413 protein-coding genes and 2 pseudogenes (2 of these 415 running past the window's edge) are annotated in these 461373 nt (G+C 60.3%); 215 read left to right on the top strand and 200 right to left on the bottom strand.

All coding sequences use genetic code 11. From position 1 onward, the window contains the following. A protein-coding gene (locus tag SBC1_RS34030) for an ABC transporter substrate-binding protein (protein ID WP_165104689.1) crosses the window boundary here: on the top strand, window positions 1–635 show its 3' portion. Its footprint begins 235 nt before the window's first position; only the last 635 of its 870 coding nucleotides appear in the window; the start codon falls outside the window, past its left edge; it ends in the stop codon at window positions 633–635. 76 nt (window positions 636–711) lie between these two features. Here the strand turns inward: SBC1_RS34030 and SBC1_RS34025 are convergent, their stop codons facing one another. Both SBC1_RS34025 and SBC1_RS34020 read right to left on the bottom strand, forming a co-directional pair. After that, a complete protein-coding gene (locus tag SBC1_RS34025; protein ID WP_165104688.1) occupies window positions 712–1071 on the bottom strand; it encodes a hypothetical protein in 360 nt (119 codons plus the stop codon). Between the two features lie 9 nt (window positions 1072–1080). Beyond that, the gene (locus SBC1_RS34020; RefSeq protein WP_165104687.1) at window positions 1081–1506 is read right to left on the bottom strand and encodes a hypothetical protein; all 426 of its coding nucleotides are present in this window, start codon (window positions 1504–1506) and stop codon (window positions 1081–1083) included. A gap of 602 nt (window positions 1507–2108) precedes the next feature. Here SBC1_RS34020 and SBC1_RS34015 point away from each other — a divergent pair. Both SBC1_RS34015 and SBC1_RS34010 read left to right on the top strand, forming a co-directional pair. Next, a complete protein-coding gene (locus tag SBC1_RS34015; protein WP_165104686.1) occupies window positions 2109–2819 on the top strand; it encodes a hypothetical protein in 711 nt (236 codons plus the stop codon). A 56-nt stretch (window positions 2820–2875) separates the two neighbouring features. Next, the gene (locus tag SBC1_RS34010) at window positions 2876–4018 is read left to right on the top strand and encodes a serine hydrolase (RefSeq protein WP_241202327.1); all 1143 of its coding nucleotides are present in this window, start codon (window positions 2876–2878) and stop codon (window positions 4016–4018) included. 60 nt (window positions 4019–4078) lie between these two features. Here the strand turns inward: SBC1_RS34010 and SBC1_RS34005 are convergent, their stop codons facing one another. The 3 genes from SBC1_RS34005 to SBC1_RS33995 all read right to left on the bottom strand — a co-directional run bounded on the left by SBC1_RS34005 (window position 4079) and on the right by SBC1_RS33995 (window position 6892). Beyond that, window positions 4079–5422 carry an SUMF1/EgtB/PvdO family nonheme iron enzyme gene (locus SBC1_RS34005; protein WP_165104685.1) on the bottom strand — a complete coding sequence of 448 codons (1344 nt, stop codon included), beginning with the start codon at window positions 5420–5422 and terminating at the stop codon, window positions 4079–4081. Window positions 5423–5554: 132 nt separating this feature from the next. Next, window positions 5555–6295 carry a helix-turn-helix domain-containing protein gene (locus SBC1_RS34000; protein ID WP_165104684.1) on the bottom strand — a complete coding sequence of 247 codons (741 nt, stop codon included), beginning with the start codon at window positions 6293–6295 and terminating at the stop codon, window positions 5555–5557. Window positions 6296–6415: 120 nt separating this feature from the next. Next, entirely contained in the window at window positions 6416–6892 is a 477-nt protein-coding gene (locus tag SBC1_RS33995; protein WP_165104683.1) for a universal stress protein, read from the bottom strand. A gap of 301 nt (window positions 6893–7193) precedes the next feature. On the opposite strand from SBC1_RS33995, the gene SBC1_RS33990 reads away from it, so the two are divergent. The 3 genes from SBC1_RS33990 to SBC1_RS33980 all read left to right on the top strand — a co-directional run bounded on the left by SBC1_RS33990 (window position 7194) and on the right by SBC1_RS33980 (window position 9503). Beyond that, complete coding sequence (locus SBC1_RS33990) at window positions 7194–8702, top strand: MFS transporter (RefSeq protein WP_165104954.1); 1509 nt, start codon at window positions 7194–7196, stop codon at window positions 8700–8702. A 184-nt stretch (window positions 8703–8886) separates the two neighbouring features. After that, window positions 8887–9141: an AbrB/MazE/SpoVT family DNA-binding domain-containing protein gene (locus tag SBC1_RS33985; RefSeq protein WP_165104682.1), complete on the top strand. Its 255-nt coding sequence runs from the start codon at window positions 8887–8889 to the stop codon at window positions 9139–9141. Continuing rightward, a complete protein-coding gene (locus tag SBC1_RS33980; protein ID WP_165104681.1) occupies window positions 9141–9503 on the top strand; it encodes a type II toxin-antitoxin system PemK/MazF family toxin in 363 nt (120 codons plus the stop codon). The genes SBC1_RS33985 and SBC1_RS33980 overlap by 1 nt, the downstream gene beginning before the upstream one ends. 162 nt (window positions 9504–9665) lie before the next feature. Here the strand turns inward: SBC1_RS33980 and SBC1_RS33975 are convergent, their stop codons facing one another. The 3 genes from SBC1_RS33975 to SBC1_RS33965 all read right to left on the bottom strand — a co-directional run bounded on the left by SBC1_RS33975 (window position 9666) and on the right by SBC1_RS33965 (window position 13433). Further along, window positions 9666–11237: a DHA2 family efflux MFS transporter permease subunit gene (locus SBC1_RS33975; RefSeq protein WP_165104680.1), complete on the bottom strand. Its 1572-nt coding sequence runs from the start codon at window positions 11235–11237 to the stop codon at window positions 9666–9668. A 178-nt stretch (window positions 11238–11415) separates the two neighbouring features. Beyond that, a complete protein-coding gene (locus SBC1_RS33970; RefSeq protein ID WP_165104679.1) occupies window positions 11416–12210 on the bottom strand; it encodes an ABC transporter substrate-binding protein in 795 nt (264 codons plus the stop codon). A 68-nt stretch (window positions 12211–12278) separates the two neighbouring features. Next, window positions 12279–13433, bottom strand: a complete 1155-nt coding sequence (locus SBC1_RS33965; protein WP_165104678.1) for a methionine aminotransferase — start codon at window positions 13431–13433, stop codon at window positions 12279–12281. Between the two features lie 125 nt (window positions 13434–13558). Here SBC1_RS33965 and SBC1_RS33960 point away from each other — a divergent pair, with 125 nt between their 5' ends. After that, window positions 13559–14482, top strand: a complete 924-nt coding sequence (locus tag SBC1_RS33960; protein ID WP_165104677.1) for a LysR substrate-binding domain-containing protein — start codon at window positions 13559–13561, stop codon at window positions 14480–14482. A gap of 80 nt (window positions 14483–14562) precedes the next feature. On the opposite strand, the gene SBC1_RS33955 is transcribed toward SBC1_RS33960, so the two are convergent. Then, window positions 14563–15723, bottom strand: a complete 1161-nt coding sequence (locus SBC1_RS33955) for a branched-chain amino acid ABC transporter substrate-binding protein (protein ID WP_370469680.1) — start codon at window positions 15721–15723, stop codon at window positions 14563–14565. 879 nt (window positions 15724–16602) lie between these two features. Between SBC1_RS33955 and SBC1_RS33950 the strand changes: the two genes are divergently transcribed. The 12 genes from SBC1_RS33950 to SBC1_RS33895 all read left to right on the top strand — a co-directional run bounded on the left by SBC1_RS33950 (window position 16603) and on the right by SBC1_RS33895 (window position 30950). Next, a complete protein-coding gene (locus tag SBC1_RS33950) occupies window positions 16603–18039 on the top strand; it encodes a carbohydrate porin (protein WP_370469702.1) in 1437 nt (478 codons plus the stop codon). A 38-nt stretch (window positions 18040–18077) separates the two neighbouring features. Beyond that, complete coding sequence (locus SBC1_RS33945; protein WP_165104675.1) at window positions 18078–19217, top strand: hypothetical protein; 1140 nt, start codon at window positions 18078–18080, stop codon at window positions 19215–19217. Between the two features lie 53 nt (window positions 19218–19270). Continuing rightward, window positions 19271–20542, top strand: a complete 1272-nt coding sequence (efeB, locus tag SBC1_RS33940) for an iron uptake transporter deferrochelatase/peroxidase subunit (protein WP_165104674.1) — start codon at window positions 19271–19273, stop codon at window positions 20540–20542. A 76-nt stretch (window positions 20543–20618) separates the two neighbouring features. Then, on the top strand, window positions 20619–21644 hold the full coding sequence (locus SBC1_RS33935) for an iron ABC transporter substrate-binding protein (protein WP_165104673.1): 1026 nt from the start codon (window positions 20619–20621) through the stop codon (window positions 21642–21644). A 12-nt stretch (window positions 21645–21656) separates the two neighbouring features. Then, window positions 21657–23312, top strand: coding sequence for an iron ABC transporter permease (locus tag SBC1_RS33930; RefSeq protein ID WP_165104672.1), 1656 nt, complete (start codon window positions 21657–21659; stop codon window positions 23310–23312). A 6-nt stretch (window positions 23313–23318) separates the two neighbouring features. Further along, window positions 23319–24374: an ABC transporter ATP-binding protein gene (locus SBC1_RS33925; RefSeq protein WP_165104671.1), complete on the top strand. Its 1056-nt coding sequence runs from the start codon at window positions 23319–23321 to the stop codon at window positions 24372–24374. A 72-nt stretch (window positions 24375–24446) separates the two neighbouring features. Further along, entirely contained in the window at window positions 24447–24878 is a 432-nt protein-coding gene (locus tag SBC1_RS33920; RefSeq protein WP_165104670.1) for a MarR family winged helix-turn-helix transcriptional regulator, read from the top strand. Window positions 24879–24947: 69 nt separating this feature from the next. Continuing rightward, window positions 24948–25652 carry an SDR family oxidoreductase gene (locus tag SBC1_RS33915; protein ID WP_165104669.1) on the top strand — a complete coding sequence of 235 codons (705 nt, stop codon included), beginning with the start codon at window positions 24948–24950 and terminating at the stop codon, window positions 25650–25652. Window positions 25653–25681: 29 nt separating this feature from the next. Next, complete coding sequence (locus SBC1_RS33910) at window positions 25682–26869, top strand: thiolase family protein (RefSeq protein ID WP_165104668.1); 1188 nt, start codon at window positions 25682–25684, stop codon at window positions 26867–26869. A 372-nt stretch (window positions 26870–27241) separates the two neighbouring features. After that, window positions 27242–27712: a hypothetical protein gene (locus tag SBC1_RS33905; protein WP_165104667.1), complete on the top strand. Its 471-nt coding sequence runs from the start codon at window positions 27242–27244 to the stop codon at window positions 27710–27712. Window positions 27713–28534: 822 nt separating this feature from the next. Continuing rightward, the gene (msrB, locus tag SBC1_RS33900; RefSeq protein WP_165104666.1) at window positions 28535–29047 is read left to right on the top strand and encodes a peptide-methionine (R)-S-oxide reductase MsrB; all 513 of its coding nucleotides are present in this window, start codon (window positions 28535–28537) and stop codon (window positions 29045–29047) included. 73 nt (window positions 29048–29120) lie between these two features. After that, the gene (locus tag SBC1_RS33895; RefSeq protein ID WP_165104665.1) at window positions 29121–30950 is read left to right on the top strand and encodes a cytochrome c biogenesis protein DipZ; all 1830 of its coding nucleotides are present in this window, start codon (window positions 29121–29123) and stop codon (window positions 30948–30950) included. Between the two features lie 52 nt (window positions 30951–31002). Here the strand turns inward: SBC1_RS33895 and SBC1_RS33890 are convergent, their stop codons facing one another. After that, a complete protein-coding gene (locus SBC1_RS33890; RefSeq protein ID WP_165104664.1) occupies window positions 31003–31707 on the bottom strand; it encodes a methyltransferase in 705 nt (234 codons plus the stop codon). 200 nt (window positions 31708–31907) lie between these two features. On the opposite strand from SBC1_RS33890, the gene SBC1_RS33885 reads away from it, so the two are divergent. From SBC1_RS33885 to SBC1_RS33865, 5 genes are all read left to right on the top strand, one after another. After that, a complete protein-coding gene (locus tag SBC1_RS33885) occupies window positions 31908–32927 on the top strand; it encodes a LacI family DNA-binding transcriptional regulator (RefSeq protein WP_165104663.1) in 1020 nt (339 codons plus the stop codon). Between the two features lie 2 nt (window positions 32928–32929). After that, window positions 32930–34417 (top strand): sugar ABC transporter ATP-binding protein, encoded by a 1488-nt coding sequence (locus SBC1_RS33880; protein WP_165104662.1) that lies wholly within the window; start codon window positions 32930–32932, stop codon window positions 34415–34417. Continuing rightward, window positions 34398–35414 (top strand): ABC transporter permease, encoded by a 1017-nt coding sequence (locus tag SBC1_RS33875; protein WP_165104661.1) that lies wholly within the window; start codon window positions 34398–34400, stop codon window positions 35412–35414. Before SBC1_RS33880 ends, SBC1_RS33875 begins: the two co-directional genes overlap by 20 nt. A gap of 62 nt (window positions 35415–35476) precedes the next feature. Continuing rightward, window positions 35477–36451 carry a substrate-binding domain-containing protein gene (locus SBC1_RS33870; RefSeq protein WP_165104660.1) on the top strand — a complete coding sequence of 325 codons (975 nt, stop codon included), beginning with the start codon at window positions 35477–35479 and terminating at the stop codon, window positions 36449–36451. A gap of 44 nt (window positions 36452–36495) precedes the next feature. After that, window positions 36496–37551 carry a sugar phosphate isomerase/epimerase gene (locus SBC1_RS33865; RefSeq protein ID WP_165104659.1) on the top strand — a complete coding sequence of 352 codons (1056 nt, stop codon included), beginning with the start codon at window positions 36496–36498 and terminating at the stop codon, window positions 37549–37551. A gap of 92 nt (window positions 37552–37643) precedes the next feature. Here SBC1_RS33865 and SBC1_RS33860 read toward each other — a convergent pair whose 3' ends face one another. The 3 genes from SBC1_RS33860 to gndA form a co-directional block, all read right to left on the bottom strand. Further along, window positions 37644–38786 (bottom strand): hypothetical protein, encoded by a 1143-nt coding sequence (locus SBC1_RS33860; protein WP_165104658.1) that lies wholly within the window; start codon window positions 38784–38786, stop codon window positions 37644–37646. After that, entirely contained in the window at window positions 38776–39345 is a 570-nt protein-coding gene (locus tag SBC1_RS33855) for a DUF4365 domain-containing protein (RefSeq protein WP_165104657.1), read from the bottom strand. Before SBC1_RS33855 ends, SBC1_RS33860 begins: the two co-directional genes overlap by 11 nt. Window positions 39346–39547: 202 nt before the next feature. Next, window positions 39548–40954 (bottom strand): NADP-dependent phosphogluconate dehydrogenase, encoded by a 1407-nt coding sequence (gndA, locus tag SBC1_RS33850; protein ID WP_165104656.1) that lies wholly within the window; start codon window positions 40952–40954, stop codon window positions 39548–39550. A 375-nt stretch (window positions 40955–41329) separates the two neighbouring features. Between gndA and SBC1_RS33845 the strand changes: the two genes are divergently transcribed. From SBC1_RS33845 to SBC1_RS33810, 8 genes are all read left to right on the top strand, one after another. Further along, window positions 41330–41689 carry a hypothetical protein gene (locus SBC1_RS33845; protein WP_165104655.1) on the top strand — a complete coding sequence of 120 codons (360 nt, stop codon included), beginning with the start codon at window positions 41330–41332 and terminating at the stop codon, window positions 41687–41689. A gap of 63 nt (window positions 41690–41752) precedes the next feature. Then, window positions 41753–42709, top strand: coding sequence for a 2-dehydropantoate 2-reductase (panE, locus tag SBC1_RS33840; protein WP_165104654.1), 957 nt, complete (start codon window positions 41753–41755; stop codon window positions 42707–42709). Between the two features lie 166 nt (window positions 42710–42875). After that, complete coding sequence (locus SBC1_RS33835) at window positions 42876–43484, top strand: chromate transporter (RefSeq protein WP_165104653.1); 609 nt, start codon at window positions 42876–42878, stop codon at window positions 43482–43484. Further along, window positions 43481–44011 (top strand): chromate transporter, encoded by a 531-nt coding sequence (locus SBC1_RS33830; RefSeq protein WP_165104652.1) that lies wholly within the window; start codon window positions 43481–43483, stop codon window positions 44009–44011. Before SBC1_RS33835 ends, SBC1_RS33830 begins: the two co-directional genes overlap by 4 nt. A gap of 166 nt (window positions 44012–44177) precedes the next feature. Then, on the top strand, window positions 44178–44516 hold the full coding sequence (locus tag SBC1_RS33825) for a thioredoxin family protein (RefSeq protein ID WP_165104952.1): 339 nt from the start codon (window positions 44178–44180) through the stop codon (window positions 44514–44516). A gap of 207 nt (window positions 44517–44723) precedes the next feature. Then, window positions 44724–45566 carry a 2-oxo-tetronate isomerase gene (otnI, locus tag SBC1_RS33820; protein ID WP_165104651.1) on the top strand — a complete coding sequence of 281 codons (843 nt, stop codon included), beginning with the start codon at window positions 44724–44726 and terminating at the stop codon, window positions 45564–45566. A gap of 251 nt (window positions 45567–45817) precedes the next feature. Further along, window positions 45818–47395 (top strand): aldehyde dehydrogenase (NADP(+)), encoded by a 1578-nt coding sequence (locus tag SBC1_RS33815; RefSeq protein WP_165104650.1) that lies wholly within the window; start codon window positions 45818–45820, stop codon window positions 47393–47395. Between the two features lie 34 nt (window positions 47396–47429). After that, a complete protein-coding gene (locus SBC1_RS33810; protein ID WP_165104649.1) occupies window positions 47430–48359 on the top strand; it encodes an SMP-30/gluconolactonase/LRE family protein in 930 nt (309 codons plus the stop codon). A 15-nt stretch (window positions 48360–48374) separates the two neighbouring features. On the opposite strand, the gene SBC1_RS33805 is transcribed toward SBC1_RS33810, so the two are convergent. The 3 genes from SBC1_RS33805 to SBC1_RS33795 all read right to left on the bottom strand — a co-directional run bounded on the left by SBC1_RS33805 (window position 48375) and on the right by SBC1_RS33795 (window position 49938). After that, a complete protein-coding gene (locus tag SBC1_RS33805) occupies window positions 48375–48806 on the bottom strand; it encodes a GNAT family N-acetyltransferase (RefSeq protein ID WP_165104648.1) in 432 nt (143 codons plus the stop codon). Continuing rightward, window positions 48807–49406, bottom strand: coding sequence for a short chain dehydrogenase (locus tag SBC1_RS33800; RefSeq protein ID WP_165104647.1), 600 nt, complete (start codon window positions 49404–49406; stop codon window positions 48807–48809). It lies immediately after the preceding gene. Window positions 49407–49521: 115 nt separating this feature from the next. After that, the gene (locus SBC1_RS33795) at window positions 49522–49938 is read right to left on the bottom strand and encodes a hypothetical protein (RefSeq protein WP_165104646.1); all 417 of its coding nucleotides are present in this window, start codon (window positions 49936–49938) and stop codon (window positions 49522–49524) included. Between the two features lie 281 nt (window positions 49939–50219). Between SBC1_RS33795 and SBC1_RS33790 the strand changes: the two genes are divergently transcribed. Continuing rightward, on the top strand, window positions 50220–50384 hold the full coding sequence (locus SBC1_RS33790; protein ID WP_165104645.1) for a hypothetical protein: 165 nt from the start codon (window positions 50220–50222) through the stop codon (window positions 50382–50384). Between the two features lie 80 nt (window positions 50385–50464). On the opposite strand, the gene SBC1_RS33785 is transcribed toward SBC1_RS33790, so the two are convergent. After that, complete coding sequence (locus SBC1_RS33785; protein ID WP_241202326.1) at window positions 50465–51280, bottom strand: DUF3005 domain-containing protein; 816 nt, start codon at window positions 51278–51280, stop codon at window positions 50465–50467. A gap of 96 nt (window positions 51281–51376) precedes the next feature. Here SBC1_RS33785 and SBC1_RS33780 point away from each other — a divergent pair, with 96 nt between their 5' ends. Both SBC1_RS33780 and epsC read left to right on the top strand, forming a co-directional pair. Continuing rightward, on the top strand, window positions 51377–51622 hold the full coding sequence (locus SBC1_RS33780) for a hypothetical protein (RefSeq protein ID WP_165104644.1): 246 nt from the start codon (window positions 51377–51379) through the stop codon (window positions 51620–51622). Window positions 51623–51736: 114 nt separating this feature from the next. Continuing rightward, on the top strand, window positions 51737–52696 hold the full coding sequence (epsC, locus tag SBC1_RS33775; protein ID WP_165104643.1) for a serine O-acetyltransferase EpsC: 960 nt from the start codon (window positions 51737–51739) through the stop codon (window positions 52694–52696). A gap of 25 nt (window positions 52697–52721) precedes the next feature. On the opposite strand, the gene folE is transcribed toward epsC, so the two are convergent. Both folE and SBC1_RS33765 read right to left on the bottom strand, forming a co-directional pair. Next, window positions 52722–53378 carry a GTP cyclohydrolase I FolE gene (gene folE, locus SBC1_RS33770; RefSeq protein WP_165104642.1) on the bottom strand — a complete coding sequence of 219 codons (657 nt, stop codon included), beginning with the start codon at window positions 53376–53378 and terminating at the stop codon, window positions 52722–52724. 113 nt (window positions 53379–53491) lie between these two features. Next, entirely contained in the window at window positions 53492–53713 is a 222-nt protein-coding gene (locus SBC1_RS33765) for a hypothetical protein (protein ID WP_165104641.1), read from the bottom strand. Window positions 53714–53877: 164 nt separating this feature from the next. Here SBC1_RS33765 and SBC1_RS33760 point away from each other — a divergent pair, with 164 nt between their 5' ends. Further along, window positions 53878–54222 carry a hypothetical protein gene (locus SBC1_RS33760; protein ID WP_165104640.1) on the top strand — a complete coding sequence of 115 codons (345 nt, stop codon included), beginning with the start codon at window positions 53878–53880 and terminating at the stop codon, window positions 54220–54222. An 8-nt stretch (window positions 54223–54230) separates the two neighbouring features. Here SBC1_RS33760 and SBC1_RS33755 read toward each other — a convergent pair whose 3' ends face one another. Continuing rightward, window positions 54231–54995: an SDR family oxidoreductase gene (locus SBC1_RS33755; RefSeq protein WP_165104639.1), complete on the bottom strand. Its 765-nt coding sequence runs from the start codon at window positions 54993–54995 to the stop codon at window positions 54231–54233. A gap of 173 nt (window positions 54996–55168) precedes the next feature. On the opposite strand from SBC1_RS33755, the gene SBC1_RS33750 reads away from it, so the two are divergent. Then, window positions 55169–56077, top strand: coding sequence for a LysR family transcriptional regulator (locus SBC1_RS33750; protein WP_165104638.1), 909 nt, complete (start codon window positions 55169–55171; stop codon window positions 56075–56077). Between the two features lie 174 nt (window positions 56078–56251). Here the strand turns inward: SBC1_RS33750 and SBC1_RS33745 are convergent, their stop codons facing one another. Further along, the gene (locus SBC1_RS33745; protein ID WP_165104637.1) at window positions 56252–57418 is read right to left on the bottom strand and encodes a porin; all 1167 of its coding nucleotides are present in this window, start codon (window positions 57416–57418) and stop codon (window positions 56252–56254) included. Window positions 57419–57692: 274 nt separating this feature from the next. Further along, a complete protein-coding gene (locus SBC1_RS33740) occupies window positions 57693–59036 on the bottom strand; it encodes an MFS transporter (RefSeq protein ID WP_165104636.1) in 1344 nt (447 codons plus the stop codon). 604 nt (window positions 59037–59640) lie between these two features. Between SBC1_RS33740 and SBC1_RS33735 the strand changes: the two genes are divergently transcribed. Next, window positions 59641–60438 carry an alpha/beta hydrolase gene (locus tag SBC1_RS33735; RefSeq protein WP_165104635.1) on the top strand — a complete coding sequence of 266 codons (798 nt, stop codon included), beginning with the start codon at window positions 59641–59643 and terminating at the stop codon, window positions 60436–60438. Between the two features lie 138 nt (window positions 60439–60576). On the opposite strand, the gene SBC1_RS33730 is transcribed toward SBC1_RS33735, so the two are convergent. Together SBC1_RS33730 and SBC1_RS33725 are read right to left on the bottom strand one after the other, a co-directional pair. Continuing rightward, complete coding sequence (locus SBC1_RS33730) at window positions 60577–61161, bottom strand: DNA-3-methyladenine glycosylase (protein WP_165104634.1); 585 nt, start codon at window positions 61159–61161, stop codon at window positions 60577–60579. Between the two features lie 189 nt (window positions 61162–61350). Continuing rightward, window positions 61351–62757 carry an MFS transporter gene (locus tag SBC1_RS33725; protein ID WP_241202325.1) on the bottom strand — a complete coding sequence of 469 codons (1407 nt, stop codon included), beginning with the start codon at window positions 62755–62757 and terminating at the stop codon, window positions 61351–61353. 127 nt (window positions 62758–62884) lie between these two features. Here SBC1_RS33725 and SBC1_RS33720 point away from each other — a divergent pair, with 127 nt between their 5' ends. Together SBC1_RS33720 and SBC1_RS33715 are read left to right on the top strand one after the other, a co-directional pair. Next, on the top strand, window positions 62885–63595 hold the full coding sequence (locus SBC1_RS33720; protein WP_165104633.1) for a helix-turn-helix transcriptional regulator: 711 nt from the start codon (window positions 62885–62887) through the stop codon (window positions 63593–63595). Between the two features lie 98 nt (window positions 63596–63693). Then, window positions 63694–64188 carry a DUF6496 domain-containing protein gene (locus SBC1_RS33715; protein ID WP_165104632.1) on the top strand — a complete coding sequence of 165 codons (495 nt, stop codon included), beginning with the start codon at window positions 63694–63696 and terminating at the stop codon, window positions 64186–64188. 201 nt (window positions 64189–64389) lie between these two features. On the opposite strand, the gene SBC1_RS33710 is transcribed toward SBC1_RS33715, so the two are convergent. Next, entirely contained in the window at window positions 64390–65718 is a 1329-nt protein-coding gene (locus SBC1_RS33710) for an aspartate aminotransferase family protein (RefSeq protein WP_165104631.1), read from the bottom strand. Window positions 65719–65878: 160 nt separating this feature from the next. Between SBC1_RS33710 and SBC1_RS33705 the strand changes: the two genes are divergently transcribed. Next, window positions 65879–67288: a PLP-dependent aminotransferase family protein gene (locus SBC1_RS33705; protein WP_165104630.1), complete on the top strand. Its 1410-nt coding sequence runs from the start codon at window positions 65879–65881 to the stop codon at window positions 67286–67288. A 39-nt stretch (window positions 67289–67327) separates the two neighbouring features. Here SBC1_RS33705 and SBC1_RS33700 read toward each other — a convergent pair whose 3' ends face one another. The 8 genes from SBC1_RS33700 to SBC1_RS33665 form a co-directional block, all read right to left on the bottom strand. Beyond that, window positions 67328–68242, bottom strand: coding sequence for a LysR family transcriptional regulator (locus SBC1_RS33700; protein WP_165104629.1), 915 nt, complete (start codon window positions 68240–68242; stop codon window positions 67328–67330). Between the two features lie 37 nt (window positions 68243–68279). Beyond that, complete coding sequence (gene fdxA / locus SBC1_RS33695) at window positions 68280–68633, bottom strand: ferredoxin (RefSeq protein WP_165104628.1); 354 nt, start codon at window positions 68631–68633, stop codon at window positions 68280–68282. After that, the gene (locus SBC1_RS33690) at window positions 68633–69406 is read right to left on the bottom strand and encodes an enoyl-CoA hydratase-related protein (protein WP_165104627.1); all 774 of its coding nucleotides are present in this window, start codon (window positions 69404–69406) and stop codon (window positions 68633–68635) included. Before SBC1_RS33690 ends, fdxA begins: the two co-directional genes overlap by 1 nt. Further along, entirely contained in the window at window positions 69403–70584 is a 1182-nt protein-coding gene (locus SBC1_RS33685; protein ID WP_241202324.1) for a CaiB/BaiF CoA-transferase family protein, read from the bottom strand. The genes SBC1_RS33690 and SBC1_RS33685 overlap by 4 nt, the downstream gene beginning before the upstream one ends. Further along, window positions 70581–71966 carry an FAD-dependent oxidoreductase gene (locus SBC1_RS33680; protein ID WP_165104626.1) on the bottom strand — a complete coding sequence of 462 codons (1386 nt, stop codon included), beginning with the start codon at window positions 71964–71966 and terminating at the stop codon, window positions 70581–70583. The genes SBC1_RS33685 and SBC1_RS33680 overlap by 4 nt, the downstream gene beginning before the upstream one ends. A gap of 63 nt (window positions 71967–72029) precedes the next feature. Beyond that, window positions 72030–72869 carry an ABC transporter permease gene (locus tag SBC1_RS33675; protein ID WP_165104625.1) on the bottom strand — a complete coding sequence of 280 codons (840 nt, stop codon included), beginning with the start codon at window positions 72867–72869 and terminating at the stop codon, window positions 72030–72032. Next, window positions 72869–73702, bottom strand: a complete 834-nt coding sequence (locus SBC1_RS33670; RefSeq protein WP_165104624.1) for an ABC transporter ATP-binding protein — start codon at window positions 73700–73702, stop codon at window positions 72869–72871. The genes SBC1_RS33675 and SBC1_RS33670 overlap by 1 nt, the downstream gene beginning before the upstream one ends. Window positions 73703–73705: 3 nt before the next feature. Further along, entirely contained in the window at window positions 73706–74737 is a 1032-nt protein-coding gene (locus SBC1_RS33665) for an ABC transporter substrate-binding protein (RefSeq protein ID WP_165104623.1), read from the bottom strand. A gap of 505 nt (window positions 74738–75242) precedes the next feature. On the opposite strand from SBC1_RS33665, the gene SBC1_RS33660 reads away from it, so the two are divergent. Then, window positions 75243–76370: a porin gene (locus tag SBC1_RS33660; protein ID WP_165104622.1), complete on the top strand. Its 1128-nt coding sequence runs from the start codon at window positions 75243–75245 to the stop codon at window positions 76368–76370. Window positions 76371–76630: 260 nt separating this feature from the next. On the opposite strand, the gene SBC1_RS33655 is transcribed toward SBC1_RS33660, so the two are convergent. From SBC1_RS33655 to SBC1_RS33645, 3 genes are all read right to left on the bottom strand, one after another. Further along, window positions 76631–76792: a DUF1328 family protein gene (locus SBC1_RS33655; protein ID WP_031363615.1), complete on the bottom strand. Its 162-nt coding sequence runs from the start codon at window positions 76790–76792 to the stop codon at window positions 76631–76633. Window positions 76793–77043: 251 nt separating this feature from the next. Further along, window positions 77044–77208, bottom strand: a complete 165-nt coding sequence (locus SBC1_RS33650) for a hypothetical protein (RefSeq protein WP_158939511.1) — start codon at window positions 77206–77208, stop codon at window positions 77044–77046. Between the two features lie 318 nt (window positions 77209–77526). After that, window positions 77527–78150, bottom strand: a complete 624-nt coding sequence (locus SBC1_RS33645; RefSeq protein WP_165104621.1) for a LysE family translocator — start codon at window positions 78148–78150, stop codon at window positions 77527–77529. A 259-nt stretch (window positions 78151–78409) separates the two neighbouring features. On the opposite strand from SBC1_RS33645, the gene SBC1_RS33640 reads away from it, so the two are divergent. From SBC1_RS33640 to SBC1_RS33595, 10 genes are all read left to right on the top strand, one after another. Then, the gene (locus SBC1_RS33640; RefSeq protein WP_165104620.1) at window positions 78410–78937 is read left to right on the top strand and encodes a hypothetical protein; all 528 of its coding nucleotides are present in this window, start codon (window positions 78410–78412) and stop codon (window positions 78935–78937) included. A 234-nt stretch (window positions 78938–79171) separates the two neighbouring features. Further along, window positions 79172–79555, top strand: a complete 384-nt coding sequence (locus SBC1_RS33635; RefSeq protein ID WP_165104619.1) for a hypothetical protein — start codon at window positions 79172–79174, stop codon at window positions 79553–79555. A gap of 434 nt (window positions 79556–79989) precedes the next feature. Beyond that, window positions 79990–80472, top strand: a complete 483-nt coding sequence (locus SBC1_RS33630) for an HU family DNA-binding protein (RefSeq protein WP_165104618.1) — start codon at window positions 79990–79992, stop codon at window positions 80470–80472. A gap of 637 nt (window positions 80473–81109) precedes the next feature. Further along, window positions 81110–82282: an HlyD family secretion protein gene (locus SBC1_RS33625; RefSeq protein ID WP_165104617.1), complete on the top strand. Its 1173-nt coding sequence runs from the start codon at window positions 81110–81112 to the stop codon at window positions 82280–82282. Beyond that, window positions 82279–83847 (top strand): DHA2 family efflux MFS transporter permease subunit, encoded by a 1569-nt coding sequence (locus SBC1_RS33620; RefSeq protein ID WP_165104616.1) that lies wholly within the window; start codon window positions 82279–82281, stop codon window positions 83845–83847. Before SBC1_RS33625 ends, SBC1_RS33620 begins: the two co-directional genes overlap by 4 nt. Window position 83848: 1 nt before the next feature. Beyond that, window positions 83849–85387, top strand: coding sequence for an efflux transporter outer membrane subunit (locus SBC1_RS33615; RefSeq protein ID WP_165104615.1), 1539 nt, complete (start codon window positions 83849–83851; stop codon window positions 85385–85387). Window positions 85388–85826: 439 nt separating this feature from the next. Further along, window positions 85827–87233 carry a circularly permuted type 2 ATP-grasp protein gene (locus SBC1_RS33610; RefSeq protein ID WP_165104948.1) on the top strand — a complete coding sequence of 469 codons (1407 nt, stop codon included), beginning with the start codon at window positions 85827–85829 and terminating at the stop codon, window positions 87231–87233. An 83-nt stretch (window positions 87234–87316) separates the two neighbouring features. Beyond that, on the top strand, window positions 87317–88270 hold the full coding sequence (locus SBC1_RS33605) for an alpha-E domain-containing protein (RefSeq protein ID WP_165104947.1): 954 nt from the start codon (window positions 87317–87319) through the stop codon (window positions 88268–88270). 33 nt (window positions 88271–88303) lie between these two features. Beyond that, entirely contained in the window at window positions 88304–89101 is a 798-nt protein-coding gene (locus SBC1_RS33600; RefSeq protein ID WP_165104614.1) for a transglutaminase family protein, read from the top strand. 210 nt (window positions 89102–89311) lie between these two features. After that, window positions 89312–90181, top strand: coding sequence for a proteasome-type protease (locus SBC1_RS33595; RefSeq protein WP_241202323.1), 870 nt, complete (start codon window positions 89312–89314; stop codon window positions 90179–90181). A 277-nt stretch (window positions 90182–90458) separates the two neighbouring features. Here the strand turns inward: SBC1_RS33595 and SBC1_RS33590 are convergent, their stop codons facing one another. From SBC1_RS33590 to cobA, 5 genes are all read right to left on the bottom strand, one after another. After that, window positions 90459–91655 carry a porin gene (locus SBC1_RS33590; protein ID WP_165104613.1) on the bottom strand — a complete coding sequence of 399 codons (1197 nt, stop codon included), beginning with the start codon at window positions 91653–91655 and terminating at the stop codon, window positions 90459–90461. A 611-nt stretch (window positions 91656–92266) separates the two neighbouring features. Further along, entirely contained in the window at window positions 92267–93577 is a 1311-nt protein-coding gene (locus SBC1_RS33585; RefSeq protein ID WP_165104612.1) for a YihY/virulence factor BrkB family protein, read from the bottom strand. A 372-nt stretch (window positions 93578–93949) separates the two neighbouring features. Further along, window positions 93950–95107 carry a CmpA/NrtA family ABC transporter substrate-binding protein gene (locus SBC1_RS33580; protein ID WP_165104611.1) on the bottom strand — a complete coding sequence of 386 codons (1158 nt, stop codon included), beginning with the start codon at window positions 95105–95107 and terminating at the stop codon, window positions 93950–93952. 9 nt (window positions 95108–95116) lie between these two features. Further along, the gene (locus SBC1_RS33575; RefSeq protein WP_165104610.1) at window positions 95117–95692 is read right to left on the bottom strand and encodes an ANTAR domain-containing response regulator; all 576 of its coding nucleotides are present in this window, start codon (window positions 95690–95692) and stop codon (window positions 95117–95119) included. Between the two features lie 111 nt (window positions 95693–95803). Beyond that, the gene (gene cobA / locus SBC1_RS33570) at window positions 95804–96610 is read right to left on the bottom strand and encodes a uroporphyrinogen-III C-methyltransferase (protein ID WP_370469679.1); all 807 of its coding nucleotides are present in this window, start codon (window positions 96608–96610) and stop codon (window positions 95804–95806) included. A 714-nt stretch (window positions 96611–97324) separates the two neighbouring features. Between cobA and SBC1_RS33565 the strand changes: the two genes are divergently transcribed. The 4 genes from SBC1_RS33565 to SBC1_RS33550 are packed head-to-tail and all read left to right on the top strand — an operon-like array spanning window position 97325 to window position 105832. Then, window positions 97325–98653 (top strand): MFS transporter, encoded by a 1329-nt coding sequence (locus tag SBC1_RS33565; protein ID WP_165104609.1) that lies wholly within the window; start codon window positions 97325–97327, stop codon window positions 98651–98653. Window positions 98654–98666: 13 nt separating this feature from the next. Continuing rightward, window positions 98667–101207: a nitrite reductase large subunit NirB gene (gene nirB, locus SBC1_RS33560; protein ID WP_165104608.1), complete on the top strand. Its 2541-nt coding sequence runs from the start codon at window positions 98667–98669 to the stop codon at window positions 101205–101207. A gap of 43 nt (window positions 101208–101250) precedes the next feature. Then, window positions 101251–101598 (top strand): nitrite reductase small subunit NirD, encoded by a 348-nt coding sequence (gene nirD / locus SBC1_RS33555; RefSeq protein WP_165104607.1) that lies wholly within the window; start codon window positions 101251–101253, stop codon window positions 101596–101598. A gap of 28 nt (window positions 101599–101626) precedes the next feature. Continuing rightward, window positions 101627–105832, top strand: a complete 4206-nt coding sequence (locus tag SBC1_RS33550) for a bifunctional nitrate reductase/sulfite reductase flavoprotein subunit alpha (RefSeq protein ID WP_165104606.1) — start codon at window positions 101627–101629, stop codon at window positions 105830–105832. 24 nt (window positions 105833–105856) lie between these two features. Here SBC1_RS33550 and SBC1_RS33545 read toward each other — a convergent pair whose 3' ends face one another. The 3 genes from SBC1_RS33545 to SBC1_RS33535 form a co-directional block, all read right to left on the bottom strand. Further along, window positions 105857–107236 (bottom strand): MFS transporter, encoded by a 1380-nt coding sequence (locus SBC1_RS33545; protein WP_165104605.1) that lies wholly within the window; start codon window positions 107234–107236, stop codon window positions 105857–105859. A 60-nt stretch (window positions 107237–107296) separates the two neighbouring features. After that, entirely contained in the window at window positions 107297–108547 is a 1251-nt protein-coding gene (locus SBC1_RS33540; protein WP_165104604.1) for an amidohydrolase family protein, read from the bottom strand. 200 nt (window positions 108548–108747) lie between these two features. Continuing rightward, window positions 108748–109926: an acyltransferase gene (locus SBC1_RS33535; RefSeq protein WP_165104603.1), complete on the bottom strand. Its 1179-nt coding sequence runs from the start codon at window positions 109924–109926 to the stop codon at window positions 108748–108750. 352 nt (window positions 109927–110278) lie between these two features. On the opposite strand from SBC1_RS33535, the gene SBC1_RS33530 reads away from it, so the two are divergent. Next, window positions 110279–111481, top strand: a complete 1203-nt coding sequence (locus tag SBC1_RS33530) for an acyl-CoA dehydrogenase family protein (RefSeq protein ID WP_165104945.1) — start codon at window positions 110279–110281, stop codon at window positions 111479–111481. A 140-nt stretch (window positions 111482–111621) separates the two neighbouring features. On the opposite strand, the gene SBC1_RS33525 is transcribed toward SBC1_RS33530, so the two are convergent. The 4 genes from SBC1_RS33525 to SBC1_RS33510 all read right to left on the bottom strand — a co-directional run bounded on the left by SBC1_RS33525 (window position 111622) and on the right by SBC1_RS33510 (window position 115904). After that, the gene (locus tag SBC1_RS33525; RefSeq protein WP_165104602.1) at window positions 111622–112587 is read right to left on the bottom strand and encodes a glycosyltransferase family 2 protein; all 966 of its coding nucleotides are present in this window, start codon (window positions 112585–112587) and stop codon (window positions 111622–111624) included. 284 nt (window positions 112588–112871) lie between these two features. Next, entirely contained in the window at window positions 112872–113702 is an 831-nt protein-coding gene (locus SBC1_RS33520; protein WP_165104601.1) for an IclR family transcriptional regulator, read from the bottom strand. A 52-nt stretch (window positions 113703–113754) separates the two neighbouring features. Continuing rightward, window positions 113755–115077, bottom strand: a complete 1323-nt coding sequence (locus SBC1_RS33515; RefSeq protein ID WP_165104600.1) for an MFS transporter — start codon at window positions 115075–115077, stop codon at window positions 113755–113757. A gap of 56 nt (window positions 115078–115133) precedes the next feature. After that, entirely contained in the window at window positions 115134–115904 is a 771-nt protein-coding gene (locus tag SBC1_RS33510) for an SDR family oxidoreductase (protein WP_165104599.1), read from the bottom strand. Window positions 115905–116166: 262 nt separating this feature from the next. Here SBC1_RS33510 and SBC1_RS33505 point away from each other — a divergent pair, with 262 nt between their 5' ends. Further along, window positions 116167–116370 (top strand): cold-shock protein, encoded by a 204-nt coding sequence (locus SBC1_RS33505; RefSeq protein WP_158939464.1) that lies wholly within the window; start codon window positions 116167–116169, stop codon window positions 116368–116370. A gap of 100 nt (window positions 116371–116470) precedes the next feature. Here SBC1_RS33505 and SBC1_RS33500 read toward each other — a convergent pair whose 3' ends face one another. Next, the gene (locus SBC1_RS33500; protein WP_165104598.1) at window positions 116471–117934 is read right to left on the bottom strand and encodes an amino acid permease; all 1464 of its coding nucleotides are present in this window, start codon (window positions 117932–117934) and stop codon (window positions 116471–116473) included. A gap of 304 nt (window positions 117935–118238) precedes the next feature. Further along, a complete protein-coding gene (locus SBC1_RS33495; RefSeq protein ID WP_165104597.1) occupies window positions 118239–119357 on the bottom strand; it encodes a 3-deoxy-7-phosphoheptulonate synthase in 1119 nt (372 codons plus the stop codon). A gap of 326 nt (window positions 119358–119683) precedes the next feature. Here SBC1_RS33495 and SBC1_RS33490 point away from each other — a divergent pair, with 326 nt between their 5' ends. Both SBC1_RS33490 and SBC1_RS33485 read left to right on the top strand, forming a co-directional pair. Then, window positions 119684–120412: a FadR/GntR family transcriptional regulator gene (locus SBC1_RS33490; RefSeq protein ID WP_165104596.1), complete on the top strand. Its 729-nt coding sequence runs from the start codon at window positions 119684–119686 to the stop codon at window positions 120410–120412. 215 nt (window positions 120413–120627) lie between these two features. Further along, window positions 120628–121899, top strand: a complete 1272-nt coding sequence (locus SBC1_RS33485) for an MFS transporter (protein WP_165104944.1) — start codon at window positions 120628–120630, stop codon at window positions 121897–121899. Window positions 121900–122045: 146 nt separating this feature from the next. Here SBC1_RS33485 and SBC1_RS33480 read toward each other — a convergent pair whose 3' ends face one another. Beyond that, a complete protein-coding gene (locus SBC1_RS33480) occupies window positions 122046–122927 on the bottom strand; it encodes a manganese catalase family protein (protein WP_165104595.1) in 882 nt (293 codons plus the stop codon). A 378-nt stretch (window positions 122928–123305) separates the two neighbouring features. On the opposite strand from SBC1_RS33480, the gene SBC1_RS33475 reads away from it, so the two are divergent. Both SBC1_RS33475 and SBC1_RS33470 read left to right on the top strand, forming a co-directional pair. Next, entirely contained in the window at window positions 123306–123725 is a 420-nt protein-coding gene (locus SBC1_RS33475; RefSeq protein ID WP_165104594.1) for a CopG family transcriptional regulator, read from the top strand. A gap of 43 nt (window positions 123726–123768) precedes the next feature. Then, complete coding sequence (locus tag SBC1_RS33470; RefSeq protein ID WP_165104593.1) at window positions 123769–124770, top strand: PHB depolymerase family esterase; 1002 nt, start codon at window positions 123769–123771, stop codon at window positions 124768–124770. A 176-nt stretch (window positions 124771–124946) separates the two neighbouring features. Here the strand turns inward: SBC1_RS33470 and SBC1_RS33465 are convergent, their stop codons facing one another. From SBC1_RS33465 to SBC1_RS33445, 5 genes are all read right to left on the bottom strand, one after another. Next, window positions 124947–126491: a methyl-accepting chemotaxis protein gene (locus SBC1_RS33465; protein ID WP_165104943.1), complete on the bottom strand. Its 1545-nt coding sequence runs from the start codon at window positions 126489–126491 to the stop codon at window positions 124947–124949. 266 nt (window positions 126492–126757) lie between these two features. Further along, on the bottom strand, window positions 126758–127864 hold the full coding sequence (locus tag SBC1_RS33460) for a porin (RefSeq protein WP_370469678.1): 1107 nt from the start codon (window positions 127862–127864) through the stop codon (window positions 126758–126760). A gap of 234 nt (window positions 127865–128098) precedes the next feature. After that, window positions 128099–129361, bottom strand: a complete 1263-nt coding sequence (locus tag SBC1_RS33455; protein ID WP_165104592.1) for an FAD/NAD(P)-binding oxidoreductase — start codon at window positions 129359–129361, stop codon at window positions 128099–128101. 47 nt (window positions 129362–129408) lie between these two features. Further along, on the bottom strand, window positions 129409–130278 hold the full coding sequence (locus SBC1_RS33450; protein WP_165104591.1) for an MBL fold metallo-hydrolase: 870 nt from the start codon (window positions 130276–130278) through the stop codon (window positions 129409–129411). A gap of 26 nt (window positions 130279–130304) precedes the next feature. Then, window positions 130305–130607, bottom strand: a complete 303-nt coding sequence (locus tag SBC1_RS33445) for a hypothetical protein (protein ID WP_165104590.1) — start codon at window positions 130605–130607, stop codon at window positions 130305–130307. A 733-nt stretch (window positions 130608–131340) separates the two neighbouring features. Here SBC1_RS33445 and SBC1_RS40190 point away from each other — a divergent pair. Then, window positions 131341–131595, top strand: coding sequence for a hypothetical protein (locus tag SBC1_RS40190; RefSeq protein ID WP_241202321.1), 255 nt, complete (start codon window positions 131341–131343; stop codon window positions 131593–131595). A gap of 604 nt (window positions 131596–132199) precedes the next feature. On the opposite strand, the gene SBC1_RS33440 is transcribed toward SBC1_RS40190, so the two are convergent. The 4 genes from SBC1_RS33440 to SBC1_RS33425 form a co-directional block, all read right to left on the bottom strand. After that, window positions 132200–132886 carry a glycine zipper 2TM domain-containing protein gene (locus SBC1_RS33440; RefSeq protein WP_165104589.1) on the bottom strand — a complete coding sequence of 229 codons (687 nt, stop codon included), beginning with the start codon at window positions 132884–132886 and terminating at the stop codon, window positions 132200–132202. A 232-nt stretch (window positions 132887–133118) separates the two neighbouring features. After that, window positions 133119–133340 (bottom strand): hypothetical protein, encoded by a 222-nt coding sequence (locus SBC1_RS33435; protein ID WP_165104588.1) that lies wholly within the window; start codon window positions 133338–133340, stop codon window positions 133119–133121. 267 nt (window positions 133341–133607) lie between these two features. Beyond that, window positions 133608–134957 carry a type II toxin-antitoxin system HipA family toxin gene (locus SBC1_RS33430; RefSeq protein ID WP_165104587.1) on the bottom strand — a complete coding sequence of 450 codons (1350 nt, stop codon included), beginning with the start codon at window positions 134955–134957 and terminating at the stop codon, window positions 133608–133610. 4 nt (window positions 134958–134961) lie between these two features. Continuing rightward, window positions 134962–135339, bottom strand: coding sequence for a helix-turn-helix domain-containing protein (locus tag SBC1_RS33425; protein ID WP_370469677.1), 378 nt, complete (start codon window positions 135337–135339; stop codon window positions 134962–134964). 509 nt (window positions 135340–135848) lie between these two features. Between SBC1_RS33425 and SBC1_RS33420 the strand changes: the two genes are divergently transcribed. Further along, entirely contained in the window at window positions 135849–137144 is a 1296-nt protein-coding gene (locus tag SBC1_RS33420; protein WP_165104586.1) for a sugar efflux transporter, read from the top strand. Between the two features lie 30 nt (window positions 137145–137174). On the opposite strand, the gene SBC1_RS33415 is transcribed toward SBC1_RS33420, so the two are convergent. The 3 genes from SBC1_RS33415 to SBC1_RS33405 form a co-directional block, all read right to left on the bottom strand. After that, window positions 137175–137354: a hypothetical protein gene (locus tag SBC1_RS33415; protein WP_165101768.1), complete on the bottom strand. Its 180-nt coding sequence runs from the start codon at window positions 137352–137354 to the stop codon at window positions 137175–137177. Window positions 137355–137581: 227 nt separating this feature from the next. After that, complete coding sequence (locus SBC1_RS33410; RefSeq protein WP_165104585.1) at window positions 137582–139873, bottom strand: FdhF/YdeP family oxidoreductase; 2292 nt, start codon at window positions 139871–139873, stop codon at window positions 137582–137584. A gap of 276 nt (window positions 139874–140149) precedes the next feature. Further along, window positions 140150–140647, bottom strand: coding sequence for a hypothetical protein (locus SBC1_RS33405; protein ID WP_165104584.1), 498 nt, complete (start codon window positions 140645–140647; stop codon window positions 140150–140152). 251 nt (window positions 140648–140898) lie between these two features. Between SBC1_RS33405 and SBC1_RS33400 the strand changes: the two genes are divergently transcribed. The 5 genes from SBC1_RS33400 to SBC1_RS33380 all read left to right on the top strand — a co-directional run bounded on the left by SBC1_RS33400 (window position 140899) and on the right by SBC1_RS33380 (window position 143597). Next, window positions 140899–141318, top strand: a complete 420-nt coding sequence (locus SBC1_RS33400; RefSeq protein ID WP_165104583.1) for a DUF4160 domain-containing protein — start codon at window positions 140899–140901, stop codon at window positions 141316–141318. Further along, the gene (locus SBC1_RS33395) at window positions 141315–141767 is read left to right on the top strand and encodes a DUF2442 domain-containing protein (protein WP_165104582.1); all 453 of its coding nucleotides are present in this window, start codon (window positions 141315–141317) and stop codon (window positions 141765–141767) included. The genes SBC1_RS33400 and SBC1_RS33395 overlap by 4 nt, the downstream gene beginning before the upstream one ends. A gap of 414 nt (window positions 141768–142181) precedes the next feature. Continuing rightward, window positions 142182–142877 carry a glycosyltransferase family 2 protein gene (locus tag SBC1_RS33390; RefSeq protein ID WP_165104581.1) on the top strand — a complete coding sequence of 232 codons (696 nt, stop codon included), beginning with the start codon at window positions 142182–142184 and terminating at the stop codon, window positions 142875–142877. A gap of 181 nt (window positions 142878–143058) precedes the next feature. After that, on the top strand, window positions 143059–143301 hold the full coding sequence (locus SBC1_RS33385) for a type II toxin-antitoxin system Phd/YefM family antitoxin (protein ID WP_165104580.1): 243 nt from the start codon (window positions 143059–143061) through the stop codon (window positions 143299–143301). Next, complete coding sequence (locus tag SBC1_RS33380; protein ID WP_165104579.1) at window positions 143298–143597, top strand: type II toxin-antitoxin system RelE/ParE family toxin; 300 nt, start codon at window positions 143298–143300, stop codon at window positions 143595–143597. Before SBC1_RS33385 ends, SBC1_RS33380 begins: the two co-directional genes overlap by 4 nt. A gap of 6 nt (window positions 143598–143603) precedes the next feature. Here the strand turns inward: SBC1_RS33380 and SBC1_RS33375 are convergent, their stop codons facing one another. The 7 genes from SBC1_RS33375 to SBC1_RS33345 all read right to left on the bottom strand — a co-directional run bounded on the left by SBC1_RS33375 (window position 143604) and on the right by SBC1_RS33345 (window position 151613). Further along, the gene (locus tag SBC1_RS33375; RefSeq protein ID WP_165104578.1) at window positions 143604–144191 is read right to left on the bottom strand and encodes an NTP transferase domain-containing protein; all 588 of its coding nucleotides are present in this window, start codon (window positions 144189–144191) and stop codon (window positions 143604–143606) included. A 119-nt stretch (window positions 144192–144310) separates the two neighbouring features. After that, a complete protein-coding gene (locus SBC1_RS33370) occupies window positions 144311–146539 on the bottom strand; it encodes a xanthine dehydrogenase family protein molybdopterin-binding subunit (protein ID WP_165104577.1) in 2229 nt (742 codons plus the stop codon). Beyond that, entirely contained in the window at window positions 146536–147525 is a 990-nt protein-coding gene (locus SBC1_RS33365; protein ID WP_165104576.1) for a xanthine dehydrogenase family protein subunit M, read from the bottom strand. Before SBC1_RS33365 ends, SBC1_RS33370 begins: the two co-directional genes overlap by 4 nt. 9 nt (window positions 147526–147534) lie before the next feature. Then, the gene (locus SBC1_RS33360) at window positions 147535–148251 is read right to left on the bottom strand and encodes a 2Fe-2S iron-sulfur cluster-binding protein (RefSeq protein ID WP_165104575.1); all 717 of its coding nucleotides are present in this window, start codon (window positions 148249–148251) and stop codon (window positions 147535–147537) included. A gap of 531 nt (window positions 148252–148782) precedes the next feature. Further along, on the bottom strand, window positions 148783–149583 hold the full coding sequence (locus SBC1_RS33355; RefSeq protein WP_165104574.1) for a transporter substrate-binding domain-containing protein: 801 nt from the start codon (window positions 149581–149583) through the stop codon (window positions 148783–148785). 205 nt (window positions 149584–149788) lie between these two features. Beyond that, window positions 149789–150313 (bottom strand): isochorismatase family protein, encoded by a 525-nt coding sequence (locus tag SBC1_RS33350; protein WP_241202320.1) that lies wholly within the window; start codon window positions 150311–150313, stop codon window positions 149789–149791. Further along, window positions 150303–151613 carry an inositol monophosphatase gene (locus SBC1_RS33345; RefSeq protein ID WP_241202319.1) on the bottom strand — a complete coding sequence of 437 codons (1311 nt, stop codon included), beginning with the start codon at window positions 151611–151613 and terminating at the stop codon, window positions 150303–150305. The genes SBC1_RS33350 and SBC1_RS33345 overlap by 11 nt, the downstream gene beginning before the upstream one ends. 189 nt (window positions 151614–151802) lie before the next feature. On the opposite strand from SBC1_RS33345, the gene SBC1_RS33340 reads away from it, so the two are divergent. The 6 genes from SBC1_RS33340 to SBC1_RS33315 all read left to right on the top strand — a co-directional run bounded on the left by SBC1_RS33340 (window position 151803) and on the right by SBC1_RS33315 (window position 159118). After that, window positions 151803–152222, top strand: coding sequence for a GFA family protein (locus tag SBC1_RS33340; protein ID WP_206366132.1), 420 nt, complete (start codon window positions 151803–151805; stop codon window positions 152220–152222). A 58-nt stretch (window positions 152223–152280) separates the two neighbouring features. Next, window positions 152281–152841, top strand: coding sequence for a DUF488 family protein (locus SBC1_RS33335; RefSeq protein ID WP_165989136.1), 561 nt, complete (start codon window positions 152281–152283; stop codon window positions 152839–152841). Window positions 152842–153034: 193 nt separating this feature from the next. Further along, window positions 153035–154600 carry a protease pro-enzyme activation domain-containing protein gene (locus SBC1_RS33330; protein ID WP_165104572.1) on the top strand — a complete coding sequence of 522 codons (1566 nt, stop codon included), beginning with the start codon at window positions 153035–153037 and terminating at the stop codon, window positions 154598–154600. A gap of 92 nt (window positions 154601–154692) precedes the next feature. Further along, window positions 154693–156354 carry a S10 family peptidase gene (locus SBC1_RS33325; RefSeq protein ID WP_165104571.1) on the top strand — a complete coding sequence of 554 codons (1662 nt, stop codon included), beginning with the start codon at window positions 154693–154695 and terminating at the stop codon, window positions 156352–156354. A 123-nt stretch (window positions 156355–156477) separates the two neighbouring features. Then, window positions 156478–158628 carry a catalase HPII gene (katE, locus tag SBC1_RS33320; RefSeq protein ID WP_165104570.1) on the top strand — a complete coding sequence of 717 codons (2151 nt, stop codon included), beginning with the start codon at window positions 156478–156480 and terminating at the stop codon, window positions 158626–158628. Between the two features lie 187 nt (window positions 158629–158815). Next, window positions 158816–159118 carry a putative quinol monooxygenase gene (locus SBC1_RS33315; RefSeq protein ID WP_165104569.1) on the top strand — a complete coding sequence of 101 codons (303 nt, stop codon included), beginning with the start codon at window positions 158816–158818 and terminating at the stop codon, window positions 159116–159118. A 78-nt stretch (window positions 159119–159196) separates the two neighbouring features. Here SBC1_RS33315 and SBC1_RS33310 read toward each other — a convergent pair whose 3' ends face one another. Both SBC1_RS33310 and SBC1_RS33305 read right to left on the bottom strand, forming a co-directional pair. Further along, window positions 159197–159634 carry a PRC-barrel domain-containing protein gene (locus tag SBC1_RS33310; RefSeq protein ID WP_165104568.1) on the bottom strand — a complete coding sequence of 146 codons (438 nt, stop codon included), beginning with the start codon at window positions 159632–159634 and terminating at the stop codon, window positions 159197–159199. A 646-nt stretch (window positions 159635–160280) separates the two neighbouring features. Continuing rightward, a complete protein-coding gene (locus tag SBC1_RS33305; protein WP_165104567.1) occupies window positions 160281–160601 on the bottom strand; it encodes a DUF4148 domain-containing protein in 321 nt (106 codons plus the stop codon). Window positions 160602–161022: 421 nt separating this feature from the next. Here SBC1_RS33305 and SBC1_RS33300 point away from each other — a divergent pair, with 421 nt between their 5' ends. Together SBC1_RS33300 and SBC1_RS33295 are read left to right on the top strand one after the other, a co-directional pair. Then, a complete protein-coding gene (locus SBC1_RS33300; RefSeq protein WP_165104566.1) occupies window positions 161023–164652 on the top strand; it encodes an ATP-binding protein in 3630 nt (1209 codons plus the stop codon). Window positions 164653–164817: 165 nt separating this feature from the next. Further along, window positions 164818–165333, top strand: coding sequence for a hypothetical protein (locus SBC1_RS33295; protein WP_241202318.1), 516 nt, complete (start codon window positions 164818–164820; stop codon window positions 165331–165333). A gap of 147 nt (window positions 165334–165480) precedes the next feature. Here the strand turns inward: SBC1_RS33295 and SBC1_RS33290 are convergent, their stop codons facing one another. Beyond that, window positions 165481–165666, bottom strand: coding sequence for a hypothetical protein (locus SBC1_RS33290; RefSeq protein WP_165104565.1), 186 nt, complete (start codon window positions 165664–165666; stop codon window positions 165481–165483). Window positions 165667–165841: 175 nt separating this feature from the next. Further along, a complete protein-coding gene (locus SBC1_RS33285) occupies window positions 165842–167008 on the bottom strand; it encodes a TIGR03364 family FAD-dependent oxidoreductase (RefSeq protein WP_165104564.1) in 1167 nt (388 codons plus the stop codon). Between the two features lie 123 nt (window positions 167009–167131). On the opposite strand from SBC1_RS33285, the gene SBC1_RS33280 reads away from it, so the two are divergent. Next, window positions 167132–167887 carry a DeoR/GlpR family DNA-binding transcription regulator gene (locus SBC1_RS33280; RefSeq protein ID WP_165104563.1) on the top strand — a complete coding sequence of 252 codons (756 nt, stop codon included), beginning with the start codon at window positions 167132–167134 and terminating at the stop codon, window positions 167885–167887. A 23-nt stretch (window positions 167888–167910) separates the two neighbouring features. On the opposite strand, the gene SBC1_RS33275 is transcribed toward SBC1_RS33280, so the two are convergent. Next, window positions 167911–169059: a 2-aminoethylphosphonate--pyruvate transaminase gene (locus tag SBC1_RS33275; RefSeq protein WP_165104562.1), complete on the bottom strand. Its 1149-nt coding sequence runs from the start codon at window positions 169057–169059 to the stop codon at window positions 167911–167913. A 317-nt stretch (window positions 169060–169376) separates the two neighbouring features. On the opposite strand from SBC1_RS33275, the gene phnS reads away from it, so the two are divergent. The 8 genes from phnS (at window position 169377) to SBC1_RS33235 (ending at window position 179487) form a co-directional block, all read left to right on the top strand. Next, complete coding sequence (gene phnS / locus SBC1_RS33270) at window positions 169377–170468, top strand: 2-aminoethylphosphonate ABC transporter substrate-binding protein (RefSeq protein ID WP_165104561.1); 1092 nt, start codon at window positions 169377–169379, stop codon at window positions 170466–170468. Window positions 170469–170531: 63 nt separating this feature from the next. Further along, window positions 170532–171620, top strand: a complete 1089-nt coding sequence (phnT, locus tag SBC1_RS33265; RefSeq protein WP_370469676.1) for a 2-aminoethylphosphonate ABC transport system ATP-binding subunit PhnT — start codon at window positions 170532–170534, stop codon at window positions 171618–171620. Beyond that, window positions 171598–172497, top strand: coding sequence for a 2-aminoethylphosphonate ABC transporter permease subunit (locus SBC1_RS33260; RefSeq protein WP_241202315.1), 900 nt, complete (start codon window positions 171598–171600; stop codon window positions 172495–172497). Before phnT ends, SBC1_RS33260 begins: the two co-directional genes overlap by 23 nt. A 58-nt stretch (window positions 172498–172555) precedes the next feature. Further along, on the top strand, window positions 172556–173326 hold the full coding sequence (phnV, locus tag SBC1_RS33255; RefSeq protein WP_165104937.1) for a 2-aminoethylphosphonate ABC transport system, membrane component PhnV: 771 nt from the start codon (window positions 172556–172558) through the stop codon (window positions 173324–173326). Between the two features lie 150 nt (window positions 173327–173476). Next, window positions 173477–174757 carry a phosphonoacetate hydrolase gene (gene phnA / locus SBC1_RS33250; protein ID WP_165104558.1) on the top strand — a complete coding sequence of 427 codons (1281 nt, stop codon included), beginning with the start codon at window positions 173477–173479 and terminating at the stop codon, window positions 174755–174757. Further along, window positions 174754–176208, top strand: coding sequence for a phosphonoacetaldehyde dehydrogenase (phnY, locus tag SBC1_RS33245; RefSeq protein ID WP_165989134.1), 1455 nt, complete (start codon window positions 174754–174756; stop codon window positions 176206–176208). Before phnA ends, phnY begins: the two co-directional genes overlap by 4 nt. 3 nt (window positions 176209–176211) lie before the next feature. Continuing rightward, window positions 176212–176787 carry a phosphonate degradation HD-domain oxygenase gene (locus tag SBC1_RS33240; protein ID WP_165104556.1) on the top strand — a complete coding sequence of 192 codons (576 nt, stop codon included), beginning with the start codon at window positions 176212–176214 and terminating at the stop codon, window positions 176785–176787. 249 nt (window positions 176788–177036) lie between these two features. Continuing rightward, on the top strand, window positions 177037–179487 hold the full coding sequence (locus SBC1_RS33235) for a glycogen/starch/alpha-glucan phosphorylase (RefSeq protein WP_165104555.1): 2451 nt from the start codon (window positions 177037–177039) through the stop codon (window positions 179485–179487). Between the two features lie 137 nt (window positions 179488–179624). Here the strand turns inward: SBC1_RS33235 and SBC1_RS33230 are convergent, their stop codons facing one another. Next, window positions 179625–179834 (bottom strand): hypothetical protein, encoded by a 210-nt coding sequence (locus tag SBC1_RS33230; protein WP_165104554.1) that lies wholly within the window; start codon window positions 179832–179834, stop codon window positions 179625–179627. Between the two features lie 229 nt (window positions 179835–180063). After that, window positions 180064–180318, bottom strand: coding sequence for a GlsB/YeaQ/YmgE family stress response membrane protein (locus SBC1_RS33225; RefSeq protein WP_031357213.1), 255 nt, complete (start codon window positions 180316–180318; stop codon window positions 180064–180066). A 251-nt stretch (window positions 180319–180569) separates the two neighbouring features. On the opposite strand from SBC1_RS33225, the gene SBC1_RS33220 reads away from it, so the two are divergent. Then, entirely contained in the window at window positions 180570–181067 is a 498-nt protein-coding gene (locus tag SBC1_RS33220) for a hypothetical protein (RefSeq protein ID WP_165104553.1), read from the top strand. 52 nt (window positions 181068–181119) lie between these two features. Here the strand turns inward: SBC1_RS33220 and SBC1_RS33215 are convergent, their stop codons facing one another. Further along, entirely contained in the window at window positions 181120–181995 is an 876-nt protein-coding gene (locus SBC1_RS33215; RefSeq protein ID WP_165104552.1) for a lipid A biosynthesis lauroyl acyltransferase, read from the bottom strand. Window positions 181996–182402: 407 nt separating this feature from the next. Between SBC1_RS33215 and SBC1_RS33210 the strand changes: the two genes are divergently transcribed. Continuing rightward, window positions 182403–182705 (top strand): YciI-like protein, encoded by a 303-nt coding sequence (locus tag SBC1_RS33210; RefSeq protein WP_165104551.1) that lies wholly within the window; start codon window positions 182403–182405, stop codon window positions 182703–182705. 51 nt (window positions 182706–182756) lie between these two features. Here SBC1_RS33210 and SBC1_RS33205 read toward each other — a convergent pair whose 3' ends face one another. Together SBC1_RS33205 and SBC1_RS33200 are read right to left on the bottom strand one after the other, a co-directional pair. Next, window positions 182757–183785 (bottom strand): LysR family transcriptional regulator, encoded by a 1029-nt coding sequence (locus tag SBC1_RS33205; RefSeq protein ID WP_165104550.1) that lies wholly within the window; start codon window positions 183783–183785, stop codon window positions 182757–182759. Window positions 183786–183944: 159 nt separating this feature from the next. Beyond that, window positions 183945–185288 (bottom strand): mechanosensitive ion channel family protein, encoded by a 1344-nt coding sequence (locus SBC1_RS33200; RefSeq protein ID WP_165104549.1) that lies wholly within the window; start codon window positions 185286–185288, stop codon window positions 183945–183947. Between the two features lie 174 nt (window positions 185289–185462). On the opposite strand from SBC1_RS33200, the gene SBC1_RS33195 reads away from it, so the two are divergent. The 6 genes from SBC1_RS33195 to SBC1_RS33170 all read left to right on the top strand — a co-directional run bounded on the left by SBC1_RS33195 (window position 185463) and on the right by SBC1_RS33170 (window position 189621). Continuing rightward, window positions 185463–185684, top strand: a complete 222-nt coding sequence (locus SBC1_RS33195) for a hypothetical protein (protein WP_165104548.1) — start codon at window positions 185463–185465, stop codon at window positions 185682–185684. A 16-nt stretch (window positions 185685–185700) separates the two neighbouring features. Continuing rightward, window positions 185701–186078, top strand: a complete 378-nt coding sequence (gene crcB, locus SBC1_RS33190) for a fluoride efflux transporter CrcB (RefSeq protein WP_165104547.1) — start codon at window positions 185701–185703, stop codon at window positions 186076–186078. Between the two features lie 19 nt (window positions 186079–186097). Continuing rightward, the gene (locus tag SBC1_RS33185; protein WP_165104546.1) at window positions 186098–186568 is read left to right on the top strand and encodes a GNAT family N-acetyltransferase; all 471 of its coding nucleotides are present in this window, start codon (window positions 186098–186100) and stop codon (window positions 186566–186568) included. Between the two features lie 120 nt (window positions 186569–186688). Further along, on the top strand, window positions 186689–188224 hold the full coding sequence (hutH, locus tag SBC1_RS33180) for a histidine ammonia-lyase (protein ID WP_165104545.1): 1536 nt from the start codon (window positions 186689–186691) through the stop codon (window positions 188222–188224). A 20-nt stretch (window positions 188225–188244) separates the two neighbouring features. Continuing rightward, a complete protein-coding gene (hutC, locus tag SBC1_RS33175) occupies window positions 188245–188940 on the top strand; it encodes a histidine utilization repressor (RefSeq protein ID WP_165104544.1) in 696 nt (231 codons plus the stop codon). 348 nt (window positions 188941–189288) lie between these two features. After that, window positions 189289–189621 (top strand): DUF4148 domain-containing protein, encoded by a 333-nt coding sequence (locus tag SBC1_RS33170; protein ID WP_165104543.1) that lies wholly within the window; start codon window positions 189289–189291, stop codon window positions 189619–189621. Between the two features lie 217 nt (window positions 189622–189838). Here the strand turns inward: SBC1_RS33170 and SBC1_RS33165 are convergent, their stop codons facing one another. Further along, window positions 189839–190573 (bottom strand): TetR/AcrR family transcriptional regulator, encoded by a 735-nt coding sequence (locus tag SBC1_RS33165; RefSeq protein ID WP_371826765.1) that lies wholly within the window; start codon window positions 190571–190573, stop codon window positions 189839–189841. A gap of 332 nt (window positions 190574–190905) precedes the next feature. On the opposite strand from SBC1_RS33165, the gene SBC1_RS33160 reads away from it, so the two are divergent. The 5 genes from SBC1_RS33160 to hydA all read left to right on the top strand — a co-directional run bounded on the left by SBC1_RS33160 (window position 190906) and on the right by hydA (window position 198075). Then, window positions 190906–192165 (top strand): Zn-dependent hydrolase, encoded by a 1260-nt coding sequence (locus SBC1_RS33160; RefSeq protein WP_165104541.1) that lies wholly within the window; start codon window positions 190906–190908, stop codon window positions 192163–192165. Between the two features lie 59 nt (window positions 192166–192224). Next, window positions 192225–193562: an NAD(P)-dependent oxidoreductase gene (locus tag SBC1_RS33155; protein WP_165104540.1), complete on the top strand. Its 1338-nt coding sequence runs from the start codon at window positions 192225–192227 to the stop codon at window positions 193560–193562. A 33-nt stretch (window positions 193563–193595) separates the two neighbouring features. Then, complete coding sequence (preA, locus tag SBC1_RS33150; RefSeq protein WP_165104539.1) at window positions 193596–194888, top strand: NAD-dependent dihydropyrimidine dehydrogenase subunit PreA; 1293 nt, start codon at window positions 193596–193598, stop codon at window positions 194886–194888. A 122-nt stretch (window positions 194889–195010) separates the two neighbouring features. Next, entirely contained in the window at window positions 195011–196519 is a 1509-nt protein-coding gene (locus SBC1_RS33145; protein WP_165104538.1) for an NCS1 family nucleobase:cation symporter-1, read from the top strand. A 77-nt stretch (window positions 196520–196596) separates the two neighbouring features. Next, window positions 196597–198075, top strand: coding sequence for a dihydropyrimidinase (gene hydA / locus SBC1_RS33140; RefSeq protein ID WP_165104537.1), 1479 nt, complete (start codon window positions 196597–196599; stop codon window positions 198073–198075). Window positions 198076–198132: 57 nt separating this feature from the next. On the opposite strand, the gene SBC1_RS33135 is transcribed toward hydA, so the two are convergent. Genes SBC1_RS33135 through SBC1_RS33100 form a run of 8 tightly spaced genes read right to left on the bottom strand, consistent with a single transcriptional unit; the run spans window position 198133 to window position 205058 of the window. Next, complete coding sequence (locus SBC1_RS33135) at window positions 198133–199413, bottom strand: MSMEG_0569 family flavin-dependent oxidoreductase (protein WP_165104536.1); 1281 nt, start codon at window positions 199411–199413, stop codon at window positions 198133–198135. A 26-nt stretch (window positions 199414–199439) separates the two neighbouring features. Then, window positions 199440–199724, bottom strand: a complete 285-nt coding sequence (locus SBC1_RS33130; RefSeq protein ID WP_165104535.1) for an MSMEG_0570 family nitrogen starvation response protein — start codon at window positions 199722–199724, stop codon at window positions 199440–199442. Window positions 199725–199733: 9 nt separating this feature from the next. Continuing rightward, entirely contained in the window at window positions 199734–200915 is a 1182-nt protein-coding gene (locus tag SBC1_RS33125) for an MSMEG_0565 family glycosyltransferase (RefSeq protein WP_165104534.1), read from the bottom strand. An 11-nt stretch (window positions 200916–200926) separates the two neighbouring features. After that, window positions 200927–201898: a sll0787 family AIR synthase-like protein gene (locus tag SBC1_RS33120; RefSeq protein WP_165104533.1), complete on the bottom strand. Its 972-nt coding sequence runs from the start codon at window positions 201896–201898 to the stop codon at window positions 200927–200929. Next, window positions 201895–202455, bottom strand: a complete 561-nt coding sequence (locus SBC1_RS33115; protein ID WP_241202314.1) for an MSMEG_0567/Sll0786 family nitrogen starvation N-acetyltransferase — start codon at window positions 202453–202455, stop codon at window positions 201895–201897. The genes SBC1_RS33120 and SBC1_RS33115 overlap by 4 nt, the downstream gene beginning before the upstream one ends. Before the next feature lie 2 nt (window positions 202456–202457). Further along, window positions 202458–203534: an MSMEG_0568 family radical SAM protein gene (locus SBC1_RS33110; protein ID WP_165104936.1), complete on the bottom strand. Its 1077-nt coding sequence runs from the start codon at window positions 203532–203534 to the stop codon at window positions 202458–202460. Continuing rightward, window positions 203527–204540 carry a Nit6803 family nitrilase gene (locus SBC1_RS33105; RefSeq protein ID WP_165104531.1) on the bottom strand — a complete coding sequence of 338 codons (1014 nt, stop codon included), beginning with the start codon at window positions 204538–204540 and terminating at the stop codon, window positions 203527–203529. Before SBC1_RS33105 ends, SBC1_RS33110 begins: the two co-directional genes overlap by 8 nt. Window positions 204541–204575: 35 nt before the next feature. Next, entirely contained in the window at window positions 204576–205058 is a 483-nt protein-coding gene (locus tag SBC1_RS33100) for an MSMEG_0572/Sll0783 family nitrogen starvation response protein (RefSeq protein ID WP_056365868.1), read from the bottom strand. 422 nt (window positions 205059–205480) lie between these two features. On the opposite strand from SBC1_RS33100, the gene SBC1_RS33095 reads away from it, so the two are divergent. The 3 genes from SBC1_RS33095 (at window position 205481) to SBC1_RS33085 (ending at window position 208510) form a co-directional block, all read left to right on the top strand. Beyond that, complete coding sequence (locus SBC1_RS33095) at window positions 205481–206872, top strand: PLP-dependent aminotransferase family protein (protein WP_165104530.1); 1392 nt, start codon at window positions 205481–205483, stop codon at window positions 206870–206872. Window positions 206873–206924: 52 nt separating this feature from the next. Beyond that, entirely contained in the window at window positions 206925–207707 is a 783-nt protein-coding gene (locus SBC1_RS33090; protein WP_241202313.1) for a CDP-diacylglycerol diphosphatase, read from the top strand. Between the two features lie 104 nt (window positions 207708–207811). After that, window positions 207812–208510: an aspartate/glutamate racemase family protein gene (locus SBC1_RS33085; RefSeq protein WP_165104935.1), complete on the top strand. Its 699-nt coding sequence runs from the start codon at window positions 207812–207814 to the stop codon at window positions 208508–208510. Between the two features lie 24 nt (window positions 208511–208534). Here SBC1_RS33085 and SBC1_RS33080 read toward each other — a convergent pair whose 3' ends face one another. The 5 genes from SBC1_RS33080 to SBC1_RS33060 all read right to left on the bottom strand — a co-directional run bounded on the left by SBC1_RS33080 (window position 208535) and on the right by SBC1_RS33060 (window position 211544). Next, window positions 208535–208873, bottom strand: coding sequence for a hypothetical protein (locus tag SBC1_RS33080; protein ID WP_165104528.1), 339 nt, complete (start codon window positions 208871–208873; stop codon window positions 208535–208537). 94 nt (window positions 208874–208967) lie between these two features. Further along, window positions 208968–210212, bottom strand: coding sequence for an aspartate carbamoyltransferase (locus tag SBC1_RS33075; RefSeq protein WP_241202385.1), 1245 nt, complete (start codon window positions 210210–210212; stop codon window positions 208968–208970). Between the two features lie 82 nt (window positions 210213–210294). Further along, window positions 210295–210714, bottom strand: coding sequence for a secondary thiamine-phosphate synthase enzyme YjbQ (locus SBC1_RS33070; protein ID WP_165104526.1), 420 nt, complete (start codon window positions 210712–210714; stop codon window positions 210295–210297). 158 nt (window positions 210715–210872) lie between these two features. Then, window positions 210873–211193, bottom strand: coding sequence for a DUF4148 domain-containing protein (locus tag SBC1_RS33065; protein WP_165104525.1), 321 nt, complete (start codon window positions 211191–211193; stop codon window positions 210873–210875). 72 nt (window positions 211194–211265) lie between these two features. Beyond that, on the bottom strand, window positions 211266–211544 hold the full coding sequence (locus tag SBC1_RS33060; protein WP_165104524.1) for a DUF4148 domain-containing protein: 279 nt from the start codon (window positions 211542–211544) through the stop codon (window positions 211266–211268). 258 nt (window positions 211545–211802) lie between these two features. Between SBC1_RS33060 and SBC1_RS33055 the strand changes: the two genes are divergently transcribed. The 3 genes from SBC1_RS33055 (at window position 211803) to SBC1_RS33045 (ending at window position 214061) form a co-directional block, all read left to right on the top strand. Beyond that, entirely contained in the window at window positions 211803–212525 is a 723-nt protein-coding gene (locus SBC1_RS33055) for an anti-sigma factor (protein ID WP_165104523.1), read from the top strand. A gap of 157 nt (window positions 212526–212682) precedes the next feature. Further along, a complete protein-coding gene (locus SBC1_RS33050; RefSeq protein ID WP_165104522.1) occupies window positions 212683–213201 on the top strand; it encodes an RNA polymerase sigma factor in 519 nt (172 codons plus the stop codon). Beyond that, window positions 213198–214061: an anti-sigma factor gene (locus SBC1_RS33045; RefSeq protein ID WP_165104521.1), complete on the top strand. Its 864-nt coding sequence runs from the start codon at window positions 213198–213200 to the stop codon at window positions 214059–214061. The genes SBC1_RS33050 and SBC1_RS33045 overlap by 4 nt, the downstream gene beginning before the upstream one ends. 69 nt (window positions 214062–214130) lie before the next feature. Here SBC1_RS33045 and SBC1_RS33040 read toward each other — a convergent pair whose 3' ends face one another. After that, window positions 214131–215159 carry a S1C family serine protease gene (locus SBC1_RS33040; protein WP_165104520.1) on the bottom strand — a complete coding sequence of 343 codons (1029 nt, stop codon included), beginning with the start codon at window positions 215157–215159 and terminating at the stop codon, window positions 214131–214133. Window positions 215160–215360: 201 nt separating this feature from the next. Between SBC1_RS33040 and SBC1_RS33035 the strand changes: the two genes are divergently transcribed. The 6 genes from SBC1_RS33035 (at window position 215361) to SBC1_RS33010 (ending at window position 220859) form a co-directional block, all read left to right on the top strand. Beyond that, the gene (locus SBC1_RS33035; protein ID WP_165104519.1) at window positions 215361–216443 is read left to right on the top strand and encodes an aliphatic sulfonate ABC transporter substrate-binding protein; all 1083 of its coding nucleotides are present in this window, start codon (window positions 215361–215363) and stop codon (window positions 216441–216443) included. A 17-nt stretch (window positions 216444–216460) separates the two neighbouring features. After that, window positions 216461–217489, top strand: a complete 1029-nt coding sequence (locus tag SBC1_RS33030; protein ID WP_165104518.1) for a sulfonate ABC transporter substrate-binding protein — start codon at window positions 216461–216463, stop codon at window positions 217487–217489. Window positions 217490–217777: 288 nt separating this feature from the next. Next, a complete protein-coding gene (gene ssuD / locus SBC1_RS33025; protein WP_165104517.1) occupies window positions 217778–218926 on the top strand; it encodes an FMNH2-dependent alkanesulfonate monooxygenase in 1149 nt (382 codons plus the stop codon). A gap of 14 nt (window positions 218927–218940) precedes the next feature. Further along, complete coding sequence (ssuC, locus tag SBC1_RS33020; protein WP_165104516.1) at window positions 218941–219735, top strand: aliphatic sulfonate ABC transporter permease SsuC; 795 nt, start codon at window positions 218941–218943, stop codon at window positions 219733–219735. Further along, window positions 219732–220571, top strand: coding sequence for an ATP-binding cassette domain-containing protein (locus SBC1_RS33015; RefSeq protein ID WP_165104515.1), 840 nt, complete (start codon window positions 219732–219734; stop codon window positions 220569–220571). The genes ssuC and SBC1_RS33015 overlap by 4 nt, the downstream gene beginning before the upstream one ends. A 72-nt stretch (window positions 220572–220643) precedes the next feature. After that, a complete protein-coding gene (locus tag SBC1_RS33010) occupies window positions 220644–220859 on the top strand; it encodes a molybdopterin-binding protein (protein ID WP_031357267.1) in 216 nt (71 codons plus the stop codon). Window positions 220860–220990: 131 nt separating this feature from the next. On the opposite strand, the pseudogene SBC1_RS40185 reads toward SBC1_RS33010, so the two are convergent. The 5 genes and pseudogenes from SBC1_RS40185 to SBC1_RS32985 form a co-directional block, all read right to left on the bottom strand. Then, a pseudogene (locus tag SBC1_RS40185) lies at window positions 220991–221092 on the bottom strand (ABC transporter ATP-binding protein); the annotation flags it as partial. Between the two features lie 88 nt (window positions 221093–221180). After that, on the bottom strand, window positions 221181–221984 hold the full coding sequence (locus SBC1_RS33000; RefSeq protein WP_165104514.1) for a MetQ/NlpA family ABC transporter substrate-binding protein: 804 nt from the start codon (window positions 221982–221984) through the stop codon (window positions 221181–221183). A gap of 162 nt (window positions 221985–222146) precedes the next feature. Beyond that, the gene (locus tag SBC1_RS32995) at window positions 222147–223001 is read right to left on the bottom strand and encodes a CmcJ/NvfI family oxidoreductase (RefSeq protein ID WP_165104513.1); all 855 of its coding nucleotides are present in this window, start codon (window positions 222999–223001) and stop codon (window positions 222147–222149) included. 105 nt (window positions 223002–223106) lie between these two features. After that, window positions 223107–223922 (bottom strand): MetQ/NlpA family ABC transporter substrate-binding protein, encoded by an 816-nt coding sequence (locus SBC1_RS32990; RefSeq protein WP_165104512.1) that lies wholly within the window; start codon window positions 223920–223922, stop codon window positions 223107–223109. A gap of 112 nt (window positions 223923–224034) precedes the next feature. Continuing rightward, on the bottom strand, window positions 224035–224826 hold the full coding sequence (locus SBC1_RS32985) for an SDR family NAD(P)-dependent oxidoreductase (protein ID WP_165104511.1): 792 nt from the start codon (window positions 224824–224826) through the stop codon (window positions 224035–224037). A 279-nt stretch (window positions 224827–225105) separates the two neighbouring features. Between SBC1_RS32985 and SBC1_RS32980 the strand changes: the two genes are divergently transcribed. Next, window positions 225106–226053: a TauD/TfdA family dioxygenase gene (locus tag SBC1_RS32980; protein WP_165104510.1), complete on the top strand. Its 948-nt coding sequence runs from the start codon at window positions 225106–225108 to the stop codon at window positions 226051–226053. A 49-nt stretch (window positions 226054–226102) separates the two neighbouring features. On the opposite strand, the gene SBC1_RS32975 is transcribed toward SBC1_RS32980, so the two are convergent. The 6 genes from SBC1_RS32975 to SBC1_RS32950 form a co-directional block, all read right to left on the bottom strand. After that, a complete protein-coding gene (locus SBC1_RS32975) occupies window positions 226103–226318 on the bottom strand; it encodes a hypothetical protein (RefSeq protein WP_165104509.1) in 216 nt (71 codons plus the stop codon). Between the two features lie 164 nt (window positions 226319–226482). Continuing rightward, complete coding sequence (locus SBC1_RS32970) at window positions 226483–227274, bottom strand: ABC transporter ATP-binding protein (protein WP_165104508.1); 792 nt, start codon at window positions 227272–227274, stop codon at window positions 226483–226485. 39 nt (window positions 227275–227313) lie between these two features. Next, complete coding sequence (locus tag SBC1_RS32965) at window positions 227314–228129, bottom strand: ABC transporter permease (RefSeq protein ID WP_165104507.1); 816 nt, start codon at window positions 228127–228129, stop codon at window positions 227314–227316. 12 nt (window positions 228130–228141) lie between these two features. After that, window positions 228142–228978 (bottom strand): ABC transporter permease, encoded by an 837-nt coding sequence (locus SBC1_RS32960; RefSeq protein ID WP_165104506.1) that lies wholly within the window; start codon window positions 228976–228978, stop codon window positions 228142–228144. Window positions 228979–229007: 29 nt separating this feature from the next. Continuing rightward, window positions 229008–230075 carry an ABC transporter substrate-binding protein gene (locus SBC1_RS32955; protein ID WP_165104505.1) on the bottom strand — a complete coding sequence of 356 codons (1068 nt, stop codon included), beginning with the start codon at window positions 230073–230075 and terminating at the stop codon, window positions 229008–229010. Between the two features lie 47 nt (window positions 230076–230122). After that, on the bottom strand, window positions 230123–231055 hold the full coding sequence (locus tag SBC1_RS32950) for a TauD/TfdA family dioxygenase (protein WP_165104504.1): 933 nt from the start codon (window positions 231053–231055) through the stop codon (window positions 230123–230125). 379 nt (window positions 231056–231434) lie between these two features. Between SBC1_RS32950 and SBC1_RS32945 the strand changes: the two genes are divergently transcribed. Then, on the top strand, window positions 231435–231650 hold the full coding sequence (locus SBC1_RS32945) for a hypothetical protein (RefSeq protein ID WP_165104503.1): 216 nt from the start codon (window positions 231435–231437) through the stop codon (window positions 231648–231650). 179 nt (window positions 231651–231829) lie between these two features. On the opposite strand, the gene SBC1_RS32940 is transcribed toward SBC1_RS32945, so the two are convergent. Then, window positions 231830–232495 (bottom strand): NADPH-dependent FMN reductase, encoded by a 666-nt coding sequence (locus tag SBC1_RS32940; RefSeq protein ID WP_370469701.1) that lies wholly within the window; start codon window positions 232493–232495, stop codon window positions 231830–231832. Window positions 232496–232848: 353 nt separating this feature from the next. Here SBC1_RS32940 and SBC1_RS32935 point away from each other — a divergent pair, with 353 nt between their 5' ends. The 8 genes from SBC1_RS32935 to SBC1_RS32900 all read left to right on the top strand — a co-directional run bounded on the left by SBC1_RS32935 (window position 232849) and on the right by SBC1_RS32900 (window position 241214). After that, a complete protein-coding gene (locus SBC1_RS32935) occupies window positions 232849–233880 on the top strand; it encodes a methionine ABC transporter ATP-binding protein (RefSeq protein ID WP_165104501.1) in 1032 nt (343 codons plus the stop codon). Then, a complete protein-coding gene (locus SBC1_RS32930; RefSeq protein ID WP_165104500.1) occupies window positions 233870–234523 on the top strand; it encodes a methionine ABC transporter permease in 654 nt (217 codons plus the stop codon). The genes SBC1_RS32935 and SBC1_RS32930 overlap by 11 nt, the downstream gene beginning before the upstream one ends. Window positions 234524–234563: 40 nt before the next feature. Continuing rightward, entirely contained in the window at window positions 234564–235358 is a 795-nt protein-coding gene (locus tag SBC1_RS32925; RefSeq protein ID WP_165104499.1) for a MetQ/NlpA family ABC transporter substrate-binding protein, read from the top strand. A 218-nt stretch (window positions 235359–235576) separates the two neighbouring features. Continuing rightward, window positions 235577–236599: an ABC transporter substrate-binding protein gene (locus SBC1_RS32920; protein ID WP_165104498.1), complete on the top strand. Its 1023-nt coding sequence runs from the start codon at window positions 235577–235579 to the stop codon at window positions 236597–236599. 52 nt (window positions 236600–236651) lie between these two features. Beyond that, window positions 236652–237641, top strand: a complete 990-nt coding sequence (locus SBC1_RS32915) for a quinone oxidoreductase (protein WP_165104497.1) — start codon at window positions 236652–236654, stop codon at window positions 237639–237641. A 115-nt stretch (window positions 237642–237756) separates the two neighbouring features. Further along, window positions 237757–239049 carry an MFS transporter gene (locus SBC1_RS32910; RefSeq protein WP_165104496.1) on the top strand — a complete coding sequence of 431 codons (1293 nt, stop codon included), beginning with the start codon at window positions 237757–237759 and terminating at the stop codon, window positions 239047–239049. Between the two features lie 142 nt (window positions 239050–239191). Next, window positions 239192–239869, top strand: a complete 678-nt coding sequence (locus SBC1_RS32905; protein ID WP_165104495.1) for a response regulator transcription factor — start codon at window positions 239192–239194, stop codon at window positions 239867–239869. Next, window positions 239859–241214 (top strand): sensor histidine kinase, encoded by a 1356-nt coding sequence (locus SBC1_RS32900; protein ID WP_165104494.1) that lies wholly within the window; start codon window positions 239859–239861, stop codon window positions 241212–241214. Before SBC1_RS32905 ends, SBC1_RS32900 begins: the two co-directional genes overlap by 11 nt. A gap of 59 nt (window positions 241215–241273) precedes the next feature. Here the strand turns inward: SBC1_RS32900 and zwf (SBC1_RS32895) are convergent, their stop codons facing one another. Both zwf (SBC1_RS32895) and SBC1_RS32890 read right to left on the bottom strand, forming a co-directional pair. Continuing rightward, window positions 241274–242749 (bottom strand): glucose-6-phosphate dehydrogenase, encoded by a 1476-nt coding sequence (gene zwf / locus SBC1_RS32895; protein WP_165989130.1) that lies wholly within the window; start codon window positions 242747–242749, stop codon window positions 241274–241276. A gap of 243 nt (window positions 242750–242992) precedes the next feature. Continuing rightward, on the bottom strand, window positions 242993–244798 hold the full coding sequence (locus SBC1_RS32890; RefSeq protein ID WP_165104492.1) for a phosphodiesterase: 1806 nt from the start codon (window positions 244796–244798) through the stop codon (window positions 242993–242995). A gap of 896 nt (window positions 244799–245694) precedes the next feature. Here SBC1_RS32890 and SBC1_RS32885 point away from each other — a divergent pair. Next, window positions 245695–246408 carry a response regulator transcription factor gene (locus tag SBC1_RS32885; protein WP_241202312.1) on the top strand — a complete coding sequence of 238 codons (714 nt, stop codon included), beginning with the start codon at window positions 245695–245697 and terminating at the stop codon, window positions 246406–246408. Window positions 246409–246510: 102 nt separating this feature from the next. Here SBC1_RS32885 and SBC1_RS32880 read toward each other — a convergent pair whose 3' ends face one another. The 3 genes from SBC1_RS32880 to SBC1_RS32870 form a co-directional block, all read right to left on the bottom strand. After that, complete coding sequence (locus SBC1_RS32880; RefSeq protein ID WP_165104491.1) at window positions 246511–247881, bottom strand: gluconate:H+ symporter; 1371 nt, start codon at window positions 247879–247881, stop codon at window positions 246511–246513. Between the two features lie 74 nt (window positions 247882–247955). Beyond that, window positions 247956–249071 carry a porin gene (locus SBC1_RS32875; RefSeq protein ID WP_165104490.1) on the bottom strand — a complete coding sequence of 372 codons (1116 nt, stop codon included), beginning with the start codon at window positions 249069–249071 and terminating at the stop codon, window positions 247956–247958. 150 nt (window positions 249072–249221) lie between these two features. Continuing rightward, window positions 249222–250421, bottom strand: coding sequence for an aminotransferase class V-fold PLP-dependent enzyme (locus SBC1_RS32870; RefSeq protein WP_165104489.1), 1200 nt, complete (start codon window positions 250419–250421; stop codon window positions 249222–249224). Between the two features lie 114 nt (window positions 250422–250535). On the opposite strand from SBC1_RS32870, the gene SBC1_RS32865 reads away from it, so the two are divergent. The 3 genes from SBC1_RS32865 (at window position 250536) to SBC1_RS32855 (ending at window position 252921) form a co-directional block, all read left to right on the top strand. Then, a complete protein-coding gene (locus SBC1_RS32865) occupies window positions 250536–251390 on the top strand; it encodes an IclR family transcriptional regulator (RefSeq protein ID WP_165104488.1) in 855 nt (284 codons plus the stop codon). Between the two features lie 82 nt (window positions 251391–251472). Beyond that, window positions 251473–251934 (top strand): RidA family protein, encoded by a 462-nt coding sequence (locus tag SBC1_RS32860; protein WP_165104933.1) that lies wholly within the window; start codon window positions 251473–251475, stop codon window positions 251932–251934. Between the two features lie 471 nt (window positions 251935–252405). After that, window positions 252406–252921 carry an ATP-binding protein gene (locus tag SBC1_RS32855; RefSeq protein ID WP_165104487.1) on the top strand — a complete coding sequence of 172 codons (516 nt, stop codon included), beginning with the start codon at window positions 252406–252408 and terminating at the stop codon, window positions 252919–252921. A gap of 205 nt (window positions 252922–253126) precedes the next feature. Here the strand turns inward: SBC1_RS32855 and SBC1_RS32850 are convergent, their stop codons facing one another. Continuing rightward, the gene (locus SBC1_RS32850; protein ID WP_165104486.1) at window positions 253127–254020 is read right to left on the bottom strand and encodes an SDR family oxidoreductase; all 894 of its coding nucleotides are present in this window, start codon (window positions 254018–254020) and stop codon (window positions 253127–253129) included. A gap of 427 nt (window positions 254021–254447) precedes the next feature. Between SBC1_RS32850 and uvrA the strand changes: the two genes are divergently transcribed. After that, window positions 254448–260282 carry an excinuclease ABC subunit UvrA gene (gene uvrA, locus SBC1_RS32845; RefSeq protein WP_165104485.1) on the top strand — a complete coding sequence of 1945 codons (5835 nt, stop codon included), beginning with the start codon at window positions 254448–254450 and terminating at the stop codon, window positions 260280–260282. Here the strand turns inward: uvrA and SBC1_RS32840 are convergent. Then, window positions 260276–260377: pseudogene (locus SBC1_RS32840) on the bottom strand (cyanate hydratase); the annotation flags it as partial. The gene uvrA and the pseudogene SBC1_RS32840 overlap by 7 nt on opposite strands. A gap of 14 nt (window positions 260378–260391) precedes the next feature. Between SBC1_RS32840 and SBC1_RS32835 the strand changes: the two are divergent. The 5 genes from SBC1_RS32835 (at window position 260392) to SBC1_RS32815 (ending at window position 267427) form a co-directional block, all read left to right on the top strand. Then, window positions 260392–260796 carry an ACT domain-containing protein gene (locus SBC1_RS32835; RefSeq protein WP_165104484.1) on the top strand — a complete coding sequence of 135 codons (405 nt, stop codon included), beginning with the start codon at window positions 260392–260394 and terminating at the stop codon, window positions 260794–260796. Window positions 260797–260880: 84 nt separating this feature from the next. Continuing rightward, a complete protein-coding gene (locus tag SBC1_RS32830) occupies window positions 260881–262161 on the top strand; it encodes a DUF445 domain-containing protein (RefSeq protein ID WP_165104483.1) in 1281 nt (426 codons plus the stop codon). A 60-nt stretch (window positions 262162–262221) separates the two neighbouring features. After that, on the top strand, window positions 262222–262698 hold the full coding sequence (locus SBC1_RS32825; RefSeq protein ID WP_165104482.1) for a nuclear transport factor 2 family protein: 477 nt from the start codon (window positions 262222–262224) through the stop codon (window positions 262696–262698). Beyond that, entirely contained in the window at window positions 262695–264653 is a 1959-nt protein-coding gene (locus tag SBC1_RS32820; protein WP_165104481.1) for an amylo-alpha-1,6-glucosidase, read from the top strand. The genes SBC1_RS32825 and SBC1_RS32820 overlap by 4 nt, the downstream gene beginning before the upstream one ends. Before the next feature lie 41 nt (window positions 264654–264694). Continuing rightward, window positions 264695–267427, top strand: coding sequence for a glucosidase (locus SBC1_RS32815; RefSeq protein ID WP_165104480.1), 2733 nt, complete (start codon window positions 264695–264697; stop codon window positions 267425–267427). A 77-nt stretch (window positions 267428–267504) separates the two neighbouring features. Here the strand turns inward: SBC1_RS32815 and SBC1_RS32810 are convergent, their stop codons facing one another. After that, complete coding sequence (locus tag SBC1_RS32810; RefSeq protein ID WP_165104479.1) at window positions 267505–268587, bottom strand: TAXI family TRAP transporter solute-binding subunit; 1083 nt, start codon at window positions 268585–268587, stop codon at window positions 267505–267507. A 156-nt stretch (window positions 268588–268743) separates the two neighbouring features. Continuing rightward, a complete protein-coding gene (locus SBC1_RS32805; protein WP_165104478.1) occupies window positions 268744–270447 on the bottom strand; it encodes a zinc ribbon domain-containing protein in 1704 nt (567 codons plus the stop codon). Window positions 270448–271008: 561 nt separating this feature from the next. Between SBC1_RS32805 and SBC1_RS32800 the strand changes: the two genes are divergently transcribed. After that, the gene (locus SBC1_RS32800; protein ID WP_165104477.1) at window positions 271009–273468 is read left to right on the top strand and encodes a bifunctional diguanylate cyclase/phosphodiesterase; all 2460 of its coding nucleotides are present in this window, start codon (window positions 271009–271011) and stop codon (window positions 273466–273468) included. Beyond that, window positions 273468–274208: a TenA family transcriptional regulator gene (locus SBC1_RS32795; protein ID WP_165104476.1), complete on the top strand. Its 741-nt coding sequence runs from the start codon at window positions 273468–273470 to the stop codon at window positions 274206–274208. Before SBC1_RS32800 ends, SBC1_RS32795 begins: the two co-directional genes overlap by 1 nt. A gap of 19 nt (window positions 274209–274227) precedes the next feature. On the opposite strand, the gene SBC1_RS32790 is transcribed toward SBC1_RS32795, so the two are convergent. Further along, window positions 274228–275811, bottom strand: coding sequence for an aldehyde dehydrogenase (NADP(+)) (locus SBC1_RS32790; RefSeq protein WP_165104475.1), 1584 nt, complete (start codon window positions 275809–275811; stop codon window positions 274228–274230). 58 nt (window positions 275812–275869) lie between these two features. Then, window positions 275870–276802 carry a dihydrodipicolinate synthase family protein gene (locus SBC1_RS32785; protein ID WP_165104474.1) on the bottom strand — a complete coding sequence of 311 codons (933 nt, stop codon included), beginning with the start codon at window positions 276800–276802 and terminating at the stop codon, window positions 275870–275872. Window positions 276803–276940: 138 nt separating this feature from the next. Between SBC1_RS32785 and SBC1_RS32780 the strand changes: the two genes are divergently transcribed. The 7 genes from SBC1_RS32780 (at window position 276941) to SBC1_RS32750 (ending at window position 282459) form a co-directional block, all read left to right on the top strand. Further along, on the top strand, window positions 276941–277912 hold the full coding sequence (locus tag SBC1_RS32780) for a LysR family transcriptional regulator (protein ID WP_165104473.1): 972 nt from the start codon (window positions 276941–276943) through the stop codon (window positions 277910–277912). A gap of 189 nt (window positions 277913–278101) precedes the next feature. Beyond that, the gene (locus SBC1_RS32775) at window positions 278102–279334 is read left to right on the top strand and encodes a sensor histidine kinase (protein WP_165104472.1); all 1233 of its coding nucleotides are present in this window, start codon (window positions 278102–278104) and stop codon (window positions 279332–279334) included. Between the two features lie 114 nt (window positions 279335–279448). After that, window positions 279449–279745: a type II toxin-antitoxin system RelE/ParE family toxin gene (locus SBC1_RS32770; RefSeq protein WP_165104932.1), complete on the top strand. Its 297-nt coding sequence runs from the start codon at window positions 279449–279451 to the stop codon at window positions 279743–279745. A gap of 10 nt (window positions 279746–279755) precedes the next feature. Further along, complete coding sequence (locus SBC1_RS32765) at window positions 279756–280046, top strand: HigA family addiction module antitoxin (protein ID WP_062085654.1); 291 nt, start codon at window positions 279756–279758, stop codon at window positions 280044–280046. A 320-nt stretch (window positions 280047–280366) separates the two neighbouring features. Next, window positions 280367–281092, top strand: a complete 726-nt coding sequence (locus tag SBC1_RS32760; RefSeq protein WP_165104471.1) for a haloacid dehalogenase type II — start codon at window positions 280367–280369, stop codon at window positions 281090–281092. 102 nt (window positions 281093–281194) lie between these two features. Continuing rightward, complete coding sequence (locus SBC1_RS32755; protein WP_165104470.1) at window positions 281195–281920, top strand: haloacid dehalogenase type II; 726 nt, start codon at window positions 281195–281197, stop codon at window positions 281918–281920. Window positions 281921–281964: 44 nt separating this feature from the next. Next, window positions 281965–282459, top strand: coding sequence for an Lrp/AsnC family transcriptional regulator (locus tag SBC1_RS32750; protein WP_165104469.1), 495 nt, complete (start codon window positions 281965–281967; stop codon window positions 282457–282459). A gap of 55 nt (window positions 282460–282514) precedes the next feature. On the opposite strand, the gene SBC1_RS32745 is transcribed toward SBC1_RS32750, so the two are convergent. The 3 genes from SBC1_RS32745 to SBC1_RS32735 form a co-directional block, all read right to left on the bottom strand. Then, a complete protein-coding gene (locus SBC1_RS32745; RefSeq protein ID WP_165104468.1) occupies window positions 282515–283909 on the bottom strand; it encodes an aspartate aminotransferase family protein in 1395 nt (464 codons plus the stop codon). Window positions 283910–284088: 179 nt separating this feature from the next. Then, window positions 284089–285657 (bottom strand): PucR family transcriptional regulator, encoded by a 1569-nt coding sequence (locus SBC1_RS32740; RefSeq protein WP_165104467.1) that lies wholly within the window; start codon window positions 285655–285657, stop codon window positions 284089–284091. Between the two features lie 27 nt (window positions 285658–285684). Beyond that, complete coding sequence (locus tag SBC1_RS32735) at window positions 285685–287001, bottom strand: MFS transporter (RefSeq protein WP_165989128.1); 1317 nt, start codon at window positions 286999–287001, stop codon at window positions 285685–285687. A 333-nt stretch (window positions 287002–287334) separates the two neighbouring features. Between SBC1_RS32735 and SBC1_RS32730 the strand changes: the two genes are divergently transcribed. Together SBC1_RS32730 and SBC1_RS32725 are read left to right on the top strand one after the other, a co-directional pair. Continuing rightward, window positions 287335–288954, top strand: a complete 1620-nt coding sequence (locus tag SBC1_RS32730) for an amidohydrolase family protein (RefSeq protein ID WP_165104465.1) — start codon at window positions 287335–287337, stop codon at window positions 288952–288954. Continuing rightward, complete coding sequence (locus tag SBC1_RS32725) at window positions 288951–289934, top strand: GTP-binding protein (protein WP_165104464.1); 984 nt, start codon at window positions 288951–288953, stop codon at window positions 289932–289934. Before SBC1_RS32730 ends, SBC1_RS32725 begins: the two co-directional genes overlap by 4 nt. Window positions 289935–289991: 57 nt before the next feature. Here the strand turns inward: SBC1_RS32725 and SBC1_RS32720 are convergent, their stop codons facing one another. From SBC1_RS32720 to SBC1_RS32695, 6 genes are all read right to left on the bottom strand, one after another. Next, window positions 289992–291110 (bottom strand): LLM class flavin-dependent oxidoreductase, encoded by a 1119-nt coding sequence (locus tag SBC1_RS32720; protein WP_165104463.1) that lies wholly within the window; start codon window positions 291108–291110, stop codon window positions 289992–289994. Window positions 291111–291122: 12 nt separating this feature from the next. Further along, a complete protein-coding gene (locus SBC1_RS32715) occupies window positions 291123–292355 on the bottom strand; it encodes an acyl-CoA dehydrogenase family protein (protein ID WP_165104462.1) in 1233 nt (410 codons plus the stop codon). A gap of 24 nt (window positions 292356–292379) precedes the next feature. Further along, window positions 292380–293315 (bottom strand): ABC transporter substrate-binding protein, encoded by a 936-nt coding sequence (locus SBC1_RS32710; protein ID WP_165104461.1) that lies wholly within the window; start codon window positions 293313–293315, stop codon window positions 292380–292382. Between the two features lie 139 nt (window positions 293316–293454). Beyond that, window positions 293455–295044, bottom strand: coding sequence for a rhodanese homology domain-containing protein (locus tag SBC1_RS32705; protein ID WP_165104460.1), 1590 nt, complete (start codon window positions 295042–295044; stop codon window positions 293455–293457). After that, on the bottom strand, window positions 295041–295637 hold the full coding sequence (locus SBC1_RS32700) for a cysteine dioxygenase (RefSeq protein WP_165104459.1): 597 nt from the start codon (window positions 295635–295637) through the stop codon (window positions 295041–295043). Before SBC1_RS32700 ends, SBC1_RS32705 begins: the two co-directional genes overlap by 4 nt. 14 nt (window positions 295638–295651) lie before the next feature. Then, complete coding sequence (locus tag SBC1_RS32695; RefSeq protein WP_165104458.1) at window positions 295652–296728, bottom strand: LLM class flavin-dependent oxidoreductase; 1077 nt, start codon at window positions 296726–296728, stop codon at window positions 295652–295654. Between the two features lie 535 nt (window positions 296729–297263). On the opposite strand from SBC1_RS32695, the gene SBC1_RS32690 reads away from it, so the two are divergent. From SBC1_RS32690 to SBC1_RS32680, 3 genes are read left to right on the top strand one after another with little or no spacing between them, the layout of a single operon-like run. Beyond that, complete coding sequence (locus SBC1_RS32690) at window positions 297264–298919, top strand: OmpA family protein (RefSeq protein ID WP_165104457.1); 1656 nt, start codon at window positions 297264–297266, stop codon at window positions 298917–298919. A gap of 17 nt (window positions 298920–298936) precedes the next feature. Continuing rightward, on the top strand, window positions 298937–300463 hold the full coding sequence (locus SBC1_RS32685; protein WP_165104456.1) for a hypothetical protein: 1527 nt from the start codon (window positions 298937–298939) through the stop codon (window positions 300461–300463). Further along, complete coding sequence (locus SBC1_RS32680; RefSeq protein WP_241202311.1) at window positions 300460–301326, top strand: hypothetical protein; 867 nt, start codon at window positions 300460–300462, stop codon at window positions 301324–301326. The genes SBC1_RS32685 and SBC1_RS32680 overlap by 4 nt, the downstream gene beginning before the upstream one ends. A gap of 179 nt (window positions 301327–301505) precedes the next feature. Here the strand turns inward: SBC1_RS32680 and SBC1_RS32675 are convergent, their stop codons facing one another. From SBC1_RS32675 to ahpC, 3 genes are all read right to left on the bottom strand, one after another. Further along, a complete protein-coding gene (locus tag SBC1_RS32675) occupies window positions 301506–302003 on the bottom strand; it encodes a hypothetical protein (protein WP_165104455.1) in 498 nt (165 codons plus the stop codon). A 264-nt stretch (window positions 302004–302267) separates the two neighbouring features. Then, entirely contained in the window at window positions 302268–303857 is a 1590-nt protein-coding gene (gene ahpF, locus SBC1_RS32670) for an alkyl hydroperoxide reductase subunit F (protein WP_165104454.1), read from the bottom strand. Between the two features lie 140 nt (window positions 303858–303997). After that, window positions 303998–304561 (bottom strand): alkyl hydroperoxide reductase subunit C, encoded by a 564-nt coding sequence (gene ahpC / locus SBC1_RS32665; protein WP_165104453.1) that lies wholly within the window; start codon window positions 304559–304561, stop codon window positions 303998–304000. 298 nt (window positions 304562–304859) lie between these two features. Between ahpC and SBC1_RS32660 the strand changes: the two genes are divergently transcribed. Continuing rightward, the gene (locus SBC1_RS32660) at window positions 304860–305555 is read left to right on the top strand and encodes an NADPH-dependent F420 reductase (protein ID WP_165104452.1); all 696 of its coding nucleotides are present in this window, start codon (window positions 304860–304862) and stop codon (window positions 305553–305555) included. Window positions 305556–305606: 51 nt separating this feature from the next. Here the strand turns inward: SBC1_RS32660 and SBC1_RS32655 are convergent, their stop codons facing one another. Continuing rightward, entirely contained in the window at window positions 305607–307262 is a 1656-nt protein-coding gene (locus tag SBC1_RS32655; RefSeq protein ID WP_165104451.1) for an ABC transporter substrate-binding protein, read from the bottom strand. 317 nt (window positions 307263–307579) lie between these two features. Here SBC1_RS32655 and ribA point away from each other — a divergent pair, with 317 nt between their 5' ends. After that, on the top strand, window positions 307580–308230 hold the full coding sequence (gene ribA, locus SBC1_RS32650) for a GTP cyclohydrolase II (RefSeq protein ID WP_165104450.1): 651 nt from the start codon (window positions 307580–307582) through the stop codon (window positions 308228–308230). A 31-nt stretch (window positions 308231–308261) separates the two neighbouring features. Here the strand turns inward: ribA and SBC1_RS32645 are convergent, their stop codons facing one another. Then, complete coding sequence (locus tag SBC1_RS32645; RefSeq protein ID WP_165104449.1) at window positions 308262–308984, bottom strand: 2OG-Fe(II) oxygenase; 723 nt, start codon at window positions 308982–308984, stop codon at window positions 308262–308264. Between the two features lie 215 nt (window positions 308985–309199). Beyond that, a complete protein-coding gene (locus tag SBC1_RS32640) occupies window positions 309200–309814 on the bottom strand; it encodes a recombinase family protein (RefSeq protein WP_241202310.1) in 615 nt (204 codons plus the stop codon). Between the two features lie 347 nt (window positions 309815–310161). Between SBC1_RS32640 and SBC1_RS32635 the strand changes: the two genes are divergently transcribed. Beyond that, a complete protein-coding gene (locus SBC1_RS32635) occupies window positions 310162–314346 on the top strand; it encodes a CheR family methyltransferase (RefSeq protein WP_241202309.1) in 4185 nt (1394 codons plus the stop codon). Between the two features lie 46 nt (window positions 314347–314392). Here SBC1_RS32635 and SBC1_RS32630 read toward each other — a convergent pair whose 3' ends face one another. From SBC1_RS32630 to SBC1_RS32600, 7 genes are all read right to left on the bottom strand, one after another. Then, window positions 314393–315535: an acetate/propionate family kinase gene (locus tag SBC1_RS32630; protein ID WP_165104448.1), complete on the bottom strand. Its 1143-nt coding sequence runs from the start codon at window positions 315533–315535 to the stop codon at window positions 314393–314395. Window positions 315536–315539: 4 nt separating this feature from the next. Continuing rightward, window positions 315540–317927 carry a phosphoketolase gene (locus SBC1_RS32625; protein ID WP_165104447.1) on the bottom strand — a complete coding sequence of 796 codons (2388 nt, stop codon included), beginning with the start codon at window positions 317925–317927 and terminating at the stop codon, window positions 315540–315542. Window positions 317928–318094: 167 nt separating this feature from the next. Then, window positions 318095–318565 (bottom strand): hypothetical protein, encoded by a 471-nt coding sequence (locus SBC1_RS32620; RefSeq protein ID WP_165104446.1) that lies wholly within the window; start codon window positions 318563–318565, stop codon window positions 318095–318097. 200 nt (window positions 318566–318765) lie between these two features. Next, window positions 318766–319149 (bottom strand): DUF3175 domain-containing protein, encoded by a 384-nt coding sequence (locus SBC1_RS32615; RefSeq protein ID WP_165104445.1) that lies wholly within the window; start codon window positions 319147–319149, stop codon window positions 318766–318768. Window positions 319150–319163: 14 nt separating this feature from the next. Beyond that, window positions 319164–319781 carry a UdgX family uracil-DNA binding protein gene (locus SBC1_RS32610; RefSeq protein ID WP_165104444.1) on the bottom strand — a complete coding sequence of 206 codons (618 nt, stop codon included), beginning with the start codon at window positions 319779–319781 and terminating at the stop codon, window positions 319164–319166. A 7-nt stretch (window positions 319782–319788) separates the two neighbouring features. Then, a complete protein-coding gene (locus SBC1_RS32605; RefSeq protein WP_165104443.1) occupies window positions 319789–321324 on the bottom strand; it encodes an FAD-dependent oxidoreductase in 1536 nt (511 codons plus the stop codon). A gap of 124 nt (window positions 321325–321448) precedes the next feature. Beyond that, complete coding sequence (locus SBC1_RS32600) at window positions 321449–322369, bottom strand: LysR substrate-binding domain-containing protein (protein ID WP_165104442.1); 921 nt, start codon at window positions 322367–322369, stop codon at window positions 321449–321451. A gap of 107 nt (window positions 322370–322476) precedes the next feature. Between SBC1_RS32600 and SBC1_RS32595 the strand changes: the two genes are divergently transcribed. Beyond that, window positions 322477–323790 carry an MFS transporter gene (locus tag SBC1_RS32595; RefSeq protein ID WP_165104441.1) on the top strand — a complete coding sequence of 438 codons (1314 nt, stop codon included), beginning with the start codon at window positions 322477–322479 and terminating at the stop codon, window positions 323788–323790. A 53-nt stretch (window positions 323791–323843) separates the two neighbouring features. On the opposite strand, the gene SBC1_RS32590 is transcribed toward SBC1_RS32595, so the two are convergent. Beyond that, on the bottom strand, window positions 323844–324146 hold the full coding sequence (locus SBC1_RS32590) for a helix-turn-helix transcriptional regulator (protein WP_165104440.1): 303 nt from the start codon (window positions 324144–324146) through the stop codon (window positions 323844–323846). Between the two features lie 298 nt (window positions 324147–324444). Here SBC1_RS32590 and SBC1_RS32585 point away from each other — a divergent pair, with 298 nt between their 5' ends. Next, window positions 324445–325317 carry an NAD-dependent protein deacetylase gene (locus SBC1_RS32585; protein WP_165104928.1) on the top strand — a complete coding sequence of 291 codons (873 nt, stop codon included), beginning with the start codon at window positions 324445–324447 and terminating at the stop codon, window positions 325315–325317. Between the two features lie 970 nt (window positions 325318–326287). On the opposite strand, the gene SBC1_RS32580 is transcribed toward SBC1_RS32585, so the two are convergent. After that, complete coding sequence (locus SBC1_RS32580) at window positions 326288–327139, bottom strand: PA4780 family RIO1-like protein kinase (RefSeq protein WP_165104439.1); 852 nt, start codon at window positions 327137–327139, stop codon at window positions 326288–326290. 988 nt (window positions 327140–328127) lie between these two features. Beyond that, on the bottom strand, window positions 328128–328499 hold the full coding sequence (locus SBC1_RS40180; RefSeq protein ID WP_241202308.1) for a hypothetical protein: 372 nt from the start codon (window positions 328497–328499) through the stop codon (window positions 328128–328130). Here SBC1_RS40180 and SBC1_RS32575 point away from each other — a divergent pair. Further along, window positions 328498–330165 carry a hypothetical protein gene (locus SBC1_RS32575; protein WP_241202307.1) on the top strand — a complete coding sequence of 556 codons (1668 nt, stop codon included), beginning with the start codon at window positions 328498–328500 and terminating at the stop codon, window positions 330163–330165. The genes SBC1_RS40180 and SBC1_RS32575 overlap by 2 nt on opposite strands. Before the next feature lie 79 nt (window positions 330166–330244). On the opposite strand, the gene SBC1_RS32570 is transcribed toward SBC1_RS32575, so the two are convergent. Continuing rightward, window positions 330245–332350 carry a phosphocholine-specific phospholipase C gene (locus tag SBC1_RS32570; protein WP_165104437.1) on the bottom strand — a complete coding sequence of 702 codons (2106 nt, stop codon included), beginning with the start codon at window positions 332348–332350 and terminating at the stop codon, window positions 330245–330247. 823 nt (window positions 332351–333173) lie between these two features. Between SBC1_RS32570 and SBC1_RS32565 the strand changes: the two genes are divergently transcribed. Both SBC1_RS32565 and SBC1_RS32560 read left to right on the top strand, forming a co-directional pair. Beyond that, on the top strand, window positions 333174–333611 hold the full coding sequence (locus SBC1_RS32565) for a hypothetical protein (RefSeq protein WP_165104436.1): 438 nt from the start codon (window positions 333174–333176) through the stop codon (window positions 333609–333611). A 208-nt stretch (window positions 333612–333819) separates the two neighbouring features. Then, window positions 333820–335649 carry an FUSC family protein gene (locus SBC1_RS32560; RefSeq protein ID WP_165104435.1) on the top strand — a complete coding sequence of 610 codons (1830 nt, stop codon included), beginning with the start codon at window positions 333820–333822 and terminating at the stop codon, window positions 335647–335649. A 195-nt stretch (window positions 335650–335844) separates the two neighbouring features. On the opposite strand, the gene SBC1_RS32555 is transcribed toward SBC1_RS32560, so the two are convergent. The 4 genes from SBC1_RS32555 to SBC1_RS32540 form a co-directional block, all read right to left on the bottom strand. Continuing rightward, window positions 335845–336816, bottom strand: a complete 972-nt coding sequence (locus tag SBC1_RS32555; protein ID WP_165104434.1) for an aldo/keto reductase — start codon at window positions 336814–336816, stop codon at window positions 335845–335847. An 88-nt stretch (window positions 336817–336904) separates the two neighbouring features. Continuing rightward, window positions 336905–339826, bottom strand: a complete 2922-nt coding sequence (locus SBC1_RS32550; protein WP_165104433.1) for an EAL domain-containing protein — start codon at window positions 339824–339826, stop codon at window positions 336905–336907. A 245-nt stretch (window positions 339827–340071) separates the two neighbouring features. Next, window positions 340072–341310, bottom strand: coding sequence for an MFS transporter (locus SBC1_RS32545; protein ID WP_165104432.1), 1239 nt, complete (start codon window positions 341308–341310; stop codon window positions 340072–340074). 136 nt (window positions 341311–341446) lie between these two features. Further along, window positions 341447–342457, bottom strand: coding sequence for a GlxA family transcriptional regulator (locus tag SBC1_RS32540; protein WP_165104431.1), 1011 nt, complete (start codon window positions 342455–342457; stop codon window positions 341447–341449). Window positions 342458–342562: 105 nt separating this feature from the next. On the opposite strand from SBC1_RS32540, the gene SBC1_RS32535 reads away from it, so the two are divergent. Together SBC1_RS32535 and SBC1_RS32530 are read left to right on the top strand one after the other, a co-directional pair. Continuing rightward, window positions 342563–343246, top strand: coding sequence for a DJ-1/PfpI family protein (locus SBC1_RS32535; RefSeq protein ID WP_165104430.1), 684 nt, complete (start codon window positions 342563–342565; stop codon window positions 343244–343246). Window positions 343247–343306: 60 nt separating this feature from the next. Then, complete coding sequence (locus SBC1_RS32530; RefSeq protein ID WP_165104429.1) at window positions 343307–343603, top strand: DUF4148 domain-containing protein; 297 nt, start codon at window positions 343307–343309, stop codon at window positions 343601–343603. A gap of 322 nt (window positions 343604–343925) precedes the next feature. Here the strand turns inward: SBC1_RS32530 and SBC1_RS32525 are convergent, their stop codons facing one another. Then, window positions 343926–345755 carry a hypothetical protein gene (locus SBC1_RS32525; protein ID WP_165104428.1) on the bottom strand — a complete coding sequence of 610 codons (1830 nt, stop codon included), beginning with the start codon at window positions 345753–345755 and terminating at the stop codon, window positions 343926–343928. A gap of 598 nt (window positions 345756–346353) precedes the next feature. After that, window positions 346354–346659, bottom strand: coding sequence for a hypothetical protein (locus tag SBC1_RS32520; RefSeq protein ID WP_165104427.1), 306 nt, complete (start codon window positions 346657–346659; stop codon window positions 346354–346356). A 1196-nt stretch (window positions 346660–347855) separates the two neighbouring features. Here SBC1_RS32520 and SBC1_RS32515 point away from each other — a divergent pair. The 12 genes from SBC1_RS32515 (at window position 347856) to SBC1_RS32465 (ending at window position 363453) form a co-directional block, all read left to right on the top strand. Further along, entirely contained in the window at window positions 347856–348566 is a 711-nt protein-coding gene (locus SBC1_RS32515) for an energy transducer TonB (RefSeq protein WP_370469674.1), read from the top strand. A 76-nt stretch (window positions 348567–348642) separates the two neighbouring features. Further along, on the top strand, window positions 348643–349557 hold the full coding sequence (locus SBC1_RS32510; RefSeq protein ID WP_165104426.1) for a MotA/TolQ/ExbB proton channel family protein: 915 nt from the start codon (window positions 348643–348645) through the stop codon (window positions 349555–349557). A gap of 12 nt (window positions 349558–349569) precedes the next feature. After that, window positions 349570–349992, top strand: a complete 423-nt coding sequence (locus tag SBC1_RS32505) for a biopolymer transporter ExbD (RefSeq protein WP_165104425.1) — start codon at window positions 349570–349572, stop codon at window positions 349990–349992. Window positions 349993–350239: 247 nt separating this feature from the next. Further along, entirely contained in the window at window positions 350240–350671 is a 432-nt protein-coding gene (locus tag SBC1_RS32500; RefSeq protein WP_165104424.1) for a biopolymer transporter ExbD, read from the top strand. Between the two features lie 9 nt (window positions 350672–350680). Further along, window positions 350681–351886, top strand: coding sequence for a lipopolysaccharide assembly protein LapB (locus SBC1_RS32495; RefSeq protein ID WP_165104423.1), 1206 nt, complete (start codon window positions 350681–350683; stop codon window positions 351884–351886). A gap of 301 nt (window positions 351887–352187) precedes the next feature. Continuing rightward, on the top strand, window positions 352188–352763 hold the full coding sequence (locus tag SBC1_RS32490; RefSeq protein WP_165104422.1) for a helix-turn-helix domain-containing protein: 576 nt from the start codon (window positions 352188–352190) through the stop codon (window positions 352761–352763). A gap of 373 nt (window positions 352764–353136) precedes the next feature. Beyond that, window positions 353137–355884: a TonB-dependent receptor gene (locus tag SBC1_RS32485; RefSeq protein ID WP_165104421.1), complete on the top strand. Its 2748-nt coding sequence runs from the start codon at window positions 353137–353139 to the stop codon at window positions 355882–355884. A gap of 156 nt (window positions 355885–356040) precedes the next feature. Continuing rightward, window positions 356041–357681 (top strand): peptide ABC transporter substrate-binding protein, encoded by a 1641-nt coding sequence (locus tag SBC1_RS32480; RefSeq protein ID WP_165104420.1) that lies wholly within the window; start codon window positions 356041–356043, stop codon window positions 357679–357681. A 170-nt stretch (window positions 357682–357851) separates the two neighbouring features. Beyond that, window positions 357852–359687 (top strand): extracellular solute-binding protein, encoded by a 1836-nt coding sequence (locus tag SBC1_RS32475; protein WP_165104419.1) that lies wholly within the window; start codon window positions 357852–357854, stop codon window positions 359685–359687. A gap of 7 nt (window positions 359688–359694) precedes the next feature. After that, complete coding sequence (locus SBC1_RS32470) at window positions 359695–360741, top strand: microcin C ABC transporter permease YejB (RefSeq protein ID WP_165104418.1); 1047 nt, start codon at window positions 359695–359697, stop codon at window positions 360739–360741. Next, window positions 360695–361846, top strand: coding sequence for an ABC transporter permease (locus tag SBC1_RS40175; RefSeq protein ID WP_165104417.1), 1152 nt, complete (start codon window positions 360695–360697; stop codon window positions 361844–361846). The genes SBC1_RS32470 and SBC1_RS40175 overlap by 47 nt, the downstream gene beginning before the upstream one ends. Continuing rightward, window positions 361843–363453, top strand: coding sequence for an ABC transporter ATP-binding protein (locus tag SBC1_RS32465; RefSeq protein ID WP_241202306.1), 1611 nt, complete (start codon window positions 361843–361845; stop codon window positions 363451–363453). Before SBC1_RS40175 ends, SBC1_RS32465 begins: the two co-directional genes overlap by 4 nt. 43 nt (window positions 363454–363496) lie before the next feature. On the opposite strand, the gene SBC1_RS32460 is transcribed toward SBC1_RS32465, so the two are convergent. Next, window positions 363497–364585, bottom strand: a complete 1089-nt coding sequence (locus tag SBC1_RS32460) for a hypothetical protein (protein WP_165104415.1) — start codon at window positions 364583–364585, stop codon at window positions 363497–363499. A gap of 735 nt (window positions 364586–365320) precedes the next feature. On the opposite strand from SBC1_RS32460, the gene SBC1_RS32455 reads away from it, so the two are divergent. From SBC1_RS32455 to SBC1_RS32440, 4 genes are all read left to right on the top strand, one after another. Next, complete coding sequence (locus SBC1_RS32455) at window positions 365321–366130, top strand: EAL domain-containing protein (protein WP_165104414.1); 810 nt, start codon at window positions 365321–365323, stop codon at window positions 366128–366130. Between the two features lie 589 nt (window positions 366131–366719). Further along, window positions 366720–367574: an oxidoreductase gene (locus tag SBC1_RS32450; RefSeq protein WP_165104413.1), complete on the top strand. Its 855-nt coding sequence runs from the start codon at window positions 366720–366722 to the stop codon at window positions 367572–367574. A 374-nt stretch (window positions 367575–367948) separates the two neighbouring features. Continuing rightward, window positions 367949–368743, top strand: coding sequence for an N-formylglutamate deformylase (hutG, locus tag SBC1_RS32445; protein WP_165104412.1), 795 nt, complete (start codon window positions 367949–367951; stop codon window positions 368741–368743). Between the two features lie 173 nt (window positions 368744–368916). Continuing rightward, a complete protein-coding gene (locus SBC1_RS32440) occupies window positions 368917–369942 on the top strand; it encodes an aldo/keto reductase (protein WP_165104411.1) in 1026 nt (341 codons plus the stop codon). A gap of 75 nt (window positions 369943–370017) precedes the next feature. On the opposite strand, the gene SBC1_RS32435 is transcribed toward SBC1_RS32440, so the two are convergent. The 3 genes from SBC1_RS32435 to SBC1_RS32425 all read right to left on the bottom strand — a co-directional run bounded on the left by SBC1_RS32435 (window position 370018) and on the right by SBC1_RS32425 (window position 371646). Next, window positions 370018–370338: a HigA family addiction module antitoxin gene (locus tag SBC1_RS32435; RefSeq protein ID WP_165104410.1), complete on the bottom strand. Its 321-nt coding sequence runs from the start codon at window positions 370336–370338 to the stop codon at window positions 370018–370020. Then, window positions 370335–370625, bottom strand: coding sequence for a type II toxin-antitoxin system RelE/ParE family toxin (locus SBC1_RS32430; protein WP_165104409.1), 291 nt, complete (start codon window positions 370623–370625; stop codon window positions 370335–370337). Before SBC1_RS32430 ends, SBC1_RS32435 begins: the two co-directional genes overlap by 4 nt. Before the next feature lie 91 nt (window positions 370626–370716). Then, entirely contained in the window at window positions 370717–371646 is a 930-nt protein-coding gene (locus tag SBC1_RS32425) for a LysR substrate-binding domain-containing protein (RefSeq protein ID WP_241202305.1), read from the bottom strand. Between the two features lie 139 nt (window positions 371647–371785). Here SBC1_RS32425 and SBC1_RS32420 point away from each other — a divergent pair, with 139 nt between their 5' ends. Beyond that, window positions 371786–372565: a transporter substrate-binding domain-containing protein gene (locus tag SBC1_RS32420; protein WP_165104407.1), complete on the top strand. Its 780-nt coding sequence runs from the start codon at window positions 371786–371788 to the stop codon at window positions 372563–372565. A gap of 21 nt (window positions 372566–372586) precedes the next feature. After that, window positions 372587–373708 carry a succinylglutamate desuccinylase/aspartoacylase family protein gene (locus tag SBC1_RS32415; RefSeq protein ID WP_165104406.1) on the top strand — a complete coding sequence of 374 codons (1122 nt, stop codon included), beginning with the start codon at window positions 372587–372589 and terminating at the stop codon, window positions 373706–373708. A 32-nt stretch (window positions 373709–373740) separates the two neighbouring features. Here the strand turns inward: SBC1_RS32415 and SBC1_RS32410 are convergent, their stop codons facing one another. After that, window positions 373741–375162, bottom strand: a complete 1422-nt coding sequence (locus SBC1_RS32410; protein ID WP_165104405.1) for an MFS transporter — start codon at window positions 375160–375162, stop codon at window positions 373741–373743. A 332-nt stretch (window positions 375163–375494) separates the two neighbouring features. Here SBC1_RS32410 and SBC1_RS32405 point away from each other — a divergent pair, with 332 nt between their 5' ends. Together SBC1_RS32405 and SBC1_RS32400 are read left to right on the top strand one after the other, a co-directional pair. Then, window positions 375495–375746 carry a DUF1488 domain-containing protein gene (locus tag SBC1_RS32405; RefSeq protein ID WP_031360797.1) on the top strand — a complete coding sequence of 84 codons (252 nt, stop codon included), beginning with the start codon at window positions 375495–375497 and terminating at the stop codon, window positions 375744–375746. A 96-nt stretch (window positions 375747–375842) separates the two neighbouring features. Then, window positions 375843–376571 (top strand): Pr6Pr family membrane protein, encoded by a 729-nt coding sequence (locus SBC1_RS32400; RefSeq protein ID WP_165989126.1) that lies wholly within the window; start codon window positions 375843–375845, stop codon window positions 376569–376571. An 82-nt stretch (window positions 376572–376653) separates the two neighbouring features. Here the strand turns inward: SBC1_RS32400 and SBC1_RS32395 are convergent, their stop codons facing one another. From SBC1_RS32395 to kynU, 5 genes are all read right to left on the bottom strand, one after another. Next, window positions 376654–377043 carry a tautomerase family protein gene (locus SBC1_RS32395; protein WP_165104404.1) on the bottom strand — a complete coding sequence of 130 codons (390 nt, stop codon included), beginning with the start codon at window positions 377041–377043 and terminating at the stop codon, window positions 376654–376656. 148 nt (window positions 377044–377191) lie between these two features. Further along, the gene (locus SBC1_RS32390; RefSeq protein ID WP_165104403.1) at window positions 377192–377803 is read right to left on the bottom strand and encodes a glutathione S-transferase family protein; all 612 of its coding nucleotides are present in this window, start codon (window positions 377801–377803) and stop codon (window positions 377192–377194) included. Between the two features lie 132 nt (window positions 377804–377935). Next, the gene (locus SBC1_RS32385; RefSeq protein WP_165104402.1) at window positions 377936–378781 is read right to left on the bottom strand and encodes a class I SAM-dependent methyltransferase; all 846 of its coding nucleotides are present in this window, start codon (window positions 378779–378781) and stop codon (window positions 377936–377938) included. A gap of 116 nt (window positions 378782–378897) precedes the next feature. Continuing rightward, window positions 378898–379821: a tryptophan 2,3-dioxygenase gene (kynA, locus tag SBC1_RS32380; RefSeq protein WP_165104401.1), complete on the bottom strand. Its 924-nt coding sequence runs from the start codon at window positions 379819–379821 to the stop codon at window positions 378898–378900. An 18-nt stretch (window positions 379822–379839) separates the two neighbouring features. After that, window positions 379840–381090 carry a kynureninase gene (kynU, locus tag SBC1_RS32375; protein ID WP_165104400.1) on the bottom strand — a complete coding sequence of 417 codons (1251 nt, stop codon included), beginning with the start codon at window positions 381088–381090 and terminating at the stop codon, window positions 379840–379842. A 346-nt stretch (window positions 381091–381436) separates the two neighbouring features. On the opposite strand from kynU, the gene SBC1_RS32370 reads away from it, so the two are divergent. The 5 genes from SBC1_RS32370 (at window position 381437) to msrA (ending at window position 386729) form a co-directional block, all read left to right on the top strand. Further along, window positions 381437–382675 carry an ArgE/DapE family deacylase gene (locus tag SBC1_RS32370; protein WP_165104399.1) on the top strand — a complete coding sequence of 413 codons (1239 nt, stop codon included), beginning with the start codon at window positions 381437–381439 and terminating at the stop codon, window positions 382673–382675. A 328-nt stretch (window positions 382676–383003) separates the two neighbouring features. Next, window positions 383004–383201: a DUF3311 domain-containing protein gene (locus SBC1_RS32365; protein ID WP_165104398.1), complete on the top strand. Its 198-nt coding sequence runs from the start codon at window positions 383004–383006 to the stop codon at window positions 383199–383201. Continuing rightward, the gene (gene mctP, locus SBC1_RS32360; RefSeq protein ID WP_165104397.1) at window positions 383198–384682 is read left to right on the top strand and encodes a monocarboxylate uptake permease MctP; all 1485 of its coding nucleotides are present in this window, start codon (window positions 383198–383200) and stop codon (window positions 384680–384682) included. The genes SBC1_RS32365 and mctP overlap by 4 nt, the downstream gene beginning before the upstream one ends. Window positions 384683–384915: 233 nt before the next feature. Further along, complete coding sequence (gene bla / locus SBC1_RS32355; protein ID WP_165104925.1) at window positions 384916–385797, top strand: class A beta-lactamase; 882 nt, start codon at window positions 384916–384918, stop codon at window positions 385795–385797. A 191-nt stretch (window positions 385798–385988) separates the two neighbouring features. Then, the gene (gene msrA / locus SBC1_RS32350; RefSeq protein WP_165104396.1) at window positions 385989–386729 is read left to right on the top strand and encodes a peptide-methionine (S)-S-oxide reductase MsrA; all 741 of its coding nucleotides are present in this window, start codon (window positions 385989–385991) and stop codon (window positions 386727–386729) included. 169 nt (window positions 386730–386898) lie between these two features. On the opposite strand, the gene SBC1_RS32345 is transcribed toward msrA, so the two are convergent. Beyond that, window positions 386899–387150: a hypothetical protein gene (locus SBC1_RS32345; RefSeq protein ID WP_165104395.1), complete on the bottom strand. Its 252-nt coding sequence runs from the start codon at window positions 387148–387150 to the stop codon at window positions 386899–386901. A 42-nt stretch (window positions 387151–387192) separates the two neighbouring features. After that, window positions 387193–387465: a hypothetical protein gene (locus tag SBC1_RS32340; RefSeq protein ID WP_165104394.1), complete on the bottom strand. Its 273-nt coding sequence runs from the start codon at window positions 387463–387465 to the stop codon at window positions 387193–387195. 32 nt (window positions 387466–387497) lie between these two features. On the opposite strand from SBC1_RS32340, the gene SBC1_RS32335 reads away from it, so the two are divergent. Then, the gene (locus SBC1_RS32335) at window positions 387498–387995 is read left to right on the top strand and encodes a DUF1643 domain-containing protein (protein ID WP_165104393.1); all 498 of its coding nucleotides are present in this window, start codon (window positions 387498–387500) and stop codon (window positions 387993–387995) included. A 63-nt stretch (window positions 387996–388058) separates the two neighbouring features. On the opposite strand, the gene SBC1_RS32330 is transcribed toward SBC1_RS32335, so the two are convergent. The 3 genes from SBC1_RS32330 to SBC1_RS32320 are packed head-to-tail and all read right to left on the bottom strand — an operon-like array spanning window position 388059 to window position 392042. Beyond that, complete coding sequence (locus SBC1_RS32330) at window positions 388059–389339, bottom strand: cytochrome c (protein ID WP_206366128.1); 1281 nt, start codon at window positions 389337–389339, stop codon at window positions 388059–388061. Between the two features lie 11 nt (window positions 389340–389350). Next, window positions 389351–391585: a xanthine dehydrogenase family protein molybdopterin-binding subunit gene (locus SBC1_RS32325; RefSeq protein WP_165104391.1), complete on the bottom strand. Its 2235-nt coding sequence runs from the start codon at window positions 391583–391585 to the stop codon at window positions 389351–389353. Window position 391586: 1 nt separating this feature from the next. Beyond that, complete coding sequence (locus SBC1_RS32320) at window positions 391587–392042, bottom strand: (2Fe-2S)-binding protein (protein WP_165104390.1); 456 nt, start codon at window positions 392040–392042, stop codon at window positions 391587–391589. A gap of 236 nt (window positions 392043–392278) precedes the next feature. On the opposite strand from SBC1_RS32320, the gene SBC1_RS32315 reads away from it, so the two are divergent. The 9 genes from SBC1_RS32315 (at window position 392279) to SBC1_RS32275 (ending at window position 400344) form a co-directional block, all read left to right on the top strand. Then, window positions 392279–392776, top strand: coding sequence for a DUF305 domain-containing protein (locus SBC1_RS32315; RefSeq protein WP_165104389.1), 498 nt, complete (start codon window positions 392279–392281; stop codon window positions 392774–392776). Further along, window positions 392773–394257, top strand: coding sequence for a YncE family protein (locus SBC1_RS32310; protein ID WP_165104388.1), 1485 nt, complete (start codon window positions 392773–392775; stop codon window positions 394255–394257). Before SBC1_RS32315 ends, SBC1_RS32310 begins: the two co-directional genes overlap by 4 nt. Window positions 394258–394459: 202 nt before the next feature. Further along, window positions 394460–394810, top strand: coding sequence for a DUF4148 domain-containing protein (locus SBC1_RS32305; RefSeq protein ID WP_165104387.1), 351 nt, complete (start codon window positions 394460–394462; stop codon window positions 394808–394810). A gap of 516 nt (window positions 394811–395326) precedes the next feature. Then, window positions 395327–395941 carry a c-type cytochrome gene (locus SBC1_RS32300; protein ID WP_165104924.1) on the top strand — a complete coding sequence of 205 codons (615 nt, stop codon included), beginning with the start codon at window positions 395327–395329 and terminating at the stop codon, window positions 395939–395941. A 35-nt stretch (window positions 395942–395976) separates the two neighbouring features. Further along, entirely contained in the window at window positions 395977–397191 is a 1215-nt protein-coding gene (locus SBC1_RS32295) for a cytochrome c (RefSeq protein ID WP_165104923.1), read from the top strand. 7 nt (window positions 397192–397198) lie between these two features. Further along, a complete protein-coding gene (locus SBC1_RS32290) occupies window positions 397199–397357 on the top strand; it encodes a hypothetical protein (protein WP_165104386.1) in 159 nt (52 codons plus the stop codon). Beyond that, window positions 397354–397923, top strand: coding sequence for a cytochrome C oxidase subunit II (locus tag SBC1_RS32285; protein ID WP_062093121.1), 570 nt, complete (start codon window positions 397354–397356; stop codon window positions 397921–397923). Before SBC1_RS32290 ends, SBC1_RS32285 begins: the two co-directional genes overlap by 4 nt. Further along, complete coding sequence (locus tag SBC1_RS32280; RefSeq protein WP_165104385.1) at window positions 397913–399541, top strand: b(o/a)3-type cytochrome-c oxidase subunit 1; 1629 nt, start codon at window positions 397913–397915, stop codon at window positions 399539–399541. The genes SBC1_RS32285 and SBC1_RS32280 overlap by 11 nt, the downstream gene beginning before the upstream one ends. Next, window positions 399538–400344 carry a cytochrome c gene (locus tag SBC1_RS32275; RefSeq protein WP_165104384.1) on the top strand — a complete coding sequence of 269 codons (807 nt, stop codon included), beginning with the start codon at window positions 399538–399540 and terminating at the stop codon, window positions 400342–400344. The genes SBC1_RS32280 and SBC1_RS32275 overlap by 4 nt, the downstream gene beginning before the upstream one ends. 170 nt (window positions 400345–400514) lie before the next feature. On the opposite strand, the gene SBC1_RS32270 is transcribed toward SBC1_RS32275, so the two are convergent. Then, window positions 400515–401711, bottom strand: a complete 1197-nt coding sequence (locus SBC1_RS32270) for a porin (RefSeq protein ID WP_370469673.1) — start codon at window positions 401709–401711, stop codon at window positions 400515–400517. Window positions 401712–402003: 292 nt separating this feature from the next. On the opposite strand from SBC1_RS32270, the gene SBC1_RS32265 reads away from it, so the two are divergent. Next, on the top strand, window positions 402004–402201 hold the full coding sequence (locus tag SBC1_RS32265) for a hypothetical protein (protein ID WP_165104383.1): 198 nt from the start codon (window positions 402004–402006) through the stop codon (window positions 402199–402201). Window positions 402202–402223: 22 nt separating this feature from the next. Here SBC1_RS32265 and SBC1_RS32260 read toward each other — a convergent pair whose 3' ends face one another. Beyond that, window positions 402224–402523 carry an SIS domain-containing protein gene (locus SBC1_RS32260; protein ID WP_241202381.1) on the bottom strand — a complete coding sequence of 100 codons (300 nt, stop codon included), beginning with the start codon at window positions 402521–402523 and terminating at the stop codon, window positions 402224–402226. 475 nt (window positions 402524–402998) lie between these two features. Here SBC1_RS32260 and SBC1_RS32255 point away from each other — a divergent pair, with 475 nt between their 5' ends. From SBC1_RS32255 to SBC1_RS32205, 11 genes are all read left to right on the top strand, one after another. Beyond that, window positions 402999–404042: an LLM class flavin-dependent oxidoreductase gene (locus tag SBC1_RS32255; RefSeq protein WP_165104381.1), complete on the top strand. Its 1044-nt coding sequence runs from the start codon at window positions 402999–403001 to the stop codon at window positions 404040–404042. A 15-nt stretch (window positions 404043–404057) separates the two neighbouring features. Next, complete coding sequence (locus SBC1_RS32250) at window positions 404058–405530, top strand: aldehyde dehydrogenase (RefSeq protein WP_165104380.1); 1473 nt, start codon at window positions 404058–404060, stop codon at window positions 405528–405530. A 22-nt stretch (window positions 405531–405552) separates the two neighbouring features. Beyond that, window positions 405553–405867 carry an NIPSNAP family protein gene (locus tag SBC1_RS32245; protein WP_165104379.1) on the top strand — a complete coding sequence of 105 codons (315 nt, stop codon included), beginning with the start codon at window positions 405553–405555 and terminating at the stop codon, window positions 405865–405867. 61 nt (window positions 405868–405928) lie between these two features. Further along, window positions 405929–406966, top strand: coding sequence for an ABC transporter substrate-binding protein (locus SBC1_RS32240; RefSeq protein ID WP_165104378.1), 1038 nt, complete (start codon window positions 405929–405931; stop codon window positions 406964–406966). 45 nt (window positions 406967–407011) lie between these two features. Next, window positions 407012–407896, top strand: coding sequence for an ABC transporter permease (locus SBC1_RS32235; RefSeq protein WP_165104377.1), 885 nt, complete (start codon window positions 407012–407014; stop codon window positions 407894–407896). A gap of 1 nt (window position 407897) precedes the next feature. Continuing rightward, window positions 407898–408695, top strand: coding sequence for an ABC transporter permease (locus tag SBC1_RS32230; protein ID WP_165104376.1), 798 nt, complete (start codon window positions 407898–407900; stop codon window positions 408693–408695). After that, window positions 408692–409774, top strand: coding sequence for an ABC transporter ATP-binding protein (locus tag SBC1_RS32225; RefSeq protein ID WP_165104375.1), 1083 nt, complete (start codon window positions 408692–408694; stop codon window positions 409772–409774). Before SBC1_RS32230 ends, SBC1_RS32225 begins: the two co-directional genes overlap by 4 nt. A 107-nt stretch (window positions 409775–409881) precedes the next feature. Continuing rightward, the gene (locus SBC1_RS32220; protein WP_206366162.1) at window positions 409882–410565 is read left to right on the top strand and encodes a GntR family transcriptional regulator; all 684 of its coding nucleotides are present in this window, start codon (window positions 409882–409884) and stop codon (window positions 410563–410565) included. 197 nt (window positions 410566–410762) lie between these two features. Further along, window positions 410763–411350, top strand: a complete 588-nt coding sequence (locus SBC1_RS32215) for an amino acid synthesis family protein (RefSeq protein ID WP_165104373.1) — start codon at window positions 410763–410765, stop codon at window positions 411348–411350. Beyond that, on the top strand, window positions 411340–412167 hold the full coding sequence (locus SBC1_RS32210) for an alpha/beta fold hydrolase (RefSeq protein ID WP_165104372.1): 828 nt from the start codon (window positions 411340–411342) through the stop codon (window positions 412165–412167). Before SBC1_RS32215 ends, SBC1_RS32210 begins: the two co-directional genes overlap by 11 nt. Before the next feature lie 74 nt (window positions 412168–412241). After that, window positions 412242–413162, top strand: coding sequence for a flavin reductase (locus SBC1_RS32205; protein ID WP_165104371.1), 921 nt, complete (start codon window positions 412242–412244; stop codon window positions 413160–413162). A 423-nt stretch (window positions 413163–413585) separates the two neighbouring features. Here the strand turns inward: SBC1_RS32205 and SBC1_RS32200 are convergent, their stop codons facing one another. The 10 genes from SBC1_RS32200 to SBC1_RS32155 form a co-directional block, all read right to left on the bottom strand. Beyond that, window positions 413586–413903 (bottom strand): H-NS family nucleoid-associated regulatory protein, encoded by a 318-nt coding sequence (locus tag SBC1_RS32200; protein ID WP_165104370.1) that lies wholly within the window; start codon window positions 413901–413903, stop codon window positions 413586–413588. Between the two features lie 406 nt (window positions 413904–414309). Next, window positions 414310–414528, bottom strand: coding sequence for a hypothetical protein (locus SBC1_RS32195; protein WP_370469672.1), 219 nt, complete (start codon window positions 414526–414528; stop codon window positions 414310–414312). Window positions 414529–414810: 282 nt separating this feature from the next. Beyond that, complete coding sequence (locus tag SBC1_RS32190; protein ID WP_165104369.1) at window positions 414811–415800, bottom strand: LLM class flavin-dependent oxidoreductase; 990 nt, start codon at window positions 415798–415800, stop codon at window positions 414811–414813. Window positions 415801–415964: 164 nt separating this feature from the next. Beyond that, window positions 415965–416777, bottom strand: coding sequence for a phosphate/phosphite/phosphonate ABC transporter substrate-binding protein (locus tag SBC1_RS32185; RefSeq protein ID WP_165989123.1), 813 nt, complete (start codon window positions 416775–416777; stop codon window positions 415965–415967). A gap of 60 nt (window positions 416778–416837) precedes the next feature. After that, a complete protein-coding gene (locus tag SBC1_RS32180; protein WP_165104368.1) occupies window positions 416838–417863 on the bottom strand; it encodes a fatty acid desaturase in 1026 nt (341 codons plus the stop codon). A 259-nt stretch (window positions 417864–418122) separates the two neighbouring features. Continuing rightward, window positions 418123–418329 (bottom strand): hypothetical protein, encoded by a 207-nt coding sequence (locus tag SBC1_RS32175; RefSeq protein ID WP_243830318.1) that lies wholly within the window; start codon window positions 418327–418329, stop codon window positions 418123–418125. Between the two features lie 567 nt (window positions 418330–418896). Next, entirely contained in the window at window positions 418897–419175 is a 279-nt protein-coding gene (locus tag SBC1_RS32170; protein ID WP_165104366.1) for a hypothetical protein, read from the bottom strand. A gap of 96 nt (window positions 419176–419271) precedes the next feature. Continuing rightward, window positions 419272–419607 (bottom strand): hypothetical protein, encoded by a 336-nt coding sequence (locus SBC1_RS32165; protein WP_165104365.1) that lies wholly within the window; start codon window positions 419605–419607, stop codon window positions 419272–419274. A 183-nt stretch (window positions 419608–419790) separates the two neighbouring features. Continuing rightward, complete coding sequence (locus SBC1_RS32160) at window positions 419791–421494, bottom strand: penicillin-binding protein 2 (protein WP_165104364.1); 1704 nt, start codon at window positions 421492–421494, stop codon at window positions 419791–419793. A 9-nt stretch (window positions 421495–421503) separates the two neighbouring features. After that, complete coding sequence (locus SBC1_RS32155; protein WP_165104363.1) at window positions 421504–422406, bottom strand: arylamine N-acetyltransferase; 903 nt, start codon at window positions 422404–422406, stop codon at window positions 421504–421506. A gap of 204 nt (window positions 422407–422610) precedes the next feature. On the opposite strand from SBC1_RS32155, the gene zwf (SBC1_RS32150) reads away from it, so the two are divergent. Genes zwf (SBC1_RS32150) through SBC1_RS32140 form a run of 3 tightly spaced genes read left to right on the top strand, consistent with a single transcriptional unit; the run spans window position 422611 to window position 425916 of the window. Then, complete coding sequence (gene zwf, locus SBC1_RS32150) at window positions 422611–424164, top strand: glucose-6-phosphate dehydrogenase (RefSeq protein ID WP_165104362.1); 1554 nt, start codon at window positions 422611–422613, stop codon at window positions 424162–424164. A 10-nt stretch (window positions 424165–424174) separates the two neighbouring features. Further along, entirely contained in the window at window positions 424175–425029 is an 855-nt protein-coding gene (locus tag SBC1_RS32145) for an ROK family protein (protein ID WP_165104361.1), read from the top strand. Further along, window positions 425026–425916, top strand: coding sequence for an HAD family hydrolase (locus SBC1_RS32140; RefSeq protein ID WP_165104360.1), 891 nt, complete (start codon window positions 425026–425028; stop codon window positions 425914–425916). Before SBC1_RS32145 ends, SBC1_RS32140 begins: the two co-directional genes overlap by 4 nt. A gap of 183 nt (window positions 425917–426099) precedes the next feature. On the opposite strand, the gene infA is transcribed toward SBC1_RS32140, so the two are convergent. The 7 genes from infA to SBC1_RS32105 all read right to left on the bottom strand — a co-directional run bounded on the left by infA (window position 426100) and on the right by SBC1_RS32105 (window position 431597). After that, a complete protein-coding gene (gene infA / locus SBC1_RS32135) occupies window positions 426100–426366 on the bottom strand; it encodes a translation initiation factor IF-1 (protein WP_031361766.1) in 267 nt (88 codons plus the stop codon). Window positions 426367–426457: 91 nt separating this feature from the next. After that, entirely contained in the window at window positions 426458–426751 is a 294-nt protein-coding gene (locus SBC1_RS32130) for a hypothetical protein (protein ID WP_197500291.1), read from the bottom strand. Window positions 426752–427385: 634 nt separating this feature from the next. Next, window positions 427386–428360 carry a magnesium/cobalt transporter CorA gene (gene corA / locus SBC1_RS32125; RefSeq protein ID WP_165104359.1) on the bottom strand — a complete coding sequence of 325 codons (975 nt, stop codon included), beginning with the start codon at window positions 428358–428360 and terminating at the stop codon, window positions 427386–427388. Window positions 428361–428532: 172 nt separating this feature from the next. Continuing rightward, window positions 428533–428970 (bottom strand): polymer-forming cytoskeletal protein, encoded by a 438-nt coding sequence (locus SBC1_RS32120; RefSeq protein WP_165104358.1) that lies wholly within the window; start codon window positions 428968–428970, stop codon window positions 428533–428535. A 96-nt stretch (window positions 428971–429066) separates the two neighbouring features. After that, the gene (locus tag SBC1_RS32115; protein ID WP_235210534.1) at window positions 429067–429357 is read right to left on the bottom strand and encodes a hypothetical protein; all 291 of its coding nucleotides are present in this window, start codon (window positions 429355–429357) and stop codon (window positions 429067–429069) included. Window positions 429358–429430: 73 nt separating this feature from the next. Next, window positions 429431–430417: a M23 family metallopeptidase gene (locus tag SBC1_RS32110; protein WP_165104357.1), complete on the bottom strand. Its 987-nt coding sequence runs from the start codon at window positions 430415–430417 to the stop codon at window positions 429431–429433. A 226-nt stretch (window positions 430418–430643) separates the two neighbouring features. Continuing rightward, window positions 430644–431597, bottom strand: coding sequence for a LysR family transcriptional regulator (locus tag SBC1_RS32105; protein WP_165104356.1), 954 nt, complete (start codon window positions 431595–431597; stop codon window positions 430644–430646). 232 nt (window positions 431598–431829) lie between these two features. Here SBC1_RS32105 and SBC1_RS32100 point away from each other — a divergent pair, with 232 nt between their 5' ends. The 3 genes from SBC1_RS32100 (at window position 431830) to SBC1_RS32090 (ending at window position 434959) form a co-directional block, all read left to right on the top strand. Beyond that, window positions 431830–433374: a CoA-acylating methylmalonate-semialdehyde dehydrogenase gene (locus tag SBC1_RS32100; RefSeq protein WP_165989121.1), complete on the top strand. Its 1545-nt coding sequence runs from the start codon at window positions 431830–431832 to the stop codon at window positions 433372–433374. 49 nt (window positions 433375–433423) lie between these two features. Further along, entirely contained in the window at window positions 433424–434314 is an 891-nt protein-coding gene (gene mmsB / locus SBC1_RS32095) for a 3-hydroxyisobutyrate dehydrogenase (protein ID WP_165104354.1), read from the top strand. A gap of 297 nt (window positions 434315–434611) precedes the next feature. Then, window positions 434612–434959 carry a hypothetical protein gene (locus tag SBC1_RS32090; protein ID WP_165104353.1) on the top strand — a complete coding sequence of 116 codons (348 nt, stop codon included), beginning with the start codon at window positions 434612–434614 and terminating at the stop codon, window positions 434957–434959. 120 nt (window positions 434960–435079) lie between these two features. Here SBC1_RS32090 and SBC1_RS32085 read toward each other — a convergent pair whose 3' ends face one another. From SBC1_RS32085 to pdxY, 3 genes are all read right to left on the bottom strand, one after another. After that, complete coding sequence (locus SBC1_RS32085; RefSeq protein WP_165104352.1) at window positions 435080–436516, bottom strand: dihydrolipoyl dehydrogenase; 1437 nt, start codon at window positions 436514–436516, stop codon at window positions 435080–435082. Window positions 436517–436668: 152 nt separating this feature from the next. Next, the gene (locus tag SBC1_RS32080) at window positions 436669–437469 is read right to left on the bottom strand and encodes an SDR family oxidoreductase (RefSeq protein ID WP_165104351.1); all 801 of its coding nucleotides are present in this window, start codon (window positions 437467–437469) and stop codon (window positions 436669–436671) included. 212 nt (window positions 437470–437681) lie between these two features. After that, window positions 437682–438545 carry a pyridoxal kinase PdxY gene (gene pdxY / locus SBC1_RS32075; protein WP_165104350.1) on the bottom strand — a complete coding sequence of 288 codons (864 nt, stop codon included), beginning with the start codon at window positions 438543–438545 and terminating at the stop codon, window positions 437682–437684. Between pdxY and SBC1_RS40445 the strand changes: the two genes are divergently transcribed. The 4 genes from SBC1_RS40445 to glgA all read left to right on the top strand — a co-directional run bounded on the left by SBC1_RS40445 (window position 438544) and on the right by glgA (window position 441826). Continuing rightward, the gene (locus SBC1_RS40445) at window positions 438544–438669 is read left to right on the top strand and encodes a hypothetical protein (RefSeq protein WP_256443281.1); all 126 of its coding nucleotides are present in this window, start codon (window positions 438544–438546) and stop codon (window positions 438667–438669) included. The genes pdxY and SBC1_RS40445 overlap by 2 nt on opposite strands. 106 nt (window positions 438670–438775) lie before the next feature. Beyond that, window positions 438776–438985, top strand: a complete 210-nt coding sequence (locus SBC1_RS32070) for a hypothetical protein (RefSeq protein WP_165104349.1) — start codon at window positions 438776–438778, stop codon at window positions 438983–438985. A 48-nt stretch (window positions 438986–439033) separates the two neighbouring features. Next, window positions 439034–440317: a glucose-1-phosphate adenylyltransferase gene (gene glgC, locus SBC1_RS32065; RefSeq protein ID WP_165104348.1), complete on the top strand. Its 1284-nt coding sequence runs from the start codon at window positions 439034–439036 to the stop codon at window positions 440315–440317. A gap of 33 nt (window positions 440318–440350) precedes the next feature. After that, a complete protein-coding gene (glgA, locus tag SBC1_RS32060; RefSeq protein WP_165104347.1) occupies window positions 440351–441826 on the top strand; it encodes a glycogen synthase GlgA in 1476 nt (491 codons plus the stop codon). A 25-nt stretch (window positions 441827–441851) separates the two neighbouring features. Here the strand turns inward: glgA and SBC1_RS32055 are convergent, their stop codons facing one another. Genes SBC1_RS32055 through SBC1_RS32010 form a run of 10 tightly spaced genes read right to left on the bottom strand, consistent with a single transcriptional unit; the run spans window position 441852 to window position 455256 of the window. Then, window positions 441852–442529 carry a response regulator gene (locus SBC1_RS32055; RefSeq protein ID WP_165104346.1) on the bottom strand — a complete coding sequence of 226 codons (678 nt, stop codon included), beginning with the start codon at window positions 442527–442529 and terminating at the stop codon, window positions 441852–441854. Next, window positions 442526–444496: a type IV pili methyl-accepting chemotaxis transducer N-terminal domain-containing protein gene (locus SBC1_RS32050; protein WP_165104345.1), complete on the bottom strand. Its 1971-nt coding sequence runs from the start codon at window positions 444494–444496 to the stop codon at window positions 442526–442528. The genes SBC1_RS32055 and SBC1_RS32050 overlap by 4 nt, the downstream gene beginning before the upstream one ends. A gap of 37 nt (window positions 444497–444533) precedes the next feature. Next, a complete protein-coding gene (gene mobB, locus SBC1_RS32045; protein WP_165104344.1) occupies window positions 444534–445088 on the bottom strand; it encodes a molybdopterin-guanine dinucleotide biosynthesis protein B in 555 nt (184 codons plus the stop codon). Continuing rightward, window positions 445085–445834 carry a peptidylprolyl isomerase gene (locus tag SBC1_RS32040; RefSeq protein WP_165104343.1) on the bottom strand — a complete coding sequence of 250 codons (750 nt, stop codon included), beginning with the start codon at window positions 445832–445834 and terminating at the stop codon, window positions 445085–445087. The genes mobB and SBC1_RS32040 overlap by 4 nt, the downstream gene beginning before the upstream one ends. 20 nt (window positions 445835–445854) lie before the next feature. Beyond that, window positions 445855–446532, bottom strand: a complete 678-nt coding sequence (narI, locus tag SBC1_RS32035) for a respiratory nitrate reductase subunit gamma (RefSeq protein ID WP_165104342.1) — start codon at window positions 446530–446532, stop codon at window positions 445855–445857. An 18-nt stretch (window positions 446533–446550) separates the two neighbouring features. Continuing rightward, on the bottom strand, window positions 446551–447207 hold the full coding sequence (gene narJ, locus SBC1_RS32030; protein WP_165104921.1) for a nitrate reductase molybdenum cofactor assembly chaperone: 657 nt from the start codon (window positions 447205–447207) through the stop codon (window positions 446551–446553). A gap of 17 nt (window positions 447208–447224) precedes the next feature. After that, complete coding sequence (gene narH, locus SBC1_RS32025; protein WP_165104341.1) at window positions 447225–448778, bottom strand: nitrate reductase subunit beta; 1554 nt, start codon at window positions 448776–448778, stop codon at window positions 447225–447227. After that, window positions 448775–452521, bottom strand: coding sequence for a nitrate reductase subunit alpha (locus tag SBC1_RS32020; RefSeq protein WP_165104340.1), 3747 nt, complete (start codon window positions 452519–452521; stop codon window positions 448775–448777). The genes narH and SBC1_RS32020 overlap by 4 nt, the downstream gene beginning before the upstream one ends. Window positions 452522–452549: 28 nt before the next feature. Then, complete coding sequence (locus SBC1_RS32015) at window positions 452550–453947, bottom strand: NarK family nitrate/nitrite MFS transporter (protein WP_165104339.1); 1398 nt, start codon at window positions 453945–453947, stop codon at window positions 452550–452552. 4 nt (window positions 453948–453951) lie between these two features. Beyond that, entirely contained in the window at window positions 453952–455256 is a 1305-nt protein-coding gene (locus SBC1_RS32010) for a nitrate/nitrite transporter (protein ID WP_165104338.1), read from the bottom strand. Window positions 455257–455487: 231 nt separating this feature from the next. Between SBC1_RS32010 and SBC1_RS32005 the strand changes: the two genes are divergently transcribed. Beyond that, window positions 455488–458049: an adenosylcobalamin-dependent ribonucleoside-diphosphate reductase gene (locus SBC1_RS32005; protein WP_165104337.1), complete on the top strand. Its 2562-nt coding sequence runs from the start codon at window positions 455488–455490 to the stop codon at window positions 458047–458049. 127 nt (window positions 458050–458176) lie between these two features. On the opposite strand, the gene SBC1_RS32000 is transcribed toward SBC1_RS32005, so the two are convergent. The 3 genes from SBC1_RS32000 to SBC1_RS31990 form a co-directional block, all read right to left on the bottom strand. Beyond that, the gene (locus SBC1_RS32000; RefSeq protein WP_165104336.1) at window positions 458177–458314 is read right to left on the bottom strand and encodes a hypothetical protein; all 138 of its coding nucleotides are present in this window, start codon (window positions 458312–458314) and stop codon (window positions 458177–458179) included. A gap of 15 nt (window positions 458315–458329) precedes the next feature. After that, window positions 458330–458683, bottom strand: a complete 354-nt coding sequence (locus SBC1_RS31995; RefSeq protein WP_165104335.1) for a DUF4148 domain-containing protein — start codon at window positions 458681–458683, stop codon at window positions 458330–458332. A gap of 348 nt (window positions 458684–459031) precedes the next feature. Continuing rightward, window positions 459032–460042 carry a LysR family transcriptional regulator gene (locus SBC1_RS31990; protein WP_165104334.1) on the bottom strand — a complete coding sequence of 337 codons (1011 nt, stop codon included), beginning with the start codon at window positions 460040–460042 and terminating at the stop codon, window positions 459032–459034. A gap of 197 nt (window positions 460043–460239) precedes the next feature. Between SBC1_RS31990 and SBC1_RS31985 the strand changes: the two genes are divergently transcribed. Continuing rightward, window positions 460240–461094: an alpha/beta hydrolase fold domain-containing protein gene (locus tag SBC1_RS31985; RefSeq protein ID WP_206366161.1), complete on the top strand. Its 855-nt coding sequence runs from the start codon at window positions 460240–460242 to the stop codon at window positions 461092–461094. 12 nt (window positions 461095–461106) lie between these two features. Next, window positions 461107–461373, top strand: partial view of an efflux RND transporter periplasmic adaptor subunit gene (locus SBC1_RS31980; RefSeq protein WP_165104332.1) — the 5' end (the start) only. The gene runs 927 nt beyond the window's last position; 267 of the gene's 1194 nt are visible here — the first part of the coding sequence; its start codon is at window positions 461107–461109; its stop codon lies off the right edge, out of view.

Below are 461373 nucleotides of genomic sequence, written 5' to 3'. Positions count from 1 at the left end.
TTGCAAACGATGACACGATCAACCTGCACTGGACAAGCATGGACGCGCAGGCCGAGCGCGGGTTGAATGTTGTCCACATTCCGATTCATCGGGGCTTGATCGGCTATCGGGTGTTCATCATAAGAAAGGACCGGCAACCGGATTTCGACAGGATCAACAGCCTGGATGACCTGAAAGCGCTGACCGCCGGGCAGGGACTCGGGTGGATCGATACCGAAATCATGAGACGCGCCGGCTTGAACGTGCAAACCTCGACCTACGAAACGCTTTTCACGATGACGCAGGGCGGACGGGTTGACTACTTCCCTCGCGGCGTTATCGAAGCGTTTGCCGAACTTGATGCGCGCGAGCAGGTAGTGCCGGACCTTGTGGTCGAGAACAGGTTGTTGCTGTTATATCGATCGGATTTTCTGTTCTATGTTGCGCGGGGCCAGAAGGAACTCGCCGCGACAATAGAGAAAGGATTCGCCGCGGCGTATCGCGACGGCTCGTATATGAAGTTGTTCAACTCTCATCCGTATATCCAGAATCCGTTGAAACGAGCGAACCTGGCAGGCAGGAAGCTTATCCGCCTCGACAACCCGTATCTTTCCGAAGCGGACCGCAGGATTCCAGACGAATATTGGATGCACTGACAACAGCCGGTATTGTTGTCATGTGGGTCACGGCTTTACCCAACCTCGGATCCACCGCTCTGACGAGTTGAGGCCGTCAGATCACCGCATGCCGCTGACCGAGCGCTATGAGCAGTTGCGGCCACTCGTCAACGTGGGCGTTGTCGTGTAGTTCTTCGAGTTCTGTCAGCAGGTCGACAATTTGGTTATCGGAGACGTCGACGTTGGATGCATACAGCGCCCGAAGAAGCGCGCCGTCGCGTGCATGCCGATAGTACGCAATGCCGGCGCCTTCAATCTCGAAGCAGTACAGGTCATCGCGAATGAGCGACCCGATCGCACACTTGCGGCCGTCGTTGCCGCGCAGCCGGCACGATCCGTTCTCGTCTTCGGAGACGGCGCGCTGGGTTAGCAGATGGGCGCTCACTCGTTCAAAAATTTCTTTAGCGCTTAGCATGGGCGCGATTCATGCCGCATGTTCGAGAAGGTCGGCGCAAAGGCCAAACTGCCGCGCAACCGATGCCAGACTGTCGCGCCATTCGCGTTTGTCGAGGACATCGTGGACGTTCTGAAGATAACCGAGCAACTCGATAGTCGATGGGTCGTACACGTTAATTTGCGAGCGTAGCAGCGCCCGCTTGAGCGCCATGATGCCCACGACCATGTAAGAGGGCGCCGCGGGCGCGGATGCACTGACGAAGAGAACCGGAATGCCATCCATGGCGGGTATATGGTCGCGCGGGGCGATGAAATTTCCAACCGGGCATCCGCCACAATACCCGCGGCAGGCGCCTTCTCCACGCGGCGGCAGCCCGGTATGACCTTGGCTAAAGAGGTGACGTGTGGCTCTATCAAAGATTTCCTGATGAGTGAGAAAGCGCAACGTTTTCATGGTTGGATTCCTTGGCAGGCACACGGATTAATATCTGGTGTCCTCGGTTCTTCGATATCGCCAAGGCTCAGCTGACATCGGAAATATCGGCACGCTATGCAGCAGACGTCCTTCCCTGCTTCACGGTCCAGGTATCAATCCTAGCCTTGCGAGCCTGGGTTGCTAAGTCGGGACGCGCTGAAACTTCTCTCGGAATAGCCGCTTTTTGACTATCAGGAAATCCTTACGCCAGGGTAAGCGAAGTGCACGCACCGACCTCAAGCGTTTACACGCGGTTGGTGGAATGAGTAGCAGAACCAAAGATATCTTATCCGGGAGTGATTGTCCTGCCCCAGCACGTTCATGGCGGGCGGCCCGAGCGACTATACGGGGCACTTCACTCCTGACGTGCGGGACGCGATTAACCGACTGCCGCGGGTCCGCCCGATGGGAGGCGTTTGGCTGTTCGTCAGCGTCGACGCGTATGATACCGACGTGAATATTGGCTCCGAGGACCGTTACGAACAGGTTGCAAAAGGCAGGGTCACCCATCTGTCATATCGTCAACATCTACACGGACATCGCGAACAGTAGGCTGCTCATAAAAAAATTAAGGAACGGGGATGACGAACGACATCACGAAGCCGTTGGCGAACGCGGTGGCACTGAGCGTGCTCGCGTTGTCGCTTGGCGCTTGTGCATTGGACGAGTCACAGTCACAGGTCCAGACTCCACCGGCGGTCACGGTGTCGCAAACCGGTCCGTGCTGCGGCCCGATCACCCCAGCCGCACGCAACATTCTCAAGGTTCTTGACGAGTCCGACGTAGAGAATCTTTGGTCAAAGCACCGGCATGTGAACTGGGAGACGGGTGTCCCTGACGAGCCGGCTGACTACAAAGGGCGCGAGGCCGACACGCACTGCAGTGCGCTTGCCGCGGCGATGGGCGAACGTGTCGGCGTCTACATGCTGCGTCCGCCGGGTCACGCGCAGGAATTGCTTGCCAATGCGCAGACCGCATGGTTTGACAGCACGCGGGGACGCAAGGCAGGCTGGTACAGCGTCGACACGCCAGAGCAGGCCCAGGCGCTCGCCAACATGGGCAAGCTGGTCGTGGTGTCTTACCAGTCGCCTGATCCGCATCACTCCGGCCATATCGGCATCGTGCGCGCCTCGGATCGTACTGAGGCGCAGATCAGGGAAAGTGGTGTGCTGATGACTCAGTCCGGGGAGCGCAATTATTTTCGGGTGTCGGAACGAGCCGCTTTCAAATGGCATCCCGGCGCTTGGCCCAACGCCGTGAAGTATTTTGCGCATGACGTGCCGGCGCAATAGATCCGCTGGTAGCGTCATATGATCAACCAGAAGTTCGTAGCTATCACGGAGAGCGAATGGCAAGCAACTTCATCAGGTCTTTATCCGGCGTGTACGGTTCAATCGCGCTCGCATTGATGCTTGGCGCGTGCGCGTCGGGTCCGCCGCCAGAATCGGCCGCTGCGTCGGCTCTTGCTCCTGGCGACTACAGCGCGCAGTCGCCGTTCCCCGGCGCTGAATGGACTCGGGCGGACCCTGCAGCGCTAGGCTTCTCGCCGCAAGGAATCGACCAGGCCGTGGCCTACGCAAAACGGGACGGGTCGACATCCGGCATGATCATTCAGCATGGTCTGGTCGTCGCTGAGTGGGGCGATGTTTCAAGGAGGTCGAATCTCTATTCGGGGAGAAAGAGCTTCATGAGCGCCCTGATTGGAATTGCGGTGGCCCGAGGCCAGATCCATCCGGACGAGACGCTGGAGCAGCTCGGTATAGACGATAACCAGCCGTCGCTGACACCCGCCGAGAAGCAGGCAAGCGTGCGCATGCTGCTCGAAGCGCGCTCGGGTGTCTATCATCCCACGGTATATGAGACGGCAGGGATGGAGGCGTCCAAGCCGCCACGCGGCAGTCACGCACCGGGTACGTTCTGGTACTACAACAACTGGGATTTCAACACGCTCGGCGCGATCTACGAAAAGGCGACCGGTCAGCACATCTTCGAAGCACTGCGAACTGATATTGCGGATCCGATCGGCATGCAGGACTATCGTCCAACGGACGGGCGCTATGTTTCGGGCGGACTTGCTACCCTATATCCGGCGTATCCAATTGACATGAGTACCCGCGATTTAGCGCGCTTTGCACTGCTGTACCTGCACGACGGCCGCTGGCGTGACCGGCAGATTGTTCCCGCAAGCTGGGTCGCCGAATCGACTCATTCCTATTCCAATACGCCTACGGGCGGCTACGGATACATGTGGTGGACGAGCACGCCCGCAAGCGGTCCGCGCGGTCCGAAGGTGGCTCTTCTGCGGGCGACCTATTGGGCTGACGGTAACCACGGGCAATACGCAGTCATTGTGCCGTCGCTTGATCTGGTCGTGGTCAACCGGGTCGATATCCGGCTTACGTCGAAGAGCATGCACCAGTCGAACATGGAGAAGCTCGTGTGGCTGACCGAGTCCGCAGAGGCTGCGACGGACATTGGCCCCGAGCCATGAGCCCCACGCAAAATACAGAAATGGTCCGGGTTCAGGACGCCGATGAACCCGGTGTTGCCATCACCCTCGCACGCAGCGAAATCCTGCGTACACGTACTGATAATGCGCTTGAAACCAGTTACGAAAACTTGGTCTCAGCATGCAAGCTGCCGTACGCGGTGAGCCGCCTTTGAGCACGAAATGCTGGTCGTCGTAGAAGTTCGCGGAGTAACCCAGGTAGAACGGAAACGGCTCGAAACCGGGCAACGGCCCAAAGGTCGTCGATGTCCATTCCCAGCCGTTGCCAAACTGCCCCACTACGCCCGCCGCGCTGCGATTCTCCGGGTGAGCCTGAACCGGTGATGGCTCCCATCGGCGGAAATCGAAATTGCCCTGCTGGGCGAGCGGGGCGGCCTCGGCGGCACGTTGCCATTGCGCTTCTGTTGGCAGCGACTTACCCGCCCATTTTGCATACGCGCTGGCTTCAGCGTGACTCACATACACCGGCCAGTCGGCCGGCAAGGGGATCTCGGCGAACATGGTCCGCAGCTTCCAGCGTGAGCCTTTCAATGATCCCCTTGATTCCGCTGACGAATCTTCACGCACCCAGAACGCCGGCTTATCGATGCCTTCACGTTCTTTCCACACCCAGTCGCTGTCTCGCCAGTAATCGCGATGCGCGTAACCGCCGGCATCGATGAAATCCAGCCAGTCCGAATTCGTCACCATGTAGCGATCCATCTCGAACGCCGGCACATCCACGCGATGTTCACCGAATTCGTTGTCCCAGCCGAACGTGCCGCCGTCACGCGGAAGACCAAGCGTGGTCCTGCCCGCAGGCACGTGGACCATTTCCCTTGGCAGGGTCTCGTCGAGCGGGTGCTCCGCGGTGTCTTCGGTGACCGCGGGTCCGGTTTTCTGATGCAGCGGCAACTGATGCAACATGTAGGCGAGCGTTTCCGCGTGCATCAGCCTGTGCTCGATCGCGACCTCCAGCAGCGTCTCGGGCGTGGCTTCGAGAGCGATGGGATTGTCTTGCTTATCTGCACGTTTTGTAATTTGCACAGGATCGAAACGCGCGTCGATGTCATCGCGAATCCGCTGCACATACGCGCGAATTGTGGCGAGCGACGGCCAGTCTTGAGGCTGATCGCTCGGCAGGCCGCCATCGACGGGATCAATGCCGAACGCGAATAACTGGTCGAACTCGGGATTCGGGCTGGGCAGGTTGAAGAGCCGCTGATCGAGCAGATTGCGGTCGAAGGCCTCCAAATGCCCGATGTAGAACACAATCCGATGCCGCTCGGAAATCGGGCGTTCATACAGGAATTCGGGTTTGACGATGGCGAACAACGCGTCAGTGGTCTGGCGCGCTTCGCGCAGACGGACGAGCAGCGGATGCAGCGGGGTAGGTTCGCGATTCATTTCGCTCTTGTCTCCGGGCATGGGCCGATGCAGAACGATAAATCGTAGCAGAGGGCATGCCAAGCCTGCTTGGATGACACGCGAGCCAAAGAAGCGGGGCCGGAGAAGCGGCCGAAGAATCGGGCCAGGAAGCTAGATCGCGCGGAGGCCGTCGAAGTCGAGGATGTGGATGAGCTTGCCGTTTGCTTCAATCAGGCCCTTCGCCTGAAAACGCGACAGCGTCCGGCTGACCGTTTCCAGCGTGATGCCGAGAAAACTCCCCATGTCATCGCGCGTGAGGCGCAGGTTGAACTCGTTGCCCGCATAACCGCGGCGGGTCAGCCGGGCGGAGAGATCGAGCAGCAGGGCGGCAACCCGCTCGTCGGCGCGCAACGTGCCGAGGATCAGGGTTTGGGTCGCCTTTCGGACGACTTCGCGGCTCAGCAACTGCAGCAGGCGGCGCTGGAGCGCGCTGGTTTCGCGGCAGGCGCGCTCAAAGTGCACATAGGGGATCAGGCAGACCGAACTGTCTTCGAGGGCGATGGCGTGGCACGCGTGCCGGCCATTATCGAATCCTTCGAGGCCGAGTGCGTCACCACCGAGATGAAGGCCCATGACCTGTTCGCGGCCGTTGCCGTTCGGCGTTGATACAACCGTTTTGATCGAGCCGGAGCGGATGGCGTAGAGGGTATCGAACGTATCGCCAACGCGAAACAAAGTTTCGCCCCGCTTGATCGTGCGGGCGGTGACGATAACCCTCTGGAGCCTGTTGACGTCGTCGGGGGACAGGCCTTGAGGCAGGCAGTAGTGCTTCAACGCGCAGGTCGAGCAATGAGCGGCGTGGCGCGAGGGGGCGCTGGGCAGAGGAACTGGGGCCTCGTGGACGGTTTGCATGGTTCGCTCGCTTTTAGTTCGTTTTGATCTGGAACAAGGAAATTGTCCCATCGATGCGATCCGCCCCCGGGTGGCAAAACGTCGCGTGAAAGCGCTGTCGCTCGTCCACCTCGGCGTTTTTTATAACTTTGCGCCAGTCGTTGCGCCGGTCCCGGAGCTCGCGGGAATCAGCAGCACCGGCAGCGTCGCCTGGCGCAGGCACCTTTCCGCGACACTGCCGAGTAGCAGCCGCTGGAAGCCCTTGCGGCCGTGCGTGCCCATCACGAGCAGGTCCGCGTTGAACGCCGTGGCGGCGGCGAGCACCATTTCCGCGACATCGTCCACCGACGAACCTTCGGCAATTGCCACTGCGCCCTGCACGCCGCGCTGTTTCATCTCAGCGTTCGCTTCGTCGGCGAGTTTGGCGCCCTGGTCGGCGAGCTCATCGCGCAGGATGGAGGGGTCGTAGCCCGGCACGTCGTAATAGACCGGCGCGTTTTCGACCACGTAATAGGGCTGCAGCACCGCACCGTGGGTGGCGGCGAGTTCGAGCGCGGATTCGAATGCGCGGCGCGAAGTGCGGCTGCCGTCAATAGCCACGACGATTCTTTTGAACATACGGTTCTCCTTCGGCGGTTGAAATGCAAACGACGGTGTTTAAGTCGATGAAACGGGTCACGTCTGATTGCCTGGCTTACAAATGTACGACAGTAATAATCCGACTAATGTTCCCCTTGATCGACAACCCTTCGATCCTGACCAACCGGATGAAATAATGACGTCATACAATCCGGGGCGTGATGTTTGTATCGATTCCCTCTATTTTTACTCTCCTAGTTTCCAGCCCGTGCCTCAGTCCGCCTCCCCGCCGCATCCCGAATCCACCTCTCCACTGCCTTTTCGCCACGCGCTTCTCGCGATGCTCGGCATTGGTCTCGTCAATATGCTGGTCGCGCTTGACCAGACCGTGGTCAGTACCGCGCTGCCGTCGATCGTCGCGGAATTGCATGGTTTCGAGTATTACGCGTGGATTGCGAGCGCGTATTTGCTGGCGTCGGTGGTGACGGTGCCGGTATTCGGCCGGCTTGGCGATTATTTCGGCCGAAAGCGGTTCGTGATTGCCGCGGTGATCACGTTCACGGCAGCTTCGGTGCTGTGCGGCGTGGCCAACGACATGCTGTTCCTGGTCATCGCCCGGGGGTTGCAGGGCGTGGGTGGCGGGATGATGGTCGGCACGGCGTTCGCATCCATTCCCGATCTCTTTCCCGATCCGCGTTTGCGGGTGCGCTGGCAAGTGGTCATGGCGGCGTCGTATGGGATTGGGACGGCGGCGGGGCCGTCGCTGGGTGGGTGGATGAGCGAGCATTGGGGATGGCGCTCGACCTTCCTGATCAACCTGCCGGTGGGAATTGCCGCGTTTTATTTCATCTGGGCGCATTTGCCGAATTTCCATCGGCCGCGCGAGGGTGAGGTGAAGATCGACTGGCTGGGCGCGGTGCTGGTTGCCCTTGTGCTGGGCGGCTTGCAGGCGTTCATTGAAGCGGTGCCGAAGAGCGGCCTGACCACGGGGAACGTGGTGTTGGCCGCGTGTGTGGCTGGCGGCGCGGTAGCGTTGTTGATATGTGAGCGTCGCGCAACGCATCCGATCATTCCGCTCGACCTCTTCAAAGACCCGCAGCTTGTTACGTTATTCACGTTGTCGACGCTGTCGGGTTTCGTGATGTTTTCGCTGATCTTTTTTGCGCCGCTTTTGTTGCAGGGTGGTTTTGGTTTATCGCCGCAGGAGGCTGGATTACTTGCTACGCCGATTGCAATGTTTATTGCCATTGGCAGTTTCATCAACACGCGCATTGTGATTCATTTGCGCAAGCCTACGTTCATCTTGTCGATTGGATTCACGTTGCTGTTATTCGCGTGTATTGCGCTGGCGTTCGCCGATGCTTCCACGCCGCATATCTGGATCGAGATTCCGATGGCGGGCATTGGTATTGGGCTGGGTTTCGTGCTGAACAACCTGAATGTATTCGGGCAGGAGATTGCCGGTCGCGAGCGCTTCGGTATTACCACGGCGTTGCTGCAATCCACGCGCATGGTCGGCGGGATGCTCGGGACGAGCGTGGTCGCGGTGATCGTGCAGCATCATTATCGCGATGTGATTACACGCACGCTGCGAGTGCTCGGCGAGCCGGCTAGTACCGTGTGGCTGCCAAGATTTGACGATCCGCGAATCCTGATTGATTCCGTGTTGCGGGGGAAGTTGCTGGCCGATCTGGTGCCGGCCGGGCTGGACGGCCCAGCGATGATCGAGAGCGCCCGCGAGGTGCTCGTGCAGTCGATTCACATTGGCGTGGCGCTGACCGCGGTCGCGGCGTTGTCGGCCGTGCTGATGGTGCGGAGGGTTTCGCACATTACGTTTCGGAAGGGGTAGGGTGATTTTCGCTTGCGCTCGGGTTTCTGGGGTACTGGGCTCCGAGTTAGCGATTGTGGGTTAATGCCGGGTTGCTGACACAGACGCATCATTGATCACAAGGGTGCTTAAGTCGTATAGACGTGTTGAAACCTGCCCGTAAAGCGTATAGACTTGTCTCAACGTCGAAAGGGAGGTTGGGATCATGGCAAAAACAGCAACGCTCACCATCCAGCAGTGGGGAAACAGCCTGGCTGTTCGCATCCCTGCCGCGATCGCACGCTCTGCGCATTTCGAGGTCGGTCAGGAGGTCGAGGTGACGACTGACGAGATCGGCGTGACGGTGAAGCCGGTGGGTCCTCGCAAGCTCACGCTCGCGGAGAAACTGGCGAAGTTCGATCCTGCAATGCACGGCGGTGAGGCGATGGCCACGGGCCGTATCGGCGCGGAGGAATTTTGATGGCAGTAGCTTCGTGGGTGCCGGATCGACGCGACATTATATGGATTGACTGCAACCCTCAGGTCGGTCGCGAGATGAAGGATATGCACCCTATGCTGGTCTTGTCACCGAAGCCATTCAACGAGCGCACCGGGATCGTTATCGGACTACCCATGACGACAGCGGCGTTCAACAAAACAAATCCGTTTGCGATCAAGTTCCAGGGGCCGAGAAACGTTACGAGCTACGTGCTTGGGCACCAGCCCAAATCTTTTGATTGGCGAGCGCGGGGAGCGAAGGCCCATCCGTGGAAGCATGCACCCGATGACGTGTTTGCAGCAGCGTGTGAGCAGTTGAACCAGATCATCGCCATTTGCGACTAGGCAAATCAAGCGTAGCGACGTCGGCCAAGTTGCGGCTGACACGCTGCAAACAGCGTTTGAATTGATCGTTACTCGCTTTCCGAACGCGGATCTCGCGGAGGTGGACCGCCAAACGTCCACCCCAACCCCCGAGCGCTGGCGAATACTCCTCGCAATCCAAACTCAATGCGCCCCCGCCGCTGCTCCGCCCCCGCCGCCTTTCGCCCGCTTCGTAATCCAGATAAGCGGAATAATCAGAATGAAAATAATGGCGGAAGCAAAAAAGACATCGTTCAGGCCCATCATCGCGGCTTGGGTATTCACCGTGAAATCGAACAGCCCGCGCGCCTGAGCTTCGCTAACATTCAACGTCCCTTGCGTCGCCTGCAGTGACTGCAAGAACATCGGATTATTTACATTAGCTTGCTCGGTCAGCCGCTCATGATGCAGGGCTATCCGATTCGTCCACTCATTGCCTGCAAGCGATGTCCCCACCGCCCCGCAAAATACCCGCGCAAAATTCGATAACCCCGCCGCAGCCGGAATCTTCGACGGCGGCAGCCCCGACAAGATAATCGACGTCAACGGCACGAAAAACAGCGCCATTGGAATGCCCTGTAAAAGCGTCGGCAAGACCAGGTGCCAGGTATCGACCTCAATCACATATTTAGAGCGCATGTAAAACACAATGGCGAAGCCGATAAACGCCATGGTTGCGACAACACGCGCGTCGGTCCGGGGTAAAACCCGCCCCATGACCGGCGCGAGAATCACCGCAAAGATTCCCAACGGAGCGGTCACCAGCCCGGCATCAACGGAACGGTAATTCAGATACTCCTGCAGCCATTGCGGCAACAAAACAAGGTTGCCGAAGAACACCCCGTAAGCCACGGAAATGGCGACCGTGCCACCAAAGAAATTCCGCCCGGCGAACAGCCGGAGATCGACGACGGGATTGGCATCGGTCAATTCCCAGACTACAAAAAGCGCAAAGGCAATCAACGCAATGATCCCGAGCCATACGATCAGCGGCGATGAAAACCAGTCAAGATCCCGACCCTTGTCGAGCATGATCTGCAGCGACGCCACCCAGGCAATCAGCAATATGAGCCCGATCGTATCGATGGGTGCTTTACGCGTGGCCGATTCACGTTTGCGGTAAATAAACCATGTGACACTGGCGGCGAATAACCCGACGGGAATGTTGATATAGAAGATCCACGACCAGCTATAGCTGTCGGTAATCCAGCCGCCTAAAGCCGGTCCGGCGATCGGCCCGACAACGGCGGTCATCGCCCAAAGGGAAAGCGCCATGGACGCTTTCTCCTTCGGATACGAACCCAGCAAGATCGCCTGCGACAGCGGAATCAACGGCCCCGCGACCGCGCCTTGCAAAACCCGCGCGGCGAGCAGGATCGGCAGTGTTGGTGCAAGCCCGCAAAGCCAGGAAGAAATGACAAACAACAGAATCGCGCCAACAAACAGCTTGATCTGCCCAATGCGCTGCGTCAGCCAGCCGGTCAGTGGAATCGACACGGCATTAGCGGCCGCGAATACCGTCACGACCCACGTGCCTTCATCGACGGAAACGCCGAGATTGCCGGAAATAGTCGGGATGGCGACGTTCGCGATCGATGAGTCGAGCACGTTCATGAACGTGGCGAGCGCCACAGCAATGGTCGCGAGAACCAGTTGGCCGCCTTTCAACGGCGGCGGCGGGGAGGACGCAGGCGACGCGGCGGGCGCGGTGCTCATGGGATATCCGGGTAGAGCGGCCGCCCAATGCAACACAGCGGCCGATTGTGCCAACAACGAAGGCCGCAGTGTGCCAGCGTTCAAAAAACTTCGCTGATCACGCTGCGGCTTTCATCCAGCTATCAAACCTTGAGCGGCACTTCCATCAACTTCGGATATCGCCTGTTTCAGACCAGCTTTATTTAGCTGACACGTCGATATCGCCGAGATACTTTTTCGCGAACTTCGCAATCGTTCCGTCAGCCTTGAGCTTCGCGATAGCCGTGTTCAGACGCTGCTTCAACGCATCGTCGCCCTTGCGAATGCCGTAGGCAATGCCGCTGCCGAGGATCTTGTCGTCGCTGACCGGGCCGCCGGCAAAGCTGTATCCCTGACCGTCCGGCTTGGACAGGAAGCCCGTTTGTCCGGCAGCCGAGAGGACGAGCGTGCCGTCGAGACGGCCGGCCTTCAAGTCGGTATAAGCCTGGTTCTGATCCTGGTACGGCACGACATTCACGCCCGCGTTCGCCCAATGCGCCTTGGCGAAATTTTCCTGGATCGAACCCTGCAATACGCCAATGTTCTTGCCCTTCAGCGATGCCGGCGTTGGCTCAAGTCCGCTGCCCGTCTTCGCAATCAGTTGCGTGGGCACGCGATACACGACCGTCGTGAAGTCGATGGCCTGGCGGCGCTGATCGGTTGCGTTCATCGCGGAATTGATCGCGTCGAATTTACGGCCCTGGAGGGCCGGGATCAAACCGTCGAACGAGGTCTCGACCCACACGCATTTCATCTTTGCCGTGGCGCACACCGCATTGCCGACATCGATATCCAGCCCCTGCAACTCACCGGATGCCGCCTTCGACTCGAACGGCGGATATTGCGCTTCCACGCCGTAGCGCAGCGTATCGGACTCGGCCGCGTACACGGCGGCGCTGCACAACGACGAGGCCAGCAACAGGGCGGCCGACAATACGCGAGCGGTGTTTTTCATGGAGCGTCTCTCTTTTGATAGAAGTTGAACTGGCGTCAGGGAAAGATCAGGGCGGCATAAGTGCAGCATCAAACCGCGCACAAGCGGCGTGCGCCTTCGCGCAGCGTGTCGTCGTCCTTGGCGAAGCTGAGACGAATGATGCGGTTGTCCGTGCCGTCTGTGTAGAACGCCGACAACGGAATGGTCGCGACGCGGGTTTCGCGAATCAGGCGCAGCACGAAGTCGCTGTCCGATTCATCGGAGAACGCGCCAAAGCGCGCCAGCATGAAGAAGCTGCCTGCGCTCGGCAAGAGTTCGAAGCGTGAACCGCTAAGCGCTTCGGCGAGCAGATCGCGTTTCTTCTGATAGAACGCGCCGAGTCCGAGATAGCTCGACGCGTCGCTGAGTGCTTCTGCGAATGCGATCTGCATGGGGGTATCGGCGGCGAAGGTCATGAACTGATGGACCTTGCGGATTTCGTCGGTCAGCTCGGCGGGGGCAAGCGTGAAGCCAACGCGCCAACCGGTTACGTGATACGACTTGCCGAACGACGACACGATCACGCTGCGCTCGGCCAGCGCCGGATAACGCGCCACGCTGTGATGCAGGGCGCCGTCGAACACAACGTGTTCATAGACTTCATCCGACAACACAATGATCTTCGAATCGCGCGTCAACGCCGTGAGGCGGTTGATGTCTTCAATGGTGAATGCGCTGCCGGACGGATTGTGCGGCGAGTTGATAATGATCATGCGCGTGCGCGGCGTGATGGCTGCGGCCACCTCATCCCAGTCGATATGAAAATCCACCGGCGAGAGCTTGATAGGGATAGGCGTTGCGCCCTGCAATTGCACGATGGGGCCGTAGCTGTCGAATGAAGGTTCGAAGTAGATCACTTCGTCGCCGGGATGCACGAGCGCGCTGATCGACGCGTACAAGCCTTCGCTGGCGCTTGCCACCACGGTGATTTCGCTGCCCGGGTCGTAGGTGGCGCCATAGAGCTGCTGCGTTTTCAGCGCGAGGGCTTCGCGCAGTGCGGGCACGCCGGACATGGGTGCGTACTGGTTATGCCCGGCGCGCATGGCTCGCGCGGCGTTGTCCACCAGTTTCGGATCGCAGGCGAAATTCGGTGCGCCTTGCGAGAGATTCAGCGCTTGATGTTCCTCGGCGAGCTGGCCGATCACGGTAAAGATGGTCGTGCCAACATTCGGCAGCTTCGACGCGGGGGTCCAGGCACTTTTCACGGCGGTTGTCTCCGGAGGACTGAATTCGAGTATCGATTGTCATTCGACCGCAGCAATAAAGTGCGGACAATCGAAAGTTTGTCATACTAGCCATGAACCCAGCTCATGGCTTACGAGATCCGACAATGAAACCGCTGCCGTCTTTGGATGTGCTTAAAACCTTCGCGGTCGTGGCGCAGCGACTGAACTTTACCCGTGCCGCCGATGCTCTGAACATCACGCAAGGCGCCGTCAGCCGGCAGATTTCCGGGCTGGAAGCGCATCTGGGTTACGCGCTGTTCGTGCGCCAGCCGCGCGGTCTGGCGCTGACGCCGAATGGCGCCATGCTGCTCGCGCCTTTGCAACAGGCACTCACGCAGATCACCGAGGCGCTGGAACGTAGCGGGGCGCAGTCGGGCACGTTGCGGGTGAAATGCCCCACGTGCGCGATGCGCTGGATTTTGCCGCGCGTGATCCGGTTGCAGAATGAGCGGCCGGAGCTCGCGATCGAGGTGACGGCTGCGGTGTCGCACGGGGTGGAGTTCAACGCCGAGCAGTTCGATGCCGCCATTGTGTTCGGGCAGCCGACGTTAAAGGGCGTGAGTTCGCATCATCTGTTCGATGAAGTGCTGACGCCGGTGTGTGCGCCGGGTTTGTGGAAGGCGCGTCCGGCTGGCGCTGCTGCAACGCCCGATGATCTTGCCGATCAGACTTTGCTGCATCCCACGCGTGACCGGCGGGACTGGTTGAGGTGGCTGGAAGCGTATGGATATAAGGGATTGCCATCGGCGAAAGCGCAGCACTTCGACACGCTTGATCTCGCCATTTCGTCTGCCATGCAGGGCTTGGGCGTGACGATTGGGGATTTGTCGCTGATCGAAGAGGACTTGCGGGCGCAGCGCATCATTACGCCGTTTTCGCTTTGTGTGCCCAGCGGGGCTTCGTATTATCTGATCTATCCGGAGCGGCCGGCGCCTTCGCCGGTTTTGCGGGAGTTTGCGCAATGGCTCGAGGGGGAGGCCGCGGTGACGCGGGCGAATCTTTCGGCTTACATGAGCATGAGCGCGTGATTTTTCGTTCGCGCGCGGCGGGGGCGTAGGCCTCAGAATCGTCAGACCCAACCAGTGCCCCGCCGCCACGTCCGTTAAATCTACGTCCCGTTCTTCGTCACGACAGGCACCCAGGCACCACTCTTGACCTGATACATCGTCGACGAAGCATTCTTCAGCGCGCCGTTATTGTCGAAGGCAATCGTGCCCGTAATGCCCGGGAACGAAATGGTCTTCAGCACCGGGCGATACACCTTCGGATCAATGGAATTAGCCTTCTGCATGGCATCGATCGCGGCCCACGCAGCGTCATAACCGAACGGCGCATACGAGAGAATCGCCACGCCGAAATGCTTCTGGAATTTATCGGCGAATGCCTTGCCCTGCGGCAGCTTCTCAAGCGGACTGCCGTATTCCCATGCCATTGCGCCGTCGGATGCATCGCCGGCCAGCTTCAGGAAATCCGCGTCCATTACACCGCCGCCGCCCACGAACTGCGCACTGATACCAAGCTGCTTCATCCGCTTCGCCACCGCCGCCGCTTGCCGGTCGAGGCCGCCAAAGAAGATCAGGTCGGTACCCGCACCCTTCAGCGCCGTGAGCTGCGCGCTGAAATCGACGGTCTGGTTGTCACTGTACTGACGCGCGATGATCGTGCCGCCCGCCGCCTTCACCGCTTTCTCGAACTCATCGGCTTCGCCCTGGCCGAAGGCCGTCCGGTCATCGATGATCGAAATCTTCTTCGCTTTCGTCACCGTTACCGCGTACGTCCCGGCGGTTCCGGCGTTCTGGGCATCGCTGGAAATGACGGTGAAGACGTTGTCGAACCCTCGCTGCGTGATGGTCGGATTGGTCGCCGCAGGGTCGATCACAGGAATTCCGGCGGTCTGGTAGACCTGCGACGCAGGAATTGTCGTGCCTGAATTGAAGTGGCCGACGACCACGGCCACACCGCCATCGACCAGTTTTTGCGCCGCCTGCACCCCGATCCGGGGGTCGGCCTGGTCATCTTCGGCCTGAATGACAAAGTTGGCCGTCTTGCCGCCAATCTGGATCTTCTTCGCGTTCGCTTCATCCAGCGCCAACTGCACGCCGTTTTGCAGGTCCTTCCCGTAGCCTGCGTTCGCGCCCGTCAGCGGGGCGGCAAAGCCGACCTTGACCTCGAGCGTGTCGGCAGCGGCAGACAGCGGCAACGCGCCCAAGCTGGCGGCAGCGCACGCAAGAATCCAGGCAAGCGGTTTGAGATTTGTTTGAGGATGCACTTTTATTCTCCTTCGGGGTTGGACAGGTCCGGCGAGCAGGGCGATCAGATTTCGCTTTCGCGTCTTGGTTTTATCTACACGTTTCAACTCCGGGGTTTCAACTCCATTTCCGATACGCGACTGCACCACTTTGGGCAAGACGGGATTTGCCCGCGCGCGCCGCCATTATCGTGTGGACGAAAAACCGGTTGAGCTTGTTTTTAACGAACTCGCTGGCGACCAGCAGCAGATGCAATTTAGGAAGCCAAATTAGCGGCGTCTTGGCAGTTCGTCGCATTGGCAATGCGGATTTCGGCATAGCGGGTTTAAGCGGATTGCCGAACCCCGCTTAGCTGAGGCTACCGCCGTTGTTGACACGCTCCGTCAATACCCTGATACGGGCGATCGTCTATCCGGTTAGTCCCTGAAGATTGCGGCACAAACCGGACTGGGTTAAACGGCACCTGCTCGTGATACTCCTCGGCATTCGTAAATATCAAAAACATTACTAAATAATTTCAAATAAGGAAGTTATCAAGCCGTAAGAAATTGTCTTTCGTAAGGGGTCTTTCAACTACCTGTAATTATAATGAGAATCGTTCTCATTTATATTGACGTTCACACATGCCGTGGGTACGATTCGCTTCGCCGGTGCCTTCTGGATGGTGGCCCGGAGGACGTTTTCAGCGCCGATGCGCGGGGCTTTTGCGCGTTGGATCGCAACGTCTTTAGAACAATCAACACGACGCTTTTGCAGCCGTCGCAACAAGACAGAGGATTTCGATGCAACCCGTCCAGCTCGCTCCGCGCGAATCGCGCGCTGAATCGCGACACGATTCACGCCCCGACGCGACACTGCGCGCTGCCATCAAGCGCCGTGGCGCGCCTTTCCGCCGGGCGATGCTCGGTACCAGCCTGGCGTTGTTCGCGCTGGCTTCATCGGCGACATTCTCGGCGGCATTTGCTGCGGGCGAGCCGGCCAACCCGGACGCAACCCCTTCCGACGCCCCCGAAGCCGACCTGAACATCCAGGCGCAACCGGCGGGTCAATGGACCGGCGTATGGGGCCGTTCGAACCTGCTCGGCGATATGGGCGGCGTGCGCTCGTGGCTCGGCCAGTACGGCATTACGCTGCAAGCAACGGAAGTATCGGAATATCTGGACAACGTGCGTGGCGGCCTGAAGACCGGCGGCACCTACGACGGCCTGACCACCGTCACTTTCGGCCTCGATACACAAAAAGCCTTCGGTCTGGAAGGTGGTACGTTCAACGCGAGCGCGCTGCAAATTCACGGCCGTAACCTGAGCCAGTACAACCTGGGAACGCTGAACACCGCGAGCGGGATTGAAGCTCAGGACACCACGCGCCTGTGGGAGCTCTGGTATCAGCAGTCGTTCCTGAACAAACGCGTGGACGTGAAGGTCGGTCAGCAGAGTATTGACCAGGAATTCATTGTCAGCAGCTACGCGGCCACGTTCGTGAATACTATGTTCGGCTGGCCCGGCCTGCCGTCGTACGACATGCCATCGGGCGGTCCGGCCTATCCGCTGTCCGCACTCGGCGTGCGCGTGCGCGGCCAGATCACACCTTCATTGACTGGGCTCGTGGGCGTGTTCGACGGCAATCCGCTCGGCAACAACCCGAACAATCTCAGCGGCACGAACTTCAATCTGCATAACGGCGCGCTGTATATCGGCGAATTGCAGTACTCGATCAACCAGCCGTCCGACGGCGAGATGGTTGGTGTGCCGCAAAGCGGCTTGCCAGGCACGTACAAGATCGGCTTCTGGTACAACAACGAACACTTCAACGACCTCGGCACTGACAACACCGGCCTGTCGCTCGCCAATCCGCTGAGCAGCGGCACGCCGCAAATTCATAACGGCGACTACAGCTTTTACGCCGTTGCGGACCAAATGATCTGGCGTCCGAACCCCGACGAGCCGCGCAGCATTGGCGTGTTTGCGCGCGTGATGGGCGCGCCGGGCGACCGCAACCTGGTGAGTTTCAGCGCCAACGCGGGCATTGTGATGAAAGCCCCGTTCGCCGGCCGCGATAACGACAGCGTCGGGCTCGGCGTCACCTACATCAAGATCGGCAATGCCGCGCATGACCTCGATCTCGCGACTGCTGCGCAAAGCGGCGGACCGTACGGCGTGCGCACCCAGGAAACAGCGGTCGAGGCGACCTATCAGTATCAGGTCAACCCGTGGTGGGTGATGCAGGGTGATCTGCAATACACCTTCAACGCGGGCGCCGGCCAGAATCCGAACGATCCCACGCAGCCGTTGCGCAACACGTTCGTCGTCGGCGTGCGCACCACCATCACTTTCTGATCGGCGTGATCTTGAACGCACGCACCCGAGGCTTTTGTATGAAACAACTTATCAAATCCAGAGCGCTTTCGGCAGTTGCGTCAGCTGCTTTGCTGGTTGGCGGTCTTGCAGGCAGCGTGGCGCACGCAGCGCCAATTGGCTTTCTCGAGACGATCCACAAGCACACCACGCTTATCAATACCGTGCCGTCCAACGGCGACCAGAACCCGTATGCAATCGTGGTCGCGCCGGTATCGTCGGGCACGGTCAAGCAGGGCGACGTGCTGGTGGGCAACTTCAACAACGCCGCGAACCTGCAGGGTACCGGCAGCACGATCATCAACTATCATCCCGAAACCAAGCAGATGACGGTGTTCGCAACCGTGCCGCGCGATCTGAAAGATTGTCCGGGCGGGATAGGCCTTTCCACCGCGATGACCATGCTGAAGTCGGGCTGGGTGATCGTCGGCAGCACACCGAGTAACGATGGAACGACCGGCACCAAGGGCGCGGGCTGCCTGATCGTGCTCGACAACCAGGGCAAGGTGGCGTCCACCATTGTGAGTCCGAACATCAACGACCCGTGGGGCAACATGGCGGTCGTCGACAACGGCGACCACGCTACGCTGTTCTTGAGCAATGCGGGCTTCGGTGTAGGCGGCGCGGATGGCAATCCGCCGGTCTTCAAGCAGTCCACCATCCTGCGTCTTGACCTCGATATCCCGCAAGGCAAGGCGCCGGTGGTCAAGCAGGAAACGGTGATCGCCAGCGGTTTCGGCGCGCAGGCCGACAAGGGTGTGTTCCTGATCGGACCTACGGGTCTGGCGTTATCGACGGATCAGAAGCTGCTGTATGCGTCCGATGCAATTGGTAACCGCGTGACGGAAATCGATGATCCCATGACGCGCGATACCAGCGCGGGTGTTGGCCGCGAATTGACCGCCGATGGTTTCCTGCATCGCCCGCTTGCGATGGTGACGGCGCCCAACGGTCACTTGCTGGTCACGAATGCGTTGAACGGCCAGGTCGTGGAAATCGATCCGGCGACGGGCAAGCAACTGTATGCACGCTGGATCGATACCGACAAAGCGCAATCGCCGCCGGGCAATGGTGACTTGTTCGGCATCGCAATGACGCCGGAAGGTGACGGTTTTTACTATGTGCAGGACGATGTGAACACGCTGGTCCTGGCGAAGTAAAGCGAAGCGAGTAGTTAAGCAAAGCGAAGTAATTAGCACAGCAAGGCGACATTATGGCAAACGATCAAGATCCACCGCGCCGCCGCTTTCTTAAAGCGGGCGTTGCCGCGGGCGCGGCGTTAGGCGCGGGTTCAGTCGCGCACGCCGCGACGAAAGCGCAGTTCAAGCAACCCATCGACCCGATGCTCGTGGTCGAGCCGTTCTTCGGCGAGCATCAGGCCGGTATCGTGACGCCGCAGCAGAGCCATACGTACGTGGCGTCGCTCGATCTCACGACGGACAAACGCGAAGAAGTGATCGGTCTTCTGAAAACGTGGACGGACGCGGCTGCGCGCATGTCGCGCGGTGACACGGCCAAGCCTTTGCCCGCCGACGACAAGGTCGCACCCGATTCCGGCGATATCCTCGGCCTGGGTGCAGCGGGCCTCACGATTACGTTCGGTTTTGGTCCGGGACTGTTCACGCACGAAGGTAAGGACCGCTACGGTCTGGAGAAGCGCCGGCCTGCCGCGCTGGTCGACTTGCCGCGCTTCAACGGCGACCAGTTGCTACCGCAGAAAACCGGTGGCGACATCCTGATCCAAGCCTGCGCCAACGACGCTCAAGTCGCGTTCCATGCCGTGCGCCAACTCGCGCGCATGGGCTACGGCATTGTGGCCATGCGCTGGGCACAGGCGGGTTTCCTCTCCGGCCCGCGTGGGCAGACGCCGCGCAACCTGATGGGTTTCAAGGACGGCACCAACAATCCGTCGACCGCGCAACCGGCGCTGATGAATCAGTTCGTGTGGGCCAACGCGTCCGACGCGCCGTGGATGAACGGCGGCACGTACACGGTCGTGCGTCGTATCCGTATCACGCTGGAACACTGGGACACCATGGAGCGCGGTTTCCAGGAACAGGTGTTTGGCCGCGAGAAATACAGCGGCGCGCCGATCGGCAAGCAGCACGAAATGGATGCGCTGGATCTCGATGCTGTCGATAAAGACGGCAACCAGGTGATCCCGGAAAACTCGCACGTGCGTTTGTCGAACCAGGCAACGAACAACGGCGCGCAGATCCTGCGCCGTTCGTATTCCTACAACGACGGCACCGATTTTTATATCGAACGGTGGCCGCCATGGCGCCAGGAAACCGAGTACGACGCGGGGTTGATCTTCGTCGCGCATCAAAGCGACCCGCGCACCGGTTTCATTCCTATCAATGACCGGCTGGCGAAGTTCGACATGATGAATCAGTTCACCACGCACGTGGGCAGCGCTGTGTTCGCGTGCCCGCCGGGCGTGCGGCCGGGTTCGTTTATCGGGGCGGGGCTGTTTGAAGTCTGATTTGAAGAATGCGTAAGCCAAGTTAAAGCACACGCCGGCGACAAGCCGGCGCACCACAACAAAAGGAATGACTGCAATGAACACCACACGCTCCCTGCCCGTGCTGCGCACGCTTTGCGGCATCGCGGTGCTGGCTGCCGCAGCGGCGTTGCCGCTGAACTCGGAAGCGGCAACGCTGACCTTGTACAACGCGCAACACGAGCAGGTCGTGGCCGCGCTGGCGAAGGACTTCGAGAAGCAGACCGGTGTTTCGGTGAAGGTCCGCAACGGCGAAGGTCCGGCCATGGCGGCTCAGCTGGTCGCGGAAGGATCGGCTTCTCCCGCCGATGTCTACTTCACCGAGAACTCGCCCGAACTGATGTTGCTGGACGAGAAAGGCTTGCTCGCTAAAACCGATGCGTCCACGCTCTCGACCATCCCGTCGCGCTACAACTCGCCGCAGGGCGACTGGGTCGGCGTGCTCGCACGTGAAAACGTGCTGGTCTACAACACGAAGAAGATCGATGCGGCGCAACTGCCGGCGTCGCTGATGGATCTTGCCAAGCCGGAATGGAAAGGCAAGGTCGGCATTGCACCGAGCGACGGCGATTTCCTGCCGGTGGTAAGCGCGGTGATCGCGATGAAGGGCGAAGCGCAAGCGCTGGATTGGCTCAAGGGCCTGAAGAAAAATTCGCAGATCTTCGATGACGACGAAGGTGTGGTGGCAGCAGTGAATCGCGGCGGCGTGGCAACGGGCGTAGTGAACAACTACTATTGGGCGCGCTTGCACGTGCAACTGGGCGATAGCGCCACCCGCAGCGCGATCTATCACTTCGGCAACGGCGACGTGGGTGCGCTCGTGAACGTATCGGGCGCGGCAGTATTGAAGTCGAGCAAGAACCAGCAGGCGGCGCAGCAATTCCTGGCGTATCTCGTCAGCGAACGGGCGCAGGATCTGATGGCCAAGGGCAAGATTGCGTTCGAATATCCGCTGCATGCAGGCGTTTCTCCCGATCCGCTGCTCAAGCCTTTCGACCAGTTGAGCCCGCCGTCGTTGACGGTTGAACAACTCGGCGACGACAGCAAGGCAGCCAAGCTGATGCGCCAGGCCGGACTACTGTAAGCGTATAAAAGTATGAGCGATGTCGTGAAGGCGGTTGGCGTATCCGCGCTGCCTGAACCCCGCAGCCGCAAACGCGCGCCGCGGGGTTTGCTCGTGGCGGCGGGATTGTGCGCGCTGCTGGTGCTGATGCCGCTCGCCTTCACGGTGTATCGCGCGGTGACGTTCGGCTGGGATGACGCCATCGAGCTGATTTTTCGGCCGCTGGTGGGCGAACTGCTCATCAACACGCTGTCCATTACCGTGAGCGCCACGCTCGTGGCGGGAGTGGTGGGGACGGCGGCAGCATGGTTTATTGAACGGACGCGCTTGCCCGGGCGGCGTCTTTGGGCGGCTCTCACGGTCGCGCCGCTCGCCATGCCTGCGTTCATCACAAGTTACGCGTGGGTCTCGCTGAGCCTGGATTTGCAGGACTTCGCGGGCGCGTTGCTCGTGATTTCCACAGCGTATTTTCCCCTTGTCTATTTGCCGGTCGCCGCCGCTTTGCGCGGCATGGACCCGGCGCTTGAAGAAAGCGCCCGATCGCTCGGTTGTGGTCGTGTTGGCGTGTTCGTGCGTGTGGTGTTGCCGCAGTTGCGGCCCGCGCTGCTCGGCGGAATGTTGCTGGTGGCGCTGGGCGTGCTGTCGGAATTTGGCGCGTTCACGCTGCTGCGCTTTCGGACCTTCACCACGCAGATCTACGCCGAATACAGGACGAGCTTCGACAGCAGCGGAGCGTCGGTATTCGCGTGCATTCTCATCGCAATGTGCCTGTTCTGCCTCGCGCTGGAAATGCGCGTTCGCGGCGGCGCGCGCTATGAACGCATCGATCGCGGCGTGAGGCGTGCCGCACTGCGTTATGAACTCGGCGCGTGGCGATGGGCGGTCGTCGCCGCGTTTGTCGCGCTGGCGATCGTGACGTTGGGCGTGCCTATCGGCATGATTGGTTTCTGGCTGACGCAAAGCGGCGCCGCCGCTATCACGCCGGCGGAAGTGTCGCCGGAACTGCTGCTTGAATCGACGTTGTCATCGATTGGTTATGGTTGCGCCGCCGCGGTTGTCACTACGCTCGCGTGCGTGCCGCTTGCGTTCTTGCTGGTCCGTTTCCCCAGCAGGATTGCGACTACATTCGAACGTATTGTGTTCCTCGCGCAAGGTTTGCCGAGCCTCGTGGTTGCGCTGGCGATCGTGTCGCTGGCTGTGCACGCGTTGAGGCCGCTGTATCAAAGCGCCGAGCTGCTGGTCGTGGCCTACGCCATTTTGTTCCTGCCGCTCGCGCTCGTCAGCGTGCGCGCGGCGTTCACGCAAGCGCAACCGCGTCTTGAAGAGACCGCTCGGTCGCTTGGGCTGAGCTGGCGCGAAACCGTGCGGCGGGTGCTCTTGCCGCTGGCTGGTCCTGGCCTGGGCGCAGGTGCGACGATGGTCTTCATCTCGGTCGTCACCGAACTCAATTCCACGTTGTTGCTGTCGCCAAGCGGTACACGCACGCTCGCCACGCAAGTGTGGATCGATACGTCCACGCTCGCGTTTGCCGCCGCTGCGCCGTATGCCGCGTTGCTCGTGGGCATTTCGCTGGCGGCGTCAATCGCGTTGTTCACGTTGCTCGGGCGGTCGGCAGTAGCGGGGCGTGCGGTTGACCTGAAAGTAGAACTACAAGCAGGATTACAGGCCGGTTCGCCGCCTGACAAGTAAATCGATATGAGCGAACTTCGCGTTACCAGCCTGACCAAATCCTTCGATGGTCAACCCGTGCTTCATGGTGTCGATTTATCGGTGGAGCGCGGCACCTTGCTTGCTCTGCTCGGGCCATCCGGCAGCGGCAAGACCACGCTGCTGCGCGTGCTGTGCGGCTTCGAGCGTGCTGACGGCGGCACCGTTGAAATCGATGGCGTACGTGTGGCCGGCCCGGGCATTCATGTGCCGTCCGAAGCACGGCGGATAGGCTATGTGCCGCAGGAAGGCGCGCTGTTTCCGCATCTTTCTGTGGCCGATAACATCGTCTTCGGCTTGCCGCGGCAGCAGCGGCGGGCGCGGTATCGCGTGGATGAATTGCTGGCGCTGGTTGGTCTGCCCGCTGCGTACGGCGACCGCGCGCCGCAGGCATTGTCCGGTGGACAGCAGCAGCGGGTGGCGCTGGCGCGCGCGCTTGCGCCTTCGCCCTCGCTCGTGATGCTCGACGAACCGTTTTCTTCCCTCGATGCCGCCTTGCGGATCGAAACGCGTGAAGCCGTGGCAAACGCGCTTGCTGCCACGGGTGCCACCGCGGTGCTTGTTACGCACGATCAAGCCGAGGCGTTGTCGCTCGGGCACGAGGTCGCGGTGTTGTGGCGTGGCCGTCTTGTGCAGACGGATTCGCCGGAGGCGGTGTATCGGCGGCCGGTGTCGCGGGAGCTGGCGAGTTTTGTCGGCGACGCGGTGATCGTGCCGGGATTGATTGATCGCGCAAATTCGAAGCAGGTGATTTGCGAGTTCGGCACTTTGCCGATCGCGCGCGCCGTGGTCGCGAGCGATGTCGACGTGATGATCCGGCCGGAGCAGATCCGGATTGTTTCTGATCATCGTGTGAATGGCGATGGTGTCCAGGCAGTGGTCGAGAAAGTCGTGTTCTATGGTCACGATGCCAGCGTCATGCTGCGGTCCCTCACAGGCGGGCGTGGTGTGCAGATTCGCGTGGCGGGGCATTCGCATCCGCGTGTCGGCGAGCGCATTGCGCTGTCGGTTGAAGGCGATGTCGTGGCTTATCCCAAGGGGTAGTTGAGGTTCGGCGGAAGTGCTGGCCACTTCTCCATCTTGACAAAGTGCATATACACGAATAGCATGTGGCCTATGACTACTCAAGATTTGTCCTACCTCGACTGCAATTGCTTCGCCATCCGGCAGGCGGCGCGGTTTGTGTCGCAGCTTTATGAGCGTCACGTTAGCCAGGCAGGCGTGACGGCGGCGCAATTCACGCTGCTCGCGGCAATCCACCGGCGTCCGGGCGTCACCATGGCCGAACTCGCGGATGCCATGGTCATGGAGCGCACTACGCTGGTCCGGGCACTGAAACCGTTGCAGCGCGACCGCCTTGTCACGGCCGCCCAGCAAGACACCAGCACACGGGCGGTAGCGTTGTCGTTGTCCGACGCCGGGAGAAAGACGCTCGGCGAAGCATCGCTGCGCTGGCGCGAGGCACAGCAGGAATTCGAGGACAAGTTCGGCCGGGAACGCGCCGGAGAACTAAGAAAGTCGCTGCTTGAATTGACATCGATGGAATGAAATAGTCGCTCGGCCTCCAGTCGGGCGGTTTTTTGTCTTATAAAGTGCATATGCACTACGGAGAGCGACGTGGAAATCAAAGGAAAAGTCGTATTGGTGACCGGCGCGAATCGCGGCCTTGGCCAGCAGTTTGCGAAAGCGTTGCTCGCGGCGGGGGCATCGAAGGTGTATGCATCGGCGCGAGACAAAAGCCAGGTCAAAGTGCCGGGCGTTGAAGCGGTGCAGCTCGACGTCACGAATGCACAGAGCATTGCCGCCGCGGCGGATAGTCTGACGGACGTGCAGATCGTCATCAACAATGCCGGCGCAATCATTGGCGGTTCGCTGCTCGATGGCGCGTCGATCGATGCCGTGCGCTCGCAGGTCGAGACCAACGTGATCGGCCCGCTTGCCGTTACCCAGGCCTTCGCGCCGATCCTGAAGCGCAACGGCGGCGGCGCGGTGGTGAACATCCTGTCGGTGCTGAGCTGGCTGACTATCGACAACACGGGTTCGTACAGTGCGTCGAAGTCCGCCGCATGGGCGATCACGAACGGCTTGCGCACCGAGCTGCGCGGGCAGAACACGCTGGTGGTGGGCGTGCATCCGGCGTTTATCGATACCGACATGACCGCTGGGATCGACGCGCCGAAGACGTCGCCGGAAGAGGTCGTGCGTCAGGTGCTCGACGGCATTGAGCAAGGCAAGGAAGAGATTCTCGTCGATGAGGTCGGCCGCAACGTGAAGGCGTCGTTGTCCTCGACAACGCCTGCTTATCTCACGCCCGCCCATTAAATTTTCGGGTTAGTCAGGAGTACAGAATCATGAGCCAACAACGTGAAATTGTGCTGTGTGAGCCAGTCAGGACCGCGATTGGTGCGTTCAACGGAAGCCTGAAAGGCACGCCCGCGACGGACCTTGGCGCGGCTGTTGTCCGTGAAACCTTGTGGCGGGCCGGGGTCGCCGGGCAGGACGTGGATTCGGTGACCTTAGGTAACGTGATCCAGGCGGGCAACCGCATGAATCCGGCGCGTCAGGCAGCCATGAACGGCGGCTTGCCTGTCTCGGTACCCGCGCTGACCGTGAACCGCGTGTGCGGCTCGGGAGCGCAGGCGATTGTATCGGCGGCTAACGAGATAACCGCCGGGTTCGTGCAGCTCGCGGTGGCGGGCGGCATGGAGAATATGGACCGGGCGCCGTATCTGCTCGATAACGGCCGCTTTGGGTATCGGATGGGCAACGCGGAAATCCACGACAGCATGTTGCGCGATGGTCTCGACGACGCGTTCTCCGGCAAACACTCCGGCTGGCATACCGAAGACCTCGTGACGCAAATGGACATCACGCGCGAAGCGCAGGACCGTTTCGCCGAGCGCTCGCAGCAACGTTTTGCCGCAGCGCAGGCGAAGGGTTGGTTCGCGGCGGAGATTGTCGGCGTGGAGGTGAAGGCGGGCAAGCAAAGCGTTCTTTTCAACGTCGATGAACAGCCACGCCCGGACACCACGTTCGAGACGCTCGCCAAATTGCGTCCCGCGTTCCGTCCAGACGGAACGATCACCGCCGGCAACGCGCCGGGCCTGAACAGCGGTGCGGCTGCGATGCTCGTGGCCGATCGCGCGTTCGCCGAGCGCAAGGGGATTGAGCCCTCGGTGCGGCTGGTCGCGTATGGTATCGCGGCGGTGGACCCGGGCATGTTCGGTCTGGGACCGGTGCCCGCCGTGCAGCAGGCGTTGGATCGCGCGGGCTGGAAGCTGGGCGATCTTGAACGCATTGAGATCAACGAAGCGTTCGCCGCCGTGCCGATTGCGGTTGCGCGGAAGCTGGGTCTGCCCGATGACGTGGTGAACCCCGAGGGCGGCGCGATCGCTCATGGCCACGCTATTGGCGCAACCGGCGCGGTACTGGTCACGCGTCTCGCCCACGCGATGAAACGCAACGGCCTGAAGCGAGCGATGGTGACACTGTGCATAGGCGGTGGGCAGGGTATTGCGCTGGCGTTGGAAAGCGTTTGATTCTGGTGCGTTAAGTTCGCGGCTTTATTTGGGCTAAGCAGGCGTATCGGCACGCGCGTTTGGGTTCGCGGTTGAGGATCTTTCCGTTATATATGGGTCGTTGCGAACCGCGCGGCTTGTGGTGCGTTGCACAAGGCGGATCTTCCGAGCCATGCCGCCCCGGCTTTTGTGGCGCCCGGATCGCTCAGGATCGTCGGAGAAACGCGGTCCAGCGCGCTAAGCGGACGAATAACGCGAAAAGTTGGCGGATTACAGCGATAGTCTTTCGCATGAGGACGGGACGCGGACAGTAAGGTGAAAGCTCGTTTGGCGACGCTTCGGAATCAGCTTGATCCGGGTGTCGCCATTCCCGTTTCCCGGAGTGCACGAGCTATGAGAATCCCCCTGTCCGCCGGCATTGCCGTACTGTTCGTGAGCGTGAGCGCGCTTGCGCAACAACCGCTCGCCTTTCCAATGCGCAGCCAGAGCCCAACGCAAACCAGTATCGATACCGCCATGTGCTTCAGCTACGCCAATCAACATACCGGCGTGGTGATGGCGCGCGTGTCCCAGGCGCCCGAAAAGCCGAAAACGGTGAAGCCAGGTGCGGTGCATCCGGTTGCGGTGGCAGCGCCGTTGCCATCGGCGATTGCGCCCGGGTCCGCACCGGTTGCCGCATCGGCGATGGAAGCTTCTGCGACGCCCACTCCCGGTGTGGCCGCGGATGCTCGCGCTGCCGCGCACGCTAGTTCGACTTCCGCCGATGCGCCCATGCCCGCGTTACCCCCGCCCGAGCCGCCGATGGTCCAGTACTGGCGCTCGTATGGCGAATGCATGGCAGATCGGGGGTATATGGTGCGGTGATTTTTTTCGCTCGCGCGGGTGGACGGGTTTGGGGTTTTGGCGGTTTTGGGTTAGTGGTCGGAGTTAGTGCCGGGGTGCTAGGTTCTGGGGGTAGTGGTCGGAGTCAATGCCGGGTTGCTTCTTTCAGGGCCTTCGCACGTTATATGTTGGCTATTCTCTTTATCACTATTAGCCACTGCGCGTGGCGGCGCGTCATTTCTTTGTCCAAAGCGACAAAGAAACGAAGCAAAGAAAACGCTTTCAAAACGAGGGCTCGTAAGTGTCCACCGCGTGCAGTTCCCATACATGGGTACCCCAAAAGCACGGTGCTCGCGAGAGCCACGGATGTGTGAACCCCTCCTTCTCGCGAATCCTGACACGAACACGCTTCGCCCCCAACGCTCTCGGGCAAGCACGATCACAACCGTGAAATCCACCGCCGAGATCAAACCTGCCCCTCCGGCATAGCGACTCAATGTCGATCGCGTTACGCTATATTTATCTCAATATAACGTAACGCGAAATACGACATACATGTAGGGATATCCACAAACCACCAACGATTTTGCTTGATCACGTGTAACCGACCGTGTCCGCCGGACGAACTAGCTAACAGAAGCACGGTGAATGTTGGGGTTGATGAAACCGCACCATTTTCAAACCCGGTTGAATTAGGCCACAGGCTTCCTAAATTCATCACGATTTTTCCGCTCCAAGGGATTAACGCCGTGATTGAAGTGTTTGCCCTGTTAGAACCATCACCGCGGTTCACCGTAGCGACCCGGAAAGCCATACACACAGTTCAGCATTCCTCAAAGCGTAAGTTTTGTTCAGGAGCACATCATGCAAACCCGGCGCCGGTTTATTTTTGCAAGCAGCGTTTTTGCGGCAGCGGCATTCGCCGCGTTCAATCAGCATCGCGTGTTAGGTGCGACCGGAAAAGGCAGCACCGCCGATGAATCATTCGAGGTCGTTCATCCTGACGATCAATGGCGCCGCCTGCTGACTCCCGCTCAATACAACGTGCTTCGGCACGAAGGCACGGAACGTCCTTACAGCAGCCCGTTGAACGACGAACATCGCAGCGGCACGTTCGCTTGCGCCGGATGCCAGCTCGACGTCTTTTCATCGCGTACGAAGTTCGACAGCCACACCGGCTGGCCTAGCTTCTGGGCACCGCTCGACCACGCAGTGGCTACACGCGAAGACCTGTCTTTCGGCGTATCACGCACGGAGGTGCACTGCCGGCGTTGCGGCGGCCATCTGGGCCATGTCTTCGATGACGGCCCCAAACCCACCGGGTTGCGCTATTGCATGAACGGTCTGGCGATGACATTCAAACCCGCCGCTGCATGATCCGCCGCACAAGCAACCGAAACTGCTTTGCATCGAACCCCGACCACCTAAAGACCCAAGAACCTTCACGCTCATGTTACTCATTGTCCTGGCCTATCTTGGCGGTGCGCTCACTATCCTGAGCCCCTGCATCCTGCCCGTGCTTCCCTTCGTGTTCTCGCGGGCGGATCAACCGTTCGTGCGCAGCGGCCTGCCTTTGCTCGCCGGCATGGCCATCACCTTCGCCGCCGTCGCAACGCTCGCCGCAGTGGGCGGCGGCTGGGTCACGCAGGCGAACCAGTACGGTCGATGGCTTGCGGTTGCACTGCTGGGCATCTTCGGGCTGACGTTGTTATTGCCACGCTTCGCCGAACGCCTGATGCGCCCATTCGTCAGCGCCGGCAACTGGCTGTCTGAATTCGCCCAGGCCGACGGACAACAGGTGCGCGCAAGTTCATCGTTCCTGCTGGGCATTGCGACCGGTTTGCTATGGGCGCCGTGCGCCGGCCCGATTTTGGGCCTTGTATTGACCGGAGCAGCACTGCGTGGCGCAAGTGTCGGCACAACGCTGCTGCTGGTCGCTTACGCGGCAGGGGCCGCGACGTCGCTTGCGGTGGCATTGCTTATCGGCGGCCGGGTGTTTGCTGCAATGAAACGCTCGCTTGGAGCGGGCGAATGGATTCGTCGCGGTATTGGCGCCGCGATGTTGCTCGGTGTTGTCGCCATATCGTTAGGACTCGATACTGGCGTGCTCGCGCGCGTGTCTACTATTGCAACGGGCGGCATCGAACAGAAACTGGTGGACCGGTTTTCCGGCGGTACTGCGCCGGGTAAATCTGTCGACAACAACAACAACGCGCCCGCCCAGACCACCGCCGCAACCGATGCCGCCGCTGGGCCCGCAATGATGCGTGCAGCCGCGAATACCGAGGCGCCGCTGTCACTGCCGGTGGAGGGCGAATTGCCGTCGCTGTCCGGCGCTGTTCAATGGCTCAATTCGCCGCCGCTGACGGCGCAGGATCTGCGTGGCAAGGTGGTGCTGGTGGACTTCTGGACATACTCGTGCGTCAACTGTTTGCGCTCGCTGCCTTACGTGAAAGCGTGGGCGCAGAAGTATCGCGATCAGGGGCTGGTGGTGATCGGCGTGCATGCGCCCGAGTTTGCATTCGAGCGTAATGTGGACAACGTCAAGCGCGCAACGCACGATCTTGGCGTGGACTATCCGGTCGCCATCGATAACAACTACGCAATCTGGCGTGCATTTGGCAACCAGTACTGGCCGGCGCATTATTTCATCGATGCCAAGGGGCAGATTCGCTTCCATCATTTTGGCGAAGGCGACTATGCGCATTCGGAACAGGTAATCCAGCAGTTGCTCGCGGAAGCCGGTCACGCGAATGCGAATGGGAACGCGGGCGCAATGGTCAGCGACATGGCAGCGAAGGGCGTGCAAATGGCCGCCGATAACGCGGACATGCAATCACCGGAAACCTATGTAGGCTACGAGCGCGCGGAGAACTTTGGCGGAAAGGGCGGCGAGTCGCATGACCGCGTTCACACGTACGCTGCGCCTTCTCAACTCGCGTCTAATGAATGGGGTCTGGCGGGCGCATGGAACGTGGGTGCAGAACGAGCAACGCTGGCGGCTTCGACGGGAACCATCGTTTATCGATTCCATGCACGTGACTTGCATCTCGTGCTGGGACCGGGAAAGGACAACAAGCCGGTGAGGTTTCGCGTCAGCATCGATGGCGCAGCGCCTGGCAACGCGCACGGGTCGGATGTGATGGCCGATGGTACCGGCACGGTCACGGAGCAGCGCTTGTATCAACTCGTGCGCCAATCGGGCGATGTGACGGATCACACCTTCACGATTGAATTCCTGGACCCCGGTGTCGAGGCATACGCGTTCACGTTTGGTTGATCAACGAGCAACGAGCAACGAGCAGCGAACGGCGGATGCACCGCGCGTGGTTCTAAGCGTCGTTAAAGCGGTAGATCAGCAGGCGGCCTTTATAGGCGGCAGTATCGTCGAAGGCGATGCGGTCCAGCCGTTCCTCGCGCATCTGGAAGCCGCGTTCGCCCATTTGCCGGTTGAACGCGGCGCGATTGCCCCGGTCTGGGTCCACGATCCAGACCTCGGCCGCCGGCGATGCATGCAGCCCGATAAACGCGGCTAACGTAGCGTTGGCATCGCGTTCATAAAGCAGGTCGCTGCCCATGATCAAGTCGAAGCGACCATCGACAATGCGCCGCCCTGCATCGTCTTTAAGGGTGTCTTCCAACTCGGGGATGGACCAGTTGCCGTGCCGGTATTTCATGGGCGGCAAGTGATTCAGGCGCAGGTTTTCTTTCAGGAAGTCTCCGGTCAGCGGATGACAATCGCTGGCGGTTACGTCGGCGCCGCGCCTGTGTCCGACGAGACTTGCCAACGCCAGTCCACAACCGATTTCGAGAATTCGTTCACCGACCAGGACTGGCCGTAAGGCGAGGCGTGCGGCGAGGTGCGCGCCGGACGGCCACAGCATGCCGAATAGCGGCCACATGGCGGACGAGATGCCGATTCTTTCGGCGTCGCCGGTGGGGTCGGAGAATTGCTGAAGGTCCAGCAGCGAGCGAATGATCAGGTCTTCAACGCCAGCAACGGCGATGTTTTCTTGCTTGGTCAGGTAACCGGGCATCAGGGAGGCGCGGAGCGGAGCCGCGCGGGAGGATGGGCCGTCAGTATGCGCTAGTTTGGGAATTTGACTCCGGGTTATGCCGGATTCCTCTCCGTAAGGTGGTCTGAACGACCTTCCTTCGTGTTTGTCCCTATCGCGTCCCGCCCCGTCCCACTCCAATAATGTAATCCATTACATCCGCGGGGCGTGAGTGGAAACAAATGACGGAAACGTTCCGCACCGCCGACGAAATCTCGATCTCGGACGTTGCCCAGACGGCGGGCGTATCGGTCGCGACCGTATCCCGGGTTCTCAACGGCCACACCAACGTACGTGAAACCACCCGCGACAAAGTGCTCGCGGCGGTGGCCGCCAGCGGGTACCGGATCAACGAGCTCGCCCGTAATTTACGCACTGCGGAAAGCCGCATGCTGCTCACCATGGTCCCCGATTTCGGCAACCCGTTCTACGCCGCCATCGTTCGCGGCATCGACAGCGTGGCTCGTCAAAACGGTTATTTCATGCTGCTTTGCGATACCGGCGCGGACCCCGGCCGCGAACGCAGTTACTTCGACTTGCTGCGCGGCCGCCGCGCCGATGGCGCCATCTGCCTCGATCCCGCCGCCATTCAGCAGGCGCTAGCCGAAGAAGCCGCCACGCTGCCCTGGGTAGCGTGTTGCGAATTCGATCCTGCCGCAGGCGTACCGTACGTAGGTATCGACAACTATCAAGCCGCCGGCGACGCAGTCCGCCACTTGCTTAGTCAAGGTCACCGGAAAATCGCGCTGATCAACTCGGGCCATGGCTACTTATATAGCCGTCAGCGCGCAGAGGGCTACCGCGATGCATTAAGCACTGCAGGCATCGACGCCGATCCGGCCTGGCAAATCGATCTCGATACCCTCGATTATGCAGTCGGCGAAAGTGCCGCGCGCAAGCTGACATGCCTTCGACGCAACCGGCCAACAGCTGTATTTGCCGTCTCCGACACACTCGCCATAGGCGTGATCAACGGCTTGCGGGGCGTTGGCTTGCGCGTCCCGGACGACATGGCGGTGATCGGTTTCGACGATATCGCCGTCGCCGCGCAAATCGATCCACCGCTCACGACGGTCGCTCAACCCATGCGCGAACTTGGAGAAACCGCCGCGCGCCTGCTGCTCAAACGCCTGCGCGAACCGAACGCACATGTGCCCGGCGTGCTGCTGCCGCACAAGCTGATGATACGAAGGAGCGCGTGACCATGAGCCTGGCCGTCAGCTTCGACAACATCGAAAAACAGTTCGGACCTGTTCGCGTGCTGCATGGCGTGAGCTTCGATCTTGCCCCCGGTCGCATCTACGGCCTGATTGGCGAGAACGGCGCGGGCAAGTCGACGCTGATGAAGATTCTCGCCGGCTATGAACGCCCGACTGCGGGCACGGTTTCCATTGATGGGGTGGTCCAGGCCTTCGATAGTTCCCGCGATGCCGAAGCCACGGGCATCGTACTGATCCATCAGGAACTGAACCTCGCGGATCATTTGAGCATTGTGCAGAACATGTTTCTCGGTCATGAGAAACGGCGCGGCCTCTTCCTCGATGAACCCGCCATGCGCGAAGATGCACGCGTGCGTCTCGCCGATGTCGGCCTGCACAAGCACCCGGATACACGCGTGCGCGACCTGATCGTCGCGGAAAAACAGCTCGTGGAAATCGCCAAGGCCATGCTGCGCGATGCCCGCCTGCTGATCATGGACGAGCCGACCGCCACGCTCACGCCCGCCGAAACGCAACGCCTGTTCGCGCTGATGGCGCGCTTGAAAGATGATGGCGTGACCATCGTTTATATCTCGCACAAACTCGACGAAGTGGAACGCGTTACCGACGAAGTCATCGTGATGCGTGATGGCCGCTTCGTCACGCGCGGGTTGACCGCTGAGATCACGCGCCAGCAGATGGCGAACCTGATGGTCGGGCGCGAAGTGTCCGACATGTTCCCCGATAAGCCCGTCATCGCCGCCGACGCCCGCGTGGCTTTCAAGGTCGATAACGCGTATGTGCCGGGCTGGGCGGAGAACGTGAGCTTCTCGGTGCGAGCAGGCGAAGTGTTCGGCTTCGCGGGACTCGTGGGCGCGGGACGCACGGAACTCTTCGAAGGACTCATTGGCCTGCGGGCGCGCACGGCGGGACGCATTACGCTCGACGGCGAAAACATCAATCCGCGCAATCCCCGCACTGCGATGAAACACGGCATCACCTATCTGAGCGAAGACCGAAAGGGGCGCGGTCTTCATGTCGACATGGCCTTGAAAGATAACCTCACCATGATGACGCTGGAGCGCTACGCACATCCGCTGCTCGACGCGCAAGCGGAACGTGATGCGCTTAAAAAAGCGGTTAGCGACTTCGGCATTCGCACAGGCAATCTCGCGAGCCGCGCCCGCATGTTGTCGGGTGGTAATCAGCAAAAGCTCGCGCTCGCGAAGTTCCTGCACCCCGATCCACGCGTAGTTGTCCTCGACGAACCCACTCGCGGTGTCGATGTCGGCGCGAAACGCGATATCTATTTCCTGATCCACGCACTCGCTGCCGAAGGCCGTGCGGTGATCGTCATCTCATCCGAACTGATCGAGTTGATTGGTTTATGTCATCGCGTGGCGGTGATGCGCGGCGGCCAACTGGTCGCCACGCTTCGGGACGGACATCTGACTGAAGAGAGGTTGATCGCGCATGCGACCGGCACACACTGAAGGCGTTGAAGGATCGAGCCGCCTGGGCGGCTTCGCGCGACGGCTGCACGGCGTCGGGCCACTGCTCGGACTGGTCGCGCTATGCATTGGCGGCACGCTGCTGAACCCGGATTTCGCCACCTTCGACAACGCGATGAACGTCCTCACGCGAACCTCGTTCATCGGCATCATCGCCGTGGGAATGACTTTCGTGATCATTTCGGGTGGCATTGATCTGTCGGTCGGATCGATGGCCGCATTGATCGCCGGCAGCATGATCTGGGTCATGAACGCGCTTGCGCACGGCGTTGGCGGACGGCCCCTCCCACCGCTCGCCATCATTGCTGTCGGTATCGTTTTAGCCCTTGTTTTAGGGGGTCTTTTTGGTTTGGCGCATGGTTTGCTCGTCACCAAGGGACGCATAGAACCGTTCATCGTGACACTGGGGACGCTCGGGATCTTCCGGGCGGTGCTGACGTGGCTCGCGGACGGCGGGGCGCTCACGCTCGACAACAATTTGTCCGATCTCTATGGACCCGTGTATTACGCCAGCCTCTTCGGCATTCCCGTGCCGATCTGGGTGTTCCTGATCGTCGCGGCGGGCGGTGTGATCGTGCTGAACCGAACCGTGTTCGGGCGGCATGTGCAGGCTATAGGGTCGAACGAGCAGGTCGCCCGTTATGCGGCCATTCGCGTGGATACCGTGAAGATTGTCACGTACGTGCTGCTCGGGTTGTGTGTGGGCGTGGCGACGGTGCTGTATGTGCCGCGCCTCGGCTCTGCAACGCCTACTACGGGCCTGCTCTGGGAGCTTGAGGCAATTGCAGCGGTGGTCGTTGGCGGGACCGCACTGAGGGGTGGCGAAGGGCGTGTGATCGGGACGGTAATCGGCGCGATCCTGTTGTCAGTGATTGCGAACATCCTGAATCTCACCAGCATCATTAGCGTGTATCTCAACGCGGCAGTGCAGGGCGCCGTGATTATTTTCGTAGCGTTTTTACAGCGTGGACGTCGTTGAAGTGTGTTCGAACCGTGCCCTGAAATCCTCTCAGGCGCCTGTCAAAACAATGGAGACACAGCATGAAAAACATCCTTCGCGTACTCGGCGCCTCATTGGGTACCTCACTCCTCACACTAACGCTGGCGGCGAGCGCCGTCTCGGCCATGGCCGCCGATAAAGTCACGCTCGGCGTTGCCATCCCCACTGCGACGCACGGCTTCACCGGCGGTATTGTCTGGTGGGCCAACGAGGCTAAAAAGGAACTGGAACAGGCGCATCCCGACCTGAAGATCATCATCAAGACAGCGGGCGGCGCGCCGGAACAGGCGAACCAGTTGCAGGACCTGGTGACGGTGAACAAGATCAATGCACTGGTGATTTTCCCGTTCGAATCGGCGTCGCTGACGCAGCCGGTGGCGCAGGTCAAGAAGAAGGGCGTGTACGTGACCGTGGTGGATCGCGGGCTGACCGATACCAGCGCGCAGGATGCCTACGTAGCCGGTGACAACACCGCGTTCGGCAAGCTGCCGGCTGAATATCTGGCGAAGACAATGGATGGCAAAGGCGATATTGTCGCGTTGCGCGGCATTCCGACTACGCTGGACAACGAACGCTGGGCTGCGTTTGAATCGGTGATCAAGCAGCATCCCGACATGAAGGTCCTGGATGCCAAATACGCGAACTGGAATCGCGATGACGCCTTCAAGGTCATGCAGGATTACCTCACGCGTTTCAAGCATATCGACGCGGTCTGGGCAGCTGACGACGACATGATGATCGGCGTGCTGAAGGCTATCGATCAAGCGAAGCGTACAGATATCAAGCAAGTGTTCGGCGGCGCGGGATCGAAGGAAGCGGTCAAGCGGATCATGGACGGCGACAAGCTGGTGCAGGCGGATGTGTCGTACTCGCCCAAGTTCATCTACGACGCGATCAAGCTCACTGCCGAAGCGCGTTTGAAGGGTGACAAGCTGCCGCCCACGACCATCATTCCTTCGGTGCTGATCACGAAGGACAACGCCAAGCAGTTCTATTATCCGAACTCGCCGTTCTGAGTTCCTGGCGGCTTGAGGACAGCTACGTTAGTGGATCGACGCTCATGAAAACCATCAAAGGCCCCGCCATTTTCCTGGCCCAGTTTCTAGGCGACACATTGCCCTTTGACAACCTCGCGCACCTTGCGGGCTGGGCGAAGGGCCTGGGTTACGAAGGTATCCAGGTGCCGTGCGATCCGCGGCTGATTGATCTCGAGCAGGCTGCAAAGAGCGATGCATATTGCGACGACCTGCTTCGCGTAGTGGAAGACGCGGGCGTGAGCATCACGGAGTTATCTACGCATTTGCAGGGGCAGCTTGTCGCGGTTCATCCGGCCTATGACACGCTCTTCGACGGCTTTGCCGCAGCGCATGTTCGTGGCGATCCGAAGGCTCGTACGGCTTGGGCGATCGAGCAGGTTGGGTTCGCGGCGGCGGCGTCCAAGCGTCTGGGCTTGAGCGCGCACGTGACGTTTTCGGGGGCGTTGGCGTGGCCTTATTTGTATCCGTGGCCGCAGCGCCCGCAGGGTCTGGTGGAGGCTGCGTTCGAAGAATTAGCGCGGCGCTGGCGGCCGTTACTGGACGCCTTCGATCAGGCCGGCGTGGATGTTTGCTATGAGTTGCATCCGGGGGAGGATTTGCACGATGGCGTGACGTTCGACCGTTTTCTTGCCGCTGTGGACGATCATCCGCGCGCGAACATCCTGTTCGATCCAAGTCACTTCTTGCTGCAGCAACTGGACTACCTTCAGTTCATCGATATTTATCACGAACGTATCAAGGCATTCCATGTGAAGGACGCAGAGTTTCGTCCTGACGGTCGGCAGGGCGTGTACGGCGGTTATTCGGGGTGGGTGGATCGGGCAGGGCGATTCCGGTCGCTGGGCGATGGGCAGATCGACTTCTGGGCGATCTTTTCGAAGATGGCGCAGTACGATTTTCCTGGCTGGGCCGTGCTTGAGTGGGAGTGCGCGTTGAAGCATCCGGAGGATGGCGCGCGCGAGGGGGCGGAATATATCCGCACGCATATTATTCGCGTAGCGGATCGGGCATTCGATGACTTTGCCGGAAGCGGCGCGAACGGTGAGCAAATACGGGAGGTGCTGGGGCTCGCGCCTTAGGATTCGCGCCTTAAGACTTGGCCCTTAAGACCCGGGCCTTAAAGCACTGAACACCAGCCACCAATCCACCCCCCAGCCGAACCTGACTTGCACTAGCCCAGACCCGGGCCGATCAGGACAAAGCTCGTCACGTCGGTCATCGTCCGCGGTTGGCGACCAGGACGCAGGCGTCCCGCGATTCGAACCAAGGCCCGGTCGTCAAGGTGGGCAGTGACTGCCCTCGCATACTGTTCCTGATCGAGTAGAACGCGCGCCTTGATGATCTCGCCCTCACGCAGGAGCAGCGCCACGACTACCTCGCCGGCCCGATTTCCTTCAATACTGAATTCACCGTTCAGATGCTCGACTGTTCCGATGAATACGTCGTCGCGGTCACGTTCGACCGCACGCAATTCCTGGCGCACGTCGTCAATACGCCCGAAGTAATCGCTTCGAATCGTGATGGTCTCACCGGCCGTGGCGTCTTGCGGTAGCGCTACGGTTGTTGCCCAACGAAACGACATATCGATGTTGTTGCGCACGTCGTCATTGTGAAGACGGGTCAGCGCCTCGCAAAGATTCGACGAAACGATAGGTGACGCCGCAGCCCTTTGCGAATCTACGAAGCGGCTCAGCGTGTCTTCTTCGATAGCCTTGACGAGTTGGCGCACGCCATTTCTGGCAGTAAGCATGGTCCTGCGAACGAACGACTCCTTCGTATGCGTGAGGTCGGGTAAGGAAGGCGTTTCCATAGCGTCGACAGGACACGACACGCGGACCACGAAGCTGCCTCGCTCGGTATGTCCGAACCGCGCATGACCTGCAAGTTGCGTAGCTTCTGCCCTGTGCAGACGCGGATGATGAGTCTGGGGACGCAGTACGGTACAGGCCGACGCGAGCAGGATCTGCTCCGCGCCCAACAGCAACGAAGCGGCGAACGACAATGGCAGGCCGTCGTCGACCGCGCCGCTGCTTGTCACGCGGTAATAGATGGAGTCGTCACGCGAGATGGCAGCGAGCTGAATCAGATCCGCCAGCGTCATACCTTGCAGGTCCGCGAGTTTGGACAACGCGAGCTCACATGCCTCGGCGTAGTCCGGCGCATCCTGATCCATGGGAATGACGATCTGGCGGCGCGGCATGTCGGCGTGATGCAGGACGTAGAGACGGTCCACGATGCCATCGGGCAGCGACTCCCATCCCAGCGATTTCACGAAATCGCGCAGGCCGGAAGGTGATAGATCTTTAAGCGCCATGAGAAACTCGATGTGCGGGAGCTTTATAAGCAGGAATTTCGCGACGCGAGATGCTCGCCATGAGTTGCATGAGACCGGTACCGTCGAACACCTGATGCTTCGGAATTTTTACCGTGACACCTGCATGGTTGTCTGTTGGTGGAGCGCCGCGCAGACTGACCCAATACGCGCATTTTCGCAGCACGAGTTGCTCGTGAGAGTGTGTCAGCCAGTCTTCCGCTTTCGGCGGCAGGAACAACACCGCAAGTATCCGCGGCGACGCGTGCGTTTCACGGCGCAAGTCGTCATATTGCTGCGTGCCGGACAGGAAATAGGAAAGCGAGTCGCCGTCGTCGAATGGCGGCTTGATGCTTGCCTTCAGCTGGACCTTGATGTCGACTTCGGTCAGGCTTCCGCCGTTCGGAAATGGCTCCCAACCGGTGAGCATGGCGTCGATCCCGGCATTGTCATCGTGCCTGTTGCTCGTCTTGCAGTTGACGCCCGCGTGGGATGCAATTGCGTGGAGGTAAGCGTAGCTCAACTCCGATTCCCGATTAACTGACGTAACTGCTGTTGCCATGATCTTCCCGCGGTTCCGTTATCCATCGATAGGGAAGCTTAGGCGCAAACACCATTATTCGACTTGTGGAAAAATTCGCCGCGACAAAATTTGACGATTCAAAAGCTGACGATTTGCGCAGGACAAAAGAAAACGCCGACGCGAATGCGTCGGCGCTGAACTACTGGAAAGAGCAGTCGTTTATAAGCAACTCGTCAGCAGCTTACGACCAGTCCGCGTGGAAACTACCCTTCTTATCCACCCGTTCGAACGTATGCGCGCCGAAGAAATCGCGCTGCGCCTGCACCAGATTCGCCGGCAATGTCTCCGACCGGTAACTATCGTAATAAGCGACCGCTGACGAGAACGCCGGCACCGGCACACCCGCCTTCACGGCGGCCACGACCACGTCACGCAGCGCACCCTGATACTTCGTCGCGATGTCGGTGAAATACGGATCGAGCAGCAAGTTGTGCAAGTCCGGGTTGGTCTTATAGGCGTCCGTGATCTTCTGCAAGAAGCCAGCACGAATGATGCAACCCGCCCGGAAGATCTTCGCGATCTGACCATACTGCAAGTCCCACTTGTACTCTTCCGATGCCGCGCGCAACTGCGCAAACCCCTGCGCATACGAAACAATCTTGCTCAGGAACAGCGCGCGCCGCACGGCTTCGACAAACGCATCACGATCGCCATCAAACTTCGGCGACGGTCCCGTCAACTGTTTACTCGCTTCAACGCGCTGATCCTTCAGCGAAGACAGCACGCGTGCAAAGACAGCTTCCGTGATCAGCGGTAGCGGAGCGCCAAGGTCGAGCGCGTTCTGGCTGGTCCACTTGCCCGTGCCCTTTTGCGCCGCGCGGTCGAGAATGACGTCGACCAGATCCTTGCCCGTCTCGTCATCCTTCTTCGAGAAGATCTTCGACGTGATCTCGATCAGGTAACTATCCAGTTCACCCTTGTTCCACTCGACATACACTCGGCCCAGTTCTTCATTTGACAAGCCCGCGACGCGCTTGAGCACATCGTAGCTTTCAGCGATCAACTGCATGTCGCCGTATTCGATCCCGTTGTGCACCATCTTCACGTAATGTCCCGCGCCGTCCGGGCCCATGTACGCTACGCACGGTTCGCCGTCCGGCGCCTTGGCGGCGATCTCGGTGAGGATCGGAGCTACCAGGTCATACGCTTCCTTCTGGCCGCCCGGCATGATCGACGGGCCTTTCAACGCACCTTCCTCACCACCGGACACACCCGTGCCAATGAAATGCAGCCCCGACTTGGCGAGGTCGGTGTTACGGCGGATGGTATCGGTGAAATGGGTGTTGCCGCCGTCGATCAGGATGTCGCCCTTGTCGAGCAGAGGACGCAGCGAGTCGATAGTGGCGTCGGTGCCCTGGCCGGCCTTGACCATCAGCAGGATGCGGCGCGGTTTTTCAAGCGACTCGACGAATTCTTCCAGCGTGTACGAAGGCACGAGTTTCTTGTCGGGATGCTCGGCCATCAGGTCGTCGGTTTTTTCGCGGCTGCGGTTGTACACGGACACCGCGTGTCCGCGGCTCTCGATGTTCAACGCCAGATTGCGTCCCATGACGGCGAGGCCTACAACGCCGATTGCTTGCTTGCTCATGTTTCTCTCCGAATGACCGAAGCGCGGGTGGCTCGTGGCGACACGCGCGACGGATGCGATTTGTCAATTGGGGCGGTGTCCGCGACGGCATTCCGGACAGGCTCTCGCGTCAGGAAACAGTCGCAAGAGCGGCACGGACACTACGCGTTTCTGTCAGCCTGGCCGGTGGAAACGCGCAAACGCCGCGCGGAACGCGCAGACGGAGCGAGATTACCACTTTGACACGCGGCTGGCAGACATCGCACGCGCCAGCACGGTCGGACAGCAAGCGGGGAGCGTCCGGGCAACATGCCTGACACCGGTCTAGAATGAGCATCCGCGACCGGTTTCAGGCGCGGCGCGACTCGCTTGAACCAGGCGAAACAGGGTAACCGCATGGCGCTTCGGAAAAAGACGCAGCAAAAGACGCACCCCAGGTCTCACCATTACCACGTCTACGTGATCGAACTGGCGGACACGGTCTGGAACGAAGCGCGTTTCCGGCGCGCGAATCCGGATTACGTGCTCGGCAAGCCCTTCGTCTACGTAGGCATGACGGGCATCGACCCCGATGTTCGTTTCGACAAACACAAGGCCGGCATCCAGTCGAACCGGTATGCGCGGGAATTCGGGCTGCGACTGTTGCCGCAGCTCTACGAACTGTATAACCCGATGCCGTATGAAGGCGCGCGGGAGATGGAAGTGGAATTGGCAATCGGCTTGCGGGAAGCCGGGTACGGCGTCTGGCAAGCATAGAACCGGGCGGCGCCGGCGCACTCGCGACCGGCGTTCTTATCAGACTAAATGAAGGAGCAGGACATGCGGATTCTGGTGGTGGGTGCGGGCGCGATTGGCGGCTATTTCGGCGGGCGGCTGCTCGCCGCCGGCCGCGAAGTGACATTCCTCGTGCGCGAGCGGCGTGCCGCGCAACTCGCGCAGACGGGTCTCAATGTGCGCAGCCCGAATGGCGATCTGTCGATACCCAATCCGCCCATCGTGCTGGCGAAAGACGTTCGCGAGCCGTTCGACCTGATCCTGCTCAGCTGCAAGGCTTACGATCTCGACGGCGCCATCGAATCGATAAAAACCTCGGTCGGGCCGAACACCGCCATCTTGCCCATGCTCAACGGCATGCATCACCTGGATGTGCTCGAAGCGCAATTCGGCGCGGACCGCGTGCTCGGCGGCCAGTGCATCGTGGCCGTGACGCTCGACGCCGACGGCACCATCGTTCACCTGAACAAGCTGCATTCCATGGAATACGGCGAGCGTACGGGCGGTTTATCGGCGCGAATTGAAGCCATCTCGGCACAGTTGTCAGGCGCGCAATTCGACGCGGCAGCCAGCCCCGAGATCATTCAGTCGATGTGGGAAAAGTGGGTGTTCCTCGCGACGCTCGCGGCCGGCACATGCCTGATGCGCGCACCGGTCGGCGACATCATCGCGGCGCCGGGCGGCCAGAAATTTCTGCTCGATCTCTTCGATGAAGCCCGCGCCATCGCAACCGCGAATGGCTTTGCGCCCGGAGAAGCAGTGGTCGCGCGTGCGCGGGCGATGTTCACGGAGGCCGGTTCCACCATCACAGCGTCCATGCTGCGCGATCTTGAGAACGGCGCGCGGATCGAGGCGGACCACGTGGTGGGAGATCTGATCGCGCGTGCCAAAGGAGCTAAAGGGACCGAGGGCGCAATCAGCACGCCGCTTTTCTCGACGGCCTATACGCATTTGAAAGCTTACGAATCCCGTCGCGAACTTGGTGACGTCAAGGTTTCGTAATCCGAATCGGGCGATGAGAGCGGGTTGGGTGCCGGCGGTTGCAGTGGCGTTGTACCCCGCTGCCCGAAAAATCCGCATCGTGCTTTAAACAGCCATTCCATACTTTGAAGCAACGGCCGTAAAGCGTTACGCTTTGCGCTTCCTAAAAAGTAACGCTCGCCGAACCATGCACGATCATGCCTTGCAAGAGCCGTTCGCCCCGCCGACTGTCGCGGAAATTTTTATCGGCTTCCTGACGCTCGGGCTGACCGCGTTCGGCGGTGCACTACCGCTTGCACGGCGCGAAATTGTCGAGCGGCGCAAGTGGCTTACGCCCGACGAATTCGTCGATCTGCTGGGCCTTTGCCAGTTTTTGCCGGGTGGCAATGTGATCAACCTCTCAGTTGCGGTCGGCATGAAATTTCGCGGCGTGGCCGGGGCGCTGGCGGGCCTGCTCGGGTTGATCGTCGGGCCTTCGCTGATCGTGATCGGACTCGGCGTGCTGTATCAACGCACGCATCAAGATCCGCACATCCGCCATTTGTTCGCGGGACTCGCTGCGGCTGCTGCAGGCTTGCTGGTATCGATGGCCATCAAGGTAGCGTGGCCGCTGCGGCGCAAACTCTCCATGGCGGCGGTCGCAGCCGTAGCGTTCGTCGCGATCGCGTTGCTGCGCTTGCCGTTATTGCCAGTGATGCTGGTGCTCACACCGGTTTCGATTTTCGTCGCGTCGAGGGTGAATCGCGAGATGAGCGGCGAAGTGAAGCGGGAAGCAAAGCGCAAGGAGAGCCAATGAATCACGATCTCGTTTCGCTTGCGGCCATTTTCAGCCAGCTTTCACTGCTCGCCTTTGGCGGCGGCAATACCATCCTGCCCGAGATGCAGCGGCAGGTAGTGGACATACATCAGTGGATGTCGAAGGCGGATTTTTCCGCGCTGTTCGCGCTCGCGCAGGCGGCGCCCGGACCGAACATGATGATCGTGACGCTGATCGGCTGGCATGTGGCCGGCTGGCCGGGCGTGCTGGTGACATCGATTGCAAAGTTCGGTCCGTCGTCAATCGTGACAGTCGCCGCGATGCACGCCTGGGAACGCTTCAAGAACCATCCATGGCGGCGGTACGTTCAACTCGGTCTCATCCCGATGACAGCCGGCCTGGTCGCAGCGAGCGCGTCGTTGATTGCCGAAGCGTCGGACACCCGCTTGATACTCACGGCCATCACGGCGCTCATTGCGTTTCTGTCGTTCAAGACGAAGCTGCATCCGCTGTGGTTGCTGGCTGCGGGTAGCCTGATCGGGCTGACCGGCTTCGGGCAGTTCTAGCCTCGGCGTCGGCCTTGAAGGCGAAAGGCCGGGCTAGTGTCAGGCATCGGCTTTGCGGAAAGGGCCGTGCTGTTCAGGCGGTATCGACGAGTTCGGCGATGTCATGAACATCGATCGTCCGGCCATGTTTGCTTGTCACGCGTTTTGTTTTGAGGAGAAAAAACTGATGGCGATGACCACTGAATTCGCACTTACTGCGCCATCGCGCGCTGAGATCGACGTGCTCGATGGGCCGGCGGTGATCGAATTCGGCACCTCCTGGTGCGGCCATTGCCGCGCTGCCCAGCCCCTGATCGCAGAGGCCTTCCAGGACCACGCCAACGTCCGGCATTTGAAGATCGAGGACGGCAGCGGCCGTCCGCTCGGCCGCTCGTTCAGGATCAAACTCTGGCCAACGCTGATCTTCCTCGACAACGGGCTCGAGGTCGCGCGGGTCGTGCGCCCGCAAAGCACATCCGAAATCCGCGATGCTTTCGCGCTGATCGACCATCCAACTTCGCCGTGACGAGGGTTTTTACCGATCATTCGGGGCGCGGGGTCCGGGAATATCATCGCTTGGAAGGGTAGTGAAGGAAGGGTAGTGAAGGGTAGTCACAGGCAGCGCGGACAAGCGGGCGCGGGAGTTGCGCACCGTGTCTTGCGTGCCGGGTCGGCAATGCCTGCACGCAACGCCATCCGCCTCGGCGTTACCCCGACCAGCAGGAGGTTCATCATGCCGCGCTTCGCCGCCAACCTCACCATGATGTACAACGAACACACATTCCTTGACCGTTTCGGCGCGGCGGCGCGTGATGGTTTCAAGGCGGTGGAATTCCTGTTTCCCTATGAATTTCCGCCAGCGGAGATCAAGGCCCAGCTCGTGGACAATGGCCTGAAACAGGTGCTGTTCAACGCGCCGCCGGGCGACTGGACCGGCGGCGAACGCGGTCTCGCTTCGCTGCCGGGACGCGAGGATGAGTTCAGGCGCAGCATTGAGATTGCTCTCGACTATGCTGCGGCGCTCGGCAACGACCGGCTCCATGTCATGGCGGGGTTGATTGAAACGAAGCACGAAACGAAGCGTGAAGCGAAGCACGAAACGCCGCACGTGCGTGAACAACATCGCGATGTCTACATCAAGAATCTGGCGTTGGCCGCGAGCATGGCGCAAACGGCGCGCGTCACCATCGTGATCGAGCCGATCAATACGCGTGACATGCCCGGCTATTTCCTGAACCGGCAGGATGAAGCGCAAGCGATCTGCGAAGAGATTGGCGTGCCAAACCTGCAAGTTCAGTTCGACTGTTATCACTGCCAGATCGTCGAAGGTGATCTGGCAGTCAAGCTTCGCCGCGACATGAAACGGCGCAACGCGGGCATCGGCCATATTCAGATTGCCGGCGTGCCGTACCGCAATGAGCCGGATACAGGCGAAGTCAATTATCCGTATCTGTTCGATCTCATCGATTCACTCGGCTACGGCGGGTGGATCGGCTGTGAATACAGGCCGCGCGCGGGCACCTCCGACGGCTTGGGCTGGCTCACGCCGTATCGTCATGCGGGCCGCGCATCATGATCATGGCGGAAAGGTCCGATGCCGGTCCGATGCGCGATGTCCGGCCAGCGGTTTGCTTTGACAGCGGCGAAGCAAGCGCAAGACTCACTCCGCAGGACTCACTCGCACGACGCTGAAACTTTCCTTGCGGCGTGAGAGTCCACGGCAAAAAGCGAGTTCGCTTGCGTCTTGTATCACCTGGTTTTTTTGTCACCCACGGCGTGCATCGCGATCTGCGGTCCGCGATAGGCGCTGCTTTCAGGAGAGTTCACATGCAGATCACCGGAGAAATGCTGATCGGTGCTACGGCGGTGCGCGGAAAAGACGTCACGCTGCATGCCTTCGATCCAGCGCGCGGCGTTGACTTGCAGCCGGCTTTTGGAGGCGGCGGAGCGAAGGAAGTCGCCCGCGCGGCCGACCTTGCCGAGCAGGCATTCGATACCTATCGGCTCGCGCCTTTTGAAATCCGTGCGCAATTCCTGGAAGCGATTGCGGACAATATCGCCGAGCTTGGCGATGCATTGATCGAACGCGCACAGGCCGAATCCGCGTTGCCGAAAGCGCGACTCGAGGGAGAGCGCGCCCGCACGATCGGGCAATTGAAACTTTTCGCGTCGCTCGTGCGCGAAGGCCGCTGGCTGTCTGCCACGATCGATTCGGCGCAACCCGAACGCAAGCCGTTGCCGCGGCCCGACTTGCGTTTGCAGAAGATTCCCGTTGGCCCGGTTGCCGTGTTCGGCGCCAGTAACTTTCCGCTGGCGTTTTCAGTAGCCGGCGGCGATACCGCCGCCGCGCTCGCCGCGGGTTGCCCCGTGGTCGTGAAGTCGCATCCAGCGCATCTGGGCACCTCGGAGCTGGTCGGGCGCTCGATCCAGAAAGCGGTGGCTGATTCAGGATTGCCCGAAGGTGTGTTCTCGCTCGTAGTGGGCGCGGGCAACGCGATAGGCGAAGCGCTGGTGGCACATCCGGCTATCAAGTCGGTCGGCTTCACGGGCTCGCGACGAGGTGGCCTGGCGTTGATCGAGATCGCATCGAAGAGGCGCGAGCCGATTCCTGTCTTTGCCGAGATGAGCAGCATCAATCCGTTCTTTGTGCTGCCGGGTGCACTCGCCGCGCGGGCTGAATCGCTCGCCAATGGTTTCGTCGATTCAGTCACGCTCGGGGTCGGTCAGTTCTGCACGAATCCGGGTCTGGTGCTGGCGCTGGAAGGGCCGCATTTGCAGGCGTTTATCGATTACGCCGTGAGTGCTTTCGAAAAGAAGGGCGCTCAGACAATGCTGACGACGGGCATTGCGGCCGCGTATCAGGAAGGCATTGCGCGGCGTGATGAATCGGGCGCGGAGCGCGTGGCGACCGGCGCCGAATCCGATGTGTCGTGTCCGGCACTGCCCGTGCTTTATACCGTGAGCGCCGCAAAATTCCTCGCCACGCCGCAACTCGAAGATGAGATATTCGGACCCACATCGCTGATTGTGACCTGCAGCAGCGAGGACGAAATGCTGGACTTGGCACGGCGTATTGAAGGCCAGCTAACGGCCACGCTGCAAATGGAAAGCGACGACTTGCCGCTCGCGCGGCGCCTCCTGCCCATCCTCGAACGCAAGGTCGGTCGGATTCTGGCGAACGGCTTTCCGACCGGCGTTGAAGTATCGTATGGCATGGTGCATGGCGGGCCGTATCCGGCTACATCCGACAGCCGCGCGACCTCGGTTGGCGCGATGGCGATTGAACGCTTCCTGCGGCCGGTGTGTTACCAGGACCTGCCCTCGGCTTTGCTGCCGCTTGCACTTCAGGATGACAATCCGCTAAGTCTGTGGCGCCTGCGCGATGGCGAACTCGGACCCAACTAATCAAACGAATCAAACAACAAGGAGATGAAAGCAGATGGAGCGCCGTTATCCCGATCCCGCCGTCCGAGTACTCGATCCGCGCTTCAACGCGCTACGCGTCGGCATGGCGTCGGTCGAATGTTTGTATCAGGGGGCTCGCTGGTCGGAGGGCCCGGTCTGGTTCGGCGACAGTCGCACGCTGGTATGGAGCGACATTCCGAACAACCGCATGCTGCGCTGGGACGAAGAAACGGGCGAGGTCCGCACGTTCCGCAAACCATCGAATAACGCCAACGGCAATACCCGCGACCGTGAAGGACGGCTGGTCACGTGTGAGCATCTCACGCGCCGCGTAACACGCACAGAGTACGACGGTTCGATCACCGTGCTCGCCGACCAATACAACGGCAAGCCGCTCAATTCACCGAACGACGTGATTGTAAAATCCGATGGCTCCATCTGGTTCAGCGACCCGACCTTTGGTATTGACGGCTTTTATGAGGGCGAGCGTAAGAACCCGGAGTTGAAGCCGGCGGTGTATCGCGTGGATGGCAAGAGTGGTGAGATCGCCATGATGACCGACACGCTGATCGGCCCGAACGGACTCGCATTTTCGCCGGACGAGTCGGTGATTTATATCGTCGATTCGCGAGCGTCGCCGCGTAAGATCCTCGCCTTCGATGTCGCAAGCGACGGCCTTAAGCTGACGAATCAGCGCGAGGTGATTGATGCCGGGCAGGGCACGCCCGACGGTTTTCGCGTGGATGTGCACGGCAACCTGTGGTGCGGCTGGGGCATGGGCAACGACGACCTGGACGGCGTCAGGATCTTCACGCCGCAAGGTGAGGCGATTGGGCATATTGCGTTGCCCGAACGCTGTGCCAACGTGTGTTTTGGCGGCCGTTATCGCAACCGCTTGTTCATGGCGGCGAGTCACGGCCTGTATTCACTTTATGTGAACACGCAGGGCGTGATTGGCGGTTGAGGCTTCACTTCGACGTCACTCCGGCGCGAGTTTTTCCATCAGCTTTTCCGGCTGCGCAGGCACGACAAAACCGAACCGGGCATACAACGCGTGAGCGCTCGTGGTTGTCAGCATCATCTTGCGCAGGCCCTGCAAATCCGGATGCGCCAACAGGCATTCCACCAGCCATGTGCCCAGGCCGTCGCGTTGACGGCCGGGTAGCACAAACACATCGGCGAGATACGCGAAGCTCACGGTGTCCGTGATCGCGCGGGCATAACCAATCTGCTCGTCGCGATGGAACAGGCCGAATGCCAGCGAATGCGCGGCAGCCCGCTCGACCTTCTCGCGCGAGATGCCGGGTGACCAGTACGCAACCTCGCTCAAGTACCGATGCACGATGTCGAAGTCGAACGTCCTGATGTCCGTGGTGACGCAATACTCGTCCCTCGACCACTCGGCAACCATTCAACGCACCTTGTAGATACGGCCGGTTTCAAGGCCTTCCACGCTACGGCTGTACGCCAGCGCAACGCGCGCACCGGACGCTGCCTCGAAGCCGCGGAAATACGGCCCGAACGCTTCACGCGCTTCTTCCAGCATGGTCGCGTTCACGACGTTGATGCGCAGACCGCGAGGCAGTTCGATCGAAGCGCCTCGCACGAAACCTTCAATGGCGCCATTGACCGCTGCCGCGCTTGCGCCGTATTTGATGGGCTCGTCGCCCACGATTCCGCTGGTCAGCGTGAACGAGCCGCCATCGTTCAAATATTGTTGCGCGACCAGGACGAGATTGACCTGGCCCATGAGTTTGTCGTCGAGGCCAATGCGGAATTGCTCGGGGGTCATCTGCGAGAGTTCGCCGAAGTGAACGTGCCCGGCTGTGGCAACAATGGCATCGACCTGGCCGATCGACTTGAACAGCGCATGGATGCTGTCGATCTTCGTCAGGTCGACGCGGTGCGCACCTCGCGTGGCACCGATCTCGATGACTTCGTGACGCGGCTGGAATTCGGAGAAGACGGCGCGGCCGACTGTGCCGGTTGCACCAATGACGGCAATTTTCATGAGAGGCTCATCGAAGAAGAAGCGGGCTCTTATTGTGCGTTTTACAGGCCGCTTGAACAAGCGCCCCGGCCCATTTCTCTCAGGTGGACTTCACCCTTCATCCGAAACCTTGACTTCAACGGGATCCGTGCGACGCGTCCGGCGAGAGCAGGAAGATCGATGCCGCCAGCTTGAATACCAGCACTGCGCCGGTCACGAGCGCGGCGACGGGGAGGGCGCGCCATTCGGCGCCAAGCATGGGGCCCACCAGTACGACCGACGCGAAGCCGAGCACAACGGTAATCCAGCGTGCCCATTGCAGGCGGAACGCCACGCATATATACAAGCCGGCAATCAACGCACGCGATGCAATCAGCGCGGCAATGGGCTCGCCAGGACCGGTCATCAGCGTGAGCCCCATCTCGGCCCATGAGAGGGCGTAGCCTAGCCCTAGGCACACCAGTGCAGCGGAGAGCGCATGCTCACGCCACGATGCGCGTATGCCTTGTGTGTGCTGTAACGCTTCGATCGAATACGTATTGGTTGTGTTCATGCTGCCCCCCGCCGCTTGGTTTTTCGATGCATCGTGCTGCATTCGTCTGAGTCGTGGGAGTCTTATGCATGGGTCGTGCCAGGTAACAGGAAAGCTGGGAACATCGCTTGCTTTCAATTACTTAGCGCCCGTGCAGCCGCCATTTACCTGACGAAAGGCCGTTTCTCTTCCGGCGGTTTTATCGGGACTCAAAGGTAGAAAGCAGCGGCACGACGCCACAACATTGCAACGATGCTGCACGCAATGCACGCTTTACACAGTCCACCGACCAGGAGTCATGCATGACCACAACGAAACCGAAGGAACAGAATCCACATTCGCATCGAGAGGAAGAGGACGTCGACCGCGCCGTGGAAGATAGCTTTCCCGCCAGCGATCCACCCTCGACGGGCGGCGTGACGCGGATTGAATCCGACGATGAGAAGGTCAAGCCCGAAAAGAAATGAATCGGGCGGGCAGAGAGACAGGAAGGACCGAAAGCCGCTGGCAGTAGCGGTTTTCGGTCCTTCATTTGATTAGTGTTGAGTTATTTCTCGCGCCGCTGGATCTCGATCAGGCGCGATGGCCTGACATGGTTGATGGCGAAATGCTTGCGTCCCCGCAAGCTGTAGCCGTGGGGATCGCGTTCAACGAATTCGTACTGGCGCTCCACCTCCTCCACGTCGGGCGCGATCATGCCTTTATCCACGACACTGAAGCCTTCCTCTAACGCGAGCGCCAGCCCGTTGCGAGCCGGGCGGCTGTCGAATCCGCCCAGACCGTCGCCTTGTTCATAGCGCGAATTCACCAGCGACGCATTCACGCCAACGAACGCGTTGGGATTGTGCTCGATCATGGCTTCATCACGCGAGGCATCACGATTTTTCCCATCGGCGTCGACGGTATCGTCCAGCGTGTCGTCGTTGAGAACATCCATCGCCTGGTGCGTGGCGTTGGTCATGCCGAGCGGCCCGGCATGTTCCAACGATGAATCAGGTGTGCTGCCGCCCGCCTGCCCAAGCCCGGCTTCCCGTCCCTCCGCTGCTGCTGCCACGTCACTGGGTTTGGCTTGGGCGGTTTCAGTTTCAGGCTTCTTCAGCGGGCTGTCCGCCGCGCGCTGCTTTTGCTTGTCCTGCGATTCATTGTTCTGTGCATTGTTCATGGTTCGCTCCACCTGGTTCAGGTTAACTAAGAGACACGATGCAAGAAACATTCCGGAGCAAGGGGCCGGGGTCAACTCCCGTGTTGAATAAACCGCGGGATAAAACATCAGTAAATGTTCTAAGCCAAATTGATTTTTTTCAACCCAACGAGGGTTTTCTCCAGAGTATGATTTGTTGTTCGCCAGGCCTGCGTGCGCCACCGGACGGCCTAGTGCCGCTTGCCGGATTCGCGCGCTTCAAGCGAGCGGGAGACGACCATCGCGAATCCAGCGGGGCACTTAAAATCAGGGTGACTCATGCAATATGACGCGGCATTTTCACATCGCGGCTATTTACTCAATTGTGCACCGGCACGGCAGGGCGATGGTTATTTTCAACCCTACGTTGTGATCTCGCGATCGAGCGACGGTGAACTGGTGGCCAATCGTTTTTTCCCCGCCGACCTGCGCTTTGGCAACGCCGACGAAGCCATTGCGCACGCCCGCGACTGGGCAGTCAGATGGATCGATGCCAGCCACGTGAAGGTTGACCCCAAGTCCTGAGCGCGCCTGAACGGGTTTCGCGCACAGGCGGCAGTCTTGCAGAAAAACGGTTAATCTCGGGGCATCGTTTAGATCGTGCCGTTCAACGCGGCGTCATCCGCCCAAGCTCCCGACATGCCCAAGACTGTCTCCACAGAAGATCAATTTCCCTCTCAAGAATGGGGCCTCGACAAGATCGTGGCCGACTTGCGGGCGTCGCGCGAGCAGTTGCATCGCACGCGCCATCCGCTTGGAATCCGCGAATTGCCATCGCGTGAAGCGATCGTGAAGATCGTCAATGGGCTGCGCTCGGCGCTGTTTCCCACCCATTACGGCGCCGCCGACCTGACCGCCGAAAGCGTGGATTATTACGTAGGCCACACGCTCGAGAGCACCTTGCGCCTGCTCTCCGAACAGATCCGCCGCGCCTTGCGTTTCCTTCCGGAGAACCACGACCTGAGTGACGCCGAACTTGGCGTGCACGCGTTCGGGCTCGCGCGTGAATTCGGCACGCAGTTGCCGGCCATCCGGGCACTCCTTGTAAGCGACATCCAGGCCGCGTTCGCGGGCGACCCCGCCGCGCAGCACATCACGGAGATCCTGCTCTGCTATCCGGGCATCTGGGCCATGACGCATCATCGTCTGGCACATGCCCTGCATAAGCTCGGGGTGCCCTTGCTCGCGCGCTTCATCAACGAGATCGCGCACTCGGCTACGGGGATCGACATTCACCCCGGCGCGACTATCGGGCCAAGTTTTTTCATCGATCACGGGACGGGTGTGGTGATCGGCGAGACGGCGGTGATCGGCCAGCACGTGCGGGTATATCAGGCCGTGACGTTGGGTGCGAAGAGTTTTCCGGCGGGCAACGACGGCGTGCTGGTGAAGGGCAACGCGCGCCATCCGGTAGTGGAAGACGAGGTGGTGATCTATGCCGGCGCGACCATTCTCGGACGCGTGACCATTGGACGCGGCTCGGTGATCGGCGGCAACGTGTGGCTCACGCATAGCGTGCCGCCGGGCAGCAACGTCTCGCAAGGCAAGATCCGCGAAGGCGGTGCGGGCGACGCGCCGGACGATAGCCGCGGCGCGTGAACGTCCATGAGCCTCAGCGAGCTTTTTAGTTATTCGACACGCTGAACGCGCTCGAATGTCCGACGATGGAAAGGAATTCGCGGCGCGTGGAAGGGTCGTCGCGGAATGTGCCCAGCATCCGCGATGTCACCATTGACGCACCTGCTTTATGCACGCCGCGCGTGGACATGCATTGATGCGTGGCTTCCAGGATTACGCCAACGCCTAGCGGTTGCAGGACTTCTTCCAGCGTGTCGGCGATCTGCGCCGTCATCTTTTCCTGGATCTGCAGACGCTTCGCGAACGCATCTACCAGACGCGCCAGCTTCGAAATGCCCACTACTCGCTCACGCGGCAGATACGCCACGTGCGCGCGGCCAATGATCGGCACCATGTGATGTTCGCAGTAACTTTCGAAGCGGATGTCCTTGAGCACGATCATCTCGTCGTAACCCTGCACTTCGGAAAAGGTGCGGGCCAGGATATCGTGAGGATTCTGCTCATAACCCGCGAAAAACTCTTCGTAAGAGCGGATGACGCGCGAAGGGGTGTCCACAAGTCCCTCGCGCGCAGGGTCGTCCCCGGCCCAGCGGATCAGAACGCGAACGGCGGCTTCAGCTTCTTCGCGGCTTGGACGATCGGTGTGATCAGTTTGATCGTGGATGTCCGAAGACGCGTTGGGGGAGTTGCGCGTGGCGCTCATTGAGGGCTCCGGATGCATGGTGCAAAGTCATGAAGTCCTCATTGTTCCACGTTTTACCGCATGGAAGACCCCGGTGGGATGTCAGGTATGTCACGGTTAAACAGCCGATGGAATCAAGTTTTCCCGCCGCCATCAATTCCAGAGCCGGTTTGCCAGACCTTTTTTCCTTCCTCCGACAGCTTGCCCGAGCTGTGATGTTTGTCCGGTTCCGTGCCTTCCTGCGCCATATCGCCGCCGGGTTGTTCCTGCGCGCGCTGCTTTTCGCCCTTGCGTTGCGCCCGGCGTTCTTCTTGCGATCGACCTGCATAGTTGGTGTCTGTCTGCTTGTCCGTCATGTCGCGCTCCTGGAGTGAGTGACATTCAAAGCGCCGCAAGACACGTTCCATCTGCGATGGCTACCCGATGCACGGGTATCCGCGATACCGGGATAAACGCCCAACTGGTTGCCGTGAGCGGGCTTATATAGAGTGGTCCGACACTCAACCACCGGGCTCACGCCATGAAACGTTTCCACATTGCACTTGCCGTAGCCAGCCTTGAAACATCGATTGCCGATTACACGCAGCGTCTTGGCCAGGAACCCACCGCGGTCGTGCCAGGTGCCTACGCCATGTGGCGAACGGACCTGCTGAACTTCTCGGTCAATGAAAATCCGGACCCGCGCCAAGCCGGATTGCTTCGGCATATAGGCTTTGAAGACGATACGGCCCCTGGCTTTGCCAAAACGCGAGACGTCAATGGCATTGAGTGGGAGCAGTTCTCGCCTGCGGAGCAGGATCGGCGGATCGAAGAGACCTATGGCAATGCAGCAGGCAATGCAATCCGCCAGGCCCCTTCGGCATAACACTGTTTTTACGTGCGTGTGATGGACGCGCCGCCGTCCACGAGCGACGCCGTGCCGGTGACGAACGACGAGTCATCGGAGGCCAGATAAAGCACCGAGCGTGCGAGTTCTTCTGGCGTTGCGACGCGCTTTAACGCGTGCAGGTTCGTGATGAAGGTTTGCGATTCGGCGGTGTCGTTCATGTCCCGGTACATGGGGGTATCGACGGCGCCGGGCAGCACGGCGTTCACGCGGATACCCTGCGCGCCGTACTCGGCCGCCAGCGCTTGCGTGAGGCCGATCAGGCCGGCCTTGCTCGCCGCATACGAAGCCGTGCCGGGGAACGCAAACGAGTAACCCACGAAGGTCGATGTAAAGATGATCGACCCGCCGCCGTGTTCGAGCATGGCGGGAATCTGGTGCTTGGCGCCGAGGAATGCGCTGGTCAGGTTGATGGCGAGCGCGTTGTTGAATCCTTCCACCGAGACGGATGTGCTCGGTCCCATTTCGCCTAGCGTTCCGGCGTTGTTATAAGCGACGTCGAGCCGGCCAAATTTTTCGATTGCCAGCGCCACGACGGCCTTTGCATAGTCTTCCGATTGCACGTCGCCCGCGAGATAAACAGCTTCGCCGCCGTCCGCTTTGATCTCTGTCACCAGCGTTTCCAGTTCGGCCGCGCGGCGGGCGGCAACGACCACCTTGGCGCCTTCCGCCGCGAACAATCTAGCCGTGGCGCGGCCGATGCCGGCGCTCGCGCCCGTTACGATGGCAACCTTTCCTGTCAGACGATTCATGATGTTTCTCCGTTTCGTTCAGCGTGTCCGGCGCCCGATGCCCCGGTCCATGTGACGCACTTTAGCCGCGACGGAAACTTGCGAACAGGCACGGAAAATGGTCTTATCGTTCAGCTTTTGTGAATCTCGAATCGGAGTTCCGCTCAACCGCCCGACCGCACCGGAGACGTTCAATGGACCGCTTGCGCGCTTATGAAGTCTTCGTGGCCGTGGTCAAGCGCGGCAGCTTTACGCGCGCCGCCGATGCGCTCGATACATCGCCGGCTAACGTGACGCGTTATATCGTTGAACTGGAGGCGCATTTGGGGACGCGGCTGCTGAACCGGACGTCGCGGAGGTTGTCGCTGACATCGGGCGGCGAGGCGCTGTACGAGCGCTGCGTTGCAATACTCGACGACGTGGCCGAGACGGAGGGGTTGGTGTCGTCGTCCACGGCCGAGCCGCGCGGACGGTTGCGTATCAACGCGCCGTTGAGCTTTGGCGTGTTGCAGCTTGCGCCGTTATGGCCAGAGTTCATGCGGCGGTATCCCGATGTGGAGCTGGACGTCTCGCTGGTCGACCGGGTGGTGGATATTGTCGATGAAGGGGTTGATCTTGCCATTCGTATTTCGCGCTCGGGGTCAATGGGCAATGCGGCGCGCAAGCTCGCCGCGTCGCGCAATGTGCTGTGCGCGTCGCCGGCGTATTTAGCGGGGCAGCGCTTGCCGGAGCGGCCTTCGGATTTGGGCGAGCATCGCTGTATTGGTTATACGTACGCCGCGAGCGGTGACGAGTGGCAGTTTCTTGACGTCGATGAGACGCCGCACAACGTTCGGGTGAATTGCCACATGCATACGAACAACGGCGACACGGCGCGCTCGGCGGCGCTTGCCGGGCTGGGAGTGATCTGGCAGCCGACCTTCATCATTGGCGACGATCTGCGAGCGGGGCGGCTCGTAGCGTTGATGCCCGCGTTCCATATGGCGGATATCGATGTGCTCGCGATGTATCCTAGCCGGAGGCATTTGAGTTCACGCGTGAGGGTGATGATCGATTACCTGGTTGAGGTTTTGGGAGGGGTGGCGCCGTGGGATAGACCATGAAGGGCACGCATGTAACCAGGTCTGGTGTCGTGACTTGCGCGGACTATCGCAAGGCGTTGTACACGCGAGCAACCTGCGGCCGGTAGGCCGCTTCGAGACAGGACCCGTCGAAGCGGACGGGCGTCACACCACCGAAAAATCTCTTCCGCGCTGCACAGTTGGCGCCCGCTCGACTCAGAACTTGTGGCGCAAGCCAACCGTCGCCGCGATCTGGGTATCCGAAGACGACGGGGTGAGCCCGTAGACGGTAGCGACTGCGTTGCCGCCGGTCGAATCCCGCCCCGATGCGTGCTGGCCGAACACGACGGCGTAAACATCCGTCCGTTTCGAGAGGAAGTATTCGGCCCCTACATTGAGCTGCTGGTAAGTGACACCGCCCGCGCCGCCACTCGTCACCTGCGAACCGCGCGTGTAAGCATACGAAGTGCCGACCATTATGGTCGGTATCGGCCAAATCCTGAAATTGGCTTCGAGCGTATTGAACACGGCTTCGCCGCTCAAAGCTCGAGGGTTCAGGTCAGCATTCGAACCCAGGTTCCTGAACTGAGCGTTGGTATAAACGAGCCCGGCAGTCGCATTACCAAACGTGTACGCCGCCGCGGCGCCGGCGGTCTGCAGCGTTTGTGCCGACGCGTAGCCTGAATAGACCGGGACCGACACCATGTTCGAGCCCGTGACGCTCGACGCCGGGTTGTTGCCGTAGTACGAGAAATTCGGATTATGTGCGACGAGGTAAGCGGCGCCAAGCGCGAGCGGCCCCTGTTTATAGCCCACTCCGAAGGAGTAAATCCGGTTCCGCTGAGAATCTCCTGCGATGCCACCAGGACTGAATACACCGCCGAACGTAATGCCTCTATAGTCAGGGCTCGTGTATTTGATCGCGTTGTTGACGCGATAGCTGTTTCCCGTGTTGTCCAGGTCCCCGGGGTGGCTGGCGTAGCCGCCTACCGTATCGCCGCCCGCCTTCATCACGCCGACGTAATCGACGATCGAATCATATTGCCGGCCTAGGGTGACCGTACCGGCTGGACCACCCAATCCGACGTAAGCCTGCCTGCCAAACTCGGCGCCACCTTGTCCGAGAGTGCCGTTCGTTGCCGAAAAACCATTTTCAAGCAGGAACACCGCTTTGTAGCCGCCACCCAGATCCTCTTTGCCGAGCAACCCCCAGCGATTGCCTTTAAGTGAACCGGCGACCATCGAATATTGTTTCGCGCCATGCGCGTTGTTGTTGTACACAACTCCGACGTCGATAACGCCGTACAGTGAAACGGTGCTCTGCGCATGGCTAACGCAGGTATAGGAAGCGAGACAGACACCAGCGGTTATAAGTCTTTTCATGCGAATATTCTCGAACAGATCGCTGTTATTTATGAACCTTCACCGGCTTGAATCAATTTATGTATCTATAAAATACATAGGTATACGAATTAATTTTGTGTAGCATCATGCTTTAGTAGGTCTTGTTCAACTGTTAGTGCTCGGTGCCGGCAGTTCCGACGATAATGCGTAGGCGGTCAACAGGAACGGAGGCGAAAATCGCCCCCTATCTCGAGCGAATCAACGCAACGGCTTGAGCATCTCGGCAAACGACCGGAATGGTTCGGGGCCGAAATCAAACTGATAAGTCTGCTCGGCTCGAAGAAACGGTTTCGAGGTCTGCCGCGCGCCGCTCTGACTTGCGGATAACCGCTTGCATCACAAAAGTCATCATCGCGCCGAACGCGAGACAAGCAGACAGGAAGAGCATCGGCGCGATGACGCTACCGGTGCGATCCTTGATCATCGGCACTACGTTTTGCGAAATGAATCCGCCCAGGTTGCCGATTGAATTGATCGCTGCGAGGCCCGCTGCCGCGTTGGCGCCGGTCAGAAAGCGGCCTGGCAACGACCACAACACCGGTTGCCCGGCGAATATGCCGGCCGCTGCGAAGCACAGGCAAATAAACTGCAGCGTATTGCCGGGAACGAAGACGCTCAGTAGCAGGAACAACGAACCCAGCAACGCCGGCACGACAATGTGCCACGTCTGCTCGTTTCGGGCGACAGAGCGACGCGGCACCCACCACAGCACAAAGCCGACCATCAACCAGGGGATGACATTCAGTAGACCGTTGACGGTGTTGCTGACGCCGAACCCTTTGACGACCGTCGGCAACCAGTAGCTCATGCCATAGGCTGACAGCGGGAAGAACAGGAAATAAAACGACATCAGCAACACGCGCCGGTCCAGTAGCACTGCAAACGGATTCGTGTGGCCGGTCGGCGCAATGCGCGCAGCCTCGGCTTGCAAGGTCTTGAGCAGCCAGCTCTTCTCGGGCTCGGTGAGAAAGCGTGCGGTTTGCGGCGACTCGGGCAACACTTTCCATACCACTGGACTCATCAGCACCGCCGCCATGCCCGTGACAATAAACACCCATTGCCAGCCGCGCATGCCGAGCAGACCGTCGAAGTCCAGCAGGACGCCGCCAATCGGTGCTGCCACCGCATTGGCGAGCGCGCTGCCGATCATGAAATAGCCGATCAGCCGCGCGCGGTGGCGCACGGGAAACCAGAGCGTCAAGTAGTACAGCACGCCAGGATAAAACCCTGCCTCACAGGCGCCGAGCAGAAAGCGCAGGATGTAAAGCATGGCCGTGTTGTGGGTGAAGCCGAGCGCAACCGTCACCGCGCCCCATGACAGCATGATCCGTGCGAACCATCGGCGCGCGCCGACTCTGTCGAGCATGATGTTGCTCGGTATCTCGAACAGCAGGTAGCCGATAAAGAACAGTGAGGCCCCCAACCCATAGGCTGCTTCGCTCACGCCAAGGTCGGCCACCATCTGCAGTTTTGCGAAGCCGATATTCTGCCGGTCGAGATAGGCGATCAGATAGAGCAGGCCAAGCAACGGCATGAGTTTTAACGTGGCACGCCTAATGATTCGTTCGCCGTCGACGGCCGGTGATTGCACCTGCATTTTGTCTCTCTCTGTCTTTCTTGACGCTGGTCAGCGCCGCAGTCGTGTGATGGCGTAATAAGCCATTACCGTTGCCGCGGTGGTGTTTCCCGCCACGTTGATATTTGCGATCCGTTTGCAATCTGTTTGTGATCGCTCAATGCGTTGCTATCGGTCAACTCTATGGGCGACCTGAAGCCCGGTCAACTTACGAATGAGCATCCCATATACAAGGTACTTTTCAACCAATCGTGAAATTAGCTTTACTAATTATAAAAAATTGTCTCAAAATTAATCTGCTCTTACGTTTTACGCCGTGCAGGTCAGAGCACAACGCGACGGTCTCGTGTGACGTGTGACAGATCGGCTCATCAGCCAACAAGTGAAGGTTTTGGGGAGGGAACGGTGCGTCAGGTTGGTTTTTCGACGCCACGAATGCCCGCGATCAGCGTCTGTCCGAGCGCTTCGCTAAACGAATAGTCGAGCGACCGCACCGCGCATTGTTCCGGTGTCGATAGCGGCCGTCGAGTCTTATTCGTCATCCCGATGCAGACGGCTTGCGATTTGCCTACACTTCACCTGAAAAATAGACCGTGTAAGCTCGAACTTTCAAGGAGATCAATGCATGAACCTCTCGTGGCGCAACATGGATCGCGCGACTCTAGACGCGGCCTATAGTAATGGCGACCCGCCTGCCGATTTCCGGACGCGCAGCGCGGCATTCTACGCGACGCATCATGGCGAACTCGACCTTAGATACGGACCCGCCCCGCGCGAGCGCTTTGATTTTTTTCCAACAAGTAAAGCCGATCCGACGGACACGCCGACTTTCGTCTTCGTTCATGGCGGTTACTGGCAAAGCTGCGACAAGGAACTCTGCGCCTTCGTGGCGCTCGGGCCGCTCGGCCGTGGCATGAATGTCGCTGTAGCGGAGTACACGCTGGCGCCCACCGCTTCGATGACGCAAATTGTCGGCGAGATTGGACGGTTACTCGACTTCCTCGTCGAGCAAGGCCACACAACACTCGTACTCGGCGGCCACTCCGCGGGCGGTCATCTGACGGCCATGCATCGTCATCATCCGGCGGTCAAATACGCGCTGCCCGTTAGCGGCCTCTTCGATCTCGAACCCATCAGCGCAGGCGGACTGAACGAGAAGCTCGGGTTATCGGCGGAGGAAATCACGCGCTTCAGCCCAATGCGCCACATCAATCAAGGTGCCCCGATAGTCGTCTCCGTCGGCGACGCAGAACTTCCCGAACTCATCCGCCATTCGCATGACTATGCTCATGCTTGCGCCGAGGCGGGCGAGCGCGTGACCTACTTGCCGATGCCTGGAGCAGACCACTTCTCCATTCTCTATGATCTCGCCGACCCCGATGGTTTGCAACTCAAGGCGCTCGCGCAATTAATGCAAGGCTGAGATTGCTACGTATACCTTAATGAATCGCTGGCGACGAACCCGCTCAAGGAAGTGGTCGATGTGAAGCGACGCCGTGTGCGTTCAGTCACGCTGATCAAATCAGCGCCCGTCGCGCAGGAAATGACGCCCGATGTTTGGTCAAGCTTCCTTGGGGAACGGCTTGCTGAGAAACTTCGACCCCGCGAGCCCGAAGCGCCAGGGTACGTCTACTGCCTTCGAGATGCCGATGCGCGGTCCGGTCGCGACCGCATATTCCTCCTCGGGCGCTTCGAGGTGAAACGGCGCTTCGAAGAGCGACATGCCGTTGTTGCCGTGCGTGATGCCCAATGCCTGCGCAACGCGCCCCGGCCCCGAGCACAGGAGCCTTGGCGGTTCGAGGCCACGCCGTTGGCGCATGGCATCGAGACCGGTAAGTGGTTCGATCGCGCGGATCAACACACCCGCGCCGTGACCTTCTTCGCGGCAAACGAAGTTCAGGCACCAGTGAATTCCGTACGAGCGATACACATACACGTGGGCAGCCGGGCCGAACATGACAGCGTTGCGCGGGGTCGGTCCGGAGAAAGTATGCGACGCCGGATCCACGCGATCGTAGGCTTCTGTCTCCACGATCCTGCCGCCGACGCCATCGACGGTGAAGATCGCGCCGATCAGGCGGCGCGCGACCTGTTCGGACGGCGCGTTGAAGTCGATGGGTGTCGCAGTGCGGGATGATTTGAGCATTATTAAAGGAGGAGTTCACACCGGCGGAGTGCTGTGCGGATTTCGCCACGGCGGCCAGGATATTTCCTGTGCGGGAGAGGTCCGGCGCCTCGATTTTGCCGCCAGCAGCGTTCTCCGTCCACCGCCACGAGTAAATCCACGCGGCAAGCGCCCCAGCCGTCAGCCGAACCCGAACCCGAACCCGAACCCTTAAACCGCCGGGCTAATCCGCTCCCGCGTTATGGCTTTCGATGCAAACCACCACACCAGCGACGCTGTCAGCGACACGGCCGCGGCCATCGCCATCGCGGTATGCATGCCCCGCTCAAACTGACCCGGCGTCGTGAGCATCGCGCCAAAAACCGCGACGCCCAGCGCCGCGCCTGTCTGCCGCGCCGAGTTCAGCACGCCGGCCGCAATCCCGGCGCGGTTTTTATCGACGGTATCCATGAGCGAACGCGTGGCCATCGGCGTAATGAGGCCAGCGAAAAAGCCGATGGCCGGCATGGGAAGCGCGATGAGCCAGTACGGCGAAGTGTCCGTCGACATCAGCATTCCAAGGAAGCCCATCGTATAGATGCCCAGGGCGACGCAGATCGGCCGGCGCGGCCCGAACATCCTGACAAATCGCGCCGCCGACATGCTGCCCGCCGTCACAAGCGCAGTCAGCGGCAAGAACGCGAGGCCGGTCAGCAACGGCGAATAACCACGCACTTGCTGGAAATAAAGACTGAGCGTGAAGATCAAGCCATAGAAGGTCATGGCGGAGACCATCGAGACGAACGCGGCGCTGGAAAAAATCAGGTTACCGAACAAGGACAGTGGCAGCATCGGCTGCGACCGCTTCGATTCGATCGCAAAGAAGCTTCCCGCCGCAAGCACGCTCAGGGCAATGCCGCTCAAGATCCACGGCGAGCGCCAGCCAAACGAATGCCCCTCGATCAGCACGGCGATCAAACTGCCCAGCGCCAGGATGGCGGTGACCTGACCGGTGAGATCGAGGTGACGCGTCGCTGGCGGACGGTCAATACGGTCACCACGGTCAGCCCGTTCAGTGCTTGCGACCCGCGATGTCAGCCACAAGCCGATCAATCCGATTGGCAGATTCGCGAGGAAGATGCTGCGCCAGCCGAGCGCATGGATCAGGATGCCGCCAATCAATGGACCGCCGGCCATCGCCGCGCCGCCACACGCTGCCCATAGGCCGATCGCGCGGCCGCGCTCGCCTGGGTCGGCGTAGGCGCGGTTGATGAGCATCAGCGAACACGGCACCAGCATCGACGCACCGATCCCTTGCAACACGCGGGCGCCGGTCAGCGCAGCGAGGTTGGGCGCAAGACCGCAGAGCGCGGACGCCAGCGTGAACACGGCGAGGCCAGCGAAATAAACATTTTTCGCACCCAACCGGTCGCCCAGTGCGCCGCCCGTCAAAAGCAGGCTCGCGAAGGTCAGCGTGTACGCGTTGACGACCCATTGAAGACCCGCGGTGTTGGTCGCGAGCGCATCGGCGATGCTGCCTAGCGCAACGTTGACAATGGAAGTATCGAGAATAACCACTATATAGCTGATGCTGGTCGCAGCGAGGACGCGGCGCTGAAGCGTTCGGGTGTCGGGCACAGGGAGGTTTCGCAGTAAGACGGGAAATTCAGTGTAGGGACGTTCTCATGCCACAAGCTTCGACACGTATCGAAGCATGCGGACACGCGACCGGACTATCATGGCGAGATCCAAGCGGAGATCCTTCATGTGTCCTCATCCCGCAGTCTCTTCGGCCGCTTTCCTGATTGCCGATCCCACTCGCGCCACCATGCTCATGGCGCTCGCCGACGGACGCGCGCAACCTGCGGGCGAGCTCGCCCACGCGGCCGGCGTGACTGCCCAGACGGCAAGCTCGCATCTCGCGAAGCTGCTGGCGGGCGGGTTGTTGGTGGTGGAAACGCAGGGCCGGCATCGGTACTACCGTCTCGCCGGTTCGCATGTTGCGCTGGCGCTTGAAAATCTTGCATCGATTGCGCCAGGCGAACCCGTGCGTCGAATGCCGCGTAGCCGGGAAGCCCAGGACCTGCAGTTCGCACGATGCTGCTATGACCATCTCGCGGGCGGCCTGGGCGTGGCGGTGACGCAGGCGTTGCAGGATCGCGCGCTGGTTGTTGCAACCGATGACAAGCAATTCGATGTAACGCCGGCCGGCGTTCAATGGTTCAACAGCATGGGGCTGGACATGGCCGGGCTGAAGCCGACCCGGCGTGGTCTCGCCCGGCAGTGTCTCGACTGGACCGAGCGGCGGCATCATCTGGCCGGACCGTTAGGCGTCGCGTTGATGACGCAACTTTGCGCGAAGGGGTGGGTCCGTCGTTTGAAAAACTCCCGGGCCGTACAGGTGACGCCAAAGGGATGGGCTGGCCTCAAGGAACAGCTCGGCGTTGATGAGCGATGCATTGAGAAAGCAGTTTAGGCGTCGGCCTCGATGCGGTCATTGCAGCGTGATATGGCACGCGCGTTGCTGCGCTGGCTATGGCTAGTCCAACGCCGTTTTTTCAAAGGAGTGCCATCATGCCTGAGAAGAAAACCATCGAACGCGCCCATGCCGCCAAACGCGCGGGGAAGTCGCCCAGCACGCAGGCCGGCGCGTTCGTGAAGGAACAGATCGATCACATTCGCGAGGGCAAGCACGGGGCGAAGTCCGCGAAGCAGGCGATTGCGATCGGGTTGTCGGAGGCGCGCAGGTCGGGTGTGGGCCTGAAGGCGCCGAAGAAGGGCGCGGCGTCCGCTGCCACTCGGAAGAAAGCGTCGAAGGACACACAGGCCGGCCAGCACAAGACCCGACGCAGCGCGAGTACGGAATCCACGGCGAAGCGTTCCGCCACGTCCACGCGCGTGCTTAAACGCGAGGGCAGCGCGGCCGCTTCGCACACAGCGCTCTCGAAGCAAACGCATAGAAGTGCAAGCCGGCGTTCTGCCGCTGATCGCTCAGCATCCGCCAAGAAAGGCTGGGAGACGCGCCGCAAGGCGGCTTCGAAGTCGGGTTCGGCGCGGCACGCTCGTTAGGAGTGTGCGTATTTTCACAGCGCTCGCCACGAAAAAAAAGGCCGTTCCGGATCATCCAGAACGGCCTTTAGACTTGCAGTTGTGCACGGCTTGCACGCCGAGATGTGCGAGCGCAGTGTTCAGCCCCAAGCCGTCGGGCGATGTGTTTTCGCGGAAAATGCCGCTTACGTTGTCACTGCAAGCGGCTTTTTCGAGCCCGCGTTATTTCACCGTTTCGAGCACCTTGCGAACCGTGCTGAAAATCTGCTCGATCTGGTCGTCTTCGATGATCAGCGGCGGCGAGAACGCGAGAATATCGCCTGTATAGCGCACCAGAACGCCTGCCTCGAAGCATTTAACGAATGCTTCGTAGGCCCGCGCGCCCGGCGCGCCATCGCGCGATTCCAGTTCAACCCCCGCCACCATGCCGAGATTGCGCACGTCTTTCACGTGAGGCGCATCGCGCAACGCATGAGCGGCAGCTTCGAACTTCGGTGCCTTCGATGCCGCTCGCTCAAACAATTGCTCGCGGGCATACAGGTCGAGTGTGGCGATCGTGGCGGCGGCGGCCATGGGGTGCGCCGAATACGTGTAGCCGTGGAACAACTCGATACCGTTCGCCGCACCCGCATTGACGATCGTGTCATGCACGTTGCGATGCGCAGCCACGGCGCCCATTGGAATGGCGGCGTTGTTGATCGCTTTTGCCAGCGTCATCAGGTCCGGCGTCACGCCGAAATATTCGGCCGCCGTCGCTTTGCCGAGCCGGCCGAAGCCCGTTATGACTTCATCGAAAATTAGCAGGATGCCGTGCTTCGTGCAGATCTCGCGCAGCTTTTGCAGATAACCCTGCGGCGGTACGAGTACGCCCGTCGAACCAGCCAGCGGTTCCACGATCACGGCAGCGATGGTCGATGCATCGTGCAGCGCGACAATGCGTTCGAGTTCATCGGCGAGATGCGCGCCCCATGCCGGCTGGCCCTTCGAGAACGCGTTGTGCTCAGGCGCGTGCGTGTGCGGCAGATGATCGACGTTCGGCAGCAACCCGCCTGAAAACGTCTTGCGGTTCGGCCCAATGCCGCCAACCGAGATGCCGCCGAAACCCACCCCGTGATATCCGCGTTCGCGGCCGATCAGCTTTGTGCGCTGGCCTTCGCCGCGTGCGCGGTGATAGGCGAGGGCGATTTTCAGCGCGGTATCGACGGATTCGGAGCCCGAGTTGGTGAAGAAGATGCGGTCGAGGCCTTCCGGCATGATCGCCGCAACCTTCGTGGCTGCTTCGAACGCGAGCGGGTGGCCCATCTGGAACGTCGGCGCGAAGTCGAGCGTGGCGGCTTGCTGCTGGATCGCGGCGACGATTTCATCGCGGCAATGGCCTGCGTTCACGCACCAGAGGCCGGCACAGCCGTCCAGAATCTCGCGGCCGTCGGTCGCGCGGTAATACATGCCCTTGGCGCCCTCGATCAGGCGCGGTGCAGCTTTGAACTGCCGGTTGGCGGTGAAAGGCATCCAGAACGACGAGAGGTCGTCGATGACGGGGCGCGAAGTCATATGAAGTCTCCTGTTAGAACAAGCAATGTAGTCCTCGATAAAAACCCGCGGCATAGACAGTTGTCCTGTCGCGGAGAGAACTGTGCTGGCAAAATGGTGCAAACTGTATTGGTCGTCTACTTTGGGCGATCAACCCTGATCATCCTCTTCTTGCCGACTCATGATCGAACTTCAACTGGACCGTGACCGCGCGCAAGCGACGCTCGTCGAACAACTGGTGCGGGCGTTTTCCGGCGCCATCGAACAGCAGGCGCTGCGTGCTGGCGCGTTGCTGCCTTCGGTGCGCCAGCTCGCGCAGGCCGAGCGGTTGAGCACCTTCACGGTAACGGAAGCGTATGGACGCCTTGTATCGATGGGCCTTGTGGTCGCGCGACGCGGCTCGGGGTACAGGGTGGCGGCGCGCGCTCCGGCCGCCCACAAGCGCGCCGTGGCATGGCAGCCACCGAGCCTCACCGCGACCTGGCTCCTGTCCGATGTATTCGCCGATCATTCCGTGCCGATCAAAGCCGGCTGCGGCTGGCTGCCCAACGAATGGGTCAACGAAAGCGGCTTGCATCACGCGTTGCGCTCGATCAGCCGCGTGCCGGCGGCGCGTATGGCCGACTACGGGCATCCGTATGGTTTTGCGCCGTTGCGCGAGCGGATTGCCGAGCAACTGGACCGCTACGGTTTGCCCGCCGACCCCGCCACGAACGTGTTGCTCACCGCCGGGGCTACGCAGGCGCTTGACCTGATTGTGCGCACGCTGTTGCGCCCCGGCGATACGGTCATCGTGGAAGATCCCGGCTACTGCAATCTGCTGCAGATCCTGCAACTGGGCGGCCTGGTTGTGAGAGGTGTGCCGCGCACACCGGCCGGTATTGATAACGACGTGCTTGAGCAACTGGTGATCGAGCATAGTCCCAAGGCCATCTTTCTCAACACGACGCTGCAGAACCCGACCGGCGCGACCTTCGGCATGGCGGCGGCGTTTCGCCTGTTGCAGATCGCGGAACGCTATGGTTTGTGGGTTGTGGAAGACGATGTTAACCGCGAACTCGCGCCGCCCGGGGCACCGCTTCTGGCCGCCATGGAAGGCTTGAGCCGCGTGCTGTACGTGGGCGGATTTTCGAAGACGATCACGCCGGGATTGCGCTGCGGCTATGTGGTCGCCGAGCGCGACGTGCTGCGCGAACTGGCACGGACGAAGATGGCGGTGGGGCTGACTTCATCGGCGGCGACGGAGCGTATCGTTGAAAAAGTGCTGACCGAGGGGCGTTATGCGCGTCACGTGGAATCGGTCACGGAGAAGCTCAAGGACGCGCACGTGCAGGTCGAGGACCGGATGGATGCGCTCGGGGTTGAGCTGTTTCATCGGCCGCGTGCGGGCTTGTTTGTGTGGGCGAGGTTGCCGGTTGAGCCTGAACTGGCGAGCGAATTGGCGACGCAGGCGCTGGAAGATGGGATTTGGCTCGCGCCGGGTTCGTACTTTCGCCCTAACGATGCCGCGAGCAACTGGTTTCGCTTCAACGTGCCGTATTCCACTGACGATGCGTTGTGGGGGTTCGTCCAGAAGTGGATCGAACGCTAGAGCCTCGCTGTGCGTATCAGAGTAGATTCAAGCTTCCCTTCAAGCTTCCCGCAGCGACAATTCGACGTGCTTCAAACGCCTCACGATCCGTTCCAGGAACTCGAGCGTGACGTGAGACAAAACGCGCTGGTTCGGCGCGATGATGCCAACCGTAAGCGCATTGATATTCGCGTCGTCGAGGGGCCGCCATACAACTTCGCCTCGGACCAGTTCATCGAGAAAGGCCATTTTCGAGAAGAACGAGATGCCGTGTCCCGCCGTAATCAGCCGCTTGAGCAGCGTGGTCGAGTTGCAGGTCAGGCTGGGCTCCAGCGCTTCCCAGTACGCGGTGAAATCACTCGATACCACGCTCTGTATCGGCGAGCGGCCTTCCAGGCGCAGGAAAGCGTGGTTGCGGCAGTCGTCGAAACTGATTCGCTCTTTTTTCGCCAGCGGATGGGACGACGCCATGATCACACCCGGCGGCAGCGACACCTCCGAGACAACGTCAAGACCCGCTGGCAGCTTCGTGATGTACGAGATGCCGATGTCGTACTCGCCGCTGACGAGACGCGGCGCCACATCGTGCGGAGGAACCGCGACGATCGAATACGTCACGGCCGGATAAACCTCCGAAAACTCTTCGACCGTCGCCGGCAGGAAATCGACGAAAAGAGAATCCATTGCCGCGACCGAAACGTGGCCCTTGCGCTCGCCTTTCAGGTCGTCGAGCTCGCTTCGCATCAGATGGAAATCGTTCAGCGTTGCGCGAATGTGCTGCAGCATGCGTTCACCGGCGGCATTCAGGCGGATGCCGTTGGGCAGCCGGTCGAACAACTCCGTCCCCATCTCTGCTTCAAGCTTCAAGATTTGCCGGTTGACGGCGCTGGACGCCACAAAGAGATTCTGTGCGGCCTTGCGAATCGAACTGCATCGCGCCACTTCGACAAAATATTTCAGGACGTTCGCATGCATCGTGCTACCTCAATCGTGATTCGTCATTCGTGGGTCCTCAACGCGCGGCGGTTGCCGCGGGTGCAGCGGGTGCCAGATACGCAGCGACTGTCGGATGATCGCAGGATACTTTGCCCACGTCGCACGCACCACCCGGGGAACCGAGCGCACTGACGTCCGGCCCGAAAAACTCCCGGTTCACAGCGGTGAACCGCGCTTCGGCGGGTGGAAGTTCCTCTTCGTGAAAGATTGCCTCGGTCGGGCATACCGATACACACACCCCGCAGTTGATGCACTCTTCGGGGTGAATGTAGAGCGTGCGTTCGCCTTCGTAGATGCAATCCACCGGGCAGCATTGAACGCACGCGCCATCTTTCACGTCAATGCACGGTGACGTAATCACGTAGGCCATCAGCGACCGCTCCAGCGAGGCTTGCGCTTCTCCTGAAACGCTCGTACGCCTTCGTTCGCATCCTCCGACTGCAACGCGGTCACGAGAGCGGGCAAGCGGAGCGCTTGCGCGTCGGAGGCCGACAGCGTGGAGGTCCGCTTGACGACCTGCTTGATCGCCTGCAGGGACAGTGGCGCGCAGGCGAGCACCGCCTCGACCCAGCGTTCAACGGCGGCATCAAGTTCCGCGCGCGGCACCACTTCGTTGACGAGACCCATATCGCGCGCTTCATGGGCCGACACACGGCGTCCGGTCAGCAGCATTGCCATTGCCTGCCGATAGGGGATCTGGCGTTGCAACAGCGTCATCCCGCCGTCAAGCGGCATGCGTCCCACCAGCGCTTCGGGCAAGCCGAAACTGGCTTCCTCGCATGCAATGACCAGATCGCATCCCAGGACCATTTCAAAGCCACCGCCAAGCGCAAAGCCGTTGACCCGTGCAATCACCGGCACGTTCAGCGTCTCGCGCAGCGCAATGCCGCCGAAACCACCGGGACGTGGCGCGGCCCAGTATTCCAGACCACTCGTGGACGAGTTCTTCAAGTCCGCGCCGACACAAAATGCGCGCTCGCCTTCACCGGTCAGGACAATCACGCGGACGTCGCGGTTTTGTTCCAGCTCGGTCCAGATGCGCTGAAGTTCAGCTTCGGTGGCGAGGTCGACCGCGTTGAGCGCGGCGGGCCGCGCGAGCGTGACCCGCGCGACATGCTGATCGATTGTCAGGCTGACTGTCATACAGCCTCCGTGGCGACGCCGCCGCGCAGTTCTTGCAGGATATCTTCCGTATGCTGCCCGAGGCGCGGCGGCGCGCGACGAAGGCCTACGGGCGCCAGCGACATATTGATCGGACTGCCGATGAACCGCACCGGCTGACCTTCGCCTTCCCCTTCGATAATCAACTGGTTGTGCACGGTCTGCGGATCGACGAGTGCTTCGCGCAGATCGCGCACCGGCGCGCATAGCAGGTCCTGCTCTTCCAGCCGATCGAGCCAGAACTCGCGCGTATTGCTCGCGAAGCGCTCGCGGAAGATGCGATGCAACTCGGGCTTATGAAGAAATTGCGCCTTGAGGTTGCAAAAGCGCGGGTCGCCAGAAAGGTCGGGAATCTCGAGCGCTGCGCAGATATCTTGCAGCGGATTCGGCTTGAAAGCGCCAACCATGACGAGCGCGCCATCTTGCGTATCGAAGACGCCGGACAGCGGCATCGCGGCCCAGTTCACCTCCGAGTCCGCCATCATGATCATCGCGGCTTCCTGCATCTGCATTGCAAGCATCGAGTTATAGAGCGAGACGCCGACCTTCTGTCCTTCTCCCGTGCGTTCACGATGCAGCAGGGCCAGCAGAATGCCCTGAACCATATGCATGCCGGCAGAATAGTCGGCGAGGGCGGTGGGGTACACGGACACCGGCATTGACGCGTCGGCCCGGCGCGCCATCACGCCGCTCATTGCCTGGGCGAGCACGTCCTGTCCACCTTTGTGTGCGTACGGGCCCGTTTCACCGAAGCCCGACCCTATTGCGTAGATCACGCGCGGGTTCAACCGGCGACAGTCTTCATAGCCGATACCCATGCGGTCCATCACCCCCGCGCGGAAGTTGCTGACCACCACATCGGCATCTGCGATCAGGGTCTTGAGCGCCGCCATCTGCGCGGCGTCGCGCAAGTCGAGCGCCATGCTGCGCTTGTTGCGGTTCAGGCTGCAGAAGATCGGATTGTCCGCGCCAGCCACCGGCTCGAACGTTGAACGGCTCAGGTCGCCGGCTCCCTGCCGCTCTATCTTGATCACGTCCGCGCCGTAGTCGGCGAGCATCTGCGTGCAGACGGGACCCATCATGACCTGCGTGAGATCGATCACGCGTACGCCCGCAAGGGGCAGGTCGTGTGGTTTCATCGTGTCAGGTGCGTGCTTCATGCGGCTGCCCTCGCGTCGACATGCGCGGCAAGAGGCGGCACGTCGGCGTTGCGGCCGGTCTGGTCACCCGGATCGGCGCCTTGTGCGCGCAAGGCTTTCTGCAACGCGAGAACGTCCACATCGCGCACTCGTACGCCCGCAGCCAGGGCTTGCGCGGCGGCAACGCCCGCGGCTTCTCCCATCGCCATGCACGGAGGAATTTCACGCGACATTTTTTGTGCCTGTGAGGTCGCCGAGTAATGGCGCCCGGCCACCAGCAGATTGTCGATCTGTTTGGGCAGCAACACACGATACGGCATGTAGTAGTCGCGTCCCCGCGCAATGCTGTCGTCGAAACGCGTGCGCTGCGCGAGGTCTTCTTTCGTCATCACGTATTCGCCTTCCAGCAGACGCGTCTGGCGCACCCCCGTTTGCGGGGCGACGTCGATCACATAGCATTGCTCAAAGCCAGGAAGCTTCTCGCGTACGAAATCGACGACCGCGTGGATGTGTTTGCGGCCCTGTAATTCCGCGCGCGTCAGGTGTTCGGGCTTGAGGCCGTCGAGACCGGCCATGTGCGGACAGTTGCACCACACGACACCCGGCAATGGGGTCTTCAGCCACCAATAACCCCAGGAGCCTCCGAGAATGCGCTTGATCTGACGATCCAGTGCCGCAAATACTTCGGGTTCCTCAGCTTCGAAGCGCTCGGCCGCGTCAGTATCTACACCGCCGAGACGGAACACTGTCGTGGTGATATAGGTGCCTCCAACGTGTTCCACGCCAGCCGAAGCGGCGACATCGAGGTCCCCCGTTGCGTCGATCACGATATCAGCGAGGATCGCTTCGCGACCGCTTTTCGTGTCGCAGATCACGCCCTTGACCTGGCCGTCCTCGACCAGGGTGCGCGAGAACCACGAGTGCAGCCGCAACTTGATACCAAGCGACTCCACCATTTCAAGCGCCACCCGCTTCATTGCGTCCGGGTCGAAAGCCGCTGCAAAACAGACGGGGTGCGGGGTCTTCTGACTGTGAAAATCGAATGTGCCCCAACGGCCCCATCGGCGATACGCGGCAGGATCGTCGCCCCACTCGTCCGAGCGCGGAAAGCTCGCGAGCTTGCGTGCCGCCATGCGTTCTATAAAGGTCATGCAGATGCCGCGCACGGAGATTTCCTGCAGATGGTTGTCCCACATGTCGTCGAGCACCAGCACCATGCCTCCCGACGCGAGGCCGCCGAGATGGTTGTAACGCTCAAGGAGGATCACCTCCGCGCCGTTGCGCGCAGCGGCGATCGCGGCCGACAAGCCAGCCGGTCCCCCGCCAACCACGACGACGTTAGCCTTCGCCGCGACGCGCACATCGCTCGCGGGCTCCTGAATCCAGTCACTGATCATGTTCATGTGTCTCCTCTCGGAAGTAAGTGTTGTTCGCGAGCTTGTCGCACTTGGTGCCTCGCGTCCGGCTCAGTGGGAAGCTTCGGGCTGCCATGTAATGAGCCAGCGTTCGAGTATTGCGATCACCAGAAAGAAGAGGCCGGACAAGACCGCGCTCATGATGATTGCCGTGTACAGCAAGGCTGAATCGAAGCTGTAGGTTGCCTGGATGATCATGGCGCCAATACCCTGCGTCGAGCCGATCCATTCGCCGACTACCGCGCCGATCACCGACATCGACGCAGCAATGCGCAGTGCGGAGAACAGATAGGGCAGGGAAGCGTAGAGACGCAGCTTGAAGAAGATCTCGCGCTTGCTGGCCGACAGGATCTGCATCAGTTCCATCGCCTGCGGATTGACCGCCTGCAGCCCGCGGACCATGTTCACCAGCGTCGGGAAGAAGCAGACAATTGCGGCGATCGTGATTTTCGGTTCGAGGCCGTTGCCCATGATCAACACGAGGATGGGCGCCTTCGCGACTACCGGGATCGAATTGATCATCACGGCGACCGGATAGAAGATGTCCTGCAGCGTCTTGTTGTGAACGAAGACGGTGGCAAGCAGAATCGCCGTAAGGTTACCGAGCAGAAAGCCCGCCGACGCCTCAATGGCCGTAGGCACCATGTTCTGCAGCAGCACGTCGCTTTTGCTGACGAGCGTTTGCGCCACGAGCCAGGGCGACGGCGCAATAAACGGCTTTACGTGAAAGCCTGCTACCACTGCCCACCACGTAAACAACAGCCCCGCCACGCCAAGGATTGGCAAGATGCGCGCGCGCCAGATCTGCTGGCGACGGCGAGCGAGATAGGCCTGCGCTTCGGGGTCCGCCGATTGGGGCGGCAGGTTCAGACGGATGTCGGTGGGTGTCATCAGCAGGTCTCCAGCACACGCCGCAAATAGGCGGAAAGTTCAACGAATTCGGGTGTTTCCCGGATATCGAGCGTGCGGTCTTCAGGCAGGCCGACCGGCACGATCTCTTTCACGCGCCCGGGGTTGGCGGCAAGCATCAAGACGCGCTGACCGAGAAACGCCGCTTCATAAATGCTGTGCGTGACGAACAGCGTTGTAAGTCCCAGTTCCTTCCAGACCCGGCGCAGCTCTTCGTTGAGGCGGTCGCGCGTGATTTCGTCGAGTGCTCCGAACGGCTCGTCCATCAACAGTACTTTCGGGTCGCTGACAAGCGCCCGTGCGATCGCGACGCGCTGGCGCATCCCGCCAGACATCTCATGCGGATAAGCGTCCTCGCGACCCTTGAGGCCGACGAGCTCCAGCAGTTCGCGCGGCGTGGCCCGCCCGGCTCGCGCACGGCCTTCAGCAACTTCCAGTGGCAGCTGTACATTCTGGATGGCGGTGCGCCAGGGCAGCAGCGCTGCGTCCTGAAACACGAAGCCGATGTCCCGGCGCAGGCGCGCGACCCGAGGTGCCACGCCGAGCACGCTGATGTCGCCGCGGCTTGGTTTGACGAGGTCGGCGACGACTCTCAGGAAGGTCGATTTCCCGCAGCCTGAAGGACCCAGCAGTGTGAGAAATTCGCCTTGCGCGACGTCGAGGCTCAAGCCTTCGATGGCGATGACGCTGCGCCGGTCCGTAAAGAAGCGGACGTTAATATTGCGGCAGCTGATTGCAACTGCGCTGTCGTGCGGCGCGGCAACGGACGAGTGAGGCACCTCCGCTCGTAGCGGATTGATAGTGGCAGCATGCATGTTTTACACCGTGAGGCGAGAGGAAAGGGTGGCCTTGAGGATGTCCAGTGTCATGACGTCCCCGACCTTCGGCGGTTGCGCCCGAAACTGACCGAGCTGCGCGTACATGGAGATCTGTTCTTCCCAGACGCTCGTATCCATCGCGCCCCAGCCCTGGGTCTGCGTGGTCTTATTGAACGCATAGCTCATCAGCGAATCAATGGCGACGCGCTCGTCCGCCCGGTTCAGGTTCGGGTATTCCTTGACGAGCAGATCGACCGACTGGTCGCGATGGGTGTTCGCATAGTTCCAGCCGCGCGCGGTGGCGCGCAGGAAGCTCGCGACGGTGTCCGGATGGTCCCGCAGCATTGCGGTGGTTGTGTAATACGGCAACGCATAAAGGCGCACGCCGGTATCCCACAAGCGCAAATCGACGCGGTCCGCCCCAAGCGCCTTGAGTGCCGTGGTGTTGGTTTGCCAGCCGGTCACGGCATCGACCTGGCCGCTCAGGAGCGGCATCATGTCCGCACCGATCGGCACGATCTCGACCTGGCTCTCCGGGATCTTGTTTTTCGCGAGCAGCGCCTTGAGCAACACCATTCCCGTCGACTGAATACCGACCCGCTTGCCGATCATGTCTTGCGGCGAGCGAATCGGCTTTTTCTTGAGTGAAAAGAACGTGTAAGGATGCTGCTGCAGTCCGGTGGCGATGCATTTGATCGGCAGACTCTCCGAAACCGCCAGCATGATTGACGGACTTGACGAAATCTCGCCCGTTTCACAGCGCCCCGAGGCGACAATGGCCACGCCGTCGATGTTCGGGCCACCCGGCTGGATCTGAAAATCTATTCCTTCCTGCTCGTAGTAACCGAGCCGCTTGGCGACGACTTCACCCACCTGATTGCCGCCCGGGATCCACCCGAGCTGCATGCTGACAGTTGCCTTACCACTCGCGAACGCCCGCACCGAAAGCAGTGCGCCCGCCGTTGCCATGCCGCCTGCCGCGAGTGACATTCGCAGCAAACGCCGGCGTCCGGCACTTTCGATCTCTGACATCTTCATCTCCGATGGTCCTTCATGGATGCAAGGGGGCCGGTCTCGTAGCACGCGGTGTTGCCGGCGAAATTCATTGTCAGTAGCCGAAAGTGTCCCCGCAAGCATCAATTTTGCAGATAAGCGATGCCGAAATTAGAGCGGTACCTTGGTTTACGGCTAGCTTTCCGATGCTGAGAAAGAGACGAGTGCGGAGACCGGCCGCGCGCGTTTAGCACGCATCCGGTATAGACGTGCGCTAAAAAATCGATCACCGGGAGTTAAATTCAGTGCTAGGCAGGCCGATTTTTGTTCCGCAAAAATCGGTTCAAGCAGAGACGAATCCGCATGCAATGAAACGTCCTTGACCGTGAGGTCAGAAGGCGATTTCGGTCTGGCAGGTGCGGAGTGACCTGAAGGTTCATCGAAGAACGGATGCCCATGCGGCATCCATTTATATTCGTGATCCTAATTAATAGAAAACGGCATCTTTAATTTTCACGTGCTTAAACAAACATCCAGGGGAATCATGAATCGACGTCTCGTTGTTCTTGCCGCAACTGCTCTGGCCTGTCAGGGCGCATTCGCTCAAAGCAGCGTGACCCTCTACGGCCTGGTATCGGTGGGAATTGTTTATGCGAACAATCAGAAAGGGGCCGACCAGCAAGGGCACTCGACCTGGCAATTCGCAAGCGGTCCTATGCAGACGCCGCGGTGGGGCGTGAAAGGCGCGGAGGATCTCGGTGGTGGCGTGAAAGCCATCTTCACATTGGAGAATGGCTACAGCATTGGCACGGGGGCGCTCTCGCAGGGCGGCCGCGAATTTGGCCGGCAGGCTTTCGTCGGTTTGTCGTCAAACACACTTGGTACGGTGACGCTTGGGCGGCAATACGATGAGGCCGTGACGTTGTGCACCTTCGAGTCGGCGTGCCAGTTTGCAGCCTACGGCGCTCACATTGGCGACAGCGACAATGTGTTCGACACATTCCGGATCAACAACGCGGTCCAGTACAAAAGTGTCGAATACGCCGGGCTTCAATTCGAGGGCCTGTACGGCTTCTCAAACAAGGCGGGCGATTTTTCGGACAACAACGCCTACAGTGCGGGCGTGCAGTATCACAATGGGCCTGTGACGGCTGGAGCGGCATTTCTTCAGGTCAACATGCCGAACGACGCTAACAATTCAGCCGGCGCGGTGGTGGGCGACTACGGCTATACGTCGCCATTCCTCACGAATCCGGCAACTTCATCCGGTGTACGCAAGCAAAGAATGTTTGGCACGGGCGGAGCCTATGCCTTGGGTACAGCAAGCCTTTCGCTGCTCTATACCGACGTGCGATTCGACTATCTTGATGCCTCACGGCTCACGCTGCAGAACTATGAGATATCGCTTACGGATTACGTGAGGCCCGATGTGATGGTTGGTGCGGCCTATATCTTTACCACTGGGCAGTACCATCCGCAGAACAACAGCCCGAAATGGCATCAGGTGAACGCGGGCGTCGACTACTTCCTCAGCAAGAGAACTGATCTCTTCCTCGTGGGCATTTATCAGAGAGCCGCGGGGGACGCGCAATTCGCGCAGATCTATACGTTGTCGCCGTCGAGTACCAAATCTCAGGTCTCTGCTGTGCTCGGCATGCGCATTAAATGGTAAGGAATGCTGCTTGAACGGCCGAACTTGTGTTCGGACACTCCGGCGAGTTGGCTGAATTTGATCGATAAGCGCAAACTCAACCTACTTCGGAGAACAGCGCAGTAGCAGGCGAACCCGTTATGAGACGGGAATCGATGAACAAACTCTATTGCATGCGGGCAGTCGCGCCAAATGGAAAAGCCTCGCTTCTCGCGAGGCTTTTCGTCTTACGCAACCAGCGTTCGCGCCTTGGATCAAGGCAGTCAAAGCGCGAACTTGCTTCATCGCCGAAATACGCCGAGCAACAACGTTGCCAGAAAGATCACGATGAAGATGAAGAACAGGATCTTCGCAATTTCGGTTGCACCACTAGCGATTCCGCCGAAGCCGAAAAATGCCGCGATGATCGCGATGATGAAAAAGATGACAGCGTATCGAAGCATGAAGCCCTCCAAAGGGTCGATTATCGGATTGGTTTGCGTGCTGGCTTGACGCCTTCGCCGCCTTACTGCTTGAACTGCGCCGCCAGGGCAACGCTTCCCGCAGCGCCCGAACTCAGAGCAACCGCCGTGCCCAGAACCATTCACTCTGGAAAATAAGGGTCAAAAACAATCCACGCACAAAAAAGCCGCACTGCGTTGCGCGAGTGCGGCATGGATGACGCGCTTTCGCGCGCGGTTAAGGAGGAGAGATGTTATCGGCGGGGCTTGCCGGTGTCGGGTTCGTCGTCGAGGTCGTCATCGTCGGCGTGGTTTAGCGCATCCGGCAGTTGGTTCTCGAGTTCATCGCGTTCAATTTGGTCGGCGAGATCGAGGGACTTGCGTGTTGCGGGACCGGACGGGCGGTTTGCTCCAGACATGGCGTAACTCCTTGGGAGATTTCAAAGCCGCGCCAACAGTGGCGCGAGTTGATCGGGCAGCAAGCTTCGTACATGCCTGTCGATCCCCCGCGATAACGGAGTGTGCGCATTTCTTGCCGCTTTTTACGGCCAAAGTTGCAATCAGGCTGCATATTTTGCGCGACGGCAGGCATGGACCAGTATGCGCCGCCTACGAAAAAATAGGCTGGATCTGAACCCGGAACTCCCAAATCAAGTAGCTGCAAGTGAAACGCCGGCAACACTGATTACACGATTACTTCAATACGTCCGTTATCGCGTCTTTACCTCACCAAGCCATCATGCCAACGCACGCTCGACGATCGGATACAAAGACAACACGAGCAGCGTAGCCATTGTCCAGTTGAAAGCACGCAGCCAGCGTGGTTGCGTGAGCAGCCGCCGCATGGACGTGCCGAATGCGGCCCACATGGTGATGCATGGCAATCCAACCACGATGAACACCACCGCCATCAAGACAGCATTCATCGAAAAGCTCGAATGCAAATGGATAGTGGTCGCGGCTGTCAGCACCATCATCCATGCCTTCGGGTTGATCCACTGAAACGCGGCCGCTTCGATAAAGCGCATGGGCCGACGCTCGCCGTCCCGAACCTGCATGGTCGACGAAGTCGCGATCTTCCACGCGAGATACAGCAGGTACGCCACGCTTAACGTTTCAAGCACCGTGTAAGCCCACGCAAAACGCGCGAATGCCTGCCCCACACCGAGACCGACCAGCACCATCAGGATGGCTACGCCCACGCTGATCCCGAGCACGTGCGGCACCGTGCGCCGCAATCCGAAGTTCACTCCCGACGCGAGCAGCATGGTGTTGTTCGGACCGGGCGTGATGGTGGTGACGAGCGCGAACAGCACCGCGGCCGGGAGTGCGGTCAGTAAGGCTGCAGTGTCGAGATGCATGGTGTTTCCTGGTGTTTCCCAAAGCAGGAGTTGAATCGGATCAGTAAGTGTCCGCTGGCGTCAGTTTAGGAGATCTGATCTGTACAGTACCGGTACAGATGATCGAATCATTTCCTGTACGGTGCGCACGTTTTTGCGCAGCGCGCAATCGGGCAGGGCATTTGCAAAAATCGTCATATCAGCCGTTGCTTCATCGACTTCATCGGCATGATCTATCCCACGTCCCCACGTCGCGCCGTTTTTGCTCCCGGCGGATCTGTTGAAGAATCCGTTCGAATTCGATGGCCGCGTGAGCACCGAAGCGTTTTTTCAGCCGGTCCGCAATTGCGACAGCGTTCGGCATGCTGATCGTTTTAGTTTGCTGATCGATGGCTCCGATTATTTTCGTGTCCTTCGGGATGCGAACACGCGCGCGAGCGGCGCTTCGTGTTTCCACCTGCATCTCGCGATGACGGACAACGATCCGTGGCCGCCGCGCGCGATGGACTTGGATAACGCTGATACCGTGATGTCGCTGACCGACCTCGCCTTCGCCGACCGACCCGTCATTCACAAAATCCGCCAGCAATATCTCGATGCCATTCCTCGCGCAACGCGCCGCATCTACATAGAACCCGTATTTCACGGCGGTTCGATCGGCGGCGCGTTGCACGAGAAGCTCGATGGTCCCGATCTCGACATCGTCGCGCCGCGCAAGCAGAGTGGCTGGCTCCAGGAAATGACGATGGGCGCGCTGCACGGATCGCTCACGCAAGCGGATGTGCACGACCGGTGTCACATGACGTAGCCGAGCGTACCGAAGCTCGAAACGGGTTGCATGAGCGTTCACAGAAAACTGATGGTGGTCGACGACGGCCCGTTGCTGGTCCGATCGGCGAATCTCAACAATCGTTCGATGATGCAAGGAACGCGCGGGCGAAGGCGAACGACACGGCGAGCGCGAGGCGCTGACCTGCACGACGCGTGATTGATGTCGAGGCAGAGGCGCCGAACGCTTCCGGTAAGCGGGTGAGCTTAGCCCATGACATCAATGCACGAGGTCGATACAGAAGACATGCACGGCGCGGTGGGTGTAGACGACCAGTTCGCCTCCGAGCGCATTGCGGCGGCGCTCGCGGAAATCGATACCGACATCTTCGTACTGCGGTCAGTGCCACTGGGAGGCAGCATCGCGCCCGATGTGCTCGCGATATTACGGCGCATGACTGGGCCTCCACGCAGTCGCCGGCCTCCCGCTCGATACCCTGACGCAACGCTACGGCAACGCAGTGATGACGCCCTTTCCGATAGGTGCGGTCCGTGCGGCACGCTGGACTCGCACCTCGATTGCGACCGTGAGACGTGGCGTGTTGCCGCAACGTATCTGGGGCTGGCGTCGCGAGAAAGACGCGCACAGGTCGAGTAAGTGTTGCAAAGTTTTAATACGCCGGCCATGCCGGGGACCCTTCTGGGCAACCTCAACGAGTGGTTTATTTATAGCCGGACGCTGTGTCAGCTAGTCTCGCATTTCCATCGCGCATGCTCTCCACGTGCCTTTCCAACACGCTATCCGTTGTTCGCTTTGGATCGCATCTGGGTGCATTCGGGCGAGCGTCTTGTATGGGTCGACGTGTATCGAAGGTCGCTTGTCGCGAGTGGCATTGGATCACTATCCGTTGATCGTGCGGCTATCCTTGTCACCATAAAACAGACGCTTGTAACGAAAACCCCTTAAAAAATGGGTTAGAAACACAAAAAGACTCGCACGAAGTTCAATGGCGCTTGTAGAATCCGGCGTTGATACGGATGCATTCACGCGACCGTATTCTAAAAACACTGACCTCAACAGGTAGGAGAAACATGCCGACTTCCGCAAAAACCGCTGCTAAGAAAGCTGCGACCAAAGCTGCTCCCAAGGCTGCAACGAAGACCGCAGCAGCGCCCGTCAAGAAGGTCGCTGCCAAGAAGGCTGCATCGACGCCGGCTACTGTGGCGAAGAAAGCTGCCGTGAAGACGACGTCAACGCTGTCGCCGATCAAGGACACGTTCACGAAGGCATCGCTCGCCGCGCATCTGTCGGACCGTGCGACTGTCGACCTGAAAGCAGTGAAGGCTGTCCTGTCGGCACTCGAGGACACCATCCTTGGTGCGGTTCACAAGAAGGGCGCGGGCGAGTTCACGCTGTCGGGTCTTTTGAAGATTTCGGCGCAAGTCGTGCCGGCGAAGAAGAGGCGCTTCGGCAAGGACCCGTTCTCGGGTGAAGACCGTTGGTTTGACGCGAAGCCGGCGAGCGTGCGTATCAAGGCACGTGCGTTGAAGAAGTTGAAGGATGCCGCAGCGTAAGCTGACGGAACAGCATCGAAGGACTATGGCAGCGCAGGAGTAGAGGCGAACCGTAGTCGAAAAAAAATGGCCGGTTTCCGCGAGGAATCGGCCATTTTTTTGCCTACTTCTTCAGGGCGGGATTAACGAGATCCTTCGAAGAAAACGCGGCAAAATAGCTTTCGATCAATGACGGTTTTCGAACCCGCACGCAATGCAGCAACTGGAAGTTCGCAGGGAAAAACAACGCCGATCCCGGATAAAGAGAGTGCGGGAAGGAACGCGCTATCAATGTCACATTTACGCGGCCATTTACCTGAAACGAGCGCAGAAAGAAGGGGTGCCCAGCTAGTCATGAAAGGTGTGGAAACCGTTCGGCTTCGCGCCCAACATGAATGGCGCGATCGAATACGCTTACGCCGCACGGCGCTCTCAATCGCGGGCCTAACCGCGTGAAAACAAACTGAAAGCGGCTTGTCCTTCACTAGGTAACAACGGCACGTGGTTTGCTTAAAGCTTGCCCTTACGCCGAACCGTTGCGTGAATAAAGAGAAAAAGTTCAAGAGCAAGAGATTCCCATTCTGTCGACCTGCGACCTGGGGAGTGACCAGACAGACACCTGTGTCATTCCACGTTTCAATGAGTGAGAGGGGGCCTGATGCCAGATCAAGACGCACGACCTGACCATGATCGAGACAAAGCCGGGGACGATTCAACCCGCGGCGCCCAAAAGAACGATAGCGATAAGAACGGCGCCGGAGACAAGTCCAATGACCAATCTAACGGGCAAAAGAAAGGTCCGGGCAAAAAGCCGCTGATTATCCTGGCAGTCGTTGTGGTGCTGCTGATCCTGGGCGGTTTGATCTGGTGGTTCGCGACCCGCAACCAGGTCAGCACAGACGACGCGTACACCGACGGCGATGCCGTGACAATCGCGCCGAAGGTCTCGGGCTACGTCGTGGTCATGAACCTGGGCGACAACAAGTTCGTGCACAAGGGCGACCTGCTGATCAAGATCGATCCTCGCGACTATCAGGCTCAACTGGACCAGGCGAACGCCCAACTCGGTCTGGCGAAGGCACAACTTAACGCGGCTCAGGTGCAACTGGATATTGCCCGAGTGCAATATCCCGCGCAGCTGACCCAGGCGAAGGCACAGGAACAAAGCGCACAAGCGAACCTGGTGCAGACGCGCGCGGCCTATGAACGGCAGCGTACGGTCGATATCCGGGCGACGTCGCAGCAAAATATCGACACCGCGACGGCCCAGCAGAAGAGCGCGCTGGCCAACGTCGCGCAGGCACAGGCGCAAGTGAAAACCGCGAGCCTCGTGCCACAGCAAATCAGCCAGGCGCAGGCCACGGTCGAGGAACGCCGGCAGCAGGTTGAACAGGCCGCGGCGCAGGTGGAAGCGGCCGCGTTGAACCTGTCTTACACGGAATTGCGTGCGCCGGCTGACGGCTGGGTCACCAAACGTAACGTGCAGTACGGCACGTTCCTGCAAGCGGGAACGTCGATTTTTTCGCTGGTGACTACGACTGTCTGGGTCACGGCCAACTTCAAGGAGTCGCAACTCGAGCGCATGCGTCCCGGGGACTCGGTGGATGTATCCGTCGATGCTTATCCCAACCTGAAGCTGCACGGTCACGTGGATAGTATCCAGCTCGGCAGCGGCTCGCGTTTTTCGGCGTTCCCCGCTGAAAATGCGACGGGCAACTTCGTGAAGATCGTGCAGCGCGTGCCGGTCAAGATTCTTATCGACAGCGGATTGCAGCCCGATCTTCCGCTGCCGCTCGGACTCTCCGTGGTTCCGAAGGTGATGCTGAAATGAGCGATCATGCCGGCTGGAAACCGAAGTCCAATCCCTGGCTGATTGCGGTTGTGGTCACGCTCGCGGCATTCATGGAAGTGCTCGACACGACCATTGTGAATGTCGCGCTGCCGCACATCTCGGGCGCGATGTCTGCAAGCTACGACGAAGCCACCTGGACGCTGACCGCGTATCTTGTCTCGAATGGCATTGTGCTTCCCATCTCCGCATTTTTCTCGAAACTGCTGGGACGTAAGCGATATTTCCTGATTTGCATCGGCGCGTTTACGGTCTGTTCGCTGTTGTGCGGTCTGGCCACCGACCTGTGGCAACTGATTGTGTTCCGGGTCTTGCAAGGTTTCTTCGGCGGCGGCTTGCAACCGAACCAGCAGTCCATCATCCTCGATACCTTCCCGCCCGAGCAGCGCGGCCGTGCATTCTCGATTTCGGCTGTAGCGATCGTGGTGGCGCCGGTGATCGGCCCCACACTCGGCGGCTGGATCACGGATAACCTCACATGGCGTTGGGTGTTCCTCATCAACGTGCCAATCGGCGTGATTACAACGATTGCGGTGATGGAGTTTGTTGAAGACCCGCCGTGGGAGCGGAAAAAAGATCGCCGCGAACTGGGCCTCGATTTCACCGGCATTGGCTTGATTGCGCTCGGTCTCGGCTGCCTGCAAGTATTCCTCGACCGGGGTGAGGACGATGACTGGTTCAAATCCGGTTTCATCACGACCTTCGCGATTCTGTCTCTCGTCGGTATAGTCGGCGCGATCTTCTGGCTGCTTTACGCGAAGAAACCGGTGGTCGACCTGCGCGTATTGAAGGACAAGAATTTCGCGTTGGGCTCGGTATGCATGGTGGGTTTTGCGGCCATCCTCTATGGCAGCGCGGTGCTCGTGCCTCAGCTTGCCCAGCAGCAACTGGGTTATACCGCGACGCTCGCGGGCCTCGTGTTGTCGCCCGGCGCGCTGATGATCGTGGCCATCATTCCGGTGGTCAGCAAGCTGATGCCGATCATACAAACCCGCTACCTGGTCGGCTTCGGTTTTTCCCTGATGGCGTGCGCGTTGTTTTATACGCATCACCTGGTGCCGAACATCGACTTCAAGACGCTGACGATCATGCGAAGTTCGCAATCCATCGCCATTGCATTCCTGTTCGTACCGATCACCACGCTGGCGTATTTGACGCTGAAGGCGTCCGAGAATGCGGACGCTTCCGCGTTGTTCACGATGTTCCGCAACGTGGCGGGATCGATTGGAATTTCGCTCGCCACCGCGTCGATCGTCGAGCGCACGCAGGCGAACATGGCGCACTTGTCCGAGCACATGACGCCGTTGAACCCGAACTACAACGACTCGATACAACGTCTCACGCACACGCTGATGGACATGGGCCAGACCATGCAGCAGGCCATGACCACCGCGACCGGACTGATGTACAAGCAGACCATTTCACAGTCGACGATCCTGGCCTACCTCGACGTATTCGGCGCGGTGGCGATCTTTGCATTGTGCTTCGTGCCGATCACGTTTTTCTTTTCACCGGTGAAGGCCTCGGGTGGCGGAGGAGGGCATTGAGATGCGCAAACGCTTGATTCCCTTGCTGCTTTCAATGTTTGTCGGCGCGTGTTCAGTCGGTCCGAATTTCACGCCGCCCGACGCGAAGGCCCCGGCTAACTGGCAGGATTTGCAGCGCGTGCAGAACCCGCCGGACGACATGCGTTTCCCCCATGCGAGCGCGCCGTCGCTGGTGGATACCCACGCCGATCCCGATCCTCGCTGGTGGCGGCAGTTTAACGACGCCACGCTGGATTCGCTGATCGACCGCGCGGCGGCGGGCAACCTGGATTTGCAGAGCGCGGTGCTGCGCATTGAGGCGGCGCGCGAACAGGCGGTGGTATCGGGCGCGCAGGGGTTGCCGCAAGTCAGCGCGAACGCAAGCTATAAGCGCGAGCAACTGGGTCTGAAGGGCTTGCTGCAATCGCAGGGTGTGTATGACAAGGTCAACGCGCTCGGGCCCGACAGTGCGGGCGTGACTGGCGCCCTGAATTCCTTGACGGCGCCGGTGAGTCTCTTCCAGGATGGTTTCGATGCATCGTGGGAACTCGATTTGTTTGGGCGCGTACGGCGTTCGGTGGAGTCAGCGAATGCGCAGACGGAATCTGCGATAGAGAATCGCAACGACGCCCTTGTCTCGCTTGAGGCAGAGGTTGCACAGACTTATTCGCAACTGCGCGGGGCGCAATTACTCAAGCGGATCACGCTGGCCGAGATCGATTCGGAGCAGCAGATCCTCAATTTGACGCGTGAGCAGGCGCGCGTGGGTCTGACGAGCGAGAGTGACGTACAGAGTGCGACTGCGCAGGTGGGATCCTTGCAGGCCCAGCTACCGCAATTCGATGCGCAGATTGCGCAGGCAATGAACGGCCTTGCCGTATTGACCGGGAGTGCGCCGGGGGCGCTGGATGCCGAGTTGGAAGTGCCGGGCGCTGTCCCGCCGGTGCCGCCGAGCGTGCCGATTGGTTTGCCGTCTACGTTGGCGCGGCGGCGTCCTGACATTCGCCGTGCGGAGAGTGATCTGCATGCGGCCACCGCTGAGATTGGCGTGGCGGTGGCGCAGATGTACCCGGATGTATCGTTGACGGGGAACGTGGGTACGCGTGCCCTCGAGGCAAAATATCTGGCGCACTGGTCGAGTCTCTTCTGGACGGTCGGGCCGAGTATTTCGCTGCCGATCTTCGAGGGCGGGGCGTTGCGGGCGAACGTGCGGATAGCGAAGGCGCAGGCGGGTCAGGCGGCGTTGCAATATCGCTCGACGGTGCTGAAGGCGCTGCAGGACGTGGATAACGCGCTGGTGTCGTACCGGACGGATCAGGACCGGCGGGAGGCGTTGACGCGCACGGTCGAGGCCAACCGGATCAGCCTGGAGTTAGCGACGGAGAGTTATCGGAAGGGGTTGGTGACGTTCATCACGGTTCTCGATGCTGAGCGCCAGTTGGCGGAGACGCGACAACAACTCGCGCAATCGACGGTCAGCGTGACGACGGATCTGATTGCTATATATAAGGCGCTGGGCGGCGGATGGCAGGTGGCGCCGGAGGCTGTGGGGCTACGCTAAGGGCGGGGCGCCCCAGACAGCAGGGCGCGAGTGCAAACACCCGGCGTGGACACGCGAGGCCGTGGGGCCGGTAGGCAACTCGTAGTTGCCAGAGAGCACTCGGCATGAACTCCGACCGCTAATCCCTAATCCAATTCGCCTCGGGCCAGACAACTCCACCCCGAGTGTGAACGCCCCCTTCCGCACCAAAATCGGGCGCCCACTCTACCGCGTCAGCCAACCGCCCTACCCCTGCGCACTTATTTGAAGCAAACTTCCCCCTAACTCGCCAAAACAATGAGTAAAAACAAGTAGTAGAAAAAATGGCACGTCTGTTGCTTAATTGTGGATACTGAAACTACCTAAGCGTCGGACAGGCGTGGCCCAGCTTGAAGAGCGGTATCGAGCCGGCATTTCCACGCACAGGCGGCATCAGGCCGCGATCAAAAAAGGACGCAAGATGCAGATCTACGACGAAATGCGTCACGAGGAAACCGTGCGGGCGCACTACGCACGTTTCTCCCGGTGGCTTTCCACTCAAAGCCCCGAAACCATCGCACGCAAGCGCGCTGAAGCCGATCTGCTGTTCAGGCGTGTTGGTATCACGTTCGCCGTGAACGGCGATCTGTCGGGCACCGAGCGCCTGATTCCCTTCGACATGATTCCGCGCATCATCCCCGGCGATGAATGGCGCAAGCTGGAAGCCGGCCTTCGACAGCGGGTACGCGCGTTGAATATGTTCATTCGCGACGTCTACCACGATCACGACATCGTCCGGGCAGGGAAAATTCCCGCCGAACAGGTGTACACGAACGCGCAATATCGCCCCGAGATGCAAGGCGTGGACGTGCCGCTCGACGTCTACGCGCACGTCGCTGGCGTGGACGTGGTGCGCGCGGGTGACGCGGGCGAGTTCTACGTGCTCGAAGACAACCTGCGAGTGCCGTCGGGCGTGTCCTACATGCTCGAAAACCGCAAGATGATGATGCGGCTCTTCCCCGAATTGTTCGTGCAGAACCGCATTGCACCGGTCGCGCACTATCCGGATCTGCTGCTCGAAACGCTGCGCTCGATCGCGCCAGCGGGCGTGGACGACCCCAACGTGGTGGTGCTCACGCCGGGCATGTACAACTCGGCGTACTTCGAGCACTCGTTCCTCGCGCAGCAAATGGGTGTGGAGCTGGTGGAGGGCAAGGATCTATTCGTCGATGAAAACTACGTGTTCATGCGCACGACGCAAGGGCCGAAACGCGTCGATGTGATCTACCGGCGGCTGGATGACGACTTCATGGACCCGCTCGCGTTTCGCGCGGATTCGGCGCTCGGCGTGCCGGGACTACTGACGTCGTATCGTGCGGGCCGCGTGGCCTTGGCCAACGCGATGGGCACCGGTATTGCCGACGATAAATCCATTTATCCGTTCGTCCCGGACATGATCGAGTTCTACCTCGGCGAAACACCGATCCTGAACAACGTGCCGACATTCCAGTGCCGCAAGCCTGACGATCTCGCCTACACGCTCGCGCATCTGCCCGAGCTGGTCGTGAAGGAGGTCCACGGCGCAGGCGGTTACGGCATGCTGGTCGGGCCGGCATCGACGAAAGCGGAAATCGAGGCGTTCCGCGAACGCCTGATCGCGCGGCCGGACGGTTATATCGCCCAGCCTACGCTGGCGCTCTCCGCATGCCCGACCTTCGTGGAGTCGGGTATTGCGCCGCGCCATATCGACTTGCGGCCGTTCGTGCTGTCGGGTAAAGAAGTGACGATGGCCGCCGGCGGCCTGACTCGCGTGGCGTTGAAGGAGGGTTCTCTCGTCGTGAATTCGTCGCAGGGCGGCGGCACGAAAGACACCTGGATGGTGGACTAAGCACCCACCGGGATTGTTCGCAACGGGGCGCGCTACCAAGCGCTGCGCCTGCGCGCGCCACACAACAACGGAACGCCATCATGATGCTAAGCCGCACAGCCGATCACCTTTTCTGGATGGCTCGCTACATGGAGCGTGCGGAAAATACCGCCCGCATGCTCGATATCAACCTGAAGGGCATGCTGCTGCCGCAGACGCCGGATCAGGCCGCCCGCGCACAACGCTCTGTACTGCGTATTTCGGAACTCGAATCGAAATTCGAGGAGCGTTTCCCGGGCTCGGATTCGCGCGAGGACATGCTGCACTTCATGGTCGCCGATACCGGCAATCCGTCGAGCATCAATTCCTGCCTGCACGCGGCGCGCGAAAACGCGCGTGCCGTACGCGGCACGCTGACCACGGAAGCATGGGAGACCATCAATTTCACGTGGCTCGAATTCGGCGAAAAACTCACGGCGGGCGAGCTCGAAAAAAGCCCGGACATGCTGTTCGAATGGGTCAAGTACCGCTCGAATCTGTGTCGCGGCGTGATGGTCGGCACCGCGCTCCAGGACGACGCGTTCTGGTTCATCCAGCTTGGCATGTACCTGGAACGCGCGGACAACACGGCGCGTATCCTGGACGTGCGTTTCGCCGATGCTGAACCAAACTCGCGTGAAGCCGCGCGTCAACTGGAGGACTTCTACTACTGGACTTCCATCTTGAGTTCGGTGTCCGCGCTGGAAATCTATCGGAAGGTATATCGCGACGTTGTGACGCCGTCGCGGGTAGTGGAACTGCTGATCCTCAACCCGCAGATGCCGCGCTCGCTACTGGCGTCGCTGGATGGTGTTGTTGCGACGCTCGACAAGCTGCGCACCAGCGGCTCGAACGAGTGTGAACGTTTCGCCGGCAAGCTGCGCGCGGACGTGCTGTACATGGATATCCGCCAGATCCTTGAAACCGGAGTGCACGCGTATCTGACGCAATTCCTGAAACGGGTCGATGAGCTCGGTGTTCGCGTGATGCGCACCTTCCTCATGTTGCCCCTTGCCTGAACGCATCCGTCCCGCACCGTCCTGGAACCCATCATGCTTCTGACCATTCGTCATCACACAAGCTACCGTTACGCCGTGCCGGTGCAGTACTCCATCCAGCAACTGCGCATGACGCCCGCCAACGGGTCGGCGCAGCTGGTGCGGCGCTGGAATATTGATACCGTGGGCAAGCTCGACGTCACCCGCGACGCGTACTCCAACACGTTGCATACGCTGGTGCTGACGAAACCCCATATGGAGATCCATCTTTCCGTTACCGGTCAGGTGGAAACCACGTTGCTGGACGGCGGCCGCCTCAACGACGGTCCCGGCCTGATTCCTCTGCAGCACTACACATGCGCGACCGCGCTGACCGAGCCGGACGCAGCAATTCGCGAACTGGCGAACTCGGTGTCCAGGCTCGATTCACCGTCGGCGCTGATTGCGCTGGCGGAAAATATCGAAGCAAAGGTGCAGTTCAAGGCGGGCGTCACCGAGGTCACGAGTACCGCTGCGCAGGCGCTGAAGCTCGGTAACGGTGTGTGCCAGGATCATGCTCACCTGATGTTGGCGTGTTGCCGCGCCCGGGGCCTCCCGGCGCGCTATGTGAGCGGTTACATCGATCCGGGCGATGTCCCGCACGCCGCGAGCCACGCGTGGGTGGATGTGTGGATCGACGACGGCTGGGTGTCGGTGGACGTCACCCATACCGCGTTCGCCAGCGGCCGGTACTGCCGGCTTGCAGTTGCACGCGACTATGAGGCGGCTGCACCCGTGCGCGGCTCGCGCGTGGGTGGCAAGGAAGAGCGCATGAGCGTGGACGTTTCAGTGCAGGCGACGGCCGACCAGTGAGCTGACGAGCTGAGCGGCGTCACTCGTCGCTGCGCCCGGATTTCTTCGGCGCCATGATATTCAAGCAGCGCCACCCATCTGCCGATAACTATGGAAGGTGAGGTAGCGCGTTTGCCGGATGATGGTGCCTGGTCACGAGTCCCCGCAATCGACCCGATCCGGGCGAATACCCGATTACAATACAAATTTGCTTCTTTCAGGAATTGGCGCATGACTTATTGCGTGGCAATGCGCGTTGACGAAGGACTGGTGTTCCTGTCTGACACCCGCACGAATGCCGGTGTGGACCATGTGAGCGCAGCTCGCAAGATGGCGGTCTTCGAACAGCCCGGCGACCGCGTCCTCGTGCTCCTCGCCGCGGGTAATCTCGCGCTGACGCAAGCAGTCATGCAACTGCTGTCGGAACCGGCGCCCGAAGACAAGACCACGCTGTATAACGTAGCCACCATGGCGGAAGCGGCGCGGCTGGTGGGCGATGCGGTCCGCGAGGTACATCGGCGGGATGCGGCCACGCTCGCGGAATTCAGCGTCGACTTCAATTGCAGCTTTATTCTCGGCGGCCAGATTCGTGGGGGCAATACGCGCCTGTTCATGATCTACTCGGCAGGCAACTTCGTGGAGTCGACGCCGGTCAGTCCGTATTTCCAGATCGGTGAATCGAAGTACGGCAAGCCGATCATCGATCGCGTTGTCACGGCATCCACACCGCTGGACGAAGTTGCAAAATGCGCGCTGGTGTCCATGGACTCCACGCTGCGCTCCAATTTGTCAGTGGGATTGCCGCTCGATCTGCTCGTGTATGAGAAGGACGCGTTGCAGGTCACGCGGTTCTCCACGATTGATAACGACAACCAGTATTTCCAGATGATTCATCGCACATGGGGTGAGAGGCTGCGGCAGATCTTCGGGGAGATTCCGAATCCGACCTGGGCCGATCCCGCCAATGTGCCGTTGCGGGCACGTGAAACGATATCGAACGTGCCGCGCGTGACAGGCAGCGACCTGCGCGCAGAACCCGACACGTCAGCGCCGCCATTTCAGACGCTGATGCATCCGGGAAGCGGTCGGTCGCAGCATTGAATCCGACTGGAGTAGTAGAGGCGGTCTAAGAGCGGGTGTCGGCGAGAGCATCACGGGCTCTGCAAGATAGGCGGCATGAACAAGAACGGCCCAATCGGCTTACGTCGATTGGGCCGTTCTTGTTTTCGGCTTCGGAGTATTGATTGATCGCTGCAACCTGGCGACCGGTACCCCACGTGCATAAAAAAACAGCCATCGGCGAAGCCGATGGCTGTTTTTTGAACCGCAGTCGGAATCGGCGCGCTGAGCAGTGAAACGCTGCGAGCCGGGTCCGGCTTTAGAACTTGTGACGGATACCGACGATCACGAGTTCCTGCGTGCTCGTTCCGTTGTAGCCGAACGAACCGATCGAAGCTTGTGCGGCTTGCGTGTTCCGAACGCCCGTTACCGGATTGACCGAGTTCAGGGCTTGCGTGCCGCTTGCGTGCTGGTAAGCGCCAACTGCGTAGAAGTCCGTACGCTTGGACAGCGTGTAGTCCGCACCGACGCCGACTTGGTTGTACGTAGCAGACGTATCGCCAGAAGCCTTTTCGTACGTGTAGCCTGCGCCGACCAGGAACGCTGGCGTAACCTGGTAGTTCGCGAACACGCTGCCGATGTTGTACTTTTCCTTCGACGTGAAGATCGAATGGCCGTCGTTCGTGTATTGCGCGTTGCTGTACGAAGCGCCAACGGTCACGGGGCCAATAGCGTATTGCGCGGCAGCACGGGCGATTGCGATCGAGTGAGCTGACACATAGCCGGCGTTGATTGCGCTGTCGACGATATTGTCCGACGAACCGTTCCAGTTACCCGATGCGTCCGTCGTGGCCGTCGCCGGCGTCACGCGGCCTGCGGTCGGGTTGTTCGTGTAGTAGTAACCACCCGCCAAACCCAACGGGCCGTTGTTATACGCAACTGCACCACTCCACGTCTGGCCTTGGCCTGTCGTACCAGCGCCGTTGCTGAAGCCGTACATGCCTTCGAATTGCAGGCCCGCATAGTTCGGCGAAACGTACTTCACAGCGTTGTTCACACGCGAGCTGTTGTCGTAGTTGTCGACGTCGCCCGGCGTACCAACAATCGACGCCCAGTAGTTGTCACCCGTGATGCCTTGCACCATGTCGACGAGCGGATCGTATTGACGACCGAGAGTGACCGTACCCAGCTTGTCCGCCGTCAAACCGACGAATGCCTGACGACCGAATTCGCGACCACCTTGGTTCAACCCACCTGTGAACGTGTTAAAGCCGTTTTCCAATTGGAAAATTGCCTTCAAACCGCCGCCCAAGTCTTCCTGACCCTTCAGGCCCCAACGGTCACCCGACAGGGTACCGGCGTTGGCGGCGACCAGATGCTCGTTGCCGGACGCGTGGTTAACATAGCTGAGACCGGCGTCGATCACGCCATACAGGGTCACGCTGTTTTGCGCGTGAGCCACGCCAGCTGTGCCGAGCAGTGCCAGCGAAAGGGAAGTCAGTGCGAAACGTTTCATCAGGTTCTCCACGCGAGGATTAAATTCGTTGTTGCCGGCGCAGAGAATAACGCAGCGTTACAAAACTTAAGAACTGAAAAATTAAAACGTGTCTCGAAAAAAAGACACTTTATGTTCGACCGTGTGATGTCTTGTAAGGCAAGCCTGTCAAGGCTTTGGCCTTTGATTCATCTAGTGAAAGGGCACCGACAAAGGTGCTTTCAGAAAGTTCCTTTTAATGCAATTGATTCAGTGAAAATGGGTGATCTTTATTAGTTTTTAACTAATTGGGCGTTATAAGCGAGATATACCCGAGGTGTTCGCGGGGAAAGCTGTTGCGCTCAGGAGGAGCGCTGCATATAGGTTCCGCGAGGGTTTACGCCGGGCGGCGGCTTGGCGCGGTCCGTTAAAGCCCGGCGCCCCGAGGCGAGTTTATGCGTTGCGTATTACCAACATCCTTACTCGTTGAAAGCCTGATTCTTGCATCCATCGCAACAAAGGCGCTCGCCTCCAGCCGCGACTGGTCCATGCGATTTCGGGCAGTCAGGCTGTTGACACGGAAAATTGCCGTGTCGCGGATCACGCCAGTTCGGGACTCTTTCTCGCGCTTGATTCCGTTGGGCTCGCCAGCGTTATTCGTCGTTTGCCGGGGGCTGGTCGCGTCCCGTTAGCAGCGCGAGCGCCAAACCTGCACCGCCGGCCAGCAACACGGCACGCCAAGGATGCCGCTTCACCAAATCATTTGCCTGGACCGCCTTGCGCCCGCAATCGACCATGGCCTGCGCCGTCACCCGAGTGGCGGCAGTCTCTGCACGGGCCAGCTTGCGGCTCAGGGTCAACGCAGTGCTTAGCGCCGACACCCGTTGGCGCGCCTGCTGTGTCAAATGCTGCGAGTGTTCGGCCCGCCGTTCGATGGCTGCCCGCGTCCGTCCCGGCACGACCGCAAAGGCTTTTGTGGTCCCGGGGTTGTCCACATCCACACGGTCGGCTCTAGGGATGGTCGAGCCCGCCAGCATCGAGCCGATCTTGGCGCGGCTGCCCGGCGGAACGCGGGTGCTTTGCAGGCCCCACGCGCCGCGGGGATCGTGCAAACGTGCTCGCGCGGCCGAAAACTCCGCGCCAAGCAGCAGGACTGCTGCCGAGAAGTACAGCCACATCAGCAGCACGGCCAGCGAGCCTGCCGCGCCGAACGAATTCGCCGTGCCCGCGTGGGCCAGGTAGAAAGCAAACAGTTTTTTGCCGACGGAAAACAGGATTGCGGCAACGAACCCGCCGACCAGTGCGTCCCGCCAGTGCACCCGGCCGTCGGGGAGGAACTTCAGGAGCGCCCCGAACGCGAGCGAGAGAACCACCAGTCCGACCACCAGTTGCACAATGTCGCCGATGACCACGAAAGGCGAATTACCCCAAAGCCATGTGCCCACGGCCTGGATGGCGGTATCGAGGACTAGTGAGACGATCAGCAGGAACGCTACGCCCAGCACCAGCCCGAACGAGATCAGCCGAACCCGCACCAGCGCGAAAACGCTGGATTTCTGCTCGCCGGTCAGCGGCCACACGAGATTCAGCGCGGTGTTTAGCGATGAAAATGTCGCCGACGCACCCACCGCCAGCAACACGAACGAGATCACGGCGGCGGCACCGGTGCCCCCGCTACGGTGGGCATTCTCGACAATGCTCTGCACGCTCGCCGCGGCCTGATCGCCAAGCAGTCCATTGACGTGATGGAACAACTCACCGCGCGCGGCGTCGGCCCCGAAAACCCAGCCGGCCACAGCGATGACCATGACCAGCGTTGGCGCCAGCGAAAACGCGGAGTAGAACGCGATGCTCGCAGCCATGGCCGCACAGCGGTCCTCGCCAAATTTCCTGAGCGCGCCCATCACCCAGGATGCGTCCTTTTTCACCGCAGCGTGAATTTTCTCGGTGGACAACGTACTCATGGAAACCTCAACTTCGATGATGGTGATGATGATCTTGGCGGTTTGAAATGCGTCGGAGCACGATGCGTTCCACGGGCGGCAAGCCTACGCTCACACTACCGCGTGGCGGGGCTCATGGAGCATCCGTCATCTTGTCGCAGCTTGGCAACACAAACGGGGCTCATAGGCCGTTTGGATAGTTTTCGCGCGCAGTTTCGCCACCAATCGTCAAGTTTGTTTTACGTAGTTCTACGTTCAGGGGCAGCGGGTTTTTCAATCGGTGCGGGAATGGGTGCGCGAATGGGCGAATGAAAGCCCGGCCGTCACACGGTGACATGCATCGCAGAGCCGTTGCAGCCAGCGACGAACGTGCCCAAAGTGGCGCCCACAGCGTCAGGCACGTATGGCGAACCCGTCGAGATAGGCCGCGGGATCTTGTCCGTCCCAGACGCGCCCGTCGACCAGCACGTCCGCGCGGATCTCGTCCGGCACGCGAACGTCCGCCAATGCGGCGGCCTCGCGATACAGCGCCGTCTGGCTGATCGCCGATGCAATGGCGGCGTCGTCGTGAGCGCCGCTTAGCAAACCCCATCGGCGATATTGCGTCAGGAACCACAAGCCATCGGACGGCCGTGGATAGTTGACGGCGCCTTTATCGAAGAAACTGATGGGGAGCGGAAGCGGCTGCCCGGGGAATTGCGCCGCGTCATAGTCGCCGAGCAGCCGTGGCGCGATTAATTCCTGCGGCACGCCTAACAGTTCCGGCGCGGCGAGCCACGTGGAGATGTCGGCGCGATGCGCGGGGCCGTCGAGCCACCGGCACGCTTCGAGCATTGTCTGGACCAGCGCGCGCGCCGTGTTCGGATAACGCGCGACAAAATCGCGCCGGCTGGCCAGCACCTTTTCCGGGTGGTCCGGCCAGATCTGGCTCGTGATCGCGACGGTCCTGCCCGCGTGACGCGCCTCGGCAACCGCGTTCCACGGCTCACCGGCGCAGAATCCGTCGAGCTGGCCCTCGGCTAACGCATCGACCATTTGCGGTGGCGGAATCACGATACTGCGAATGTCGCGCAGCGGATGCACGCCAAGAGCCGCGAGCCAGTAGTACAACCACATCGCGTGCGTGCCGGTCGGAAAGGTCTGTGCGAAGACGGGAGGACGGCCTAGCGTCGCAAGCGCCTCCTTCAAGTTGCCGCTTTCGTTAAACGCTTCGGCCAGCGGGTTCGACAGCGTGATGGCCTGGCCATTGCGGTTCAATACCATCAGCACGGCCATGTCGCCCTGCGGTCCGCCAATGCCCAATTGCACGCCGTACACAAGCCCATAAAGCGCGTGCGCCGCGTCGATCTCGCCGGACAACAACTTGTCGCGCACTGCCGCCCAGGAAGGTTGCCGGCACAGCTCGAGCGTCAGGCCGTGGCTGTGGCCGAACTCGAGGATCTTGGCAACGGCGAGCGGCGCAGCATCGCTCAGCGCCACGAAACCAAGACGGATGTGGGTCTTCTCGGGGGTGTTGGAGCCGCGGTTCAAAGCGGCTTTGGGCGTGTTCATGTTGTAGGGCTACCCTAATAAATCGACCGTCGACACCAACTGGCGCGCAACCTCGGCAAGCTTCATTCCCTCGTCCATGGCGCGCTTGCGCAGCATGGCGTAAGCCTCCGGTTCGGACATCTTGCGCCGGTCCATCAACAGGCGCTTCGCCCGGTCGATCAGCTTGCGGTCCGCGAGTTCGTTTTCGGCTTCGGCGAGCCGCTTGCGCAATTGCTCATCGCGGGCGAAACGCGCCAGCGCGACCTCGAGGATGGGTGCGAGACGCGCGGCCTCCAGGCCTTCGACAAGATAAGCGCTTACGCCCGCTGCGACCGCGGCGTGAATCAGTTGCTGGTCGCCGTCGTTGCTGAACATCAGGACCGGGCGCGGCGCGGTCTCGTTCATCACGGCAAGTTGTTCGAGCGTATCGCGCGAAGGCGATTCAGTGTCGATGATGACCACATCCGGCCGCTGTTCTTCCACGACCTTGGGCAATGCCGCAGGAGTCGCCACCTCGGCTAGCATGTCGTAGCCCAGGCGTGCGAGTGCCTGGCGAAGATCGCCAATGGGTTTGTCGGTGTCGGTGACGAGCAGCACGCGAAGCATGGATTAAGCGCCGGGATAGCTCATGCGTGGAAGGCCGGTGCAACGCTGGCCGGCGGCGGATCAGCGCGCTCGATAAAGACCGCTTGCGCTGTTCGACACCGTTTTCGGCGGTCAGGCTGCATGCTGGACCGCCTCGGTGATGTCTTGCCGCGTGTTGAAGACGGTTTGCTCTTCCACGGCAAGAGTGCCGTTGTGAGACATCCAATCTACCGCTTCGCTAATCGCATTGCCAACGAGGATCACGGCGGGGCTTCCCAGGCCTTCCTTCACCGCGTCAATAGCCAAGTGCTCCAGTTTTCCAAGCCAGCGTCGCTCGGATGCTGTCCCGGCCCATTGAACGACTGCGGCCGGGGTGGATGCCGGCATTGCCGATAGCAACGCATGGCAGAGGCTTTCGATGCGCGTCATGCCCATGTAGATCGCGAGCGTCGTGCCGGTTGCCGCGAAAGCGGCCCAGTTGGGTTCGCCATGATCCTGCTTGTGCGCCGTGACGAAGGTCACTCCCTGGCAGTGTTCCCGATGCGTCAGCGATATCCCGAGACTCGCGGCCGCTGCAAATCCCGACGAAATGCCGTTGATGATCTCCACCGGAATCTGAGCGTGCCGCAGCGCTGTGAGCTCTTCGCCCGCACGTCCAAACAGCAGGGCGTCGCCGCCTTTCACGCGAACCACGTGCAGTCCCTTGAGGGCATAACGCTGCATCAGTCGCTGGATGAACGCTTGCGGTGTCGACTTGCAGCCACCGCGCTTGCCGACGCGGATCACGCGTGCGCGAGGTGCAAGCGACACGATCTCGGGATTGGCGAGATCGTCCAGCAGCACGATATCCGCCCCCGCCAATGCTTTGGCGGCTTTAATCGTGAGCAGGTCCAGATCGCCAGGACCGGCGCTAAGCAAGGTCACCTTGCCAGTTGTCATTGTGATGTCCTTTGGCGGCTTAACAAGAATGCAACCGCCGCCGCGTTGCTTAAAAGATCGAAGATCGTAATGAGCCGCATGAGCCGCATGAGCCGCGCGTCGGGCAGATCAGATGACCTTCCGGACGATGCGACAACACATGATGCCCCAACGAAAAACGGCATCCGCTCGTGCTCTTGCACGAAGGGACGCCGTTGTCCTGAATCGTTGATGCATTTGTCAATGCGCCCGACATCGTTGCCGCGCACGGTCAAGCATAGGCAATATCCAGGCCAGACGAGTATTGCCATAGCGCGCCTGGCGACGAACCATGCGAACACCAACGCGGCCGCCGCGCGAAGCCACGCTCCTTATGCGCATCTCCGCTTATGAATCCCTCTTTGATCTTGTGTACCAGATTGGGAAGCCCAAGCACGGTGCAGTTCCGCTCGCACGCAGACAGTGCTGCGTCGCACCGTGCATGTGCGGCGCTGCATCAAAAAGCATCGCCCGTAATCGGCCGAAAAACGTGATGCCAACGGCAAACGCCCGCCAGATATAGAGACGTCGCGCATGGCATGGCGCTTGCATTTACAGCACCCATGGATCAACGGCGGTCCAGTTTCATTGCAAGATTTCAGCAGCGGCCCATGACGGGCTTTTTGGACAACGGCGTCCCCTGAACTCAGCCATCGGCTGGGTTTGCGGGACGCCTTTTTGTTTTCTGGAAAGACAATGGCAGACAAAGCAACCCGGATCGATCTCTTCAGCTTGCGCACCGTGCCCATGCGGGCTTTCCACCTCACGTGGATGGCGTTCTTCGTCTGCTTCTTCGCGTGGTTCGCATGCGCTCCGTTGATGCCGTTGATCAAACGCGAGTTCGGCCTGTCCATCGATCAGGTCGCCAATATCAACATCGCAGCGGTTGCCGCGACGATCCTGGTAAGGCTGATTATTGGCCCGATGTGCGACCGCTACGGTCCGCGAAAGGTTTATACGGGACTGCTGATCATCGGCGCATTTCCTGTGTTCGGCGCGGCGCTCTCGGGCGGTTATGAAAGCTTCCTGCTGTGCCGCCTGGGCATTGGCGCGGTGGGCGCGAGCTTCGTTATTACGCAGTACCACACGTCGGTGATGTTCGCGCCGAACGTGGTCGGCACGGCTAACGCGACCAGCGCGGGTTGGGGCAATGCCGGAGCCGGCGCGGCGCAAATGCTGGTGCCGTTGCTGCTCGCAGGCATGCTCGCGCTCGGCGCCGCCGATGCGTCCGCGTGGCGCCTGGCGCTCGTGGTTCCCGGGCTGGCCATGCCGGTGATGGCGTGGTTCTACTGGCGTTTCACGCAGGACTGCCCGCAAGGCAACTTCACGCAATTGCGCGCGCAAGGCATCACCATCGACGGTGGCAAGAAGGGCGGCTGGGAGAGCTTTCGCACGGCCTGTGCGAACTACCGCGTGTGGATGCTGTTCGTCACCTATGCAGCTTGCTTTGGCGTCGAGGTGTTCATCCACAACATCGCCGCGATCTACTACGTCGATCACTTCCATCTGTCGCTGAAAGCCGCCGGCGCCGCTGCCGGCAGCTTTGGACTGCTCGCCCTGTTTGCCCGCGCGCTCGGCGGCTGGCTTTCGGACAAGGCCGCGGCGCGGCGTGGTCTGGAGATTCGCTCGACCTTGCTGTTCGCGCTGATCGCGGGTGAAGGGCTCGGGCTTCTCTGGTTCTCGCATGCGGACAGCGCGGCGCTCGCCGTGGTCGCCATGCTGGGTTTCGGACTGTTCACGCACATGGCGTGTGGCGCGACCTATGCGCTCGTGCCGTTCATCGACCGCAAGGCGCTCGGCGGCGTGGCGGGAATTATCGGCGCGGGCGGCAACGTGGGTGCAGTCGCGGCCGGCTTCCTGATGAAGGGCTTCGGCAGCGTTCAGCAGACGCTCGCCATGCTCGGGATGCTGGTCACGTTGTCCGCGTTGTGCGCACTCGCAGTGCGCTTTAGCTCCGAGCACAAGGCACAGGAAGCTGCGCTGCGTGCGGATGCATTGGGCATCAACAACAGCATTGCCAATTGAGAGCGTCCTGATCATGAAAATTGTCGTCATCGGCCATGGCATGGTTGGCCATAAACTCCTCGAATGCCTCGCTGAGAATGCATCGCATGCGCTCGATATCACCGTGCTATGCGAAGAACCGCGGCCGGCTTATGACCGCGTGCATCTGTCGGAATTCTTCGCCGGCAAATCGGCGCAAGACCTGTCGCTGGTCGAACCAGGATTCTTCGAGCGCGAGAACGTGCGGCTTGAACTCAATGCGAAGGCGGTGTCGATCGATCGCGCGGCGCGTACGGTGACGGTGTCGACCGGCGAGGTAGTGGCGTACGACAAACTGGTGCTTGCTACCGGCTCTTATCCGTTCGTGCCGCCGGTTGCGGGCAATGAGCGTCGTGACTGTTTCGTGTACCGCACCATTGAAGACCTGGAGGCAATGAAGGAATGTGGCGCGCGCTCGAAGACGGGCACGGTCGTGGGCGGTGGACTGCTGGGGCTTGAATGCGCCAAGGCGCTGCGCGACATGGGCTTGCAGACGCATGTGGTCGAGTTCGCGCCGCGCCTGATGGCCGTGCAGGTCGACGATAGCGGTGCGCGTGTGTTGCGCAGCAAGATCGAAGAGCTGGGTGTGACGGTTCATACGCAGAAGAACACGGTTGCCATAGTCGATGGCGAGAACGGCACGCACCGCATGGAGTTCGCCGACGCGACCCATCTCGACACCGACATGATCGTGTTCTCCGCCGGCATCCGCCCGCGTGATGAGATCGCGCGGATCAGCGGCCTTGAAGTCGGTGCACGCGGCGGCATTGTGATCGACGACGGCTGCCGCACGAGCGACGCCAACATCTTCGCGATCGGCGAATGCGCACTCTGGAACGGACAGGTCTTCGGGCTGGTCGCGCCGGGCTACGACATGGCCCGTATTGTTGCCAAACAGTTGGCTGGCGAGCTGGCTGGTTTCACCGGCGCCGACATGAGCACCAAGTTGAAGCTGATGGGCGTGGACGTGGCGAGCATTGGCGATGCGCACGGCACGACGCCGGGCAGCCGCGCGTATCAGTTCAGCGACGAACGCAAGCAGGTCTACAAGAAACTGGTGGTGTCCGAGTGCGGCAAGTATTTGCTCGGTGGCGTGATGGTCGGCGATGCGGCCGAATACGGCACGCTCTTGCAGATGATGCTGAACCGCATCGAGTTGCCGGAGGCACCGGAATTCCTGATTCTCCCTTCATCCGACGGCAAGCAAAAGCCCGGCCTTGGCGTCGAGGCGCTGCCCGAAGCTGCGCAGATCTGTTCGTGCAACAACGTGTCGAAAGGCCAGATATGCGAAGCGGTCTGCGCGGGCGCAACCAGCATCGGCGCATTGAAGTCCGCGACCAAGGCCGGCAGTTCGTGCGGCGGTTGCGTGGCGCTGGTCACGCAAGTGATGAAGGCCGAGATGAAAAAGCAGGGGCTCGCGGTCAACAACCATCTATGCGAGCACTTCCCGTATTCGCGTCAGGAGCTCTATCACATGGTGCGCGTGGAGCGCATCGAGACGTTTAGCGCGTTGCTCGCTAAGCATGGCCACGGTCTTGGCTGCGATATCTGCAAGCCGGCCGCCGCCGCGATTCTTGCATCGTGCTGGAACGAGTTCGTGCTGAAGAAAGAACATGCAAGCCTGCAGGATTCAAACGACTACTTCCTCGCCAACATCCAGCGCGACGGCACCTATTCCGTTGTCCCCCGGATGCCGGGTGGCGAGGTCACGCCCGATGGTCTGATCGCCGTTGGCCAGGTCGCAAAGAAGTATGGCCTGTACACCAAGGTCACGGGCGGAGCGCGTGTCGACTTGTTCGGCGCGCGGGTTGAGCAATTGCCGCTGATCTGGGAAGAACTGATCGCGGCCGGCTTTGAATCAGGTCACGCGTACGGCAAGTCGGTACGCACCGTGAAGTCATGCGTGGGTTCGACATGGTGCCGCTATGGCGTGGGCGATTCGGTCGGTCTCGCGATCGACATAGAGAACCGCTATAAGGGTTTGCGCACGCCGCACAAGATCAAGTTCGGCGTCTCCGGTTGCACGCGCGAATGCGCCGAGGCACAAGGCAAGGACATTGGCGTGATTGCCACAGAGAAGGGCTGGAACCTCTATGCATGCGGCAACGGTGGCATGAAACCGCGCCACGCCGAGTTGCTCGCATCCGATCTCGACCGTGCAACGCTGATCCAGTACATCGACCGCTTCCTGATGTTCTACATCCGTACCGCGGACCGCTTGCAGCGCACCAGCGTGTGGCGCGACAACCTGGAAGGCGGGCTCGAGTACCTGATCGACGTCGTGGTCCACGACAAGCTCCAGCTTGCCGCGGAACTCGAAACGGAGATGCAGCACGTGGTCGACACCTACGAATGCGAGTGGAAAAAAGCCGTCAACGATCCGGACACGCGCAAGCGCTTCCGCCATTTCGTCAACAGCGATGCAGCCGATGCGAACGTGAGTTTTGTCGAAGAGCGTGGCCAGATTCGCCCGGCGACGCGGACTGAACGGCAACTGAAACGAATCGACATTCCCGTGGTTGTCGAGACAGCCTGAAGTGCACATCAAAGCGCACATCACCCACACTAAGGACATCATCATGAACAACGATCGAATCCCAAGCTCATGGGTGCCTGTGTGCCCGCTCGACGACATCGTGCCGAACACTGGCGTCTGTGCGCTCATCAAAGGCGAGCAGGTCGCCGTGTTCCATCTCTCCGATGGAACCCCGAGCGTGTTCGCAATCGATAACTTCGACCCGGGCTCGCATGCATCGGTATTGTCGCGCGGACTGATCGGCAATCTGGGCGAGCGCATTGTGGTGGCATCGCCGATCTTCAAGCATCACTATGACCTTCGCACGGGCGAGTGCCTTGAGATACCGGCGAACTCGGTCAACGCCTTTGCCGCGCGCGTGGAGGATGGCCACGTGTGGGTCGCAGTATGAGCACCGTAAGCGCATTTGCGATCCTCGCATGATTTCCGGCAGCGTAAAAGCCGTGTGCCCATACTGCGGCGTTGGCTGCGGCATGGTCCTGCAAGTCGAGAGTGGACAGGTGGTCAAGGTCTCCGGCGACAAGGAGCACCCGGCCAACTTTGGACGCCTCTGCACCAAGGGCTCGTCGGCCCATGTGGTCTTGCGAAAATCGGGCCGTCTGGAATGCGCCTTCATTCGCCACGAACGGGATCAGGACCCGATCCCGTTACCCATGACGCAAGCAATTTCCGACACGGCTCAGCGCTTGCGCGGGCTGCTCGACGAGCACGGCCCGGACGCGCTTTCGTTTTATGTGTCGGGGCAGATGTCGATCGAGGCGCAGTACCTTGTCAACAAGCTCGCGAAGGGGTTTGTGGGCACCAACAACATAGAGTCCAATTCGCGGCTCTGCATGGCGAGCGCCGGCAGCGGCTACAAACTTTCGCTGGGCGCTGATGGGCCGCCGGGTTCGTATGAGGACATTGACCGAGCCAACCTGTTTTTTGTGATCGGCGCGAACATGGCCGACTGTCATCCGATCCTGTTCCTGCGCATGATGGATCGCGTGAAGGCCGGTGCGAAGCTGATCGTGGTGGACCCGCGGCGCAATGCGACCGCCGACAAGGCCAGCCTCTTCATGCAGATCAAGCCGGGCACTGATCTCGCGTTGCTGAACGGCTTGCTGTATCTGCTGCATCAGAACGGTCATATCGATGCTGATTTCATCGCCGAATCGACAGAGGGTTGGGACGCGATGCCCGCCTTTCTGGAAGGCTATACGCCGGATAAGGTGGCTGAGATTACCGGCATCCCCGAAGCGGATATTCGTCGCGCGGCGCAATGGATAGGCGAGGCGCCCGAGTGGATGAGCTGCTGGACCATGGGCCTCAACCAGAGCACGCACGGCACCTGGAACACGAACGCCATCTGCAACCTGCATCTTGCCACGGGAAAGATATGCCGGCCAGGCAGCGGGCCGTTCTCGCTCACAGGGCAGCCCAATGCCATGGGCGGACGCGAGATGGGTTACATGGGAGCCGGGCTTCCGGGCCAGCGTTCGGTGCTCGTGGAAGAGGATCGGGCTTTCATGGAAGACTTGTGGGAAGTTCCGAAGGGCACGCTGAAGACTTCGCTCGGGCAAGGCACCGTGGATATGTTCTCGCGGATGGCGACGGGTGAGATCAAGGCGTGCTGGATCATCTGCACTAATCCTGTTGCAAGCGTGGCGAACCGGCAGACCGTGATTGCGGGCTTGCAGGCCGCGGAGCTGGTCATTGCACAGGATGCCTTCCTCGATACCGAAACCAATCGCTACGCCGATATCCTTCTGCCAGGTGCGTTGTGGGCCGAGGCCGAAGGCGTGATGATCAACTCCGAGCGCAACATGACGCTCACGCAAAAGGCAATCGAGCCGCCGGGCGCCGCGTTGCCGGACTGGCAAATCATTGCGCGCGTGGCATGTGAAATGGGTTTTGCCGATGCGTTCAGCTATGCATCGGCGGAGGAGGTATTCGCGGAGATCACCCGGACGTCGAATCTCAAGACTGGCTACGATTTGCGCGGCGCGAGCCATGAGCGCCTGCGCGAGACGCCATTGCAATGGCCCTGCGCGCCGGACGTTGCGGCCGATCGCAATCCGGTGCGTTATATCAACGACGGCGTGAGCCAGACGCTCAGGCAAATGTCGGATGGCAGCCGCCCGCGTGTCGCCTTTCCTACGTCAACCGGCAAGGCTGTTTTCTTCGCTCGCCCGCATGTGGCACCTGCGGAAATGCCTGACAGTGAACGGCCTATTGTGCTGAATACGGGACGGTTGCAGCATCAGTGGCACACCATGACCAAGACCGGCAAGGTGCCCATGCTGAACAAGCTGAACCCTGCTCCATTCGTGGAAATTCATCCCGAAGATGCTGCGGCGTTGGATATCAAGGCGAAGGATGCGGTCGAGATTCGTTCGCGCCGTGGCCGCGCCGTGTTACCTGCGGTCATAACCGATCGCGTTCGTGCCGGCAATTGTTTTGCCCCCATGCATTGGAACGACGTCTTTGGCGAAGAACTCTGCATCAACGCCGTGACGAATGACGCGATCGACCCCATATCGCAACAGCCTGAATTCAAGTTCTGCGCCGTTGCGCTCAGCCGCGTAGCGCCTAAAGCTGACACGGCGAATCCTGAGACGCGTAACGATGCCGCCCGCTCGGAACACGTCGACTCCGTTGTTGCCGATCACGCCCGTCCGAACCAGGAACTGGACATGTCCCGAATTGATGCCCTTGCTACGCTGCTCGGTATTCCGAAAACGCCGGCGCCTGAACTTAGCCAGACCGAACGCACCTACGTCGATGGCTTCATGAGCGGCCTGCGCTCGACTGAAGGCGGGGCAACGGGTGGCGTACCTACACTGCCACTGGGTGCGCCCATGGCCCCTGCTACGCGGCTTTGGCTTGATGGCGTCCTCGCGGGGCTGTTCAGCCGCGCGGAAACGGGCGCGCCAACGTTGGCCTCGTCGGTTGCGGCAATACACGCCGAGTCCTCTGTGCGCATTGCTCGGACGCGGCCAAAGGTCGTGTTGTTGTGGGCTTCTCAGACGGGGAATATCGAATCGTTGACCGAGCGATACGCGACCCAGTTGATGGAGTCCGGCTTCGAAATACGGACCACGTGCATGGCCGACTATGCGGTTTCCGACCTGCAAAAAGCGCAGTACGTTCTGCTGATGACGAGCACGTTCGGCGACGGCGATGCCCCCGATAACGGCGAGAGTTTCTGGACCGCGGTCAGTGCCGATACCGCCCCGCGCCTGGATGGCGTGCGTTATGCCGTGCTGGCTTTTGGCGATCGAAACTACGACGCGTTTTGCGGTCACGGCCGCAAGCTCGATACCCGTTTTCTGGAACGCGGAGCGATACGTTTGCTGGAGCGGGTTGACTGCGATGCCGAGTACCAGCCCGCGGCCGATGCTTGGCTCGAGCGGATCGTCGCACGTATCAAGGAAGAAGATGCGGCGCTGTATGCAGTCCCGGCCGACGGCATGATTCCGGCGGTGCTGCCCGGCACCGCGCCCTCGAAGACCCACCCGGCGGCGTCGCGGCTGGTGAAAAATCTGCGGCTCAACAAGCATGGCGCGGCGAAGGACACGCGTTATTTCTCGCTGGATACCGCTGACTCGGGTCTTGATTATGAGGTTGGCGATGCGCTCGGGGTGTGGCCCAGAAACTGCCCCGAACTGGTCGACGAGCTCATCGACCTGAGTGGTCTTAGCGCCAATGCCGCTGTCAATGTGCCGGGCGCGGGTGAGATGCGGCTGGCCGACGCGCTAGGCAAGCACTATGAAATCGCACGCCCGAATCACGACGCGCTGGCGTTCATCGCAGCCCGGACACGCAACGGTGCAGAGGGTGCGAATGGTGCAAGCGGTACGTTAAGCAGACTGCTCCACGAGGACAACAAGGCGGACTTGAAGAAATGGCTATGGGGTCAGCAACTGGCTGACGTGCTGCATGAATTCCCGGTCGAGCTTTCAGCCACGGAACTGGTCGGCATGCTCAAGCGCATGCAGCCGCGCCTTTATTCGATTGCATCGAGTCCCAGGGCGCACCCTGACGAGATACACCTGACGGTTTCGGCGGTCCGGTATAACAACGGGCGGCGTCAGCGCAAGGGCGTGTCCTCGACTTTCCTGGCCGATCGTGCGGGCAATGCCACCGTGCCGGTGTTCGTCCAGAAATCGGCACATTTCCGTCTTCCCCATAGCGGCGATGCACCCATGATCATGGTCGGTCCCGGCACTGGCGTGGCGCCGTTCAGAGGCTTCTTGCATGAACGCCTCGCACGCGGCGACACGGGGCGCAACTGGTTGTTCTTTGGCGAGCAGCATGCCGCCACGGATTACTACTACGGCGATGAGCTCGATGAGATGCGCCGCAAGGGTCTGCTGAACCGTCTCGATCTCGCGTTCTCGCGGGATCAGGCCGACAAGATCTATGTGCAGGATCGTATGCGTGAGCATGGCGCGGAACTGTGGTCATGGCTTGAAGCGGGCGCGCATTTCTACGTCTGCGGCGACGCGGCCCGCATGGCCAAGGACGTTGACGTGGCGCTCAAGTCTGTCGTCGCTCAGCACGCGGGCATGAGCGACGACAAGGCCAGGGAATACGTCAGCGGCATGGTCAGGGACAAGCGTTATGTGCGGGACGTGTATTGAGTTCCGCGTGAGCCCGCGATTTTGCTAACTGCGCAACTGCTGCGCCGCGATGTCTTCAAGCGACCGCCCACGCGTAGGCACGCCCATCAGCACCACGGCAGCCGCACCGATCAGCAGCACGAATGTAGTTGCCCCAAACACGCCTGGAAAGCCCAGTAACGGATACACGTACCCAACCAGGATAGGGGCGGCGATTGCGCCCAGCCGACCGATTGATGAAGCCAGACCCGTGCCGGTCGCGCGCACGTCGGTTGGGAAAACCTCGGGCGTGTACGCGTAGACACCCGCATACGTGCCATTCATGAAGAATGACAGCAGCACGCCGGACAGCATGATGCCCGCGTCGCTGCGCGTGAGCGCGAGGCCCAATGCCGAGACACCTCCCAGCACCATGTACGACGCAATGGTCGCTTGCCGGCCGATCTTCTCGTTCAACCACGCGCCTGAGAAATAACCCGGTATCTGAGCGATATAGATCACGAGAGAGTACGAAAAGCTGCGTGTGATCGTCATGCCGTTCTGCACGAGCAGACTCGGTATCCACGTGAAGAATGCGTAGTAGCTGAAGGTGATCGAAAGCCACATCAGCCACGTCATGCCAGTGATGCGCGCGAGCTTGCGCGACCAGAGCGCCTTCACATTCGCGAGCACCGACGCGCGTTCAGCCGCAATAGGAACCTCCGCTGCGGCAGCCGGGTCACTTTCCGGCAGGGGTTCCAGTTTCACGCCCGCCGCCATCAACTCGGCCTCCGCCCGCGCAACGATTGCCTCAGCTTCCGCGTGCCGTCCGCGCGCGACTAGCCAGCGCGGCGATTCGGGCAATGCGCGCCGCCACCAGAGCAACATCACGATCGGCAGGGCGGTGATCACCATCACCACGCGCCACGCGTTCGGCGCAAGCGGGATCACGAAATAACCAAGCAGCGCAGCCGCCACGAAGCCGAACGAGAAGAAGCCGGCGAGACTGCCCGTGAATGCACCGCGATAGCGCCGCGCGACGAACTCTGACAAGAACGGTGCAACGATCGCGCTTTCGGCGCCCGTGCCGAGTCCGGCAACAATGCGCGTCGCGAGAAAGAACGGCCAGTCGTGGGCAGTCGCGCTGGCCAGCGATGCGACGCAATAGATCACGAGCGCATACATCATGACGCGCCGTCGTCCGATCAGATCGCCGAGAATGCCTGCCAGCATCGCCCCGAGGAAATAGCCGATGAACGTTCCGCTGCCGAGCACGCCGGTCTGCACGCTGCTGAGCGACCACTGCGTGCGCAGCACTGGCAACAGGAACGCGAGCACGGCGGCATCCATGGCGTCGAAGGTGTAGCCGAGACCGCCCATCAGCAGTAGCCGTCGATGAAAGGATGAAAACGGCATGCGTTCGATACGGGCGGAAATCGTCGACATGGGTAACGCGCCTCGCTGACAGGAATGAACGGATTCGGCTTGGGGGCAGGTGTGCTTGAGTTATGCGTGCTCGAGTTCGTCGAAGTGGATGTGGCCGCCTTTCATCACGAACGGAATGTGTTCGCCCTGACCGAGCAGGCAATCGATGGATCGTAGTGGATTGCCGTCCACAACCAGCACATCGGCGAATGCGCCCGGCACAAGGCGGCCGAGTTTGTCGGTCATGCCGAGCACGTCGGCGCCTACCACCGTTGCGCTTGCTATGGCTTCAGCCGGCGATAAAACCTCGGCGCGCAGCCTGAATTCATCGCTTTGCAGACGCTGTGATTCACCCAGCAGATCCGTGCCAAAGCCCATGCGCACGCCCGCGCGTTGCATGATCTCGAGAGACCTCAGGCCAGCTTCATGGACGTCGGCCACTTTCGCAAGGCTCGCTTCAGGCAAGCCATATTTGCCGCCCTCGCTGGCGAGTGCTTCGTAGGTCACGAGCGTGGGAACCACGAAGGCATTGTGTTCCACGATCAGGCGGGCAGTCGCGTTGTCGATGAGATTGCCGTGTTCGATCGTGCGCACGCCGCAGCGCACCGCGCGTTCGATAGCGTCGGGCGTGTAGGCGTGAGCCAGCACGTAGGTCTGACGGCCGCGCGCCTCGGCCACGATCGCGCGGATCTCGTCCTCGGAGTATCCCCATGCACCAACGGGGTCGGTCGGCGAGGCCACCCCGCCGGACGCCATGATCTTGATCTGGTCCGCGCCCATCTGCAGTTCTTCGCGAACGGCGCGTCGCACCTCGTCCACGCCGTCCGCTACCCGTGTGAGAGCACCCACGCGTACGCAGCATCCGCAAGGCGCGTCCGGTGGCATGTAATCGCCACGCGTGCGCATGTCACCATGACCGCCGGTCTGGCTCAGCGCACGGCCGGAGACGAACATGCGCGGGCCTTCGGCCAGTCCGGCTTCCACGGCCTGCTTGAACGGGTAACCGGCGCCTCCGGCGTCGCGGATGGTAGTGAACCCCCGCCGCAGCATCGCGCGCATCAACGGCACAGCGCGCAGCGTGACGAGCACGTTGGGTAAGGTCATCACGCGGGGGAGGTTGAATTCGACCGCGATCACATGCACGTGCAGATCGATCAGGCCAGGCATCAGCGTCTTCCCTTTCAAATCGATCACACGGGCACTGGCGGTTTTGATCGGGCGGTCGGAGACTTCCTTGATTCGGCCCTCTTCGACCAGCACCTCGTGGCCGGGGATTAGTTCTGGCTGCAACGGGTCCAGCAGCGCGCCGTTGCGAAACAACACCGACGTCATCGCGACTCTCCTGAGAAAGTGGAATCCGGGGCGCGGACTGCGGGAGTAGACGCGCCATCCTGGCTTGGACTGCATGAGCGCAAACTATACGCCGCGCTCATGCAAGCGTGCTAGCGTGTCATTAATTGCATAAGGGAAAGCGATGAGGTCAGCGGCAGGGCCATGCCGTCAATGGCCGACGGTCCGACGCAGGACCCCGCCTAGTTTTCCTTGGATGTTGGCACGGCGAACGCAGCGTTCAGTCGGTCCTTGTTATCGACCGGCCTTGAAATGCCCGAGAATCGTGACCGGATGTGTTTGCGCAGGGGCTCTTCGTAAAACGTGAAAATTACAAGGCTCGCCGCAACGGCGAACACCATCGCGATCCAGCCATTCGATTGTCTGAACCCCGCTATATACGCGAGGTAGGCAATCGGCACGTGAATCAAATACAGCGAATAACTTGCCTCTCCCAGCCTGATGAATGCCCGCCGATTCAGGACGTTGATCACCGGGCGTTCGAGTAGCGCGAGCCCCAGGATCAACGCCGCGAACCACGGCGAGGCGAGATAGAACGCAGGAGAAAGCGGGCGCCAGAGCCCAAGAACCGTCAGGGCGATCAACGCAATACTGACGAGCTTGATGCCCAGCGCGTGCCGGCTTATGCCTTGTTCGCGCAATTGGTGAAACAAAATGGCGGCGTAGATGCCAATGACGAATTCGAACAGGCGGGTCAGCGGCAGGCCAACGACAAGAAAGCCGCTGCGCGACAGCGGCAGGAAGGTTTGCAGGAACATGATCCAGAGTCCCTGCATCAGGAAGAAGGCGATGCAAGCGAAGGTAAGCCGCGCCAAACGCATGGACATCATTTTTCGCAGCATGAGTGGAAACATCAGATAGAAAAACGCTTCGCACGAAACGCTATCGGATGGTCCGTTCCAGGGCTGGTTCACGGCAGCAAACGGAAACCATGCATTCAGCAACAACAACTGGCAGACCAGACTCACGCCCAGCGACAGGACCACGTGATTCTTGAGCGCATACCACCGCGTGAGCAATGACGGATCGTTGCCGTTCAGCAGGTACAGCGTGGTTGGCACACAGAATGCGAGGCCGAGCAATATGCCTGGATAGATACGTGCAAACCGCGCCTGATAGAAGGGCCGAGGGCCTTTGACCGGCAGTTGATCGCGGTAGGTGAAGGTGAGGATAAATCCGGACAGCACGAAGAACAGGGAAACGGCGGGACGGCCTCCATCGACGAAATCGAAGATCTGCGGCGGGAGAGGCAGTAGACCAAGTTCTGAGTAATGCGAAACAACTACCGTGATTGCCGCAAGAAAGCGTACGCTGGTCAACGCAGGTAGAGAATCGCCAGACTGGTTTATCGGAACAGGCACTGTGTGCTCCCGTTTTCCCGCCGTTTTAGCGCTTTGGCAGGTTATCACCGCGTGGGTGGGATCAATGTCCGGGAGCGCTCACAAAGCGCAATTGGCGGACTATGGCGTTACTTTGGCGGCATTCAACGCGATCATCGTGCATGGCGAACGAGCACGCGAACAAGGCTATGATTGTTCTCAGACAATCCGCCTGATGCAGCCGGTGCGTTATTAGGCTGTCAGGTGTATCTCTATCTATCGCTATTATTACGGCGACCGGCAATGTCGTGGTGTCGACGCCATTTGACCGATCAACCTGAAGACGGTGCCCGCGCGTTGCGTGGCGCTAAAAAAGGAGACCCGCATGAGCAGCATGGATGTTGTACAGACAGAGCGTGCGAGCGAAATCGCAAAGCGTGTGGAAGAGTTCGTGCGGACAGTGGTGGTTCCATACGAACGCGATCCGCGTTGCGGCAATCACGGGCCGAGCGAGGAACTGGTGCGTGAACTGCGCGACAAGGCGCGCGCTGCAGGCGTTCTCACGCCGCATATCCTGGCCGGAGGCGATCACCTCACGCAGCTCGAAACTGCAGCCGTCCTGAAGCAATCGGGCTTGTCGCCGCTTGGCCCGGTTGCGGTGAATACCGCCGCGCCGGACGAAGGCAACATGTACCTGATCGGCAAGATCGGCACTGGGGCGCAAAAAGAACGGTTTCTCGCGCCACTCGTAGCGGGCGATGCTCGCTCGGCATTTTTCATGACTGAACCCGCGTCCGATGGCGGCGCGGGCTCCGATCCCTCCATGCTTCAGACCACGGCCAGACACGATGGCGAGCACTGGGTTATCGACGGCACGAAGGCCTTCATTACCGGCGCCGAAGGGGCATCAGTCGGCATCGTGATGGCGCGCAGCAACACGGGCGAAGACGGGGACGACAGGGTCAGGGCCACCATGTTTCTCGTTGACCTTCCGCATCCTGCCATTCACCTTGAACGAATTCTCGACACGATCGACAGTTCAATGCCCGGTGGTCACGCGGTCGTGCGGATCGACGGTTTGCGCGTGCCGGACAACCAGGTGCTGGGAGAAGTGCACGAAGGATTCAAATATGCGCAGATCAGGCTCTCGCCCGCGCGGCTTTCGCATTGCATGCGCTGGCATGGCGCGACCACGCGCGCGCATGAGATCGCGACACACTACGCTTGTACGCGCCGGGCATTCGGCAAGTTGCTGATTGATCACGAAGGCGTAGGGTTCATGCTCTCGGAAAACGTAATCGATCTGCAGCAGGCCGAACTGATGATCGACTGGTGCGCAGCCGTACTCGATGGCGGTTCGCTAGGCACATCTGAAAGTTCGATGGCAAAGGTTGCCGTGGCCGACGCGCTGTTCCGCGTGGCCGACCGCTGTGTGCAGGTCATGGGCGGCACCGGCGTGTCGCGCGATACGGTGGTCGAGCAAGTGTTCCGCGAGATTCGCGCGTTTCGTATTTACGACGGCCCCACGGAAGTACACAAGTGGTCGATCGCCAAGAAGATCAAACGCGACACGCTTGCAGGGCTTAAGGGGACTTGAGGCGGCTGGCAGGCGCCGAGAATCGCAATGAGTCTGGCGCCCGCCAAGCTAATGCCGATGCTCGCGCCGGATCAGCCGAACAAATCAGGCCCGGACTCGCCACAAGCCGGAGCTTGAACCCTGGATAACGCTCTGCTGTTTCAGCCGTTCTGCGTGCTGCTTTTGTAGCTTCCCGTGCTGGCGAATCCCTTGAGGATCAGCATCAGGTGGAAGAAGAGCCGTTTGCTGAGCCCATAGTTGTACGCGTACAGATGTGCGAGTGCGATGCTCAGGCCCTGCATGGGTTGATGGTTGCGCGCATACACCGACACAACAATTGGCACGATCCGTTTGAGCGCCAGTTCACGCGCCGGCTCAAGGCTGCTGTCCAGCTTGAGGGACTTAAGAAAGTCGTAGGCCAATACGGCCGCGGCGGTGGTTGAGCGGGCCGTGGTCTTGGACATCGAAACGTCGGTCTTCCTGTAAAACGACACGTATTCCTTGAGGTAATAAACCTTCCGCGCTGCGATGCAAATCTGCGCACCGAACACGAACTCGCAGCCGATGCCGTATTGCTTCCTGTAGCTGATTTTCTTGACCAGATCCGCATTGGCGAGCCAGCCATTGTTCGGCATCATCTGGATCAGGCCAGTGCATCCGGGTTTGTCTTGCAGGCCGACCACCGCTTCCGTGCGGTGGTAATCCGTATTGAGCTTACGGCTCGCGTCCATATCGACACGGCCGGTATCGTCCATTTGATATTGGTCGCCGAACGCGATTTCCAGATCCGGGTAGAGGTTCCAAGCGGACAGCAGGCGTTCTATGCAATCGGGTTTGAGCGCATCGTCATCGTGAATCAGGAGGATTTTATCGCCGGTGGCACGTTCGAAAAGGCTGGCAATATTGTCCGCCTGCCCGAGCGGCGGTTCATTCTTGACGTAAGAGATGCGCGTTTCGTGCAAATACGTCGTATCCATCAGATTACGCGTGCGGGTATCGCTGGAATCGTCACCAATGACTATTTCAATGTTCGCGTGGGTTTGAGCAAGACACGAGGTAAGCGATTCCATCAGCAGTTCGGGGCGGTTGCACGTTGGCACGCAAATCGAGATTTTGGTCTGTCGCATGATGTCTTCACCGTGGGCTGAATGGTTGGATCGACCGGGCGCATTCGGCTAAACCAGGAATAGCGGCGTCGGATTGTTGAAAGACTGCGTAAGGACGGGGCGTTGCTGGTTTTATACGGTTGCGCATTTATTTCGTCAACGCGATTAAATGGCGCTAAAACCAAGTCGATTTATTTTTATTTTTTTCCCGGCAGACGTTTAAAAATCTTATGTGCGTTCTAAACGGCTGGCACGGACGCTGGACCGCAAGGGGCATTCGAGCGCCCATGCCAGCGCGATGGGGCTTATTCGCCTTCCAGGTTGTAACCGCTGAACCCCATGAGCGCGGACAAGTGCCCGGTCATCTCGCCAACCATCCTGCAAACCTCATCGAATTCGGGATTGATCTTTTTATCAATACGTTCGAGATACGGCACGTTGACCGCCGCCACGGCGTCGCCACTGCTCCCGATCACCGGGAACGCCACGTTGGTCACGCCGCGCATTTGCCGGCTGGGTACGATCTCATGTCCGGCCGCGCGAATCTCGTCGAGCAACGCCAGCAAGGCCATCGGTTCCACGTCGTTCTCGCCTTCCACGCGCGTATGGGCGGCAAGCATTCGCTCCCGCTCGGCAACGTCGCGAAAAGCGAGCAGCACGTGGCCTGACGAGGTATCAGTCAGACCCATCACCGCGCCGACTTTCAGCCCGAAGGACCATCGCTCGGGACTATCGATTTGCGCGATGACCGCTACCCGGCCGCTGTTGTAGATCGATAAATGGCACGACTGACGCGTCAGGTTCGCCAGATCGCGTAACAGCGGCAGGGCCATGGCGGTCAGCGATCGAATGGGCTGTTGCCGGTGCGCCATCTCGAACAGCTTGAGCGTTAGCGTATAGCGGTCGTTATGGTCGCCTTGCACATAGCCGCGGCGCTCGAGCGTCACGACCATGCGAAAGATTTCACTCACGGTGCGCCCGAGCTTCACAGACAGTTCGTTGAGCGTGTAACCCTCGGCGGTGTCCACGAGGACGTCTAGAATATCGAGTCCTTTTTCGAGGGCGGGCGCGGTGTAGCGGGGGCTGTCGGTACTCTCGCCGGACGCGTTCCGGGAAGGTTTTAGAACTGTATTCATGGCAATGTAGTGATCGAAAAAGAGCGCGTCGACATCAAGCGGCCCGAGGCCATCAAAGCGCTTGATCGCGGTTAGCAATACGGGCGGGCAAGCCGAACAGGATCAGCAGGGCCGCGAGGATCAGGACCGCCGCAATAGCGTACAGACCGCCTGACGGCACGCCGGTGATGTCGACTACCTTGCCGACCAGATACGGGCTGATGATGCCGCCCAGATTGCCAATGGAGTTGATCAGCGCAATCCCGCCGGCCGCTGCCGTGCCGCTCAGGAACGCAGGCGGCAAGGTCCAGAACACCGGCAGGCAGCCGATCGCACCCACCGCGGCGATCACGAGCGAGATCATCGCAAGCGTGGTGTTATGAGCGAAATACGCACTCAGGATATAACCAATGCCGCCCACGGCGACCGCCAGCCCGAGGTGCCAGCGGCGCTCGCCGTGCCGGTCAGAACTCCTGCCGAGCACCACCATGCCGATTCCCGCTGCCGCATACGGAATCGCGGTCAGCAGACCGATGGTCATCGGGCTGATGATGCCGGTGTTCTTGATCAATTGCGGCATCCAGAACGTCAGTCCATAAAGTCCCATCAGCATGAAAAGATAGATCAGCGAGAGCAGCAGCGTGCCGGGCTGGCGCATGGCGTCGATGAATTTGTGCGACGTTCCGTGGTCCTCGCGGTCCAGGTTGGCTTGCAGCATAGCCTTCTCTTCAGCGCTGAGCCACTTCGCGCTGGCGATGCGGTCATCGAGAATGGCCAGCACCAGCAAGCCGAGCAGGGCGGTCGGCAAGCCCTCGAGCAGGAACAGCCACTGCCAGCCTGCCATTCCGCCAAGACCGGCGAAGCGCGTCATGATGAAGCCCGACAAAGGGCCGCCGATGACGCCTGAGATTGAGATCGACGTCATAAAAAGCGCATTGATACGCGCTCGCCGCTTCGCAGGAAACCAGTAGGTGAAGTACAGGATGATGCCCGGCAGAAACCCCGCTTCGGTCGCGCCAATGACAAAGCGCAGCACGTAGAACCACGTTTCCGATGTAACGAACATCATCGCGGCCGAGGCGATGCCCCACGAGATCATGATGCGCGCGATCCAGACGCGCGCGCCCACACGGCTCAGGATCAGGTTGCTGGGAATCTCGAAGATGAAATAACCCACGAAGAAGATGCTCGCGCCAAAGCCGTATGCCGCGTTGGAGAGGCCCAGGTCGCCCTGCATTTGCAACTTGGCAAAGCTGATGTTGACACGATCGAAGTAGGCGAAGATGAAGCAGACGATCAGCAACGGAACGATCCGCCATACTGCCTTGCGATACGCATTTTCTTCAAGCGCAGCGGCGGCTTCCGGGTTCGCCGCTAGCGGAATCGATCCTGACATGGGGTCTCCTCTTGTTATACGTTTTATTGTTCGTAAGCTATACGAATCAATCAGGATTAATTTGACCAGCCGCCGTCGATCATGTGGATCGCGCCGGTGGTGAACGCGGATTCATCGGAGGCGAGGTAGGTCACCAGCGCCGCGACTTCTTCCGCGCGCCCGACCCGTCCAATAGGCTGACGCGCGACGAACGCGGCACGGACCTGTTCTTCGTCAAGATGCGACGCCGCGGCCTGGCTCGCGATCCGTCCACGCAGCGAGGGCGATTCGATAGTGCCAGGGCAAATCGCGTTGCAACGAATGGCCTGGCCCACGAAATCGGCGGCTACCGACTTCGTCAAACCGATCACGGCCGCTTTCGATGCGCCATAAGCGAAGCGGTTCGGCACGCCTTTCACGCTCGACGCCGCCGAGGCCATGTTGATGATCGATGCCCCTTTTCCTGCGTCGATCATGGCGGGGAGGAATGCGCGAATGGTCCGGTACATGGCTTTGACGTTCAGGTCGAAGCTGAAATCCCAGTCTTTGTCCGTGCACTTGAGGATGTTGCCGTCGTGGACGTAACCGGCGCAGTTGAACAGTACGTCGAGCGGGCCGGTCGTGGCGGCGAACGCGTCGACATCGGCGGAATCCAGCACGTTCAGGCGCGCGGTACGCAAGGTAGAGCCTTCACCCGCGTCGCGGGCGAGTTCGGCGAGGGCGCTTTCGTCGATATCGGTTGCCCAGACATTGGCGCCCTCGGCGGCGAGCATGAGCGCGGAAGCCCGTCCGATGCCTTTGCCGGCAGCCGTCACCACGATGTTTTTGCCTTCGACACGCTTGACCATGAATGCTCCTTTTTCGGTGGTTGGTCCCGTCGATGCGGTTTCCCGCATGGATTTTGTGTTGAATTTTCACATATGAAAAGAATTTTTATAAGTGAAGGTAAACGCGGGGATGTAGTGGACGGGCGTCGGGAGGCGCTTGAGGGAGGATTTTTCGCCGGAACTGCCCGGCGCGTTTGAAGTTCAGCCGATGCGGGCAAAAAGCGGCGCGAACGAAAACCACCGCGCGTGATACCGTTCCCCTTTTTCCAGCCAGGAGACGGCCATGCCGTTCGGACGAGTAAAGTGGTTCAGCGATGCAAAGGGTTTTGGTTTCATCACGCCGGACGACGGCAGCGAAGAGCTGTTCGCGCATTTCTCGGAGATCAAGACTGAAGGTTTCAAGTCATTGCTCGAGAACCAGAAGGTGAGTTTCGATATTGGGCAGGGCCCCAAGGGCAAGCAGGCGTCGAATATCCACCCTGCCTGAATCACCTCTGAGTTCGTTGTAAGTCCGCCGGTCAGCGGGTCTGGTCAGCGTCGTGCGAAGCGTGAGATTCAACCGCCGTTGCACGACGCACGCTGCACTGTTACCCCACGTGCCGTTCCGGATGCCGCAGCAGCGAGTTATTGCGTCCATATGAGATGTAGATCACGAGTCCGATCACCAGCCAGATCACGAGCCGCATCCACGTGACGAGTGGCAGGCCGGTCATCAGGAGCACGCAAAACAGGATGCCGAGAATGGGTACCACCGGCACTCCAGGCACACGAAACGGCCGGTTTGCACCGGAGTCGCTGCGCCGCAGATAGATCACCGCGCCGCAGACCAGGACAAAGGCGAACAGCGTGCCGATGCTCACCATCTCGCCCAGCACGCTGATTGGTGTGAATGCCGCAACGATAGCGACGACCACACCAATCATGGTCTGGCTGAGGTGAGGCGTCTTAAGACGCGGATGAACCCGCGCGAACAATCCCGGCAGCAAGCCGTCCTGCGACATCGTGAAGAAGATGCGGCTCTGTCCGTACAACAGCACGAGGATCACGGTCGTCAGGCCGGTCAGCGCGCCGATCTTGATGAGGATGGAGAACCAGGTGAGGCCGATTACGTCCACGCCCTTCGCAATAGGATCGGGCACGTTCAATTCGCCATAAGGCACGAGTCCGGTGAGCACCCCCGCCACCGCGATGTACAGGACCGTGCAGATTATCAGTGAGCCGAGAATGCCGATCGGCATGTCGCTCTGCGGTTTTTTAGCTTCCTGGGCACAGGTCGATACCGCATCGAATCCGATGAACGCAAAGAACACGACAGCGGAGCCGCGCAGGATTCCGCTCATGCCGAAGTTGCCGAACTCGCCGGTGTTGGCCGGAATGAACGGATGCCAGTTCGCGGGATGCACGAAGAACACGCCCAGCGCGAGAAACGCCACCACGACAAACAGCTTGATCGCGACCATGACATTGTTGAGCCTTGCCGACTCCTTGGTCCCCATCACCAGCATGAGCGTCAGGATCGCGATGATGAAGACGGCCGGAAGGTTGACCATGCCCGCCACGGACGTGCCGTCGGCAAGCTTCACCATGGTGCCGGGAGCCGCTGCCAGCCGGGGCGGAATGGAGACGCCCACGTTATGCAGCAGGCTGACGATGTAACCCGACCAACCGACCGCAACGGTGGACGCGCGCATGGCGTATTCGAGGATCAGGTCCCAGCCGATGATCCACGCGAACACCTCGCCTAGTGTGGCGTACGTGTAGGTGTAGCTGCTGCCGCAGACGGGCAGCATGGCTGCGAGTTCGGAATAACACAGGCCGACAAACGCGCAAGCAATACCGCCCAGTATGAACGACAGGATGATGGCCGGACCCGCAAACTGCGCAGCGGCCGTGCCTGTCAGCACGAATATACCCGCGCCAATAATGGCGCCAATGCCCATTGCCGTGATGCTCAGTGCGCCGAGTGTCTTCGCTAGCGGGCGCTCGCCGCCGTCAGCACTCTTGACTATATCGGCAACGGTTTTACGCGCCATGTAACTCGTGTCAGCCATGATGTATCGCCTCCGTCGTACTTCGGTGGGCACGAGTTAACCCGGACGGTTTGCCCGGATCAACCTGCGGATCACTACGAAAAACGCTTGATGCAAGACGACTCACGACGACTCACTGCAATGAGTGAATGGCGCTGACGGATTAAGTCTATGCCGAATGAAATTTAATGGGAAGCGATGCAGCGATCCGGTCTTGCACCGGTCAGGGTGCAATACCGGCGGGTTGATCATCGCGTGAGCACGCGATGGGTTTGCGGCAATGCAATGTTCCAGGAAGCTCGGTGAGCTCCTTGGCGAGTCCGTATCAGTGCTTGCGGCGCTCACGTACTGCAGCAGCGAGCGTTTGCAATACCGGTTCGGTTTGCGTCCAGGCGAGGCACGCATCGGTAATGGAGACGCCGCGGCGCAGCGGTACTCCGGGCTTCAGATCTTGCCGGCCCTCTTCCAGATGACTTTCGATCATCACGCCAATAATGCGCCGGTCGCCGCCGTTCAGTTGCCGTGCGATGTCCTGACCTACCTCGATCTGGCGCAGATGCGACTTGCCCGAATTCGCATGCGAGCAATCGATCATCACCTGTTCGCGAAGTCCCACTTCCTTGAGTGCGGCACAGGCGGCGGCGACCCCTTCGCTGTCGTAGTTCGGCCCCTTCTTGCCGCCGCGCAGGATCACGTGTGCGTCCGCGTTGCCGCGGGTTTCGAAGATGGCGGCCATGCCCATCTTGGTCATGCCCATGAATGCGTGGCTTGCTTGCGCTGCGACGATTGCGTCCGCTGCGATCTGCACGCCGCCGTCGGTGCCGTTCTTGAAACCGATCGGGCAGCTCAGTCCCGACGCCAGTTGCCGATGGCTCTGGCTCTCTGTTGTCCGTGCGCCAATAGCGCCCCAGGCAATCAGGTCCGCAATGTACTGCGGGCTCAGCAAGTCGAGAAACTCGGTGCCCGTTGGCAAGCCAATGCCGCTGATCTCGAGGAGCAGCTGACGTGCGCGGCGCAGGCCTTCGTTGATCCGGAACGTGCCGTCGAGCAGCGGGTCGTTGATATAACCCTTCCAGCCCACGGTCGTGCGCGGCTTTTCGAAGTACACGCGCATCACGATCAAGAGGTCGTCGCGCAGTTCGTCGGCGGTGGCCTTCAGCAGATGGGCGTATTCAAGTGCCTGGTCATGGTCGTGAATCGAGCACGGTCCGACCACAACGACCAGCCGGTCGTCGCGGCCTTGAAGAATGTCGGCTATTTCAACGCGGCTTTTTTCAACCAGCGTCTGCACCGCGAGCGGCACAGGCAGATCGTCTTGCAACAGCGCAGGAGAAATTAGCGGGCGGACGGCACCGATGCGGACGTCGTCGATGCGGGTTGTATCTTGCGTCGAGTCGGCACGGCCGGCCTCCTGGTCGTGAAACGGGTTGTCGAGGCGGCTCATGGGATGGTTCTCCGGAAACAGGGTGACAGCCTGGGATTATCGCATTTGAGCCAGTCAATGCAGGAGACCGGGTGGAGCAAAATAAGCAAAGAGATAGACGCGGGATGAGCTTGGTCGTGATCGGCCAGATGACGCGTGTTCACGATTCGTTGCGTTATCAGCGACCTTCCGACACAGATTTTGCTGATTGAAGTTATACCAAACCTCGTTTCGGCAACCACCCAAGCGCGTTTACCCTCAATTTAGTCATACTATTTTGGATTTTCCGTCGCCGTGCTTATGCTGTGTGTACGTCGGTCAGGACCGAAGCTTCTCTTTCGCCGAACATGGACTATCGACATCTTCAACAAAGCAAAAGCATGCACGGGCGCATCGTGCAGGATCTCGGCATGGACATCGTCGGCGGCAAGGTGGCTCCCGGCGAACGGCTGCCCGCCGAGGCGCTGCTGTGCGAGACCTACGGCGTGAGCCGCCCGGTCTTGAGGGAAGCAACGCGTGTGCTCGTGGCGAAGGGGCTGGTGGTGTCGAAGCCGCGGGTAGGCAGTGTCGTCAGGCCGCGCGCCGACTGGCACATGCTGGACCCCGACGTGCTTTACTGGACGCTCAGCAGCATGCCCGAAGGCGAGTTCTTCCGGTCGCTGCTCACGGTACGGCGCATCATTGAACCGGCCGCTGCGGCACTCGCGGCGACGAGCGGCAGCGGCGAGGATCTTGCCAGGATCGAGGCCGCCTACATGCGCATGGAGGCGGCCGCAACCGCGCCCGAATTGCTCGAACCCGATCTGGAGTTTCATCGCGCGATCATGGCGGCCACGCACAACGACATGCTGGCGTACATCGGCAATATGATGTCGCTCGCATTGTCCGAATCCATCCGCCTGACCAGCCGTCATCCCGATACTCACGCGCTGTCCTTGCCGCGGCACAAGGCGATTCTCACGGCCATTCAAAGCCGGGATCCACTGGGCGCGCGGCAGGCGAGTCTGGTGCAACTCGAAAGCGCGCGGGTTGATGCGGACAGCGTGCTTGAAGATGGCGGCACGCGCCGCGCCTAGACAGTGTTTTAGTCTCCAATCAGTTGAAAATAGTAAGACTATTTGACGATTAAGCCGGGTTTACGCCGCTGCCTGACCGATTCGATGCGAAATATAGTGTGACTATTAAAAACTCATAAAAGGGCGTCCATTCAGGGACGCCCTTTCGCGTAGACGAGGAGACGGATGTGGCCGACAAGCTCGTATCAACCGCCGAAGTTGCAACCGGCGCCCGTATGAATTTTCGCTGGACCGTGCTGATATGGCTGGTGGCGGGCGGCATCATTAACTACATCGACCGCGCCAGTCTCTCCATCGCCGCGCCGGAAATGATTCGCGAACTCGGGTTGTCACGCACGCAGATCGGCTTGCTCGGCACGGTGTTCGCGTGGACCTACGCGGTGATGCAATTGCCGGCGGGCTGGGTGATCGACCGCTTCGGCGCGAAGAAGGCCTACGCGATCGCCATGATCTGGTGGAGTGTTGCGACCTACATGACCGGCGTGGTCGGATCGGTCAGCGCGTTGCTCGTGATGCGCGCGTTGCTGGCAGTTGGCGAAGCGCCGTGCTGGCCGACCTCGGCGAAGATCACAGCCGCGTGGTTCCCGATGAAGGAGCGCGGGTTTGCCACGGGCATCTGGGACTCATCGTCAAAATGGGGACCCGCGCTTGCGCCCGCTGTCCTCGTTGCGTTGATGGTCGCGTTCGGATGGCGCTCGCTCTTTCATGTGGCGGGGTTTGTCGGCATCGCGTTCGCCATCGTATTTCTCTTTCTCTATCGAAATCCCGAGCAGAGCAAGCGGCTTTCGAAGGAAGAGTTTGCTTATATAGAAGCGGGCGGCGGAGGACGCGAGCGCTCGATCAGCAATTCAACTCACGAATGGCGCGGATTGTTCACGCACCGCAGCGTGTGGGGCATGATCCTCGGCTACTTCTGCGCAATCTGGTTGTGGAACCTGTTTCTCGTGTTCCTGCCGCTGTATTTGCTTGATCGCTTTCACATATCGTTCGTACAACTCGGTATTTACGCGAGCATTCCGTGGATCGGCGGCGCGGTGGGGGAAATTATTGTGGGGTATCTGACGAAGAAGATGGTTGATCGAGGAATGGCGACGCCCATTGATGCCAAGCGCATGTGGATCGTGATTTGCGCGATCGGCGCGGCGGGTTCCGCGGTGGCAATTCCTTTCGTTGATTCACTGGGGGTCACCATCACGCTGATGACGCTGGGCCTTGCGTTTCTCGCGGCAATTATTGGTGCGGCGTGGGCGCTCGCATCGGACGTTGCGCCCAAGTCGATGGTCGCCTCCGTCAGCGCGATTCAGAATTTCGGCGGGTATTTCGGTGGGGCGTTCTCGCCCGTCGTGGCGGGGTTTATCGTCGATAAAACCGGCTCTTATTCGATCGCGTTGATTTCTGGCGGACTGATTGCGGGATGTTCCGCGCTGTTTTATTGGTTCATGGTGCGCCGGGTGGTGCCGGAGCAAGGACCGGTTCAGGGGGCGTGAGGTTTGCGGTCCTGCCCGATGTGTAGCTTTTCGGGCAAGGAGACGCCTGGATTAAACGATGCCAGCCTTGGTTAAGGGGAGGCGAAGCGAACCACACGGCCTGATTTATCCAGACCGCGCGGTTGCATCCTGTTTCGAACGCCCACTCAAACCGCCGTCGCTTGCCCCGCTCCAAGATCGGCGCCGGTGGTCGGATCCGAACTCTTGTCTGATGCCGTGCGCGCAGCCATGGCCTGCAACACATCCACGTCTTCCGCCGATACGCCCACGGTCGCGAGCCCGTCTCCGCCATCCACGGCCGGTTGCGGATCTTCCACGAACTTCCAGTCGCCGCCTTCGTTCCACGGTCCGCGCACCGGTGCCTCGCTGCCTTGCGACATGTTGTAGTAGACGCTTGTAAATTCCGGCACACCCGGCAACTTGCCCTGCGGGAAATTCGGCTGGATGGAATGCAGTGCCTTCTCGAAGGACTTCTGATGCGCAATTTCACGCGTCATGAGGAAACCGAGCGCTTCCTGAATGCCAGGGTCATCGGTGACGTTGATCAGTCGTTCGTACACGATCTTGGCACGCGCTTCAGCCGCGATATTCGAGCGGAGATCGGCAGTCGGCTCGCCAATGGTGTCGATATACGCCGCCGACCACGGTACGCCCGCCGAATTCGTAAGCGCGGGACCGCCGCCGTAGAGAAGGGCGGTGGTATGCGAGTCGTTGCCGCCGGAAGTCATCGACCGGTACAGCTCCGCTTCCTTCTCGACCGCTTCGGACAGTTGGCCCTTCGCGCCCTTGTTCAGCATCGCAACGATTGAACCTATGATTTCCAGATGGCTCAGTTCCTCCGTGGCAATATCGAACAGCATGTCCTTGCGGCCCGGATCGTCCTCCCCTACGGCTTGTGTGAAGTAGCGGCAGGCCGCGGCAAGCTCGCCCTGTGGGCCGCCGAACTGCTCAAGCAGCAGGTTGGCGAGACCTGGATTCGGCGCAGCGACACGGACGGTGTATTGCAGGCGTTTGTTATGAATAAACATAGGTAGTACTCCTTCAATAGTTTATCGTTCAGCGTTTTTTTGAGCACGCGACAGACGTGCAGAAGCACGCGAAATTGTCGCGATGAAAAAACAAAACGAAGGTGGCGAATTGCTCCGGACAGCAACGCGATGCAAAAACTGCGTCGCACCCAACCCTGGGCGCCCGGGTCTCAGAGCGGCGAAATGCTCTGGCGTACAAGCGGCAATTTCGCCGCGAAGGAAAAATGGACTGCGACGACAACTTCAGCATGGGCCGTTCCTGATGCGCCTTGTCCCGATTTCCGGCTTCTGCAGAGCGAAGCGAAACGTCAAAAAATCTTGACGTAATGCAAAAACCAGCCTATAACCATCTCACTGGATGGTAATTGGATGGTTTAGATGATTCAAAAAATCGAAGTACTCAGGCCGAAGGGCGGTGAGACGGAGAAGATCACGATCAACCTGGGTCCTGTGGACTTGGGGCAGATCGACCTGCTGGTGGAAGAGGGTTTTTATTCCAACCGCACGGACCTGATTCGCACGGCTATCCGGAATCAGCTTGCGACGCACTCTCAGGTCGTGAACGAAACGGTGACGCGGCGTGCGCTGGTGCTGGGCATGCAGCACTTTTCCAAGAGCGATCTTGAAGCGGCGCGCGCGGCGGGTGAACAGTTCGACATTCAGGTGCTGGGACTCGCGAGCATTGCTGCCGACGTGTCCGCCGAATTGGCGCTCGAAACGATCGCATCGATTGTCGTCCTGGGCGCTTTTCATGCCTCGCCTGCGGTGAAAGCGGCGCTGGCTGGCCGGATTGCCTAGTCATGCTCGAAAAGAGCAATAGCAAAAAACAGTGGGAAAGATAATGAAAATCAGCGAAGGATTCCTGCATTCAATGCAGGATGCAATGAAGCTGCTGCGCGCACGCGGCCCGAGGGAAGCCACCGCGGCGCTGCAGCGTGCGCTTGGGGCGCATGCTCAGCCAGCCACTCAAACAAATACGGATGCTCCCGCTGTCCCATATCCGGGCACCTTCACGACGCATACATTCACCAGCACCGCCGGTCATCGGAGCTACAAGCTCTACGTGCCGAAGCATCACGGCGGCCGTCCGCTGCCGCTGGTGGTCATGCTGCATGGCTGCACGCAGGACGCCGACGACTTCGCTGCAGGCACGCAAATGAACGCGCAGGCGGAGCGGGACGGATGCATCGTGGTGTATCCAGTGCAGCCGCAGGGCGCGAACGCATCGAAGTGCTGGAACTGGTTCAAGCCCACCGATCAGCGGCGTGACAGCGGCGAGCCGGCGCTGATTGCTGGCATTACGCGAGAAGTGATGTCGAAGCACGCAGTCGACCCGGCGCGCGTATTCGTGGCCGGTTTGTCAGCGGGTGGGGCAATGGCCGCCATCATGGTTCAGGCGTATCCGGACTTGTACGCCGCGGCGTGCGTGCATTCAGGGCTGGCCGTGGGTTCAGCGCATGATTTGCAATCGGCGCTGGCGGCCATGCGAGGTGGAAAATCACCCGGCGCTAGTCGCGCGGCGGCACCGAAGCGGCCGCTGATCGTTTTTCACGGCGATGCCGACGCAACCGTGCATCCATCAAATGCGGCTGAGTTGTTGCGCGGTTTTGGCGCTCAGGCCGTTGTCTTCGACGAGACTTCTCATGGCGAAGGGGGCAAGCGTAAGAGCACAGTGGAGCGTCTGAAATCAGCGGAGGGTGTCGATGCCGAGTTGTGGCGCATCCATGGCGCTCCGCACGCCTGGGCAGGTGGTAGCGCGAATGGTTCGTACACCGATGCAACGGGTCCGTGCGCGAGCGCGGTCATGATGCGGTTTTTCCGCGATCATCCACTGAAAAGTTGATCGGCAACATCTTTAAAAAGGGGGCGGTGAGCGTGTTTGGGCCGCTTATTGAAGATGAAGCGGCAGTCGTGCACTGCGGACTCTGGGGGCGCGAATGACGTGTAATAGATAGTGTCTCGGAGAAAGACGAAAGGGCCATGCGAATGGCCCTTTCGTTCATGGTCTCATCGTAAAGCTCAAGCCGGCAGCGAAAAGCTCCCGATCGCTTCACGCAGCACATCGACCTGATCCTTCAACGAATGTGCCGCCGCTGCCGCTTCTTCCACCAGCGCCGCGTTCTGCTGCGTCACTTGATCCATTTCACCCACTGCGCGGTTCACCTGTTCAATACCTGCGCTTTGCTCGTTCGAAGCGTGGCTGATTTCATCGAGGATCTCGTTCACGCGGCGTACCGAACTCACGATTTCGCCCATCGTCGCGCCGGCGTTCGACACCAGCGACGCGCCTTCCTTCACCGTTTCCGTCGATGTCCCGATCAGCGCCTTGATCTCCTTCGCGGCCGTTGCCGAGCGTTGTGCCAGACTGCGCACTTCTGCTGCCACCACAGCAAACCCGCGCCCTTGCTCACCGGCACGCGCTGCTTCCACGGCCGCGTTCAGTGCCAGGATGTTGGTCTGGAACGCGATGCCATCAATCACGCCGATGATGTCGCCAATCTGCTTCGAGCTTTCCGTAATGCGCGTCATGGTGTGAATGACCTGCTCGACCACACCGCTGCCGCGCTGGGCCACATCGGCAGCTTCGCCGGCCAGCTTGGCGGCTTGCGTCGCGCTGTTGGCGTTCTGCTTCACGTTCGCCGTCATCTCGTCCATGCTCGATGCCGTCTGTACCAATGCAGCGGCCTGCTGCTCGGTGCGTTGCGACAGATCGGTATTCCCCGCTGCAATCTCCGATGCCCCCACATTGATGTTCTCCGTCCCGGCTCGCACCCGCGTGACGGTTTCCACCAGACCGCTTTGCATCTCGCTCAACGCGAACATCAGGCTATGCGAATCGCCGTCGGCAAGTGGCACATGCGTGGTCAGGTCGCCGCGCGCAATGCGCTGCGCCGCGCCGACAGCAATCGACGGATCGCCGCCGAGTTCACGCTTGATGCTGCGTAACACCAGCAGCATGACCAGCGAAGCGAGCACACCGAGCACGGCGGTGATCGCGAACCAGCGAAACGCGCTCGCGTAGAACGCAGCATCGATGTCGTCCGTGTACATGCCGGTCACGATGAACCAGTCCCACGGTACAAAGTGCTTCGCGAAACTCATCTTCGGCACGGGGGTGTCGCTGCCGGGCTTGGACCACATATAGTTGACGAAACCACCATCGGGCGTTGAGCTCGCGGCGTTGACAATATTGACAAAGAGCTTGTTGCCCGCCGGATCGGTGAAGTTTGCGAAGTTGTGTCCGTTCATGGCCGGCTTGATCGGATGCATGATCATCGTGGACTGCGAGTCGTTGACGGAGATGTAGCCGTCCGTGCCGTAGCGCATCGAGCCAAGCACTTCAAGCGCTCGCTTTTTCGCTTCGTCTTCGGAGATCGTCTTGTTCGCAGCGAGACTCTGGAAATGAGCGGTGGCAGTCATGCCTTCGGCAACCAGCGCTTTCAATTGATCACGGCGATCGTCCATTGTCGATGAACGGCTTTGCCAGGCTCCTATAAATCCGATTGCGACCAATCCGATCCATAGCACGGCGATCATCGATCCGAGCTTTTGATTCAACGTCATCTTCTTCATGTTTCCGCCGTCGCCTATATTGAACCGTCTGATTAACTGTGCGGCGTCGGGCGCTGCCGAACGCTATGCCTGACTTCTTTACGGCAAAGCGCGGGCGGAATGTAGGGATGGGATAACCCGTAGGCAGTGAAACGAACACGTCATCCTATTCGTCAGATGATAAGACTGCGCGATGCATATGCCGCGTGTCCGGTTGCACGGCGCTCGTAGAGCAAGCGGACACGTATCGTCGTAACGATCAGAGGTCAGGCATGGAATTAAAAAGTGCTTCGAATACCGACCCGTCCAACGGCCTGCTTCTGATTGCTCGAAGGATTGAAGCCGGCGATCTGAGCGGCCTGTGCGTCGCCGGCAGCTTTCTGAAACACGCCGAGCATATACACCGATGTCCGCTTCGAGAGCGCATATTCGGCCGTCAAATTGAACTGGTTGTATTTGGGCTGTGCGCCGGTCGCATGATCACGGCCGGTGGTGTAGGTGTAACCCGCGCCGATCGTCACTGCCGGGGTGGGATTGTAAAGAGTCGATAACTCGTAGTTCTGGAAGGTTGCATCGTGTCCCGCGCTGCCTTGCTGGAAAATCGTATTCGTGAAATCGGCCAGCACACGCAGCGAAGCCAGCACCTGATACGAAGCCCCTACGCCCAGTACCTTCTGCGCACGGGCAGCGGCCAGGAAGTCGCCATAGACCGCGTTCGTGAAGCCCGGATAGTTCTGGTAACCCTGGGTTGAGACGCCCGGATCGTTGATGCGCAGATACCCCACGCCTGCACTGACCGGTCCGGCGGCATAGGTTGCGCCCGCGCTGAAGGTGGAGTTGTTTGAGAACTGCCCGGCGATGCCGCCCAGCGAATACAGTCCGCCGAAGGTGAACCCGGCAAAGGTGGGGCTGCGATATTTGATGGCGTTCGAGATGGGGAAGCCGTTGTCGGTGTTGTCCATGTCGTTCGGATGGGCGAAATAATAGCCGCCGATGTTACCGTTCAGCGTATAAGGCTCGACGAAGTCCACAACTGAGTCCCACTGACGGCCGAGCGTCACCGTACCGGCCTGTTCGCTCTGAAGGCCCACATAAGCGTTACGGGAAAACGCGAGACCGCTGCCAAGGCGTCCTGAGTTGATGTTGAAGCCGCTTTCGAGGCGGAAGATTGAGGACAGGCCACCGCCCAGATCCTCCGTGCCGCGCACGCCCCAGCGGCTGCCTGCGGTCACCCCGGATGCAATCTGGACCAGATGGCTGCCCTGCACGTTGCTGACTATATCGACACCATCTTCCACGATCCCGTATAACGTGACCGAACTCTGTGCATGCGCCAGGGAGGCGGTGGCCATGATCGGGATGATCGTTGCAATTTTTTTAATCATATAAACGCCAGGTTTAGGAGGTTAGGGGAATGGTTTCATTTCGATGGCATACACTTAGTACAACAAAGATCAAAAAGCCAGCGGGTAACCTGTCAAATTTCGTCCATTCGACGATTGGGGCGTGATATGTTAAAATCGCGAAATTTTATTTCGCATAACTATGTATGAGGACTTCGGATAATTCTGAATTTCCACTCAACGTTCTTCAGTGAGTGATCAAACGTGTTCCATCACTCATGCTTGAGATTTCATTGGCCCGAGGAGCCATTCCCGGCCCTTCAACATGCCGTTCCAGTACATCCACGGAAGGACGGCTGTCTTCAGATGCCACGCGAGGGCGCGCGGCACGGTCGGGTCGAGCGGGAAGGTCGGTAGCAGCTTGCCGCCATAGCCGAATTCCGCCAATACGACCTTGCCTTTCTCAACCGTCAGCGGGCAAGCGCCATAGCCGTCGTAGCGTGCGGGGAGAGGCTTTTGTTCACGCGCGGCCAGCAGGTTTTCCGCCACCACAACAATCTGCTTGCGAACGGCTGCGGCCGTTTTTGCGTTGGGCGCTGAACAGGCATCGCCGAGTGCGAAGATGTCCGGATAACGCGGGTGCACGAGCGTGGCGTGATCGACTTCGCACCAGCCGGCTTTGTCGGCGAGCACGCTCTTGCTGATCAAATCCGGCGGAAGCTGGGGCGGGACGACATGCAACATGTCGAATGGTTTGTCGATACGAACTACGCTGCCGGCATTGTCCGCATTGTCCTTAACGCTGAACGAAGCGATCCGGCGAGCGCCGTCCACGCTCACCAGATTCGACCCGAACGCAAGCGAAGCGTGATAACGCTCGACATATTTCATCAACGACGGCACGAACGCGGCGACTCCGAAAAGGACATCGCCAGCAAGGTTGAACTCGACGTCGATATGATCGAGCACGCCTTGCCTCAGCCAGTGATCGCAAGACAGATAGAGCGCTTTTTGCGGCGCACCGGCGCATTTGATCGGCATGGCTGGCTGCGTAAAGAGCGCCTTGCCACGCTTGAGCTCATTGACCAGCTTCCACGTGTACGGCGCAAGATCGAATCGATAATTTGACGTCACGCCGTTCTTGCCCAGTGTCTCTTCCAGGCCTTCAATTTTTTCCCACGCAAGCCGTAAGCCGGGACAAACGATCAAGTGCCGATAACCGACGCTATGCCCGTCGCCGAGCCGGACAAGGCGATGCTCGGGCTCAATCGCGAGCGCACTGGCTTGCAGCCAGAGCGCTTGTTCGGGCATCACGGACGACGTAGGGCGCATGGTGTCGTCTATGTTGAAAGCACCGCCGCCGACCAGCGTCCACGCGGGCTGATAGAAATGCCGCTCACTCGGTTCGATGATCGCGATGCGAAGATCGGGCCGCCGGCGCAGCAAGCTTGCTGTCACGCCAATACCCGCAGCGCCGCCGCCAATGACAACCACGTCGAAGGTTTCTGTGTTGCCTGAAGATGCTGCATCCGTGCTCATTGCGGTACCCCTGCTTCCAAGTTCATTTCTCACCCTGCCCGACTGCTTTAAAACGTGTTCAGCGGAAGCTTCAGATAACTCACGCCGTTGGATTCGGCCGGTGGAAAAACACCCGCGCGGATGTTCAGCTGAATGGACGGGATGATCAGCGCCGGTGGACCAAGGGTCGCGTCACGGGCCGCGCGCATGGCGACGAATTCGCCGGCAGTGATGCCATCGCGGACATGGATGTTTGCTGCACGCTGCTCGGCGACCGTGGTTTCCCAGCGGGTTTCACGGCCATCAGGCGGATAGTCGTGGCACGCAAACAGACGCGTGTGCGGCGGCAGGTCAAGCAGTTTCCCAATCGATTCGTATAGCGTGTTGGCATCGCCGCCGGGAAAGTCGCAGCGCGCCGTGCCAACGTCGGGCATGAACAAGGTATCGCCCATGAACGCCATGTCGTCGAACAAATAGGCGACATCGGCCGGCGTGTGACCGGGAACATGCATCACACGGCCGGTCAGCGCTCCGACCTGGAACGTATCGCCATCGGCGAACAAGTGATCGAAAGGCGCAGGGCCGGACGACATAGGCGACATCGTTGGTTCAAGATTGAAGCGCCGTTCGAACACCGTCTGTACTGACCGGATGTGTTCACCGATTGCAATGGCGCCGCCCAGTTGTTTCCTGAGATATGCCGCAGCCGAGATGTGATCGGCGTGGGCGTGCGTCTCGAGCAGCCATTGCACCCGCAAGTCATGCTCGTTCACAAAGCGGATCACGCGGTCAGCCGAATGCGTCGAGGTGCGGCCGGAGCGCGGTTCATAGTCGAGCACTGCGTCGATGATCGCGCACGGTGAACCCGCCGCTTCATACACAACGTAGGTGACGGTTGAGGTCGCTGGGTCCGGAAATGCTTCAACGCATGGCGTCATTGAGTGCTCCAAAAATTAATCAAAAATCAACCGGGTAACTGTGCAGTAAGGTTTCTGGCGCACGGGAACCGGGCGTCAACGGCCGGTCGCGATCGAGGAACGCAACCATGGCGCGCAGCGCAGTGTAAAGACGCGCGGTGCCCGGCGACTACGTGAAGTCCGGTTGCTGCTGGCGGCGCAAATCCCTGGACCGTATGAATCAGCTCGATGACCAGCAGCGTGAAGCTGTTATCGATCTGCTGTTGCACCCGTTCCACCACAGGCGGCGCATGGGTCGCAATGTCCTCGATGTCACCGGCCACCGGCGGGGAGTCCATGGATACCGGCATGGCCGGTTCCTTGTTTCCATGGCCAGCGACACCAGTGGTTTTCGATCGCGCCGAACGCGTGCACGGGTTGATCGGTGCCGGGAAAGCGCGACAACCGGGTCATATGCGGATCGTTCAGCTTGATGATACGTTGCGCCGACGCCAAAGCGTTATGAGCCAGAACAAGGCCGGCGCCCGCGGTTTGTATCAGACCATCCACGCGTTGGATGCGGTGCCACCGCTTCCGTCACGGCGTAATGCCACGCGACTTCATCGATACCGGCTGACCGTTGCGTGCACGGCTGCCTCACCCATCCGAAAAAAAACGCCAACGGCATTGATCGCCAACACTCAAGTCCGAATCCCCCCGTGCCGATAAACAAACATGGGAAGCCGTAGCTGATTTAAACGACTGCTGCAAAACCGTGGCAATCAATCCGGCGCTCTTCCCTTCGCAACAAAGTGTTGCGATTTTGCCGACAACCCTCCCAAGCGGGCGATCCAGGCATACAGTTAAAGTGTTTTATCAAGTTCAGGTTGCGGTGCGGGAGGTGTGTCATGAAGCGTAGGACGGCTAGGCAACTTGTTGCTCAACTTGCGGATTTGCAGTATTTCGCGCGGTGTAGCGCACTGAGGGCGTCGGCGCTCAGCAGGACGATAGATCAAAGCCCGGATGAAGAAACAGGGCGGCCCACGGACAGCATCAAGTCCGCGCGAAACGAGGTCGAGCAAGAGTCATTTGCCGGAGCAGCACATGAAATCCACGCATGAATATTCGCTACGCACGCAGGTCGACAAATGGCTGGCTCCTGGCCTCTCGGCACCGGTTCGCGTCACCGAGTTCAGCCGCACGCGCTTAGGTCGAAGGCGGTATGTGTGTGTAGAAACCGCATTGCCGTTTGGATCTCGCGCGCTGCTTTTCTTCCGACATGACGACGGATGCTGGTGCGTGTTTCCCCCTGCGTCGGATCGGCCTATTATGACTATGGGACGTCTCACAGAACATTGACGGGCTTTTAAAAACGCATGAGGGACGCACCGATAGTTCGGGATACTTACCTCATTGGTCTGTTGATATATAGGCGTTGGCTGCCAGGCAGCGGCGGCTAATGAGCAGAAGGCAGAAGCAGAAGGCTGATAAGCAGAAACAAGGAGGGTTATGCCAGGAACGACAACATCTTCATGCTCAATCCCCGTCATTAGCGGAAGAGGGTAAGCCCGTCGCCAAGCGCCTGCGCGTTTAAATCCCGAGCTGCCGACTTTCCGTGAACTTAAAAGTCCAACGTTTGGAGAGAACCATGTACATCGGGCTGCTGGTCTCACAGGTTCGGCAGGTTCAAGAAGTTCACTACCATCCTGACGAACAATTGTCGATTGATGTCCCGCCTCCGCACCGGCTCGCGTTTTGGCAAAGAATCAAACGCCTGTTCGCGTAAAGATTGTCTGCGGGAGTGTTGTCTACTGAGTATTAAACGTCGCAGCGATGCTTGCAAAAGCCGTTTCAACCATCGGGAAGAAACGCATTCGCTGCGGTGTTCAGGTTTACCGGCGCAAGTGCGCGTGCCAAGTTCGACGTTCCAAGTTCTCATCTCGATCCCGGCCAACGCAGTGACTCACGATGCAGTCAGCGAGTCGCCAGAAACATGCACGCGTTGTCCGCTCTGGAGTCCCGGGTCTGCCTGGTAACTGAAGTTGCGATAACTACCGTCTTGCATCCGGACCTGCACATCGTAGGTGGTTGCTTTGTGCACCGCATGCTCCACCGTGTTGCCCGCCAGTCCCCCGCCAAGCGCGCCGACGATGGTCGCGGCCGTGCGCCCGTGGCCGTTGCCAATCTGAGTACCGGCAAGACCGCCCAGCACAGCGCCGCCCAAGGCGCCGAGACCCGTGGTGGGCTCCTCAGTCCTGACCGCGTTAACGGAAACGACCTGCCCGGCGTACGGGTCCACAGCGGGAGCGACTGGGAATGCCGGGCCTGCAGGCCCGCGATTGATTTCGTTCGATGCATAGTTTTGCGGCCGCGCGGCGACATAGTGATGGCGCGTAACGGGGCGAGCCGGCTCCGCGCTTGACGCTTGCGGCTGCACATTGGGCTTGAGCCCGTTCAAGGAATCGCTGGGCTGTGTGTCGATGAGTGCGGGCGCGGTCACTGCGGCGGGAACGGCCTTCGACGAGGGGAGAATGCCGGTCAAAGCAGCGACTCCAACACTGCTAACCACAATGACCGCGACGGCGGCTGCTGCAATCAACGGGTGGATGCGGCTACGTGGTGACTGTGACAAATTCGGATTGGCGCTCACGGCAATCTCCAAGGTGGATGCGTCCCTATACAACGCACCTGCCGGATTGCACGTTTACCGTACGCTTGTTAGATATGTAAGCAATTGTGGGCGATCGAGCAGGGATCGAACAGTGGCAGGAAGATCGTGTCAGGCAGGGGAAATCTTCAGGCGCTTCGCCATCTAATACGCAGGGTCAGCGACGCGAGGGATTCTGCATGACTGGTCGCCCGCAAAAACGCGCGATGCCGGATCAGCGAGCGTTTCCGTTGGAGGTGGGCTCGCCGATCGGTTGATCCGCAGCCTTGCGCTCGGCATTTGCGGCCGGCGATTGCTGCGGGTGGTCCCGTTCATATTTCTCGTTCTGTTGAACCACACGATCCAGCGCTCGTGGACCATCGGCTTGAGCGGCAAACAATGCGGCGGGCAGGATCAGGACCGAAGCGCCGATGACCGCGGACATAAGCTGTTTCATGATGGACTCCCGGACCACGCGTTTCATGCAAAGCGTTGCGCGAGTCGCGGAAGATAACGACGCGGCCACCCTTGCACGTCAAGCCGTCAACAGGAGAAATAGCCATGCAGAAGGTTGGACGTTCTCATTGTCCATGATGGCGTCTGTGTACAGCCGTTATGACAAGCGTAGACGGAAATGCTTAGAAAAACCTTAGCAATATCCGGCCAGTCGGACGGACGCACCGCTCGGAAATGGGCTAGCAGCGGAACAAGCTAGCCGGACTTGCTACCCGGCATCCTCGGCGAGCTCAGGCCGCAGCATGGCCCGGCCCAACAGCTTGCGGGCCTGGTCCGTCTGGACATGCTCAAAGGCATCCTCGAAGTCATCCAGTTCCTGCGCGCCAAGTCCAACGTCCGGCGTAACGGCCACCTGCCGCCAGCCCATTACTGCGTCCAGGACTTCCCCAAGGATTACCTTGGCCTGCGCGTCGGATAGTGAAAAATAGGCGCACGTATCCAGAAGCATCTGGACTGATTCGATGGGACCCGCATCTTCCGTGAGCCATGTCTTGGACTCTCGCACCTTGCCGGGCATCGGGTTCACATCGAACGCTGGCGAAATGCGCCATAGGCCATTGCCGTCGTATAAAAAGCCGAGGTTCTGCAGATGGTCGTCGGTGTTGGTGATAAGCAGGTTGAAAATCAGGCGGCGCCATAATTCTCGCGCGTCGTCGTCCGGATGCGAGCACTTTTGCTGCATGACATCGACGATCTCGGTGTAGGCGTGAACATTCTGCCGCGAGGCCTGAAGCATGGACGCAGCCGAGAGATAAGGGATGCGCAGGTCGCCGTCCTCCCGGTCAAACCGTTCAATGATGGCGACCGGCGTGTCATTCAAGGTGACGCACCGGGCGTTGGCTGTCGTAATGCCGGCTTGGCGCGCGAGCTTGAGCGCCAGCACTTCGGCCCGGGTGACATTGATGGTGTCATTGACGCTTGGAAACTTGCCGATGGCGAGCTTGCCGTTTTCATCCAGTACGGTGCATTTGGGCCGCATCCCGCCGAGCGAGGTGCCTTTGCCTTGCAGGTAGCGCAGGTCCTCGGCGGTTTCCCTGGTCGTTTCGAGCGCGCGCGTGGCCTTGTACATCCGTTCGAGTTCGATCATGGGCGGCGTCGTGCGCCGGCCTTCGTCAACTGTCCTCAAATAGATCCCTTCGTTGCAAAGACGAAGCGCGCCGATGCGGCTGAAATCGTCGACTGCGCACAGATAGTCGAGCTCGTTGAGTGGTAGCAGGCGAGGATTGTCCTTGCGCGCTTTGGCGTGGATCCGGTTGATGACACGACGCCCCCATGCGTCAGGGGCCGTGTCGGCCAGTGCGAAGTGAAACACCGAGTCTACGGGGTTGGGCGCCCGACGCGGCTGATAGCCAGGTTCGAGGGGCAGGTCGGGAGAGACTTCAAACCGGTCCGGATTAGCCAGCCAGGTTTCGTCATAGGCGAACTGCGAGATTTCGCGCCGCCCCTGACTCACATAGTTCAGGTGACCCACGAGCGTGCCGGCGGCCCCGAGGTGAACCTCCAGGGCCTTACTGATACCGGGCTTGCCGGACCTGGTGGGTTGGGTTTTCATCGCCATGCCGTTAGAACGCTTTGGTGGTTTTTTTGGCGGTTCGCACCCGCTGCGGCAGCTTTTCATCCATCAATGCGAGGCCGATATCGTCCTGGCCGCTGTCGAGGAGGTCATTGAGCCGCTGCAGTTCACCAAAAAAATGGAGCGCCCGCACGAGGAAATGCAACTGCACGTGCGGATCGCCGTTCTCCATGCGCTTGACGGTATTGAGCCCCGCGCCGATGCGCGTGGCGAGCGCTTGCTGCGTCAGCCCTCTGCGGCGTCTCGCACGATTGAGGTCTTCGCCGAGCTTCGTGAGTGTCCGTTGAACCGGGATTGGGAGCGGTTTCCCGATCTTAGGGCCTCCAGCAGGGCTTTTAAGAGGTTTAGTGGACTCCATGTGGGCCATTATAGTAGTTTAAGAGGAGCGTCGAGAGATTTTATCATTAACAGTCCTCATGTGGGCTATTAAAGTAGATTAGAGTCCTTGTAAGGTCCTTTATTTATACTTTATGCGTGGTGACAAGTCTATGACCAACGCGGCTGAATCCTCGTTTCCGCTGGTTTTCTCACCGTTCAGCTACTGCCCGGGGAGCCCTGCACCCTATCCAGCGGGTAACTCCTCCAGAACAACCGGCAGGTAGCAGATCAGACTCTCACGTTCGCCCCATCTCCGCCTGGTGTACAGAAACAGTAGCGTCAATGTCTTGCACGATTGAATGCACCCGCGAATGATCTGCTCCGTCGCTAATCGGCGGATCGGTTTCGTTTATCCGGGAATAGGTTTCCTTAGTCTGCAACCAAAAGAAAACGTCATTGAAAAAAACGTGATCGCGTGTTTAAGTGCCCGCTGAACGTCGTTTTTCTCGCTCGCCACGAGCGTCACGCGACGGACCTTGGCCGCCAACGTGAATTTCAATGAACGCCGTATTCAAGACTTTTTTCGCGCTAATCCGTCTTCCCGGTTATCCCGGCATTTCCCTCGCGATGTTCCTGTCAGGTATCGCATCCTCGTTCGCGGTGCCGTACACGTCGCTGTTCGGCGCGACCGAGGCGCACATGACGCCGGTTCGGCTGGGCATCTTCATGACGCTGACCGCGGTGAGCAGTGTGCTCGTGAGTACGTATCTCGGACGTATCGCCGATCGCCGGACCGATAAAAAACGCATCGTGCTGCTGTCCATCGCAGGGTCGGCGCTGGGTTATGCATTGCTGTGCGTCACGCGCAACTATGTGTTGCTGACGATCTTCGGCTGCGTTTTCCTGAGCATCGGCGCGGCGGTGTTCCCGCAACTTTTCACGTTCGGCAAAGCGAGGCTGCACGCGGAAGGCATCGAACATACCGAAATGCCGATGGCGACCTTGCGCACCACGCTTTCCTGCGCGTGGGTGTTCGGCCCGGCGGTGGGCGCAATCGTGCTGGGTGTATCGGGCTTTAACGGACTGTTTCTGTCGGCGGCGGGGGCGTTTGCGGTGGCTGGTTTCATCGTGCTGTGCATGCGCGAACCCAAGGCCTACGACAACTACGAAGCCGCCGATAAAACCAGCAGCGAGATCCCGCAGCAAGCGAAAAACGCACACGTGTATGCCGCGCTGGTGAGTTTTACGCTGATCGGCATGGGCTCGGCGATCGCCACCATCATGCTGCCAGTGCTGATTGTCGATCAGTTGCACGGCACGACCGCGCACGTCGCGCAGATGGTCGGCCTTGGTGCGTTCGCCGAGATTCCGATGATGCTTTTTCTCGGCGGCGCGTCCCGGCGCATCAACAAGGCGAACATGATCGCGTTCGCGTCGCTGTCGCACATTGTGTATTTCGCGGGCATCGCGCTCGCGCCCAATCTATGGGTGCTCGTGCCGCTACAGATCCTTAACGCCGTCGTGGTTGCGGTGACGTCATGTCTCGGCATGTCGTATTTTCAGGAGATGATGCCCGGCGCGCTGGCCCGGGCGACCACGCTGTTTTTCAACACCATGCGTACCGGCTCTGTGCTGGCGGGCGTTGCGTCGGGATTCGTGGCCGCCGCGTGGGGTTATCGCGCAGTGTTCGTGTTTTGCGTGTTGCTGGCGTCTACTGCGTCGGTTGTGTTGTTCATTTTCAACTATCAACGAGGCGCGAAGATTTTCTCCGATCCCACCGTGGAACCCGTTGTCCACGGCAGCGCGGTTACACGGTCGTCGCCGTTGGCGAGCGAAACGGAAACCGCGCCGTAGCTCCCTGTAACTTGCTGCTGACGAGTCTATTCAGACCGGATGCCCGTCCGGTGGCGCGTCGGGATGCTGCGGCTCCTCTGGCCGATGGCCGGGCGAAGGCGGCGACAGCGGGTCTGCCTCCGGGTCGCGATTCGGATCGGCGAGCGGGTCGGGAATCGGGTTCGTCTGCATGTCATATCTCGTGGGCTGAAGGATGTTCATAGGGTTCATGGGTGGCCTCCGTCTGGTCCATCGTCGACAGTTATGTCGTGTTCTCCAGCATAGTCGCATGCGGGCCGGAAGGCAGGCTCTCACGCTCCGGCGGTGTAGGTTAAACGCAGCAAGTGCCACGCGGGCAATGGTTCACGCCTGACGGCTTGCGTTCCGCGGTCCGATGACAATTAAAGGAGTGCCGCTTTCATGCCTGGCACGTCCCTCAAGCTAGCTCCAGGCTACCCTCAAGCCGCCATTTTCCGTAGCCGGACAGGGACCGCCTTGGACGCCGGCACCTTGCTGCGTTTCGCGTGATGCGACACTGGAATCAGACGATTGCACTCCGGGTAATAGCCCATTACGCAGCCGGCGGGGATGTCGAACGCATGCACGCGCAGACCGCCCAGTTCGCGCAGCACGTCGTCCTTCGCGACCGTGATTGCCGTGACCGTATCGTTTTCAGTGAAGCCGAGCCGGGTCATATCGTCCTTGTTCATCAGCAGCACGTCACGCGTGTTGTACACGCCGCGGAAACGGTCATCGAGTGAATACACGGTCGTATTGAACTGGCTGTCGCCTCGTGTGGTCATCAGGCGCAGCGTGCGTTCGCCCTCGAAATCCATATCGGGGTCTTCACCGAAACCATCCGGCACGATGAAATTCGCCTTGCCGGTTTTTGTTTTCCATTCCCGTTTCGCGGCCGCCAACGGTCGATGAAAACCGCCAGGCTGCGTCATGCGCCGGTTGAAATCCTTGAACTGCTCGGGGTAGGTGCGCTCGATGGCATCACGAACCAGCCCGTAATCGCCGACCCACGCATCCCAGTCGACATTCGGATTGGGCGGCAGGATCGCCTTCGCCAGCCCCGCGACAATAGCCGGCTCCGAGAGCAAGTGTTCACTCGCCGGCTCAGTCATTCCCTTCGATGCGTGAACGCACGCCGTGCTGTCTTCCACGGTCACCGTCTGCTCGCCGTTCGCTTGCCTGTCGACCTCGATCCGGCCAATACACGGCAGTAAATACGCCGCGCGCCCATGCACGATATGGCTGCGGTTAAGCTTGGTCGCGATCTGCACGGTGAGCGGCATTTGCTTCCACGCGGGATCCATCACGCCGTGATCGGGAATGGCGCGCGCGAAATTGCCGCCGAGTCCGATAAACGCATCGAGATTGCCGTCCCGGACGGCCTCGCAAGTATCCACGGTGGTCAAGCCGGTTTCCTGGGGCGGCTCGAATTGATACAACTCTTTGAGCTTGTCCATGGGGACGAGCGCGGGTTTTTCGGTGATGCCCACAGTACGTTGCCCCTGCACGTTCGAGTGGCCACGAATCGGGCAGATTCCGGCTCCCTTCTTGCCGATATTGCCGCCGAGCAGCATCAGGTTTGTCAGCATCTGGACGGCAAGCACGCCCTCCCGATGCTGTGTGATGCCCATGCCGTACAAGATGATCACGGCCTTCGCGCGCGCATATTCGGTCGCGGCCGCTTCGAGCGCGGAGCGTGTCAGCGCCGACATCGACTCGATCTCGTTCCAGTTCGCGGCCCGCATGGCGTCAGCGAAGGCATCGAAACCGTGTGTATGTTCCGCGATGAAATCCGCGTCCAGCACGCGCGGTTCGCCGGCTGCCTGGGCTTTGTCGTCGGCTTCTATCAACGACTTGCAAATGCCCGTGATCGCCGCTATGTCTCCGCCGATCTTCACCTGATGGTATTGCGTGCTGATGCAGGTTTGCTCGGTCGAGAGCATTTCCTTTGGCGACTGCGGATTCGCAAAGCTCACCAGCCCGCGCTCGCGCAATGGATTGAACGTGATGATCTGCGCATTGCGTTTTCTCGCTTCTTGCAGCGGATGCAGCATGCGAGGCGCGTTCGTGCCGGTGTTGTGGCCGAAGAAAAACAGGCAGTCGGTGTGTTCGAAGTCCTCGAGCGTCACCGTTCCGACCGGCACGCCGATGGTGTCGGGCAGCGCCACCGACGTGCTTTCGTGGCACATGTTCGAACTGTCCGGCAGGTTGTTGCAACCGTATAAACGGGCAAGCAGCGCGTACATGTACGATGTTTCCAGCGACGCGCGGCCGGACGCGTAGAACACCACGCGTTTCGGATCAAAGCCGCGTAGCTTTTCGCCGATTTCATCGAATGCTTGTTGCCACTGGATGGGCAGATAGCGATCGGTCGCAGCGTCGTAGCGCATGGGGTGGGTCAGCCGGCCTTGCGACTCGAGCTCGAAATCACTCCAGGCTTCCAGTGCGGCCACAGTGTGGTGGTCGAAGAACTCGGGCGTCGCGCGTTTGGTCGTGATTTCCCAGGCGGTGGCTTTTGCGCCGTTTTCGCAGAATTCGAATAAATGCGGATCGGCTGGTTTGGCCCACGAGCAACTCACGCACGCAAAACCATCCGGTTTGTTCTGCTTGAACAAGACCCGCGTGCCGTTCATGGCGACGTGCTCTTGCATAAGTATCGATGAAACGGCTTTGACCGAGCCCCAGCCGCCTGCCGGGTGGTCGTATTGCTCGATGCGAGGTTGCTTGCTCATGACTGTGTTGCTCCGCGGGTGAACATGGGCGAACGGCGAGAATGCGTTCGCGGGCGGAATTCATTCAGCAAGAAACAGGCTCGAACCAGAGGCTCGACGCACGCGTATAAAAATGAAAGCCGCCGGCCCGTGAATACGGGGCGGCGGCTTTCAGATTGGTTCACACCTGGACTTTTACCCGGGCAATGGGACTTTTGCGATGTCTTTCGCGCAGTCGTTTTGTCGTGCGTTTCGCCGCGGTTTATGCGGCGGTTTAGGCAATGGAAGGCACGACAATCAGCTTTCTGCCGGTTCCAGACCTTCGGCTTGCGGTTTGAACGCATCGGCGCGACGACGAATTTCTTCCGCTTCCACGGTTACGAACGTCCGGTTGTCGGCGGCGAGGGCATTTTGATAAGAGATGCCTTCCGGTACGCGATGCAGCAGCGCGCGCAGCTCGCCCTGAGTGGTCTGCTCGACAGGTTCGTAGTTGTACAGCCGCAGCGTGAGTTCCGTGCGCTCGTGCAGCAGGAACAGGCACGCCGCGAACACGGCTACGCCGACCACTTCCTGGGCGCCGAAACTGAAGTCGTTCGGAATGGATGAGAACGGCAGCATGGCGACAGCGATCACACCTGCGATAGCCAGCGAGATGGTCGCGTAGAGGAAAAACTGCGCGCGGCCGACGATGCGATCGTGTTCCGCCTTGAGTTGCCCGGCGGATCTCGGAACGAGTGCCGCGTGGCCTTGTTTTTGTCGACGTTGCTGAAGTGCTGAAAGCGGAAGGGCGGCCATGGAGTCGGTTGCCTTGAAAATCGTCGCCAGGATTGGCGCTGTCCACGGGTTAACGCCAAGCTTTCAGGAAAGTTGACTCAGGTTACGTGTTGTTTCAGTTGGGTATCAAGATGTTTCGGGCGGTTTTACTCGTTAGCCGTTTGGACAGCTATCAGAGGCACAGCGGCGGTGTGTAGTATTTACCACATCGGGAAGCCTGCTTCGCCGATAGTTGTAAGCAACCTTCGCGCTAACAAGGGAGAATAAAACCGATGAAAGTGGGTCAATATAAGGGGAGGCGAATCGCTGTGCTTACAAGAGACGAGCATTGTCCGCCGCATGTGCATCTGGATGGCGGTGACTGGTCCGCACGGTTTGAATTTTCGTTTTGGCACAATGGGGTGAGTCTGCTGGATGTCATTCCAGACACAGCCCGGGTGCCTTCTCAAGTGAAAAGTGACGTCATCGCCATTGTCAAAGGTCGCTTGCCCGCCGCCAGGGAAAGTTGGATGGAAGCCATAAAAGACACATGCTTGGAAAACCAGGCGTGGGACGAAGCAAAACAGTACGTCGTGAAGCCGAATCTGGCGGGAAGGACGCTGGTTAGCATTCAGGCGGGAACGTATCATCCCGCCGAGCAGATGACCGTGTTGCACTTGGCAGACCGCACGCAAGTAGGGATCAAGTTATGAAAATCATCAACGCGCCTGACGAGAAACCTGTCGACCTCGACGAGGGAAGCGAGACGCTTTTCGTTTTGGAGCGTCGCCCGGCTGGCGCAATGTTCAAGCTCAAAGCTGCTTTTGAGACCATCCAGAGCGCCTTGCACGGCGCTCGTTCCGATGCTTTTCCTAGCATTGCGGACGGCGTGAAGTATCTTCCGGAACAGGCGGTGATCATGATTCATTTCCCGCGCGGAAAGAGTGTGGCGATCCCCGTCGACCAGATATCGGAATTGGACAACGTCCCCGCTGACGCGCTCTCGTCAATCGCGTTGTCCTTTGCCGGTACGGCCCTCACCCTCGTTGAACACAATATCGACATATCCGTACAGGGGCTACTGAAGTCCCGTCAAGGTAAGGATGGCTCAGGGTCGCCGGAAGACCAGTTCAATGGAAATGCCGTGAAGCACGTCGGCTGAGCCCGAAACTTGGGAGCCCTGGCGGTAGTAGTCACAGAGCAAAAGTCCAAAGTCCAATGTCTCCACGCTGGCCCGGTTCCAGTTAAGGGCTGCCGACAATTTAGCGATCAGATGGCCAAATGAGCCATTGGATGCCGTTTTTCAGTGAAACGGCTTTCTCGCTGACCATGTGAAATCAATCAATTCGCGGTTCCGTTTTCCAGCGTGCGTGGGTGTGTAATCCAGCCTCTCCGGGCTTCTTACCGTCCAAGTATTGTCCGTGCTGCAGTCGTCAGCCCTGCCCAATGTTCGTTTGCCCACATTTCGCCTGGGCGCTGGGAGACCGTTCAATTCGCTGGGAATAGCCATTGCTGTGTCCTTCGGCAACCGTGTCCGGGCAATCCGGACGCTGAAAATACGAATGGAGAGAGCAACATGCTTGGCATTGTCATTCCCGCTCACAACGAAGCGGCACACATCGGGGCGTGCGTAAGCGCGGCAAAACGCGCGGCGAATCATCATGAATTACTGGGGGAGGACGTGCGCGTGATCGTGGTCGTCGATCATTGCTCGGACGACACCTCCGCTATCGCTGCTTCTCTTGGCGTCGACGTGCTCAGCGTGAGTGCGCGTAATGTCGGCGTGGCGCGGGCAGAAGGGGCACGTTATGCGTTGTCGCTTGGCGCGCGCTGGCTGGCGTTCACCGATGCAGACAGCGTTGTCGCCGACGACTGGCTGGTCCGGCAACTCGATTGTCGCGCCGATGCCGTGTGCGGCGTGATCGCCGTCCATGACTGGTCCCCGCATCTGGCGGCTGTGCGGGAGCATTTCGCGCGCACTTATACCGATGCAGACGGCCATCGGCATATTCATGGCGCGAACATGGGGGTATCGGCGCAGGCTTATATGCGCGTGGGCGGGTTCGCGCCGCTCGAGCACAGCGAGGATGTGGCGCTGGTGGAGGCGTTGATTGCGGATGGGGCATTGATTGCGTGGAGCGCTTTGCCCAGGGTGGTCACGAGCGCGCGCACGGATTTCCGGGCACTGAAGGGGTTTGGCGCGACGCTGGTGGATGTGAGTCGACGGTGTTTTTCGGCGAAGACAGACGAGGAGGGGGCGTTGGCGGCTTGAGAGATTGGTTGTGCTCTGGATGTGTTTCGGCACGGAAGAAATCAGGATTGTTTTGACGACTTTTTCCAATCCCGCGAGGCAGACGCCCACGCATGATCGGGCGCACGATCGACGCTTTGTAGTGGTCTATAAAAAGAGCTATTATCAGGTTCTCTAGAAGATCATTTCGTCGGAGAAGATCATGGAAGCTATTCACGCTACCCAATCAGTGGGAATCTCAGAGCTAAAGCTCAACCCGACCGCGGTCATCGAAAGCGCAGACGGCGGCGCGGTCGCCATCCTCAATCGAAACAAGCCGGTGGCGTACTTGTTGCCGGCTGAGCAGTACGAAGCGCTGCTTGACCGGTTGGAAGACTTTGAATTGGCCGAAATTGTTCGAGCCAGGCAGAATGAACCGTTGGTCGAGGTCGACATCCACAAATGACCTACAAGCTGAGGTTCAAACTCAACGCGGAGAAGGAATGGCGAAAGCTTGACGCCGAGACGCGACGTCAGTTTGCGAAGAAGCTGGACTTGAGGCTCGAGAACCCGAAAGTGCCAGCTTCGCGGCTGCACGGAATGAAGGACTGCTACAAGATCAAGCTTCGTACCAGAGGGTACAGGCTTGTCTATCAGGTCCAGGACGAGATCGTGACGGTCGTCGTCATCGCGGTCGGAAAGCGCGATGGTGGCGTCGTGCACGACGCAGCAGAAGAGCGCGCAGCAGAAGAGCCGCAGTAGGACATTTCAATGGGGATGCAAGTCCGCCGGTAAATCCACGTCGCGCAGAATATTCGCGTCTTCAACGTCGATGCGCTCCACCGCCTCCGACATAAACAGCGCCCGCGCACCGGCATCGCCGTCGAGCGCGCTGAGCGCTTCCCGATGCATGGCGCCAAACCCCGCCGGATGCCCCCTTTGCCCGCGATAAAACGGCGCAACAATCGAAGCCCCCGCGTCCAGTGATCGCGCCACTGCCTCGACCGTCCCCGGCTCGATCCACGGCATATCGCCAAGCGTGACCAGCCAGCCTTCCGCGTCCTGCGTCGCGCGAACTGCAGCGGCAAGCGTCGCGCCCATGCCGCGTTCGGCATCGATGGAAAACATCACGTCGCAGCCCGCTTCGTTCAGCACTTCCGCCAGCTTCTCCGATCCTGGCCGCACCACGGCCACCACGCGTGACACCGCCGACAGCAACCGCCGCGCAGACTGATACACGACCGGCGTGCCGTCAGGGAGCGTGGCGAGAAGTTTGTTATGAAGACCGCTCGGATCGAAGCGGGAACCGTACCCGGCTGCAAGCAGAATGCCAGTCGCGCTCGATGAATAACTCATGGCCGGCGTCCTGATAGTAAGAAGCGTCGATTTTGACAAGCGCCAACGCGCGCCGCAAGCACGAAAAAAACCGCGCGGCATGCACAGTGGCACAACCGAGCGGTTTTCCCGGCAAAACGTCAGACCGTTGTTTTCGGCATTACCTTGTCGAGCGTGATTGGCAAATCGCGCACGCGCACGCCGGTCGCGTGATACACGGCATTCCCGATTGATCCAGCCACTCCCGTAATGCCGATCTCACCAATACCCCGCGCGCCCAGCGGGTTGATATGCGGATCGGGTTTGCCCAGCAAGGTGATGTCGAGCAAACCGATATCGGCGTTCACCGGCACGTGATATTCGGCGAGGTTGGCATTGGTGTAGCGGCCATAACGTGCATCGAGTTCGCTCTTCTCGGTCAACGCCGAGCCTATGCCCCACACGAGGCCGCCCATCAACTGGCTATGCGCAGTCTTTTCGTTGAGCAGGCTGCCGACGTCATATACGGCCACAATGCGCGGCACGCGGATCGTGCCCAGGTCGGCATCGACGTGAACTTCCGTGAATACCGCGCCGAACGAGTGAAACGCGAACTGCTGTTTCTCGTCGCCGGGCTTGGTGGTCGCCATCGCTTCGATCGGCTTGCCGCCGTTGCGCGCGATCACCGCGGCCGCCGGATCGCGTTTTGACGGATCGGCGCGGCTGATGACCCAGCCGTTGTTGACGGTGACATCGTCGATGGAACCCCCGCTTAGCGGCGACCCCGAATCCGCTATCGCCATGGCGATCAACTTGGCGCGTGCCTGCGACGCCGCTTCACGCACCGCAGGCGACACGCTCGCCACCGACTGCGAACCGCCAGACACAGGCGCGTGCGGCAGCGACGAATCGCCGAGTGCGAAGTCGACCTTATCCATGGGAAAGCCCAATGCATCGGCGGCCACTTGTGTCATCACGGTATAGGTGCCGGTGCCGAGATCCTGCGTGCCCGATGCGACCATTGCCGTGCCGTCCGGCAGGATGCGTGCAATAGCGGATGCCTCGCTGCGGTTCGCCGGATACGTTGCCGTCGCCATGCCGAGACCGATCAGCACGTTGCCATCACGCATGGAACGCGGCTTCGGATTGCGCCGCGACCAGCTGAATTTCTCCGCACCCATTTGATAACACTCGCGCAGTGACTTCTCCGACCACGGTTTCTTTTCCTGCGGTTCCATCTCGGCATAGTTCTTCAGCCGGAACGCGAGCGGGTCCATGTTCAACTGGTACGCCATTTCGTCCATCGCGGATTCGAGCGCAAACGAGCCGCTCGTTTCGCCGGGCGCGCGCATGAACGTCGGTGTACCCACATCGAGTTTCACCAGCTTGTGCGTAGTCGCCTGGTTCGGCACGGCATACAGCATGCGCGTGACGATTGCCGAGCTTTCGTTCCAGTCTTCGAACGTCGACGTGGTCGAGATCACGTCGTGGCGCATGCCGGTGAGCGTGCCGTCGTCGCGTGCCGAGATCTGGATGTGCTGATCCGTGAACGGCCGGTTGCCGACCATGCCGAACATTTGCGGACGTTCGAGCACGAGGCGAACCGGCCGGCCGGTTTGTTTCGCTGCCATGGCGGCGAGCACGACATGCGACCACGCCGAGCCCTTGCATCCAAAACCGCCGCCAACGAACGGGCAAATCACGCGCACGTTCTCCTCCTTGATACCGAGCGTTTTCGCCACCGCGCCGCGTGCGCCGGAGACGCCTTGCGTTGCATCGTAGAGGGTGAGGTTCGGGCCGTCCCAGCGGGCGAGCGTGGCATGTGGCTCCATTGGATTGTGGTGCTCGTTGGGCGTGGTGTAGACAACGTCAAGGCGAGTAGGACCTTGACGCAGACCGGCGGCCACATCGCCGCGCTGTGTGTTGATTGGCCGGCCCATCATTTTTTCCGGCTGGTAGGCGGTGCCTTTCGCGCGTTGATAGTCCGTGTTCGGCGTTGCGGCTTCGTAGCGAATCGATGCCTGGAGTTTGCGGGCGCCATCGGTTGCGCGTTCAAGCGTATCGGCAACGACTACGGCCACTGGCTCGTTGCTGTAGCGCACTTCGTCGGTTTGCAGGAGCGACAATCTGCGCACAGCCGGCGGCTCGGCATTCGGTTTGCCGTCATTGGGCAGACGCATCGCGGTTTCGTGAGTCATCACGAGCAAGACACCGGGCATGGCTTGTATGCGCGCGGTATCCATGGAAGCCACCCTGCCATGGGCGATCGTGCTTGTCACCAGTACCGCATGTGCAAGCTTCGCTTCGGGGTTATCGGCGGAATATTTCGCCTGGCCCGTGACTTTCAGAAGACCGTCGGTGCGGTCGAGCGGTTGTCCAAGAACACTCATGCCACACCTCCTGCAGTCGACACCGCGCGGATAATCGCGCGCTGCGCCAGTTCGATCTTGAAGCCATTGTCGCGGTAACTCCGCGCGTCGCGAACGGCAAGCGCCGCCGCGCTACGCAGCGTGTCGGGTGATAACGGCTGGCCAGTGAGCGCTTGCTCAGTCGCCGTGGCACGCCACGGTTTGTGCGCGACGCCGCCCAGCGCGATACGCGCTGTCCTCACCGTGTTGCCGTCCATCTGCAACGCGGCAGCCACCGACACAAGCGCGAACGCGTAGCTCGCACGGTCACGCACCTTCAGATAATGCGAGTGCTGCGCGAAGAGCGGGGGCGGCAGATCCACAGACGTGATCAGTTCGCCGGGTTGCAGCGTGGTATCGACTTCAGGATGGTCCCCTGGCAAGCGATGAAACTCCGCGAACGGAATCGTCCGTTCACCTTGAGGGCCGTTCACGCGCACCACGGCATCGAGTGCCGCGAGGGCCACGTTCATATCGGATGGATTAGTCGCGATGCATTGCGCGCTCGCACCCAGGATTGCGTGGATGCGGCTGTTGCCTTCTATCGCCGCACAGCCGCTTCCGGGAGTGCGTTTGTTGCATTGGGGAAAGCCGGTGTCGTAGAAGTAATAACAGCGCGTGCGTTGCATCAGGTTGCCGCCGACGGTGGCCATGTTGCGCAACTGCGCCGATGCACCCGCGAGGAACGCCTGCGACAGCAGCGGATAACGCTCGCGAATCCACGTGTGATTCGCAGCGTCGCTGTTGCGAACCAGCGCACCGATCCGCAGGCCGCCGTCGGGCAATTCGCTCACCGCGTTCAGGCCGGCTATATGCGTGATGTCGACGAGCTTCACCGGCCTCGCGACCCCGCCTTTCATCAGGTCGAGCAGATTCGTTCCGCCGCCGATAAACGCGACACCCGGCTGCTGCGCTGCCTTGATCGCCGCGCTCACGTCAGTGGCGCGTTCGTAAGAAATGGCATCCATGTGGCGCTCCTAAGCTTTATTGATCGCGACGGTTTTCACGGCCGCGACAATGTTCGGATACGCACCACAGCGACAGATATTGCCGCTCATGCGTTCGCGGATTTCATCGTCGGAGAGTTGGGGCGGACGGAAGCGGACATCGGCGGTCGCTGCGCTGGCGTCGCCGGCCCGAAATTCTTCTATCAGCGCGGTTGCCGAACACAGTTGGCCGGGCGTACAGAACCCGCACTGGAAGGCGTCGTGATCGATGAAAGCCTTTTGTATCGGGCTGAGACTGAGCGTCTGCGCATTGGCCAGTCCTTCCACGGTGATGATTGAATCGCCCTGGTGCATCACGGCGAGCGTCAGGCATGAGTTGATGCGGCGGCCGTTTGCGATCACCGTGCACGCGCCGCACTGGCCCCGGTCGCAGCCTTTCTTCGTGCCGGTAAGGCTCGCGTATTCGCGCAATGCGTCGAGCAAAGTCGTGCGCGCTTCAAGTTGCATTTCGTAAGCATGGCCGTTGATGGTCAGCTTTACGGGCATCAGCGGCGTGGCGGCTGTCGGCGTGGTGGGCGTTGGCGGCGGCGCCGATGACGCCGCCGGTTGCTGCGCGCGGGCGAGCGGCGCGGCGGTGACGGCTGCCGCTGCTGCCGCGGATTGCAGGAACCTGCGACGCGACGGTTTTATTGTTTCGGATGACTCGGAGTCGGGGTTGCTGTTATGGGGGACGTTGATGTGGCGCATGGCGATATGAAGCTCCGCTCGATCAAGTTAGCGCTGGGTTTGGCTGGACGCGTCGGGAAAGTCGGCATGTCTGGCTAGCTGAGGCGCTGGCACCATTCGCTTGGGGCTTGCGGGATGCAAGCCAATGAGGCGAAGGGAGACGAGTGGAGTCAGCAAATCCGATGCCATCGATGAGTGCCGCGCTCTTATGGTGTCTGTCGTTCGGGATTGCAGGTAAGGGCTACATTCATCGGTAAATCGGGGCGGGTGAAAACTTTTGCGTTCTCTGCGCGCGTTCGCAGATTCGATGTCCGTATGCCTGTTTCTAATTAGACACTGAGTTGATGGCGTGGACGTGGCGTAGAAGTGGCGCATTTGTCATGGCGCGAAGTTGACCAACCACGCGATTGCAAAACTGGATCACCACCCTGATTTGCTCGACGAGCTACGGGCGGCTTAAAGCCGATGGTGGCCGCGCTAACCAGAAATGCAAACTGCCACCTCGCGGTGGCAGTTTGCATTTCACATCACTAACGTTTCAGCCTTCCTTGCTTACAAATCGCTCGGATACGGCGCCTTGAGCCACTTCGTCGAGAGCTTGTTCAGCGTGCCGTCGTTCTTCGCTTTCAGCACAGCCGCATCCACTTCCTTCAGCAGGCGCGTCTCGCCCTTGTTCACGGCAACATGATCGGGTGAACTGAAGAGCTCGAATTTCTGCTCGGGCGCAATCGGCGGATTACGCGCAATGATTGTTGCGCCCACGTCGTTGCCCACCACCATCAGCTGAACTTGCCCTGACAGAAACGCCGAAATGGCGCCATTGGGATCGTCGAAACGCTTGATCGTCGCGTCCGGCGGCGCGACCTTCGTTACGCTCAAATCTTCCAGCGTGCCGCGCGCTACCGATATCGTCTTGCCTGCCAGGTCCTTCTCGTTTTTCACCGCCAACGACTTTGGCCCGAACACCGCGAGATAGTACGGCGCATACGGCCGCGAAAACTCGAGCACTTTCTCGCGCTCCGGCGTCTGGCCCACGCTCAGCAGCACGTCGGCCTTGCCGGTGGCGAGATAAGCGATACGATTTTCCCCGGTGATCGGGACGAGGTCGACCTTGACCTTCATTGTCCTGGCCAGATAATCGGCCATCTCAATGTCATAACCCTGCGGTTTCATATCCGGGCCGATAGAGCCGAACGGTGGATAGTCCATGAACACGCCGACCCTCAGCACGCCGTTTTTCTGCACGGTATCAAGGGCGTCCGCGTGAGCGAAGGTGGTCGTGGCCGCCAAGGGCACGGCGAAAGCCGCAGCCACGAAGAGGCGCCGGGCAAGGCGGGAAAGGCGAGTCGTCATGATGGTGGCCTTGAGCAGAAAAGTCGGAGAACGGGGAGTGGTATTCACGCGCGGTGCTCACTCGGGCTAGTCACTCGATATCCCGAAGCGCTACGTGACCGTACGCGTGAACCCACTCTAGGCAGGCCAAAAACCCGCAACAATCGAAATATGCTCATGCCAGCCATGATCGGGGTGCATGGCTCGAAGGTGATTTTTACGGCGGCTACTTAATCAGCGCCAATGCGTCCCTGAAACGCGGATGCCGGCAGGTTCCCAACCAGCCGAAGATCGCGGTTTCCGTGGTGGTGGGAAGCGCGCCCTCGCGCTGCGCTCTAGCGAGCGCGATTGCCTTATTCTCCGGCGAGCGGGAACCGACCGCATCGGCGATCAGTTCCACCGCATAGCCCAGCTTCAGCAAGCCGGTCACGGTGAGCAACACGCAAACATGCGCTTCGCAACCGGCCACGAACAGCACCGTTTCCTTCGACGGCAGCGCTGCCACAAAGTCCGGGCATAGCGTTGCGTCGAACGTGTCTTTCTCGATTAGGCGATGCCGCTCGTCAATCAAGCCATCGATGCTCGCACCAAGCCCGCGCGGGTTCTGCTCGGTGACAAGTACCGGGATATCGAGCAAATCGGCCGCTTTCACCAGCGTTAAACAACGCCTCAACACAGCCGCGCCGTTATCGATATGCGGCATCAATTTCGCCTGCATATCGATAACAACAAGCACCCGATCAGGCTTCACTTTCCATGATCCGGTCGATCAGCCGCGCGTTTTCACCCGCCGATCCAATGCCTTCATGCTTGGCCATCGGGATGAAAAAATGTGTCTTCACGTTCGGCAGGTTTGCACGATCCAGCCATTCCGTCAGATGCCGGGTGAGCCTTTGCGCCGGCGCGTCGACTTCGGCGCGCAATGCGGGCGGCAACTGGCTGAGATACCGCATTTCGGTCTGATACGGCTCGGGCGCGACGCATAACGCATCGGGACGGCCATCGGAATCCGCTGGCAGGCGTTCCAACGCCTCACGCAGCAACGCGACCCCCAAGCCCTCGCCGCGCCACGGTTTCCTCACTTCCCACGTGCTGATATATACCACCCGGTGTGTATTGAACACGCTGCACAGACGCTCGGCCCCAAGCGCTTCGGTGGCGGCGAGCGCCAGCGACAGCATCTCGCCGGAGTAGGTATCGAGGACATAAACGAGGTCCGCGCTGCTCTGGATGGGCGGCACTTTCACGAGTTTCAACTCGACCGCCGCCGCGACGATATCCGTGCCCGCCTCGTGAAATACCGCGAACGCGGTGCCGAGCCGTTCGTCGTCGACCTGCGGATATTCATGCCGGTAGGTCATGGTCAGCAGGAACGGGCCGATTTTTTCACGATAGGCCAACGGCTTGTCGACGTCGTAATCGCTCGTGCCTTCCAGACCGTAGGGGTCGTAGTCCTGCCTGGCCGATGCCGGCGCCAGATCCGCAGCCGCTTTCAACACCACGGCCGGCCGTCGCGACTTGGGCACCAGGTCTTCCGGCAAACCTTCCCAGCTCAGGCGCAGAAATTCGCGAGCACCGCGATAGTGCGTTTCGAACAGCGATGCGATTGGCGCTGCTTCAAACGGCGCAAGAATGCGTTCCGCGGATTCGAGCGCACGGTCCATCAATTGATCGGCTTCAGCGGGATCCGGTATGTGCCGCGTGCCATCGCTGTCTGAACCACCATTGGCTACGTGCTGTTGGCGCGCGAGTTCGAGCCATTCGTCGGCGGCGCGCTCGGCGAGAAATCCCGCAGCAATCTGATAACCGGACAGCACGATCGACTTGCCGGTTTCTCCAAGCGGGAACACGTACTCGTCGGTCATGACATCCGCGACGTGCACGTTTTTGTAATCCTTGCGCGCAGACGGAGCGTTCTCGGCAGCGTCATGACGTTCGTGCGAGAGCACATAGGCAGCGAGATCGGGAGCGGCCGGTGTCGCGTACGGCCCGGTCGCCGCGGTAACCGTCGCGCCGGAGGGGAGCAGAGCCAGCAGGGATAGGTGCTTCATGAGTGCCATCTCCGTCTCGTGGGGGTGTCATCGTAGCAAAACCGCGCTTTTTTGTACGTCGCAAAGCCAATGCGGCGCGCAGGTTGCTACCACGCGGATTGCTACTAAGATTGTTGCCATGGTCGCTGCTGCTTGGTGACAGTTCCTGCATGCCAGTAGATACAGATACCAGATTATAGGGAGGCGGCGATGAACGACATGATTCAGAACACGGGTCAGGAAGTTCGACATGAAGGGGGCTGCGCGTGCGGTGCGTGGCGCTTTACGGCGACGGCGGGGCCGAATCGCGTCGGTCTTTGCCATTGCATGACATGCCGCCGCGTGCATGGTTCGGCATTTGGCGCGTACGCGGTGTATGCGGAGGAGCAGGTCACCATGTCGGGCGTGACCCGAGCCTGGCAAAGCTCCGCGGATGCCCGCCGCCACTTCTGCCCGGTATGCGGGTCGGTGGCGTACATGGCGTATGTCAACAATGACGAGATCGACTTGCCGATTGGCGCCTTCGATGAAACCGGTTTTCTCGAGCCATCCTATGAACTCTGGTGCATCCGCCGCGAGCCGTGGCTGTCCGGCGATGGACGGCGGGAATATCCCGAAGACCGGTCCTGAACCAGCCCTGAACCGGTCCTGACGAGCGTACCGGCTTGCCGGACCCATGGATCGCCAGATGAACGCGCCTTTTTTCACCATTGGTCATTCAACGCGTCCGCTGGCGGAATTTACCGGCTTGCTGAAAGAAAGCGAGATCGAAATGCTGGTCGATGTCCGCAGCATTCCGAGATCGCGCACCAATCCGCAATTCAACCAGGACACCCTCCCGGCTTCGCTGGGTGCAGAGGGTATTGCATACGTGCACATTGCGGCGCTGGGTGGCCGGCGCGGCAAGCGCAACACGGACCAACCGTCACCAAACACCTACTGGACCCATCCGGCGTTCCGCAATTACGCTGACTACGCGCTGGGCGAACCTTTCCGCCAAGCTCTGGAAGAACTGCTAGCGCTCGGCCACGCGCGGCGCTGCGCGATCATGTGCTCGGAAGCCGTGTGGTGGCGGTGTCATCGGCGGATTGTGGCCGATTATCTGCTCGGGCGAGGCGAGACCGTGCTGCACATCATGGGCCCGCATCAGGTCAGGCCCGCGACGCTTACGCCGCAAGCCTCAGCGCAGCCCGACGGCACCGTGATCTACCCCGAATCAAGCGCCAAACCGGGGGCGATGCCGAATTGACAGCCTCCTGGCACCGATGCATAAGCAGATGGCAATCGTTTGCCTATGCCGGAACTGCGCTCGTCGCGCCGTGTCGGATATCAGGCTGAAGCAAGCAGAGACCACCTGGAATCGAGGTAATCGCTTGTGAGTCATCTTGAAGCCTGAATCCGCGCGACACGAATTTTTCCGTACCAGCCAGGAGCCACAAGCCATGAGCAAGCATCCAATAGCCGGCAGCGACAAGTCGCAACCCGAAGGCGCACGTTGCGTCGGCGCATGCAATCCGGACGAAAAAATCGAAGTAGTAGTGATGCTTCGGCGCCAAAACGAGGACGCATTCAAACAGTTGATGCAAAAGATCAACACGGGTGCGGCCGACGCCGTACCTGTTTCTCGCGACGAGTTTGCTGCACGCTTTGGGGCATCCGCTTCCGATGTGGCCAAGACAGAAGCCTTCGCGAAGGCGCATGGCCTGAGCGTAGTCCGCGCCGATGCAGGCGCGCGAAGCGTGGTGCTGTCGGGCACCATCGCCCAGTTCAGCACGGCCTTCGGCGTCAAGCTGGAGCGCTTCGAACATCAGGCGATTGGCGAGTATCGCGGGCGCACGGGACCGGTGAACGTGCCCGATGACATGAAGGACATGGTGACCGCCGTGCTGGGTCTCGACAGCCGCCCGCAGGCGCGCCCGCATTTCCGCTTCCGGCCGCCAATCCAGGCAGCGCGCAGCGAGTCCGGCACCTCGTACACGCCGCTCGATCTCGCGCGGCTCTACGACTTCCCCGCCGGCGACGGCAGCGGCCAGTGCGTGGGCATTATCGAACTGGGCGGGGGGTATAGCGCAAGCGACCTGAGCGCCTATTTCTCGCAACTGGGCGTGGCCCAGCCGACCGTGGTCGCGGTCGGCGTAGACCAGGCCAACAACGCGCCGTCGGGCAACCCGAACGGGCCTGACGGCGAGGTGGCACTGGATATAGAAATTGTCGGCGCGATTGTTCCGGGCGCGCGCATCGCGGTGTATTTCACGGCCAACAGCGACGCGGGTTTTATCGACGCCGTGAATCGCGCGATCCACGACGACACCAACAAGCCATCGGTCATCTCGATCAGTTGGGGTGGACCGGAGTCAAACTGGACATCGCAATCGCAAAATGCATTCGACGAAGTGCTGCAATCGGCCGCCGCAATGGGTGTGACCGTATGCGTGGCCTCCGGCGACAGCGGTTCCAGCGACGGTGCCGCAGACGGCAAAAATCATGTCGATTTCCCGGCGTCGAGTCCGTACGTGCTCGCGTGCGGTGGAACACAACTGCGGGCATCGGCGAGCGGGATCACGAGCGAAGTTGTGTGGAACGACGGCGAACAGGGCGGCGCGGGTGGTGGCGGCGTGAGCGCCGTGTTTGCGCTGCCGGTCTGGCAGAACGGCTTGACCGTCACGCAGGTCAGCGGCGCCAGCTCGCCGCTGACCAAGCGCGGTGTGCCCGATGTCGCAGGCGACGCGTCGCCGGTCACGGGCTACGATGTGATTATCGACGGGACGCAGACGGTCGTGGGTGGCACGAGCGCGGTCGCGCCGCTATGGGCGGGGCTCATTGCCCGGATCAACGCGGCGGCGGGTAAGCCGGTGGGTTTCCTCAACCCGAAGCTGTACGCTGCGAAGACCGCGGGCCATGACATCACGCAGGGAAACAACGGCAGTTTCGAGGCGACGGTAGGATGGGATGCGTGTACGGGACTGGGCAGTCCGGACGGCGTGAAAGTCGCGGCTGCGCTGAAGTAGCGGTTGCGGGTCAAGATCAGATAAGTTGAGGGTAGATAAGTTGTGACGATGGGCCAGGCAAGAACTCCAACAACACCGGCAAAGGAGCAATCATGACGAACTCCGGTTCAGCGGCGAAAAACGCTTCAAGCACATCTTCAACCCCGTCTTCAGCGGGGTCCTCAACCGGATCCACAACAGCGGGGGATCAGCCTTACTTCGATCCCACCGCTTACGGCAACGGTCCCGGCGATTCCATCGACGCCACCCAGACCGACGAAAACGCCGCCATCACGCATCACTCGGCCGTCATTGGCGGCAAGACAATCGATTACACGGCAACAGCCGGGCATCTTGTGATCGTCGATCCAAGCAGTTCCAAGCCGGAAGCCAAGCTGTTCTACGTTGCGTTCACTCAGGATAATCAGACTGAAGAATCGCGCCCGGTCACGTTTTTCTATAACGGCGGGCCGGGATCGTCGTCGGTATTCGTGCTGCTCGGGTCCTTCGCACCGCAACGCATCAAGACCTCGATGCCCGGGTTCACGCCGCCTGCGCCGTACCAGATGGAGGACAACCCGGACAGCTTGCTGGACAAAAGCGATCTGGTGTTCATCAACCCGGTAGGCACGGGTTATTCAGCGGCCATTGCGCCAAACAAGAACATTAATTTCTGGGGCGTCGACCAGGACGCGAATTCCCTCAAGCAATTCATCAAGCGCTTCCTGACGAAAAACAACCGCTGGAATTCGCCGAAGTTTCTATACGGCGAGTCGTACGGCACGGCGCGCAGTTGCGTGCTCGCGTACCTCTTGCACGAGGACGGCGTGGACCTGAACGGCATTACGCTGCAGTCGTCCATTCTCGACTACACGCAATCGGGCAATCCGGTGGGCGCGTTGCCTACCGCCGCCGCCGATGCCTGGTTTCATAAAAAGCTTGGCGTGCATCCGCGTCCGACCGACCTGCTTACGTTCTCCGAGGAAGTTGCGCAGTTCTCACGTACGGATTACCTCGCGGCGCTGCGCAAATTCCCGCAGACCGACGACGACACGGTGGAGAAGCTTTCGGAATACACAGGGATCGACAAAGCCACGCTGATCGCGTGGAGCCTCGACATAGCTTCTTACGACAGCCGCGGCAATTCGCTCTTTCTGACCACGCTCCTGAAGTCCAAAGGCGTGGCGCTAGGTTCCTACGATGGCCGCGTGACCGCTATTTCAACGGGTATCGCGGGCAAGATTGATCCGAACTCCGGCGGCAACGATCCCACCATGACGGCCGTGACCGGTGTGTACACCGCCATGTGGAACGAGTACCTGAACGAGCAACTGAAGTACACGTCCACGTCGTCGTTCACGGACTTGAACGACCAGGCTTTCGCGAACTGGGACTTCCATCACACGGACCCGACGGGCGCGCAGAAGGGCGTGGACGCGAAGGGCAACATCATTCTCTACACGGCTGGTGATCTGGCTGCGGCGATGGCGCTCAACATCGACTTGAAGGTGTTGTCGGCGAATGGTTTCTACGACTTCGTGACGCCGTTCTACCAGACCGTGATTGACCTGCAGCAAATGCCGCTCATCGATAAATCCGTGCGCGAGAATCTAACGGCGAAGTTCTATCCGTCGGGACACATGGTCTATCTCGATGGTGGTTCGCGAACGCAATTGAAGGCAGATCTCGCGAAGATGTATCAGGCAGCGACGAGCGATCACGAAGCCATGGGCCGGATTCGTGCACTGCAGCAACGCAAGGCTGAACCGAAATAGCGGCCAAGCGCTGAGGGTTTTGTCAGTGGCCTAAATCACGGCTTCGGCGGGAACACAAGTTGCGAAAGGACGAACGAGCGCATGTTGAATGCGCCACTTCTACTGCACACTGGAGTTCCCCCGATGCCGACTTCGAAGAAGAATCCTGGCGCGCCAGCGCCCTCAAAAAACACCAGCGCAGTTGCGCGCACACCCTCACAAAACAACAGCAACTCCAAGCTCGACAGTCTTGAGCCGTTCCGTTCGGACGCGACGAATCAAGCCCTGACGACCAACCAGGGCGTCAAGGTTTCCGATAATCAGAACACCCTTAAAGCCGGTCCTCGCGGCCCTTCGCTGCTCGAAGATTTCATCATGCGTGAAAAAATCACGCACTTCGATCACGAGCGGATTCCTGAGCGGATCGTGCATGCACGCGGCTCAGCCGCGCATGGCATGTTCAAGCCATACAAGGCGCATACGGATCTGACGAAAGCGGCGTTCCTGCTGGACCCGAACAAGGAAACACCGGTGTACGTACGATTTTCCACGGTGCAGGGATCGCGCGGTTCAGCGGACACCGTGCGCGACGTGCGTGGTTTCGCCGTCAAGTTCTACACCGAAGAAGGCAACTTCGACCTGGTCGGCAACAACATGCCCGTCTTCTTCATTCAGGACGCAATCAAGTTTCCGGACTTCGTTCATGCAGTCAAACCGGAGCCGCATAACGAAATGCCACAGGGCGGCTCAGCCCACGACACATTCTGGGACTTCGTCTCGCTTGTGCCTGAGTCCGCGCACATGGTGTTGTGGACCATGTCGGACCGCGCGATTCCGCGCAGCCTGCGCACTATGGAAGGATTCGGTATCCATACCTTTCGTCTGGTGAATGCAGAGGGTAAGGGCAGGTTCGTGAAATTCCACTGGCGTCCGACCATTGGTTCGGCCTCGCTCTTGTGGGATGAAGCGCAGAAGCTGGCCGGCAAGGACGCGGATTTTCATCGGCGCGATTTGTGGGAAGCGATCGACATGGGCGACTATCCGGAATGGGAGCTGGGCGTACAGATTGTGGAGGAGGACGACGAGCATTCGTTCGACTTCGATCTGCTCGATCCGACCAAGATTATTCCAGAAGAAATCGTGCCCATTACGATGCTCGGCAAACTCACACTGAACCGCAATCCGGATAATTTTTTCGCTGAAACGGAACAGGTGGCGTTCTGTCCCGGGCACATTGTGCCGGGCATCGACTTCTCGAATGATCCGCTGCTGCAAGGCCGTTTGTTCTCCTACACGGACACGCAGATCAGCCGGCTTGGCGGTCCGAACTTTCATGAGATTCCGATTAACCGCACCATCGCGCCGATGCACAACAACCAGCGCGACGCGAAACACAGGATGACGGTGAATCGCGGGCAAGCTTCGTACGAACCTAATTCCATCGATAGCGGCTGGCCAAAGGAAACGGAACCAGCGGCGACTGGCGGCGGCTTCGAGACCTATCCGGAACGTGTGGATGCCGTGAAGATCCGCCAGCGCAGCGAGTCCTTCGCCGATCATTATTCGCAAGCTACGCTGTTCTGGAACAGCATGACGAAGCCGGAGAAGGACCACATCGTGGGCGCGTATTCATTTGAGTTGGGCAAGGTCGAGCGCAAGTTTATCCGCGAACGGCAGCTTGGGATTCTTGCGAATATCGACAGTGAACTGTGCGCGCGTGTTGCCGATAATCTCGGCCTGCCGGCGCCGAAAGCGAGCGCAAGCGCGGCGGAGTTGGGCAAGTCGTCGCTGGCTGAGTCGCCGGCGTTGAGCATTGTCGCGAAGACCAAGCCGTCGGTGAAGACGCGCAAGGTTGCGATTCTTGCCGCGAAGGGTGCGGATATCGCCACCATCAAGGCGATCAAGGAAGCGCTGAAAGCGGAGGGTGCGCACGCGAAGGTAGTCGCACCGCAGCTAGGCACGTTGGGCGACGGTGTGGAAGTCGATGCAACCATTCTTGGTTTGCCGTCGATCATGTTCGACGGCGTGGTGGTGGCAGGCGGTGCGGCGAGTGCGAAACTCCTGTCGGAATCCGGCGATGCCCGTCATTTCGTGCTTGAATCGTTCAAGCATCTCAAGGCGATTGGCGCGGTGGGTGACGGTGAGGACGTGCTGGCCGCCGCGCATTTGCCGAGCGGTGACGAGGGCATCTGCGTAGGCAGCGACACGAAGAAGGTGATGAAGGCGTTTATTGCAGCGATGTCGAAACATCGCGTATGGGCGCGGGCTGAAAAGGCAGAAAGCGTGCCGGCGTGACGGGCGCTGACCTATAGGGTATGTGAGAGGAATCCGCGACGGAGGTCGCGGGTTCTTTTTTACGGTGTTATCTGTCATTTCAAAGCCTGCCGCGCTTTTGCCGCTTAGCACCGGCACACAGTTGGCGCACGTTTTATGATCGATGAACGCGTTTCCAGACGGAAGACGCGACTCCACGGAGGATGACATGGTCAAGACAGCATTGTGGGTCCGGTTGGAAGCAAAACCCGGCAAGGAGCAAGATATCGAGGCGTTCCTGGCAGGCGGCCTCGCGCTGGTCGAGCAGGAACCTGCCACGACCGCATGGTTCGCGCTGCAGTTGAACGCGAGCACGTATGGAATCTTTGATGCTTTCCCCGACGAAGCCGGTCGCGACGCGCATCTTTCCGGCAAGGTCGCCGAGGCGTTGATGGCGAAGGCGGGCGATCTGTTCGCCTCGCCGCCGCAGATCATGAAGATCGATGTACTGGCAGCGAAGCTGCCGGGCTGACCTCTCGCAGAACGTGGGTCATTTGCTGCGGCGTCGAGCGCCAGCCGCAGCAAATCCACAGATCATTTCAAATCAATTTCAATGATGTTCGGCGAATTCCGCGCGGGGTCTCGGCGTCGCGGGCATCTTCGTGTATTCAAACTCCGGCAGCGCCTTGATGGCCGCCTTCGTCGCACCCGCCAATACGATCTTGCCGCCGACTATATCGAGTTGCTCGATAGGAATGGCGACGTCGTGATGCGAGACGCCGGCAAACTGGCTGGCCGCGATGATCGCAAAAGAGACCGACTTGTCCGGCGCCACAATGATGTCGTGAATGACGCCGACCCGATCGCCGTTCTCGTTGACGACCGGTTTGTTGAGGATGGATTTCTTGATACTCCAGCCGCCCAGGATGGCCGTGGACTCTTCTACGCTGATGCCGATCGTCTGCGAGCCGGCAACTTGCGCCTGCGAAGGAAGGGCGACTTGAGCCAGCGCTGCTGCAAGTAGCGCTGCGATGAGTTTCGTCTTCATGTGTGTCCTCTTGCGCGAGTGAATGAGCAGGCAAGCGGCGTGCGCATGCGCGGTTTGCGGGTTGGAAGACCGCAGACACGCTTGCACCAACCGCCGGAAAACCATCGGCTAAGCATTCATGGCTGATGGTCACGGTGGAGCTTTAAACGACTACGCGACGACTAGGTAACGACTGCGCGAAACGGACGGCTTGATGCGGCTTGATGCGAGTGACACGAAACACATTGGAGAAAACGAACGAACATGATCACGCCGACAACGAACATCGGCATTTGATCAGTCAGGTTGCATATTGCCTGGCCCGGATGGCTCGTTTGAGCGATGTGACACCGATGTGTCATGTATTCGCAATGAGCGAGCTGATTGGGTACGGCAACAGAACCTTGCTGAATGGTAGCCGTGAAATCAGTTTCTGTCAGAGATCAGCTAACGGGGGCTAACGGAAAGCTAACGGGGTCTAAGAGGGGGCTAGGCCATGGGGCGGGCCGAGATAGACACGGCTGCATGCCGGTCTGTTCGCAAAATGCGGATCGCGCTGCTTGCAAATTGAAACGAAAAGAGCCGCACATGGCGGCCCCTTTCAATACTTCAATTTAACTAAAGTGTTAATTTTTACTAGATGGCAGTCCGGTCATTAATGTCTGGCTCAATGCCCGAAGTACACCGAATGTACTCCGTCGGGTTGCGCCATCGGGGCACGCATGCCAGCCGCATATGAGCCGTCCGTCGGTGAGCCGTAAGACGTTGCAGTTACGCCGTGGTTCGCTTCCACGCGTTGCTCTGCTGCCTGGGTCTGCGCCGGATAGCTGGTGTGATCACCTTCAACGTTGTAGCCGGATTGTTCCATCTGGATCAGATCGGCCTTGACTGCAGGGCGGCTTACCGTATCCGCGTCTTGCGCATAAGCGAATGCCGGTGCACCAAGCGCGGAAGCAAGCACGATTGCGGGAACCAGTGACTTGAACATGATGGAATCTCCTCGGGGTCTTGTGTGTCGAGTTTGTTCCAGGACCAATGAGGTCATGCCGAACAATCTCATCACTGAAGTGTAGGTAGTTAAGTGTTGTTGCATTAGCTGTGAATCTGTCGAAATAGTATTGTGTGTCTCGCAACAATGAATGCACTGGATCGGTGCGAACGGTGGCTGGTTAACTGTTCGGTTAATGATCAGGCTAACGTTTTTGTCAGCCATGCAAGCGACCCCGGCGTTATCTTTTGTTTAGCCTTGCATAGCCGGGCGCAGCATCGTTCCTGCATGGTCAATGTGACTGTGTCATTTAGGCTGACTGACCGTTTCAATTTCCCCAATTGGCGTGGCCGCGCGTATTTGCGACACTGGCGCTCCTTTCAAGAGCGCGTGTCTGGCGCGGTGCGCAGGCAATCACCCAATGAGTTTGCTAAGGACACGCGTCGCAACACAAAGCATCAGGGCGTTGCGCAAGGCAATAGTGTTCGCCTGTCTGCTGGCGCTTTCCATTGCAGTCAATGCAACAACGCCCAAGCCGTTTATCGTAGGCGCGGTGCCGGGCGCATTGCCGCCGATGGAAATGAATGATCCGGACGAATCCAGTTCGGGAGTTCGCGGCGTCTCTGCCGATTTCGCGCAACGTGTGGCTACCGCGTTGCAGAGGCAGCTCGAATGGCGGACCTTTCCTGACCGTTCTGCCATGTTGGACGCGTTGCGTCACCATCGGATTGATGCGGCGACCAGTGCGACCGGCAATGACGCGGGACCGGCGCTGCGTTACAGCCGCCCTTATGTTGCGACCAAGCAAGTCTTCGTTGAACGGCGCGTTGCGGGCCGCCGCACAGGACGTATTGCTTATGTCGAGCAGCAAACATCGGCACGACGGCTGAACGATGCTTATCCCGCGCTGCGCGCGGTGGGCTATCGCGACACGCTGAGTGCGCTGCTGGCTGTCTCGCTGGGCGATGCGGACGCGTTTGTGGGCGACCTGGCCACCGCGGGCTACACAATCGATCACCTGGACCTGGTGAACCTCACCATCTCGGGATTCGCGGCATTCGATGAAGCCGGTTACAGCTTCGCCTTCGCTGGCGACGCAGCAGGAGACATCCAGCGTCAACGCGTGGATGCGGCGCTCGCCGCGCTGCCGCCCCGCTTTCTGCTCGAAGTGCGTGCGCGATGGGCCGCTGCCGCTGCGGTGACGTTCACCCGGCCGCTTACGCTAAGCGATGCACAACGTGCCTGGATAAGCGCGCATCCGGTGATCGACTACTCCATGTATGCGGACGCCGCGCCCATGACATTCCGCGATTCAAGCGGTAAGCCCGCGGGTCTGGCAATCGATATGCTTGCGGCTATTGGCGCCCTCACGGGCCTCAGCTTCGAAGGCCACCTGCGCGGTTCGACAGAGCGGGTCACCAATGACCTGGGCGACGGCCGCGCGAGCCTGATCGCCTACGGGCTGAGCGCGGGGCAGATCCCGCCAGAGTTCGCGCCAAGCAAACCTTATGGCGAAGGCGTGCTTGTGATCCTGACGCGGGCTGGAGCTGAGCCGCTGCGCGACGCGCAGGCGCTTGCCGGCAAGCGCGTTGCGCTCTGGCGCAATCATGCGCTCATGAGCATGTTGCGTGAGCGCATGCCATCGGTGCGTATCGTCGAGACATCGCCGATCAATGGCCAGTTCGATGCCGTGGTGAATGGCCAGGCCGACGCGACCATCATCGACATGACCTTCGCCAACTATGCAGTGGGCAATCCGTATCGCAACAAGCTTGTCATCACGGGCGCGTTCTCCGCTCAGCCCGTACAGCACGGTTTTCTCATCGCGCGTAATCAGCCCATGCTGCTGGCGATCATGAACCGCGCGATCGAACACATGCAGCCCACCGAGCTCGATGCCATTCGCCGCCGCTGGATGCTCATCGAACACCCTGAGAGCCAGTGGGAGCGGCGGCGTCCGCAAGTGATTTTCGGCGCGCTGCTGGGTGCGGCCCTGCTGGCGTTGTTGATCGGCTGGGCGGTGTCGTTGAAAGCGCAGATTGCACGCCGGCGGGCGGCCGAACATGCGATGCGCTTGGCAAAGGAAGAAGCCGAAACCGCGAACCGCGCGAAGTCCACGTTCCTCGCCACCATGAGCCACGAAATCCGAACGCCGATGAACGCCGTGCTCGGACTTCTGGAACTCGAATTGCGCAGTCCGGGCGACCGCGCATCGACTGAGCGGGCGCTGGGCACGGCGCATCAGGCAGCACATGATCTGCTTGGAATGATCGACGATATCCTCGACATGGCGAAGATCGAAGCCGGGCGGCTCGTGTTGACCGCCGCACCGCTGGAATTTGGCGAATGGGTGAAAAGCGTGGTGGCGATCTATGAGCCGGCGGCGCGCAGCAAAGGCGTCGCGCTGGTTGTGCGCGTGCGTGGTCGTCAGGAGCATGAGCGCGTGTGGGTAATGGCTGACGCGCTGCGGCTGAGGCAAGTGCTGGGCAATCTGTTGTCGAATGCGATCAAGTTTACGGATGCGGGACACGTGACGCTCGAGTATGCGATCGGGGCGGTGAGGAAGGGCCACGCGCATGGACTTCTCGATGACGATGCTCGCATCGCACGCCGCGAACTGTTGCTGGCAGTTTCTGATACTGGCATCGGCATTGCAGCGGATCAGCAAGCGTTGTTGTTCGCTCCGTTCGCGCAGGCGCGACAGGAGCGCCCCGGCCGCTTCGGCGGCACCGGTCTTGGCCTCACCATCTGCCGCCGCTTGATGACCATGATGGGTGGCACGATCCGGTTGTCCAGCAAGCCCGGGCAGGGAAGCCGCTTTACCGCGCGGGTATGCTTGCCTGTAGCCCGCCCACCGCTAAAAACGCTTGCGCCCGCGCACACGCCCGGGCTCGACACGCACGGCTTGCTCGGTCTGCATGTACTCGTTGTCGACGATCATCCGGCCAATCGCATCCTGCTTGCGAGCCAGTTGAATACGCTCGGCTGCGTGATTGAAACGGCGAACGATGGCGACGATGCTTTCGCCCGTTGGGAGCGGCAGCGGCAAGAGGGCGCTCCGTTTGACCTGATCCTGACTGATTGTTCCATGCCCACGATGAGCGGCGAGGATCTTGCGCGTGCCATTCGTGCGCGCGAACTGGCGCTGACGCGTGCGAACGCTGGTCCAAAGCCGACGCCCATCATAGGCGTGACGGCGAACGCGCAGCCCGAGGCGTTGACTCAAGCGCTCGACGCAGGCATGACGTTGTGTCTTGTCAAACCGCTTGGGCTCGATGCCCTGCAACGCGCGCTGGAAAGTGCCATGCGCGATGAGCGGGGGATGAAGGCCGCCGCGAAGGGCGCCCTGCAGAGCGACGCGTTGCATGTTGCCACTCGAGCCCGACGACATCCGACACGACCATCGCATTCCAGATCCTTCTTCGAGCGTGTATTGGGCGCTGCTGCACCCATGCATGTGTCGACCGCATCGATTGGTTCTGCAAGGTCTTCTGCGCAAGGTCATGCGTTTGCCGATACCTATGGCCCCACTCAAACCTTCCCGGCGAACCGGGCCGTAGGTGGTGCCGTTTCAGCTGCACTCGGCATGTCCGTTTCCTATCCCGGGCAACTGACCGGCGCGTTCGACGGCCCCTCGGATACAGCGTCCGAGGCTGCTCAAGCAGTCGATCACGCCGCTCCGGAACCAGGTACGACCGTTTCCCCCTCCACGGTCCCGCGTTTCAACGCGGACCAACTCAACGGTTTCGGGGACCAGGCCGCCGCCCTGGTCGATGCATTGAAGTCGGCGAACCGGCATGATCTCGAGGAGGCGCGCCGGGCGTTCGCATCGGCGGACTTTCACCGTCTGCTCGAACTGGCGCATCGGATGAAGGGGGCGGCGTTCGTGATCGGCGCCACGTCTTTCTCCGATGCCTGCCTGAGTCTGCAGCACGCATGCGCCAGTAAGTCAGGACAAGGCTACGACACCGCGGCGATCCACGCGGCCTATGCGCGTTTCCACGACGAAGCAATAGCGCTCCAGGCGGCGCTCGAGCAGCACCCGGTCTAAGCCTTCCCAGGGCGCTTTACTATCGATTGGGGTTGCTCGACGCGGATCATTCCACGGTCGTGATTAATGTTCGATTCCGTTCCTGGAACGCGCATGTGTTTTAATTAGCCCCTCCTCTCGCTCCGACATAGGGCCGTTGCGTTTCTGGCGCGGCCCGATCGCCGAATGAATAGAAGGTTTCTTTCGCATCACCGTCACCGCCGCCACAGTCGCCGGCGTGTTGCCACCGTATGGTTCCTGCTTGCGCTTTCGGCTGGCAGCGTGCCGGCTCACGCGCAAAAACCCGAGCTGCTTGACCCGCGCGTGACCCAGGCGACCATCGTGGACACGATCTGCCGCCCCGGTTATGCCGACGACGTCCTGCCTCCCTTCGACACCTTGCAGCGCCAGAAGGAGCAACTGCTGACTCAACGCCATGTTGACGCGCAGAGCGCTTCGGACTACGCGCTCGATCACCGTATGCCGATCCTGCTGGGCGGTTCGCCGACCGCGGCGGCGAACCTTGATATCCGCCGCTGGGACGGGCGTGCGGGGCAGCGCCGCAAGGAACGGCTGGCGGTGTTTCTGAAGCGCTGCGTGTGTACGGGCGACATGCCGCTGGCAGCGGCACAGGCGGCCATGTCGGGCGACTGGCCGAACCGTTTTCGCAATCTGTCGAGCCCCACCTGCAACGGGGGGTGAGGCACGTGCTGCGGTGCGCAACGTGAAAGAGACGGTGTGGAGGACACGTGCTGCGTGCCGGCGCGCACGTCGGCCGACAAGATGAGCTACGGGGCTCGGGAGGCTGAGGGGTTGGCCTGAAGGGCAGCGCGGCCGCCAGCCCAGTCATTACATGGTGAACGTATCAAGCGGCTGATTCGCCTGCGCCTCGCTCGCGAAACGCCTCGCAAGCTGATCGTGGAGGCGGCGTGCTTCGTCGAGCGTCAGGTCGATCCAGTAAGGGTCTCCCGCGCCGTCGTTCAGACGCTCGGGCGGAAACTGGATCTCCAGCACAATGCCTTTCTTGTAACTCATCGATCAATACTCCGCGCGGTCGCAGAAAAGAACAGGCGTCGAGTTTATCCGGCCGGGGCGCATTCATTGCCCTGCAGCGAGGAAACAGACTCTTGCCCCTGGCTAAATGAAGCCTGGTGTCGCAGCCGCAGGACACCCGGTCGCGCTGCCAAGGTGTTGCGGCCGCGACAAGTTGTCACGCCGTGGGCAGCGCTGCCCCGTCAATCAGATGACTGACTACGCGCTCGCCCAGCGCCGGCCCGACGCTCATGCCTACGCCGCTATGCATGTACACACCGGTCACATTCGGCGCGGCCCGCAGAACAGAAAACGGTGCGTCCGACTTCCCGGTCCGCGCGCCATACACGCCCTGCCACCGCTCGACGACCCGCAACGTACCGCCGATCGTGTCCTCGGCCAGGCCGAGCAGGATTTCATCGATAGCCTGCGCATTGAACGGTGACGGATCATCGCCATAATCGTGCGAGTCGCCTACGATCAGATCGCCCACAGGCGTCGGGCTCGCCAGCAGATGAATACCATGCTCGAGCAACGCGGGTTCCCGCGTGGCCACTTCCGCTCGCAATGCGGCGGCTTCGGGAAGGTCCGAGAACGCACCGTAATGCAGGCAGCTTAGCCCCGTCAGTACGGCATGATCGAGGGCTAAAGGCGCCGTTGGCCGGACGCGCAGCATCTGCAACCGGCACACCTGCGGTTCCAGCACAGCGAGTTGCGGCGCGAGCAGCGACAGGTAATCGTGTCCCGCGCAAACCACCACATGCTCCGCTCGCCATGGGCCCGCAGTCGTCTCGACCCGCCCGCTATCCACATCCTGCACGAGCGTCCCGAAGCGAAAATCCACGTTGAACACACGCCGCAAATAGTCGATGAGCGCAGGCACCGCCTCGCGCGAAAACACCTGCAAATCGGCACGCCCATGCAGTGCGGCGCGATGTTTCCGGAAGCGGCCGTCGTAGAGATCGTCGAGCGCGGCGCGCGAAAGCAACGTGGCGTCGTAGCCCGCCGCCTCGGCGCGCGTTGCCGCGAACGCCTCCATCACTTGCGCCTCGGCCGCGCTGCGGGCGAACATCAGCGAGCCGGAACGCCTGACATGCAGCGCCGCGCCGGATGCCCAGTCGAGCCATATTTTCCGCGATGCCTGCGCAAGCGCATGCATTGCGCCCGGCGGCTGGCCGGTCACCAGCACCATGCCAAAATTTCTGATGGACGCGCCGACCGGCGTGCCGCTGCGCTCGAATACGGTGACGCGCAAGCCGCGTTTAGCGAACGCATAGGCATGCGCGAGTCCGAGAATGCCGGCGCCGATAATAGCAACGTCGGTGTGATGGGGAGTGTGGGGCATGCGTAGGGTTGTCATGGTCATCCGTGTGGCGGCCTTTCGCGTACTACAATACGCGCGGTTCCGTGTTTATCCTGTTTGTCCATCCGCTCGTTCATTCATTGCCGGCATGCCCGGCCGCACTCGATGCTCGCCGAACAACGTCATCAATACATCCTGTCGGAGTTGTCGAAGAACGGCGCGTTGTCGGTCGCCGAACTCGTGCGCGCACTCGACGTGTCGCGCGAGACGATCCGGCGCGACCTCAACGCCCTCGCCGAACGCGGCCTGATCGCGACCACCCACGGCGGCGCGTTGTCGAACGATCGCCGGGAGCCGGACCTCGACGTGCGGGAAGCCGCGAACGCAGCCGCCAAGCGCGCGATCGGCGAGCGTGCCGCGCAACTCGTACCCGACGGCGCGTCGGTGATCATCGACTCGGGCAGCACGACCCAAGCCGTCGCGCGCGCGCTGGGGGACCGGCACCGGTTGATGGTCTACACCAACGACTGGCGTATCGCGCTGCTGCTCGGCCGCCGCAACGACAACAAGGTCACGCTGTTCGGCGGCGAGCTCTCGGACCACGAGGACGCGGTATTCGGCCTTGATACGGTGCAGCAACTCTCGCAATATCACGTGGACTTCGCGTTCGTTGGCGCGGGCGCAATTACGCCCGAAGGCTTCCTGACCGACTACTCGCGTCTCGCCGCGGAAGTGCGCAGCCGCATGATCCTGGCGGCGAGCGCGGCGGCTATCGTTGCGGACAACTCGAAGTTCGGTAACGTCACGCCCGTGCGTATCCGCGACTTCGAGAAGGCGCGTTACCTGATCACGGAAGTCGCGCCCGACAAAGCCATGCGCCGCGCAATTGCCGCACGCGGACCGGAGCTGTTGATCGCCTGAGTGCCCGGGCTGCACGGCCGACCTCACTCCGCCGTCAAGTCGGTCAAGTCCGCCAAGCGCACATGCAGCGTGCCCAGCGCCCGCCCGATGGCCGCTACCGCGTTGAACATTTCGTTCGCATCAATTGCGCCGATGCACCCCACGCGGAACGTCTCCACTTCCGTCAGCTTGCCCGGATAGAGGACGTAACCCGCCTCGCGGACGGCTTCATAAAAGCGCTTGAAATCGTAGGCCGGATCGCTCGGCGCATGGAACGTGACGATCACCGGGGCCTGCACCGCAGCATCCAGGAACGGCTTGAAACCGAGCGCCGCCATTCCCTCGATCAATGCCGCGCAATTGCTGCGATACCGCGCGCCACGCGCCGGCTGTCCCCCTTCCGCGATGAACTGATCAAGCGCCGCGCGCAAGGCGGCCACCACGTGGGTAGGCGGTGTAAAGCGCCATTGCGTGGTCTTCATCATGTACGCGTATTGATCGTGGAGATCCAGCGCGAGCGAGCGCGAGTTACCCGCCGACGCTTCCAGCAGCGTGCGTCGCACGATCACGAAACCCATCCCCGGTACGCCTTCCAGACACTTGCCGCTGGCAGAGATCACCGCATCAATGCCACCCTTCGATACATCGATAGGCAACGCGCCGAACGAACTCATTGCATCGACGATCAGGCTCTTGCCATGTTGTTTGCATAGCGCCGCGATGTCGTCGAGCGGGTTCAGCAAGCCCGCGCTCGTTTCCAGATGGACCTGCGCCACATGCGTAATACGCGGCTCACGACGAAACATTTCCTCGATCCGCGCGACGCTTGCCGGCTCGTCATCGCGAAACTTCAGCTCGACCGATGCCACCCCCAACCGCTCGAGTATTTTCAGTAAGCGTGTGCAGTACGCGCCGTTGTTCGGCACGAGCACGACCGCTTCGCGGGGTACGAGCGAGCCGAGCGCGGCTTCCACGGAAAACGTGCCGCTGCCTTGCATGGGGACGCACACAAAATCTTTTTGACCAGACACGATCGTCAGGAGATCGCGGCAGATATCGCTTGTCATCCGGTTGAAAGCCGCGTCCCAGGAACCCCAGTCGCGAAGCATCGCCTGACGAGTGGCAGGCGATGTAGTCAGTGGGCCAGGGGTCAGCAAAATCGGGTCACTTCCGTTGATCACGTTTTCCTCCATTCATAGCTTTCAAGTGCCGATTCGATGGTTGGGTCGACGGCTTAATCGACGATTCAGCATCGCTCGGCAGGCATGAAATAGTCTAAGCGTAATTTTGGCGAAATGTGTTTTTTGTTGGAAAAATGTGGCATCGTCATGGCGCTGTCATGAAGTTCTGTGATCCTTCGTTCGGGCAGCAGGCGGACTGAAATTCGGGACGCCGCGCCAATGAATCATCGGACGCACCGGATCCAAAAGAATCCAGCCGATGCCTGGAAAAACGTGTGTTTATCCTCACGCCACCTGGTTGTATCCGCCTTCCCGGAGAAACAAGCACCATGACAAAAAATCGCTTTTCCGCTTCCCGCTTGGTCGCACAGCGCGTGCTGCCGGCGCTGGCCGTGGCCGCTTTCGCGAGCGCTGTAACCGTACCGGCTTTTGCTGCCGATGCAGTCGTGCTTTACAGCGCCGACGGCCTGGAAAATCTTTACAAGGACGTATTGCCGGCCTTCGAAAAGAAGGAAGGCGTGAAGGTTAATATCGTGATCGCGGGTAGCGGGGAAGTTGTGAATCGCGCCACGGTGGAGAAGGATTCGCCGAAAGCGGACGTGCTCGTCACGCTGCCGCCGTTCATTCAGCAGGCGTCGCAAGGCGGCTTGCTGCAGCCGTACCAGAGCGTCAACTACAAGAATGTGCCGGCCATCGCGAAAGCGCCTGACGGCAGCTGGGCGACCTTCGTGAACAACTATTTCTCGTTCGCGATCAACCCCGAAATCACGAAGACCGCGCCGAAGACGTTCGCTGATCTGCTGCATCCCGACTTCAGCGGCAAGATTGCCTATTCGAATCCGGCTACCGCTGGTGACGGCATGGCCGTGATCATCCTGACGAGCGCATTGATGGGTGAAGACAAGGCATTCGATTACCTGAAGGATCTGGAAAAGAGCGCAAAATTCCACACCAAGGGCACGGGTTACCTCGACGTCCTGCTCTCCCGTAACGAGATTGCGTTCGCCAACGGCGACCTGCAGATGGACCTGGACGACTCAACCAACGGCGGCCTGTCGCTCAAGCCGATCTTCCTCTCGGCCAAACCGGGCGAAGCACCGACCACGTTCCAGTTGCCCTATGCAATCGGCCTGATCAAGGGCGGCCCGAACCAGGCTGAAGGCAAGAAGCTGGTGGACTACCTGATGTCGAAGGAAGTGCAGTCGAAGGTGCCGGATATCTATGGCATTCCGGGACGTACCGACGTGCCGCTGGCAGGCAAGAATGGCGAGACAGTGAAGCAGGCGATCGCGGGCGTGAAGCTGATTCCGGTGGACTGGAACCAGGTGATGGAGAAGAAGGCTGCATGGACCGCACGCTGGAAAAACGACGTGATCGGCAACTCCGACAAGCAGCTCGAAGTCGTCAAGCCGAAGTCTTAAGCCCTTGCTTTCTTTGACCTTCGGGCTCGTCCTGTTTTCTCCAAGCTTTCAAGGATGCGAACCGTGAACACTTTGACGCTGGCTCCGGCCGCTCGTGAAGCCGCCGCCGTGGATTCAGATGAGCACGCGCACGGCGGCGTGCGTATAGACCGCTTGAGCGTGCGCTTTGGCACACGCACCGTGCTCGATGATCTGTCGTTGACCATCGAGCGCGGGGAACTGCTCACCGTGCTGGGCCGCAGCGGCTGCGGCAAGACCACGCTGCTGCGGTTTATCGCGGGCTTCATTGAGGCGGACGGGCTGGCGGGGACGTTGACGGTGGCTGGGCGTGACCTTACGCATGTGCCGCCGTTCAAGCGCAACCTCGGCTTGCTGTTTCAAAGTTATGCGCTGTTTCCGCATTTGTCGGTGTACGACAACGTCGCGTTCGGTCTGCGGGCGCGGCGTCTGAAAGCAGGGGAGATTGCACGGCGCGTAGCCGATGCGCTCAAGCTAGTGCAGCTCGGCGACGCTGGGCACACGATGCCCGCGCAGTTGTCGGGCGGCATGCAGCAGCGCGTGGCATTGGCGCGGGCGCTCGTGATCGAACCCGACGTGCTGCTGCTGGACGAGCCGCTGTCCGCACTCGATGCCAATCTGCGCGCGTCAGTTCGTACCGAACTCAAGGCGTTGCATGAGCGTTTGCCGAACTTGACGATCGTGTGCGTCACGCACGATCAGGACGACGCGCTGGTGCTTTCCGACCGCACGTTGCTGATGCGCGATGGCCGCATTGCGCAACTCGGCACGCCACGCGAACTCTACGACAACCCGAAGGACGCATTCGTCGCGCGCTATCTAGGCGCGGCCAACCTGTTGCCGCCGTCCATCATGTTCCCCATCGGCGATGTCCGTCACGACGATCGCGAGCATGTCGCGTGCGTGCGTCCCGAGTGTCTCTCGATCGTGCCGCTGGGCGATGCCCAACTGCATGGCACCATCGCTTCGGTGGAGTGGTACGGCGCGGCCTTGTCGGTATCGGTCATGCTCGATGCGCTGCCCGATCAACCCGTGCTCGTCACCATGCAGCGTGCCCACGGTCCGATGCCCGTGAAGGGCGCGCGCGTTTCCCTACGCCATGAGGTTGACGATGTCGTCCTTATCAGTGAGTGAGCACGTAGTCGACGACGTCGCGCATACCGCCGCCAAGCGGCGTCGCGAACGGCTGGCGCAGTGGCATTTGTGGTTCATTTTGGTTGTTGTGCTGGGTCCGCTGGTCATCTATCCGCTGCTGCAACTCCTGATTCTCAGCGTGAGCGGTGCGCATGGCCTGAGCTTTCATGCCTACACCGCGTTCTTCAGCAATCCCGAGACTAGAGGGGTGGTCGGCACAACGCTCGGCATCTTGTTCGCGAGCGCGACACTCGCTTCAGTGCTCGGCGTGTTGCTCGCCGCCATGCTGTTTTTCAAGCCATTCCCCGGCGCTAAGCTTGTCACCCGGTTCCTCGAATTGTTCGTCGCATTCCCGTCGTTCCTGGTTGCGTTCACGCTGATCTTTTTGTATGGCTCGCAGGGTTCGGTAAGCATTGGCTTGCAGCGGCTTTTCAACCTGCCGGACCCGCCGCTCAACTTCTTGTTCGGTATTGGCGGCGTGATCCTCGCGGAGGTCGTGTTCTACGCACCGTTCGTCGTGCGGCCCACGCTCGCGTCATTCGCCACGCTCGACATGCGCCTGATCGAAGCCGCGAAGAGTCTTGGTGCGAACGGCTGGATGGTCGCGTTCAAGGTTATCCTGCCGCTCGCGTGGCCCGGCATTGCGGCGGGTACCATTCTGTGTTTCCTGCTGACGCTCAATGAATTCGGCATTTTGCTGGTGCTCGGCAGCGCGCATTTGATCACCTTGCCAATGGCGATTTACAGCTCGGCCACGGTCGATCTCGACTTGCCGACGGCAGCCGCCGGCGCTGTCGTGATGCTGGCAATGTCGCTCTCGCTGTACGCGCTGTACCGACGAGTCAATCGACGCACGGGAGGCCGTAATGGCAACTGAGTTCACGCTGCCCGCAACGACTTCGAAGCCGCATTCGCTGAAGCGGATCGGCGCATGGATGTTCACTGCATTTGCCGCGCTGCTGTGCTTCTGGCTGTTCGTGTTGCCGGTGATCGTGGTGGGGCTTTCGAGCGTGGCGTCGCACTGGTCGGGAACCATCTTCCCCGATGGTTTCAGCATGCGCTGGTTCCAACGCCTGGGCGGAAGCGACTTTGATGCGTTGACCACGAGCCTTGAAGTTGGCTTCGGCGTAGCGGTGCTGGGTACCGTGCTTGGCCTGTGGCTTGCGCTCGCGCTGGAAGGGCGTGACCGCCGTGGCGTGGGCGCGTGGGTGGATACCATCGCGATGATGCCTAATGGCGTGCCGAGCGTCGTGCTCGGTCTGTCCGTGTTGATTGCATATCACAAGAAACCGCTGGATATCTCGGGGTCGGCGGCAATCGTAGTGCTGGTGCAACTCGCACTTGTGCTGCCCTTTTGTTATAGGTGCGCAGCCGCTGCGTTGCGCCCCGAACTCACGATCCTGCGTGAAGCGGCAGCCAGTCTCGGCGCTCCGCCTTCAATGGTTCTATCGCGTGTGGTCTTGCCGCAACTCGTGCCCGCCATCCGCGCGAGCCTCGCGCTGGGATTTGCCTTATCGCTCGGCGAACTGGGCGCGACGCTGACCGTCTATCCGCCAGGTTTTGCGACCGTGCCAATCGTCGTGGTCGGGCAGGTGAATCGCGGTTATTACTTGCCGGCATCGGCGCTTTCGCTGATCTTGCTGGCCGTTTCACTCGCTGCGTTGCTGCTGATCGCGGCAAAAGTGCCACGGCGGCGAATGGCCTGATCCGGTCTGCTTCTACCGAAAACTCCACTTTTCGGGACCTCTTCACGTCGATAAATGTGGCAAATATTGGCGTTGTGCATCAAAATATGGAATCACGCATCTGGCCGCAACGGTTAGAAAAAACGCTGGTTCATAACGGAAGGGAACCTCATGTCCACGTCCACCGAAATGCTTATGGAAGTTAATGGCCGCGCCTATGGTCCGGCGCGCGCGCTGACCGTGGTCGTCTGCGTCGACGGCTGCGAATACGATTACCTGGAAGCTGCCGTTGCGGCGGGTGTCGCACCGTTTATCGGCACGATGCTGCGTGGCGGGTCCGCCTTTCGCGCTGACTGCGTGATCCCGTCGTTCACCAACCCGAACAACCTGTCGATCGTGACGGGCGTGTCGCCTTCGGTACATGGCATTTGCGGCAATTATTTCTTCGACCCGCAAGCGAACGGCGGCAAGGGTGCCGAAGTGATGATGAACGACCCGGCCTACCTTCGCGCGGGCACGATCCTCGCGGCTGCGGCGCAACGCGGCGAGAAGGTTGCGGTGATCACGGCCAAGGACAAGTTGCGTCGCCTGCTCGGCTGGCAACTCGACGGCATCTGTTTCTCGGCGGAGAAAGCGGACGCGGTGACGCTCGCGGAGAACGGCATCGAGAACGTGCTGGAGCTTGTCGGCAAGCCCGTGCCGGATGTGTATAGCGCAGGCCTTTCAGAGTTTGTGTTCGCGGCCGGCGTACGGCTCGCCGAGACCCGCAAGCTGGACCTCATGTACTTGTCGACCACGGACTACGTGCAGCATAAATGCGCGCCCGGCACGGACGGCGCGAACGCGTTCTACGCAATGATGGACGGCTACCTCGCGCGCCTGAACGAACTCGGCGCGGTGATCGGCCTGACCGCCGACCATGGCATGAACGCGAAGCACGACGCCGCAACGGGCGAGCCGAACGTCGTGTATCTGCAAGACTGGCTGGATGAAACGCTGGATGCGCCGAATAGAGATCACGCGGCGCGCGTGATCCTGCCGATTACCGATCCCTACGTGGTCCACCACGGCGCGCTTGGTTCGTTCGCGACCATCTATCTGCCATCTTCCGTCGATGCAAAAGCGCTGGCAGCGCGCATTGCCGAACTGCCGGGCGTGGATATCGTTCTCGACAACGCCACTGCGTGTGAACGCTTCGAGTTGCCGAACGATCGCGTGGGAGATCTCGTGGTCGTGAGCGGACGCAATACGGTGCTCGGTACCCGGCGCGCGGAGCATGACCTGTCGGGATTGACCGTGCCGTTGCGCTCGCATGGCGGCGTGTCCGAGCAGGAAGTGCCGTTGTTGTTCAATCGTCCAACCGATGGTTTCGAGTCGAAGCAAGAGAGAAAACGCTTGCGTAACTTCGATGTATTCAACATCGCGTTGAACCACCTGGAGCTTGCATCATGAGCGCCGTTCATGCGGTTGAGCAACATGCGCTGCGAGTCGAAAAGCTGCGCCTGAAGGGTGAGCGTGCGGCGCGTGCACGCAACATCGATGTTTTCGATCCTTACACGAGCACCCGCGTTGGCACCGTGCCGATGGCGAGCGTCGACGACGTGCGCGACGCATTCGAGTACGCGGTGAACTACCGGTCGACGCTCACGCGCTACGAACGCTCGCAGATTCTCGAACGTGCGGCTGCGCTGCTGCGTGAGCGCACGGAAGAAGCGTCGGACCTTATTTCGCTTGAATCGGGTTTGTCGAAACAGGATTCGCGTTATGAAATTGGCCGCGTAGCCGACGTGCTGAAATTCGCCGCCATGGAAGCGTTGCGCGACGACGGCCAGAGTTTTTCCTGCGATCTCACCCCGCACGGCAAAGCTCGTCGCGTGTTCTCGCAACGCGAGCCGCTGGCCGGCGTGATTGTCGCGATCACACCGTTCAATCATCCGATGAATCAGGTCGCGCATAAGCTTGCACCGGCTATTGCAACGAACAATCGCGTGATCCTGAAGCCTTCGGAGAAGGTCCCGTTGTCGGCATACTACTTAGCCGACGTGTTGTACGAAGCCGGCTTGCCCGCTCCCATGCTGCAGGTTTTGACGGGCGACCCGCGTGAGATCGCGGAAGAACTCGTGACGAACCCGCATGCCGACCTCGTCACTTTTACCGGTGGCGTGGCTATCGGCAAGGAGATTGCGGCGAGGGCGGGGTATCGGCGCGTGGTGCTGGAACTCGGCGGCAATGACCCGCTAATCGTGCTGGATGACGCCGATCTGGAACGCGCCGCAACGCTGGCCGTGCAAGGCTCGTACAAAAATTCCGGACAACGCTGCACGGCGGTCAAGCGAATGCTCGTGCAGAAGGGTGTGGCCGCACGGTTCACGGAACTCGTGGTGGAAAAAACGCTCGCATGGAGTTATGGCGATCCCTTCGATCCCGCCAACCAGATGGGCACGGTAATCGACGCGGCGGCGGCCGAATTGTTCGAAACGCGCGTGAACGAAGCGGTATTGAAGGGTGCGCGGCTACTCTGCGGTAATAAGCGCAATGGCGCGCTGTATTCGCCCACGGTGCTTGATCGCGTTGATCCGTCCATGACACTGGTGCGCGAGGAAACCTTCGGGCCGGTGTCTCCGATCATCGAATTCGATACCATCGACGACGCCATTCGTATCAGCAACGGCACGGCGTTCGGGTTGTCGTCGGGCGTATGTACCGACAGGGCGGACCTGATCACGCGCTTCGTGAACGAACTGCGCGTGGGCACGGTGAACGTGTGGGAAGTGCCGGGTTACCGGATTGAGTTGACGCCATTCGGCGGCATCAAGGACTCCGGCCTGGGTTACAAGGAAGGCGTTCAGGAAGCGATGAAAAGCTTCACGAACCTCAAGACCTTTTCACTGCCTTGGGCATGAATCATGGCGCTTACACTGACTGACATCCGGCATCTCTTCGATACCTACGGCGCCATTGCGTATAGCGGAGAACCGGTCACGCAGCTCCAGCACGCGTTGCAGACGGCGGCACTGGCCGAGGAAGCGGGTGCTGACGAAACACTCGTTGGCGCCGCGTTTTTGCACGACCTGGGGCACTTGCTCAATCTCCAGGGCGAGACGCCGAGCGAGCGGGGTATTGACGACCTGCATCAGTATTTCGCGCTGCCGTTCCTGCGGCCGCTGTTCGGCAATGCCGTGCTCGAGCCGATCCGCCTGCACGTAGACGCGAAGCGCTGCTTGTGTGCAATTGATGAAAGTTACTTCTCGACACTATCCGCGGATTCGGTCCGTAGCCTGAAACTGCAGGGGGGCATTTTCAGCAAGGAAGAAGCGGATGATTTCATGCGCAAACCCTTCGCGCAGGACGCGCTTTCATTGCGCCGATGGGATGATCTCGCCAAGCGTCCGGAGCAGGCTACGCCCCCACTCGACCACTATATTCAGCTAATCGAAAGGCTTGCGGAGGGCCATGGCGCGGCGTCATCAACCTCCGTTTGAACAGGAATATGATAAGGAAAGCGAACTAATAAATGACCTTGCCGGGAGTTTGATCGAGCTCTTCCCGATGACGGAAATGCGACAAAAGGACGGACTGCCGGCGGGTGTCGTGCCGATTCCACGGCGGCCGGGGCCATTACCAAAAAAATAAAAATAGCGTAACCTGCCTGTTCACCCGGCCCCGTCCCGCTTGACAGAACGCGGCTTGCACCTAGCGCGTTGTCCAGCGATGCATTTCTGGAGAGTTCGATGACATCCGTCGATCTGGAATTCGAACAGCTGAACAGCACCGTCGATGCGCTCAGGCGCTCCATTTCCAACCGCCTCATGTACGGAGTCGGCAAGGATGCCGTCACCGCGCAGCCGCGTGACTGGCTCCATGCCGCGGAACTAGCGGTCCGCGACCGGCTGGTGGCGCGCTGGATGAAAACCACGCGCCAGCAGTACGAGCAAGACGTAAAGCGCGTCTATTACCTGTCGATGGAGTTCTTGATCGGCAGGACTTTTACCAACGCGTTGCTTGCGCTTGGCATTCACGACGAAGTCCGGGACGCGCTCGCCGGCCTTGGCGTGGACTTGAATACCCTCGAGAACCTGGAGCCGGATGCGGCGCTTGGTAACGGTGGCCTTGGCCGCCTTGCCGCGTGTTTTCTCGACTCCATGGCGACTGTCGGCATTCCTGGCTTCGGCTATGGTATCCGCTACGAATACGGCATGTTCCGGCAGACCATCGTGGACGGCAATCAGGTCGAAACACCCGATTACTGGCTGCGCGCGGGCAATCCGTGGGAGTTTCCGCGCCCGGAAGTGAACTATGTGATCCATTTTGGCGGCAGTACGGTACGTCACGGTGACCGGACCGAATGGATTGACACGGAACACGTGAACGCCATGGCGTACGACACCGTGATCCCCGGTTTTGCCACGACCGCGACCAACACGTTGCGGCTCTGGTCAGCGCGGGCGACCGATGAATTCGACCTGTCCGCGTTCAACCAGGGTGATTACCGCCGCTCGGTTGAAGCGAAGAACACTTCTGAACACGTGTCGCGCCTGCTGTATCCGGACGACTCCACCCAAGCCGGCCGCGAACTGCGTTTGCGCCAGGAATACTTCTTTGTTTCCGCGACGATGCAGGATCTGATCCGCCGCTATCAGCGTACGCACACGCATTTTGGGCGGCTGGCGGAGAAGGTGGCGGTGCACCTGAACGACACCCATCCGGTGCTGGCCATTCCCGAGCTGATGCGTTTGCTGGTCGATACGCATCACTTGCCATGGGACAAGGCCTGGAAGCTCGTGCAGCAGATGTTCTCGTACACGAACCACACCCTGATGCCCGAGGCACTGGAAACCTGGGACGTGGAGATGCTCTCGCGGTTGTTGCCGCGCCATCTTGAGATCATCTTCGACATCAACGCGGATTTTCTCAAGCAAGTGGGTGAGAAATTCGGGCGCGACGTCGATCTGATTCGTCGCATTTCGCTCGTCGACGAATACGGTCAGCGGCGTGTGCGCATGGCGCATCTGGCGATTGTTGCAAGCCATACGGTGAACGGTGTGTCGAAGCTGCATTCGCAGTTGATGACGCAAAACATCTTTGCCGATTTCGCGCGCATGTACCCCGAGCGTTTCACGAACGTGACGAACGGCATTACGCCGCGCCGGTGGCTGTCGCAGGCGAGTCCGAAGCTGTCGTCATTGATCGATGAACGGCTTGGACCGCGTTGGCGGACCGACTTGTTCGAGCTGGCCCGGCTGCGCGAATGGCGCGATGATCCTGAATTCACCAAAGCCTTCTACAACGCGAAGTTCGCGAGCAAGGTACGGCTCGCCGCACGTGCGAAGCTGGAGACGGGTGCGATCATCGACCCGAATGCGCTGTTCGATTTGCAGGTCAAGCGCATTCACGAATACAAGCGCCAGTTGCTTAACATTCTGCATGTGATCGTGCGTTACAACCGGATTCGCGAGGAGCCGGAGAAGGCGTGGACACCGCGCGTGGTGATGTTTGCCGGCAAGGCGGCGTCGGCGTACAAGATGGCGAAGACGATCATCAAGTTGATCAACGACGTGTCGGAGAAGGTGAACAACGACCCATTGATTGGCGACCGGCTGAAGGTCGGCTTCATTCCGAACTATGGGGTGAGCGTGGCCGAACTGATCATTCCGGCAGCGGATTTATCGCAGCAGATTTCGATGGCCGGCACTGAAGCGTCAGGCACGGGCAACATGAAGCTCGCGTTGAACGGGGCATTGACCATTGGCACGCTGGATGGCGCGAACATAGAGATTTGCGATGCTGTTGGCCGCGAGAACATGTTTATCTTTGGGCACTCGACTGAAGAGATTGATGCGCTGCGGGCGACTGGATACAGGCCGCGGCATATCTACGAGGAGAATCCTGAACTGAAGCTGGCGCTTGACCAGATTCGGCTTGGGCACTTTTCGCCGGACCAGCCGCATCGGTTCTATGACATCTTTCATACGCTGGTGGATTGGGGCGACCATTACATGGTGTTGGCGGACTTTGAGAGTTTCGACAAAGCTCAGGCCGACGTCGACGCGAAGTTTCTCGATAAGGAAGCGTGGACGCGCAGTGCGATTGAAAACGTCGCGGGGATGGGGATTTTTTCTTCAGACCGGACGATCGGCGAGTATGCCAAGCATATTTGGCATGTCGAACCTTTGATCGTTTAGCGTTTCGCTCGCGCCGGTGAACGGGGTTTTGGGGTTTGCCGGTGAGAGGGGCGGGGTCAATGTCGACAAGGCATAGACCCCGACCGCTAGCCCCAAGCCGCTAGAACCCAAACCGTCCTCCGGCGTGAGCAAAACATTTAGGTCGTTTTCATTCCGTTCAGGATCTTTGTCGCTGCAATCGGAATGCGCGTGTCATCCCATTGCGCGAGCCATTGCACTTCCTTCGTCGTGAAAAAACCGGGCTGATTACGCAATGCAAACTGCAGTGAATCCACAATGTGATCGCGGATGATCTGGGGCGAATCTTCGTTGGTGACAATCGCGTGAAGGGCTTCGAGTGCGCTCATGGTGCGGGAGACCAGGATGATGGGTTGGCAAAAATGCTGGTAAACCATAACCCGATAAAAAACCGGAAAACAATTCAATTCAGCGGTTTTTTTAAGCTCGGCCCAGCCACGTTGCCAACCCGCCTCGAAACCAGGCCGCGAAAATGAAAAGGGCTGTTCCAACGAAAGTTGGAACAGCCCTTTTCAATTGACCTGAAAGCTCATACGCGCAAATCGGGTCTCACGTGTTTCAGGCGCGGCGGCGCACGACCAGTCCCCAGACGAACAGCAGGACGATGGCGCCGACCACGGAGGCGATCCACCCCGCAGCCTGTCCTTCGTGATACCAGCCGAGCGCGCGGCCGGCGTAGCCTGCCACGAGCGAGCCGGCAATGCCCAGCAGGATTGTCATGATCCAGCCGATGCTGTTGTCGCCCGGTTTGATCGCCCGGGCGATCAAACCAATAATGCCGCCAACGATAATGGTGCCGATAAGTGAAAGCATGAAAATTCCTTCGTAGTGTTGGCAAAACGCCCGACATTCCGGGCGCACGCCGGCGCACCTTTACGCGCGACACTTCTGCAACAAAAATGGCAGGCGGCGCGCAATGTGCCCGTCGAGTAGACCGATCGGCCAGCGCGTGGGCATTTTCGACGATGCCGCTGCTTCTTGCAGGTTAAAATTCGTCGCTTAAGCACTGTGCAACACCCGCGTGCTCCCTCACCGTTTTATGCAACTCGAGTTTCTTATTCCCCATGACCGATTCAGACCCTGATCTCCATACCGCCGAAGACACCACGCTCCACGAACCTCGCCTCTGGCGTGACGACGGCTGGACCGCGAGGGTGATCAAGAACGAGGATGACGACGGCTGGGCGGTCGAGATGATCAAGGACGGCGAAGCCGAACCCGCGCTTACCGGTCCCTGGACCATGGGCCGCGACAAGAAGAACCCGAAGCCGCTCGATCCGAACGCATTCCGCACGCTGATCAAGACGGCGTCCGAAGTATTGCGCCGTCACGAGCAACAGCTGCACGCAATGCTTCACAAGGATTTTACAGTTCGCGCGGACGGCGAGGATGTGACGGTGTCGCTGGATATCGTGCCGGACGAGGACGATCCCTACGCAGACCTGAAGGCGCTCGATTCGTTCGGTACGGTGCTTGCCCACGTGCGGGTGACCGCAGGATTCAAGCTCAGCAAGACCAGCGCCCAGGCCTGGGTGGACAATGATTTCCGCAAGCCTGACTGAACCCTGCGCACGTGACATACATTGACACGCCTGGGCGGCGTGCAGGACAGATTCAATAGACGCCAGCTACACCTTCCGGCCGGTGTTTGAAGCGGCGATGCACCCAGTAGTATTGTTCCGGAAAACGCACTATTTGCGATTCCAGGAACTCGTTCATCCGGCGGGCATCGGTTTCGTCGCTTTCCGAGGGGAAGTCAGCGAGCGGCTCGAAGATCGTCATCTTGTAGCCCTTGTAATCGGGCAGCACTTCGGTAACGAACGGCACCACGCGCGCGCCCCCAAGGCGCGCCAGCCGCGACACGGAGGTCAGCGTGCAGGCGGGCACGCCGAAGAACGGCACGAATACCGAGTTTTCAATGCCGTGATCCATGTCGGCGGCCAGCATCACCGAACCGCCCTTGCGCAGCAGCTTCAGAATGCGACGGGCGCTGTCGGCGCGCATGACCATGTCGGCGCCGAAGCGGCCTCGCTGTTCTACTGCGAGCGTGTTGAGCCGCTGGCTGGACATCGGCGTATAAAGCGCGGTGATGGGCAGCTTCATGGAGTACAGCATGCAGCCCACTTCAATGGCGACAAAGTGGAAGCCCATGAAAATGGTGGGCGGTGAGTTTTCGTCGTCGAGATCAATGCGGCTTTCGAGCTGCACAAGTTTTTCGATAGCGCGAGCCGAACCGAACCACTGCACGCCGCGCTCTACGTAACTGCGCACAACGTGACGAAAATGCGAACGTCCGAGTAATTCGTATTCGGCAGCGGTTTTTCCCGGAAAGCACAATTGCAGATTGACCTGCACAATGTGTTTTCGACGGCTTGGAATGCAATAAAGCAGCGCACCGAGGCCGCTGCCGAGTCGCGCGACCAAGCCGTAAGGGAGGCGAGCGAGCGCGCGGAGCAGCGCTACGACGAGCGCGAAACCGATGTTGTTCAAACTTGCCCCTTGAAACGGGCGGCGAAATGCGTGTGACGGGCGCCGGGTGAATTTAAGCTTCGACGATCGGCATGAGAGCTCGGATGTCGAAGAGGAGTAACGGCGAAACCCAAGCGCGGCGAGAGTGATTAACCCTTCAGCCGGGGAACCAATAGGCGAAAAAGCCGCGGAACAGGCATGTTCGGAGAGCGTCCGACACAGCCGGAATGTTGATCGACGCGGGTAATTCGCGAACCTGTGCCAAGGTAAAAGTCGAAAGTGCCGCCATGATCGCACACACGGCCTCGGGCATACAGTTTTGGCGCGCCTACCAAGTCTTACAAGCGTGTCATGCATGCGCCTGTTACATATGGCACGATCGTTCGGTTGCGACGCGCACAGCGTCGCCTGCAATGGGAGACAAGCTAATGCACTTTCTATTGATGTACGAATTGAGCGCCGACTATCTCGAACGCCGGGCGGCGTTTCGTGACCGCCACCTGACGGCGGCGTGGGCATCGTCGGAACGTGGGGAATTGTTGCTGGGCGGGGCGCTGGAGGCGCCCATCGATCGGGCGATGCTGCTGTTCGAGGCCGATTCGCCCGCAGTGCCGGAGGCGTTTGCGCGGGCCGATCCGTATGTGACCGAGGGCTTGGTCACGCGCTGGGAAGTGCGCAAGTGGAATACGGTGGCGGGCGAGGGCGCCACTCAGCCGGTCAGGCCGGCTTGAGCGCCCAAGCCTGCGTCACGCAGGGTCGTGACTCAGGCTCATGACTCAGGCTCATGACTCGCTGGCGGTTTCCTCGTGCGCGTCTTCGTCGCGGGCTGAGTGCGCTGGCGCCGCAGCCTTTGCGGGCGCGGAAACGGGGCGGCGGGCCGTGCGGAACAGGCGCGTGAGCGTATCGTCCATTTCCTGCGAGCGCTCGAACAATTCCGCGAGCCAGTCCACGAATGCGCTGACCCTCGGCGCCGCTTGCCGGCTCTTGACGAATGCCACTGACACATTCATCGGCATCGACTTCCATTGCGGCAGCACCTCGCGCAATTGCCCGGAACGCAGGTACGGCAATGCGGCAATGCGCGGCGGCTGAATCAGCCCGAGCCCTTGCAGGCCGCACGCGAGATAGGCGTGTTCGTCGGTGACTTGTACAAACCCCGCCATTTTCACGGTCACCGCTTCGCCATCCACTTCGAAGTCGAAATCACACGGCCGGCCCGTACGAGGCGACACGCAGTTCACCGCAATGTGCTGCGCGAGTTCGTCGAGTGTTTTCGGCGTGCCGTGCGCTTCCAGATACGCGGGCGTGGCGCACGTCACGTGCTCAAAGCTGCCGAGCCGCCTTGCGATCAGCCCGGAATCGGGCAATTCGCCAAGTTGCACGCTGCAGTCCACCCCTTCTCCGACCAGATCGACGGCGCGATTGCAGATGCCGATCGACAATTCGATATGCGGATAACGCGCGTGGAAATCAGGCAACGCGGGTACGACCAGCGCGGTGGCGACTGTATCGGGCAACTCGATGCGCAGACGGCCGCGCAGCCGCTCGTCGCGGCCGTGAAAGCCTGCTTCCAGATCGTCGATATCCGCAAGAATGCGCACGCAGCGCTCGTAACACTCGGCCCCTTCGGCTGTGAGATTGAGACGCCGCGTGGTGCGTGCGAGCAGTTGCACGCCGAGCAGCGCCTCGAGTTGTTGAATAGTCGTGGAGACGCTTGCACGCGGCATGCCCAGAGATTCGGCAGCGCGCGAGAAGCTGTTGGTATCGACGACGCGGATGAAAACACGCATGGCATGAACGCGATCGGTCACGGGAGTTTTCCTGTAGAAGCGATGAGTGCGATGACCGGCGCGCACCTTCGGGTGATGCGGAAGGAATGCCGGCAAGGTTCGCACCGAGGTTCACACTTTAGGCATCAGGACGGTTCGCGTGAATACATAAAAGTCGCAGATTCTTGCCTGCTTCTCCAGCTAGAGCGTGGGCAACTCGCCGCGCAAACGGCCGCTGTCCGCACCGCCAATAGCGCTTGCGTTCCCTGCACCCCCTCCAGTCATCAACCCGCTCACCAGTCCGGTCATGTCCGTGCCCGACGGCGCCTGATAAAGCCGCAGGCCCATCTCCGGCAGGATGGACAGCAGGTGGTCGAACACATCGCCCTGGATGCGTTCGTATTGCGCCCATGCGGTGACGGCGGTGAAACAATAGACTTCAATGGGAATACCTTCCGATTGCGGTTCCATCATTCGCACCATCATCGACATGTCCTGCCTGATCTCCGGATGTCGTTGCAGATACGCGAGCCCATATGCGCGGAAGGTGCCAATGTTCGTCAGCCGCCGCCGGTTGGCCGGCTCGCTGGCGAGCTCGCCGAGATTCTTGTTTGCCTGTGCGACTTCGAGCTGCTTTTCTTCCAGATAGTCGTGCAGCAAGCGGAATTGCTTGAGGCGCGCGGTTTCTTCATCGGTGAGAAAACGCACACACGTGGCATCTATTCGCAGCGTGCGCTTGATGCGCCGCCCGCCCGATTCGAACATCTGCCGATAGTTTCTATAACTCTCTGAGAACAGCTTGTAGGTGGGCACAGTGGTCACCGTGTTGTCCCAGTTCTGCACCTTCACGGTGTGCAGCGCGATGTCTTTGACGAAACCATCGGCGTTGGATTGCGGCATCTCGATCCAGTCGCCTATGCGCAGCATGTCATTCGATGTGAGCTGCGTGCTCGCCACCAACGACAACAACGTGTCCTTGAACACAAGCAGCAGGACAGCCGACAGCGCGCCGAGCCCGGACAACATCCAGAGCGGCGAGCGGTCGATCACGATAGACAGCACGAGCACGCCGCAGATCAACGCGAGCGCGAGCTTGCCGATCTGGATGTAGCCCTTGATTGAGCGTGTCTGCGCCTGCATGCTGGCCGCGTACACGTCTTGCCATGCGCTGAGCGCGCCGCCCATTGCGAAGAAGACGCAGACCCATGCGCCAGCGTGCGCGAGCCGCTCGATCACGTCCGCAAGATGACCAATATGCGGCACCTCGCCAATACCGATCGCCACCGCCGCGAACGGCACGGCGTACCAAAGCTGGTGATACGCGCGATGCCGGGCGAGCGCCTTGTCCCAGGCTTCGCGTTCGGTCAGCACGAGCAGGCGGTGCGCGAAATACAGCACGATGCGCGCGACCACCCACTGCGCGAACAGCGCGGCCAGAACGAGCATGAGCATGCCGAGCGCGAATTGGGCCCAGTGGTGCGTGGGGTAATGCTGCTGCACGGTGTCTGCAACACTGTCTATCAGGTCGTCCAGATTCAGATTCATGCGGGCAGTGTGGAACATAAATGGCGAACTTGACCACTACAAACGGAGCGACCCGTATTGTGCATGAAAGGCGGTGATGTGCTTTCGCCCATTGTTGCTTTCTCTACTGGGTTCTTCGTGCGCTCCATTATGATGAGGCCTTCGTGAATCCTCCCGCGCGCGAGCGCAACGCCTATGCGAACCGTCAAGCTGGAACATAACGACGACACCGTTCTCGATCCCTCCGATCCCCAACTGGTCATCCGCGGCTCCCTGCTGCTGGACGGCCATGAATGCGGCGGGTGGGAGCAGCGGCGCGACGGCACGTGGATTGCGCGGCTTTCAAAGTCCGGCGAGACGGTCGTCGCGGCGAGCCGTGACCAGCTCGTCGAGCGCCTGACGCTCGTTTCTCTCTGATCATCTGCCTTCGCTCATGTATCTGTCGATTCTGGCTGTAGGTATTGGCGGCGCGCTCGGTTCCCTGTTTCGATGGGTCCTCGGCCTGCGCCTGAACGCGTTGTTCCCCAATCTCCCGCTCGGGACGCTGGCTGCGAACGTTATTGCAGGTTATGTGATCGGCGTGGCGGTGGCGTGGTTCGCGCGCTTCCCCGGGGTATCGATGGAATGGCGGCTGTTCGTCATTACCGGCTTGATGGGCGGCCTGTCCACCTTCTCGACGTTCTCGGCTGAAGTTGTCGCGCATCTGCAGCAAGGGCGCTACGGTTGGGCTGCGGGCGAAATCGCGATCCACGTGACGGCCTCGGTTGTGATGACCATCCTGGGCATTGCGACGGTTTCGCTTACGCGCTGAAGCACCCGTGCACTCGTCGATGCAACCCGTCATCCGGCGTTATGAAGCCGCCGATCTGGACGCGGTCATAAGTGTGTTTCTGCGCTCGGTGCGCGAGGTGGCGTCGCGCGACTACGATGCGGGGCAGATCGCGGCGTGGGCGCAAGCGGATCGCGAAGTCTGGTCGCGTCGCCGGCTTGACCGGCCTACCTGGGTCGCGCTGATCGACGATGTAATCGCGGGTTTCACCGATCTTGAGAGCAACGGGCACATCGACATGTTGTTCGTCGATCCGGCCAGCCAGCGCAGGGGCGTGGCGAGCGCGCTGCTTGATACGGTGGAAAATGCGGCGCGTGTGCGAGGGCTCGCGGTCCTCAATACTGACGCGAGCATCACCGCCCGGCCGTTCTTCGAGAAGCACGGCTTTCAGGTTGTCCGCTCGCAGGATGTGGCGCTGCGCGGCCAACGGCTCACGAACTTCCGGATGGAGAAACGATTCAGCGCTGTATAGACAACTGAACGAAAAATAGTCCGGCCGGTCCCTGAAAACGCCAATTAGGTGTTTTCATGCCTTGTTTTAGGCGATTTGTTTGTTTAGACTGGGCCGCAACTTGTATAGACAGGACTTGCGATGATCAAATTGACCCCCGGCCACCTCACGCTGGCGCACCTGCGCCAGATCGCCCGCGGCTCCGACGCGTTAACCCTCGATCCGGCCAGCTTCGCGGCCATCGACGCTTCCGCGCAAACCGTTGCCGACATTGCCGCCAAAGGCGAGCCGGCCTACGGCATCAACACGGGTTTCGGCCGTCTGGCGAGCACCCACATTCCCGCCGATCAGCTTGAACTGTTGCAGCGCAATCTGGTGTTGTCGCATGCGGTGGGCGTGGGCGAACCCATGTCGCGCCCGGTCGTGCGTTTGCTGATCGCGTTGAAGGTGTCGAGTCTGGGACGTGGGCATTCGGGCATCCGCCGCGAGGTGATCAACGCGCTCATCACGCTGTTCAACGCCGATGTCCTGCCAGTTATCCCGGTCAAGGGTTCGGTGGGCGCATCCGGCGATCTGGCGCCGCTCGCGCATATGTCGACGGCGTTGCTCGGTATCGGCGAAGTCACCATCCGCGGTGAACGGGCGAGTGCGCTGGACGGTTTGCGTGTTGCTGGCCTCGAACCGATGACGCTTCAGGCCAAGGAAGGACTCGCGCTGCTTAACGGCACGCAGGCTTCCACGGCGCTGGCGTTGTACAACATGTTCGCTATAGAAGACCTGTACCGCACGGGACTGGTGTCGGGCGCGCTGTCGGTGGACGCGGCAATGGGTTCCGTCGTTCCCTTCGATGCCCGCATTCATTCGCTGCGCGGTCACGCCGGCCAGATTGATGCGGCTGCGGCGTATCGCACCTTGCTGGAAGGTTCCGGGATCAACTTGTCGCATCAGGATTGCGACAAGGTTCAGGACCCGTACAGCCTGCGTTGCCAGCCGCAAGTCATGGGTGCGTGCCTCGACCAGATGCGCCATGCAGCCGATGTCTTGCTGATCGAAGCGAATGCCGTGTCAGACAATCCACTGATCTTCCCGGACACCGGCGAAGTGCTATCAGGCGGCAATTTCCACGCAGAACCCGTTGCGTTCGCCGCCGATAACCTCGCTATTGCCGCTGCGGAAATTGGTGCGTTGGCGGAGCGCCGGATCGCGTTGCTGATCGATGCGACCTTGTCCGGTTTGCCGCCGTTTCTAGTTCGCGATGGCGGTGTAAATTCGGGCTTCATGATCGCTCATGTGACTGCAGCGGCGTTGGCATCGGAGAACAAGACCTATGCGCATCCGGCATCGGTTGACTCATTGCCCACATCGGCGAATCAGGAAGACCACGTCTCCATGGCAACGTTCGCTGCCCGCAAGCTCGGTTATATTGCGGAAAATGTAGCGCATATTCTCGCCATCGAATTGCTGGCGGCGGCGCAAGGCGTCGATCTGCGCGCGCCGCATCAAACCAGCCCGCGCCTCGCCGAAGTGATGAAGACGCTGCGCTCGGAAGTCGCGCATTACGATCTCGATCACTATTTCGCACCGGATATCGAGGCGATCGCGAAGCAGGTGGTCAGCGGCGATATTGCGAAACATTGCCCGCTGTCGTTTGTTTCGGAAGTTCAATCGCACGTTTAACCGGACGCCACACGCCCAGCATGAGCACGCCCGCGTATCAGGAAATCAAGGATCACATTCTCACGCGCATTCATGCGGGGGAGTGGAAGGAAGGCGATCAGGTGCCTTCCGAAAACGAACTGGCGCGCGAGTTCAAAGTCGCGCGCATGACGGTCAATCGCGCGCTGCGCGAACTGACCGCCGAGCAGATCCTGACACGTGTGCAGGGCGCGGGCACGTTCGTGGCGCAGCCGAAATATGCGTCGACGCTCGTGGAAATTCGCAGTATCTCCGACGAAATCACCGGACGCGGTCATGTGCATCGGGCAGAAGTGATGCATTTGGGTGCGTCCGTACTGGACGAACGTCTCGCGCTGGAAATGCAGCTCACCGAGGGCAGCCCGGTGTTTCATTCGCGGGTGCTGCACTTCGAAAACGACTTGCCGATCCAGTTGGAAGAGCGCTGGGTCAACCCCGCGCTCGCACCGGAATATGCGCGCCAGGATTTCACCAAGATCACGCCGAATCAGTACCTGATGGTCGCGGCGCCTTTGCAGCGGGTTGAATATCGGATTGAAGCGGCGCTTCCCGATGAGAGCACGGGCCTCGCACTATCGATGAAACCCGGCGAGCCGTGTCTCATGCTGCATAGGCGGACGTGGTCGCGGGACGCGGTGGCGTCGGTGGCGAACCTCTGGCATCCCGGCGATCGATATCAATTCACGGGTCATTTCTAGACCCTTTCAGGCCCTTTTCAGCCTGACACTCGCACCGGACCCTCCCCAGGTTCGGTTGAATTCTTGTGGAAACCGCAATACAGCGCACTGTAGCGCCAGCGATTCCCCGAATTCAAAGGCGCGCTCGCGCTTTATTCAGCAATAAATTCCGAAATACCTTCCTCAATTCCGCCTTGCCGGCCATTTCGGCGCGATTATTGCGCTTTCAACAATGATGTTTCGCCTAAATAAGGGTTTTCCCTCAAGGTTCCGAAGCATAGACTTCTTACATCCGAAACAAATTCAGAAACCGCTTACATCCCTCTGAGATTGTTTCGAGACCACATACAAAATACTGGAGGTTTCACCATGTTCAAGTCACTTATTCCCGCAGTTGTTATCGTGTCGGCATTGGCAGCTCCGACGTTCGCGTTTGCGCAAAGCACTGACAACAACGGTCCGCTGACGCGTGCTGAAGTGAAGGCGCAACTGGTTCAACTGGAAAAGGCAGGGTACAACCCGGCTGGCGACCAGATCGACTACCCGGCGAACATCCAGGCAGCTCAAGCTCGTGTGAATGCGCAAGACGGTCAGGCAGCAACGGCATATGGTCCTTCGACCAGCGGCACCTCGGCAGCGGGCGTGCGTAGCTTGGCTGTACCGGCGCAAAACGCTCCCGGTTCGGTGTTCTTCGGTCACTAAGCCGACGCTGAGCAAATGTGAAGTGGGCCTGGCTCGATCAGGTCCGGCGCAAGACTCGATTGAATAGTGGTTTGTTCTTTCGGGCGCAGCGCCAAATGAAAAACTCGCCCTCCGCATGAACGCGGCCGGCGAGTTTTTTTTCGTTCAGATCAGAGGTTGCTTTAGCCGCGTGATGCGTCGGCTTGACAAGATCAGACTGATTAACGTGAGCGCTGCGTCACTCCGGTGACTTCGCTCCACATGCACGAATCACGAGCTTGACCACTTCCTCCGTGGACGCATCAAAGCCCTTCTGTGAAAGCGCGCGTTTGCCTTTCAGCGCCCGGATCTGGGCATCAAAATCTGCGTAGTGCTGCGTCGTGGCCCAGATCATGAACATCAGCGTCTGCGCGTCGGTGGGAGCGAGCAAACCTCGGGCAATCCATCCATCGATCACGATCACTCGCGTTTCAAGCCACGGCTTGACGCGCTCGTTCAAGATGTCCTGCATGTGGACCGCGCCGTGAATGATCTCGCTTGCCCACACCTTCGAGCCGAGCGGACGCCGCCTCGACAATTCCATTTTCGTACGCACGTAGCCGCCAATTGCTTCGACCGGGTCATCGCTGGACTCGAAGGTGTCCGCCGCACGATGCCAGTCTTCGAACAAATCCTCAAGCACGCGTCGATAAAGCGCCAGCTTGGTCGGAAAGTAATAATGCAGGTTAGCTTTCGGCAAGCCTGCACGTTCCGCGATCATCGCGGTACTCGCGCCTTCGAGTCCGCGCTCGGCGAACACAGCCTCGGCGCACGCTAAGAGATGCGCTTCATTGGTCTCACGAATATGTGCCTTGCGCCGCCGCAATGGAACGGGCGCAACATCGTTTTTCGTCGCCTCGGCTGTCGCTTCGTCATCTCTCATTGTTTTCCTTGCGTGGCGCTGTGCGCCTTTTCCATCTTGATCGCGCCTCATTCTATGCGCTTTGACGCCACCGCTGCATAGCCTGTCGTTTCGCTTTTTCAAGACTTTGCTGCATTGCAATGGCACGCTTCTCGCTATGCTTTTACTCTAATCGAAAACCTCGAAAGACGTTGATTTGCAAATATTAATCGGCTACAACCTGTCCAGTTGGACAGGATTTGGAAGGCGACGGATCGAGACGGATTCGCCGCTACGAAGCGGATGAAGTGAGCGGATAAATGTTGCACCGCTACCGTGCGCCAGCGCCCCAAAAGCCGACGCCGATGCACCAGATTCGTATCAGTCAAAACCCTAAATCGAGCAACAAGCAAGGAGAACGCGAAATGGACGCGGTGACCGATTCAGCGCTGGATACGTCGATCAGAGTCAACGGCGAACGTCTTTGGGACAGTCTCATGACGATGGCGAAAATTGGCGCGACGCAAAAGGGTGGCGTATGCCGGCTTGCGCTCACTGATCTCGATCGCGAAGGACGCGACCTGATCGTCAGTTGGGCGAAGGAAGCGGGTTGCACGGTCAAGGTGGACCAGATGGGCAACGTGTTCATGCGCCGTGCCGGGCGCAATGCAGACGCCGCGCCGGTTGTGACCGGCTCGCATGCAGACTCGCAGCCCACCGGCGGCCGCTTCGATGGCATCTACGGCATCCTGGGCGGCATCGAAGTGATTCGCTCGCTGAATGATCGTGGCATCGAGACCGAACACCCGGTGGAAGTCGTGATCTGGACCAACGAGGAAGGCTCGCGTTTCGCGCCTGCCATGGTCGCGTCTGGCGTGTTTGCCGGCGAGTTCACGCTCGACTACGGGTTGTCCCGCAAGGACGTGGATGGCAAGACAATTGGCGAGGAACTCAAGCGTATTGGTTATGCGGGTGATGAGCCGTGCGGCGGTCGCAAGCTGCACGCAGCGTTCGAACTGCACATTGAACAAGGGCCGATTCTCGAAGCGGAAAACATGACAATCGGCGTGGTCACCGACGCGCAAGGGCAGCGCTGGTACGAGATCACGCTGACCGGTCAGGACGCGCATGCGGGTCCTACGCCCATGCCGCGTCGTCGCGATGCGTTGCTCGGAGCATCGCGTGTGGTCGAGTTGGTGAACCGCATCGGGCTCGATAATGCGCCGCTGGCGTGCGCGACGGTCGGCATGATGCAGGTGCATCCGAATTCGCGCAACGTGATCCCAGGTCGCGTGTTTTTTACCGTCGATTTCCGGCATCCCGACGACGCCGTGCTCGCAAAAATGGACGCCGCATTGCGTGCGGGCGTGGAGAAGATCGCGAGCGCCGGAGGGCTCGAAACGCAGCTTGAACAGATCTTCTATTACGCACCTATCGCCTTCGACGCCGCATGCGTGAAGTCCGTGCGCGCAGCCGCCGAACGCTTTGGTTATGCGCATCGGGACATCGTCTCGGGCGCAGGACACGACGCGTGTTACCTCTCGAGGGTCGCGCCCACGTCAATGGTCTTCGTGCCTTGTGTCGATGGGATCAGTCATAACGAGATCGAAGATGCCTCCGAGGAATGGATCGAGGCAGGCGCAAACGTGCTGCTTCACGCCATGCTCGAACGCGCGGGCCGTTAAGCCTGGATTGGCTTTAGTCGAAAGACCATTCGCTTCCTCACTTTGAAGAAGGAACGTGTATGACCATGAAGCACATTGGCGACATTGCATCGAACCGGCTGTCGCAAGAGCAACTGTCGTGTCAGTTTTCAGATGTGGCGCCGTTACTCGATCCCACTGCGGCGGCTGCAGCGTCGAGCCGTTGCCACTACTGCTACGACGCACCGTGCATCAACGCGTGCCCCACAAAAATAGATATTCCCAGCTTCATCCGCAAGATAGGTAACGGCAACATGAAGGGCGCGGCAATGGATATCTTGTCGGCCAATCCTCTAGGCGGCGCATGCGCACGCGTATGTCCAACTGAAATTCTTTGCGAAGGGGCCTGCGTAAGAAATCATCAGGATGACAAACCAGTTCAGATAGGTGCATTGCAGCGTCACGCTACCGACTGGGCAATGGCACGCGGCGAGCCGCTCTTCAAGCGTGCGGCGGATACGGGACGTCATGTGGCCGTGATTGGCGCGGGTCCAGCGGGACTGGCGTGTGCGCATCGCCTTGCAATCGATGGCCACCGGGTCACGCTCTTCGACGCCCGGCCCAAGCCCGGCGGCCTGAACGAATACGGCATCGCGGCATACAAGGTGGTCGACGATTTCGCTCAACGCGAAGTGGAGTGGTTGTATTCGGTAGGTGGTATCGAAGTGAAGAACGACGTGATGCTCGGTCGTGACGTGACGCTGAGCGACTTGCGAAAGCAGCATGACGCCGTGTTTCTCGCCATTGGCCTGGGCGGTGTGCGCGCGCTTGAATTAGAGGGTGAGACGCTGCAGGGCGTGTACAACGCGGTTGATTTCATCGAGCAGGTGCGTCAGGCGGATGCTCTTGCGAGCGTGCCCGTGGGGCGTCGCGTGGTGGTGATCGGCGGCGGCAACACGGCCATCGATGCAGCGGTGCAAAGCCGCAAGCTGGGTGCCGAAACGGTCACGATGGTGTACCGGCGGGGTGTAGAGAACATGGGCGCAACGTGGGCCGAACGCGAGTTCGCGCAGGTCAACGGCGTGACGATCGTCACGCATGCGAAGCCCGTGCGTTTGACCGATGCAGATGGCCAGGTTACGGGCGTCGAATTCGAAAACCCGCAAGGCGAGCGCTTCGTCATTGAAGCCGACATGGTGCTGAAGGCGATCGGTCAGACGCTCGCGCCCGACGGCCTGGAAACTGACATGCTCACGCTCGACGGCAGCCGTATCGCGGTGGATTCGAACGGCCGCACTTCGCTCGATAACGTCTGGGCCGGCGGCGATTGCGCGGCCACAGGTGGCCTTGACCTGACCGTGCAGGCGGTACAGGACGGCAAGATTGCCGCCGAGTCCATCCATGCGTTCTTTGCGGCAACGGCCATCAAGGCCGCATAAAAAACACCCCTACGATAATACGGGAGCCAAGTCATGGCCGATCTTCGCAATACGTTTGCCGGCATCAACTCGCCGAATCCTTTTTGGCTCGCATCAGCACCGCCCACCGATAAAGCCTACAACGTCAATCGCGCCTTCGAAGCGGGTTGGGGCGGCGTTGTATGGAAAACCCTCGGGCTCGACCCGCATGTGGTGAACGTGAGTTCGCGTTATGGCGCGGTTCAGTGGAACGGCCAGCGCATCGCAGGGCTGAACAATATTGAACTGATCACCGACCGGCCGCTCGACATCAACCTGAAGGAGATCTCCCAGGTCAAGCGCGACTGGCCCGATCGCGCGATGATCGTCTCGCTGATGGTGCCGTGCAACGAGCGCGACTGGAAGTGGATCTTGCCGTTGGTGGAGGACACCGGCGCCGATGGCGTAGAACTGAATTTCGGTTGCCCGCACGGCATGAGCGAGCGCGGCATGGGCGCGGCGGTCGGTCAGGTGCCCGAATACGTGGAGATGGTCACGCGCTGGGTGAAGGAAGGCACGAAGCTGCCGTGCATCGTCAAGCTGACACCGAATATCAGCGATATCCGCACCAGCGCACGCGCGGCTTACAAAGGCGGCGCGGACGCGGTGTCCCTGATCAACACCATCAATTCGATAGTCGCGGTAGACCTGGACCTCATGGCACCGATGCCGACAGTCGACGGCAAGGGTACGCATGGTGGATACTGCGGCCCGGCGGTAAAACCGATCGCGCTGAACATGGTGGCGGAGATTGCGCGGGACGTGGAAACGCCTGATCTGCCGATCTCCGGCATTGGCGGTATTTCGTCATGGCGCGATGCGGCCGAGTTCATGGTTCTGGGCGCAGGCAACGTGCAGGTTTGTACAGCCGTCATGCACTATGGCTTTCGCATAGTCTCCGATCTCGCGGACGGTCTTTCGAACTGGATGGACGAAAAAGGCTATGCCACGCTCGACGATATCCGCGGACGGGCGGTGCAGAATGTGACTGACTGGAAGTATTTGAATCTGAAGTACGACATCAAGGCGCGCATCGACCAGGACAAGTGCATTGAGTGCGGCCTGTGTCACATCGCTTGCGAAGATACGGCGCATCAGGCGATCATGCGCGAGAAGGACGGCAAGCGGCATTTCGAAGTCATCGATTCGGAATGCGTCGGGTGCAATTTATGCATGCATGTGTGCCCGGTCGAGCAATGCATCACGATGGAACGCGTGGATGCCGGCGAATATGCGAACTGGACGACCCATCCGAACAATCCGGCACGCGTGGACGCCGACGTTGAAGAAAGCGTGAAGGCCGCATAGAGTTGAGAACCCGTATAAAAAGTAGCGCATGTCACTGACGTCCCCCGACGGCCGACGCCCGGACTGGAATCGCAGCCTGATCCGCGGGCGCGGACCGCAACGATCTTGAGGAGATCAACCTGATGAAGAAGACAGCGCATTCCGTCGACCCGCAGTTCGCGGCCGGCGCCAGCGGTAGTCTATATAACGACGACCTGGCGCCAACCACGGCCGCGCAGCGGACGTGGAAGTGGTATCACTTTGCCGCGCTGTGGGTCGGCATGGTGATGAATATTGCGTCGTACATGCTCGCGGCCGGGCTCACGGAGGAAGGCATGTCGCCGTGGCAGGCGGTGCTGACCGTGTTGCTCGGCAACATGATCGTGCTCGTGCCCATGCTGCTGGTCGGTCATGCAGGTGCGAAGCATGGCATTCCGTACGCCGTGCTGGTGCGCTCATCGTTCGGTACGAAAGGCGCGAGGTTGCCGGCGTTGTTGCGAGCGATCGTTGCATGCGGATGGTACGGAATCCAGACATGGCTCGGCGGCAGTGCGATCCATACGCTCCTGAATATCCTCACCGGTAACTCGACGCCCGGTACGCCGCTGCCTTTCCTGGACATCACGCTCGGGCAACTGGCGTGTTTCCTGTTCTTCTGGCTGATCCAGGTTTATTTCATCTTGCGCGGTACGGACTCCATTCGTTTCCTCGAAAGCTGGTCCGCGCCGATCAAGGTGGTGATGTGCCTCGCGCTGGTGTGGTGGGCGACCTCGAAGGCGGGCGGTCTTGGCTCCATGCTCGCGCAGCCGTCGCAGTTCGTCGCTGGCGGCAAGAAGGAGGGAATGTTCTGGGCCACCTTCTGGCCGGGTCTCACGGCCATGGTCGGGTTCTGGGCCACGCTTGCGTTGAACATTCCGGACTTCACGCGTTTTGCGCGCTCGCAGAAGGATCAGATCATCGGGCAATCGATCGGTCTGCCGGCACCCATGGCGCTGCTGTCCGTCATCTCGGTGGTGGTGACCTCAGCTACCGTGGTGATCTATGGCAAGGCGATCTGGGATCCTATCGACCTGACCAGCCGCATGACGGGCATTGGCGTGGGCGTGGCGCTGGTCATCCTGACGCTCGACACCATGAGCTGTAATCTGGCCGCTAACCTCGTGGGTCCGGCTTATGACTTTTCGAGTCTCTGGCCGAAGGGGATTTCGTATCGCGTGGGCGGAATGATTACCGCGTTCATTGCTATTGTGATGATGCCGTGGAAGATTTTAGCTACTACCCAGGGCTACATTTTCACGTGGCTCGTGGGTTACTCGGCGCTGCTCGGACCGGTGGCGGGTATTCTCATGGTCGACTACTTCCTGATCCGCGGCACGCGCCTGAACACGCGCGAACTCTTCAACGAGAATGGCGAATACAGCTACACGGGTGGCTGGAACATGGCAGCGGTGGTCGCGTTGCTCGTGGGTGTATTGCCCAACTTGCCCGGCTTCCTGCACACGGCATTTCCAGGAGCGTTTCCCAACGTACCCGCATTCTTCAACACGCTTTACACCTATGCATGGTTCGTGGGCCTTGCGCTCGCATCGATTGTTTATGGCGCATGGATGAAGATGGGCAAGCGCCCGACGGCGCGGATTGCCAGCGCGTAGTATTTATAGCAACCACATTGAGTGGGACCAGAGTAAGCCGCTAAAGCGCCAACTCTGGTCGACATGGAGACAGCAAGATGACGATCCTGATTCGCGGCGGCACGGTGATTGACGCGGACCGTACTTATCGAGCGGACGTGTTGTGCGCAGACCCGAAGGACGGCGGCACGATCCTGCAGATCGGCCTCGATCTCGACGTACCGGCGGGTACCGAAACGGTCGATGCATCGGGCCAGTATGTGATGCCCGGTGGTATCGATCCACACACGCACATGGAGCTGCCGTTCATGGGCACCACGGCGAGCGACGACTTCTATACGGGGACGGCGGCAGGGTTGTCGGGCGGCACGACGAGCATTATCGATTTCGTGATTCCAAGTCCGAAGCAACCGCTGATGGAAGCGTTTCACTTGTGGCGCGGCTGGGCGGAGAAGGCGTCGGCCGACTACGGTTTTCACGTGGCGGTGACGTGGTGGGACGAGTCTGTGCATCGCGACATGGGCACGCTGGTGCATGACTATGGCGTGTCGAGTTTCAAGCACTTCATGGCGTATAAAAACGCCATCATGGCCGACGATGAAGTCCTCGTGAACAGCTTCACCCGTTCACTCGAACTGGGCGCGTTGCCCACTGTGCATGCCGAGAACGGCGAACTCGTGTTCCAGCTTCAGAAGCAATTACTTGCGAAAGGCTTCACGGGACCTGAAGCACATCCGTTGTCGCGGCCGCCTGAAGTGGAGGGCGAGGCGGCGAACCGCGCGATCAGGATCGCGCAGGTGCTGGGCGTGCCCGTCTATATCGTGCATGTGTCGTCGAAAGATGCCGTCGATGTCATCACGCGTGCACGCAGTGAAGGTCAACGCGTGTTCGCGGAAGTGCTGCCGGGGCATCTGGTGATCGATGAATCCGTGTATAGCGATCCCGACTGGACTCGTGCCGCAGCGCATGTGATGAGCCCGCCGTTTCGTACGAGCGAGCATCGCGAGGCGTTGTGGCGTGGTCTGCAATCGGGGCAACTGCACACCACGGCGACTGACCACTGCGTATTTTGTGCATCGCAGAAAGCGATGGGCCGCGAGGACTTCACGCGCATCCCCAACGGTTGCGGCGGGGTGGAAGACCGCATGTCGATCCTCTGGCACCACGGCGTGAACAAAGGACGCTTGACGCCAAACGAGTTCGTACGCGTGACCTCGACCAACGCCGCGCAGATTTTTAATCTGTTCCCACGCAAGGGTGCGATCCAGGTGGGGGCGGATGCCGACATCGTGGTGTGGGATCCGGCCGCGACCAGGACAATCTCGGTCAAGACCCATCACCAGAAGGTGGATTTCAACGTGTTCGAAGGCATGACCGTGCAGGGCGTGGCGACTCATACGCTGACGCGTGGCGCGCTTGCATGGGCGGACGGCGACCTGCGCGCGGTCAAGGGCGCGGGGCAGTATCTGAAGCGTCCGCCGAACGGCGCTTATTTCGATGCGACGCGGATTGCCAACCATTTGAAAGAGCCGCATCCGATCCATCGCGAGGGTGACAAGGTCGTGAAGGCGGCTTGAGGTTTGTTTCAATGAAGGCCCCGTGTTCTTAGCCTGGAATGCGGGGCCTTTGTCTGTTCAGACGGTCGCTTCATCGCGCGCCGGCGCTTTCGCTTCCCGGCACGCGCGGATCCTCTCCACAACATGCGCGGCGTCCCGGGCAACGCCAGAAAAGCGGCCCGATCCCCACGTATGCAGCCACGGCAAGCCGACAAAATAGAGACCGTCCAGCGGGGTCAGGCCACGCGTGTGCGCAGGATAACCGCAGCCGTTGAAAATTGGCGCATCGAGCCAGCTAAAGTCCGGCGTGAAGCCGATGCACCACACGATCGAGCCTATTCCGCTCGCTTGCAGATCGAGCGTGGTGCGTTCTTCCGCAGGCGACCAAACGGGCTCATAGCGCGATCCTGGCGGGGCTTCGATTCCATTCTTTTCAATGTACGCATCGATTCCCGCGTTGATGCCGTTGAAGGTCTTGTCCGCGCTGTCGAGATTCTCCCTCAGGTTGGGGGCGAAATGAAGTACACCGTCCTGCAGATCCTGAAGCCGCCCGTACAGTTCCATGCCCTCGGCCGCGAACTTGCGAAAATCAATATCACGGCCACCATCACGCCCGGTCACATAGTGATTGGTGTTGTCGCGTACGCCTTCACGCAGTGGATGCTGATCGACCGGCATGTCGTAATACTTCATGTCAGCGAGCCAGTCGACCACGTCGCGTCCTCTGTAAAAGCGCGCGCAACGCGGCGCTTCGCCTACGGCGAGAATTACCTTGCGTCCGGCCAGATGCAGGTCTTCCGCGATCTGCGCGCCCGATTGGCCCGATCCGACCACTAGTACCGCGCCTTCGGGCAAAGCCTGCGGGTTGCGATATTCCGACGACTGGATTTGTTTAATGGAACGCGGCAGGCGTTCTGCCATGCGTGGCACGATTGGCGTGTGATAACCGCCTGACGCTACCACGACCTGGTCCGCCGTGAACCGCCCCTGATCGGTGGATACACCGAAGCCGCCTTCGCTATTACGTGTGACCCGCTGCACCTCCACGTGCTCGACCACCGGCGCATCGACCGTCCTGATGAAGCCATCGAGATACTCGATGATCTCGTCCTTCTTCATGAAGCCATGCGGATCGTCGCCGGTGTAGGGGTAGCCGGGCAGTGCACATTGCCAGTTCGGCGTGACCAGGCAAAACGCATCCCAGCGTTGCGTGCGCCACGTATGCGTCACCGTGTTTTTTTCCAGCACGAGATGATCGATACCCGCTTGCTTCAGGTAATAGCTGACAGACAATCCTGCCTGACCGCCACCCACCACAATGACGCTGGCGTGCGTCGCGTTGCCCGATGTTTGCGACATGATTCGTCCTTTCGAAAGAGTGGCGCTCAGACGAGCGCGATGACCCGGACTTTCGCGTCCGGTTCACCGAGAAAGCGTTCGGCTTCGACTTCAATCTGCGCGAGCTGGTCCATTGCCGCCGAGCATGCAAAGCCGTACTTTTCGCGCACGCGTTCCGAGGCAATGTTCAGCGCTTCACGGGCGCGCAAGACGAAGTCCTGGAGCGGATAATCCTCACCCGGCGTGAAGAAATCGCTGACCACTTGCGATGGCGAATAGCAGTTTTCTTCGCTGTTATCGGGCCACTGGATTAGAAAATGCATGACCGGCATGACGGGTTCCTAAAGGGTTGGAAGAGAGCGGCTTGCAAGCAAGGCGCTGTAAATGTCGAGGTGCTTTCTTGCCGATGCCTGCCAGCTCATGCGATCGAGCAGCGCGGGCACGGCATGATTGAAGTCGGTTGGATGCCGGCCATCGATCACACGTTCGAGCGCGTCAGCTATTGACGCTGGATCGGTGGGCGTGGCCCAGCAGCACAGCGAGTTGTCCAGGTATTCGGTGAACGGCGCAATGTTCGACGCCACGACCGGCGTGCCGCATGCAAGCGCTTCGAGGACGACCAGGCCGAAACCTTCGCGCAGCGAGACCATGGCGAGGACATCGGCACAACGAAAAAGCGCAGGCATGTCGGCGTCATCAAGCGGACCGGTAACGCTCACCGCTTGCGACAGCTTGAACCCCGCCACGCGATCCATGAAGGCTCGGGCGTAAGCGTCGTGATCGAGCAGGCTTGCACCGCCCGCGATCACCAGACACGCGTGCGGATGATGTTTGACCAGTTCCGCGAACGCATCGAGCAGGCGGAGCGTGTTCTTGCGCGCTTCAATGCCACCGACTGCCAGTACGACCGGTCCGCTGCCATCAATTCCAAGACGCTGCCGTAATCGTTCATCGTGATGCGTCCGCTGGGTCGAATAGCGTTTAAGATCGACGCCGTTCGGCACCGTCGCTGCTGTTATCCCGTACTTTTCGCGCATCTCGCGCGTCCATACTTCACTCACGCACAGCACACGGTCTGCATCCCGCCATGCACGGGTTTGCCAGGCGGCGAGGCGCGGGTTGTCGAAGTGATCCAGGTGATGAACGGTCCGTACAAAACCTGCTATTTCAGCTTCAGCGGCCAACTCGGCAAGCGCGTTTCCGCTGATGCTGTCTTGCGCGTGCAGCACGTCGAAACTTCGTGGATCGCAGGCTTTGATGCAGGCTTTGAGCGCGCGCAGCCGCGCGTCGACGAGTGCGACTGTGTTGTGTTGCGGGCCTTCGATGGTAGCGAGAATCACGCGGCATGGCGGCTCCCGGAAGAGCGATTCTCCGGCCGCTGCCGGCGCGAAGAGCGTCACGTCGTGGCCTTCGTCAACAAGCGCGCTCGCGAGTTCCAGCGCGTGCACCACACCACCGCGCGGATTCACCGAGTGCGTGGTGAGGGCAATCCGCATTAAACGAGGCGCCGCAGTGGAGGTCATGTCAGGCTCCGTTAGCTTCCGACGATGAACGCGTCGTCGTCGAAGTTCCACAACTCCGCCGATTGGCCACCTTCGTGCAGCACCACTTTGCGCGAGGCATCGACCGTACCAATCACCGCGCACGCCAGCTCACGTTCAACGAACAACTGCGCTACCTGATCTGTGTGTTCTTTACGCACGGACATCACGAAGCCGAAGCTGGGAAACGCGCTTAACCAGCGCAGACGATCGTGTGCAGGCGGTGCGGGCAGACGCGAAAGATCGATGCTGGCGCCCACGCCGGAGCATTCGAGCAGCATCAGCGCGGTGCCGAGCGTGCCGGCCATGCTGATGTCCTTGGCGGCATCGCAGAGACCGCTTTCGGCGAGCATCGGCAACAACTCAAGGTCGGCACGCAAGCGCGCGGAGGGTGCGCCGACCGATGCATTCCAGAACGGATACGGATCTTCAAACGCGCCACGTAAATCGACCGCCATCATCAGGCTGTCGCCGGGGCGAGCATTGAAACTGGACAGCAGTGTGTTCGCGCGTCCGAGAATGGCAACGGCAAGTTGAGCCTGATCGCTGCGTGTATTGCTATGGCCGCCGACTATCGGCACGCCGTAGGCGGTCGATGCCGCCGCCATACCCGCCAGCACGTCTTCAGCCGCGCCCAGACCGTCGCTCCAGAGTGCGTCGACGACAGCGATCGGGCGGCCGCCCATAGCGTAGATATCGCTGACGTTAACCATCACGCTGCTGTAGCCTGCGAACCAGGGCATGTCGCGCACGAAGTCGCTGACCAGCCCTTCGATGGCGAACAGCAGGTGAGAGTCCCCGTCGGCAATGGCCGCGCAGTCGTCGCCTATGGTGACCGCTTTTGAGTCGATGGAAGCGCCACGCGGCAAATGCCGGGCAAGCGTCGACATCACGCCCGCGATATCGGTCTTGTGGCGAAAGCCGCGCGTTTCCCTTAACGCGGCGACGAGGTCGGCCACCGTCATGACGCGATCCGCGCGGGCGAATGCTGCGTGGTGAAACCGCTTCGCGGTGTCGCACAAGGCGGGTAGAACGCGAGGTCCGCCTGCATCAGATGATGCGGCCGGCCATGCATGAGTTCTTCAGAGAGCGTGGTCCAGTGCAGCGCATGAAACAACGGCGCGTTCTGGCTTTGCACATGGGCGAGGAAAGTCGTGCAGCCAAGCGCGTGCGCGCTGCTGACCGCCAGCTTGATCAGTGTTGCGCCAATCTTGCCATGCCGCCGAAACGCAGCATGCACGGCGAGCCGCGAGCCGGTCCATACACCAACTTCACCCTCGTGAATGCGCACCGTGCCGACCACCTGCTCAGGCATTCCGCCAACACAACTCACCGCCACGAGCAGTTGCGCGCGTTCATCGATTTCATCGCGGTCATCGCCGATAAAAATCCCCTGCTCGATGCAGAACACCGCCCGCCGCAGCTTATACGCTTCGTTCGCTTCCCACGGCAGCGTGGTCCACTTGATCGTGAAGCTAGCGGGGGTGTAGAGCCTTGCAAGATCTTCGGTATCGGCGAGCATGATCAGACCTCGTAGGATGATAACGACGAACACGCGCCGCATTTGCCGCAGCCCGCCTTGATATCGGCGGAGCGCATGCCGCCCGCCGACACCATCGCGCCGAGTGGCTGCAAGACCGACTTCATGAACTCCGGCGAGGGTGCGGGATGATCCTCGAGCGGCGTGCCGCTGATCGGCACGAACGGGACCACGAACGGATACACGCCGAGATCCACCAGCTCGCGCGAGATAGAGAGAATGGCTTCGGCAGTGTCGCCGAGACCCGCGAGGATGTAGGTGCTCACCTGCCCCCGGCCAAAGACCGCCACGGCCGCCCTGAAGGCTTCCATGTAGCGCGAGATGGGTACGCTCGCCTTACCCGGCATGAGCTGTTCACGCAGCGCGGGCGTGACTACTTCGACATGCATGCCAAGCGTATCGATGCCGCTTGCACGCATGCGCTCGAACCACTTGTCGTCGTCGGGTGGTTCGCATTGCGCCTGGATCGGCAGGTCGACTGCGGCCTTGATCGCGAACGCGCTTTCGCACAGGATCCGCGCACCACGATCCTTCGTCGGCGGGGTGCCGGTGGTCAGGACCATATGCTTGACGCCATCGAGCAACACGGCTGCGCGCGCGACTTCCGCTAATTGCTCGGGCGTCTTGCGGGCGATCGTCCTGCCGGCCGCAAGCGATTGCCCGATAGCGCAGAACTTGCAGGTCTTCTTGCGGCTTTCGTACCGGATGCAGGTTTGCAGCACGGTCGTGGCAAGCACGTCCGAACCATGCAGCGTAGCGATGTGCGAGTAGGGCACGCCGTCGAAGGTCTGCATGGCGTAGAAACGCGGCGCCTTCGGGAAGCTGATGTTTGCGATGGGGATCGAGCCGCGTAACAACGCGCTGCTGCCGTGGGCGTCGGGTGCGGATGCCACGAACGGCGAGTGCCAAGCGGTGTTCGTATGCACAGGCACCATGATGGTCACGCCGTCGATGGTGACCGCCTTGTGATCGGACGGACCCGCGCCGCCGCGACGGCTGGCCACGCTGAGACCCGCGTCCGGATCGGCGAGACGCAAGCCCGCCGATTGCAGTTCAGTCATCAATTGCCGGCTCACGGCCGACAAGGTCTCGTTCGCGTTCAAGGTGCAATCCCCCGGTTGAAGGTGAGAAGCTGTTCATGGGTGCCGACGTGACTGCCGGCCGGTCGTTGATCGCGAGGCTCAGCAATTCGGGCCGCGCGTAATGGCCAACCGAATCCATCATGCGTTTGCGTTTAGTGATCAGCGACATATCCAGGTCAGCAATCACCAATCCTTCGCCCTCGCGCAGCGGCGGGGCCAGGTGCTGGCCTTCGGGCGAGATGATCGCCGTGTTGCAGCCGCCGCGAAGCGCCTTCTGCAGGCCGGGATCTTTCGTGATCGACTCGATCTGCGGTTCGGTCAGCCAGCCCGTGGAATTGATCACGAAGCAGCCGGATTCCAGTGCGTGATGCCGGATGGTCACCTCAATCTGTTCGCCAAAGATGGGACCGACCAGCGAGCCCGGAAACTGGCTGCAATGAATCTCTTCGTGCTGGGTCATCAGCGCATAACGCGCGAGCGGGTTGTAGTGCTCCCAGCATGCGAGCGCACCCACTCGGCCGATGCTGGTTTCCGCTACCTTCAGGCCGGCCGCGTCGCCCATGCCCCAGATCATCCGTTCGTGAAACGTCGGCGTGATCTTGCGGCGTTTGAGCAGCAGCTCGCCGTCAGTATTAAAGATCAGTTGTGCGTTATATAAGCTGCCGTGATCGCGCTCGTTCACGCCGAGCACGACGACCATGCCGTGCCGCAGCGCCCGCTCCGCCACCGCGTGCGTCACCGGACCGGGAACGACTACGGCTTCGTCGTAGAGACGCATGTGTTCGGCACCCGATGCCACCGGCGCCCGCACGAAAGAAAAGTACGGGTAGTAAGGCAGGAACGTCTCGGGGAAGACGATGAGTTGAACGCCCTGGCGTGCAGCATCGTCGATCGTTCCGAGGACTTTCTCGAGGGTGCCACCGGGCCGTGCGAGGTCCGGTGCTATCTGGACCGCGGCGGCGCGGACAATTCTCTTGTCGGGCATGGTCGTTCCGTGTGATGAGAGGCTTCGGACCTGCGTCAGACAGTCCAGGTGTTGATGATCAGCGCGCCGTCTTTCCGATGCAGCAACTGGATGTCGAGCACGTCGAGCGGGCTGATTGGCTTGATGCCTTCGATCAGCGACGCTTCTCCCTGGCCATACAACGCTTGCAGCGCAAAGCGGCATGCATAGACCTTGCCGCCTTCCTCCATGAACTTCTGGATCTGCTTGTTGAAGTTCAGATGGCCCGGAAACGCTTCGTCGCCGAGAGTCGGAAAGCCGCGTTGCAGCCCGAGCGTTACGCCCGGCCCATACAGCAGCACCGAGGTTTCGAAGCCTTTGCGCAGCAGCCGGGTGGCTTGCAGCAAGTTGACGAAGCCGATGGAACCTTCAAACGCGACCGTGTGGAATGTCACCAGCGCCTTTTCGCCCGGCGCGGCCTTGACGTCTTCAAACACCTTCTCTTCATAATCGACAAGGTAATCGCCTTTCTTGTGCATCGGGATATTGACGGCAGGCATTCTAATCTCCGGTAAATGGAAAAGTTAATCAGTGGCGCCGGATTTTCAACTCGACGACGAACTGCGGCATACGAATCTGTTAATGCAACGGATGTGCCATTCAATGAGCGCGTTAATGCAATCAATATCCGATCATTCAAACGATCATTGCGCGTGAAGCCGTGAATTTTTTTGATAACGATCCTGATGAGCCCTTCAGGGATTGGCCTCAGGCCCGACAGGGCGGTGGGTCTGCACCAGCGTGGCGTGATCGCCCTGGTGCTGTTGCGCCGGTCTGGTGCAATAAACACCGGATATGTGCATTGACCCTCGATTTACTGGATTCTCCATACGATCACTTGTGGCACTTAATGCGATCAATTTATTTTTTCGGGTCGCGGGCGTGCTATCGTTTTTTAACCGTATTTAATCGAGAGTGTTTCATGGCCAGTCTTACTCATCACTGGATCAGGAAGCTGACAGAAAGCCGCAAGCCGGCTTATTTGCTGATTCCCGAGTTAATTGAGGAAGATCTGGCGAGCGGGCGCTTGCGTCCGCGGGATAGACTGCCGGGCCTGCGTGAGCTGGCCGATGAACTGCAGCTCAACTACACGACCGTGGCGCGGGCCTACACGGAAGCGCGCAAAAGAGGGTTGCTCGACTCGCGGGCCGGCAGCGGCACATTCGTACGCGGCCGGACCGCAACGCTGCCGCTGTCCGGCGGCAGTAGTGTCGAGATGACCATGAACATGCCGCCTGAGCCGGCCGAACTCGCCGCACGCTTGCGCGATTCAGCAGCGCGGTTGTTTTCGGCTACGGATCCGTATCGGCTGCTGAGGTATCAGGATTTCGGTGGCACTGCTGACGATCGTGCTGCCGGAACGAAATGGCTGAAGCGTCGTTTCGACGATTGCGATGAAGACAAGGTCCTCGTCTGTCCCGGCATTCACAGCGCGTTGGTGGCGCTCGTATCGCAGCTTGCGCGGCCGGGCGGGACCATTTGCCTCGATACGCTGGCGTATCCGGGCATCAAGGCGATTGCGGCGCAACTTGGCGTGCGTTTGCAGGCGCTGGCACGAGATGACGACGGCCCGCTTGCTCACTCGTTCGAAGCGCTATGCAAGAGTGATAAGCCCAGCGCGTTCTATTGCAATCCTACGATCCAGAATCCGAGCACGGTGACGCTGTCGTCGAAGCGGCGTGAGGCGCTTGCCGATGTCGCGCTAAGGTACAGCGTGCCTATTATCGAAGACGATGCGTATGGCATGTTACCGGTCCAGGCCCCCGATGCGCTGGCTGCATTGGCCCCCGACCTGACTTATTACGTCACGGGGTTCTCCAAGAGTTTTGGCGCTGGTCTGCGCGTTGCTTACATTCGTGCGCCGTCCGCCCGGCGCTCCCAGCATCTTGCCGGAGCGCTGCGCGCGACGACGGTAATGGCTAGCCCCTTTACCGTGCTGATGGCGACGCAGTGGGTCGGCGACGGTACAGCAGACCTCATGCTCGACGCGATTCGTACGGAGTCCGCGGCGCGTCAGGAGCTGGCCGCGCGAGTGTTATCGCACTGGAAGTTCGACGCCGATCCGGCCGGTTTCCATTTGTGGATGCCCATCCCGGCGGAGTGCGGATGGAATGCTTCGGAACTTGCATTGCAGTTGCGTTCGCAAGGGATTGGCGCGGTGTCAGCGGCGGCTTTCGCGACCGATGGCAATCCGCCCGAAGCCATTCGCGTATGCCTTGGCGGCCCGAAGAATCTTGATGAATGCGAAGACGCGCTCAGTCTGATTGCAGACACCGTCGAACATCCTCATCATCTTCATTTGCCCGTGATGTAGGGTCTTAAGTTGTCCGCGTTCGTCATGAGGTCTTGTTACGATGCAGGCTTTCGTGTCGACTGCTTACCCTATGCGCCAAGTCCGGCTTCTCGTTCGCTTAGCTTCGCTCACCGTTGCCGCGCTCGGTGTCTCCCTGGCTCACGCAGGCAACCCCGACGCGTTATGGCAGATCGTCCACAACTCCTGCGAGCCCGCCGCGCGCGGCGCGGATGTCCCGCAGAAATGTGCCGATGTCGATCCGTCTGGCGGCTTTGCGGTCCTGAAAGATATTAACGGCATTGCCCAGTATTTGTTGATTCCAACCGCTCGCATCGGCGGTGTTGAAAGCCCCGATCTGCTGCTGCCGGGCTCGCCGAACTATTGGCGCGCAGCGTGGGAAGCACGACGTTTTGTTGAATCGAAGTTAGGTCAGGACCTTCCACGCGACGAACTTTCGCTAGCGATCAACTCGACCAGCGGGCGCACGCAAAACCAGTTGCATATCCATATTGATTGTCTTGCTCCAGATGTGGTTCGCGCACTGCGTGAGCAAGGCCCGAAGATCGGCACTAAATGGACTCCGTTCCCTACGCTGCTGCGGGGGCACGCATACCGCATTCGGCGTATCGATGACGCCGATCTTGCCTCCATTGATCCGTTCAAACTCCTTGCCCCCGACGTGGCCAGAGAAGGCCAGATCATGGCAGACCAGACCTTGCTGCTCGCGGGAACCGCGGCGCCTGACGGCAAGCCAGCATTCTTTCTTCTCAACGATCACGTGCAACGAGATACAGGCGACTTCGCGTCGTCGGAGGAGTTGCAGGACCATACCTGCGCGGTTGCGCGTTCGAAATAGATCGGGCGACCCCTTCTCAAAAATTTGCCCTAGCCCGCCATCGCGGTTCGCTGCACTATGTTGCTTCGATCAATCTGATTTGCAGGACGGGCACCATGAACAGCATGCGAACTATTGGCATGATCGGCGGGATGAGCTGGGAGTCGACCACTGAATATTATCGGCTGATCAACCGCGACGTGCGTACGCGGCTTGGCGGCCTGAACTCCGCGCAAGTCCTGCTGCATAGCGTGAATTTCGCGCCGATCGAACAGCTTCAACGCGACGGACAATGGAACATCGCGGGCATCCGGCTGGCCGACGCCGCGCGTCATCTTGAAGCGGGCGGCGCGCATTGCATCGTGCTCTGCACGAACACCATGCATCTCGTCGCGCCGCAAATTGCCGCAGCGGTGTCCGTGCCGTTCCTTCATATCGTCGATCCGACGGGGATCGAGGCGCGAAAGCGCGGCATACGCAAGGTCGGTTTTATCGGCACGGCGTTTTCGATGCGTGAGAGTTTTTTCCGCGACCGGCTGCAGGAGCGGCATGGCATCTCGACGCTTCTGCCCGAGCCCGCCGAGCAAGCGGTGATTCACGACATCATCTATCGCGAGCTGTGTCTCGGGATCGTCAACGACGATTCACGCAAGCTGTATCGCGATGTCCTTCACGGACTGGCGGCGCGGGGCGCGGAAGCAATCGTGCTGGGATGCACCGAGATCATGCTGCTGGTGAACGAAGCCGACAGCCCCGTGCCGCTGCTCGACACCACCGCGCTTCACGCTCGCGCCGCCGTTGATTTCTCGTTGGCGCAAGCATGAGCGATCGGGCGTTGACGCCGTGGATCAGTGCTCGCGGCGATGCGTAAACACCCGCGGACGCACGGCTTCGATCACTGCCTCGGGCAGCACCTGATGCAGCGTGCGCACCGTGAAGTCGAGGTCTTCCATTGCCACGTCGAAGACTAATCGGAGGTCGTCGTGATCGCGCGATGCCTGGCTGACATATACGCCCAGCGGCGAGTGGAACAGTCGCCTGATGCGCTCGCGGGCGGCCTCATCCTGCCTGCTGTGCAGGACAGCTGAAAGATGGACGCGGGACACGCAGGGCGTTGAGAGGGCTTCCTGATCGAATGATTTCTTCGATGTAGCCGGGCCGACAATTCTTTCAAGGACAAGGTTCATTACGCTGCAAGCTCCTGTATTCGGGATCACTTGCAGCGTATCTTTTTGTGTGTAAACGCCGCGTTAATATTGCTGGCGGCGCTGTATAGATCGCTTAATCGATGCCGTGGAATACCGCGTCGTCAGGTCCGATGTAAGCCGGTGACTTCCACGCGGCGTCGCGCATGGAATGTTGGACCTGGCGTTCTACGCCTAATAGCACTGCAAAAATCGCCATGCGCACCGGAATGCCATTGTCTGTCTGCCGAAAGATAGCGAGCCTTGGATCGTGGTTGAGGTCGGTGCTCAAGTCATTGGCACCGGGCCGCCCATCACGCGGCAGAGGATGCATGATCAGCGTATCGGGTCCGCACACACTCTCCACAAGCGCTTGGTTGATCTGGAAATCAGGCGTGTAACCTTCGATGGATTCATCGGCAAAACGCTCTTTCTGGATGCGCGTTGCATACACCACGTCTGCGCCCTTCAACCCCGACTGCAAGTCGTTGGTCTGCTCGACCACATGATCGCCGCGATTGATCTGGTCGAGGATGGAGGCGGGCATCTCCAGCGACGCAGGCGAGATCAGCGTGAACTTCAGCCCCCGGTACAACGCGAGCAGCTTGGCCAGCGAATGGACCGTGCGGCCGTATTTAAGGTCGCCCACCATTGCTATATGCGAACCGTCGACAATCTTCCCCACGCGTGAGAATTCGCGCTGGATGGTGTAGAGGTCGAGCAATGCCTGACTGGGATGTTCGCCGGGGCCGTCGCCGGCATTGATCACCGGCACGTTGGTCGCGCGCACAAACTCCGCTACCGAGCCTTTCTCCGGATGGCGCACGACGAGTGCATCGGCGTAACCGCTGATCACGCGGCTGGTGTCGTAGATAGACTCACCTTTTGCCATCGACGAAAACGTGAAGCCGGTCGTATCGCACACTGAGCCGCCCAGCCGGCAAAATGCCGCGCCGAAGCTGACACGGGTACGGGTGCTGGCTTCAAAAAACAGATTGGCAAGCACCGCGCCTTCGAGCACGCGCGTGATCTTCTGGCGGCGTGCGATGGGTTGCATCGTGTCGGCGACCTGGAACAGCGCTTCCACCGAGTCACGGGAGAACTGATCGACCGACAGCAGATGCGGCCGGCCTTCGTGAAGAATGGAGGGGGAGTGTACGCGTTGTGTATATTCGTCGCCGGACGGAATTCTCTCCATCAGTTCCATTACGTAGCGGCTCGCGATCTCGGGCATGGCCCGCGATTCCGCCGATTCGTCCGGGAGCAACCATGTGTCCAGCGCGCGGCGCGATACGCCAATCCGGCTCGCGAAAGCGTCACGAGTCATGTTCAGACGGCGCATGGCATCGCGCAGGAGAGTTTGCTGTTGAGCTTGCACGATGGGCGCTCCAGAAGTGGTTTATGTACGCGATGCGTATATTAAATCACTCGCCGAAAAGGTGCAATACGACTTCACGTCTACTCGGAGCACGCCGGTGTTCGAAAACATAAATGCCTTGCCACGTGCCCAAGACCATCCGGCCGGCATCGACGGGAATGGATAACTGGACTTGCGTCAGCGCGGTTCGCAAATGCGCGGGCATGTCGTCGGGGCCTTCCGCGTCGTGGACATAACGCCCGGGCGCTTCCGGAGCAATGGTCTCGAAGAACTGTTCAAGATCGCTGCGGACGTCGGGGTCGGCGTTTTCCTGGATCAATAAGGAAGCCGAGGTGTGCCGCAGGAACACGGTCAGCAGGCCGGTCCGGATGCCTTGGAGATCGATCCAGCGATCGATGTCGAGGGTGATTTCGTGCAGTCCTCGGGTGCGTGTGGGCACGCTCAGATGATGGAGCGCCTGCTTCATGTCGATGTCTCCGGAAGGAACGGCGCGACGGGGAAACGGTCGCGCGTGCCTATGAAGTGTATCGGCTGGAGCGGGTTTCGGCAGACGGCGAGCGCGCGGAAGGGGGCGAGGGGCCCAGTCATCATCATCGCGCGCCGGCGTCTTGCCGTGCATGCGGCTCAATTGCCGAAGTAGATCGATTGAGTCGCGTTATCCGGTGCGGTATGCGTGTGCATGCCGGATGCAGACGCACCGTTGGCCGATGATCCATACGATGAAGACGCGACGCCTTGTTGTTCAGCTACGCGTTGCTCGGCGGCCTGAATGTCCTGCGGGTAGTTGACGTCTTCTCCGCCAGGGTTGTAACCGGCTTTTTCCAGTTGAGTGAGTTCGGCTCTGACTTGGGCGCGGGTGACGGGGCCGTTGCTTTGTGCGAAAGCGAAGGTAGGGGCGGCCAGTGCCGACGAGATAACGAAAGCGGAGATAAGTAATTTTTTCATGATGACCTCAAGGATAAAGTTAGGATACCGATTTATTTAACTGGCTTGCGAAGATTGACTTGGCGCGACGTATTAGTTCGTTGCGCTGGACGAGTTGGTAGCCGTTGCACTGGCTACGGCGTTGGCATTGGTCGTCTGGTTTTGCGCCAGGCGTGCTTCTTGTTGTTGTTCGAGTTGGTGCGCGAAGATCGGGTTGACGTCGGGGTAGGACGTGTCGGTGACAAAATCGCGACCGTCTTGCTGGGCCTGGATCAGTTCCTGAAAGACCTGGGCGCGGGTTTTGGTTTGAGCGAAAGCGTGTGCCGAGGCGATAGTGGCGAGGAACAGTACTACGACGCTGAGGGTTTTCATGGTTCGCTCCTGCTGGATTGAATGTATGCGTGAATGTGTGCAGCTTGCAATGGAGAGAACCCGGAATGAGTGCGGGATATTCCCAACAAGTTTGATTATTTTTATGTTCAGAAGAATCAGAATTTATTTGGGAGGAGGCGGAATAACACGCGGGAGAGGGTGTTAACGCGCGTAGGGGTTTTTTGCGCCCGGTGTGGAATAAACCCCGGCGGTTTGTGTTCGCCCTTGTACCAACAGTCAAACATTGCCAGATAGATCATGCCCATCGCAAAACCCCCAACGGAACCCCGGCTCTCGGAGTCGGACGTCCAGGCATTCGCCGACGGCATGCTCGATCCCACGCGCGCGGCGAGCGTAGAGACGTATTTAAAAAGCCGCCCTGACGAGGCTGATCGCGTAGCGTTTTACGGTCGCCTGAACTGGCAGATGCAGAACGCTTTTCACGAAGCTGATGACGAAGAAGCGCTCCAAGCGGCCGCCCCTGCGCGGCGTTTGTCGAGACGCGGCCTTCGCGCGCTGCTTACCGCTGCGGTCGCGACGCTGGCACTCGCCGCCGCGGCTATCTTTGCATTCGACATTTCCGATTCAGCGCTCGACAATGCCTCCGTGATGGCGCTTGAACAAGCCGTGGCCGGCCAGGAAATGGCATCCGGTGCGATCGAGTATGAAAGCTCGGTGAAGGGTTTGGCAAGCGCCCCGGATCTGTCCGGCGTTGGTTTCCATCCGATTGCCCGGCGGGAAATGTCCGTGGGGCCCTTCGCTTCGGCGACAGAGTTCGTCTACCGCAATCGAGGTGGCGAGGCAGCTGTGCTGCTTGTGGCGCCGGGTCTGTTTGCGCATCCGCAACCGCAATGGAAAGCGCGTCGCGTGGGCGCAAGCCGCTTGCTTGCATGGACGGCGGGCGACAAGCGTTACGTGCTGGCGGGCCGTGCAAAGACCCGCGGCTTGATGCTGGCCGCCGACTTGATGACGGGCAGTTAGGCATCAAGCAATTGCAAGCAAGCTGCCGACGGCCAATCACGCACTCGGCAAAAAATAGGCTGACAGCGGGAATATTCGCCACGACCCAGTGTTAGCCCATCATCAGAGCGGCGTTTTATCGAACGTTTGCGTAAGCTTACAAAATGAAGGAAAGCCGATGGGCGTCCGTGACGAGTTAATGGAGCATGTGCCGCGACTGCGCCGCTATGCGCGAGCGCTGATCAACAATCGCGATCTCGCGGACGATCTGGTTCAGGACACGCTTGAACGTGCGCTCCGGCACACCGAGAAGTTTCAGTCTGGCACCGATCTGCGCGCGTGGCTGTTCACGATCATGCACAACGTGTTCGCGAATCAGGCGCGCCGGGCGGGCGTGAAGGCAGTGCATGTTTCCGTCGATGACGAGAACATTTCCGAGCGAGAATTTGCCGTGCCGGGCACGCAAACACAGTCGCTCGAAATGCGCGATCTGGACTTCGCGTTGCAGCGCTTGCCGCTGGACCAGCGACAGGTCGTGCTGCTGGTGGGATTAGAAGAAATGAGCTATGCGGATGTGGCGCAGGCGCTGGAAATCCCGATCGGGACCGTCATGTCGCGCCTTTCGCGCGGACGTGAAAGACTGCGCGCGTTGATGGCCGGCGCGCAACCGGGCGCTAAATTACAGGTGGTGCGATGAGCGACCAACAAACACCCATCAGTGAAGACGAAATTCACGCGTATGTCGACGGATCGCTGGCGGAACATCGCCGCGAGGAGATCGATCGCCTGCTTGAACGCGACGAAGCACTGGCCGCCAAGGTCAGCGACTATTTCTCGCTGAACAGCATGTTCCATGACCGCTATGACCGCGTGCTAAGCGAACCCGTGCCACAGCGTCTGCTGCCGCCGGAACCGAAGCGCTGGCGTGCTGCCGCCAACTGGCCGCAGTTCGCGGGCATGGCGGCGGCGCTTGTGCTGGGCGTCGGGATCGGCGTGGCGGGCATGACAGGGACCATGGGCCGCGGCTCCTTCATGCCTGGAAGCGGTGGGGGATCGGTGCAACGTGCAAGCTATAACGTGGGCGAGTCGTTCGCACGGCAGTCAGCTATCGCGCATGTGATGTACGCGCCGGAAGTGATGCGGCCCGTGGAAGTGGGAGCGGATCGCGAGCAGGAACTGGTGCAGTGGATCTCGAACCGGCTGGGTACAGACGTCCGACCGCCGATCCTGACCCGCTCGGGCTTTGAGTTGATGGGCGGCCGCTTGCTGCCCGGCGACGACGGCCCCGTTGCGCAGTTCATGTATCACGACGCGAAGGGCGAGCGTATTACGCTGTGCATATCGCATCGCAAGATCAGCTCGGACACGACCGCGTTCAAGCTGTATCAGGATGGATCGGTGAACGTGTTTTACTGGATCGACGGCGATTTCGGTTACGCCGTGTCTGGCGCGATCGACCGCAAGGTGCTGCTCGATCTGTCGCACGACGTCTATTCGCAGTTGACCGCGATGGGCGGCGCCAGGGCGCCTTCGGGCGCTTCGGTGTCTACGCAATAGTGTGCCGGTTGTCGAGCATGGCGAGGGGCCGCAACGAAGCGGCCTGCCTGTCACATCACGCCGGTCGTTTCATCCAGCTTGTTCGACCGGCGTCACATCCAGCTCCAGCTTTTGCGTGCCGCGCAACACGGTGACCTTCACCGCCCGGTCGATACGCGATGCATCCAGCGAGCGCTGCAAGCTATCCACGCTATCTACCGCGAGCGTGTCGATGGCCACGATCCGGTCGTCAGTACGCAATCCGCCGAGCGCGGCCGGACTTCCTTTTACGACCTCCATCACGTGCACGCCGCTCGCCGCTGGAAGCTCGAAATAGCGCTGCACGCGACGTGAGATCGGCATCGTTGTGCCAGCCACGCCAATATAGGCACGCCGCACGCGCCCGTGTGCGAAGAGCTGCATGATGACCCACTTGGCAGTATCGATTGCAGTCGCGAACGAGATCGCCTGTGCGCCAGCAATGATCGCCGTATTTACACCAATCACCTGACCCGCCGAGTTGATCAGCGGGCCGCCCGAGTTGCCGGGATTCAGCGCGGCATCGGTCTGGATCACGTCGTAGATCATGCGTCCGGAGTTCGACCGCAGGGACCGTCCAAGCGCCGAGACCACACCGGTCGTGACCGTCTGCGCGAGGCCGAGAGGATTCCCCACGGCGATCGCGATCTGCCCGACTCGCAACTTGCCGGATTCACCCAGCTCGACGTGCGGCAACGCGTCGGCTGAGCCAATGCGCAGCACCGCGAGGTCGCTGTCCGGATCGTCGCCGACGAGATCGGCGTCGAACTTCGCACCGTCCGCGAGCGTCACGCGGATCTGCGTGGCGCCATGCACGACGTGGCTATTCGTCAGCAGATAACCATCGGGCGTGAAGATGAATCCTGAGCCCGAACCTCCATGAGCGCCACGGCCGCTCTTGTCGCCGGGCAAACGTCGTTCGACAGAAATGAAGGCGACCGCTTGCTGCACGCGTTCGAGCGCGCTGATCACAGTCTGGGAGTAAACGTCCAGCAGTGCCTCGTCGCCGAGCGGGCTGGAGAGCGCGGCGCCGGCGGGGCCGCGTGAGAGATCATCGATGAATTGGGGACGGCTTCCCATGATCGTGCTCCGGATAAATGGATCATGAGATGCGGGATTCTCGCCGGTATTTCAAGCCCGCGCCGCGCTGCCCCGGACGCTCGCTAAGAGACTCGCGGCCGGTTCAGCATTTCCGCTGCAATCGATATCACGATTGATCGTTTAGGCTGAACGCGCGCGTTGTTAGCATGGTCGGCTGCCTAATACGCCTGCGATGCCCCCATGAAAATCTTCACCCGTCTGGCCGCGTGCCTGGTGCTGAGCGTGACTGCACTGAGCGCGGTGAGCGTCACTGCGCAAACGCCCTCGGGCGACCCCGTCAAGCTACGAATCGGCTTTCAAAAATCATCCACGCTGATCGCGATCCTGAAGGCGCGCGGCACGCTGGAACGCGCCGTGGCGCCGCTTAATGTGCGCATTGAATGGGGCGAGTTTGCGAGCGGACTGCCGCTCACCGAAGCGCTGAATGCGGGCGCGGTGGACTTTAGCGCAGACGTGGCGGACACCGTCCCCGTCTTCGCGCAAGCGGCTAACGCCAACTTCGTCTACGTCGCGCAGGAAACGTCGTCGCCCTCGGCGCAAGCCGTGATCGTGCATCGCGACGCGCCCGTCCACACGCTCGCCGACCTGAAGGGCAAGCGCATTGCGGTGACCAAGGCAGCCGGCAGTCACTACTTGCTGCTCGCCGCGCTGGCTCGCGCCAAACTCTCGCCCGCCGATGTAAAGATCAGCTACCTCGCACCCGCCGACGCGCGCGCAGCGTTCGAACGCAACGACGTCGACGCGTGGTTCGTGTGGGACCCCTACGTGGCTTCTGTCGAGCAAGATCCGGGCGCGCGCATTCTGATTCGCGGCGATGGCCTCGCGTCGTATCAGCGGTATTACCTCGCGTCCACGCCCTTTGCACAAGCGCACCCCCAGATCGTCGATATCGTGTTCAAGCAACTGGTGGAAGCGGGCGTCTGGACCAAGGCGCATCCGCAGGAAGCGGCGAAGATCCTGGCCCCGGCGTGGGGTCTCGATCAGGCGACGGTCGAGCGCGCCAACGCATGGCGCACCTACGCTGTACGCGCGGTTGTGGCGAAGAATTTCAGCGAGCAACAGGCGATTGCCGACACGTTCTATCAAGCGAAGCTGCTGCCCAAGCCTGTTGATACCGCCAGCGCGCTCGTCTGGGACTTCGCCGGGCGCAGGGCGTCTGCTTGGCAGTCTCGCGGCCAGCGGCTCGATGCGCAGTCTCTACAAAAAGTAAGGATGCCGAATCGTGATGGTTTTGTAACAGACCCACGTCCTGGCCGACTTTGAATATTAAGGAGCAAAGTATGTCTGACCATCACCGAACAAAAGACGAAACGTCACCGCAATTGGCGGTTCCATCGCGCCGCCGTGCATTGCTGAAAATGGCCGCCTTAAGCGCCGGAGCCACCCGCATCCTGACCGGCACCGGAGCACTACTGGCGGGCCGCGCAGCACGCGCGGAGGAGTCGGGAAAAACGTTCCGCATTGGTTACCAGAAGTATGGAAACTTTGTGGTTCTGAAGGCGCGCGGTACGCTCGACAAACGGCTCGCAGCACAAGGCGTCACCGTGCAATGGCTCGAATTCCCAGCCGGACCGCAACTTCTGGAAGGGCTCAACGCAGGTGCAGTCGATGCCGGTACGGTAGGGGAAACGCCGCCGATCTTCGCTCAGGCCGCGGGCGTGGACTTTGTGTATGTCGGCAACGAACCGCCTGCGCCGCAAGGCGAGGCGATTGTCGTGCCGCACGATTCTCCTATCCGTAAAGTAGAACATCTGCGTGGCAAGAAAGTGGCGTTAAACAAGGGTTCGAATGTCCACTATTTGCTGGTCGTCGCGCTGAAGAAAGTCGGGCTTTCGTATGCAGACATCCAGCCGGTCTATCTGGCTCCCGCGGATGCACGCGCCGCGTTCGTGCAAGGCAGCGTCGACGCATGGGTCATCTGGGACCCGTATCTCGCGGCCGTCGAACGTCAGGCGAACGCACGCGTGATTGCGGACGGCACCGGGCTGGTGCGCAACACACAGTACTACCTTGCAACACGTAAGTTCGCGACCGCCCAGCCGCAGCTTGTTCATGCGTTGCTGGAGGAACTGGACCACGTCGATCAGTGGGGACGCGACAACGTGCCGGATGCCGCGAAGCTTCTGTCGCCGCTGATCGGACTGGATCAGCCAACGCTTGAACGTGCATTGAAACGGACTGCCTATGGCGTGCAGCCGATCACGCCGGAGACCCTTGCGTACCAGCAGCAAATCGCCGATACCTTCACCGAGCTCAAGCTGATTCCGAAGAAGCTCGCGGTGACAGATGCGCGCTGGAGCGTCGTTTAGGTCGGGCATTGCGCTCCTGCATCGCTAGAGACGCATAAGCAGAATTGGCGAGAACCTTAGCTTAAATAAATCGTTCATGCCCAAGGTGGGCATCGCTAAGATGAATCATCTGAACGGGTAGGGGCGACTGGTTTCGCACGAGCGTGGGCCGCACTTTTGTTCGTCGCGTCTGCGCTCGCTTCCTACACGACACCCGACACCCGACACTCGACACTCGACACTCGACACTCGACACTCGACACTCGACACTCGACACTCGAACTTACACCCGCAAGGCAGGAGCCCCCGATGAATGTTTTCTGGTTCATTCCGACCCACGGCGACAGCCGTTATCTCGGCACGACGCAAGGCGCGCGCGCCGCTGATTACGACTACTTCCGCCAGATCGCGGTGGCGGCCGATACGCTCGGCTATGAAGGCGTGTTACTGCCGACAGGTCGTTCCTGCGAAGACGCATGGGTGGTTGCATCCAGCCTGATTCCGGCCACGAAACGCCTCAAGTTCCTCGTCGCGATCCGCCCGGGTCTGACCTCGCCGGCGTTGTCCGCACGCATGGCGTCGACCTTCGACCGCCTCTCCGGCGGGCGCCTGCTGATCAACGTGGTGACGGGTGGCGATCCGGTCGAACTGGCCGGCGACGGCGTGTTCAATGATCACAATACCCGCTATGAAGTTACCGATGAATTCTTGCATATCTGGCGGGGTCTGCTCGAGTCGTCGCATGAAGGCGGAACGATCGACTTCGACGGCAAGCACCTGAGCTCGAAGGGCGGCAAGGTGCTTTATCCGCCCGTGCAGAAGGCGCATCCGCCCCTGTGGTTCGGCGGCTCGTCGCCGGCTGCGCACGAGATTGCGGCTGATCATATCGATACCTATCTGACCTGGGGCGAACCGCCCGCTGAAGTTGAAAAGAAGCTCGCCGATATCCGTCGCCGCGCAGCCGATAAGGGCCGCAAGATCAAGTTCGGCATTCGTCTGCATGTGATCGTGCGTGAGACAGAACAGGAAGCGTGGGCTGACGCGGACAAGCTCATCAGCAAGCTCGACGATGAAACCATCCAGCGCGCTCAGGCATCGTTTGCAAAGATGGATTCGGAAGGCCAGCGGCGCATGGCGGCGTTGCACGGCGGTCAGCGTGACAAGCTCGAGGTCTATCCGCATTTGTGGGCTGGCGTAGGCCTCGTGCGCGGCGGTGCGGGCACGGCATTAGTGGGTAATCCGGAGCAGGTCGCGGGCTTGATGAAGGAGTACGCGGCGCTTGGTATCGACACCTTCATCCTGTCAGGTTATCCGCATCTCGAAGAGTCGTACCGGTTCGCCGAGCTTGTCTTTCCGCTGCTGCCGCGTGAACAGAAAGAGCGCACGTCGGGTCCGTTGTCGGGGCCGTTCGGTGAAATTGTCGGCACGTCGTATCTGCCGCGCGCGTCGCAAAGTTGAACCCCGGAGGTCCGATGAACGTCGTCCCGTTTTTTCGCCGCGCCGGTGTACAGGTCGCGCCGTGGCTCGTGCCCATCCTGATCCTGATCGCGTGGGAACTGGCCGCGCGCACGGGAGGTTTGTCGTCGCGGGTGTTGCCCGAACCGCTGGCCGTGGTCAAGGCTGCATGGGAGCTGATCCAGTCGGGCGACATGTGGGCGAACGTGAAGGTCAGCGCATGGCGTGCTCTGACGGGCTTTGCTATTGGCGGCAGCATCGGCTTCGTGCTTGGGCTGGGAACAGGGCTCTTCAAGCCGGCAGAGATCGCGCTCGACTCGACCGTGCAGATGATCCGCAATATCCCCGCGCTCGCGATGATCCCGCTCGTGATCCTGTGGTTCGGCATCGGCGAGGAAGCGAAGTTGTTCCTGGTCGCGCTTGGCGTGTTTTTCCCGGTCTATACGAATACGTATCACGGCATTCGTTCCGTCGATGCTGACCTGATCGAGATGGCACGCAGCTACGGACTCTCGGGCTTTGCGCTGTATCGCGACGTGATCCTGCCGGGGGCATTGCCTTCCATCCTGGTGGGCGTGCGTTTTGCGTTCGGGTTGATGTGGGTGATGCTGATCGTCGCCGAGACCATCTCGGCGCAATCGGGGATCGGCTATATGACGATGAACGCACGCGAGTTCCTGCAGACCGATGTGGTGGTGGTCGGCATCCTGCTTTATGCGCTGCTCGGCAAGCTTGCCGACATGCTCGCGAAGTCAATCGAGCGCGCAACGCTGCGCTGGCATCCTGCGTATCAGAAGGGAGCGAAACTATGACATCAAGCTACGCATCGTATGCATCGGGCAACGCCGTGCTGGAAGGCAACGGGCCGGAAGTTGCCACACGCGGGCGTGCACCGGCGGCTACTGCGCCCCGTACGCACCCCGTGGACATGGCTGTCGAACTGCAAGGCGTCGACAAACATTTCGGCGAGCGCAAGGTGTTGTCGAACTTTGATTTCGCCATAGAGCGCGGCAGTTTTGTATCGATAGTCGGACGTAGTGGCTGCGGCAAGTCCACGTTGCTGCGCCTGATCGCGGGCCTTGAAAAGGCCACTGGCGGTGTCGTACAGCGCAACGCGGCGGCCGGAGCCAGCGTGCTGGAGACTCGCATCATGTTCCAGGATGCCCGCTTGCTGCCATGGAAGAGCGTGCTGCAAAACGTCATGCTCGGCTTGCCGCGTTCGTCTCGTGAAGACGCACGCGCGACGTTGGCTGAAGTGGGCTTGAGTGCGCGAGAGGGCGATTGGCCCGCGCAATTGTCGGGTGGTCAGCGGCAACGGGTGGCGCTTGCGCGCGCGTTGGTGCATCGGCCGGACCTGCTGTTGCTGGATGAACCGCTGGGCGCGCTCGATGCGTTGACGCGGATTGAAATGCACGCGCTGATTGAACGGTTGTGGCGCGAGCATCGCTTCACCGCACTGCTCGTCACGCACGATGTGCAGGAAGCAGTGGCGCTGGGCGAGCGGATTGTGTTGATCGAAGCGGGGAAGATTTCCTTCGATGCCGCCATCACCCTGCAGCGTCCGCGTTTGCGCACGGCGGAAGGTTTCGCCGAGCTCGAAGAACAGGTGTTATCGCGCGTTCTCAGGAACGGTGCGCAGCCGGGCTAGATGGGGTTATCGATTCACTCATTGCCGCTGTCTACCGGCCCCGGCACTATTCAATCAATACGGAGCATCATTATGGGCATCACGGCAATCAATGTACGCAACCAGTTCAAAGGTCATATCAAGGAGATTATTCGCGGTTCGGTGGTCTCGGAAGTCGATGTGGAAACGCCTTATGGCATTGTCACATCGGTGATCACCACACGTTCGATTGATGAGCTGGAACTGAAGGTCGGGAGCGAAGTCATTGCGTTCGTGAAGTCTACCGAAGTCTCTATTGCACGGCTTTGAGCCTGTCCTGAAGGGGCGTATTTAGGCCGTGACCGCCCCAAGACTTTCCAGCAATTCACCGCGCAGACTGGCGAGCAAGAGGTCGCGACGACCGCGCTGAAGGGCTCGTCGAGCAGCAGCAAATCAGGCTAGGAAAACAGGCCCCTTGCAATTGCCACCCGCTGCGCCATGCCGCTGGACAACTGCTTGAGAAGATGAGCGCGCGCCCCGGAAAGACTAACCTCAGCGAGCAAGCCGCCGCCGGGGCGAACCAATAGAAGCTCACAACCTAAGCACGTGAGAAGTTATGGATGGTCCGCCTCGCGGCGCGGCATGTCCTGCTTAGAACGCCGGAATGATCGAGCCTTTGAACTGGGTATCGATGAAATTCTTCACGTCCGGTGACTCATACGCGGCTACCAGTTTCTTGACCCACGGTTTGTTGCGATCCTGGGTGCGTACCGCGATCAGGTTGGCATAAGGGCCCTTCAGGTCTTCGATAGCAATGGCGTCTTTCGTAGGCGACAGGCCGGCCTTCACGGCATAGTCCGTATTGATCGACGCGGCGGCGAGGTCGTCCAGCGAGCGCGGCAACTGCGCCGAGTCGAGTTCAATCAGCTTGATGCCCTTCGGGTTCTCGACCACGTCGAGCGGCGTTGCGTTCACGCCATCTTTGCCCACGCCGGCCTTCAACTTGATGATGCCGTTTTTCTGCAGGAGCAACAGCGCGCGATTGCCGTTCGACGGGTCGTTCTGGATACCGACTTTCGCCCCTTGCGGCAGGTCTTTCAACGACTTGAACTTCTTCGAGTAGAAGCCCATTGGCGCAACGTAGGTCAGGCCCACGTTGACGATCTTGTAGCCGCGCTGCTTGACCTGGCTGTCGAGAAACGGCTGATGCTGGAAGCCGTTCGCATCGAGGTCGCCTGCATCGAGGGCGGCATTGGGCTGGATGTAATCGTTGAATTCGATCACCTTGATCTTGAGGCCTTCTTGCGCCGCGACCTTGGACACTTCGGTCCAGATCTGCGCGTCGGGGCCGCTCATGGTGCCGATTCGCAGTGGGGCGTCTTCCGCATGGGCGACGCTTACGACAGCGCCGAGTGCGGCGATGGCGAGACTTGCAAGAACAGTTCTACGATGCATGTTGAAACTCTTTCTGGTTGGCAGGCGCGAATCGTCTCATGACTCGCGCGCTTGCCCAACCATTCTGTTTTCATGTGTTTATGCAAATTTGAAAGCTTAGCTAAGATCCGGTGCGTGCGTGGGACGGTTGGCATGCACCGGCTGCTGAGGTGTTGTTCCTCGTCATTCCTTCCAGAAAACCAGGGCCCGCAATTCGATGCTTCTGCGCGGTGCGGCGCCTTCCGGCGTAGTCGGATCTTCAAACGCCGTGTGTGCGGTCAGACGGGCCGTGCCGTCGTCGCGCGAGTCGTAGATCTTGAGCAGCAGCGCTTCGTCGGGTCGTAGCTTCGGGAAGTAATACCATCTATGGGCTGGGTTATGTGTGAAGGAAAAAGTCTCACCGACTTTGTCCTTGTACACAAGGTCGCTCGGCACCAGATCGCTTGCTGCGATCGAGCGTGCGTCGCAGAGTGCAAGGGGTAACTGCTCCACTACGTCGAGCGGCCGCCATAGGTTGATGATCGCAAACCGGTGCTTGAGGCGTTGGGCTGCTTCCCCGGCAGGCAGGTGGTCACGCACGCGACGGGGCCCGGAGACGAACGTCTGGTCGTTGTGCACGCGCCTCACGGGCTCGCGCAAAGACGAGGTTGTGCGCGAACCGCTCAAGCTGTCGCGCAGGGTGTGATCGAATACCACAACCTTCTCCGCGCCAGTCGCCTTGAGGAGGACCTGTTCGGATTCGCTGTAGTAGATCGAGCGGATGGCGGCGTCGTCGCTGAAGTTGGTCAGTGCACTTCTATGTTCGATGCGTTCGAAGCCGCTCTTATCCAGCGATAACTCTCCCGCGGCGGCGAGTGGACGAGCGTCGCGGATGGTCACGCGCCGGGGTTCGAGTGCGCCGGAAGTCCAGGGCACGCCGGGTGGTGGCTCGAACGTGTAGCTCACCGGTCGGCCCTCGCCAGCACGCAGATAGTTGAGTTCAGCTTCTACCGCCAGCAACGTTTCTGCACGCGGACGTTCTTCGAATACGGTGCTCATGGTCGTTCCTCGGCCCGGGGATCAAGACTTCAAAGCTATACCCGTGTGACCCGAAGCTGAACGAATAAAATTCCATAAGGTTATTCGGTTGTCGTCGCGATAACCCTACTTGCTGGCGAAGTATTCGGGCAGACGAAAGCCGTCGTAGAAGCGGTTGTTAAGGATGACTTTCTGAAAAGCCGGCGACTGATAGGCATCGACAATGTCCAGCGTACTGCGCGACGTCTTGTTCGCAGCCCTGACCACGACCTGGTTAATGTAGGGCGGTGTCATCTGTTCGAGGGCGAGTGCATCGGTGAGTTTGTAGCCGCTGAAGATCGCGAAGTTGCCCTGGATGGCCGCGAAATCAACGTCATCGAGCGCACGCGGCGCTTGCGCCGATTCAAGCGGAACGATCTTGATTCCGGCAGGATTCGCGATCACGTCACGCTCGGTCACATCCACGGGATTGCTGTTCGGACGAAGCTTGATCCAGCCGATCCGTTGCAGGATCTTGAGTGCGCGTTCCAGGTTGACCGGATCGTTCGGCACGGCTACTTTCGCGCCGGCCTGGACGTCCGTCAACGCATGATGTTTCTTCGAATAAAGACCCATTGGCGGCGTGGGTACTTGCACCACGGCGACCAGATCGGTTCCGTTGCGGTCGTTGTATGACTTCAGATAGACCTCGTGCTGCATGACATCGGCTGCAATCTCGCCACGATACACAGCCTGGTTTGCCTCCAGCCCCGTGCTGAATTCCACGTACTTGATCGTGTAACCCTTCTGGCGTAATTGCGGTTCGACCCCGGCCTTGAATTCATCGGCATAGGGTCCCGGCACGAAGCCGATGCGTAGTTCGTTTGCACCGGCGGCGCGGGCGTTGAATGGGGCGAGCGCGGCACACAACGCTAACGCAAGGAGGACGGGACGTTTCGACATGACGGGATAAATGGAAGAAATAAGTGACTGCAGGCGTGCCTACAAGGAACGCCCGACAGCGAAATCAAAGCGAGCCGCGCACGACGTTTCAACGCGCGACTCGTTGCGTTGTTCAGAACGTTTCCTTGAACGGACGCAGATCAAGTTCTTGCGTCCACGCGCTTCTATGCTGATGATGCAACTGCCAATAACTCTCCGCGATGGCGCTTGCTTGCAGCAAGCCATCGTCGCCGGCGTGCTGGACGCGCTGCGGCGCGGATTGCCGAAGACGCTCGCCGTCAATGCCACCATCAATCACAATATGCGCCACATGTACGCCCTCGGACCCGAACTCGCGGGCAAGGGTCTGGCTCAACGAACGCAGCGCGGCCTTCGACGCAGCAAAAGCCGCGAAGGGCGGCTTGCCGCGCAACGCGGCCGTGGCTCCTGTGAAAAGCAACGAGCCGCGCCCGGTTGAACAGGCGGCGTTCAGTCCATTGTTCAATATCCGGCGCAGCGCTGCCTGAGAAAACAGGAAACCGCCGAGCACGCCGGTGCGCCACGCCTGCTCGAAGTTCGCTGCGCTCAGTTCAAGCGTGGGCGCACGGCTTGCACCGCCTGCGTTGAATATGGCCGCCGTTAATGGACCGAGTTCACGCACGCGGTCGGCGAGCTCGCCGACCGTTGCTTCATTCGATATGTCGCCAGCCAATGCGTGGGCCACACCGCCCGCGGCGCGAATTTCCGCAGCAATGCTTTCCACGCGTTCGGCCGTGCGTCCCGTGAGGGCGACAGTGAAGCCACCTTCCGAGAAGCGTCGGGCGACTGCTGCGCCGAGTCCCGCGCTGGCGCCGACCCCGGCGATCCACGCGACTGGCTGTTGTTCATGGGGGAGACTGGAAGGTGACTGGATGGTTGAGTTCATGGCGATGAAGTTAGACCGGCTCGTGGGGATTGGGAAGGAATAAAACGCGATAACGTTATTCGACACTGCGAGATTTATTCTAGTCTTCTGCCATCTTTTGCGTTCGGCGTGGTTTGTATATGTGCATCGATTGGTTGAGGCCGTTGCGGCGCACCCGTAATGTGTATATCGAAACGTCGGGATCCGTTTTTCATGCCGTCGCGCATGTCTGATTTTCAATCGTGAAGACCCGAATGTTCCCAACCTCAAACTGGCGATTCCTCTTTCAGGAGACATGCAATGAACGCAGCCGTCGCAAGCACTACAGAGTCGGTCCAGGTCACGCCGTTGTCGGCATATATAGGACCGCAAATCAGTGGCGTCGATCTATCGCAGCCACTCGACACCCACCAGGTCGCGCAGATTCGCGCGGCGTTGTTGAAGTGGCGCGTGATCTTCTTTAGAGAGCAGTTCCTCACGCATGCACAGCATGTGGCGTTCTCCGCGCAGTTCGGCGAGCTCACGCTGGGACATCCCGTGTTCGGGCACGTTGACGGGCACCCCGAGATCTATTCTATTTCCAAGTATCGCAAGGCAACGCGCTTCGAAGGACAGGCGTTGTTACGCCCTTGGACCGGCTGGCATACCGATGTGACGGCAGCAGTTAACCCGCCCTTTGCATCAATCCTGCGGGGTGTCACCATTCCGCCTTATGGCGGCGACACGCAATGGACAAGCCTCGTTGCCGCGTACGAAAAGCTCTCGGCGCCGTTGCGCGATTTTGTCGATGGCTTGCGTGGTGTGCATAAATTCACGCCGCCCGCAGGGGCCAGCGCCACGAGCGCGTTTGAGCAAGCCGTGCAGCAACGCGCGTTGGTTACTGAGCATCCGCTGGTGCGCGTGCACCCTGAGACTGGCGAGCGGGCGCTATATGTCAGCCCGAGTTTCCTGAAGCATATTGTTGGCGTGACGCCGCGTGAGAGTCAGGCGATTCTCGAATTGCTGTGGGAACACGTGACGCGTCCGGAGTTCACGGTGCGGTTCAAATGGGAACCGGGCAGCATAGCGTTCTGGGACAATCGCTCGACGGCGCACCTCGCGCCATCGGACATCTTCGACCTGGAGTTTGACCGGCAACTGTATCGGACAACGCTGGTGGGCGACGTGCCTGCGGGACCGGACGGACGTGCTTCGGTCGCGCTGGAAGGGTCGCCGGTCAACGCGGCAGCGGCCGTTGCTTTGAACTAAGACCGGTTTGGAATGCCGCCCTCCGTGACTAAGGAGGGCGGAAAAAGCGTCAAGCGCGCGGCAACCGCCGATTGTCGATCCACATGCGAGCCCAGCGTGCGGCATAAGCAACGGCAAGATCGGATTCGAAGAAGTAGTCGAGCGCGTCGAATACGTAAGCGCGCTTTTGCAGCGACCCTTCGTCCTGAATCACGAGATTGGCGGCGAACAATCCGCTGGGCAGCGCTTGTGCCGCGGGAGCGACTTCATAACCCTTGTAGTGCATGCTTGTTTTACCTCCGGTACACAATGCAGTGGAATGCATGTGTCCCAGATTAACCAGCCGCGAGGAACAAGTGAAACAAGCATTTGGCAGAAGCAAACCCGTTGTCGCCAAGGATTGGAAAGAAGAAAACGTCTCGAAGCATGTGCCCGAGAGAACCGTGCTGATCAGGCTGGAGCGGACGCGTCGTGCGGCACGCTGAAGTCCGCCAGTATTTCGTCACGCAAACGCACGAAGGCGGCATCGCTGCGACTGCGCGGGCGTTGCAGGTTGACTCCCACCACCTTGCCAATACGCCCCGGCCGTGCCTGCATGACCACCACGCGGTCCGCAAGGAACACGGCTTCGTCAACGTCGTGGGTAACCAAAATCATGGTGATCCGCTCGTGTTCCCAGATGCGTCGCAACTCGTTTTGCAGCCGGCTTCGCGTGAGTGCGTCGAGTGCCCCGAACGGTTCGTCGAGAAGCAGAAGCTTCGGCCGGTTCACAAGCCCTCGGGCAATGGCCACGCGCTGTGCCATGCCGCCCGAAAGCTGATGCGGATGATGCTTTTCATAGCCCTTCAGGCCGACCAGCGCGATATGCTCGGCGACCGCCCGGCGGTTCTCTTCCTTGCTGCGCCCTGAGTTCTTCAGTGCGACCGCAATGTTCTGCTCAACGTTGAGCCACGGAAACAGCCGATGATCCTGGAACACGATACCGCGCGCAAGGTCGGTGGTGCGAATGCGCTCGCCGCTGAATTCAATCTCGCCGTCGAACTGGTCGTCGAGCCCTGCAATCAGGCGCAGGAGCGTGGATTTGCCGCAACCGCTCGCACCCACAATAGCTAGAAACTCGCCGCTTTTCACTGAGAGGTCGATGCGATCGAGCACGGGCACCGAGTGGTCGTCGCCGGCAAAACGCTTCGTGACGTGATGCAGAGTGAGCTCACTTGTTGAGGTAACAGAGACGGTCGCCATGACGATATGGACTCTTTATTAAATAGTAAAGGTGATAAATCAAGCCGCCGGATCGCGGAACCAGCGTTGCTGGATGGCGCGAGCTAACGCATTCAGCGCCCAGCCGGTGATGCCGATCACGATCACGCCAAACACCACGAGATCCATGCGAAACTGTTCGCTGCCATCGACCAGCGTGTTGCCGATACCGCTGCCCGCGACCAGCAGATACTCCGCACCGAGCGTTGCAAGCCACGAATAGATGAGCGCGAGATAGATGCCGGTGCAGATGGACGGCAACGCAGCGGGCAGGACGACGTATCTGACCGTTTGCAACTTGCTGTAGCGAAACACTCGGGAGACATCGAGCAAAGCGGGGGAGACCGCGCGGATGCCGTCGCTCGTATGCGCGACCACGGGCACCAGCGCGGCGAGCGAAAGGAAGACGACCTTCGCGACATCGCCCAGACCGAACCATACCGAGATCAGCGGTATCCATGCAAACAAGGAGACCTGCTTGAACGCATTGAAGCTGGGGCCGATCAGCCGGTTTGCGAAGGGCGAGACACCGAGCAACGCGCCAAGCACGAGCCCAAGGCTTGCGCCGAGCGTGAAGCCCGTCAGCTCGCGTGCAAGCGATGCCGAGAGCGCCCGCCACAAAGCACCGCTTCGCGCCTGATCCAGAGCTGTATGCAACACTTGTGCGGGCGAGGTCATCATGCCGTGGCCGGCGACTATGTGACGTGATACGAACCACCAGGCGAGGAGTGCAGCAACCGGGATGACCCAGCCGCGCCAGCGTCCGGCCTTGCCCGATTCGCCCGATGGGCCGATGGCCCCGGAGCCGGTTTCAAGTTCGAGAGACGGCGTGGACATGTCGATGCTCCTTCAGGCCAGCCGCGCGGGCGACAATTTGTGTTCGAGCACCGTCAGCAAGCGGTCCGCTGCGTACCCGATCGCACCTACGATCAGCACCGAAGCAAGCACCAGATCGAGCTGGAATAGCTGCCGTCCGTACACGATCAGGTAACCAAGCCCTTCCGACGATGCCACTAGTTCGACCACGACCAGGGTGAGCCACGTCTTGGTAAAAGCAAGCCGGATACCCGTGCCGATGACCGGCACGGCCGAAGGCAGGATCACGTTGAAGATGGTCTGGCGGCGTGAATAGCGGAAGACGCGCGCAACATCGAGATACGCGGGCGGTGTCCGGCGAAATCCCTGCAGCGTGCTTAAGGTGACTGGTACGAGCGCAGCATGCCCGATCAGCAAATACTTCAACGGCTCGCCTATTCCCACCACGATCATGAGGAACGGCAACCAGCCCAGTACCGGCACCTGTACGACGGCATTGAAACTGGGCAGGATGTAAGCCTCGGCTGTGCGCGACAATCCCAGCCATGCGCCCAACAGCAAGCCGAGTACGACGCCGCCCGTGAAGCCCACTGCGATCCGCGACAGGCTCGCGCCAATATGCATCCACAGTTCGCCGCTGCTGGCGAGGCCGCCGAGGGTATCGAAGACGAGGGTGGGTGACGGCAGGATTTGCGGCGATATCCAGCCGTAGTGTGAGCCGAGCACCCATAACATGGCGCTGGCCACGGGCACGAGCCACGGCAGTGCGATCCAGCCCAGCGATCGCGCCACGTTCGCGGTGTGACTTCGGGTGCCGTCGAGCGACACCCGTTGACCTGGATTCAAAGTGCGAGCGATGCTGTTCGCCATGACCGGATTCTCCAGAGTAGTTCAGATGTTCACGATGCCAGCGGCTTGCCGGACGCATCGAAACGCGGCCAGTAGTTCTCGAGCTTCAGCGTCTTCAACGCCTGGTCGAGATACTTCGGCTCGAACCAGCCGTTCACACTCACGGGCTGACGGATCAGGTTAAGACGCAGCGCGTCGTCGGCAACGGCCTGATAGCGGGCCACAATGAACGGATCAATCAACGGCGAGGTGCGCTCCTTGAGCGTCTGGTTCGCGTACTCCGATTGCCACGATTCCACCGGCACACCGCTCTTCGCCCACAGCGTGAAGAGCGCTTCGCGATTGGCCTCGTCCGAGGACCATTGGGACGCTTGCACAACCGACGTCACGACTTTCTGCACGATGTCGGCGTGGTCATGGTCGAAGTCGTCGAGGACCAGCAGATGCGCTTGTCGTGTGTACTGCAGGCCGCCGTCACGCGACGCGTAGATGATCTTCGCGAGACCCTGCCGCTGGAGCTTGAAGAGTTTGAAGTCGAGGAACACTGCGTCCACGCCCTTCGATGCAAGCGCCGCTTGCGATGCGGCATCGTCGAGATTGATTACGTGCAGATCGCGTTCGGAGAGATCGTTCGCTTTCAGGACGTTATCGACCACAAGCTGCAGGTTGGTGCCGCGAAAGATCGCGACGCGCTTGCCTTTCAAGTCCTTGACGCTCTTGATGTCGGAGTCGGGCGGCACCGCCAGGTAGACGCCGGTGCGCACGCCGGATTCGAGCAGCAGTTTTGTTTTGAGGCCATTCGCGCGGCCGAGCACGGCGGGCAGGTCTCCCTGATAGGCGAAGTCGATTTGACGATTCGCCAGCGCCTCGTTGACTGCCGGTCCAGCGCCTTTGAAGAACAGCCACTCCACCTTGACGTCGTCGGGTTTGAGCGCGTCTTCCACGCGATGCTGCAACTGGGCGGTCGCCGCCGGCGAGCCGCCGAACACGGGCGGATCGCCGTAGCCTTGCGTTGCCACACCGATCCGGACAACAGCGGGGGCAGCGGCCAGGACGCTCGTGGCGGCAACCATGCCCAGCGTGACAATGAGGGAGTGCAGAAGGGATCGTGGGGTCATTGGATTTGCAAAGAAGGGGGCCAAAGGCAGCGCTGCCGGGTGCAGGGTTAGTTCAACGCTGGCGTACCGCGCAACGCGCGGCTGCGTTGACCGTCTATACCCACGGGCACATCGCCATGCACGGTCGCGCGCCGGACCACGCGGCGCGCGCTCTCGTCGTAATCCGCCACTGCGTAGTGCTGTGTCGCCCGGTTGTCCCAGATCGCCACGTCGCCCTGGGTCCAGCGCCAGCGCACCGTGTTTTCCAGGCGCGTCACGTGGTCGTGGAAAAGCTCTTTCAGGCGATCCGAATCGCGCTGCGACAAGCCGACGAAGCGCTGCACGAAATGCCCCAGCACGAGGCTGCGTTCGCCTGTTTCAGGGTGCACGCGCACGACCGGATGTTCGGTTTCATAGACCGTCGACGTGAACTGCTCGCGATACGCCTGCTCAGCGTCGGTCACGGGCGCGGTCCGGTTCGCCGCGTAGTCGTAGGTATTCGTATGAATGGCCCACAGGGAGTCCGCCAGGGCGCGCAGCGGGTCCGGCAGACGGGCGTAGGCCTCAGCAGTGTTGGCCCAGACCGTATCGCCGCCAGCAGCCGGAATCACGACGCCTCGCAGGATTGAGATCTTTGGATAGGCCGGCACGAAGGTCACGTCCGTATGCCACGAATTGGCGCGCCTACCGTTCTTCGAGTCGAGTTCGAGCAGACGATTGCTGCCGGCGACCGATGGCACCGTCGGATGCGCGACGGTTTCGCCGAAGCGGCTGGCGAACGCTTCCTGCGCGGCGTCGTCCAGATGTGACTGGCCGCGAAAGAAGATCACCTTATGCCGCAGCAACGCGGCGTTGATGGCCGCAATGGTCGAGTCGGCCAGATCCGGCCCGAGGCGCACGCCCCGGATTTCGGCGCCGATCCGGCCGCCCACTGCATGGACGTCCAGGTCCAGCGCGGTTGAGGGGTCGGCGGCAACGGCAGGCGTGGCGATCAGGGTCATCGAGTGCTCCTTGGGGAATCGTTGGATATCGTCGGGTGTCGTTGTGGATCGTCGTGTATCGGGATGCTTGCGCGCTGGGACTGGCAGAAGCGGGTGCATGCAAAAACCGCAGCGGCAATAAATTGAAGCATCCGCGCGCGGGCGCGGCAACGAAGCGATTGGACTTTGCTTTACACACCGGACGTGGGGCGTTTATGAGGGACCCTTAGTGAAACTCCGTGAAGCGCTGGTTTAGTAGGAGGGAATCGGGAGAGGTCGATGGGTTTTTTATTCATCGTCAGATATGCAAATGAATAAAAGATGGTTCCCGTACGTTCGAGTTTGACCTACCTTGTACTTAGCGGGAGCCCGTACCGGAACACGTTCAAGGAGAACTGCGATGTCTGAACCGAGAGCCATTTTTAGCAACTGGGGCACCGAAGTGCTGCGGCACTGGCGCGAGCGGCGAACGCTGGCCGCCAATCAGTCTCATGAGGCCGCACGCGAGCCGTACGACCTTGAACGCATCGCAACGTGCGCATGCAGCGGTTATTTCCACACGGGGTATGCGCTCGATCCGTTCGTTTTTACGCCGGAGTTACCGTTCAAGAATTAAAGGCAGGAGTTGGCCACAAACCGGCATGGACTCCTGAGTAATACCTGTAAATAAGCGATGTTGCGATGGGCGGTGAGCCGCGAACAGCACAGGAGGCGACGTCGACGCCGCCCGGATCTTCTAGCTGGTTAGACTGGTAAAAGCAAAAACGCCCGGTGTGAACTGCACCGGGCGTTTTTTCAATCGATGATTGCCTGTGCGATTGCGGCGGAGCCTCCAGAGCCTCCATCACGCAGATCCAGATCACCCAGCGCGTCCCGGGCATTAAACGCCAGCGCAAACTGCGCAGCCTGCCGGCCCACCGTCGCCAATTGCTCCGCGACCTTCGGGTCCGAGCAGGAATCAATCGTCTCGAAGCGCGTTTCCAGCGAATTGACCGCCGCACCGTACGGTGTCGGCCAGCCACGCAGCGCATGCACGATCGAGCGTAGGGACGTAAGCACGGCACCACCACCTTGCCATCCATAAGCCGTCACCACGCAACCCACCGCGCGGCCGTCGAGGTAGGGACGCTTGTCGTCGCGGAGTTCCTCCAGCGTGTCCAGTGCGTTCTTGACCAGCCCCGAGACGCCGCCGTGGTATCCCGGCGTCGCGATGATGACCGCATCCGCTTCGCGCACCGCCTCAATCAATTCGAGCTGTTCCGCCGAGCGTTCGCCGTGTTCCGGCGCGTAGTGAGGGAGCGAGTGCAGGAACGTGCCGCCAAACAGACGCGTGCGCGCGCCTTCGGCTTCAGCGCCGCGCAGCGCGAGGCGAAGTGCGCGTTCAGTCGATGAGGCCGCGCGGGTCGTGCCGCCAATGCCGACCACGAGCGGCCGGCGAAATTCAAAGCTCTTCAACGAAATACTCCCAGGAGTGCAGTGGAGCCACGCTTGGCGCACCGGTTCGTACGCAAGAGCGCCGCAGCTTATCGCAGGTTATGCATGGATCATGCCGCCATCTTAGCTATCGATTTTGCGCGATGGAACCGAGCTTTGCTTGAATCGATATGAGCATTGCGTATTTCGACGACGATCAACGCCCTCAAAGGCCCCGCCACGCAAGCTACATACGTATAAGTAATTAGCCTTGCGCAATAGATTATTAAGCCGTGTCGCGGGTTACGTTAAACTTTCGCCTCTCGCGAACCAGGGATGAACGGCGGTCGGCTGCCCGAGCAAACTCGCTCAACGGGGAGTCCGCCGCTTTTTTTGTTTACATGATCGAAATACGCAATCTTTCGCAACGTTTCGCTGGCCCACGAGGCTGGATCGAAGCGCTGCATAACGTCAATTTGACGATTCCGCCGGGCGAAGTGTTTGGCATCATCGGCCGCAGCGGCGCCGGTAAAAGTACGCTGGTGCGCACCATCAACCTGCTGACGCGGCCAAGCGAAGGCAGCGTGATCGTGGACGGCCGCGACCTCACCACGCTGCCCGCCGCGCAATTGCGTACGGCACGCCGTGACATCGGCATGATCTTCCAGCACTTCAACTTGCTGTCGTCGCGTACGGTGTTCGACAACGTCGCGCTGCCGCTCGAACTCGCCGGCATGAAGCGCGGCGAGATCGAGGCGACCGTGTTGCCGCTGCTGGAACTCGTCGGGCTCACCACGCAAAAAGATCGTTATCCCGCCCAGATCAGCGGTGGCCAGAAGCAGCGCGTGGGGATCGCCCGGGCGCTTGCCAGCAAGCCGAAAGTGCTGCTCTCCGACGAAGCCACTTCCGCTCTCGATCCTGAAACCACACGCTCTATTCTTGATCTGCTGCGCAAGATCAACAAGGAACTCGGCCTGACGATCGTGCTGATCACGCATCAGATGGACGTGATCAAGCAGGTCTGCGATCGCGTCGCGGTGCTCGATGCCGGTCGCGTGGTTGAGGAAGGCAATGTAGTCGATGTCTTCATGCAGCCGCACCACGAAGTCACGCGCGCGTTGCTTGGTGACGTGATCGCGCACGATTTGCCGCCCGCGCTGAAGCTGCGCGTGGCCGAGCGTTTGAAAACCGGCGGCCATCTGCTGCGGCTCGCGTTCACCGGCTCCGGCGTCGACCAGCCGATCCTCTCTGAAACAATCCGCCGCTTCGAACTGGATTTCAACATCCTTCACGGCCAGATCGATGAGATCCAGGGCCAGGCGTTCGGCTCGCTGGCAGTACTCGCGGCCGGAAAGCCGGCGAACGTGGCCGAGGCCGTTGCGTATCTGCGTGAACAAGGTGTGGTGGTGGAGGAGATGTCCCATGTTGAGTGAAATGTTCGATATGTTTGTCCAGTCGTTCTGGGAAACGCTCGTGATGGTGGGCATTTCCGGGCTGGTCGGCGCGGCCTTGGGGCTGCCGTTGGGCGTGCTGCTGTATCTCACCGACCGCGACGGCGTGTTGCGCAATCTCGCGGTGAACCGGGTCATGGGCGGCGTCGTGAATGCGGTGCGTTCAACACCGTTTATCATTCTGCTCGTCGCGGTGATCCCGTTCACGCGGCTGGTGGTCGGCTCGTCGATCGGAACCATGGCCGCGGTTGTGCCGCTGACTATCGCGGCCGCGCCGTTCATCGCGCGGTTGGTCGAAACTGCCCTGCGCGAGGTCGATCGCGGGTTGATTGAAGCGGCGCAGTCCATGGGCGCAACCACGAGCCAGATCGTGTTCAAGGTGTTGTTGCCCGAGTCCATGCCGGGCGTTGTTGCCGGTTTGACGATTACGTTCGTGTCACTGGTCGGGTATTCGGCAATGGCCGGCGCAATCGGCGGCGGCGGTCTGGGCGACTTGGGCATTCGCTACGGGTATCAGCGGTTTTTGCCGGAAGTGATGCTGACGGTGGTGGTGATCCTGATCGTCTTCGTGCAGCTTGTGCAGTCGTTCGGCGACTGGCTCGTGCGTCGTCTGAGCCACAAATAACAGCCACAAATAATTTCTTATAAAGCTCAAAGGGTAGTCCATGCAACGTCGATTCATTCTCAAGCTGGCCGCTGTCTTCAGCGCTTCAGCATTGCTCGCTAACGTCGCGCAAGCCGATGAAACCATCAAGGTAGGCGTGACCGGCGGTCCGCACGCACAGGTCATGGAAGTCGTGAAGCAGGTCGCCGCAAAGAATGGCCTGAACATCAAGATTGTTGAATTCGCCGATTACGTCCAGCCGAATGCGGCGCTGGCATCGGGCGATCTCGACGCAAACAGCTATCAGCACGCGCCGTATCTCGACGCACAGGTGAAGGACCGCGGCTACAAGCTGATCAAGATCGCCGATACAGTCACGTTCCCCATGGGCATCTATTCGAAGAAGTTCAAGTCGCTGGCGCAGTTGCCGGTCGGCGCGCGCATTGCCGTGCCGAACGACCCGACCAACGGTGGCCGGGCGCTCTTGCTGCTGCAAAAGAACGGTTTGCTGAAGTTGCGCGCCGATGCAGGCTTGAAAGCAACGCCGCTCGACATTGTCGATAACCCGAGAAAGCTGAAGATTGTTGAACTCGACGCCGCGCAAATCCCGCGCTCGCTCGCGGATGTGGACGCCGCCGCGATCAACACGAACTTCGCCATGGAAGCCGGGTTGAAGCCGAAGCAGGACGCGATCGCGATTGAAGATCCGAACGGCCCATACTCGAACATCATCGCGATTCGTGCCGTGGACAAGGACAAGCCGTGGGTGGCAAAACTCGTGGCCGCCTATCACTCGCCGGAAGTGAAGCAGTTCATTGAGGCGAAGTACGCGGGCGCGGTGATCGCCGCCTGGTAAGCCCGCGGCTCAGGCAACACGCTGCACAAAATCTGGACACAAAACGCGCTCTTTCCCTCATGGGTTTGAGCGCGTAGTCGTTTAAAACGCGGCGCCAAGGGTAAACGCCGATATTTTCCGACCCCGGCAGAAAGCAGGCAGAAGGCTTTGCCTTCTTATACTTGCCGCACATTAGAACAAGATGCCGGTTTGCCATGTATAGCAGGAGACGTTTCCCGATGCAGTTTTCCCCCCGCTTTTTCACGCTCGCTTGCACGCTGGCCGCTTTGTTGTGCGCCGCGTCGCCCGCCCAGGCGGAAAAGCTGACGCTGATGGCGGGAGGCACCTCCAAGATCGTCTATCTGCCTTTGATCCTCGCGTCACAACTCGGTTATTTCAAGGACGAAGGACTCGAATTCGAGATTTTGTCGCAGCCGGCCGGTGTCGATACCGCGACGGAACTGCTCGCCGGTGCGATCCAGGGCGCGGTCGGTTTCTACGATCACACCATCGACCTGCAGAGCCGCGGCAAGGATGTTGAAGCGCTGGTCGTGTTCAGCAAGAGCGCGGGGCTGGTCGAGCTGGTCTCGAAGAAATCCTCGGCGGGTTTCAACACCATGGCCGACGCGAAGGGCAAGACGCTGGGGGTGACGGGACTGGGATCGTCGACGAACTTCCTGACCCATTATCTTGCTGCCCGCGCCGGGTTGTCGCCGAAGGAATACTCGGTGTTGCCGGTGGGTTCCGACGACAGTTTCATCGCGGCCCTGAATCAGGGCCGTATCGACGCAGGCATGATCGAGGAGCCGGTTGCCAGCCGGCTGCTGGCCAGTGGCGACGCGAAAGTGCTGGTGGACATGCGTAGCGCCGCGGGCACTGCGGCTGCGCTGGGCGGCCCGTATGTGGGCCCGTGTTTCTACGCTCAGCGAAGCTGGGTCAACACGCACCGCGATGAAGCGCAGAAGCTCGTACGCGCCATGGTGCGCTCGCTTGCGTTCATTGCGAGCCATAGCGCGGAAGAGATAACGGCCAAGGTGCCGAGCGATTTTTATGGACCGGGAACGGGCAAGGCGCTTTATATCAGCGCCCTGAAGTCCTCCATGCCGATGTTTACGAAGGACGGGCGGATGCCTGACGGTACGCCCGCTGCGGTGCTGAAGGTGCTTACGCTGGCCAACTCGTCGATCGATCCGCGCCATATTGATCTGTCGAGGACCTACACGAACGAGTTCGTCGACCGCGTGCAACTGAGTGCCAAATAAGTGAAACCGAAGTGAAACCGGCAACCCATTTCCCTCTATTCGAAGCGATGCAATGAAAGCGATACGCATAGAACAGTATGGCGGACCCGAAGTCCTGATTCGTCAGGATATCGAAGTTCCTCAGCCAGGGCGTGGAGAGGTGCTGGTCAAGGTCAGGTGCGCAGGCATCAACTTCATGGATATCCACACGCGCCAGGGGAAATACAAGGTATCGCGGACGTACCCCGTGAGAATTCCCTGCACGCTTGGCATGGAGGGTTCCGGCGATGTGGTTAAAACCGGCGCGGGTGTGACGTCGTTCGAACTGGGCGAGCGGGTTGCGTGGTGCATTTCGTGGGGCGCTTATGCCGAATACGCAGTCGTGCCGGCGGCACGGCTGGCGCGAATCCCCGATTCGATTCCCTATGACCTCGCCGCTGCCGCGATTTTCCAGGGGTCGACAGCACATTATCTGATCGACGATGTCGGTCATGTCAGCGCCGGCACCACGTGCCTGATCCATGCGGCGTCCGGCGGTATCGGCCAGTTGCTGGTGCAGCTTGCCAAGCGTCGCGGCGCGACGGTGTTTGCCACCGCCAGCAGCGAGCAGAAGGCGGATGTTGCTCGCAGGCTCGGTGCGGATCACGTGATGCTTTACGACGATGGCCGCTTTGCTGACCGGGTGCGGGAAGCGACCGGCGGCCGTGGCGTGGATGTGGTGTATGACGCGGTCGGTCGCACGACATTGCGCGACAGTTTCCGCGCCACGCGCGTGCGCGGGCTGGTCGTCAACTATGGATCGGTGTCGGGTTCGTTGAATGATCTCGATCCCATTGAACTGGGCGAAAGTGGTTCGCTGTTCCTGACGCGTCCGCGGCTGGCCGATCATCTCGCCGACGCGGACACAGTGCAGCGCCGCGCCGACGACGTGTTCGCGGCGCTCGCCGATGGCTCGCTGAACATCGTCATCAGCGCTCGCTATACGTTCGATAAGGTTGAAGAGGCGCATGCCGAGCTTGAGGCACGGCGCCAGGTGGGCAAGTCGGTATTGATGATTGGATAGGTACCATCAATGCGTCCGTCGCAGTCGCGCCGGTCGTTGTTAATTGTTGTCGAATGCAGTGACTGTTGTCGCCATTGTGCGCCGGCACGCCGCATCCTTTGAGAAGGTCAAGTTCATGTCCTCACACGCTACGTCTGCAAACGACTCGAAATTCAAGTCGGTATTTCGAGTTGTCAGCGGAAATTTTCTCGAAATGTACGACTTCATGGTCTACGGCTATTACGCCTCGGCCATTGCCAAGACCTACTTCCCGAGCGGTAACGAATTTGCGTCGCTGATGCTCGCGTTGTCTGTATTCGGGGCAGGCTTCCTGATGAGGCCGATTGGCGCCATCGTGCTCGGCGCGTATATCGATCATCACGGAAGACGCAAGGGCCTGATCCTTACGCTGGGTTTGATGGCTGTCGGCACCTTGCTGGTTGCGGTGATTCCGGGGTACGCGACTATCGGCGTGGTGGCTCCGATCATCGTGTTACTCGGACGTCTGCTGCAAGGTTTCTCCGCTGGCGTAGAACTGGGTGGTGTGTCGGTGTATCTCTCCGAGATCGCGACCAAGGGCAACAAGGGCTTCTATTGCTCGTGGCAATCCGGTAGCCAGCAGGTAGCCGTTGTGTTCGCCGCGCTGATCGGTGTAGGCATGAGCCGCATCCTGCCGCCCGACCAGATGACGTCGTGGGGATGGCGCGTGCCGTTCATCATCGGCTGCCTGATCGTGCCGTTCCTGTTCATCATTCGCCGTTCGTTGCAGGAAACTGAAGAGTTCCTTGCACGCAAACACCGTCCGAAGATGGGCGAGATCATGAAGTCGATGCTCGCGAACTGGGGCATCGTGCTTGCAGGCATGGGCATGGTCATCATGACCACCGTATCGTTCTACATGATCACCGCCTACACGCCGACCTTCGGCAAGGAAGTGCTCAAGCTTTCCTCCATTGATGCACTGGTGGTGACGGTGTTTGTCGGCTTGTCGAACCTCGTGTGGCTGCCGCTCTCGGGTGCGTTGTCTGACCGTGTCGGACGCCGCCCTGTGCTGCTGTTCTTCACGATCCTGACCATTCTCACGGCGTATCCGGCCGTGCAGTGGCTGGTCGCCGATCCGTCGTTCCTGCGCTTGCTCGGCGTCGAGTTGTGGCTCTCGTTCCTGTACGGCAGCTATAACGGCGCGATGGTCGTGGCGCTCACCGAAGTCATGCCGGTCGAAGTCCGCACCACAGGGTTTTCGCTGGCGTATAGCCTGGCGACGACCATCGGCGGGTTCACGCCGGCCATCTCCACGTACCTGATTCACGCAACGGGTAACAAGGCGGCGCCGGGCGCGTGGATGTCCCTTGCCGCCGTCTGCGGGTTGATCGCGACGCTGATCCTGTATCGATCCACGGCAGCGCGCAGCCAATACAAGACGGCTTGACGGGTGACGCCCAACCGCATGGCCACGCCCCGAGCGAGATACACTTCGCCTGAGGGCCGTGGCCCGGCGTGGCGTGAGGCTCGTTTGAATCACGTGTATGCCGGGCTGGCGGACAATGCCCACGCATAACGCGGTGAATGTGATGAAGCTACTGCTGGTCGAGGACAATGAGGAACTGGCTCATTGGCTCGCTAAGATTCTGGAAGACGATGGTTTTGTACTCGATCGCGTCAGCGACGGCGACGCGGCCGACCGGTTCCTGCGCACCACGCGCTACGACGTTGTGCTGCTCGATCTCAACTTGCCGAATCTGTCCGGCAAGGGCGTGCTGCGGCGGCTGAGAGAACGGGGCGACGACACGCCCGTGCTGATCCTGACCGCCAGCGGTTCCGTGGATGAAAAGGTGATTTGCCTGAGCGCCGGCGCGGACGACTACGTCGTCAAGCCCTTCGATGCGCGCGAGCTGGTCGCGCGGGTCAAGGTGCTGGTGCGGCGGCAGTTGCCCTCGCGCTCTAACAGCACGCGCTGCGGCGATCTTTCCTACGATATCGACCGGCGGCAGTTTTCGGTAGCGGGCGACATGCTGAGCCTGACGCCGAGAGAGCATGCCGTGCTCGAGACCTTGATCCTCAAGGCCAAGAAGACTGTCTCCAAACCGATGCTGGCCGATTCGCTCGGCAGCTCGACTACCCACACGAGCGAAGACGCCATCGAGATATACGTCTCACGGCTGCGCAAGAAGCTCGAGAAAAGCACCGCCACCATCATTACGCTTCGCGGCCTGGGGTATCTGTTGCAAGCCAGCAGCGATGACGAATAGCCTGCGTCTTCGGCTTCTGCTGTGGTTGCTGCTACCGCTGACGGTCTATGTGCTTGCCGCGGGCTACATGGCCCGTGAAGGCGCGCAGAAAACCGCGAGCCTGATCCAGGACAACGCGTTGCTCGCGTCCGCCCGTGTGATGGCTGGCGACGTCAAGTGGGACGACAGTTTTCTGCATGCGGACATTTCCCCAAGCGCTATCGAGATCCTGAGTTCGCCCTACGGCGACCGGGTGTTTTTCCGTATCCGCGTGATCGACGGGCCGGTGATTGCGGGCACGTCGGATCTTGAGCAGGTCGAGCCTGCCAGTTCACCCGGCTGGTACGACACCGAGATCGACGGTCAGCCCGTGCGGGCGGTTTCCATCATCCGGCCGATGTACGACTCCGGTGAAAGCAAGCGCATCCTTGTGTCAGTGGGCCGTACAGAACTAGAGCGCGATGCATTGGCAACCGAGTTATGGCGGCCGCAACTGCTGCATTTCGCGGAGATCATTGCGATTGCAATCGTGCTGGTGTGCGTCGGCCTGACGTTCGAGTTGCGGCACTTGATGGCGTTGACCAATGACGTTCGCGACCGTGCGCCGAACGAACTCGTGCCGTTGCGCTCGGAGCATCTTCAGAGCGAGTTGCGGCCCATTGTGGATGCAATTAATCACTGCATTGCGAGGATCGAGCGGCAGACTGCCATGCAGCGGCGTTTCATTGCGCATGCCGCGCATCAGTTGCGAACGCCGCTGACGTTGCTCGGTGCGCAACTGCAATACGCGCGACGCCACGACGATCTCGCGACCGTCAAAGAGACGCTGTCGGCCATGCACAAGAGCAATGGCGCGCTGGTGTCGCTGACCAACCAGTTGCTCTTGCTTGCGCAAGCGGAGACCGCCGATTACAGCCATTTCGAGGGCGAACGTGTCGATTTGCGCGAGGTCGCAACCACCGTGATTGAAGAGCTGGCGCTGCTGGCGCAACGTCGCGGGATCGAACTAGCCGCGCAGCTTGCCGACGATGCAATCGTGCTAGGGAACGCGCGGTTATTGTCGGTGCTGGTCTTCAACCTGGTCGATAACGCTATTCGATACACGCCTGCGTCAGGTCACGTGACGTTGTTGATCGAACGGCGCGAGAAGATGATTGTGCTTGCTGTTACCGATGACGGTCCCGGTATTCCAGCCGATGTCCGCGATCGTGTGTTCGAGCCGTTCTTCAGGGCATCGATGGAAGAGGGTAGCGGGTTGGGCCTGGCGATCGTGAGGGAGATTGTGCGTGCGCACCGGGCCAGCATCAGTCTTGAAGATGGACCTGGCGGCGAGGGGCTCGCGGCCGAGGTCCGGTTTTCGCTTTAGATCGGCGACTTCCGTTTCACGCGCACCGGTGGTCCGGTGCGCGTGACAATCAACCGGCGTCAGGCCTCTTCAGCCCACGCCATATTTTCCCGCGCCATCAGCGCTGACGAGGCGGCCGGTCCGAACGTACCTGCCGTATAACTGCGCGGACCGTCGTTCAGTTCCTTCCAGCCGTCCAGGATCGGTTCCACCCACGCCCATGCCGCTTCGAGTTCATCACGACGCATGAAATGCGTCAGGCGACCGCGCATCACATCGATCAACAGCCGCTCGTACGCTTCCGCGCGACGTTCGGTGAACGCCTGCTGCAAATCCAGATTCAGGTTCACCGGCAGCATATGCATGCCGCTGCCGGGCTCTTTAGCGAGCATCTGCAACTGGATCGATTCTTCCGGTTGCAACGTGATGACCAGCCGGTTGCCATAGTTGCGCGGTCCGCTGGGAATGATCGAGAACGGCAGGTCGGCGAAGTCGATCACGATCTCCGATTGCTTCTTCTGCAAGCGCTTGCCAGTGCGCAGGAAGAACGGCACGTTCGCCCAGCGCCAGTTGTTGATATGCGCGCGGATCGCGACGAAGGTCTCGGCACGGCTTTCAGCCGGCACGTTGTCCTCTTCCATGTAACCCTTGACCGGTTCGCCGTCAATGGCGCCCGGACTGTACTGGCCACGCACGGTATCGCGGGCAATATCGGCGACTGTCATCTTGCGCAGCGAACGCAGCACCTTGAGCTTTTCATCGCGCACGGCATCAGGGTCGAGCGACACAGGCGGCTCCATGGCCACGATGCACAGCAGTTGCAGCAAGTGATTCTGAACCATGTCGCGCAGCGCGCCGGTCTGGTCGTAAAAGCCCGCACGGCTGCCCACGCCCACTGTTTCAGCCACGGTGATCTGCACGCTCTTGATGTACGGCGCTTGCCATAGCGGTCCGAAGATCGCGTTGCCGAAACGCAGCACCATCAGGTTCTGCACCGTTTCCTTGCCGAGGTAATGATCGATGCGATAGATCTGCGCTTCGGCGAAATGACGGCCGACAGAAGCATTGATCGCTTGTGCCGAGGCAAGATCATGGCCGAGCGGTTTTTCCAGCACGACGCGCGAGTTGCCGTCGACCAGACCGGCGGCCGCGAGGTTGTCGCAGATGGTCGTGAACAGGTCCGGCGACGTCGCGAGATAAAACACGCGGCATACGTCCTTGCGCGCAATTTCTGCCAGGTGCAGATAGTCGCTTGCCGAATCAATGTTGATGCGCACGTAGTCGAACAGCGCCAGGAAACTGTCCCAGGATTGCGGATCAAGCGCCTTCTTGTCGACGAAAGGTTTCGATTGCTCTTCCACGAACTGCACGTATTGCTCCCGCGACCAGTCGCGCCGGCCGATCGCGATAATCCGTGTTTGCGCGGGCAGGTTGCCGTGCAAATGCGCCATATAAAGGGCCGGCAGGAGCTTGCGTGCGGACAGGTCGCCGCCACCGCCGAAGATGATCATGTCGACAGGAAGGTCGGGCGCGGCTGAAGGTGTTTGAGTGGTCATGGTGCGTAGGGAATCGCGAGTTTGCAGTCAGGATTGCGCTCTGCGGAGCGGGCCGTTTACGACGCTAAGTATGTCGTTATACCAGCTACGCTTTAAACGAGCATGGTTCGCGCGTGACGATCCGCGACCCGGTTCGTGATTGTCAGACTAGCAGAGAAAAAACGTCCGACCGGTCGGGAAGCGATGCAACGGGATGCATGTAACTGTAGTGTAAGCGTGCGGCGCATGCCGCGTGCTGAACGATCAGACAGACCGGTGATGAGCAAAATCGATCGTGACAATCCCGGTCTTTTCCTTCTTGACGCGACGCTTGGCGACAGCCGCAACTGCGCCTATTTCCTCGCAGATACGCGCCGTTCCGGCGGCCACCCTGACCGCGCCAATCGACATGGTGACGAAGCCGAAAAACAGCCGTTGGCGGTTCCGGTCCTCGCTGTAGATACCGCCTGCGAGCCGGTCTTCCGGCGAGTAAAAGCGTTTGACGTCTTCATTGAAGCGATCAATGGCCTGAACGCTGCGGCTGCGCCAGTCCGCACTTTGAAACAGCATCAGGAAATCGTCGCCGCCTATGTGCCCGAGAAAATCGCACGCTGGTTCGCAGACCGAGCGTAGCGCCGCAGCGGCCGCCTTGAGCACTTCGTCGCCTTGCCAATAACCGTAGCAGTCGTTGAACGGCTTGAAGTCGTCGAGATCGACGTAACACGCAACGAAGTCGACGCCGTTATCGATCAGCCGCTCTACATGCGAATTGATCGGCACGTTGCCGGGAAGAAACGTCAGCGGGTTGGCATAACGTGCCGCTTCCAGCCGGATGTCCGTCACTGCGCGCACCAGCCGCTCGCCGGTGGCGAGCCCTATGTAACGGCCTGCGTCGGTAATGATGAGACCGTCGGAGAGATAACGCAGGTCATCGTTGGCAAGCATATGCGCCACTTGCTCCAGCGTGGCATAACGCTCGACCACCAGTGGCGCCGGATTGGCAAACTGAAGGCAGGGCCGCTTGCCGAACAGTTCGCGATGGTAAGGCAGCGCGTACTGGTCCATGAAGGCGCGGCGATTGATGAGCGCGACCGGCCGCCCGTCGTCGATGATCGCTACCGCGTGCAAGTCCGGCGCCACGTTGAACAGGTCGACCACGTGGTCGTTGCATGCGTCCGGCGGTAACGAGGGCGCGAGAATCAGCATCCGGTCGAGTTCGAATCCACTCGCGCGGGATTCTCGGTGTGTGTGGGTATGCGAGGGATAGACGGTGATCCGGGACGAGCGCAACAAGTGTTGTATAGGGGCGGGCAAGGCTTGACTGGGCAATGCCGCCGGGCGCCCCAGCAAGAATCCTTGTCCATACGCAATACCGAGATCGCGGATGATTCCCAGATCGGCCGGGCGTTCGATTCCCTCTGCAATCAGCTCGGCGCCGCTGGCTCTTGCAAACGCGGCCATCGCTTTAACGGCCTCGAATTTCAGCGGATCGAGCGCGATGTTGTCGATGAAAAACCGATCGATTTTCACGTAGTTGGGTACTAGCCGTACCCAGAGATTCATGTTCGCATTCGCACTGCCGTAGTCGTCGAGCGCAAACGCGGCGCCGCTTGCGCGCAACGCGCGGATGGTCGCGTCGAAACGGTCAAGGTCGGCAATGACGCTCTGCTCGGTCAATTCGACCACGACGCGCTCGGACGCAAGCCCGCTCGCGCCGAGCAGATTGCCAATGCCGTCATCCTCGTCAACACTCGTTTCGATCACGGTAGCGCTTGCGTTGATGAACAGCAGGCCGGCGCCATGAAGGCGCGCAAAGGACTCGCAACATACCTGTGCCGCGGCTATCTCCAGCCGGTGTGCCGACCCCTCCTGCTGCGCTTGCGCGAACAAGCCGCGCGGCGTCTCGAGCCAGGTGTCCGCCGGACCGCGGATGAGCCCTTCATGCCCTGCAATCTCACCATCCGCAAGGTGCACGATAGGCTGGAATACCGCCCACAACGCGCCATCGGCAATCAACGCGTCGACTGTCGATGGCGCGCCGTGTGTGACATGGAGGGTAGAGAATTGCATGGGAATCCCATTGATCTGGTTGGCTTAACGGCGCGACACTGGAGGAGTTGAATGAATCTTTGATGACTTGGGGCACCAGGGAGGTGCGAAGCTGTGGACCGCTCCGCAGTTCCCGCCTTCAGATTGCAATAGACGCGTCTGCGTTCGGATCGAGGCAGCGCGAATCTGCCGGCAAGAAATGCGCAGGCAGTCGCCAATCCGCAGCTCGGTAAAAACAGGCGTTGCTTGTTTTAAATCTGCATGTTGAATTTCTCATGAATGGATTTTTAATTAAAAACCTGATAATCGATATGAAGTAAAGCCGCGTCCAACGAAACGGGGCGCTGGAGGATTTAATGGTGATCGGGTGCGTCAGTCCCGGTGACGCGTTGTCCGGCCCGCTTCTCCACCAAGCGTTGTCTCTACTTCGAAGAGCTACAAATATCGGCTGTCTTCAGTGACCGGGTCATATCCGACTGAATCGAGGTCGGAAAATTGTTTTGCAAGTTGTTTTACCGCGCGCGTTAGGTCTGTGACTTGATCGCGCTGGGCTTGAGTCGCAATTGCGATACCTGGGCGCACGCCAGTCAAGTTTGCTCAGTTGTCGAAAAACATAATTTGCATTCTGCAAACTTGAGTCGGCCCTATCAAACACAGCGACAGATTTAATGCGGCATAAATCGACATAAAGCACGATGGGTCGTTTCGGCTTAATGGCTGAGCTGAACTGGCTCGCAGGGAGCGATATCCAGAAATTAAAGTTCATTTGACTATCTGGAGCCGCCGTAAGATGCAGTGAGGGTTGGCGCTAGTGGTGAATTGATGGTCAGTGCGATCGTGAGAGAATTTTCATCGTCAGCATTTTATTGATTCGTTAAAATCGGGAGAGACCTTCGAACTTATAACGAGCAAAACAATTGGCTAGCAACATTGCGAGTGGGGCCCCACGGCAGCGGCGCATCCTGACGGTCGGAAACGATCCCGACACTGCTGCGGAAATCGCCCAGACGCTGCGTGAACAAGGCTTTGAGGTCGATCTCGTCACGACCGGGTGCGAGGCGCTGCGGGCGGCACTTGCCACCGCTTACGACGCCATGACGCTTGATCGCAAGCTGCCTGACGCAGACGGAATCATGCTGGTCCGCTTGCTGAGGGAAGCCGAGATCGACCTGCCCGTCCTGATGATCAGCGCGTTGTCGGATATCGATGAAAAAGTGCGCGGCTTGCGCGAGGGCGGTGACGACTATCTCGCGAAACCGTATCACCCGGACGAACTGGTGGTCCGTCTTGAAGTCATGATTCGGCGCAAGGACGCGGGCCACGCGTCAAGCGACACGCTGCTCCGGGTCGGGACGCTCGAGGTCGACCGGTTGAGCCGCCAGGTCACGCGCTCGGGCGTGGCGATAGAACTGAGTCATGCCGAATACCGGCTGCTGGTCTACATGATGGAGCAAAGCCGTTGCGTGCTGAGCCGGCCCATGATTTTCGAGGCCGTCTGGGGATACCGGTTCGATCCGGGCACCAACCTGATCGAGGTTCATATCGGCCGGCTGCGAAAAAAGATAGATACCGAAGGTGAGGAGCCGCTGTTCCATACGATCCGCAACAAGGGGTATCGGCTTGGATCGTGACACGCTTTGGTTCGGGTAAAACGCCGGGGAATTGAATGTGGATCGAGTGCTGACTGATCCGGTACGCGCCCTGACATGCGCGCACCGGACCCAAACTTCGCTTCAGATCACCATCGACAACCCAAGCGTGAACGCCAGCGCGGTCACCGAAATAATCGTCTCGCACACCGTCCAGGTCTTGAACGTCTGCGTCACGGTCATGCCGAAGTACTCCTTGACCAGCCAGAAACCGCCGTCGTTCACGTGCGACAAGATCAGCGATCCGGCGCCCGTCGCGAGCACGAGGAGTTCGGGACGCACGCCAGTCGCGGTGGTGGCCGCTGCTGCTGCGATCGGCGCGATAATCCCCGCCGCCGTGGCCATGGCAACAGTCGCCGATCCGGTCGCCACACGAATCAAGCCGGCGACCAGCCACGCAAGAATCAGCAGCGGCACGTGCGCGCCGGTGGCCACGTCGACAATCGCTTTGGACGCGCCGCTATCGATCAGGATGCGCCCGAAACCGGCCCCGGCCCCCACGACCAGCGTGATGCTGGCGGTCGGCGCCAGACACTCGTTCGTGAACTTGAGGATCGATTCGCGATTGAACCCACGCGCCGAGCCGAACGTGTAGAAACTCAACAGCACGGCAAGCAGCAGCGCCATGTCCGGATGCCCGATCAGGCGCAGTACGTCATTGGCCGTCGACTTCGCTGGTGCGATCAGGTCGGCCCAACTACCCACGAGCATCAGCAGAACGGGCAACAAGACCGTCAGCAGCGTGATACCGAAGCTGGGCAGTTTCTGCGTGGCGCGTGCGGCATCCTGCTCGATAAATTGCTGCGCCATCGGGTTGACACCCTCGAGCACGACGAACTTCGAGATCAGTTTCGAGAACAACGGCCCCGCGATAATCGCCGTGGGAATGCCGACAATCAACGCGTAGAAAATCGTGTGGCCAATATCCGCGTTATAAGCGGTCACCGCCAGCAACGCGGCAGGGTGCGGCGGAATCAGGCCGTGCACGACCGAGAGTCCCGCGACCATCGGAATGCCGACGCGGATCATCGACGTGCCGGTACGCTGCGCGACGTTGAACGCAATTGGAATCAGCAACACGAAACCGACTTCAAAAAATACCGGCAGGCCAACCAGGAACGCGATGCACATCATTGCCCAATGCACATTCTTCGGGCCAAACAAGCCGATGAGCGTTTGCGCGATGCGCTCGGCGCCGCCAGATTCGGCCATCATCTTGCCGAGCATCGTACCGAGCCCGACGACGATCGCAATATGCCCGAGCGTTCCGCCCACGCCGGTTTCGAATGACTTGAGAATCGATGTCATCGGCATGCCGACAGCAAGCGCGAGCGCGACGGACACCACCATCAGCGTGATAAACGGATTGAGCTTGAATCGCGCGATCAGCACGACCAGCGCGATGATCGCGACCAACGCGTAAACGAGTAAAAGACTTCCCTGGACAGTCGCCATGGAGGCTCCAAAATAGCGGTCTGAGGAACCGGACCGTCGAGCCGCGTGGGTCTTCAACGGTCTGGCATACCTGGTTAGAACTTGTGTCGAATTCCCACGACGGTCACGAACTGACCGTTGTTGCTGGACGGATTCGAGACGCCTTCAACCCATGCCTTCGAGCCGGACGAACGCTGGTAAATGCCGTTCAGGTAGACGTCCGTGGTCTTTGACAGGAAGTACTCGCCACCCAGTGCGAGCTGGTTGTAGTGAGCATTCGATGCGGTTGCCGAGCTGCTGTTCTGGCTCGTGTAGATGTAGCCGAGCGAGAGCAGCGTGGCGGGCGTGAACTGATAACGCACGCTCGCTTCGTAGTTCGCAAAACGCAGGCTGCCGCCGCTCAGGAGGTCGAATTGCGAGTTCGTATACAGCAGGGCGACCGTGGCCGGTCCGAACGTGTAGGCACCGCCTGCGCCCCAGACCTGATTGCGCGCGACGTTGCTGATGATCGACGAACTGGTACCGTAATAGTTGTCGGAGGGCGCCGCGCCCGCCGTGTTCGACGCCGGGCGATTGACCAGCGAGTAGGCCGCGTCCAGGCGCACCGGACCGGCGGCATAATCCGCGCCCACGCTCCACGCTCGGTTGTTCGAGAAGTCGCCGGCTGTGTTCGAGAACGCGTACATGGCGTTGGCAGTGAAGCCTGAGAACGTCGGCGTGGTGTACTTGATGGCGTTGTCGGTACGGTAAGTATTGTTCAGATCGTCGTTGTCGTAGATCGCGTTGCCGTACTGGCTCATTGCGCCGACGCCGTTGATCTGCAGATTCGAGAGGTAGTCCTGAACGCTGTTGTATTGGCGCCCGAGCGTGATCGTACCCGCGCGGTCGTTGCTCAGTCCCACCCATGCGCTGCGGCCGAACATGCGTCCGCCCTGGCCCAATGCGCCCGATTCCAGGCTGAAGCCATTTTCGAGCTTGAACAGGACCTTGTTGCCACCGCCCAGATCCTCGCTTCCAAGCAGACCCCAGCGTGACCCTTGCACATTGCCTTGAGTGGCTTGATAGGCGCTGTTGCCTTTTTGATTGTTGGTGTACGTGAAGCCGGCATCCACAATACCGTAGAGCGTCACGCTGCTTTGGGCGAAAGCGGCTTGCGCAACGCTTCCTGTCACGGCGACGGCCACGGCCGTGCGAAGGATCTGCTTATGCATCTGGTTTCCTCTGGTCGAAAGAAGGGCGGCCATCGACGAATTCTTGTTCTCTTCGATGGCATAAGGACTGCTAAACGTGCAAGGCAAAGCGACGCCGGAGAAATCCGGCGTATCGGGGTCATACAAGAAAATCAGATTCAGTCGGGCCAGTCAGTCGGGCCAATTCCGGCGGCCGGCGCCACGCCGCGCATCGCGCTGGGAAAACGGGGTGACGAGGGGATGCGGCGCGTGCTGCGCACGATCCAGTTCATCAAGCAGGCGTTCAAGGACGCTGTGCTCCTGACCGGGATGCAGATTGCACGGGTCGATGAAGAAGAAATTCAGTTCGGCCTCGTGATCGCGGACGATCACTGGCACGCCGCCCGCGGGCGGATGGGCGAGAGCGTCGGCCAGGTCCCAGGCGCTGATACGCGCCTCGTGTGGATCAATGGAGAGCTTAAGGCGGTCGAGCGGATTGCCGGTTGGATCGGCATCGATCTCCGCGCGCACGCCGGAGCGAGCGTTAAGCGCTTCACGCCACAACTCGAGATAACCGCGTTCGCGGGCGCGGACCGCTGCATGGTCGCGCTGCTGCCATTGTTCGAGCGCGGCGATGGCGCCGGCAATGCCTTCCTTGCCCACTTTCATGCCACGGCCAATGCCGCCATTCTGGAAATAGGCTGCACGTACCAGCGTTTTCTTGCCGGCGACAATACCTGCGGTCGGGCCGCCGAGAAACTTGTGCGCCGAATACAACACGAGATCGGCGCCCGCGGCAATGAAACGCGTAAGGTCATATTCGGAGGCCGCATCAACTATCACGGGGACACCCTTCGCATGCGCGATGGCGATGAATTCTTCCACGTGGATCAGTCCGAACTGGACCGTATGATGCGAAACCACATAGAGCGCGGCAGTTGTGCGCTCGCTGATTGCAGCAGCCAACTGATAACCATGCGACTCCGTGGCCGCTCCTACCGGCACGACGCGAGCGCCGGCGAGCCGGATGGCCTGATCGATAGGTGCGCCATAATTGACGAGATGACCCGTTTGCACGACGACCTCGTTGCGCAGTCCGCTTGTATCGGGTAAACGCTCGATCAAACCCGGATCGTCGCCGGTCATGGTTGCGGCAATTCCGAGCGTGATCGCGGCCGAACACGATGCAGTGATATAGCCGCTTTCGCTGCCGCAAGCTTGCGCGATGACGGCCGATGCCTTGCGTTGCAGGTCGTCGATCTCGACGAACTGAGGAAGGATGGCCGCCATTGCTTCAATGATCGGCGCCGCCACAATGGACGCACCCAGGCTCGTCATCGTGCCCGAGACATTGACGACCGGGCGTAGACCAAATCGGGAATAAATATCCATCGTGCGGCTCCTGTTATTCCTTTATTATGGAATGTATGTTGTAATTGTGTATTAGATTATCATACGATGCGCTTGCGTCAAACTGTACAAAAACAATCAGTCTTCAGGAGTGTGATGGCCGCCAAGCCCCGTCAAACCATGCAGGAACCGCAGCGAGTAGAGCAGCCGGTGCCGGACGCGTCCGCGTCGCCAGCACGCACGCGCACCAGCGCAATCGATCGGGCAGTGCAGATCCTCGACGCGTTGCAGGACACCAACCGTCCGATCACCGCGTATGAAATCGCGCGTCTGGTCGGTGCGCCGCTGTCGACGGTTTATTCGATCATCAATGACCTGGTGGAGAAGAACCTGCTGGCCCGCACGCCCGAGGGGGCGATCTGGCTCGGCTCGCGGCTGTACGGTTACGGGCTGACGTATGCCAGTTCGCTCGATTATCTTCTGGTCGCGCATGAAGAGATGAACCGCTTGTCGGCGCAGGTCGGAGAGACGGTGCAGGTGTGCGGACTCGAGGACGGCATGATGGTCGTGTTGCAAATGGCCGAGGGGCCTGGCCATTTTCGCGTGACTTCGCGGGTAGGAAGCCGAGTGCCGCTCAACTGGACTGCGTCGGGGAGGTTGCTGGTGGGACATCTGCCGGACGCCGAGCGGATCGCTTATTTCGAGCGGTACGCGAAGTCGTCTCCCACTGCCCGCGCCGAAACGCGTCCTGACGTGCTCGCACGAATGGCGCGTGAAGCGCTGGATGCGCGCCTGTCGATCCAGATCGGAGAGTCGGATGCGTCCGTAGCGTGTCTCGCCGCCCCGGTACTCGACCAGGCCGGGGACTGCGTGTTCACCATTTCGATCGTGATGCCTGAAGCCAAAGCGCTTCAGAGTACTGAACGTTTCGGCGGTGAACTGAAAGTCGTCGCCGCGCGCATTGAAGCGCGGCTCGGCTGGCAGCGCCGCACGCCTGACTCTATCGGTTGAGCAAGGCGCTGGTCGACCGGTATTTGAATCTTGTCCTCAACACTTGAAAGAGAACCAACGCAACATGGGATTTTCGACTGAGATGAACTGCTATGAACGACTGCAGGCCCGCGGCTTAAAACTTCAGGACGTGCCCGCGCCCATCGGCAACTTCACTCATTGCACACGCGAAGGCAACCTGCTGTTTTTGTCGGGGCAAGGGCCGCTTGATGAAACCGGGCATCTGATGACGGGGAAGGTTGGTGACAACGTCACCGCAGATGAAGCGTATGCGCATGCGTTACTCGTCGGTCTTAACCTGTTGTCCGTCCTGCATGCGGAGCTGGGCGACCTGGGGCGGGTAAGACGCATCGTAAAACTGCTCGGCATGGTGAATGCAACGCCGGATTTCGCTGACCATCCACGCGTAATCAATGGCTGCTCAGACCTTTTCGTCGATGTCTTCGGCGACGCGGGCCGGCACTCGCGGTCGGCTGTCGGCGTGGGGTCGCTGCCCGGCAATATCACGGTGGAGATCGAAGCGATTGTTGCTGTTCACGATTGAGAAACATCGGTGGTTGCATCTTGCCGTGCGAACCAGACGTCCTGAAACCAGGTTCATTTGGACCGGCTTGTTACTCAAAGTGATTCGAAGTGCGGGGAGCGGCGCTTTTGTGCCCGCATTTTTCGACGATGCATCGCGCACCAAGAGTCAAAGCGGCAGGTATCGACCAAACCAACGCGCCGAGCTCGCGTGATCGACGGCAAGCCTGGTTCAGCAAGTTGAACCGCATGCATGGAAAGCCCGTCAGCGCCACAGACCGCACACAACCCGGTCGAGAATTTGGTCTGATCGATTGGCTTGTCTCTTCTCGTTCATCACGGTATGATTTTTTTCATGAACAAGCGCTACATCAAATCGATTATTTCCGCCGCTACCGAATCGGCGGAATAGCTCTCGACTTGACAGTTCAAAAGCAACCCGCCCAGAAGGCGGGTTTTTGCTTTCTGGGCTCCTACAGAGGACTTGGAAATCATGAGCAAGCGTGAGGGTAGGTCGGACGATGCAGCCGTTCTTCATATGGTCTGCGGCAAGATCGCGTCGGGAAAATCAACGCTGACCCAACGCCTGGCGCGCACGGAGAATGCCGTGATCCTCAGCGAGGATATCTGGATGACGCATCTCTATCCGGGCGAAATCCGCACGCTGGAGGACTATGTACGTTGCTCGGGGCGCATCAGACGAGCGCTCTCTGAGCACGTTCGTGCACTCCTGTCGGCCGGGATGTCTGTGATACTCGATTTTCCTTTCAACACCATCAACAGCCGCGCATGGGGGCGCGAGCTATTTGACGGCGCCGGCGTGGGGCACCGACTTCACTACCTCGACGTCAGCGATGAAATTTGCAAGACCCGGCTCAGGGCTCGGAACGCCTCGGGCGAGCATCCGTTCGAAACAACCGATGCCCAGTTCGACCAGATAACGCAGTACTTTGTCCCGCCTTCGGCAACCGAGGGATTTCAGATCGTGTTGCACGTTCCGACGCAATAAGCCGCCTGGGTTCAGGTCGAATGAGAGAGCTGGACGTTGAGGCCCGAACGCCGCATTTTGAACGCAGCGGCGGTTGTCCGTCTGCATCCAGCAGTGACGTTCTGGCAGGTCTGCGCACGAAGGCTTCCCGCTTGTCCGGATAGGCTCCGTGCGCTCCGCTGTCCATGCCTGCCCTCAAAAACGCAATGCGCTGCCAACCGTATTTTCAGCCTCCGAAATACGCCGCCCGGTCGATATCGGCGATCAGCCCCGGCTGCTTCGGCTCCCACCCCAGCAGTTCCCGTGTCCGTTGACCGGCGGCCTGGGCGTCCATTCCCGCGAACATCGCGAACCAGCCGAAGTGCTCGTTCGCTTCCGCAGGGGTTTTGCTGACTACCGGCAGGTTCAGGTGCCGACCGATCACGCCGGCGATGTCCTTGAACAGCACGCCCTCTTCGGCGATCGCGTGATATCGGGCTCCGGCGGTTCCTTTTTCAAGTGCTCGCCGGTAAACACCGGCAGCATCGAGCCGATGAACAGCCGGCCAACGATTGAGGCCATCGCCCAGATAGGCTGAGACGCCTTTATCGCGCGCGAAGTCAATCAGACGCGGAACGAAGCCATGGTCGCCATCGCCATGGACCGAGGGAGGCAGGCGGACCACCGACGCGCACACGCCGCGTGCCGCCAGCGAAGCGGCCGTGACTTCCGAAGCACGGGGATAGGCGGCGGAAGTCGGAACCGGCTCATCTTCCTCGGTTGCGACACGGCCCGTCGCCAGGAGGGCCACCCCGGAGGTAACGAGCAGCGGGCGCGCGGAGCCTGCGAGTGCGGCGCCGAGCGCCTCGATGGCGCGCCGGTCCATCTCGCAGTTTTCGGCGAATTTCGAGAAGTCGTGGTTGAAGCCCGTATGAATCACGCCGTCCGCAGCGGCCGCCCCGCGATGCAGGCTGTCGAGATCGTCGAGCGAACCGCGATGCACGTCCGCCCCCGCTGCGGCAAGCGACGCAGCGGCGGACTCCGAGCGGGCCAGACCGAGCACCGTGTGCCCAGCAGCGAGCAGTTCCTGAACAACGGCGGAGCCGACGAAGCCGGTCGCGCCAGTAACGAATACACGCATGGAGATCCTCCCGATCAACGATGAATGGAGGCTACTCTCGGCGCATGCACTAACGGGGTAAAGTAGTGACGTTACAGGGGTATACCGACTAACAGGATGTGCATGCCGGTCACGATCGACTCTCCGCCTGGAGTCTGGCGGTGGGTGGCGGCTGATTAGCCGGTTGGCACAAACGCATCCAGTAACCTCACTGTTTCAGCATGTCCGGTCTAGCAAGACGTGTCCGCACTTCACACGTTGCTCGTCCTTCCGCACAGCGCTTTTTCGGCGCATCAAGCCCTGTCGAAAATACTGTATGGGTGTACAGTGTCGACTTCATCGGCCGTTATCTCGCTAATGCGTGTCGAACGGCGGCTCCTAAGCGCGAGCCGCGCGTCGCCCAGGCCAACTAGCGGACGATCTAACTCATTGAACCGGTTAGGAAAAATTGGCATCCAACAACGCAATCCGCATTCGCGGTGCTCGCCAGCACAATCTCAAAAACATCGATCTGGACCTTCACACGGGACAGATGACCGTGGTGACCGGCCCTTCGGGCTCGGGCAAATCGAGCCTCGTGTTCGATACGCTCTACGCCGAAGGCCAGCGTCGCTACGTCGAAACGTTCAGCGCGTATGCGCGGCAATTCCTCGACCGGATGGACCGTCCGCAGGTGGATCGCGTAGACGGCGTGCCGCCGGCCATTGCTATCGACCAGACCAATCCGGTGCGCAGTTCGCGCTCGACCGTCGGCACGATGACCGAGCTGAACGATCACCTGAAACTGTTCTACGCACGCGCCGCCGAGCTCTTCGATAAAAAGACCTCGCATCAGGTCCGGCACGATACGCCGGAGACCATCTACGTTGAATTGCTCGAGCGCACGAAGGCGAATGATCCGCGCATCGCGATCACGTTCCCGGTGGAACTGCCCGAGTCCGCGAGCGACGACGAAGTCGCGCAGTGGCTTTCCGCCAGCGGCTATACGCGCGTGCAGGCCAAGCGGCATGTGGACGGCCGGCAAATGCTCGATGTGGTGGCAGACAGATTCCGCTTGCAGAAGACGGAGCGCTCGCGGGCGCTGGAGGCTATCGAAGGCGCGTTGCTGCGCGGCACGGGGCGAGTGAATGTGTATGTGCTGCCGGAGCCGGGTGAGGAAACGCCTGAAACAAACGACGTGCCAACGTGGCGCTTTTCCACCGGCCTGCATAGCCCGGAAAGCGACATCCGCTATGCCGATCCGCAACCCGCGTTGTTCTCGTTCAACTCGGCGTATGGCGCATGCGAAACGTGTCGCGGATTCGGCCGGGTGATCGGCGTGGATCTCGGCCTCGTGATTCCCGATGAACGCAAGACCCTGCGCGAAGGCGCTGTCAAGACGCTGCAAACACCCGCATGGAAAGAGAATCAGGACGACCTGCTGCGCTACGGCGCGAAAGCAGGCATTCGACTTGGTGTGCCTTGGAGCGAACTCACGCAAAAGGAGCGCGACTGGGTGATCGGCGGCTCGCCGGACTGGACCGGCAAGTGGCAAAACCAGTGGTACGGCGTGCAGCGTTTCTTCGATTACCTCGAATCGAAAGCCTACAAGATGCACATCCGCGTGTTGCTGTCGAAATATCGCAGCTACACGAAGTGCCCAACGTGCGAGGGCGCGCGTCTGAAGACGGAAGCGCTGCTGTGGCGTCTCGGCACGAAGGAGCAAGCGGACGCCGTGCTGAAGCCGGCCGATCGTTTCCTGCCCGCAGGCGTGGACTGGACGCGTGCGCAACTCGAAGCGCTGCCGGGCCTCACGCTGCACGATTTGATGCTGATGCCGATCGACCGCATTCGCCGTTTCTTCGACTCGCTGACCTTGCCAAGCACGCTGCTTGACGACGCGCTCAAGCTTCTGCACAACGAGGTCCGCACGCGCCTGAAGTATCTCTGCGATGTCGGCCTCGGTTACCTCACGCTGGATCGGCAGAGCCGGACGCTGTCCGGTGGCGAAGTGCAGCGGATCAACCTGACGACTGCGCTCGGCACGTCCTTGGTGAACACGCTGTTTGTGCTCGATGAGCCTAGCATCGGCTTGCATCCGCGCGACCTGAATCGCATTGTCGAAGCCATGCACCGGCTGCGCGACGCGGGCAATACGCTTGTGGTGGTGGAGCACGACCCTTCGGTGATGCTCGCGGCGGATCGTCTTATCGATATGGGTCCGGGACCGGGCGAACGCGGCGGCGAGATTGTCTATGACGGGCCGCCGAACGAAATCGAGCATAGCGACACGCTGACGGGCGCGTACCTCGGCGGCCGCAAGCACGTGGCGCATGCATCGAACTGGCAGCGTCGCGCGGTCGATGCAAAGACGCCGCGGCTCGTGCTCGAAGGCGCGACCGAACACAACCTGCGCGATGTCACGGTCGAGATCCCGTTGCAGCGGCTGGTGTGCGTGACGGGTGTGTCGGGGTCGGGCAAATCGACGCTGATCCAGGACGTGCTCGCGCCCGCGTTGCAGCGTCATTTCGGCAAGGCCACCGAATCGCCGGGCGCATTCCGCGCGTTGAAGGGCGCTGATGTCTTGAGCGAAGTGATCTTCGTCGATCAATCGCCGATCGGCCGCACGGCGCGTTCGAATCCGGCGAGCTATGTAGGCGCGTTTGACGAGATTCGCAAGCTGTTCGCGAAGGCGCCGCTCGCCGCGCAACGCGGTTATAGCGCAGGCATGTTCAGTTTTAATTCCGGCGATGGCCGTTGCCCGACTTGCGGCGGTTCGGGCTTCGAACACGTCGAGATGCAGTTCCTGAGCGACGTTTATTTGCGCTGCCCGGATTGCGATGGACGGCGGTATCGGGCGGAAATCCTGGATGTGCAGATCGAGCGCGACGGCAAGTCGCTCAGCGTGGCGGACGTACTCGACCTGACCGTGAGCGAAGCCGTCGCGTGCTTTGCGAAAGACAGGGAAGTGCTGCGCGTGTTGCAGCCGATTGTTGACGTCGGGCTGGAATACGTGAAGCTCGGGCAACCGGTCCCCACGCTCTCGGGCGGGGAAGCGCAGCGCCTGAAGCTGGCGGGTTTTTTGGCGGAAACGGCACAGGCGAGCGGCAACCAGCCGGGCCGCTTGTTCATGTTCGACGAACCCACAACCGGTCTCCATTTCGACGATATCGCCAAGCTGATGCAGGCGTTGAGACGCCTGCTGGAGCGCGGCCATTCGTTGATCGTGATCGAGCACAATCTCGATGTCATTCGCGCGGCCGACTGGATCATCGATCTCGGTCCGGAAGGTGGCGATGCGGGGGGCATGGTGGTCTGCGTCGGCACACCGGATGATGTTTCGGCATGCGAACAATCGCACACTGGCAAGGCGCTGCTCGACTACGAAGAAGCGATGGCGCCCGGCGCGGCACAGAAGCGCGCAGCCGGCGTTCCGCTGCAACTGGCCGCGGAAATCGCGGCGGCGCGGCGCGCGTTGCAGGGTGAAGACGTGGTGCGGATTGTCAACGCGCGCGAACACAATCTGAAGTCACTCGACGTCGATATCCCGCACGGCAAGTTCAACGTGATTACGGGCGTATCGGGCTCGGGCAAGTCCACGTTAGCGTTCGATATCCTTTTCCACGAAGGCCAGCGCCGGTATCTGGAATCGTTGAATGCGTATGCGCGTTCGATCGTGCAACCAGCCGGACGTCCTGAAGTGGATGCCGTCTATGGCATTCCGCCGACGGTTGCCATCGAGCAGCGTCTATCGCGTGGCGGCCGTAAGAGCACGGTCGCGACCACGTCCGAAGTCTGGCATTTCCTGCGGCTTCTGTACGTCAAGCTCGGCATCCAGCATTGCGTCCATGACGGCGCGCCGGTAACGGCGCAAAGCCCCGAATCCATCGTCGCGCAGATCATGCGGGATTTCAAAGGTCAGCATATTGGTTTGCTCGCCCCGCTCGTGGTGAACCGCAAGGGGATTTACACGGACCTCGCGAAGTGGGCGAAGACGCGCGGTCATACGCATTTGCGCGTGGACGGCGAGTTCCTTTCCGTTGATCCGTGGCCGAAGATCGATCGCTTCAAGGAACACACCATTGAGTTGCCGGTCGGCGATCTGATCGTCAGCGCGAACGACGAAGCCACGCTGAAAGCGATGCTTCTGGAGACGCTGGAACTCGGCAAGGGCGTGATGCATTTGCTCGCTCCACTCGACGACTTGCATGGTGCGTTGAACGGCGGCAAGAAGGGGACAAAGCACGTTGGCGAGATTCGGGTGTTCTCGACCAAACGGGCGTGCCCGGTTTGCGGTACGAGTTATCCCGAACTCGATCCGCGGATGTTCTCGTACAACAGCAAGCACGGCTGGTGCAACACCTGCGTGGGCACCGGCGTCACGCTCACGCGCGAACAGCGCGAAGTCTATGACGACACCGTGATCTCGGACGACGGCCGTGGCCGCGAGCAGACGATTCCATCGGCGCAACAGGAACCGGACGATGTCGGCGATCAGCCCTGCCCGGATTGCAATGGCACGCGCCTGAACGAAGTCGCGCGGGCGGTGACATTTGGCGATCAGCCTATAACGGAAGTCGGCCGCTGGACAGTCGGCGCAACGCGCGGCTGGATCAAGAAGCTGAAGCTCAAGGGGCGCGACGCAGATATCGCCCGCGACGTGGTCAGTGAAATCGAAGGCCGCTTGCTGTTCCTCGAAGAAGTTGGCCTGGGTTATCTGAGCCTGGATCGTGCGGCGCCAACGCTCTCGGGCGGCGAAGCGCAGCGCATTCGCCTGGCCGCGCAACTCGGCAGCAACTTGCAAGGCGTGTGTTATGTGCTGGATGAACCGACCATCGGTCTGCATCCGCGTGACAACAAGATCCTGCTTGATGCACTGAAGAAACTCGGCGACAAGGGCAACACGCTGGTAGTGGTGGAGCACGACGAGGACACGATTCGCCGTGCGGATCACATCATCGATATTGGTCCGGGCGCGGGGAAACGCGGCGGTACGGTCGTGGCGCAAGGCAGCGTGGACGATCTCGCGGCGCAGCCGGATTCGCTCACAGGCCAGTATCTGGCGAACCCGATCCAGCATCCTTTGCAAGCGCGTCGCGATGTAAAAACCGCAACCGCGAAGCGCGCCGCAACGCCTGAGAACTGGCTCACGGTTCACGGGGCGACGCTGCACAACTTGCGCAATGTCACCGCGAGCATGCCGCTCGGCCGCCTGATTGCCGTCACGGGCGTGAGCGGTTCGGGCAAGTCCACGCTTGCTCGTGACGTGCTGATGACCAATCTGCTCGACGCCGTGGGCCGCTCGGTTTTGTCGTCGCCGGCTACGCGCCGCGCACGCAAGACCGCGCAAGCCGACATGCCTGCGCGCAACCGTTCGAGCGTGTTGTCACGTGAAGCGCCGCGTGTGAAGTTCGATGTTGCACATCGCTGGCAGGGCTGCACGGAGGTGACCGGGTTCGAGACTATCGACCGTGTGCTCGAAGTTGATCAGACGCCGATCGGCAAGACGCCGCGCTCGTGTCCGGCCACGTATATCGGCATGTGGGACACCATTCGCAAGCTGTTCGCGGACACGCTCGAAGCCCGCGCGCGAGGTTATACGCCGTCGCGCTTCTCGTTCAACACCGGCGACGGCCGCTGCCCGGCCTGTGAGGGTCAGGGCGTGCGAACTATCGCCATGAGCTTCCTGCCCGACGTCAAAGTACCGTGCGACGTCTGCCACGGTCAGCGTTTCAATCCGGAAACGCTGGCGGTGACGTGGCGCGGCAAGAACATCGGCGAAGTGCTGACCATGGAGATTGACGAGGCTGTCGAGTTCTTCTCCGCGATGCAAAGCATCTCGCATCCGCTGCAACTGATGAAGGATGTGGGGCTGGGTTATTTGACGCTCGGGCAGCCATCGCCCACTTTGTCAGGCGGTGAAGCGCAGCGGATCAAGCTGGTGACGGAATTGTCGAAGGTGAGGGACGATATCGGCCGGCGTGGGCAGAAGGCGCCGCATACGCTGTATGTGCTCGACGAGCCCACCGTCGGCCTTCATATGGCCGACGTCGCGAAGCTGATTCGCGTGCTGCATCGGCTGGTCGATGGCGGGCATTCGGTGGTGGTGATCGAGCATGATCTGGATGTGATCGCCGAAGCCGACTGGGTGATCGATCTTGGGCCGGAGGGCGGCACGGAAGGGGGATCGATCGTTGCCGCGACCGATCCGGATACGCTCTCGAAGAATCCGCGCAGTCACACGGGCGCCGCGCTAAGGCCGGTGCTCGAGCGTGGGACCGTTGCGGCCGAGGCGGTTCAGTAACTCTTGTAGGGCAGGAACTCGCCCGATAAAACCACGTTGGCCCGGTCCCCTTTGGGATCGGGTTCGCGCTGGATGTACATCGAGAAATCGATTGCAAAAAGACCAAACCATGACCAACCCCATTGCCGATCTGAACACGCTGCTGGCATCCATGTCGCCTGAACTCCAGCCGGGCGTCTACGTCTACGCGACCGTGCCTTTCACCCATGACCTCGGAAATATCGTGCCGCTGGCGACGTTCCGCGAACGCGAGGGCCTGACGATCATCGTGGAAGAGGGGGACGCATCGAGAGCCGGCATCCAGCCGCTATTCCGCGCCGCCTGGATCACGCTTACCGTCCACTCAGACCTCCAGGCGGTCGGCCTGACTGCGGCATTCGCCACCGCGCTCGGCCGGGCAAACGTCAGTTGCAACGTGGTCGCCGCGGCGTACCACGATCACATTTTCGTGCCGATCGAATCCGCCGATACCGCCATGGTTGCACTGCAGCAACTTCAGCGTAACGGACTGTAGGCCGCCGCCGCGCGGCCATTCACCTGGGTCTCGTCTCACTGGTATGCTGGCGGCCTTCTTCCACCAAGAAACCTCCGGACCAAGATGGCAACGCAGGACAAAGCACTCGCGCTAAAGAAAATGAAATGGTTCGCCGCCGGCCTCCTGGTCGCGGCAGCCGCACTATTCCTGCTCGCCAAGAGCCAGCACGACGTGGGCGCCTGGGCGTGGGTCTCGGCCTTCGCCGAAGCCGCCATGGTCGGCGCTCTGGCCGACTGGTTCGCGGTCGTCGCGCTGTTCCGCCACCCGCTCGGCCTGCCGATCCCGCACACGGCCATCCTGCCGGCGAACAAGGCACGCGTTGCCGATAACCTCGCCGAATTCGTCCGCGACAAATTCCTTGGCACCGACGCGCTGGTCGCCCGCGTGAACGCCTTCGATCCCGCCGGACGTCTCGCGGTCTGGCTGGCGGAACCCGCGAACGCGGCGCTGCTGGGTGCAAAAGCGGTCGCGGCAGCGGGCCAGATGCTCGAATTCGTCGACGATGAACGCGTCAAAACGATGCTCCACGAAGCCCTGCTCCGCCGCGCCGAACAATTCGACCTTGGCGGCGCGGTGGGCGGATTGCTGTCCACGCTGACGGCGGATCGGCGCCATCAAATGCTGCTCGACGAAGGCTTGCGCGAACTCGCGCAATGGCTGGATCGCGAGGAAGTGCAGGCGATCCTCGCGGCCAAGATTCTGGACGTGGCCGGGGAGGAATATCCGAAGCTGATCGGCATGCTCGGTTTTGTGGGCCTGAGCGCCGAAGACCTCGGCAACAAATTCGCGGGCGGCCTGGTACGCGGCGCGAACAAGTGGCTGCACGACATTAGCGAAAACCCGGAGCACGAGCGCCGCCAGTCTTTCGACAGGACGGTGGAAGGATTCATCGAACGTCTGAAGACGGACCCGGCTTTCCGCGCGCGTATTGACCAGCACAAGCGCGAATGGCTCGAACGCCCGGAATTGCGCACCTACGTGAACGGACTGTGGGACGAATTCAAGGACTGGTTGCGCCGCGATCTCGCGCAGCCAGATTCGACGCTGCACAAAAAGGTGACGGGCGCATCGGCGTCGTTCGCTGCTGCACTGGGCAACGACCCGGCGTTACGTGAATCGATCAACGAGCACATGCGTGACGCACTCAAGTCGCTTGCGCCGGACCTGCGCGACGGGATCGCCAAGCATATTGCCGCGACCGTGCGCAACTGGGACGACGCTACGCTCGTACGCGATGTGGAACTGAGCGTAGGCCGCGACTTGCAGTTCATCCGGGTGAACGGCACGCTGGTGGGCGGTGCGGTCGGTCTGATCATTCACGCAGTGTCCACGTTCATGGTTTAAGCTGCGGAAAACGAAGACTTGTAGCCGCGGTCAGCTAATTTCCTCTTGAAGAGACCGAACATGACGGACCCGAACGCCGCGTTGATCCAGCGCTTCTATGAAGCCTTTCAGCGCTCCGACGCCGAAGCGATGGCCGCGTGCTATGCGCCCGACGTGCAGTTCAGCGATCCGGTGTTCGGCGTCTTGCGAGGCCGCGAAGCCTCGGACATGTGGCGCATGCTGCTCTCACGCGCCACCGAATTCTCACTGACCTTCGGGGACATCCAGACCGTCGGCCAGACCGCGACGGCGCACTGGGTCGCGACCTATCGATTCACCCAGACCGGGCGCAAGGTGGTCAACCGCATCAATGCACGTTTCGCGATTCGCGATGGCCTGATCTTCGAGCATCACGACAGCTTCGACCTCTGGACCTGGAGCCGCCAGGCGCTGGGGCTCAAGGGTCTGTTACTCGGCTGGTCATCGTTCGTGCAGAAGAAGATCCGGGCGCAGGCGAGCAACGGTCTTCGGGCATACCGGCAGCAACCCAAAAAATGACCCGCCTCGAATGTCCAGCCAGCGAAGGGTGTCTCAACGACGAATGGCTCGAAGCCGATGCGTTTGGTGGTTTTGCATCGGGCACGGCGGGCACCGAACGGACGCGCAGGTATCACGCACTGCTTCTCACGGCCACGCAACCGCCGGCAGGGCGCATGGTACTGGTGAACGGCGTGGAGGCCTGGCTGGAAGATGCGTCCGGCCAGACGCGCATTCCGCTGTCCATGCAGCGTTATGGCGCTGGTTCGGTCTGGCCGGACCCCTCTGAAAGCCTGCTTTCCTTCGATACCGACCCGTGGCCCACGTGGCGCTTCCAGGTCGGGGATAACCATATCCTGACCGCTGAACTATTCGTCGCGAAGCAGAGCGCGCAGACGGTGATGCGCTGGCGGCTCGACGGCGAGGCACTCACGCTCAAGGTTCGGCCATTGCTTTCCGGTCGCGACTATCACGCGCTGCATCACGAGAACCCCGCGTTCAACTTCAGTTACACGGAGACGCGCGACCAGGTTCGCTGGCAAGCGTATGGTGACGTGCCGGCGGTGGTCGCGGCATCGAATGGCTCTTATGTTCATGCGCCCGACTGGTATCGCAACTTCTGCTATACCGTCGACCGCGAACGCGGCCTGGATTTCAACGAAGACCTTGCCACGCCCGGGATCTTTTCGTTCGATTTATCCCTTGGCGAAGCCGTGCTCGTGTTGAGCGCGAACGAGGGCGCGAAGACGAACGCCACCGATACCGCGAAGCAGCTTGCAGATATTGAACGCACGCGTCGCGCGGCTTTTCCGACGCCGCTGCATCGTTCCGCCGATGCGTACATCGTGGCGCGCAACGTAGGCAGCACGATCCTCGCTGGTTTCCCCTGGTTCACTGATTGGGGCCGCGATACCTTCATCGCGATGCGCGGTTTGCTGATCGCGTCCGACCGACACAGCGACGCCGAATCCATCCTCCTCGAATGGGCCGGCACGCTTTCTGAAGGCATGTTGCCGAATCGTTTTCCGGACAGCGGCGCACCCGAATACAACTCGGTGGATGCATCGTTGTGGTTCGTGATCGCCGTGCATGACTATCTCGCCACGGGCCACGCTCAACGTGAAACGCAGGACCGGCTGCAGCAAGCCGTCGATGGCATTCTCGACGGATACTCAAACGGCACGCGTTTCCAGATCGCCGCCGATCCTGAAGACGGTCTGCTGCGGGCCGGTGTTCCCGGCGTGCAACTGACCTGGATGGACGCCAAGGTGGGCGATTGGGTGGTGACGCCGCGCATCGGCAAGCCGGTGGAAGTGCAGGCGTTGTGGATCAACGCGCTGCGTATAGCGGCAGCATGGAACCCACGCTGGACGGAACCGGCCACGCGTGCGACTCTGGCTTTCCAGCAACGTTTCATCGATCCCGCCAGCGGTGCGCTCTACGACGTCATCGACGCCGATCACGAGCGGGGCAAGCTCGACCGTTCCATCCGTCCGAACCAGCTTTTTGCCGTGGGCGGATTGCCGTTCGCCGTGATCGACAATAGCGTTACCGCACGCGCGGTCGTCGATCAATGCGAGCAGCTTTTACTGACACCGCTTGGGCTTCGAACCTTGTCACCGAATGACGCTGCCTACAAGGGGTGCTACACCGGCACGCCGATGGAACGCGACGGCGCTTACCATCAGGGCACAGTCTGGCCGTGGCTGACAGGGCCGTTTGTGCAAGCATGGCTGCGGGTTCATGGCGACGATCAAGCATCGAAAGCCGTGGCCCGCGAGCGTTTTATCAAGCCGCTGCGCAACCATCTGCATCACGCGGGACTGGACCACATTTCCGAAGTCGCGGACGGAGACGCACCGCATACGCCCGGCGGCACGCCATTCCAGGCGTGGTCGCTCGGCGAACTCATGCGTCTCGAACGTCTGCTGAATGCCGATTCCGCCGATCCTGCCGAGATGCCCCAAACGCGCTAGATTATTGGTCTTTCCGTCACGCTTTTAGTCAAGGACGTCCCATGCCGCCACTGCGCGCTACCAAGTCACTCGACACCATAGAAGGAGCACGGCTCCATTCCACCGACTGTTCGCGCTGGCAACGCTGGGGACCGTATCTCAGCGAGCGGCAGTGGGGCACGGTGCGCGAGGACTACAGCGAAAACGGCACGGCCTGGGACTATTTCCCGCACGATCATGCGCGCAGCCGCGCCTACCGCTGGGGCGAAGACGGCATTGCCGGATTCGGCGACGACCGGCTCAACTGGTGCGTCTCGCTCGCGATGTGGAACGGTCTCGATCCGATCCTCAAGGAACGTTTGTTCGGCCTGACGAACGCGCAAGGAAACCATGGTGAGGACGTGAAGGAACTGTATTTCTACGTCGACGGCACGCCGACGCATTCCTACATGCGCATGCTGTACAAGTACCCGCATGCCGCGTTCCCCTACGACGATCTCGTTGCCGAAAACGGCCGCCGCGGCGCGGACATGCCCGAGTATGAAATCCTCGATACGGGCGTATTCGAAGACGACGCGTATTTCGATGTCCATGTCGAATATGCGAAAAATACGCCTGAAGATATCGTGATGCGCGTGACGGTCGAGAATCGCGGGGATCGCGCCGCGTCGCTCGATCTGCTGCCGCAGATCTGGGCGCGCAATACGTGGTCATGGCAGCCTTCAAAGAAACCTTCGCTCACCTTACAGTCCGACGCGAAGGGTAGCCGCGTGATCGCTCAAAGCGATGGCCATGAACCACTGGTCGTGACCGCCGAAGCCCGTGGCAATGCCACGGTCAACTGGCTGTTCTGCGAGAACGAAACCAATGTCAGGCGCCTGTTCAACTCGGACGGGGCGGGACCGTTCAAGGACGGCTTCAACGACTGCATCGTGCACGGTGAAGAAAGCGCCATCCGACGCGATACCGGCACGCGCGCCGCAGCACACGTCCATCTCGAGTTTGCCCCGAACAGCCGCACGGTAGTGACCATGCGCTGGCGCCCGGAATCGGATGCAGACCGTGACCGGCAACCGCTCGATATCGACGCGCTGTTCGCCCGCCGGATTGCCGAAGCCGATGCCTTTTATGCGGGCCTGCAGCACGAAATGGATGACGCCGACCAGCGGCTCGTGCAACGTCAGGCACTGGCGGGCATGCTGTGGTCGAAGCAGTATTACCAATTCGATGTCACCCGCTGGATGGACGGCGATCCGTTGCAGCCGACACCGCCTGCGGCCCGCAAGCGTGGCCGCGATGCTGACTGGCGGCATCTGTGCAATGCGGACATTGTCTCGATGCCGGACAAGTGGGAATACCCGTGGTACGCCTCATGGGATCTCGCGTTTCATGCTGCTGCGTTCGCGATCATCGATCCGGCATTCGCGAAGAAACAATTGCTGTTGCTTGTGAAGGATCGCTACATGCATCCGAACGGGCAACTGCCGGCCTACGAATGGGCGTTCAGCGACGCCAATCCGCCGGTTCACGCATGGGCGACATGGCGCGTCTATGAAATCGATCGCGCCATCACGGGCAAGATCGACCGCGACTTCCTGGAGCTTGTGTTCCACAAACTGCTGCTGAACTTCTCGTGGTGGGTGAACCGCAAGGACACCGACGGCCGCAACATTTTTCAGGGCGGTTTCCTTGGCCTGGACAACGTCGGCATTTTCGATCGCGGGGCGCCACTGCCCACGGGCGGCCGTATCGATCAGTCGGACGGCACCGCATGGATGGCGGCTTACGCGCTCGACCTGATGCGTATTGCGCTGGAACTGGCGGTCGCGAATCACGTGTTCGTCGATATCGGCGTTAAATTCTTCGAGCATTTTCTGTACATCGCCGAGGCGGTCAGTTGCAGCGATACCTGCGATACCGGCCTCTGGGATGAGCGCGACGAGTTTTTCTACGACGTGCTGCAACTCCCCGACGGTAACAGCGTGCCAATGCGCATTCGTTCTATCGTCGGCCTGATTCCGCTGTTCGCGGTGCATGTGCTGGAAGAGCATCTGCACGGCCAGTTGCCGGGGCTGCGGGATCGGCTTACCTGGTTCCTCGAGCACCGGCCTGATCTCGCCAAGCTGGTGTCACGCTGGAACGAACCGGGCAAGGGAAATAGCCTGCTGCTGTCGGTGTTGCGCGGGCATCGGATGAAGGCGCTGCTCAGGCGCATGCTCGACGAAAGCGAGTTTCTGTCCGACTACGGCGTGCGGGCGTTGTCGCGGGTGCATCGGGACAAGCCATTTGTACTTGAACACAACGGCGACCGCTTCTGCATCCAGTATCTGCCGGGCGAATCGGATTCGCGCGTGTTCGGCGGCAACTCGAACTGGCGCGGGCCGATCTGGATGCCGGTCAACTATCTGCTGATCGAGTCGCTATACGAATTCCATCGTTATTACGGCGATGATTTCCGCGTGGAATATCCGACCGGATCGGGCCAGAAGCTTTCGCTGAGCGACATAGCCGACGAACTCGCGCGGCGCCTCACGCGCCTGTTCCTGAAGGACAAGGATGGCGTGCGCCCGGTCATGGCCGCGTATCCGCAACTGCAGGCTGACCCGCGCTCGCAGGACCTCGTGCTGTTCCATGAGTACTTTCATGGCGATACAGGGCGCGGCGTGGGCGCGTCGCATCAGACCGGCTGGAGCGGGCTGGTCGCGTTGCTGTTGCAGCCGCGCGTGAGCATTGTGGCGCAGCACCTGCCGGTCGGCAGCGAGCTTCAACCTGAAGTCGAACTGGCGACGAAGTGACCGACGCAACCGACTTGAGGAAGCGGGCAGGCGGGTTCAGACCGCCTGCTGCCGCCAATCCTGTGGCGGCGTCCGCGTCATTCGTTATCGCACAACATCAACACCTTCTCTGCGTCGGTGCATGAGCGCTTCGGCGCGCGCTGCGTCACGGGCGTTGCCGTGTCGCCGCTACCGTTTGACGCCATCTTGCGGATACACGCCCGCAAGCGTTTTTCTATTGGCGGATAGTATTTCCAGCCGCGAGTGAGCGGCGGCAATTCCATCTTCACCTGCTTCCATTTCGGATGACCGTTGGCCTGCAGTTCATCGAAGTGCGTACAGAGCGAGTCAGCGAATTGCGTCATCGCGCCGACGGTGCCGCGCAGGTTGTAATCGTAGGTGACGAGAAACGCCTTCACGGTCAGCGTCGGCGAGTCTTCCTTGATCCAGTTCGGATAACTGGATGTACGGATGGTGGCCGGGAAATAGGTCTGCTCGGCACGCGCTGTTTCGGGCGCTGAAGGATCGAGCTTGAGGAGCTTAAGCTGGCCCAGCAGGTCCGTGTTCAGGTCCTGAAACAGCTTGGCCGGCTGCCCCACCACAATTATTGCTACATCCAGTTTGCGCACGATCAGTTTCGCGAGCGCGTCCTCGTTGCTGTAGTGCTGCATGTTCTGGTCGGGGATCGGTTCGTTGAACATCAGCTTGTAAAGCGTGGTCGCGGATTGCGCCGTGCCGCTGCCGATCAGCCCGACACTGATGTTCTTGTCCTTGATCTCGTGGATGTAGTTAAGCGGCGAATCTGATCGTACAACGAAGTAAATCTCTTCATTATACAAGGGCATGATGAGCCGCAACGGCTGGATGATCTTGCCCGCCTCCGCGTTGCCGGCTTTCGCCATATCGACATAAGCCTGGTACACGTCCGACTGCACGAGCGCGAATTTCACGCCCGGCTCGTAACGCATGCGCTGAACGTTTTCGGCGGAGCCTTTCGAGGCGAGCACGTCAAGATTCATGCCGATCGGATCAGCCACCCACTTCGCCAGGTCCTGGCCTATCTGGATGTAAGTGCCGCGTTCCGGTCCCGTGACGATCTTGTAGTCGACTTGTGCATGAGCCTCCGCAACGAGGCCAGCGAGCCCGAAGAGGGCGAACAGCATGAAGAGAGTCTTGTGCATGATGTCGTGTGAGTCGTTTTAATGTGTTGGCCAACTTTCATTACACGGATAGACCACCGTGGCCTGCGTCTCCCGGCGCGGCCTTCCACCTCCTCGAAGTCTCCTTCTGTTTGTCTCCTGCTCCTTGTCTCCTGCTTTCCGTCTCCTGCCTTGCTTCTACTGCGGCGGCGGGCGTTGCGCAGACGACTGGCTCTTGCTCCAGCCCGACTCCAGGATCGCGCGCTCTTCTTCGTCGGGATTGCTGGCATTGAAGCCCGGTGCATGCGGTTGTGCTGCGCTAGCCGCGTTGTCTCCTGACGCGAGCGTGCGGTGCACCGCGGGCGACGGCGAACGAGTAACGCTTTGCACACCTGCCGGTGCACCGTTTGCCGCGACGGGCGGCGACACAATGCCCGCCCGCACCGGGACGGCCTCACTGATCGGTGCGAGCGGGCGCATCACGGGCAGCGAGGAGGGTTCGCCAGGAACCTGGATAGCGGCCGCAGGCTCGGGTTCGGGTTGGGGCTGCGCCGGCGCGCGTGCCGCGGCGGTCGCCGGCGCGCTGCGTAGGGGTGCCGTCGCGACGTCCGGTCCGTCCGGCATGGGGACGAACGCAGGTGCCGGCGGACGCGGCGGGGCAGCCTGTTGCGGCGCAGGCGGCGGGGAATATGACGATGACGTGAGCGGAGGCTGAGAGCCAGTGCCCAGGCGTGTCGGCTCTGGAACGGTCGGCGTGGTGACAGGCGAGCGCATGGTCGTTACGACCACGGGTGCGGGCGGTGCGGCCGGTGCGTGCGGTACCGGCGCGGCGATCGGCGTGGGCACTCCCATCGCGGCGACGGCGCGCGCATGCTGCGCGGCCGAGATTGTGACAGTGGGTCTGTGCGCCGTCGCGACGTGCGCTCCCGGCACGATCACGGGCGCTGTTGGCGTTGCGGCAACCGTCTGCCCGTTGTTGCGGGGCGCGCCATGAGCTGCTGTTGTCGCGGGCGCGGGTTTATTGAGCCAGCCTGACCGGGCGATCGCGTGTTCGACGAGCGATTGCGCTTCAACATTGCTGGCATCGATCGTCAGCACGTCGCGGGCACTCTGCCGCACGCATAACCACGAGCCCGTTGCTTCGCAGTCGCGTGCGGTTTGCAGCATCTGGTCGCGTGCATGTTCCAGGCCGACCAGGTCCGCCTGGGTCCGCTGCACATTGGCCGTGCTCAGTTGCGACGCCGGGATTTTCGAGAAGCGCCGGCGTGCCGTGGTCAGGTCGCCGCGTGCGATGGCGTCACGCGCGGCCTGCAGGTTGTCAGTGGTGCCGGCTAGCGCCGCTGCCCCGCGGGCGGCGGCGGTGTCAGTGGGCAAGGTTCCGCGGGCGGCAACGGAGGGCGGTGCCGCCGTTTGCGCCTGCCTGGCGGTAACGGCCGCTGCAGACCTGGCCGGGGGCACCGCAGGCGCCGAGGGCGCAGGCGTGTCGTGCGCGGTTTTCATATCGATGGCGCCATACGCGCTATGCCCGGCCGGTGGCTCGGAACGGGTCGCGTCGTCACCGCTGCTGCTGCCGTACTGCGAATAGATCACGCCGCCGGCCACCAGCGCCAGCGCCACGGCGCCCAGCGTGAGCGTTTTCGACATGTCCCAGCGCTGCTCTCCGGTACCGGCCAGTTCAGACTCTTCCGGCACGCTCGGGTACGGCGACGGGACGTTCAGCGCTTCACGGCGCGCGCCGAAGGGCAGGCGCAGGCCCGAGAGCGCAGCCGTCTTCGCGACGCCGAAGGCCGGGCCGTGATCCGCGCCGCAATGCGGACAGGTATCGGCATCGCGCGGAATATCATTGCCGCAACGTTTGCAGGTCACGGAATCGGAGGATGAAGGAAAGAAGAGACGGGCCATGCCAAAAACCTCCCGGGACACAAGGGTTGTCCTTTCCGCTTGCGTGTCCGGTTTAATCGGACAAAACGGTCACTCGTATGACGAAAATGCTTCGCACTCCCTAAGCTGGACATGCGCCGAGGGAGCCGGAACCAATATGTGACATCTCCGCGGCGGCGTCAACACGCACCGGAAACCCGGCGCACCGCCCGCACCATGCTGCTTAGTGCCTGCTTTGGCCCCGCCGGTCAAGGCGCTGGCGAACGGGCAAAAGCGGCCATCGGTTTCGTCGGCAGGAGCCTATGTTCTGTCCGAATATGGCGCTTCCCGGCGGCCCGAATCAGGCACCGGCGGGTTCAAAAACAACAGCCAGGTCCCAATTATTTTGAGGTGTTTACGCTGATTGCCACACCGAGTAATAAATTTGAGACAGACTCGCAATTTGGTAGGATGTAAGCGCTCTGCGAGAGGCTGGGCGCAACACCCCAAAGCCGTAAAAAATACAAATGACTCACCATCCGATGCTCGCCGTCTGACCCCGGCAACTCACTCCAGCATCGGGTTTGGAGAAGGGACATACCGATGGACATGCCGTCTAAGGGCGAGAATGCGCAGCTCATACGGATCACCTGGCCGTTTCTGGTCGTCATTCTTGTCCTCGTTTCGCTCGCCATTTTCAGTATCGACATCATGTCCTCGGTACGGGCATACATTGGCGGAGAAAGCATCTGGTCGAAAGGCCAGAAAGACGCGGCTTTCTATCTGAACCTGTACGCCGAAACCGGCTCCGAAAGTACCTACAAGCAATATCTGACCGCCATGGAAGGTCCGCGCAACCTGCGCACGGCCCGTCTGGCGCTCGACCAGAGCACGCCCGATCCCGCCAGCGCGCGCCTGGCGCTGATTGCGAGCGGCGTGCATCCAGATGACGTCAGCGACGTCATCTGGACCTTCAAGATGTTTCGCCACGTCAGTTATTTCAGCGAGGCAGTCGGTTACTGGTCGCGCGGCGACGCCGAACTGGCGAAGCTGGAGCGAGTTGGCAATGAGCTGCACGCGCGGGTCGCGGCCGGTGAGATGCCCATGACCCTCGTGAGTGTCTACAAATCGCAGATATGGACCATCAACGCGACCATTGCGCCGCTGTCATGGGGTTTCTCACAGGTATTGGGTACCGCATTCCGCAAGACGGCGTCGCTGCTGCTGACCGTTGACCTCGTCGCGGCGCTGCTGCTCGTGTGCCTCTCAACGGTGCACGTGCGGCGGCTGATCAGGCAGCGCGGGCGCATTGAAGCCGCGCTCAAGCAGAGCGAGGCGCGCGCCAAGGCGACGCTCGGTTCGATCGGCGAGGCCGTGATCGCGACGGGGCCGTCGGGGCACATTGAATTCATCAACCCGGCGGCCGAGCGGATCGCCGGGCGTCTTGCGGGCGATTGTCTTGGACGGCCGCTGGTGCAGACCTTCAGGCTGCTGCACGCCGATAGCCGCCAGCCGCTCAACCCGATCGAGGACGCCCGGGCGGGCACGCGCCCTGACGGCGAAGCGGCCGAGATGCTGCTGCAGCGGCGTGACGGTGCCGAGATTCGCGTGCAGGCGGTGACGTCGCGGATCAGTGCTTCCGGCGCGAGTCTCAATGCGGCCGATGCGGAATCCGGCTTCGTGCTGATCCTGCGCAACATGACCCGCGAGTACGAATATATCGAAAGTCTTGCCTGGCAAGCCACGCACGACGGGCTCACCGCGCTCGTGAACCGCGCCGAATTCGAGCGGCGCCTGCAACACGCGCTGGGTACGCGCTGGAGCGAGGTGGCGTCGTGGCTGCCGGCGGCGTCCGCCCTCCTGTTCCTCGATCTCGACCGCTTCAAGGTGGTCAACGACACCTGCGGCCACGCGGCCGGCGACGCCATGCTGCGGGAAGTCGCGCTGCGCTTCGAAGCCAGCCTGCAACCGGACGACACGCTTGCGCGGCTGGGCGGCGACGAGTTCGGCGTGCTGCTGCAGGGTTACGACACCCCGGGCATTCAGGCGGTCGCGGAACGCCTGCGCGCATGCCTGAACGACTTCGTCTTCAACTGGGAAGCGCAGCCGTTCACGACCAGCGTGAGCGTCGGCGTGGTCGACTTGCGCAACACGGAAATGAGCGTGGAAGAGGCCATGCGGCTCGCCGATATCGCGTGCTACATGGCGAAGGAACGCGGCCGCGACCGGGTGCAACTGGCGGATCTGGGCGACCGCGAACTCGCGCGTCACGCGAGCGAAGTATCGTGGGGACGACGTCTCAAGCAGGCGCTCGAACACGATCACTTCTGCCTCTACGTGCAACCCATCGTGGCCGTGACCGACGGCTTGCCTGCTTCAACGGAAGGTCAGCGCGCCGAATTGCTGCTGCGCATGCTTGACCCGGCCGTGACCAACGGCGTGATCGCGCCGACCCTGTTCATTCCGGCCGCCGAGCGGTATGGGCTGATGACGGCTATCGACCGGTGGGTCATTCGCAATGCCTTCGATATGCTTTCACGTACCCGTCATAAGCGCTTCAAGGAATATGCGATCAACCTGTCAGGCGCCTCGGTGGGCGACGAACGTTTCCTCGGTTTCGTGCGCGACCAATTTCAGCGCACGGGCGTCTCCCCTGGCATGATCTGCTTCGAAATTACGGAAACCACCGCGATTGCCAACCTGGCGTCGGCCGCACGGTTCATGCATGAGTTGAATGCGCTCGGCTGCCATTTCGCGCTCGATGACTTCGGCGCGGGCATGTCGTCGTTCGGTTACCTGAAGCATCTGCCGGTGGAGTATTTGAAGATCGACGGCAGCTTCGTGACCGACATGGTGCTCGATCCGGTGAGCCGCGAGATGGTCGCGGCCATCAACGAGATGGGTCACTCAATGAAATGCCGGACCATAGCGGAATATGTGGAAAGCGAAGGGATCCTGCGGGCGCTGCATGGCCTCGGGGTGGATTATGCGCAAGGGTTTTACATAGGACGGCCTACGCTTTGGACAGAGCCAGCCGTTCTGACACTAGCTAAGGAGGCGTGATGGGGGGTGGGTTTACAAGAGAGGGAGACCTCAAGAACATAGCAAGCTACCCACTTTGGTTGCAGGAAGTTTTGTTGGAAACGAGCGCGGCAAAAAGCCGTGTGACAGCACATCCGCTTTTTCGGTTGTTGCGCGACGGCGAACTCGGCCCGCGTGAAATGCGTGCGTTCCTGATCAACGGCTGGCCGGTGATCAACCAGTTTCCGCAGTACATGGGCATGAACCTGCAGAAGATCGGACCCGAAGAAACACCGGGCTCGCGCATGGCGCGGCGGTATCTCACGCGCAATATCCGCGTCGAGCAGAATCACGCCGATTATTGGGTCGACTGGGCCGCGGCCCATGATGTTTCGCGCGAGGACCTGCAAGCCGGCGAAGCGCCCGCGCTCGCGTTTGCACTAAGTCACTGGTGCTGGAAAAGCAGCAACACGGACCCGCTGCACGCGTCGATAGCCGCGACTAATTTCGCCGTTGAAGGCGTGACCGGAGAATGGTCCACACTGCTCTGCAGCCGCGACACGCTCGCTCACAGCTATCCTGAACCGATCCGCAAGTCGACCATGCGCTGGCTCAGGATGCACGCGCATTACGACGACGCGCATCCGTGGGAAGCCCTCGACATAGTAGCCACGTTGCTCGGCCACGCACCGCGCGTGGCCGATATCCGCGATGTCAAACGCGGCATCCAGCGCAGCTATGAATACTTCGAGGTCAGCCTGGATTGCTGCCTCGAAGTCTGACTGCCAGTCCCTCTACACCTTACTTCGATAACTGCAGTTTGCCGTCTAGCCGCCGGTTCAGTCCGAGCGGATTGGCGGTTTTTAGCGTGTCCGGCAACAGGCCTTCGGGCATGTCCTGGTAGCTCACAGGACGCAGGAAGCGGTCGATGGCGAGACTGCCCACGGAAGTTGATCGGCCGTCGGCGGTGGAGGGGAAGGGGCCGCCGTGGACCATGGCATGACCAACTTCCACGCCCGTACCGAAACCATTGACCAGAATCCGCCCGGTCCGGCGTTCCAGCGCCGGCAGGAAACGGCGGGCATCGTCATGATCGGCTTCATCGATATGCAAGGCCGCCGTCAACTGGCCTTCCAGTTGTTCCACGATATCGAGCACCGTGGCCAGATCCGGGCATCGCACGATCAGTGAAGCCGCGCCGAAAATTTCCTCGTGCAATTCCGGATTGGCGCGGAACGCTTCGGCGGTGGTCGAAAACAGCGCTGCTTGCCCTTGCGTCGCCCCCTTTGCTGCGCAGCCTCGCGCGAGCGTCTCGACCTCGCCGTGCTCTGCTGTCTTATTCACGGCTGATTCGTAAGCCTTGTGAATACCCGGGGTCAGCATCGTGGCGGCGGGTGTTTCGCTCAGGGCGGCAGCCGTTGCTTCGATGAACGCATCGAGCTCAGGACCGTCAATGGCAAGCACCAGGCCGGGGTTCGTGCAGAACTGGCCGGCGCCGAGCGCAAGCGAGCCGGCGAAGGCCTTGCCAATCGCCGCGCCGCGATTTTTCAGCGCATGCGGGAACAACAAGACCGGGTTGATGCTGCTCATTTCGGCGTAGACGGGAATCGGTTCGCGACGTGCTGCCGCGAGCTTCATCAGCGCCGTGCCGCCGCCGCGTGAACCGGTGAATCCGACTGCTTTGATACGCCGGTCCGAGACGAGACCCTGGCCGATGTCACGGCCACTATCGAAGAGCAGGGAGAACGTGCCTTCCGGCAGACCGCAATCCGCGACCGCTTTCTGCACGGCGCGTCCGACCAGCGCCGACGTTCCCGGATGCGCCGAGTGAGCCTTCGCGATGACCGGGCAACCCGCCGCCAGGGCGGAGGCGGTATCGCCGCCCGCTACCGAGAACGCCAGCGGGAAGTTGCTTGCGCCGAACACGGTAACAGGGCCGACTGGCACATAACGCAGCCGCAGGTCGACGCGCGGCAGCGGCTGGCGCTGCGGCTGCGCCGGGTCGATACGCACGCCGAGGAAGTCGCCTTCACGCACGACCGCCGCGAACATGCGCAACTGGCCGACGGTGCGGCCGCGTTCGCCTTCAATGCGGCCGCGCGGCAGGCCGCTTTCGGTCACGCAGCGGTCGATCAGGACATCGCCGAGATCGAGAATGTTCTGCGCGATCGTTTCCAGGAACTTGGCGCGGGTTTCAAGCGGCAGTTCGCGATAGATGTCGGATGCTTGCCACGCGAGCGCGCAGGCTTGCTCCAGCTGGTCGAGCGAAGCACCGCCGAAGGCGGGCTCAAGCGGCTCGCCCGTGGCGGCGTTGGTGCCCTTGATTGAGCCGTTCGTACCGCGAAGGGTTTGTTTGCCGATCAGCAGATCGCCGGAAATTTCCATGATGGTTCGAATCCTGTTGGTGTAATTAAAGTGTCCGGACTACGTCACTTACCCCGCGTCACTTGCCCCACCTCAGCACGAGCGGATCAAGGCGGCGCGCGACTTTCATCAGGCCGGCGCGGGTCGACGGATGCATCGGCGCGAACGGGTGTCGCGTGGTGTCGGAGCGGATCACGCCGCCTTCCATCATCAGCGCCTTGCAGGCGGCGAGTCCGCATTGGCGGTTCTCGTAGTTGATGAGCGGTAGCCATTGCTCATACAGCTCAGCGGCGCCTTCCGTGTCGCCGGAGGTGTACGCGTCGACGATCTTGCGGATCCCGTCCGGATAACCGCCGCCCGTCATCGCACCGGTCGCGCCGGCATCGAAATCCGGAATCAGCGTGATGGCTTCCTCGCCGTCCCACGGGCCGACGATCGCATCGCCGCCCAGTTCGATCAGTTCGCGCAGCTTCGACGCCGCTTGCGCTGTTTCGATCTTGAAGTACGACACGTTCGCGATTTCCTTCGCGAGCCTCGCCAGAAACGACGCGGAGAGCGGCGTGCCGGCGACCGGCGCGTCCTGGATCATGATCGGGATGTCGATGGCGTCGGACACGCGATTGAAAAACTCATAGATCCCGCGTTCACCCACGCGGATGGTCGCGCCGTGATACGGCGGCATGACCATGACCATCGCGGCGCCGGCATCCTGCGCGGCGCGGCTGCGGGCCGCGCAGACATCGCTGCTGAAATGCGTGGTGGTCACGATCACCGGCACGCGGCCGGCGACGTGTTCCAGCACCGCTTTCTGCACGGCGGCGCGTTCGTCGTCGGTGAGCGCGAATTGTTCGGAGAAGTTGGCGAGGATGCACAGACCGTGCGATCCGGCGTCGATCATGAAGTCGATCGCGCGGCGCTGGCCGTCCAGGTCGAGGCGTCCGGAGGCGTCGAAGACGGTCGGGGCGACCGGGAACACGCCGCGGTAGGTCGCGCGGTGGGTCTGATTGGGCATTGCAAGTCTCCATTGTCTATTTGAGACCACTATAGGTGCTGGTTCAAGGCGCTGTATAGTGAAACCTTTCCATCTAGTGATCGCTTTTGCGACTCACCTGACCTTCCTGGATCAGTCCCACGGTTTGACGAACACGCCATGAAATCCACGCTGGACGTATTAATGGGCCGCTTGCGCATGAAGCAGTTGCAACTGCTGATTGCGCTTGATGACCACAAGTCGCTGCATAAAGCCTCGAGCGCCATGTCGATGACGCAATCGGCCGCGAGCAAGGCGCTGGCCGAGCTGGAGTCGATGCTGGAAGCGCCGCTGTTCGAGCGCGCGAAGAAAGGGCTGGTGCCGAACCAGTTCGGTTTCTGCGTCATTCGCTACGCGCGGCTGCTGGCGGCGGACCTGACTTCGCTGTGCCAGGAAGTCGCCGATATCCGCTCGGGCACGGGCGGCCGGCTCGCGGTTGGCGCGATCATGGGGTCAGTGCCGGATCTGGTGGTGCCCATCTTGAACGAGTTACAAGTGCGCAATCCGGGTTTATCGATAGAAATCGTGGAGGACACGAGCGCGCGGATGCTGGCGTTGCTCGACGACGGGCGGCTGGATCTGGTAGTCGGCCGCTCGATAGTCAGCGATGAACCTTCGAGATATCTCTATCAGCCGCTGGGGGACGAGCCCTTGTCGGTCGTGGTCGGCTACGATCATCCGCCACTCGCAGCCGGCGAGCTGACATTTGCGGATCTGGGCGGGCATCGCTGGGTCACTTACCCGAGCGCCATGCCAATGCAGGCGCTGTTGCAGCGTGAGATGGATCTCGCGGGGGCGCAGGTGCCGCTGAGTGCCATCTCGACGGCGTCGACGTTCGTGACGGTCGCGTTACTGCAATGTAGCGCCGACCTCGTTTCGGTGCTGCCGGCGGGCGTGGCGAGGCTGTTTTGCAAACATCGCATGCTGCGCACGCTGCCGATCGGATTCAAGTCGAAGTCGCAGACGTTCGGCATTGTGACGCGCAAGGTGGGCGTGCTGTCGCCGTCCGCGCGGCAGTTTGTTCAGCGCTTGATAGACGCAAGTACGTCGAGGTTGCTTACGGCCACAAACACGACCGCGAGCGGGGATTGACGCGGGCCGGCGCGGGCGCGAAGAGAATCCGTGCACCACGCCATTGCGTCGTATTTACGTCGTCTTATACTTAAGTCACTCGCGTCCAATACCCGGACCGGGCGTTCCGGCGGGCGCTATCCGCTGCCTGCCGCCATCAGCATTACTCCAGGCGCCGATCCGGCGCGCTACAGCCTACGGATTTCGGGGATGAGCCAAATCGCCACTGGCGCCTTGAAGGGCCTCGCCACAGCCTTGCGTGAGCAGCAGACGCAGCTCACCGAGCACTGGATGCAACTCGTGTTTGGTGACGCCGAGGTAGAGCATTCCGACGATCTCACCTACCGGCAGCTTGCCGACCATGTCCCGCGTATTTTCGACGAAATCTGCCTGGTACTTGAATCGCAGGATATGGATTCGCAGGAGCATGCGATCGAACATGACGCGCGCGAACACGGAAAATGGCGCTGGCAGCAGGGTTATCGTATTGACGAACTGGTTCGCGAACTCGACTTGTTCCGCCAGGTCCTGCTCGCGGCCATCGGCGATTACGCGCAGCGGCATTCCTCGTTTGACCGCAGGCGTGAGGAACGCGCACGTCTGATCACCGACCAGACGCTCAGTTTCGTTACGCTCACTTCCGTTCGCGAGGCGGTGGGCGAACGCGACCGGAAACTCGATGAATACACCGGCATGCTGGAGCGCGCGAATCAGGAGCTGACTCTGCGGCAACGGCTGATCAGCGACCTCTACGAAACGCGCATGCAGGTGGCACGCCGCGTGGCTCACGACCTGCGTAACTTCCTGAACGTATTCGCGACCGCGCTGCAATTGATCGGCCGCTCGCAGACTAAAAACGACCGGGCGATCGCACTCGCGAAACGCCAGGTCACCGACATGGCCACGCTCGTCGATGAGATGGGTGAATATTCGAAAGTGCTTGCCGATGACTCCATCCTGACGGTCGAGCATTTTGACCTGACCGAACTCTTTGACGAACTCATGCAGCTTTGCCAGGCGTCTGCGAAGGTGAAGGGGCTGACGCTCAAGGGGCGCGTCGATCCGGCATTGAACATGATCACGTCCAACCGGCTGAAGATGAAGCAGATTGCGTTGAACCTGCTGTCCAACGCAATCAAATACACCACGACGGGCGAGGTGGAACTGGCGATCGTCACGTCGGGTGCGAAACACTGGACGCTGCGTGTGTCGGACACGGGCATGGGCATTAGCGAGGAGGATCGCGAACGGGTATTCGAAGAGTTTGAACGCGCGGCCTCCGACGAAATTCCCGGCACGGGGTTGGGGCTCGCGATCGTGAAGGAACTCGGGCGCGAACTGCAGGGCGTGATCCGCTTTGAGTCGTACAAGGGCCGTGGCAGCGTATTCGAAGTGCGGTTTCCTCTGGTGCTTGAAATCGAGGGCGGGGCTTCGAGGGGGTGAGGCTGGAGGATCAGAGTATTTCCGTCGTACCAAAACCTCCCTATGGCGGCAGCCGGCGGTGCGCAATCGCCGGTCAATATTGCGATCCGTATAGCGTTCATGTACACTATACGGATGATCAAGAGCTTTCGACACAAAGGCCTGGAGCGGTTTTTTCTAACCGGATCAAAAGCTGGCATTACCGCAGCTCATGCGGAGAAATTGCAGATTCGCCTGACGGCGCTACATGCCGCGACGGGTCCCGGCGACATGAACGCAGCGGCGTGGAAACTCCATCCGCTTACCGGGCAGACCCCGAAGAAGCAGGATGTCGAAGGCCACTGGTCAATATGGGTAACTGGCAACTGGCGTCTGACGTTCTTTTTCGAAGGAACAGATGCTGTTCTTGTTGATTACCAGGACTATCACTAAGGAGCCGACGATGACATCAATGCATAACCCGGCGCACCCCGGACTGGTGTTGCGCGACTACCTGGGCGAACTCAGTATTACGACAGTTGCTGAGCGGCTTGGTGTTACGCGAGCCGCGCTTTCGCGCATTCTCAATGGTCACGCTGGCATTTCGGCTGACATGGCTATATTGCTTGGTGCAGCGCTCGGAACGTCGGCCGAAATGTGGACCATCATGCAGGCTCGCTACGATCTGTGGCAGGCACAACGGAAACCGCACCGAAAGGTTGAGCCATTCCCCGAACTGGCACGAGCGGCCTGATGCGCAGTTGACTCACCCAAACCGCCCAGGGGCGGTTTTTTTACGTCCGAAGAATTTGCGTCACCACTAGCCTTGGCCCCGCCCACGAGACTCAGCCGGTTCTAGCCCGGTTAGTCGCCGAAGCGAACGGCCGCCGTCGCGAGCGGTGGACACGTTTATCGGCCGGAGTTAGCGAGGCTGCAAATGTGGCAGCAGAATCTGCTGGCGAAGCGCTATTGCACGAAACAGCCTGCTGATGCCGATCTCGACATCAGTAACGGCTGCTGCCACGAGTCAATACACTGTGAACTCATCCTGTGAACACCTGAGGGCAAACTGTTATGAAACTCACCGACTTCGACACGCTGACGTTTGACTGCTATGGGACCTTGATCGACTGGGAGACCGGGATCTTTGAAGGTCTGCGTCCCCTTCTTGAGCGCGTCAAGCAGCCGCTGACGCGTGATCAGGTCCTTGAGGCTCATGCGCGCCATGAATCCTCGCAGCAGAAATACACACCAGCGAAGCGGTATCAGGAACTGCTGCCGATTATCTACAAACGGCTGGCCGAAGAATGGCAGGTGCCGTTCACGCTGGAGGACTGCATGGCGTACGGAAAGTCAGTGCAGAATTGGCCGGCCTTCGAAGACTCGGCGGAATCCCTGCAATACCTCAAGAAGCACTACAAGCTCGTGATCCTGTCGAACATCGATAACGAAAGCTTCACCTACAGCAACGCGAAACTGCAGGTTCAGTTCGACGCGATCATCACAGCCGAAGACGTTGGTTCGTACAAACCGTCGCCGCGTAATTTCGAATACATGCTGGAGAAGCTTGGTGAGCGTGGGATCAAGAAAGAGAAGATCCTGCATACCGCCGAGAGCCTGTTTCACGATCACAAGCCCGCAAACGAATTTGGCCTTGCATCATGCTGGATTTATCGCCGCCATGGACAGGAAGGCTTCGGCGCGACGATGAATCCGGGCCAACAGCCTACAATCGATTTCCGTTTCAACAATATGGCCGGCCTGGTGAAAGCGCATCAGGAAGCCTTGGCGCAAAAGTAACGCCTGATAGCGTCCGCCGCCTCGTCTGTTCGAACTCACGGACCTGGCGCGGCAGGTCGCGGCCCGCGCAATCTAGTACGATTTATTTCTTAGGAGGTTCAGGTGCGACTCACTGATTTTAGGGCACTCACCTTCGATTGTTACGGCACGCTGATCGACTGGGAACGCGGTATAACGGCGGGTCTTGCACCTCTGGTCAAGCGCGTTGACGCGCCGTTGACGCGTGACGAAGTGCTTGAGGCGCATGCCCGTCACGAATCCTCTCAGCAGCGCTACACACCGGAGATGCCGTATCGCGATCTGCTCGCCGTCGTCTTCAAGCGCCTCGCCGAAGAATGGAACGTTCCGTATACGATGGAAGAGGCCAAAGTATACGGACGATCAGTAGCTCAGTGGCCCGCGTTCCCCGACTCCGCGAGCACGCTTCAATATCTGAAGAAGTACTTCAAGCTGATCATCCTGTCCAACGTCGACAATGAAAGTTTCGCCGGCAGCAGGTCGATGCTGCAAGTAGACTTCGACGCGGTCATTACAGCGGAAGATGTCGGTTCTTATAAGCCGTCTCACCGAAACTTCGATTACATGCTCGATATTCTTCCTTCCCTGGGCGTGCGCAAGGAAGAGACGCTGCACATTGCGGACAGCGCATTTCACGATCATGAACCAGCGGCTGAGCTTGGCATAAAATCCTGCTGGATCTACCGTCGGTTTGAACAGAGGGGTTTTGGCGCCACCATGCGCACGCTCAAGGAACCATCGGTTGAGTTCAAGTTCACGAGCATGGCGCAACTAGTGAAGGCGCACCACGAAGAGCTCAGCAGAGGGTGACCGGATAGACCCGCCTGAAAAATCACCGGATGCGAAAGCACGATATGACCACTCGACAGAAACTGGATCGGATCGACATCAAGATCCTGGCGGAGCTGCAAAAGAACGGCAATATAACGAACGCAAATCTGGCCAACGCGGTCGGGCTATCGCCGAGTCCATGCCTTCAGCGCGTCAGACGGCTCGAATCATCGGGCATCATCTCCGGATACGGCGCACATCTCAACCTTGCCAAGCTGACGACTACGGTGACGGTGTTTACCGAAGTGATGCTGAAAGACCATCGGCGCGAGGATTTCATCCGGTTTGAAGCGAATGTCCGCGAGATCGACGAGATCATCGAATGTCATCTGGTCAGCGGCGGTTATGACTATTTGCTGAAGTTTCTCGTCGGCAATATTGGCCACTATCAGGAGGTAGTGGAAAGGCTGCTGGATCTCAACATCGGCATTGAGAAGTACTTCAGCTACATCGTCATCAGGTCGCCATTCGTGAAGCACACCGCGCCGTTGGACCGACTGCTAACGGACGAACAATGAAGTCCGTCAGGTCGGCAATCAATCGCGGCGCGCGGGGTTTAATCAGTCACCTCGCTTAAGCGATGGCCTTGCTGCGCAATGCCGCGCGTACATCGGCGTGTTCGAGCAGATCGTCAAGCGTCTTCTTGACACGCTCGAACATCAGCGCGAAATCGTCTCGCGTGTAGCAGAGTGCGGGTGCAAAACCGAGGATGTTGTCGCCGAATGCGCGGAATATGATTTTGTTTTTGTACGCGGTCTCGAAGATGCGTTCAGGCAGCTTGAGCGACGCATCGAATCCTTTCTTGGTATCTTTGTCCGACACCAGTTCGAGCGCGCCGAGCAGGCCGATATGGCGCGCGTCGCCCACGAGCGGATGGGTCAGCAACGCGTCGAGCCCGTTTGCGAAGTGCGGTGCTTGCGCGATACCGTTCGCCAGTAAACCGCCCTCGTGATAGAGACGCATGACTTCGAGTCCGATCGCGGCGCTGACCGGGTGCGCGGAATACGTCTGGCCGTGGCCGATCACAACCGACTTGTCCGCGCCGTCCGCTATGCCCTGATATACCGCGTCGGACATCAGCACGGCACCCATCGGCGCATAGCCTGCGGTCAGGCCTTTGGCGACGGTCATCAAGTCCGGTCTAACGCTTTCTGTCTCACACGCGAAGAGAGGGCCGGTGCGGCCGAACGCGGTGATCACTTCGTCAGCCACGAACAGGATGTCGAGCTTGCGGCAAGCTATGCTCATCGCCTTGAGCCATCCTGCAGGTGGCACGATGACGCCACCCGAACCCTGCACCGGCTCGCAGAAGAATGCCGCGACATTCTCGGCGCCGAGTTGGGCAACCTTGGCTTCGAGTGCGGCAACTGAAGCCGCAATGATCGCCCGTGGATCCTCAGGCGTCGCACTGCGATAAGGGTAGGGCGATGGGATATGGTGCTGAGTAGGCAGCGGTACATCGAAGTTGCGATGGAAGCTTGCAATTGCGGTCAGTCCCGCACCCACAGCCGATGACCCGTGATACCCCCGTTCGAGGGCGACGATGTGTTTTTTCGAAGGGCGGTTCGTTGCATTGTAGTAGTGCGAAATGAAACGGATTGCCGAGTCCACCGCATCGGAGCCGCCGAGTGTGAAATAGACGTGTTGCAAGGACTTGGGAGCCTTACTGATGAGCTGTTCCGCAAGTTCGATCGCCGGCTCCGAGCCGAAATGAAAATAGCCGGTGGCGTAGGGCAGGCGGGCCATTTGTTCAGATGCGGCTTTGACTATGCTGTCCTGACCGTAACCGACATTGACGCACCACAACCCGGCGAACGCATCCAGCAGTTCATTACCGTTTGCGTCGCGCAGGTAAGCGCCGCGGCCGGACTCGAGAATGGTGACGCCGCGCGCCTCATGTGCGCGATAACTGACGACCGGGTGGATCAGATGCTTGCGGTCGGCTTCGGTGAGTGACTGGATCGACATGGATGTGACCTCGTTTCGAAAGTGCTTGAGTGATGAGCTGATGCTACGTGTGCGTCAGTGCGCGATCGCCATGCGCTGTGCAGTGTCGATGTTCTCGATCGTGTGGGGGCGTCCGGTTACTCAGATTAAAACGTGAAATATGCCGGGGGTCATCCTACGGAACGTATGAAAAAAACCAGTTAGTCTTCTCGAAGACGATACAGCGCCACTGCTACTTGCAGCTGAAACCGCATCTTCGGATCTTCAAGCGACAACTTCAGTATGCTTTCGATGCGCTCAACGCGATAACGCAGCGTGCTGATATGAACGCCGAGCGCCTTCGCCGTGTTGGCGAGCTGGAAACCCTCATCCGCAAGCGTGCACAATGTTTCCAGCAGCGATTCCCCGCGGCGTTTCTCCGAGAGCGGACCGATCAGTCGCTCGACGAGCAGATCACGGGCGGCGGGATCGCCCAACAAGGCTCTAGGGAAAAGAATTTCGTCGAACTGATGCAAGCGTCCAGGGCGCAATGTCGGTACAAGCGCGTCCACGTCCTGCGCGCCAACTGCCATACCCTTCACGCCAGTGTGAATGCGGCTGATCGCCATGGCCGAGCGTTTATCCGAAAGCGCTTCCCACAATGACGAAGGTGACGCGTCTTCCGGAACGATAAACTTGATCTGGTTCAGCCATATCGCGATGAGCTCGGGAAGCTTTCTTGCACGCAACTGGCGCTTGAGTGAATCGACCCAGCGCTCGCGTCGTTCGAGCCCTTCAGGCGTCAATGGAATGGGTTCATCGAGCAGAACCAGGCACACGCGATAAGCTTTGGAATCGCTCCAGCCACACACCCGGGCGCGTTCGAGGGCACCGGCTGTCGCTGAAAATTCGCCGTCCAGAAGGCCGGCAACGAGCGCATAGCCAAGGCGGTCTTCCTGTTGGGCGAGTTGCCGCTGGTGCATCATGTGCAGCGCTGCAACGACGCTCGCATGTTCTATAGCGCGCGCGTCAAGTTCCTGGGCTTCTTTGCCTGCAAGATCGAGCCAGATGAGTGCGACGACGGTATCGTGCAGACGTACGGGAAATACGATGCGATGCAGCGCTGCTGTCTCTGTAGCGAACGCCACTACCAGAGGCCGTTGCATTGCCGTGAGGTCGATCGGGAGCGAGCCACTCTGTACCGCGCCAACGATTCGAGGTTCGAGCAGTGTGAGTGCTTCAACCGTATCCGATCCACCCAGGATGCCGCCGGCTGGATCGGTGAATGTCACGAAGCGCCCGAGCAGGCTGGTCAGCGCGGCTGCGATGTCGGAGAGGCTGGTAGCGTGGACGGCTGCGTTGGTGAGGGCCCGGTGCAGCTTTTCGGACCGCTCGATGATATCGCTCTGGAAGTTGATAATCTTCGCGAGTATTTCGTGGGTGACCTCGCTGAATGGAACGTCCCAGGGAAGTTCGAGAAGCGGCAGGCCAACCCGGTTGGCTTCCTCAAGCGCCTCAGGCGGGAAGTGTTCGCGAAAGTGGGGCACGGCGAGAACCACGCCCGCAAGCCCCACCTTGCTGAGGTTTCTTACTAGCTCCCTTGAGGAAACCTCTTCGCTCGGCCAGTTGTATCCGGTCGTCAGCAATAGTTCTCCTGGCTTCACCCATTGCGCAATGTCCGGATGGTCGACCATATGAACCCACGTGATCTCCCGGTCAAGCGTTTGCGAACCGGCCACCACTTCGGCGTCACGTAATATCGTCTCCCTGATCGCGGTGTCGAGTTTCATACTTCTCCGTAAATGCCGCGTGACGCGCTAGCAGGGCACGCCAATGTCGGGTGATCTGCTCACGACAGGTTGCCGATAGCCCAACAATACGCCGAGCAGGCTGAAAGCAGCAGCGAACATCACATAGAACGCGGGCGCCATTGCCGTACCGGTCTTGCTGATCAGCCAGGTCAGAATCAGCGAGGCGAAACCGCCAAACGTCATGACAGCGAGGTTGTACGCGACGGACAAGCCAGTAGACAATACTTTGGTCGGAAACGTTTCGGAGAGCGCGGCGAGAATCGGCCCCGTGTAGATCGCAATCAGCACGCCAAATACGGCCTGAAAGATGCATAGCGTGGCTAGCGAGGGGGACGACACAATCATCGCGAACATTGGCCACGCGAGTAAAAGCATTGCCGCCGCTGAACACGCCAGAAGCCATTTCCGGCCGATCTTGTCAGACCACCAGCCAGTGATCGGCGAGCAAACCGTGATCACCACGCCGCCTACCATCGCTGCGATGAAGGAGGCCGACTGCTGCAGCTTGAGCACCTTGACCGAGAACGTCGGCATGTAGAAGAGGATGACGTAGATGCACACGGTCCAAAGCACGACCATTGCAAAGCTCGCAAACGTCTGCCGTGGATAGTCGCGCAGCACGTCGGCAAGCGGCGTCTTGGACTTGTCAGTGGCGTTGAGAAAGACCGGTGTTTCTTCGAGGTTACGCCGGATGAAGAAACCGATTGGTCCGATCAGCAAGCCGGAGAGAAACGGAATTCTCCAACCCCAGCTTTCCACATCCTGCGCCGACAATCCGAGCGTGATACCTGTGCCGAAACATGCCCCGAGCAGCACGGCGAAGCCAATGCTCGTCTGGATCCAGCTGGAGTAATAGGCTTTCTTCCCCTTCGGAGCATGTTCGGTCAGGAACGCGGTTGCCGTGCCCATTTCCCCGCCGGCGGAAAATCCCTGAAGCAGTCGTGCAATCACGATCAGGCAAGGCGCGGCGACGCCAATCTGCGAGTAGGTTGGGGCAAGGCCAATCAGCGCGGTGCCCGCGCACATCAATAGAATGGTCAGCGACAGCGCCGCCTTACGGCCAGCCCGATCCGCGTAAATGCCGATCAGGATGCCGCCGAACGGGCGCACCAGAAAGCCGACGCCGAAGGTCGCAACCGACGGCATCAACGAACTCAAGTCGTTACCGGTGGGGAAAAAAAGCTTGGCGATAGTGATGGCAAAAAAACCGTACACCATAAAGTCGAACCATTCGAAGCCATTGCCCAGTACGGTCGCGACAATGGCGCGTCGCCGGACACCCCGGTTTTCCTCGTAGGTTGCCGTCAGATCTACCGTGTTCATCTCCACTCCTGATGCATGCATGTGACTTCGTCTATGAGGTTGAACGCACGGTTGTTCGTGCGCTCCCTGTTGGTCATTGGACTCAGCCACAATTCATACAACTACCCTCAAAACAACGTAATGAACACGGTTGGATTTGTATAAAAAATAGGATAGACGGCTGAAAAAAGGAAACTTTCTTGTCTGTTTCGTATGTTTGATAGGTATCACCTGTCTTTTTGGATTTCTACCCTGTACCTGGGACCAAAGTCTTCTGGAATAGCATTCATCAATCAGCGCTCGCGGCGAGCAGGGTCGAACCGGTTGTGTCCGTAGCGGAAACAGGGAGGAACAATGACGACGCCAAACATCACGGTGGAGGTCGGCGAAGAAATGGTCACGGGCTTTGCAAGGAAGGGGCTTGGCCAGGTTCGTCCCGCCTCCTCACGAGACCGTGGCGATGGCCCGTTTCGCAGGCTGGTCCTCCGCGGCGCAACGGTGATTGACGGCACGGGGGCGCCTCCTTGGGGACCGGCGGATATCGTTATCGAAGGTGACCGGATCACGGAAATTGCAGCCGTAGGCGTGCCCGGACTTCCCATCAACGCGCAACGCAGGCCGGCCGCGGGCAACCATGAGATCGACTGCACGGGCAAGTTCGTGACCCCAGGATTCATCGACTGTCACGCCCATATCGGCACCCCGTTTCATGCGGAAAACGGCGAGATGATGCCGGCGGACTATATGTACAAGCTTTGGCTTGCGCACGGTGTGACGTCAGTGCGGGAAGCGGGCTGCATGAACGGGCTCGAATGGACTTGTGAGCAGAAGGCCGCGGCAGATGCGAACCGCATCGCGGCGCCGCACCTGTACCCGTACGTTTACTTTCCTGCTGTCAACGACTACCTCAAGACGATCTACAGTCCAGAAGAAGGACGGCAATGGCTGAGAAGAGTCAGTGAAAAAGGCGCCAAGGGCGTGAAATTTTTCGGCGCACCGCCGGCGATCATGCAAGCGGCTCTGGACGAATGCAAGAGGTTAGGATTACGTACGTGTTGCCATCATGCACAACTCTCGGTAGGCCGCATGAACGCGCTCAAGACCGCGCAATGGGGGCTGACAAGCACTGAGCACGCGTATGGCTTGCCCGAGGCGCTTTTCGAAGGCAGGACGCTGCAAACGATTGATGACAATTACAACTATAACGACGAGTACCTGAGATTCTCCACTGCCGGCCAGACGTTCCTCCAGGCGGCGAAACCGGGCAGTCAGAAGTGGAATGACGTGCTGGATGCGTTTCTGGCCGTCGGCCATACCTTCGTCCCTACGATGAACGTTTATGACGGCAACCGGGATCTCATGCGTGCGCGCAGGGCTGAATGGCATGACGCGTATACGGATAACACCACGTGGAAGTATTTCCAGCCGCAGCGCGGCGGTCACGGTGCGTATTTTTATCGATGGTCGGTCACGAACGAAGTCGAGTGGCGCGAGAGCTTCCGCATCCTGATGCAGTTCCTCAACGAATACAAGAACAGGGGCGGCCGCGTATGTCCGGGCAGCGACTCGGGGTTCATGTTCCAGATCTACGGGTTCGGATATATCCGGGAACTCGAACTGTTTCAGGAGGCAGGATTCTCTCCGCTCGAAGTGCTGCGTGCCGCTACGGCTCAATCCGCCGAGTTGTTGGGCATAGAAGACGAGACCGGCGCGCTCGAAGTCGGTCGCTGTGCGGACATTCTCGTGCACGACCAGAATCCTTTGAGCGATTTCAAGCTGCTTTATGGAACCGGTGCGTTGCGACTGAATGACGAGTCGCGCTCATTGGAACAAAAACGCTCGATTAAATTGACCATCAAGGGCGGTGTGGTGTTTGCGGTCGACGAGCTATTAGCAGATGTGCGCGCGATGGTGTCGGCCACGTGGACGGACGGCGAGACGCCTTTCGGACCCAACGTCAGGTCAAAGATATGAACGCGACGCCCACGCAATTTGTCATCCTCGCCGGTATTCTGGGGAGTGGCAAGACGTCGTTGCTCGAAGCGTTGCTTGACTCGGGCAGCGGTGCATCGACAGCGGTCATTGTGAACGAAGTCGGTGCCATCAACATCGATGGGGCGGTTCTGTCGGAGTCGGCCCGCGGTATGACAATGGCGACCCTCAGCAATGGTTGCGTATGTTGTTCGCTGACTGATGATCTGGTTACGACAGTCGAAGATCTGCTCGCTTTGCGATCGGAGACGGGTCAACAGCCATTCGAACGCATTGTTCTGGAATGCAGCGGGTTGTCGCGGCCTGGGGCTGTCATGCGTTCGCTGGAACAACTCGCCGAGTTGCGCTTGCGGCTGCATATCGTGGCCACTTACGACTGCAGCCGCCCACCGCTCGACTGCGATTTCGATGATGCCTCCGCGCAACTCACTGCCGCGCATACGGTGGTGCTGACCAAGATCGATCTTGTTAGTCCTGAACGGCGTGCGCAGGCGCGCAGCGTGGTCGCCGGCATCAATCCTATGGCTCGTATTGTCGATGAGTCTTCCGCAACGATTCGGGCGCGCGAGGCCTTTGCAGAGAGGGATACTCCGGTGTCACTGCAGATCGTGGGCAGCGAGCCAGCGCTCCTTGGTGAGACCTTGCTCCATCCTCGCGTTCGCGTGTTTCGGGCTCGATTTACCCAAAAGCCAAACTGGGACGATGTTCTCGAGTGGCTCGAAAATGTAGCCGGTATGACGGGTGATCGGCTGCTGCGCATGAAGGCGATCGTCGCCGGCCCTCATGGCTCCGATCGCGTTTTACTTCAGAGCGTAGGAACGACATTCGCTGCACCCCGACGTCTTGCGACGACAGCATTTGACGACCTTGCAGCAGTATTTATTGTTCGCGACTGCGCGATGGTCGAGTTGCAACAGGTCGAGGGCGGTTGTGAGGTTTCGTGGACGGCGCTGCAGCGATAGTCAAAAAATGCATGACCGTTACCCGATGTCAGCGCCGTTCACGCTGCCCGATTTCGTTCAGGCTTGAACCGCTTCCAGCTCCTTCTTGCTCGTTTTGCTGTCCTCATGCGCAACTGCCGCGTGTACCAGCGGCAACAGATCGCGGCCATATCCCAGCGCATCTTCCAGCGGATCGAAACCCCGGATCAGGAACGTCGAGATACCCAGGCGGTAATATTCGATCAACGCTTCCGTCACTTGTTCGGGCGTGCCGACCAGCGACGTGGAGTTACCCGCCGCTTTTGTCAGCGCGGTAATTCCGGTCCACAGGCGCTTGTCTACCACGGTGCCTTTCGCGGCTTCAGCCAGCAAACGCTGTGCACCAACGTTCTTCGGTTCGGTCGGTCGACGTGTAAAGTTAGGATTACTTTTCACTACGTCAGTCGCGCGTGCGAGGATGGATTCTGCGCGTGCCCATGCGGCATCTTCCGTCGAAGCGATGATCGGGCGTAGCGAAAGGCTGAAGCGGATCGCGCTCTCACGGCCATACGGTTTGGCAGCCGCGCGCACCCGTTCGATGGTTTCGGCGACCTGGGCCAAAGACTCGCCCCATAGCGCAAAAACGTCGGCATGCTTGCCCGCGACCTGGATTGCTGCTTCCGATGAACCGCCGAAATACACCGGCAGATGCGGCTTCTGCACGGGACGAATCAGCGACCGGTGACCCTTCACCCTATAAAACGCGCCTTCGTGATCAAACGGCGTTTCGCTGGTCCATGAGCGCTTCACGACATCGAGGTATTCATCGGTACGCTTGTAGCGATCGTCGTGCTCGAGGAAGTCACCGTCGCGTTGCTGTTCGGTATCGTCTCCACCGGAGATGATGTGCACGGCGGTGCGGCCCGCGCTGAAATGATCGAGCGTGGCGAGTTGACGGGCGGCGAGCGTCGGCGCGACAAAGCCCGGCCGATGCGCAAGCAGGATTCCCAAACGCTTCGTCTGTTGCGCGACGAACGACGCGATTTGAAAGCCGTCCGGCGATGCACTTGAATGAGCGATCAGCACGCGATCGAACCCACCATATTCATGCGCTTGCGCAACCGCGGCAATGTACGGCGGATTGACCGCGGGTCCTTGCGGCAAGTGGATTTCGCTTGATTCCTGATGGCTCACATAGCCGATGAATTCAACGCTCATAGTGGTGCTCCCTTAATTAGAATCAGAAGAGTTGGCGTGGTACGCTGCCAATCCCGCGAAGGCGGCGCGTCCGAGTGCGCCGAGCAATGCGTCGTTTTGCGGCGTATGAATGCGCGAGCACAGCACGTCGCGATGATGACGTTCAAGCGCATTGTTGCGGCTCAGCCCTGGATTGCCGCTTGCCTCGACTGCGAGTTCGACGGCGGCGATCGCGTTCTGCGTCACGAGGTATTTGATCGCGGGTGCTTCATGCAGCGGAATGTTGCCGTGCGCGCCGGCGCCCAGCAGCACGCGGTTGTTAAGCAGCAATGCATCGATACGGCCAAGTGTCTGCTGGAAACTGCCCAGGCTCGACAGCGGTGCAGCCAGGTTGGCGGGTTTGCGATTTGCGGCCCAGGACGCAAACCAATCGCGCGCAGACCGGGCGACGGCGTCGTAGATCGACGACAGCAGCACGTTCATCCACAGCGTGGTGAGCGGGTCCATGCCGCTCGCGGCGATCTCGGGAGAATTGAGGTCGACTGCATGAGCAGCGGGAACACGCACATTCTCGAAGATCACTTCGTGACTGCCGGTTGCGCGCATGCCGAGGTGGTTCCATGGCTCACCGAACCGAATGCCGGGTGTGTCGCGATGCACGAGGAACGTTCCTACGCGCGGCGAGCTTTCGTCGGTGCGGCCCCAAACAGCGAACCATGTCAGGCCAGGACTGCCGGTCGAATAGATCTTGCTGCCGTCGAGAATCCACGCGTCACCGCCGTTGGTCAGACGTCCGATCGTACCGGGCAAACCGCCGCGCGAGGGCGAGCCCAGCTCGGGCTCTACACGCAGCGAGTTGATGAGCGCGCCGTGTTCCACTGCGTCGCGCGCCACCTGTTCCTTTATCGATCGAGGCCAGTTCGGGTTGGCCTGCAGGCGCAGATGATAGAGACACTGCATCACGAGGATCAGCGCCGTGGACGGTTCACCGCGGGCAACAGCGCGCACTACTTTGAGCACTTGCGGGAGTGTCGCCTGCCGGCCGCCGAGCGCTTTCGGCACCGTCAGCGCAAGCAAGCCCGCGCTGCGCAAACGCGCGAGGTTATCGTGGGGAAAGAGGGCGTCGCGATCCAGCGCTCCGGCGCTCACAGCGAAATCCTGAGTGAGCGCGGCGAGCCATTGATCGGCGGCGGTGCTGTCGAGATCGGCGAGGGAGTCGAGCGCAATCGGGTCGTGCAAGGCAGTGGGCGGATGCCGTACGGTCATCGGAAGGTCCGTTATCTACGAGTGTCAATGCGCCGTGAACTGGGCGTCGAAACTTGGGGTTACATCGAGCGTCGTCTTGATCACACCCGCGCGAACGTAGAGATCGGCGGTGCGTTGCTGCTCGGCGATCACCCCGCGGTCGATCGCAATCGGCTTCAATTGCGCCCGCTGATAGACGACCTTCAGCACGTCGGCGGGCAGGTGAGTGACGCGTGACTGGATCGCCGCGACCTCGTCGGGATGTGACAGCGCCCATTGTTGACCGGCCGCTACGCGACGCACGAAATCATCGATTTGCGCACGCTTGGTCTTGATTGATTCATCGGTGGCGGCCTGGAAGCTCAGCCCCGATGAAAGCCCCACGCCATTCGCCACGCTACGATTGTTATCGTGCAGTTCACCGAGCGCGACATACGGGTCCCATGTAGACCATGCATCGACGTTGCCTGACTCCAGAGCGGACTTGGCATCGGCGGGTTGCATGAATTCCAGTGTCACTTCAGAGAGCTTGATGCCCGCGCGCTCCAGCGTCGCGATGGCCAGAAAATGGCCGATGGAACCGCGCGTAGTCGCAATGCGTTTGCCTTTCAGATCGGCCGCGCTTTTGATGGGAGACCCGGCCGGCACGAGAATCGCGAGGTCGACCGGTTGCGAGCGGGTTGCCGCCACCGCGCGTACACGGGCACCGGCGGCGTAAGCGAAGATCAGCGGCGCATCGCCGAGACCGCCTATATCGATTGCGCCTGCATTCAAGGCTTCACCGAGCGGTTGCGCGGCGGGAAAGTTGAACCACTCGATCTTGTACGGCACGCCTTTCAACTGGCCGGATGCTTCGAGAATGCCGCGTGTCTGCAACTGCTGGTCGCCGACTTTCAGAACAGGTTCGGCCACCGAAGCAAGAGGACGCAACGCGGTGAATGCGGTCAGCGCGGCGATCAACAGGAGGCTGCGTCGTTTCATGAATCTTCCATGCAGGGAAAAGGATTCACGATACGATTCCCCGCGGCATTAGACAAACGCGTTGTTCTGCTTTGCTAATCGCCGGAATTGGAATGACGCGGATTGGGCCGCGTCATTACTCATGCTTCAATCCTTCGCTTCAGATCACGAAGAAGCCATGCGTGCCGTCACGTTCGAGTTGCGCGACGAGGCCGTACTCCCACTCAAGGTACGCGTTCATTGCCTCGGGCGGAGCATCAGTGCCTTCATACGGACGCCGATACCGGTCGATACGTGGCGACGCCAGATGCGTCTCGCCCTTCGCGAGCGGCAAGCCTGCCGCGGTCCATGCAGCGGTACCGCCTTCGAGCAGCAGCACCGGCTTCGATGTGAGCGCCGCCACTTCCGGTCCGGCGAACGCTGCAAGCGCGCTTGATCCGCACGTGACCACGTATTGCTTTGCGTCGGGTAACGCGGGCAGGTCGAGCGCAAGCCGCGAGCGCACGGTCCACCAAGCGCCGGGAATGTGTCCCTTCACATGATTGGCGCTAGCCGTGAAGTCGAGCACGAGGGTCTGGCTCGCGGGATCGTCGAGCAGCGCGGCAAGTTCGTTCGCGGTGATCGTGGGCGTGGCTGCGGGCAGTGGTTTTGCACCGCGCCACGGGCCTTGTTCGGTCAACTCGGCGCTCGTTGCATCGTCTATCACATACGCGTCGATGTTCATCTGCGCGAGCCATGACGCCGTCATGTTGGCGCGCACGCCGTCGTCGTCGAACAGGACCACGCGGGCACCTCGGACTGGCGCGAACATCTCCGTTTCCTGCACGAGCTGGCCGCCCGGTGCGCCTTGAAAACCCGCTGCATGCGCGTGTTCGTATTCGGCCGGCGCGCGGACATCGAAGCGATAAGTAGTGCGTTCCATGTCCTCCGACCAGCGTTTCGCGTCCGCGAGTATCGTGCGTTTCACGCCTGCGCGATCGGCAACGGCCCGCGCTGATTCGCGCGAAGAGGGGTCGGCGCGTCCGTCGTCAGTGGCGAACTGCCGTGCGCTGCCATGGGCGAGCGACTGGCCCGCGAGCAACCAGCCGATCGTGCCGTTGCGCAACGCGGCCACCGGGTTCGGAATCCCGGCATTCACCAGCGACTGCGTGCCTATAATGCTGCGCGTACGCCCCGCGCAATTCACGATCACGCGCGTCTTGGGATCGGGTGCGAGCGCACGGGTCCGCAACACGAGTTCAGCACCCGGTACGCTGATGCTGCCGGGGATATTCATCGTCTGATATTCATCGTAGCGGCGCGCATCCAGCACAACCACGTCCTCGCCGCTTTTAAGCAGTGCATCGACTGCTTCAGCCGATAACGCCGGCGTATGCCGCTTCGCTTCCACGAACTCGCCGAACGCTTTGCTGGGCACGTTGACATCGCGGAACACTTCTCCGCCTGCGTGTTCCCAGCCTTTGAGGCCACCTTCGAACAACGCAACGTCGGTATAGCCGAGTTCTTCGAACCGTCGCGCGGCGCGTTCCGCGAGACCATCGCCGTCATCGAGCAGAACGATCGGCACGCTCTTGCGTGGCAGCTTCGTAAAGGCTTCGAGTTCGATCTTCGACAACGACAGGTTCGCTGCAAACAACGGATGACGTTGCGCGTGCGGATCTTCTTCACGGACATCGAGGAATGCAATTTCGCGCTTTGAAAGCAGGGCGTCGCGTACTTCGTTGAAGCTGCGCTGGGGGATGGCGCTCATGAGTCGAGTCGTTCCTTCGAGAGGTTCCAGAGGTTGGGGAGCGTGTCGTTCGTGTAGCCGGAGACGAACGGTTTTGGCGGACCGTCAGGGGGATAGACGTGTCGCGAGATGCCGCCGATGTTCGCACCGTACACGTGAATGCTGATGGACACGCGGTCGTCGAACGCATTGCTCACGCGATGGATATCGCCGATGGAAGGCGATACCGCTGCTACCGAGCCTCGCTCGAGCAACTGGTCTTCGGCCGATATGACGAGCGCTCCGTGGTCGTTGCGTGCATACGAGCGCGCGATTTCCGCGCCGCGTAATACGCCGACGAGACCCCATACCGTGTGATCGTGAACGGGCGTTTGCTGACCCGGTCCCCACACGAAGCTGACGACCGAAAAACGTTGGCGGCCATCGGCGTGAAGCAGGAATTGCTGATAGCGATCAGGTGATGGTTGCGCGTAGGCATCGGGCAGCCAGTCGTCTTCGGCTATCAGCTTGCTTAGCGCAACTGCACCGTGTTCAAGCAGGTGCGCTTCAGGCAAATCTTTATCGACGAGTTGCGCAATCTCGCTGATGAATCCGCGCAGTTTTTCATGGCTCATCGTTTAGTGTAGCTTCACGCCGCATGCGCGATTTGCGAGGTCAGTTCACGCGTAGCCGGAATCAACTCACGTCCGTAATCGAGCGCATCTTCCAGGGGATCGAAGCCGCGAATCAGGAAGGTGGTGACGCCTAGCGCGTGATATTCGGCCAGCGTCTCGGCCACTTGCGAAGGCGTGCCCACTAGCGCTGTCGAATTCGACCGGCCGCCAATCTCCTTCGCCACGCCAGTCCATAGTCGATCGTCCGCACGCACGCCATCGCCTGCTGCAGCCAGCAGGCGGCGCGCGCCTTCGCTTTGCTGCGGTGTTGCTTCACCGAGACCTTGCTCGGCACGCAGCCGCCGCGTTTCAGCAAGAATATGTTCGGCGCGTTCCCACGCGGCCTTTTCCGTTGCAGCAAGAATTGGCCGGAACGATACGGAAAAGCGCACGTTGCGGCCATGTTTTGCCGCTTCGGCGCGAACGCGGGTCACCTGTCCGCGCACCTGTTCCTTCGATTCGCCCCACAGCGCGTAGACGTCCGCATGCTTGCCCGCGACTTCGATAGCCGGTGCCGATGCGCCGCCGAAATAGATCGGTACATACGGGGCTTGCTTGGGCTTGACTTCGGAGAAAGCTTGTTCGAAGCGGTAGTAGCGGCCCTCGTGATCGAAGGGTTTGGATTCAGTCCACACGCGTCGAAGGATCTGCAGATATTCGTCGGTGCGTGCGTAACGTTCGTCGTGCGAAAGATAGTCGCCGTCGCGGCGTTGTTCGACGTCGCTGCCGCCTGAGATGAAGTGGACTGCGAGGCGGCCGCCGCTTAGCTGATCGAGTGTGGCGAGCTGGCGTGCCGCTAGCGTAGGGGCAACAAATCCTGGGCGATGCGCGAGCATGAAGTGGACGCGTTGCGTGACTGCAGCGGCGTAAGCCACTGTCAGCATGGCGTCGGGGCTGGTCGACTGATAGGGCACAAGAATGCGGTCGAAGCCGGCTTTCTCGTGCGCCTGGGCGAAGTCTCGGAGGTAGTCAATATCAATTGCCGGACCGCGGGCCAGATACGTCTCCGACACTTTTTGCTGCTGGATCATGCCGATGAATTCGACGCTCACGAAAGACGCTCCTCGTTGATTCACACGGTGAGGCAGTGCGTGAAGAGACGCTTCAGGACGCTGCCGATAGATTCAAAGGCTAACATCGGCTGACTCAGATCTTAAATATCAAAACGAGCTAAAGATATGGGGGGAGGATGAATGGGGGGCGTGGAAAAGTGCGCGCCGTGGCGGTCGATCGTCCGTTTATTGTAAAAAAAAGATACTCCGAGTTGCGAGTTCGATGGGCCACCGCCTTTAGCGGTTTGCCTCAAACCCCGCTTTAACTTGATCTAGCGTTAAGTTTGCAAGCACGCATTGCGACCGGGGCCTGGGATTGCCGCGCACATAAATCCACATAAATCACTAGCCCTTGTGATATCAAGTGAGCCGCTTTTCAAATTAACGCTAAGGTTTATTTCTTCCCTGCCGTTAACGTTGAAGGCACCGGCTAATTGATGGGAAAGACACAGCACGACGATAAGCGTGTTGGTTCTTGAATCGACATCGATCCGCATTCTTGAAGAATAAATAAACGATGTCTGAGGGGTTGTTAATGAAAGATATAAGGGGAGCCAAATCAATTTGGCTGGCCACAGCGACTGTTTTTGCCGTTTCCGGCTGTGCAGGTCCAGGAATGCAGCAATCCGGCGGTGGCGACGATGCCAACAATTCCGGCAACGACCTGAACGTATTTGAAAGTACTTTCGCCGATCCAGACCCTTGCGCCAATAACAGCAGGAATATCGGGGTTGCCGTCGGGGTGGGACTTGGCGCGATTCTCGGAGCGGTCGTCGGTAACAAAAACAAGGTGGCCGGCGCCGCAATTGGCGCCGCTGCTGGCGGGTTAGCCGGGGGCATGGTGGGACATGCGCTGGATAACCGTCGATGCGCGCTTTCGAAAATCGCCCAAAAGCACAATCTGGTTTATTCGTCGCAGACACTGGAAGCAAAGGTTCCGGAAACGGGCAAGACAGAACAGGTCGGCACGACATTTACGCTTGTCGACGCGCCAAGCCACGCACAGTTCGAAACCGGATCGGCAGTCTTGACTCCCGAGGCCAAGATCTATTTTGGCGAAATCGCTGAACAATACCGCACGTCGGTTCGCGTCTCCCAAGCCTCCGGACAGGCGGATCAGGCTGCAGCTGCGAACGCCAAGATTTTACTTGTCGGTCACACGGACGACACGGGCAATTCCTCACTGAACGCGGACCTATCCGAGCGCCGCGCACGAGCAGTTGCCCAACTGTTTTCATCGCATGGAATCGCGGCTCAGAACGTGTTCTATCAAGGTGCTGGCGAAACACTGCCAGTCGCGGATAACCACACCGTAGAGGGTCGCGCTGCAAACCGCCGGGTGGAGATCGTCGACCTGACCGGGGCGCGCCCCGATATCCTCGACAGCTATGTTGGCAGCCGGCAGCCAAAGTACCAGTACTATCGAGCTGCATCAGTCCATGACGCCTCGGGGCCTGACACTGTGGTGGCTTCGGTCAAGCCCGCAACTCCTCGATCAAAGCCAGCCAAAGCGCGTGCCACTCCAAAGACGACGGAATCGGTCGCTGGTGCGCCTGTCAATGGCGTGACGCCATCGGATTCAAATGTGAACTCCAGCGTCTTAACGAGCAACGCGGCCGACGGCATCGACTTCGGTTGGACTGAAACTAATCCGACCTCGCTCGGACTTCAGTTCGCCATGATGCCGGCGCAAACATCGTCGTTTTTCTTTTCATCAGCTGTTGCCGATGAAGTCCCTGTTTCAAAGAGCTGCCTGAACGATAGGCCCCGGATATCGAAGTCGATTAAATCAGTCGCTAACGATCAGGCGGTCCCGGTTCGCGATCATTTGCAAAATCTCTACGGCAGTAGCTGGGGTGCGTCCTTGAACGGACAGTATCTCGCGTTAAAAGACGTCTCGGTCCTCAAGAACGGGACTGCGCCTGGCGCAAAGCCAACGTTGATCGTCTGGAAAGACTATGAACAAAACGGCGGACTTTCCGGACCCCCGCAATTGCGATTGTCACCTGACGTCAATGCTTATGCTGTGAAGGAGGGGGTGCTGTACCGCGTGTTCGTCAAGCAGCCAGGTATCTTCGACTGCGCCGACATTCTCTTCTCGAAAGGCCGGGCATCATCGGGCGAATTGGTGCGCGGAAAAGGCGGGAAGTATTTCACAGTGAATTACGTGCCAACCATTGCACGAACTTAAGAAGAGGGCCGTAACTCATGATGGAATTTATTCAGGCAAACCTAAGCTGGCTTGTGGGATGTGTAGTGGCAGTCCTGCTTGCAATCGGAGCTTTTTCATTTCGCTCGACGCTTGAGTTCTGGTTAAATCATTGGAAATACACGTTTCCGGTCGTTGGAAAGACGGCACGGCTAGCGCGCAGTGGTGTCCACGATCGAAGCGGTTGGACTGACTCAGAGCGCACGCTTTGCGGCGACTACAACAAGTTCATCTCGTACTTGTCGAAGGCCGAATTCAGCAAGCGTAACGAGTACCTCGCCAAGTCGGATGACAGCGGCCGCTCACCCACTCCGCTTTGGTTGCTGACATTGCTGTCGGTGCTGGTTATAGCGGAAGGGCTGGGGTTCTCCTATCTGCTGGGAAGCTGGATGGCAAGGGATGGCAGCGCGAACACGCATACGTTGCTGATGCTCGCTATCGTCTTTGTATTGTGCGTGATCATGGTGTTCCTCACACATGTCGCCGGACATCAACTTTACCGGTCTAATCTCGTCGCGCGTTGCCGCAAGCAATGGAAGCAGGACAATTCACAGCCGCGTTTTTCAAGCCGGAAGGTGAAACTCGATGACGATCAGTCTGTTGACAGTGCGGAGCCGGATTACACGCAAACCGCGAATCGCGTAGGGACGGACCATAGCTACTTCATGGTCGGGCTGACGGTTGCTGTCATCATCGTTATCGCGGGTACGTCGACGTGGATGCGCTGGAGCAATTTGAATGCAGAGCAAACCCGTGAGGCGATGGGAACCAGTCAGGGCGCCGATGTGGGTAATCCGTTTGCTACCGCGCCCGTGATTCCCGCCGAACTCTCTTCGAGCCAAAAGGCGGCGGACGATCGTGCGAAGGCTGAAGAAAGTTCATCGACACGAAGCGAAGGTGCGGCCGCTTTCATCACGCTCGGCGTTATCTTTGTAGTTACGCAGATCGTGGGCATATTCGGGGGCTTCGCGTGGGGTTTTGGCGGCCGTGAGAGTCTCGCTGCATGGAAGACGACGAAGGGTTTCAAAACGTTCGAAGACTACAACAACTACTACGCGCCCTTTCGATCCATCGCTCAGTCGCAACTTGAAAATCTGCAGAAAGCAATGGCTGAGCATGCGGACATAGCGGGTAAATCTTTTTCGAAGACCTTTCGCGATTACGTCATTGAACAGCGCCAACTGGCCGACCTGGACGGCGCTCCGCTGGTTGCCATTTCGCCTCCCAAAAGCGCGGGGAAAGCTGAAACGACCTTGCTTGACAAGGGCGTGACGAACACTGCGTCAGGATCTCACGCCGCTGCAATCGCTCCGGTTGCCGTGGCAGATGCTTCTCTACGAGACCTGGATGCAATCGTGTCTGAAATCGAAGCCACGTCCGATGTTAATCGGAAGAAGCAGCTCGTCCTGCAGCTCGACGCACCGATTCGCGCGAAGGTGGTCGATGAATTGAAACTGCGCAAAGAACGCGCCGAGCAAAACAGGGCGACTCTCGACAACGAGTTGGACGATCTCTTTAAAGCATGAGCAAGAATCCAATGTCAAAACGCGCCGCTTACCTTTTCGTCGCCGCTGTCTTTGGTCTCGGCGCAGACGTTGCCTCGGCCGGCGTCGTGAACGATGTTCCCAGTTGCTATCTGGCGAATCATTTCAAGTTGCCGAGCGCTAGGCTTGAGCAAGAGTTTTTCCTGGCAATCGATCAAACCACGGTTTTTGACGATCGCCTGCGTGCGCAGATCGTCGATAACGCGCTTAGGTCGGTGCGGCCGGCGAGCGCTTACACGGTGATCGATTTTTCGGCATTTTCGCAGGGACGATACACAGAGGTCGTCACCCGTGGGGTGGTTGAGGCGCGGTTCCCTGAGAAAGACCGGGATGACGTGAGCGAGCGTGCCCTGCGAAGTTTTGATGCATGCATGGGAGGGCAGGCCGCGTTTGCCAAGAAATCGATAGTCGCGACGATCCAGCAGATAGAAGCTGGCGCAACCAGCGATCTGGCGAAGTCAGATATTCTCGCTGCGTTGAAGGATATGGGCGACAAGATCAGGACGTCGCCTGCGTCGGACAAGGTCCTGTTCCTGGCGTCCGACATGCTCGAGAATTCATCCATCTCGAGTTTCTATTCACACAATGCAGTGCGCAAGATCGACCCGGCTGCCGAGCTCAAGAAAGCGGTAGCAGCGGGATTGATTGCAGACTTTGGCGGTGCCCGGGTGTACGTCCTTGGCGCAGGACTTCTGACGGAGGACGCGAAGAAGACGAAAGTTTATCGGGACCCGCTAACCATGGCTGCCTTGAAACAGTTTTGGAGCGAGTACTTTAAGCAATCGAACGCTAACCTGGTGGAGTTTGGCGAACCCGCGTTGCTTGGCGCGGTGGGAACTAACTAAGACGGTCTGGTGACGGAGCGGGAGGCCGCGCACGGGCAGCGTCTTGGGGGTTTGCTGCAGCCTTCCGTTTCGAGCCAACAGCTGCGCCAGCACTGGCGAGGCAGAGATCGGCTGTTTTAGCAATTCTTCGATCCAGACACTCGCTCGATTGTTGTGCTGTGTCCGCCGCCGAACGGCGCTTATGTCCCCTTGCTCTTCCCCGACTTCGCACTAGCTGGCGAGCGCGCTCGCCACCGGCTAGTCGTCTCCTTCCCGGCGACCTCATCCATTGCCACAGCAATCAACTCGACCCGTTGCTCACGCGTAAAACTCGCGTAAGAGACACCATCGATCACGCCATGTTTTTTCAAGAGATGAACCGCAGCCGACCGGTTCGCCTTCTCGAGTTCCAGGTCTTCCTGCGCGCTGAGCAACGCCGCCGTCAAACTCGCGACCGCGGCTTTTTCCTGTGCGACGTCGAATTTCATGAGGTCCATCTTGACGTCGAGATCGGGCCCGTTCGCCGCCGTCCTGAGCTGCAATTGCGTCAGTTCGCGTTTCAAGTCGCCTTCCCGGCGAAGCGCGCGTTCGAGCTTTTGCGCCATGCCGGGGTTTGACCGCCCGTGGCCGCGAAAGAACGTGCTGAAGGTGTTTCCGAGAATTCCCATACCGTCATGACCTCGAGATGATGTGTTCATCGACAAGTGCTGTCCGATGGCCGCAGGTGGGCACTCGCCGTGAGAACAGAGTCTCACCCTTGGTATCTACGGCAACTCGGGACAATTCTTTAGGCAATTTACGGACCGCCTAATTAACGGCATTTTTTACACGTTGTAAGCTTGAGAAAAGACGAAAAAATGCCCGGCAATCAACATGATAGGAGATTGTCGGGCATTTCAATACAGCATTAGGATCGAAGTTTAAACAGCTATCCGTAAGGTGAAACGCGTCGCGCGACTGTTTCAGGCCACCGCTTCGTCGACTTCAGCTTCAACCGTTTCCGTCTCCGAATTCCGGATCAGGTAATCAAACGCGCTAAGCGACGCTTTGGCCCCTTCGCCGACCGCGATCACGATCTGCTTGAACGGCACGGTGGTCACATCGCCGGCCGCGAACACGCCCGGCACCGACGTCGCGCCCCGCGCATCCACCACGATCTCGCCGTGACGTGACAATTCGACGGTGCCCTTAAGCCATTCCGTATTAGGCACCAGCCCGATCTGAACGAAGACGCCTTCCAGCTCGATATGCTTCGTTTCGCCCGAACTCAGATCCTTGTAAGAAAGACCGTTGACCTTCTTGCCGTCGCCGGTGACTTCCGTGGTCTGAGCCTGCGTGACGATGGTCACGTTCTTCAAGCTGCGCAGCTTGCGTTGCAGCACGGCGTCGGCACGCAACTCCGTACCGAATTCGAGCAAGGTCACCGCGCTGACCAGTCCGGCCAGATCGATTGCCGCTTCAACGCCGGAATTGCCGCCGCCGATCACCGCAACACGCTTGCCCTTGAACAGCGGGCCGTCGCAATGCGGGCAATACGCCACGCCGTGATTGCGATATTCCTTCTCGCCCGGCACGTTGATTTCGCGCCAGCGAGCGCCCGTGGCAAGCACGATCGTCTTCGCTTTCAGCACCGCGCCGTTGGCCAGGCGCACTTCGTGAATCTTGCCGGGCACAAGCGCTTCGGCGCGCTGCACGTCCATGATGTCAACGTCATAGCTCTTCACGTGCTGCTCGAGCGCGGTGGCGAACTGCGGTCCTTCGGTCGCTTGCACGGAGACGAAGTTTTCGATGGCGAGCGTATCCAGCACTTGTCCGCCAAAGCGTTCAGCCGCCACGCCGGTCGAGATGCCCTTGCGCGCCGAGTAGATGGCAGCCGCTGCGCCGGCAGGTCCGCCGCCGACGATCAGCACATCGAATACGCCTTTCTTTTCGAGTTCCTTCGCGGCGCGAGCGCCAGCGCTGCTATCGAGCTTCGCGAGAATTTCCTTCACGCCAGTGCGGCCTTGCCCGAACACTTGACCGTTCATGTAGACGGTGGGGACGGCCATGATCTGGCGTTGCTCGACTTCATTCTGGAACAACGCGCCGTCGATGGTGACCTGGCGGATACGCGGATTGATGAGCGCCATCACGTTGAGCGCCTGCACGACTTCCGGGCAGTTCTGGCACGACAGCGAGATATACGTTTCAAACTCATAGTCGCCGTCGAGCGCGCGGATCTGTTCGATCACCGCGTCGTCGAGTTTGACCGGATGACCGCCGGTCTGGAGCAGCGCCAGAACCAGCGACGTGAATTCATGGCCCATCGGGATGCCCGCGAAACGGATACCCGTGGGCTTACCCGGTTCGCCGATGGAAAACGACGGCTTGCGTTGCGCATCGTCGCGCTTTTCGATCACCGCAATGCGGTCCGACAGCGTGGCGATTTCATGCAGCAGGCTTTGCAGCTCGATGGATTTCGGCGAGTTGTCGAGCGAAGCGACGATCTCGATCGGCCGGCTGACCTTTTCCAGATACGCTTTCAACTGAGTCTTGAGGTTGGCTTCCAGCATGGCGATTCGAGTCCGTGTGACGAGGGTTTTTATTAATGCAAGGAATGCGGGGCGAGCGTCACCCGGGCCGCGAGCAGCCCGGGTACATCGCTTTACAACCAGGATTTAATGCAGGATTTACGGCAGCGAGGATTTAAAGCTTAGATCTTGCCAATCAGGTCGAGCGACGGGGTCAGCGTTTCAGCGCCCGGCGTCCACTTCGCGGGGCACACTTCGCCCGGGTGTGCTGCCACGTATTGGGCTGCCTGCACCTTGCGCAGCAGTTCGCCAGCGTCACGGCCAATGCCGTTGTCGTGGATTTCGCACAGCTTGATCTCGCCTTCCGGGTTGATCACGAACGTGCCACGCAGCGCCAGGCCTTCTTCTTCGATCAACACGTCGAAGGCGCGCGAGATGACCAGCGTCGGATCGGCAATCATCGGATACTTGATCTTGCCGATTGTGTCCGACGTGTCGTGCCATGCCTTGTGCGTGAAGTGGGTGTCGGTCGACACGCTGTAGATTTCCACGCCCAGCTTCTTGAATTCTGCGTAACGGTCGGCCAGATCGCCGAGTTCCGTCGGGCAAACGAACGTGAAGTCAGCCGGGTAGAACACCAGGACGGACCATTTGCCCTTCAGGCTTTCGTCGGTCACGGTGGTGAAGTCGCCGTTGTGATAAGCGTTGGCTTTGAACGGTTTGACCTGGCTGTTGATGATCGGCATTGCGTATGTCCTTGTGTTAAGTAGTTAAGTGGTAAGGAGTGAACGAAGTATGAAGGGAGACGCCCAATATGGAAAATCGAATGATTTAATGGGGTCGATGTGGTGAGGCTATCAGGGTTAACGCGGCGGAGTGAGGCGGCTGAACCAGGCGACTCACAAGGGCGCCGCACTAACGGGGCCGCATTTTATCGTTACCTGGAAGCTGCTGCCAGTACTGGAATCGCCGCCAGTGTCAACAACGGCGGGCATGCGCGTTGCACGCATCCCGCTTTAGCTAACTGAATCAACAGGAGGGTGTATGAAAATCGGCATCATTGGCGCGGGGAATATTGGCCGCGTGCTGGCGCTGCGCTGGGTCGAGAAGGGTCATGAGGTCCTGATCGGCAATTCGCGAGGGCCGGATACGCTGGCCGAGGTCGCGGGCGAAACCGGCGCGAAGCCGGCCGAACTCGCCGACGTGGTACGCGGCGCTGCCGTGATCGTGGTCACGATCCCGGAAAAGAAAGTGCTGAATTTGCCGGCAGGCCTGTTCGACGATGTGCCGGAAACCACTGTCGTGATCGATACCGGCAATTATTATCCGCGTGAGCGCGATGGCCGTATCGAAGAGATCGAGTCCGGCATGATGGAAAGCGCATGGGTCGCGCAGCAGATTGGGCGTCCGGTCATCAAGGCTTTCAACAACATCTACGCGGCGCATTTGCGCGATCTCGGCAAGCCTGAGGGCACGCCGGGACGCGTGGCGTTGCCGGTCTCGGGCGATAACGCCGACGCGAAAACCGTCGTGATGCAACTCGTCAACGAGATGGGCTTCGATCCGGTGGATAACGGCGGTATTGACGACTCGTGGCGTCAGCAGCCGGGCACGCCGGTCTACACGAAGGATTTCGACAAAGAGGCCCTGAAGGCCCATTTGCAGAAGGCAGAGCGGGATCGCAAGCCACAATGGAGCGCAACGGACAAGAGTCCCGGCAGCTTCGATCACCCCGCATGAAATCGTACGGCGACAGGCCTTTCAAAGGCCGTCGCCTTGAATCTCGCGTCATCAGTCGAGCGAAATGCCGTCGAAGCGATGACCGCCCAGCGGGCTGATCTCGTATCCTTTGACGTCCTTCGTCATCAACTGGAACGCGTTGGCGTGGGCGATTGGCGTGTACGGAACCTGGTCCTTGAACACAACCTGCGCCTGCTCGTACAGCTTGGTGCGCGTCGGCTGGTCGGTGATCAGCCGCGCTTTCCCGAGCAGATCGTCGAATTGCTTGTTGCACCACTTCGCCACGTTGCTGCCATGCACCGCGTCGCAGCCGAGCGTCGTGCCGAGCCAGTTGTCCGGGTCGCCGTTATCGCCCATCCAGCCGTAGAGGATGGCGTCGTGCTCGCCGCCTTCTTTCGCGCGCTTGTTATATTCGGCCCATTCGTAGGTCACGATGTTCGCTTTCACGCCAATCTTCGCCCAGTCCGATTGAATCAATTGCGCCATCAGGCGAGCGTTCGGGTTGTAACCGCGCTGCACGGGCATGGCCCATAACGTGATCGAAAAGCCGTTCGGAAAGCCCGCTTGCTTCAGCAGTTCACGGGCCTTCGCAGGATCATAAGGCGCATCTTTCAACGCCTTGTTATACGACCATTGCGACGGCGGCATTGGATTCGAGGCCACGGTCGCAGCGCCTTCGTAGACGCTCTTCAAGATGGCCGGCTTGTCGACGGCCATGTCCAGCGCGCGACGCACCAGGACGTTATCAAGCGGCTTGTGGGTGGTGTTATAGCCGACATAAGCCACGTTGAAACCTACGCCCGAGAGCACCGCGAGGCTAGGGTTACTGCGGGCGGTCTGGATGTCGGCGGGGCGCGGGAAGGCCGTCATCTGGCATTCGCCGCTTGCGAGTTTCTGCATGCGCACGGCGGCGTCCGGTGTGATCGCGAACACCAGTTTCGCGACATGCACGTCCTTCTTGTTCCAGAAGTCCGGATTCGCGTCGTAGCGGATGGTCGCGTCTTTCTGATAGTCGCGGAATACGAATGGCCCCGTGCCCACGGGCTTCTGGTTCAAGTCCTCGGTCTTGCCTGCCTTCAGCAACTGATCGGCGTATTGCGCCGACACAATGGAGGCGAATTCCATTGCTATGTTGCGCACGAACACCACGTCCGATGTGTGCAGCGTGAAGCGCACTGTGTAGTCGTCGAGTTTTTCAACCGATGCAATGTTCTTGTCGTAACCGAGATCGCTGAGATACGGGAAGCTCACCGGATGCGCTTTCTGGAACGCATTGTCCGGGTCGATCATGCGTTTGAACGTGAAGACGACGTCGTCTGCGTCGAAGTCTCGCGTGGGCTTGAACCAGGGCGTGGTCTGGAACTTGACGCCGTGCCGGAGATGAAACGTGAAGGTCTTCGCATCGGGTGACTCGTCCCATGATGTGGCCAGACCGGGCACCAGATCGAGCGAACCGCGCTGGAATTCGACCAGGGTGTCGTAGACTGCGTGCGCGCCCGCGTCGAAGTCCGTGCTGGTGGTGTACTGCGCGGAATCGAAGCCCGCCGGACTGCCCTCCGAACAGAACACCAGGGTCTTGCCCGCCGCGTGGGCGGTGCCGGCGAGCGCGCCAAAAGCGCAAAAAGCGGCAAGTGTGCAAACCGCGGTGCGGGCCAGCGCGCGGCCTTGCGCGACGAACGAGTCGAGTGTCAGGCTGTGATGGGGCATGTAAGGTCGGTGAAGGTTAAGAGGCGCACAACGGGCGTATCTAAGTAATCATGTACTTTACCAATCACGGAATTTTTGACGAAGCGATACGTTCTTCTTTAGATATGTCGAAATCAGTTGTCTGGACTTGGGGTGGTTTCATGCAGCGTGTCAGGCGGCCATGGATCCTTCCGGCCTGCGGGCTGCAAATATTTCCCGGGCGTTTTAACATGTCGGACCGGGCGCTCCCGCTTCTTTCCTGCTTCTTTCCTGCTTCTTGCTAAAGTTGCCGAAATACCGGCATGCGGTCCACGCCCTCCTATGCAGTACAAGAGAACATGAAAAACGTTTCTGATTCACCGGCAGCCACTGCCGTAGCAGCCCACGAAGAATGCGTCGAACTCGTGGCGAAGGCCACGATTCCCACGCGTTACGGCGTGTTTGAGTCGCATGTGTATCGCGTGAAGAGCACGGGCGCCGAGCATTTGACGCTTGTCATGGGCGATGTCAGCGCCGGCGAATCCGTGCTGTGCCGGCTGCATTCCGAGTGTGTCACGGGCGATGTATTCGGCTCGTATCGCTGTGATTGCGGTGAGCAACTGGATCTCGCGATGCGTTATATCGCGGCTGAAAATCGCGGTATCTTGTTGTATCTGCGGGGTCACGAAGGGCGCGGCATCGGGCTGGCGAACAAGATCCGCGCGTATGCGCTGCAAGAGCAGGGGTACGACACGGTCGACGCCAACCTGCATCTGGGTTTGCCCGACGACGCGCGGGAATACGACTCGGCCGCCGCTATTCTGCGTGCGCTCGGCGTGCAGTCGGTGCGTTTGATGAGCAACAATCCGTCGAAGTTCGACACGCTGCTCAAGCACGATATCCCGGTTTGCGAACGGGTCGCGCTGGCCATTCCCGTGCGTGAGGAAAACGAGCGTTACATCAAGACGAAGCAGGTCCGCTTCGGTCACTACTTTGACGAAAACGAATAGCTGACTGCGCGGGCATACCTGGTCCGCAGTCTCAGGTTGCGTCGTGGAAAATGACGCCAACCGTATGCCGGTGCCCCGATCTCAGCCGGCTCACACCATGCCTGAGATTCACTCGGTACGCTCCGCGCGTCCCGTTCACCGGCCGGTTGTGCACGGCAAAAATCACGGCGTCCCCTTGTGCCAGCGGCACGACTTCGGCCCGCGACTGCATGCGCGGCCGCTGTTCGGTCATCACAAACTCTCCGCCTGTAAAGTCACGTCCCGGTACCGACAGCAAGATGGCAAGCTGAAGTGGAAACACGTGCTCGCCGTACAGGTCCTGATGCAGGCAGTTGTAGTCGCCTTGCGCGTACTGCAGGATCAGCGGTGTGGGGCGAAGCTGTCCAGCCGCATGGCATCGATCGATAAAAGCGGCGTGGTCCGGCGGATACCGGGTGTCGATACGCATGATCTCGTTCCATCGATTAGCAATGGGGACAAGATGCGGATAGACCACGTCGCGCAAGGTGCCAATCACTTCAGGCAGCGGATAAGCGTAGTACTTGTACTCGCCGCGCCCGAAACCGTGGCGTGCCATGACTACGCGGCTTCTGTACAACTCGTCGCGCGCATAAAGCGCTTTCAATGCGTCACATTCTGGAGGCGTGAGCAGGCGCTCGACCGTTGCGCAGCCGAATCCATCCAGTTCCTCTTGCACCGCATGCCAATTGACGGCGTTTATGCGGGCTTCGATATTCGTCGCCAAGGCATCCATTATCAGTTTCTCCACGCAGTTTCGATGACCTGCAGTGTCCGCTGCACGGCGTTTTAAAACACCCCGGATGTTGCGGTCATATTGGCGTTCCGCATAATCATCTGATAAATATATCGAAGGCAAAAAGTAATAATTGCCAGTGCGGGTTCCTTGACGGTGGTTTTCGGGTGATACGCGGGGCGTACTTGGGGAAACATGAAGCCCCGTTTCGCAGGCTAGTGCTCGACTGGCGGTGATTGCACCGCAGTGGAATCGCGCGATGCCGCGTCGCGCAGGCGGATGATCGTCTGCCGCGAGGTGCTGAGCACCCGTGCGATTGCCGTCACGGTGCTGCCTGCGGCAAGCGCCTTCAGCGCTTGTTGCCGCTGTGAGTCGGACAACGAGGCGGGACGTCCCTGATGCGTGCCGTCCTTCTTGGCAATCGCGGCTGCGTCGAGCGCGCGGGCGCGTTTGGCATCGCGCTCCAGTTCGGCGGCAAGCTGGAGGATGCGGATAGGTGAACCGTCGCCGCTCGCGCAAAGATCGGTCTTGCCCGCGTCTACGCAGAAGACCTGCGCTCCTTTGCCGGCGAGCACGGTCAGGGTGGACACGGCGTCGCTGATGCTGCTTCCCAGGTAACCGAGGCGCGCGACTACCAGCGTGTCGCCCGGCTTGATACGGCGGATGGCCCGCTGTAGCGCGATCCGGGACGCGGCGTTCACGGCATGGCTGCAGTGATCGACCAGCACGCAGCCCATGTCGACCAGGAAGCCTGCCGCGTCGATCTGGAACAGGTCGTTGTCGCGGCTGTCCTGATTGCCTGCAGTATTGATGTACACGATGAGGGTCACGAGGCGCGCTCCGATATTGCCTTGCACGGTCCGCCAGTAGCGCCGCAGAGGCGGCTGCGGCTTGGTCCATGTTAGCAAACTGGCGGACGATGCGCGTCGTGCGATCTGCGTGGGACGAACGAACGCAACGCACTCAATAAATAACGTGCCCGCGTGCCCCGAAGAAATGCCGCGTGAATATAATGAGCGCCGCCTGTGTCCCCTTAGATAAGAACCGGATAATCCGATTTCCCGGCGCAGCGCGCGCGTGCTGCGTGCCGCTTCGCCCGGGTGCCGGAAAGCGCGTTCGTTCGAACGCGTAGTGGTATCTTTAATCCGTCAAAGCACCCCGAACCGAGGCCACTCGAGTGAGCGAAACTACAACATCAACGGTGCCCCCAGCAAGTGAGGACGGGCCCGCGGCGCACGTATCGAGTTCGCTGGATTTCCCTGTGGTCGGGATCGGCGCTTCCGCAGGTGGCGTCCAGGCGCTGCTGCGCTTCTTCGAGAACGCGCCGTCCGATATGGGCATGGCATTTGTCGTGGTCCTGCATTTGTCGGCGAAGCATGTCAGCAGCGCGGACAAGGTGCTGCAGAACGTGACCCGCATGCGCGTGTTGCAAGTCAGCGGCCCGACACAGATAGAAGCAAACCACGTGTACGTCATTGCGCCGGGCAAGAGCCTGACGATGGCGGATGGTGTCCTGAATGCACGCAACGCCGAGCCCACGGCGGGCCGGCCGGTCACTATCGACCGGTTTTTCCGGAGCCTGGCGGACGCCCACGGCCAGCGCGCGATGTGCATCGTGATGTCCGGCACGGGTAGCGACGGCGCGGTCGGTATTGCCAACGTGAAGGAAAAGGGCGGCGTGACGCTCGCGCAGGAACCGAACGACGCCGAATACGCGGAGATGCCGCAGAACGCCATCCTGACAGACCAGGTCGACCTGGTGCTGCCCGTGGTGGAAATGCCGCAGCGGCTGCTCGACATATGGAACAACGCCAAGCGCATTGCCTTGCCCGAGCTGGAACCGGCAGCACCGGGTCTGGACGATCGGGCCGACCGCCGGAGTGAGGCCGAACTTGCGTTGCAGGCCATTCTGTCGACGTTGCGTGCCCGCACCGGGCACGACTTCCGTTTCTACAAGCGGGCGACCATGCTGCGCCGCATCGAGCGGCGCCTTCAAGTCAACGGCGTGCCGGACCTCATTGCCTACCGCGACCTGTTGCGGGATAACTCGCGCGAAACCGCGGCCTTGCTCAAGGACATGCTGATTGGCGTGACCAGTTTTTTCCGCGATAGAGAAGCGTTCGAATCGCTCGAACGCGGCGTGCTGCCGGCCTTGTTCCATAACAAGGCCGGCGGCGACCAGGTTCGCGCGTGGGTCGCGGGATGCTCGTCGGGCGAGGAAGCGTATTCGCTTGCCATGCTCCTGTGCGAGCAGCGCGAGGCGTTGCATTCCTCAGCCAATATCCAGGTGTTCGCCACCGACATCGACGAAAGCGCGGTTGCGCGTGCGCGGGCCGGACTGTACCCCGAGTCGATCATGACCGACGTTCGCCCCTCTGCGCTGCGGCAATTTTTTGTCAAGGTCGACTCGCGCTACGAGGTGGTGAAAAACGTGCGCGAGAAGATCTTGTTCGCCATCCACAACGTGCTGCGCGATCCGCCGTTCTCGCGGCTTGACCTGGTTTCCTGCCGCAATCTCCTGATCTATCTCGACCGCGGCGTGCAGAACCAGGTGCTGGAGATGTTTCACTACGCGTTGTACCCCAACGGGTACCTGTTCCTCGGCAGTTCGGAGTCGGCGGACTCGGTCGAAGAGCTGTTCAGCGTGGTCGACAAGAAGAACCGGATCTACCGGGCGAAAGCGGCGAAGCTGCCGAACCGCCCGTCGCTGGCGTCTCCTTCGCTGCTGATGCAAGGGCGTTATACGCACGACGAAGAGGCGGGATCCGCGCTGCTCCCGGGGCGCCGCAATTTCTCGTTCAGTGCGTTACACCAGCGTGTGCTCGAGCAATACGCGCCCCCCAGCGTGATCGTCAACCGCGATTCGAAGATTGTGCATATGTCGGACAACGCGGGACGTTTCCTGCGGTATGTCGGCGGCGAACCTTCGAGCAACATGATTGCCGTCGTGCTGCCCGAACTGCGGCTCGACCTGCGTACCGCGCTGTTCCAGGCCACGCAGACGGGCAATAGCGTGGAGGCCCGGCGCGTCAAGCTGCAGCGCGACGGTCATCCTTCGTACGTCAACATGACCGTGCGCCCCTTCCACGACGCCGCCGCCGACGCCGACTTCCTTCTCGTGCTGTTCGACGAGGTGCAGGAAGCGATGACGGAAAGCAAGTCGGCCGTGGAGCGTCAGACGAGTAATGACACCGTGATGCAGCAGCTCGAACAAGAGCTGCATTCGAGCAAGGAACAACTTCAGACCACGATCGAGCAGTACGAGACGTCGACGGAAGAGCTCAAGGCGTCCAATGAAGAATTGCAGGCGATCAACGAAGAGTTGAGATCGGCGACGGAGGAACTCGAAACCAGCAAGGAAGAGTTGCAGTCGGTGAACGAGGAACTCATCACCGTCAACGCGGAACTGCAGGCGAAGATAGAGGAGACTGGCAAGGCCAATGACGACCTGCAGAACCTGATTACCTCGACCGATATTGCCACCATCTTCGTCGATCGCGCAATGTGCATCAAACGCTACACGCCGAGCGCGGCCCTGGTGTTCAACCTGATCGGCGCGGATGTCGGGCGTTCGTTATTCGACATCACGCACCGGCTGGTTTATCCCGAGCTGGCCGACGACGTGAGTGCCACGTTCCAGTCGTTGCGACAGACCGAGCGCGAGGTCGCTACCTCCGACGGCCGCTGGTTCTTCGCGCGTGTGCTGCCGTACAGGACGGCGGACGACCGGATTGACGGCGCGGTGCTCAGTCTTGTTGAAACCACGGCGCGCCGCCGCGCAGAGGCGAACGTGAGGGCGGGCGAGGAGCGCTTGAGACTCGCTGCGCAGACAACGAACGACTTCGCGATCATCGTGCAGGACCCCGAGGGCCGTATTGCTAGCTGGAACGCCGGCGCTGAGCGGGTCTTCGGTTATACGGCAGAGGAGGCGGTCGGGCAGAACATCGACGTGATCTTTACTGCGGAGGATCAGGGCGCGCACGTGGCGGCGCACGAACGCGAGGTCGCGCAACGCGACGGCCGTGCCGACGACGATCGCTGGCACGTCGCAAAGGGCGGCCGCAAGGTGTATTGCAGCGGCGTGGTGACGCCGTTATCCGATCCGAAATTCACGGGCTACGCGAAAATTCTGAGGGATCTGACGGACCGCAAGACACACGAAGATGCGCGACAGTTACAGCTCGTGGAAGAACGTGCTGTGCGGGCGCAGGCGGAGGCGGCGAACCGGCTCAAGGACGATTTCCTGGCCGTGCTGTCGCACGAATTGAAGCACCCGCTCAACCTGATTCACGTTAAGGCGGAGATGTTGCCGCGCATCCCCGAGGCGCGTGGCGTACCGGCTATCCAGCTTGCGGCGGATGCGATCCAGCGGGCCGTGCTCGGTCAGGCGAAGATCATTGACGACTTGCTGGACCTGTCACGCGTGCGCACCGGCAGATTGGCGTTGAACCTGGCGATGGGCGATGTCGCCGCCATGCTGCGGACCATCGCCGATGCCATCGAGGCGGATGCTGCATCAAGGGGGATTGCGCTGTCGTTCGAGGGTCTGGAGGAACCGGTGTGGACCAAGGTGGACCCCGTACGCTTCGACCAGATCGTGTGGAACCTGCTGAGCAACGCACTGAAGTTTACGCCGCGGGGCGGCGCGGTTTCCGTTCGCCTCACGTGCGAGGAGGATGAGTTGCGTATCGATGTCACTGACACTGGGCAGGGGATTGAAGCGCCGCTGTTGCCGCATATCTTCGAGATGTTCTCACAGGGCAGCGAAGCCCGTCGCAAGACCGGCGGCATGGGTATTGGCCTCGCGCTGGTCAAGCAACTCGTGGAGATGCATGCGGGAAGCGTGCTTGCGCATTCGGACGGGGCAGGGTGCGGCACGCGGATGAGCGTGTGGCTGCCGCTGGTTGAGGGCCATTCTGTGGGGACGCATGTTGCGGATGAGCGCAACGGGTCGCTTGCTGGCGTGCGGATGCTGGTCGTCGACGACGACTCCGAAACCGCGAGCGCATTCGCCGCTTTGCTGGAACTCGAAGGCGCGTTGGTCGCCACTGCTCACGACGGCGAGGACGCGCTGGCGTTGCTCGAACGCAATCACGTGGACCTGCTGGTCTGCGACATCGGTATGCCCGGCATGGACGGCTACGAGCTGATGGGCCGGGTACGGGCGAATCCGCGCCTGGCCCAGTTGCCCGCCATTGCGCTGACAGGCTACGCGGTGGGCGCCGACGACCAGCGCGCACGCGCGTCGGGATTTGACCTGACGCTGACCAAGCCGGTTTCTCTCGACGCGCTGATTGCCGCCGCCGAGCAGGTGTTCTTCTGGCGCGGCGCACATGGCGCCGGCTCGCATGAGCATGGCTAGTGGATGATCACCTGACAGCGTGAATCGACGTACCTGACGGGTGCGTTCAGCCGCCCGTCAGGCCAAGCAACGTGCGGCAATGACGCGCAATCTGCCGCTCTTCCTGCGTCTCGATCACATCAAACTGAACATCGAGAAATTCGAGTCCATCGCAAATGCGTTCACGCACGGCCGCGGCGTGCTCGCCAATCCCGCCAGTGAACACCACGCGGTCGAGACCGCCCATTAACGCGGCATACGCGCCGATGGTCTTTCGTACAGCAGTACAGAAGATATCGATGGCAAGTTCCGCATCCGCGTCGCTGCGTTGCAGAAGGGCTTGCATGTCATCGTTCGAATCGGACAGGCCCTTGAGGCCGCTTTCATGATTGATCAGGTGTTCGAGCGCGTCGGCGTCCAGAGAACCGGTGCGCATCAGATACACCAGCACGCCCGGGTCGAGGTCGCCCGTGCGTGTTGCCATGGGAATACCGCCGGTCGGCGTGAGACCCATGCTTGTATCGATTGAACGGCCATCACGGATCGCGCACAGGCTTGCGCCGCTGCCGAGATGCGCGACCACAAGGCGTGCCGGCAGGTCGTTGCCCAGCGATGCGACGATTGACTCATACGAGAGGCCGTGGAAGCCGTATCGAACCACCCCTTCGCCAGCGTAGTGTTTCGGCAGCGCGAGGTGGGTGGCACGCGCGGGCATGGTCCGGTGGAACGCGGTGTCGAGGCAGGCGAAATGCGGCACGTCGTTGAAAATCTGCTGCGCCAGATCCAGCAGTTCTAGCGCCTGAGGCAAATGCAGCGGCGCGAATTGCACCGCATCGCGCAAGGTCTGTTTCACCTCGGGCGTGATCAGCGCATGGTCGGTCAGGTGCGGACCGCCATGCACTACCCGATGCCCCACTGCAGCCAGCGGCTGGTCGAGATGCGCATGCAGCGCGTCGGCCACGCGCTGCAACGCGTCGTGCTGCGACTCCATCACGTGGTTTTGCGTGACATCGATCGCACCATCCGATGAACGCATGGTCAGCGAGCCGTCATCGCGGCCGATGCCCTTCGCGCTGCCGGTCAGCCACGGCGTTTCGTCGCCGGTGTCCGCGGCGGTGCCCGACGCGGTGCCGGGCGTTTTGCCGGGCATATACACGCCAAATTTAAGCGACGATGAACCGCTGTTCAGCACCAGGATTCCGAGGGTCATGGGGTCAGCCTTTCCAAACCCAGTTACGGATTTCATCGCGGTCAATGCCTTCCGCGTGGGCGTAAGTAATGCTCGCGTTGATCTGGTCCTTGAGCCAGTTCTTCGTGTGAGCACCGGTATCGCGAAGTCGAGGCACACGATCGATCACATCGATACACAGCGAAAAGCGATCGACCTGATTGATGATTGCCAACTCGAACGGCGTATTGATGTTGCCGCGCTCACGATACCCATGCACATGCATGTTCTCGTGATTCGTGCGGTTATACGTGAGCTTGTGAACGAGCGACGGATACGAGTGGAAGTTGAAGATGACCGGCTTCTCGCGCGAGAAAATGGAATCGAAATCGCGACCGGACAGACCGTGCGGATGATCGGTGTCGGGCATCAGCCGGAACAGGTCCACCACGTTGACGAAGCGGATCTTGAGGTCGGGAAAATGCTCCTTCAGGATCTCGACGGCGGCGAGCGATTCCATGGTGGCGATATCGCCGGCACAGGCCATCACCACGTCTGGTTCGCTGTTCTGGTCCGTCGATGCCCAGTCCCAGATGCCAATACCCTTGGTGCAATGAGCAAGCGCGGCTTCCATGTCGAGGTACTGCAAGTGCGGCTGCTTGTCCGCGACGATCACGTTGATGTAGTCGCGTGATCGCAGGCAATGATCCATCACGCTCAGCAGGCAGTTCGCATCGGGCGGCAGGTAGATGCGCACGACTTCGGGGCTCTTATTCGTGACAACGTCCAGGAAACCCGGGTCCTGATGGGTGAAGCCATTGTGATCCTGACGCCATACCAGCGAGGTAATCAACAAGTTCACCGAAGGCACCGGCGCACGCCAGTCGAGTTCGCTCTTCGCCTTTTCCAGCCACTTGGCGTGCTGGTTGAACATGGAGTCAATCACATGCACGAACGCTTCGTAGGTCGCGAACAACCCGTGCCGGCCCGTGAGCACATAGCCTTCGAACCAGCCTTCCAGCGTGTGCTCGCTGAGCATTTCCATCACGCGGCCATCAGTCGATAACGCGCCACCGTCGCTGTCTTCCGGCTTGATCTCGGCGATCCAGCGTTTGCCCGACGCTTCATACACGCCATCGAGTTTGTTGCTGGCGGTTTCATCGGGGCCGAACAGCTTGAAGGTGCTCATGTTGCGCTTGATCACGTCGCGCAGCCAGATAGCAAGCACGGCCGTGGGCGACTGGTACGTGCCGGCGGGATCATCCACGCCGAACGCGTAGTCGCGGATGTCGGGCAGGTCCAGCGAGCGCCTGAGCCGGCCGCCGTTCGCATGCGGATTGGCGCTGATGCGGCGGTCGCCCTTCGGCGCCATCGCACGAAGTTCTTCAATCAGCGTGCCGTTCTCGTCGAAGAGTTCTTCGGGTTTGTAGCTGCGCATCCACGCTTCCACAATCTTCAAGCTCTTCGAGTTGGTCACCGGATCGAGCACCGGCACCTGGTGCGCGCGCCAGAAATCCTCGACCTTGTGGCCGTCGACTTCCTTCGGACCGGTCCAGCCTTTAGGCGAGCGCAAGACGATCATCGGCCAGCGCGGACGCGTGGTGTCACCGGTCGAACGCGCATGAGCCTGGATCGCGCGAATCTCCCCGATGCAGGTCTCCAGCGTCTCTGCCATCAGTTGATGCATGACGGCGGGATCATGGCCCGAGACGAAGTGCGGTTTGTATCCGTAACCCGTCATCAGCGCTTCGAGTTCTTCTTGCGGGATGCGCGCGAGGATGGTCGGGTTCGCGATCTTGTAGCCGTTCAAGTGCAGGATGGGCAGCACCGCGCCATCCACCACCGGGTTCAGGAACTTGTTCGAATGCCACGAGGTGGCTAGCGGGCCGGTCTCGGCCTCGCCGTCACCCACCATGACCGCCACGATCAGGTCGGGGTTATCGAATGCCGCCCCGAAACCGTGCGAGAGGCTGTAACCCAGCTCGCCGCCTTCGTGTATTGAGCCCGGCGTTTCAGGCGTGCAATGCGAACCGATGCCCCCTGGCGACGAGAAAGCGCGGAACAGGCGCAGCATGCCGGTTTCATCGGCGCTGCGATCCGGATAGATCTCGGAGTAATAACCCTCCAGGTACGAGTTCGACAGCGTTGCAGGTGCCCCATGCCCTGGACCCGAGACATACATGACGTTCAGGTCGTCCTTCATGATCAGGCGGTTCAGGTGCACCCAGGTGAACGACTGACCGGGGTCCGAACCCCAATGTCCGAGCAAGCGCTGCTTGATGTGCGCCGCCTTGAGCGGTTCGCGCAGGAGCGGGTTGGCGCGTAAATAGATCATGCCTACCGACAGATAATTGCAGGCGCGCCAGTAGGCGTCGATCTTGCGCAATTCGTCGGGGGAAAGGGGGAGGGAGCGGGGAGTTGCCTGTGTGTCCATATCGTGTCCGTTGTATCCGTTGGTTGGAGGGCGGTGTCACTCGGTCCGGCGCGTCACTCTTGCGGGTTGCTCTTGCTAAGGCATTAGGGGCGCTAAGGCATTCTGTATTGTGCCGCGTGCAGCAGATTCCCGGTCAGTCACAACCATGACATGGATCAAAGGCAATGCTATGACTGGCGGTTTTTACGCGGGGACGTTGCATGCACGAGCGGGTTGAAGCCGGTAGGCGAGGCTGTCTTGCGCGCGGTCTTCGCCGCTCTTTTACCGCTACGCCCGCCGGATAACTGGTCGATCAGATCAGTATCAGGTTCGTCTTCGGGCGGTTCACCAGGCTCACCGGATTCATCGTGCTCTTCAGCACTGACGCCACCAATATGCGCGATCACCGCGAAGAATTCCTTCGATGCATTGCGTAAGGTCCGACCCGGCATCATGGTCATGGCGACGACTTCGTGCAGCGACTTTTCGTCGATAGTACGAAGCCGGGGCGGGGTGTTCCAGTCGATCGCGCTGCCGGCAAAACCGGCTATGACGCGTTGTAGCACCGCAGGGGAAAGCACGCCGCCGTCGTAGAGACCGATCAGCGTGGCTTCGGCGGCGGCGAACAACCCGTTAGCCGGGGCGGCACGTTTTGCCATCAGTTTCGCGGGGGAGTCAACGACGGCTTTGCGTGCCGGGCGCAGCTTCATCGCCGGGATTTAAAGCGGTGTTGTCGGACATGGCGCCTCCTTTAGTGACCGGCAATACGTGTCGCTTGGGCGTGCCTGAAGCTTGCGCGCCTGAAGCTCAGTTGGAGTGCGGTAGCAAGGCGCATTCCACTGATGCTTTCAGCCAGCAATCACGGCTTGCGGCCGAACGCTTCGCGCAGGCGCTTCTTGGCGTTATCCAGGGTGGTCCGACGCGATTTCGGCAGGTTTCGTCCGGCGCGATTGATGTAGAAATTCAGCATCGACATGGCGGACTGGAATGGCGTGCCTTTGCGCCGGTTGCTGCGCGTGGACGATTTCTTCAGCGAATCGGCAATCTCCTGCGCGCTGCCCTCCTTGAAAATCTCATGCTCGATGTCCATTGCATCGCTCGTTTCGATCACGTGATGCGACCAGCGTTTGGGGTTCGAACGGCTCGAATGCTGCTTCGGTTTTGGTTTTGCTCGCGCGTGTTTCTGACGTGTGGTCTTGCGCTTGCCGTTACTGCTCCTGTTGCTCTTCGATGCGATCGCCATGGCATCCCTCCCAGTTATTTAGCGTGTTTCTCAATCAATCGATGGGCATGTTTAAAAGCCTCTACGATCGCGCTATACGCACGCTCGCGCGTCTCGGCATCGGGCGATCGAAGCGCATACGATGGATGAAAGGTCGCGATGACCAGACGCCCGTCGTGTTCGATCGCATCGCCCATTGAAGCCTGCAATTTCACGGTTGATTTTTGCAGCACGGACTTCAACGCGGTCGCACCCAATGCAACAACAACCTTGGGATCGTGTTCCGCCAGTTCCCGTTCGATCCAGTAGTGACACGCGTCCACTTCGCGTTGCGCGGGTGTCTTGTGCAGGCGTCGCTTGCCACGCGGTTCCCACTTGAAATGCTTGACCGCGTTCGTTACATACACCTGGTTGCGGTCCACGCCGGCTTCATCGAGCGCGCTATCCAGCAACGCCCCTGCGGGACCGACAAACGGCTTGCCCTGCAGGTCTTCCTGATCGCCGGGTTGTTCGCCGACAAGCATCAGCAGCGCATGCTGTGGACCCGCACCCGGAACAGCTTGCGTAGCCGCCTCCCACAATAGACAGCGGCGGCATTGTTCGAGGCGCTCCGGTTGCTGGTCGGGGCGAATGCCTATGGGCCGAGTCGCCATGACTGCATCAACGGGCAGCGGCGCTGCGCGCTTGCGCTAGCGTCAGGGTGGCACGCATGGCTTCCGCCAGCCGTGCGGCAGGGGCTTCGCGGTCGCATGCTATGGCCGCTGCAACGTGACCATCCTTCATCAGATAGGCGATGAACGCTTGAGCATCGAGATCACCGTCGATCATCACTTCGTCATGCTCGCTTGCATGGCCGAGATATTCGAGGCGCTTGCCGAAGTGATAGGTCCAGAAATACGGCACGCCCGTGTAATGCTCGTCGCAGCCGGCCATGTTGAGCGCGGCGACACGCGCGTGTTGTTGGGCGACGCGCCAGTGTTCTATGCGGAGCGTTTTGTCCGAGCGCGGCAGGGGGAATTGCGCGATGTCTCCTGCGGCGTAAAGACCGGGTGCAGCGCGCATCGATGAATCCACGGGAATGCCCCCGTCATCTGCCAGCTCGATGCCGTGCAGGAAGCCGGTAGCAGGGCGCACGCCGGTGCCAACGATCACCACGTCTACCGACAATTTTTCGCCGCTATCGAGTTCCACTGCGCTCACGATGTCGTTGCCCAAGAACGCTTTGACTTTGGACTGCATGCGAAAGACCACGCCGTTTTTCTCGTGCAGGCGTTGAAACATCTGGCCGAGTTCATCGCCGAATTGCGAGCCAAGCGGCACCCTTCCCGGCGCGACAACGGTAACGTCCACCCCCCGTTTTCTCAGGGACGAAGCCACTTCCAGCCCGATGAAACTTGCTCCCACGATCAGCGCTTTCCTCGCGCCTTCGAGCGACGCAAGAATCATCTCTGCATCGTCTCGCGACCGCAGCATGAAAATTCCGCGCAGGGTTGAACCAGGCACCTCCATCGGCTTGGGGATGCCCCCTGTGCAGATCAACGCGGCCTCGTAATTCAAGGTGAGCTTGTTAGATAGGTCGATTTGCTTCGTGCCGGCGTCGAGTTTCTCGACGGTCGCTTCAATGCGTTCGATGCGCTGTGTCGAAAGGAAATCGTCGGGCAAAAGCGGGGGAATTTTCTCGGGCGGCATGTCGCCGGCAAGCACGAACTTGCTGAGCGCCGTGCGATCGTAGGGCATGCCGTGCTCGGGTCCGATCAGCACGAGACGGCCATCGAAGCCGGCTTCACGCAGCGTGGCGCAGGCAGCCGCACCCGCCGCGCCCGCACCAATCACAACCATCGTGCGTGTGTCTGCGCTCGGCGTGCGAGCGGGCTCGGTTTGCGCCTGAGGTGAAACCAGCACGTTGCCGTTTTCAATTACTACCGGATAGCGTTTCAAACCGGCCAGTGGTGGCGGCTCGATCAGGCTGCCGTCGGCGAGGGCAAACGTGCCTTTGTGCCATGGACAAACAATGCGTCCATTACATATTGCACCCTGCTCGAGCGGCGCGCCGGCATGGGGGCAATCGGCTGAAAACGCGTGGACCCGGTCGCGTTGCCGGACTAACAGGATTGGGGTGTCGGCAATGCTTACTCGCGTGCCACGATCCTCTCGAAGATCGTCGAATTTCGCTGCTTGCTGCATGGAACCGGGCATGTCGCACTCCCGTCAGTCGTTCTTCAGCCTTCAGCAAAAAGCGGGCCGTCGAGCGTGGACATTGGGCGATGCGTGAATGCCGTTTTGCTTTCTTTTTACAGCGGACGAAACATTGAAGCGCCGCTCACGCCGCGATCCGGCCCAGCGATGCCGACCCGCCGCGTATGGATTGAAGAATGAGCGCCGCGAGCTGCTGCACCGGCGGCGTGGGCGTGGCCGACGCGCGCACGAGCGACAGCGGCAGCGACGGCAGCGCGGGCAATCCCAGATCCTTGCCGTCGAATGCGCTGACGGAAGCGGGCAGGCCATAACGCGTGCGCACGGTAAGTCCAAGGCCCGCCGCCGCGGCGGCCCACAGGCCGGAGAGGCTCGGACTCGTGAACGCCACCCTCCAACGGATATTCGCGCGATCGAGCGCGTCGGTGGCCGCGCTGAAAAACAGGCAAGCCCGATCGAAGGCGACCAGCGGCAGAGGTTCTGATGAATCGGGATTCCACGGCAAGGTTGATGAACCGATCCAGCACATGGCAGGCTCGGCGATCATCTCGTGCCGGGGGCTGCCTGGAAGTTCATGGCCTGACAAGACGGCGTCGTCCCAGATCAATGCCAGGTCGAGGTCGTTCGAATCGATCCGGCTGAGCAGATCCATGTTGCGCGCAACCCGCGCCTCGATCCGCACTTTCGGATGCGCACGCGAGAACCGGCCCAGGACGTCGGGCAACATGACTTCGCCGAAATCCTCTTGCAGCCCGAGCCTGATCCAGCCTTCAAGGTCCGGGCCGCGCACGGCGACAGCGGCTTCGTCGTTGAGATCGACCAGCCTGCGCGCGAATCGCAGCATGGTTTCGCCCGCCTCGGTCAGCGCCAGGTTGCGCCCCGCTTTCTTGAACAGCGGCGCGCCCGACTGCTCCTCCAGTTTCTTGATCTGCGCGCTGACAGCCGAGGTCGAGCGCCCGACGCGGTCCGCCGCCTTTGCGAAGCTTCCCAGCTCCATGCCGACGACGAAGGTCCGCAGCGAAGCGACATCGAAATTGGTCTGCGACATGATTTATCGTCCCGTTTTATCGAATCGTTGATTCAATATTAATTGATATTCAGGATGATGATAAACCACGACACTGAGTCCATCGAAAGCATTTCAGAGAGAAAAGCATGGAAACTCAATGTGTAATCCCCTTGCCGGTAACGGCGCACCGAGATTTGGGCGCGTCGCACCGATGGAAAGTGCTGGGCGTTGGCGTGGCCGCGAACGTCAGCTTTTCCGCTGCCGCCGCGGGCATTCCCACGACCGCCGTCTGGCTGCGCGCGGACTATCACCTCGGCAACGCAGCGCTCGGGCTGGCGCTTGGGGCCATGGGGCTGGGTGTTGCGCTCACGGAGTTGCCGTGGGGTGTCGCGACCGATCGCTGGGGAGACCGGCCCATCTTGCTGACCGGGTTGGCCGCGACCGCTGCCGCGTTGCTATCCATGATGCTGTTCGTCGTGCCGTCGCATGCGGCTGTTCCGAGCTTGCTATGGCTGGTGATATCGATGTGCCTGGTCGGCCTGGTCGGCGGGAGCGTGAACGGATCGAGCGGGCGTGCGGTCATGCGTTGGTTCCAGGAAGGCGAGCGCGGTCTGGCCATGAGCATTCGTCAGACTGCCGTACCGCTTGGCGGCGGGTTGGGCGCGTTGATCCTGCCCTGGCTCGCTTCCACAGGCGGATTCCGCCCGGTCTACGGGGTGCTGGCGGCCATGTGCGCCGTCTCAGGCGTGCTCGCTTGGCTTTGGCTGCATGAGCCGCCGGAGGCGCCTGTCGCAGCGCATGGTGGTTCGAACGCGAGTTCGACTAAGCCGGCCGCGCCTATCCCGGCCGTGCCCGCGGTTAGTCCGCTGCGCGACCGGATGATCTGGCGCGTCGTGGCGGGCATCGGCATTTTGTGCGTTCCGCAGTTCGCGGTGCTGACTTTCGCCACCGTGTTTTTGCATGACTTTGGGCATATCGGCATAGCGGGTATTACCGCGACGATGGTCACCGTCCAGCTCGGCGCGATGATCATGCGCGTAGCAAGCGGCCGTTTCACCGATAAACGCGGCAACCGGCGCGCGTATCTGCGCGGGTCGACGCTGGTCGCGGTCGCGTCTTTCGTGGTGTTGGGCGTTGTGGTGGGGTCGGGTCAGCGGTTGCCAGAAGCGTTGCTGATCGCGCTGATCGCGTTCGCCGGAATCTGCGTGTCTGCGTGGCATGGCGTGGCCTACACTGAACTCGCGACGCTGGCCGGCAAGGACCGCGCGGGTACGGCGCTGGGGATGGTCAATACCGGGGTGTATCTCGGCTTGTTCCTGGCGCCGCTGTGCATTCCGCATTTGCTCGCAATCGGATCATGGGGTGTTGTCTGGCTCGCTGCCGCTGCCTGTGCGCTGGTGGCCTATCCGCTGTTTCCAAAGCCGGTGAAGTCCGCGAAGCTCGTGGCGCGGGTGTCGTGACGGGGTTTGTTCATGGGTTTGGTCACGGGCTCAGTCAGTTCGGGGAGGGCGGTTTATCGTGTTCTCCCACTTTCGCCGGCTTCCCATAACCGCCGATACGGATCGAACCATTCACTGGCATCTTTCAGGGCTGCTGCAGCGAGCCGGCATGGGCGGCGTTGCGCGTCACGCTCGCGCACGATCAGCCCGGCATGCTCGAGCACCCTGAGATGCTTGGATACGGCGGCGAGGGTCATGTCAAACGGCTCGGCAAGCTCCGACACCGATGCCTCGCCTCGGGCAAGCCGCGCAAGGATTGCTCGCCGGGTCGGATCGGCGAGCGCCGCGAAAGTCGAGTTGAGGAGGTCGGTGGTCACGCATGCGCCTGGTGGTTCGTGAGGTCAGCGGATCGGTAGCCAGTGGCACTGGGTATGGTCGAAACAGATGGCCGGAATGTCAAGTTACGGAAGGGGCCTGGGCGTGGCGGCATGCGCGCGTTATTCGTCTACAAGTTAGAGACTCTATTTTGTAAATACAGTCTAAAGCGCATGTCTCGACGATCCAGATCCTCACTGTGGTGCGAACCCTGCCGCTGGGCGCTGTGTGCCTTATCATGCGCTGCCGTACCGATCCGCGCTCCAGCAGAAAAAGCGTGTTGCCGCTACTATTCCGAAGATGAAAAATCTGCCGGACTACGCGTCTCGAACGCTTTCAAACCCTCTTTTCGATTTCGTCGAACGGCATCCGCGGCTGTTCGTTTTGTCCGGTGCGGGAATTAGTACGGAATCCGGAATACCTTGCTATCGGGATACCGAGGGGCAGCGTACGGGTCGAGCGCCTATTTTGCTGAAAGACTTCTTGGGCTCGGAGTTTGCGCGGAAACGCTATTGGGCGCGCAGCATGATTGGCTGGCCGTTGGTCGCGGGCGCCGTACCGAATGCCGCGCATCTCGCGGTAGCGCGGCTCGAGCGCCTCGGCCTGTTCGAAAGGCTTGTCACGCAAAACGTCGATGGACTGCATACGAGCGCGGGCAATACGGACGTGATCGAATTGCACGGCAATATTGGCCGGGTGCGGTGCATGGAATGCGGCGACGATACTTCACGCGCCGCGCTCCAGCCGCGACTTATCGCCAATAACCCGAGCTTCGTCGGCCTGGCTGCGTTGCCGGTGGCGGATGGCGACGCGCAACTCGAAGGTTACGATTTCGACGCTTTCCATGCGCCGTCCTGTGCCCGCTGCGGCGGCTTGCTCAAGCCGGATGTGGTGTTTTTCGGCGAAGGCGTGCCGCGGGCCCGTGTGGATGCGGCGGCCGCGGCGCTCGAAGAGGCCGATGCCATGCTCGTGCTCGGTTCGTCGCTAATGGTGTATTCGGGATTTCGCTTTTGCGAGTGGGCGAGGCGCGCCGGCAAGCCGATCGCGGCGGTCAATCTTGGCAAGACGCGGGCCGACGCACTATTGCAACTGAAGGTCGAAGCGACGTGCGGGCCGACGCTCGACGCGCTGGCGAGTGACTTGGTTTTTGCTCGCGATGGTGGACGGGGTTGATGCTGGGGTGCACAGGTTTTGGGGTTAGCGGTCGGGGTCAGTGCCGGGTTGCCAGGTTCCTGCGTTGGCGGTCTGAGTCAGTGCCGGGTTGCTGTTCTCGGCCTTAGTGGTCTGCATGAGTCGGATTTTCTCTTTATCACTATTAGCCACTGTGCGTGGCGGCACGTCATTTCTTTGTCCAAAGCGACAAAGAAACGAAGCAAAGAAAACGCTTTCAAACCACGCTACCCTAAGTGTCCACAGCGTGCAGTTTTCATTCATAGGTGCCCCAAAAGCACGGTGCTCGCCAGAGCCACGGATGTGTGAAACCCTCCTTCTCCGAACACGGATACCCACACGCTTCGCCACCAGTGACTGAACCTGCCCAAGGATCACCCCGCGCTATCCGCGGACACCCCCACCGAATAGGTACGCACAACGAATCACGTCGCCACCCCGCCTCCGAACGAGACCGAAAAAATCCATGAGGCCGTAACCAACAAATGTATTCTTTCCTACCACGCTAACCAAGCAGCTAACCTGTTAAGGACCGTAGTAAGAGATGCGCGTGATGCCGTGCGGGGTTCCATGGCAATGGTGCTTGCCCGAGAGCGTTGGGGGCGAAGCGTGTTCGTGTAAGGATTCGCGAGAGGGAGGGGTTCACACATTCGTGGCTCTGGCGAGCAGCGTGCTTTTGGGGTACCACATACGCTTAGCTTGCACGCTGTGGACACTTACGTGCCTGCGTTTTGAAAGCGTTTTCTTTGCTTCGTTTCTTTGTCGCTTTGGACAAAGAAATGACGCGCCGCCACGCGCAGTGGCTAATAGTGATAAAGAGAATATCCGACTCACGCGGACCGCTAAGGCCGAAAGCAGCAACCCGGCACTGACCCCGACCGCTAACCCCAGAACCTGGCGACCCGGCAATGACCCCGACCCGCCAGCCCCGAAATCGCCCCCAAAAACCCCCGTCCACCGGCGCGAGCAAACCCTATTGGTCGAGTTCCTGCTCGCGTCTCACCCGCGCGTCCTCTTCGAGCCGAATGTCTTCAATTTCCTGCATCACAGCTTCGAGATCCACCGGCGTGGTGTCGACTTCCACGTGACCCGTGAGCTTTGTATCGATGGAAAGCAGACCCGCTTCGTACAGCGCCCACATTTCCTTGCCGTAGCTCGCCTTCAGCAATTCGGGCGCGAACTGCCCGAAGTAGGTCGCGAGGTTATCGACGTCACGTTGAAGCATGGCCGCCGCTTCGTTATTGCCGGCGGCATCCACCGCCTGCGGCAAGTCGATGATCACCGGACCGTCAGCGGCCAGCAGGATGTTGTATTCGGACAGATCGCCGTGAATCATGCCGGCGCACAACATGCGCACGACTTGACTCAGCAGCAGTTCATGCAGCTCGAGCGCGCGCGCGTGGCTCATGTCCACGTCATTCAGACGCGGCGCGACGTCGCCCTGGGCATCTACCACCAGTTCCATCAGCAACACGCCATCCGTGCAGATGTACGGTTGCGGCACACGCACGCCAGCATTGGCGAGCCGGAACAGCGCGTCGACCTCGGCGTTCTGCCACGCTTCTTCCTGCATCTGGCGGCCGTAGCGCGTGCCTTTTTCCATCGCACGCGCTTGACGGCTGTTTTTCACCGTGCGGCCTTCGCGGTACGAAGCCGCTTGCCGAAAGCTGCGCTGCTTCGCGTCTTTATAGACTTTCGCGCAACGGGTGGAGTCGCCGCTTCGCACGACATAGACGGTCGCTTCCTTGCCGCTCATCAACTGGCCGATCACTTCATCGATCAAACCTTCTTCCAGCAGCGGCAGCAGCCTTTTTGGGGTTTTCATACGGCCACCGCAAAGGGGAGGGCTTCGCGGAAGCCGCAAAGGGGGTGGCAGGCGGGGAGGCAGGAAATTGGAATCATGGCGGATTATAAAGGCAACGCGGATTTGCCCGGGCAGAACCGGTTGCACGCGCTCGGGGACCGGTTTCCACCCGCTCTTTCACGCAGGCAACGCTGGGCTGAAAGAGCCCGTGCGAGGTTCCGGTTCAAAGGGCCCGTGCGGCATACCGTTCCAGCTTGTTGCAGCTTGTTCTTGTCTCGTCGTCGCCTGGTCGAATGCAAATCAGCCACGCTGGCTTTGCAAGCAAGGGCAACGCACGTCTCTCGACCCTCCCACGGCTTATTCACCCAGCGGGCACGCGCTATTGGATGTCTTGCTTACAGGCCAGGTGCTTCGCCAGATCAGGAATTTAAAGCGAATTTCCAAATGATTTTCCGTACAGATTGTTTATTCCTTCGTGTGAGCTGATTCCCAGGATTGCACCCGGCCGATTCCGCCATCAAGGCCTCTTCCCAGCATTGAGAATCCGGCCCAATACGTGTCTCGAGCGCTGACAAAAAAATGCTTCTATTTTGATACGCGTCTGTGGGGAGTCAACTTGTTATTCATCTAATCAATCCCTTAATACATCGCTATTTGTGACAGTACAACCCTTATAAGCGTTTTTATCAATGTTATTTAATCAGACAATATTCGAAATTACCGATTAATAATCAGACGTTACAACGTGTTACGTCTTTTTTACTGTCTTAAAACGTTTCGTCTGTGTAACATTCATTCCCACCAGTAAGGCAGAACAACCGTTCTTTTTAGTCGCGGCGTTTTGGCGGATTTTGCCAGCGACCCTGCCAGCCCTTCCTCCTGTTCAATCGTTACCGAGTGCCTCCAGGGCGCTTGGGGGAGAGGTTTGCCCGTTTCAGGTCCATCGCTACGATCAGGCAACCATTCAAATGAAAAAACACCCTTTACACCCTTTACTCAGTTATTCAATCTATTCAGTTGCGCTAGCGTTGGCGGCATGCGGTGGCGGAGGGTCCAGCGACCCCGCCAACTCCAGTTCGACCGCGGCGGCGACCAGCGGCGGCGCGGGGACGACCGCGAGCGCATCGAGCACTTCAAGTGCATCAAGCGGGTCCGGCGGGACTGCCGCGAGCACGTCGGGAACAACAGCCGGTACGACGGCAAGCACTGCCGCGGGCACCACGGGTTCGACCGGGGCGGCAAGCCCCGCTGCTGTTGTTTCGCCCTCCGTGGTCGCGAGCGCCGCGTTGCGCATGACATGCGCGTCGCCGGTCACGGCCACGAGTTCGTCATCCAGCGGCGTCATTACAGCCGACACGCCGAGCACCGACGGCACGCGCATGTTCGCCTCGGGCAGCACGTTCCCGATCGCGATTACCGCCAGCCCGTCGGCCGCAGACACCCTCGCGTGGTCCGTCAGCGACAGCCTCGGCAACACCGTAGCCAGCGGCAGTTTCCCCGCGCCGGCCGGTTCCAGCACCACGACGCTCAGTTGTTCGTCGACGCTGGCCGGTTACTTCGCGATCTCGGCGACCCTCGCCAAGGCCGGCGGCTCTGTCCAGACGGCCGGTACGCGCCCGACCGGCATAGCTACCTTTGGCGTGCTGCCTAACGTGACAGCGACCTTGCCCGCGCCGACCTATGCGCACCAGGAGCAGCATCGGTTCGGGATGCAGGGGTTCAATGGCTGGACCGCGATGCTCAATGCGCTGGGCATTACGTCGACCATCGATGACCGGGAACTGTCGGCCACGGAGCCAAACGGACCGAACACCTGGACTCCGACTGCCACCACGACCGACAGCGGTTATGCGTCGGGCCAGATCATGCGCCTCGTTCGGCTCGACGGGATTCCCGCGTGGGACAGCCCGACCGGTGCCTTCAACGACAGCTCGTATCTGCCCAACGACCAGGCGGGATACCAGGCGTACATGAGCCTCGTCGGCACGGAAACCGAAGCGATGCGGCAGAAATACCTGCCCGCGATGGCCAAAAATTACTACCAGGTGACCTGGGAGCCGAACCAGTTCTGGCTGGATACGAACGCAAATTTCGTACAGCTATACAAACTGGTTTATACCGGCCTCCACGCGACTGATCCGAATGCCGTCGTCATGGGTCCCACCGACGCGTTTCCGGCGCTCACCACGCAGCGCCTGCAAACCATGGCGCCGCTGGGTCTGGCCCAGTATCTGGACGGCATCGCGACGCATGGTTATTACGATGCAGGCACGTCGCCGTCGCATCCGCCCGAGCGTCTTGCGACTGACCCGAGTCCCGCCAACGCCGCGAACGCGCTGATGAACGAGATGCGCGGCCTGCGCCAGGAAATGCAGAAGGACTATAAGCCGGGCATGAAGTTGTTCGTGACGGAAACGGGGATCAGCTACGACCTCGGGACGTCGTACGGTCCCAACTATCCGACCTCGAATGTCCTGTTCGCACAGGGCGCGGTGGTGGCGCGCACGCACATCATCATGCTTGGCGAAGGGGCTGACCAGACCTACGTGTTCTACGGCGCCGACTATCCTTCCGAACCGGGTTACGGCACCTTCTTCGACCTGGCTGATCCGCAGGGCGCGTACGGCGCGACGAACGTGAGTCCGAAGCCGGCAGCGCTGGCGATCGCGGCAATGACGCGTGTGCTTGACGGCACGACCACGCTCGGGCCGGTGAACGGCACGCCGTCGGGTGTCTACGCCTATGGATTCCAGCAGCGCGGAACGGGCATTCCGATTACCGCACTGTGGACCCACAACAACGCGGTGTGGAGCGCGAGCACCGGCTTCAGCCAGACCTATAGCGTGAGCTACAACCTGACCGTCGACGCGGCAGGAACGAGCGGCACGGTGCAGGTGCTGGACTGGATGGGCAACGCATCGACGGTGGCTTACAACAACGGGGTGGTCGCACTGAACCTGACTGAGATGCCGATGTACGTGGTGTCGAAGAATGCGAGCGTCGCGCAATCGAACTCGACGGTGCCTCTGGGGTATCTGGGTACCTGAAGCTTGGGGTTGTGTGCTGAATGAAAAAACGCTGCTGCGAGCTCTCTCGCAGCAGCGTTTTTTATTGAAACCGCCGGTTTCAGCTTCCGAGCGCCGGGTCAGACATGCTGCTGTTGCCGGTTTCCACGTGTCCTGCGAGACGCCGCACGAAGGTGGTGTCCGAGGCAATGGTGACGCTCAGGTCGTACCAGCCATACGACCCGCGCAGGTCGAGATAGAGGCTTTCGGTATCGCCCCCTCGCACTTGACGTGTGATGACCGTGCCGGGCGTGTAGGCGTTCGCTACGCTGAACTGGCAACTCGCCGTGCCCAGGTTCTTCAGGCGCAATTGCAGGTTGCCGTTGGCGACGTCGTAACCCTCGGCGACTTCCGGCAGCGCCTGCTTGTCGTTCCACCATTGCTGCTGGACCGCGGTGCCGGTAAAGCGGCGCAGGAAGCCGTTCGGACCGTACACGATGAAGTCGTAGGTATGGGTCGCGGTCAACGGGAATTGATCCTGCAGGCGTTTACCGGCTTCAACGGTATAGCAGCTCGGCGCGGTCTGGCTGTTGGCCGTGTACACGAGGAAGGTCGCGCCAGCATTGCCTGTGTTGATGAAGTCGAAGGTGACGCCTTTGCCCGTATTCGTGTGGGCGTGAACAAAGAACTCGTAGGGCAACGCGCGGGCGGGACGCACGCCAGGTTCCTGTTTCGGGATGGCCTGAACTGCGGGCGGTACCGGCACATAGTCAGGATGACGAATCTGTTGCGTGGGGGCGTAGCCGCTCGTGTCCGGCAAGCTCGGAAATGTGGCATTCGGGTTCTTGAAATTGAATGCGGACGTCAGGTCGCCGCAGATCGCCCGGCGCCACGGCGTGATGTTCGGTTCGGTAACGTTTGCGCGCGACCCAAAACGCTTTTCAATAAATTGAATCACCGAGGTATGGTCGAACAGTTCCGAGCAAACATAACCGCCTTTCGACCAGGGCGAGACAACCAGCATTGGCACCCGTGTTCCAAGACCGTACGGGCCCGCCTGATAGGTGCTGCTGCCCGGGAAGATTTCATTGACGGTGCTGACCGTGGATTTGCCGTTGGCGGGGGAAGAGGGCGGGAACGGCGGCACGACGTGATCGAAGAAACCGTCGTTTTCGTCGTAGTTGATCAGCAGCACCGTCTTGCTCCACACCGCCGGATTCGAGGTCAGGATCTGCAGCACCTGGTCCACGTACCACGCGCCATAGTTAGCCGGCCAGTTCGGATGCTCGGAGAACGCTTCGGGCGCGACGATCCATGAGACCTGCGGCAGCGCGTTATTCTGCACGTCGCGCTTGAGGATGTCGAAATAACCGTCGCCGGCTGCTGCGTTCGTGCCGGTGCGCGCCTTGTCATACAGCGGATTGCCGGGCTGCGCATTGCGATACTGATTCAGGTAGAGCAGGGAGTTGTCGCCATAGTTGCCAATGTACGCGTCGCTGGTCCAGCCCCACGAACCGTTTGCGTCGAGCCCGGTGCCGATGTCCTGATAGATCTTCCACGAGATATTCGCGCTCTCAAGCACTTCCGGATACGACGACCAGCTGTAACCCAGCTCCGCATTGTCGATCACCGGGCCGCCGCCGTTGCCGTCGTTGCCCACCCAGCCGGTCCACATGTAATAGCGGTTCGGGTCCGTCGATGAGTTGATCGAGCAGTGGTACGCGTCGCAAATGGTGAAGGCGTCGGCGAGCTGGTAGTGGAACGGAATGTCCTGGCGCGTGAGATACGCCATCGTGGTCGTGCCTTTGTAGGGCACCCACTGATCGTAACGGCCCTGGTCGTAAGCGCCTTTACCCGAGGTCCAGTCGTGCGGCAGATCCTGGATGAACTGGTTGCCGAGATCGGGCGCGCTGGGGCGGAACGGCAGCACTTCGCCGAGTCCCGCAGCAATGGGCTGGTTGAACACGGACTGACCATTCGGAAGCTGCACGGCGCGGGTATCGCCAAAACCGCGCACGCCCTGGAGCGTGCCGAAGTAATGATCGAAGGAGCGGTTTTCCTGCATCAGCACGACAATATGCTCAACGTCCTTGATGCTGCCGTGCTGGTTATTGGCGGGTATGGCGAGTGCATTGCGGATGCCGGCCGGCACGATACCTAGTGCGGTGGCGGAACCGGCTGCCTGTGCGGCAGCCCTGAGAAAGTCACGTCGGCTTTTTAAGTTCATGGGTCTCTGTCGGTCGTGGGGGGAAGGCTTGATCGAGCTCGCCGGCCGCTTTCATGTCGCTTGTGTGTCAGTCCGCCTCGTGAATAACGGGGGGCAACAAAGGATCGGAAGCGGCGGCGGGCGCAGGGGCTTGGGTAAGACTGGACGTCGCTGTTGCCGGTTGGGTTTGCTGCAAGGCCCAGCGTTGTATATCCGACGATCCCGGCAATGCAGATGCATCGGACTGCTGAGTGAAAGAAGATGAGGAAGACGAGGAAGCGGGTGACGACGGGGAAACTGAGGACTGCTCCGGCGTGGACGCCGCGGGTTGATCGTGGTCACCGCATGCAGCGAGCATTGTGCACACGAGCACGGCGCCGGACAGCCAGTCAACACTAACTAATCTGCTGAGCACAGCGTCCTCTGCACGGTTTGCATGATGGCGCCATGCGCATGCGGATGGCGTCGGGAAAGAGCAAGCCAGAGGATAGAAATTACACGTGTAGGATTTATTAAATGATTGAAATAACATCCATATCGTAATTAAAACGTAATTAATATGTTTGATTAAAGTATGGAATATTAAGCAAGGGGAGAGGGTGTGCCGTCGGGGGATATTGGTTATGAAAAATTCGTTAAAGCTTACGATTTACATGCCGTAAAGAAGTGGGCAGAGGCAGCTGATCGACTGTCACTGGCTGTCATCCGTTGTCCCGCAACGGCGACTCCTGCGTGCTCGACGAGGAACGCCGGCCGGACCATAACAACATGGTTGCGGTCCGGTCGTGCCAGATTCAGTTGATCCAAAACGCATCTGGCCGACCGGACGACACAGGAGAACACGATGTTCAGCGATACGGCGCAGCGGGTCTTGCAACTGAGCGACTACGCGGTGCGCCTTGCCGCCGCGCGTGACTGGAGCTACGCGCTTGCACGTGAAGTCGAGAAGTCGCAAGCCACCCTGAACGGGGTGGCCCAGGATCCCGCAAGCGATGCCGCCCTTTGCCGCTATGCGGCCGACGCACTTGAATCCTTGTGCGAGAACCTGGTGCGGCTGTGCGCGCTGACCGACCAGGCGTCGGCGAATGCCCAAGCGCTTGCGGCCTTGCCCCTGAAATTTTTCTCCGATAACGAAGGCGCCGCTGACGACCTCGAAGCCGCGGTCTTGTCGCTGGCTGAGGCAACGTCGACTGCTGAAACCCAGCTTGCCGAACTGGCGCAAGTGGTGGCGGAGGCGTGCGGCGCCGTCAATGAAATGCGGCGGCCTGCCCAAATCGGGTAAACCCCGGTCCAGGAATTTTGACACGGTAGTATGCGGGTATACGCGAAGCGGCAACACGCTTCGCGTGCGTTGCATGCATTACGTTGGTCCGGCGATCCCGGTCGAACGTTTTGCCCGACGCACCAAACAAGAGGGTTTGCCGCGAGGCGGACTCGTCGTATCGGAACCGGCCACGAGCCGCTGCCGACACTTGTCCCGGGTATTACACATGTCCATTGCCGCTTCCCTATGCTCCGTCGCGCGAGGTTTCCACCGCGTGCGTGACCACCGGTCCACCAACCGTGGCGCTGTCTCCCCTTCGTCTCGTCTGCTCACCCGCCTGCTCGGCTCCGATCCTGGCCTCCTGCGTTTTCACACCGCGCTTCGCAGTGCGTTTGCCTGCTTGCTGACAGGTGCTGTGACGATCGGCTGGACGGTGCATACGCATCGGGCGCCGACCCTTGCCGCGTTCGCGTTGCTGTTCGCGATGGTCGCGCCGCTGTTTCTCCGCGATGCCACGCAGCGTGGCTGGTTCAGGTCCCTTGCTGTGATCTATGGCGCGGGGTCTGCGAGTCTGATCGCGGCGAGTGCGCTGGCGCCCTGGCCGCTCGTGGCGGATGCCGGATTCCTTGCCGTGCTGTTCGCGGCGATGCTGGTTCAGGCATGTGGTCCGCGCGCGCTTGGCGGCGCAATGATGGCAGTTGTTTCGTTCTACCTAGGGCTTTATCTCCATCCGACGTTGGCGCATGTGTTCACGATGCTCGGGTTGTCGGCGATCGCGCTCGTTAGCGTGGCATTCACCGGTCGCGTGCTGGTGCCGACCCGGCCTGACGCTACATTGCGTCGCGCGCTGACCGCGGTGATGCAACGTGCCACGACCGTGCTCGCCGATCGTCGTGCTGATGAACCCGGCGCCATGGGTCATCTGTCGCTGTTGAACGAAGCAGCGCTCGCCGTTGAAGAGCAGCTTGGACTGCTCGATTTTTCGGGTGCACAGCGACTGCGGGCGTGCCTGATCGATGTCGAGGTTGCGGCGGCCCAGCACGCTGTGGATTCGAGCCGGCTTGATCGAAGCGATGTTCGTTTGCGGGTTGCGCTTCGGCGTTTGTCGCGTGCGGGCCGTGACGCGGTGGCGTCGACTGCGCGCGCGGCGAACACAGGCGTGAAGCGGGCAACCGGCGCTGCATTCGTTTGGCGCGATACGCTTTCCTGGCTGCCCGCCTGCCGCGCGACGACAGCCGCGCTGATCGCCATGCTGATCGGACATTCGGTGTCGCCGGAGCGATGGTTCTGGGCGGTCATTACGACCTTCGTGGTGTTCCTCGGGACGCGCTCGCGCGGCGACACGATCCGCAAGACCGGCGAGCGCGTGCTTGGCACGCTTGCGGGCGTGGCGGTCAGCGCAGCGCTTGTGAGCGCGCTTCATGGAACGCCCTGGTTGCTGGTGGCCGCGATGCTCGCGTGTGTGTTCGGCTGGGCGTATTTCATCCTCACCGCATATGGACAGGGTGTGTTTTTCATCACCGTGCTGGTCGGGCTCATCTATGGCGAGTTGGGCTTTGCTATTGGGCCGCTGATTGAAATGCGCGTGGAGGAAGTGTTCGTTGGCTGCATTGTGTCGATAGCCGTAGCGGTATCGATGATGCCGCTGCGCACGTCGGATCACGTCGATGTCAAAGTGACCGGCGTGCTTGATGCCCTCGACGAGGTTTTGCGGGTTTGCACTACGAGCGTTGATGGGATTGGGCTCCATCCGCTTGACGTCGTGCGCACGCTCGATCGGCGCTGGCACGAGTTGCGCGTCGCACTGCGGCCGTTGCAAACGCAGCGGGTGTTCGCTTGGAACACGCAGATGGAACTTGCGGTCGGGCCGTTGTTTGCGTGCGTTCAGGCGGCGCGCGAACTGGCGCGCGAGACGGCACGAGGCGCGTCGGCTGCGGCAACTGATGAAGCCCGCGTACGCCTCACCGGCGCGTTGGCGTTGTTTGCGGCGCGGTCTGGGCGGAACGCGGGGGGCTCGGACGCGGCGGTTGTACGGGAGTTGGTTGCTGCGCAGTAAAGTTGGTGCCGAGGCGCCAGGTTCCAGGGTTAGCGGTCGGGGGGGCAGTGATGGGTTGCTGCCACGCTCAGTGGCTAATAGTGATAAAGAGAAATACGACTCTCGCAGACCACCAAGGCCGAAAGCAGCAACCCGGCAGCAACCCCGACCGCTAGCCCAACCCTCCGTCCACCGGCGCGAGCGAAAACCCCATTCTCAGGCGACCGCCGCCGCAATTCTCTGCTTCATCAATTGATCTGGATAACTACCGAATCCGGCGCGCACATTGTCCCGCATGTACTCAGGCCGCCCGGTCCCGGGAATCACACAGGTCACCGCCGGATGGGCGAGCACGAACTTGAGCAGCAGTTGCGCCCAGGTCGTGCACCCGATCTCCGTGCTCCACTCGGGCACCTGCTGTCCCTTGAGTTTGCCCAGCAAGCCACCACCGCCGAACGGCTGATTCACGATCACGCCAATCCCGCGTTCCCTCGCAAGCGGCAGCAAGCGTTCTTCGGCGGCGCGATCATCGGCAGCGTAGTTGATCTGGACAAAGTCGAGTGTTTCCGAGCGCATCACGGCTTCCACGTCGGCAAACGCGCCCGACGTGTAATGCGTGATACCAAGATAGCGAATCCGTCCCTGCGCTTTCCATTCACGCAGCGTCTCAAGCTGCGTGCGCCAGTCGAGCAGGTTGTGAACCTGCATCAGGTCAATACGGGGTTGCTGTAGACGCCGCATCGACTCTTCCATTTGTGCAACGCCCGCTTCACGGCCTTCGGTCCATACCTTGGTCGCGACAAACGCGCGGCCATGCCCGCCAATGCGCGTCAGCACCGCCCCGGCAACCGCCTCCGACGACCCATACATCGGTGATGAATCGATGACCGAACCACCGTTGTCGAATAAAACGCGCAGCACCTCTGCGAGCGCGGCTTGCGCCTCTGGGTTGTCGCCTACGTCGAAGGTGCGCCAGGTGCCGCAACCGACCACCGGCAGCGCTTCGCCCGTGGACGGAATAGGGCGCGTGTTCATGTGCGGCAGCGGCCCGCCGGTGGCGGGCGGCGTTTGCGCGAAGCTCGCAGGCAGGCACGAAGGCAGGCACAAAGGCACGCTCAAAGGCAGCAGCGCGCTGCCGGCGGCAAGGAGGAGGCGTCGACGGCGGGCGTCGGCGGAAGTGGGGCGCATGGGCAGCCTCGCCGTGTCGGATCAGCTCACAGAATAGGCGAAGTCACGAAGGCGCGTAGAGTGAGTGCCCCACTCAGCGATCAAACCCTCACGGCTCTTGTGTCAGCGCCTGCAAGCGCGGCGCGAGCGTGGTCAGCAAGAGTTCATCCAGTGGCATAGGCTGGGCGAAGTAATACCCCTGAGCCTGCGCGGCACCCATCTCCCGGAGCATCGCGAGCGTGGCGGCGTCTTCCACGCCTTCCGCCACGAGCGTCAGGTCCAGCGACTCGGCCATCCGCACGATTGCCCGTACGATATCGCGGCTGCGCGGGCTGGTAGTCAGCTCGAAGATAAACGACCGGTCGATTTTCAGGCCGCTGAAGCGGTACTGATGCACATAACTCAACGACGAAAATCCAGCGCCGAAGTCGTCGAGTACCACCGACATGCCGTGATCGGCGAGACGTTGCATTGAACGCCTGGCCAGATCGGGCTCGGCCACCAGCGCGCCTTCCGTCAGTTCGAGGCAAATCCGCGAGGGCGCGACGCCGTGGCGCGCGAGCAGGGCGAGGACGTCGTCGGCGAACTCCGGACGCGTCATGCTGTAGCTCGAACAGTTCACATGCACCGGCGGCCAGTCAGCGTGTTGCGGCTGCGCGAGGATTACCGCGACGCGTGTGAGCATGTAGAGATCGAGCCGCCCGATCAGGCGCAAGCCTTCCACCGCCGGCAAGAATTCGCCCGGCGTGATGACGCGGCCGTCGGGCTGGCGCCATCGGATCAACGCTTCCAGCGCCACTAGCCGGCCGCTGTTCACGCAAACAATAGGCTGGAAATACGGCACCAGTTCGTCGTCGCGCTTGAGCGCATTGCGCAACGCACCTTCGCGCTCAACCTGATCGGACACCTCGCGGCGCAGCGCATGGTTGAACACAACAAAACTGTCGCGGCCGCCGTTCTTCACGCGATACATCGCGGTATCGGCATCGCGCAGGAGATCGGCCGGCTCGCTGTGAAACTGGCTGTCAGGACCGACAATACCAATGCTGCACGATGAAAACACGACGTGGTCGTCTATATGAAACGGCAGGTCGAACGCCGCCAGGATCCGTTCCGCGATCGCCACGGCAGTGTCCAGCGGCGCACCCGGTGACAGCACCGCGAACTCGTCGCCGCCGAGGCGCGCGAGCAGGTCGTCGTCGCGCAGGCAGCTGCGCAGACGGGTCGCCGCCTGCACCAGCAGCATGTCGCCGAAATGATGACCGAGACTGTCGTTCACCACCTTGAAGCGGTCGAGGTCGATAAACATCACGGCCAATTGCTTGCCTTCACCATGATGATCGAGCCATGCGTCCCCCAGCCGCTGCAACAAGTAGCTGCGGTTTGGCAGCCCGGTCAGCGCGTCGTGCGAATTCTCGTGCTGCAGCCGGGCATTGGCGAGATCAAGCTCACGCGTACGGTTCTGCACGCGCTCCTCTAACTCATGGTTGGCCGCATGCAGCGCTTCGGCGGCGCTGCGTCGCGAAAGGGCGGTATCGATATGGCGCGAGACGAACGTCAGCAGTTCCTGGTCGCGCAGCGAGTAACGCACGCGTGTGGAATAGCTTTGCACGGCGAGCACGCCGCGCACGACATCGCCGTCGAACAGCGGAATGCCCAGCCACGAACGCAGCTTGATGCTCTCGCCCGAGCGTTCTATTTCACCACTGTCTACGAGCCGCGTGGCTTCGGCGAGGTCAATCAGGCAGGGACGGCGTTGCCTGATCACATACTCGGTCAGCCCGCGCCGGTTACGTCGTGGCGTGGGATGGTGGTTCAGCAGTTCATCGACGTAATAAGGGAAGGACACGGTCGCGGTCGACCTGTCGACCAGCGCGATGTAGAAGTTTTGCGCGTACAGCAACTCGCCGACAATCCCGTGCAGGCTCTGGAAAAACTCCATCATGTCGCCGTGCCGGCTCGACAATTCGGCGATCTGGAACAACGCCCCCTGCAGGTGTTCGGCCCGTTTGCGTTCCGCGATCTCCTGCCTTAACGCGCGATTTAGTTCGGATAACTCAGCAGTTCGGCGCGATACCGTTTCTTCCAGATCGTCGCGATGCAGGATCCGGTCGAGCGCCATTGCCACGTGCCGGGCGACGACCAGGAAAAGCGCACGGTCCTCCACGCTGTAGACTCGCGAGACGTCGTACACCTGCATGGCGATCATGCCGAAGACTTCGTCGGAGGCGTTCTTGAGCGGCGCGCCCATCCAGAATTCGGGGCGATCTCCCACGCAAAAGAAGCGGCCTTCCTGCTCGGCGGCGCGCATCCCGGCAGCGTCTATCAGAAGTGGCTGGCCTGTGGTCAGCACCTGGCCCGTGAGCGACAGGCGTGACGGATCGAGCGTGTCGCAGGTCGCGCATTCGAGCGCGGAGGTATCGATCACGTCGACGTAATACGGGTACGTGATCCCGCCGCTCGCCGAGTCGTAAAGCGCGAGATAGAAATTTTCCGCGTCGATCAGCGTGGCGAGTTGCTGATGTACGCCGAGCAGGAACGCTGATCGTTCGCGCATGGAGCTCGCGAGATAGGCGATTTCGTAGAGTACGCGCTGGGTGTTTTGCGCGCGCGCCAGCGCGTCGGTCTGCAGGGCTTCACCCAGGCTGCGGGCAAGGTTGGCAAGCGTAAGGTTTCCCGCGTGGCTGGCGGGCGCGAGCAGCCAGCCGAGAATGCTTTCTCCGCTGCCCGTTGGCCAGAGGCACAGACGCTGGGCCGTGCAATAGGCGTGGAAGGTGTCAGCGGTGAGAACGCAGGGCCAGCTTTGAGCGGCATCGCCCTGACTCGCGAGGTGCAGGTCAACGCCTGCCTGATACCACGCCCACGCGGTCGTATCGACTTGAGCGCGGGCATTGCGCAACAGCGAATCGACGGAACTGTACGCGTGGGTCCGCTGCACCGGCTCAATGATCGGGCGAGCGACATTCGCAGCGGTTTCGTCGCTGCTGTCGTCGGCCATTGGTGTGGCAGGATTCGCGGGAAAGACGTTCATCGGCGCTCCGAGCCAAAGGGTGCCCCGGCTCCTGATTCAATCTCGTTCGATGTCGTTTCTGTGTCGTTGTTACCTACTCTTCATCCGGACACTGGAGGGATTGAAAATGCCCGTTCCTTCGTTTGTGCGCGCACGTAGCTCATTACTATAACGGCAGCACAGCCTGGGGCTTGAGGGTTTTCGTGAGGATCAGCCAGTCCTTTGCTTCTACGTGCGCGTTCAATGCAGTGCATTGCAAGCACCCGTCACGCGCCTGACGAACCGCACACCGTCGCAGGACCGGACGTCAATGAGCGCCGCTCCACCGCTACGGAAACACCGAGCAACACGATCCCGCCACACGCAAGCAGCGCACCGGTCCAGCCCGTGGCCTCGAGTCCGAAACCCATCGCGACCACTACGCCGCCCGCCCACGCACCCAGCGCATTGGCAATGTTGAAGGCTGAATGATTGAGCGCGGCCGCGACGGTCTGGGCGTCGCCGGCCACGTCCATCAGACGCGTCTGCACGGCTGGCACCACGGCTATGCCGAGTCCCATTGCGAACAGGTTGAGCGTGGCCGTCCATTCGTTGGCCGAAGAATACGCGAACGCCGCCAGCGCGGCGGCATTCCAGATCAGCATGCCGAAGATGGTCCAGAGCCGTGACTTGTCGGCCAGCACGCCGCCAATCAGGCTGCCCGCCGTCATGCCGACCCCCAGCGCGCCGAGCAACAGCGGCACACGCCAGGGCGCCACGTGGGTCACGTTCAGCAACGTTGGCGTAATGTAGGTGTACACCGCAAACAGTCCGCCGAAGCCGACCGCGATCACCGAGAGCGTCAGCCAGACTTGCAGGCGCCTGAACACGCCAAGCTCACGGCGTGGCGTGGCGCCGCCCGCGTGAATGGGCGGAAGAAAGATGCGTACGCCAATCATCGTAAGAATACCGAGCGTGCCGACAAGCAAAAAATCCGCACGCCAGCCGAGCCATTGACCGAGCCAGGTCGCGAGCGGCACGCCGAAAATATTGGCGATTGTCAGGCCGAGCATCACGCGCCCGACCGCCCGCGCGCGCCGGTCGGGCGGCACCAGCGAGGCCGCCGTCAACGCCGCTACACCGAAATACGCGCCATGCGGCACGCCGGAAATAAAGCGCGCGATCAGCAGCAGCGGGTAATTCGGCGCGAGCGCGCTGAGCAGATTGCCGAACGCGAACATCAGCATCAGCCCGATCAACATCGCGCGGCGCGGGATCTTCGCGAAGAAAATGGTGATGAGCGGCGCGCCGATCACCACGCCCAACGCATACGCGCTGATGATGTGGCCCATGGTGGGCAGCGATGTACCGAGGCCGTTCGCGATTACCGGAAGGATGGTCATGGACGCGAACTCACCCGTGCCGATAGCCAGGCCCCCGACGGCGAGTGCGAGTTCGGCGGGACCCGCGCCATAGGGCGCGATCACGCGCGTGAGCGGGTCGTTGGGGACATCGATAATGGACATTGAGGAAAAATTGTGAAATGTGAACGAAGCGCAATGCAGCATTATCGCGAAAGAATTAATCTTCCGCATCCGCAAAGGCTCGAACGGCCGTGCTGAATCGCGTTGCTGCGCTGCCGTAGTGTTCAGTCCTGCGTGACTATCGTGTGGGCTGACCCGTTGTTTCTTCGATCTCGTCACCTGCCGAGAAACGTTCACGGTAAGCCTGCGGTGTGACACCCATTGAACGCAGGAAGCTGCGTCGCATGGTTTCCTCCGATCCAAACCCGCAGCGCGCGGCGACCCTTTTGACCGGAAACGATGTGTCGCCAAGCAGGCGACGCGCAGCTTCCAGCCGTAATTGATCGATGGCGCGTGCCGGCGTGATCCCCGTTTGCGCCCGATAGTGGCGCACGAAGCTACGCTCGCTCATGCCCGTGTGTTCGGCCAGTGTCGCGATCGACAGGTCGGCCGCCATGTTTTCGGCTATCCACGCGTGCAGGTCGCCAAAGCGATCGCCGGCTTTTTGCAACGACAACGTTGCGCTGAACTGCGCCTGGCCGCCCGGCCGCTTGAGGAACACCACCAGTTCGCGCGCTACATCGAGCGCGAGCGCGCTCCCGAGATCGTCCTCGATCAATGCAAGCGCGAGATCAATGCCGGCTGTCACGCCCGCCGATGTCCATACCGCGCCGTCGCGGATAAAAATGGGCGCAGGGTCCACGTGGACGGCCGGATAACGCTGCCCGAGGTGTTCGCAATGCGCCCAGTGCGTGACCGCGCGGCGCTCGTCGAGCAAGCCCGCGGCGGCCAGTAAAAACGCGCCCGTGCATACCGATGCCACCCGCCGGCACCGTGCCGCGCGCTCCCTGACCCAAGCCACTTGCGCCAAATCTTTCGATGCCGCATGCACGCCGCGTCCGCCGGCGACGATCAGCGTGTCTGTCGTTTGTTGAGCGGTAGGCAAGGGCTGAGCAATCAGGCCGAGACCCGCGGTGCTTTGAATCTCCCCCGCGGCTGCAGCGACAACACGCGCTACGTAAGGTGCGTCGGCTCCGCGCGCTAACGAGAGTTCATTGGCGGAGGCGAAGGCCTGGAGCGGTCCGGCGACGTCGAGCAACTGGACGTCTGAAAACGCGAGGATGTCGATACGGCGTGAAGTGTTGCTCATGGGTTTGAAACCGAGGTTGGCGTGAAACGAGGGTTGATTGTCAATTTCGCCAAAGCGTAGCAAGGTATCGTCAGTGCGTCCACTTCCTTTTAAAGGTTCATCGCCATGACGTTGCATATCGGGTTCCTCGTTTTTCCACGCGTTCAGCAACTGGACCTGACCGGTCCGCATGACGTGTTCGCTTCGGTGCCGGGCGCGACGGTCCACCTGATTGGAAAAACCCTTGATCCGGTCAGCGCGAGCAGTGGTCTCGTCCTGACGCCCACCATGACTTACGCTGACTGCCCTGCGCTCGATGTCTTGTGCGTGCCGGGCGGAGTGGGTGTCGGCGAGTTGATGGAGGACGACATCACGCTCGATTTCATCAGGCGGCAGGCTGCACAGGCCCGCTTTGTCACATCGGTGTGTACCGGGGCGCTGGTCCTGGGAGCGGCTGGTTTGCTACACGGACGGCGGGCGACCACGCACTGGGCGGCCCATCATTTCCTGGAAAGCTTCGGCGCCATTCCCGTGAAAGAGCGCGTTGTTCAGGATGGCAATCTGATGACGGGCGGTGGCGTGACGGCGGGCATCGATTTTGCGTTGACGCTGCTCATCGGCTTGATCGGTGAAACCGAAGCGCAGGCAATTCAGCTTCAACTGGAATATGCGCCCGCACCGCCCTTTAATTCAGGTACACCCGACACCGCGCCGAAGGCGGTGGTGGATCTGGTGTGGAATCGCGGTGAAGCAGGGCGCGCTCAGCGCACTGCAATCGTTGAACGCGCAGCAGCGCGATTGAATAGGTAGCAGGCCCGGCGTAGTGCCGATGCGCTCGGGCGTGCTTGCTTCTTACAGGAGGCGGATGCCATGCCACGCGTACGGGTTGCATCGATCACGGTTCTTGCCTCGCTCGGCATAGTGCTAGGCGCGGCATCCGATGCATTTTCACAGAGCACGGATACAACGCCGGCAGCGCCATCGCCAGCGTCGCCAACGCTTAAGCAGATGCAGAAAGCGCAACGCAAAGCCGATAGAAAAGCGGCACGAGCGAAGAATACGGCAGAACTGAGTAAATTGGAGAAGAACGGCTATAACCCGGCGGACGATCGTAGCGATTACCCGGATAACTTGCGCCGCGCGCAGGAGAAGGCGAACGGGCAGTAAATTCGGCGGGGCTGCTCTTTATGCCGTGATCTTCCCAGGCACACGTGATGCTGTGGAAGTAACGACGGCTCAAAGACAGCTTGGCAGGCATTCGCGACGGCCTACATTTGCCCGCTCGTGCCGACGCCTGTGTTGCCGCTCGCCGAGAGCGCGATCCCCATCGACTTGCACTTGAGCATCACGGCTCAGTCGATAGGAGGCTTGCAGAACGCGAAGACAGAACGCGAAGACGCCGATCATGACCATTCCAGCGGGATAGGTATGCGCGGGTCTGCAACGAGGCGTTGACGCGGAGTGTGCCTCCGTCAAGCCTCGATCTGCTTCAATGCGCTTCGCCGCGACCGGCGGGCCGAATGGGCGCGCCGTTGTCCGGTGCCTTGGACTCGGACGACTCTGTGTCTGCGTTCTGCACGGGCTGGAACGCAACGACTGGCTCACGCACTTCCTGCGGCACATGTGTCTCGCGCACTTCATGCGTTACGTGGGTTTCGCGCGGTGCACGTGCAACGGGGTTCGCGAACACGTGCGGTGACGCGATGACCGCTGTCGGAGCGCTGCCCACGTTCGCGACCGGAGCCGTGCGCGGGACCGCGACGGCCTCGCGGATCGGCGCTGGGTGCAGCGGTCCGCGCTGCATGATCGCATCGCTCTGAGCCTGCGCGATTTCGGCCGCTTTCTTCGCTTCAGCAATCTTGATGGCCACATGCTTGAGGAAGACGCGCGAGTCGTTGTAGCTCGAGTCGATAGCAAGCGCGTCCTTTGCGTACCGCCGTGCGCATCGCCAGGAAGCCGACTGGTCGCATGTACGGGCGTGTCGCATGGCGGTGTCACGTGCGGCTTCACGTCGGGCGAGGTCGTCGCGGATCCGCTGGACATCGGGGCTGTTGACCTGATTTGCGGGCACGTTGGCGAGGTTCTTGTGCACCGCATTCAGGTCATTGGTGACCAGCGCGAGGCGGGCGAAGTAGAGGCTTTCCCCCGGGCTGCCCAACGGCGGACGCTCAGTGGCGATGACCGGCGAGACCGGCGGCAACGAAAGCTTCGGTAGTTCCTGTTCCGCTGGCGCGGAAGGCTGAGGCGCGTGGCTTGCGATAGGGACATCGGCGACAGCGCTGGGGCGGGGCGCGGGTGGCAAGGCAGCGAGCGGAGCTGGAGTGTTGATGGCGGGCGTCGGGCTTGGCGTGGTGGTCGCGATCGTAGAGGGCGGCGTTGTCGCCGTGTCCTGCGCAAGCATGACAGGCGCCGGGGGTGTTGGATTCTTTGGTGCAAGCGTGACGGCTGGTGTGGTCGTCGGACTCTTTGAGACGGGCGCCGGTATCGGGCTTGGCGTGTTCGGCTCGTTCGCTGCTGTCGTGGCGGTTATCGGGGCCGGTGCATTTGGCGCCGCACTAGTAACGGGTCTCGTCGCCGGGCTCATTGCGAGCGTTGAAATCTCCGCCCGCAGGACCACGGCGGCGGTTGTCAGCTTGTTCATGATCGACGCCATCATCTCGGTCGCTTGATTCCGTACCGACGCGAGCGTGGGTGCTGGTGTGGGAATTTGCGCCAGAGTTGGCGTCGGAGCTTGCACCGGAGTTGGCGTCTGAGTTGGCCTAGGCGCAGGGGCCGCCGCATAGGTTGCCGCAGGGCGCTTAGCAAGGTTCGGCGCAGGGCGCGTGGCAGCGGTCACCGAGACGGGGTTCGACGGTTTTGCTGCCGCAACGACCGTCGTGGTGCTTGCCGGTACGGCGGCTTTCGGTGCCGTGTCGGTAGCCACCGGAACGAACGCCGGTGTCCTCGCAGGCTCCGGCAGTGCAGCAAGCCGTTGCACCACGGGTGACCTCAGGCCGGGCGCGTAGGTCAGCGCCAGCGCGACGGCGAGCAGTCCGCCGCCCGCCACGCCAAACGCCACGCGCCGGGCAACGCGGGCGCGTTCCCGCGCAATATTCATTGCCGCATCGACTTCCTCGGGCACGCTCGGATACGGCACGAGCATGCGTCCGGGCATCATCATGACGTTGCTGTTATTGAAGTCGACGGAGTTCGGTGCGCGCAATGCCCGGGACTGATTTGTGCCGCAATGCGGGCATTCGTCTTCGCCGTGCGTCAACGCGTTGCCGCAGCGATGACAAGCTGCATAAAGGACAGGCGTGCGAAAAGATAACAGGTTCATGCCGAACCCCTCGGGGCAGGTGTCGACGCCGGCTTGTGATGCGGCCGGATCGTTCGTATAAGAATAGTGCAATTAATTCAGAAGTTAGTACCCCGGTATGTTTTGTAGACCGCATTGATGCATATCGGCGACACTTCTTCATGCCCGCATCGCGCTATAGGGGCTTCGCCCGTTGCGACTGTCCGAATCTGACTTGAATGTGGCGGATAACAGCGGGCATCAAGCTCGTTCTCGGAAATGGCATGTAAGCCACGCTCAGTTGAACTGGCTATACGGTGCGACCGGCGCCACGATGGACCGTAGCCGGTCAAGCCAATGGTGCGGCCGCGAAGTTCGAATCTGATCCCGTGTATTGCCAGTAGAGGTCCGTGGTCAACTTTCGGCAGCTCCAGGCAAGGTCGTGTCCGTGTTGGCCTTCGGAGCGGGAAGCCTTCGCTGCAAGGCCGGAATGCAGCGCCATTTCCGGCAGCATAATCGTGCTCGGTGGCGTTCCCGTCTCGGTTGAAATGCCACACGTACGCAACGTCGTCTGACGGCATGAAGGTACCCACGGTCGCGCGACCCCGTTTGCGGTAGACGACCTCAAAACCATCGATCGTCAGCGAGCCCAGGTTCGCATACGCGTGTTCACATAGACGCTCGTCCCGTCCGGATTGCGAACGACCGTAATCGGGTTGTTCAAGTTCACCTCGTCCTGGATCAGACCTGTGCCAATTGCATATTGATCTTGATCTTCATCGCAAAGCGTGGAGAGAACCCGTCGCTGAAATTGATTAGTAACCTTAATGATCGATTGGCTGACCATCCTGTTGTGGATGATGAGTATGTCAACCTCGGAATAGACCGCCGTCATATTCCACGCGCCGGCCATCGCTTGCAACGCGCCCGGTGAAATGAACTCCATCAGGTTCTCGGTCTCGCGCTGACAAACGTACGGTCGTAGCAGGTGACCCCGCGGACCGACAGTGGACAACCGATAGCCCAAGAGCTTTCCTTCATATAAGAGAGATTTTCAATTGAACAGGGTTTTAATTTTAAATGCCCCATGAAATAAGGATTTTGAATACTCAATAACACAATCTTATATGATACCCCGTGTGAGCTTTGCTGAGCATTAATTACCGATTCAACAGATCTGCGACTTTAAATTCCCGATTGAATAAGGATTTAGAATACCCAATAACATAATCTTATGTATCAGCCCGCATGACTTGAATGAGCACTAATTACCGAGCGCCGTGCAAACTAAAGTTAACCATTATCAAAGTCGTCGGCTATATGTAATTATTTAGAATATATCTTGTAATTTGTAAAATGACGTATCGAAGATGTGTATTTAGACTGTCGCAAATACCGCTAAAAAGATTTCAATCGATGCTTTCCTTATTTTATTTTCTCGCTTTCGGCGCTGACCCCTGATCGGCGCTCGATCATCACGTTAGATGTGCCGTTCGTGATTCGCCGGCAGCCTGTGAAATTGCCCAGAGGCCCTGCCCAGTGGGCGTTTGAGCCATACGCCGGTCTCAGTCGATCGACCCCTCATGGGCGCACGATGGAAAGCCACAATAGCGGCCGAATCCCAGTTATCGAGCTGCCAAAGGCGCGCGCGTATCCGTTCGACCTCCGCATATTCTTTTGCAACAACGCAAATACGGCATCAATTAGAGGATTCACTCTAAATTGAATATGCTGTCATCAAAAAAAGTTTGACCGTACATTTTTTGTACTGCTATCGTCGCATCCCATGAAACACAGCTGACATAAACACGGTCGACGAAAACGTAGCTGATCGCGCAAAAGGTTCAGGAGCTGCGTGCGTCATTCAATGTTTTTGTGAGTGTTTATGTCAGACCGAAGCAAACAAGCCGAATCAATCTGTCGGGGTTGTTCTTAAATGATCATTCGGCGGGTTTGAAATACTGCTAGGGCATCTCACAGCCGCACCGCGTCATTGCATCAGGGTTTACGCGCTGAAGTATCAATTCGGAGTGCAAATCAAGGGGCGGAGCGCCGGATGCGGTTGTCCGAAGCGAACGTTGGTTGCCCTATGTCAGCGCACTGCAGTTACAGAAATGGACGATTCACGCCGGAGGAGTAAAGGTGGGTACTAAAGTCGAAGGGCAATTTCCGGCAGCAACGGCCCGTATGGGGAGGCCAGGACGCCCACGCGAGTTTGGGCGCAAGCAGCAAAACCCTGTGCGCCGCTTCGGCGGGATCGCAGTTGTTCTGCTCCTGCACATCGTGTTGATCTATGCACTGATCAACGGCCTTGCCACCAAGGTGGTACAGGTCATCCAGCATCCTATTGAAACGAAAATCATCGAGCCGGTTAAGCCGCCGCCGCCTCCGCCGTTGCCCACCGTGCAATTGCCGCCGCCGAAGTTCGCACCGCCGCCGCCGCCGTTCGTGCCGCCGCCGGAAGTGCAGGTGCAAACTCCGCCCCAGCCCACGATCACGCACCAGGCCGCGCCGGTTGTATCGGCACCCGCCGTGGCGCCCCCCGCACCGCCGGCCCCTCCCGTGCAAGCCAAGCCCGTGAGCACTGAAGTAGGGGTTGTATGCCCGAACTCAGATCAGATCCGTTCGTCGATCCGCTACCCGAAGGAAGCGCAGGAAAACAACGTGACGGGTGATGTGCTGATTGAATTCGTAGTCGACCCGCAGGGCCATATTACGAATGAACGCGTTGCCAAGTCTGCGGAAGATTCCTCACTCGATCGCGCTGCGTTCAACGCGGTCAAGCAGTTCACGTGCGTTTCCCAAGGCCAACCTGTCCGTGTGCAAGTTCCTTTCTCGTTTAACCTGAACTGAACCCACAGGCTGTTCGGTACCGGCAGCGATTTATCAGTCTTCGTTTAGAAGTTGTACTAATGAACTTGGAGCAGGCATGAAAAAGCGTACTCTCGCCGCATTGGCGGCAACCCTGTTGTTCGCCGTAACCACGGTGGATACCTTTGTGGCACCACACATGGCCCACGCGCAAGCTAGCGACGCGTCCGCGTCCGCGTCCGCCACTGCCACCGCCACCACGGCAGCACCACAAACGGCCGGCTCGGCCACAGACGAAGCGGTGCCGCCGCCCGCACCGGCCACGTCGGAAACCGTCAACAACCCATACGGGCTGGGCGCGCTCTGGAAGAACGGTGACTTTGTTGCACGCTTCGTGCTGATTCTGCTGGTCCTCATGTCGATGGGCAGCTGGTACATCATGATCACCAAGTTCTTCGAGCAGTTCCGTGCCAACCGTCGTGCGAAGAGTGCCGACGAGCAGTTGTGGACCGCGCCGTCGCTGGTAGAAGGCGCAAAGATGCTCGACGAGGCTTCGCCGTTCCGCTTCATCGCCGAAACAGCCATCGAGGCAGGCGAACACCACAACGAAGCACTGCTCGAAGCCGTCGACCGCAACACGTGGATCGACACCTCGGTCGAGCGTGCCATCACCAACGTGTCGAATCGTCTGCAGGACGGTCTGGCTTTCCTAGGCACGGTTGGCTCGACTGCGCCGTTCGTCGGTCTGTTCGGTACCGTGTGGGGGATCTATCACGCGCTGACGGCAATCGGTATTGCCGGCCAGGCTTCGATCGACAAGGTCGCGGGCCCGGTGGGTGAAGCGTTGATCATGACCGCGATCGGTCTCGCCGTGGCTGTGCCGGCTGTGCTCGGCTACAACTTCCTGGTTCGCCGCAACAAGTCGGTGATGGAGCGTGTTCGTGCGTTCGGCGCACAACTGCACACCGTCCTGCTCGCCGGCAGCCGGCGCTCGGTGCGCGCTACGGCCCGTGAAGCAGCGTTGGCCCAATAAGCGGAGTTCGTCATGGCTATGAGCGTTGGGCACGATGATGACGACGAGGTCATCTCCAGTATCAACACCACACCGCTCGTCGATGTGATGCTGGTCCTGCTGATCATCTTTCTGATCACGATTCCGGTTGTGACGCATACGATCCCGTTGCAACTGCCGAAGGAGACCATCCAGCCTTTGCAGACCACACCCAAAAGTATCGTCATTGCGGTCAACCGCGACGGCGATTTCTTCTGGAACGAGAAGCAGGTGGATGGACCGACGCTGCTGGCACGCCTGAAAACCGTGTCGGTCATGACGCCGCAACCGGAAGTGCACGTTCGTGGCGACCAGAGCGCGCGTTATGAATTCATCGGCCGGGTCATTACCGAGTGCGAACGCGCCGGTATTGCCAAGGTTTCGTTTATCACGGAGCCGCCTGCGCGCGGCGGCTAGCTGTGCATAGGACCGGAGTAAGCGCTGCGCCAACTCCGATCGAGCCTTGCATGGGACCGGACTAAGCGCTGAAGCGCCAACTCCGATCGAGCTTTGCATGGGACCGGACTAAGCGCTAAAGCGCCAACTCCGATCGAGCTTTGCATGGGATCGGAGTAAGGCGCTGAAGCGCCAACTCCGATCGAGCTTTGCATGGGATCGGAGTAAGGCGCTAAAGCGCCAACTCCGATCGACACAGGAGAAGACCATGGGAATGAACGTATCGTCGGGCGGCGGCAACGCTGAACCGGATGTGATGGTCGATATCAACACCACGCCGCTGATCGACGTGATGCTGGTGTTGCTGATCATGCTGATCATCACGATCCCGATCCAGACGCACGCCATCAAGATGAACTTGCCGATCGGCAATCCGCCGCCGCCGATCACGCAGCCTGAAGTGGTGCAGATCGATATCGACTTCGACGGCACCACGACCTGGAACGGCCAGCCGGTGCCCGACCGTGCGGCGCTCGACTCCAGGCTCGCACAGGTGGCTGCCGAACCGGTGCAGGCGGAAATCCATCTGCGGCCCAACAAGCTGGTGCCGTATAAGGATGTCGCGGCGGTGATGGCGTCCGCTCAACGACTGGGCGCAACGAAAATCGGTTTGATCGGCAATGAGCAGTACATGCAATAAGGAAGTGGAATGCTAACGATCCATCAACGCTTCAAACGCGCCGTCATTGCGGCCGCTATTGGAGGACTGTCCGCGCTCGCCGTGCTGCCGGTCACGTCTCATGCCGCAGACACCTTGCGCCCTGATGTGGCGAAGCCGCTGAACGCCGCGCAGGATCTGTATCGCGCGCACAAGTACAAGGATGCATTGACGAAGATCGATCAGGCGGCTGCAGTGCCGGGCAAGACGCCGTATGAAAGCTATATGGTCGAAGAGATGCGCGGCGCTGCTGCTGCGGCGGCGGGCGACAATGGTGTAGCCGCCCAGGCCTATGAAACGTTGCTCGGTTCAGGGCGCCTAACCGGCGCTGACGAACAACGCACCACGGCGGCACTTGCAGGCATCTACTTCGAGCAAAAGAACTACGCACAGGCTATCAAGGTCGCGCAGCGCTATCAGAAGTCAGGCGGCAGCGATCCCGATATGCGCACTCTGCTCGTCCAGTCTTACTACCTTTCGAACGACTGCGGCAGTGTGGTGAGCCTCCTCAAGCCCGTGGTCGACGCGCAAGCGCGTGCCGGCCATGCGCCCGACGAGTCGCAGCTGCAACTGCTCGGCACGTGCGCGCAGCGTGTGAAAGATGACACGACGTACCGCGGCGCGCTGGAAAAATTGGTCGCTCATTACCCGAAGCAGTCTTACTGGGACGATCTGTTCCAATCGATTCGTACGAAGCCCGGCTATTCGTCGGCGCTCGATATCGACACGTATCGGCTGCGTCGCGCGACGGGTTCGCTCACCACCGCCAACGATTACATGGAGATGACCCAGCTCGCGATTGTCTCGGGTACGACGGCCGAGGGCAAGCAGGTGATCGATCAGGGATTCGCATCAGGCGTTCTGGGTCACGATGCGCAGGCGGATCGCGAAAAGCGGTTGCAGGCGCTAGCCGCGAAGCGGGCGCAAGCGCCGGCTGATCCGGCGAACCCCGTAGCACCGGTCGACGTCGGTTTCAACGAGGTCTTCGCGGGGCAAACCAAGCAGGGTCTTGCCGCAATGGATGCGGCGATCGCGAAGGGTGGGCTCGATCACCCTGACCAGGCGCAATTGCATCTCGGGGTGGCCTACTACGTGGCAGGCGACAAAGCCCGCGCAGTGCAAACCTTTCACGCGGTGAAAGGCACCGACGGTTCGGCCGACCTCGCCCGATTGTGGGTCATGGTGGCGTCGAAGTAACGGCATCCCGGTTTCAACATGTCCCATCCTGTGAAGTGCCGCCAAGCTATGTGTGCATTGCGCCGGGCGGTACGTGCTCGCCGCATGGAACGCAGATCTTCGGCAGTAGAGGGAGGTGGTTGTATACGCAACCACCTCCCGGTTTTAGACAAGTGCGAAAGTGTCCCGACAATCGCATTGATTGAACCAAGCATCGCGGCAACTAACCGGGCATAGGGCGCGTGTTTCAGGGAAGATGTCGCATCCAATAAAACATAGTTTGGTATACAAACTAATTTTGACTACGGGATTCTGTCTTGCTATGGTTTTGCCACTCGATAACAAGGCACAGATCGCAGTTTCCATAGGAATAAAAATCCGGTCGCTTCGCCAGCGGCTCAAGCGCACGCTGGATGAAGTGGCGACAAGTGCGGGGATTTCGAAGCCATTTTTATCGCAAGTCGAACGAGGTCAGGCAACGCCCTCTATCACATCGCTCGTTGGTATTGCGCGCTCGCTAGGCGTCACGGTTCAGTACTTCGTCGACACGCCGACTGAAGACAAGTCAGTGCGTAGAAAGAGTGAGCTGAAGTACTTCGGCTTCGACGGAACCGCGAATCTTTTTGGACGGCTGACGAATTTGTCGGTCGGCGGCCAGCTGGAAGCAATTCTCGTCAGGATGCCGGTGGGACAGAACCCATCGGAAGTCACGACGCATGCAGGGGAAGAGTTCTTGTACGTAATGAGCGGCCAGATATCGCTCACGTTAGAAGGTACAACGTTCGTATTGCAGGCTGGTGACACCGCCCATTTCGAGTCCACCGTGCCTCACGCCTGGTGCAACACCGCTCGCGAAGAAGCGGCGGTTGTATGGGTGGGCACGCCAAGATTGTTCTAGGTGGCTTTGCTCCGTAATTTTTTGAAAGCACCCGTTCTGTATTCGTAAGTATTGCTAAAGTTTTGATTGAAGGTTGTTTTGATGGAGAGACGTTGTCCGATCCATCATGCAAAGTAGTCGAAGTTAAAACAATTAGAAAGCGCTGCGCATGTCGTTTGTAATAAATAAGTAGTCCGATATTAAAGTATATGAAGTGTCCCGTCTTCTGTCTGCATTTGCAATTTGGTGCGCTATTGACCCGTTGCCAGGCAGTAGAAGCGCGGGTCAGCTTTAACGGAGCGCGGCGCAAGCACGCCGTATATCGAGTGGAGAGGTCCACAAGACCTCTCTTCACACACAGCTGTGGCCTTACTGACGAGCGAGAAGGGGAAAAATGAAACAACGGGCATTGGCGCTGGCCATCAAAAGAATAGTCTGGGCTGAATTAGCGTTGTCAGCCGCAATCGCCGTACCGGCGTTTGCGCAGAGCCAGCCAGCCACCACTGGTACGGCCGCAGGCGCAACGACAACGGAAAGTACGCCGGCGGCAGCAGCGGCGGCGCCGGCATCTGGCGTTGTTGCAGCACCGTCCGCGGACAACAACACTGCGACACCGACTGCTGAAAAGGGCGTCCAGCAAATCAAGAAATTCGAAGTGACCGGGTCACTGATCCGCAGCGCCGACAAGGTCGGCTTCAACGCGGTTCAGACGGTTACGCAGAAAGACATTGTGCAGAGCGGCGCCACGACCGTCGCCGATTATCTGCGGACGACCTCAGCCAATTCTGCGAATAGCTGGGGCGAAGGCCAGTCCGGCAACTTTGCCGCAGGCGCGGCGGGTATTGCTCTACGCGGTCTCAGCGAAAAGTACACGCTTGTATTGGTGGATGGACAGCGCGTTGCGCCATTCGCGTTCTTTTCGAACAGCGTCGACTCCTTCTTCGACCTGAACACGCTGCCGTTGAACGACATCGACCGCATCGAAATCGTGAAGACCGGCGCCGTGTCGCAATACGGCTCGGACGCCATCGCGGGCGTGGTCAACATCATCACGAAGCACGACTTCCAGGGGCTGCAACTCGACGGCAGCTACGGCAGCGCCATCAGCCAGGGCGGCGGCGCGGGCACGACCAAATTCGGCGTGCTCGGCGGCTTTGGCGATCTCAACGCGGACCGCTTCAACGTGACGGCCGCCGCGAGCTACTACAAGTCGAACGGCTTCACGCTCGCAGACCGCGACGCGACGAGCGGTCAGGATTTCACCAATCAGACGGGCGGCCTTTCGTTGCTTGCACCGTCTTACTGGAGCATGCCCGACGGCAGCGTGCAGGCATTGAGCGGATGTGCGAACGGCGGTTCGGTGCATCCCGCCGCCACCAACTCGCTGACGGCTGGATCGGCGGGCACGATCTGCGGCTTCAACAGCGCGGAAAGCACGTCTATCGCCCCGATGACCGAGCGTGCGAATGCGAAGATTCACGCTGACTTCAAGATCAATGATACGACGACGGCGTTCGGGGATTTCCTGATCAGCAGCAACACGACCACCACCAACGACGGTCTGTGGAACAACGTTATTGGCAATCCGCAGGTCCCCGCACTCGTGTGGAACCCGCAGACCAAGCTGCTTTCGCCGTTCAATTTCACTGTGCCGGCGAGTAATCCGTACAACCCGTTCGGTGTCGCCACGCCGCTCACGTATGCGTTCCCGAACGCGGTGGCGGAAAACACGTATTCCACCTACTGGCGCGTGTCGACGGGCATCAAGGGCTCGTTTAACTTGCCGAACGGCGAATGGGATTGGGCGAGCTCGGTCAGTCACTCGCAAAGCACGGTCTCGAACACCTATACGAACCAGCTCAACACCAACGTACTAACCAATATTTACCAGAACGGGACTTTCGACTTCGCGAATCCTGCGGCTACGCCGAACGGGACCAACGGGCTGTACATGGACGCGAACAATCTGGCTATCTCGAAGCTGGATACAGTTGACGCAACGCTGTCGACGCCAGACCTCTTCCATCTGCCGGCGGGCGATGTGGGTCTTGGCTTCGGTGCACAGTTCACGCACCAGAGCGAAGTGATGAACCCGGGTTCGGCGTTCGAAGAGGGCGAGGTCATCAGCCCGAATCTGCAGACGGTGAACGGCCAGCGCAACGTGGCCGCCGTGTACTACCAGGTGGACATTCCGATTGTGCGCGCCCTGACATTCAGCCAGTCGGGCCGTTACGACCACTACAGCGATGTAGGTGGTGCGTTCTCGCCGCGTTTTGCATTGCGCTATCAACCGGTTCAGGCGCTCACGATGTACACGTCGTATAACCGCGGCTTCCGCGCGCCGACGTTCGTTGAGAACAGCAACTCGCAAACGATGGGTATTCAGGTCGACCAGGCCACCGGCCAGAACTACACGTCGATCACGGAGGGTAATCCGGCCCTGAAAGCCGAGCGCACGCGTAACCTCAGCATCGGCTTCCAGTTGTCGCCCACCCGTACGACCGATATCGGCCTGGACTGGTACAAGATTCGTGTGGACAACGTAATCGGCCAAGGCTCGCCTTCGCAGGTTGTCACCGACCCGGTAACGGGCGAACTCCTGTACAAGGTCATTCCGTACCAGAACCTCGGTTATCTTGATACGAACGGTTTCGAAGGCACGTTCCGCCAGGCACTGCCGACGAAGGTCGGGACGTTCACGTTGTCCGCTGACTGGGCTTACGTGAACAGCTTCAAGCTCGGCTCCCCGGGTCAGGCGCCGGTGAATGGTGCGGGTAACGACTACACGCTCACACAGCCGTTCGGCGGCAGCTTCCCGCGCTGGAAAGGCAACACCACCGCGGACTGGACGTACAACAAGTTTGACGCAGCGTTGACCTGGCAGTTCACAGGTCCGTATGCGCAGAATCTGGATGCGGCCGGGCCATCCCGAGTGGGATCGTACAGCCAGTTCAACCTGATGATGACGTACACGGGCTTCAAGCACTGGACGATCTTCGGCGGCATCGACAACATCTTCAACCGTGCGCCGCCGTACGATCCGATCTTTGCAAATGGCACGCTGGATCAGACGGGCTACGACCAGTCGATATACACGAACATTGGCCGCTTCGCGCAGGTCGGCGCAACGTACAAGTTCTGATGCCGCTGTAGTTTGTTTGTCTGATGGAACGGTCGCTCCGGCGCGTGTCATGCGGCGCTGGAGCGACCTTGGTTTTGGCGATACGCAGTATCGGGGACCCGTGTTCGTGGCAGATCAAAGCCGAGCGCGGAAGTCATGAATACCAGGAGTTTCCAGATGTTTTTAGCACCACGTCCTTCTCCTTCAATCCGTCTTCGCTGCGCATCCGCGGCACTCGTTCTGGGCGGCTTCATGCTCGCCGGCGCCTCGCAGGCGGCGGTTGTTCCTCCTGGCGTGCAACTCGCCGCGAAGCAGGAACTGGTGCGCAACAACGGCACTGAAGTCGAGACACTCGATCCGAACGTGGCGGAGTCGGTGCCGGCCAATACCGTCGCGCGCGATCTGTTTGAAGGACTGACCGCGACGCGCGCCGACGGTGAGACCGTCCCCGGCGTAGCGGAAAAGTGGGAAATGAAGGACCCCACCACGTGGGTCTTTCATTTGAGAAGGAATGCGAAGTGGTCAAATGGTGAGCCAGTTGTCGCCGCTGACTTTGTCTACGGATGTCAGCGTCTCGTCGATCCAAAAACGGCTTCGCCATACGCAAATACCTACGGCATGTTCCTGCTGAACGGAGCAGACATTGTTGCAGGCAAAAAACCGGTGGCGTCGCTTGGCGTAAGCGCGCCCGACCCGTACACGGTCGAGATCAAGACGCCGTATCCGGTGCCGTTCCTGCCTGACCTGATGTCGAATACGAACCTTGGGCCAGTGAACAAGGCGGCCGTCGAAAAGTACGGCAAGGACTGGACCAAACCCGGCAAGCTTGTCAGCAACGGCGCGTTCATGCTGAAAGACTGGCAGGTGAACAATCGTCTTGTGCTGCAGAAAAACCCGCAGTACTGGAATGCTGCTTACGTGCAATTGACCCAGGTAACGTACCTGCCGGTGGAAGACGAAAACACAGACGTGGATCTGTACAAATCCGGCGGTGACGACTGGGTGAACCAACTGCCGTCGGGCACCTATGCCCGCTACAAACAGGAGTACCCGAACGAGATGCGCGCGGCGCCCATGCTCGGCTTGCGTTATTACTCGTTCAACAACAAAGACCCGCTCCTGAAGGACGTGCGTGTGCGCAAGGCGCTGTCCATGGTCATCGACCGGGACATCCTCGCGCAGCGTGTGACTGCCGATGGCCAGATCCCGGCGTATGGCGTGATCGTGAAGGGCGTGAAGGGCGCCGACGTCAGTGCGTACGACTGGGCCTCGTGGCCAATGGCGAAACGCGTGGACGAAGCGAAAAAGCTGCTGGCCGAGGCGGGCGTGAAACCCGGCACCAAGTTGCAGTTCGCCATGAACACGAGTGAGTATCACAAGAAGATGGCGATCTTCGCGGCGTCCGAATGGAAGACGAAGCTGGGCCTGGATACTGAAATCCAGGCGATGGAATTCAAGGTGCTGCTCAAGAAGCGGCACGAGGGCGACTATCAGATTGCACGCAACGGCTGGGTGGCGGACTACAACGACGCAAGTACCTTCCTCACGCTGGTTCAATGCGGTTCCGAGCAGAACGACAACCAGGCGTGCAACCCCAAAGCCGATGCGCTGATGCACCAGGCGTCCGACTCCACCGACCCGGCCACGCGTCAGACATTGCAGACCGAAGCGGCCAAGGTAGCAATGGAAGACTATCCGATGCTGCCTCTGCTGCAATACACGCTGGTGCGGTTGGTCAAGAGTTACGTGGGCGGTTATTCCACGAAGAACCCTATGGACCACTACCGCAGCGAAGACATGTACATCATCAAGCATTGAGCGCCGCGTTTGGGCCGGCCACTCGAGATGAGCACGGCGATAATCCGGCACCGCGTTTTCATCCGGACGCACACGCCCGTTTCAATCATCAGGCTTTGACATGAACGAACCGCATCATCCCCTGACAGGCGTGCTGTGGGCGCGGGCACATTGGGAACATCGGGGCGACGATGAATAAAAGCTGCATCGCGCTGGGGTTTGCCGCACTGCTCCTTGCATCGCACGCGTTCGCCCGACCGTCGATCGCGCAATACGACGAGCCGAAATATCCGGCGGACTTCACGCACTTCGACTATGCGGACGCGGACGCGCCCACAAACGGCGACATGAATTTCCAGAACTACGATGAACTGCAAAGCTACGATTCGATGAATCCCTTCCTGGTCCGGGGCGCCCCGGCGCCCGACCTGAAGAACCTGATGTTCGACACGCTGATGCAGCGAAGCTGGGATGAACTGGCGTCGGAGTATCCATTGATTGCGGACGATGTTGAGGTTGCCCCGGACGGCAAGTCGGCCACGTTTCATATCAATCCCAAGGCGCGTTTTTCCAATGGCGACCCGATCACCGCCGCTGACGTGAAGTACTCCTACGACACGTTGGCGAGCCATCAGGTCTCGCCGATCTACAACTCGCAGTTCGCCAATATCAGCCGCGCGGCCGTGTTCGATCGCCTGACCGTGCGCTTCGATTTCAAGGAAGCGCGCCGCGATGCGCCGCTGATCGCCGGGGATTTGCCGGTGTTCTCACCGAAGTGGGGCATGAAAGCGGACGGCATGCGACCGCCGTTTGATCAGATATCGGATGTGCCGCCGGTGGCAAGCGGTCCTTACCTGATCGAGCAACGCAAGAACGACAAGGAGATCACCTACAGGCGCAACCCGGATTACTGGGCGGCCGATTTGCCGTCGCGACGCGGCATGTATCGCTTCCAGCGCATCACGTTCCGGCTCTTCACGGATCACTACACGTCGCTGGAAGATTTCAAGGCGGGCCACACGGATATGCGCGTGGAGTATTCATCATCGACCTGGGCGCGCAAGTACATTGGCAAGAACTTCAGCAACGGGTCGCTCAAGAAAGGCGAGTTCCCCGATGGCCCGGCGCAGATGCAGGGCATGATTTTCAATACCCGCAAGCCGCTGTTCTCGGACGCTCGCGTGCGCCGCGCGCTGACGCTCGCTTTCGACTACGACTGGTTGAACCGGCTGGCGTTCCACGGTCTGTATCGCCGCACGGGAAGTTACTTCCAGGACTCCCCGTTTGGTGCGCAGGGCGTGCCGGATGCAAAAGAGTTGAAGCTGCTCGAACCGTATCGCTCGACGCTTCCAGCTGCCGTGTTCGGCCCGATGCTGAAGCAGCCTGACACGGTGCCGCCGCATTCGTTGCGTGCCAATTTGCGCGAAGCCCAGGCGCTCCTGAACGAAGCGGGCTGGCAGTATCGTGACGGTGCGCTGCGCAACGCGAGCGGAACGCCAATGACCATCGAGATCATGGACGACCAGCCCGGCATGGACGGGGTCATCCTGCCGTACATCCAGCAATTGCAGACGCTCGGCGTGCAGGCACACCTGCGGGAACTCGACAGCGCGTTGTACGAGAAGCGCATGGACGCGTTCGACTTCGACATGACCACGTATATCTACACACCGGTCACCATTCCGGGCGGCGAACTGACGCGCCGCTTCGGCAGCGCGGCGGCGTCGCAGCCGGGCTCGGAGAATTTTCCGGGGGTCCGTTCGAAAGCTGCCGACGCGATGATCGAGGCCGCATTGAAAGCGCAGACACTAAGCGATCTCGAGACCGCCACGCGCGCGCTCGATCGCATCCTGATCAATGGGTATTACATCGTTCCGGAGTACTACTCGCCGAGCGCGCGCGTGGGGTATCGGGCACGAATGGGTTTTCCTCCGGTCTCGCCGCTTTCGTATCTTGCGGAGGACTGGCTGGTCGACTACTGGTTCGTGAAGGCGCCCGTGTCCGCCCCCGTTGCTTCAACACACTGAGATTGCCATGGCCGCTTATATTCTCAGACGCATGTTGCTGATGATCCCCACGCTGATCGGTGTGCTTACGCTGACTTTTGTCGTGACGCAGTTCGTACCGGGTGGCCCGGTAGAGCAGATCCTGATCCAGATGCGCCACGGCGGCAGCCACGGCGAGGCGGGCGGGGCCGGTGGATATCACGGCAGCCAGGGGGTGGACCCGCAGCAGGTCGAGCAACTCAAGAAGGAATTCGGCTTCGACAAGCCGCCGCTCGTGCGCTACGTGAGCATGCTCAGGAACTACGTGAGTTTCAATCTCGGTCAGTCGTATTACCAGCATCAGAGCGTCTGGGCAGTGATCCGTTCGAAGTTGCCAGTGTCAATCACGCTGGGACTCTGGACCGTGCTGCTGACCTATCTCATTGCCGTGCCGCTGGGGATTTCGAAGGCCGTGCGAAACGGCTCTCGCTTCGATACCGCCACGAGCGTGCTCGTGCTGACCGGCTACGCCATTCCCGGTTTCGTGCTGGGCGTGCTGCTGCTGATGTTGTTCGGTGGCGGTACGTTGTGGCAGGTGTTCCCCATGCGCGGCCTCACCTCCGATGACTTCGACCAACTCAGCATGGCGGGCAAGGTACTCGATTATTTGTGGCATATCGCGTTGCCGGTGACGGCTTCGGTGGTCGGCAACTTTGCGATCGTCACCATCCTGACGAAGAACACGTTCCTCGAAGAGATCAGCCGGCAATACGTGCTGACCGCACGCGCAAAAGGCGCGCCGCAACGTGACGTGCTCTGGAAGCACGTGCTGCGTAACGCGATGATTCCGCTGCTGACGGGGCTGCCAGCGGCGTTCGTGGGCGCGTTCCTCAATGGCAACCTGCTGATCGAGACATTGTTTTCGCTCGATGGCATGGGCCAGCTTTCCTATGACTCGGTGATCCGGCGCGACTATCCCGTCGTGCTCGGTTCGCTTTACCTGTTCACCCTGATTGGTCTTGTGACCAAGCTTATTGCGGACGTCTGTTATGTCCTCGTCGACCCCCGTATCCAGTTCGACCGGCTGGACCGGTGAGAGCATGAACGTCTCCGTGAATCCGGTCATGGGGGGCCCTGCGGCCACTATCTTGCCGCCGTCCGATTCACCGGGCCGGCGCGTATGGTTGCGTTTCAAGGCGCAGCGGCTGGGCTACTGGAGCACGATTGTGTTCGTGGCGTTGTTCGTCATCAGCCTGCTGGGCGAAGTGCTGGCGAACGACAAACCGCTGTTGATCCGCTACGAAGGGCACTACTATTTCCCGATCGTGAAGGACTATTCGGAGAAAGTATTCGGCGGCGATTTCCCGGCACGGGCGAACTATCTCGACCCGTACATTCGCGACCGGCTGGAATCGAAGGGTAACTTTGCGATCTATCCGCCGAATCATTTTCACTACGACACCGTCGACTATTTCGCGACCACGCCCAATCCCGCGCCGCCTTCGGCCGCCAACTGGATCGGGACGGACCAGTTCGGCCGCGACGTGTTTTCGCGCCTGCTGTACGGTTTCCGGCTCTCTGTGCTCATGGCACTGGCACTCACGGTCTCGGGCGTCTTGCTGGGCGTCCTGACGGGCGCAGTGCAGGGGTTCTACGGTGGTCGCACCGACTTGATCGGCCAGCGCCTGATAGAGATCTGGAGTTCGATGCCCGACCTGTATCTGCTGATCATCTTCGCGTCCATTTTCGAGCCGACCTTGTGGCTGCTGTTCATCCTGCTCTCGGCGTTCGGATGGCTCACGTTGTCGGACTACGTGCGCGCCGAATTCCTGCGCAACCGTTCGCTTGACTACGTTCGCGCGGCTCGCACCATGGGTTTGTCGAACTGGCAGATCATGTGGCGTCATGTGTTGCCCAACAGTCTGACTCCGGTGATCACCTTCCTGCCGTTTCGCATGAGCGCGGCGATTCTCGCGCTGACCAGCCTCGACTTTCTCGGACTTGGCGTGCCAGCCCCCACGCCGAGCCTGGGCGAGTTGCTAGCCGAAGGAAAAAACAATCTCGATGCATGGTGGATCTCCGGCGCGGCGTTCGGTGGCCTTGTCGTCACCTTGCTGCTGCTGACCTTCATGGGCGACGCGTTACGCAACGCGCTCGATACCCGCACGCGCGGTTCCGCATTCGGAGGGGCACGGAAGTGACCACCCCTCTATTGCAACTCGACGGTTTATCGATTGGCTTCGGCGACAAGACTGTCGTACGGGACCTGAATCTTTCTATCGGGCGTGGCGAACGCGTGGCGCTGGTGGGCGAATCTGGATCGGGCAAGAGCGTCACGGCGTTATCCATTCTGGGCCTGGCGGACAACGCTCGCCAGACGGGGCGCATCCTGCTGGACGGTGACGATCTCCTGCACAAGACAGAGCAACAGATGCGCGGCATTCGCGGCCGCGACGTTGCCATGGTCTTCCAGGAGCCGATGACCGCGCTCAACCCGTTGTTCACCATCGGCAAGCAGATCGCAGAAAGCCTGCGTCTGCACGAAGGTTTGCGTCCTAACGCGGCACGTCAGCGCGGTATTGAGTTGTTGCGGCGTACCGGTATCCCCGAACCGGAACGGCGTATTGACAGCTTCCCGCATCAACTGTCGGGTGGCCAGCGGCAACGCGCGATGATCGCGATGGCGCTCGCGTGCCGCCCGCGCTTGCTGCTCGCCGATGAACCGACGACGGCCCTTGATGTGACCGTGCGCCAGCAGATCGTGGAATTGCTGATCGGTTTGCAGGAGCAGGAAGCGGCCGAGCGCGGCATGGCGGTGCTGCTGATCACGCACGACTTGAACCTGGTCAAGCGTTTCGCACAGCGTGTGGCGGTGATGGAAAATGGCGTGCTGGTAGAAACCAATTCGACCGCGGAACTGTTCGCGAATCCGCAGCATCCGTACACCCGTCGTCTTCTCAATAGCGAGCCCGAACGCGCGATCGATCCAATCGATTCGGACGCGCGGCGGGTGCTCGAAGTGCAGGGACTGTCGGTGGACTACCGGACTTCGGTGAAAGGCTGGCGCTCGGCGTTTTCGAAGTCTTCGTTCCGTGCTTTGCAAGACGTCGGCATCACATTAAGGTGCGGCGAAACGCTTGGCATAGTCGGCGAATCCGGATCGGGAAAGTCCACGCTCGCCGCCGCTATCCTGGGGCTGCAAAGGCCGTCGGAAGGGTTGATTCATATCGACGGGCAGCCCTTGTCCGCACTCAAGAGCATGAACTCGAGGCGGATGGTGTCGTCGCGGCTGCAGGTGGTATTTCAGGACCCCTACGGATCGTTGTCACCGCGCATGACGATCGAACAGATCGTGGGCGAAGGGATTGCGTTGCACCGGCCGGAAGTGACGGTGGCGGCGCGTCGCCAACGCGTGGTGGCGCTGCTCCAGGAAGTCGGCATGCCGGCCGATGTTTTGCCCCGGTACCCTCAAGAATTTTCCGGTGGCCAGCGCCAACGTATAGCCATTGCCCGGGCGCTGGCGGTCGAGCCGGAACTGCTTGTGCTGGATGAACCCACGAGCGCGCTCGATGTATCGATACAGCAGCAGGTGCTCAACCTGCTCACTCGGCTGCAGAAAAAATACGGCCTGACCTATCTGTTCATCACGCACGATCTTGCCGTGATGCGCGCGATGGCGCACAGGGTAGCGGTCATGAAAGCCGGGCGGATTGTGGAAACGGGCGACACTATGGATGTTTTGCAAGCGCCTGCGCATCCGTATACGCAGGCGCTGCTTGCGGCTTCCATGGTAGCGGGCGCGGCTTAAAATTGCGCGGCCGCAGCGAGATTTTGGTCCTTACGCCGTCAACTCAGGACACGGGCTCGTCGCTCTTTTCGTTGAGGCGACGTTTTGCCCGCAGCGCGCTGAAGGGATCGGGCTCCGGCGAGTCTGGCCCGGATTTCGGCCCTGCAGCTGGTTTGTCACTCGACGCCGCCGGCTTGCCCGGCGCAATCATCTTGCGCAGCTGCGGCGCGATGGACGTCGCTTCGAAACACAGCTTGATGCCGAAGCGCGCGCGGTTGAGAAGATGCGCCGTCGACACCGTTCGCCAGAAGCGGTTCGCGTTGAAGTCAGGATAACGCGCCTCGCGTTCGATCAACGCCTTGCCATCGGGCAAATGGACGAAGCAGCAATGCTGGAACCATCGAAGGTCGCGATGCGTGTTGCCGGTCCAGTGCCGGCCGATCGCCTGGTACGCCCCCAGTTCCACAATCTGCTGCCCTTCGTCGGCAAGCGTATTGAGCGCGGCGGAGACAAACGACTCGTCGCCGTGATGCTGCAAGCGCTCGATCTCTTCAACATACCGTTCACAGTGCGCGCGGGCGCGAGGCACCAGCACCCTGAGGAACGCGCTCGTGCTGAGGAGGAATTCGCCGCCATACCAGCGCGGATTGAGCAGATGCCGGCCGGCCACGATCTCGAGATCCTTGATGACGTTGGCGCTTCCATAAGCAGGGAACACTTGATCCGATATGTCGAACGCGCCGACTCCTGCATCGGCACAGAGTTGAAGTAATTCATCGTCCAGGCGACGGATGGCGACAATGTCAGAATCGAGCAGCAACAGCAACATATTGGGCGCGAGCAGGCCGGCCACTTGTTCAAGCAGGTCAAGCTTGAAATGCGCCGCGTAGAACTCAGTGCTCCTCGGAACGTTGACGCTCGCGATCAGTTCGTGCACGAGCGGACGCCGCTCTTCCGGAACAAGGGAAAAGCATGCGCTTACCGCTTCCGGTGCGTTCGTGAAGACGTTAAGCCGGGGCATGCCTGCATGAAGCAGGGTCTTGTTTAAGCAAAGCGCCTGACGGGCATAGGACAGCGGATCTTTACTGGTGCTATTAGGACTGGCGGTTGCGTCGATATCGACGAAGACCAGGGTACAAGGAAAAATTTCCATTGTTGGGGTGTCCAATTCCTTAATCGAGAATTTGTTGCTGATTTGAATCGGGCCATTTGAATAACCCGCCGTTATAAGCATCGTGGAAGATACAAATACTATGTGTCCGCCAAAATGCCTGACATGTGCGACATATAGGAGGAATTAGCAGGCTCTAGATTACTGTGAATGACATTCATGAATTTTTCGCTGACGCACGCGAAGACACGGGGCAAGGGGTTCCCGGTTAATGGGGCGAGAAAACTAATTCGGTTTGAAAAGTATTATCAAACGGCAAGAGCTACCGTGGTTTTTGAATGACAGTAAACTTGACCGTCCTGGTTATGATCAAAGGTAATACGCCATCGATCGGATGGTTGACCCGTTGCTTTTCAGCTAATGGCACGAGCTTCGTCGCTGCTTTAACGTGAGGAAAGACTGGTCGAATCCGGCGCGTGATTAAGCAGCTTCAAGCGAAGAAGTGCGGACCCATCCGGCGTAACAGTCTTCGGTCGTTACGTAACACACGGCCCGCGTTTATTTCATGGCGGCTTGCCGGTGTGCGCACAGTCCGTTGCTCGGCAGGTCTTTGCTGGACTTCCCATCGGCTGACGTTCGCCAGGCAGGCCGTTTGGCCAATTGGCATGGCTCGTGCCTAAAGCACTCCGGTTCGTGAAGCATGGCGACATCTGCGATTCACGGACCGGGCGCCGGCTAACCGGTGGCGCGATACCCCGTTAGCGGACGGATGCAACGATGATGACCCAACCTGGCGAGCACCGCCTATGTCAGCGGGTGCGTGATGGCTTGCGTGCCGGCGAGTTTCAGCTTGCGTTTCAGGGCGTATATCACACAAGGACGGGTGCTTTGTCGAGCGCCGAGGCCTTGATTCGCTGGATGCATCCGCAATACGGAATGTTGTTGCCGGGCGCGTTTATCAGCGCGGTTTCCGATCCGGACGTGGCGTTGGACATGACGCATTTTGTTATCGACAGCACGTGTTCTCACCTTGCGTCATGGCAACGCGAAGGGCTTCCGATGTTTCCCATCGCGGTCAACGTGCCGCCTTCGGTGGTGGCCGGCGGGAGCTTTGTGCGGCGGCTGGAGCATTCCGCGCGCTCGCACGGCGTTGTGCCGGGACTGTTTCAGGTTGAGTTGTCCGAGACGGAAGACGCGACAAAAATCCTGGCTTCGAAGGGACTGATGGGTGCGTTGCGCGAGATTGGCGTGGATATAGCCATCGACGATTTCGGCACTGGATATTCGTCACTTGCCATGCTGAGCGCGCTCGACGTGGATGTGGTCAAACTGGCAAAGGAATTGCTCGTGGAGGTGCCGGACAATCCGAGGGCGTGCGAGGTGGTGTCCGCGATATTCAACCTGCTGGAAAGGCTGGCTGTGGCGGTGGTAGTGGAGGGCGTAGAGACGGCGGCGCAAGCGCTGTGGCTGGCGCGCTGGCCGAACGTATTGGCACAAGGTTTCTATTACGCGCGGCCGACGTTCGGGCTGTCGAATATTCCCGGGTGCAAACTCGCGCCTGAGAGGCACCTGCAACTCGTAGGCTAATAGAGCCGGGATTTAGAAAAACAATAAGCCGTTGAGCGTATCGACATCTATGGGGCCGGAATCGCGGTTGTGACAGATATTTGAGTGCTGCGATATTACTGATGCCTTTCAAGGCATAAAATTGCACCTTTAGAGGGCGTTAATTAATTTCCTAACGGATAGAAAAACGAGGTATTAATGCACAAATAATGCCTCAGAAGCGAGTTCTAATGCATGGGTCCCGCAGGGATTCCCACGCATTGGCAGAGTCGAAATCCAGGGCCGTTCTGGCCGAAGACCCATAAACTAAAATCAGATTTGAGCTTAGCCGGCCTCGATGCCCGCTATAACAAGGCCTTAAGCTGCTTGCCGCCAGCAGAATCAGGCAATCGAAAGCAATGACCCCAAGCGCACCAACCCGGCCACGCTGTGCTTCGTTCGCGTATCGCGAGTAAGCTTTAGCGGGAATTTCCGCGCGGGTATGTTGGCGGGTCTGGCGGCGGGGTATGGCAGGTATGGTCCTCGCGACGCATGCTCAGGCGTCGGCCCGAATGCTCATTCCGATGCCCCCACTACAACCGACTTTCCGATCTATAAACAGGAGCTTTCCATGATGAATCGAGACAACCCCGTATGGCTCATCACCGGCTGCTCGACTGGCTTCGGCCGTGAGCTGGCAAAACTTGTGCTGGAACGCGGATGGCGCGCCGTGGTGACGGCACGGGACCCGTCCAAGCTTGCGGATCTGGCCGAAGGCCATGGGGACCACGCGCTTGTGCTGCAACTTGACGTGACCGATCGCAAGCAGATCGCCGATGTTGTCGCTAAGTCGCAGAAGCATTTTGGCCGTATTGATGCACTCGTGAATAACGCGGGTTACGGTTATCTGGCGGCGATTGAAGAAGGCGAGGACGACGCCGTACGCGCGATGTTCGAGACCAACGTATTTGGTCTGGTCGACATGACGAAGGCCGTGTTGCCCGTCATGCGCGCGCAAAAAAGCGGTCTCATCGTCAACATTTCGTCGATAGGCGGGATCACGAGTTTCGCGGCCACGGGCTATTACCACGGCACAAAATACGCGGTGGAAGGCATCTCGGAGTCGCTGGCAATCGAAGTAAAACCGCTGGGTATTGACGTGCTCGTGGTTGAGCCCGGACCGTTCCGCACCAACTGGGCCGGCCCGTCGATCAAGCAGTCGGCTACGCGCATTGATGACTATGCTGCTACCGCGGGCGAGCGCCGCAAGCAGACCGAAGCGCGCAGCGGTAATCAGGCGGGCGATCCGGTGCGCGCGGCGCAGGCGATCATTGACGCGGCACTCTCGGACACCCCGCCGTTGCGCCTGTTGCTCGGCAAAACAGCGCTTGAACTGGCGCGCAAGAAAGTCGCTTCGCTGACTCAAGACTTTGATGCGTGGGAAAAGACGACTATTGGCGCTGACTTCCCGGAAGGCTCGAGCTAAGCCGGAACATTGCGCGACGCACGTGCTGAGCCGCGAACACTGGGTTGCCTTGTGTCGCGCGCGAGTCTTTCTGATTCCTTTCCGCGGATAGCAACCGAGGCGCACACTTCTTTTGTTTTCCCTGACTGAAATGTGCGCGCCTTGATTGTTGGCTACCTCCAAACGACAAAGCGCTCGCGCGTCTCGCGCATACCTTGGCTTACTCAGACCCTTACTCAGACCCTTACTCAGACCCTTACTCAGACCCTTACTCAGACCCTTACTCAGACCCTTACTCAGACCCTTACTCAAACCATCCGATAACTGCTTTCCGACTTGCCTATCGACCTCTTTTCCACACCTCTTTCGTAAGCTTACTTCGCCCTTAATCCATCATGACCGATCTCTACACCTTGCATCGCGGCGACGCTCCGCTGCTTATTTCCATCCCGCACGTAGGCACTGAAATTCCCGAGAGCTTGCGGCCGTTGTACACGGACATGGCGCTGACCGTCGCCGATACCGACTGGCATCTCGACCGGCTGTATGACTTCGCCCGCGAGATGGGCGCGACCATTCTGGGCGCTCGTATCTCGCGTTATGTGATCGATCTGAACCGGCCATCGAACGATGAAAGCCTATATCCGGGCCAGACGACAACGGGCCTGTGTCCGGGCGAAACCTTCCGTGGCATGCCGCTGTATCGTGATGGCGCAGGGCCCGATTCTGCCGAGAAAGCGCGGCGCGTAGTGACCTACTGGCAGCCGTATCACGACGCGCTTGAAGCAGAACTCGCTCGGTTGCGGGCGGCTCATCCGAACGTGTTGCTGTGGGAGGCGCATTCCATTGCAAGCGTGTTGCCGCGTTTGTTCGAGGGCAAGCTTCCTGATCTGAACATCGGAACGCAGGATGGGCGCACGGCGGCGCCGGGTGCCTTGCAAGCCGTCACGGACACCGCCGCGCGGAGCGCCTATACATGGGTCGCTAACGGCCGTTTCAAGGGCGGCTACAACACGCGTCACTATGGAACGCCGGAGACCGGCGTCCACGCAATACAACTGGAAATGTGCCAGTCGACTTACATGCATGAGACGGAACCGTTCGATTACGCGCCCGAAGCCGCCAGTCAGGTTCAGGTGGTGGTGAAGGACATGGTGGGCGTGGCGCTGGATGTGATCCAGGGGCTGTAATCGCTCTCGCTTAAGCGTAGGACCGGCTTGCTGCCGCCGGCTGCTCCTGCCGAGGCTCCAAGCGCGATTTTCAACGATCTCTTAACATGGCCGATGCATTAGCAAAGCTGCCTGCTTGCCAAGGTCGGCAGCGCGGTAGCGGCTCATTGGCTTTCAATGAAAAAGGAGTGGACATGGAATATCGCTTACTGGGCGAAACGGGTTTCAAAGTGCCGGTGCTGAGCCTGGGCACCGCCACGTTTGGCGGCAGCAATGATTTCTTCAAGGCGTGGGGCAGCACTGATGCCGACGGGGCGCGCAGCCTGGTCGACATTGCGCTGGAGGCGGGCGTCTCGATGTTCGACAGCGCAGACGTCTACTCGGACGGCATGGCGGAAGAGATCCTCGGCAAGGCAATTGCCGGACGCCGCTCGAAGGTGATCGTATCGACGAAAGGAACATTTCAGTTCGGCTCCGACGTGAACAGCGTTGGCTCAACCCGGCATCATTTGACGGAAGCCATCAACGGCAGCCTGAAACGCCTGAACACCGACTACATCGACATCTATCAGCTGCATGGTTTTGACGCACTGACACGCGTGGAAGAAACCTTGCGCACGCTCGACGACTTCGTGCGTGCCGGCAAGATCCGCGTGATCGGCTGCTCGAATTTTTCCGGCTGGCACTTGATGAAATCGCTGGCGGTGTCGGACCGTGAAGGGCTCGCGCGGCATTCGGTGCATCAGGCGTATTACTCGCTGACCGGACGTGATTTCGAGCATGAACTCATGCCGCTGGGACTGGACCAGAAGGTCTCGACCATTGTCTGGAGTCCGCTGGGGTGGGGGCGCCTGACAGGCAAGATCCGTCGCGGCAGCCCGTTGCCGGAGAACAGCCGCTTGCACAAGACGGCGGATATGGGACCGCCGGTTGCCGATGAATATGTCTTTGGCATTGTGGACGCGCTGGATGCCGTGGCCAAGGAAACCGGCAAGAGCGTGCCGCAGATTGCGTTGAACTGGCTGCTGCAGCGGCCGACAGTCGCGAACGTGATTGTGGGCGCTCGCGACGAGAAGCAGTTCCGCGAGAACCTGGGCAGTGTAGGGTGGTCGTTGAGTGCTGAGCAGATGGCGGCCCTGGATAAAGCGAGCACGTTGCCGCTGCCCTATCCGTACTGGCATCAACGCGGGTTCGCGGATCGCAATCCGTCGCCGGTTTAGAGAAAGCGCACGGGTGGGGGGCGCCGCTTTTATGCGGGGAGCGAGCGGCGTGCTCCACCGGTGTTATTTCGCGGCTTATCGCAGAGACGCGATCGATTCGTTTGCTACACCGTTGCGCCTGATTTGGATGAGCCGATCACCGAGCTTTTCACGCGCCTGTTCGGTATCGTAATGCGTTTGGAGGTTCATCCAGCTTTGCGGATCGACGCCAAAAAATGCACCGAGACGAACGGCTGTGTCGGCGGTGATGGCGCGTTTCCCCTGCACAATTTCATTGATGCGACGTGCCGGAACATCGATAGCTTTTGCGAGCGCGTACTGAGTGATGCCCATTGGACCGAGCCATTCTTCAGCGAGGATCTCGCCGGGTGTATCGAGTGGAATTTCGCGGGTCATAAGTAATCCTGGTGGTAATCGCAGATTTCAACCTGCGTGGCGCAGCCCAACTCGAAGCAAAAGCAAACACGCCATTGATCATTGATGCGCACGCTATATTGTCCTTTTCGATTGCCCTTCAATGCTTCGAGAAAGTTGCCGGGCGGAAGGCGCAAAAAGTTGAGGTCAGCTCCTGCATGAAGCTGTTGCAACTTACGAATTGCGACGCGTTCGAAGTTCACAAATCTCGCCACGCGCTTTCCTTCAAACAACGAGCGGGTGTCTTGGCAGCAGAAGGAAGTGATCATGAGTTGAATAATAACGCGAAACGTTATTAACGTCAAGCGTTACTAGGTCTAAACTTCATCCGAAGGAGCGCGGGCGTAATCGTGTCGCGTGTCATTCGCGAGGCGACTCACCCGTCACCGCAGTCCCGGGCAACATCCGCGCAAACGACACCGCCATGGACGCCAGTTCCTGCGCGACCGGCGTCAACGGCACGCCTGCGCGGCGCAGCAGGCATACGCGCGTACTCAACGCCTGCTCTTTGATCGGGACGACCGCCACATGGTCCTTGAAGAACGGATGTGCCGCGAGACGCACGGGTTCGAGCGACAGATAATCGCTGTTCGCCACGCAATGCAAAGTATCGAACACAGCTTCGGTCGTGGCCGCAATACGCGGGGGTTCAAGCCCTGCGTCCTCGAACAAAGTGGACAGGCGGTTCGCGACATCGCCCGCATGGCGAGGCCGGGTGCTGACCCACTCGCAGTCCTGCAGCGCCCGCAGCGATCGCGCGCGGCCTAGCGGATGACCACGCCGCGCGATGACGGTGACGGGCGATCCAAACAGCGTGGTCGCCTCGAGATCATGGATATCCGCTTCGTTCGATACCAGCGCCAAGGCGAAGTCCAGGCTGCCGTCGCGTACCCACGCGGTCAGGACCCGCGACGTGGCGCTGGTCAGATGAACGTCAATACGCGGACAGCGTTCGCGAAAACTCGCCAGCAGCGCAGGAAATAGTCGCATCATGGCTTCGGCCGCGGCGCCGAGTGAAACCTGGCCGGTCAACTCGCCGCGCAACTGGCGCATTTCGTTTTCGGTTCGAACGCACTCGCCAAGAATCACGTCGGCGCGAATCCGCAAGCGCTCCCCGATCGAGGTCAGGCGCGCGCCGCGATGCCCGCGTTCGAACAAGGGGCCGCCTGCGCTGGTCTCGAGTTTCCTCAACTGTTGCGTCACGCCGCTTTGCGCAATGCCGAGGCTGCGTGCCGCCGCCCGGAGACTGCCGGCTTCAGCGACAGCCACGAATACGCGAAGTTGCGTCAAGGTCAGATCCACAATAACCGCCCGGGTGATCTATAAAAGTGATCATGATAAGTAAATCGCCCCTGTTTGGTGGCATTTTGCACTCGTACCATGCAGGCGTGTTGTCCCCATCACCGTCTTAACCACTGAGTAAGCGCCGATGAAAACTCTCTCTTCGTTGCTCGCCGCCGCCGTGATCGCGGCCGTGACCGTCACCACGCCGGCCTTCGCGAAAGACGCGAGCGTATTGCGCCTGGGCATTGATCCGACGTATCCGCCGATGGACGTAAAAATGCCCGACGGCACCGTGACCGGTTTCGACGTCGATCTGGCCAACGAGATCTGCCGCCGCATCGCGATGCATTGCCAATGGGTCGAGATGGAGTTCTCCGGCATGATCCCGGCGCTGCAGGCCCGCAAGATCGACGCGATCATCTCGTCGATGGCAATCACCGAAAAGCGCATGCAGCAGATCGCGTTTTCAACCAAGTTGTTCCAGTTCAAGTCACGTTTGATCGCGAAGACCGGCGTTCCCTTGACGGTGAGCGCGGAGGGTCTGCGCGGCAAGCGCATTGGCGTACAGAGCGGCACGCAGTTCGAAACCTATGCACAGAAGAACTGGCAGTCGGGCGGTGTGGAGGTGGTTGCGTATCAGAGCCAGGAGGGCGTCTTTGAAGACCTGATGGCTGGCCGGTTGGACGCGGCGCTGCTGGGGTCGGTGGAAGCGGATAACGGGTTCCTGAAGACACCAAGAGGCAAGGGTTTCGGTTTCGTCGGCGGACCGCTTGAGATGGGTGACCATGGCACAGGCATCGGCCTGCGCAAGGACGACGTTGCGCTCAAGGCGAGCATCGATAGCGCGATCGCCGGCATGCGTGCCGACGGCACGTACCAGAAGATCGCCCGCAAGTACTTCGACTTCGACGTCTACGGCAACTAACAGGATTTTCAGGAGTATTCGATGCACATCCAAAGCACGCCGCTGGTTTCCACGTCCATTGGCACGCGCCGCGAGTTCGTCAGTTTTCACTTCGGCACGCCGGGTACGGGCGAGAAAATCTACGTGCAGGCGTCGCTGCATGCGGACGAAATACCCGCGATGCTGACCGCTTGGCGCCTGAAGCAACGGCTGATTGAACTGGAAAAGGCGGGGCGTATTCGCGGCGAGGTGATCCTGGTGCCGGTCGCAAACCCGATCGGACTTTCGCAGCACGTGCTCGGACAGTTCATTGGACGCTTCGAGTTGAATAGCGGCCACAACTTCAATCGCAGCTTTCCGCTGCCTGCTGCCGCTGCTTTGGTCGAACGCATTGGCAGCCAGTGGACGCAGGACGCCGACAGCAACACGCGCTTATTGCGGCGGGCCGTATGCGACATGCTCGCCGAGGTCAAGCCGAAGAACGAGTTCGAGTCCTTACGCCGCGAGATGCTGGTCATGGCAGCCGATGCCGACGTCATCATCGACCTGCATTGTTCGCTTGAGGCCACCATGCACTTGTACACGAGCCCTGCGAGCTGGCCGGCGGTCGAGCCGCTCGCGCGTTATCTGGGCGCGAGTGGTGTATTGCTCTGTGCGGACTCGGGCGGTCAGTCATTCGACGAGGTTCATACGCAATTGTGGAACGACGTTCGTGGGTTTCTGGGCGAGGGTACGCCGCTCGCCGCGCCTAACGTTGCACTGACGATCGAGCATCGCGGTCAGCGCGATGTGTCTTATGAATTCGCCGCGCAGGACTCGGAAGCAATTGTCGATTACCTGACGTATCGGGGTGTAATCGAAGGCGAGGCGCGCGAGTTGCCGCCGCTCAATCATCCGGCGACGCCGCTGGCCGGCAGCGAGCAGTTCATTGCACCGGCAAGCGGCGTGGTGGTGTATCGCGCGCAGGTCGGGGCACATTTGAAAGCGGGTGACCCGGTCTTCGATATCGTCGATCCGATCACGGACGAAGTGACCACGTTGACGACGAAAAATGACGGTGTCTTTTATATGCGCCGGGCGATTCGCTTTGTGATCGCTGGTGCACCAATGGGCCGAGTAACGGGCGCGGTCCCATTCAGGACCGGGGTGTTGATCGGCGCTTAAGCTGCGTCACTTAGTTGGGTCACTTAGTTGCGTCACTTGACCTCACTGGCGCGCCCGCGTGCGGACCCTCGCGAAGCAGAAATGCCGGCTCCTGCTTCAGCGGGCATCCGCATGAACATCGGATAAGAAGTAATAACAACAAGCGCGGTAACAATAAACGCCGAGGCCAATTGCCACCGTTCGGCATGCGCGCCGGGAGCCACGATCATGGTGACTTGAATAGTCCCTGCCGCGACTGTCACGCCGACCGCTTTCATCAATTGCTGGGCAGTGCCCTGGAATGAGGTAGCGGCGGCAAGCTTCGCCTTGGGTACGTCCGCAAAAGCGAGCGCGCCCATGGTGGCGAAGCTGAGCGAGCGCGACAACCCGCCCACAAGCAGCAACAAGAAGATGGCGCCAGCGGGCCAATTCTGCGACATGAACGAGCACACCACGAGCACGGCGGCAAACGAAACACTGCCTGCGCACAAGACGGTCCGGACGGAGAAGCGCCTTAGTGCAAGCGATGTCATGGGGCGCATGCAAAATGATCCTAGCGCACTAGCGAACGTGACGAGGCCGCTAGCGGAAGCGCTATAGCCGAACCCGGTTTGCAAGGTCAGCGGCACAAGAAACGGCAGCGCGCCGGCGCCGGCACGAAACAAACTTCCCGCAATAGTCGCCGCATGAAAAGTCGGAATCGCGAGCAGCGAGAAATCGACAGCCGGATCGTCCACTCGACGGCAATGCCGGACGGCCATCCAGAACATCAGCACGCCCGCAGCGACGCATGCGGGCGACCCAAACGGCGGCAGGACCCCACGCCCTGCGCATTCAATGCCGATCATGAACAGCGTCAGCGATCCGCCTATCAACATCATTCCGCGCACGTCGGGTGGTGCATGATGTTCGGGAGGCGCGGCTGGCAGCAAGCGCCACGTGAGCAGCAACCCCACTATACCGACGGGCACGTTGACCCAGAAGATGCTGCGCCACGAGAGGGTATCGGTGAGAAAACCGCCCAATGGCGGACCCATCAAGGGGCCGATGAGAGCAGGCATGGTGAGCCATGTGGTGGCCTGCAATAACTCCTCGCGTTTGACGCCACGGAAAAGGATCAGACGTCCGACCGGCACCATCATGGCGCCCCCAATTCCCTGCACAATGCGCGCAGCAATAAGCTGCGGCAGGTTCGCGGCCGCTGCGCATGCGAGCGAAGCCAGAGTGAAGGTTGCAATCGCCCACATGAACACGCGCTTGGCGCCGAAGCGATCGGCAACCCATCCGCTAGCCGGAATGAACACCGTCAGTGCAACCAGATAAGCGGTAATGGCACTGCTCAAATGCACTGGGTCGACGCCAAGATCGCGCGCCATGGCGGGCAGGGCCGTCGCAACGATCGTACTGTCCATGTTTTGCATAAAGAGCGCGCTGGCTACAACGGCGGCGGTGATGCGGAAGTTGGCAGGTTTCACTTAGTGGCGAGCGTATTTCTTGTCGTATTTCTTGCGGAGCCGACGACGCGCCTGGAAGCACGGCGCCGACAGTTTGATCGATTGCGTGGCACCAGAGTCTACTTGAACCGAGGGGGGCAATGCGAGAGCGTCGATGCACTGGGTTCATTACAAAAGCCGTACAGGAATTGTGTGGGCTTAAGGCTTAAAGTGCCTGCTGGCCGCTAGCGGTAATTGCTTCCTGATTTTCTTGGCGCCGGAAAATTCCGATCAGCGCGAGAGAATGCCAAGTCAGGGTAATTACTATGAATAACACCGTCACGCGCGTCACGCTAATAGGACTAGGATGGCGTATGAAACTCAATTTCCCGAACCCAAGCCGTTCCTACGACGACTCCCGGCACTGCGTGTGCTTCTGGGGGTATGACGGTTCGCGCGAGATATCATTCCAGATAGACGATGCGGCTCTCTCGAGTTTCAATCCGCAAATGGGGTCGGGCGAATCCGCCGTGCTTGCCGCCTTCGATCTGTATCGCGAACGCATTCTCCTGAAAGCCGAGGGTCTGTACGTGCGCGGCTCGCAAAACATCTTCAAGATATCCTGAGCTTAAGTTCTCTGGTTGCGCGTGCTTGCTTCGGCTAGTCCGCGCTCTGCAGACCTGCGCTCTGCGAACCTCTCTTGCCGCGTATAGAATCGCGGCATGTTCAAGCCGATTTCCTCGCAGACCAAAAGCCAGACTCACCGCCCGACGCAAAGCCCGTCGCAGACGGTGGCAGAGCACGCATTGCCTTTGCACGCACCACGCACGGCGTCGTTATTGCTGGCCGCTTGCATCGCGACACTCGCGTGGCTGGCGCTCGCTGCGCAAACCGATATCACGGTCCACCGAATGCTAGCCCGGGGCTTAAGCGTATTCGATGGGGTTGAGCGACTTAGCAGCTATCTGACGAACCTGACCGTATTTGCTGTTGCCCTTTGTTTTTCCTTCGTCGCGGCACTTGGCCGATCGCCGCTCGGGCGATTTTTTCGCAAGCCGCCGGTGGTGACGGCGGTCGTGGTGTACATCGTGTTTGTCGGGCTGGCTTATAACCTGTTGCTGCGTCACCTGTGGACGCCCTCGGGATACCGGGCGGTGCTCAACGAATGCTTGCACACTGTTATTCCCGTGCTGTCGGTAATCTACTGGGTGCTGTTCGTGCCGCGCTTTCATCTGACTTTGCGGCAATGCCTGCTATGGCTGATCTATCCGCTAAGTTATCTTTGCATCACGCTTTGGCGCGGCAGCATGTCGGACTTTTATCCGTATCCGTTCATTGATGTCGGTGAACTCGGCTATCCGCATGTGCTGCTCAACGCGACCTTGCTCGTGCTGGCTTTTGTCACGCTGATGGGCGTGTTCATCGCCTTGAATCACCGGCGTCCGTATTAGCGCATGATGGAATGGCCGCCGGTCGCGTACGTGCGCCACCCGCGGTGCGTCCTCCGTCACTGCGTCATTGCGCACGCATTGGTTACTTCGGCGCGTAGTGCATGTCGCCATTGCCGAACGACCAGTCCTCTCGATTCACCTCGACCAGGTTGATCCAGACATCTTCCTTTCGTACGCCCGTCTTCGCGTGTATGCCGTCCGCCACCGCGCGGTAAAACGCTTTCTTCATCTCAATCGTCCGGCCGGTGTTCCATGTCACCTGAATGAAGACAATCCCCGGCGTATAGGTCACGCCCAGGTATCCCTCCGCCGGGTAGATCAATTCGTCTGGTGCATGACGTGTGATGATCTGAAATTTGTCGTGCTGGGGCACTTTGACTACATCGATCATTGCGTCGTACACCACGTCGCTGATAGCTTGGACGACTTCCGGCGATGCAGTCTGCGCGAGATTGATTCGAACGAGTGGCATGCTTTTGACCTCAGGCTTAATTAAGGAATAAAGGCGCGCTGGTCACGACGTACGCGGCATGTTGTCGTGGCGAGAATTTGCGCACCGCGTTAAAAGACGTTTGGGAAACTGGACCCAGCTACCTGGATTCCGTCGTCTCCCAAGCCGCTTACTCTCCGGACTTCTCGATCGCCCGCCGATACGCCTCACGCGCTTCAATACGCCTGACGAACGCCGTGAGGTTGGGGTATGCATCTTCGCCGCAGAACTTCACGGCCATCTGGACGGCGAACGACAGTTGAACGTCCGCGCCCGTCAATTCATTGCCAAGGAAATAGTCCCGTCCGCCAAGCTCGCTGTTCAGAAAACCGAGGTGCCTTTGCATTTCACTTTCAATGCGCGGCTGCAGTGGTGCAGCGCCCTCGCCAAGCCGGCTGGTGTAGAGCTTGAGCATGAGCGGCAACATGGCAGAACCTTCTGCGTAGTGCAGAAACTGTAAATAACGATTGTAGTCGCGCGAGTCCGCCGCTGGTGCAAGCCGGCCGTTGCCGTACTTGCGCACCAGATATTCGATAATCGCGCCGGACTCGAAGATTACCTCGTCGCCATCGCGAATCACGGGCGCTTTGCCCAGCGGATGAATTTTTTCGAGCTCGGGCGGAGCAAGCCGCGTTTTCGGATTGCGCTGATAAGCATGGACGGTGTACTCGAGTCCGAGTTCTTCAAGCAGCCACGTGATGCGGCGCGACCGGGATTCGTTCAGGTGATGGACTTCGATCATGGATAACCTTGTGATTCAAACGTTGAGGAAAGGACCTGTCAGCGAATAGCACGCAAGCTATGGTCCATGTCAGTGAGGCGGCCGCGCGGTTAGCCCTGATCCACGCAACAAACCATTGGCGGGCATGCTTGCCTACGGCTTGACGAACCGCAACGTCATCCGATCCGATTCGCCAATGGCGGCGAATCGCGCGCGGTCAGTATCGCCGCCCCGGTAGGTCGGCGGCAAGGACCACACGCCGTGCGCATAGTCCTTTGTATCGCGGGGATTGCTGTTGATCTCGCTTCGCGCGGCGAGCCGGAAGCCCGCTGCCTGCGCGTGCTCGATCACGTAGGCTTCGGTCAGATAGCCGGTATCGATCATTTGCTGAACCGATGTACCCGGCATTGCACGATGTTCTTCCACACCAAGCACTCCGCCCGGTTTCAGGACCGAATAGAACGCGCGCAGGTTGGCATCGACCTGACCGTCTTCTATCCAGTTGTGAATATTACGGAACGTCAGCACGCGATCAACCTGCAGCCCCGCGGGCAAGCCGCTGAACTGCCCCGATTGCAACGTGCCGACCACAACCGTTCCGTAGATGTCGGGCGCGGCAGCGACCTTGCGCTCGAACGCGGCGTTACTCTTCGCTTCGCCGGCAGGGAGCGGCCCGTGGGGTGGCAGATACTGCGCTTCGTAAAGCGTGCCACGTCCCCGCAAATACGGCGCGAGGATGTCCGTGTACCAGCCGCCGCCCGGCGCGATTTCCAGCACGCTCTGGTTCGGTGCGAGGCCGAAGAATTCCAGTGTGTCCTTCGGGTGCCGGTAGACGTCGCGCGCCTGCGCCTTATCTCCCCGATACGGCGCGGCAATGGCGGTATCGAGTGATGTCGATGCGTTAGGTGTTGCGCACGACGCTAGCAGCAGGGCTGCGGGCAACGCCAGAAAAGCACGCCGCATGAGACGGGGGGTAGGGAGCATTTTCATGCGGGTCATTATCGGGCAAAGCGCACCGCTTGTCAGAGCGTGCTCTGTTTTACCCCGCGCGACCTTCAGGTTTCTAAAAGGCCCGCGCGCATGACCGGCTCAACATGAGGCGTGCAATCAAACGCTCAAAGCAGCGTTCTGACGTGCCACAACTCAGGAAACAGCACCACGTCCAGCATCTTTCGCAAATAAGGCGCACCGCTGGTTCCACCCGTGCCTTGCTTGAAGCCGATGATCCGCTCAACGGTGGTGACGTGACGGAAGCGCCATTGCCGGAAGGAATCTTCGAGATCGACGAGCTCTTCCGCCATCTCGTAGAGCTCCCAATGCTGTGTCGGCTCGCGATACACCGTGAGCCACGCCGCTTCCACGCTGGCGTCGTGCGTGGTCGGCTGAGTCCAGTCGCGCTCCAGTCTTTCTGGTGCGATCGGGAAACCCCGGCGTGCAAGCAGCCGGATGACTTCATCGTAGAACGAGGGGGCGTCAAGCGTCGCCTTGACCTCAGCGAGCACGTTCGGACGATGCGCATGCGGCTTGAGCATCTGCACATTCTTGTTGCCAAGCAGGAACTCGATTTGCCGGTACTGATGCGACTGGAACCCGGACGATGCCCCCAGATAAGGCCGCATTGCTGTGTATTCCGAGGGTGTCATGGTTGCGAGAACGCTCCACGCCTGCACGAGCTGATCGAGTATGCGCGAGACACGCGCGAGCATCTTGAACGCGGGCGGCAGGTCATCGCGACGCACGGCGGCAAGCGCTGCATGCAGCTCATACAGCGCGAGCTTCATCCATAACTCACTCGTCTGATGCTGCACGATGAACAACATTTCGTTGTGATCGGGTGAGAGCGGGTGTTGCGCCGAAAGGAGCGTATCGAGCGAGAGATAGTCGCCATAGCTCATGGAACCAGCGAAGTCGAGCTGCGCGTCGTGCCAGCCTTCGGGCTTTGGCGCATTGTCGTCTGCTGCCCCCGCCACCGTCCCTGCCCCCGTCCCGTACCCCATGGGACAGCCGCCCGTGCCTTCGCTTTCATGTGATTGTGTCATCGCGCGTTCTCCATTTGATCAGGTAACGGCGCCACGTTCGGCGAACTCGGGTGCGCGCCACGCTTCGGTCGCAAGTACGTCGCGCAATGTTTCAACGGCATCCCATACATCCACATAGCGTGTGTAAAGCGGTGTGAAGCCGAAGCGCAAGATGCGCGGTTCGCGGTAATCGCCAATCACGTCGCGTGCGATCAGCGCCTGCATGACCTCATAGCCATGCGGATGTTCGAAGCTCGCCTGCGATCCACGTTCAGCATGTGCCCGAGGGGTGACGAGCTGCAACGGAAATTCGCTGCAGCGTGTCTCCACCAGTTCGATGAAGAAGTCGCTCAGCGCCAGCGACTTGCGGCGCAACGTGGCCATGTCGGTTTGCCCGAACACGTCGAGACCGCATTCGACCATCGACATCGAGACAATAGGTTGCGTGCCGCACAAGAACCGGCCGATACCGTCATCGGGCCGATACTCCGGGCTCATTTCAAACGGCTTTTTATGGCCCCACCAGCCGGACAGCGGTTGCGAGAAAATATTCTGCAACCGTTTCGGCACCCAGATGAACGCGGGGGAGCCCGGTCCGCCATTCAGGTACTTGTAGGTGCAACCGACAGCGTAATCCGCGCCGGCGCTGTTGAGATCGACCGGAACCGCGCCTGCCGAATGCGCCAGATCCCAGACCGCGAGCGCACCCGCTTGATGGATCACGCGGGTCAACGCCGCCATATCGTGCATGGCGCCCGTGCGGTAATTCACGTGCGTGATCATGGCGACGGCCGTGTTCTCGTCGATAGCGCTGGCGAGCTCGGACGCGTGATCCACAAGACGCAGTTCATATCCGCGATCCAGTTGTTCGATCAGCCCTTGGGCAATGTAGAGATCGGTCGGAAAATTCGAGCGTTCGGAGACAATGACACGACGCTTGGGGTCGCGCTCATTGGCGACTCGCAGCGCCGCCGACAGGATCTTGAAGAGGTTGATTGAAATGGTGTCGGTGACAACCACTTCGTCCTCGGCCGCGCCAATCAACGGGGCCAGCTTGTTGCCCAGCCGCTTGGGCAACGCGAACCATCCTGCCGTATTCCACGAGCGGATCAAACCGTCGCCCCATTCGCCGGTTATGACGGCGGCGGCGCGCGAGGCGGCGGCCTTGGGTGGAACACCGAGCGAGTTGCCGTCCAGATAGATTGTGTCGTGGCCGAGCGCGAACTGGTCGCGCAAACTGGCTAGCGGATCGTCGCGGTCGAGTGCCGCTGCATTGTCTCTATGGTTCATTGAAGCGTATTCCGGTGAATTATTGTGTCCGCGCTTGCGGAAATCCGCGTCTGGCAGCTGTCTGACAGCCGTTTGGCGGAGCGTGTGCCCATGCTTGAAAGCTTAGCCGAGAATGGTCGTTAATTGATTGCGAAACAAACGCGCTGTTTGAGATCCAATGCAATTTTCTTCGATGAAAACCGCGCTTAAGCGCGATAAATTGATCGCGGTTTGTTATGGGCGGCATTCGGGTGCGATCACCAAGCCGCGCACCGGGTCCGCTAAGCTGACGCTAGCTCGCCGGCAACGGCGTTACTCGTTACCATGCAGCCAACCCTCAGCTAGTTACTTAGATAGACCAACACCCATGACCCAATCCGCTCTTGCCTCGATCCTGACCGAATGCATCGACCATCACTTTGACCAGGAGGTCCAGTTCCTTGCTGCGCTTGTGCAAAAACCTTCGGACAATCCGCCGGGCGATTGTGCGGGCCACGCGGAGATGGCGGCGCAATGGCTTGAAAGGATCGGCTTCACGGTCGAACGCCATGCGGTGCCGGTGGACGATGTCACGCGCGCCGGCATGATCAGCGCGACGAACCTGGTGGTTCGCCATCGCTTTGGCGCGGGGCCGGTGATCGCGCTGAACGCGCACGGCGACGTGGTGCCGCCCGGCGACGGCTGGAGCGCCGATCCATACGGTGCCGAGATCCGCGATGGTTTCATGATCGGGCGGGGAGCGGCGGTATCGAAGTCGGACTTCGCCACCTATGCGTTCGCGTTGAAGGCATTGATCGAGAGTGGTGCGACGCTCGGCGGCGGGGTGGAACTGCACCTGACCTATGACGAAGAAACCGGCGGCCTGATCGGGCCGGGGTGGTTGTTAAAACAGGGCATTGTGAAGCCCGATTACGCCATCTGTGCAGGCTTTTCCTATTCGATCACGACCGCGCACAATGGCGCGATCCACCTGGAAGTCACGGTGCGGGGCAAGTCGGCGCACGCCGCGCGGCCCGATACCGGGCATGACGCGCTAGAGGCCGCTACGGCGGTGCTGAACGCTCTGTACGCGCATCGGGCGGCATTGCGCGAGATCCATTCGGAGACGCCGGGAATCGATCACCCTACGTTAGTGGTGGGTCTGATCAAAGGCGGCATTAACACGAATGTGGTGCCTGACAAGGTGAGTTTGCGGCTCGACCGGCGTGTAGTGCCGGAGGAGAATCCGCAAGACGTGCTCAAGCAATTGAAGACGCTGATCACTGCGTCTGTGGATGGCTTGCCGGGCATTAGCGTGGAGATAGAAGAGGTGCTGGTTACGTCGCCGTTGCGCTCGCTTGACGGCGCAGAGCGCTTGTCGCAAGCGTTGCAGCGCGCGGCCCTGGTTACGCTTCAGCGTGACATTCCGACCGAGGGCGTGCCTCTTTATACCGATGCCCGTTTGTATTGTGAGGCAGGCGTACCGACCGTCATTTATGGCGCCGGTCCGCGGACGCTGCTTGAGGCTAACGGGCATCGGGCCGACGAACGCGTCTCGCTAGAAGACTTGAAGGTCGCGACGAAAACAGTTGCGATAGCGCTAGCCGATTTGCTTGGCCAACCCTAAACGTTTCCATGCTTGGTTCCTTTGCCAGCTAGCAAAAGAACCAAGCCGTACCCCGCACCGGCGCGAATAAAGGACAAAATAAAGGCTCCGAATACGGGCCCCAAACCCATCGTGCTTTAAAAGCCTGCCGCTGCGCCCCGAAGCAAGCTGGAACCGCAGGCCGTCTCAGGCTCCCCGATCGACCGCTATTCCAGGCCCCTCCGGCTTGGGCATTCAGCACGTCTTCAAAAACTCGAACATAATTCCGGTGTCGTTATTTCGAGCTTCGCCACGGCGCCCGGTCATCGCGAAGCACGACAGGTCGAACCTCAATCTCGAACAAACCATTATGAAAACATCCGAAGAGACAAAGCATTCCTGGCTTTGGCTGGTCTTGCTCATTCCGTACGTCGCCTTGCTCTGGCTGCCTTTTTATAACGATACCCGCCCGTCGTTCGCAGGCTTCCCATTCTTCTACTGGTATCAGTTCCTATGGGTACCGCTGACTTCGCTCATCATTTACATCGTGTATAGAGGTGTCAAATGAGCGATATCGTTCCGGTCAATCCGGTAGCCATGACCGTCTTCATCGCCTTCTTCCTGCTGGTGACGGTAGTGGGATTTTTCGCGGCGCGCTGGAAACGCGGCGACCTGACGCAACTGCATGAATGGGGGTTGGGCGGTCGCCAGTTCGGCACTGTGATTTCATGGTTCCTGGTAGGCGGCGATTTCTATACCGCCTATACCGTCATTGCCGTACCCGCCCTGGTGTATTCAGTGGGCGCATATGGTTTCTTCGCGCTGCCTTACACCATCATTGTTTATCCTTTTGTCTTTGCCGTCATGCCGAAGCTATGGAAGATCGCTCACGCGAAGAACCATATTACGGCAGCCGATTATGTGCACGGCGAGTACGGCGGCAAGTGGTTCCCGGCGGCCGTGGCAGTGACCGGTATCGTTGCGACCATGCCGTATATTGCATTGCAACTGGTGGGCATGCAGGTCGTGATCAAGGGTCTGGGCGTGAGCGGCGAGTTGCCGCTGATTGTTGCGTTCGTGATCCTCGCGCTCTACACGTACACAAGCGGCTTGCGCGCGCCGGCCATGATCGCGTTCGTGAAGGACATCATGATTTATATCGTGGTGATTGCGGCGGTCTGGCTGATTCCGTCGAAACTCGGTGGCTATGCGCACGTGTTCGACGCCGCCGATCAGTTCTTCAAAGCCAAGGGCGGTGCAACCGGCATCATCCTCAAGCCGACGCAATTCACCGCCTATGCATCGCTCGCGTTAGGTTCGGCGCTCGCCGCGTTCATGTATCCGCATACCATGACCGCGGTATTGTCGTCGTCGTCGGCTGCTACCGTGCGCAAGAACGCCATCTTTCTGCCCGCCTACACTCTGCTGCTCGGCCTGATTGCGTTGCTCGGCTACATGGCGATTGCGGCGGGCATCAAGGTGCAATCCGCGTCCGATGTCGTACCCGCATTGTTCGGTCAGTTGTTCCCTTCGTGGTTCGTTGGCTTCGCGGCCGCGGCCATTGCGATCAGCGCGCTTGTGCCGGCAGCGATCATGTCGATCGGGGCAGCGAACCTGTTCACACGTAATCTGTGGCCGCTGATGGCGCGTGACATCACGCCCGAGAAGGAAGCAAAGACAGCGAAGCTGGTGTCGCTGGTTGTGAAGTTCGGCGCACTGCTGTTCATCGTGTTCCTGCCGACGCAGTATGCAATTGATCTGCAATTGCTCGGCGGCATGTGGATCTTGCAGATATTCCCGGCCATTGTGTTCTCGCTTTACACGCGGCGTCTGAACACGCCAGGGCTGTTTCTCGGCTGGCTCGCCGGAATCGTGCTCGGGACCGGCATGGCGATCGCGCAGGGTTTGAAGCCGGTGTTCGCACTGCATGTTGGGGGCGCGACGTATCCGCTGTATATCGGGCTGATCGCGCTGGCGTTGAATATTGTGGTGGCGTTTGTTGTATCCACAATCACGCCGCGCCGCGTACACGTTCATCAGGCGACGTAAGAAAAGGAAAAGCAGAGGACGAGCAGGGGACAAGCGCGCGCCATCTCGCAGGTCGATGCGCAAGATTTTTGCGCATCGACCGAGCCATCTTTTCGGCACTGGCGCGCGTTGTTTGTACTTTTCGTGTCCCGCCTGTAAGCTTCGGCGACGAGCATTTCTGGCTTGTTGTTTATCCGATGATTCGCAAGACTTTCGCAACGCTTTCCCCTGTTTCCAACCCGATGCAACCTTCAATCCTTTACTCCCCGCGCCGCCGTTCATTGCTGACGGCTGCTGCCATGATTCCCTTTGTTAGCGCGTGTGCGTCATGGCGCGCGGCCACCGGTTCAACTGCCGAAGACCAGTTGAAGCAACTGGAGAGCAGTGCCGGAGGACGCCTTGGCGTAGCAGCGCTGAACACTGCCGATGGCAAGCAGGTGAACTATCGCGCGGACGAGCGTTTCCCGCTTTGCAGCACCTTCAAATTGGTGCTGGTGTCCGCGGTCCTCAAACAGAGTGAGCTTCAAAAGGGCTTGCTTGAGCGCCGGATCCACTACACGCAGAGCGAGCTGTTGTCGTGGGCGCCCATCACTAAAAAACAGATCGCTACGGGCATGACCGTAGCGGAACTCTGCGCTGCCGCACTGCAATATAGCGACAACACCGCCGCCAACCTGTTGATAAAACTGGTCGGCGGCCCGGAAACGGTGACGGCATTCGCGCGCTCGATCGGCGATACCCAGTTTCATCTCGACCGCTGGGAGCCTGAGCTGAATACGGCGATACCCGGTGACCCGCGCGACACATCCACGCCGGCAGCCATGGCGCAAAGCCTGCAGCGCGTGACACTAGGCGATGCGCTTGGCGCTTCGCAACGCAGCCAGCTGCAAACATGGCTGCTAGGCAATACCACCGGGGCCGACAAAATTGCTGCCGCTTTGCCGGCGCATTGGATGGTTGGCGACAAAACCGGTTCAGGCGATTACGGTACGACAAACGATATCGGCGTAATTTGGCCACCGGGAAAACCGCCCATTGTCCTGGCCATCTACCTGACTCAGCGAGAGCAGGGCGCAAAGGCGCGTGACGACGTGGTGGCGTCGGCGGCGCGGATTGTCGTAGGTGCGTTTGCGTGAGTGGGTAAGTGGTTTCGGCGGCACCTCGTCCTGACCTTTCCATGACCTTTCGATGACATCTTTGTCATCAAGCTTCCAGACGTCTCCGGGCGGGCTAACATGACGCAAGAGGACCACGCTTAAGTGCCCGGCCGATGTTTGGCTGCCGGGCGCTAGTTAAAGCGCGTCGTCCTGAAACCCGGAGGCTCTCCATGATTTCCACGAAGCAAAATCCTGCCACGTTTCTGCGTTCGCGCGGCGCGGCGCTCTTGACGGCTGTCGGTCTGGGCATCGGCATCTTGTTCACATCCATGCATCCAGCGCATTCTTCCGAAGCAGCAGTCGCGATTGCCCCGCCCGCGCTCGACGAACCCGCGAATGGTGCGCACCAGGAAACCGCTGTGCTTGCGGGCGGTTGTTTCTGGGGCGTTCAAGGCGTATTCCAGCACGTAAAAGGCGTGACGAAAGTGGTGGCGGGCTACTCCGGCGGTCAGCCCCAGACCGCGCAATACGAGACCGTCAGCGGGGGCCAGACGGGTCACGCCGAGTCTGTGCAGATCACGTATGATCCGACGAAGATCACCTACGGCAAGTTGCTGCAGATCTATTTCTCGGTCGCTCACGACCCGACGGAATTAAACCGGCAAGGCCCGGATAGCGGCACGCAATATCGTTCGGCAATCTTTCCGGCCAACGACATGCAAAAACGCATCGCGCAAAGCTATATCGCGCAACTCGACAAGGCGCATGTTTTCTCCTCACCGATTGTGACGAAGACAGACCTGCTCAAGGGTTTTTATCCGGCTGAGTCTTATCACCAGAACTATTTGACGCTGCATCCGGATGAACCGTACATAGCGATCAACGACCTGCCGAAGGTCGAGAACCTGAAGCGTCTGTATCCGACGCTCTATCTCGACAAGCCGGTGCTGGTGAGTGTGGCATCGAAGTAGTAGAAAAGCGGCGGACGTGGAATCCGCCGCTCAAGACTTGCCGGGCACAGAGCAATTCTGTGCAATGCAGCACACGTAAGCTTGTATGCCGGCTGGCGTCTCAGTCTTCGCCTTGCGTAGCGGAGAGTTGAAGCCAGCACCAGCCGCTCACGCGTTTCGACTGTACTACTCAGCGGTTGTCAGTCAGCTTGTCGACGAGGTCGCGCCCCGCGTGATAGGCCGCATCCAGTGCCTTTGCTTCAGTCTCGAACACATTGCCGAGCTCATAAAACTGCGTGCGTTGACCGGCGTGACGCAGGTCAGCACCTGGCCGACATACGTAGCCGTTGTAGTGGTAGGGCGTATCTGGCGTGGGAGGTCCGTATGCGAGGATCGGCAGCACCCAGATCTCGAAGCCTTTGTAGTCTATTCTTTCCCACATTGAAACCTCCACCATCAGGAGCCCGCACCAAACAAATGGGAACTAGACCGCCCCGCCCAATACGCGCGCGACGAAGTGTCTGCCCCATGCCTCACCGTGCGCAACGGCGTCCGCCACCGTGACGTAGGGCCCGTGAGCGCCGGTCAATTCGCCGGAATCTTCCGCGTGTGTTGAACCTCGAACCGGTGTTTCATCGTGGCGAGTCACCATCACGCGGACGCTAAAACCATTAATCTTTTCTGCGTCAGCAGGGTCGGATTTCGGCACGACGTTTATAGTCAGAAGGTAGTCGCCCACTTCAACGTCTTGATGCATGGCCGTCTCCCTGCTTATCGAGGAATCTCATTATGAGCGCGATCATCAGTCCTTGCGGCACGTATCGCTACGTGCTGACGCGCGCGGGCGACACGCCACCAGGCAAACGCGGAAAGGTAATGTTTCTCATGCTGAATCCGAGCACGGCTGACGCCACGCTTGACGACCCGACTATCAGGCGCTGTCGTTGCTTTGCGTCTTCATGGAGATTCAACGCAATCACCGTCGTGAACCTGTACGCGTTGCGTTCGACCGACCCCGCGGCGCTGTGGCTGCATCATGACCCGGTTGGTCCGGACAACGACGATTACCTGTACGAGATGGCGGTGACGCACGGACGCGTCGTGTGTGGCTGGGGTGTGAACGCGAGAGACGACCGCGTGGCAGCGGTCATGAACCTGCTGCGCCATGCAGGCGCGCAACTCACCTGCCTTGGCACGACGAAAAATGGCGCACCGCGTCATCCGCTATATGTGCGCGGCGACCAGCCATTGATCGAGTGGTCATTGCCCGTTCCGGAGCCTGCATGAGCTTGCGTAAAGCGGCAGCGGACTTGAAAATCCGCCACCGCTTTCGCCAAGACCAATACAGACTTACTGCGATGCTTGCGTGCTCTTGCGCAGCTTCGCGACATCGGCTGCTGCAACGGCGGGTGCACCGTTGTTCCATCCAGTGCGAATGAACGTGAGCACGTCGGCGATCTGCTGATCGCTTAGCACCGGCGCATATTTCGGCATTGGATACGCCGCGGGAATGCCTTGTATCACCAGGTCGCGCGTGCCGTTGAGCGTGACGTTGATCAACGACGAGGCGTCCGTCTCCATCACGTTCGGATTGCCCGCCAGCGGCGCAAGCAGCGGTGCGAACGCGCGGCCATCCACACCGTGGCAATGCATGCAGTACGCGGTATACACCTTCGCGCCTGCGTCATTAGCCGGATGTTGAAGTAGTGCCGCGGTGGCCTTCGGATCGTAGGCATAGGCCGGCGCGTTCGTGCCGCCCGCCGCCGGCAACGACTTCAGATACGCCGACATGGCCGCGAGATCCTGATCGTTCATGCCCTGCGTGCTGTGGTTGATCACATCCGTCATGGACCCGAACGCCGACGCATGCGCATTCGCCCCAGTCTTCAGGAAGGTGGTCAAGTCCGCATCCGACCAGCGACCAAGTCCGACGTTCTGCTCACCTGTCAGGTTGGACGCAAACCAGCCGTCGAGCACACCGCCCGTGAGCCACGCGCTGCCGGTTTCATCGAGTGCCTTTTCCTGGAACGCAATGCCGCGAGGCGTGTGGCAAGCGCTGCAATGGCCCAGGCCCTGGATCAGGTAAGCACCGCGATTCCACGCAACGTCCTGGCCGTCCTTGTCGCGGTACACGGCTTTGTCGAGGAACACCATGTTCCAGAACTTGAGCGGCCAGCGCATGTTCAGCGGGAACGGGATATCCGATGGCCGGTTCGCCTGGTTCACCGGCGCAACGCCCTTCATGAAGTACGCGTAGAGCGCCGTCACGTCGTCGTCGCGAATCTTTGCATAGGACGTATAAGGCATGGCCGGATAGAGGTTGTGGCCGTCCTTCGCCACGCCCTGGCGCAACGCCTTTTCGAAGTCCTCCTCGCTCCATTTGCCAATGCCCGTATCCGGGTCGGGCGTGATGTTGGTCGTGTAGATCTTGCCCATGGGCGTGGTCATCGGCAGGCCGCCAGCAAACGGCTTGCCTTTGGGCGCGGAGTGACAGGCTACGCAATCGCCCACCTTCGCGAGATAGCCGCCACGGGCAACAAGCGGATCATCGGTCGCAGCAGCATGAGCCAGCAAAGGCGGGCTGAACGTGATGAACGTGAGCGCAAGCGAGGCAACAAGATGTTTGATCATTGTGTGTTCCCTCATGTGCTTTGCAGTTGACGGCCGACGGGCAACTGCCGCAAGCGCTTGCCGGTAGCGGCAAAGATCGCGTTGGTCAGCGCGGGCGCAAGGGCCGCAGTACCCGGTTCGCCAATGCCTCCGGGTGCCTCGCTACTCTTCACGATATGCACCTGGATAGGGGGCGTCTGATCAATCCGAAGCATCCGGTAATCCGTGAAGTTGGATTGTTCGACGCGGCCATCCTTGATCGTGATCTCGCTATAAAGCGCTGCCGTGATGCCGAAGATAATGCCGCCCTGGATTTGCGCCTCGATGGTGTTCGGATTGACCACCATGCCGCAATCCACCGCGCAGACCACGCGGTTCACGGCCACTTCGCCGTCGCCGTTCACGGTCACATCCACCACCATGCCGAAGAAGCTGCCGAACGCGTGCATCACCGATACCCCGCGTCCCTGGCCCTTGGGTGGCGTGTTGCCCCAGCCGGCTTCACGGGCGGCAACGTCGAGCACGTTCTGCGCGCGCGGTGTCTTGCCTAGCAGATCACGGCGATACTTCACCGGGTCGACCTTTGCTTGCGCGGCCAGTTCGTCCATGAAACTTTCGACCACGAAGGTGCCGCGAGTCGGACCTACGCCACGCCAGAACGCGGTGGGCACGTCCATGGGCTCCTGACGCACGTAATCGATGAACTGGTTCGGGAGGTCGTAGGGCAGGTCGGCGGCAACTTCCACCGCATCCGGATCCAGTCCATTCTTGAACGCGGGCGGAGCGAAACGCGCCATGATGGAAGAGCCCACAATGCGATGCTGCCACGCGACCGGGCGGCCGTTGGCATCGAGGCCGGCGGAGATGACATCGTAGTAATACGGGCGATACATGTCGTGCTGGATGTCCTCCTCGCGCGTCCATGTGACCTTCACGGGGGTGCCCACTTGCTTGCCGACTTTCAGCGCCTGAGCGATGAAATCGGTTTCCAGCCGCCGCCCGAAGCCGCCGCCGAGCAAATGGTTGTGCACGGTGATTTTGTCGGCGGAAAGGCCGGTGATCTTCACGGCCGTATCCACGGCGCGCGTGGGGACTTGCGTGCCCACCCAGATATCGCACCCGTCAGCGCGCACAGACACCGTGCAGTTCACCGGCTCCATGGTGGCGTGCGCGAGGAAGGGTTGTTGGTAGACCGAATCAACACGCGTCTTGGCGTCGTTGAAGCCCTTCTTGACGTCGCCATCCTTGCGCGCGACCGCTCCGTCGCGCTTCGATGCATCGGCGAGTTGCTGAACCACCTTGGCCGTGGAGAAGTCCGCGCCGCGGCCTTCATTCCATTTGATATCGAGCGCTGCCGCGCCGCGCTTGGCGGCCCACGTATGGTCGCCGATCACGGCCACGCCGTTGTCGAGCCGGATCACCTGGCGAACGCCGGGGATCTTCTTCGCGTTCGTGTCGTCGACGGAGGCAAGCGTACCGCCGAACACCGGGCTATTCACGATGGCAGCGTAGACCATGCCTGGCACGCGGACATCGAGTCCGAACATGGCCGTGCCGTCCACTTTTTCTGGTGAGTCGAGACGCTTGGCAGCGGTGCCAATCAGCTTGAAATCCTTCGGGTCTTTAAGCGGCACGTTCTGCGGCGCGGGCAGTTTTGCGGCAGCATCGACGAGCTGTCCGTAACCGATGCGGCGGTTGCTCGCCGCATGCACGACTTCGCCTTTCTCTGCATGGCACGACGCCGGGTCGACCTGCCATTGTTGCGCTGCCGCGGAAATGAGCATCACGCGTGCGGTTGCACCGGCTTTTCGCATGGGCTCCCATGCATAGCGGATCGAAGTCGAGCCGCCGGTCAACTGGCCGCCGAGCAGCGGGTCCATGAAGAGCTTTTCGTTAGGCGGTGCGTGATCGATCACCACGCTATCCAGCGGCACTTCCAGTTCTTCCGCGATCAGCATGGGGATGGACGTATAGATTCCCTGGCCCATCTCGACCTTGGGTATCACCAGCGTCACCTTGCCCGTTGTGTCGATCTGCACAAACGCATTGGGCTCGAATACACCGCTTTGCGGCGCTTCGTTGCCGTCGCCGCCGATCACCGACTTGGCCGTAGGCGCTTCGCCCTGGCTCGCCGCGGGCAGGCTGAAACCCAGCATCAAGCCGCCGCCCACCGCTGCGCCGACCGATATCCCCAACTTTAAAAATGTGCGCCGATTCAGGCCGTCGGGTGCGCGGCGGTTCTGCGCATCGAGTAATCCTTGCGACATGTCACGCCCCCTTGGCGGCGTGCTTGACCGCGGCACGGATACGGTTGTATGTACCGCAGCGGCAGATGTTGCCCGCCATGGCAGCGTCGATATCGGCGTCCGAGGGGTTCGGGTTCGAGGCGATCAGTGAAGCCGCTGACATCACCTGACCCGACTGACAGTACCCGCACTGCACAACATCGAGCGCGACCCATGCGTCCTGCACTTTCTTGCCTGCGGGCGTGGTGCTGACGGCTTCGATGGTCGTCACTTTGCGCTCTCCAACCGCCGCGATCGGCAGCACACAGGAGCGCACGGCCTGACCATCGAGGTGCACGGTACACGCGCCGCATTGTGCGATACCGCAACCGAATTTGGTCCCGGTGAGGCCGACCAGATCGCGCAGCACCCAGAGAAGCGGCATGTCAGGTGGGGCGTCGACCGTGTGAGATTCGCCGTTGATGGAAAGGGTCGTCATCTACAACTCCAGTTGTCGTGGGGGATTTTTTATCGTTCTTCTTAATCGGAATCCTTATACAAGATTACGAAGATTCGTGCAGAGTCGCTTGCAGGGCCCTCGCTGTACTTGGCCGGTGGCGTCTTGCCGATGGCGTCTTTTCCCGGCGGAGAAAAAAGTCGTGGAATAAAGGGTTGAGGAAAGGGGTTAGCGCTGGCATTGATATCCGTCACGCCAGTTCTTTGAGGTGAATCGCCATGTCTTCCAATTTCATTACGGTTCTGCGTGCCCGCTGCTTGGCTGCCGCTGCGGTCTCCGTTGCTGCCGTTGCGCTAGGTTCAGCCGGTTCTCCGGCCTATGCTGCAGACGCGGCGAACGGAGCCCCGGAAACGCCGTTCCTTGCTGAAAACGACCAGGCGATGACGCGCATGATGGACGGTATGTCCATCAAGCCGAGCGGTGACGTCGATCGGGATTTCACCGCGATGATGATTCCGCATCATCAAGGGGCAATCGATATGGCGCAGGCCGAACTACGCTATGGACATAACGAGCAATTACGTCGGATAGCTCAGGAAATCATCGTTGAACAGCAGCAGGAAATCATCGCCATGCGCCTCGCGATCGGTCAACCGTTGCCTCCCTCGGCACCGGCTCCGGATCAAGGCCAGGCACCGGCAAACGCAGCATCCGTCCAACCCAAGTCCAGCACAACAATGCCCATGCCAATGCGCATGGACCAGGAGATGAAATGAAACGAGCCACTCTGTTTTCCGCCGCGATGACGGTATTCGCGGCTGCTGCGTTCGGAGCTATCCCGCAGCTTGCGTGCGCGGGGCAAGTCCCCGATTCTGCATCCGCACCTGACGTGGCGATCAGCCACCACGACCGCGTCTATGCGGCCGAACAGTTCTCGAACACGGTCTCTGTCACGGACCCTGTCGACAATAAACTTGTGGGTGTGATTCGTCTTGGCGATCCGTCGCCGGGCAATTTCAGCCCTTTGTACAAGGGGCAGGTGCTCGTGCACGGCATGGGATTCTCGCCCGATCATCGCACGATCGCCGTGGTCTCGATCGGCTCGAATTCGGTTTCATTCATCGACACGCAGACCAACGCCGTCAAGCATGTGACTTATGTTGGGCGAGCACCCCACGAAGCATTTTTTACACCGGACGGCAATGAGGTCTGGGTGACGGTGCGGGGAGAAAACTATGTGTCGGTGCTGGATGGCAACACGTTTGAGGAGAAGACCCGCATCATCACTCCCGCGGGGCCGGGCATGCAGATCTTTTCGCCCGACGGCAAGTACGGGTACGTGTGTTCGTCGTTCAATCCTGAAGTGGACGTGATCTCCGTGGCCGATCACAAGCTGGTCGGCAAGGTCACTCAGGCGAGCCCGTTCTGCCCGAACATTGCGGCTACGCCGGACGGCAAGCAGGTCTGGTTCACGCTGAAAGATACGGGCAAGACGCAGGTCTTCGACGCTCGTCCGCCGTTCGCCACGCTAAAGATTATCGATACAGGTCCGATCACGAACCACGTGAACATCGTGCATAACGTCAATGGCACTTTTGCTTATGTAACGGTCGGTGGCCTGAATCAGGTGAAGGTGTTTCGTACCGACGACTTCTCGCAGGTCGCTACCATCCCCGTCGGCAAGCTGCCGCATGGAATCTGGCCGTCGGGCGATGGCAGCCGCGTATATGTTGGCCTGGAAAATGCCGACGGAATGACGGCTATTGATACCTTGACGAACAAGGTCATTGCTACCGTGCCTATCGGGCAGGCGCCGCAAGCGGTTGTCTATGTGCCGAACGCGGTGCCTGAAGGCGATGGTACGCAGAACACGCAACCGCTTGGGCTGGCGGGCGAGAGCGCACATCTCAGCATGGTGCCGGTGGGGGCAGGTCAAGCGACGGACGTGGCGCCTACCAGCGTTGCGCTGTTCGATCAGGGCTTGCTGCAAGTGCTGCAAGCATCGGCGACCGGCTTGCAGCCTAAATCGCCCTACGTGTTAGGTCTTTCCGATAACGCCGATGGCAGCGGCAACGTGGAAGCGCTCGCGTTGTTCATGACTAACCCGGCGGGCTCGGCGATCGTCAACGCAATTGGACAGATCCGTCAGGTGGTCGTGCCGGGCACCAGTCATGCCGCCGACAAACGGCGCTATCTGGTGATTGCGCCGCAAGTGTCGGGCAAGCCCGGAACGCCAGTGCAGGTGCAGGCACTCTAAGCGTTCTCGCTTCACCAGGAGCAAATTTATGCGGCCGCCGGAGTCAATGCTTCGGCGGCTTTTTCTTGGTGCAGGTCTGTTCGTCTGAAGGGATGGTGTCTCGTGCAATTATGCCCGTATTTATTTTCGACGCGTCAGGAATAAACCCGGCGAGAAATGGGTTAGCCCTTGTACCAACCCGTTAAACACATTGGAGTCGAAAATGAAGACACTTGCCTTGCTTACGTTGTCCGCCGCCGTCCTCGTTTCATCAAGCGCTTTCGCACAAGGACTGACCCGTTCCGAAGTCCGCCAGCAACTGGTGGAAGCGCAACAAAATGGTTCGGAGTACGTGTCGAATGCTTCGTACCCGGATATCAGCCCTGTGTTTCAAAATCAGGCCGAGAAGCAGGCCGGGAAGCAAGCCGAGACCCAGAGCAAAAACGCGAGCGCGTATGGCGGTGTGGCCGCCGGCTCGAACGCCAGTGCGCCACGCGCCAGGATGAGTGGTACGCAAAGTCCTGAAACCTGCGTGGGTCCTGTCAGCTTCTGCAATATCTATGCAGGGTCGTGAACGGGGTGGAGAAGGCCGTTGGCTGTCATGTGACTGCCTTCAGCGTGTAGAGCATGGCGCAGAACGGTTCATCGTCTGCGCCATGCTCGTTTGTATGTGTGCCAGTCAATGCAGGGGGGGCGCGCTTGTCCATTAGCCAACCATCTGCGCGCTAGCAAAATGCTTAAAGAAAAAACCAAAGCCCGAGAAATAATGCCAATTCTTTGACATAGATCATTGAACGTTAAAGCGCATTATTTCGACATGTTGAATCATCTCAATAATGATTAATAATACGCGAAATCGTGTGAATCTTAGCGCTCGGCAAATTGGCTTAAGTGCTTTAAGCTTAAGGACCAGAGCAGTCGCGTGGTTATAAAAAATTAGCTGTAGCGAAATACTGCAGACACAAAAACCCGATCGAGGGATACAACGGTGGGCATACGCAGCGTCGTCATAACACTAGTGCTGCTCGCAAGTTCAAGCCTGCAAGCATTCGCCGCTGGCGAGACGCCGGCCGAGAAGGCGCCTGACACCATGCAGGCGCGCGTGCTTGGTTGCGCGGCGTGCCATGGCGCGCAGGGTGAAGGCACGAGCAACGACTATTACCCGCGGCTCTCAGGCAAGCCCGCTGGTTATCTTTACAACCAATTGCTCGCCTTTAGAGACGGTCGTCGCAAGTACCCGCCAATGAATTATTTACTGGCGTATCTCCCTGACCCGTATTTGATGAAAATTGCGGAGTACTTCGCCGCCGAGCATCCGCCATTCCCCACGCCCGCGCCAGCGACTGCGGATACCGCGACGCTTGCGCTAGGCAAGACCCTGGTAAATAGCGGTGCCGCGTCACGCAAGATTCCCGCATGCGTTGCATGTCACGGTGCGGCGCTGACCGGCATGGAGCCGGCCATTCCTGGCTTGCTGGGCCTGCACTCCGACTACATCAGCGCCCAGTTGGGCGCCTGGCGTTACGGCACGCGCACCACGCTCGCTCCTGATTGCATGCATGACATCGCCACGAAACTAGCCGACCGGGACATCACGGCTATTGCGGCGTACCTGGCTTCGTTGCCCGCGCCGGAGAATCCGGCACCCGTGGCGGCAGGGTCGCTCAAGATGCCGCTCGCTTGCGGCACTGTTCCTAATCAATAGGCGAGGAAATAGACGTGTTCAGTTTCCGTGCCCTAATGCTTTTTTGCGCTTGCGTCGTGACGTTGAATGCACGAGCCGCCGATCCCGCAGTGATTGCTCGTGGAGAATATCTCGCTCGCGCCGGCGATTGCATTGCGTGCCACACGGTGCCCGCCGGCAAGCTATTCGGCGGCGGCCGCGCAATGGAAACACCGTTCGGCACGCTCTATACGCCGAACATTTCATCGGATAAAGAGACCGGTATAGGCAAGTGGACCTCGGCTGAGTTCTACACCATGATGCATACGGGCAAGTCGCGCGACGGCGAGCTGCTGTATCCAGCCATGCCGTTCGCCTCCTATACCAAGGTCACGCGTGACGACTCCGACGCTATCTACGCGTACTTGCTGTCCACGCCGCCCATTCATCAGCCTAATCGCGCGCATGAATTGCGGTTCCCGTTTAACCAGCGCTCATTGCTGTATGGGTGGCGCATGTTGTACATGAAGCCCGGCGAATACCAGCCTGACACCACGCAATCGGTGGAATGGAATCGCGGCGCTTATCTGGTTGAAGGGCTTGGCCATTGCACGATGTGCCATACCGCGATCAATGCGCTAGGCGGAAATTCGCCCTCCAAGCGTTTCGAAGGAGGCTTGATCCCGGTGCAGAATTGGTATGCGCCTTCGCTGACATCGAATAAGGAAGCGGGGCTCGGTGACTGGAGCATTGAGGACATATCGGACCTGTTGCAGTCGGGCGTGTCGAATCGTGGAGCAGTCTATGGACCCATGGCCGAGGTCGTGTACGACAGCTTCCAGTACCTGACGGACGCAGACATTCGCGCCGTGGCGGTCTATCTTAAGACGTTGCCTGCACGTGCCGGCGAAAAGCCTGCGCCTGCAACCGCCGCGGTTGTCGAACAACAGACCAACCTTTCGCCGCTGGGGAAAAAGATCTACGACGCTCAATGCGCGCTGTGCCATGCGTCGCAAGGGCAGGGCAAGCTGCCGCATTTCCCGCCTCTGGCGAACAACCAGTCGATCCAGATGACGTCGGCGGTGAATCCGATTCGCATGGTGCTGAACGGCGGATATGCGCCGGGCACGAAGAAGAACCCGATGCCCTATGGCATGCCGCCGTTCGCTCAGTCGCTCTCCGACGTCGAGGTCGCGGCGGTCGTTACGTATATCCGCACGGCGTGGGGCAATCACGGCACGCCCGTCAGCGTCAAGGAAGTCAACACGTTGCGCTCAGCCCCACTTTATTGAGGACGTCATGACCGATTCCGAGAAAGAAGATGTCGCCGTCGATGAGATCGTGCGAGACGGTCCGCACGGCGCCATTGCGCTTGCTGGCGCGGCAACGGCCATTGTCATTGGCTTGTGGTTTGCGTTCTATTTCCTGGTCTTCTTACCCCGCGGCGTTATCCAATGAGCACTGAACACCCGTCGCATGCGTCTGCCGACATTGCCGCGCGCATAGAGCGCAAGTGGGCGCTTCTTGTCGTCATTATTCTCTGCGTGCTGGTCGCCATGACGATCTTCACCGGCTTGCATTGGGCCATGATGCCGCCGTCCAGAGTGGAGACCGTGCGGCCTGAAACCCTTAACGTAAGCGGTGAATTCATTGAAAGCAACCTGGGCAGCGCGGTTGAAGCGGATGGTTCGGTTACCGTACGGATCGTCGCGCAGCAGTACTCGTTCACGCCGCAATGCCTGCTGATTCCAACTGATACGCCCATCACCTTTCGCGCGACCAGCGCGGATGTCGTGCATGGATTCCTGATTACGAACACGAATATCAATTCGATGCTCGAGCCCGGTTATATCTCCACTTTCAAGAGCACGTTCACGCAGCCCGGCGAGCATCTGATGCCTTGCCACGAGTTCTGCGGCACCGGGCATCAGGGGATGTGGGCGCACGTCAAGGTGATCGACAAAACGGCTTTCCTCAAGATGGCAAACGCTAACGGTTCGCGGAGACTTAGTTGTGTTAAATAGCAAGCGACTCGTTCTCGCGCATTTCTGGCTTGGTTTCATCAGCTTTGGCGGCGCGTTGCTGCTCGGCGCGTGGCAAATGTGGGTGCGCAGTCCGCTGCATCCGTGGCTGAAGAATCCGGAACTCTACTATCGCTCGGTGACGGCGCATGGCTCGGCCATGGCCTACGTGTTTCCCACGCTGATCGCAATGGGCTTTGGTTACGCGGTCACCGAACTGGCGCTGAAGAAACCGTTGATCGGAGCGCGCTGGGCATGGGCCGGATTCATCCTCGTGGCCGTGGGGACGGTCACCGCGATGGTCCCCGTTGCCATGGGTCTCGCCTCGGTCCTCTACACCTTCTATCCACCGATGATCGCCAATGCGTTCTTCTATATTGGCATCGTTTTGGTGGTGGTCGGTTCGTGGATCTGGGTCGCGCTGATGTCGATCAACCTCGCCGTGTGGAAACGCGAGCATAAGGGTGTGCCAGTACCTCTGGCCATGTTCGCTACCCTGGCTGGGGCTTATCTATGGGGCTGGACAGCGGTGGGTGCGGCTATCGAGATCCTGTTCCAGATCCTGCCTGTGGCGCTTGGCTTCAAGACGACGATCGACGCCGGCCTTGCCCGCGTGTTCTTCTCGTGGTCCCTTCACGCGATCGTCTACTTCTGGCTGATGCCCGCTTATATAGCGTATTACACGATCCTGCCGCGCGCGATTGGCGGCCGTCTGTACAGCGATTCGATGGCGCGCATCTCGTTCATCCTGTTTCTGGTGGTTTCCATGCCGATCGGCATCCACCATCTGTTCGCCGATCCGCAAGTTGGTTCGGGTTTCAAGTTCATGCATTCGGTGTTCACGGCGCTGGTTGCAGTGCCGACCATGCTGACGGTGTTCACGATCTGCGCATCGGTTGAAATAGCGGCCCGCTTGCGCGGCGGCCGGGGCACCTTTGGCTGGATCAAGGCGTTGCCGTGGGATAATCCGTTAATGCTTGCGCTCGCGTTTTCGTTTGTGATGCTCGGCTTTGGCGGGGCGGGCGGCATCATCAACATGAGCTACCAGCTCGACTCGGCTGTTCACAACACGCAGTGGATCACCGGTCACTTCCATCTGATCTTTGGCGGGGCTATCGTCATCATGTATTTCGCGATTGCCTATGATCTCTGGCCGCATCTTACCGGTCGCGCGATGACGCAATTGAAGCTGATGCGCCAGCAGTTGTGGCTGTGGTTCATCGGCATGATCGTGCTGACATTCCCATGGCATTTCGCCGGCATTCTTGGCATGCCGCGGCGCATGGCTTTCTTCGATTACACCGACCCGGAGATTGCTGCACAGGCGTTATCGGTGATTATTTCGACTATTGGCGGCTTGATCCTGGTCGTCTCGGCAGTGATGTTTTTCATCGTGTTGATTTGCAACCATCGTGGACCGCGGAGTGTGGTTGCAGAGTACACGTTCAGCAAGGCGGTGCATGAATCGAAGACCATTCCGGTCGCATTGAACAGCTTTGGCCTGTGGCTTGCGCTGATGATCGGGCTGACGCTCTTCAACTACGGTTATCCGGTCGCTTCGTTGTTATTCCGCTCTGATACGTCCATCCCCGCGATTCAGATTGGAGGGCCGCAGCGATGAGCGAAGAACGCCTGTTCTCGTTACGAAACCGGTGGTTCACGGTCACGGTTGGCGGCATGCTCGCGCTGGTCGTGTTCTCGGCGGCTGTTGGTTTCATATGGTTGCCCTCGGCACAAAGCGACCAGCCCTTCCAGGGCGTCTGGAATGCGATCTGCAGTGCAGCGGGTGTACCGCAGCAATGGCTGCGCGCTTCGTCGGCTACGCCTGTGCCGCTGGTGCAAACGAGCACGGTGGCTATGACGCCGCAACTGCTGGCGGAGTCGAGTAGCACGTCGATCGGCCGTGGCGCGACCTTGTCCATGCGTTGCACCATGTGTCATGGCGTGCGTGGCATGAGCGATGCCAACTCGCCGAATCTCGCGGGACAATATTCTTCTGTGATCTATAAGCAGCTACTCGACTTTCAGTCCGGCGCGCGCCGCAATGCGGTGATGTCGCCGATGGTCTCGAACCTGAGCGACCAGGACATGCGTGATCTTTCTGCTTATTACGCGTATTTGCCGAGACCGGTGGCGTTGCGGTCCGATGCAGCGCCGGCCATGCCCGTGCCGGAAATCGTGTCCGGCGGAGCGCCGATGCGAAACATTGCCTCCTGTGCGTCGTGCCATGGCGGTATCGATCATAAGGCGGGTAGCCCGTGGCTCGAGGGGATGCCTGCTGCATACACCCGGGCGCAATTGCAGGCGTTCGCGAACGACACGCGTCATAACGATATCAACGAGCAGATGCGCAATGTTGCGCGGAATATGACGCCGGACGAAATTGACGCGGCGGCGGCTTATTATGCTGGGGCGCAACCCTGAGAATTGGTTTTTCGCTCGCGCCGGTGGATGGGGTTTGGGGTTTTGGCGGGCCAGACAACGGCGGTGTGAGGCTGAAAAAAACGGCCTTCTCTACCCGGAAAATCCGGAGAGAGAAGGCCGCGTGCTTCAAGAAACGCTTAGGAGTGCAACCCAAAGCGTCAGGCCACCATTTAGAACTTGTGGGTTATACCAACAATGGCTGCCAACTGGTGGTTGTTAGAGGAGTAGGTCGATCCGCTGAAGTCAGCAACCGCTTGCTTGCCCGTCGAATCCACGCCCGAAGCGGTCTCGAAGAAGCCCGTCGCGTACAGCGACGTACGCTTGGACAACGAGTAGATGGTGCCCAGGTTGAACTGGTTGTACTTGGCGCTGCCAACGCCATCGGCGCCGCTGTTATGCGTGTAGATGTAGGCGCCGGCCACGGTAAGAGCCGGGGTCAGCGCGTACTTCACGTTCAGTTCGCCCGAATTGAACGTAGCGGTGCCGCCGTTGTACTTGGTGCCGTAGCTGCCAATTGCATTGACCTGACCGAGGTTCTGGAACTGCGTGTTGGAGTACAGCAGGGCGATCGTTGCCGATCCGAGCACGTACGAACCGCCGGCCGTGATGATCTGCTGCGAGCCCGCCGACGCGTAGCCGCCGTAAATACGGCTTGCCATGTTGTTGGTCCCACCCGCAGCCGAAGTCGGCGTCGACGAGTTGCCCTGGTTGCCGAACGTCGCGTAGTACGGGTCCTTGGTGAAGTCGTAGCTCGCACCAAGCTTGATCGGGCCATTTACGTACGACACGGCTGCGTCGGTGACTGCGTTCCTCGAGAACTGGCCGGCCTGACCGCCGAGGCTGTACAGGATGCCGACGGTCACGCCACGGTAGTTGGGGCTCGTGTACTTGATGGCGTTCTGGATGCGGTTCGACGTATCCACGTTATCGACGTCACCTGCGCGCGTGCCGTAGCCAAGGCCGGATGCAGCCCAGTCGGCGCCCGATGCGAACGAGGAGGTGGCGTCGTTGCTTGCCGAGTACTGGCGGCCCAGTGTCACCGTACCGTACGTGGCGCTCGACAGGCCGACGAAGGCCTTGCGGCCGAACTCCAGGCCGCCTTGGCCCAGCGCGCCGGTGCCGAGGGTATAACCGTTTTCAAGGGTGAAGATTGCCTTGAGGCCGCCGCCCAGGTCTTCAGCACCCTGCAAACCCCAGCGTGACGAGTTGGCGCTCGACAGACCGTAGAGTTTGCTGCCCTTGACGTTGTTGTTGAACAGGAACCCGGCGTCGGCAATGCCGTACAAGGTCACGCTGCTTTGTGCGTGTGCGGCGCCGGCAAATGCTCCGATAGCAAGAATGGCAGCCGTGGTCTTTTGAATTTTCATTTTGTCGTGTTTCAGATTGTAAAAGAGGAGATATCCTATTTGACAGGATCGGAAAGTCACACTGATGTTTGATTGTTTGGTTATTCCGTTGCTTTCTAAAGCAACATGCTAAATATTCATATAGCCGAAATAATTGGCATACCAAACAGTCTGACTAACAGCCGATCCAATCACAAGCAGGAGAATCGCCCTGTATCCACCGAGGTGTAAGGATTTCGAAGGTTACTGAACGTCCGGCTCGACGAACCTTAGAGTGGTCCGGTTTCATTTTTATGAAAAGATATTTACCTTCATGAGCACAGCAGATATTCGATCCGAGCACGTATTATTTGAACAACAATTTATCAAAAAGCTGGTAATTCCGGGGAAATTCAGGCTTGTCTGCCGAGGCAGCTTCTTAAGCCCGGGGCAGGCGCCCTATGCGAAGGCCGGAGCGGCCTTCCTGATTCGACAAAGCAGCGATGGGCCGCTATCAAATGACACCGATTGAGCGCAGTCGGCCAGGCGTTTTTTTATGTCCAGCACGACGAGCGTATGAGCGTCGCCTTTGCGCAGCGCAACGTGGTTGTCGTATAGACATCTGTATTTTCCAGCGTCTTCGCGATCACCGCGGCGTCCGAGAAACTCGCGAGCGGGCCGTTCGAACCGGTAATCACTATGACGCTTGCGCCGCATTCGCGGGTGGTCCGCGCGACCTCGATCAGCGAGCAGGTAGAGCTGGTGTTCGAGATGGCCACGACCGCATCGCCGGAATTGAGCATGGAGGCCGCAATGAATTGCTGGTGCGAATCCTGACGCGCGACGCACGGCACGCCGAAGAGCGGAAACTTCTGCCTTGCCCCGTTCCGCAAGCCGGTTGATCAGCGTATGGATTCCACCTTGGCGGCCACGTCGACACCACGCGTGGGTTCATCGAGATGATCAGGCCGCCGTCCGCATGAAGCCATTTGGCGAGCACGACTTTTCGCCAAGCCAGCGGTTCGCTATCCCTCAGCTTATTAAGCCGCTGCGCCTCTCGCGCATGCTTGTGCGGCAGCCGCTTCGCCCTTCGCGATTCATTCCACGACGGGCTCACCCATGCTCTCCGAGCCCTTCTCCGCCTCCTCAAATTCATCCGCATGCACATCTAATATTATGGAATACCATAATATGGAAGTGCTTGATTTGCGGCATCTGATGGAATACCGTAATACCAGCCGCAACGTTCAAGCGGTCGACACGAAGCGGGACGCTTAAGTTCATCGCGCCCGCAGCAAGACGGACTGTTTTCCTGCACATAGGTCGATCATGAAATTCTCGCTGTTTCTCCATATGGAGCGTTACGACGCGCAGACGTCGCATCGGCAACTCTTCGACGAACTCACCGAGCTCGTCCAGATCGCAGAAAAGGGCGGCTTCGAAACCGCGTGGGTCGGCGAACACCACGCGATGGAATTCACGATCGCGCCGAACCCCTTCATCAACCTTTCGTACCTCGCTGCGCGCACGGAACGCATTCGTCTCGGCACCGGCACGGTGATCGCACCGTTCTGGCATCCGATCCGCCTCGCGGGCGAAGCCGGCATGGTCGATGTCGCGAGCAACGGGCGTCTCGACCTCGGCATTGCGCGCGGCGCGTATTCCTTCGAATATGAACGCTTGCTGCCGGGCCTCGACGCGTTCGGCGCCGGCGCACGGATGCGTGAACTCGTCCCGGCATTGCGGAACCTGTTCAAAGGCGACTACGCGCACCAGGGCGAATTCTGGTCGTGGCCTTCGACCACGCCGGTGCCGCGCCCGATCCAGCAGCCCAATCCGCCGATGTGGCTCGCGGCGCGCGATCCCAATTCGCACGAGTTCGCAGTGAGGAACGGGTGTCATGTGCAGGTCACGTCGCTAGCAGCAGGTGACACTGAAGTGGTGAACCTGATGGACCGTTTCAACGCGGCCTGCAAGGCGAACCCTGATGTGCCACGTCCCCAGATCATGATGCTGATGCACACCTTCGTGGGTGCGGACGCCGCTGAAGTCGATGCAGCCGTGGCAGACCTGAGCCGCTTCTATTGCTATTTCAGCAAGTGGTTCAAGAACGAGCGGCCGGTTGAGCAGGGCTTCATTGAACCGCTGACGGAAGCGGACATAGCTTCGTTCCCGCAATACACCCCGGAGCAGATTCGCAAGAACCTGGTGATTGGCCAGGCCGCTGATGTCATCGGCCGGTTGAAACACTATGAGGAACTGGGCTTCGATCAATACAGCTTCTGGCTCGACAGCAACATGAGCTTCGAGCGCAAGCGCCGTTCGCTTGAACTGTTTATTTCCGACGTGATGCCCGCGTTCGACGCCCGCTAATCCGGAGCAGATGACATGTTGAAGTCGTTCCAGCATTACATCGACGGCGAATTCAGCGACGCCTCGCAAACCTTCGATAGTATCAATCCGGCGACCGGCGAGGTTTGGGCGACCATGCCCGCAGCCAGTGCGGCGGACGTCGACCGTGCGGTCAGAGCGGCCGACCGCGCGCTGTTCTCGCCCGAGTGGGCCAACCTGAACGCAAGCCAGCGCGGCAAGCTGCTGTACCGGCTCGCGGATCTTGTTGCGGCCAACGCGCAGGAACTGGCTGAACTGGAGACGGCCGACACCGGCAAGATCATCCGCGAGACGCGCAGCCAGATTGGTTATGTGGCCGAGTATTACCGCTATTACGCGGGGGTCGCGGACAAGATCCAGGGGGCGTATCTGCCGGTCGACAAGCCGGACATGGAAGTGTTTCTTCGACGCGAGCCAGTGGGTGTCGTAGCCGGAATCGTGCCGTGGAACTCGCAACTGTTTTTGTCGGCGGTGAAGATCGGACCCGCGCTTGCTGCGGGTTGCACGATCGTCATCAAGGCATCGGAAGAGGGTCCTGCGCCGTTGCTCGCGTTTGCGCGCCTGATTCACGAGGCTGGCTTTCCAGCGGGCGTGGTGAACATCCTGACGGGTTTTGGGGCCGATTGCGGTCACGCGCTGACTACCCATCCGCTCGTCGCGAAAATCGCGTTCACCGGTGGTCCCGAGACGGCGCGTCATATCGTGCGGAACTCGGCTGAGAACCTCGCGGCGACGTCGCTGGAACTGGGCGGTAAATCGCCGGTACTGGTCTTCGACGATGCCGATGTGGAAAGCGTCAGCAACGCGGTGATTGCCGGGATTTTTGCAGCGACCGGTCAGAGTTGCGTAGCGGGTTCACGGTTGCTCGTGCAGCGTGGCATTCGCGATCGGCTGCTGACGAAGCTGGTCGAGAAAGCGCGGGCAATCAAGATAGGTGATCCGCAGAATGTGGATACGGAAATGGGCCCGCTGGCGACGGTCAAACAACGTGACCACATTGAATCGGTGCTGGCGGCAAGCCTCGCCGCTGGTGCGAAACTGCTGACCGGCGGCCATCGTCCCGAAGGCATGGACAAAGGGTTTTTCTTCGAACCGACCATTGTCGAATGCGCCACGTCGGATGTACCGAGTGTCGCGCAAGAACTGTTCGGTCCTGTGCTTAGCGTGATGAGTTTCGATACTGAAGAGCAAGCCATTGCGCTCGCAAACGACACGCGCTACGGGCTCGCTTCAGGGGTGTTCACGCGTGACCTGACGCGTGCCCACCGGCTGACGCGCAGGCTGCGCGCCGGCATCGTCTGGGTGAATACCTATCGCGCCGTCTCGCCAATTGTGCCCTTCGGCGGTTATCAGTTGAGTGGTCTCGGACGCGAAGGCGGACTCGATGCCGTACTCGACTACACCCGCACCAAATCCGTATGGATCAGGACATCGGACGAGCCGATTGCCGATCCCTTCGTCATGCGTTGAAGACAGACACGAACGAGCCGCCATGTACTACGAAATCCGCACTTACAAGATCCGCACCGGCGCGGTCCCGGCCTACCTGAAACTGGTCGAGGAAGAAGGCATCGCGTTGCAGAAGGAGCATCTCGGAGAACTCGTGGGTTACTTCTTCTCCGAGATCGGGCCGCTCAATCAGATCGTCCACATGTGGGCTTATATCAGCCTCGATGACCGCGAAGCGCGTCGTCAGCGGCTGGCGGAAGATCCTGCGTGGCAAGCGTTCGCACCGAAGATCCAGGCGCTGCTGGAAACCATGGAAAGCAAGATCATGAAGCCCGCTGCATTTTCACCGCTCAAATAAAACCAGCCGTCCAAGCTTAGTCCTCTCGAGGTCAGCCGTTTCCTTTCTAGGAGCAGTCGTCATGCAGCAACCGTTAAATTTGCACGCCCTGGTGCGCGCATTGATCGTTACCGCTGTTGTTTCGGTCACCGCGCCCGTGTTCGCAGCCGCCGCGCCGATCGTCTTCGCCAGTTGGGGCGGCACGACACAATCGGCTCAACAGAAGGATTGGGCGGCCCCCTTCACCCAGGCATCGGGAATCCAGGTGCTGATGGACGGGCCGACCGATTACGGCAAGCTCAAGGCCATGGTCGACAGCGGTAACGTGCAGTGGGACGTGGTCGACGTGGAGGGCGACTTTGCGTACGCCGCATTGCGCGACGGATTGGTCGAGCCGATCGATTACTCGGTGGTGAACAAGAGCCAGCTCGACCCGCGCTTCATGTCGCCGGGTGCGGTCGGCAGTTTCTATTATTCGTTCGTGCTCGGGTACAACAAGGCTTCGTTCAAGAACGGCGGTCCCGCTAACTACGCCGATCTCTTCGACACCAAGCGTTTCCCCGGCAAACGTACGTTCTACAAATGGTCCGCACCGGGTGTGCTGGAAGTCGCGCTGCTTGCCGACGGCGTCGCGCCCGACAAGCTGTATCCGCTTGATCTCGATCGCGCGTTCAAGAAGCTCGACACCATCAAGAGCCAGATTGTCTGGTGGAGCGGCGGCGCGCAGTCGCAGCAGTTGATGGCATCGGGTGAGGCGCCGCTCGGCGTCTTCTGGAACGGCCGCCTGCATGCATTGCAGCAAACCGGCGTGGACGTGGGCGTGTCGTGGAACCAGAACCTGACTGCTGCCGACATGCTCGTCGTGCCGAAGGGCGCAAAGCACAAGGCCGAGGCAATGAAGTTCCTCGCTACTGCGACCAGTGCGCAGGCGCAAGCGAATTTCGCCGCTGAAACTGGCTACGCGCCGGTCAACCTGAAGTCGGCCGCGCTGCTGCCCGCAGAGGTAGCGAAGACGCAGCCGGACCAGTACAAGGCGACGCAGATCAACCTCGACATGAAGTACTGGGCGGATCACCGCGATGAAATCGCCAAGCGCTGGTATGCTTGGCAGTCCAAATAAAGTCTAAGAAAAGAAATGGCTGCCGATCATCTTGAAGGAGTTGTCATGTCGAACGCAGTGAGCACTGTCGCGGAGCCTCGGGTGTCTTGGCCGAAGGTGAGCGCCGGTTTCAGGAGGACGCGGCTGGTGCTGCCGGCCCTGCTGTTGCTGATCGTGTTCTTCCTGTTACCTGTTCTCTCGCTGCTTCTGCGCAGCGTGCTGGACCCGTCGCCCGGCCTGCAGAACTATGCGCAGTTGTTCGGCTCGACGACTTACCTTCGGGTCTTCGGCAACACCTTCTTCGTGGCGTCGGTGGTGACGGCGGTGACGCTCGTGATTGGCTTTCCGACCGCGTGGCTGCTTGCCATTGCACCGCGCTGGGTCAGTAAGCTCGTGTTCGCAATCTTGTTGCTCTCAATGTGGACCAACCTGCTCGCACGCACCTTCGCCTGGATGGTCCTGCTGCAGCAAACAGGTCCGATCAACCGCCTGCTGATGTGGCTCGGCGTGATTCATGAGCCGCTGACGCTGGTCAACAACCTGACTGGTGTGACGATCGGCATGACCTACATCATGTTGCCATTTCTCGTGATGCCGCTGCACGCCACCCTGCGCGCCATCGATCCCACCACGCTGCGTGCGGCTGCTATCTGCGGCGCGAGCCGCTGGCAGGCATTCTGGCGCGTGCTGGTGCCCCTCGCCATGCCGGGCATTGCCAGCGGCGCGTTGATGGTGTTCGTGATGGCGCTGGGGTACTTCGTGACGCCTGCGCTGCTCGGCGGTCCTGAGTACATGATGCTCGCTGAATTGATCGCGCAACTCGTGCAGCAATTGCTGAACTGGGGGCTCGCGGGCGCCGCCGCCTTCGTGCTGCTGCTCGTCACGCTGTCGCTCTATGCAGTGCAACTGCGCTTTTCCGGCCGCGCGCCGGACGCTTCGGGAGCCCACTGACATGTTGCTCGATTTCGATCGTCTCGGACCAATGCGCTGGGCGCTCCTGGGTGTTGGCGCGGCCGTGTCGCTGTTCCTGTTGCTGCCGGTACTGTTCATTGTCGCGTTGTCGTTCGGCGATTCGCAGTGGCTGCTGTTCCCGCCGCCCGGCTGGACCTTGCGCTGGTATGCAATGCTGTTTTCCGATCCGGGCTGGTTCGACTCGCTGATCACGAGCGTCGAACTGGGCGTGGTCGTGATGGTGTTGTCGGTCGTGCTGGGCCTCTTTGCTTCACTTGCGTTGACGCGCGGCACGTTCCGGGGCCGTGCGCTCCTGAAAGCGTTTTTCCTCACGCCGATGGTATTGCCCGTGGTCGTGCTCGCTGTTGCGTTGTACGCCTTTTTCTTGCGCATCGGTTTGACCGGAACGCTGGTTGGATTCGTGATCGGTCACCTGATCATTGCGTTGCCGTTTTCGATCATCGCCATCAGCAATTCGCTGGAGAGTTTCGATACCTCGCTCGAAGACGCTGCGCTGATCTGCGGCGCGAGTCCGTTTGAAGTGAAGTGGCGCGTCACGCTGCCCGCCATTCGTCTCGGCCTGTTCGCCGCCGCCATCTTCTCGTTCCTCGCGTCCTGGGACGAAGTCGTGGTGTCGATCTTCATGGCGAGCCCGACGTTGCAAACGCTGCCCGTGCGTATCTGGAGCACGTTGCGGCAGGACCTGACGCCTGTGATTGCCGCTGCGTCGTCATTGCTGGTTGGCCTGACTGTCATCCTGATGTTGCTGGGGCTTGTCCTTAAGAGAGGTAAATCGTGAGCGCACCGTTTTTGCAGATTCAACGGCTTCGTAAAACCTACGACCACGTGGTCGCTATCGACCATGTCTCGCTCGATATCAAGAAGGGCGAGTTCATGACCTTCCTCGGGCCGTCGGGCTCGGGCAAGAGCACGACGTTGTACATTGTCGCGGGCTTTCAGTCGCCCACAGAAGGACGCGTGCTGCTCGACGGCAAGTCGCTACTGTCGGTGGCGCCTAACAAGCGCAACATCGGCATGGTGTTTCAGCGCTACACGCTGTTCCCGCACCTCACGGTCGGGGAGAACGTCGCGTTTCCGTTACGCGTGCGGCGTCTGCCCGATGCCCAGGTGAAGTCGAAGGTCGAGCAGATGCTCAAGCTCGTGCACCTCGGCGATTGCCGCGACCGCATGCCAGACCAGTTGTCCGGCGGGATGCAGCAGCGTGTCGCGATTGCCCGGGCACTCGCCTACGATCCGCCGGTCCTCCTGATGGACGAACCGCTTTCCGCGCTCGATAAAAAGCTGCGAGAGGAATTGCAGACGGAACTCCGCCGCATCCACCAGCAGACCGGCGTGACAATCCTCTATGTGACCCACGACCAGGAAGAGGCGCTGCGCCTGTCCGACCGAATCGCGGTGTTCAACAAAGGGCGCATCGAGCAGGTTGGCAGCGGCGAGGAGCTTTATGCGAAGCCGGCATCGCGCTTCGTCGCAAGTTTCATCGGTAACTCGAATTTCCTGCCGGTTACGCTGGCCGGCAGCAATGGCTCGTCGCGGGCGGTGTTTCCGAACGGCAAGCCGGTATGGGTCGGCGGGTTCGATCACGCCTTGAACGACGGCGACAACGGCGCGCTGATGCTTCGGCCTGAGCAGATCAGCATTCGCGCGCAGCCGTCGGAGAGTGTGGACGGCGGCCTGCAGGTGGTCGTTCGCGATGTCACCTATCTTGGCGACACGATGCACTACGCGGTCGCCACGCCTTGGGAACAGGAGATCGCGGTGCGGACATCCATCCGTTCTCGCGAGCCGAGCCTGGCGATCGGTGCGCGCGCCTGGCTCGAATGGGAGAACGATAGCGCCCGGGTATTCGCCGCCTGATCAGGGCAGCCCTTTGAAGCCAAAGGGAATCCAGTACGCGTGTGCAATACTATGGGATTCCAAAAACCAGGGATTCCGGATATCAGACCGGAGACGAGAAAACCATGATCGATCAAATGCGTGTCGACCGAAGTGCACCTACCTTGCGTGAGCTGACGCTGGAGAAATTGCGTGACGCAATTTCTCAGGGTATCTATCACCCCGGCGACCGCCTGATCGAGCGCACGCTGTGCGATCAACTGGGTGTCAGCCGGACCGTGGTGCGCGAAGTGCTGCGTCACCTCGAAACTGAGGGCCTGGTCGAAACCGTCGCGCATTCCGGGCCGATTGTGGCACGGCTCGATCCCGAGCAGGTTCAGGAGATCTACGAAATCCGCGCGTTGCTCGAGTCCGAGGCGGCGCGCGCGTGTGCCGAGCATGCGACCCCCGCGCTGGTGAAACAGCTACGCGAAATTCGCAAGGAGATTGAAGACGCCTTCGACCAGTCGGACTTCAAGCGCGTGCTGACCTACACGGAGCGTTTTTATGAAGTCATGTTCACCGGCGGCCACAAGCTGATGATGCATTCGGTAGTCAAGTCGCTGAACGCGCGAATCAATCAGTTGCGATCCGTGACCATTGCGTCGCCGGGAAGAGGCGCGGACTCGAATCGCGAGATGAACAAATTGCTGTCCGCTATTGCCAAGAAAGACGGCGATGCTGCCGCTGCGGCATCGCTTGAGCATGTGCGGCGCACGGCCGGCATTGTGATGGTCATGCTTGCCGAGAGGGCTGCTGAAGCCAGCGTGTGATTGCTGCACGACATCGTCTGCCAGGCTATGAAGGCCGTCGACGTCGACGGCTTTTTTTTCGTCCTCAGCTTTCCCGGCGTGCTCTCGTAAACCCCTCAATCGTTGAAAATTCTTGCATCCAGTAATATGGAATACCATAATACTTAGACGGCGCCACTGCATGAAGCCGCGGCGTTTTTGCCTACGGAGAAAACCCCATGAAACTTGAGATTCGCAAGCTGGTTACCTATGTGGAAGACACTTTCATTGAAGGCGGTAAAGCGGCTGAGCGGCCGTTGAAGCTGTTCGCGGCGGCGGCGGTGCTGCGCAATCCGTGGGCGGGGCGTGGTTTCGTCGATGACCTGCGTCCTGAGATTCACGGACTCGCGCCGCAACTGGGCGAGATTCTGACCGGCGAAATCCTGCGGATTGCCGGATCGGGCGCGGCGGTGGAGGGGTATGGGAAAGCGGCGATTGTCGGGACGTCGGGTGAAATCGAGCATGCGTCGGCGCTGATTCACACCCTGCGCTTTGGCAACAAGTTCCGCGAAGCGGTTGGCGCGAAGAGCTATTTGAGCTTCACGAATTTGCGTGGTGGTCCTAACTGTCCGGTCACCATTCCGCTGATGCATAAGGGCGATGAAGGCATGCGCTCGCATTACCTCACCATCCAGTTCTCGATCATCGACGCCCCCGGCCCCGATGAGCTCGTGATTGCGCTGGGCGCGTCGATCGGCGGGCGGCCCCATCATCGTATTGGCGACCGCTATCAGGATCTGAAGGAGCTTGGGTCCAATGAAGCATGAAACGGTGACCCAGCGTGTGCCGATGAGCGGCGTGTTCGACGGCACGGCGTATAGCGTGGCGGGCGAGGGACCGGCACTCGTCCTGATCCACGGCGTGGGGATGAACCGCAGCGTGTGGGCGCCTCAGGTGAGCGCGCTGCAGGCGTGTTTCAGGGTGGTGTCGTATGACATGCTGGGCCACGGCGCCAGCCGCTTGCCGGCGGCTTCACCCACGCTCGATGAATACGCGGGACAGCTTGCTGCATTGCTGGACCATTTGCAGATTGATGCAGCGCATGTGGTCGGTCACTCGATGGGCTCGCTGATCGCGCTCGAGTTTGCGTTGCAATATCCGCAGCGGGTGGCGAGCGTTGTTGCGCTGAACGCGGTGTACGACCGCACGCCGACGCAGCGGGCCGCGGTGATGCAGCGCGCGGCTTCGCTTGGGCGTAGCGGGCTTGAGCAACCCAGCATTGACGCCACGGTTGCGCGCTGGTTCGACGATCCCGTGCCGGGTCATCTCGCTCAGGTGGCGGAACTCGTGCGTTCGTTGCTTGCGACGGTGAACCCGGAAGGTTATGCACGGACCTATCGGTTGTTTGCGAGTTCGGACCAGGCTCATGTCGGGCGTTTGCCGCAACTTACTGTGCCCGCGTTGTTCATGACCGGCGAGTGCGATCCGAACTCGAGTCCCGAGATGTCGCATTCAATGGCAGCCGCCGCGCCGCGAGGCCGTGCCGAAATCATTGCGAATGAGCGGCATATGATGAACGTCACCGCGCCTGCGCTTGTGAACCAGCGGTTGGTCCAGTTTATTCGTGAAGCCAGTGGAGCCTGAGCGCCTGACTGAATACTTGAGCTGCTTTGAGTCTTCCGGTCTCTGAATCAGCTGCTAATTTAAGGAGCAAAAGCATGAACGAGCCTTCCTTCGATACCGCCGAGTTTCGCCGTGCATTGGGTGCATTCGTTACGGGAGTGACGGTGGTGACGACCATTCAACCCGATGGTTCGCCGCGTGGTTTTACTGCGAACTCCTTTACGTCCGTGTCGCTCGATCCCGCGTTGATCCTGGTGTGTATCGCGAAGACGGCCTCCAGCCATCCGGTGTTTTCAGAGACGCAGCGTTTTGCGGTCAGCGTACTCGCTGAAGATCAGCGGCCTGTATCGGGCGTGTTTGCTTCGAAGAGTGCGGACAAGTTTGCGCAGGTCGGCTGGCATGCACGACGCACCGGCAGCCCGGTGATGGATGGCGCGGCGGCGAGTTTCGACTGCGAGACGCATCAGGTGGTGGATGCCGGGGACCACATCATCCTGATTGGGCGCGTGGTGGATTTCACGCACACGAGCGCGACACCGCTAGGGTATTGCCGTGGTGCTTACGTGGATTTCAGTTTGTCGCAAGATGCGTTGGCCGCGAATGGTCAGCGGGCTCAGGTTGGAGCGATCCTTGAGCATCCGGCGGGTCTTGTGTTGATCGAGACGGCCTCTGGGGCGTTGCAATTGCCCATTGGGACGCGGTTGGAACCGCTTGCGGATGCGGCTAGTTTGCGCGGTGTGCTGGCGGGATATCGGCTGAATGCCAATCTGGATTTTCTGTTCGCGGTGTTTGAGGAGAAGGGCGTTACCCATATCTACTATCGGGGGCGCATTGTTGATGATGCACCTGCCGGCGCGGATGTACGCTACGTGCCGCTCGGCGCGATTCCCTGGGACAGAATTCGCGATCCAGCCGTTGCGTCAATGCTGCGACGCTATGTGAAGGAGAGAACGGAGGATGCGTTCGGTATTTATGTGGGTGATGTGGAGAAGGGGATGGTGCAAGCGTTAGGGTGATTCAGGGTGATTCGGTCCCCGTCGCCTGAATGCCGATAACCTCACCGACGCGTTGATCCGCGGCTTTCGCGAGCAACCGGCGCACATGCAACCGGCGCACATCGGGACTTGTCGGCGACGCGATCCATACCCGTGCATCGGCTGCCGCTGCCTATGTGACCCCAGTGAACGTCGCCGGATCGCGATGATGCTCGATACATTCGGCTAAAAAACAACCCCAGGCGAGCAAACTGCGGGCGAACAAAAGGCGAACAATCAGACGGAAACTGCCGTTTCCCGAATGACCGGGCGGACGGTTCCTGAATCTTCAGATAGCGCTGCTCAAATGGCGCGCAGGGACACTCGCCCGATGCCGCAAGGCATTGCGGGTGCAGGGCGCTGCTGTTTGCATCAGTGGTTCTCACCGGGTCCTGGCGAGTGGCTTTAAACCCGGTAAAACTCGATATCTTGCCCGGCATGCACGGCGCGTTTCAACCACTCTGGCATGTCGCCCGTCCCGTCCCATGTGTCGCCGCTAGCGCTTCTGAATACCGGCGTGGTGCCGTTGGCGCTCTCTGGTAACGAAGGCATAGACGGCAGTGCGCGCTTTGACGCCGCGCTCGAACCGTTGGTCATGGGAGGAGGGGTGACGGAAACCTGCACGTCGGCCAGTGCTTCGGCCAGCGCTGTTTCGGTAATGCCAAACTCAGCCATTCGGCTGCGCAAATAGGCAATGATGCTGTCTCGCTTTCTTTCGTCCACGGCTGTCCTGATTCAGCTTTTACTTTCTTGAAGGCGAGCCATCTGCCCGCGCGGACCGGGGCGGCTCGAGGAATGTGTGGGTTGACTAAAATCGTGGCGCGCCGAGTGACGCGCGTCAATTAGTGTAATACCGCAAATTGCCGCTTTAACTCGCAGCGCCCGATAATCGGACTCCTGCGAGCAAGCGGCTCGACAAACTGGTTACTGTGTTTGAGATCGGTGCGAGATGCGTAAGCCGCCGAATCAGCGGCTGAAAGCTCACGACCAGATCGGTGCACGGCTGGCGACTGCTCATGTTTCAAAAGCACCATGGTGCAGTCGCTAATTTCAACAATTCGTCCAGACAACCGCGGGCGCCACGAAGAAATGATAGCGCCGAATGCCGCTATTGTATGCCTAAATCATTTTAGCGATTATGTTGCTCGCCCGGTAATTCTGCGCCGTGTGCACGAATTGCCGCAATTAGTTCGGCCGGCGTGATTTCATAGCGCACCTCACGATGGATGCCGGCCTTCCTTTCATCAATCTCTATCAGCAGAACGGCCTTGCCATCCGGTGCAGGTTCGAGGCGCAACGTCCGCACTTCCTGACCGGTGGCTTCATCGCGCTCCGTCAGCAAGGTCATGGATCCTGTGGCGGGACTTCTGGTCATTCCTTTTCTCCCTTCCGATATCCAACATCTTATCTGTTGAGACCCTTCGAACGGCTTACCCGCCACTGACGTTCACAGGAAGGCACTAAAAGCGGGCGCAGGACGGCGGATCTCAAAGCCGCCAACCTCATTATTGCTTGTCAAAACGATACCCGTCCAGCGTCCGAATGCGTGTTCGTCAGGCCGCTTAACAGTCGACATCAAGTTGACTTCCGGTTGACATCCGGGAGCCATGCAGCCGACCTTACGCTGCCCCTACGCCGCCAACGCCGTACGGGCCTGCGCCGCGATCTCGAACGAGCGCAGACGGGCCGCGTGATCGTAAATCTGCGCGGTCACCATCAGCTCGTCCGGCTGGGTTTGTTCGATCAGCGAGGCAAGTCCGGCCTCCACCTGACGCTGGTCGCCGATCACCGAGCAGGCGAGCGAATGCTCCACGCCGGCGCGTTCCGCCTCGTTCCAAGGAATCTGCTTGACGGGCGGCGGCAACTGGCCCGGCGTGCCGCGTCGCAGGTTGATGAACTGCTGTTGCAACGATGTGAAGAGAAACTCTGCTTCTTCCGTGGTGTCGGCGGCAAAAACATTTACGCCGACCATCGCGTAGGGGCGGTCGAGTTGCTTCGACGGGCGGAACTGGCTCCGGTAAACCTGCAGCGCGGTCAGCAGGTAGTCGGGCGCGAAATGCGAAGCGAAGGCGAACGGCAGGCCAAGCGCGGCAGCGAGCTGGGCGCTGAAGGTGGACGAGCCGAGCAGCCAGATCGGCACGTTCAATCCGGCGCCGGGGACGGCGCGCACACGCTGGCCTTCCACCGGATCGGCGAAATAGCGCTGCAATTCCACGACGTCATCGGGGAAATTGTCCGCGCTGCTCTGAAGATCGCGGCGCAGCGCGCGAGCCGTCGTCTGGTCGGTGCCGGGCGCGCGGCCAAGGCCAAGATCGATGCGTCCGGGAAACAGCGACTCCAGCGTGCCGAACTGCTCGGCGATCACAAGCGGCGCGTGGTTCGGCAGCATGACGCCGCCTGAGCCGACGCGGATCGTGCTCGTTCCCGCAGCGACGTGCCCGATCACCACGGACGTCGCGGCGCTGGCAATCCCGGTCATGTTGTGATGCTCGGCCAGCCAGAATCGCAGGTAACCGAGTTTTTCGGCGTGCTGGGCTAGTTCGCGCGAGTGGCGGAACGCGTCGGCGGCAGTAGACCCGACGGGAACTGGGGATAAATCGAGAACTGAAAACGGGATCATTGCGGCTTCCATGACTTCGTGTATGGCGGCGCGCGGGCACCGGCGATCCGGATCCCGTCAAGCACCAATCCCGGACGAAAATCCAGGACGCACCTCAGGGCGCACCTTACACGCGGGTAAAAGCCGATTGTGCCGAAAGTCAGGAAAGTCTGCCGTGACCGCCCTCAGGCGAGGCGGGGATAACCGCGTTTAACGGCGTCAGTTTCGATTTCAACAATGCTCTCGTAGTGGTCTAGCGGACGCCTCGAAAAACCGCCGAGCTTGAGCCGTTTTGCCAGAGAACGATCGTGCGCGACGGCGTCGGCGAGTGCGCTTACCAGCGCCTCGATACCCTCCGGGGGCACCCGTTTCGATGCAATCAGCGGCAAGCCTGGCGAACTTCGTGTCGTGCCGATTTCGACTAAACCACGGGCAAGATCCGGAACGTGCTCGAGTACGAACGCGAAGCTCACGCAGTCGATGGCGGCAATATCGGCATGGTCGTCCTGCAGGGCTTGCAGCGACGCCAGGTGCCCACCCGTTTCGATCACTGATGCAAAGAACGGTCGGCCGCCGGCAAGCGGTGCAACCGCGCCGCGCAGCAAGTTCATGCCGCTGTTTGAATCGGGGGTGTTGTACGCCGCGCGCAGACCGCGGCATTGCGCGAGCGACGTGACCTGGGCTGCAGCCCTCGCGACCAGGACGCTGTGATAATCGCCGGCTTCACAGCCATCGATGGTGAAAACTGGCGTAGTGACTAGTTGCACGCGTCCGCCGAGCGCCCGTACCAGCGGATAGCCGCATGTCTGCGACAGCAGCAGGTCGTCACGCAGCCAGAATTCCTGCAGGGAGGTCCCGGGATCGACTATGGAGAGCGTGTCGCCGCGGGCGTCAAGCCACGGCCGCAGGCGCCGGTGAACATGATCGAGCAAAACGCGCCAGTCGCCGGCAAGTTCCGGCGTGACGTTGTACATCGGTAATGCGGCCACCCAGTTCATGCAAATTCTTTCCCATTACGCCAGCCGATACTCATACCGGCACCTGGCCGGAAAGACACATCAGACAGGCTGCGCGGCGTCGCCGCCAAGCGTTGTTGAGCCGGCAGGCCCAGCCTGAGCTTGCGCAAGCTGATTGGCGGCCCGTGCATGAAGCGGATGCAATGCGGGCGCAACCGGTTGGACGCCGTGCCGCACCAGCCATTCCTGATAACCACGCACGATAAAACCGCCATTACGCACCCGATACGCGTCCCGATGCCCATGATAAACGCTTGCCAGCGCGAACCACGGCACGCTCGGCAGGTCGTGATGAACGGCGTGAAAATTGTTGTTGAGGAACAGAAGGCGCCACGCCCACGATGCTTCGTTGATGACCGTGCGTTCGGGCACGTGATCGGCTGCGCGATGTTCCTGGAACGAACGGATCGCGCTCAACGCGAGTGCCGGATAGCCAATGCCGAATGTGAAAAGCGCGGGACTGATGCCGCAGCGGCGCTGGAGCCATGTCGCGAGAAGTCCGAGCAGGACGAGATGCAAGGCCCACGCGCCGGCGATACGGCCATTGCCCCGCGCAATCTGGGTGAACGCGGACACAATCGTTTCCACGATGGAAAACCAGGGGCCGAGCACAATGCGCCCCAGGAACGTGTTGCGGATAACCAGCAGGAATCGTACAACCGCGCCGGCGCCGCGCCAGCGTTCGGCGGAAACGAAATAGCTTTCCGGGTCGAGATCGGGATCGGTGAGATGAACGTCGTTATGGTGGCGCAGATGCGACTGACGATACACCGCGTAAGGAAACCAGACCGCGAGCGGGGCGACGCCGAGCAGCGCGTTGAACAAGGGGAAGCGTGTCGGGTGGCCGTGCAGGAGTTCGTGCTGCAATGACAAATACAGGCACGACAGTACGGCGAGAATGCTTGCCGCCAGCGGTAAGCCGATCGACTGGGCGTTAAGCGCTGTTGCGAACCAGCCGCCATAGATGGCTACGATCAGAAGCCAGGTGGGCCATTCGCTGCGCCAGCGCCAGGACGCGCGTAGCTGATGTATCCGATGGCGTTGAGCATCGTCTATATAAAGGCTCATGGCAATTCAGTGACAGAACGAGCCACGATCTTAACGACGCTTCGCCGCCTGCCAAACCAAGCATTCCCGCTAAGCTTGTTCCCCTGCGAAGAATCGAGGATCGAGCGGTTGAACGCGGTGAAAGTTAGTGGGCCGGGGAGGGCCATCTCAATGCGACGACGAAGCGCTGGAACGATAGACACCCTTGAAACACGACATCTGGCGGCCTGAAGGCCGCCGTCGATTACGCGCGCGATGCGCGATGGCGAAAGCGCCGTGGTTACGCCGCTTTCGCCCAAAGCCTGTTGGTTGTTCTTTTGCGCCCGGAGGTGGGGTCGCTCTGTGGTTGCGAGAACGAGTCCAGCACTTTACGCAACGCATCTACCCGACGCCTTTGCGCCGGCACCAGCACGTAGTCGGTGCAGACTGCGTTCAAGCGTTCGTGCCAGTATTCGACGTTGAGCGTGCCGGCCGGTTTCTGACTCATCGCCCGAAGCTGGCCTATGGCCCGTTCGATGTGCTGAAGCTCCGCATCGGCCTGTGTCGACGTTCTTGGACCTTCTGACGTCGGCGTTCTTTTGGCTTTCATCCTGCGCCCCCATTCTTGCCGGCCAGCTTCTGAGCACGTTGTCGATTCTATCGATGACTGGTGTGTTCATTGCTGCGTCCAGCTATACCCCTTCGCCTGCGCGTTTTATGCTCGCGTTGGGCGGTCCCCGGTTTGATTCGACCGTTGATACATAGTCGCAAGGGCTGGATTCACGCACCGTCTGAAATCGCACATTGAAGGCACCCAGCGCGCGATTAACCGGGCGATGCAAACGTTTTCCGTGGGCTGGGGCACGAAGCAAGTACGCCGAACGACGCTAATACCCGGCGGAACAATACTTGAGGCTGGCAGTGGGATGCCGCGCAGGCAGGAGAGAGATCGAGAGATCGTTATGAAGGAGCTTCGAAACAGCTTCATAGCAGCTTCGTAGAGCTACCAAGCGGCTTTAACGACGCAGGCGCGTCGAGTACGCCCAAGACATCAAGTGACGTGCGCGAGAGCGCGTCACGCGTCTTCGGGAGCCCGAGGCTTGCCGCTGCGTTTTATCTGCTCGTCCATTGCCAGGTCGAGCTTGCTGACGCGTCGCGGTTTCTCTGGTTTGAGTCCGTTCACAAAGGCCACGAAATCGTCCATGGTCTGCGGTGCGGAAAGTTTTTGCTCACCGCTTGCCGCCCGATCGACGAGATAGAACAGGCCGCCGTTCAGGCTAACGGCGGCATAGTGCGGGTTGCCGGAGCGTGTCTTGAGCCGCTCCACGGCGTTGATAGCTTTAGTCGAGCGCACGATCAGCCCGGCAAAAGAGCAAGCCCGAAGGTGTCATGAAACCGGCGCCATGAAACACCTCGCTAAACCGGTTCAAGGTCAAAATCAAACTCAAGGTCAAGGCGCGCATTTCTTGCTCGCGCCTTCGAGCCACAGGTTCGACACATGCCGCTCGCCCGGATAAAACCGGTACGACGTTTCACCGTTATCGAAGCGAACCTTGATCACGTTGGAATCGCCGAATTCAAGCATCGTGCCTTGCGGAATGGGTGTTTGCTTGAATGTGGCGTTGTGTTTCTTCGCTTCATCCGTCAGGCACTGGACGATGCTCGTCACCGACGCGTTAGGCGCCGTTTCGACTTCCGGCTGACCGGCATCGGCGTTATGGAACTGGGTGGTACACGCTTGCAGCAAAAACAGCGGAAGCGCGAGAGCGCAGGCAATCTTTTTCATGGTGTCCTTCAATGTTTGCGACTGACTTTTCTACGAAGTGTTCGACTACAGCACGACTACGGCAATCTGACATTACAGCATAGCGGCCTTACGGTTTCCGTCCGCGCGGAGGCCGCACGGCGAGGACGAAAACCTGCGGCCGCTCAAAAGACCTCGGGGACCGTCACGCATCGTCGCCGGCATTCAGGCATCCGGCGGCACGCCGAGAAGTTGCATGGTGCCGCCGACCACGCCTGAAAACACGGGCCCAGCCACCGTCCCGCCGTAGTAGGAGCCGGCTGACGGCTCATCGATCATCACGGCAACAATCACTTGCGGGTCGCTCATCGGCGCCATGCCAACGAACGACGCGCGATACTTGTTCGCCGCGTACGTGCGTCCGATCTGTTTGCGGGCCGTGCCGGTCTTCCCACCCACGCGATACCCCTCTACCGCTGCCGCACGTCCCGTGCCACGGGGTCCCATCGCGAGTTCAAGCATGTTGCGCACTGCCGCTGCAGTCGCGGGTTTCGTGACTTGCACGGGTTCCCGTGTAGCCTGGCCGCGAATCAAGCTGGACTGCCGGAACTCGCCATTGCCCGCGTAAGCCGTATAAACCTGTGCAATTTGCAACAGCGACAACGACAGGCCATATCCATAGGCCATGGTCGCCTGCTCGATCGGGCGCCAGCGTTGGTACGCACGCAGACGTCCGGTCGCCGCGCCCGGGAAAGTCAGGTCCGGCACCTGGCCGATGCCGTACTCGCGATACTTGTCCCACACTGTTTGCGGGCGAAGCTTGAGCGAGAGTTTCGTCAGCGCAATATTGCTCGACATCTGCACGGCTTCGGAGACCGTGATGACACCGTGGTTCGATGTATCGTGGATCACGTTCGGCCCGAGCTTGAACGTCCCTGGCGATGTGTCGATACGCGTGTCCGGCCGTACGTACCCAAGGTCGATAGCCAGCGCCGCCACCAGCGGCTTGATCGTCGAGCCCGGCTCGAACGTGTCGGTCAGCGCGCGGTTGCGCAACTGCTCGCCGGTCAGGCGTGCACGGTCGTTGGGGTCGAAGGTCGGATAGTTCGCGAGCGCGAGGATCTCGCCGTTCTTCGCGTCAAGCACCACAACGCTACCCGCGCGCGCTCGATGCTTCGTGATGGCGGCGGCCAGTTGCGTGTGCGCGAGCTGCTGGATCCGGCGGTCGATAGTCAGATGAATGGTCTCGCCATTCTCCGGCAACGCGACCTCGCCGATCTCCGACACCACACGGCCAAGCCGGTCGCGGATCACTTCACGCTGACCGTGCTCGCCGGTCAGCCGGTCGTTTGCCGCGAGTTCTATGCCCTCCTGGCCCTTGTCTTCAATATCGGTGAAGCCGACCACGTGAGCCGCCGATTCTCCTTCGGGATAGAAGCGTTTCGTGTCGGCCACAAGCGTTATGCCTGCAAGCCCGGTTTCCGCAATACGCGTGGCCGTGTCGGCATCGACTTGCCGTTTCAGCAGCACGAATGAGCGCGAAGCGTCGAGGCGGCGGGTTAGTTCCTTCTCGGGCATGTCGATCAGGCGAGCGATTCCCGGCACTGTCTCGCGATCAAAGCGCGAGGGCGTGGCCCAGATCGCATAGGTCGCGAGACTCACGGCCAGCATCGCGCCGTTGCGGTCGACTATGCGTCCGCGCGTCGCGCTGAGTTCCAGCGTGCGTTGATAGCGCTTTTGCCCCTCGCCGATATAAAAGTCCTGGTTCACGACCTGCACCCACAGCGCGCGTGCGGCGAGCGAAGCGAACGCACCGAACATCAGCAGCACGACCAGCGTGGAGCGCCACCGGGGCAGCCGGCTTTCGAGCACCGCGTTTTTCACGGGCGTCCGATAAGATTCATGGGCTCGCTTAGCGGTTTTACGCATCGTGACGATTCAGGACGTGGTGGACGTGACGGACGTGGACAAGCGGACGATGCGCTCGAACACGGCATCGAGTCCGCCGGCCGGGGTTTCACGGCGGGTGTCGGAATCGCTGTCGGCCAGCGGGAGCACGAACGTGTCTTGCAGCACGCCGCGCAACTCTTCAGCGCTGGCGAGTTCGCGTTTGGATTCTCGCGTGGATTCGGTATTGCCACGCTGGGTCAGGCTCGTGTCGAACAAGGTCCGCCGCTGTCCGGGCATGACCCTTGCCACGATGAGATGGTCCACGAAGATCGACTCGGGATGCGTCGACACATAGTGGTTCGCCATGGCGTAGTCGGCGGGAAATTGCGGTTCGAGGTCGAAACGGTAGATCGGCCTCCAGGTATCGCCCAGCTTTACTTGCAGCAGGAAATCGCCGCGCTCGATCAGGTCAAGACGAAACGGCTCGTGCGGCGTCGCCTGTTCGCGGCCCGTGTCGAACAGCAGCGGGGCGGTCAGCGTCATGCTGCCGAAGCCGACGTCCGCGAGCCAGGTGTTGTCGGGCGTTTCGACCAGCAGCATCATGTGGGTGCGCGGCGTCATGGCGGCGGGATCGTTCCACAGTACACGCGCGGCGAGACCTGTGGTCTCGAAGCCGAGCGTGTTCAGTACCGCGCGAAACAGCAGGTTGTGTTCATAGCAATACCCGCCGCGCCGCGCGCTCACGAGCTTCGCGAACACGGACTCCAGGTCGAGACGCGGCGTGCGCCCGAGCAGCGAGTCGAGGTTTTCGAACGGAATGAATTGCGGATGTAGCCTATGCAGCGCGTGCAGCGTCTCTGATGTAGCCTGCTGAGGCCCGCGGCTGGACTCAACAAAGCCGATGCGGTCGAAATAGGCGGCGAGTTGCGCCGGGGAGAGTGTCTGATTCATGTGGAACTCCTGCACGGGTAATGGAAACGAGGCCGGGCGAGCCGCCGCGAGGTGCCGACATTCTACGGCACAGCGCCCGTGCCGATTACAGATTGCATACACCAGACAAGCACAACCAGGCCGTTTGGGCAGGATTTTGAACTGTGACGTGCCCAACATGGTCTTTAATAAGCAGTGCGCTCAACTCTTCTTTCAAAGAACCCTATGTCGACCTCACTCGCTACCGCAACTTCCTCCCCGCAACCTGCCGGCAAGCATCCCGCCCCGCCTTGCACGCTCGTCATCTTCGGCGCAGCCGGGGACCTGACCAAACGGCTGCTGATGCCGGCGCTATACAACCTGTCGTCCGATGGCCTGCTTGACGACAAGATGAAGATCATTGGCGTGAACCACGGCGAGCTCGAGACGAGCGCCTGGCGGGACCAACTGACCGAGTCGCTGAAAAAATTCGCCGCGGATAAATCCGGTGCCTTTCACACGGCGAATTTCGATGACAAAGCGTGGAGCTGGGTTGCGGATCGCCTGCAATACGTGGCTGGCGAGTTCGAGACCGACGACGTATTTAACAAGCTCAAGCAGACACTGGGTGACAGCGGAAATGTCATTTTTTATCTCGCTGTCAGTTCGCGCTTCTTCAAACCGATCGTCGAACGGCTGGGCCGGGCGGGATTGATGAAGGAGAGTGACCAGGGCTTCCGGCGCGTGGTGATCGAAAAGCCTTTTGGGCACGACTACGCATCGGCCAAGGACCTCAACGAGAGCATTCTCAAGTTCGCCGGCGAGAACCAAATTTATCGTATCGATCATTTTCTCGGCAAGGACACGGTGCAGAGCATCCTTGCGGTGCGCTTCGCGAACGCGTTGTTCGAGCCCATTTTCCGGCGCGAATACATTGATCACGTGCAGATCACGGCGGCGGAAACCATTGGCGTGGAAGCGCGCGGCGGGTTTTACGAGCAGACGGGCGCCTTCCGCGACATGGTGCCGAACCATCTGTTCCAGTTGCTCGGCATGGTCGCCATGGAACCGCCGAATTCATTCGACGCAGAAGCCGTGCGCGACAAGAAAGCCGAAATTTTCGACGCGATCCAGCCGCTGAAACCCAATGACGTGGTGCTCGGGCAGTACGAAAAATCCGCGACCATGGCGGGGTATCGGGAAGAAGCCGATGTCGCGCCGGATAGTCAGGTCGAGACCTATGCGGCGGCGCGGGTGTTCGTCGAGAACTGGCGCTGGGCCGGCGTGCCGTTTTATCTGCGCACCGGCAAGCGGATGACGGCGCGGCGCACGGAAATATCGGTGCAACTGAAAGCGGTGCCGTTCCTGCTGTTCCGCGACACGCCTGTGGACACCCTTGTGCCGAACGTACTGACGTTGCGTATCGACCCGGAACACGGCACGAGCTTCGATTTCAACGTGAAGGTGCCTGGACCCGTGATGCAGGTTGGGGCCGTCAAGTCATCGTTCAAGTACGGCGATTTTTTCGATGAGAAGCCGAACGTCGGTTACGAAACGCTGTTGTACGACTGTATGCTCGGCGACGAGACGCTGTTCCAGCGCGCCGACAGCATTGAAACAAGCTGGAAGGCGGTTGACCACGTGTTGCATCCCGAAGGCGGCCCGTTGCCGGTACATGGCTACACTGCAGGCAGCGCGGGACCGAAGGAAGCCGACGACCTGTTGAAGGCCGACGGCCGCGCCTGGCGCCCGCTGGCAGACGAGCACACGCAAAAGACCGATCACGACGACAAGAACTGAGGAGAACAGTATGGGGACAGCAGCGCGCAAGGCAGCAGTGAAGAAGACGGCGGCGAGCAAGGCGAGCGCGGGTAAGAAAACAGCCACAGCCAAGACGACCAAGCGCACGACCGTGAAAGAACGGATTCTCGCCATTGATGTAGGTGGGACGGGCCTGAAAGCGGCGATTATCGATGCGCACGGGAAGATGGAAACCGAGCGGGTAAAGGTGGCCACGCCGCATCCTTGTCCGCCGGACGTGCTGGTTCAGAAGCTGGTGGAACTGGTCGGGCCGCTGTTGACGCCGCTGCCGGCCACGGAGATCTCGATTGGCTTTCCGGGCGTTGTGCGGGACAACCACGTGCTGACCGCGCCGAACCTCGGTAACGAATTCTGGCGCAACGTGCCGCTCGCGGACCTGCTGGCCGAACACTTGGGGAGCCTGCCGGTGCGCATTATCAACGACGCCGAAATGCAGGGACTTGCCGCCATCGAAGGGAAGGGCATCGAGTTCGTGCTGACGCTTGGCACGGGCGCCGGCACCGCGCTTTTCCGCGATGGCGAACTCATGCCGCATCTCGAGCTGGCGCATCATCCGGTCAACAAAAACAAGACGTACGACGAATATATCGGCAATGCGGCGCGCGACAAGGCGGGCAACAAGCGCTGGAATCGCCGGGTGGAGAAGATCATCGGCATCCTGAGTTCGCTAGTGAATTACGACCGCCTGTGGATTGGCGGCGGCAACGCAGCCAATCTCAATTTCGCCTTGCCGGATAACGTGAAAGTGGTCTCGAACGAGGCGGGCATTGAAGGCGGCGCACGGCTATGGCACCCGCGTTCAGTGCGCGAGACGCGGCAATTGCCGGCCGGAGCGTTTGAATGACATCCATTGGCGCTACTGGTCTGAAGCTCAGTTCCGGTCATGGCGATGCGGAGCAGGCGCTGGCGGCCTTGGCGAAGGTCGAGCTCGTGATTTCGGATTGCGACGGCACCTTGCTCTACACGGACAAATCGCTTGGTGAGCCCGCGCAGGAAGCCGTGCGCAATCTCACCGCCGCGGGTGTCCGCTTCACGGTGGCGAGCAGCCGGCCGGGCAAGGGCATGCATTCGATTGTGGAAACGCTTGGGGTCCAGTCGCCGTTTGCCGCTTTCAACGGCGGCAAACTCGTCGATCCCGCCGGCTGGAAGACCCTCAGCGCCCACTGGTTGCCGCGCGACGCCGCGCAAACGGCCCTGGAAAGCCTGGAGCGCGACGGAGTGGACGCGTGGGTGTTCATCGACGACCAGTGGTACATCACGAATCCCGGCGGAGAATACGTGCCGCTGGAGCGCCGGACAGTGGGATACGACGCAGTGGTGGTCAAGCGTTTTGACGATATTGACCTGGACTCGATCGAAAAGATCGTGGCGTCGACGAAGGACGCTGCGTTGCTTCAACGCAAGGAGGCGGAGTTCCAGGACACGCTCAAAGGCCGCGCCATGGCAATGCGCTCACAAACCTATTATCTCGACATCACGCATCCGCTCGCGAACAAAGGCGAGGGCGTGCGCGAACTGGCGCGGCTGGCGGGCGTTGCGCTGGAAAACGTGGCGGTGCTGGGGGACATGGGCAACGACGTCGCCATGTTCGATGTGGCGGGCGTTTCCATTGTGATGGGTCAGGCGTCAGCAGACGTTCAATCGCACGCGACGTTTGTGTCGGCCACGAACGATAAAGACGGCTTTGCCGCAGGCCTCAACGGATTGCTGGCGGCCCGAAAGGGAAAATGATTGTGCGGTCAAAACCGCGTGAGTTGAATGCGCGCGAAAGCATACGCGCAAGAGAGCGACATCGGCGCCATGCGATGCTGACCAGCAGCATCCAGCGGTGGCGCCGACGAAGCGTTGCTCTCGACTCCGGCGAACAGGACTGCGCGGGACTCGCTTTAACAGCGCGTCACGACAGCTTTCTGCTTAGCGGCGACGCATTTGCGGACGCTGACCGCCGCCCGTTGCGCGTTCGTCCTTGTGCCGGAAGTTGATCCGGCCTTTCGTCAGGTCATACACCGACAATTCCAGCGTCACACGGTCGCCCGCGAGAATCCGGATGTGGTTCTTGCGCATGCGGCCCGATGCGTACGCGCCCACGACCACGCCGTTGTCCAGCGTCACGCGGTAGCGGCTGTCGGGAAGCACTTCATCAACAATGCCGTCCAGCTCGAGTAACTCTTCTTTCGCCATATAAAGCTCCTTAAATCATTCATTCGTTGCGATTGTATGCGAGACCGGCCCGACCTCGCGATGCCTTTTAACGCCTAACAGTCGCGTCTAGTCACAGATCCGCAACAGTCTGGCCGTCGATCTGGCCGTCGATCAGCTTTTCCGCATGCAACAAGCACGCCCGGCGAGCCTGGCCGCCGTTTTCGAACGATCCAGCCTGTTCAATGCGGAAGACGCGGCTTTCGCCCGTTGCTTCCTCGCCTGCCGGCGGCGCGCGGCGGATGCGTACGGACGCTTCGTAGCCGGTATCCGCTGCACGAACCGCCGCACCGCCGTCACGGGCGCCACGGGGGTAAATCAGCGGATGAATTTCATAACCTTTGTACGTCTTAAGCGGCTTGACCAGTTCTTTCATAATTCCTGAATTCCTGTATGGCGCCCGCCCGGGCATCGAAATGGTGCGGCCGATGCCTTGAAAACCGCTCCGCCGACCGTTCAGCGCCCCTTGGCACGTGCGGTCGACAAGCGCTTACGAGCAATAATCGAGCGAAAAATCGAGCAAAAAATGACGCGCGGCGCACACATGGCGCAGCCGCTCGCTGGGCTGTAGGTGTTGAAGAACGTCGCGGTAACACGTGTGCCGCCCAATTTGCGCTGCCCATGCATTACCCATGCAACCATGCGCGGTACAGCGCGTGGAAACAAGCAACCGTCGACGTCGCTGCTGTTTAAACTTTGAAGACGAATGCAGGGCCGCGACCGGTTGCGGAGCCCACACTGCCGGGGCGATGACATTCAGCCAAGGGGTTGCGCTGAAATGTTGGGTGGATCGCTGTTGCCGTGGCAAACACGCTGCGCCATAGGCGCACTATGTAATATTAGACAGCAAATCAGAAAAAAGTTCCGCTGTCGCCGGAGGCCCCGCCTCTCGATGCTGCAATGCTAACGTGCCCGTCGACGGCAACCGCGCGGTTACTTGTCGAATCGTTTTCCGTCATCCCAACCGCTTTCCAGCGGCATCGAATGCTCCATTATAACCATCATAGCCATCCTGCCTTGCGGAACCGCCAGTAAAGGCCAATGTCCACCGCCAGCATCACGCCGATGACCGCCGGATAACCATAGGTCCAGTCGAGTTCCGGGATGCGGTGGAAGTTCATGCCGTAGATCCCGGCGATCATGGTGGGCACGGCAAAGAGCGCCGCAAACGAGCCCAGCCGCTTGGTCACTTCGCTTTCCGCCAAAGAAATCAGGCCCAGGTTGACCTGGATCGCCGTCACGATCATTTCGCGGCGTCCCTCGATCGTTTTCACGATACGCAGCAGGTGGTCGTAGACATCGCGGAAATAGTCCTGCATACCGGTACAAATGCCCGGTGCGCGGCCGCCGTAGAGCTTGCTGACCGCTTCCAGCAGCGGCGCGGTGTGATGCAGCAGCACGAGCCGGCGCTTCAGGGAATACAGGTCTTCAATGATCACCCGCGACGCCGCCGACCCATTGCGCTCGAAAATGCGTTCCTCGAGTTCGTCGAGTTCTGCACCGAGCGTCTCCAGAATGGGGAAATAGCGGTCCACTACGTTGTCGATCAGCGCGTACATCACGAACGCCGGGCCGTGTTCCAGCAAATGCGGCTCGCGCTCGCAGCGCTGGCGCACGTCCTGGAACCCCTGGCTCGTCCGGTTGCGAACGGAGAGCACATAGTTGCTGCCTACAAACACGTTGATCTCGCCGACCACCAGTTCGTTGTCGGTATCGAGTTCCACCGTGTGGAGCACGCAAAACAGCGAGTCGGCGTATTCGTCGATCTTTGGACGCTGATGACCTTTCTGGGCGTCTTCCACAGCGAGTTCGTGCAGCCCGAACTGATGCGCCATATGCGCGAGTTCGCCCGGCCCGGGGTCTTTCAGCGCGACCCACACGAAGCAGTCGGGGACGTCCCGATAGGTCGCGATGTCGTCGATAGCGACGTCGGCGAGCTTGCGGCCTTTTTGGTAAGCCGCACAATTGACCAGCATAGATTCCTGCCTCTCTCGCCCGATGATGGAACCGGCGCATGCCGCCTTTTGCGAAGACAGGCAGCGCGTGACGGGGGCATGGCCGGACTTGCCGTGAATCTTAGCGGATTTGTCAGGCGCTTACTGCGCGAGAGCCGTCTTCCGTCGTCCTGCAACGCAGCCGCCGCGCAAGTCACGTCTCGCTATGCGAGTAGTCCGAAGTCATCTCTGAACTGAGCCGCGGCGTTTCCATCTGCGGCGCTAGCGTGTTGTCGCGTTTCGTGAGCTTGCCTTCCACGGAAGCGCCCACGTCCATGCGCAGTTGCTGGTAGTAGATGTTGCCGTTCACATGCGCATTCGATTGCAGCTCGACAAAATGTTCCACCGTTACGTCGCCGGTGATGGTTCCGTTGATCACGATGTCGTAGGCATTGACGTTGCCCGTGATCGAACCCTGGTCGCTGACCACCAGCAGCGTCTGCTCGCCCGCACGGCCGGTCACGTTACCCTTGACGTGGCCATCCATGCGCAGGCCGTCGCTGAATTCGAGGTTGCCGGCTATCTGGACATCGTGTGCGATCAGCGTAGCTAGCTTGGCTTGACTGACGCCGGGAGATTTTTTCTTGAACATGGGAAACCCCTTCTGGTCTGGATTGCAAAATGGTTGCCGGTATTGGGCGGAGCGGTGTGCCGGCGTGGAGGGCGTGGAGGGTGGCTCAGGGATCGGTCAGTTGGACTTATCCCGCTGACGCTTGAGGAAGGTCAGGTCAGTTCGCATTCGGTGAATTTCTGCCAGGCTTTCAGACGCTTGTTGCTCCATGACGAGCCGTGTCGCCACTTCATGGTCGAGCGCGATGCGCGCCTTCGAAAGTTGCTCGCGGATCTCGCGTTCGGACATGGGCGGCGCGCACAAGGCGTCGGCCTTCTTGCTGATGTCGCGCGATGTGACGAGCGCAAAGCCGGCCGCTGCCAGCGCCGCCGCCGCGCAGGCGGCGGCGATCGTGCCGAGCAGCAACATGGGCCAGGTCGGGCCGCGTCGCGACGTCAGGGAATAGGTGCGGCGCGTGAGCTTGTGCGTCGGCCTGTTTCGATCAGCTTGCGGCATCGGATTTCAGCTTGAAGAGCGCGAGATAAGGTTTGGGATTGACCTGCGTGCCATCGATAATCACCTCGAAGTGCAAGTGCGGTCCGGTCGAGCGTCCGGTCGAGCCGATTTCGGCAATCTTCTGGCCGGGCATGACAAGATCGCCCACCTTCACGAATATCTTCGATGTATGCCCGTATCGGGTGATCACGCCGCTGCTGTGCTGGATATCGACCGCATTGCCGTAACCGCCGTGTGGTCCGGCTTGCACCACGCGGCCGCCGGCGCTCGCGAAGATGGCCGTGCCGGTGGGGGCGACCAGATCGACGCCCGGATGAAAGTTCAGGTGTCCCGTGAAGGGATCTATGCGGTTGCCGAACGGCGAGCCGGAACGCGCGCCGGGCGCGGGCTGGCGGCCTGGGAACGCCATGTATGAAGCGTAATGCGCGAGCACGGCGTCATCGAGCGCTCCGATAGTTGCATCGAGACAATCCAGCGCGCTTTGCGTGCGCTTCAGGCGCTGGGGCGCGGACCCGGTTTGAGCGGCGCGCTGGGCGTCGCAGAGCCGCGGTGGCAGGGACGGACCGCCCGAGGCGCTGCTGTCCAGCGGCGATTCATCGTCGTTATCGGGCAGCGGCGGAACCACGTGGATGTCCGGCCGGTCAGCCGCGCGGCGCGCCGCTTTCAATTGTGCTTCGAAGTCCTGAAGTTCGTTCACTTGTGACACGAGTTCGATCACGCGCGGTTCGATATGCGTGAGTGTTGCGCTGATCTTGCCGAGTTCATCGATTTCATAGGAGCGCCGCTCTGTTTGCGACTTCTCTTCGGCTGCGTGGGTATTGCCCATGGCCGCACCAATGGCGATGCCGAGCGCGAGCGCGGCCAGGATCATCGCAATGACGGCGACGATCACCATGGCGCGGACAGTGCGCGCTTCGACGAAACGCACACGCTGGTGTGACACGTTCCGGCGTGACCAGATGACGAACGCCATCAGTGCACCGGGCGCGGCAAACGCGCAGGCAAAAGAAGACGTGCGAGCGGAGAATTACCGGTCTGTCTGCGAGTGTTAATAATGAGATGGATAAAGGTCACGTCCATGTGAAAACGCCGCAGCAGGGCTACGGCGGAAAGCCTTATGGGCGGACGATTATGCACCTGTTACGCGAATGCGTATCTCATATATAAGTGGAGCTGACTAAATGCGAAATTCACGGGCTCTACGTTTCGCTCCATAGCATCTCCCGCGCCTCGCCCATCAGCAGCGGACGATTGATTTCAGCCACTGTGCGCAGGAAGTTCCACACCGCTGTGATGCGTTTCAATTTGCGCAAATCTTCGCGGCAGGACAGATAAAACGCGCGCGTGACCACAATGTCATCGGCGAGAACGGGCACGAGGCGCGGGTCCTGCGCTGCCATGAAACACGGCAGGATCGCGAGCGAGCGGCCCTGCAGCGCGGCGTGATATTGCGCGATCACGCTGGTGCTGCGCCAACGCGAAACCGCACCCGGAACCGCGCGTTCGAGATAGAGCAGTTCGTAGCTGAACGCGAGGTCGTCGATATAACTCGCGAAGCGATGCGTTGTGAGGTCCTCCACCTTGGTGACCGGTTCGTGTTGATCGAGATACTCGCGCGTGGCGTAGAGGCGCAAGCGGTAATCGCAGAGTTTGGTGTAGACGGTTTGGCCGTGTTCCGGGCGCTCCAGTGTGACGGCTATGTCGGCCTCGCGTTTGGACAGGCTGACGAAGTGCGGCACCGGCAACAAGTCGATGGAAATCTGCCTGTGCGCGTCCTGAAAACGCGCGAGCTGCGGCGCCAGAAAGAAGCAGCCGAAACCTTCGGTCGAGCCCACCCGTACGTGCCCGGACAACGCGTGCCCGGAGTTGGCAATGTGCTCGGTCGCCGACTGAACCGTGGTTTCCATGGCGTCGACGTACGCCAGCAGGCGTTGCCCTTCGGCGGTCAGGATGAAACCGCCGCTGCGGGATTTGTCGAAGAGCAGGGTGCCGAGCGCGTCTTCCAGCGCCCGCACGCGGCGCGCGACGGTCGTGTAATCGACCCCCAGACGCTTCGCCGCGCCGCTTGCACGCTGGGTTCGCGCCACTTCCAGGAAGTACCGGAGGTCGTCCCAGTTCAGGTTGCTGATGCCCGGAGGCGTGCTTTTTTGCATATCGGATGGGTATTTGTATCCATACTTCGAAGAGATTTGCATAACTATACTGAACCTTGTGGACTCGCCCTGCACGTGCTGTGTACCTTTGCGTCATGGGCAAGCCGACAACATTCAAATAATCCGGAGACGACATTTCCCCTTGGCGACCCGCACGGCATCCGTGCGTGCGTCCGCGTCTCTCTCATCCCGTTCCGGCCCGGAACGTTCTCGTTTTCAAGGAGCCTCTCTCATGAATACCGCTGCTGACCGTCCGGCGCAGGCCGAACAATCCAACGCAGGCGTGCGCACGGCCAAATTGCTGATCGACGGCGAGTTCATTGAATCGACGACGCAGGAGTGGCGCGATATCGTTAATCCGGCGACCCAGGACGTGGTCGGCCGGGTGCCGTTCGCGACCAAGGCAGAAGTCGATGCCGCCATCGCGTCGGCAGCAAAAGCGTTCCAGACGTGGCGCCTGACGCCGCTCGGCACACGCATGCGCCTGATGCTGCGGTTCCAGGATCTGGTGCGCCAGAACATGAAGCGGATCGCGCAGACGCTGACAGCCGAGCAGGGCAAGACGCTGCCCGACGCCGAAGGCGATATCTTCCGCGGCCTTGAAGTGATCGAACATGCGTGTTCGATCGGCACGCTGCAGCAGGGCGAATTCTCCGAAAACGTCGCGGGCGGCGTGGATACCTACACGCTGCGCCAGCCAATAGGCGTGTGCGCCGGCATCACGCCGTTCAACTTTCCCGCGATGATCCCGCTGTGGATGTTCCCAATGGCGATCGTCTGCGGCAATACGTTCGTGCTGAAGCCATCGGAACAGGATCCGTTGTCCACCATGGAGCTGGTCGAGCTGGCGATCGAGGCCGGCATTCCGGCGGGCGTGCTGAACGTGGTGCACGGTGGCCGCGACGTGGTCGACGCCATCTGCACGCACCCCGACATCAAGGCAATTTCGTTCGTCGGATCAACGCATGTGGGGACGCACGTGTACAACCTCGGCAGCCAGCACGGCAAGCGCGTGCAGGCCATGATGGGCGCGAAGAATCACGCAGTTGTGCTGCCCGATGCAAACCGCGAGCAGACGCTGAACGCGCTTGCCGGCGCGGGTTTTGGGGCGGCGGGGCAGCGTTGCATGGCGACCTCCGTGGTGGTGTTCGTGGGGGCATCGAAGGACTGGTTGCCGGAGCTGGTCGAGCGGGCGCGCGGGTTGTCCGTGAACGGCGGCACGGAGGCGAATACCGACGTTGGCCCGGTCGTCTCGCGGGCAGCCAAGGAACGGATCCTCGGGCTGATCGACGCGGGCGTGAAAGAAGGCGCAACGCTTTCGCTGGATGGTCGCGATGTGAAGGTCGAGGGTTATGAGAAGGGCAATTTCATTGGCCCGACGGTGTTCTCAGGCGTCACCACCGACATGACCATCTATAAGCAGGAGATCTTTGGTCCGGTGATCTGCGTGCTGGAAGCCGCAACGCTTGACGATGCCATCGCACTGGTCAACCGCAATCCGATGGGCAACGGCGTCGGCCTCTTTACGCAGAGCGGCGCGGCCGCGCGCAAGTTCCAGAGCGAGATCGATGTTGGCCAGGTGGGGATCAACATTCCTATTCCCGTGCCGGTGCCGTATTTCAGCTTTACCGGCTCGCGCGGGTCGAAGTTGGGCGACCTCGGGCCGTATGGCAAACAGGTCGTGCAGTTTTATACGCAAACGAAAACCGTCACGTCGCGCTGGTTCGATGACGCCACCGTCAACGACGGCGTCAACACAACTATTTCGCTACGCTAAGCAGTTGTCCGTTTGAGATGTCCGGGCGAAATAAATAAGGGGAAACGCAATGGAAATCGGCTTTATCGGACTGGGCAACATGGGCGGACCCATGGCCGCTAATTTGCTGAAAGCAGGTCATTCGCTGACGGTTTTTGATTTATCGAAGACGGCGTTGCAGGCGGCTGTCGATGCAGGCGCGCGGACCGCCGTTTCGCCCCGTGAGGCGGCGCAGACAAGCGAGGTGGTGATCACCATGCTGCCGGCCGCCGCGCACGTGAAGGCGGTCTATCTGAATGCCGATGGCGTACTCGCCGGGGTGCGTCCGGGCGTGCCGTTGATCGACAGCAGTACGATCGATCCGGCGACCGCACGCCTGGTCGGCGAAGCCGCGTTGAAGCAGGGCAATCCGTTCGCCGATGCTCCCGTGTCCGGTGGCACTGGCGGCGCGCAGGCGGGCACGCTGACGTTCATGGTCGGCGCCGATGCAGCGCTGTTCGAAACACTCAAACCGGTGCTCGCGGGCATGGGCAAGAACATGGTTCAGTGCGGCGAAACGGGGACCGGTCAAATCGCTAAAATCTGCAACAACCTGCTCCTCGGTATTTCGATGATCGGCGTGGCGGAAGCGATGAAACTTGGCGCGTCGCTCGGAATCGAACCCAACAAGCTTGCAGGAATCATCAACACATCGACGGGACGTTGCTGGAGCGCCGATACGTGTAATCCCTACCCTGACGTTCTGCCGAATGCGCCTTCGTCACGCGGGTATACCGGGGGGTTCGGTGCCGACCTCATGTTGAAGGATCTCGGGCTGGCCGTTGATGCAGCGCGTCAAGTCAAGCAACCCATTTTGCTGGGCGCGCTCGCGCAGCAGCTTTACCAGACCATGAGCATGCAGGGCTTGGGCGGGTTGGACTTCTCCGCCATCATCAAGTTGTACGGTAGCGAGGATGCCTGATTAAAACCCGCTGGTTCCGAATTGCTGCAATGCATTTTATGTGACCTATTAAGCTGCGTTGCAGCATGGCGGTCGCTCTGCCATGCTAATCAAGGACATGGGGAATACGATGATTCGCTTCTTCTGATTTTGGCCTATTCTCAAAGCACGACGTTCTTGTCTTCATTCTTATTAGTAAGTAAATGATGAAGTCAGCGAAGCCGCTTTGAGTTGCTTATTAATTTATTTAGTTAGTTGATAAGTTAGTTGAGGCCAGCGAAATGCTGGCGGCAAATAGCCAGGATCAAGGAGAGCCAGATGCAAACAACTCGTCACTTTCACATGGAATTGCGGCACGCAACGCTGCCGACCTACGTGTTCAGCTACCTGTTCCCATTGGTGCTGTTGGCGTATGAGTTATGGCGCGTAGGTTCGTGGGTGGCTGTGCGTGGTTTCAACTTCGCGGACTTCAGTTCGATGGGGTATGAGTTCGCGCTGATGCTAGCCGTATTTGCGATGCAGATCATTGTCGAAATCGCATTCATGGCGGCAGCCATGTTGACGAAACACCATGACGTTGCACATCGTGCGGCTAACTTGCTGCTTGGCGTGTTCTGCTCGGTGGTGGTGCTGGGATTCGACCTCGCGCTTCAATATGGAATGTAAGCGCGCGCCGTAAGCGGTAGCGCTATTCAGGTTCTCGCAGCAATAAAAAGCCTGTTCGAATGTTGTGTTCGAGCGGGCTTTTTACTTGGTTGTTTCAGGCGCCAGTGTTTCAGGCACCAGTCAACAACCTGCCGCGATGGGTAATTCAGGCGCTGTCTGCGCGCGTGCTTCAAAACATTTCTTGTTCGCTTCTTTGAGCGCCGTGCGCAAACCTTCCTCGATCACCGGGTGATAGAACGGCAGCTTCAACATGTCTTCCACGGACAGTTCCAGTTGCAACGCCCATGCAATCAAATGACCTAGATGTTCCAAAGCCGGTCCGCATCCCTGCGCTCCAAGTAACTTGCCGGTCGTAGCGTGGGCATAAACATGCAGCAAACCCCGGTTTTGCCGTAGCACGCGACTACGTCCTTGCGTTTCGAACGACACGCTTCCGGTCACTGTCATCTGCTTGTCCAGGTCGTCGTAGGACGCACCTATGCTGGCGACTTGCGGCTCGCAGAACACGATTGAGAACGGCACCTTGCGTTTGACAGATTGCACATCGGGGAAACGTGCGGCATTGTCGCCGGCGAGCTTGCCTTCGTCGGCGGCATCGGAGAGAAAAGGCCGCGTGCCGTCGCAATCGCCCGCCATGAAGATGCTACTGTCGCCACATTGCATCGACTGCTCGTTGAAGAGGGGAACGCCCTTGTCGTTGAGTTCGATGCCGGTATTTTCAAGTTGCAGTGACGCCAGTGCCGGTTTTCTACCGGTAGCAACGAGCACCAGGTCGAAGCGCTCTGTGCGCTCGGTTCCATCCAGCGCTTTAAAGCGGATAGTGGGCTCGCCATCCTGCATCGATTTTTCGAGGACGGTCGCGTCAGGGTCCAGGTAAAACTCCTGCTGCAAGGCTTTAATCAGTGCGTCGCGCACAGGGGCATCCGTCAACGCGCCAACGTGGTTCTTCTGGCTGAACATGAACACGTCCACACCGAGTCGCGCGAATGCCTGGCCGAGTTCGAGGGCGATAGGGCCGGCGCCGAATATCGCGCATCGGTTGGGCAAGGTCTTCAGTTCAAAGACATCGTCGCTCGTGATAAGACGGTCGCCGAATAGCTTGAAGTCATCTGGAATGATGGATGCCGAACCCGTCGCGATCACTACGCTCGTGGCTTCCACGCGTGCGAAGTCATCGATAAGAAGAACGTTACGCGACTCGAAACGGACAATGCCGCGGATCACAGTCTCCTGAGGAAACGAATCCGTTTCCTTTAGCACGCCCTTGACGAAATGATCGCGCTCGCTGCGGACATAGGCGAACACATGCTCACCGTTTGCTTCAAGCGCATGCGTGCCTTCAATTCCCCGCGGCGCCTGCGCCTTCGCGTCGTGCAGGCCATTGGCCGCCGCGAGTAACAGCTTCGACGGCATGCAGCCCACTCGCGCGCAAGTCGTGCCGAACTCGGCACCCTCTATCAGCACGACTTGCTTGCCCGCCTGCCGTGCCGCACGATACGCGGCCATACCGGCCGTCCCTGCGCCAATGACGGCGACGTCCACCTTGATCTGCTTCATCGATAACCTTTGGGTTGGATGTACTCAAGCTTGTTTTCACGACCGCTGCGGATGTGCTCCCTCCAGGCTCCCGTCAAACTGGAACGCGGTGCTGATCAGCGCCAGAGGGACAACACCGTGCTGCGAGCTGGGGCTAGCTTCGCGGGGGGGGGCTAGCCATTGTCCGCAAAGCCCGGATACAAGGTCATGCCACCGTCCACGAACAGGGTTGTGCCAACCACGTAGTCGCTATCGTCCGAAGCCAGCCAGACCGCCGCCCGGCCGATGTCCTCGCTCTCGCCAATCCGGCCGTAGGGCACGAGTTCGAGCAGCGTCTTCAACGCCTCGGGGCTGTCCCATGCACCCTTGTTGATCGGCGTGCGGATGGCGCCCGGTGCGATGGAATTCACGCGGATCCTATGCGGCGCGACTTCCTGGGCGAGCGATTTCATCATCATCTGGATGCCGCCCTTCGACGACGCGTAGTTGACATGTCCCGCCCAAGGAATGACTTCATGCACCGAGCTCATGCAGATGATCTTGCCGAGCGACCTGGACACCGGACGCGGGCCGCGCCGGAGGAATTCACGCACGGCGCGTTGAGCGGTGAGGAACTGGCCCGTGAGGTTCACGTTCATCACGGCGTTCCAGTCGGCGAGCGTCATGTCGACGAACTTTGCGTCCTTCTGCAAGCCGGAATTCGCGACCACGATGTCCACCGTGCCGAAGCGCTTGATCAGCGTGTCGAACATGGCGTCGATATCGGCTTCGTCCGAAACGTCCGCCTGGACCGCGATGGCATGGCCACCGGTTTTTTCTATCGATGCCGCGAGCGCTTCAGCGGCTTCGCCATGGGAGTGGTAGTTGATGGCGACGCTCGCGCCGGCATTTGCGAGCGCTTGCGCCACGCCGTAGCCTATGCCCGAACTGCCGCCGGTGACGAGTGCGACCTGACCTTCGAGGACTGGGTTCATAACGTTCCCGGATGAGATGCGAAGGGGATGCAACGCGCGCCGTGTGCCCCGCTTGATCACTGCGGTGCGCCTGCTCGCGATGCACCTGCTTGCGGCCGGCCTGGGCCGCAGACGTGATGGGAAGAGCAAGTGCCGGTCCAGCCCGCGAGAGGGGCTGCAGCTCGGGTCGCAATTCGGGTCAGCAATTCGAGGCAGCAACCCGGCCAGCAGTCCTACTCGGAATCCACCCCAAGGGCGGGGAAACGTTCCGTGGGATAGGCAATTTCGTCCTGCGAGGCAACGAGTTCAAGCTCGTAGCGCCCGGCCTGGAACGTGTTCCTGACCACGGCGTTCACTGCGGCGAGGGTGTGTTCCAGCGCGTCACGCACCGAGTCGCCCAGTAGCGTGCGCGCGAGAAATACCGCGCTGGTCAGGTCGCCTACGCCGACCGGTTGGCGCGCGAACGGGTAGAGCGGCCGTTGCGCGAACCACGCTTCGGTCTCGGTCACGGCGAGCATGTTGAAGGTATCGGCGCGGCTGTTCCTGTCGATCAGGTGTTTGACGAGCACCACCTTCGGGCCGCGGGCGATCACCTCGCGGCACGCGGTGACCGCTTCATCCACCGTCTCGATGGTGCGCCCCGTCAGCTTCTGCAATTCAATGTGATTGGGTGTCATGGCATCGGAGACTTCCGGCATGGTATTCACCAGGAACTCCTGGATGCCGGGTTCCACGATGCAGCCGCTGGTGGCGCCCATGACGGGGTCGCAGAAATAGCGCGCTCTCGGGTTGACGGCTTTCACCATCCTGACAATTTCCACGACCGCGGCGCCTTGCTCGGGCGAGCCGAGATAGCCTGACAGGATCGCATTGCAGCGCGACAGGACCCCGATAGCGCCAATTCCCTCGATCACGCGCGTCAGTTCGTCAGCGTCGACAACACCGCCGGTCCAGCGGCCGTATTGCGTGTGATTCGAGAACTGCACGGTGTTGAGCGGCCAGACGTTGACGCCCATGCGGCGCATTGGGAAGACTGCCGCGCTATTGCCTGCGTGGCCGAAGACCACATGTGACTGGATACTGAGGACGTTTTGCATGATGGTTTTTAGCGAGGTGCAGGACAGCGGCCAGAGGCCGCGCACGAAAACCGCATGCAGCTTCGGCATGCCGGACATCATTGTGCCGTGGTTTTTGCCCTGGCCGGAAGAACTCACCGCGTAAAACGTTGTCGCAGGTGACTTGCCGCAGGAGAAATTCGCTTCACATTCGCTTGGCATTCCCCTTGGCATGAGGATTGCTAAACCATTCTGTTTTTTGTGCACCGCCCATGAACAGAATCACGCTACGGAAGATTTCCATCGGATTGCAAAGCGATTTTGATGATCTCGCGCATCAATTTCCGAAAAGCAGGTGCGAACTATTCACCTTTGCAGCAAAATCATTCCAACCGCTCAATGAATGGCCGTTCAAATCCTCTGGAGAAAACCACCCCAATCCAATTCGAGACATTCGCCAGCAAGCACCGGAAAACAGCTGAAACAAGCTACAAACTGGCCAGAGACAGGCCGCAAAACAGGAGGTCGGTATGGAGACGCTGACAGGAAATCGTACGGATCTGCAGAAGAACACGCTGGCTATCGTCCTAGCAGGCGGCCGAGGTACCCGACTCGGACCGCTCACGAATAAACGCGTCAAACCAGCCGTGCATTTTGGCGGTAAATACCGGATTGTGGACTTCGCACTGTCGAATTGCCTGAATTCCGGCATCCGGCGCATCGCGGTCGTCACGCAATACAAGGCACATTCGCTCTTGCGCCATCTGCAGCGCGGCTGGGGTTTCCTGCGTGGGGAGTTCAACGAGTTCATCGATATCTGGCCGGCCCAGCAACGCGTTGATTCAAGCTGGTACAGGGGGACGGCGGATGCGGTCTTCCAGAATCTCGACATCATCCGGTCGATCGGACCTGAGTACATCATCGTGCTGGCGGGCGATCACATCTACAAGCAGGACTACACGCGCATGATTCTCGATCACGTCGAGAGCGGCGCGGATTGCACGGTCGGCTGTATTGAAGTGCCGCGTATGGAAGCGACCGCGTTCGGTGTGATGCACGTCGACGCGCAGCGCCGCATAACGGATTTCCTGGAAAAACCGGAGGATCCCCCCGCGATGCCGGGCAAGCCCGACGTTGCCCTCGCGAGCATGGGCATTTACGTGTTCAGCGCGAAGTATTTGTATCAATTGCTCGAAGAGAACATCCTGACGTCCGATACGGATCACGACTTCGGCAAGGACATCCTGCCGCGCGTGGTAACGAGCGGCAAGGCGATCGCGCACCCCTTCGGCATGTCGTGCGTGACCTCCGAAACCGATCCGAACGCGCCGCCGTACTGGCGCGACGTCGGCACCGTGGATGCGTACTGGTCGGCCAATCTGGACCTGGCGTCGACCATTCCCGCGCTCGACCTATACGATCGCAAATGGCCCATCTGGACTAACCAGGAGCAGTTGCCGCCAGGCAAGTTCGTGCGCGACCTGCACGGGCAGCAGGGCGCGATCAACAATCTGCTCGTGTGCGGCGGCTGCGTGATCTCAGGTTCGCAGGTCGCGCGGTCGGTGTTTTCATCGGCGGTGCGGGTGCATTCGTTCTGTCATATCAACGAGGCCGTGCTGTTGCCGCAGGTCACGGTCGGACCGAGTTGCCGCCTGAAGCGCGTCGTGATCGACCGGGGTTGCACGCTGCCGGAGGGGCTGGTCATAGGCGAAGATCCCGATTACGACGCCGAGCGGTTTTTCCGGACCGAAAATGGCGTGGTGCTCGTGACACAGGAGGCACTGACACGTCTCGGACAAGCGAAGCAGTCATAATTCGGGCGACCGGAACAAGCCAATGGGGAACCGATGACCGTATGCGTGCTGCATGTTGCAGCGGAGATGTATCCGCTTTTGAAAACCGGCGGCCTCGCCGATGTCGTGGGCGCGTTGCCGCCGGCCCAGACGCAACTGGGCACGAATGCCCGCGTGATCCTGCCGGCGTTTCCTTCCGTGGTGGCGGGCCTGACGCAGATCGAGACGGTGGCCGAGCTTGGTTGGGCGTTTGGCATCGATAACGTGCGGCTCGAGCGCGGATTGCTCGAACCGCACGGAATCGTGGTCTACGTGGTGCGCGCGGACGCGTTCTTCGACCGGCCGGGCAATCCGTATCTGGACAGCTCGCATACGCAGTATGCCGACAGCGACCGGCGTTTTGCGCTGCTCGGCTGGGCGGCGGCGCGGCTCGCGACTGGTGCCGATCCCGCCTGGAAGCCCGACGTCCTGCACGCGCATGACTGGCACGCCGGCCTCGCGCCGGCGTATTTGAGGGCACGCGAGCGCGAGACGGGCGTGGCACGCGTGCCGTCGGTCATGACGGTCCATAACCTCGCCTATCAAGGCGTATTTCCCGCCGCGGGATTCGGTGTGCTGCAGCTGCCGGCGGATTTTTTCTCCGTCGACGGCATCGAGTTTTACGGTCATCTGTCTTTTCTCAAAGCCGGGCTGTTCTACGCGGACCGCATCACGACCGTGAGCCCCACCTACGCACGCGAGATTCAAACCCATGCGCAGGGCGCCGGGCTCGACGGTTTGCTGCGCACCCGCACGCACGACATTAGCGGCATTCTCAACGGCGTCGATAAGACCGTGTGGAATCCGGCGACGGATGCCTCCATTGACACGCAATACTCAATCGCAAAGTTCACCGGCAAAGCGAAGTGCAAAGCCGCATTGCAGGAACGGGTAGGCCTCGCGCGCGAGCCGGATGCCTTGTTGTTCGGTGTGGTGAGCCGGCTGACCGAGCAGAAGGGGATTGATCTCTTGCTCTCGGTCATTCCCGAGATTGTCCAGCGCGGCGGGCAACTCGTCGTGCTGGGTACTGGGGACCCGGCGCTTGAAAACGGCCTCAAGAAAGCCGCGCTGGCGCATCCGCATGCGGTTGCCGTGGAGCTTGGATTCGACGAGACGCTCTCCCATTCGATTATCGCGGGCAGCGATATCGTCATGGTCCCGTCACGCTTCGAGCCGTGCGGCCTGACGCAGTTGTACGCGTTGGCATACGGTTCACTACCGCTTGTTCACTGCGTGGGCGGTCTTGCCGACACCGTGGTGGATGCGTCGCTGGAGAATCTCGCTGACGACCTGGCTACGGGTTTTGTGTTTGAGAAATTCGACCGGCATTCGATTGTTGCCGCTATCCGACGCGCGTTTGCATTGAAGCAGCGGCGGCCGGAATGGAAAGCCGTCGTGCGTCGCGCGATGGAGCAGGACTTCGGCTGGGAAGCGTCCGCGCTGCGATACGTCGAGGTGTATCGCGAGCTGATCGGGACGCGTGCGCGTTAGTCATTGTTTGTAGTGGTGGTCGCGGTCACTCGGCCAGGTCGCGTGCGAGCGGGTGGATCGCGATCTGCACGCGGCTCGACAGATTGAGCTTGCGAAGCACATTGCGCACGTGGATCTTCACGGTGCTTTCGGCCAGGTCGAGTTCACGCGCGATATCCTTGTTGCTCGCACCGCGCGCCAGGACCCGCACAATATCGCGTTCTCTTGGCGTTAACACAGGCGATGCAGGCGAGCTGCGTGGTTCGAGCGACGGGGGCGGCTCCGTGTCTTCTGCTCGCGCCGGCGTTCTCATTTGTGCGATCAGCCGCTGAGTCATGCTCTCCGCGATCACGGATTCGCCCTCGGCCGCGCGGCGGATCATGGCGGCGAGTGCATCGGCTTCCATGTTTTTCAACAGATAGCCGCACGCACCTTCACGCAGCGCGCGGGTCAGTTCATCCACATCTTCCGACACGGTCAGCATGATGACCGCGGTGTCCGGCAAATCCTGCTGGAGCAACTGCAACGTTTCGATACCCGATAACCCCGGCATGTTCAAATCGAGCAGGACCACGTCCGGGCGATGCTGCTTCGCGCGCTTGAACCCTTCGATACCATCGGCGGCGTCGTCCACGACTTCGAAGTCGGGCTGACGCTGCAATAACGCGCGCACGCCGGAGCGAAACAGCGTGTGGTCGTCGATTAAAAGAATACGGATGGTCATGCTGCCTGCCGTTCGCTGACGGGCAGCAGAAGGTGGACGCGTGCGCCCTTTCCAGGTTCGCTGTTCAGCTCTAATTGCGCACCGAGCCGGGCTGCGCGTTCACGCATGATGTGAAAGCCGACGTGGGCCTCGCCGCGACTGGCGATATTGGCGGGATCATAACCGTCGCCGTTATCTTGGATCGTCAGTTCGAAATCACGGGCATTCTTGAGCGTAATATAGACCTGCGTAGCCAACGCATGTTTGCGAATGTTTGACAACGCTTCCTGAAGAATGAACAGCACCTGTAGCTGCTGATCGGGCGGCAAGGGCAGTCCGCCGGCTTCGTCGTAGTCGAGCCTGACCTGCGTGTCCGTTTGCCGTTCGAAGCGCATTACCGTTTCGTCCACCGCGTCGCGAAGGTTGCCTGTCGCGAATTTGGTGCGGAAATTGACGAGCAGTTCACGTACGTCCTCGTAGCTTTCCTCAAGACCTCCGCGCAACAACGGCGCGATCTCGCGCACTTCGTTCATGTCGTCGCGGCTTGCGGCGTCATCGAGTAAATGCAGTTGCAGCTTCAGGAAATTCAGGCTCTGCGCAATGCTGTCATGCAGTCCCTGCGCGACCAGATGACGTTCCTGCGCCACTGCAAGCTGACGCGCGGCCGTGGCAAGACGATGGTTCTGCAAAGCCGTGCCCAGATGTTTGCCGAGCGTTTCGAGCAGGCGCGTTTCCGATGGCAGCACCGGGCGGTCGCCGCGAAAGTGCAGCGAGAACGAACCCAGCGTAAGGTCATGCGAGACGATACCAAAGGCCGCGACCGCATCGAAACCTGCCTTGCCGCATTGGGTCGCGGGACCGCTGTCAACCGCTTGCCGCATGCGTAGATCGCGCACGACCGCGAGCCCGCCGGTGGCCGCTGCGCCGCACGCGCAGGTGCCGGCCGGCATGCACCGCTCGGCGCTCAGAAGTGGTCCGGGCAAACCTTCCGACACGACTACGTGCAGGTTGTCCCCCTCTTGAGCCAAGACTCGGACGGTGCCTGCGTCGGCATTGAACTGGCGCATGACACGAGCAAGGAACCCGCGGCAGAGAACTTCAACGTCATGCGCGCCATGCAGGAATGAGGTCATTTCGTAAAGCGCGACCAGCTCGCCGTTGCGTGTGGCAAGTTGTGCGGTTTTGTTGGTCACGCGCAACGCGAGGTCCCGGTACAAACTCTGAAGTTCGCTCGCCATCCGGTTGAACCCATGCGCAAGATGACCGAATTCGTCGCGTGATTCGACCGGCAAACGTGCGCTGAATTCGCGCTGCTCGATACGGGACAGCCCACGCTCCAGACGCCGTACGGGCGTCACGAACCACGCGTAGAGCAGGTACACGATTGCGATCGTGCCCACGCACGCGAGTGCCGCAAGGGCCATTTGCCAGCGTCGCAGCCACGCGGTCTTGCGCGCGTTTTCGCGTTCGATCATGCGGACCAGCACATCGGCTTCGGCAACGAACGCGGGCAGCCGGGCGAGATACAGCGAGGGGGTATCGATGGAGCTTGACGAGTCGTGCGTGATTGCCTGCTTCAACGAGCCATGCCAGGCCTCCGAGACCGCGTCCAGCTGAGCGTGGATCGCGGGCGTGTCAGGAAGGAACAAGGGCCGCGCGGGGTCACCGCTTTTCAGATTAGCCAGCGTGGAATCGAGCAGGGTGCGTTGCGAATTCACGTTGGCCTGGCGGCCGGCCCGTGCTTCGTTGAGTTGAATGGCGACGTTGCCCGCCCGCATGCGCAGGCTGCCGGCGTCGTTGATCGCCGCGCCAGCGCCTTCGAGTTGCCACGAGAGCCAGAGCGTGCCCGCGATCATGGAAAGGACTAACGCCAGCGCAACGCCGGACAACGTGACAATGCGCGTGGATAAGCGGTAACGGAACGGCGTGGCGAGCAAGGCCGCTGGAGAGACCGGGGGGGAGGCCGGATGCTGCGGATGATCGGACATGGAACTGCGTGCTTGCGCGACCGGAATGCAAAGGGCGCTAATTATCCGGCGTGTTGGCGTCCAATAGGGAGAGTCCGACTGTTTTACATATGAACTCACCAATGCCGTCAACGTCCGCCAGAGGCAGAAGCGGGATCGCGGGTGCGTCATGAAGACGCGGGGCGTCATTGGTGGCGATCGCGAGAATTGCCGTATCGGTCAGATACAGCGGGTCCCGGCCCGCCTCGGGACGAACGACCTCGAGGCGCGGCAGGACTTCGCGCGTGAAGCCTTCAACCAGTGTCAGGTCGGAGGGGGCGAGCCGTGCGACCAGATCCGCCAGCGGCGGTTCTGGTGCATCGTGCAGTTCGCGCACGATGGCGTATCTGTACGGCGAGGCAATCAGCACCTCGCCCGCGCCGGCCGCGCGGTAACGTGCGCTGTCCTTGCCCGGCGGCTCGAGCTCGATTGAATGATGACTGTGCTTCACCACGTTCACCACCAGGCCGCGCGCGCTGAACCAGGGCAGGAGCGCCTCGATCAATGTCGTCTTGCCCTGTCCCGAACGCCCGCAAATACCAAAGATGCGCAGCTTCTCCGCTGCTTCTGTCATGTCGCTACCCCGTCTTTCCATCCTTGGATATTAGCGCGTCCCACCGCTTCCATCACATAACGGCGCTCGGCAAGATCGCGCAGCGCCTGCGACATGACAACGCGAATACGCAGCTCGACCTGCTCGAAGGGCAGAACCGAGCCCGGCGATTTCTCGTGAACCCGGATGATATGGAAGCCGAACTCCGTTTCCACCAGCACAGGGCAGAGGGTACCAGCGGGCGCGGCAAACACCGCGCGTTCGAATGCCTCCACCGTGTCGCCGCGGCCTATCTCGCCTAGCGCGCCGCCATCGACCCCCGATGGGCAATTCGACAAGGTACGCGCCAAGTGAACGAAGCGAAGTTCGAGGTCGTCGGCGTGCAGCAGTTCATCGAGTGTCTGTTGAGCGCGTTGACGCAGCGCCACCAGATCCACTTTTTCCGTCACCTGGAACAGGATATGGCTCACCCGTGCCCTCTCGTTCACTCGCCAGCGCTCCTGGTCAGCGAGGTAGTGGCGCTCGCACTCCTCATGGGTGGGCGCCGCCGCCTCAGCGAGCTGATGATCGAGCAACGCTTCGATCATCGCCTCGTCGCCCTGAGCGGGGGCGACGATGTGCAACTGAGCCGCTTCATCGAGCAAGACGCGGCGCAGCACTGCAGCGGTCAGCGCCGCTTGCTGCGCATCAGGCGCGTCTGCATGAGCAGGCATTTCGCGCTCCAGGTCTGCGTCGGCAAGCTCCACGCCGTTGACGATGATCGCCATGATGTTCTCCTATGAACAGGTTAGCGCGGCCGCACGAGCTGCCATGCGCGGCTCAGGTACGTGACGGAAGCGAAGCCGCTCCAGACGTGCACCAGCCGGGTGAAAGGGAAGATGACGAACAGCGACATGCCCATGAACAGATGCATCCGGAACACAAACGGTGCGGCCGCCACATACTGTGCTGCGTCGCCGCGGAAGGTGACCACGTGCTGCGCCCAGGTCATGAGCTGGACCATCATGTGGCCGTCCATGTGATCCGCTGATTCGCGGATTGTCGACAAGCCGAGCAGTAGAGTAACGAGAATCCACAACAGCAGCACCTTGTCGCCGGTGCGGGTCACGGCGGAGATCCGCGCGTTGCTGATGCGCCGGTGAATCAGGATGACGAGACCGACGAGACACAGGGAACCCATCACGCCACCCGCGATCATAGCGACGGCTTGTTTCGTGCCGTGTTCGATTCCGAGCCAGTCCCAAACAGCCACCGGCGTGAGCAGGCCGGCAAGATGCCCGAAGAAAAGCCCGAGAATACCGACGTGGAACAGGATGCTGCCGAGCCGCAGATTGCCGCGATGAAGCAGCTGCGAACTGTCGGCTTTCCATGTGTATTGTTCGCGCTCGAAGCGCGCGAAGCTGCCGAACAGGAAAACGGCCGCCGCGATATACGGATAAATGCCGAACAAAAATTGATTGAGCATGAACGTAGTCCCTGGAACTCAGTTGGCCGTAGCAGGCGGTCGCGGATGGAAGTGCATCGGCTGGGCGAGCGGCGTGGGCATGGATGGCGCGAGCAGCGGTTCGACGCCGTCGGCGCCGGGGCCGAAACGTTCGAGCGCTTCGTCCATGTCGCGGATCGGAGGCACCTCGGCGGCGACCGGCACGACATCCGTCATTGATCGCAACACGGTGAATACGCCCGCATACGGACTTTCGTCGCGTGCAAGACGATCGCCCAGCGCCGCCAGGACATGGATGGCTTCGTCAAGCAGCGCGCGCGCTTCCGCGGGATCGACATTACCCAGAACCTCAAGAAACAGCGGTACATGGTCGGGTAATTCATTGGTCGCCATCTCAAGACCCAGCCGGCGATATTCATCCATCAGATCGACCATCGCCTGCCCACGATCGCGGCTTTCGCCGTGAACGTGTTCGAACAGATGCAGCGAGTGCGCAGGATTGCGGTCGAATGTTGCGACGTAGTTCTCCTGCAACTCGATCAACGGATGCTCGCTGAGCAGGGCGAGCAACGGTTGCAGCGCGCCTCGTACGGCCTCGGGGAAGGCCTCAAGTTCCTGGCCAATCTCCGTCATTGCGTCAAGAAGTTCGGACTCCGGATAGTCTAGTAAAGTCGCCAGCAGCGTGTAGATGGACAAAGGTTTTAATGTTTCGCTCACGATGCCGCCTCCGTTTTCTTGCGTGACTTCGGCATGTCGGCGAACACCACGCTGCCTTGCGGTTTCTTGCCGAACAACGATCCCTCCGATACCCCGCCCGAGCAGCCATTGCCGAAGGTGAATCCGCAACTGCCTTTGTCGTTAAAGCTGTCTTCGACCTGCTCCTTATGCGACGACGGCACCACGAACCGGTCCTCATAGTTGGCGATGGCCATCGTCTGGTACATGTCTTCCACTTGCGCGGGCGTGATGTTCAGGCCGTCGAGCAACTCGGGTTCCGCGCGGCCGTGCACGACCTCGGCGCGTTTGAACGCACGCATGGCGAGCATGCGTTCCAGCGCGGACGTGACCGGCGCTTCATCGCCGGCGGTCAGCAGGTTCGCCAGATACTTCACCGGAATGCGCAGGCTCTTCACGTCCGGAATAATGCCGTCCATGCCAATATGGCCCGCGTCAGCGGCGGATTGAATCGGAGAAAGTGGCGGGATGTACCACACCATCGGCAAAGTCCGGTACTCCGGATGCAACGGGAACGCCACTTTCCACTCCACCGCCATCTTGTAGACGGGCGACTTGATTGCAGCGTCGAGCCAGTTTTGTGAAATACCCTGCGCCAGTGCTTCGGCCTGCACAGCGGGATCGTGCGGATCGAGGAACACGTCCAATTGCGACTGGTACAGGTCCTTTTCATGTTCGACCGACGCAGCGTCGCCAATCTTGTCCGTGTCGTACAACAGCACGCCAAGATAGCGAATACGCCCGACGCACGTTTCCGAACAAACGGTCGGCTGACCGGCTTCAAGACGCGGATAACAGAAGATGCACTTCTCTGCCTTGCCGCTCTTCCAGTTGAAGTAGATCTTCTTGTACGGGCAACCCGAGATGCACATGCGCCAGCCGCGGCACTTGTCCTGGTCGACGAGCACGATGCCGTCGTCCTCACGCTTGTACACCGAGCCCGACGGGCACGACGCCACGCATGCCGGGTTCAGGCAGTGCTCGCACAGGCGCGGCAGATACATCATGAAGGTGTTCTCGAAGGTCGAGTACATCTCTTTCTGCACGTTCTCGAACAGGGCATCGCGGCCGCGCGACGAGAACTCGCCGCCGAGGTCATCCTCCCAGTTAGGACCCCATTCGATCTTCTCCATCTTCTTGCCCGTGATGACGGACACCGGCCTGGCGGTCGGCGGCGTCTCGGACAGGCGCGCCTTCTGCAAATGCTCGTAATCGAACGTGAAAGGCTCGTAGTAGTCGTCGATGGCCGGCAGGTTCGGGTTCGCAAACAGGTTCGCGAGAACCTTCAGCTTGCCGCCCTGACGAGGATGAAGCTTGCCACTGGCGTCGCGGGTCCAGCCGCCTCGCCATTTCTTCTGGTTCTGCCATTCCTTCGGATATCCAATACCCGGTTTAGTCTCAACGTTGTTGAACCACGCGTACTCCACGCCGTCGCGCGAGGTCCACACGTTCTTGCACGTCACGGAGCACGTATGGCAACCGATGCATTTGTCCAGGTTCAACACCATTGCGACTTGCGCACGGATTTTCATGCTGCTGCTCCTTCGCTTTCATTGAGCGGGCCTTCGAGCCACACTACTTTTTTCATCTTGCGCACGATCACATACTCGTCGCGATTCGATCCCACGGTGCCGTAGTAGTTGAAGCCATAGGCTTGCTGCGCATAACCGCCAATCATGTGCGTCGGCTTGAGCACCGTGCGCGTGACCGAGTTATGGATACCGCCGCGCATGCCGCTCGTTTCCGCGCCCGGCACGTTGACGATTTTTTCCTGCGCGTGATACATCAGGCACATGCCGCGCGGCACGCGCTGGCTCACCACCACGCGGGCAGTCAGCGTGCCGTTCACGTTGAACACTTCCACCCAGTCGTTATCGACGAGTCCGGCTTCCTTCGCCTCCGCTTCCGAGACCCAGACATGAGGTCCGCCACGCGAGAGCGTCAGCATGCGCAGGTTGTCGGTGTACGTGGAGTGAATGCCCCATTTCTGGTGCGGCGTGATCCAGTTGAGCACGAGTTCGTGCTCGCCATTCGGCTTCGCGCCGAGCATCGCGGTCACCGTTTTCGTATCGATAGCCGGGCGATATACGCACGAGCCCTCGCCGAAATCCAGCATCCAGCGATGGTCCTGATAGAACTGCTGGCGACCTGTCAGCGTGCGCCATGGGATCAGTTCATGCACGTTCGTGTAGCCCGCGTTGTAGCTGACTTCTTCGGACTCGAGCCCGGACCATGTAGGCGCGGAGATGATCTTGCGCGGCTGCGCCTGGACATCGCGGAAACGGATCTTGTCGTGCTCGCGGCCCGCGGCGAGGTGCGCGTGTTCGCGTCCCGTGATCTTCGACAACGCTTCCCATGCCTTGACTGCGACGTGGCCGTTGGTCTCGGGTGCAAACGTGAGAATCATTTCAGCGGCGTCGATAGCGCTGTCGAGGCGCGGCCGTCCATGACTGATGCCCGGTTCGGTGACTGTGTGCGTGATGTTCGCGAGTTCGCCCACTTCGTGCGCGCTGTTCCAGTTGATGCCTTTGCCGCCATTGCCTTGCGTATCGAGCAGGGGACCCACCGACGTGAACTTGCGATACACATCCTTGTAGTTGCGCTCGACCACCGTCATGGACGGTGCTGTTTTGCCGGGGATCAATTCGCATTCGCCCGCGCGCCAGTCCTTTGGTTCAAACGGCTGGCCAAGTTCGCCGGGGGTGTCGTGCATGAGCGGCGTGCAGACGAGGTCGGTGCGCGTGCCAAGGTGCGCGCCGCCGATCTCCGCGAACTTCTCCGCAATGCCCTTGTAGATTTCCCAGTCGCTCTTGCTTTCCCACAACGGTTGCACCGCTTCCGACAACGGGTGAATGAACGGATGCATGTCCGACGTATTCAAGTCGTCCTTCTCATACCACGTCGCCGTCGGCAGCACGATATCGCCATAAAGGCAGGTCGTGCTCATGCGGAAGTCGAGCACGGTCAGCAAGTCGAGCTTGCCTTCCGCCGCTTCGCGCACATGAACCTGACCAGGCATGATGGCGTCGTTTTCGTCGGAGAAGAGGGCGTTCTGCGTGCCGAGCAAGTACTTCAGGAAGTACTCGTGGCCCTTGCCTGAACTACCCAGAATATTCGAACGCCACACGAACATATTGCGCGGGAAGTTGACGGGGTTATCCGGGTCATCGCAGGAGAATTGCAACGCGCCCGACTTCAACCGGTCCACCACATAGTCCACAGGTTTCATGCCGGCGCGCGCCGCGTCGTCGGTGAGATCGAGCGGATTCGCGCCGAGTTGCGGGGCGCTCGGAAGCCAGCCCATGCGTTCGGACTTCGCGTTCAGGTCGAGCATGGCGAGGTTCGAATAGTTCCTCTTGTTGGCGGTGGGCGCGAGGACTTCGCCGAGCGCGACCTTTTCGTGACGCCACTGGCTCGTGTGGTTGTAGAAGAATGACGTGCCGTTCATCTGGCGCGGCGGCTTTGACCAGTCGAGCGCGAATGCAAGCGGCGCCCAGCCGAATTGCGGCCGGAGCTTTTCCTGACCCACGTAATGCGCCCAGCCGCCGCCGCTTTTCCCCACGCAACCGCACATCATCAGCAAATTGATGATGCCGCGGTAAATCATGTCGTTGTGGTACCAGTGATTGAGCGCAGCGCCCACGATCACCATGCTCTTGCCCTGCGTCTGATGGGCGTTGGTCGCGAATTCGCGCGCCACCTGAATCACCAGATTGCGCGGGACCGTGGTGTGCTTTTCTTGCCATGCGGGCGTGTAGGGAACGTCATCGTCGTAACTGGTGGCTACATTGGGGCCGCCGAGTCCCTGGTCCACGCCGTAGTTCGCCATCTGCAAATCGAACACGGTTGCGACGAACGCGTGTGTGCCGTCCGCGAGCGTGACGCGTCGTGCGGGGACATGACGTTCAAGCAACGCGTTGTGTTCGCTGCCGAAGTAGGGGAAGCCGACAGCGACGACTTCATCGTGCGCGCCTGCATCGATCAACGAGACGCGCGGGTCGATCGCTCGTCCGCTGCCGCCGTCCTTCATTTCGAGATTCCAGCGGCCGACCTTCTGGCCGTCGTTGTGCGCGGCTTCATTCCAGCGGAACCCGACGGTGCCGTTGGGCGCAACAATCTCGCCGCTTTCGGCATCGATCACGAGCGTCTTCCACTGCGCGTTGTTGGCTTCGTCGAGGTTATCGGCGAGATGCGAGGCGCGCAGGAAGTGGTCGGGAACGAGCATGCCGTCGTTGTCGCGCAGGAGCACGAGCATGGGCATGTCGGTGTATTGCTTGATGTAGTCGCGGAAATATGCGGACTTGTTCGACGCGTTCGCCGCGTGGAATTCCTTCAGCACGACGTGGCCCATCGCCATCGCGAGCGCGGCGTCGGTACCTTGCTTCGGTGCCAGCCAGATGTCACCGAACTTGACCATCTCGCCGAAATCCGACGATACCGCGACGGTCTTCGTGCCCTTGTAGCGCACTTCCGTATAGAAGTGGGCATCGGGCGTGCGGGTTTGAGGAATGTTTGATCCCCAGACCATCAAATAAGTGGAGTTGTACCAGTCGGCGGATTCCGGCACGTCGGTTTGCTCGCCCCAGACTTGCGGCGAGGCGGGCGGCAGATCGCAGTACCAGTCATAAAACGAGAGGCACACGCCTCCGATCAAGCTTAGATAACGCGAGCCGGCCGCATACGAAACCATCGACATCGCGGGAATCGGCGAGAAGCCGATCACGCGATCCGGTCCGAACTTGCCGATGGTGAACGCGTTGGCGGCCGCGATCATTTCGTTAGCCGTGTTCCAGTCGGCGCGCACGAAACCGCCGAGACCACGTACGCTTTTGTAGCGTTTGGCCTTGACGGGGTCTTGACTGATCGATGCCCATGCCGCGACCGGATCGAGGCTCTTACGCGCTTCACGCCACATCTCCATCAGGCGGCCACGAATCATCGGGTACTTCACGCGCTGTGCGGAATACACGTACCAGCTATACGACGCGCCACGCGGACAGCCGCGCGGTTCATGGTTAGGCAAATCAGCGCGCGTACGCGGGTAGTCGGTCTGCTGCGTCTCCCAGACGATCAGCCCGTTCTTCACGTACACCTTCCACGAACACGAACCCGTGCAGTTCACGCCATGCGTGGAACGCACGATCTTGTCGTGTTGCCAACGGTTTCTATAACCGTCTTCCCATTTGCGGTCTTCATTGACAACCGCACCGTGGCCGTTCGAAAACGTTGACTGAGTGCGCTTGACGAACTTCAGACGATCCAGAAAATGACTCATTGTTTTGTCCTGTGTCGAATAGGGCGGATCAGCAAGGCATGCTCGCGTTGCGGCGTGCGTAGCAGAACCACGTGATGGCGACGCACGTCACGTAGAAGGCGATGAATACGTACAGCGCGGGGATGGCGGAGCCCGTCATGTCGAGTGCGGTGCCGAAGGTCTTCGGGATGAAGAAGCCGCCATACGCGCCAATAGCAGCGGAGAACCCGAGCACGGCTGCGGATTCCTTGCCGGCGTTATGCAGAGCCTGACGTTGGGCCGCAGCATCGAGACCCTTGGCGAGGCGCTGATGCTCGGTCATGAAGATCACCGGAATCATGCGGAAGGTCGAACCATTGCCGATCCCCGTCAGCATGAACAGCACGATGAACATCGCGAGGAAGCCGCCGAAGTTGCCGGCGTAGCTGCCCGACACGCCAGCAGCGGGCATGAACGAGATCACGCCGAGCACGGCTGCAATCATGCCGAGGAAGGTCCAGAGCGTGACGCGTGCGCCGCCGAGATGATCGGAGATCCAGCCGCCGATCGGACGGGTCAGCGCGCCTGCGAGCGGGCCGAGGAAGGCGTAGGCGGTGGGGTTGATCGAAGGAAACTGGCTCTTGGTCAGCAGTGCGAAACCTGCGGAGAAGCCGATGAACGAACCGAACGTGCCAATATAAAGCCAGCACATCAGCCAGTTGTGCTTGCGCTTGAAGATCACGGCTTGCTCGGCGAACGAGGCCTTGGCGTCGGCAATATCGTTCATGCCAAACCACGCGGCCACCGACGCGGCCACAATAAACGGCACCCAGATGAAGCCCGCGTTCTGCAGCCAGATACCGCGTTCAACGCCATTCGCGGTGAACGTCTGGCCATCGCCCGCAAACGAAGCGAACGCGGCCGTGGCGATAACGATAGGCGTCACGAACTGCACGAGCGACACACCCAGGTTGCCAATGCCGGCGTTCAATCCTGTGGCAAGTCCTTTCTGCGCCTTGGGAAAGAAGAAGCTGATATTGGCCATCGATGAACTGAAGTTCGCGCCGCCGAAACCGCACAACAAGGCGAGCACGAGCAACGTGGAATAGCCCGTTGATGGATCGCGCAATGCGAAGCCCATGCCGATAGCCGGAATCAGCAGCGTGGCCGTGGAGAATGCGGTGAAGCGCCGTCCACCGAAGATCGGCACGAGAAACGAATAGAAGATGCGCAGCGTGGCGCCCGACAGTGCGGGCAATGCGGTCAACCAGAACAACTGGTTCTTCGTGAAGTGGAAGCCGCCTTTATCCAGGTTGACGACAACAACGCTCCATAACGACCACACCGCGAAGGCGAGCATCAGCGCTGGAATCGAGATCCACAGGTTGCGGTTGGCAATGCTTGAGCCACTTGTTTTCCAGAAAGCCGGATCTTCCGGTTCCCATTTTTTGAGGAGATAGTCGGACATGTTCTTATAGGTTGGATTGGGCAGGGGCACCCGGCAGGGCAGCATTGCCATGCGAGCGGAAAGAGAAGGTCATCCAGATGAGGCTGACGGCGGTGGCGCCGAAAAGCAGCATGAAACAAGTACTGCTCACACCCGTCACATCGGCGAGCAATCCGAACAGGATGGGCAATGCGAACCCGGCAAGGCCGCCGGCAAGGCCAACCACGCCGGATACCGCGCCGATGTTGCCGGTATATTCATCGGAGACGAACTTGAATACGGACGCCTTACCGATCGCCATTGCAATCCCTACGGTGAACATCAAGACCGTGAACACGGTGGACGAGAGGGCGATGTTGAAGCCGATCGGACCGTAGCTCGACTGAACAATGAAACCGGTGTCGGGATAGCTTAAAAAGAAGAAGCACGTAAGTACGGTCCACATCACGACCCACGTTGTTTTCTTCGCGCCGAAGCGATCGGACAACCATCCGCCAACGGCACGCAGGACACCGCCCGGCAGCGAGAAGCACGCAGCCAGCAAAGCGGCTTGTTCAATATGGAATCCATAGTGATTGACGTAGTAATGCGGCAGCCACAACGCCAGTCCTACATAACCGCCAAACACGACGGAGTAGTACTGCGAATAGCGCCATGCCCGGCGGTCTTTCATCACGCTCAACTGGCTGGCGAAGCTCGGCGGATTGGCAATACGATGGGCGGGATTCGTCGCCGACGTCATCCAGAAGAGAATGGCAGTAACGAGCATCGCGATGGCGTAGACCTTCGGCACGATCATCCAGGTGCCGGCTGTCACGATCAACACGGGTGCGACGAATTTGGTGAGCGCAGCCCCCGAATTGCCGGCCCCGAAGATGCCCATCGCGAGGCCCTGGCGCTCCTTCGGGAACCAGCGTGCCACATACGGCGTACCCACCGAAAAGCTGGCGCCAGCGAGGCCGACGAGCAGTCCGAGCGCGATGAATTGCCAGAGCTGCGTGGCGTAGGTGATCATCCAGATCGGGATGACCGTAGCGAGCATCGTCAGGAAAAAGACGATGCGTCCACCGAAGCGGTCAGTGCAAATGCCGAGCGGGACACGGGCAAGCGAGCCCGACAGAACCGGGGTGGCTGCAATCAGGCCAAATTCGGTATCGGAGAGACCCAGTTGGGTCTTGAGCGGAATACCTAGAATCGCGAACATCATCCAGATCGCGAAGCAGATGGTGAAAGCGAAGGTGCTCGACCACAGCACGCGCCAGGCGCGCGGGTCGGCGGTCGAGGCGTCGTGGACGGCTTGGCTGGCTTGTGATTTGCGTGCGGCAGTCATGGTGCTTGCCTGTCGATTGAGTTTGCGTTTAGTGGGGAATCGACTGCAAGATTAGGGACTACGCGCTGTGCCGCCCATTCGCCGTTAGGAGGGCGCGACTCCATGTCGCTCCTCCGGCGGGACTACTCCGAAAGGTGTAAAACTTGGGGGCGGCGCGTCCGGCAGGAAGCGTTCCCGCCACTGCGATGCAATGCAGCAATCCGCTTGAATAGCTTGGTTACGAGGACCAACATGGCTGAAGACGACTTGAAGATCACCGTTTCACCGCAGCAGTTTTCCATCGATGTCATGCTGGAAAAGTATGCGAAGGGTGACGAAACGCGCATTGACGATATTTACCGGCGGGTCGCGCGAGGCGTGGCGCTCGCCGAACCCGAGGCGCGCCGCAGCCAGGTCGAGACCGAATTCTTCGAGAATTTCCAGCGTGGTGCACTGGGCGCAGGCCGGATCATGAGCGCGGCCGGCACGGGTATCCAGGCAACGCTCATCAACTGCTTCGTGCAGCCGGTGGGCGACGCCATCCAGGGCGTGGACGAGAACGGTTTGCCGGGCATCTACGTCGCGTTGCTGCAGGCAGCCGAAACCATGCGGCGCGGCGGCGGCGTGGGTTACAACTTTTCCGCGATTCGTCCGAAGGGTGCACGCGTGCATTCCACGGGGTCCTCGGCGTCTGGGCCGTGTAGTTACATGGATGTATTCGACGCGTCATGCAGGACCGTTGAAAGCGCCGGGTCGCGACGCGGCGCGCAGATGGGCATTCTGGATTGCTCGCATCCTGACCTGCTTGAATTTATTGCGGCAAAGCATGTGAAGGGGCGCTGGAATAACTTCAACGTATCGGTCGCGGTGACGGACGAGTTCATGCAAGCCGTTGCTGACGATATCCCGTGGCAACTCGTGCATCGCGCCGAACCGTCACCCTCATTCAAGGCATCGGCCGATGCCCGGCAGCGTGACGATGGTCTGTGGGTTTATCGTGAAGTGCAGGCGCGGGAAGTGTGGGACACAATCATGCGCTCGACCTATGACGTCGCGGAGCCGGGGGTGGTGTTCGTATCGCGCATGAACGACGACAACAACCTGCGTGCGGTGGAGACCATTCGCGCGACCAACCCCTGCGGCGAGCAGCCGTTGCCCGCCTACGGGTGCTGCAACCTCGGGCCGTTGAACCTGACACGTTTCGTGCGTGAACCGTTCGCGCAGCGTCATGGCGGCACACCTGTATTCGACTGGGATGGCTTGGCGAAAAGCACCCGCACGCAGGTTCGTTTTCTCGACGATGTGCTCGACGTAACTCTCTGGCCGCTACCCGAGCAAGACCAGGAAGCGCAGGCGAAGCGGCGCATAGGCGTGGGTTTTACCGGGCTCGGCGACGCGCTTGTCATGCTCGGCGTGCGCTACAACTCGCAGGAAGGCCGCGACTTCGCGACACGCGTGGCGCGGACCATGCGCGACGAGGCGTATCGCGCTTCGGTGGAGCTGGCTCGCGAGCGAGGTCCGTTCCCGCTGTTCGATGCAGAAAAGTACCTTGAAACAGGCACTTTTGCGTCGCGTCTGCCGGATGACATCAAGGCGGAGATTCATCGCGACGGCATTCGCAACAGTCACCTGCTTTCCATTGCGCCAACCGGCACCGTGAGCCTGGCGTTCGCTGACAATGCGTCGAACGGCATTGAGCCGGCGTTCTCGTGGACTTATCAGCGCACCAAGCGCATGGCGGACGGCAGCCGGCAATCGTTCGCGGTGGAAGATCATGCGTACCGCTTGTATCGCGAACTGGGCGGCGACGTGAAGGCGTTGCCGGAGTACTTCGTGAGCGCACTCGATATGTCCGCGAACGATCACCTCGAAATGATGGCGGCGGTGCAGCCTTTCGTCGATACATCGATCTCGAAGACGGTTAACGTACCGGCCGATTATCCGTTCGATGCGTTCAAGGATCTCTACTTCGACGCCTGGCGCCGGGGCCTTAAGGGGCTGGCCACCTACCGGCCGAACGACACGCTGGGCGCGGTGCTATCGGTGACGCCCGAAACACCCGTGATCGTTGCGTCCGATCCATCGGATGCGGCGGACGCCGAGGTTCAATTGGACCCGTTGCGCATTGCTATCGATCATCGTCCGCGCGGCGAGTTGCCGGCGATCATCGAGAAAGTCGAGTACCTCACGCAGGCCGGCAAGAAGTCGCTGTATGTAGCGGTGTCGTTCATGGAGATCACCGGGCGGCTCGGCGGTGAAGATGTCACTATCGAGCGGCCCATCGAGTTCTTCATACCAACAGGGCAGCGCGACGAATCGCAGCAGTGGATCACGGCGACCATGCGGTCGTTGTCACTGGCGGCGCGAGGTGGTTTTGTCGCGCGCAATCTGCAGGATATGCGCAAGGTATCGTGGGATCGGGGACAGGTGCGGCTAGGCGACGTCGAGCGTCCGGGTGGCCACAAGTCACCGCGCTGGCACGATTCGGAAGTTGCGGCGCTGGCCTATGCGATCCAGCAGATCCTGCATCGGCGAGGTTTCCTCGATATCGAGGGCGGTCAAGTGCCGTCGCGGCTGCTTGCGCAGCGCCGGCATGAGAGCGCTCAGGCGGGGCTTGTATCGGCATCATCTGATTTCGATTCCGGCGATGACGACATCACTGCGGTTGTGGAGGACAACGCCGATGCGGCCAACCCGCATGCGCTACTGCCCATTCCCGGCCGCAAGTGCCCGACTTGCGGTGCCAACGCAATGATTCGCAGGGACGGTTGCGACTTCTGTACGGCGTGCGGCGAAGTGGGCGCGTGCGGTTGACGCATGCGTACCTGATCGCTTTCACCTGCGATCAGGCACTCAGCTGGTCTTCCGCACGCTCACATTCAACCTGTTGATTGCCTCTGGCGCGGACTTGATAGTCCGCGCTGTCCGAGCGCTGAATCGTTCAACCTGCCGCAGAATCTGCCCGCTCCGACGCCTGACGTTCGCGCATTGCTTCCGGCCGGTACGGTTGCCATTGCGGTGCTTCGGGAAGCCAGTCGTCCAGCGCGGAGAAGTCTTCAAGGATTACTGATTCATTCATGATGGACTCCTTGATTTACTGGACGTTGGCGTTGCCGCTTTGTGTCACCGATCCGTTCGCGAATTCCACGACCGAACGGTTGCGTTGTTCTGCCGCTGCCGCGTCGCGTGCACGTTGTTCGTGCTGCTCGGCAATGGCAATCCCCGCCATGCTGCGCTCAGGGTACGTGTTGCGGTTCAGCGCGGGCAGCGTGCCGTTTGCATAGGAGGCGGCCAGCTCCGCGCGGACTTGCGCGCGAGTCATCGTGCTTTGGCTGGTCATCGCGGTTTGATATGTGCCTGCGTGACCAATGCCGCCGTCAGCGAATGCGGTGGTGGAAACAATGGCTGAGATAGCGGAAAGCGAGAGTGTTGCGATAGCGGTTTTCATGCGTACGGCTCCTGTCGGTTCATCCGGTAAGCATCGAACGGAGTCAATGCAATCGGACTGATAGCGGGGCAGCGCGCGTTGGTCTAACCAATGAAAGGGAATGACATCGACGAATCAACGAGCCGCGCTGCGACAGGACAAAATGTAGTCAAGCAGGCGCCGCGGATAAATGACTGTTAAGCGAAAAGATTAATCGCACCAGGCGAATAATCGCAAAGGCCCTTATAGAAAGGGCTTTTGCGACGAAACCAGTATTAGCGCAAGGGACTTAAGCCCTTACCCGCGAGAGGGTCGGAAAGGGCTTAAGGGGCTTAAGGGGCTTAAGAGAGACCAGAGCCTCAAGCAAAACTAAACTACTACCTCAGCGGTGCCGGCAACATCCGGCGTCCCGTGTTTGACGATCGATTTCGCTGGCGTGGCCGTCGGCAGACAGCGTTGCTCGGCGTCTTCCTGTCCGGAAAGCAGAGGACACCGTTCAAATAACTCAGCCGCCCAGTCGACAAAAACCCGCACCTTGGGCGACAAATGCCGGTTGTGCGGATAAACCACCGAAATAGGCATGGGCAACGGTTTCCACTGCGGCAAAACCTCGACCAGTTCACCGGAGCGCAAATGCGGAAGCGCCATGAAGCGCGGTATCTGGACGATTCCGACTCCTTTGACGCCGCACGCGATATAAGCCTCGGCGTCATTTACGGCAATCTTCCCGCGCATTTTCACGTCGACGGATTTGCCATCGACGACAAAATCCATATCCATCACGCGGCCGGTGCGGCTGGAGAAATAATTCACGGCCGTGTGCTGCTGCAAGTCCTCGATGGCATGCGGCACGCCATGAAGCTCAAGATATTCCGGACTTGCTGCGGTCAGGCCCTGAAACACGCCGATCCGCCGTGCGACAAGGCTGGAATCCTGCAGCGTTCCCACGCGAATAACGCAATCGACGCCTTCCTGAATCAGGTCGACCGGTTTGTCGCCGAAACCGATCATCAACTCGATGTCCGGATAACGCGTATGAAATTCACAAAGCTGGGGCATGACGATCATGCGCCCGATCGACCCCGGCATATCGATCCGCAATTTACCGCGCGGACCCTTGCCCGTATTGGCGAAGGAACTCTCGGTCTCCTCAATGTCCGCGAGAATCCGCACGCAGCGCTCGTAGTACGCGGCGCCGTCGGGCGTCAGGTTCAGGCGTCGTGTCGTGCGTTGCAGGAGACGCACGTTGAGGAACGCTTCGAGGTTCTGAATGATCGTTGTTACCGAGGCGCGCGGCATGTCCAGCGTGTCTGCTGCGCGTGAAAAACTATTGGTGTCTACGACTCTTGTAAACACCTGCATAGCTTGTAGCCGGTCCATTTTTCTCTCACCGTCAATGCTTTGCAGCGTCCGGAATAAGGATGCCGCTCAGACAGGAATGGGCAGTTTCAATCGCGATTGTTCGGTGCGACCGAATTGTGTTGCCGGATTATAGGCATTTATTTCAAATGTCGTTGCCCCCAGAATTCGTTCCATCGCAACTCGGGTGGGATGGCGCGGACGCGCTGAAAATAACCATGGCATCGACGCTGGATCTGGGCCTCTGCATAGAGGATGTTCGAATCGCGGGACATGCGCAACCCATAACCTTGCGCAGTTATCGACCCGCCTCGGACGGCACTGTCCTGCCGGTCGTGCTCTATTTTCATGGCGGCGGTTTTGTGCGCGGCTCGCTGGATGACGCCGACGTTACGGCCAGCACCATCGCCCGGGATACGGCAGCGTGGGTCATCTCGGTGGGCTACTCACTGGCACCGGCTTTCCCGTTTCCTGCGGCTCCCGAGGATGCTTATCGGGCGGCGCAATGGGCGGTTGCGAACGCTCGTGCGCAAAGGGCGGATGCAAACCGCATCGGGGTCGCCGGCCACGATGCGGGCGGCAACCTGGCCACGTGTCTCGCGGCCATCGCGCGGGATCGCGGCGACATCGTGATCCTGGCGCAAGCGCTGCTCGCGCCGTTGCTCGACCCAAGCATGACGCGCATGGCCGACGAGAACAAGGTGCGCTCGCCGGACATCGGCGTGACGGAGTGCGCGCAGTGTTATCGCGCGTACTTGCCGAACGCTTCACAACGGCTTCACCCGTATGCGGCGCCGTTGGAATCGCGGCGTCTTGCCGGTCTGCCGCCTGCGCTGATCGCTAGTGCCCAGCATGACCTGTTGCATATCGAGGCAGAGAAATATGCGGGCGAACTGATCGCCGCGGGCGTGCCGACGGAAGTCACGCGGCACGTCAATGCATCGCATAACGCGCTTGCAGCGGACCCGGCCGCACTCGCCGACGTGGTGGCGTTCTTCAAGAAACGGCTTCGTGCGCGGACGCTTGCGCCGCTTGGCGACACTCTAAAAATTCAAACAATCTCAACGACTTAATCGGAGCAACGCATGTCCATCACTCGCAAACGTCTTACCGTCGCGCTAGGCGCCGCGCTGGTCGTCGCAGGCATCGGAACATTCACTGCCATGCATGGTTTCGGCCGCGGCGATCTGCCGGTGAACGGTGCTGAAGCCGCGATCAAGCCGTCGGCGCCCGCCATGGAAGTGGATGTCGCCACGGTGGTCTCGAAAACCATCACCGACTACCAGAACTATTCGGGCCGCCTGGAAGCGGTCGACAAGGTCGAGATCCGGCCGCTCGTACCGGGGACTATC

The organism is Caballeronia sp. SBC1 (genome assembly GCF_011493005.1).
In the GTDB taxonomy this organism is placed as follows: Bacteria; Pseudomonadota; Gammaproteobacteria; order Burkholderiales; family Burkholderiaceae; genus Caballeronia.
The sequence above is the reverse complement of the archived record's forward strand: the minus strand, read 5'-3'. Positions and strand labels throughout refer to the sequence as shown.

Excerpts from the sequence above, each read along its gene's own strand:
- SBC1_RS34025 (WP_165104688.1), bottom strand. The coding sequence starts at position 1,071 with ATGCTAAGCGCTAAAGAAATTTTTGAACGAGTGAGCGCCCATCTGCTA.
- SBC1_RS34020 (WP_165104687.1), bottom strand. The coding sequence starts at position 1,506 with ATGAAAACGTTGCGCTTTCTCACTCATCAGGAAATCTTTGATAGAGCC.
- SBC1_RS34015 (WP_165104686.1), top strand. The coding sequence starts at position 2,109 with ATGACGAACGACATCACGAAGCCGTTGGCGAACGCGGTGGCACTGAGC.
- SBC1_RS34010 (WP_241202327.1), top strand. The coding sequence starts at position 2,876 with ATGGCAAGCAACTTCATCAGGTCTTTATCCGGCGTGTACGGTTCAATC.
- SBC1_RS34005 (WP_165104685.1), bottom strand. The coding sequence starts at position 5,422 with ATGAATCGCGAACCTACCCCGCTGCATCCGCTGCTCGTCCGTCTGCGC.
- SBC1_RS34000 (WP_165104684.1), bottom strand. The coding sequence starts at position 6,295 with ATGCAAACCGTCCACGAGGCCCCAGTTCCTCTGCCCAGCGCCCCCTCG.
- SBC1_RS33995 (WP_165104683.1), bottom strand. The coding sequence starts at position 6,892 with ATGTTCAAAAGAATCGTCGTGGCTATTGACGGCAGCCGCACTTCGCGC.
- SBC1_RS33990 (WP_165104954.1), top strand. The coding sequence starts at position 7,194 with ATGCTCGGCATTGGTCTCGTCAATATGCTGGTCGCGCTTGACCAGACC.
- SBC1_RS33985 (WP_165104682.1), top strand. The coding sequence starts at position 8,887 with ATGGCAAAAACAGCAACGCTCACCATCCAGCAGTGGGGAAACAGCCTG.
- SBC1_RS33980 (WP_165104681.1), top strand. The coding sequence starts at position 9,141 with ATGGCAGTAGCTTCGTGGGTGCCGGATCGACGCGACATTATATGGATT.
- SBC1_RS33975 (WP_165104680.1), bottom strand. The coding sequence starts at position 11,237 with ATGAGCACCGCGCCCGCCGCGTCGCCTGCGTCCTCCCCGCCGCCGCCG.
- SBC1_RS33970 (WP_165104679.1), bottom strand. The coding sequence starts at position 12,210 with ATGAAAAACACCGCTCGCGTATTGTCGGCCGCCCTGTTGCTGGCCTCG.
- SBC1_RS33960 (WP_165104677.1), top strand. The coding sequence starts at position 13,559 with ATGAAACCGCTGCCGTCTTTGGATGTGCTTAAAACCTTCGCGGTCGTG.
- SBC1_RS33950 (WP_370469702.1), top strand. The coding sequence starts at position 16,603 with ATGCTCGGTACCAGCCTGGCGTTGTTCGCGCTGGCTTCATCGGCGACA.
- SBC1_RS33945 (WP_165104675.1), top strand. The coding sequence starts at position 18,078 with ATGAAACAACTTATCAAATCCAGAGCGCTTTCGGCAGTTGCGTCAGCT.
- efeB (WP_165104674.1), top strand. The coding sequence starts at position 19,271 with ATGGCAAACGATCAAGATCCACCGCGCCGCCGCTTTCTTAAAGCGGGC.
- SBC1_RS33935 (WP_165104673.1), top strand. The coding sequence starts at position 20,619 with ATGAACACCACACGCTCCCTGCCCGTGCTGCGCACGCTTTGCGGCATC.
- SBC1_RS33930 (WP_165104672.1), top strand. The coding sequence starts at position 21,657 with ATGAGCGATGTCGTGAAGGCGGTTGGCGTATCCGCGCTGCCTGAACCC.
- SBC1_RS33925 (WP_165104671.1), top strand. The coding sequence starts at position 23,319 with ATGAGCGAACTTCGCGTTACCAGCCTGACCAAATCCTTCGATGGTCAA.
- SBC1_RS33920 (WP_165104670.1), top strand. The coding sequence starts at position 24,447 with ATGACTACTCAAGATTTGTCCTACCTCGACTGCAATTGCTTCGCCATC.
- SBC1_RS33910 (WP_165104668.1), top strand. The coding sequence starts at position 25,682 with ATGAGCCAACAACGTGAAATTGTGCTGTGTGAGCCAGTCAGGACCGCG.
- SBC1_RS33905 (WP_165104667.1), top strand. The coding sequence starts at position 27,242 with ATGAGAATCCCCCTGTCCGCCGGCATTGCCGTACTGTTCGTGAGCGTG.
- msrB (WP_165104666.1), top strand. The coding sequence starts at position 28,535 with ATGCAAACCCGGCGCCGGTTTATTTTTGCAAGCAGCGTTTTTGCGGCA.
- SBC1_RS33895 (WP_165104665.1), top strand. The coding sequence starts at position 29,121 with ATGTTACTCATTGTCCTGGCCTATCTTGGCGGTGCGCTCACTATCCTG.
- SBC1_RS33890 (WP_165104664.1), bottom strand. The coding sequence starts at position 31,707 with ATGCCCGGTTACCTGACCAAGCAAGAAAACATCGCCGTTGCTGGCGTT.
- SBC1_RS33885 (WP_165104663.1), top strand. The coding sequence starts at position 31,908 with ATGACGGAAACGTTCCGCACCGCCGACGAAATCTCGATCTCGGACGTT.
- SBC1_RS33880 (WP_165104662.1), top strand. The coding sequence starts at position 32,930 with ATGAGCCTGGCCGTCAGCTTCGACAACATCGAAAAACAGTTCGGACCT.
- SBC1_RS33875 (WP_165104661.1), top strand. The coding sequence starts at position 34,398 with ATGCGACCGGCACACACTGAAGGCGTTGAAGGATCGAGCCGCCTGGGC.
- SBC1_RS33870 (WP_165104660.1), top strand. The coding sequence starts at position 35,477 with ATGAAAAACATCCTTCGCGTACTCGGCGCCTCATTGGGTACCTCACTC.
- SBC1_RS33865 (WP_165104659.1), top strand. The coding sequence starts at position 36,496 with ATGAAAACCATCAAAGGCCCCGCCATTTTCCTGGCCCAGTTTCTAGGC.
- SBC1_RS33860 (WP_165104658.1), bottom strand. The coding sequence starts at position 38,786 with ATGGCGCTTAAAGATCTATCACCTTCCGGCCTGCGCGATTTCGTGAAA.
- SBC1_RS33855 (WP_165104657.1), bottom strand. The coding sequence starts at position 39,345 with ATGGCAACAGCAGTTACGTCAGTTAATCGGGAATCGGAGTTGAGCTAC.
- gndA (WP_165104656.1), bottom strand. The coding sequence starts at position 40,954 with ATGAGCAAGCAAGCAATCGGCGTTGTAGGCCTCGCCGTCATGGGACGC.
- SBC1_RS33845 (WP_165104655.1), top strand. The coding sequence starts at position 41,330 with ATGGCGCTTCGGAAAAAGACGCAGCAAAAGACGCACCCCAGGTCTCAC.
- panE (WP_165104654.1), top strand. The coding sequence starts at position 41,753 with ATGCGGATTCTGGTGGTGGGTGCGGGCGCGATTGGCGGCTATTTCGGC.
- SBC1_RS33835 (WP_165104653.1), top strand. The coding sequence starts at position 42,876 with ATGCACGATCATGCCTTGCAAGAGCCGTTCGCCCCGCCGACTGTCGCG.
- SBC1_RS33830 (WP_165104652.1), top strand. The coding sequence starts at position 43,481 with ATGAATCACGATCTCGTTTCGCTTGCGGCCATTTTCAGCCAGCTTTCA.
- SBC1_RS33825 (WP_165104952.1), top strand. The coding sequence starts at position 44,178 with ATGGCGATGACCACTGAATTCGCACTTACTGCGCCATCGCGCGCTGAG.
- otnI (WP_165104651.1), top strand. The coding sequence starts at position 44,724 with ATGCCGCGCTTCGCCGCCAACCTCACCATGATGTACAACGAACACACA.
- SBC1_RS33815 (WP_165104650.1), top strand. The coding sequence starts at position 45,818 with ATGCAGATCACCGGAGAAATGCTGATCGGTGCTACGGCGGTGCGCGGA.
- SBC1_RS33810 (WP_165104649.1), top strand. The coding sequence starts at position 47,430 with ATGGAGCGCCGTTATCCCGATCCCGCCGTCCGAGTACTCGATCCGCGC.
- SBC1_RS33805 (WP_165104648.1), bottom strand. The coding sequence starts at position 48,806 with ATGGTTGCCGAGTGGTCGAGGGACGAGTATTGCGTCACCACGGACATC.
- SBC1_RS33800 (WP_165104647.1), bottom strand. The coding sequence starts at position 49,406 with ATGAAAATTGCCGTCATTGGTGCAACCGGCACAGTCGGCCGCGCCGTC.
- SBC1_RS33795 (WP_165104646.1), bottom strand. The coding sequence starts at position 49,938 with ATGAACACAACCAATACGTATTCGATCGAAGCGTTACAGCACACACAA.
- SBC1_RS33790 (WP_165104645.1), top strand. The coding sequence starts at position 50,220 with ATGACCACAACGAAACCGAAGGAACAGAATCCACATTCGCATCGAGAG.
- SBC1_RS33780 (WP_165104644.1), top strand. The coding sequence starts at position 51,377 with ATGCAATATGACGCGGCATTTTCACATCGCGGCTATTTACTCAATTGT.
- epsC (WP_165104643.1), top strand. The coding sequence starts at position 51,737 with ATGCCCAAGACTGTCTCCACAGAAGATCAATTTCCCTCTCAAGAATGG.
- folE (WP_165104642.1), bottom strand. The coding sequence starts at position 53,378 with ATGAGCGCCACGCGCAACTCCCCCAACGCGTCTTCGGACATCCACGAT.
- SBC1_RS33765 (WP_165104641.1), bottom strand. The coding sequence starts at position 53,713 with ATGACGGACAAGCAGACAGACACCAACTATGCAGGTCGATCGCAAGAA.
- SBC1_RS33760 (WP_165104640.1), top strand. The coding sequence starts at position 53,878 with ATGAAACGTTTCCACATTGCACTTGCCGTAGCCAGCCTTGAAACATCG.
- SBC1_RS33755 (WP_165104639.1), bottom strand. The coding sequence starts at position 54,995 with ATGAATCGTCTGACAGGAAAGGTTGCCATCGTAACGGGCGCGAGCGCC.
- SBC1_RS33750 (WP_165104638.1), top strand. The coding sequence starts at position 55,169 with ATGGACCGCTTGCGCGCTTATGAAGTCTTCGTGGCCGTGGTCAAGCGC.
- SBC1_RS33745 (WP_165104637.1), bottom strand. The coding sequence starts at position 57,418 with ATGAAAAGACTTATAACCGCTGGTGTCTGTCTCGCTTCCTATACCTGC.
- SBC1_RS33740 (WP_165104636.1), bottom strand. The coding sequence starts at position 59,036 with ATGCAGGTGCAATCACCGGCCGTCGACGGCGAACGAATCATTAGGCGT.
- SBC1_RS33735 (WP_165104635.1), top strand. The coding sequence starts at position 59,641 with ATGAACCTCTCGTGGCGCAACATGGATCGCGCGACTCTAGACGCGGCC.
- SBC1_RS33730 (WP_165104634.1), bottom strand. The coding sequence starts at position 61,161 with ATGCTCAAATCATCCCGCACTGCGACACCCATCGACTTCAACGCGCCG.
- SBC1_RS33720 (WP_165104633.1), top strand. The coding sequence starts at position 62,885 with ATGTGTCCTCATCCCGCAGTCTCTTCGGCCGCTTTCCTGATTGCCGAT.
- SBC1_RS33715 (WP_165104632.1), top strand. The coding sequence starts at position 63,694 with ATGCCTGAGAAGAAAACCATCGAACGCGCCCATGCCGCCAAACGCGCG.
- SBC1_RS33710 (WP_165104631.1), bottom strand. The coding sequence starts at position 65,718 with ATGACTTCGCGCCCCGTCATCGACGACCTCTCGTCGTTCTGGATGCCT.
- SBC1_RS33705 (WP_165104630.1), top strand. The coding sequence starts at position 65,879 with ATGATCGAACTTCAACTGGACCGTGACCGCGCGCAAGCGACGCTCGTC.
- SBC1_RS33700 (WP_165104629.1), bottom strand. The coding sequence starts at position 68,242 with ATGCATGCGAACGTCCTGAAATATTTTGTCGAAGTGGCGCGATGCAGT.
- fdxA (WP_165104628.1), bottom strand. The coding sequence starts at position 68,633 with ATGGCCTACGTGATTACGTCACCGTGCATTGACGTGAAAGATGGCGCG.
- SBC1_RS33690 (WP_165104627.1), bottom strand. The coding sequence starts at position 69,406 with ATGACAGTCAGCCTGACAATCGATCAGCATGTCGCGCGGGTCACGCTC.
- SBC1_RS33685 (WP_241202324.1), bottom strand. The coding sequence starts at position 70,584 with ATGAAGCACGCACCTGACACGATGAAACCACACGACCTGCCCCTTGCG.
- SBC1_RS33680 (WP_165104626.1), bottom strand. The coding sequence starts at position 71,966 with ATGAACATGATCAGTGACTGGATTCAGGAGCCCGCGAGCGATGTGCGC.
- SBC1_RS33675 (WP_165104625.1), bottom strand. The coding sequence starts at position 72,869 with ATGACACCCACCGACATCCGTCTGAACCTGCCGCCCCAATCGGCGGAC.
- SBC1_RS33670 (WP_165104624.1), bottom strand. The coding sequence starts at position 73,702 with ATGCATGCTGCCACTATCAATCCGCTACGAGCGGAGGTGCCTCACTCG.
- SBC1_RS33665 (WP_165104623.1), bottom strand. The coding sequence starts at position 74,737 with ATGTCAGAGATCGAAAGTGCCGGACGCCGGCGTTTGCTGCGAATGTCA.
- SBC1_RS33660 (WP_165104622.1), top strand. The coding sequence starts at position 75,243 with ATGAATCGACGTCTCGTTGTTCTTGCCGCAACTGCTCTGGCCTGTCAG.
- SBC1_RS33655 (WP_031363615.1), bottom strand. The coding sequence starts at position 76,792 with ATGCTTCGATACGCTGTCATCTTTTTCATCATCGCGATCATCGCGGCA.
- SBC1_RS33650 (WP_158939511.1), bottom strand. The coding sequence starts at position 77,208 with ATGTCTGGAGCAAACCGCCCGTCCGGTCCCGCAACACGCAAGTCCCTC.
- SBC1_RS33645 (WP_165104621.1), bottom strand. The coding sequence starts at position 78,150 with ATGCATCTCGACACTGCAGCCTTACTGACCGCACTCCCGGCCGCGGTG.
- SBC1_RS33635 (WP_165104619.1), top strand. The coding sequence starts at position 79,172 with ATGACATCAATGCACGAGGTCGATACAGAAGACATGCACGGCGCGGTG.
- SBC1_RS33630 (WP_165104618.1), top strand. The coding sequence starts at position 79,990 with ATGCCGACTTCCGCAAAAACCGCTGCTAAGAAAGCTGCGACCAAAGCT.
- SBC1_RS33625 (WP_165104617.1), top strand. The coding sequence starts at position 81,110 with ATGCCAGATCAAGACGCACGACCTGACCATGATCGAGACAAAGCCGGG.
- SBC1_RS33620 (WP_165104616.1), top strand. The coding sequence starts at position 82,279 with ATGAGCGATCATGCCGGCTGGAAACCGAAGTCCAATCCCTGGCTGATT.
- SBC1_RS33615 (WP_165104615.1), top strand. The coding sequence starts at position 83,849 with ATGCGCAAACGCTTGATTCCCTTGCTGCTTTCAATGTTTGTCGGCGCG.
- SBC1_RS33610 (WP_165104948.1), top strand. The coding sequence starts at position 85,827 with ATGCAGATCTACGACGAAATGCGTCACGAGGAAACCGTGCGGGCGCAC.
- SBC1_RS33605 (WP_165104947.1), top strand. The coding sequence starts at position 87,317 with ATGCTAAGCCGCACAGCCGATCACCTTTTCTGGATGGCTCGCTACATG.
- SBC1_RS33600 (WP_165104614.1), top strand. The coding sequence starts at position 88,304 with ATGCTTCTGACCATTCGTCATCACACAAGCTACCGTTACGCCGTGCCG.
- SBC1_RS33595 (WP_241202323.1), top strand. The coding sequence starts at position 89,312 with ATGACTTATTGCGTGGCAATGCGCGTTGACGAAGGACTGGTGTTCCTG.
- SBC1_RS33590 (WP_165104613.1), bottom strand. The coding sequence starts at position 91,655 with ATGAAACGTTTCGCACTGACTTCCCTTTCGCTGGCACTGCTCGGCACA.
- SBC1_RS33585 (WP_165104612.1), bottom strand. The coding sequence starts at position 93,577 with ATGAGTACGTTGTCCACCGAGAAAATTCACGCTGCGGTGAAAAAGGAC.
- SBC1_RS33580 (WP_165104611.1), bottom strand. The coding sequence starts at position 95,107 with ATGAACACGCCCAAAGCCGCTTTGAACCGCGGCTCCAACACCCCCGAG.
- SBC1_RS33575 (WP_165104610.1), bottom strand. The coding sequence starts at position 95,692 with ATGCTTCGCGTGCTGCTCGTCACCGACACCGACAAACCCATTGGCGAT.
- cobA (WP_370469679.1), bottom strand. The coding sequence starts at position 96,610 with ATGACAACTGGCAAGGTGACCTTGCTTAGCGCCGGTCCTGGCGATCTG.
- SBC1_RS33565 (WP_165104609.1), top strand. The coding sequence starts at position 97,325 with ATGGCAGACAAAGCAACCCGGATCGATCTCTTCAGCTTGCGCACCGTG.
- nirB (WP_165104608.1), top strand. The coding sequence starts at position 98,667 with ATGAAAATTGTCGTCATCGGCCATGGCATGGTTGGCCATAAACTCCTC.
- nirD (WP_165104607.1), top strand. The coding sequence starts at position 101,251 with ATGAACAACGATCGAATCCCAAGCTCATGGGTGCCTGTGTGCCCGCTC.
- SBC1_RS33550 (WP_165104606.1), top strand. The coding sequence starts at position 101,627 with ATGATTTCCGGCAGCGTAAAAGCCGTGTGCCCATACTGCGGCGTTGGC.
- SBC1_RS33545 (WP_165104605.1), bottom strand. The coding sequence starts at position 107,236 with ATGTCGACGATTTCCGCCCGTATCGAACGCATGCCGTTTTCATCCTTT.
- SBC1_RS33540 (WP_165104604.1), bottom strand. The coding sequence starts at position 108,547 with ATGACGTCGGTGTTGTTTCGCAACGGCGCGCTGCTGGACCCGTTGCAG.
- SBC1_RS33530 (WP_165104945.1), top strand. The coding sequence starts at position 110,279 with ATGGATGTTGTACAGACAGAGCGTGCGAGCGAAATCGCAAAGCGTGTG.
- SBC1_RS33525 (WP_165104602.1), bottom strand. The coding sequence starts at position 112,587 with ATGCGACAGACCAAAATCTCGATTTGCGTGCCAACGTGCAACCGCCCC.
- SBC1_RS33520 (WP_165104601.1), bottom strand. The coding sequence starts at position 113,702 with ATGAATACAGTTCTAAAACCTTCCCGGAACGCGTCCGGCGAGAGTACC.
- SBC1_RS33515 (WP_165104600.1), bottom strand. The coding sequence starts at position 115,077 with ATGTCAGGATCGATTCCGCTAGCGGCGAACCCGGAAGCCGCCGCTGCG.
- SBC1_RS33510 (WP_165104599.1), bottom strand. The coding sequence starts at position 115,904 with ATGGTCAAGCGTGTCGAAGGCAAAAACATCGTGGTGACGGCTGCCGGC.
- SBC1_RS33505 (WP_158939464.1), top strand. The coding sequence starts at position 116,167 with ATGCCGTTCGGACGAGTAAAGTGGTTCAGCGATGCAAAGGGTTTTGGT.
- SBC1_RS33500 (WP_165104598.1), bottom strand. The coding sequence starts at position 117,934 with ATGGCTGACACGAGTTACATGGCGCGTAAAACCGTTGCCGATATAGTC.
- SBC1_RS33495 (WP_165104597.1), bottom strand. The coding sequence starts at position 119,357 with ATGAGCCGCCTCGACAACCCGTTTCACGACCAGGAGGCCGGCCGTGCC.
- SBC1_RS33490 (WP_165104596.1), top strand. The coding sequence starts at position 119,684 with ATGGACTATCGACATCTTCAACAAAGCAAAAGCATGCACGGGCGCATC.
- SBC1_RS33485 (WP_165104944.1), top strand. The coding sequence starts at position 120,628 with ATGAATTTTCGCTGGACCGTGCTGATATGGCTGGTGGCGGGCGGCATC.
- SBC1_RS33480 (WP_165104595.1), bottom strand. The coding sequence starts at position 122,927 with ATGTTTATTCATAACAAACGCCTGCAATACACCGTCCGTGTCGCTGCG.
- SBC1_RS33475 (WP_165104594.1), top strand. The coding sequence starts at position 123,306 with ATGATTCAAAAAATCGAAGTACTCAGGCCGAAGGGCGGTGAGACGGAG.
- SBC1_RS33470 (WP_165104593.1), top strand. The coding sequence starts at position 123,769 with ATGAAAATCAGCGAAGGATTCCTGCATTCAATGCAGGATGCAATGAAG.
- SBC1_RS33465 (WP_165104943.1), bottom strand. The coding sequence starts at position 126,491 with ATGACGTTGAATCAAAAGCTCGGATCGATGATCGCCGTGCTATGGATC.
- SBC1_RS33460 (WP_370469678.1), bottom strand. The coding sequence starts at position 127,864 with ATGATTAAAAAAATTGCAACGATCATCCCGATCATGGCCACCGCCTCC.
- SBC1_RS33455 (WP_165104592.1), bottom strand. The coding sequence starts at position 129,361 with ATGAGCACGGATGCAGCATCTTCAGGCAACACAGAAACCTTCGACGTG.
- SBC1_RS33450 (WP_165104591.1), bottom strand. The coding sequence starts at position 130,278 with ATGACGCCATGCGTTGAAGCATTTCCGGACCCAGCGACCTCAACCGTC.
- SBC1_RS33445 (WP_165104590.1), bottom strand. The coding sequence starts at position 130,607 with ATGCCGGTATCCATGGACTCCCCGCCGGTGGCCGGTGACATCGAGGAC.
- SBC1_RS40190 (WP_241202321.1), top strand. The coding sequence starts at position 131,341 with ATGAAATCCACGCATGAATATTCGCTACGCACGCAGGTCGACAAATGG.
- SBC1_RS33435 (WP_165104588.1), bottom strand. The coding sequence starts at position 133,340 with ATGAAACAGCTTATGTCCGCGGTCATCGGCGCTTCGGTCCTGATCCTG.
- SBC1_RS33430 (WP_165104587.1), bottom strand. The coding sequence starts at position 134,957 with ATGGCGATGAAAACCCAACCCACCAGGTCCGGCAAGCCCGGTATCAGT.
- SBC1_RS33425 (WP_370469677.1), bottom strand. The coding sequence starts at position 135,339 with ATGGCCCACATGGAGTCCACTAAACCTCTTAAAAGCCCTGCTGGAGGC.
- SBC1_RS33420 (WP_165104586.1), top strand. The coding sequence starts at position 135,849 with ATGAACGCCGTATTCAAGACTTTTTTCGCGCTAATCCGTCTTCCCGGT.
- SBC1_RS33415 (WP_165101768.1), bottom strand. The coding sequence starts at position 137,354 with ATGAACCCTATGAACATCCTTCAGCCCACGAGATATGACATGCAGACG.
- SBC1_RS33410 (WP_165104585.1), bottom strand. The coding sequence starts at position 139,873 with ATGAGCAAGCAACCTCGCATCGAGCAATACGACCACCCGGCAGGCGGC.
- SBC1_RS33405 (WP_165104584.1), bottom strand. The coding sequence starts at position 140,647 with ATGGCCGCCCTTCCGCTTTCAGCACTTCAGCAACGTCGACAAAAACAA.
- SBC1_RS33400 (WP_165104583.1), top strand. The coding sequence starts at position 140,899 with ATGAAAGTGGGTCAATATAAGGGGAGGCGAATCGCTGTGCTTACAAGA.
- SBC1_RS33395 (WP_165104582.1), top strand. The coding sequence starts at position 141,315 with ATGAAAATCATCAACGCGCCTGACGAGAAACCTGTCGACCTCGACGAG.
- SBC1_RS33390 (WP_165104581.1), top strand. The coding sequence starts at position 142,182 with ATGCTTGGCATTGTCATTCCCGCTCACAACGAAGCGGCACACATCGGG.
- SBC1_RS33385 (WP_165104580.1), top strand. The coding sequence starts at position 143,059 with ATGGAAGCTATTCACGCTACCCAATCAGTGGGAATCTCAGAGCTAAAG.
- SBC1_RS33380 (WP_165104579.1), top strand. The coding sequence starts at position 143,298 with ATGACCTACAAGCTGAGGTTCAAACTCAACGCGGAGAAGGAATGGCGA.
- SBC1_RS33375 (WP_165104578.1), bottom strand. The coding sequence starts at position 144,191 with ATGAGTTATTCATCGAGCGCGACTGGCATTCTGCTTGCAGCCGGGTAC.
- SBC1_RS33370 (WP_165104577.1), bottom strand. The coding sequence starts at position 146,539 with ATGAGTGTTCTTGGACAACCGCTCGACCGCACCGACGGTCTTCTGAAA.
- SBC1_RS33365 (WP_165104576.1), bottom strand. The coding sequence starts at position 147,525 with ATGGATGCCATTTCTTACGAACGCGCCACTGACGTGAGCGCGGCGATC.
- SBC1_RS33360 (WP_165104575.1), bottom strand. The coding sequence starts at position 148,251 with ATGCGCCACATCAACGTCCCCCATAACAGCAACCCCGACTCCGAGTCA.
- SBC1_RS33355 (WP_165104574.1), bottom strand. The coding sequence starts at position 149,583 with ATGACGACTCGCCTTTCCCGCCTTGCCCGGCGCCTCTTCGTGGCTGCG.
- SBC1_RS33345 (WP_241202319.1), bottom strand. The coding sequence starts at position 151,613 with ATGAAGCACCTATCCCTGCTGGCTCTGCTCCCCTCCGGCGCGACGGTT.
- SBC1_RS33340 (WP_206366132.1), top strand. The coding sequence starts at position 151,803 with ATGAACGACATGATTCAGAACACGGGTCAGGAAGTTCGACATGAAGGG.
- SBC1_RS33335 (WP_165989136.1), top strand. The coding sequence starts at position 152,281 with ATGAACGCGCCTTTTTTCACCATTGGTCATTCAACGCGTCCGCTGGCG.
- SBC1_RS33330 (WP_165104572.1), top strand. The coding sequence starts at position 153,035 with ATGAGCAAGCATCCAATAGCCGGCAGCGACAAGTCGCAACCCGAAGGC.
- SBC1_RS33325 (WP_165104571.1), top strand. The coding sequence starts at position 154,693 with ATGACGAACTCCGGTTCAGCGGCGAAAAACGCTTCAAGCACATCTTCA.
- katE (WP_165104570.1), top strand. The coding sequence starts at position 156,478 with ATGCCGACTTCGAAGAAGAATCCTGGCGCGCCAGCGCCCTCAAAAAAC.
- SBC1_RS33315 (WP_165104569.1), top strand. The coding sequence starts at position 158,816 with ATGGTCAAGACAGCATTGTGGGTCCGGTTGGAAGCAAAACCCGGCAAG.
- SBC1_RS33310 (WP_165104568.1), bottom strand. The coding sequence starts at position 159,634 with ATGAAGACGAAACTCATCGCAGCGCTACTTGCAGCAGCGCTGGCTCAA.
- SBC1_RS33305 (WP_165104567.1), bottom strand. The coding sequence starts at position 160,601 with ATGTTCAAGTCACTGGTTCCCGCAATCGTGCTTGCTTCCGCGCTTGGT.
- SBC1_RS33300 (WP_165104566.1), top strand. The coding sequence starts at position 161,023 with ATGAGTTTGCTAAGGACACGCGTCGCAACACAAAGCATCAGGGCGTTG.
- SBC1_RS33295 (WP_241202318.1), top strand. The coding sequence starts at position 164,818 with ATGAATAGAAGGTTTCTTTCGCATCACCGTCACCGCCGCCACAGTCGC.
- SBC1_RS33290 (WP_165104565.1), bottom strand. The coding sequence starts at position 165,666 with ATGAGTTACAAGAAAGGCATTGTGCTGGAGATCCAGTTTCCGCCCGAG.
- SBC1_RS33285 (WP_165104564.1), bottom strand. The coding sequence starts at position 167,008 with ATGCCCCACACTCCCCATCACACCGACGTTGCTATTATCGGCGCCGGC.
- SBC1_RS33280 (WP_165104563.1), top strand. The coding sequence starts at position 167,132 with ATGCTCGCCGAACAACGTCATCAATACATCCTGTCGGAGTTGTCGAAG.
- SBC1_RS33275 (WP_165104562.1), bottom strand. The coding sequence starts at position 169,059 with ATGGAGGAAAACGTGATCAACGGAAGTGACCCGATTTTGCTGACCCCT.
- phnS (WP_165104561.1), top strand. The coding sequence starts at position 169,377 with ATGACAAAAAATCGCTTTTCCGCTTCCCGCTTGGTCGCACAGCGCGTG.
- SBC1_RS33260 (WP_241202315.1), top strand. The coding sequence starts at position 171,598 with ATGTCGTCCTTATCAGTGAGTGAGCACGTAGTCGACGACGTCGCGCAT.
- phnV (WP_165104937.1), top strand. The coding sequence starts at position 172,556 with ATGTTCACTGCATTTGCCGCGCTGCTGTGCTTCTGGCTGTTCGTGTTG.
- phnA (WP_165104558.1), top strand. The coding sequence starts at position 173,477 with ATGTCCACGTCCACCGAAATGCTTATGGAAGTTAATGGCCGCGCCTAT.
- phnY (WP_165989134.1), top strand. The coding sequence starts at position 174,754 with ATGAGCGCCGTTCATGCGGTTGAGCAACATGCGCTGCGAGTCGAAAAG.
- SBC1_RS33240 (WP_165104556.1), top strand. The coding sequence starts at position 176,212 with ATGGCGCTTACACTGACTGACATCCGGCATCTCTTCGATACCTACGGC.
- SBC1_RS33235 (WP_165104555.1), top strand. The coding sequence starts at position 177,037 with ATGACATCCGTCGATCTGGAATTCGAACAGCTGAACAGCACCGTCGAT.
- SBC1_RS33230 (WP_165104554.1), bottom strand. The coding sequence starts at position 179,834 with ATGAGCGCACTCGAAGCCCTTCACGCGATTGTCACCAACGAAGATTCG.
- SBC1_RS33225 (WP_031357213.1), bottom strand. The coding sequence starts at position 180,318 with ATGCTTTCACTTATCGGCACCATTATCGTTGGCGGCATTATTGGTTTG.
- SBC1_RS33220 (WP_165104553.1), top strand. The coding sequence starts at position 180,570 with ATGACCGATTCAGACCCTGATCTCCATACCGCCGAAGACACCACGCTC.
- SBC1_RS33210 (WP_165104551.1), top strand. The coding sequence starts at position 182,403 with ATGCACTTTCTATTGATGTACGAATTGAGCGCCGACTATCTCGAACGC.
- SBC1_RS33200 (WP_165104549.1), bottom strand. The coding sequence starts at position 185,288 with ATGAATCTGAATCTGGACGACCTGATAGACAGTGTTGCAGACACCGTG.
- SBC1_RS33195 (WP_165104548.1), top strand. The coding sequence starts at position 185,463 with ATGCGAACCGTCAAGCTGGAACATAACGACGACACCGTTCTCGATCCC.
- crcB (WP_165104547.1), top strand. The coding sequence starts at position 185,701 with ATGTATCTGTCGATTCTGGCTGTAGGTATTGGCGGCGCGCTCGGTTCC.
- SBC1_RS33185 (WP_165104546.1), top strand. The coding sequence starts at position 186,098 with ATGCAACCCGTCATCCGGCGTTATGAAGCCGCCGATCTGGACGCGGTC.
- hutH (WP_165104545.1), top strand. The coding sequence starts at position 186,689 with ATGATCAAATTGACCCCCGGCCACCTCACGCTGGCGCACCTGCGCCAG.
- hutC (WP_165104544.1), top strand. The coding sequence starts at position 188,245 with ATGAGCACGCCCGCGTATCAGGAAATCAAGGATCACATTCTCACGCGC.
- SBC1_RS33170 (WP_165104543.1), top strand. The coding sequence starts at position 189,289 with ATGTTCAAGTCACTTATTCCCGCAGTTGTTATCGTGTCGGCATTGGCA.
- SBC1_RS33165 (WP_371826765.1), bottom strand. The coding sequence starts at position 190,573 with ATGAGGCGCGATCAAGATGGAAAAGGCGCACAGCGCCACGCAAGGAAA.
- SBC1_RS33160 (WP_165104541.1), top strand. The coding sequence starts at position 190,906 with ATGGACGCGGTGACCGATTCAGCGCTGGATACGTCGATCAGAGTCAAC.
- SBC1_RS33155 (WP_165104540.1), top strand. The coding sequence starts at position 192,225 with ATGACCATGAAGCACATTGGCGACATTGCATCGAACCGGCTGTCGCAA.
- preA (WP_165104539.1), top strand. The coding sequence starts at position 193,596 with ATGGCCGATCTTCGCAATACGTTTGCCGGCATCAACTCGCCGAATCCT.
- SBC1_RS33145 (WP_165104538.1), top strand. The coding sequence starts at position 195,011 with ATGAAGAAGACAGCGCATTCCGTCGACCCGCAGTTCGCGGCCGGCGCC.
- hydA (WP_165104537.1), top strand. The coding sequence starts at position 196,597 with ATGACGATCCTGATTCGCGGCGGCACGGTGATTGACGCGGACCGTACT.
- SBC1_RS33135 (WP_165104536.1), bottom strand. The coding sequence starts at position 199,413 with ATGTCGCAAACATCGGGCAACGCGACGCACGCCAGCGTCATTGTGGTG.
- SBC1_RS33130 (WP_165104535.1), bottom strand. The coding sequence starts at position 199,724 with ATGCCGGTCATGCATTTTCTAATCCAGTGGCCCGATAACAGCGAAGAA.
- SBC1_RS33125 (WP_165104534.1), bottom strand. The coding sequence starts at position 200,915 with ATGACCTCCACTGCGGCGCCTCGTTTAATGCGGATTGCCCTCACCACG.
- SBC1_RS33120 (WP_165104533.1), bottom strand. The coding sequence starts at position 201,898 with ATGACGGTGGCCGACCTCGTCGCCGCGTTAAGGGAAACGCGCGGCTTT.
- SBC1_RS33115 (WP_241202314.1), bottom strand. The coding sequence starts at position 202,455 with ATGCTCGCCGATACCGAAGATCTTGCAAGGCTCTACACCCCCGCTAGC.
- SBC1_RS33110 (WP_165104936.1), bottom strand. The coding sequence starts at position 203,534 with ATGACTGAACTGCAATCGGCGGGCTTGCGTCTCGCCGATCCGGACGCG.
- SBC1_RS33105 (WP_165104531.1), bottom strand. The coding sequence starts at position 204,540 with ATGCCCGACAAGAGAATTGTCCGCGCCGCCGCGGTCCAGATAGCACCG.
- SBC1_RS33100 (WP_056365868.1), bottom strand. The coding sequence starts at position 205,058 with ATGCCTGCCGTCAATATCCCGATGCACAAGAAAGGCGATTACCTTGTC.
- SBC1_RS33095 (WP_165104530.1), top strand. The coding sequence starts at position 205,481 with ATGGCCAGTCTTACTCATCACTGGATCAGGAAGCTGACAGAAAGCCGC.
- SBC1_RS33085 (WP_165104935.1), top strand. The coding sequence starts at position 207,812 with ATGCGAACTATTGGCATGATCGGCGGGATGAGCTGGGAGTCGACCACT.
- SBC1_RS33080 (WP_165104528.1), bottom strand. The coding sequence starts at position 208,873 with ATGAACCTTGTCCTTGAAAGAATTGTCGGCCCGGCTACATCGAAGAAA.
- SBC1_RS33075 (WP_241202385.1), bottom strand. The coding sequence starts at position 210,212 with ATGCGCCGTCTGAACATGACTCGTGACGCTTTCGCGAGCCGGATTGGC.
- SBC1_RS33070 (WP_165104526.1), bottom strand. The coding sequence starts at position 210,714 with ATGAAGCAGGCGCTCCATCATCTGAGCGTGCCCACACGCACCCGAGGA.
- SBC1_RS33065 (WP_165104525.1), bottom strand. The coding sequence starts at position 211,193 with ATGAAAAAATTACTTATCTCCGCTTTCGTTATCTCGTCGGCACTGGCC.
- SBC1_RS33060 (WP_165104524.1), bottom strand. The coding sequence starts at position 211,544 with ATGAAAACCCTCAGCGTCGTAGTACTGTTCCTCGCCACTATCGCCTCG.
- SBC1_RS33055 (WP_165104523.1), top strand. The coding sequence starts at position 211,803 with ATGCCCATCGCAAAACCCCCAACGGAACCCCGGCTCTCGGAGTCGGAC.
- SBC1_RS33050 (WP_165104522.1), top strand. The coding sequence starts at position 212,683 with ATGGGCGTCCGTGACGAGTTAATGGAGCATGTGCCGCGACTGCGCCGC.
- SBC1_RS33045 (WP_165104521.1), top strand. The coding sequence starts at position 213,198 with ATGAGCGACCAACAAACACCCATCAGTGAAGACGAAATTCACGCGTAT.
- SBC1_RS33040 (WP_165104520.1), bottom strand. The coding sequence starts at position 215,159 with ATGGGAAGCCGTCCCCAATTCATCGATGATCTCTCACGCGGCCCCGCC.
- SBC1_RS33035 (WP_165104519.1), top strand. The coding sequence starts at position 215,361 with ATGAAAATCTTCACCCGTCTGGCCGCGTGCCTGGTGCTGAGCGTGACT.
- SBC1_RS33030 (WP_165104518.1), top strand. The coding sequence starts at position 216,461 with ATGTCTGACCATCACCGAACAAAAGACGAAACGTCACCGCAATTGGCG.
- ssuD (WP_165104517.1), top strand. The coding sequence starts at position 217,778 with ATGAATGTTTTCTGGTTCATTCCGACCCACGGCGACAGCCGTTATCTC.
- ssuC (WP_165104516.1), top strand. The coding sequence starts at position 218,941 with ATGAACGTCGTCCCGTTTTTTCGCCGCGCCGGTGTACAGGTCGCGCCG.
- SBC1_RS33015 (WP_165104515.1), top strand. The coding sequence starts at position 219,732 with ATGACATCAAGCTACGCATCGTATGCATCGGGCAACGCCGTGCTGGAA.
- SBC1_RS33010 (WP_031357267.1), top strand. The coding sequence starts at position 220,644 with ATGGGCATCACGGCAATCAATGTACGCAACCAGTTCAAAGGTCATATC.
- SBC1_RS33000 (WP_165104514.1), bottom strand. The coding sequence starts at position 221,984 with ATGCATCGTAGAACTGTTCTTGCAAGTCTCGCCATCGCCGCACTCGGC.
- SBC1_RS32995 (WP_165104513.1), bottom strand. The coding sequence starts at position 223,001 with ATGAGCACCGTATTCGAAGAACGTCCGCGTGCAGAAACGTTGCTGGCG.
- SBC1_RS32990 (WP_165104512.1), bottom strand. The coding sequence starts at position 223,922 with ATGTCGAAACGTCCCGTCCTCCTTGCGTTAGCGTTGTGTGCCGCGCTC.
- SBC1_RS32985 (WP_165104511.1), bottom strand. The coding sequence starts at position 224,826 with ATGAACTCAACCATCCAGTCACCTTCCAGTCTCCCCCATGAACAACAG.
- SBC1_RS32980 (WP_165104510.1), top strand. The coding sequence starts at position 225,106 with ATGAACGCAGCCGTCGCAAGCACTACAGAGTCGGTCCAGGTCACGCCG.
- SBC1_RS32975 (WP_165104509.1), bottom strand. The coding sequence starts at position 226,318 with ATGCACTACAAGGGTTATGAAGTCGCTCCCGCGGCACAAGCGCTGCCC.
- SBC1_RS32970 (WP_165104508.1), bottom strand. The coding sequence starts at position 227,274 with ATGGCGACCGTCTCTGTTACCTCAACAAGTGAGCTCACTCTGCATCAC.
- SBC1_RS32965 (WP_165104507.1), bottom strand. The coding sequence starts at position 228,129 with ATGTCCACGCCGTCTCTCGAACTTGAAACCGGCTCCGGGGCCATCGGC.
- SBC1_RS32960 (WP_165104506.1), bottom strand. The coding sequence starts at position 228,978 with ATGGCGAACAGCATCGCTCGCACTTTGAATCCAGGTCAACGGGTGTCG.
- SBC1_RS32955 (WP_165104505.1), bottom strand. The coding sequence starts at position 230,075 with ATGACCCCACGATCCCTTCTGCACTCCCTCATTGTCACGCTGGGCATG.
- SBC1_RS32950 (WP_165104504.1), bottom strand. The coding sequence starts at position 231,055 with ATGACCCTGATCGCCACGCCTGCCGTTGCCGCCGACCCCTCAACCGCG.
- SBC1_RS32945 (WP_165104503.1), top strand. The coding sequence starts at position 231,435 with ATGTCTGAACCGAGAGCCATTTTTAGCAACTGGGGCACCGAAGTGCTG.
- SBC1_RS32935 (WP_165104501.1), top strand. The coding sequence starts at position 232,849 with ATGATCGAAATACGCAATCTTTCGCAACGTTTCGCTGGCCCACGAGGC.
- SBC1_RS32930 (WP_165104500.1), top strand. The coding sequence starts at position 233,870 with ATGTTGAGTGAAATGTTCGATATGTTTGTCCAGTCGTTCTGGGAAACG.
- SBC1_RS32925 (WP_165104499.1), top strand. The coding sequence starts at position 234,564 with ATGCAACGTCGATTCATTCTCAAGCTGGCCGCTGTCTTCAGCGCTTCA.
- SBC1_RS32920 (WP_165104498.1), top strand. The coding sequence starts at position 235,577 with ATGCAGTTTTCCCCCCGCTTTTTCACGCTCGCTTGCACGCTGGCCGCT.
- SBC1_RS32915 (WP_165104497.1), top strand. The coding sequence starts at position 236,652 with ATGAAAGCGATACGCATAGAACAGTATGGCGGACCCGAAGTCCTGATT.
- SBC1_RS32910 (WP_165104496.1), top strand. The coding sequence starts at position 237,757 with ATGTCCTCACACGCTACGTCTGCAAACGACTCGAAATTCAAGTCGGTA.
- SBC1_RS32905 (WP_165104495.1), top strand. The coding sequence starts at position 239,192 with ATGAAGCTACTGCTGGTCGAGGACAATGAGGAACTGGCTCATTGGCTC.
- SBC1_RS32900 (WP_165104494.1), top strand. The coding sequence starts at position 239,859 with ATGACGAATAGCCTGCGTCTTCGGCTTCTGCTGTGGTTGCTGCTACCG.
- zwf (WP_165989130.1), bottom strand. The coding sequence starts at position 242,749 with ATGACCACTCAAACACCTTCAGCCGCGCCCGACCTTCCTGTCGACATG.
- SBC1_RS32890 (WP_165104492.1), bottom strand. The coding sequence starts at position 244,798 with ATGCAATTCTCTACCCTCCATGTCACACACGGCGCGCCATCGACAGTC.
- SBC1_RS32880 (WP_165104491.1), bottom strand. The coding sequence starts at position 247,881 with ATGGCGACTGTCCAGGGAAGTCTTTTACTCGTTTACGCGTTGGTCGCG.
- SBC1_RS32875 (WP_165104490.1), bottom strand. The coding sequence starts at position 249,071 with ATGCATAAGCAGATCCTTCGCACGGCCGTGGCCGTCGCCGTGACAGGA.
- SBC1_RS32870 (WP_165104489.1), bottom strand. The coding sequence starts at position 250,421 with ATGGATATTTATTCCCGATTTGGTCTACGCCCGGTCGTCAATGTCTCG.
- SBC1_RS32865 (WP_165104488.1), top strand. The coding sequence starts at position 250,536 with ATGGCCGCCAAGCCCCGTCAAACCATGCAGGAACCGCAGCGAGTAGAG.
- SBC1_RS32860 (WP_165104933.1), top strand. The coding sequence starts at position 251,473 with ATGAACTGCTATGAACGACTGCAGGCCCGCGGCTTAAAACTTCAGGAC.
- SBC1_RS32855 (WP_165104487.1), top strand. The coding sequence starts at position 252,406 with ATGAGCAAGCGTGAGGGTAGGTCGGACGATGCAGCCGTTCTTCATATG.
- SBC1_RS32850 (WP_165104486.1), bottom strand. The coding sequence starts at position 254,020 with ATGCGTGTATTCGTTACTGGCGCGACCGGCTTCGTCGGCTCCGCCGTT.
- SBC1_RS32835 (WP_165104484.1), top strand. The coding sequence starts at position 260,392 with ATGACCAACCCCATTGCCGATCTGAACACGCTGCTGGCATCCATGTCG.
- SBC1_RS32830 (WP_165104483.1), top strand. The coding sequence starts at position 260,881 with ATGGCAACGCAGGACAAAGCACTCGCGCTAAAGAAAATGAAATGGTTC.
- SBC1_RS32825 (WP_165104482.1), top strand. The coding sequence starts at position 262,222 with ATGACGGACCCGAACGCCGCGTTGATCCAGCGCTTCTATGAAGCCTTT.
- SBC1_RS32820 (WP_165104481.1), top strand. The coding sequence starts at position 262,695 with ATGACCCGCCTCGAATGTCCAGCCAGCGAAGGGTGTCTCAACGACGAA.
- SBC1_RS32815 (WP_165104480.1), top strand. The coding sequence starts at position 264,695 with ATGCCGCCACTGCGCGCTACCAAGTCACTCGACACCATAGAAGGAGCA.
- SBC1_RS32810 (WP_165104479.1), bottom strand. The coding sequence starts at position 268,587 with ATGCACAAGACTCTCTTCATGCTGTTCGCCCTCTTCGGGCTCGCTGGC.
- SBC1_RS32805 (WP_165104478.1), bottom strand. The coding sequence starts at position 270,447 with ATGGCCCGTCTCTTCTTTCCTTCATCCTCCGATTCCGTGACCTGCAAA.
- SBC1_RS32800 (WP_165104477.1), top strand. The coding sequence starts at position 271,009 with ATGGACATGCCGTCTAAGGGCGAGAATGCGCAGCTCATACGGATCACC.
- SBC1_RS32795 (WP_165104476.1), top strand. The coding sequence starts at position 273,468 with ATGGGGGGTGGGTTTACAAGAGAGGGAGACCTCAAGAACATAGCAAGC.
- SBC1_RS32790 (WP_165104475.1), bottom strand. The coding sequence starts at position 275,811 with ATGGAAATTTCCGGCGATCTGCTGATCGGCAAACAAACCCTTCGCGGT.
- SBC1_RS32785 (WP_165104474.1), bottom strand. The coding sequence starts at position 276,802 with ATGCCCAATCAGACCCACCGCGCGACCTACCGCGGCGTGTTCCCGGTC.
- SBC1_RS32780 (WP_165104473.1), top strand. The coding sequence starts at position 276,941 with ATGAAATCCACGCTGGACGTATTAATGGGCCGCTTGCGCATGAAGCAG.
- SBC1_RS32775 (WP_165104472.1), top strand. The coding sequence starts at position 278,102 with ATGAGCCAAATCGCCACTGGCGCCTTGAAGGGCCTCGCCACAGCCTTG.
- SBC1_RS32770 (WP_165104932.1), top strand. The coding sequence starts at position 279,449 with ATGATCAAGAGCTTTCGACACAAAGGCCTGGAGCGGTTTTTTCTAACC.
- SBC1_RS32765 (WP_062085654.1), top strand. The coding sequence starts at position 279,756 with ATGACATCAATGCATAACCCGGCGCACCCCGGACTGGTGTTGCGCGAC.
- SBC1_RS32760 (WP_165104471.1), top strand. The coding sequence starts at position 280,367 with ATGAAACTCACCGACTTCGACACGCTGACGTTTGACTGCTATGGGACC.
- SBC1_RS32750 (WP_165104469.1), top strand. The coding sequence starts at position 281,965 with ATGACCACTCGACAGAAACTGGATCGGATCGACATCAAGATCCTGGCG.
- SBC1_RS32745 (WP_165104468.1), bottom strand. The coding sequence starts at position 283,909 with ATGTCGATCCAGTCACTCACCGAAGCCGACCGCAAGCATCTGATCCAC.
- SBC1_RS32740 (WP_165104467.1), bottom strand. The coding sequence starts at position 285,657 with ATGAAACTCGACACCGCGATCAGGGAGACGATATTACGTGACGCCGAA.
- SBC1_RS32735 (WP_165989128.1), bottom strand. The coding sequence starts at position 287,001 with ATGAACACGGTAGATCTGACGGCAACCTACGAGGAAAACCGGGGTGTC.
- SBC1_RS32730 (WP_165104465.1), top strand. The coding sequence starts at position 287,335 with ATGACGACGCCAAACATCACGGTGGAGGTCGGCGAAGAAATGGTCACG.
- SBC1_RS32725 (WP_165104464.1), top strand. The coding sequence starts at position 288,951 with ATGAACGCGACGCCCACGCAATTTGTCATCCTCGCCGGTATTCTGGGG.
- SBC1_RS32720 (WP_165104463.1), bottom strand. The coding sequence starts at position 291,110 with ATGAGCGTTGAATTCATCGGCTATGTGAGCCATCAGGAATCAAGCGAA.
- SBC1_RS32715 (WP_165104462.1), bottom strand. The coding sequence starts at position 292,355 with ATGACCGTACGGCATCCGCCCACTGCCTTGCACGACCCGATTGCGCTC.
- SBC1_RS32710 (WP_165104461.1), bottom strand. The coding sequence starts at position 293,315 with ATGAAACGACGCAGCCTCCTGTTGATCGCCGCGCTGACCGCATTCACC.
- SBC1_RS32705 (WP_165104460.1), bottom strand. The coding sequence starts at position 295,044 with ATGAGCGCCATCCCCCAGCGCAGCTTCAACGAAGTACGCGACGCCCTG.
- SBC1_RS32700 (WP_165104459.1), bottom strand. The coding sequence starts at position 295,637 with ATGAGCCATGAAAAACTGCGCGGATTCATCAGCGAGATTGCGCAACTC.
- SBC1_RS32690 (WP_165104457.1), top strand. The coding sequence starts at position 297,264 with ATGAAAGATATAAGGGGAGCCAAATCAATTTGGCTGGCCACAGCGACT.
- SBC1_RS32685 (WP_165104456.1), top strand. The coding sequence starts at position 298,937 with ATGATGGAATTTATTCAGGCAAACCTAAGCTGGCTTGTGGGATGTGTA.
- SBC1_RS32680 (WP_241202311.1), top strand. The coding sequence starts at position 300,460 with ATGAGCAAGAATCCAATGTCAAAACGCGCCGCTTACCTTTTCGTCGCC.
- SBC1_RS32675 (WP_165104455.1), bottom strand. The coding sequence starts at position 302,003 with ATGAACACATCATCTCGAGGTCATGACGGTATGGGAATTCTCGGAAAC.
- ahpF (WP_165104454.1), bottom strand. The coding sequence starts at position 303,857 with ATGCTGGAAGCCAACCTCAAGACTCAGTTGAAAGCGTATCTGGAAAAG.
- ahpC (WP_165104453.1), bottom strand. The coding sequence starts at position 304,561 with ATGCCGATCATCAACAGCCAGGTCAAACCGTTCAAAGCCAACGCTTAT.
- SBC1_RS32660 (WP_165104452.1), top strand. The coding sequence starts at position 304,860 with ATGAAAATCGGCATCATTGGCGCGGGGAATATTGGCCGCGTGCTGGCG.
- SBC1_RS32655 (WP_165104451.1), bottom strand. The coding sequence starts at position 307,262 with ATGCCCCATCACAGCCTGACACTCGACTCGTTCGTCGCGCAAGGCCGC.
- ribA (WP_165104450.1), top strand. The coding sequence starts at position 307,580 with ATGAAAAACGTTTCTGATTCACCGGCAGCCACTGCCGTAGCAGCCCAC.
- SBC1_RS32645 (WP_165104449.1), bottom strand. The coding sequence starts at position 308,984 with ATGGATGCCTTGGCGACGAATATCGAAGCCCGCATAAACGCCGTCAAT.
- SBC1_RS32630 (WP_165104448.1), bottom strand. The coding sequence starts at position 315,535 with ATGACCCTCGGAATCCTGGTGCTGAACAGCGGTTCATCGTCGCTTAAA.
- SBC1_RS32625 (WP_165104447.1), bottom strand. The coding sequence starts at position 317,927 with ATGGACACACAGGCAACTCCCCGCTCCCTCCCCCTTTCCCCCGACGAA.
- SBC1_RS32620 (WP_165104446.1), bottom strand. The coding sequence starts at position 318,565 with ATGGCAAAACGTGCCGCCCCGGCTAACGGGTTGTTCGCCGCCGCCGAA.
- SBC1_RS32615 (WP_165104445.1), bottom strand. The coding sequence starts at position 319,149 with ATGGCGATCGCATCGAAGAGCAACAGGAGCAGTAACGGCAAGCGCAAG.
- SBC1_RS32610 (WP_165104444.1), bottom strand. The coding sequence starts at position 319,781 with ATGGCGACTCGGCCCATAGGCATTCGCCCCGACCAGCAACCGGAGCGC.
- SBC1_RS32605 (WP_165104443.1), bottom strand. The coding sequence starts at position 321,324 with ATGCCCGGTTCCATGCAGCAAGCAGCGAAATTCGACGATCTTCGAGAG.
- SBC1_RS32600 (WP_165104442.1), bottom strand. The coding sequence starts at position 322,369 with ATGTCGCAGACCAATTTCGATGTCGCTTCGCTGCGGACCTTCGTCGTC.
- SBC1_RS32595 (WP_165104441.1), top strand. The coding sequence starts at position 322,477 with ATGGAAACTCAATGTGTAATCCCCTTGCCGGTAACGGCGCACCGAGAT.
- SBC1_RS32585 (WP_165104928.1), top strand. The coding sequence starts at position 324,445 with ATGAAAAATCTGCCGGACTACGCGTCTCGAACGCTTTCAAACCCTCTT.
- SBC1_RS32580 (WP_165104439.1), bottom strand. The coding sequence starts at position 327,139 with ATGAAAACCCCAAAAAGGCTGCTGCCGCTGCTGGAAGAAGGTTTGATC.
- SBC1_RS32575 (WP_241202307.1), top strand. The coding sequence starts at position 328,498 with ATGTTCGCCTCGGGCAGCACGTTCCCGATCGCGATTACCGCCAGCCCG.
- SBC1_RS40180 (WP_241202308.1), bottom strand. The coding sequence starts at position 328,499 with ATGCGCGTGCCGTCGGTGCTCGGCGTGTCGGCTGTAATGACGCCGCTG.
- SBC1_RS32570 (WP_165104437.1), bottom strand. The coding sequence starts at position 332,350 with ATGAACTTAAAAAGCCGACGTGACTTTCTCAGGGCTGCCGCACAGGCA.
- SBC1_RS32565 (WP_165104436.1), top strand. The coding sequence starts at position 333,174 with ATGTTCAGCGATACGGCGCAGCGGGTCTTGCAACTGAGCGACTACGCG.
- SBC1_RS32560 (WP_165104435.1), top strand. The coding sequence starts at position 333,820 with ATGTCCATTGCCGCTTCCCTATGCTCCGTCGCGCGAGGTTTCCACCGC.
- SBC1_RS32555 (WP_165104434.1), bottom strand. The coding sequence starts at position 336,816 with ATGCGCCCCACTTCCGCCGACGCCCGCCGTCGACGCCTCCTCCTTGCC.
- SBC1_RS32550 (WP_165104433.1), bottom strand. The coding sequence starts at position 339,826 with ATGAACGTCTTTCCCGCGAATCCTGCCACACCAATGGCCGACGACAGC.
- SBC1_RS32545 (WP_165104432.1), bottom strand. The coding sequence starts at position 341,310 with ATGTCCATTATCGATGTCCCCAACGACCCGCTCACGCGCGTGATCGCG.
- SBC1_RS32540 (WP_165104431.1), bottom strand. The coding sequence starts at position 342,457 with ATGAGCAACACTTCACGCCGTATCGACATCCTCGCGTTTTCAGACGTC.
- SBC1_RS32535 (WP_165104430.1), top strand. The coding sequence starts at position 342,563 with ATGACGTTGCATATCGGGTTCCTCGTTTTTCCACGCGTTCAGCAACTG.
- SBC1_RS32530 (WP_165104429.1), top strand. The coding sequence starts at position 343,307 with ATGCCACGCGTACGGGTTGCATCGATCACGGTTCTTGCCTCGCTCGGC.
- SBC1_RS32525 (WP_165104428.1), bottom strand. The coding sequence starts at position 345,755 with ATGAACCTGTTATCTTTTCGCACGCCTGTCCTTTATGCAGCTTGTCAT.
- SBC1_RS32520 (WP_165104427.1), bottom strand. The coding sequence starts at position 346,659 with ATGGAGTTCATTTCACCGGGCGCGTTGCAAGCGATGGCCGGCGCGTGG.
- SBC1_RS32510 (WP_165104426.1), top strand. The coding sequence starts at position 348,643 with ATGAAAAAGCGTACTCTCGCCGCATTGGCGGCAACCCTGTTGTTCGCC.
- SBC1_RS32505 (WP_165104425.1), top strand. The coding sequence starts at position 349,570 with ATGGCTATGAGCGTTGGGCACGATGATGACGACGAGGTCATCTCCAGT.
- SBC1_RS32500 (WP_165104424.1), top strand. The coding sequence starts at position 350,240 with ATGGGAATGAACGTATCGTCGGGCGGCGGCAACGCTGAACCGGATGTG.
- SBC1_RS32495 (WP_165104423.1), top strand. The coding sequence starts at position 350,681 with ATGCTAACGATCCATCAACGCTTCAAACGCGCCGTCATTGCGGCCGCT.
- SBC1_RS32490 (WP_165104422.1), top strand. The coding sequence starts at position 352,188 with ATGGTTTTGCCACTCGATAACAAGGCACAGATCGCAGTTTCCATAGGA.
- SBC1_RS32485 (WP_165104421.1), top strand. The coding sequence starts at position 353,137 with ATGAAACAACGGGCATTGGCGCTGGCCATCAAAAGAATAGTCTGGGCT.
- SBC1_RS32480 (WP_165104420.1), top strand. The coding sequence starts at position 356,041 with ATGTTTTTAGCACCACGTCCTTCTCCTTCAATCCGTCTTCGCTGCGCA.
- SBC1_RS32475 (WP_165104419.1), top strand. The coding sequence starts at position 357,852 with ATGAATAAAAGCTGCATCGCGCTGGGGTTTGCCGCACTGCTCCTTGCA.
- SBC1_RS32470 (WP_165104418.1), top strand. The coding sequence starts at position 359,695 with ATGGCCGCTTATATTCTCAGACGCATGTTGCTGATGATCCCCACGCTG.
- SBC1_RS40175 (WP_165104417.1), top strand. The coding sequence starts at position 360,695 with ATGTCCTCGTCGACCCCCGTATCCAGTTCGACCGGCTGGACCGGTGAG.
- SBC1_RS32460 (WP_165104415.1), bottom strand. The coding sequence starts at position 364,585 with ATGGAAATTTTTCCTTGTACCCTGGTCTTCGTCGATATCGACGCAACC.
- SBC1_RS32455 (WP_165104414.1), top strand. The coding sequence starts at position 365,321 with ATGATGACCCAACCTGGCGAGCACCGCCTATGTCAGCGGGTGCGTGAT.
- SBC1_RS32450 (WP_165104413.1), top strand. The coding sequence starts at position 366,720 with ATGATGAATCGAGACAACCCCGTATGGCTCATCACCGGCTGCTCGACT.
- hutG (WP_165104412.1), top strand. The coding sequence starts at position 367,949 with ATGACCGATCTCTACACCTTGCATCGCGGCGACGCTCCGCTGCTTATT.
- SBC1_RS32440 (WP_165104411.1), top strand. The coding sequence starts at position 368,917 with ATGGAATATCGCTTACTGGGCGAAACGGGTTTCAAAGTGCCGGTGCTG.
- SBC1_RS32435 (WP_165104410.1), bottom strand. The coding sequence starts at position 370,338 with ATGACCCGCGAAATTCCACTCGATACACCCGGCGAGATCCTCGCTGAA.
- SBC1_RS32430 (WP_165104409.1), bottom strand. The coding sequence starts at position 370,625 with ATGATCACTTCCTTCTGCTGCCAAGACACCCGCTCGTTGTTTGAAGGA.
- SBC1_RS32420 (WP_165104407.1), top strand. The coding sequence starts at position 371,786 with ATGAAAACTCTCTCTTCGTTGCTCGCCGCCGCCGTGATCGCGGCCGTG.
- SBC1_RS32415 (WP_165104406.1), top strand. The coding sequence starts at position 372,587 with ATGCACATCCAAAGCACGCCGCTGGTTTCCACGTCCATTGGCACGCGC.
- SBC1_RS32405 (WP_031360797.1), top strand. The coding sequence starts at position 375,495 with ATGAAACTCAATTTCCCGAACCCAAGCCGTTCCTACGACGACTCCCGG.
- SBC1_RS32400 (WP_165989126.1), top strand. The coding sequence starts at position 375,843 with ATGTTCAAGCCGATTTCCTCGCAGACCAAAAGCCAGACTCACCGCCCG.
- SBC1_RS32395 (WP_165104404.1), bottom strand. The coding sequence starts at position 377,043 with ATGCCACTCGTTCGAATCAATCTCGCGCAGACTGCATCGCCGGAAGTC.
- SBC1_RS32390 (WP_165104403.1), bottom strand. The coding sequence starts at position 377,803 with ATGATCGAAGTCCATCACCTGAACGAATCCCGGTCGCGCCGCATCACG.
- SBC1_RS32385 (WP_165104402.1), bottom strand. The coding sequence starts at position 378,781 with ATGACCCGCATGAAAATGCTCCCTACCCCCCGTCTCATGCGGCGTGCT.
- kynA (WP_165104401.1), bottom strand. The coding sequence starts at position 379,821 with ATGACACAATCACATGAAAGCGAAGGCACGGGCGGCTGTCCCATGGGG.
- kynU (WP_165104400.1), bottom strand. The coding sequence starts at position 381,090 with ATGAACCATAGAGACAATGCAGCGGCACTCGACCGCGACGATCCGCTA.
- SBC1_RS32370 (WP_165104399.1), top strand. The coding sequence starts at position 381,437 with ATGACCCAATCCGCTCTTGCCTCGATCCTGACCGAATGCATCGACCAT.
- SBC1_RS32365 (WP_165104398.1), top strand. The coding sequence starts at position 383,004 with ATGAAAACATCCGAAGAGACAAAGCATTCCTGGCTTTGGCTGGTCTTG.
- mctP (WP_165104397.1), top strand. The coding sequence starts at position 383,198 with ATGAGCGATATCGTTCCGGTCAATCCGGTAGCCATGACCGTCTTCATC.
- msrA (WP_165104396.1), top strand. The coding sequence starts at position 385,989 with ATGATTTCCACGAAGCAAAATCCTGCCACGTTTCTGCGTTCGCGCGGC.
- SBC1_RS32345 (WP_165104395.1), bottom strand. The coding sequence starts at position 387,150 with ATGTGGGAAAGAATAGACTACAAAGGCTTCGAGATCTGGGTGCTGCCG.
- SBC1_RS32340 (WP_165104394.1), bottom strand. The coding sequence starts at position 387,465 with ATGCATCAAGACGTTGAAGTGGGCGACTACCTTCTGACTATAAACGTC.
- SBC1_RS32335 (WP_165104393.1), top strand. The coding sequence starts at position 387,498 with ATGAGCGCGATCATCAGTCCTTGCGGCACGTATCGCTACGTGCTGACG.
- SBC1_RS32330 (WP_206366128.1), bottom strand. The coding sequence starts at position 389,339 with ATGATCAAACATCTTGTTGCCTCGCTTGCGCTCACGTTCATCACGTTC.
- SBC1_RS32325 (WP_165104391.1), bottom strand. The coding sequence starts at position 391,585 with ATGTCGCAAGGATTACTCGATGCGCAGAACCGCCGCGCACCCGACGGC.
- SBC1_RS32320 (WP_165104390.1), bottom strand. The coding sequence starts at position 392,042 with ATGACGACCCTTTCCATCAACGGCGAATCTCACACGGTCGACGCCCCA.
- SBC1_RS32315 (WP_165104389.1), top strand. The coding sequence starts at position 392,279 with ATGTCTTCCAATTTCATTACGGTTCTGCGTGCCCGCTGCTTGGCTGCC.
- SBC1_RS32310 (WP_165104388.1), top strand. The coding sequence starts at position 392,773 with ATGAAACGAGCCACTCTGTTTTCCGCCGCGATGACGGTATTCGCGGCT.
- SBC1_RS32305 (WP_165104387.1), top strand. The coding sequence starts at position 394,460 with ATGAAGACACTTGCCTTGCTTACGTTGTCCGCCGCCGTCCTCGTTTCA.
- SBC1_RS32300 (WP_165104924.1), top strand. The coding sequence starts at position 395,327 with ATGCAGGCGCGCGTGCTTGGTTGCGCGGCGTGCCATGGCGCGCAGGGT.
- SBC1_RS32295 (WP_165104923.1), top strand. The coding sequence starts at position 395,977 with ATGCTTTTTTGCGCTTGCGTCGTGACGTTGAATGCACGAGCCGCCGAT.
- SBC1_RS32290 (WP_165104386.1), top strand. The coding sequence starts at position 397,199 with ATGACCGATTCCGAGAAAGAAGATGTCGCCGTCGATGAGATCGTGCGA.
- SBC1_RS32285 (WP_062093121.1), top strand. The coding sequence starts at position 397,354 with ATGAGCACTGAACACCCGTCGCATGCGTCTGCCGACATTGCCGCGCGC.
- SBC1_RS32275 (WP_165104384.1), top strand. The coding sequence starts at position 399,538 with ATGAGCGAAGAACGCCTGTTCTCGTTACGAAACCGGTGGTTCACGGTC.
- SBC1_RS32270 (WP_370469673.1), bottom strand. The coding sequence starts at position 401,711 with ATGAAAATTCAAAAGACCACGGCTGCCATTCTTGCTATCGGAGCATTT.
- SBC1_RS32265 (WP_165104383.1), top strand. The coding sequence starts at position 402,004 with ATGAGCACAGCAGATATTCGATCCGAGCACGTATTATTTGAACAACAA.
- SBC1_RS32255 (WP_165104381.1), top strand. The coding sequence starts at position 402,999 with ATGAAATTCTCGCTGTTTCTCCATATGGAGCGTTACGACGCGCAGACG.
- SBC1_RS32250 (WP_165104380.1), top strand. The coding sequence starts at position 404,058 with ATGTTGAAGTCGTTCCAGCATTACATCGACGGCGAATTCAGCGACGCC.
- SBC1_RS32245 (WP_165104379.1), top strand. The coding sequence starts at position 405,553 with ATGTACTACGAAATCCGCACTTACAAGATCCGCACCGGCGCGGTCCCG.
- SBC1_RS32240 (WP_165104378.1), top strand. The coding sequence starts at position 405,929 with ATGCAGCAACCGTTAAATTTGCACGCCCTGGTGCGCGCATTGATCGTT.
- SBC1_RS32235 (WP_165104377.1), top strand. The coding sequence starts at position 407,012 with ATGTCGAACGCAGTGAGCACTGTCGCGGAGCCTCGGGTGTCTTGGCCG.
- SBC1_RS32230 (WP_165104376.1), top strand. The coding sequence starts at position 407,898 with ATGTTGCTCGATTTCGATCGTCTCGGACCAATGCGCTGGGCGCTCCTG.
- SBC1_RS32215 (WP_165104373.1), top strand. The coding sequence starts at position 410,763 with ATGAAACTTGAGATTCGCAAGCTGGTTACCTATGTGGAAGACACTTTC.
- SBC1_RS32210 (WP_165104372.1), top strand. The coding sequence starts at position 411,340 with ATGAAGCATGAAACGGTGACCCAGCGTGTGCCGATGAGCGGCGTGTTC.
- SBC1_RS32205 (WP_165104371.1), top strand. The coding sequence starts at position 412,242 with ATGAACGAGCCTTCCTTCGATACCGCCGAGTTTCGCCGTGCATTGGGT.
- SBC1_RS32195 (WP_370469672.1), bottom strand. The coding sequence starts at position 414,528 with ATGACCTTGCTGACGGAGCGCGATGAAGCCACCGGTCAGGAAGTGCGG.
- SBC1_RS32190 (WP_165104369.1), bottom strand. The coding sequence starts at position 415,800 with ATGATCCCGTTTTCAGTTCTCGATTTATCCCCAGTTCCCGTCGGGTCT.
- SBC1_RS32185 (WP_165989123.1), bottom strand. The coding sequence starts at position 416,777 with ATGAACTGGGTGGCCGCATTACCGATGTACAACGTCACGCCGGAACTT.
- SBC1_RS32180 (WP_165104368.1), bottom strand. The coding sequence starts at position 417,863 with ATGAGCCTTTATATAGACGATGCTCAACGCCATCGGATACATCAGCTA.
- SBC1_RS32175 (WP_243830318.1), bottom strand. The coding sequence starts at position 418,329 with ATGAGTCAGAAACCGGCCGGCACGCTCAACGTCGAATACTGGCACGAA.
- SBC1_RS32165 (WP_165104365.1), bottom strand. The coding sequence starts at position 419,607 with ATGAAAAAGATTGCCTGCGCTCTCGCGCTTCCGCTGTTTTTGCTGCAA.
- SBC1_RS32160 (WP_165104364.1), bottom strand. The coding sequence starts at position 421,494 with ATGCGTAAAACCGCTAAGCGAGCCCATGAATCTTATCGGACGCCCGTG.
- SBC1_RS32155 (WP_165104363.1), bottom strand. The coding sequence starts at position 422,406 with ATGAATCAGACACTCTCCCCGGCGCAACTCGCCGCCTATTTCGACCGC.
- zwf (WP_165104362.1), top strand. The coding sequence starts at position 422,611 with ATGTCGACCTCACTCGCTACCGCAACTTCCTCCCCGCAACCTGCCGGC.
- SBC1_RS32145 (WP_165104361.1), top strand. The coding sequence starts at position 424,175 with ATGGGGACAGCAGCGCGCAAGGCAGCAGTGAAGAAGACGGCGGCGAGC.
- SBC1_RS32140 (WP_165104360.1), top strand. The coding sequence starts at position 425,026 with ATGACATCCATTGGCGCTACTGGTCTGAAGCTCAGTTCCGGTCATGGC.
- infA (WP_031361766.1), bottom strand. The coding sequence starts at position 426,366 with ATGGCGAAAGAAGAGTTACTCGAGCTGGACGGCATTGTTGATGAAGTG.
- corA (WP_165104359.1), bottom strand. The coding sequence starts at position 428,360 with ATGCTGGTCAATTGTGCGGCTTACCAAAAAGGCCGCAAGCTCGCCGAC.
- SBC1_RS32120 (WP_165104358.1), bottom strand. The coding sequence starts at position 428,970 with ATGTTCAAGAAAAAATCTCCCGGCGTCAGTCAAGCCAAGCTAGCTACG.
- SBC1_RS32115 (WP_235210534.1), bottom strand. The coding sequence starts at position 429,357 with ATGTTGCTGCTCGGCACGATCGCCGCCGCCTGCGCGGCGGCGGCGCTG.
- SBC1_RS32110 (WP_165104357.1), bottom strand. The coding sequence starts at position 430,417 with ATGGCGTTCGTCATCTGGTCACGCCGGAACGTGTCACACCAGCGTGTG.
- SBC1_RS32105 (WP_165104356.1), bottom strand. The coding sequence starts at position 431,597 with ATGCAAAAAAGCACGCCTCCGGGCATCAGCAACCTGAACTGGGACGAC.
- SBC1_RS32100 (WP_165989121.1), top strand. The coding sequence starts at position 431,830 with ATGAATACCGCTGCTGACCGTCCGGCGCAGGCCGAACAATCCAACGCA.
- mmsB (WP_165104354.1), top strand. The coding sequence starts at position 433,424 with ATGGAAATCGGCTTTATCGGACTGGGCAACATGGGCGGACCCATGGCC.
- SBC1_RS32090 (WP_165104353.1), top strand. The coding sequence starts at position 434,612 with ATGCAAACAACTCGTCACTTTCACATGGAATTGCGGCACGCAACGCTG.
- SBC1_RS32085 (WP_165104352.1), bottom strand. The coding sequence starts at position 436,516 with ATGAAGCAGATCAAGGTGGACGTCGCCGTCATTGGCGCAGGGACGGCC.
- SBC1_RS32080 (WP_165104351.1), bottom strand. The coding sequence starts at position 437,469 with ATGAACCCAGTCCTCGAAGGTCAGGTCGCACTCGTCACCGGCGGCAGT.
- SBC1_RS40445 (WP_256443281.1), top strand. The coding sequence starts at position 438,544 with ATGATGGTTTTTAGCGAGGTGCAGGACAGCGGCCAGAGGCCGCGCACG.
- pdxY (WP_165104350.1), bottom strand. The coding sequence starts at position 438,545 with ATGCAAAACGTCCTCAGTATCCAGTCACATGTGGTCTTCGGCCACGCA.
- SBC1_RS32070 (WP_165104349.1), top strand. The coding sequence starts at position 438,776 with ATGAACAGAATCACGCTACGGAAGATTTCCATCGGATTGCAAAGCGAT.
- glgC (WP_165104348.1), top strand. The coding sequence starts at position 439,034 with ATGGAGACGCTGACAGGAAATCGTACGGATCTGCAGAAGAACACGCTG.
- glgA (WP_165104347.1), top strand. The coding sequence starts at position 440,351 with ATGACCGTATGCGTGCTGCATGTTGCAGCGGAGATGTATCCGCTTTTG.
- SBC1_RS32055 (WP_165104346.1), bottom strand. The coding sequence starts at position 442,529 with ATGACCATCCGTATTCTTTTAATCGACGACCACACGCTGTTTCGCTCC.
- SBC1_RS32050 (WP_165104345.1), bottom strand. The coding sequence starts at position 444,496 with ATGTCCGATCATCCGCAGCATCCGGCCTCCCCCCCGGTCTCTCCAGCG.
- mobB (WP_165104344.1), bottom strand. The coding sequence starts at position 445,088 with ATGACAGAAGCAGCGGAGAAGCTGCGCATCTTTGGTATTTGCGGGCGT.
- SBC1_RS32040 (WP_165104343.1), bottom strand. The coding sequence starts at position 445,834 with ATGGCGATCATCGTCAACGGCGTGGAGCTTGCCGACGCAGACCTGGAG.
- narI (WP_165104342.1), bottom strand. The coding sequence starts at position 446,532 with ATGCTCAATCAATTTTTGTTCGGCATTTATCCGTATATCGCGGCGGCC.
- narH (WP_165104341.1), bottom strand. The coding sequence starts at position 448,778 with ATGAAAATCCGTGCGCAAGTCGCAATGGTGTTGAACCTGGACAAATGC.
- SBC1_RS32020 (WP_165104340.1), bottom strand. The coding sequence starts at position 452,521 with ATGAGTCATTTTCTGGATCGTCTGAAGTTCGTCAAGCGCACTCAGTCA.
- SBC1_RS32015 (WP_165104339.1), bottom strand. The coding sequence starts at position 453,947 with ATGTCCGACTATCTCCTCAAAAAATGGGAACCGGAAGATCCGGCTTTC.
- SBC1_RS32010 (WP_165104338.1), bottom strand. The coding sequence starts at position 455,256 with ATGACTGCCGCACGCAAATCACAAGCCAGCCAAGCCGTCCACGACGCC.
- SBC1_RS32005 (WP_165104337.1), top strand. The coding sequence starts at position 455,488 with ATGGCTGAAGACGACTTGAAGATCACCGTTTCACCGCAGCAGTTTTCC.
- SBC1_RS32000 (WP_165104336.1), bottom strand. The coding sequence starts at position 458,314 with ATGAATGAATCAGTAATCCTTGAAGACTTCTCCGCGCTGGACGACTGG.
- SBC1_RS31995 (WP_165104335.1), bottom strand. The coding sequence starts at position 458,683 with ATGAAAACCGCTATCGCAACACTCTCGCTTTCCGCTATCTCAGCCATT.
- SBC1_RS31990 (WP_165104334.1), bottom strand. The coding sequence starts at position 460,042 with ATGGACCGGCTACAAGCTATGCAGGTGTTTACAAGAGTCGTAGACACC.
- SBC1_RS31985 (WP_206366161.1), top strand. The coding sequence starts at position 460,240 with ATGGCATCGACGCTGGATCTGGGCCTCTGCATAGAGGATGTTCGAATC.